This is a genomic window from Sporolactobacillus terrae (assembly GCF_019930545.1).
Taxonomy (GTDB): domain Bacteria; phylum Bacillota; class Bacilli; order Bacillales; family Sporolactobacillaceae; genus Sporolactobacillus; species Sporolactobacillus terrae.
Window position 1 is genome coordinate 1555175 of sequence record NZ_CP082837.1, and the last position, 461373, is coordinate 2016547.

410 protein-coding genes, 17 tRNA genes, 3 rRNA genes, 1 other RNA gene, 9 pseudogenes, 3 riboswitches and 5 other annotated features (2 of these 448 only partly in view) are annotated in these 461373 nt (G+C 45.3%); of the genes and pseudogenes, 120 read left to right on the forward strand and 320 right to left on the reverse strand.

Annotation, left to right across the window (positions count from 1 at the left end):
- The 5 genes from recD2 to cymR all read right to left on the reverse strand — a co-directional run.
- Positions 1-1421, reverse strand: partial view of an SF1B family DNA helicase RecD2 gene (recD2, locus tag K7399_RS07415; RefSeq protein ID WP_128166790.1) — the 5' portion only. 937 nt of this gene lie to the left of the window's left edge; the window shows 1421 of its 2358 coding nt (coding positions 1-1421); it begins with the start codon at positions 1419-1421; the stop codon falls past the left edge of the window.
- 19 nt (positions 1422-1440) lie between these two features.
- A complete protein-coding gene (locus K7399_RS07420; protein ID WP_028976727.1) occupies positions 1441-2109 on the reverse strand; it encodes a tetratricopeptide repeat protein in 669 nt (222 codons plus the stop codon).
- Positions 2110-2315: 206 nt separating this feature from the next.
- Positions 2316-3410 carry a tRNA 2-thiouridine(34) synthase MnmA gene (gene mnmA / locus K7399_RS07425; protein ID WP_051575070.1) on the reverse strand — a complete coding sequence of 365 codons (1095 nt, stop codon included), beginning with the start codon at positions 3408-3410 and terminating at the stop codon, positions 2316-2318.
- 38 nt (positions 3411-3448) lie between these two features.
- On the reverse strand, positions 3449-4615 hold the full coding sequence (locus K7399_RS07430) for a cysteine desulfurase family protein (RefSeq protein ID WP_028976725.1): 1167 nt from the start codon (positions 4613-4615) through the stop codon (positions 3449-3451).
- 52 nt (positions 4616-4667) lie between these two features.
- Positions 4668-5090 (reverse strand): cysteine metabolism transcriptional regulator CymR, encoded by a 423-nt coding sequence (gene cymR / locus K7399_RS07435; protein ID WP_010025435.1) that lies wholly within the window; start codon positions 5088-5090, stop codon positions 4668-4670.
- Between the two features lie 251 nt (positions 5091-5341).
- On the opposite strand from cymR, the gene K7399_RS07440 reads away from it, so the two are divergent.
- Together K7399_RS07440 and K7399_RS07445 are read left to right on the forward strand one after the other, a co-directional pair.
- A complete protein-coding gene (locus K7399_RS07440; protein WP_128166792.1) occupies positions 5342-6679 on the forward strand; it encodes an AAA family ATPase in 1338 nt (445 codons plus the stop codon).
- Between the two features lie 118 nt (positions 6680-6797).
- Positions 6798-7481, forward strand: a complete 684-nt coding sequence (locus K7399_RS07445) for an RsfA family transcriptional regulator (protein ID WP_028982562.1) — start codon at positions 6798-6800, stop codon at positions 7479-7481.
- Positions 7482-7557: 76 nt separating this feature from the next.
- On the opposite strand, the gene K7399_RS07450 is transcribed toward K7399_RS07445, so the two are convergent.
- From K7399_RS07450 to K7399_RS07460, 3 genes are read right to left on the reverse strand one after another with little or no spacing between them, the layout of a single operon-like run.
- A complete protein-coding gene (locus K7399_RS07450; RefSeq protein ID WP_223362569.1) occupies positions 7558-8625 on the reverse strand; it encodes a hypothetical protein in 1068 nt (355 codons plus the stop codon).
- On the reverse strand, positions 8603-9094 hold the full coding sequence (locus tag K7399_RS07455; protein ID WP_128166796.1) for a type II secretion system protein: 492 nt from the start codon (positions 9092-9094) through the stop codon (positions 8603-8605). The genes K7399_RS07450 and K7399_RS07455 overlap by 23 nt, the downstream gene beginning before the upstream one ends.
- 18 nt (positions 9095-9112) lie before the next feature.
- Positions 9113-9547, reverse strand: coding sequence for a type II secretion system protein (locus tag K7399_RS07460; protein ID WP_223362570.1), 435 nt, complete (start codon positions 9545-9547; stop codon positions 9113-9115).
- A 107-nt stretch (positions 9548-9654) separates the two neighbouring features.
- Between K7399_RS07460 and K7399_RS07465 the strand changes: the two genes are divergently transcribed.
- The 8 genes from K7399_RS07465 to pilO are packed head-to-tail and all read left to right on the forward strand — an operon-like array spanning position 9655 to position 16745.
- On the forward strand, positions 9655-11313 hold the full coding sequence (locus tag K7399_RS07465; protein ID WP_128166798.1) for a GspE/PulE family protein: 1659 nt from the start codon (positions 9655-9657) through the stop codon (positions 11311-11313).
- A 14-nt stretch (positions 11314-11327) separates the two neighbouring features.
- On the forward strand, positions 11328-12362 hold the full coding sequence (locus tag K7399_RS07470) for a type IV pilus twitching motility protein PilT (protein ID WP_128166800.1): 1035 nt from the start codon (positions 11328-11330) through the stop codon (positions 12360-12362).
- A gap of 4 nt (positions 12363-12366) precedes the next feature.
- Positions 12367-13575 carry a type II secretion system F family protein gene (locus tag K7399_RS07475; protein ID WP_128166802.1) on the forward strand — a complete coding sequence of 403 codons (1209 nt, stop codon included), beginning with the start codon at positions 12367-12369 and terminating at the stop codon, positions 13573-13575.
- A gap of 18 nt (positions 13576-13593) precedes the next feature.
- Positions 13594-14040 (forward strand): prepilin-type N-terminal cleavage/methylation domain-containing protein, encoded by a 447-nt coding sequence (locus tag K7399_RS16210; protein ID WP_128166804.1) that lies wholly within the window; start codon positions 13594-13596, stop codon positions 14038-14040.
- Positions 14041-14043: 3 nt separating this feature from the next.
- Positions 14044-14796 carry a prepilin peptidase gene (locus K7399_RS07485; RefSeq protein ID WP_128166807.1) on the forward strand — a complete coding sequence of 251 codons (753 nt, stop codon included), beginning with the start codon at positions 14044-14046 and terminating at the stop codon, positions 14794-14796.
- 11 nt (positions 14797-14807) lie between these two features.
- The gene (gene pilM, locus K7399_RS07490) at positions 14808-15740 is read left to right on the forward strand and encodes a type IV pilus biogenesis protein PilM (RefSeq protein ID WP_223362591.1); all 933 of its coding nucleotides are present in this window, start codon (positions 14808-14810) and stop codon (positions 15738-15740) included.
- Complete coding sequence (locus tag K7399_RS07495) at positions 15737-16258, forward strand: hypothetical protein (RefSeq protein ID WP_128166810.1); 522 nt, start codon at positions 15737-15739, stop codon at positions 16256-16258. Before pilM ends, K7399_RS07495 begins: the two co-directional genes overlap by 4 nt.
- Position 16259: 1 nt before the next feature.
- On the forward strand, positions 16260-16745 hold the full coding sequence (gene pilO, locus K7399_RS07500; protein ID WP_128166812.1) for a type 4a pilus biogenesis protein PilO: 486 nt from the start codon (positions 16260-16262) through the stop codon (positions 16743-16745).
- A gap of 71 nt (positions 16746-16816) precedes the next feature.
- Here pilO and ssrS read toward each other — a convergent pair.
- The 10 genes and pseudogenes from ssrS to K7399_RS07550 form a co-directional block, all read right to left on the reverse strand.
- A non-coding RNA gene (gene ssrS, locus K7399_RS07505) (6S RNA) lies at positions 16817-17003 on the reverse strand.
- Between the two features lie 56 nt (positions 17004-17059).
- Entirely contained in the window at positions 17060-18832 is a 1773-nt protein-coding gene (gene aspS / locus K7399_RS07510; RefSeq protein WP_128166814.1) for an aspartate--tRNA ligase, read from the reverse strand.
- Positions 18833-18856: 24 nt separating this feature from the next.
- The gene (gene hisS, locus K7399_RS07515; protein WP_028976711.1) at positions 18857-20116 is read right to left on the reverse strand and encodes a histidine--tRNA ligase; all 1260 of its coding nucleotides are present in this window, start codon (positions 20114-20116) and stop codon (positions 18857-18859) included.
- 607 nt (positions 20117-20723) lie between these two features.
- Positions 20724-21170: a D-aminoacyl-tRNA deacylase gene (gene dtd / locus K7399_RS07520; RefSeq protein ID WP_028976710.1), complete on the reverse strand. Its 447-nt coding sequence runs from the start codon at positions 21168-21170 to the stop codon at positions 20724-20726.
- A 16-nt stretch (positions 21171-21186) separates the two neighbouring features.
- Positions 21187-23361, reverse strand: a complete 2175-nt coding sequence (locus tag K7399_RS07525) for a RelA/SpoT family protein (RefSeq protein ID WP_128166816.1) — start codon at positions 23359-23361, stop codon at positions 21187-21189.
- Between the two features lie 331 nt (positions 23362-23692).
- Positions 23693-24205, reverse strand: coding sequence for an adenine phosphoribosyltransferase (locus tag K7399_RS07530; protein ID WP_028976708.1), 513 nt, complete (start codon positions 24203-24205; stop codon positions 23693-23695).
- Between the two features lie 71 nt (positions 24206-24276).
- Positions 24277-26607: a single-stranded-DNA-specific exonuclease RecJ gene (recJ, locus tag K7399_RS07535; RefSeq protein ID WP_128166818.1), complete on the reverse strand. Its 2331-nt coding sequence runs from the start codon at positions 26605-26607 to the stop codon at positions 24277-24279.
- A 59-nt stretch (positions 26608-26666) separates the two neighbouring features.
- Positions 26667-27011, reverse strand: coding sequence for a LapA family protein (locus K7399_RS07540; protein WP_028976706.1), 345 nt, complete (start codon positions 27009-27011; stop codon positions 26667-26669).
- Positions 27012-27034: 23 nt separating this feature from the next.
- Positions 27035-29282 (reverse strand): annotated as a pseudogene (gene secDF, locus K7399_RS07545) (protein translocase subunit SecDF).
- Positions 29283-29352: 70 nt separating this feature from the next.
- On the reverse strand, positions 29353-29640 hold the full coding sequence (locus K7399_RS07550; RefSeq protein ID WP_028976705.1) for a post-transcriptional regulator: 288 nt from the start codon (positions 29638-29640) through the stop codon (positions 29353-29355).
- A gap of 249 nt (positions 29641-29889) precedes the next feature.
- Here K7399_RS07550 and spoVB point away from each other — a divergent pair, with 249 nt between their 5' ends.
- Positions 29890-31443 carry a stage V sporulation protein B gene (gene spoVB, locus K7399_RS07555; protein ID WP_128166820.1) on the forward strand — a complete coding sequence of 518 codons (1554 nt, stop codon included), beginning with the start codon at positions 29890-29892 and terminating at the stop codon, positions 31441-31443.
- 7 nt (positions 31444-31450) lie between these two features.
- Here the strand turns inward: spoVB and K7399_RS07560 are convergent, their stop codons facing one another.
- The gene (locus K7399_RS07560; RefSeq protein ID WP_028976703.1) at positions 31451-31945 is read right to left on the reverse strand and encodes a YetF domain-containing protein; all 495 of its coding nucleotides are present in this window, start codon (positions 31943-31945) and stop codon (positions 31451-31453) included.
- 212 nt (positions 31946-32157) lie between these two features.
- On the opposite strand from K7399_RS07560, the gene K7399_RS07565 reads away from it, so the two are divergent.
- Positions 32158-32535 (forward strand): TIGR04086 family membrane protein, encoded by a 378-nt coding sequence (locus K7399_RS07565; RefSeq protein WP_028976702.1) that lies wholly within the window; start codon positions 32158-32160, stop codon positions 32533-32535.
- 53 nt (positions 32536-32588) lie between these two features.
- On the opposite strand, the gene yajC is transcribed toward K7399_RS07565, so the two are convergent.
- From yajC to K7399_RS07610, 9 genes are all read right to left on the reverse strand, one after another.
- The gene (gene yajC / locus K7399_RS07570; RefSeq protein ID WP_028976701.1) at positions 32589-32912 is read right to left on the reverse strand and encodes a preprotein translocase subunit YajC; all 324 of its coding nucleotides are present in this window, start codon (positions 32910-32912) and stop codon (positions 32589-32591) included.
- 25 nt (positions 32913-32937) lie between these two features.
- Positions 32938-34083, reverse strand: a complete 1146-nt coding sequence (gene tgt, locus K7399_RS07575; protein WP_128166822.1) for a tRNA guanosine(34) transglycosylase Tgt — start codon at positions 34081-34083, stop codon at positions 32938-32940.
- The gene (gene queA / locus K7399_RS07580; protein WP_028976699.1) at positions 34083-35129 is read right to left on the reverse strand and encodes a tRNA preQ1(34) S-adenosylmethionine ribosyltransferase-isomerase QueA; all 1047 of its coding nucleotides are present in this window, start codon (positions 35127-35129) and stop codon (positions 34083-34085) included. The genes tgt and queA overlap by 1 nt, the downstream gene beginning before the upstream one ends.
- A gap of 70 nt (positions 35130-35199) precedes the next feature.
- The gene (locus tag K7399_RS07585; protein WP_028976698.1) at positions 35200-35406 is read right to left on the reverse strand and encodes a DUF2905 domain-containing protein; all 207 of its coding nucleotides are present in this window, start codon (positions 35404-35406) and stop codon (positions 35200-35202) included.
- Between the two features lie 3 nt (positions 35407-35409).
- Positions 35410-36414: a Holliday junction branch migration DNA helicase RuvB gene (ruvB, locus tag K7399_RS07590; protein WP_028976697.1), complete on the reverse strand. Its 1005-nt coding sequence runs from the start codon at positions 36412-36414 to the stop codon at positions 35410-35412.
- 15 nt (positions 36415-36429) lie between these two features.
- A complete protein-coding gene (ruvA, locus tag K7399_RS07595; RefSeq protein WP_028976696.1) occupies positions 36430-37029 on the reverse strand; it encodes a Holliday junction branch migration protein RuvA in 600 nt (199 codons plus the stop codon).
- Positions 37030-37267: 238 nt separating this feature from the next.
- Positions 37268-37999, reverse strand: coding sequence for a YebC/PmpR family DNA-binding transcriptional regulator (locus K7399_RS07600; RefSeq protein ID WP_128166824.1), 732 nt, complete (start codon positions 37997-37999; stop codon positions 37268-37270).
- A gap of 247 nt (positions 38000-38246) precedes the next feature.
- The gene (locus tag K7399_RS07605) at positions 38247-38804 is read right to left on the reverse strand and encodes a YhcN/YlaJ family sporulation lipoprotein (protein ID WP_028976694.1); all 558 of its coding nucleotides are present in this window, start codon (positions 38802-38804) and stop codon (positions 38247-38249) included.
- A 145-nt stretch (positions 38805-38949) separates the two neighbouring features.
- On the reverse strand, positions 38950-40398 hold the full coding sequence (locus K7399_RS07610; protein WP_128166826.1) for a LysM peptidoglycan-binding domain-containing protein: 1449 nt from the start codon (positions 40396-40398) through the stop codon (positions 38950-38952).
- Between the two features lie 224 nt (positions 40399-40622).
- On the opposite strand from K7399_RS07610, the gene K7399_RS07615 reads away from it, so the two are divergent.
- A complete protein-coding gene (locus K7399_RS07615) occupies positions 40623-41159 on the forward strand; it encodes a transcription repressor NadR (protein ID WP_028976692.1) in 537 nt (178 codons plus the stop codon).
- 10 nt (positions 41160-41169) lie between these two features.
- Here K7399_RS07615 and obgE read toward each other — a convergent pair whose 3' ends face one another.
- From obgE to K7399_RS07705, 18 genes are all read right to left on the reverse strand, one after another.
- Positions 41170-42453 (reverse strand): GTPase ObgE, encoded by a 1284-nt coding sequence (obgE, locus tag K7399_RS07620; protein ID WP_128166828.1) that lies wholly within the window; start codon positions 42451-42453, stop codon positions 41170-41172.
- Entirely contained in the window at positions 42435-42992 is a 558-nt protein-coding gene (locus tag K7399_RS07625; RefSeq protein WP_037563244.1) for a Spo0B C-terminal domain-containing protein, read from the reverse strand. Before K7399_RS07625 ends, obgE begins: the two co-directional genes overlap by 19 nt.
- A 380-nt stretch (positions 42993-43372) precedes the next feature.
- Positions 43373-43669 (reverse strand): 50S ribosomal protein L27, encoded by a 297-nt coding sequence (gene rpmA / locus K7399_RS07630; protein WP_028976689.1) that lies wholly within the window; start codon positions 43667-43669, stop codon positions 43373-43375.
- A 16-nt stretch (positions 43670-43685) separates the two neighbouring features.
- Positions 43686-44012, reverse strand: a complete 327-nt coding sequence (locus K7399_RS07635; protein ID WP_128166830.1) for a ribosomal-processing cysteine protease Prp — start codon at positions 44010-44012, stop codon at positions 43686-43688.
- A gap of 12 nt (positions 44013-44024) precedes the next feature.
- Positions 44025-44333 carry a 50S ribosomal protein L21 gene (gene rplU / locus K7399_RS07640; RefSeq protein ID WP_028976687.1) on the reverse strand — a complete coding sequence of 103 codons (309 nt, stop codon included), beginning with the start codon at positions 44331-44333 and terminating at the stop codon, positions 44025-44027.
- A 56-nt stretch (positions 44334-44389) separates the two neighbouring features.
- Positions 44390-44468, reverse strand: a sequence feature (ribosomal protein L21 leader region).
- 62 nt (positions 44469-44530) lie between these two features.
- Positions 44531-45688, reverse strand: coding sequence for a ribonuclease E/G (locus K7399_RS07645; RefSeq protein ID WP_164875491.1), 1158 nt, complete (start codon positions 45686-45688; stop codon positions 44531-44533).
- A 68-nt stretch (positions 45689-45756) separates the two neighbouring features.
- Positions 45757-46596, reverse strand: coding sequence for a M50 family metallopeptidase (locus tag K7399_RS07650; RefSeq protein ID WP_128166834.1), 840 nt, complete (start codon positions 46594-46596; stop codon positions 45757-45759).
- Positions 46589-47380 (reverse strand): M23 family metallopeptidase, encoded by a 792-nt coding sequence (locus K7399_RS07655; protein ID WP_128166836.1) that lies wholly within the window; start codon positions 47378-47380, stop codon positions 46589-46591. The genes K7399_RS07650 and K7399_RS07655 overlap by 8 nt, the downstream gene beginning before the upstream one ends.
- 205 nt (positions 47381-47585) lie before the next feature.
- The gene (gene minD / locus K7399_RS07660) at positions 47586-48383 is read right to left on the reverse strand and encodes a septum site-determining protein MinD (protein ID WP_010026357.1); all 798 of its coding nucleotides are present in this window, start codon (positions 48381-48383) and stop codon (positions 47586-47588) included.
- Between the two features lie 26 nt (positions 48384-48409).
- Positions 48410-49102 (reverse strand): septum site-determining protein MinC, encoded by a 693-nt coding sequence (locus tag K7399_RS07665; protein WP_028976684.1) that lies wholly within the window; start codon positions 49100-49102, stop codon positions 48410-48412.
- 105 nt (positions 49103-49207) lie between these two features.
- Positions 49208-49723 (reverse strand): rod shape-determining protein MreD, encoded by a 516-nt coding sequence (gene mreD / locus K7399_RS07670; RefSeq protein ID WP_028976683.1) that lies wholly within the window; start codon positions 49721-49723, stop codon positions 49208-49210.
- Between the two features lie 2 nt (positions 49724-49725).
- Positions 49726-50598 carry a rod shape-determining protein MreC gene (gene mreC / locus K7399_RS07675; protein ID WP_128166838.1) on the reverse strand — a complete coding sequence of 291 codons (873 nt, stop codon included), beginning with the start codon at positions 50596-50598 and terminating at the stop codon, positions 49726-49728.
- A 43-nt stretch (positions 50599-50641) separates the two neighbouring features.
- Positions 50642-51682, reverse strand: a complete 1041-nt coding sequence (locus tag K7399_RS07680) for a rod shape-determining protein (RefSeq protein ID WP_128166840.1) — start codon at positions 51680-51682, stop codon at positions 50642-50644.
- 112 nt (positions 51683-51794) lie between these two features.
- The gene (gene radC / locus K7399_RS07685; RefSeq protein ID WP_037563241.1) at positions 51795-52481 is read right to left on the reverse strand and encodes a RadC family protein; all 687 of its coding nucleotides are present in this window, start codon (positions 52479-52481) and stop codon (positions 51795-51797) included.
- A 374-nt stretch (positions 52482-52855) separates the two neighbouring features.
- A complete protein-coding gene (locus K7399_RS07690; RefSeq protein ID WP_128166842.1) occupies positions 52856-53842 on the reverse strand; it encodes an SPOR domain-containing protein in 987 nt (328 codons plus the stop codon).
- A gap of 141 nt (positions 53843-53983) precedes the next feature.
- Positions 53984-55684, reverse strand: coding sequence for a sensor domain-containing diguanylate cyclase (locus K7399_RS07695; RefSeq protein WP_128166844.1), 1701 nt, complete (start codon positions 55682-55684; stop codon positions 53984-53986).
- A gap of 167 nt (positions 55685-55851) precedes the next feature.
- On the reverse strand, positions 55852-57174 hold the full coding sequence (locus K7399_RS07700; protein ID WP_028976677.1) for a bifunctional folylpolyglutamate synthase/dihydrofolate synthase: 1323 nt from the start codon (positions 57172-57174) through the stop codon (positions 55852-55854).
- 101 nt (positions 57175-57275) lie between these two features.
- Positions 57276-59909 (reverse strand): valine--tRNA ligase, encoded by a 2634-nt coding sequence (locus K7399_RS07705; protein WP_128166846.1) that lies wholly within the window; start codon positions 59907-59909, stop codon positions 57276-57278.
- Between the two features lie 465 nt (positions 59910-60374).
- On the opposite strand from K7399_RS07705, the gene K7399_RS07710 reads away from it, so the two are divergent.
- A complete protein-coding gene (locus K7399_RS07710; RefSeq protein WP_223362571.1) occupies positions 60375-60581 on the forward strand; it encodes a hypothetical protein in 207 nt (68 codons plus the stop codon).
- A 10-nt stretch (positions 60582-60591) separates the two neighbouring features.
- Here K7399_RS07710 and K7399_RS07715 read toward each other — a convergent pair whose 3' ends face one another.
- The 11 genes from K7399_RS07715 to K7399_RS07765 form a co-directional block, all read right to left on the reverse strand.
- A complete protein-coding gene (locus K7399_RS07715) occupies positions 60592-61638 on the reverse strand; it encodes a protein kinase family protein (protein WP_128166848.1) in 1047 nt (348 codons plus the stop codon).
- Positions 61589-62575 carry a hypothetical protein gene (locus tag K7399_RS07720; RefSeq protein ID WP_128166850.1) on the reverse strand — a complete coding sequence of 329 codons (987 nt, stop codon included), beginning with the start codon at positions 62573-62575 and terminating at the stop codon, positions 61589-61591. Before K7399_RS07720 ends, K7399_RS07715 begins: the two co-directional genes overlap by 50 nt.
- Positions 62565-63968, reverse strand: a complete 1404-nt coding sequence (locus tag K7399_RS07725) for a LysM peptidoglycan-binding domain-containing protein (RefSeq protein WP_128166852.1) — start codon at positions 63966-63968, stop codon at positions 62565-62567. Before K7399_RS07725 ends, K7399_RS07720 begins: the two co-directional genes overlap by 11 nt.
- Positions 63969-64186: 218 nt before the next feature.
- Positions 64187-64879 (reverse strand): DUF421 domain-containing protein, encoded by a 693-nt coding sequence (locus K7399_RS07730; protein ID WP_028976672.1) that lies wholly within the window; start codon positions 64877-64879, stop codon positions 64187-64189.
- Between the two features lie 147 nt (positions 64880-65026).
- Positions 65027-66319 (reverse strand): glutamate-1-semialdehyde 2,1-aminomutase, encoded by a 1293-nt coding sequence (hemL, locus tag K7399_RS07735; protein WP_028976671.1) that lies wholly within the window; start codon positions 66317-66319, stop codon positions 65027-65029.
- Between the two features lie 137 nt (positions 66320-66456).
- Entirely contained in the window at positions 66457-67041 is a 585-nt protein-coding gene (yihA, locus tag K7399_RS07740) for a ribosome biogenesis GTP-binding protein YihA/YsxC (RefSeq protein WP_028976670.1), read from the reverse strand.
- A gap of 283 nt (positions 67042-67324) precedes the next feature.
- Positions 67325-69043, reverse strand: a complete 1719-nt coding sequence (lonB, locus tag K7399_RS07745) for an ATP-dependent protease LonB (protein WP_028976669.1) — start codon at positions 69041-69043, stop codon at positions 67325-67327.
- A 402-nt stretch (positions 69044-69445) separates the two neighbouring features.
- A complete protein-coding gene (gene clpX, locus K7399_RS07750) occupies positions 69446-70714 on the reverse strand; it encodes an ATP-dependent protease ATP-binding subunit ClpX (RefSeq protein WP_028976668.1) in 1269 nt (422 codons plus the stop codon).
- A gap of 471 nt (positions 70715-71185) precedes the next feature.
- Positions 71186-72490, reverse strand: a complete 1305-nt coding sequence (tig, locus tag K7399_RS07755) for a trigger factor (protein ID WP_028976667.1) — start codon at positions 72488-72490, stop codon at positions 71186-71188.
- 211 nt (positions 72491-72701) lie between these two features.
- On the reverse strand, positions 72702-73766 hold the full coding sequence (locus K7399_RS07760; RefSeq protein WP_051577870.1) for a tetratricopeptide repeat protein: 1065 nt from the start codon (positions 73764-73766) through the stop codon (positions 72702-72704).
- Positions 73767-73855: 89 nt separating this feature from the next.
- A complete protein-coding gene (locus K7399_RS07765; RefSeq protein WP_028976666.1) occupies positions 73856-75100 on the reverse strand; it encodes an aminopeptidase in 1245 nt (414 codons plus the stop codon).
- A 144-nt stretch (positions 75101-75244) separates the two neighbouring features.
- On the opposite strand from K7399_RS07765, the gene K7399_RS07770 reads away from it, so the two are divergent.
- The 3 genes from K7399_RS07770 to K7399_RS07780 all read left to right on the forward strand — a co-directional run bounded on the left by K7399_RS07770 (position 75245) and on the right by K7399_RS07780 (position 76536).
- Positions 75245-75607 (forward strand): YolD-like family protein, encoded by a 363-nt coding sequence (locus K7399_RS07770; RefSeq protein ID WP_028976665.1) that lies wholly within the window; start codon positions 75245-75247, stop codon positions 75605-75607.
- Between the two features lie 69 nt (positions 75608-75676).
- On the forward strand, positions 75677-76363 hold the full coding sequence (locus tag K7399_RS07775; protein WP_028976664.1) for an SOS response-associated peptidase: 687 nt from the start codon (positions 75677-75679) through the stop codon (positions 76361-76363).
- A 77-nt stretch (positions 76364-76440) separates the two neighbouring features.
- Positions 76441-76536: a YjcZ family sporulation protein gene (locus K7399_RS07780; RefSeq protein ID WP_037563237.1), complete on the forward strand. Its 96-nt coding sequence runs from the start codon at positions 76441-76443 to the stop codon at positions 76534-76536.
- A 69-nt stretch (positions 76537-76605) separates the two neighbouring features.
- On the opposite strand, the gene K7399_RS07785 is transcribed toward K7399_RS07780, so the two are convergent.
- Entirely contained in the window at positions 76606-77769 is a 1164-nt protein-coding gene (locus K7399_RS07785) for an iron-containing alcohol dehydrogenase (protein ID WP_028976663.1), read from the reverse strand.
- Positions 77770-78004: 235 nt separating this feature from the next.
- On the opposite strand from K7399_RS07785, the gene K7399_RS07790 reads away from it, so the two are divergent.
- Both K7399_RS07790 and K7399_RS07795 read left to right on the forward strand, forming a co-directional pair.
- Positions 78005-78655 carry a TIGR01906 family membrane protein gene (locus K7399_RS07790; RefSeq protein ID WP_028976662.1) on the forward strand — a complete coding sequence of 217 codons (651 nt, stop codon included), beginning with the start codon at positions 78005-78007 and terminating at the stop codon, positions 78653-78655.
- 83 nt (positions 78656-78738) lie between these two features.
- Positions 78739-79530, forward strand: coding sequence for an SDR family NAD(P)-dependent oxidoreductase (locus K7399_RS07795; RefSeq protein WP_028976661.1), 792 nt, complete (start codon positions 78739-78741; stop codon positions 79528-79530).
- 67 nt (positions 79531-79597) lie between these two features.
- On the opposite strand, the gene K7399_RS07800 is transcribed toward K7399_RS07795, so the two are convergent.
- From K7399_RS07800 to K7399_RS07810, 3 genes are all read right to left on the reverse strand, one after another.
- Complete coding sequence (locus tag K7399_RS07800; RefSeq protein WP_223362572.1) at positions 79598-81568, reverse strand: fructose-1,6-bisphosphatase; 1971 nt, start codon at positions 81566-81568, stop codon at positions 79598-79600.
- Between the two features lie 431 nt (positions 81569-81999).
- On the reverse strand, positions 82000-83073 hold the full coding sequence (locus K7399_RS07805) for a PTS sugar transporter subunit IIC (RefSeq protein WP_368656035.1): 1074 nt from the start codon (positions 83071-83073) through the stop codon (positions 82000-82002).
- A gap of 31 nt (positions 83074-83104) precedes the next feature.
- The gene (locus K7399_RS07810; RefSeq protein WP_028976658.1) at positions 83105-84046 is read right to left on the reverse strand and encodes a 2-dehydropantoate 2-reductase; all 942 of its coding nucleotides are present in this window, start codon (positions 84044-84046) and stop codon (positions 83105-83107) included.
- Positions 84047-84421: 375 nt separating this feature from the next.
- On the opposite strand from K7399_RS07810, the gene K7399_RS07815 reads away from it, so the two are divergent.
- Together K7399_RS07815 and K7399_RS07820 are read left to right on the forward strand one after the other, a co-directional pair.
- Positions 84422-85339 carry a YczE/YyaS/YitT family protein gene (locus K7399_RS07815; protein WP_028976657.1) on the forward strand — a complete coding sequence of 306 codons (918 nt, stop codon included), beginning with the start codon at positions 84422-84424 and terminating at the stop codon, positions 85337-85339.
- An 86-nt stretch (positions 85340-85425) separates the two neighbouring features.
- Complete coding sequence (locus K7399_RS07820; RefSeq protein ID WP_028976656.1) at positions 85426-86427, forward strand: zinc-dependent alcohol dehydrogenase family protein; 1002 nt, start codon at positions 85426-85428, stop codon at positions 86425-86427.
- Between the two features lie 59 nt (positions 86428-86486).
- Here K7399_RS07820 and scfB read toward each other — a convergent pair whose 3' ends face one another.
- The 5 genes from scfB to K7399_RS07845 form a co-directional block, all read right to left on the reverse strand.
- Complete coding sequence (scfB, locus tag K7399_RS07825) at positions 86487-87893, reverse strand: thioether cross-link-forming SCIFF peptide maturase (RefSeq protein ID WP_028976655.1); 1407 nt, start codon at positions 87891-87893, stop codon at positions 86487-86489.
- Between the two features lie 190 nt (positions 87894-88083).
- Positions 88084-88233 carry a six-cysteine ranthipeptide SCIFF gene (gene scfA, locus K7399_RS07830; protein WP_037563235.1) on the reverse strand — a complete coding sequence of 50 codons (150 nt, stop codon included), beginning with the start codon at positions 88231-88233 and terminating at the stop codon, positions 88084-88086.
- Between the two features lie 119 nt (positions 88234-88352).
- Entirely contained in the window at positions 88353-88493 is a 141-nt protein-coding gene (locus K7399_RS07835; RefSeq protein ID WP_156031454.1) for a hypothetical protein, read from the reverse strand.
- Between the two features lie 372 nt (positions 88494-88865).
- Positions 88866-89006, reverse strand: coding sequence for a hypothetical protein (locus K7399_RS07840; RefSeq protein ID WP_156031452.1), 141 nt, complete (start codon positions 89004-89006; stop codon positions 88866-88868).
- A gap of 222 nt (positions 89007-89228) precedes the next feature.
- Positions 89229-89447 carry a hypothetical protein gene (locus tag K7399_RS07845; protein WP_028976653.1) on the reverse strand — a complete coding sequence of 73 codons (219 nt, stop codon included), beginning with the start codon at positions 89445-89447 and terminating at the stop codon, positions 89229-89231.
- Positions 89448-90062: 615 nt separating this feature from the next.
- On the opposite strand from K7399_RS07845, the gene K7399_RS07850 reads away from it, so the two are divergent.
- Positions 90063-90136: transfer RNA gene (locus K7399_RS07850), tRNA-Arg, on the forward strand.
- A 330-nt stretch (positions 90137-90466) separates the two neighbouring features.
- Here the strand turns inward: K7399_RS07850 and K7399_RS07855 are convergent.
- Positions 90467-90724 carry a holin gene (locus K7399_RS07855; protein ID WP_223362573.1) on the reverse strand — a complete coding sequence of 86 codons (258 nt, stop codon included), beginning with the start codon at positions 90722-90724 and terminating at the stop codon, positions 90467-90469.
- Positions 90725-90951: 227 nt separating this feature from the next.
- Between K7399_RS07855 and K7399_RS07860 the strand changes: the two genes are divergently transcribed.
- On the forward strand, positions 90952-91725 hold the full coding sequence (locus tag K7399_RS07860; protein ID WP_128166854.1) for a 2-keto-4-pentenoate hydratase: 774 nt from the start codon (positions 90952-90954) through the stop codon (positions 91723-91725).
- Positions 91726-91784: 59 nt separating this feature from the next.
- Here the strand turns inward: K7399_RS07860 and K7399_RS07865 are convergent, their stop codons facing one another.
- Positions 91785-93356 carry a DUF4153 domain-containing protein gene (locus K7399_RS07865; protein ID WP_223362574.1) on the reverse strand — a complete coding sequence of 524 codons (1572 nt, stop codon included), beginning with the start codon at positions 93354-93356 and terminating at the stop codon, positions 91785-91787.
- A gap of 486 nt (positions 93357-93842) precedes the next feature.
- Positions 93843-94205, reverse strand: a complete 363-nt coding sequence (locus tag K7399_RS07870; protein WP_028976649.1) for a 3D domain-containing protein — start codon at positions 94203-94205, stop codon at positions 93843-93845.
- Between the two features lie 943 nt (positions 94206-95148).
- Between K7399_RS07870 and K7399_RS07875 the strand changes: the two genes are divergently transcribed.
- Positions 95149-95496: a hypothetical protein gene (locus K7399_RS07875; protein ID WP_028976851.1), complete on the forward strand. Its 348-nt coding sequence runs from the start codon at positions 95149-95151 to the stop codon at positions 95494-95496.
- A 177-nt stretch (positions 95497-95673) separates the two neighbouring features.
- Positions 95674-96096 (forward strand): hypothetical protein, encoded by a 423-nt coding sequence (locus K7399_RS07880; protein WP_028976850.1) that lies wholly within the window; start codon positions 95674-95676, stop codon positions 96094-96096.
- Positions 96097-96130: 34 nt separating this feature from the next.
- Here the strand turns inward: K7399_RS07880 and ligD are convergent, their stop codons facing one another.
- The 10 genes from ligD to K7399_RS07930 all read right to left on the reverse strand — a co-directional run bounded on the left by ligD (position 96131) and on the right by K7399_RS07930 (position 108096).
- Positions 96131-97048 (reverse strand): non-homologous end-joining DNA ligase, encoded by a 918-nt coding sequence (ligD, locus tag K7399_RS07885; RefSeq protein ID WP_051577883.1) that lies wholly within the window; start codon positions 97046-97048, stop codon positions 96131-96133.
- Positions 97026-97997 (reverse strand): ATP-dependent DNA ligase, encoded by a 972-nt coding sequence (locus K7399_RS07890; protein WP_223362575.1) that lies wholly within the window; start codon positions 97995-97997, stop codon positions 97026-97028. The genes ligD and K7399_RS07890 overlap by 23 nt, the downstream gene beginning before the upstream one ends.
- The gene (gene ku / locus K7399_RS07895; RefSeq protein WP_028982792.1) at positions 97998-98819 is read right to left on the reverse strand and encodes a non-homologous end joining protein Ku; all 822 of its coding nucleotides are present in this window, start codon (positions 98817-98819) and stop codon (positions 97998-98000) included.
- Between the two features lie 994 nt (positions 98820-99813).
- Positions 99814-100338, reverse strand: a complete 525-nt coding sequence (locus K7399_RS07900; RefSeq protein WP_028976846.1) for a metallophosphoesterase family protein — start codon at positions 100336-100338, stop codon at positions 99814-99816.
- Entirely contained in the window at positions 100338-100940 is a 603-nt protein-coding gene (locus K7399_RS07905; protein ID WP_128166856.1) for an XTP/dITP diphosphatase, read from the reverse strand. Before K7399_RS07905 ends, K7399_RS07900 begins: the two co-directional genes overlap by 1 nt.
- Positions 100937-101689 carry a ribonuclease PH gene (rph, locus tag K7399_RS07910; protein WP_128166858.1) on the reverse strand — a complete coding sequence of 251 codons (753 nt, stop codon included), beginning with the start codon at positions 101687-101689 and terminating at the stop codon, positions 100937-100939. The genes K7399_RS07905 and rph overlap by 4 nt, the downstream gene beginning before the upstream one ends.
- A 102-nt stretch (positions 101690-101791) precedes the next feature.
- Positions 101792-102814 (reverse strand): GerMN domain-containing protein, encoded by a 1023-nt coding sequence (locus tag K7399_RS07915; protein WP_128166860.1) that lies wholly within the window; start codon positions 102812-102814, stop codon positions 101792-101794.
- A gap of 191 nt (positions 102815-103005) precedes the next feature.
- Positions 103006-103980 carry a glycosyltransferase family 2 protein gene (locus tag K7399_RS07920; protein WP_028976842.1) on the reverse strand — a complete coding sequence of 325 codons (975 nt, stop codon included), beginning with the start codon at positions 103978-103980 and terminating at the stop codon, positions 103006-103008.
- A 27-nt stretch (positions 103981-104007) separates the two neighbouring features.
- Complete coding sequence (locus K7399_RS07925; protein ID WP_139692851.1) at positions 104008-106248, reverse strand: ArnT family glycosyltransferase; 2241 nt, start codon at positions 106246-106248, stop codon at positions 104008-104010.
- Between the two features lie 207 nt (positions 106249-106455).
- Positions 106456-108096, reverse strand: coding sequence for an L-lactate permease (locus K7399_RS07930; RefSeq protein WP_128166864.1), 1641 nt, complete (start codon positions 108094-108096; stop codon positions 106456-106458).
- 214 nt (positions 108097-108310) lie between these two features.
- Here K7399_RS07930 and K7399_RS07935 point away from each other — a divergent pair, with 214 nt between their 5' ends.
- Entirely contained in the window at positions 108311-108625 is a 315-nt protein-coding gene (locus tag K7399_RS07935) for a hypothetical protein (protein ID WP_028976839.1), read from the forward strand.
- Between the two features lie 76 nt (positions 108626-108701).
- Here K7399_RS07935 and K7399_RS07940 read toward each other — a convergent pair whose 3' ends face one another.
- Genes K7399_RS07940 through K7399_RS07950 form a run of 4 tightly spaced genes read right to left on the reverse strand, consistent with a single transcriptional unit; the run spans position 108702 to position 110266 of the window.
- Positions 108702-109295, reverse strand: coding sequence for a DJ-1/PfpI family protein (locus K7399_RS07940; RefSeq protein ID WP_128166866.1), 594 nt, complete (start codon positions 109293-109295; stop codon positions 108702-108704).
- 45 nt (positions 109296-109340) lie between these two features.
- Entirely contained in the window at positions 109341-109523 is a 183-nt protein-coding gene (locus K7399_RS16150) for a ClbS/DfsB family four-helix bundle protein (RefSeq protein ID WP_164875492.1), read from the reverse strand.
- Positions 109516-109770: a ClbS/DfsB family four-helix bundle protein gene (locus K7399_RS16155; protein WP_164875493.1), complete on the reverse strand. Its 255-nt coding sequence runs from the start codon at positions 109768-109770 to the stop codon at positions 109516-109518. Before K7399_RS16155 ends, K7399_RS16150 begins: the two co-directional genes overlap by 8 nt.
- Positions 109751-110266: a GNAT family N-acetyltransferase gene (locus K7399_RS07950; RefSeq protein WP_028976836.1), complete on the reverse strand. Its 516-nt coding sequence runs from the start codon at positions 110264-110266 to the stop codon at positions 109751-109753. The genes K7399_RS16155 and K7399_RS07950 overlap by 20 nt, the downstream gene beginning before the upstream one ends.
- Before the next feature lie 224 nt (positions 110267-110490).
- Here K7399_RS07950 and K7399_RS07955 point away from each other — a divergent pair, with 224 nt between their 5' ends.
- Together K7399_RS07955 and K7399_RS07960 are read left to right on the forward strand one after the other, a co-directional pair.
- Entirely contained in the window at positions 110491-111129 is a 639-nt protein-coding gene (locus tag K7399_RS07955) for a restriction endonuclease (RefSeq protein ID WP_051575099.1), read from the forward strand.
- A 686-nt stretch (positions 111130-111815) separates the two neighbouring features.
- Complete coding sequence (locus K7399_RS07960; protein WP_051575107.1) at positions 111816-113417, forward strand: AMP-dependent synthetase/ligase; 1602 nt, start codon at positions 111816-111818, stop codon at positions 113415-113417.
- A 210-nt stretch (positions 113418-113627) separates the two neighbouring features.
- On the opposite strand, the gene K7399_RS07965 is transcribed toward K7399_RS07960, so the two are convergent.
- Both K7399_RS07965 and fumC read right to left on the reverse strand, forming a co-directional pair.
- On the reverse strand, positions 113628-113852 hold the full coding sequence (locus K7399_RS07965) for a helix-turn-helix domain-containing protein (protein ID WP_010026148.1): 225 nt from the start codon (positions 113850-113852) through the stop codon (positions 113628-113630).
- A gap of 132 nt (positions 113853-113984) precedes the next feature.
- Positions 113985-115373, reverse strand: a complete 1389-nt coding sequence (fumC, locus tag K7399_RS07970; RefSeq protein WP_028976834.1) for a class II fumarate hydratase — start codon at positions 115371-115373, stop codon at positions 113985-113987.
- Between the two features lie 220 nt (positions 115374-115593).
- Between fumC and K7399_RS07975 the strand changes: the two genes are divergently transcribed.
- The gene (locus tag K7399_RS07975; RefSeq protein WP_010026146.1) at positions 115594-116061 is read left to right on the forward strand and encodes a YslB family protein; all 468 of its coding nucleotides are present in this window, start codon (positions 115594-115596) and stop codon (positions 116059-116061) included.
- A 90-nt stretch (positions 116062-116151) separates the two neighbouring features.
- Here the strand turns inward: K7399_RS07975 and K7399_RS07980 are convergent, their stop codons facing one another.
- The 9 genes from K7399_RS07980 to K7399_RS08020 form a co-directional block, all read right to left on the reverse strand.
- Entirely contained in the window at positions 116152-117384 is a 1233-nt protein-coding gene (locus K7399_RS07980) for an aspartate kinase (RefSeq protein WP_028976833.1), read from the reverse strand.
- Between the two features lie 176 nt (positions 117385-117560).
- Positions 117561-117760: riboswitch (Lysine riboswitch) on the reverse strand.
- A 61-nt stretch (positions 117761-117821) separates the two neighbouring features.
- The gene (gene uvrC / locus K7399_RS07985; RefSeq protein ID WP_028976832.1) at positions 117822-119603 is read right to left on the reverse strand and encodes an excinuclease ABC subunit UvrC; all 1782 of its coding nucleotides are present in this window, start codon (positions 119601-119603) and stop codon (positions 117822-117824) included.
- A 362-nt stretch (positions 119604-119965) separates the two neighbouring features.
- The gene (gene trxA / locus K7399_RS07990; protein WP_028976831.1) at positions 119966-120283 is read right to left on the reverse strand and encodes a thioredoxin; all 318 of its coding nucleotides are present in this window, start codon (positions 120281-120283) and stop codon (positions 119966-119968) included.
- 95 nt (positions 120284-120378) lie between these two features.
- A complete protein-coding gene (locus K7399_RS07995; RefSeq protein ID WP_128166868.1) occupies positions 120379-122730 on the reverse strand; it encodes an endonuclease MutS2 in 2352 nt (783 codons plus the stop codon).
- 58 nt (positions 122731-122788) lie between these two features.
- Positions 122789-124558, reverse strand: coding sequence for a DNA polymerase/3'-5' exonuclease PolX (gene polX, locus K7399_RS08000; protein ID WP_206612206.1), 1770 nt, complete (start codon positions 124556-124558; stop codon positions 122789-122791).
- A gap of 52 nt (positions 124559-124610) precedes the next feature.
- Positions 124611-125162 (reverse strand): CvpA family protein, encoded by a 552-nt coding sequence (locus tag K7399_RS08005; RefSeq protein WP_037563299.1) that lies wholly within the window; start codon positions 125160-125162, stop codon positions 124611-124613.
- A gap of 594 nt (positions 125163-125756) precedes the next feature.
- Positions 125757-128174: a phenylalanine--tRNA ligase subunit beta gene (pheT, locus tag K7399_RS08010; protein ID WP_128166872.1), complete on the reverse strand. Its 2418-nt coding sequence runs from the start codon at positions 128172-128174 to the stop codon at positions 125757-125759.
- A gap of 16 nt (positions 128175-128190) precedes the next feature.
- Complete coding sequence (pheS, locus tag K7399_RS08015; protein ID WP_128166874.1) at positions 128191-129228, reverse strand: phenylalanine--tRNA ligase subunit alpha; 1038 nt, start codon at positions 129226-129228, stop codon at positions 128191-128193.
- A gap of 52 nt (positions 129229-129280) precedes the next feature.
- Positions 129281-129512, reverse strand: a binding site (T-box leader).
- A gap of 81 nt (positions 129513-129593) precedes the next feature.
- Entirely contained in the window at positions 129594-130352 is a 759-nt protein-coding gene (locus K7399_RS08020; RefSeq protein ID WP_037563298.1) for a TrmH family RNA methyltransferase, read from the reverse strand.
- Between the two features lie 166 nt (positions 130353-130518).
- On the opposite strand from K7399_RS08020, the gene sspI reads away from it, so the two are divergent.
- Positions 130519-130722 (forward strand): small acid-soluble spore protein SspI, encoded by a 204-nt coding sequence (gene sspI / locus K7399_RS08025; RefSeq protein ID WP_028976824.1) that lies wholly within the window; start codon positions 130519-130521, stop codon positions 130720-130722.
- Positions 130723-130787: 65 nt separating this feature from the next.
- On the opposite strand, the gene K7399_RS08030 is transcribed toward sspI, so the two are convergent.
- The 21 genes from K7399_RS08030 to citZ form a co-directional block, all read right to left on the reverse strand.
- Entirely contained in the window at positions 130788-131945 is a 1158-nt protein-coding gene (locus K7399_RS08030; RefSeq protein WP_028976823.1) for a GNAT family N-acetyltransferase, read from the reverse strand.
- A 290-nt stretch (positions 131946-132235) separates the two neighbouring features.
- Positions 132236-132592: a 50S ribosomal protein L20 gene (rplT, locus tag K7399_RS08035; protein ID WP_028976822.1), complete on the reverse strand. Its 357-nt coding sequence runs from the start codon at positions 132590-132592 to the stop codon at positions 132236-132238.
- 67 nt (positions 132593-132659) lie between these two features.
- On the reverse strand, positions 132660-132854 hold the full coding sequence (gene rpmI, locus K7399_RS08040; protein WP_010023946.1) for a 50S ribosomal protein L35: 195 nt from the start codon (positions 132852-132854) through the stop codon (positions 132660-132662).
- Positions 132855-132929: 75 nt separating this feature from the next.
- Positions 132930-133433, reverse strand: a complete 504-nt coding sequence (gene infC / locus K7399_RS08045) for a translation initiation factor IF-3 (RefSeq protein ID WP_028976821.1) — start codon at positions 133431-133433, stop codon at positions 132930-132932.
- Positions 133434-133777: 344 nt separating this feature from the next.
- On the reverse strand, positions 133778-134362 hold the full coding sequence (locus tag K7399_RS08050; RefSeq protein ID WP_223362276.1) for a DJ-1 family glyoxalase III: 585 nt from the start codon (positions 134360-134362) through the stop codon (positions 133778-133780).
- 170 nt (positions 134363-134532) lie between these two features.
- Positions 134533-134685 (reverse strand): YrzI family small protein, encoded by a 153-nt coding sequence (locus K7399_RS08055; protein ID WP_160168710.1) that lies wholly within the window; start codon positions 134683-134685, stop codon positions 134533-134535.
- A 536-nt stretch (positions 134686-135221) separates the two neighbouring features.
- A complete protein-coding gene (locus K7399_RS08060) occupies positions 135222-136049 on the reverse strand; it encodes a putative sporulation protein YtxC (protein ID WP_028976819.1) in 828 nt (275 codons plus the stop codon).
- A gap of 92 nt (positions 136050-136141) precedes the next feature.
- A complete protein-coding gene (gene dnaI / locus K7399_RS08065; protein ID WP_028976818.1) occupies positions 136142-137074 on the reverse strand; it encodes a primosomal protein DnaI in 933 nt (310 codons plus the stop codon).
- Positions 137075-137098: 24 nt separating this feature from the next.
- The gene (locus tag K7399_RS08070) at positions 137099-138472 is read right to left on the reverse strand and encodes a replication initiation and membrane attachment family protein (protein ID WP_028976817.1); all 1374 of its coding nucleotides are present in this window, start codon (positions 138470-138472) and stop codon (positions 137099-137101) included.
- A gap of 66 nt (positions 138473-138538) precedes the next feature.
- Positions 138539-139018 (reverse strand): transcriptional regulator NrdR, encoded by a 480-nt coding sequence (gene nrdR, locus K7399_RS08075; RefSeq protein ID WP_028976816.1) that lies wholly within the window; start codon positions 139016-139018, stop codon positions 138539-138541.
- An 85-nt stretch (positions 139019-139103) separates the two neighbouring features.
- Positions 139104-139703 (reverse strand): dephospho-CoA kinase, encoded by a 600-nt coding sequence (gene coaE / locus K7399_RS08080; RefSeq protein ID WP_028976815.1) that lies wholly within the window; start codon positions 139701-139703, stop codon positions 139104-139106.
- On the reverse strand, positions 139700-140539 hold the full coding sequence (gene mutM, locus K7399_RS08085) for a DNA-formamidopyrimidine glycosylase (protein WP_028982748.1): 840 nt from the start codon (positions 140537-140539) through the stop codon (positions 139700-139702). The genes coaE and mutM overlap by 4 nt, the downstream gene beginning before the upstream one ends.
- A 56-nt stretch (positions 140540-140595) precedes the next feature.
- Complete coding sequence (polA, locus tag K7399_RS08090) at positions 140596-143226, reverse strand: DNA polymerase I (RefSeq protein WP_037580972.1); 2631 nt, start codon at positions 143224-143226, stop codon at positions 140596-140598.
- Between the two features lie 290 nt (positions 143227-143516).
- The gene (gene pnpS, locus K7399_RS08095; RefSeq protein WP_223362277.1) at positions 143517-145238 is read right to left on the reverse strand and encodes a two-component system histidine kinase PnpS; all 1722 of its coding nucleotides are present in this window, start codon (positions 145236-145238) and stop codon (positions 143517-143519) included.
- Positions 145222-145917: a response regulator transcription factor gene (locus K7399_RS08100; RefSeq protein WP_028976811.1), complete on the reverse strand. Its 696-nt coding sequence runs from the start codon at positions 145915-145917 to the stop codon at positions 145222-145224. The genes pnpS and K7399_RS08100 overlap by 17 nt, the downstream gene beginning before the upstream one ends.
- 71 nt (positions 145918-145988) lie before the next feature.
- Complete coding sequence (pstB, locus tag K7399_RS08105) at positions 145989-146792, reverse strand: phosphate ABC transporter ATP-binding protein PstB (RefSeq protein WP_223362592.1); 804 nt, start codon at positions 146790-146792, stop codon at positions 145989-145991.
- A gap of 24 nt (positions 146793-146816) precedes the next feature.
- Positions 146817-147701, reverse strand: a complete 885-nt coding sequence (pstA, locus tag K7399_RS08110; protein WP_028976809.1) for a phosphate ABC transporter permease PstA — start codon at positions 147699-147701, stop codon at positions 146817-146819.
- Positions 147698-148666, reverse strand: coding sequence for a phosphate ABC transporter permease subunit PstC (pstC, locus tag K7399_RS08115; protein WP_028976808.1), 969 nt, complete (start codon positions 148664-148666; stop codon positions 147698-147700). Before pstC ends, pstA begins: the two co-directional genes overlap by 4 nt.
- 125 nt (positions 148667-148791) lie before the next feature.
- Positions 148792-149718 carry a phosphate ABC transporter substrate-binding protein gene (locus K7399_RS08120; RefSeq protein ID WP_028976807.1) on the reverse strand — a complete coding sequence of 309 codons (927 nt, stop codon included), beginning with the start codon at positions 149716-149718 and terminating at the stop codon, positions 148792-148794.
- Positions 149719-150360: 642 nt separating this feature from the next.
- Positions 150361-151629 (reverse strand): NADP-dependent isocitrate dehydrogenase, encoded by a 1269-nt coding sequence (icd, locus tag K7399_RS08125; protein WP_028982743.1) that lies wholly within the window; start codon positions 151627-151629, stop codon positions 150361-150363.
- 68 nt (positions 151630-151697) lie between these two features.
- Entirely contained in the window at positions 151698-152813 is a 1116-nt protein-coding gene (gene citZ / locus K7399_RS08130) for a citrate synthase (RefSeq protein ID WP_028982742.1), read from the reverse strand.
- 264 nt (positions 152814-153077) lie between these two features.
- On the opposite strand from citZ, the gene ytvI reads away from it, so the two are divergent.
- Positions 153078-154220 (forward strand): sporulation integral membrane protein YtvI, encoded by a 1143-nt coding sequence (ytvI, locus tag K7399_RS08135; protein ID WP_028976804.1) that lies wholly within the window; start codon positions 153078-153080, stop codon positions 154218-154220.
- On the opposite strand, the gene K7399_RS08140 is transcribed toward ytvI, so the two are convergent.
- From K7399_RS08140 to K7399_RS08185, 10 genes and pseudogenes are all read right to left on the reverse strand, one after another.
- Positions 154221-154619: an FxsA family protein gene (locus K7399_RS08140; protein ID WP_028976803.1), complete on the reverse strand. Its 399-nt coding sequence runs from the start codon at positions 154617-154619 to the stop codon at positions 154221-154223. It lies immediately after the preceding gene.
- 21 nt (positions 154620-154640) lie between these two features.
- A complete protein-coding gene (locus K7399_RS08145) occupies positions 154641-155072 on the reverse strand; it encodes an acyl-CoA thioesterase (protein WP_223362278.1) in 432 nt (143 codons plus the stop codon).
- 131 nt (positions 155073-155203) lie between these two features.
- Positions 155204-156640 (reverse strand): annotated as a pseudogene (pyk, locus tag K7399_RS08150) (pyruvate kinase); the annotation flags it as partial.
- 21 nt (positions 156641-156661) lie between these two features.
- A complete protein-coding gene (gene pfkA, locus K7399_RS08155) occupies positions 156662-157621 on the reverse strand; it encodes a 6-phosphofructokinase (protein ID WP_028976800.1) in 960 nt (319 codons plus the stop codon).
- A gap of 30 nt (positions 157622-157651) precedes the next feature.
- Positions 157652-158665, reverse strand: coding sequence for an acetyl-CoA carboxylase carboxyltransferase subunit alpha (locus K7399_RS08160; RefSeq protein WP_028976799.1), 1014 nt, complete (start codon positions 158663-158665; stop codon positions 157652-157654).
- Positions 158650-159522 carry an acetyl-CoA carboxylase, carboxyltransferase subunit beta gene (gene accD / locus K7399_RS08165; protein ID WP_028976798.1) on the reverse strand — a complete coding sequence of 291 codons (873 nt, stop codon included), beginning with the start codon at positions 159520-159522 and terminating at the stop codon, positions 158650-158652. Before accD ends, K7399_RS08160 begins: the two co-directional genes overlap by 16 nt.
- Before the next feature lie 232 nt (positions 159523-159754).
- Complete coding sequence (gene dnaE, locus K7399_RS08170) at positions 159755-163186, reverse strand: DNA polymerase III subunit alpha (protein WP_128166878.1); 3432 nt, start codon at positions 163184-163186, stop codon at positions 159755-159757.
- Positions 163187-163242: 56 nt separating this feature from the next.
- A complete protein-coding gene (locus K7399_RS08175) occupies positions 163243-164172 on the reverse strand; it encodes a DHH family phosphoesterase (protein ID WP_028976796.1) in 930 nt (309 codons plus the stop codon).
- Positions 164173-164218: 46 nt separating this feature from the next.
- Positions 164219-165532, reverse strand: a complete 1314-nt coding sequence (locus tag K7399_RS08180) for a DRTGG domain-containing protein (RefSeq protein ID WP_164875494.1) — start codon at positions 165530-165532, stop codon at positions 164219-164221.
- 21 nt (positions 165533-165553) lie between these two features.
- On the reverse strand, positions 165554-166237 hold the full coding sequence (locus tag K7399_RS08185) for a metal-dependent hydrolase (protein ID WP_028976794.1): 684 nt from the start codon (positions 166235-166237) through the stop codon (positions 165554-165556).
- Positions 166238-166486: 249 nt separating this feature from the next.
- Here K7399_RS08185 and K7399_RS08190 point away from each other — a divergent pair, with 249 nt between their 5' ends.
- Complete coding sequence (locus K7399_RS08190) at positions 166487-167584, forward strand: M24 family metallopeptidase (protein WP_028976793.1); 1098 nt, start codon at positions 166487-166489, stop codon at positions 167582-167584.
- A 108-nt stretch (positions 167585-167692) separates the two neighbouring features.
- On the opposite strand, the gene K7399_RS08195 is transcribed toward K7399_RS08190, so the two are convergent.
- The 18 genes from K7399_RS08195 to refZ all read right to left on the reverse strand — a co-directional run bounded on the left by K7399_RS08195 (position 167693) and on the right by refZ (position 186647).
- The gene (locus tag K7399_RS08195; RefSeq protein ID WP_028976792.1) at positions 167693-168904 is read right to left on the reverse strand and encodes an acetate/propionate family kinase; all 1212 of its coding nucleotides are present in this window, start codon (positions 168902-168904) and stop codon (positions 167693-167695) included.
- A 22-nt stretch (positions 168905-168926) separates the two neighbouring features.
- Entirely contained in the window at positions 168927-169904 is a 978-nt protein-coding gene (locus tag K7399_RS08200; protein ID WP_128166882.1) for a class I SAM-dependent methyltransferase, read from the reverse strand.
- A gap of 660 nt (positions 169905-170564) precedes the next feature.
- Positions 170565-172022 (reverse strand): IS1182 family transposase, encoded by a 1458-nt coding sequence (locus K7399_RS08205; RefSeq protein WP_223362279.1) that lies wholly within the window; start codon positions 172020-172022, stop codon positions 170565-170567.
- A gap of 943 nt (positions 172023-172965) precedes the next feature.
- Entirely contained in the window at positions 172966-173424 is a 459-nt protein-coding gene (ytfJ, locus tag K7399_RS08210; RefSeq protein WP_028976347.1) for a GerW family sporulation protein, read from the reverse strand.
- 2 nt (positions 173425-173426) lie between these two features.
- Positions 173427-174035 carry a DUF2953 domain-containing protein gene (locus tag K7399_RS08215; protein ID WP_028976348.1) on the reverse strand — a complete coding sequence of 203 codons (609 nt, stop codon included), beginning with the start codon at positions 174033-174035 and terminating at the stop codon, positions 173427-173429.
- Positions 174036-174144: 109 nt separating this feature from the next.
- A complete protein-coding gene (gene hisIE, locus K7399_RS08220; RefSeq protein ID WP_128166884.1) occupies positions 174145-174819 on the reverse strand; it encodes a bifunctional phosphoribosyl-AMP cyclohydrolase/phosphoribosyl-ATP diphosphatase HisIE in 675 nt (224 codons plus the stop codon).
- Positions 174816-175574: an imidazole glycerol phosphate synthase subunit HisF gene (gene hisF, locus K7399_RS08225; protein ID WP_028982735.1), complete on the reverse strand. Its 759-nt coding sequence runs from the start codon at positions 175572-175574 to the stop codon at positions 174816-174818. Before hisF ends, hisIE begins: the two co-directional genes overlap by 4 nt.
- On the reverse strand, positions 175574-176302 hold the full coding sequence (hisA, locus tag K7399_RS08230; RefSeq protein ID WP_028976351.1) for a 1-(5-phosphoribosyl)-5-[(5-phosphoribosylamino)methylideneamino]imidazole-4-carboxamide isomerase: 729 nt from the start codon (positions 176300-176302) through the stop codon (positions 175574-175576). The genes hisF and hisA overlap by 1 nt, the downstream gene beginning before the upstream one ends.
- The gene (gene hisH / locus K7399_RS08235; protein WP_128166886.1) at positions 176296-176961 is read right to left on the reverse strand and encodes an imidazole glycerol phosphate synthase subunit HisH; all 666 of its coding nucleotides are present in this window, start codon (positions 176959-176961) and stop codon (positions 176296-176298) included. Before hisH ends, hisA begins: the two co-directional genes overlap by 7 nt.
- Positions 176961-177551, reverse strand: coding sequence for an imidazoleglycerol-phosphate dehydratase HisB (hisB, locus tag K7399_RS08240; RefSeq protein WP_028976353.1), 591 nt, complete (start codon positions 177549-177551; stop codon positions 176961-176963). Before hisB ends, hisH begins: the two co-directional genes overlap by 1 nt.
- Complete coding sequence (gene hisD / locus K7399_RS08245; RefSeq protein WP_028976354.1) at positions 177544-178827, reverse strand: histidinol dehydrogenase; 1284 nt, start codon at positions 178825-178827, stop codon at positions 177544-177546. Before hisD ends, hisB begins: the two co-directional genes overlap by 8 nt.
- Positions 178814-179464 carry an ATP phosphoribosyltransferase gene (gene hisG, locus K7399_RS08250; protein ID WP_028976355.1) on the reverse strand — a complete coding sequence of 217 codons (651 nt, stop codon included), beginning with the start codon at positions 179462-179464 and terminating at the stop codon, positions 178814-178816. Before hisG ends, hisD begins: the two co-directional genes overlap by 14 nt.
- Positions 179461-180657: an ATP phosphoribosyltransferase regulatory subunit gene (locus K7399_RS08255; RefSeq protein ID WP_223362280.1), complete on the reverse strand. Its 1197-nt coding sequence runs from the start codon at positions 180655-180657 to the stop codon at positions 179461-179463. The genes hisG and K7399_RS08255 overlap by 4 nt, the downstream gene beginning before the upstream one ends.
- A gap of 555 nt (positions 180658-181212) precedes the next feature.
- The gene (locus tag K7399_RS08260; protein WP_028976358.1) at positions 181213-181410 is read right to left on the reverse strand and encodes an alpha/beta-type small acid-soluble spore protein; all 198 of its coding nucleotides are present in this window, start codon (positions 181408-181410) and stop codon (positions 181213-181215) included.
- A 119-nt stretch (positions 181411-181529) separates the two neighbouring features.
- Entirely contained in the window at positions 181530-182729 is a 1200-nt protein-coding gene (gene thiI, locus K7399_RS08265) for a tRNA uracil 4-sulfurtransferase ThiI (protein WP_028982732.1), read from the reverse strand.
- 5 nt (positions 182730-182734) lie between these two features.
- Positions 182735-183877, reverse strand: coding sequence for a cysteine desulfurase family protein (locus tag K7399_RS08270; RefSeq protein ID WP_028976360.1), 1143 nt, complete (start codon positions 183875-183877; stop codon positions 182735-182737).
- Positions 183878-184026: 149 nt separating this feature from the next.
- The gene (gene ezrA / locus K7399_RS08275; RefSeq protein WP_028976361.1) at positions 184027-185721 is read right to left on the reverse strand and encodes a septation ring formation regulator EzrA; all 1695 of its coding nucleotides are present in this window, start codon (positions 185719-185721) and stop codon (positions 184027-184029) included.
- Between the two features lie 281 nt (positions 185722-186002).
- Positions 186003-186647 (reverse strand): forespore capture DNA-binding protein RefZ, encoded by a 645-nt coding sequence (gene refZ / locus K7399_RS08280; protein ID WP_051575092.1) that lies wholly within the window; start codon positions 186645-186647, stop codon positions 186003-186005.
- Positions 186648-186814: 167 nt separating this feature from the next.
- Between refZ and K7399_RS08285 the strand changes: the two genes are divergently transcribed.
- From K7399_RS08285 to K7399_RS08295, 3 genes are all read left to right on the forward strand, one after another.
- The gene (locus K7399_RS08285) at positions 186815-187264 is read left to right on the forward strand and encodes a GAF domain-containing protein (protein WP_028982730.1); all 450 of its coding nucleotides are present in this window, start codon (positions 186815-186817) and stop codon (positions 187262-187264) included.
- Positions 187265-187519: 255 nt separating this feature from the next.
- Positions 187520-188122 (forward strand): 30S ribosomal protein S4, encoded by a 603-nt coding sequence (gene rpsD, locus K7399_RS08290; RefSeq protein ID WP_028976364.1) that lies wholly within the window; start codon positions 187520-187522, stop codon positions 188120-188122.
- Between the two features lie 196 nt (positions 188123-188318).
- A complete protein-coding gene (locus K7399_RS08295) occupies positions 188319-190976 on the forward strand; it encodes a transglycosylase domain-containing protein (protein ID WP_128191224.1) in 2658 nt (885 codons plus the stop codon).
- Between the two features lie 733 nt (positions 190977-191709).
- Here the strand turns inward: K7399_RS08295 and ccpA are convergent.
- The 8 genes from ccpA to K7399_RS08335 form a co-directional block, all read right to left on the reverse strand.
- Positions 191710-192708 carry a catabolite control protein A gene (gene ccpA, locus K7399_RS08300; protein ID WP_128166888.1) on the reverse strand — a complete coding sequence of 333 codons (999 nt, stop codon included), beginning with the start codon at positions 192706-192708 and terminating at the stop codon, positions 191710-191712.
- Positions 192709-193189: 481 nt separating this feature from the next.
- Positions 193190-193477, reverse strand: coding sequence for a YtxH domain-containing protein (locus K7399_RS08305; RefSeq protein WP_037563055.1), 288 nt, complete (start codon positions 193475-193477; stop codon positions 193190-193192).
- Positions 193478-193494: 17 nt separating this feature from the next.
- A complete protein-coding gene (locus K7399_RS08310) occupies positions 193495-193917 on the reverse strand; it encodes a DUF948 domain-containing protein (RefSeq protein WP_028976368.1) in 423 nt (140 codons plus the stop codon).
- Positions 193918-194121: 204 nt separating this feature from the next.
- A complete protein-coding gene (gene murC / locus K7399_RS08315; RefSeq protein ID WP_128166891.1) occupies positions 194122-195444 on the reverse strand; it encodes a UDP-N-acetylmuramate--L-alanine ligase in 1323 nt (440 codons plus the stop codon).
- 279 nt (positions 195445-195723) lie between these two features.
- Positions 195724-198009, reverse strand: coding sequence for a DNA translocase FtsK (locus tag K7399_RS08320; RefSeq protein WP_128166893.1), 2286 nt, complete (start codon positions 198007-198009; stop codon positions 195724-195726).
- A 35-nt stretch (positions 198010-198044) separates the two neighbouring features.
- Positions 198045-198668, reverse strand: a complete 624-nt coding sequence (gene ytpR, locus K7399_RS08325) for a YtpR family tRNA-binding protein (protein ID WP_128166895.1) — start codon at positions 198666-198668, stop codon at positions 198045-198047.
- 46 nt (positions 198669-198714) lie between these two features.
- Positions 198715-199533 (reverse strand): DUF1444 family protein, encoded by an 819-nt coding sequence (locus K7399_RS08330; protein WP_028976372.1) that lies wholly within the window; start codon positions 199531-199533, stop codon positions 198715-198717.
- Positions 199534-199656: 123 nt separating this feature from the next.
- Positions 199657-200178 carry a DUF84 family protein gene (locus K7399_RS08335; RefSeq protein ID WP_128166897.1) on the reverse strand — a complete coding sequence of 174 codons (522 nt, stop codon included), beginning with the start codon at positions 200176-200178 and terminating at the stop codon, positions 199657-199659.
- A 190-nt stretch (positions 200179-200368) separates the two neighbouring features.
- Here K7399_RS08335 and K7399_RS08340 point away from each other — a divergent pair, with 190 nt between their 5' ends.
- Positions 200369-200698, forward strand: a complete 330-nt coding sequence (locus K7399_RS08340; RefSeq protein WP_028976374.1) for a hypothetical protein — start codon at positions 200369-200371, stop codon at positions 200696-200698.
- Between the two features lie 39 nt (positions 200699-200737).
- On the opposite strand, the gene trmB is transcribed toward K7399_RS08340, so the two are convergent.
- Positions 200738-201379 (reverse strand): tRNA (guanosine(46)-N7)-methyltransferase TrmB, encoded by a 642-nt coding sequence (gene trmB, locus K7399_RS08345; protein ID WP_028976375.1) that lies wholly within the window; start codon positions 201377-201379, stop codon positions 200738-200740.
- 120 nt (positions 201380-201499) lie between these two features.
- On the opposite strand from trmB, the gene K7399_RS16160 reads away from it, so the two are divergent.
- Complete coding sequence (locus K7399_RS16160; RefSeq protein ID WP_255304667.1) at positions 201500-201625, forward strand: hypothetical protein; 126 nt, start codon at positions 201500-201502, stop codon at positions 201623-201625.
- Here the strand turns inward: K7399_RS16160 and K7399_RS08350 are convergent.
- The 3 genes from K7399_RS08350 to thpR form a co-directional block, all read right to left on the reverse strand.
- The gene (locus K7399_RS08350; protein WP_223362281.1) at positions 201622-202353 is read right to left on the reverse strand and encodes a phosphotransferase family protein; all 732 of its coding nucleotides are present in this window, start codon (positions 202351-202353) and stop codon (positions 201622-201624) included. The two genes, K7399_RS16160 and K7399_RS08350, sit on opposite strands and share 4 nt — an antisense overlap.
- 198 nt (positions 202354-202551) lie before the next feature.
- Positions 202552-203307 carry a hypothetical protein gene (locus K7399_RS08355; RefSeq protein ID WP_128166899.1) on the reverse strand — a complete coding sequence of 252 codons (756 nt, stop codon included), beginning with the start codon at positions 203305-203307 and terminating at the stop codon, positions 202552-202554.
- Positions 203308-203356: 49 nt separating this feature from the next.
- Positions 203357-203929, reverse strand: coding sequence for an RNA 2',3'-cyclic phosphodiesterase (gene thpR / locus K7399_RS08360; RefSeq protein ID WP_164875495.1), 573 nt, complete (start codon positions 203927-203929; stop codon positions 203357-203359).
- 192 nt (positions 203930-204121) lie between these two features.
- On the opposite strand from thpR, the gene cysK reads away from it, so the two are divergent.
- From cysK to K7399_RS08375, 3 genes are all read left to right on the forward strand, one after another.
- Positions 204122-205054 carry a cysteine synthase A gene (gene cysK, locus K7399_RS08365; RefSeq protein WP_128166903.1) on the forward strand — a complete coding sequence of 311 codons (933 nt, stop codon included), beginning with the start codon at positions 204122-204124 and terminating at the stop codon, positions 205052-205054.
- 633 nt (positions 205055-205687) lie between these two features.
- Positions 205688-205906, forward strand: a complete 219-nt coding sequence (locus K7399_RS08370) for a DeoR family transcriptional regulator (protein WP_028976379.1) — start codon at positions 205688-205690, stop codon at positions 205904-205906.
- Between the two features lie 108 nt (positions 205907-206014).
- On the forward strand, positions 206015-206449 hold the full coding sequence (locus K7399_RS08375; RefSeq protein ID WP_051575090.1) for a hypothetical protein: 435 nt from the start codon (positions 206015-206017) through the stop codon (positions 206447-206449).
- Between the two features lie 74 nt (positions 206450-206523).
- Here K7399_RS08375 and K7399_RS08380 read toward each other — a convergent pair whose 3' ends face one another.
- Positions 206524-208119 carry a putative polysaccharide biosynthesis protein gene (locus tag K7399_RS08380; RefSeq protein ID WP_028976380.1) on the reverse strand — a complete coding sequence of 532 codons (1596 nt, stop codon included), beginning with the start codon at positions 208117-208119 and terminating at the stop codon, positions 206524-206526.
- Positions 208120-208517: 398 nt separating this feature from the next.
- Complete coding sequence (gene leuS, locus K7399_RS08385; RefSeq protein WP_028982718.1) at positions 208518-210941, reverse strand: leucine--tRNA ligase; 2424 nt, start codon at positions 210939-210941, stop codon at positions 208518-208520.
- Between the two features lie 83 nt (positions 210942-211024).
- Positions 211025-211261, reverse strand: a binding site (T-box leader).
- 206 nt (positions 211262-211467) lie between these two features.
- Here leuS and mnmL point away from each other — a divergent pair.
- Complete coding sequence (mnmL, locus tag K7399_RS08390; RefSeq protein ID WP_028976382.1) at positions 211468-212436, forward strand: tRNA modification radical SAM protein MnmL/YtqA; 969 nt, start codon at positions 211468-211470, stop codon at positions 212434-212436.
- Here the strand turns inward: mnmL and K7399_RS08395 are convergent.
- Both K7399_RS08395 and metK read right to left on the reverse strand, forming a co-directional pair.
- A complete protein-coding gene (locus tag K7399_RS08395; RefSeq protein ID WP_028976383.1) occupies positions 212433-213500 on the reverse strand; it encodes a tetraprenyl-beta-curcumene synthase family protein in 1068 nt (355 codons plus the stop codon). The genes mnmL and K7399_RS08395 overlap by 4 nt on opposite strands.
- Positions 213501-213655: 155 nt before the next feature.
- Positions 213656-214876 carry a methionine adenosyltransferase gene (gene metK, locus K7399_RS08400; protein WP_028976384.1) on the reverse strand — a complete coding sequence of 407 codons (1221 nt, stop codon included), beginning with the start codon at positions 214874-214876 and terminating at the stop codon, positions 213656-213658.
- A 130-nt stretch (positions 214877-215006) separates the two neighbouring features.
- Positions 215007-215125, reverse strand: a riboswitch (SAM riboswitch).
- Positions 215126-215340: 215 nt separating this feature from the next.
- Between metK and pckA the strand changes: the two genes are divergently transcribed.
- Entirely contained in the window at positions 215341-216927 is a 1587-nt protein-coding gene (gene pckA, locus K7399_RS08405) for a phosphoenolpyruvate carboxykinase (ATP) (RefSeq protein WP_028976385.1), read from the forward strand.
- Positions 216928-217065: 138 nt separating this feature from the next.
- Here the strand turns inward: pckA and ytkD are convergent, their stop codons facing one another.
- The 4 genes from ytkD to K7399_RS08425 all read right to left on the reverse strand — a co-directional run bounded on the left by ytkD (position 217066) and on the right by K7399_RS08425 (position 219815).
- Complete coding sequence (gene ytkD, locus K7399_RS08410) at positions 217066-217560, reverse strand: RNA deprotection pyrophosphohydrolase (RefSeq protein ID WP_028976386.1); 495 nt, start codon at positions 217558-217560, stop codon at positions 217066-217068.
- A 93-nt stretch (positions 217561-217653) separates the two neighbouring features.
- Positions 217654-217917, reverse strand: a complete 264-nt coding sequence (fbpA, locus tag K7399_RS08415) for a Fur-regulated basic protein FbpA (RefSeq protein WP_028976387.1) — start codon at positions 217915-217917, stop codon at positions 217654-217656.
- A 261-nt stretch (positions 217918-218178) separates the two neighbouring features.
- The gene (gene tagH, locus K7399_RS08420; RefSeq protein WP_028976388.1) at positions 218179-218973 is read right to left on the reverse strand and encodes a teichoic acids export ABC transporter ATP-binding subunit TagH; all 795 of its coding nucleotides are present in this window, start codon (positions 218971-218973) and stop codon (positions 218179-218181) included.
- A gap of 14 nt (positions 218974-218987) precedes the next feature.
- Entirely contained in the window at positions 218988-219815 is an 828-nt protein-coding gene (locus tag K7399_RS08425; RefSeq protein ID WP_028976389.1) for an ABC transporter permease, read from the reverse strand.
- A gap of 412 nt (positions 219816-220227) precedes the next feature.
- Here K7399_RS08425 and K7399_RS08430 point away from each other — a divergent pair, with 412 nt between their 5' ends.
- From K7399_RS08430 to K7399_RS08465, 8 genes are all read left to right on the forward strand, one after another.
- On the forward strand, positions 220228-221745 hold the full coding sequence (locus tag K7399_RS08430) for a spore germination protein (RefSeq protein ID WP_028976391.1): 1518 nt from the start codon (positions 220228-220230) through the stop codon (positions 221743-221745).
- Positions 221746-221777: 32 nt separating this feature from the next.
- On the forward strand, positions 221778-222890 hold the full coding sequence (locus K7399_RS08435) for a GerAB/ArcD/ProY family transporter (RefSeq protein ID WP_028976392.1): 1113 nt from the start codon (positions 221778-221780) through the stop codon (positions 222888-222890).
- A complete protein-coding gene (locus K7399_RS08440; RefSeq protein ID WP_028976393.1) occupies positions 222887-224002 on the forward strand; it encodes a Ger(x)C family spore germination protein in 1116 nt (371 codons plus the stop codon). Before K7399_RS08435 ends, K7399_RS08440 begins: the two co-directional genes overlap by 4 nt.
- 217 nt (positions 224003-224219) lie before the next feature.
- Entirely contained in the window at positions 224220-225632 is a 1413-nt protein-coding gene (locus K7399_RS08445) for an ISLre2 family transposase (RefSeq protein WP_164875472.1), read from the forward strand.
- Positions 225633-225798: 166 nt separating this feature from the next.
- Positions 225799-225981, forward strand: coding sequence for a cold-shock protein (locus tag K7399_RS08450; RefSeq protein ID WP_028977630.1), 183 nt, complete (start codon positions 225799-225801; stop codon positions 225979-225981).
- Between the two features lie 322 nt (positions 225982-226303).
- Positions 226304-226855, forward strand: a complete 552-nt coding sequence (locus K7399_RS08455) for a ribonuclease FAU-1 family protein (RefSeq protein WP_051575089.1) — start codon at positions 226304-226306, stop codon at positions 226853-226855.
- An 18-nt stretch (positions 226856-226873) separates the two neighbouring features.
- On the forward strand, positions 226874-227341 hold the full coding sequence (locus K7399_RS08460; protein WP_028977628.1) for a GNAT family N-acetyltransferase: 468 nt from the start codon (positions 226874-226876) through the stop codon (positions 227339-227341).
- 394 nt (positions 227342-227735) lie between these two features.
- Positions 227736-227873, forward strand: coding sequence for a hypothetical protein (locus K7399_RS08465; protein WP_156031363.1), 138 nt, complete (start codon positions 227736-227738; stop codon positions 227871-227873).
- A gap of 323 nt (positions 227874-228196) precedes the next feature.
- Here the strand turns inward: K7399_RS08465 and K7399_RS08470 are convergent, their stop codons facing one another.
- The 9 genes from K7399_RS08470 to K7399_RS08510 all read right to left on the reverse strand — a co-directional run bounded on the left by K7399_RS08470 (position 228197) and on the right by K7399_RS08510 (position 239506).
- Positions 228197-229540, reverse strand: coding sequence for a (Fe-S)-binding protein (locus K7399_RS08470; protein WP_028977627.1), 1344 nt, complete (start codon positions 229538-229540; stop codon positions 228197-228199).
- A complete protein-coding gene (locus tag K7399_RS08475) occupies positions 229537-230967 on the reverse strand; it encodes an FAD-linked oxidase C-terminal domain-containing protein (protein ID WP_028977626.1) in 1431 nt (476 codons plus the stop codon). The genes K7399_RS08470 and K7399_RS08475 overlap by 4 nt, the downstream gene beginning before the upstream one ends.
- A gap of 338 nt (positions 230968-231305) precedes the next feature.
- Complete coding sequence (copZ, locus tag K7399_RS08480) at positions 231306-231515, reverse strand: copper chaperone CopZ (protein ID WP_028977625.1); 210 nt, start codon at positions 231513-231515, stop codon at positions 231306-231308.
- 32 nt (positions 231516-231547) lie between these two features.
- Positions 231548-233935, reverse strand: a complete 2388-nt coding sequence (locus K7399_RS08485) for a heavy metal translocating P-type ATPase (protein ID WP_028977624.1) — start codon at positions 233933-233935, stop codon at positions 231548-231550.
- A gap of 25 nt (positions 233936-233960) precedes the next feature.
- Complete coding sequence (locus K7399_RS08490; protein ID WP_028977623.1) at positions 233961-234308, reverse strand: metal-sensing transcriptional repressor; 348 nt, start codon at positions 234306-234308, stop codon at positions 233961-233963.
- 121 nt (positions 234309-234429) lie between these two features.
- A complete protein-coding gene (locus tag K7399_RS08495; RefSeq protein ID WP_037563719.1) occupies positions 234430-236124 on the reverse strand; it encodes a glycerol-3-phosphate dehydrogenase/oxidase in 1695 nt (564 codons plus the stop codon).
- Between the two features lie 188 nt (positions 236125-236312).
- Positions 236313-237803 carry a glycerol kinase GlpK gene (gene glpK / locus K7399_RS08500; RefSeq protein WP_028977622.1) on the reverse strand — a complete coding sequence of 497 codons (1491 nt, stop codon included), beginning with the start codon at positions 237801-237803 and terminating at the stop codon, positions 236313-236315.
- A 33-nt stretch (positions 237804-237836) separates the two neighbouring features.
- Positions 237837-238673, reverse strand: coding sequence for an MIP/aquaporin family protein (locus K7399_RS08505; protein WP_028977621.1), 837 nt, complete (start codon positions 238671-238673; stop codon positions 237837-237839).
- Between the two features lie 281 nt (positions 238674-238954).
- Positions 238955-239506, reverse strand: a complete 552-nt coding sequence (locus K7399_RS08510; RefSeq protein ID WP_028977620.1) for a glycerol-3-phosphate responsive antiterminator — start codon at positions 239504-239506, stop codon at positions 238955-238957.
- 658 nt (positions 239507-240164) lie between these two features.
- Here K7399_RS08510 and K7399_RS08515 point away from each other — a divergent pair.
- The 4 genes from K7399_RS08515 to K7399_RS08530 all read left to right on the forward strand — a co-directional run bounded on the left by K7399_RS08515 (position 240165) and on the right by K7399_RS08530 (position 244004).
- Positions 240165-240665 carry a cation:proton antiporter regulatory subunit gene (locus tag K7399_RS08515; RefSeq protein WP_028977619.1) on the forward strand — a complete coding sequence of 167 codons (501 nt, stop codon included), beginning with the start codon at positions 240165-240167 and terminating at the stop codon, positions 240663-240665.
- Entirely contained in the window at positions 240666-241883 is a 1218-nt protein-coding gene (locus tag K7399_RS08520; protein ID WP_028977618.1) for a cation:proton antiporter, read from the forward strand.
- A gap of 140 nt (positions 241884-242023) precedes the next feature.
- Positions 242024-243019, forward strand: a complete 996-nt coding sequence (locus K7399_RS08525) for an aldo/keto reductase (RefSeq protein WP_028977617.1) — start codon at positions 242024-242026, stop codon at positions 243017-243019.
- 91 nt (positions 243020-243110) lie between these two features.
- Positions 243111-244004, forward strand: a complete 894-nt coding sequence (locus tag K7399_RS08530; protein ID WP_028977616.1) for a YitT family protein — start codon at positions 243111-243113, stop codon at positions 244002-244004.
- 88 nt (positions 244005-244092) lie between these two features.
- On the opposite strand, the gene K7399_RS08535 is transcribed toward K7399_RS08530, so the two are convergent.
- The gene (locus K7399_RS08535) at positions 244093-245319 is read right to left on the reverse strand and encodes a multidrug efflux MFS transporter (RefSeq protein WP_172969000.1); all 1227 of its coding nucleotides are present in this window, start codon (positions 245317-245319) and stop codon (positions 244093-244095) included.
- 215 nt (positions 245320-245534) lie between these two features.
- Between K7399_RS08535 and K7399_RS08540 the strand changes: the two genes are divergently transcribed.
- Positions 245535-246437 carry a LysR family transcriptional regulator gene (locus K7399_RS08540; protein WP_028977614.1) on the forward strand — a complete coding sequence of 301 codons (903 nt, stop codon included), beginning with the start codon at positions 245535-245537 and terminating at the stop codon, positions 246435-246437.
- A 12-nt stretch (positions 246438-246449) separates the two neighbouring features.
- Here K7399_RS08540 and K7399_RS08545 read toward each other — a convergent pair whose 3' ends face one another.
- The 5 genes from K7399_RS08545 to liaF (K7399_RS08565) all read right to left on the reverse strand — a co-directional run bounded on the left by K7399_RS08545 (position 246450) and on the right by liaF (K7399_RS08565) (position 250718).
- Complete coding sequence (locus K7399_RS08545; RefSeq protein ID WP_028977613.1) at positions 246450-247148, reverse strand: TerC family protein; 699 nt, start codon at positions 247146-247148, stop codon at positions 246450-246452.
- A 124-nt stretch (positions 247149-247272) separates the two neighbouring features.
- A complete protein-coding gene (locus tag K7399_RS08550) occupies positions 247273-247971 on the reverse strand; it encodes a TerC family protein (RefSeq protein ID WP_028977612.1) in 699 nt (232 codons plus the stop codon).
- Between the two features lie 279 nt (positions 247972-248250).
- A complete protein-coding gene (locus K7399_RS08555; RefSeq protein ID WP_028977611.1) occupies positions 248251-248889 on the reverse strand; it encodes a response regulator in 639 nt (212 codons plus the stop codon).
- Positions 248879-249922 (reverse strand): sensor histidine kinase, encoded by a 1044-nt coding sequence (locus K7399_RS08560; RefSeq protein WP_028977610.1) that lies wholly within the window; start codon positions 249920-249922, stop codon positions 248879-248881. Before K7399_RS08560 ends, K7399_RS08555 begins: the two co-directional genes overlap by 11 nt.
- Before the next feature lie 4 nt (positions 249923-249926).
- On the reverse strand, positions 249927-250718 hold the full coding sequence (gene liaF / locus K7399_RS08565) for a cell wall-active antibiotics response protein LiaF (RefSeq protein ID WP_028977609.1): 792 nt from the start codon (positions 250716-250718) through the stop codon (positions 249927-249929).
- Between the two features lie 269 nt (positions 250719-250987).
- Here liaF (K7399_RS08565) and K7399_RS08570 point away from each other — a divergent pair, with 269 nt between their 5' ends.
- On the forward strand, positions 250988-251422 hold the full coding sequence (locus tag K7399_RS08570; RefSeq protein WP_028977608.1) for a ferritin-like domain-containing protein: 435 nt from the start codon (positions 250988-250990) through the stop codon (positions 251420-251422).
- 56 nt (positions 251423-251478) lie between these two features.
- Here K7399_RS08570 and K7399_RS08575 read toward each other — a convergent pair whose 3' ends face one another.
- The 3 genes from K7399_RS08575 to K7399_RS08585 are packed head-to-tail and all read right to left on the reverse strand — an operon-like array spanning position 251479 to position 255127.
- Complete coding sequence (locus K7399_RS08575) at positions 251479-252696, reverse strand: ABC transporter permease (protein ID WP_028977607.1); 1218 nt, start codon at positions 252694-252696, stop codon at positions 251479-251481.
- Positions 252684-253436: an ABC transporter ATP-binding protein gene (locus K7399_RS08580; protein WP_028977606.1), complete on the reverse strand. Its 753-nt coding sequence runs from the start codon at positions 253434-253436 to the stop codon at positions 252684-252686. Before K7399_RS08580 ends, K7399_RS08575 begins: the two co-directional genes overlap by 13 nt.
- Positions 253437-253450: 14 nt before the next feature.
- Positions 253451-255127 carry a hypothetical protein gene (locus K7399_RS08585; protein ID WP_051578037.1) on the reverse strand — a complete coding sequence of 559 codons (1677 nt, stop codon included), beginning with the start codon at positions 255125-255127 and terminating at the stop codon, positions 253451-253453.
- Positions 255128-255318: 191 nt separating this feature from the next.
- On the opposite strand from K7399_RS08585, the gene K7399_RS08590 reads away from it, so the two are divergent.
- From K7399_RS08590 to K7399_RS08600, 3 genes are all read left to right on the forward strand, one after another.
- Positions 255319-255750 carry an HIT family protein gene (locus K7399_RS08590; RefSeq protein ID WP_028977605.1) on the forward strand — a complete coding sequence of 144 codons (432 nt, stop codon included), beginning with the start codon at positions 255319-255321 and terminating at the stop codon, positions 255748-255750.
- Between the two features lie 137 nt (positions 255751-255887).
- On the forward strand, positions 255888-256433 hold the full coding sequence (locus tag K7399_RS08595) for a tryptophan transporter (protein ID WP_028977604.1): 546 nt from the start codon (positions 255888-255890) through the stop codon (positions 256431-256433).
- Between the two features lie 186 nt (positions 256434-256619).
- Positions 256620-257024 (forward strand): YtxH domain-containing protein, encoded by a 405-nt coding sequence (locus K7399_RS08600; RefSeq protein WP_028977603.1) that lies wholly within the window; start codon positions 256620-256622, stop codon positions 257022-257024.
- A gap of 56 nt (positions 257025-257080) precedes the next feature.
- Here K7399_RS08600 and K7399_RS08605 read toward each other — a convergent pair whose 3' ends face one another.
- Together K7399_RS08605 and K7399_RS08610 are read right to left on the reverse strand one after the other, a co-directional pair.
- A complete protein-coding gene (locus tag K7399_RS08605) occupies positions 257081-258313 on the reverse strand; it encodes an aminopeptidase (RefSeq protein WP_028977602.1) in 1233 nt (410 codons plus the stop codon).
- 98 nt (positions 258314-258411) lie between these two features.
- A complete protein-coding gene (locus K7399_RS08610; RefSeq protein WP_028977601.1) occupies positions 258412-259017 on the reverse strand; it encodes a YpmS family protein in 606 nt (201 codons plus the stop codon).
- A 337-nt stretch (positions 259018-259354) separates the two neighbouring features.
- On the opposite strand from K7399_RS08610, the gene K7399_RS08615 reads away from it, so the two are divergent.
- Complete coding sequence (locus K7399_RS08615) at positions 259355-260230, forward strand: peptidylprolyl isomerase (RefSeq protein ID WP_028977600.1); 876 nt, start codon at positions 259355-259357, stop codon at positions 260228-260230.
- 526 nt (positions 260231-260756) lie between these two features.
- Here K7399_RS08615 and K7399_RS08620 read toward each other — a convergent pair.
- The 16 genes from K7399_RS08620 to K7399_RS08695 all read right to left on the reverse strand — a co-directional run bounded on the left by K7399_RS08620 (position 260757) and on the right by K7399_RS08695 (position 279197).
- Positions 260757-261047, reverse strand: coding sequence for a sporulation YhaL family protein (locus K7399_RS08620; RefSeq protein ID WP_051575087.1), 291 nt, complete (start codon positions 261045-261047; stop codon positions 260757-260759).
- Between the two features lie 92 nt (positions 261048-261139).
- Positions 261140-262120 carry a 3'-5' exoribonuclease YhaM gene (gene yhaM, locus K7399_RS08625; RefSeq protein ID WP_028977598.1) on the reverse strand — a complete coding sequence of 327 codons (981 nt, stop codon included), beginning with the start codon at positions 262118-262120 and terminating at the stop codon, positions 261140-261142.
- Between the two features lie 93 nt (positions 262121-262213).
- Positions 262214-263584, reverse strand: coding sequence for a sensor histidine kinase (locus K7399_RS08630; RefSeq protein ID WP_028977597.1), 1371 nt, complete (start codon positions 263582-263584; stop codon positions 262214-262216).
- Positions 263581-264258 (reverse strand): response regulator transcription factor, encoded by a 678-nt coding sequence (locus K7399_RS08635; RefSeq protein WP_028977596.1) that lies wholly within the window; start codon positions 264256-264258, stop codon positions 263581-263583. Before K7399_RS08635 ends, K7399_RS08630 begins: the two co-directional genes overlap by 4 nt.
- A gap of 102 nt (positions 264259-264360) precedes the next feature.
- Positions 264361-267153: an ATP-binding protein gene (locus K7399_RS08640; RefSeq protein ID WP_028977595.1), complete on the reverse strand. Its 2793-nt coding sequence runs from the start codon at positions 267151-267153 to the stop codon at positions 264361-264363.
- A 39-nt stretch (positions 267154-267192) separates the two neighbouring features.
- Positions 267193-268446, reverse strand: a complete 1254-nt coding sequence (locus K7399_RS08645) for a metallophosphoesterase family protein (RefSeq protein WP_051578034.1) — start codon at positions 268444-268446, stop codon at positions 267193-267195.
- Positions 268447-268906: 460 nt separating this feature from the next.
- Entirely contained in the window at positions 268907-269743 is an 837-nt protein-coding gene (locus tag K7399_RS08650; RefSeq protein WP_028977593.1) for a Cof-type HAD-IIB family hydrolase, read from the reverse strand.
- A gap of 165 nt (positions 269744-269908) precedes the next feature.
- The gene (locus tag K7399_RS08655; RefSeq protein ID WP_028977592.1) at positions 269909-270103 is read right to left on the reverse strand and encodes an alpha/beta-type small acid-soluble spore protein; all 195 of its coding nucleotides are present in this window, start codon (positions 270101-270103) and stop codon (positions 269909-269911) included.
- 105 nt (positions 270104-270208) lie between these two features.
- Positions 270209-270745 (reverse strand): beta-class carbonic anhydrase, encoded by a 537-nt coding sequence (locus tag K7399_RS08660; protein ID WP_028977591.1) that lies wholly within the window; start codon positions 270743-270745, stop codon positions 270209-270211.
- 176 nt (positions 270746-270921) lie between these two features.
- Complete coding sequence (locus K7399_RS08665; RefSeq protein ID WP_028977590.1) at positions 270922-271122, reverse strand: cold-shock protein; 201 nt, start codon at positions 271120-271122, stop codon at positions 270922-270924.
- 1141 nt (positions 271123-272263) lie between these two features.
- Complete coding sequence (locus tag K7399_RS08670) at positions 272264-272647, reverse strand: DUF956 family protein (protein WP_028975930.1); 384 nt, start codon at positions 272645-272647, stop codon at positions 272264-272266.
- A gap of 55 nt (positions 272648-272702) precedes the next feature.
- Positions 272703-273614, reverse strand: coding sequence for a PTS system mannose/fructose/sorbose family transporter subunit IID (locus K7399_RS08675; protein ID WP_028975931.1), 912 nt, complete (start codon positions 273612-273614; stop codon positions 272703-272705).
- Positions 273615-273633: 19 nt separating this feature from the next.
- Positions 273634-274443 carry a PTS mannose/fructose/sorbose transporter subunit IIC gene (locus K7399_RS08680; RefSeq protein WP_028975932.1) on the reverse strand — a complete coding sequence of 270 codons (810 nt, stop codon included), beginning with the start codon at positions 274441-274443 and terminating at the stop codon, positions 273634-273636.
- Between the two features lie 29 nt (positions 274444-274472).
- Entirely contained in the window at positions 274473-275450 is a 978-nt protein-coding gene (locus K7399_RS08685; RefSeq protein ID WP_028975933.1) for a mannose/fructose/sorbose PTS transporter subunit IIA, read from the reverse strand.
- A 180-nt stretch (positions 275451-275630) separates the two neighbouring features.
- A complete protein-coding gene (locus K7399_RS08690; protein ID WP_081787934.1) occupies positions 275631-276128 on the reverse strand; it encodes a PTS sugar transporter subunit IIB in 498 nt (165 codons plus the stop codon).
- 216 nt (positions 276129-276344) lie between these two features.
- Positions 276345-279197: a sigma 54-interacting transcriptional regulator gene (locus K7399_RS08695; protein WP_028975935.1), complete on the reverse strand. Its 2853-nt coding sequence runs from the start codon at positions 279195-279197 to the stop codon at positions 276345-276347.
- 255 nt (positions 279198-279452) lie between these two features.
- Here K7399_RS08695 and K7399_RS08700 point away from each other — a divergent pair, with 255 nt between their 5' ends.
- Positions 279453-280223 (forward strand): DeoR/GlpR family DNA-binding transcription regulator, encoded by a 771-nt coding sequence (locus K7399_RS08700; RefSeq protein ID WP_028975936.1) that lies wholly within the window; start codon positions 279453-279455, stop codon positions 280221-280223.
- A 27-nt stretch (positions 280224-280250) separates the two neighbouring features.
- Positions 280251-281078: a Cof-type HAD-IIB family hydrolase gene (locus tag K7399_RS08705; protein WP_028975937.1), complete on the forward strand. Its 828-nt coding sequence runs from the start codon at positions 280251-280253 to the stop codon at positions 281076-281078.
- Positions 281079-281222: 144 nt separating this feature from the next.
- Here K7399_RS08705 and K7399_RS08710 read toward each other — a convergent pair whose 3' ends face one another.
- Complete coding sequence (locus tag K7399_RS08710; protein ID WP_028975938.1) at positions 281223-281543, reverse strand: TFIIB-type zinc ribbon-containing protein; 321 nt, start codon at positions 281541-281543, stop codon at positions 281223-281225.
- Between the two features lie 230 nt (positions 281544-281773).
- On the opposite strand from K7399_RS08710, the gene pflB reads away from it, so the two are divergent.
- Together pflB and pflA are read left to right on the forward strand one after the other, a co-directional pair.
- Complete coding sequence (gene pflB / locus K7399_RS08715) at positions 281774-284029, forward strand: formate C-acetyltransferase (RefSeq protein WP_028975939.1); 2256 nt, start codon at positions 281774-281776, stop codon at positions 284027-284029.
- Between the two features lie 44 nt (positions 284030-284073).
- Positions 284074-284835 (forward strand): pyruvate formate-lyase-activating protein, encoded by a 762-nt coding sequence (gene pflA, locus K7399_RS08720; RefSeq protein ID WP_028975940.1) that lies wholly within the window; start codon positions 284074-284076, stop codon positions 284833-284835.
- Between the two features lie 211 nt (positions 284836-285046).
- On the opposite strand, the gene K7399_RS08725 is transcribed toward pflA, so the two are convergent.
- Positions 285047-285616, reverse strand: coding sequence for an LOG family protein (locus K7399_RS08725; RefSeq protein ID WP_028975941.1), 570 nt, complete (start codon positions 285614-285616; stop codon positions 285047-285049).
- 185 nt (positions 285617-285801) lie between these two features.
- Between K7399_RS08725 and K7399_RS08730 the strand changes: the two genes are divergently transcribed.
- From K7399_RS08730 to K7399_RS08745, 4 genes are all read left to right on the forward strand, one after another.
- The gene (locus K7399_RS08730) at positions 285802-286650 is read left to right on the forward strand and encodes a MurR/RpiR family transcriptional regulator (protein ID WP_028975942.1); all 849 of its coding nucleotides are present in this window, start codon (positions 285802-285804) and stop codon (positions 286648-286650) included.
- A gap of 138 nt (positions 286651-286788) precedes the next feature.
- Positions 286789-287682 carry an N-acetylmuramic acid 6-phosphate etherase gene (gene murQ, locus K7399_RS08735; protein WP_028975943.1) on the forward strand — a complete coding sequence of 298 codons (894 nt, stop codon included), beginning with the start codon at positions 286789-286791 and terminating at the stop codon, positions 287680-287682.
- Between the two features lie 4 nt (positions 287683-287686).
- Entirely contained in the window at positions 287687-289066 is a 1380-nt protein-coding gene (locus tag K7399_RS08740; RefSeq protein WP_028975944.1) for a PTS transporter subunit EIIC, read from the forward strand.
- A 95-nt stretch (positions 289067-289161) separates the two neighbouring features.
- Complete coding sequence (locus K7399_RS08745; RefSeq protein ID WP_028982685.1) at positions 289162-290241, forward strand: DUF871 domain-containing protein; 1080 nt, start codon at positions 289162-289164, stop codon at positions 290239-290241.
- Positions 290242-290299: 58 nt separating this feature from the next.
- On the opposite strand, the gene K7399_RS08750 is transcribed toward K7399_RS08745, so the two are convergent.
- The 7 genes from K7399_RS08750 to K7399_RS08780 all read right to left on the reverse strand — a co-directional run bounded on the left by K7399_RS08750 (position 290300) and on the right by K7399_RS08780 (position 300366).
- On the reverse strand, positions 290300-290521 hold the full coding sequence (locus K7399_RS08750) for a hypothetical protein (protein ID WP_028975946.1): 222 nt from the start codon (positions 290519-290521) through the stop codon (positions 290300-290302).
- Positions 290522-290710: 189 nt separating this feature from the next.
- Positions 290711-292129, reverse strand: a complete 1419-nt coding sequence (locus K7399_RS08755) for a SpoVR family protein (RefSeq protein WP_028982684.1) — start codon at positions 292127-292129, stop codon at positions 290711-290713.
- Positions 292130-292482: 353 nt separating this feature from the next.
- Positions 292483-294798 (reverse strand): transglutaminase TgpA family protein, encoded by a 2316-nt coding sequence (locus K7399_RS08760; protein WP_028982683.1) that lies wholly within the window; start codon positions 294796-294798, stop codon positions 292483-292485.
- Entirely contained in the window at positions 294791-295981 is a 1191-nt protein-coding gene (locus K7399_RS08765; protein WP_128166905.1) for a DUF58 domain-containing protein, read from the reverse strand. Before K7399_RS08765 ends, K7399_RS08760 begins: the two co-directional genes overlap by 8 nt.
- A complete protein-coding gene (locus tag K7399_RS08770) occupies positions 295978-296943 on the reverse strand; it encodes an AAA family ATPase (protein WP_028982682.1) in 966 nt (321 codons plus the stop codon). Before K7399_RS08770 ends, K7399_RS08765 begins: the two co-directional genes overlap by 4 nt.
- Positions 296944-297088: 145 nt before the next feature.
- A complete protein-coding gene (locus tag K7399_RS08775) occupies positions 297089-298372 on the reverse strand; it encodes a globin-coupled sensor protein (RefSeq protein WP_164875497.1) in 1284 nt (427 codons plus the stop codon).
- Between the two features lie 143 nt (positions 298373-298515).
- Positions 298516-300366: a putative bifunctional diguanylate cyclase/phosphodiesterase gene (locus K7399_RS08780; protein ID WP_128166909.1), complete on the reverse strand. Its 1851-nt coding sequence runs from the start codon at positions 300364-300366 to the stop codon at positions 298516-298518.
- Between the two features lie 307 nt (positions 300367-300673).
- A riboswitch (SAM riboswitch) is annotated at positions 300674-300788 on the forward strand.
- Between the two features lie 89 nt (positions 300789-300877).
- On the opposite strand from K7399_RS08780, the gene metE reads away from it, so the two are divergent.
- Positions 300878-303184: a 5-methyltetrahydropteroyltriglutamate--homocysteine S-methyltransferase gene (metE, locus tag K7399_RS08785; protein WP_028975952.1), complete on the forward strand. Its 2307-nt coding sequence runs from the start codon at positions 300878-300880 to the stop codon at positions 303182-303184.
- A gap of 230 nt (positions 303185-303414) precedes the next feature.
- On the opposite strand, the gene K7399_RS08790 is transcribed toward metE, so the two are convergent.
- The 3 genes from K7399_RS08790 to K7399_RS08800 all read right to left on the reverse strand — a co-directional run bounded on the left by K7399_RS08790 (position 303415) and on the right by K7399_RS08800 (position 307956).
- Positions 303415-304992: a peptide chain release factor 3 gene (locus K7399_RS08790; RefSeq protein WP_028975953.1), complete on the reverse strand. Its 1578-nt coding sequence runs from the start codon at positions 304990-304992 to the stop codon at positions 303415-303417.
- Between the two features lie 166 nt (positions 304993-305158).
- Positions 305159-306901, reverse strand: a complete 1743-nt coding sequence (locus K7399_RS08795) for a phospho-sugar mutase (protein WP_028975954.1) — start codon at positions 306899-306901, stop codon at positions 305159-305161.
- Positions 306902-307281: 380 nt separating this feature from the next.
- Entirely contained in the window at positions 307282-307956 is a 675-nt protein-coding gene (locus tag K7399_RS08800) for an HAD family hydrolase (RefSeq protein WP_028975955.1), read from the reverse strand.
- Between the two features lie 275 nt (positions 307957-308231).
- On the opposite strand from K7399_RS08800, the gene yhbH reads away from it, so the two are divergent.
- Positions 308232-309392, forward strand: a complete 1161-nt coding sequence (yhbH, locus tag K7399_RS08805) for a sporulation protein YhbH (RefSeq protein ID WP_028975956.1) — start codon at positions 308232-308234, stop codon at positions 309390-309392.
- Between the two features lie 140 nt (positions 309393-309532).
- On the opposite strand, the gene lepB (K7399_RS08810) is transcribed toward yhbH, so the two are convergent.
- The 6 genes from lepB (K7399_RS08810) to K7399_RS16215 form a co-directional block, all read right to left on the reverse strand.
- Positions 309533-310102, reverse strand: coding sequence for a signal peptidase I (lepB, locus tag K7399_RS08810; protein WP_028975957.1), 570 nt, complete (start codon positions 310100-310102; stop codon positions 309533-309535).
- A 462-nt stretch (positions 310103-310564) separates the two neighbouring features.
- Positions 310565-311137 carry a signal peptidase I gene (gene lepB, locus K7399_RS08815; protein WP_028975958.1) on the reverse strand — a complete coding sequence of 191 codons (573 nt, stop codon included), beginning with the start codon at positions 311135-311137 and terminating at the stop codon, positions 310565-310567.
- 58 nt (positions 311138-311195) lie between these two features.
- On the reverse strand, positions 311196-313091 hold the full coding sequence (locus K7399_RS08820) for a PrkA family serine protein kinase (protein ID WP_028975959.1): 1896 nt from the start codon (positions 313089-313091) through the stop codon (positions 311196-311198).
- Positions 313092-313323: 232 nt separating this feature from the next.
- A complete protein-coding gene (trmL, locus tag K7399_RS08825) occupies positions 313324-313797 on the reverse strand; it encodes a tRNA (uridine(34)/cytosine(34)/5-carboxymethylaminomethyluridine(34)-2'-O)-methyltransferase TrmL (RefSeq protein WP_028975960.1) in 474 nt (157 codons plus the stop codon).
- A gap of 329 nt (positions 313798-314126) precedes the next feature.
- Entirely contained in the window at positions 314127-315044 is a 918-nt protein-coding gene (locus tag K7399_RS08830) for an amidase domain-containing protein (protein WP_028975961.1), read from the reverse strand.
- 61 nt (positions 315045-315105) lie between these two features.
- Positions 315106-315624 carry a methylated-DNA--[protein]-cysteine S-methyltransferase gene (locus K7399_RS16215; protein WP_010023680.1) on the reverse strand — a complete coding sequence of 173 codons (519 nt, stop codon included), beginning with the start codon at positions 315622-315624 and terminating at the stop codon, positions 315106-315108.
- 348 nt (positions 315625-315972) lie between these two features.
- Here K7399_RS16215 and K7399_RS08840 point away from each other — a divergent pair, with 348 nt between their 5' ends.
- Both K7399_RS08840 and yvfG read left to right on the forward strand, forming a co-directional pair.
- Positions 315973-316641: a B3/B4 domain-containing protein gene (locus K7399_RS08840; RefSeq protein ID WP_028975962.1), complete on the forward strand. Its 669-nt coding sequence runs from the start codon at positions 315973-315975 to the stop codon at positions 316639-316641.
- Between the two features lie 40 nt (positions 316642-316681).
- Entirely contained in the window at positions 316682-316921 is a 240-nt protein-coding gene (gene yvfG, locus K7399_RS08845) for a protein YvfG (protein ID WP_010023678.1), read from the forward strand.
- A 47-nt stretch (positions 316922-316968) separates the two neighbouring features.
- On the opposite strand, the gene K7399_RS08850 is transcribed toward yvfG, so the two are convergent.
- From K7399_RS08850 to K7399_RS08875, 6 genes are all read right to left on the reverse strand, one after another.
- Positions 316969-317862 (reverse strand): thermonuclease family protein, encoded by an 894-nt coding sequence (locus K7399_RS08850; protein ID WP_028975963.1) that lies wholly within the window; start codon positions 317860-317862, stop codon positions 316969-316971.
- A 76-nt stretch (positions 317863-317938) separates the two neighbouring features.
- Positions 317939-318670, reverse strand: coding sequence for a Crp/Fnr family transcriptional regulator (locus K7399_RS08855; RefSeq protein ID WP_223362282.1), 732 nt, complete (start codon positions 318668-318670; stop codon positions 317939-317941).
- A 383-nt stretch (positions 318671-319053) separates the two neighbouring features.
- Positions 319054-320364 carry an IS1380 family transposase gene (locus K7399_RS08860; protein ID WP_028977669.1) on the reverse strand — a complete coding sequence of 437 codons (1311 nt, stop codon included), beginning with the start codon at positions 320362-320364 and terminating at the stop codon, positions 319054-319056.
- Between the two features lie 153 nt (positions 320365-320517).
- A complete protein-coding gene (locus tag K7399_RS16220; RefSeq protein WP_028977407.1) occupies positions 320518-321339 on the reverse strand; it encodes a sigma 54-interacting transcriptional regulator in 822 nt (273 codons plus the stop codon).
- A 342-nt stretch (positions 321340-321681) separates the two neighbouring features.
- Positions 321682-321771, reverse strand: a complete 90-nt coding sequence (locus K7399_RS16295) for a zinc ribbon domain-containing protein (RefSeq protein WP_201770050.1) — start codon at positions 321769-321771, stop codon at positions 321682-321684.
- Positions 321772-322424: 653 nt separating this feature from the next.
- On the reverse strand, positions 322425-322565 hold the full coding sequence (locus K7399_RS08875; RefSeq protein ID WP_201770049.1) for a helix-turn-helix domain-containing protein: 141 nt from the start codon (positions 322563-322565) through the stop codon (positions 322425-322427).
- Between the two features lie 103 nt (positions 322566-322668).
- Between K7399_RS08875 and tnpA (K7399_RS08880) the strand changes: the two genes are divergently transcribed.
- Positions 322669-323106, forward strand: a complete 438-nt coding sequence (gene tnpA / locus K7399_RS08880) for an IS200/IS605 family transposase (RefSeq protein WP_028977405.1) — start codon at positions 322669-322671, stop codon at positions 323104-323106.
- Between the two features lie 195 nt (positions 323107-323301).
- Here tnpA (K7399_RS08880) and tnpA (K7399_RS08885) read toward each other — a convergent pair whose 3' ends face one another.
- Positions 323302-323601 (reverse strand): IS200/IS605 family transposase, encoded by a 300-nt coding sequence (gene tnpA / locus K7399_RS08885; protein ID WP_241557106.1) that lies wholly within the window; start codon positions 323599-323601, stop codon positions 323302-323304.
- Entirely contained in the window at positions 323507-323734 is a 228-nt protein-coding gene (locus K7399_RS16165) for a transposase (protein ID WP_241557107.1), read from the reverse strand. Before K7399_RS16165 ends, tnpA (K7399_RS08885) begins: the two co-directional genes overlap by 95 nt.
- Positions 323735-324126: 392 nt before the next feature.
- Here K7399_RS16165 and K7399_RS08890 point away from each other — a divergent pair, with 392 nt between their 5' ends.
- The gene (locus tag K7399_RS08890) at positions 324127-325230 is read left to right on the forward strand and encodes an ABC transporter ATP-binding protein (protein WP_028977404.1); all 1104 of its coding nucleotides are present in this window, start codon (positions 324127-324129) and stop codon (positions 325228-325230) included.
- Between the two features lie 82 nt (positions 325231-325312).
- On the opposite strand, the gene K7399_RS08895 is transcribed toward K7399_RS08890, so the two are convergent.
- From K7399_RS08895 to K7399_RS08940, 10 genes are all read right to left on the reverse strand, one after another.
- Positions 325313-326173, reverse strand: coding sequence for a helix-turn-helix domain-containing protein (locus K7399_RS08895; RefSeq protein WP_223362595.1), 861 nt, complete (start codon positions 326171-326173; stop codon positions 325313-325315).
- Positions 326174-326499: 326 nt separating this feature from the next.
- Entirely contained in the window at positions 326500-327159 is a 660-nt protein-coding gene (pgmB, locus tag K7399_RS08900) for a beta-phosphoglucomutase (protein WP_037563573.1), read from the reverse strand.
- The gene (locus K7399_RS08905; protein ID WP_051577972.1) at positions 327140-329458 is read right to left on the reverse strand and encodes a glycoside hydrolase family 65 protein; all 2319 of its coding nucleotides are present in this window, start codon (positions 329456-329458) and stop codon (positions 327140-327142) included. Before K7399_RS08905 ends, pgmB begins: the two co-directional genes overlap by 20 nt.
- Positions 329455-330336 carry a DUF1189 domain-containing protein gene (locus tag K7399_RS08910; RefSeq protein WP_128166911.1) on the reverse strand — a complete coding sequence of 294 codons (882 nt, stop codon included), beginning with the start codon at positions 330334-330336 and terminating at the stop codon, positions 329455-329457. Before K7399_RS08910 ends, K7399_RS08905 begins: the two co-directional genes overlap by 4 nt.
- 59 nt (positions 330337-330395) lie before the next feature.
- On the reverse strand, positions 330396-331247 hold the full coding sequence (locus K7399_RS08915) for a sugar ABC transporter permease (protein WP_028977400.1): 852 nt from the start codon (positions 331245-331247) through the stop codon (positions 330396-330398).
- A 1-nt stretch (position 331248) separates the two neighbouring features.
- Positions 331249-332556 carry a carbohydrate ABC transporter permease gene (locus tag K7399_RS08920; RefSeq protein WP_028977399.1) on the reverse strand — a complete coding sequence of 436 codons (1308 nt, stop codon included), beginning with the start codon at positions 332554-332556 and terminating at the stop codon, positions 331249-331251.
- Between the two features lie 29 nt (positions 332557-332585).
- Positions 332586-333848 carry an extracellular solute-binding protein gene (locus K7399_RS08925; protein ID WP_028977398.1) on the reverse strand — a complete coding sequence of 421 codons (1263 nt, stop codon included), beginning with the start codon at positions 333846-333848 and terminating at the stop codon, positions 332586-332588.
- A gap of 93 nt (positions 333849-333941) precedes the next feature.
- Positions 333942-335735 carry a glycoside hydrolase family 13 protein gene (locus tag K7399_RS08930; protein ID WP_028977397.1) on the reverse strand — a complete coding sequence of 598 codons (1794 nt, stop codon included), beginning with the start codon at positions 335733-335735 and terminating at the stop codon, positions 333942-333944.
- A gap of 12 nt (positions 335736-335747) precedes the next feature.
- Positions 335748-337433, reverse strand: coding sequence for a glycoside hydrolase family 13 protein (locus tag K7399_RS08935; protein ID WP_028977396.1), 1686 nt, complete (start codon positions 337431-337433; stop codon positions 335748-335750).
- A gap of 455 nt (positions 337434-337888) precedes the next feature.
- Positions 337889-338842, reverse strand: a complete 954-nt coding sequence (locus K7399_RS08940) for a LacI family DNA-binding transcriptional regulator (RefSeq protein ID WP_028977395.1) — start codon at positions 338840-338842, stop codon at positions 337889-337891.
- A gap of 219 nt (positions 338843-339061) precedes the next feature.
- On the opposite strand from K7399_RS08940, the gene K7399_RS08945 reads away from it, so the two are divergent.
- The 4 genes and pseudogenes from K7399_RS08945 to K7399_RS08960 all read left to right on the forward strand — a co-directional run.
- Complete coding sequence (locus tag K7399_RS08945; RefSeq protein ID WP_028977394.1) at positions 339062-340429, forward strand: MATE family efflux transporter; 1368 nt, start codon at positions 339062-339064, stop codon at positions 340427-340429.
- A complete protein-coding gene (locus K7399_RS08950; protein WP_051577967.1) occupies positions 340401-340787 on the forward strand; it encodes an ISAs1 family transposase in 387 nt (128 codons plus the stop codon). Before K7399_RS08945 ends, K7399_RS08950 begins: the two co-directional genes overlap by 29 nt.
- Positions 340742-341077, forward strand: a complete 336-nt coding sequence (locus tag K7399_RS08955; protein WP_236628087.1) for a hypothetical protein — start codon at positions 340742-340744, stop codon at positions 341075-341077. Before K7399_RS08950 ends, K7399_RS08955 begins: the two co-directional genes overlap by 46 nt.
- A gap of 48 nt (positions 341078-341125) precedes the next feature.
- A pseudogene (locus K7399_RS08960) lies at positions 341126-341605 on the forward strand (helix-turn-helix domain-containing protein); the annotation flags it as partial.
- On the opposite strand, the pseudogene K7399_RS08965 reads toward K7399_RS08960, so the two are convergent.
- Positions 341575-341792: pseudogene (locus K7399_RS08965) on the reverse strand (transposase); the annotation flags it as partial. The pseudogenes K7399_RS08960 and K7399_RS08965 sit on opposite strands and share 31 nt — an antisense overlap.
- An 88-nt stretch (positions 341793-341880) precedes the next feature.
- Positions 341881-342900: pseudogene (gene istA / locus K7399_RS08970) on the reverse strand (IS21 family transposase); the annotation flags it as partial.
- 293 nt (positions 342901-343193) lie between these two features.
- On the opposite strand from istA (K7399_RS08970), the pseudogene K7399_RS08975 reads away from it, so the two are divergent.
- Positions 343194-343483, forward strand: a pseudogene (locus tag K7399_RS08975) (IS5/IS1182 family transposase); the annotation flags it as partial.
- Positions 343484-343644: 161 nt separating this feature from the next.
- On the opposite strand, the gene K7399_RS08980 reads toward K7399_RS08975, so the two are convergent.
- Positions 343645-344736 (reverse strand): IS4 family transposase, encoded by a 1092-nt coding sequence (locus K7399_RS08980; RefSeq protein WP_028977391.1) that lies wholly within the window; start codon positions 344734-344736, stop codon positions 343645-343647.
- A 192-nt stretch (positions 344737-344928) separates the two neighbouring features.
- Entirely contained in the window at positions 344929-346239 is a 1311-nt protein-coding gene (locus K7399_RS08985; RefSeq protein ID WP_028977669.1) for an IS1380 family transposase, read from the reverse strand.
- Between the two features lie 229 nt (positions 346240-346468).
- Between K7399_RS08985 and K7399_RS08990 the strand changes: the two genes are divergently transcribed.
- Positions 346469-347356 (forward strand): CvfB family protein, encoded by an 888-nt coding sequence (locus tag K7399_RS08990; RefSeq protein WP_028975651.1) that lies wholly within the window; start codon positions 346469-346471, stop codon positions 347354-347356.
- Positions 347357-347368: 12 nt separating this feature from the next.
- Here K7399_RS08990 and K7399_RS08995 read toward each other — a convergent pair whose 3' ends face one another.
- From K7399_RS08995 to rpsN, 4 genes are all read right to left on the reverse strand, one after another.
- The gene (locus K7399_RS08995; RefSeq protein WP_028975652.1) at positions 347369-348181 is read right to left on the reverse strand and encodes a metal ABC transporter permease; all 813 of its coding nucleotides are present in this window, start codon (positions 348179-348181) and stop codon (positions 347369-347371) included.
- Between the two features lie 51 nt (positions 348182-348232).
- A complete protein-coding gene (locus K7399_RS09000) occupies positions 348233-349003 on the reverse strand; it encodes a metal ABC transporter ATP-binding protein (RefSeq protein WP_051577721.1) in 771 nt (256 codons plus the stop codon).
- A gap of 254 nt (positions 349004-349257) precedes the next feature.
- Positions 349258-350160, reverse strand: a complete 903-nt coding sequence (locus K7399_RS09005) for a metal ABC transporter solute-binding protein (protein WP_028975653.1) — start codon at positions 350158-350160, stop codon at positions 349258-349260.
- Positions 350161-350284: 124 nt separating this feature from the next.
- Complete coding sequence (gene rpsN / locus K7399_RS09010; protein ID WP_028975654.1) at positions 350285-350554, reverse strand: 30S ribosomal protein S14; 270 nt, start codon at positions 350552-350554, stop codon at positions 350285-350287.
- Between the two features lie 346 nt (positions 350555-350900).
- Here rpsN and K7399_RS09015 point away from each other — a divergent pair, with 346 nt between their 5' ends.
- On the forward strand, positions 350901-351371 hold the full coding sequence (locus K7399_RS09015; RefSeq protein WP_028975655.1) for an RpiB/LacA/LacB family sugar-phosphate isomerase: 471 nt from the start codon (positions 350901-350903) through the stop codon (positions 351369-351371).
- 43 nt (positions 351372-351414) lie between these two features.
- Here K7399_RS09015 and K7399_RS09020 read toward each other — a convergent pair whose 3' ends face one another.
- The gene (locus K7399_RS09020; RefSeq protein WP_028975656.1) at positions 351415-351597 is read right to left on the reverse strand and encodes a hypothetical protein; all 183 of its coding nucleotides are present in this window, start codon (positions 351595-351597) and stop codon (positions 351415-351417) included.
- A gap of 358 nt (positions 351598-351955) precedes the next feature.
- Here K7399_RS09020 and K7399_RS09025 point away from each other — a divergent pair, with 358 nt between their 5' ends.
- The gene (locus tag K7399_RS09025) at positions 351956-352951 is read left to right on the forward strand and encodes an acyltransferase family protein (RefSeq protein WP_028975657.1); all 996 of its coding nucleotides are present in this window, start codon (positions 351956-351958) and stop codon (positions 352949-352951) included.
- 223 nt (positions 352952-353174) lie between these two features.
- A complete protein-coding gene (locus K7399_RS09030) occupies positions 353175-353360 on the forward strand; it encodes a DUF4083 family protein (protein ID WP_010027353.1) in 186 nt (61 codons plus the stop codon).
- A 159-nt stretch (positions 353361-353519) separates the two neighbouring features.
- Here K7399_RS09030 and thrS read toward each other — a convergent pair whose 3' ends face one another.
- Positions 353520-355448, reverse strand: a complete 1929-nt coding sequence (thrS, locus tag K7399_RS09035; RefSeq protein ID WP_028975658.1) for a threonine--tRNA ligase — start codon at positions 355446-355448, stop codon at positions 353520-353522.
- A gap of 39 nt (positions 355449-355487) precedes the next feature.
- Positions 355488-355704, reverse strand: a binding site (T-box leader).
- 263 nt (positions 355705-355967) lie between these two features.
- Here thrS and K7399_RS09040 point away from each other — a divergent pair.
- The 7 genes from K7399_RS09040 (at position 355968) to K7399_RS09070 (ending at position 364120) form a co-directional block, all read left to right on the forward strand.
- Complete coding sequence (locus K7399_RS09040; protein WP_028975659.1) at positions 355968-357152, forward strand: hypothetical protein; 1185 nt, start codon at positions 355968-355970, stop codon at positions 357150-357152.
- A 22-nt stretch (positions 357153-357174) separates the two neighbouring features.
- Positions 357175-358362 carry a metal-dependent hydrolase family protein gene (locus K7399_RS09045; RefSeq protein ID WP_028975660.1) on the forward strand — a complete coding sequence of 396 codons (1188 nt, stop codon included), beginning with the start codon at positions 357175-357177 and terminating at the stop codon, positions 358360-358362.
- Between the two features lie 391 nt (positions 358363-358753).
- Positions 358754-359815 carry a histidinol-phosphate transaminase gene (hisC, locus tag K7399_RS09050; protein ID WP_028975661.1) on the forward strand — a complete coding sequence of 354 codons (1062 nt, stop codon included), beginning with the start codon at positions 358754-358756 and terminating at the stop codon, positions 359813-359815.
- Positions 359816-360248: 433 nt separating this feature from the next.
- On the forward strand, positions 360249-361241 hold the full coding sequence (locus K7399_RS09055; RefSeq protein WP_081791692.1) for a FecCD family ABC transporter permease: 993 nt from the start codon (positions 360249-360251) through the stop codon (positions 361239-361241).
- A gap of 3 nt (positions 361242-361244) precedes the next feature.
- Positions 361245-362006, forward strand: a complete 762-nt coding sequence (locus K7399_RS09060) for an ABC transporter ATP-binding protein (RefSeq protein ID WP_028975663.1) — start codon at positions 361245-361247, stop codon at positions 362004-362006.
- Between the two features lie 14 nt (positions 362007-362020).
- Positions 362021-363031 carry an ABC transporter substrate-binding protein gene (locus K7399_RS09065; RefSeq protein ID WP_028975664.1) on the forward strand — a complete coding sequence of 337 codons (1011 nt, stop codon included), beginning with the start codon at positions 362021-362023 and terminating at the stop codon, positions 363029-363031.
- A 174-nt stretch (positions 363032-363205) separates the two neighbouring features.
- Entirely contained in the window at positions 363206-364120 is a 915-nt protein-coding gene (locus K7399_RS09070; RefSeq protein ID WP_028975665.1) for a methyl-accepting chemotaxis protein, read from the forward strand.
- 153 nt (positions 364121-364273) lie between these two features.
- Here K7399_RS09070 and K7399_RS09075 read toward each other — a convergent pair whose 3' ends face one another.
- Complete coding sequence (locus tag K7399_RS09075; RefSeq protein WP_028975666.1) at positions 364274-364642, reverse strand: MerR family transcriptional regulator; 369 nt, start codon at positions 364640-364642, stop codon at positions 364274-364276.
- A 79-nt stretch (positions 364643-364721) separates the two neighbouring features.
- Here K7399_RS09075 and K7399_RS09080 point away from each other — a divergent pair, with 79 nt between their 5' ends.
- From K7399_RS09080 to K7399_RS09090, 3 genes are all read left to right on the forward strand, one after another.
- Positions 364722-365027: a hypothetical protein gene (locus tag K7399_RS09080; protein ID WP_028975667.1), complete on the forward strand. Its 306-nt coding sequence runs from the start codon at positions 364722-364724 to the stop codon at positions 365025-365027.
- A gap of 98 nt (positions 365028-365125) precedes the next feature.
- Positions 365126-365608, forward strand: a complete 483-nt coding sequence (locus tag K7399_RS09085) for a DUF2975 domain-containing protein (RefSeq protein ID WP_028975668.1) — start codon at positions 365126-365128, stop codon at positions 365606-365608.
- 10 nt (positions 365609-365618) lie between these two features.
- Positions 365619-365849, forward strand: a complete 231-nt coding sequence (locus K7399_RS09090; protein ID WP_028975669.1) for a helix-turn-helix domain-containing protein — start codon at positions 365619-365621, stop codon at positions 365847-365849.
- A 122-nt stretch (positions 365850-365971) separates the two neighbouring features.
- Here the strand turns inward: K7399_RS09090 and K7399_RS09095 are convergent, their stop codons facing one another.
- The 3 genes from K7399_RS09095 to K7399_RS09105 all read right to left on the reverse strand — a co-directional run bounded on the left by K7399_RS09095 (position 365972) and on the right by K7399_RS09105 (position 368266).
- Positions 365972-366298, reverse strand: coding sequence for a hypothetical protein (locus K7399_RS09095; protein ID WP_028975670.1), 327 nt, complete (start codon positions 366296-366298; stop codon positions 365972-365974).
- A 130-nt stretch (positions 366299-366428) separates the two neighbouring features.
- Complete coding sequence (locus K7399_RS09100; RefSeq protein WP_028975671.1) at positions 366429-367244, reverse strand: ABC transporter permease; 816 nt, start codon at positions 367242-367244, stop codon at positions 366429-366431.
- Positions 367241-368266 carry a daunorubicin resistance protein DrrA family ABC transporter ATP-binding protein gene (locus K7399_RS09105; protein WP_037562609.1) on the reverse strand — a complete coding sequence of 342 codons (1026 nt, stop codon included), beginning with the start codon at positions 368264-368266 and terminating at the stop codon, positions 367241-367243. Before K7399_RS09105 ends, K7399_RS09100 begins: the two co-directional genes overlap by 4 nt.
- Before the next feature lie 319 nt (positions 368267-368585).
- Here K7399_RS09105 and K7399_RS09110 point away from each other — a divergent pair, with 319 nt between their 5' ends.
- The 4 genes from K7399_RS09110 (at position 368586) to K7399_RS09125 (ending at position 373109) form a co-directional block, all read left to right on the forward strand.
- The gene (locus K7399_RS09110) at positions 368586-369344 is read left to right on the forward strand and encodes an ABC transporter ATP-binding protein (RefSeq protein WP_028975673.1); all 759 of its coding nucleotides are present in this window, start codon (positions 368586-368588) and stop codon (positions 369342-369344) included.
- Positions 369345-369354: 10 nt separating this feature from the next.
- A complete protein-coding gene (locus K7399_RS09115) occupies positions 369355-371370 on the forward strand; it encodes an FtsX-like permease family protein (protein WP_223362597.1) in 2016 nt (671 codons plus the stop codon).
- Between the two features lie 163 nt (positions 371371-371533).
- Positions 371534-372184, forward strand: coding sequence for a response regulator transcription factor (locus K7399_RS09120; protein ID WP_223362283.1), 651 nt, complete (start codon positions 371534-371536; stop codon positions 372182-372184).
- The gene (locus K7399_RS09125) at positions 372171-373109 is read left to right on the forward strand and encodes a sensor histidine kinase (protein WP_028975676.1); all 939 of its coding nucleotides are present in this window, start codon (positions 372171-372173) and stop codon (positions 373107-373109) included. The genes K7399_RS09120 and K7399_RS09125 overlap by 14 nt, the downstream gene beginning before the upstream one ends.
- 159 nt (positions 373110-373268) lie before the next feature.
- On the opposite strand, the gene K7399_RS09130 is transcribed toward K7399_RS09125, so the two are convergent.
- On the reverse strand, positions 373269-373577 hold the full coding sequence (locus K7399_RS09130) for a coiled-coil domain-containing protein (protein WP_037562612.1): 309 nt from the start codon (positions 373575-373577) through the stop codon (positions 373269-373271).
- A gap of 170 nt (positions 373578-373747) precedes the next feature.
- Positions 373748-374749 carry a dihydroxyacetone kinase subunit DhaK gene (locus K7399_RS09135; protein ID WP_028975677.1) on the reverse strand — a complete coding sequence of 334 codons (1002 nt, stop codon included), beginning with the start codon at positions 374747-374749 and terminating at the stop codon, positions 373748-373750.
- A 106-nt stretch (positions 374750-374855) separates the two neighbouring features.
- Between K7399_RS09135 and dhaS the strand changes: the two genes are divergently transcribed.
- Positions 374856-375434, forward strand: coding sequence for a dihydroxyacetone kinase transcriptional activator DhaS (dhaS, locus tag K7399_RS09140; protein WP_028975678.1), 579 nt, complete (start codon positions 374856-374858; stop codon positions 375432-375434).
- 101 nt (positions 375435-375535) lie between these two features.
- Here the strand turns inward: dhaS and K7399_RS09145 are convergent, their stop codons facing one another.
- The 6 genes from K7399_RS09145 to istA (K7399_RS09170) form a co-directional block, all read right to left on the reverse strand.
- On the reverse strand, positions 375536-376684 hold the full coding sequence (locus K7399_RS09145) for a glycerol dehydrogenase (RefSeq protein ID WP_304363905.1): 1149 nt from the start codon (positions 376682-376684) through the stop codon (positions 375536-375538).
- A 214-nt stretch (positions 376685-376898) separates the two neighbouring features.
- A complete protein-coding gene (gene dhaM / locus K7399_RS09150; RefSeq protein WP_128166921.1) occupies positions 376899-377270 on the reverse strand; it encodes a dihydroxyacetone kinase phosphoryl donor subunit DhaM in 372 nt (123 codons plus the stop codon).
- The gene (dhaL, locus tag K7399_RS09155) at positions 377263-377844 is read right to left on the reverse strand and encodes a dihydroxyacetone kinase subunit DhaL (protein ID WP_164875513.1); all 582 of its coding nucleotides are present in this window, start codon (positions 377842-377844) and stop codon (positions 377263-377265) included. The genes dhaM and dhaL overlap by 8 nt, the downstream gene beginning before the upstream one ends.
- A 9-nt stretch (positions 377845-377853) precedes the next feature.
- The gene (dhaK, locus tag K7399_RS09160) at positions 377854-378783 is read right to left on the reverse strand and encodes a dihydroxyacetone kinase subunit DhaK (RefSeq protein WP_206612208.1); all 930 of its coding nucleotides are present in this window, start codon (positions 378781-378783) and stop codon (positions 377854-377856) included.
- A gap of 135 nt (positions 378784-378918) precedes the next feature.
- Positions 378919-379662, reverse strand: coding sequence for an IS21-like element helper ATPase IstB (istB, locus tag K7399_RS09165; RefSeq protein ID WP_028977444.1), 744 nt, complete (start codon positions 379660-379662; stop codon positions 378919-378921).
- Positions 379659-381212: an IS21 family transposase gene (gene istA, locus K7399_RS09170; RefSeq protein ID WP_223362284.1), complete on the reverse strand. Its 1554-nt coding sequence runs from the start codon at positions 381210-381212 to the stop codon at positions 379659-379661. The genes istB and istA (K7399_RS09170) overlap by 4 nt, the downstream gene beginning before the upstream one ends.
- A gap of 440 nt (positions 381213-381652) precedes the next feature.
- Positions 381653-381907 (forward strand) — a binding site (T-box leader).
- Between the two features lie 213 nt (positions 381908-382120).
- Between istA (K7399_RS09170) and brnQ the strand changes: the two genes are divergently transcribed.
- Positions 382121-383521: a branched-chain amino acid transport system II carrier protein gene (gene brnQ, locus K7399_RS09175; RefSeq protein WP_128166925.1), complete on the forward strand. Its 1401-nt coding sequence runs from the start codon at positions 382121-382123 to the stop codon at positions 383519-383521.
- Between the two features lie 55 nt (positions 383522-383576).
- Here brnQ and K7399_RS09180 read toward each other — a convergent pair.
- Both K7399_RS09180 and K7399_RS09185 read right to left on the reverse strand, forming a co-directional pair.
- A pseudogene (locus K7399_RS09180) lies at positions 383577-383939 on the reverse strand (YdeI/OmpD-associated family protein); the annotation flags it as partial.
- A 194-nt stretch (positions 383940-384133) separates the two neighbouring features.
- Complete coding sequence (locus K7399_RS09185) at positions 384134-385378, reverse strand: RNA-guided endonuclease InsQ/TnpB family protein (RefSeq protein WP_128166927.1); 1245 nt, start codon at positions 385376-385378, stop codon at positions 384134-384136.
- 102 nt (positions 385379-385480) lie between these two features.
- Between K7399_RS09185 and tnpA (K7399_RS09190) the strand changes: the two genes are divergently transcribed.
- Positions 385481-385912: an IS200/IS605 family transposase gene (gene tnpA / locus K7399_RS09190; protein ID WP_010027511.1), complete on the forward strand. Its 432-nt coding sequence runs from the start codon at positions 385481-385483 to the stop codon at positions 385910-385912.
- A gap of 65 nt (positions 385913-385977) precedes the next feature.
- Here the strand turns inward: tnpA (K7399_RS09190) and K7399_RS09195 are convergent.
- From K7399_RS09195 to K7399_RS09205, 3 genes and pseudogenes are all read right to left on the reverse strand, one after another.
- Positions 385978-386268 (reverse strand): annotated as a pseudogene (locus K7399_RS09195) (DUF1801 domain-containing protein); the annotation flags it as partial.
- Positions 386269-386319: 51 nt separating this feature from the next.
- The gene (locus tag K7399_RS09200) at positions 386320-386751 is read right to left on the reverse strand and encodes a hypothetical protein (RefSeq protein WP_128167338.1); all 432 of its coding nucleotides are present in this window, start codon (positions 386749-386751) and stop codon (positions 386320-386322) included.
- 97 nt (positions 386752-386848) lie between these two features.
- Positions 386849-390109: a DEAD/DEAH box helicase gene (locus tag K7399_RS09205; RefSeq protein ID WP_128167340.1), complete on the reverse strand. Its 3261-nt coding sequence runs from the start codon at positions 390107-390109 to the stop codon at positions 386849-386851.
- A gap of 395 nt (positions 390110-390504) precedes the next feature.
- Here K7399_RS09205 and K7399_RS09210 point away from each other — a divergent pair, with 395 nt between their 5' ends.
- Entirely contained in the window at positions 390505-390870 is a 366-nt protein-coding gene (locus K7399_RS09210; RefSeq protein ID WP_223362598.1) for a transposase, read from the forward strand.
- Positions 390863-391759: a transposase gene (locus tag K7399_RS09215; protein WP_206612210.1), complete on the forward strand. Its 897-nt coding sequence runs from the start codon at positions 390863-390865 to the stop codon at positions 391757-391759. The genes K7399_RS09210 and K7399_RS09215 overlap by 8 nt, the downstream gene beginning before the upstream one ends.
- 157 nt (positions 391760-391916) lie before the next feature.
- Here the strand turns inward: K7399_RS09215 and K7399_RS09220 are convergent, their stop codons facing one another.
- The 12 genes and pseudogenes from K7399_RS09220 to K7399_RS09275 all read right to left on the reverse strand — a co-directional run bounded on the left by K7399_RS09220 (position 391917) and on the right by K7399_RS09275 (position 408591).
- Positions 391917-393023, reverse strand: a complete 1107-nt coding sequence (locus K7399_RS09220; RefSeq protein WP_128166931.1) for a BRCT domain-containing protein — start codon at positions 393021-393023, stop codon at positions 391917-391919.
- Between the two features lie 13 nt (positions 393024-393036).
- The gene (locus K7399_RS09225) at positions 393037-393498 is read right to left on the reverse strand and encodes a hypothetical protein (RefSeq protein ID WP_128166933.1); all 462 of its coding nucleotides are present in this window, start codon (positions 393496-393498) and stop codon (positions 393037-393039) included.
- Positions 393499-393747: 249 nt separating this feature from the next.
- Positions 393748-394862, reverse strand: a pseudogene (locus K7399_RS09230) (IS3 family transposase).
- A gap of 72 nt (positions 394863-394934) precedes the next feature.
- A complete protein-coding gene (locus K7399_RS09235) occupies positions 394935-395126 on the reverse strand; it encodes a hypothetical protein (protein WP_128166935.1) in 192 nt (63 codons plus the stop codon).
- Between the two features lie 588 nt (positions 395127-395714).
- On the reverse strand, positions 395715-398798 hold the full coding sequence (locus tag K7399_RS09240; RefSeq protein WP_128166937.1) for a type I restriction endonuclease subunit R: 3084 nt from the start codon (positions 398796-398798) through the stop codon (positions 395715-395717).
- 14 nt (positions 398799-398812) lie between these two features.
- The gene (locus tag K7399_RS09245; protein ID WP_128166939.1) at positions 398813-400030 is read right to left on the reverse strand and encodes a restriction endonuclease subunit S; all 1218 of its coding nucleotides are present in this window, start codon (positions 400028-400030) and stop codon (positions 398813-398815) included.
- The gene (locus K7399_RS09250) at positions 400027-402591 is read right to left on the reverse strand and encodes a type I restriction-modification system subunit M (protein ID WP_128166941.1); all 2565 of its coding nucleotides are present in this window, start codon (positions 402589-402591) and stop codon (positions 400027-400029) included. Before K7399_RS09250 ends, K7399_RS09245 begins: the two co-directional genes overlap by 4 nt.
- A gap of 314 nt (positions 402592-402905) precedes the next feature.
- Positions 402906-404816: an N-6 DNA methylase gene (locus K7399_RS09255; protein WP_128166943.1), complete on the reverse strand. Its 1911-nt coding sequence runs from the start codon at positions 404814-404816 to the stop codon at positions 402906-402908.
- A gap of 597 nt (positions 404817-405413) precedes the next feature.
- The gene (locus tag K7399_RS09260) at positions 405414-405896 is read right to left on the reverse strand and encodes a hypothetical protein (protein WP_128166945.1); all 483 of its coding nucleotides are present in this window, start codon (positions 405894-405896) and stop codon (positions 405414-405416) included.
- A gap of 98 nt (positions 405897-405994) precedes the next feature.
- Positions 405995-406927, reverse strand: a complete 933-nt coding sequence (locus tag K7399_RS09265; protein WP_223362285.1) for an HNH endonuclease — start codon at positions 406925-406927, stop codon at positions 405995-405997.
- A gap of 178 nt (positions 406928-407105) precedes the next feature.
- Positions 407106-407372, reverse strand: a complete 267-nt coding sequence (locus K7399_RS09270; RefSeq protein WP_128166947.1) for a hypothetical protein — start codon at positions 407370-407372, stop codon at positions 407106-407108.
- Positions 407373-408462: 1090 nt separating this feature from the next.
- Positions 408463-408591 carry a putative holin-like toxin gene (locus K7399_RS09275; protein ID WP_223362286.1) on the reverse strand — a complete coding sequence of 43 codons (129 nt, stop codon included), beginning with the start codon at positions 408589-408591 and terminating at the stop codon, positions 408463-408465.
- An 813-nt stretch (positions 408592-409404) separates the two neighbouring features.
- Between K7399_RS09275 and K7399_RS09280 the strand changes: the two genes are divergently transcribed.
- Positions 409405-410790: an Nramp family divalent metal transporter gene (locus K7399_RS09280; RefSeq protein WP_414625723.1), complete on the forward strand. Its 1386-nt coding sequence runs from the start codon at positions 409405-409407 to the stop codon at positions 410788-410790.
- A gap of 20 nt (positions 410791-410810) precedes the next feature.
- Positions 410811-411242, forward strand: coding sequence for a universal stress protein (locus tag K7399_RS09285; RefSeq protein ID WP_010027051.1), 432 nt, complete (start codon positions 410811-410813; stop codon positions 411240-411242).
- Positions 411243-411652: 410 nt separating this feature from the next.
- On the opposite strand, the gene K7399_RS09290 is transcribed toward K7399_RS09285, so the two are convergent.
- The 3 genes from K7399_RS09290 to K7399_RS09300 all read right to left on the reverse strand — a co-directional run bounded on the left by K7399_RS09290 (position 411653) and on the right by K7399_RS09300 (position 414278).
- Positions 411653-412639: a 3-oxoacyl-[acyl-carrier-protein] synthase III C-terminal domain-containing protein gene (locus K7399_RS09290; protein WP_028975693.1), complete on the reverse strand. Its 987-nt coding sequence runs from the start codon at positions 412637-412639 to the stop codon at positions 411653-411655.
- Between the two features lie 60 nt (positions 412640-412699).
- On the reverse strand, positions 412700-413050 hold the full coding sequence (locus tag K7399_RS09295; protein ID WP_051577725.1) for a hypothetical protein: 351 nt from the start codon (positions 413048-413050) through the stop codon (positions 412700-412702).
- 199 nt (positions 413051-413249) lie between these two features.
- Entirely contained in the window at positions 413250-414278 is a 1029-nt protein-coding gene (locus K7399_RS09300) for an acyltransferase family protein (protein WP_028975695.1), read from the reverse strand.
- Positions 414279-414624: 346 nt separating this feature from the next.
- Here K7399_RS09300 and K7399_RS09305 point away from each other — a divergent pair, with 346 nt between their 5' ends.
- Entirely contained in the window at positions 414625-414852 is a 228-nt protein-coding gene (locus tag K7399_RS09305; RefSeq protein ID WP_028975696.1) for a hypothetical protein, read from the forward strand.
- Positions 414853-414984: 132 nt separating this feature from the next.
- On the opposite strand, the gene K7399_RS09310 is transcribed toward K7399_RS09305, so the two are convergent.
- Together K7399_RS09310 and K7399_RS09315 are read right to left on the reverse strand one after the other, a co-directional pair.
- A complete protein-coding gene (locus K7399_RS09310; RefSeq protein ID WP_051577727.1) occupies positions 414985-415227 on the reverse strand; it encodes a YetF domain-containing protein in 243 nt (80 codons plus the stop codon).
- A 134-nt stretch (positions 415228-415361) separates the two neighbouring features.
- Complete coding sequence (locus K7399_RS09315; RefSeq protein ID WP_051575080.1) at positions 415362-415565, reverse strand: DUF421 domain-containing protein; 204 nt, start codon at positions 415563-415565, stop codon at positions 415362-415364.
- A gap of 187 nt (positions 415566-415752) precedes the next feature.
- Between K7399_RS09315 and K7399_RS09320 the strand changes: the two genes are divergently transcribed.
- Positions 415753-416157 (forward strand): DUF1259 domain-containing protein, encoded by a 405-nt coding sequence (locus tag K7399_RS09320; protein WP_028975697.1) that lies wholly within the window; start codon positions 415753-415755, stop codon positions 416155-416157.
- A 484-nt stretch (positions 416158-416641) separates the two neighbouring features.
- Here K7399_RS09320 and K7399_RS09325 read toward each other — a convergent pair.
- The 24 genes from K7399_RS09325 to K7399_RS09440 all read right to left on the reverse strand — a co-directional run bounded on the left by K7399_RS09325 (position 416642) and on the right by K7399_RS09440 (position 428896).
- A tRNA-Leu gene (locus tag K7399_RS09325) sits at positions 416642-416723 on the reverse strand.
- Between the two features lie 37 nt (positions 416724-416760).
- Positions 416761-416834, reverse strand: a tRNA-Cys gene (locus K7399_RS09330).
- Positions 416835-416851: 17 nt separating this feature from the next.
- Positions 416852-416926 (reverse strand) — tRNA-Gly (locus tag K7399_RS09335).
- A 10-nt stretch (positions 416927-416936) separates the two neighbouring features.
- Positions 416937-417008, reverse strand: a tRNA-Gln gene (locus K7399_RS09340).
- A 5-nt stretch (positions 417009-417013) separates the two neighbouring features.
- Positions 417014-417089, reverse strand: a tRNA-His gene (locus K7399_RS09345).
- A gap of 14 nt (positions 417090-417103) precedes the next feature.
- Positions 417104-417174 (reverse strand) — tRNA-Trp (locus K7399_RS09350).
- A gap of 12 nt (positions 417175-417186) precedes the next feature.
- Positions 417187-417268: transfer RNA gene (locus K7399_RS09355), tRNA-Tyr, on the reverse strand.
- Positions 417269-417322: 54 nt separating this feature from the next.
- Positions 417323-417398 (reverse strand) — tRNA-Thr (locus tag K7399_RS09360).
- Between the two features lie 9 nt (positions 417399-417407).
- Positions 417408-417483, reverse strand: a tRNA-Phe gene (locus tag K7399_RS09365).
- Positions 417484-417541: 58 nt separating this feature from the next.
- Positions 417542-417617 (reverse strand) — tRNA-Asp (locus tag K7399_RS09370).
- Between the two features lie 4 nt (positions 417618-417621).
- A tRNA-Met gene (locus tag K7399_RS09375) sits at positions 417622-417695 on the reverse strand.
- A 6-nt stretch (positions 417696-417701) separates the two neighbouring features.
- A tRNA-Val gene (locus K7399_RS09380) sits at positions 417702-417777 on the reverse strand.
- 73 nt (positions 417778-417850) lie between these two features.
- Positions 417851-417922: transfer RNA gene (locus K7399_RS09385), tRNA-Glu, on the reverse strand.
- A 676-nt stretch (positions 417923-418598) separates the two neighbouring features.
- Positions 418599-419225 (reverse strand): hypothetical protein, encoded by a 627-nt coding sequence (locus tag K7399_RS09390; protein ID WP_028975698.1) that lies wholly within the window; start codon positions 419223-419225, stop codon positions 418599-418601.
- A gap of 50 nt (positions 419226-419275) precedes the next feature.
- Positions 419276-420390, reverse strand: a protein-coding gene (locus K7399_RS09395; protein ID WP_128166093.1) for an IS3 family transposase whose coding sequence is annotated in 2 segments (ribosomal slippage) — positions 419276-420138 and positions 420138-420390 — 1116 coding nt in all. Because the reading frame shifts where the segments join, the coding sequence is not laid out codon by codon here.
- 329 nt (positions 420391-420719) lie between these two features.
- Positions 420720-420808: transfer RNA gene (locus K7399_RS09400), tRNA-Ser, on the reverse strand.
- 112 nt (positions 420809-420920) lie between these two features.
- Positions 420921-421037, reverse strand: a 5S ribosomal RNA gene (gene rrf, locus K7399_RS09405).
- Between the two features lie 68 nt (positions 421038-421105).
- Positions 421106-424033: ribosomal RNA gene (locus tag K7399_RS09410) — 23S ribosomal RNA — on the reverse strand.
- 97 nt (positions 424034-424130) lie between these two features.
- A tRNA-Ala gene (locus K7399_RS09415) sits at positions 424131-424206 on the reverse strand.
- Between the two features lie 9 nt (positions 424207-424215).
- A tRNA-Ile gene (locus K7399_RS09420) sits at positions 424216-424292 on the reverse strand.
- A gap of 78 nt (positions 424293-424370) precedes the next feature.
- Positions 424371-425921 (reverse strand): 16S ribosomal RNA (locus K7399_RS09425).
- The 16S, 23S and 5S rRNA genes sit together here with 3 tRNA genes alongside, the layout of an rRNA operon.
- A gap of 737 nt (positions 425922-426658) precedes the next feature.
- Positions 426659-427144, reverse strand: coding sequence for a peroxide-responsive transcriptional repressor PerR (perR, locus tag K7399_RS09430; protein ID WP_037563428.1), 486 nt, complete (start codon positions 427142-427144; stop codon positions 426659-426661).
- A gap of 261 nt (positions 427145-427405) precedes the next feature.
- The gene (bcp, locus tag K7399_RS09435; protein ID WP_028977115.1) at positions 427406-427873 is read right to left on the reverse strand and encodes a thioredoxin-dependent thiol peroxidase; all 468 of its coding nucleotides are present in this window, start codon (positions 427871-427873) and stop codon (positions 427406-427408) included.
- Between the two features lie 21 nt (positions 427874-427894).
- A complete protein-coding gene (locus K7399_RS09440) occupies positions 427895-428896 on the reverse strand; it encodes a zinc-binding dehydrogenase (protein WP_028977114.1) in 1002 nt (333 codons plus the stop codon).
- A 137-nt stretch (positions 428897-429033) separates the two neighbouring features.
- Here K7399_RS09440 and K7399_RS09445 point away from each other — a divergent pair, with 137 nt between their 5' ends.
- The 8 genes from K7399_RS09445 to K7399_RS09480 all read left to right on the forward strand — a co-directional run bounded on the left by K7399_RS09445 (position 429034) and on the right by K7399_RS09480 (position 435953).
- Entirely contained in the window at positions 429034-429678 is a 645-nt protein-coding gene (locus tag K7399_RS09445; protein ID WP_223362287.1) for an NUDIX hydrolase, read from the forward strand.
- Positions 429679-429774: 96 nt separating this feature from the next.
- The gene (locus tag K7399_RS09450) at positions 429775-431073 is read left to right on the forward strand and encodes a glutamate-1-semialdehyde 2,1-aminomutase (RefSeq protein ID WP_128166949.1); all 1299 of its coding nucleotides are present in this window, start codon (positions 429775-429777) and stop codon (positions 431071-431073) included.
- Between the two features lie 89 nt (positions 431074-431162).
- A complete protein-coding gene (locus K7399_RS09455) occupies positions 431163-432227 on the forward strand; it encodes an FUSC family protein (RefSeq protein ID WP_010026075.1) in 1065 nt (354 codons plus the stop codon).
- A gap of 216 nt (positions 432228-432443) precedes the next feature.
- On the forward strand, positions 432444-432797 hold the full coding sequence (locus K7399_RS09460) for a lmo0954 family membrane protein (protein ID WP_010026076.1): 354 nt from the start codon (positions 432444-432446) through the stop codon (positions 432795-432797).
- A 14-nt stretch (positions 432798-432811) separates the two neighbouring features.
- Positions 432812-433450, forward strand: a complete 639-nt coding sequence (locus tag K7399_RS09465; RefSeq protein WP_010026077.1) for a PspA/IM30 family protein — start codon at positions 432812-432814, stop codon at positions 433448-433450.
- Between the two features lie 109 nt (positions 433451-433559).
- Positions 433560-434288 (forward strand): cell wall-active antibiotics response protein LiaF, encoded by a 729-nt coding sequence (gene liaF / locus K7399_RS09470; protein WP_028977111.1) that lies wholly within the window; start codon positions 433560-433562, stop codon positions 434286-434288.
- Positions 434285-435328 carry a sensor histidine kinase gene (locus K7399_RS09475; protein WP_028977110.1) on the forward strand — a complete coding sequence of 348 codons (1044 nt, stop codon included), beginning with the start codon at positions 434285-434287 and terminating at the stop codon, positions 435326-435328. Before liaF (K7399_RS09470) ends, K7399_RS09475 begins: the two co-directional genes overlap by 4 nt.
- Positions 435321-435953 carry a response regulator transcription factor gene (locus tag K7399_RS09480; RefSeq protein ID WP_010026081.1) on the forward strand — a complete coding sequence of 211 codons (633 nt, stop codon included), beginning with the start codon at positions 435321-435323 and terminating at the stop codon, positions 435951-435953. Before K7399_RS09475 ends, K7399_RS09480 begins: the two co-directional genes overlap by 8 nt.
- Before the next feature lie 81 nt (positions 435954-436034).
- On the opposite strand, the gene K7399_RS09485 is transcribed toward K7399_RS09480, so the two are convergent.
- The 7 genes from K7399_RS09485 to mutY all read right to left on the reverse strand — a co-directional run bounded on the left by K7399_RS09485 (position 436035) and on the right by mutY (position 443186).
- Positions 436035-437636, reverse strand: a complete 1602-nt coding sequence (locus tag K7399_RS09485) for an ABC transporter substrate-binding protein (RefSeq protein WP_028977109.1) — start codon at positions 437634-437636, stop codon at positions 436035-436037.
- A gap of 102 nt (positions 437637-437738) precedes the next feature.
- Positions 437739-438638 (reverse strand): ABC transporter permease, encoded by a 900-nt coding sequence (locus tag K7399_RS09490; RefSeq protein WP_028977108.1) that lies wholly within the window; start codon positions 438636-438638, stop codon positions 437739-437741.
- Between the two features lie 56 nt (positions 438639-438694).
- A complete protein-coding gene (locus K7399_RS09495) occupies positions 438695-439699 on the reverse strand; it encodes an ABC transporter permease (protein ID WP_028977107.1) in 1005 nt (334 codons plus the stop codon).
- 63 nt (positions 439700-439762) lie between these two features.
- Positions 439763-440731 carry an ABC transporter ATP-binding protein gene (locus tag K7399_RS09500; RefSeq protein ID WP_028977106.1) on the reverse strand — a complete coding sequence of 323 codons (969 nt, stop codon included), beginning with the start codon at positions 440729-440731 and terminating at the stop codon, positions 439763-439765.
- The gene (locus K7399_RS09505; protein WP_028977105.1) at positions 440728-441720 is read right to left on the reverse strand and encodes an ABC transporter ATP-binding protein; all 993 of its coding nucleotides are present in this window, start codon (positions 441718-441720) and stop codon (positions 440728-440730) included. The genes K7399_RS09500 and K7399_RS09505 overlap by 4 nt, the downstream gene beginning before the upstream one ends.
- Positions 441721-441905: 185 nt before the next feature.
- Positions 441906-442061: a gamma-type small acid-soluble spore protein gene (locus K7399_RS09510; RefSeq protein WP_028977104.1), complete on the reverse strand. Its 156-nt coding sequence runs from the start codon at positions 442059-442061 to the stop codon at positions 441906-441908.
- 45 nt (positions 442062-442106) lie between these two features.
- Positions 442107-443186 carry an A/G-specific adenine glycosylase gene (gene mutY, locus K7399_RS09515; protein ID WP_051577934.1) on the reverse strand — a complete coding sequence of 360 codons (1080 nt, stop codon included), beginning with the start codon at positions 443184-443186 and terminating at the stop codon, positions 442107-442109.
- 154 nt (positions 443187-443340) lie between these two features.
- On the opposite strand from mutY, the gene K7399_RS09520 reads away from it, so the two are divergent.
- The gene (locus tag K7399_RS09520) at positions 443341-444330 is read left to right on the forward strand and encodes a metal-dependent hydrolase (RefSeq protein WP_028977102.1); all 990 of its coding nucleotides are present in this window, start codon (positions 443341-443343) and stop codon (positions 444328-444330) included.
- Between the two features lie 62 nt (positions 444331-444392).
- Here K7399_RS09520 and K7399_RS09525 read toward each other — a convergent pair whose 3' ends face one another.
- From K7399_RS09525 to K7399_RS09550, 6 genes are all read right to left on the reverse strand, one after another.
- The gene (locus K7399_RS09525; protein WP_028977101.1) at positions 444393-445205 is read right to left on the reverse strand and encodes a RecX family transcriptional regulator; all 813 of its coding nucleotides are present in this window, start codon (positions 445203-445205) and stop codon (positions 444393-444395) included.
- Between the two features lie 765 nt (positions 445206-445970).
- Positions 445971-446750 carry a delta-lactam-biosynthetic de-N-acetylase gene (pdaA, locus tag K7399_RS09530; protein ID WP_028977100.1) on the reverse strand — a complete coding sequence of 260 codons (780 nt, stop codon included), beginning with the start codon at positions 446748-446750 and terminating at the stop codon, positions 445971-445973.
- A 54-nt stretch (positions 446751-446804) separates the two neighbouring features.
- A complete protein-coding gene (locus K7399_RS09535) occupies positions 446805-447008 on the reverse strand; it encodes an SE1561 family protein (protein WP_028977099.1) in 204 nt (67 codons plus the stop codon).
- A gap of 79 nt (positions 447009-447087) precedes the next feature.
- Positions 447088-447867: a YfkD famly protein gene (locus K7399_RS09540; protein WP_028977098.1), complete on the reverse strand. Its 780-nt coding sequence runs from the start codon at positions 447865-447867 to the stop codon at positions 447088-447090.
- A gap of 316 nt (positions 447868-448183) precedes the next feature.
- Positions 448184-449473 carry an IS91 family transposase gene (locus K7399_RS09545; RefSeq protein ID WP_223362288.1) on the reverse strand — a complete coding sequence of 430 codons (1290 nt, stop codon included), beginning with the start codon at positions 449471-449473 and terminating at the stop codon, positions 448184-448186.
- Positions 449474-449845: 372 nt separating this feature from the next.
- A complete protein-coding gene (locus tag K7399_RS09550; RefSeq protein WP_028977015.1) occupies positions 449846-451021 on the reverse strand; it encodes a pyridoxal phosphate-dependent aminotransferase in 1176 nt (391 codons plus the stop codon).
- Between the two features lie 294 nt (positions 451022-451315).
- Here K7399_RS09550 and K7399_RS09555 point away from each other — a divergent pair, with 294 nt between their 5' ends.
- Entirely contained in the window at positions 451316-452524 is a 1209-nt protein-coding gene (locus K7399_RS09555) for an MFS transporter (RefSeq protein ID WP_028977014.1), read from the forward strand.
- A 235-nt stretch (positions 452525-452759) separates the two neighbouring features.
- Positions 452760-453197, forward strand: coding sequence for a TlpA family protein disulfide reductase (locus K7399_RS09560; protein ID WP_028977013.1), 438 nt, complete (start codon positions 452760-452762; stop codon positions 453195-453197).
- Here K7399_RS09560 and K7399_RS09565 read toward each other — a convergent pair.
- Positions 453188-453646: a VanZ family protein gene (locus K7399_RS09565; RefSeq protein ID WP_028977012.1), complete on the reverse strand. Its 459-nt coding sequence runs from the start codon at positions 453644-453646 to the stop codon at positions 453188-453190. The two genes, K7399_RS09560 and K7399_RS09565, sit on opposite strands and share 10 nt — an antisense overlap.
- A 327-nt stretch (positions 453647-453973) precedes the next feature.
- Here K7399_RS09565 and K7399_RS09570 point away from each other — a divergent pair, with 327 nt between their 5' ends.
- A complete protein-coding gene (locus K7399_RS09570; RefSeq protein ID WP_028977011.1) occupies positions 453974-455899 on the forward strand; it encodes a heavy metal translocating P-type ATPase in 1926 nt (641 codons plus the stop codon).
- A gap of 34 nt (positions 455900-455933) precedes the next feature.
- Here K7399_RS09570 and K7399_RS09575 read toward each other — a convergent pair whose 3' ends face one another.
- From K7399_RS09575 to K7399_RS09585, 3 genes are all read right to left on the reverse strand, one after another.
- Positions 455934-456785 (reverse strand): YihY/virulence factor BrkB family protein, encoded by an 852-nt coding sequence (locus K7399_RS09575; RefSeq protein WP_028977010.1) that lies wholly within the window; start codon positions 456783-456785, stop codon positions 455934-455936.
- Between the two features lie 39 nt (positions 456786-456824).
- Entirely contained in the window at positions 456825-457385 is a 561-nt protein-coding gene (locus K7399_RS09580) for a hypothetical protein (RefSeq protein ID WP_028977009.1), read from the reverse strand.
- Positions 457386-457505: 120 nt separating this feature from the next.
- Positions 457506-457964, reverse strand: coding sequence for a low molecular weight protein-tyrosine-phosphatase (locus K7399_RS09585; protein ID WP_028977008.1), 459 nt, complete (start codon positions 457962-457964; stop codon positions 457506-457508).
- Between the two features lie 118 nt (positions 457965-458082).
- Between K7399_RS09585 and K7399_RS09590 the strand changes: the two genes are divergently transcribed.
- Together K7399_RS09590 and ade are read left to right on the forward strand one after the other, a co-directional pair.
- Positions 458083-459879, forward strand: a complete 1797-nt coding sequence (locus tag K7399_RS09590; RefSeq protein ID WP_028977007.1) for a M3 family oligoendopeptidase — start codon at positions 458083-458085, stop codon at positions 459877-459879.
- A 367-nt stretch (positions 459880-460246) separates the two neighbouring features.
- A protein-coding gene (gene ade, locus K7399_RS09595; RefSeq protein WP_051577920.1) for an adenine deaminase crosses the window boundary here: on the forward strand, positions 460247-461373 show its 5' portion. The gene runs 631 nt beyond the window's last position; the window shows 1127 of its 1758 coding nt (coding positions 1-1127); the start codon lies at positions 460247-460249; the stop codon falls past the right edge of the window.

The following is a 461373-nucleotide window of genomic DNA, read 5'->3' on the forward strand; positions in this document are numbered from 1 at the left end:
TTCATCTCATCCGGCAACGACTTAAGCAGCTGATTGGCGAGCCATAAATCAACCATTGACATCTCATCGACGATCAGCAGCTTTCCTTCAATCGGATCGTTTTCATCATGCGCATAACCGGAACCGCCATTCCATCCGAGCAACCGATGGATCGTCACAGCCGGAAGTCCTGTCGATTCTTTCATCCGTTTTGCCGCACGTCCGGTTGGTGCAACAAGCAACACAGGATAAGGATGATCCTCATCATAATCTTTCGGATCGAGCGAACAACTGTTCAGCTCCGCATAGACTTCTACAATCCCTTGAATGACCGTCGTCTTTCCCGTTCCCGGCCCGCCGGTTAAGATCATGATCGGGGACTGGATCGCTTCACGGATGGCTTGCTGCTGACTCTCAGCATATTGCATCGACAGCTTATCCTCAACCTTGCCAAGCGCCTTGAGGAATTCGCTTTCCGAGTATTCATCCTCTGCATCTTGTTCAACCAGCTTCTGAATGCCGGTGACAATTCCTTTTTCCGCATAGTAAAGCTGCGGCAGATAAAGCTGATCGTCTTCCCGAATCAATTTTCCATCCTCTTCCAGAACATCAATCTCATGGATGAGATCCGCTTCATCGATGCTCTCTTTTGAGGATAATAGTTTTTGGACTTCTGAAATTGTCGCTTGTTCCGGCATGAAAACATGGCCATCATTCATCGCCCGTTCATTCAACCAATACAAATAGGCCGCTTGAATCCGCTCCGGATGGTTTCCGGAAATGCCAAGAGATGCGGCAAGTTCATCCGCACGTTGAAAACCAATACCCTCGATATCCTGAATCAGCTGGTATGGATTCTCCGCGATAACCTCGAGACTATCATTTCCGTATACTTGATAGATCTTCGTCGCCAGCTGTGAACCAAATCCGTAGTCCGAGAGCCCGATCAGAATTTTCTCCAATCCTTCATTTTTAAGCAACGTATCGGCAATCATCGAACGCTTGTCTTTATCGAGCTTCGGTACACGCTCCAAACATGAAGGATCATTTAAAATATCAGAAATCGCGTGTTCGCCAAGTTCGCCAACGATCATCTCCGCCGTTTTTTTCCCTATTCCGGGAAAAAGATCGCCGGAGAGGTAGCTGATTACCCCGGACTTCGATTTCGGCAGCATTTTTCGATAGGTCTCTACCTCATATTGCTGACCATATCTTGGATGCGTCTTCAACTTGCCGGCAAATTGATAGGTTTCGTACAAATGGATCGTTGGGAAAAAACCAACCATTGTGATCTCTTTTTCGTTGATGGGCTCCGTGGTTTCATTAATTCTCACAATCATCACGGTGTATCCGTTATCGCTGTTCTGGAATACGATTCGAATCGGCTCACCCTTTACTGAATTTGTCTGATCTGAAAAAAGATCCATGGTGGTCTGTTCCATTGTCCCGTCGTCCTTTCGCTTAGTTCTGCCGATCAGTTTGCTGCTTATCTAAGCTTTTCAATCCATTTGCAGCCAGTATATGGTTTGGGCTAAGTTCGAGCGCTTTATGAAGCAAGCGCCGTGCTTTCGTAATCTGATCTCGGAATGCAGCAATCACACCTAAATTATAGTACGCATCCGCATGCGCTGCGTCGGCTTCAATCACAGTTAAAAACTGTTTTTCTGCCGCATCCACGTCTCCAAGCCTCGCCAAGGAAAGTGCATATTGAAACCGAGCTTCTGTATCCGTTTCATTTAATTCCACCGAGCGCTGGAAGGCAGCGAGTGCCTGACCGGCATGGCCGAGTTCGCTTGCTGAGCGTCCGATCATGTAAAACAGGTCACCATCATTAATTCCCGCGCGCTGTGCATCGGCAAACTGAGTCAGCGCTTCTGCATATCGACCGCGTTCGAACTGTGCGTTACCATAACCAAAAGCGGCACTACCATAGCTTGGATCCAGTTCCAGAGCTTTTTTGAAAAAGTTGACCGCACGCGCATTTTCTCCCATCGCAATCAGCAGATTGCCGAAATTTGTGTAGCCGGCAGGGTCATTCGGATACTCGGAAATGGCACGGTCCAGCACTTTCGCAGCTTCTTCGAACTTTTTCTCAGTAATCAAGCGTTGCACCTGTTCCATCGTCTTCATGCCATCGCCTCCAAATAGTTCTGTTTTTCCGTTATGTATAAAAAAGGGCGAGAAAAGGCGCCCAATCTCCTTTAGAGTGCGGTGTACGCTCCATCTAGCTTGTATCCGCGGACGACCGAGCAGCTTGCTCGCTTCAAATCCACATGTCCGTTCGTTTTATAAAAAAAGTGTTGCGCTTTAAATGCCTGTGAAAAAGACTCAAGCTTTTAGCGCAAAGCCGAGTCTGTAAAGTCGAGTGTTTTATCTGTTCCCTGTCCTAAAATCGTTGCAATCGTTGCTCCGCCGAGGCACTCATCACCATCATACAGAACCACCGATTGACCCGGCGTAACCGCACGTTCCGGCTGATCAAACACGACCTTAAGCCGTTCGTCGTCGAGCACATGAACAGTCACTGGTTGATCTTTCTGGCGATATCTGAATTTTGCTGTGCAGTGGAACTCACTGCGCTTTGCGGTGCCGGAGATCCAATTGACTTTGTCAGCCAATAATCCTTTTGCTTGCAGCGCAGGGTGTTCGGATCCCTCCACCACATACAGAATATTACGCTTTAAGTCTTTGCCACAAACAAACCATGGGCCGCCCGGACCGCCAATACCAAGTCCTTGGCGCTGACCATTCGTATAGTACATGAGCCCGTCATGATACCCTTTGAGTTCACCATCAAGGGTGCGGATCTCACCGCGGTTTGCCGGCAGATAATGGCTCAGGAACTCCTTAAAATTCCGTTCACCGATAAAGCAGATACCGGTACTGTCCTTTTTCTCAGCCGTTGCCAAGTGATGTTCACGTGCAATTTCGCGTACCTCTGGCTTTTTCAGATCACCGAGCGGGAACATCACCTTGGCGATCTGTTCTTGCGAGAGCTGATTCAGGAAATAAGTTTGATCCTTATTCTGATCGACTGCACGAATCATCGCTGTTTTGCCATCGCGACGGTCAACGCGCGCGTAATGACCGGTTGCCACATAGTCCGCACCGAGCGCCATCGCGTGATCGAGAAACGCTTTGAATTTAATTTCCTTATTGCACATGACATCCGGATTCGGTGTCCGCCCTAATTTATACTCATCCAGGAAATACGAAAAAACACGATCCCAATACTGTTTCTCAAAATTGACTGCATAATAGGGTATCCCGATTTGATTGGAAACGCGGACCACATCTTCATAGTCTTCCGTTGCCGTACAAATCCCGTTCTCATCGGTATCGTCCCAATTTTTCATGAAAATACCAACGACATCATAGCCTTGCTGCTTCAGCAACAGCGCGGCAACGGTTGAATCCACTCCGCCCGACATGCCAACAACGACACGTGTCCGGCTTGGGGATTTTCCAGTCACGAAACTTCACCCACCTTTCTTAACGAAACGAGATCACGGACAGATGCGGCAATGATCCGCCCCGCCTCTCGTAATTGATCTTCATCTATATGATCTCCGAAACTAACACGAATTGAGCTGACCGTCTCCGGAGCTCGCTCGCCAAACATTGCCGTCAGCACATGTGACGGTTCCACCGATCCCGCCGTGCATGCAGAACCGCTGGAGACTGCTACTCCCGCTAAATCCAGTTTTGTGAGCAGCGTTTCAACATTGGTTCCCGGAAAATAAAGATTCAATACCTGAGGCAAAAAGTGATCCGGATTACCGTTGATTTTATAGGTCACTTTTTCCTCATCAAGTGTCTCAAGAATTATTTGACGTGCATGCAAGCAGTTGTCAATCCGCTCATGAAAATGTTCGCCGACTTTTTCGACTGCCCGTGCCAGACCGGCAATTGCCGGAACATTTTCCGTACCGGCGCGCCGTTTGCGCTCCTGATCACCGCCATGCGTATATGCCTGAAGCGACAAACCGTCCCTTACGAAAATAAAACCGATACCCTTTGGGCCGCCGATTTTGTGACCGGCCATCGACATCAAGTCGATGGGGGTATCCTTAACGTCCATGTCGGCCGTACCGAAGGCTTGCACAACATCCGTGTGGAAATAAGCCTGATGATCGGCGAGCAAGTGCGCGATTTCCCGAATCGGCTGAATCGTGCCAACCTCATTATTTCCAAACATTATCGAGACGAGAATGGTGTCCTCACGTAGTTTGCTTTTTAATTCATCAAGTGAAACGCGTCCTGTACGATCCACATCGAGGTAGTCAATCGTGAAGCCTTGCGTTTCTAAATATGCGCATGTTTTTAACACACCGTGATGCTCAATTTTTGTCGTAATGATATGCTTTCCCTTATCGCTGTTAGCGAAAGCCGTACCGAGAATGGCGATGTTATCGCCTTCCGTACCACCGCTGGTAAAGACGATCTCGCGGCTGCGTGCACCAATATATTTTGCAATTGTATGACGCGATTCATCAACGATCTTGCGCGCCTGTCGGCCGAACGAGTGAATACTCGACGGATTTCCTACCACCTGCTGATACGTTTCCACCATGACCTGAAGCACTTCCGGATCAATCGGTGTTGTTGCGGCATGATCAAGATAAATCGGATTCACGCCTTATCACTCCTTTAAATCAATCGAATCACGCGAGCTAACCCGCGTTCGCTTAAATATAAAACATATCCGGATCCTGTACTTGAGGATCGGAATCGTAATGAATCAAATCGTCGAGCGTCGTCCCTTGCAATACATCGCGTACCGCATCACGGATTTTCACCCACAGCTCACGTTTCGCCGGATCATCATCGTCCATCACTTCCACCGGTTGAATCGGCCCTTCCAGAACACGAATCACGTCGGCTGCCGTGATTTCGCTCGGCATTTTCGCCAAAACATAGCCGCCGTAGGCTCCACGAATGCTGCTGACCAGCCCCGCATTGCGCAAAGGAGCAATTAATTGTTCCAAATAGTGTTCGGAAAGATCATGTTCATTGGCAATCGCCTTCAGCGAAAGCGGTCCGCGACCTTTGTTTTTGGCAAGCGCCATCATAATCGTCAAGCCGTAACGGCCTTTCGTTGAAATTTTCATCTCGTTACACCCCATCTTAAATCAACATTTATCTTCTTTCATTCATACCCTGTCAAGTGAGACAAAGATGCACGTCTGCCCTGAAGCAGTACGCGGATCCACTCTGTTAAAACAAGCATTCCCTACGAACATAGCTTCTGATTTATGGTAAACTATGTTCAGACCTTAAATTATTATAGACGAAAATGCTTGGCGTTGCACGTCATCAAGAAGGATTCCCGCAAATACAGAAAAATGAGAGGATGATCGGGATGGATCTGTTTGACTTTCCAACCGATGACCAATCGAATTTAAACGGTCGGCCGCTCGCCGATCGGATGCGTCCGCAAACACTCGATGAATTTGTCGGTCAGGAGCAAATTGTCGGTCAGGGACGGCTGCTGCGCCGTGCCATTCAAGCAGACAAACTGACGCCGATGATTTTCTTTGGGCCACCGGGGACCGGCAAAACGACGCTTGCCCATATCATTGCTCAAACCACTTCTGCCTATTACGAACAGCTCAACGCCGTTACATCCGGCGTTGGCGATATTCGCAAGATTATTGCGGCTGCGGAAGAACGATTGAAATTCGATCAGCAGAAAACCATTTTATTTATTGATGAAATCCATCGCTTCAATAAGGGACAGCAGGATGCACTCCTGCCTTCCGTTGAAAAAGGTACAATTATTCTCATCGGTGCAACAACCGAAAGTCCGATGTTCGAGATCAATGCAGCACTTCTGTCTCGATCTCGATTATTTCGATTCGAGCCCTTGACGGATAAAGCAATTCGTACGATTCTTAGCCATGCATTGACCGATAAAAAAAGAGGTTACGGCGAATCGGCCATCGAAGTGGATGAGGATGCGTTGGATCATCTTGTTCGCGTTGCAAATGGTGATAGCCGCACGGCACTGCATGCCCTAGAGCTGGCCGTGCTGACCACAGACCCAAATGCCGACGGAGTCATCCATATTGATCGCAGCGTCGCCGAGGAATCGATTCAGGAAAAGGTCTTACAGTATGATAAAAACGGAGACAACCACTACGATACGGTATCTGCATTCATCAAAAGTATGCGCGGATCAGATCCAAATGCCACGCTTTACTGGCTCGCCAAGATGATCGCCGCTGGCGAAGATCCGAAATTTATCGCCCGCCGTATTTTCATCCATGCCGCTGAAGACGTTGGTCTTGCCGACCCCAATGCGATTCTGATTGCCAATACCGCGGTGACCGCAGTCACATTTATCGGGATGCCTGAAGCACGCATCCCGCTTGCCGAAGCAGCTCTCTATGTCGCAACAGCGCCAAAGAGCAATGCTGTGATCAGCGGTATTGATGAAGCACTCGCTGCCGTAAAAGATGAAAAAACGGGCGACGTTCCCATCCACCTGCGTGATGCTCACTATAAAGGTGCGGCCAAGCTTGGACATGGCAAAGGTTACCTCTATCCGCACGACTTCGAAGACGGATACGTACCGCAAGACTATCTTCCGGACAAGCTGCGCAGCAAGCACTTCTACCATCCTTCCCCACGCGGCTATGAACGAACCGTTCAAAAACGACTCGACTATTTTGTCGAGCGCGACAAAAAAAAGCGCTGATACAGCGCTTTTTTTATTTTAAAGCTTCAATCCTCTTGAAAATCGATCGTGTATAAAAGTCTTAAAAGTTGTCAATCCTTTTTACAAATCAACAAGAATGCAAGAAGGAGCATAGAACATGACAAAAGTGAGACAAGATGCATGGTCGCATGAAGATGATCTTCTGCTCGCAGAGACCGTCCTGCGCCATATCAGAGAAGGAAGTACCCAGCTCGACGCCTTTGAAGAAGTTGGCGATCGGCTGAATCGAACCGGGGCTGCATGCGGATTCCGCTGGAACGCCATTGTCCGCCAAAAATACGAACAAGCAATACAAATCGCAAAAAAACAGCGTAAACAAAAAAAACGTGCCGAACAGCAAAACAGAATATCCCGTCCAGTGACTCAATCATTTCCTGTTATGGAAACCGCGGACCTTACGGATCCTACATCGTTCACTGCTGAAACTCCGGCACAACAAACCGGAACACCAGCCGCTTCCTCAACAAGCAGCCTCACATTAACCGATGTTATCCACTTTCTGCAGCATCTGCAAAACGGGAGCTCAACAAGCAACCGACTGGATAAAGAAAACACGCATTTAAAACAAGAAAATGCACGTTTACAAAAACGTATCGGCGAACTCGACCAAGAGATCGAAGCCTTAAAATCACGCCAGAAAACCGTTGAAGAAGACTATCAAGCACTGGTCGGCATCATGGACCGCGCCCGTCGCATGGTCGCCTTTCAAGATCAAGACGCTGCATCAGCACCCGCCTTCAAAATGGACCAAAACGGCAACCTGGAAAAGATCGCGAAATAAACAACTTTCAAGATAATATTTAACCCCAGCCCTGAGGCTCCTCGCCTCAGGGTAATTTTTTTGTAATATATTTAAATTAAGGAATATACTTTGTATCACTGCTCACTATGGTTATTGGCGATTTAATGTCATCTTTTCCCCCTATTACGATTTTTCCAGTTCCAGACGCAACTAGTGAAGTGGAACCCCCTGTAACTAATCCGCCTTTAAACTCAATCAAACTGTTACTTGCAACAGCTGACATTGAACCATTTGAAAAAACAGTTCGATTAAAAATGACCTGATTGCCTGAAAAAGGGTTTAAACTATGCGATCCTTTGAAATAAACATAACCGTCAAAGTTGACATTTCCATTTATTACAGCAATTGAACCACTAACATAAACATTTCCGTGAAAACTTACATTTCCATTCAAAGTAGTAGAACCGCTGATAATAACATTTTTACTGTACTCCGTATTCGATATAATCTTTGATCCATTAAATGAAATCGAATTAGGAATATCATTTTTAGATAAATTAAAGTTTATGTTCTCATCTTTTTCTTTTCCATTAATTACGATGTTACCTACTTTAGAAGTAGCTCCATGATGGAAAAATATACCGTCTAAACATGGTACCTTAACTCCCATGAAACCATCAGGTTCGCAAATTTTACTTTGGTCATTTGAATCATTGTCATACTTTAACGTTTTGTTTTGGGTTATTGTAACCAATTCTTTATCACCCTGAACTGTGCCGACACTTTTTAATGTAAATCTAATTGCGTTACCGACAACAGTTTTGTTCAAGACTTGTACCTGATATCTGGGACTTCCTGAAAGTGAATTTACTTCAGGGTTAGAATCTAATGTATCCCGCATGTTTCTAAAAAAATCATTTTTAAATGTATCAAAGGAACTTATATCAGTTCTTTTAAGTATATTTTTTATTTCATAATCATACGCCTTCAGCCCCATCTCGGCAGCATTCAATGCTTGGGTTTGCGCCTTTTCCTTACTGAATTGTTTCGAATGGTTGAAGGATATGGACATTACAGTAAGTCCAAGTACAGAGAAAACTGTAATAACAAGGAGAACGATGACAAGTGCATAACCGGATTCTTTTTTTAGGACATGCTTATTATGGGGTGCCACTTGATTCACTCTCCTCATCAACATCATCTTTCCAAGGATAATTTAAGGTTGTTTTCAAATGAAAGCTTGGTAGATTGTTCAAACTGGAAGCTGTGCGTTCTGTAATGGTGTAGTCGAGAGTCAAGCGTGACCCATCTTTAACGTTCACTGTATTAGGTACTCCCTGCTCAGGTGTGTACACTAAATCTGGATTTGAGATCACTTCCGGCTGCTGGGAGGTGCCGCCTTCATAGCTAAGTGTAACTTTGCCACCATTCACTGTGAGCGTAAATGGTTTATCCACTTGATCATAAAACGCTCGCGTGATACGTACTTGGACAAGATGAGCGTCTGCTTGCAGATCGTTTTGAGTCATCGTACGTTGCACAGATTTCTCGCCGGACAGCCAGATACTGAAAATCAGGGTCAGGCAAATGGTTGCGACAACAATGACCGCCAGCATCTCGACTAGAGTGACACCCTTTGAATTTTGGATCATACCTTTACCTCTCGTATGCTAGTTTGACATATAATAGTTGTAAAGTTCTACATATTTAGAACTGTTATAATAGGTGCGCACAACGATCATCTGCTTCCCATCGCTGTCCTCATTAAACAGATATACATAGCTTTTATAGGTTTGATGATCAAGTGTATCGTTGTCGGAATCTGTATGAATAATTTTATCGCGCTGATCTTGATCACCCGGATTCGGACTCGGAGGTGCATCCGATGTATTGGATACATCCGGTTTACTAGGCAAACCCGGGTCATTGAGCGCATCCGATAATCTTTTTTGCGCTAGCTGTAACGCGGTCAAGCGATCGCCGTTGTCCGTTGTCACCTGCTGGCTTTGTATAAAGACGTAAGCGAAAGTTAAAATGACAATACTCAGTAAGGTAATGGCAGCAATGACTTCAATAAGCGTCATGCCCTTTTGATCTTGGTTCATAAGTCATGTCCTTTCACATGAGTCTCTTTTACTATTCTAATTACTTTTCTGATAGAATAAAAGAGTCGTTTTTTGGCGAAAAAAGAATTTAGGAGGAAGTCCTATTAATGCAGCGCACACATCGACGACTTGGCGACCTACTCGTTGATTCGGGAATCATTACGAATGAGCAGTTGGCATCAACACTTGAACAGAAGGACTCTAGTCAGAAACTTGGTCACGCATTGATTGAACGCGGTTATATTTCCGAGCAACAATTAATTGATGCGCTCTCGTTTCAGTTGAGCATTCCGCAAGTTCACCTTGCCAGCATTGTCATTGATCATCAAGTGGTGAACTTAATCGACCAATCCTTTTCAAGAGAAAATGAACTGATCTGTTATAAAAAGTCAGACAATATTCTTTATGTAGCAATGGCAAACCCACTCAACTTCTTTGCCATCGACGATCTGCAAATGATGACCGGGTTTCATGTTAAAGTTGCTTTGGCTCTGCCAAGTGAAATTACAAGTGCGATCAACCGCTTATATAATGAGGAGGATTCAGTCAGTGAAATTCTAACCACTATCAACAAGAATACGGTTGACGAAGATGAATTAGTAACGGTGAATGACACGCCAATACTGAAAATCATCAATAAATTGCTGCTGAGTGCTGTGGAAGAACGTGCTAGTGATATCCATATTGATCCGCACGAATTCAGTGTCGTGGTGCGCTTTCGGATTGATGGCGAACTGCATACGTACCGCACATTTCCAAAGGAACTGCTTAGCGTACTCGTGACACGCATTAAAGTAATGAGTCAACTGGACATAACGGAAAAACGACTTCCACAGGACGGTCGCGTCAAAGTTACGATTGGCAAAAGCAGAATTGATCTGCGTATCTCCGTTCTGCCAACCTTGTTCGGCGAACGCATCGTCCTGCGTTTGCTGAATACCAAAGATCTGTTGTTGAAAATTCCAAATGTCGGCTTTACAGACACTCAGCAGAAAACGTTTATGAAAATGGTCACCAAGCCGACTGGCCTTGTGCTCATTACAGGTCCAACCGGTTCTGGAAAGACATCAACGTTATATGCGGCATTGAACTATCTCAATAGCGAATCGCAAAACATCATTACGATTGAAGACCCAGTCGAATATCAGATTGACGGCATTAACCAAATTCAAACCAATGCGCCGATCGGTCTAACGTTTGCTGCGGGCCTTCGAGCGATCTTGCGTCAGGATCCGAACATTATTATGGTTGGGGAAATTCGCGATGGCGAAACAGCAGAAATTGCCATTCGTGCTTCGCTAACCGGACACCTCGTGCTCAGCACTTTGCATACTAATGACGTGCCGACAACCATCTACAGGCTAATTGATATGGGGGTTGACCCGTTTCTCGTCGCCGCATCGCTTACTGGTGTAGTTGCCCAGCGTTTGGTGCGACGCGTCTGCCGCGACTGTGCTCATCCTTTTGAACCATCTCCGATTGAACGCGGATTGTTTGCCAAAGCTGGTTTCGAATGTCCACCGAAACTGATGAAAGGCGTTGGCTGCAAATCGTGTCATCAAACTGGCTATCTCGGGCGAACCGCCGTTCATGAAATGCTCGAACTGTCCGAGGAAATTTCGGAATTGCTGATCATGCACCATTCCTTCAAAGATATTCAAAATTTGGTGAAAGACTCCGGTGGTGTTTCGATGCTGGAAAACGGGCTTTCCAAAGTTGCAGACGGCATCACGACAGTCGATGAATTACTTAAAATTATTAGTTAATCGAGGGAACAAACATGATCAATTTTCTGAAGGAATGCTTGACGATTGCCTGCACACGCAGCGCATCAGATCTTCATATTTCTGTGGGAATCCCGCCAACCATTCGCTTAAACGGCGAATTGATGGCGCTTGACAAGCCAATTGTCAAACCTGCAGATACAGAAGAAATGGTGCGGGCCATTTTAAGCGATTCGCAGTTTGCCAAGCTTAAGAACCATGGCGAACTGGATTTTTCATTTAGTATTGCAAAGTTATCACGTTTCCGGGTCAACGCTTTCAGACAGCGTTCTTGCTACAGTCTTGCCTTTCGTGTGATTCCGCAGCAAGTGCCCAACCTCGCTTCCTTGCAGCTCCCTGAAGTGCTGCGGACACTGGTTCAACGCCCACACGGTTTGTTTCTGGTCACCGGACCGACTGGAAGCGGCAAATCGACGACTCTGGCTGCGCTGGTTGATGATATGAACCGCTCGCTCCGCCGTCATATTATTACCTTAGAGGATCCGATTGAATATCTTCACAAGCATGACCGATGCATCATTCAACAGCGCGAAATAGGTAATGATACTGAATCTTTTGCGCTTGGATTGCGTTCGGCTCTCCGCGAAGACCCTGATGTTATTTTGGTAGGTGAAATGCGTGATCTGGAGACGATTCGTACTGCACTAACTGCGGCGGAAACCGGACATTTGGTTCTGGCAACCTTGCATACCAACGACGCCGTATCGACCATCGACCGCATCATTGATGTCTTCCCTGCCGAGCAGCAAGGACAGATCCGAATCCAACTGGCAGCTGAACTCGTTTCCGTTGTCTCACAGCGTCTCTTCCCTACTCCAGATCATTCCGGACGACGCGTGGCAACCGAACTGATGATTAATAACAAAGCGATCAGCCACTTGATCCGTGAGAAGAAGATCTATCAAATTCCAAGTGTCATCCAAGTTAACCGTGCGCAAGGCATGCAGACAATGGCTTCTTGCGTGCAGGACATGCTGACGCATCGTGAGATCGATTCTGAATCGGTTGAAACATTTTTATTGAGGGGATGAGGAGATGCCTTTATACGATTATATCGGCACAACTGCTCAAGGAAAGGTGAGAAAAGGCCGACTCAGCGCCGTCACACGCCAAGAAGCTTTGCTTGAAGTGGCAAAACAAGGGTTGACCATTCGCTCCGTCCACGAACACAAAGATTCAATCTGGTATAAAGAATTGTCTATTGGTCAGCGCGTCAAACTACAAGACAAAGTTGTTTTCTTGCGCCAGTTTGCAACGATCATCAAAGCTGGAGTTACCGTCGCCGATACCCTTGAGATTCTGACCGACCAAGAAGAAAAAAACAAGTATTTCAAGCAAGTGATTATGGATATGGCGATTGATCTCCGTGAAGGTCAGACGCTCTCCCAAGCGTTTGAAAACCAATCGAAAATTTTCAGTCCGATGATCATTCATATGATTCGTGCCGGCGAGGAAAGCGGACGCCTTGAGGAAAGTCTCGATCACCTCGCCACTTATTATGAACGTCTGCATAAATCACGGCAAAAGTTGACCACAGCAATGGTCTACCCTGCTTTTGTATTCATGATGTCGATTGGTGTCGTATTGTTTCTATTAACAACAATTATTCCTATGTTCCGCTCAATGTTTGCCAGTCTAAATACCCAACTGCCGATGATTACACGCGTGATTCTAGGTATAAGCGACTGGTTACGTTCTTTTTGGTATACCATTATCCTTTTAGGATTTGCCATAATTGTCGGCATTTTTATTCTTCTGCGAAATAAATCTAGTAAATTAAGACTAGATTATGCTATAATCAGATTGCCTTTAATAGGTCAAATAGTCTATAAGGGTGAACTTTCCCGATTGCTCTGGATGCTTGCGTTATTACTTTCAAGTTCTGTTCCAGTCATCGATGCATTACATTCAATTGAGAAAATCACATCGAATCTTGCAATCCGTCAGGCGATACATAAGGTCGCTGAAGCACTTGACTTCGGTCGGCCCCTCTCCGAAGCCTTTCAGGATCAAAAGATCTTTCCGGCGATGATTCATCATATGACCGCGATCGGTGAAAAAACCGGCATGCTCGATCAAATGTTGAACAGTGTCGCCAAGTATTATGAAGATGACGTCGAACAGATGACCGAACGCATGAAGGTCCTGATCGAACCCTTGGTCATCCTGTTCCTCGCCGTTGTTGTCGGTTTTATCGTCCTAGCCATTATTATCCCTATGTTCCAAATTTATCAAAATGTGTAAGAAACAGGAGGAAGAGTTATGCTCAAAAAGATTTTGCAAAAAGCAAACGAAAAGAAAAACCAGAAAGGCTTTACACTGATTGAACTCTTGGCGGTAATCGTTATCCTGGCAATCTTAGCTGCCATCGCAATTCCAAGTGTGATTTCAATTATTAATAAGCAGAATGATAAAGCTAAGGTACAGGATGCAATTACCGTAATTCATGCTGCAAAATTATATGTAGCAGATAATCGTACAACAGAGGACACCACCCTAGATCAAGATGACTTGGCTAAATACCTTGATGATCAGAATATTTCATTAAGCAGCTATTCTGTCAGTGTTGACGTTGGAGATGATCATAAAGCAACTTATTCAATTACCGCATCTGATTTACCGAACCAAACAGGTAATAGTGATGTTTCAGAATCTGCTCTTTTAAATTATAATCGTGGTGGAAGTTCAACCAACGAAAATAATGAATGATAAATGATATTTAATTATATATATATTCAATTCTTAGGTCTCATCCTAGGCTCTTTCTACAACGTCGTCGGTCTGCGGGTTCCCGCCGGCCAGTCAATCATTATGCCGCCTTCGCACTGTCCGTCGTGCGGGCGGCGTTTGACGATTCTGGATTTGGTGCCGGTCTTCTCCTATCTTTTTCTGGGAGGCAAATGCCGCACCTGTCATTCAAAGATTTCACCAATCTATCCAATCATCGAAGCAGCAACGGGACTTTTATTCTTGTTTAGTTTCCTGCGCGCAACATCAATTGAAGAGATGCTATGCGGCTGGCTTCTTGTTTCATTGTTGATGATCGTGCTCGTATCTGATCTTGAATATATGCTGATTCCGGATAAGATTTTGCTGTTCTTTTTCCCATTGTTCGTTGCCTTTCGGGTCATTTACCCTCCTCATCCGTGGTGGGACGCGCCGCTCGGCTTTGCAGCGGGGTTCGGACTGCTTGCCTTGATTGCCTTAATCAGTCGCGGCGGCATGGGTGGCGGCGATATCAAATTGTTTGCCATCCTAGGCCTGGTTTTAGGTTGGAAACTCGTCATTTTAGGGTTTTTTCTAGCCACATTCTTTGGTGCTGTCATTGGACTCGGCGGACAACTTCTGGGACTGATTAAACGCCGGCAGCCGGTACCCTTTGTTCCATTTATTGCTTTAGGGATACTGACCAGCTTCTTCTTCGGCGATCAGCTAATCACCTTATATTTTGATCTAATCTTTTAATAGTAGGAATGATGCTTGTGTTTCGACTCTTTCAAAATCATGCCAGCGTTGGATTAACTGTATCCGATTATGCGATTCGGATGGTACTTTCGCGCGGCAATGCCGACCTTCCTGCTGGTTTCACTTATCTTGAGAAGCCACTTGAGCGAGGTATTGTGGAAAACGGACGCGTTAAGGATGAACAAACCTTCACGGATTATTTAAAGGACATGGTTCGCGCGCTTAAAGCAAAGGGCAAGAAAACGTACTTTGCCATTCCGACATCCCAGCTTATCCTTCGCCAGTTTGATTTTCCCGGTGTCAAATCGGATTCAGAACTGCAAAACTACTTTTTCATCGAAATGGGAAATAAGATTCAACTTCCATTCGATAAACCGGTTTTCGATTTCCATGTGATTCAACGTGAAGCAACCGGAACCAATGTGTTGTTTATCGCGGCACCGGAACATGTCGTGCTGAAATACAGGAAACTGCAGTCCAATGCCGGTTTGAATCCGGTCAATGCCGAATTCAGCGCTTTAGGAATTGATCGCTGGGTGCAGCATTTTCACCCGGAAATTGCTGAGCAGCAGCGGATGTACGTGCACCTTGAAAACGAATCACTCTATGTGTCGATTTTTAGTGGCGACATTCCGATGTTTGTTCGCCAAGTCAATCTTGAAGCAGCGGAACCGGATACGTTCTACCTCAATGCGGCAACGGAAATTGAACGAATGCTGAACTTTTATCAGTACAGCGTGCGCAAAGGTGCTGACGAGGTTGCAATGATCTATTTATTTGGCGATCATGGGCATACCGCTCTGCTTCAGAATGCACTTCAAGCGCTTGTTCCGCAGGACGTGCAAAACCTTGCGATTGACCGCGAAAAGATCAACTATTCTGAAACAATCAATGAAACGAGCATTCCTGCCGTCGGTCTTGCGATGAAGGAGGGGCTGAAATGATTGATATCAATCTTCTCCCCTACGAACGGAAAACGCCGAAAGCATTGATTTGCTTTGCGATCGTCTTTGCAGGGGTTTGCGTACTCACACTTGCCTTCTTTACTTGGTACACGATGAATTTAAGTGGCCAACTTCAGGCTGCGCAGAATCAAGAGAGCTATTGGAAAGCACAATCGGAGAAAAAAATCGCGAATGGGCGTACAAAATCACTTTCCACGATCAACGCGGTAAATCAAATTAAGAAAAATAAGCTCTCGATCTATGACTCGTTAACCATAATTAATGAACAATTGCCTAAAGGGGCAAAGGTAATCCGTACGGACATTGATTCAACAGGAAATCTCACAGCAGAATATCAGATTACTTCATTTTCCGATGCCGATTTATTTACATCGCGATTAAGAAATCAAACCTTTTCAAATGTGATCGCAACGAAAATTGTTAATTCCAAAACGTTCAAAAAGGGACAGGTTCACTTGTTTCTAAGTATGACGATCTCTAAGAAGAAGGAGAATTGATATGAGACAGACCTATATCGTTATTGTTGCCGCTGTTCTCATTGTCTGCTCTGGATTTGGATTTTTCTACTTTATGAAAATTATCCCTTTGAAAGAAAATCTTACTCTCACGCAAAGCTCTGTTCAGAATTACAAAGAAATGGCCGCCTTAACAAAAAAAAGCAGCGCTGATGGAGAGGACAATGCAATAAACGAAGAAACCCTGCCAAAGCAGCCAGAAATTGAATCCTTCTTTGTGAAATTCCAAGCTCAGGCTATGGTTCGTCAAGTGTACGTTGATACGATTACTCGAGTAAATAGAAGCCAAAATTCTTCCTTGAACGCGAACAGCTATACCATACAATTATCCGCAAAATCAACACAGGAAATTATAGATTTCATTTGTGATCTCGAAAAGATGGAACGCATCTTAAACATCACCCAATTTTCAATGCAAACCGGATCACAAGCATCATTGAGCTTAACCCTCTATTCAGCGAAAAAATAAGCATCTATATAGTAAAAAAGCCGGAACACGGACCACATCTCCGTCATTCCGGCTTTATTTTTTCCAAAACAAAAAATCCCGAACGTGCCGTTGCAAAGCCGCAGATTTGATACCCGCAGTTATAAGCAGGTGGGTGTCCTGTCCCACAGTTCACGCGTCCCGAGCGCGGGCATGCGCTCCGAGTGAGAACAATCGAACTCCCTATCAAAATATGTTCGGTCAAAACATAACGACTTTAGACTAACACTTCAGGACTTTTTTCATTATCTTATGCATTCAGTTTAACATATCTTAACTTTTGCTTCAAGATTCCTTTATTTTAAGATGGTTGCCACGTCGAGATGCAGTTCGGCCAATTGATCCAGGCTGACCTCGCTTGGTGCCTTGGTCAGCAGGTCGGACGCGCTGGCTGTTTTCGGGAATGCGATCGTGTCGCGCAAACTTGAACGGCCGGCGAGCAGCATCACAATGCGGTCAATGCCAAGCGCCATGCCGCCATGCGGCGGAACGCCGTATTCAAATGCGCTCATTAGAAAGCCAAACTGTTTTTCAGCACGTTCTTTTGTGAAGCCAAGTACTTTGAACATTTGTTCTTGCAGGTCGTGGTCCGAGATACGCTGCGAACCGCTGCCAAGTTCATAGCCATTAAGTACCATATCAAAGGATTGTGCACGTACACTGCCCGGATCGCTCTCGATCTTATCGAGGTCTTCAAGCACCGGCATCGTAAATGGATGGTGCTCTGCAACGTATCGGTGTTCTTCCTCGCTGTAGGAAAGCAGTGGGAAGTGCGTAACCCATAAGAAGTTGTAGGCAGATTCGTCGATCAGACCCAGCAGTTTGCCAAGATGCAGGCGCAGGGCGCCAAGGCTGTCGGCAACAATCTTCTTCTTATCTGCGACAAACAGCAGTAAGTCGCCCGGTTCAGCGTTCGTTCGCTCAATAATCCGCGCCGTCAGTGCTTCATCAAAGAATTTGGCAATCGGTCCTTTCATGCCGCCTTCCTCAACCTTGAGCCAAGCCAGTCCCTTTGCGCCGTACGGGGAAACCACGGCGCGCAGGTCTTCGTCAACTTGTTTGCGCGAGAACTGTGCAGCAACGCCTTTCGCATTGATCGCTTTAACCAAGCCGCCTTTTTCCTGTACTTCCTTGAATACCTTCAGCGTGCTGTCCGCAGCGATGTCGGTGAGATCGATTAATGTCATACCGAATCGTGTATCCGGCTTGTCACTGCCGTACAGGTCGATGGCTTCGGCATAGGTCAAGCGTTTGAATGGACGCGGAATGTCAACGCCCTTGACTTCCTTCATGACACGCACGAGCATTTCTTCAATCATGTTTTGGAATTTGTCGATTTCAAAAAAGGACATTTCCATGTCGACCTGTGTAAATTCAGGTTGACGGTCAGCACGCAAATCCTCATCGCGGAAGCAACGTGCGATCTGATAGTACTTTTCAATTCCCGATGCCATCAGCAGCTGTTTGAATAGCTGCGGCGATTGCGGCAACGCATAAAATTCACCCGGGTGCACACGGCTCGGTACGAGGTAATCACGTGCGCCTTCCGGAGTGCTCTTGGTCAAAATCGGGGTTTCGACATCAAGAAAATCGTTTTCATCGAGAAAATCGCGCAATGTATGGGTAATCTTATTGCGAATTTTCAACGTTTCGAGCATTTCCGGACGACGCAGGTCCAGATAGCGATATTTCAAACGGATATCTTCAGAAGCTTCGATGTCGTCTTCAATTGGAAACGGCGGTGTTTTCGATTTATTCAGCAAGGTTATCTCGTTGATCATCACTTCAATCGTACCGGTTTTGATTTTCTCGTTCACGGCTTCTGGATCGCGTTTTACGACCTCACCGGTCACAGTGACACAATATTCGCTGCGCAGTTTATCTGCTTTGTTCCAAGCTTCTTGTGAGACTTGTGGGTTGAAGACAATCTGGACAACCCCTGACCTGTCGCGAAGATCGATAAAAATAACTCCGCCAAGATCTCTTCTTTTTTGCACCCAGCCGGCCAAGGTAACTTTCTTGCCGGCGAATGCCTCGGTTAATTCACCGCAATTTGCGTTGCGATACATGTCGTTCCCTCCATTTATATTGAATCAGATTTTTTCTTTAAGATAATCCGTTAAGTCCTTAAACGCGACCGCTTCTTGAGATCCATCAGCCATATTCTTAACTACTGCCTTTTCTTGTTCAAGCTCCTCATCGCCAACGACGACAACGAACTTCGCTTTATCGCGATCGGCTTGTTTGAATTGGCCTTTGACTTTACGCCCAATATAGTCTTTATCAGCGGTCAGCCCGGCCAAACGCAATCGGTTCAGCAGCACCGGTGTTTTTTGCTCGGCTGCTTCGCCGATCGCAACGACGAAGCAGTCAAGTGCCGGATCGGAATTCAAGGAGATGCCCTCAACGTCAAGGGCAAGCAGCAAGCGTTCAATGCTGAGCGCGAAGCCAATGCCCGGTGTTTCCGGCCCGCCAAGTTCGCTGACCAAACCATTGTATCTGCCGCCGCCCATCAAGGTCGTGATTGCGCCTTGACTAGCTCCCATAATTTCGAAGGTTGTATGGTTATAGTAATCCAATCCACGGACAAGCGTCGGATCGAGTTCATAGTCGATACCCATCTCGTCCAAGATGGCTTTCACCTTGTTGAAATAGTCACGCGATGCATCATTCAGATAATCAATGATTGACGGGGCAGTCGCCATCAGTGGGTGATGATGATCCGCCTTGCAGTCGAGAATGCGCAGCGGATTCTTCTCAAGACGCTGCTGGCAATCATCGCAAAATTCGCCAATGGACGGTTTAAAGTGGGCGATCAGTGCATCACGATGCGCTTTACGGCTTTCCGGATCGCCGAGACTGTTCAAAACAAGCTTCAATTTCTTCAAGCCAAGGGTTTGATAAAAGGTCATTGCGAGCGAAATAACTTCTGCATCAATGGACGGATCTGCAGAGCCAAGGGCTTCGCAGCCAAACTGAGTAAACTGGCGGTTACGACCGGCTTGTGGACGTTCATAGCGGAACATTGGTCCTATGTAATAAAGTTTCTGTGGCTGATTGGGATCGCCGTACAGCTTGTTCTCAACATAAGCCCTAACGATAGAAGCGGTGCCCTCAGGCCTCAGCGTCAGTTCACGCCCACCGCGATCTTTAAACGAATACATTTCTTTTTGGACGATATCGGTTGTGTCGCCGACACCACGCTGAAATAAAGCGGTCGACTCGAACAACGGCGTCCGTAATTCTTTGTAGTTAAAGCGCGCACAGATTTCGCGCGCTGCTGCTTCGATCTTCTGCCACTTGAATGCATCTTCAGGCAAAACATCATAGGTTCCGCGGGGAATTTGTATCATTGCAGAATGTTCCTCCTTTAACTGTTTTCGCATGCTTAATCCTTTATTTTTCTCTGCTTAAAAGTACGGATGCTGCATATGAATAAATAAAAAGTCCCTTGTCCATCGGTGAACCGACAGACAAGGGACGAATTAGCTTCGTGGTGCCACCCTCATTTAAAGCATTGAAATGCTTCCTCTCAAGAGCCGGTTAACGCCCGGAAACGGCTTTTCCTACTGTCCAATTAAAAAAAGTAAATCGGATGTTCAGTAAAGCACCTCTGAAGTGTCTATTTCCCGGGAACGATCGGCATACTTCCAGCCTCAGGCATGCCTTCTCTCTCGATCGATTGCTCCGAAAAACCTCTTCGTCACTGGTTTTGTTCGTCTTTTAATAGTACGTATCTTCCAATAAAATGTCAAGGTTTCGCGAATTTTTGTGCATCGAGCGGATTTCAAGTAAAACAGGGTTAGATCAATCCTTCTCAGTGCACGGTGCACATCACTCTGAGGTTGTAACCACGCATCGCAAAGTTATAACTCCCCCTGCAAAACGTGTAACTAATCGCGTCATCGATGTAACCAATTCCTCATAAATAGCAACAATTGGAACAATAAGTTACAGTAATTATTGATTTTTGCTCTCCACAATCAATGTGACCGGTCCGTCATTCACCAGAGATACTGCCATATCGGCACCGAAAACGCCGGTTTCGACATGAAGTCCATTCGCTCTGAGCCTTTCATTAAATGCGTGATAAAGCGGTTCGGCAATCTCGGGACGTGCTGCCTCGATAAAGCTCGGCCGTCTTCCTTTTGACGTATTGCCATAGAGAGTGAACTGCGATACTGACAGCACAGCACCACCCATTTCTTTAATTGAACCGTTCATTCTTCCACTCTCATCTTCAAAAATACGCAACCCGGTCAGTTTATCGGCAACATAACGAAGATCCTCTTCAGTGTCGCCGGTTTTAATTCCAACCAGAAGCAGCAGACCTTTTTCAATTTGACCGACCGTTTGGCCGTCGATGTCCACTTTTGCATGCTTTACCCGTTGTAACACAACTTTCATTGACACTTCATCCTTTTTATTGCATCACGCGCCGAACCGAATAAATATCGGGAATCCGTTTGATTTTCTCAACGACGCGATACAAATGATCGATATTGGTAATGGCAATGGTCATATGAATCGTTGCCACTTTATTTTTATCCGCGCGACCGGAGATTCCGTTAATGGCCGTATGTGAATCGGAGACACATTGCAACACCTCATTGAGCAGTCCATTGCGGTCATAGGCGGTGACTTCAATATCCACATTGTATTCTTTCGCCTTGGACTCGTTGTTTTCCCATTCAACATCCATAAGCCGATCATCTTCATGACTTATATTCGGACAATCCACTCGATGAACCGTGACTCCTCTCCCGCGGGTAATGTACCCGACAATCGCATCGCCAGGTACCGGATTGCAGCAGCGCGCCAAACGAACGAGCAGATTGTCGACCCCTTTGACACGCACGCCCAACGAGGTCTTGCGACGATTCTGCGTATTTGGTTTGGGTTCGGAGAGCTGTTTCATCTTCTCCTCGGCATCTTCAGCCTCCGTCGGTTTACGCGTATCTTCCGTAAAACGGGTAAGGACTTGTTTGGCGGTGATGCCATTGTAGCCGATCGCTGCGAAGAGCTCATTTTCATGGGAGAAGTTAAACTTTTTGGCAACATCCATGATCTTCTCTTCAGTCAAGTTTTCCTTAATGCTTATATTCTGACTGCGGCATTCTTTCTCCAAAAGTTCACGACCGTGTGCTACATTTTCCTGGCGCTGCTGCCGTTTAAACCATTGGCGGATCTTGTTCTTCACCGCCGAACTCTTTGCAATTTTCAGCCAGTCACGGCTTGGGCCGTACGAATGATTGGAGGTCATCACTTCAACAATATCGCCGGTTTTCAGCTTGTAGTCCAGTGGAACCATTTTGCCATTGACACGCGCCCCGACCGTTTTGTTGCCGATTTCAGTATGAATACGGTAAGCAAAATCAATCGGCACCGACCCAACCGGAAGTTCAATGACATCACCCTTCGGGGTAAAGACAAACACGGTGTCTGAGAATAAGTCCATTTTGAGCGTTTCCATGAACTCCTTGGCATCATCGGTTTCATTCTGATACTCCAGAATTTCACGGAACCAGGTGAGCCTGTCCTCAAATTTGTTATTAATGTTCTTAACTTTGCCTTCCTTGTAAGCCCAGTGTGCGGCGATTCCGTATTCCGCTACATCATGCATCTCTTCGGTACGAATCTGAACTTCCAGCGGATCACCTTTTGGACCGATGACCGTTGTATGCAACGACTGGTACATATTCGGCTTTGGCATTGCAATATAATCCTTAAAACGTCCAGGCATTGGCTTCCAATGCGTATGGATGATACCCAGAATCGCATAACAATCTTTGATCGTTTTGACAATAATACGTACCGCAAACAAATCATAGATTTCATTAAACTGCTTATGCTGGTTGACCATTTTGCGATAGATGCTGTAAATGTGTTTTGGCCGTCCGGACACTTCTGCAGGAATGTGCACGGATTTTACATAAGCCTTGAGATCCTCAACAACTTTGGCGATATACGCTTCACGTTCTTCGCGCTTTTGTTTCATCAAGTTGACGATCTTATAGTATTGCTGCGGCTTCAAGTAGCGGAGCGATATATCTTCCAGCTCCCATTTAATCGCTGAAATTCCCAGCCGGTTCGCGAGCGGTGCATAAATTTCAAGCGTCTCATTCGCTTTTTGAATTTGTTTTTCGTGCCGCATGTATTTCAGTGTGCGCATGTTATGCAAACGATCGGCAAGTTTTACAATGACGCAGCGCAGATCACGAGCCATTGCCACAAACATTTTCCGGTGATTTTCGGCCTGCTGATCTTCTTTCGAGGTATATTCGAAGTTTCTCAGCTTCGTCACACCATCGACAAGTTCTGCGACATTGTCTCCGAATTCCGCGCGTATATCATCAAGCGTAACCGGCGTGTCTTCAACGACATCATGCAGAAAACCGCTGACAATCGTAATGACATCCATGTTCAGTTGGACTAGAATACCGGCAACTTCGATTGGGTGAATGATATAGGGTTCGCCCGATTTGCGGACTTGTCCCTTATGCGCCTCATCCGCAAACCGGTAAGCTTCTTTGATTATTTCGATATCTTTTGCATCTAAGTAGGTCGATGCCTGCTGAATTAGTTCTTCCATCGTCATCGTATCATCACCTGTATGCCGATCCTCATTTCCCTTTTGAACCCAAATTGATGAGAGCCATTATTTTATAATTATAATTCAAACAAATCAGTTATCACGACCGATGATGGATGGCTTTTCTCCCAATCATCGAGACCTGTTAAACCTATTATCAAAGAATCAATAAAGATTGTAAAGTATTTGCTTATCTAGTGTTCCCTTTGAGAGAAATGAGAAACCCTATTTGTGCCTGTTTTCAGAGTAACCGAGCAGATCTTGCCCGCGCTTTACGCTCAGTTTTTCTCTTCTGCGAAAAAGAGAGTGCCTGAAGTCAGGCACTCCGATTGTACGTTTAGTAGTTGATTAAAGACAGAACATCATAATCTTTAAGAAGCTCACTGCCGCCAAGTCCGGTCAATTCAATCAAAAAGGCAACCCCGGCAACAACGCCGCCAAGCTGTTCCACCAACTTAATCGTTGCTTCAATTGTGCCGCCGGTCGCCAGCAAATCATCGGTCACTAAGACGCGTTGCCCTGGCTTGATCGAATCTTTGTGAATACACAGCGTATCAATCCCGTATTCTTTTTTATAGGAAACTGTAGCCACTTCACGCGGAAGTTTCCCCGGTTTACGAACCGGTACAAATCCGATTCCCAAAGAATACGCCACCGGTCCGCCAATGACAAAACCACGTGCTTCAGGACCGACTACAATTTCAGCATTCTTGCTTTCAGCGAAAGCAGCGAGATCATTAATGGCCGCCCGATATACCGGTCCTTCCTCAAGAAGCGAGGTAATATCTCTAAAATTAATTCCCTTCGTCGGAAAATCCATGACCGACTTAATATAGTTTGCATAATCCATCTGACATGCGCTCCATTTCCATAAATGATCAATTCGGTGTTATTTCTTAAAGACCGCATTGTTGTCATCTCTCATTTGATGCCTTGCTTTTCGCTCTGTCTCAATTGTACAATCAGCCACTGTTTCACTTCGCTGATCGGTGCATAACAAAACCGTGCTTCCAAATCGCGCTGCGCTTTTTCCTTTCGGTAGAGTTCCGAGGAAGTCAGCGGCGCTTTCGCAGGTGAAGGAATTTCTGATAAAATGCCTTTCTCTATTTTAACAAAACCAAGTTCAAAAAACACCTGTGTCATCAAAGAAATCGATTGTTCGCTCCATCCCTTGTAACCGGCAATTTGCCGCATCATGTTGCGCAGTTCGAAGCGATGACGCTGCCGGATTAGTGCGTAATACCAAACAAAGTGATCGCGTTCCGGGAATGCGGAGAAATAATGATCACGAGAGTGATAGAAAATGCAATAGAAGCGGTTGAGCTGCGGATGCGTACTAAGGAATGCAGACAACTGCTCTTCATCATCGGGAAGATCTAATAATGCAACGACATGCCCTGAGAGCGTCATGCCGGGTTCGTAGCGCATCACGTCGTCCAATTGGAAATGGGCGGCGGTGTCTTCTTGAAAAGTAAGCAGTGGGACGGATTCTGCGCGAAGCACCTGAAGTTTTTCCTGAAGATCGCGCAGAGCACGCCAATCATACACTTGCACGCCTTCCACACGCAAATCTCGGATCATGAGCTGCGCTTTGCGGAATCCATTCCACTCATTAATGCCCAGTTCGCCAACCGCAGCAAGTTCATCCGTAGGTGCGATTTTCTGTATCCATTTACCAAAGCCAAAACCGATGCCTTCGAGCTGCTTTTCGCTCCCCTTCAGCGTCAACTTAAGATGATCGTTATTCCGGCCAACTGTAGCAAGCTTCGCCAACGGCGCTTGTGGAATCAGGAATAGCGGTTTCGGATTGTCGGTTCCAAACGGAGCCAGCTTCGCTACTTCTTCGATCAGCTCGACAGAAAGATCATCTACTTTAGCGGTACCGTCAACCGTCAGTTGCGGAATGAGCTCTTGTGCATCCAGCATATGGTTCGCTTGCTCGTTAAATGCTGCACGAAAGTGATCAATCTCTGTTTGGGCAAGAGACAGTCCGGCCGCCATTTTGTGTCCGCCGAATTGAATCAAATGATTGCTGCACGCCTTCAGACCTTCATAAAGATTAAATCCTTCGATACTACGGCCGGATCCCTTCGCAATCTCTGTTTCTTTGTCAATGCTGAGAATGATCACCGGACGATAATACTTGCCGACAATTTTAGATGCTACAATGCCAATAACACCCTGATGCCAGGCTTCCCCCGAAAGAACAAGGGCTTTGCTGCCCTGATCCATATAAGCTGCTGCTTGTTGGTCTGCTTCCTTGGCAATCTGATCGACAATCGACCGGCGTTGCTGATTCAACGCATCAAGCCGCTCCGCCAGCATAACCGCTTCATCCATGTCCTCGCTCAGGAGCAAATCAAGTGCTTCTGCAGCATCCGTCATGCGGCCGGCTGCATTTAATCGCGGTCCCATTTGAAACCCGATCCCATCACTGTCAATAGGACCGGCACCCGACGCTTTTACCTTCAGCGCATCAATGCCGGGTAGCGATCCTTCGTTGATTTTTCTCAAGCCCTGAGCAGCAATCAGCCTGTTTTCATCGATAAGCGGAACAAGGTCGGCGATTGTACCGATCGCAGCCAGTGCGACCCACTGCTCATCAAAAACAGCTGTGTCACAAACCGCTTGTGCCAATTTAAGCGCGACGCCTGCTCCTGATAATCCCTTAAACGGGTAAGGACAATCCGTTTGTTTCGGATTCAGTATGGCGTACGCCTCGGGCAGCTGTTCCGGCGGCTCATGATGATCGGTGATGATGTAATCAATCCCCATCCGTCCGGCACATTCTGCAGGATCAAACGCAGCAATTCCCGAATCCACAGTGACGATCAGTGTGATGCCATCCTTCTTTGCCTGCCGGGCAGCGCCGATATTCGGCCCATAGCCGTCCTTAAAGCGATTCGGGATATAGGAAGTGACATCCGCTCCGCATGCGCGCAGCGCTCGTGTCAAAATCGCCGTTGACGTCACACCGTCCGCATCGTAATCGCCGAATATCCGTATCCGTTCCCCGGAAGCGATCGCTTGCTGTATACGCGATGAAGCCTCGCGCATTCCTTTCATGATCATAGGATCATAGAATTTCATCTCTTCTTCGTGCAAGAAAAGCTGGGCCTCTTTTGATGCTTCGATGCCGCGAGCAACAAGCAAACGTGCCGTCATCACAGAAATATGCAGCGACTCAGAGAGCCGCTGCACCTTTTCTTCATCTACTTCTCTTATCTTCCAACGATTGTTTGATTCAAGCACCCGCCTTAGCGCCTCCCTTATTCAAACCGGTTCCTCGCTTCAGCCGGATTTTTTTATCATCATTTTGACCGTCGATTTCCTGCGCGTGTCTCATTCGCTGCAGCTTCTTCGCCGCCCAGATCCACCTTCAAGCGTTCCGAATCCTCCGGATGCAGCTCAATCATCCGTCTTAGATCACGCTCAAGTTTGGTGATCCGGTGACGCTGTTTGTAGATTGGCGGATAAGTAAATAAACCGATCAGTACAGCACCAATCAGGACCGAACCGATAATGACAAGAATTAGCGGCAGATGTACATTGCCAAATAAAAAGCTGAACTTGACTGAATCCACATTAGCAATCGAAAACAGAACAATGATCAGGATAAAAATAAGGATCAGCAGAATCTTCCACTGTTTCTTCATTTGCCGCGCCCCCATTCCTTTCATTAATTTTGCGGTTGTGTTGAAACCGTTCTTCTTCTTTTGCGTCGCTTCAAATAGTTAACTTTCAACACGGCCCACAGTGGACAAGCAATACAGATGGACGAGTAGACACCACAAAGCAGTCCGACAAACAAGGCGATCGTAAACGTGCGAATCGATTCGCTGCCAAAGATCAAAAGAAGAACAACTGGAATTAGCACGGTAATCACGGTGTTCAGTGATCGAGTCAGTGTCTCACGAATACTCAGATTTACGATATCGCCGAATTCTTCGATTGTGGACAGCCGCTTTCTGCTCATTTTTATATTCTCGCGTACGCGGTCAAACGTAACAATCGTATCGTTAATCGAATAACCGATAATGGTCAAAATTGCTGAGATAAACAAAATATCTACTTCGATATGCAGCAGACTGAACACGGTCACAATGAAGAAGGCATCATGAATCAGCGCCAGCACTGCTGTTAGTCCTTGCAGAAATTCAAAGCGCACCCATACATAGATAATGATAAAAACAGAGGCAATGATCAAGGCATACAAACCATTCTTCGCCAAATCGCGCCCCACTTGAGGCGATACGGTGCTTACGTTCGGTTCAATACCAAACTGATCCTTCATTTTGCTCTTTAATTCCGCAATTTGATTATGATCCAATTCTTTGTTGATGCGCACCGTTGCGATGTTATTGTGCGTACCGGAAAGCACCGGTCGTTCCGGTTCATAGTTCATTGCGCGAAACGCCTTGTCCACTTTTTCTACTGAAATCGGCTGCGTGCTCTGCACGTCAACCCGTGTTCCGCTTGAAAAATCGATACCTAGGTTCAACTTAAAAATAAAGAGTGAAACAATCCCCAGAATGATCAATGCAACGGAAATCGTGAAAAAGAGATTTCGGTGCTTCATAAAGTCCAAACGGTCGTAAAATTTATTGTAATGTTTGTAGTTCATCTTATCATTTAGATCCACGGATATCACTCCTCTTCACACCGAACAGCCATGGGTGATTATCAAGTGCATGACTGTGAACCAGCAAGCCAAGCAAGATGCGCGCACCGTAAACAGACGTCACAAAAGTAACCACATTACTGATCAGCAGCATTACGGCGAAGCCCTTCACCGCGCTGACACCAAGTACGAACAGCACCGCTGCGGCGATAATCGTTGTCAGATTGGCATCAACAACAGTCGGCAGTGACCGCTTGTTCCCTGCTTTAAATGCAGAAAGCACGGTCTTCCCGCCCCGCAATTCATCCTTTATTCGCTCAAGTGTAATGATGTTGGCATCAACAGCCATGCCGATACCAAGGATCATCGCGGCAATTCCCGGCAAGGTCAGCACCGCCTGCATACCAACGAATACGCCCATAACGACAGCCATATAGATGACGAGCGTCAGGCTGGCAATCAGTCCGCCCAATCGATAGAACAACAGCATGAACAGCATGATTGCCGCAACAGCGATTGCACCGGCATAGATCGTTTCTTTCATGGAATCTTGTCCAAACTGTGCACCCACTGAAGTGGAATAGGTTTCGACAAGACGAACTGGCAATGACCCGGAATTAAGCAAGTCTTTCAGGTCGTTTGCTTCCTTTACCGTAAAACTACCGGAGATCTCTACATCCGATGTATTCAGCTCCTGACTTACAGAAGGCGCTGAAATAAACTTATGCTTGTTTTTGGCCGCTTCCTTTTCATAGGAATCACCCTTTTGGTAATCCATCCAAATGACAAGCACGTTATTTGGATAATAGCCGGTGATTTTCTTTGTGACACTGGCGAATTTAGACGGATCCTTTAATTGGAGGGTTACTTTCGGTTTGTTCATCTCGTCAAAAGCAACCTTCGCTTTGCCCGGAACCAAGTCGGAACCGTCCATCATCAGTCGGTCTTTGTAATCACGAAATTCCAGCTTTGCGGTTGTCGACAAGAGTTCCCGCGCACGCTGTTCATTTTTAACGCCGGGGAGCTGAACGCGAATTCGATTCCCATTTTCAATTGAAATATTCGGTTCGCTGACACCCAGTACGTTGATTCGTTTATTAATCGATGCGACCGCATTACTCATCGCTTCATTGTCAATTTTTTGACCTGATTTAAGCGGTTTGACCTGATACAGTACCTCGAATCCGCCTTTCAGATCAAGTCCTAAATTCACGTTATGTATGATGGGTTTTACTGAAAAAGCAATGATGATACCCAACACAATCAATAGCGCAAAAAAGGAAAAGATCGGTCCTTTTTTAACCATTGTTCAAGCCTGCTCCCTTCTCTTTATCCGAGCTCCGGTTCTTACGGAAAATACCTGTATACGCGGCTGCTTATTTAAACAGCGACTGGTCGATAGCTGTTGAACTGTTTTTAAACATATCGACGCGCAATTTGTTCATGTAGTCGTTCACGGTCAGTGCCATCACTGCGGCAACGACTTCATGAATCCGTTCAGGCTTGTCCGTTTTCTTTTTTTCCAGAGATTCTTTTACAAATTGCCAGAATTCATCCATTTTCAAATGATTCAGTCCGAGCAAATGAAATTCATTTAATTTGCTACGCAAAAACGGCTCAATGGTGATCCGCCATTTTTCCATATCGTTCCGTTCATCCGGCATGTCGATTCCTCCCATAATGCATATAATAGCATATTTAAGAAGCAATAAAAAACAGAATGTGTGAAGTCGCTGCTCTTTTCCTGATGTGTTTCACCCTTTCCTAGAAAAAAAGAAGACGGCTTGTCATGCTTGACCATCTCCTTCGCATATACTCCTCATAGACCGCGTGCAAATAAGAAGTTGCATGCACGTATCCTTTTTTCCCCACTACTGAGATTCATTAATTTGCACGTAAAGGCAGGTCCGATCATGACACGACAATCATTCTTAAAAGGATCCTTTATACTAATGACAGCTGGACTCGTCACCCGTATTCTCGGCATGATTAACGGGATGGTTCTAGCCCGTGTGATCGGCGATGAAGGCGTCGGACTCTTCATGATGGCATTTCCTGCCATGCTGCTTGTGGTGACGCTAACCGAATTGGGGCTCCCTGTTGCCATATCCAAATTAGTCGCTGAAGCACAAGCCTTCGGCAATTACCGAAAGATCAAACTGGTGCTTGGTTGGTCGCTTGCGATTGTCGGTGTCATCAGCGTCGTCCTCACAGCAATGATGCTGCTGTTGATCCCAATCACCGCCAAATTTCTGTTCGCCGATACGCGGGTTGTCTATCCGCTGCTCGCAATCACACCGGTCATTCCAATTGTCGCCGTCAGCTCAGTGCTGCGTGGTTATTTTCAAGGAATACGCAACATGAAACCCTATGCCTACTCAGGGATTGTGGAACAGGTGGTGCGGATCTCGCTTGTTGCCACTCTAGCCAACCTTTTGATGCCTTATGGCGTTGCTTACGCGGCAGGAGGCGCAATGGTCGCCGGCTCCGCGGGTGAGTGTGCTTCACTGATGTACATGCTCTATGTATTTAAACATGGCGAAGGAATCAAGTTAAAGCGGCCAAAACAGAAAGCGCTGAAGGGCACCCGTGAAGTACTGCGCGATCTGCTTCGGATTGGCCTGCCAACTATGGGCAGCCGCTTAATTTCTTCGCTTGGCAATTTCCTTGAACCGATGATTGTCTCTCATGCCTTAGTCATTGCCGGCTATTCAATTGCACAGTCAACGCAATTGTACGGGCAGTTAACCGGATATGCGATGACATTGCTTCTGCTGCCTAGCTTCATTACGCATGCACTGCACGTCTCGCTGGTCCCGGCGGTCAGTGAGGCCTATGCGCGCCAGTCTTTTCGTATGATCCATTATCGGCTGAATCAAGCGCTGCGCATCGCAATGGTCACCGGCGGTTTATCTGTTGTCGTGACGTATTGTTTTGCTGAACCACTCATGACGATTATCTACAGCTCGCCGGAATCCGCGCAATTTCTTTATCTAATGTCGCCGTTCTTCATGATTTTTTATTTTCAAGCACCGATGCATGCTGTCCTTCAAGCACTTGATCTAGCTAAAGCTGCAATGTACAACACATTGACCGGAGCGGTTGTCAAAACCATCATGCTGTTTCTCCTGACTTGCCGACCTGAGTTCGGCATAAAAGGAACAGCGCTTGCGATCTGCACCAACGTCGTTCTTGTGACGGTTTTGCATGCTGCCGTGATGTTTAAAAAAATCGGATTTTCATTGATTATTCGCGATTATATTCGGACGTTTCTGCTGATCGCTTGTACTGCTTATGCAGCAAATATATTGACACATCATGCCCTGCTTGGCTGGTCACTTCTTCCAAGAACGGTCGCATTACTGGCCTTGATCAGCATCTTGTACCTCGTACTCGCTTCTTTTCTCGGACTCGTGCAAAAGGAGCAAGTGAGCCAGCTCCCGCTGATTGGCAAATGGTTTAGTTAAATTAAATTTAATGCAAGTATTTCTTTAAATCCATGTAGAAATTGCCCAATGAGTCCATGGTCAAGTAATTGACTTGATGAATATTGCGGTAGCCAAATTTGCGCAGTTCTTGTCTGAGCCAAAACTGCGTCTTTCCAATCTCTGTTAAATGATCGTGCCGTATTTTACCATTTTCAATCAGCGAGAGTCCAATTCTCGGCGGCCCATAGGAGCGAGGCTGTGGTTCTGCTTTTTTGATCGGATCAGAACCCTTAATAAAATGGGCGAGGTATGCAGGCCAGAATCGCATGTGCTCAATGAGCAGAAGGATGATAAATGGAACAAGCATCGGCAGCAGCGGATGATCTGGAAAGGCAACGGCAACAACAATAAGATTAGCTGCTGCAAAAATCAAAAGTTGCTGCAATGCGCTGAGTTCCGATATTTTTTTGGATAAGATATTGTGAAACCCTATAGCAATCATTAAACTCAGACAGACCATACGAATGACCGATGTACCCATGCCCATCCCCCTCTCGAATAAATTCAATCGATATATTTATTATGAGCAAAGGAACTGATTTCATGAATTGGATCGGTCATGAAAGCGAACTTGTCCGAATAAGATTTATTATCAGGAATTCGGAGGCCGCACGCGACTTGTCGGCCGGTGTGCGGTCCATCGGCCGACAAGATCTGCTTTTCCTGTAATCCTTATATTCGGAGGTGATCACTATGTCCAGAAATTGGCTGAGCGCCGTTACGTACGGCATGATCGCAGCGATTGTGATTGTCCTTGCTTCAGCATTTCTGCTCGCATCGCTGCTTCGCTTTACATCATTTGCTGAATCAAACGGGTCCATTCTTCCGATTGTGATTTCACTCGTTGCTCTGTTTGTCGGCGGGGTCATTGCCGGGGCAAAATCAAAAGAAAAAGGACTTTTGATCGGCACCTTCACCGGTCTAGCGTATTGTCTGTTCAATCTTTTTTTTCAATATCTCGGGCTGGATCAGACGCCTGGAGTCAATCAGTACTTGTTTCTGATCGCCAACATCGCCGCCTCGGCACTTGGCGGTGCGATTGGTGTCAACTTGTTTGCGTCGAAACACTGAAATGGCATACGTATGAAAAAAGCGGCCGTAATCCGGCCGCCTTTTTCCGTTCATTATTTCTTTTCCGTTTCAGTATCGTTTTCAGTCTTTTTATCTTTGCCTTCTTCAATCTTTTCCGGTTCCGGAGCATTTGCTTTTTTCAGTACCGCACGAATCGCGTTACGTTCAAAAGTCAGCTTACCTGCTCCGCAACGCAATGTAGCTGTTTGATCATCGAGTGAATCGATCGTTCCTTGAAGCCCGCCAATGGTTACGATCTTGTCCCCTCTTGAAAGAGAAGACTGCATTTGTCTGGCTTCTTTCGTTCTTTTTTGCTGCGGGCGAATTAACAGAAAATAGAAAATCGCCACGAACAATAACAAGAAAATGATTTGCATTGATTCAAATCGTCCCTTCTACACCTCAAAAGTTTTTTGCACCCGGTTTATTAAACCCGTACGACTCAAAGAATGACGCTTTAAGTTCAAGCAGTCGATCTTCTCTGATCGCAGATCGGACACGCTTCATTAATTTTATCAGAAAATAAAGGTTATGGTAAGTGGTTAAGCGAAATCCAAAGGTTTCATTCGCTTTTACAAGATGCCGGATATAGGCACGTGAGTAATTCCGGCATACTTTGCAATCGCATGATTCATCGATCGGACGAAAATCGTGAGCGAATTTCGCATTACGGATCACGAGCCGGCCATGCTCAGTCATACATGTTCCATTACGGGCAATGCGTGTTGGAAGCACACAATCAAACATATCGATACCGCGAATCACGCCGTCAATCAGCGAATCCGGAGAGCCAACGCCCATCAAATAGCGTGGCTTATCCGCAGGAAGCAGCGGCGTTGTATAGGTCAGCATTTCGTTCATCTTTTCCTTGGGTTCACCAACCGATAGTCCGCCGATCGCATAGCCGGGAAAATCAAGCGACGTAAGATCACGCGCCGACTGCATGCGCAATGCTTTGAACCCGCCGCCCTGAACAATTCCGAAAAGCGACTGACGGTCCGGATTGACATTGGCTTCGAGACAGCGTGCGGCCCAACGGCTTGTCCGTTCTACAGATGCTTTCATATAGTCAAACGATGAATCAAACGGCGGACACTCGTCGAAAGCCATCATGATATCAGAACCGAGTGCATTTTGAATTGCAATCGACTTTTCAGGAGACAAGAACAGCTTTTCCCCATTCAAATGATTGCGGAAATGAACACCTTCCTCTGAGATATCGCGCAGCTTGCTGAGACTGAACACTTGAAAGCCGCCGGAATCGGTTAAAATACCTTGATCCCAATTCATGAACGGATGGAGACCGCCCGCTTCCTGAACAATGTCTTCACCTGGTCTCAGCCAAAGATGATAGGTATTGCTCAAGATGACCCCGGCACCCATTTCTTTTAATTCTTCCGGACTCATCGTTTTCACCGTCGCCTGCGTGCCTACGGGCATGAACATCGGTGTATCGAAGGTCCCGTGTGGTGTGTGCAGCTTGCCAAGCCGCGCGCCTGTCTTTTTATCTGTTTTAATTAATTCATAAGTAACTGCAGGTTGACTCATTAATGGTTAATTCCTTCCTCAATAAACATAGCGTCGCCAAAACTAAAGAAACGATACCGTTCTTTTACCGCCTCGCGGTACGCCTTCAGGGTAAAATCACGTCCGGCAAACGCACTGACCAGCATAATCAACGTCGATTTTGGTAAATGAAAATTGGTAATCATCCCGTCAATGGCGCGATAGCGAAAGCCCGGATAGATAAAAATATCGGTCCAACCCGAACTTTCTCTGAGCTGACCATCGTATTTAGCCGCGATCGTTTCCAGTGTGCGAATCACAGTCGTTCCGCAGGCAATGATTCGCTTGCCTTGCATGCGGGCTTGGGTCAGCGTATCAGCAGCCGCAGCGGTCATTTGGTAAAATTCAGCGTGCATCGTGTGTTCTTCAATCTTGTCCACTTTAACCGGACGGAACGTGCCCAGACCGACATGCAGCGTGATAAAGACAACATGTACACCTTTTTTTTCAATGTCGGCCAACAATTCTTTTGTGAAATGCAAGCCTGCTGTCGGAGCGGCAGCAGAACCGCGGTGCTTTGCGTAGACGGTTTGATACATATCCGGATCATCAAGCTGTTCTTTGATGTAAGGAGGCAACGGCATCTTGCCCAGCTCATCAAGAACCTCATAAAAAATGCCCTGATAGTGGAATGTGATCATGCGCCGTCCTTCATCCAGTTCCTCAACGCATTCGCCGATGAGTTTGCCATCGCCAAATGAAACGCGCGCTCCCTTATGAACACGTTTCGCTGGTTTGGCCAAGCATTCCCAGCAGTCGTCTTCCTTTTGTTTTAGCAGCAGCAATTCAATTTTTGCGCCGGTCTCTTCTTTATGACCGATCAACCGTGCCGGTAATACTTTCGTGTCATTAAGCACGAGGCAGTCACCGGGATTCAGGTAATCGATGATTTCGCTGAATGTATGATGATGGTTAATCATGTCTTTATTTGGATTAAGCACCATTAAACGTGATGCGGCGCGATCCTTCAGCGGGGTCTGCGCAATTAATTCTTCAGGTAAATCATAATCAAAATCAGATAAATCCATACCAGCACTCTCTTTCATTTCCAGAATGCCGCACACGCAGTGGATAAAGTGCGTTCTGCTGCCGGCATTCTTACATTCTGTGAAATAAATTAATGAAGTACATAATTAAGGATAAGAGCAAACTAACAAGAATACAGGTAACAATTGGAAAGACGAAGGTGACATTTCCCTTTTTAAAAATGAGGTCTCCAGGCAGCCGCCCAATAAGCGGCCAGCAAAGGCCGATTAGAAAGATAATGGCGCCAGCAATCATGAGCACTTTCCCGAAATCACCCATTTATCACTCGTCCTCTCGTTTACAATGAAAATGCCGGTACGCTTGGTCGGTCACAATCCGTCCGCGCGGTGTGCGCTGAATAAATCCAATCTGCAGCAAGTACGGCTCTTGAACGTCTTCGATCGTATGCCGATCCTCGCCAATTGATGCGGCAAGAGTATCTAAACCGACCGGTCCGCCATTAAATTGGTTGATTATCCCCAGAATCAGTTGACGATCAACACGATCGAGTCCTGCTTCATCAACATGCAGTCGCGTAAGCCCATCTCGCGCCGTCTGCTGATCAATCATGCCATTGTTTTCAACTTGTGCAAAGTCGCGAATCCGTTTCAACAGGCGATTAGCAATTCTCGGCGTACCGCGCGAACGTCTGGCAATTTCAATGCAGGCATTCTCGGCAATTTCTGTTTTCAATACACCTGCCGTTCTGTTAATAATCATAGACAATTCTTCCGGTGTATAAAACTGCAGGCGGTGAATCACGCCAAAACGATCGCGAAGCGGCGGAGACAGATACCCGGCACGTGTCGTAGCCCCAACTAAGGTAAACGGCGGCAAGTTCAGCCGAACCGAATGCGCGGTTTCATCTTTTCCAATCATGATATCCATGCAAAAGTCTTCCATCGCCGGATACAGAATTTCTTCAACATGGCGCGGCAGCCGGTGAATTTCGTCAATAAAAAGAACATCGCCCGGTTCCAAGGATGAGAGCACCGCAGCTAGGTCGCCAGGTCGTTCCAGTGCCGGGCCGGAAGTGGTGCGAATTCCTGCACCCATCTCCGTTGCGATAATCATTGAAAGCGTCGTTTTTCCTAGCCCCGGGGGTCCATAGAGAAGAACATGATCAAGCGGTTCCTGCCGCGCTTTTGCAGCACGTATAAAGATTTTAAGATTCCGCTTCAGTTCTTCCTGACCGATATAATGATCTAAGTCGGAAGGACGAATGGATTGGTCCAGCCCTTGATCTTCAAGCAACGCATCACGCGAAAGCAGATGATCCTCTTCCAATTAGACGCCCTCCTTTTATAGCTTTGATAATCGTTTCAACGCTTCCTTGACATAATTTTCAGCACTAAGATTCTGTTGTTCAAGTTTAGGCACGATTTTTCGAATTTCTCGTTCCGAGTATCCGAGCGAAGACAGAACGTCCATCGCTTCGGCAAGTGCATTGTTTAACCGCTTTTCGGGTTCATCCAACAGTTCTGCAGCAGGACTTATTGCGAATTCCTGCAGTTTGCCTTTTAGGTCGAGGATGATTTGCCCTGCGGTTTTGCGGCCAATGCCAGGAAAACGGGTCAAATATTTTTCATTTTCCGCTTCAATCGCTTGAATCACTTCATCCGGATCACCGGAGGCAAGAATCGCTAGTGCGTTTTTCGGTCCAATTCCGGAAACAGAGAGCAGTCGGACAAACAGTTCCCGTTCTTCCCTCGTCTGAAATCCGTATAAAATATTCGCGTCTTCGCGTACATATTGATACAGATAAACCTTCGCTTCCTTTTTCAGCAAAGGCTGATAGGTAAATGGATTAGGACAAATAATTCGATAGCCGAACCCGCCCTGTTCAATAACGATCCCGCCTCCGGAAAGATAGGTTAAAATTCCCCTTATGTAATCAAACACGTAAGTAACTCCTCATCCGTTCATTTCTGCTCTGAAGTCAGTTCACTCATTCTATCATAGCATATGACACATTTTTGTCCCAATAAAAACAATGCAAGGCGTCCGAGCGATTACATGTCTCGCAGCGATTGATATGCCGCTTATTTCAGGAGAAGCAAATTCAAAATCATGAACTTCCTTATCTCGCAAAAGAAAGGAGCATCCGCGACGAATGCCCCTTTTCTCCACTTCTGCTGAATCAATCGTTTTCTTCAAGATTGGTATAAATATCCTGAACATCATCATTGTCTTCCAGCACTTCAATCAATGTTTTCATCTTTTCAAGATCATTGCCGGTCAATGCTGTTTTTGTTGTCGGGATCATGGCAACTTCCGCGCGGTCAACTTCATATCCTTTATCTTCACTCAATGTTTTGCGAACATCTTCAAAGACGTCAGGTGTTGTAATAATGATGAACCGGTCATCCTGCGTTTTCATGTCCTCTGCACCCGCATCGATTGCATCCATCATCACTGTATCTTCATCCAGTTCATCATTCTTCTCAATTTCAATGATGCCTTGTTTGTCGAACAGAAATCCGACACTGCCGCTTTCGCCTAGATTTCCGCCACTTTTTGTAAAGGCATGGCGAATATCCGAGGCAGAGCGGTTACGATTATCCGTCAGGACGTCGACCATTACAGCTACACCGCCTGGTCCGTACCCCTCATAAGTGATTTCTTCATAAGTCACACCATCAAGATCGCCGGTTGCTTTCTTGATTGCCCGGGAAATATTGTCATTTGGCATATTTGCAGCTTTCGCCTTTTCAATCGCGTGGCGAAGCCCGGAATTCATTGACGGATCGCCGCCACCATGGCGCGCTTCCAAGAAGATATCTTTGGATAACCTCATAAAAATTTTTCCGCGTGCTGCATCAACAGCATTTTTCTTATGCTGAATGTTATTCCATTTTGAATGTCCAGACATAATGGTTCTCCTCCCAAAAATTACGGCTGAACGCATCTTAGTCGAAAAAACATAAATGTCAAAAAAAGAACCGGCAATTGCCGTCCTCTGTTCTTGTTCGTCGTCGTTTTTTACCATTTATGTTCTTTTATCCTATACTTTCGCGTACTCCGTAAAATTCACTCCGTTCCCATTATAACCATTTTTTATTCTAAAAAAAAGAGCAAAGGGCTCTGCCTTTGCTCTTTTGCTGCTTTAGAGGCATTGATCAGCGACTGTTGTTTTCAAAAGGACGTTTCACTGCATTGGTCAGATCGTCAATAATGCCAACGATATCAGAACGTACTTCACGTGTTGCTTTTCCCGCATTAAAATCTGTTTCAGTTGCGGTTATGCGCTTCACATAACGATTATCCGTTGAAACGAGCACTTCACGATCACCGGCTAGTGGCTGAACCTGAAGACGGATCTGCTTTCTCAAGTTTGCAACGTTCTCATTTTTTTCCGGTACGGCACCAATTGCAACCGTATTGCCTGTGACGAGCACATGCGCTTGATCCACCCCATCAACTGAAGCGGCCCGATCAGAGATACGTTTTGCTAAACGCCTCTGATCGCCATAGTTCATCTGATTTGCACGCGGACCATTCGGATTGTTGAAATTTGTGTAATCAGGCGCTGTATTCGGATTGTTGTACCCCGTACGATAATTGACGTCTCGCGGTGCAACATTTGGATTGTTGTTTGCCGCATTATCTGCTTGGCACCCTGCCAAGAAAGCCCCAAGTGAGAGTACAGTCCCCAATTTAAGTACTGCTTTTTTCAATTTAACTCCTCCTTTCGCACTTATGATGTGTGAAGGAGGCAATTTTTACGCTAAGAATTTTTACCGATAAACTGACAAAAAATAGAAAATGAATTGAGAAGCAGCGATTCGCGTCTAAAACCGTCTTCACTCATTGCACGCATCTTTATTTTTTTGACTTTCCTTCTTGTTTTAACGGTTGATAGGTAGGTGCCTTAGGATTTGACAGTGCACTATAAGGAATCGGTTTCTGATGTGGTGGCTGATTGCCTGCATAGTACCCTGCTACCGGAGCATTTCCATAGTTTGAAACCGGTCCGCCGCAGTTACATGGCTTTTTCGAATTAACCGGAGTATAAGGATATGGTGGCATCCCATAGGAGCCGGTACCAACCGGTGAAAGCTTTCCCGTATAAGCAGGCGCCGTTTGTGATCCTTGCGTTTTTCCATATGCACCACCCTTTTGCGGAGACACAATTGAAGGGTGCTTGCCACCTTTAGAAGCTCCTGTATACGGCTGATCCAAAGGTACTGATTTTGTTCCAATTGGGTATTGCGGTTGTTTCCCTTTCCAAGGCTGCAATTTCGGATATGAACCGCCTTTTTTCTGCGGATAATTCTGATTTGCTCCAGTTTGGGTAGGATAATATGGATTTATACTTTGTTGTGCAGGGCTCACGGGACCTCCCATATTTGGATACGTTGGCCCTTGCGTCGACGGGCTAACCACATTCCCCATATTCGGATACGCTGGGCTCTGCGTCGACGGACTGACCGCATTCCCCATATTCGGATACGTTGGCCCTTGCGTCGACGGACTTACCACATTCCCCATATTCGGATACGCTGGGCTTTGCGTCGACGGACTTACCACATTCCCCATATTCGGATACGTTGGCCCTTGCGTTGCCGGACTGCCCGCATTCCCCATATTCGGATACGTTGGCCCTTGCGTCGACGGACTGACCACATTCCCCATATTCGGATACGTTGGCCCTTGCGTTGCCGGACTTACCACATTCCCCATATTCGGATACGTTGGCCCTTGCGTCGACGGACTTACCACATTCCCTACATTCGGGTAGGTTGGATAGGTTGACCCTCCATAAGCAGGACTAACCGCGCTACCTGCGTTCGGATCAGAAGGCCCCTCATTTGTTGGACTGCCCGACGACGGTTGTGGGGCAGAATAATTGGGATACATCCCTGTGTCTGTCGGACTCCATTCGTTATCTTCCGGGCTTTTGGGGTAGAGAATTTGCGGATATTCTGTATCCTCTGTTCCGGAAACATGGGCATTAGGAACTGCATTCGGCTGTTCCTTGATCTCTTGCACAGCCTGCGGCTGGGAAGGCGCTGGTTCAGGTATTTGCGGTGGTTCCGGTTCAGGCGCCTGCGGCTGAGGTTGAGGAGCAGACGCGTGCGTCACCTCGGATCGAGCGGAAATCTTTCGCTTGATCGGCTGTTTTCCAATTGCCACCTTTACCTTCTCCCCTTGTTGCAAGGAACCTTCGCTTAAATCTGTATTCATTTTCCTGAATTCGTCAATTGTCATGCCATGTTTTCTTGCGATTTCTTCCATGGTATCGCCTTTTTGGACAACATATAATTTCACGGTTCTCCATCCCTCCTGTGAAAGTCATTTTATATATATGGTGTTTCTGGGCATTTTGCCACTCTTTCCAATCAAAAGTTATCGGCCGATCACTCAAATCAATAGGAGCCAAGCCGTCACCCATACACAGAAGCATTGATTTGTCTTATACTTAAAAGAGCAGTCACACACAATCATTCAAATCAAACGATTGAATGGGTAAAAAATTGATGGGGTGCAAAACCATGAAAACGACAAGAGGAAAAAGAATATCCGGGGATGAGCGCAGAAAGTCGATTCTGAGTCTTTTGGCGCAAACACCAGATCCGCTTAAAGGCAATGAACTCGCCGAAAAAATGAAGGTAAGCAGACAAGTCATTGTTCAAGATATCTCGCTTCTCAAGGCTGAAGGGCAGCCGATTATAGCCACTTCGCAAGGCTATCTGTTGCTCCAAAAAAGCAAACAGGAGCAAATCACAAAGATCGTTGCATGCAAACATTCAATCAGCGAGACCGAAGACGAATTGAATCGAATTGTTGACTGCGGTGTGACGGTTCTGAACGTAACTGTGGAGCATCCATTATATGGCGAAATCACTCGCTCATTGATGGTGCGCAATCGTTCCGATGTGCAACACTTTGTCGAAAACTTACAAAAAACCGGTGCATCACTGCTCTCTTCCCTCACCGACGGCGTGCACGTTCATGAACTTGAAGCAAGTGACCTAGAAAAGATCAATCATGCAATACATGCGTTAAAAAAGGCAGGTTACCTCTTGTAACCTGCCTTTTTTAATCAGAGTATTCAAATTCAAAATCCATAATCCGAACGGTATCTCCTTCAGAGACGCCTTTTTCACGCAACGCATCATCCACACCCATACCGCGCAGCTGACGCGCAAAACGCCGAATAGCTTCATCGTGATTGAAGTTCGTCATTTTAAACAACAGTTCGACCTTTGGACCAGAAACATTGAAAACACCATCCGAATCCCGTGTAATCACAAACGGTGCTTCTTCTTTTTTAAAAGTGTACAATCCCTTGCCATCCTCTTGCTCCGGTTTTTCCATTGGAAATTCCGGTGTGGTCAAGATCAATTGATACACGGCTTGTGTTAATTCTTTTAATCCTGCTTTCGTCAGAGAAGAAATAGCGAATATCGGAACATCAGGACCAACTTTTTCCTTGAATGTTTTCAAATTTTCCTCAGCTTCCGGCATATCCATTTTCGAAGCAGCGATAACCTGTGGACGTTCTAAGAGACGCAGCTGATAACTTTTCAGCTCTTCATTGATTTTCTGATAATCTTCATAAGGATCCCGGCCTTCGCTTCCCGACATGTCAACCACATGAATAATGACCCGTGTACGTTCGATATGGCGCAAGAATTGATACCCCAAACCCGCACCACTGCTTGCACCTTCAATCAGTCCCGGAAGATCGGCAAGTACAAAGCTTCGCCCTTCATCAACAGCTACAACACCAAGGTTCGGCGCAAGCGTCGTAAAATGATACTCAGCAATTTTTGGTTTTGCTGAAGTCACGACAGAAAGAAGCGTTGATTTGCCAACACTTGGGAAACCAACAAGCCCCGCATCTGCTAAGAGCTTTAACTCCAGCTGTACTTCGCGTTCTTCACCCGGCTCGCCATTTTCAGAAATATACGGGGCCGGGTTTGCCGGTGTCGAAAAACGGGTATTGCCACGTCCGCCGCGTCCGCCTGCTGCGATCACTTGACGCTGCCCGTTCTCAGTCAAGTCAGCAAGCACTTTCCCCGTTTCCTTATCCTTAACAACCGTTCCCGGTGGAATTTGGACAACGAGCGGAGCCGCACTTTTGCCATGTTGATTCTTCGTTCGGCCGTTTTCTCCCTTTTTTCCCTTAAAATGGCGTTTGTAACGAAAGTCCATCAAGGTGCGCAACCCTTCATTAACCTCAAAGATCACGTCGGCCCCTTTGCCGCCGTCGCCGCCCGCCGGACCACCGTCAGGCACATACTTTTCGCGCCGAAAGGCAACCATGCCGTTGCCGCCATCGCCGCCTTTCACAAACACGTTTACTTGATCGACAAACACATTGTCCACCTCACTTCATTTTCATTGCTTCCATCGTTTATTATGTAGTGTTCAACCCATTGAAACGATTGATACACAATCTGATTGTTTACCTGTTGTTCCGCAGCATGAGGATCCGTAAGTATCCCTATAAAATAGACCGATATGCGTGTTTCAGGTTCCGTTGTATCAAAAATAATCTCTACCTTATTTTCTGACAAAGGCGACGCATGTTGTTCGATGATCGAAAAAAGTTCCTTGAACAAGAGCGCCAGTGAATGATCATAGGCAGATAAGTTCTTCTGCTTACCGTCAATATGAAAAGTAACATGAAAGTCCTGAGCAGTCCAGCTGTAGTGCATTAGAAAAACCGCACATTGCGGGATCTGCAAACGAGTCAGTCCCGTTTGATTATGAAGTTTCTCTGTGACCCGTTCAACAATTTCTTCCGCTTTTTCCGGCTGCTTTAGAAAAAGATAACCCTTAATCAACTGCAAATCATTCAATAGGCCATGCCGCGCGAAACTCAACAATTCCATCGCTTTTTGTTCATTAAACATTGCCGCACCTCCAATCGCACAAGACCAGTATAACAGATCCCTGTCGGGGAACGACAAGCGAAAGCGTCACTCAAATCATGAAAAAAAAAACCTTGCATCCCCACTGGCGATTGCGGCGTTTTTCGACTTAAGCAGCCAGGCCTTCGATGCCCTGTAGAGGCACACTCTAATTGAGCAAAAGTCGCTGCATGAAAAAAACTGGATAGGCTTAAACGACACTTCATCTGCTCGCTGGCACGCATCAACAAAGCGCAATCCCGCTGGCGCCAGAGTACTTCCGCTTTGATTCTTAGCCAAGCCTGTAAAAAAGCGGCAGATAAACCTTTTGCTTGCGCAAAAAGTCATCTGCCGCCTCAATACTTATTCATGCACAAAAAGCATTAAGCTTCTTTAGCCACTTCTACCGGGTAGACACTGACTCTTTTCTTGTTCTTACCGAACTTTTCGAACTTAACGACACCATTTGCCGTTGCAAACAATGTGTCGTCGCCACCGCGTCCAACGTTCGTTCCCGGATAGATCTTAGTCCCGCGCTGACGATACAGAATTGAGCCGCTTGTCACCGTTTGACCGTCTGCACGTTTTGCGCCTAGACGCTTTGCGATGGAGTCACGACCGTTTTTTGTACTACCAACACCTTTTTTCGATGAGAAAAATTGAAGATCTAATTTCAACATCTTTAAGGCACCTCCTTTAATCACTAATACGAATATATTGACCATACGACTGTTCAATCGTACGCATTGAGATAAGCATTGCTTCCAAGATCAACTGGGCTTTCTCCAAATCACTGCCAGCAGCGTAATCCGGGATCGCACATTCAAGATAACCACTATCTTTCTGCCGCACGTCCAACTGCAGATTTGCCAGCGATTCAACGGCGTTAACCGATCCGAACGCAACAGCAGAAACCGCTGCACACACAAGATCACTTCCGTAGGGACCGCTATCGGCATGACCGGTTAAATTAAAGGCAACAATCTGCCCATGAGGATCACGATGAATGGTTAGATTAACCACCGCAAGCCACCGTCACGCATTGATTTTTTCAATGACAACTTTTGTGAATGGCTGTCTGTGACCTTGTTTGCGACGGTAGTTCTTTCTTCTTTTGAACTTGAACACAACAATTTTCTTGTCGCGGCCTTGTTCAACAACCTTACCCGTTACCGTTGCACCTTCAACAGTCGGTGCGCCGACCTTTACAGATTCTCCGCCAACAAAAAGCACCTTATCAAACGTAACGGCATCGCCTGCTTCACCGGCAAGCTTTTCAATAACAATCGTTTTTCCTTCTTCTACCTTCAGCTGCTTGCCTCCGGTTTCAATAATTGCGTACATTCCGATGCACCTCCTTTAAGATTATGTTTGTGACAAATCGGTTTGTCCAAACATATCTGTCATCTCAGACTCGCCAGAGAAAGGCTGCCCAAATTGGCGGACATTATAACCTATTCTGAGCGGTTGGAGCGAGATGCTCCTAAGTCCTTTAACAACATAATAACATGTTGAATCTTAACATAGTCCATTGCTGTCTGTCAACGATGAGCTGCATTTTTCATCATGCTCATGACCTGATTCTGAATTCCCCAGCTCTGACGTTTTCTTGTCACTTCCACTAAGCCAACTCGAGTAAATCCATAGACCTGAACATGGTTTGGATCCGGTTTGGTTTCATGGATCAGCTGCTGCAAAAGGGCTTGCCGATCCGACTCGTGGTTCATCCGTAAAAAATCAATGATTATGATTCCACCAATCTGACGCAATCTCAATTGCCTTGCAATCTCCCTAGCTGCATTGCGATTAATTCGCCGAATCGCTTCATCACGATTCTTCTGAATCTTCATTGAGCCTGAATTCACATCAATTGTCGTCAACGCTTCCGTATAGTCGATGACAAGGGACGCCCCCGACTCCAGTGCTACTTTAGATGCAAAGGCATGCGTATATATAGACTCAATATTTAGTGAACGAAAGAGATTTGTTTCCGCAAGATGCCGTACCGACGCTCCTTCCGGAATTTCATTCTGGGCAATCAAAAAATTAGTAAGCACCGTACAATGCTCTGGAAAATGATGCTCATTAAACAGTTCGCCAAGAAAAGATAATTGGCGGCAGATCCGTTTCGGCTGCGTTGCCGAGGAAGCCGCTTTCTCAACGTTACGCCACTGATCCTTCAAATTAAGAAACTCTTGCCGAAGTGTTTGCAGCTGCTGCTTGGCTGCTGCTGTTCGCACAATCACGCCCTCGTTATCAACGCACCAAGCGGCAGCCGCCCGCTTCAATGAATCGCGCACTTGTTCGGGAAGGCGCTGTGATCCGGCAACATAGCCACTGTAGGGCAAATAAATAATCGTTTTCCCCTTCATCTGCACATGTTCTGTAAGTTCGGCTTCCTTTTGATTCCATGGCTCTTTATCAACCTGAACGAGGATAAACGCGCCTTTATCCTCCGGGCGATGCTTGACGCAGCGGTTGTGGGGAAGAAAGCCGCTCCTTCCCTCTCCGAGATCAACAAACCAACCGACTTGACTGAGGCGATCTTCAGAAATACGGCCAAGAAAGATATCCCCAATTCGCAGATCCGCTGCATCGTTTTGAAGATAAAAGGACACCACCCGCCCATTTTCGAAAACTGCCGCTCGAACGCCTTCCGAATGCTTTTCAAGCGCAATGCTTAAATCGAGTTGGACCATCGCAACCCCCACCCATAATTCGCTTAGGCTCATTATCCCAAATTGAATCGGGCGGTGCAACTTCGCACTTATAGGCATTCACGAATCGTGGCTGCTTCACAATCACCTTTAAAATAATCACGAACCAGTCCGATACCATCAAGTTCAGACTTCGGTTCGCCAATAATTCGTAAACGATGATCGGCATTTTTATAGTACATTGCAAAAACTTCAGTAAGCAACATTTCACCTGGAACCGACAGCTTCTTTAACCGTACGAATCTCTGCTTGCCGCTTGATAACGCAAGCAGAAAACGAATAAAGCGTAACGGGATCACGCGCCACTCTTTATAGATCGCAACGAGAATAAATGAAAAAATGATCCAGCTGTTGATTGAAAAGGGATAGAGCAGCAAGCTGATTACACCGAACAATCCTAAAGCAATTGCGGAGAAACAAAGCGCGCGGCGATAAGCCAGTTTATAGGGATAAACCATCTCCATCAAGACATGAGTCAGACGTCCTCCATCAAGCGGCCAGATCGGTAGCAGATTGAAGAGCAGCAGCGCATTATTTTGCATGAGAAAGAGATTGTGTTCGTTCATTCCCCAAAACGGAAAATTCAGCAGCGCATAAGAAAGCAGTGGCAGCCAAACGTTTTGCAGTGGTCCGGCAATCAGCACCAAACATTCCTGATAAAAAGGATGCGTCTCGCGCTCATCTATTTTTGCGACGCCACCAAAGGGCAGTAATTCGATTTCGAGCACATTCCATCCGAACAATCGAGCAGTCAATGCATGACCGAGTTCGTGAATCAGTACAATGACAAAGGCCATTACCGTTCCCCAAAGATGCCCGGTCAATGTTCCGGCAGCAATGACCAGCCAGAAAACAGGGTGAATCTTAATCTTAGGAAGCAGCTTAGTCAAAGGACATCACCTGTATCGGATCAATAAACTTTTCCCCCTTTTTTAGGGCGAAATAAAAGCTTCCTTTTTTATTGTTCGTACCGGAAGTAACGCCGATATTTTGACCTTTTTTCACCTCCTGATATACTTTTACATCCGCCGCATCGAGTTTTCCGTACCATGACTCATCATTATCTTTATGTTGAATGACGACCGTTTCGCCAATTGTCTTTTTCTTTCCGACAAATACAACCAGACCATCTTTTACTGCTTTAACGGTTGTATGTGCATGGGTTTCAACGGTGACTCCCTTCGTTGCCGATTTATACGGTGTCTTCACCTCGCCGGTCACCGGGTTAGCAAAAGATGATTTATCCGTTTGCGTTTGATGCTCACTTGATCCTTCATCGGCGCTTTTAGTGTCCTTGGGGATATTAGGAAGGAAACTGATTGGATCGCCTAAATAGTTCTCATACCACTGCGATACGGCAGCAAACTGGAATTCCTGAGTCATCGCTGTCTTTATGGAATGTTTTACCGCCGGGAGTTGACTGTCGTTTGTATTTACCCAATAGACTGCCCCGACAAGCAAAGCTGAGACCACACATTGCAGCATGAAGCGGCGAGTATGATTAACCGGCGGTTTTTGGGGCTCTTCCAGATCTGCCCAATAAGGCGCATTCATCATGCTGCTCCCTGATTTTTTGGGATGAAGGCTGTAATCCTTTGGCGACTCTCGCAGCATCGTTAGTTTTCTTTGTTTGCGCAATTGATGTCTTCGCTTATAATCCATAAAATCGCTCATGGGTTTGCTTCCTTTCCGCATGGATCCGTTTTATTCGTTCATTCAATTTCTTTCAGCATTTTGCCTATCGCATGATCTTGTCCATTGTGAACAAGCCTCTACAAAGACTGTATGCCCGGTCTTTATTAAATATGAGCAAAGAAAAAAGCGTCCGTGCGCAAAGAATTTCTTTACGCACGGACGCTTTAAAAGCTAACTCTCTCGATTATCTCATTCCAAGCAAGGCTTTAACCCGATGGAAAAAGCCTTGCTTTTCATCAAGATCCATAAGCGGAACGGTTTCTCCCAGAATCCGTCTTCCAATATTCCGATAAGCCATTGCAGCCTTTGATGAAGGATTGAGCGCGATTGGTTCCCCCTTATTTGACGAAGAGATCACGCCATCATCATCGATGACAATACCAATCAAGTCAATCGCCAATATGTTCATGATTTCATCGATCTCAAGCATTTCACCGCTTTTAAGCAGATGCTGCCGTATGCGATTGATAATTAACCGCGGCGGTGAAACTTGTTTTTCTTGTTCCAGCAAACCGATAATTCGATCAGCATCGCGAACGGAAGAAATTTCAGGTGTCGTCACGACAATCGCATGATCCGCCCCTGCAACCGCATTCTTAAAGCCGCGTTCGATGCCAGCCGGACAATCAATAATAATGTAATCGAAATCGGCTTTTAACGTATCAATGATTTTCTTCATCTGATCGGGTTGGATCGAGTCCTTATCGGTTGTTTGGGCTGCCGGCAACAAGCTGAGGCACTCAAAACGCTTGTCCTTCACTAATGCCTGATTAAGCTTGCACCGGCCTTGTGCAACGTCAACCAAATCATAGATGATTCGGTTTTCAAGTCCCATAACAACATCCAGATTGCGCAGGCCGATGTCCGTATCCACAAGACAGACTTTTTTCCCTTGCAGGGCAAGAACAGTACCGACATTTGCGGAGGTTGTTGTTTTTCCAACCCCGCCTTTTCCAGATGTCACAACGATTGCTTCTCCCATCGCTACACACCCCTTTTCTATCAATCTTACATCTTATTAAACGTAAATGGTAGATTTCCTTTTTTTATTGTGGCTTGTATGTGGTCAATCACGATTTTTCCAATATGATCGTCCAAATACGCACATTCGAACCTATGTCGTTCTGTCAACACTTCGGCTGTGTTGCGCTCATTGCGGCTAATGGTTTCCCCAATTTTGAGCTGTGTCGGCGCCATAATCGATGCGACAATTACCGCGTTGTTTCCATCTTCGCCTTGCCCTGCTGAAGCGACTCCGCGCAGAGACCCAAGAACGTATATGTTTCCTGAGGCAGACACAACGCCTCCCGGATTGACATCTCCGATTAAGAGAAGATTTCCTTGAACAGAGAGCACTTGGCCTGAACGTACAATTCGAACCATCGTGACTATTTTCTCCTGCTCTTTGATCTGGTCCAGTTCTGCATAAGTCAGCACATTCGAATGAATGGCTTCCACTTTTAAATGATCATAAGAGTGGATGATCTGTTTAAGCTGATCCCGCTGATCTGTGCTGATATAACGATTACCCACTTCAATTTTCACAGAAATGACCGGACCGTTTTGATCTAGATTCGTACTCGCTGCCAATTTTTCCTTAAGTTCGATTAACAAATCGCGATAAGCGCAAGCTTCATTCATGACAAGAACAAGACCATCTTTGCGCCCTTTTATTGTCACAAGTGACTGAGTGGCTGGCATCGGGATTTTCACCTCGATATGTTGATATTCAATATTAATAGAATAAATTCCTTCTTAAAACATACAGTTCCCTACAAAAGTTTGGATAACGGCAACTGGACTAAATCATTTTTTAATCCAGTCAGACATTTTCACTAAATCTCGGCGAAATGGATAATAGATCAGCAGAGTAAAGAGTGCGTTGAGCGCAAGCGTTGCAGGCACACGTGCTTGAAAGAAAACGCTGAGATTCTGATCCGTTAAACCGATCATCAAGTAAATGACATACACCTGAAATTCCATAACGACAACGCCGACAGCAACAAGGAGAAGGGTCATCACTAGGTTTAAATTCACCCATCGGGAAATCATAGAAATCAAATAAACGGTGAGCGTTAAGCTGAACGCATAGACACCGAGCACCGATGAATAGACGATGTCGGTCATAAAACCAAAGACGAGGGCATACCTCATCCCCCAACTGAGCGATCCGAAAAACGCGATCATCAGGATGGCGACAAAAACAAACTCCGGAACCCATTGTACATTGTCCCATGCATGGAACAGAGAGATAAGCGGGATAACGGTCCCTTGAATGATGAATAGAAAGAAGAGAAGAAAAAAAATTTTACTTTGCTTCATTCTCATTCCCCCTCATCACTTGCAACCGATGCTTTGCGCTCCAGGACCAGAACATAGCTTAGATCGTTAAGATTTGCAGCCGGCTTCACTTGAGCGGCCTTCGTCAACCCATATTGATCGGTTGTTACTTTGATGACCGTACCAATGACGAGTCCTTCAGGGTATTTGCCGCTTAAGCCTGATGTTGTCACCACTTGGCCTTTTTGCACTTTAGCTTTGATCGGGATTTTGCGAAAATACAAAAGATCCTTGTTCTGATCATAGCCTTCAATCATGCCCGGAATCGGGTCGCCCTTTTTCGGTTGAATAACGGCTGAAATTTGATTTATGTTCTGATCGTCCGAGATCAGCGATACCTTGCTGGTGAAATTGCTCGCCTTCGTGATGCTGCCGATCAGCCGTTTTCCGGAAGTAATGACCGGCATTCCGTCCTTAATCCCGTTGACTCGACCTTTATCAATCGTCAACAGTTGATTAAATTGATCAACCGTTCTGCCGATCATCATTGCCGAATACTTTCGAAAATCAGATAGTTTCGGGTCATTTTTTAAACCAAGCTGCGCTCTTAATGTCTTGTTCTGCGCAGAGAGGGTTCGGTTTTCCTGTTCAACACTGGCATAGTTTTCCAGATTTTCTTTTAGCCGCTTATTTTCTTTATAAGCATTTTCAATATCGTTCACATTCTGAAAGAAACCCGCTGCATAGCGAGCGGGTACATTGATCACATATTGAAAACCGCCGACAACATCCTGAACAAATTGTTCCGCCCAATTCGCACGTGTCCCCTGCTTTAGGGAATAGCTGATCAGTGCGATCAAGACAATGAGGCTGGTCAATAAGATGATTAATTTTTTGTTTGAAAAAAATGAAGGCATACAGACACCTGCTTAGCTGTTCACACGTTTTAGCGCTGAATGATTATTTGTTTGCTAATGAGATTGAGTTCGCCTTGGAGCGAATTAACGGCAAGTTTTCAAGCGAACGTCCTGTACCGATTGCAACACAATCAAGCGGGTTTTCTGCAACAATTACCGGCATCTTTGTCTCATCACTCAGAACATGATCCAAGTTATTCAGCAATGCTCCGCCTCCGGTAAGAACAATTCCGCGATCCATAATATCGGCAGCAAGTTCAGGCGGGGTCTTCTCAAGTGTCACTTTGACCGCTTCGATAATTTGATTGACCGAATCGCGCAATGCTTCGGCGATCTCTCTTCCAGATACTTCAATGGTCTTCGGGAGACCGGTTAGCAAGTCGCGGCCGCGTACTTCCATTTTACTTTTTTCTATTTCTTCGGAATCGCCTGCAGATCCGATTTCAAGCTTCAAGGCTTCAGCGGAGCGTTCCCCGATCATGAGGTTATAGGTTTTCTTCACATACTGAATGATCGCTTCGTCCATATCATCACCGGCGATACGAATGGATTGGCTGGTCACGATCCCGCCAAGTGATATGATGGCAACTTCCGTTGTACCTCCGCCAATATCTACCACCATGCTTCCGGTTGGTTCCCAAACCGGCAAATCGGCACCAACTGCTGCTGCAAAGGGCTCTTCAATCGTATATGCTTCACGCGCACCCGCTTGTTTTGTCGCATCCTCTACGGCCCGTTTTTCAACGGCTGTAATTCCCGATGGGACACAAACCATCACATTTGGCTTGCGTGAAAAAACGGAGCGTTGTTTCTGTGCTTGATTAATAAAATATTTCATCATTGTCGCGGTTGTCTCGAAATCGGCAATCACACCATTTTTCATCGGACGAACTGCAACAATATTTCCCGGTGTGCGGCCGATCATGTTCTTTGCCGGCGTTCCGACTGCTTCAATCACACCATTGTCTGTGTGTAAGGCGACGACCGATGGTTCTCTGACGACAACACCTTTCCCCTTAACGTACACTAACGTGTTCGCCGTCCCAAGGTCAATACCCATATCTTTAGAAAATCCGCCAAACATCTATGTAATCTCCCTTCGATTGCAAAAACTCATGCATTTAATTATATCTTAATTGATCTTGAATTTATAGGGGGGCTAGAAATGAAATGTTTGGAATCATGCGCTTTTCATTTTACATTAGCCCCTTCTGTTTCAAACTAACAAATCGCCGGTCCCCAATGACGATATGATCCAGGACGTCCACACCAAGCATTTTTCCGCAAGAGGCTAAGCGTCTGGTTACATCAATGTCCTCCTTGCTGGGCGTTGGGTCGCCGCTTGGATGATTGTGAAAGCAGATGATCGAAGCAGCCGAGTGCCGTACTGCTTCTTTGAACACTTCACGTGGGTGAACGATAGAGGCGTTGAGACTACCAACAAAAATGGTGCACTTATGCAGCACTTGGTTCTTGGTATTCAAGAATAATGCCACAAAGTGCTCCTGTTTTAATGTGCGCATTTCCTCCATCACATAGTCGGCGCCATCTTCGGGAGAACGAATCGCGTACCTAGCATCGTGAGCCTTTCGACTCATACGCCGACCAATTTCAAAAACGGCTAATAAAAGAACCGCCTTTGCTGCGCCAATCCCTTTAACTTGCTTCAATTCTTCGATGCTCGCTTCCCGCAATTGTTCAAGATCGTTAAATTGACTGACCAATCGGCCGGCAAGCTGCATTACAGACTGATTTCTTGTCCCTGACTGCAGGAGGATGGCAAGCAGCTCTTGATTTGACAAAACAGGAGCGCCTTCGCGAATCAACCGTTCTCGAGGACGATCACCATTTGGTACATCTTTCATCATTATATTCTTCACCATAAACCATTCCCCCATTCTGCACGTTGAAGATCCCTTAAGCCAAGCATAGCGTGTTTCAGGATTTTCTGCAGAATGAAAAATGACAAAAATGGTCTATTTTCTAGGACAGTCGCCCATTATTTTCGACGCGAATCATCCGTTTATGTCACAAAAACGCAAAAATAAGCAATAATAATCTTTTTGTAATCGTTCTGTTACGCGCGCAACATCGATGCCTCGTAGAAGCCTTTGATTACGGGCCTAGAACGGCCTGATTAAAGCCATACCGCTCATCACAGTATCAGCAAAGCCGCCTCTTATCTGTTGTACTTCAATACGTTGTGCGCTTTGTTCTCTGCAGGCGCCACACATTCTTAATGAAACATCCGGTTTCTTTAAGAATGGATCAACGCGTTATAATGTGCGATCGACTCAAGCAGGCACTTGTGAAATGCAGCCGCCTGTTGTGTGGACGAATCTGTGGTCAATTGGGCTGCTGCTGCACGCGTTTGTTTAAGATCATCCATCACTTGTTTAGTAGCACGATCTGATTTTAAGCCTGATACGGATTTATAGAGCTTGTCCACGGTTTGCAGTACATTCTGGCCAGAAGCTGCGATTCGGTTAGGCTGCGCCGATAAGGCGAGATATTGCTGAATCATTTTCTTTACCGCATGTGCCGTCTTCGCTTTATTTTGATCTTTTGCTGCTGCAGCAGACGCTTGCAGCGTCATTTTCTTTTTAAACACATCCATGCCGTTCCCTTCAAACGCTTTAATCATTTGGTCCGCTTCTTTTTCGTTTTGTGCTGCGCCAACAAAAATGGCGTTGCCTCCCGTGACAGGCATCACAACTGCAGGTGCGTTCAGCTGAGATGCAATCTGCTTCGCCTTAGCCGGCGAGCCAAACAATCCCGCCTGAATGAGATAGAGTGATAAATTTAAATCGCTACTGGCAATCGTCGAGGTGCCGGTCTGCTGATTGGATTGCGCGCCGCTCGCCCATGTGTTCTTCTCTTTTGGCGCTTGTTCGTTTAGCACCATTAAAAGAGACATGCCAATCACCAATCCGACGACAAGCGCTGCCGCTGCCGGTAAGCCGATGAAACGGATCATACGCAGTTTCGTCATCGGTTTCTTGTGCGCCGATTGCCATTTGTTTTTTGCTGGTGGCTGCTTTTTTTCCGTAAAAGCATTTGAATCGGTACTTATTTTTTTGGGTTGCTGCTGAAGTTCATCGTTCTCATCGGAGAAAGCACCGATCCAGTCCAGCGACTTATCCTGATCTGCGGCTGTTTCTTTTCTTGTCCACTCTTCCAAGGCATGTTTTTCTCCATTAAACGATACCGTCACTTGGGGCGTTTTATTATTCCTAGCGGTCACAGGTATCCCCCTTTGTCCAAACAAAGCTCTGCTTCCGACTAGCTTAGCACAGCGGACATAAAAAAGAACGAGACATTTGTCGTCTCATCCGCAAAAAATTTCTCTCTTTTTCTCGACTATTTTCAGCACAGCATCGATTGGTCAAAAGTAGCGAGCGACTCGATTCTTTCCTTGCTGCTTTGCTCCTTTATACATTGCGTGATCCGCGTTATAGATCAATTCAGACGGATCCGTGCCGTCTACAGGCGCCGTTGCCGTGCCAAGGCTGATCGTCACATGAATTTTGTCGTAGCGGTTGTCTTCTTCATTGAAAATCATGAAGGGTTCCGTTGCAACCGCGCGGCGAATCAATTCAGCAATTGAAAAGCATTGGCCAGAATCGATTTCAGGAAGCAGTACGGTAAACTCTTCACCGCCGTACCGTACAGCAATTCCACGTTCTCCAATCGTTTTCCGCAATCGATTCGCAACACCAATTAAGATCGCATTGCCGTTTTGATGCCCGAACCGATCATTAATTCGTTTAAAGTTATCAATATCAATCATAACAATTGAAAAAACCTCTAGCGAAGGATCATGAACCATTTGATGGATCATTTTCATCATGTAGCGATAATTAAACAAATCAGTCAGCGGGCAATGCTCGCTTTCCTTTTTTCGAATTTCAAAATTCTTCGCATTCTCAAGCCCTATTGCAAGAAAATCGGCAACAATTTCAATTCCGATTTTATTTGCTTTTGTAAAGGCTCTGTTGATATGTGAAGCGATTGTCAAAACACCGATGACTTGTCCACGATGCATCATCGGCACCGACAAATAAGATCGCGCTTGTCCTTTTGACACCGCGTCGAGAAACGGATACTTTGCACACACCTCTCCACTTTCAGTGACCGTTTTCGCTTCTCGATATACATTCATACTGATATCGGCTTCTTGCTGAAAGGGCACAAAGTCACTTTCCTGATTTTTGCGATAGAGACGGACAAGCTTTGGGTGCTCCGGTTCCGTGTACAGGACAACATAAAGATAATCCGCTGTTGTCATCATCGCGGGCATTTGAGCAAACAAGTGGTCAAATACACGGTTCACGGACAATTCTTCCGTGAGCTGCTGACCAAGATGATTCACGTTTTGAAGAAAATGGACTAATTCCTGGCTGTTGTTGATTTGTCTCATAATAACTGACAACGTGACCATTGGAATCGCAATCATCATCATACCTTCCCATCCCCTGGTTGTATACATGAGATAGAAGGCTATACCAAGCGGCAACATTAAAGCCGTAATCACCAGTTCCCAAGCAGAATCACGGTCGAATAGTTTCAGAACAACTTGCTGATTGAGCAGCCCGCGTCGAATGACAAGTAAAAGAAGGCTGTTGGATAGATAGGCAGCAATATAGAAGGCTATAATCGGCCATAAATGCAACGCCAAAACATTGCGGGCTCCCGTCACTGCTTGGCCGCCTAGTGCGTAATAAGCACATCCGGAAGAAATGGAAACGAACAAAAACATGGTCAAGTTGACCGGTATCCGATAAAAATCCGACTTCCCGACCCGCTGAAAAAGCAAATAGGTGATAATGCACAGTTGCGTCAATAATGTTTCAATGAATAGTCCGAATATTAGAAAGGTAGCTAGTCCGATTCCCTGAAGGACAATAATATCGGTCCCTTTAACTTTAAAACTGAAAATTGCGGTGAGAATAAAGACAATGCTTATAGTGAATAAGGAAGAAAAAGTGATGTTTCTTGGTGGATCAAGGACGTAGATTAGCGGAAGAAGCCCTGCCATCGACATGAGCCAAAAAATGATCACTGCCCTTTGCTTCAGTAATGTCAATCGCACTTCCCCCTTTTTATCCTGTGCGATTACAATCCAATTTTTACAATTATCTATTTTCCTATTACAATTTGACTAATTGTAATTGTAGCAAAATAAAAAGAAGTTGAAAAGGCTTTTTTTTTGCCCCTTCAACTTCTTTTACCCTTCTGTTTTTGTAGTTAAAATTACGGTCGCATTTCATTTGACTTCCCATCACGCAGGGCATGGCGAACCGCAGAAATAAAGTAGAGCGACCCGCACACCAGCACCATTTCGCCGGCTTTCGTTTTAGCAATCATGTCATTCAGAGCATGCATCCAGTCCGGATCTTTTTTCTTGATTCGATGATGCCCCGCGGCATAGAGCAGATCACTGCTTGCTGCGCGCGGGTAATCGAAGGAGGTAAACGTCACATCATGCACCGCCGATTCAATTAAATGAATCATTTGTTCATATTGTTTATCTTTCAGTGCCGCATAAAGCAGATGAATCGTTCGCCCTTCATAATATCTGGTCAAGGTGCGGACAAGCGCTTCAGTTCCCTGAACATTATGTGCACCATCAATAATAACGAGTGGATCATGCTTCATCCGTTCAAAACGCCCCGGCCAAGCCGCCTTCAGAAGCCCCTCACGAATAGCCGCCTCGGTGATGGGAAGCCCGCAGCATTCCGCCAAATGTTGGACAGCCATCAGGGCAGCCGAGGCATTTTTCAGCTGATGTTCCCCTCGCATGTGGAGAACAAGATCATTTAGATGAAGCTTGTCGGCAGTAAAATTAAAATGCTCGCCGTCTTCATCATGTCCGAGCGAATCATAGGAAAACGCCGTATTGAGGAGATACAATTCAGCATTTTTTTCTCTAGCTTTATCACGAATTACAGCCTGGGCATCCGGATGTTCTGCAGTCGTAACAATAGCTGTAGCTTCCTTGATGATTCCGGCTTTTTCAAAAGCAATCTGTTTAATGGTATTGCCGAGCTGCTTCATATGATCCATTGCAACATTGGTAATCACGCTGACGAGCGGATGAATGACATTGGTTGAATCCAGCCGTCCACCAAGACCGACTTCATAGATCACCAGATCACAAGGATGAATCATGGCAAAATAAACAAAGCTAAGCATCGTCACAACTTCAAATTCAGTCGGAAGGCCGAGATCGGTCTCTCGATCTACAGCAAGCGTCAGCGGATAGACAAGATTCGCCGCCTTAATCAGATCTTGATCACGGATTGGTTTGCCATTCACCATGATCCGCTCATTAAAGGAAGTAATGTATGGTGAAATAAACGTGCCGACCGTCATGCCTGAAGCTTGGTAAATATGCCATAAATAGCATACCGTCGATCCTTTTCCATTCGTTCCGCCGACGTGAACCGCACGAATCTTTTGCTGCGGATTGCCTAATTCAGCCAGCATCCATTCCATTCGCTTCGTACCGGGTTTGATTCCATGCGGGATCAGCCCGTGAATCCAGTTCAGTGTTTCATCAATTGTTTCAAACATTGCCGCGTCCTCCGCATCACTTTTGTTCCCCATGTGAAAACGGTGGGGGATACATCCCGCCACCGTCATCAACCATGACTGTATCTTCTATTTTAGTCGAATCACGCTTGTAATTCAGCAATTCGTGCGTCTAATTTATCCCGTTTTTCGATATAATCCGCTTGTTTTTCACGTTCTTTGTTCACTACTTGCCCCGGCGCTTTGTCAACGAATCTTGGATTGCTTAATTTTTTCTTGGTCCGTTCGACCTCGGCATTCATTTTTTCAAGTTCCTTCTTCAATCGGCTGATTTCATCATCAACATTAATCAAACCGGACAACGGAAGATAAATGTCTGCGCCGGAAATGACTGCAGATACGGCTTTTTCCGGAGCCTGAATGTCCGCGCCAATCGCCAGCGTTTCCGGATTACAGAAACGTTCAATATAATCTTTATTTGCTTCAAAAATTGTTGTTTCTTGTTCTGATTTCGTTTTAATGAGCAGTTCAACCGGTTTTTTCGGTGCGACATTCATTTCCGAACGGATGTTGCGCACAGAACGAATCACATTTTGCAGTGCGGTCATCTCTTGTTCTGCCTCTGCATCATTCCATTGTGCGTTAACGGTCGGCCAGTCGCTGTGCATGATCGTTTCGCCTTCATGCGGAATGTGCTGCCAGATTTCTTCAGTGATGAACGGCATAATCGGGTGCAGCAATTTCAAAATTTTATCAAGCACATTAGTGAGTACCGATTTGGTTGTTGCTTTTGCCGCTTCATCTTCCCCGTATAGCGGCAGTTTCGCCATCTCGATGTACCAATCGCAGAAGTCATCCCAGATGAATTGATACAGGTAGTGGCCGGCTTCGCCAAAGTCATAGGTCTCATAAAGTGCCGTCACTTTTTCGATTGTCGCATTCAAGCGCTGCAGTATCCAACGATCGGCAACCGACTTCTTGCCGGACAAATCGATATCGCTGAACGTGAAGCCTTCGAGGTTCATGATCACAAACCGTGAGGCATTCCAGATCTTATTGGCAAAGTTCCAATTTGCTTCCACCTTTGACCATTGGAAGGTCAGATCCTGCCCCGGCGTTGTTCCGGTAGCAAGCGTATAGCGGAGCGCATCAGCACCATATTTAGCAATAACATCCATCGGATCGATTCCGTTTCCAAGCGATTTACTCATCTTCCGTCCTTGTTCATCTCGGACAAGACCGTGAATCAGTACGTCTTTGAATGGACTTTTTCCAGTAAATTCTGTAGATTGGAACATCATCCGTGCGACCCAGAAAAAGATAATGTCGTATCCGGTAACGAGCGCATTAGTCGGGAAGTAGCGTTTGAAATCTGAAGCATCTTCATCCGGCCAGCCCATCGTTGAGAATGGCCACAGTGCTGAACTGAACCAGGTGTCCAAAACATCTTCATCCTGTTTCCAGTTTTCACTGTCCTTCGGCGCTTCCATGCCAACATAAACTTCGCCGGTCTGTTTGTGATACCAAGCCGGGACGCGGTGACCCCACCAAAGCTGGCGAGAAATGCACCAGTCGCGGATATTTTCCATCCAGCGGCGATAGGTGCCTTCAAACCGTTCAGGGACGAAGTTCACGCGATCATCCGTTTTCTGCATGTTCAGCGATGCTTCCGCGAGCGGCTTCATTTTGACGAACCATTGGGTCGACAAAATTGGCTCAACAACAACACCGGTACGTTCCGAATGACCGACCGCATGCGCGTGTTCTTCGACGTAAGCAAGTTCGCCGGAGGTTTCCAGATCCTTAACGATCTGCTTGCGGCATTCTTCGCGATCCAATCCTTGATACTTGCCGGCATTTTCATTCATTTTCCCGGTCTCATCAATGACAAGGATACGCGGCAAATGGTGTCGGTTGCCGACTTCAAAGTCATTCGGGTCATGCGCCGGAGTAATTTTCACCGCTCCTGTTCCGAACGACTGATCAACATAGCTGTCGGCAACAATCGGAATTTCTCGTCCAATCAGCGGAACAACTGCCTTTTTGCCGACGATCGCTTTATAGCGTTCATCATCGGGATGAACAGCAATCGCCGTATCGCCGAGCATCGTTTCCGGACGCGTCGTCGCAATTTGGATGGATCCGGAACCGTCTGCAAGTGGATAATTGACATGCCACAGATGACCGGGAATTTCTTTATAAATAACTTCTATATCAGAAAGCGCGGTACGTGCAGCCGGATCCCAGTTGATAATGTAAGCGCCGCGGTAAATTAATCCTTTGTTATAGAGACTGACAAATACCTTGCGTACGGCTTTGGAAAGGCCTTCGTCAAGCGTAAACCGTTCTCTTGAATAATCCAGTGATAACCCTAGCTTCGCCCATTGTTTCCTGATGAAGGACGCATATTCTTTTTTCCAGTCCCAAGCAACTTCTAGAAATTTTTCACGCCCAAGATCATAACGGGACTTGCCTTCCGCACGCAGTTTCGCATCAACCTTAGCCTGCGTGGCAATGCCGGCATGATCCATGCCTGGCAAATAAAGGGCATCGTAGCCCTGCATCCGTTTGAAACGGATCAAAAGATCCTGCATCGTTGTATCCCAAGCATGCCCCAAGTGAAGTTTTCCGGTAACATTTGGAGGCGGAATAACGATCGAGTACGGTTTCTTTTCCGGATCGCCCTCCGCTTTAAAATAATCCTTCTCCAGCCAGGTTTTATACCACTTTTCTTCGGTCTGGCTCGGATCGTACTTTGTCGCCAATTCTTTTTCCATCTTGACCGCTCCTTTTTCTAACCTATAATCTGAACCGTTTTGGATGAGGTGTTGAAACGCAAAAAGAGCTCTCTCCGTCACAAGGACGAAGAAAGCTCCGTGGTACCACCTCTATTTACGCGTAAAAACGCGCCTCATTCATTCGATAACGGATTCCCGGAACCTTCCTAATAGGCCGATTCGACCGTTCAGAAAGACTGCTCAAGGGCTACTTCCATTTCCGCAGGCTAAAGAAGTCTCTCAGCGCACCGGCTTCTCTCTCTTACAGAGACTTGTTTCGTCTCTTCTAGCTTAAAGAAATGTACTTCTCCCTGTCTCAGCATTTTCACTTTAACACAGATCGTAGATGTGTTTTGTACTTATTATATATACATACGGTTTGCTTCGTCAATGTTTGCTTATAAAAAATTGCCGCACATGAAGCATACACCGCTCATAGACTATAGTATAGCCAAGAGAATGGTCATGGAAACAATGGGAGTGATTTGCGTGTTCAAGAAAAATCGTTTGCAACCTTTTTTTAAAAAATGCCGGGAAGGCTTAGGCGTGATCGTACTTCCGCTTGCATTATTTCAGCTTATCCGTACGATCTTTCTGCCGACCACTTTGGATGTCATGCTGACCGCCCTTCTCTTTTTTATTTATATCGGGTTTTTAAAACATTGGCTGTAACCGATTCGAATTAATCGTCAGCCTCTTGCTTTTCTTCCGCTTCTTTTTGTTTACGCAGCTCATCTTTCCTCTTTTGCTCTTCTTTCATCATTTTTGTGATTGCTGTATACATGAATTGATGCGTCTCACAAAGACGGGTCCATCGGCTTACAAACCATTGCTCATCGGCCGTCTCCGATTGACTGTAACGAATAAGCAAATCGGCGTGAGCACTGGGAAACAAAAGAAAGTGCTGCAAAAAACCCTGTTCTTCTTCATCTAACGGACAAGCCGATTGATACGATTGATAAAAAGCACGCCAATCCGATTGCTTGCGCTCAAGCATTACCGCTGCCTGCTCAAATAAAGCAGCCGTTTCCACAATGAAAAAGCCGTCTTCGCTGTTTTCAAAGTTGGTCAGACAGCTGCGTTCATTTTCAATCAATAGATGGAGTGGAGTAAGCCGTCCGTGACAGAGCGCACGACGCATTTTTTTACTTTTTCCTTCTTCATCTTTATCACGACTGAAAAAGTCACGTGCACGCTGCATGTTTTCAAGATAAATAAACGCACTTTGAAGGACAGTCTGCTCGAACGGCGACGGGTAAACATGATGCTCGGCAGTATAGAGAAAATGTTCCCAAATCATTTGCCGCTGACCGAGTACCCGTACCATCCCTTGGTAAAGCGTGGCGCACTCTTGCTTTTTTTCCATCGTCTGACGATGCAGTTGTGCCGCTTTATGAAAGAGATGGCGATAACGTTCCGGGAGGTTCGATGCATCAACGGTTTCCTGAAACCAAGGCATTAAATAATAGCTGGTCGCTTGGTCACGAATGATCAGATCGCCGTATTTCGTCGGAAGCGGACAAACCGCATCAATCACCAGTCGCCGTGCTAGCGCGTAAACCGTCTGAAGTGCACGAACTTGCCGGTCATTTAAAACTTTTCGTTTCAAAGCAAAGCGTCCAAAATACGTATCAACTCGGGTTAGGCCGCCCTCGGCGGCAAGGCTGATCGGAACAAGGTCATAGTAAAAGAGTATTCGATTGATCCAGCTGCTGTCCTTCTGATCCATTTGGTGCACCTCCGCCTGCCATCCCCGATTGTACGCCAATGTTCTTCAATAAACGGATCAACTCAATTTTCTGATCCCAGACGCACTTGAATACCTCTGACGATCGATCCGCCGGTACATCGCCCTGCAAACTCGCTTGCAAGAGACCGATCCACTCGTCTGGAGCAACCCATTCGGCAAGCATCAAATCCGCATTTTCCCGATCAAGGAAGCCCTTTAACGCCAATTCTTGAAGCAGCTTACCTATTGATTGCCCGCGCTGCGCCTGCAAAGCCTCGGTTAAGACAAAGCGCGCCAAAACGCCGCATCCATCCGATGGTTCGGATTGCCCAAGTTCAAAGAACAGTGTATCAAAGAGCGCCTTACACGACTCACGTGAAAAATCTGCAGGCAATAAAAAAGCGGACCGCCTGTATTGATGCAGCTCACGCAAACGGTCCGCCTCTGCAGCCCGCGTACATGCGGACGAGTAGCAAGCAGAAACAATAGCCCAAATCTCCGGATCCACACGCATCTGTTTTGCTTGTTCAAAAAGTGAATGAACTTGGATCTGCATTTCTGTCATCGATTCGTTGATGGGCGGGTTGCGGCTCGTTCGGCTAAGATCAGTTAAAAAGGCTGCCCATTGCTGTTCATTATTGTTCAGTGCAAGCAGCTCCCTTGGCGCGTCGTGACACGTCATTGAATAATTTCCGAGCCGTACTGATGGAAGCCCCGCCCGAGTCACATACATCCGATCAACAAAAAAACGTTCATTCTTTACGTGGTTCCGCCACTTTAAATGTAAGTGAAGCAAGGCTTCATCTGTCCATCGTCGAATTTTCTTAATCCCGCGTTCCGTATCAATAAGCAATGGCTGCTCACGCGCAACGTTCACCTGTCGAAATCCATAATTCGCCTGAAGCGCGGACAGAACAGCCGCTAGATCAGGATTCATCTTTTACAGCCTTTGAGCTCTTGGGAATATAAAGAAGTTCACCTGGTTCAATGTCTCCAGTTGTTCGCGCATTTTTGCGCAAAAGCGAGGTTACTGGTACGTGATAGCGCTCAGAAATCGTTTCAATTGAATCACCCGCTTGCACAATGCAAATTTTCATACGCGTCTTTTGTTCTTCCTCATCACCAGCAAGTACTTTCGTTAAATAAAGGCTCGTTGGATCTGGTGCTGCCTTCTCTTTACCTTCAGGCGCATCTTTTTGTTGGGCACCTTCTGTAACCGTCGGCTTTTCTTGCACGTCCTCCGGCGGTGTTGCCAGTTCCGATCCAAGCGGAGGTGCTGACGGCGCTGCTGGCGCTGATGATGCTGGAACTTCTGAACGCGCCGATTCCGGGGTTTCTTGAGCTTCTGGATCCATTCGATTGAAGGCAATTGCCGGCGTGCCGGTATCGCTCGGGTCATCCTCCGGTTTTCGAAATGCATCGTACTGAAAGGTTTCCGCCGCTTCATCGCTCAAACGATCGGTCGGCATTTCGTCAAAGTCCGCGCTCAAATCACCGCCACTTTGGAATACATCATCTGATCCACGTTTTGATTTTGAAGCCGAGGCTTCTGCTTTTTTTGCAGGCTTTTTCACTGCTTTTGCCGGCTGCGTATCCTTATTGGCAGCCGCTTTTTTTGCAGTCCCTTGATTGACGGTTTCTTTCTTGGCAGCTGCTTTTTTGGTCGGTTCCTTTTTGGACTCGGGTTTTTGATCCGCAGCTTTTTTCGTTGGCGTTTTTTTCGCTGCACTTTTTTCCAGTTTCGCCGGTTTTTCCACTTTTTTTTCAGGCTTCTGCGCCGGCTCTGCTTTTGCCGCCGGCTTTTGCACTGGCTCGGGCGCTTTAACGGGTTCTGCCGGCTTTGCTTTAGGCTTCTGGACAGGAGCTGCCGCTTTTGGCTTTTCCGTTCGATTCGTCACAGGCTGCTTGTTGGCTAGACCGGTGATTGAAATATCGGCCTGCAGCTGGATATGGCGATGCTCGGACAGTTCATAGTCGAACGAATCAATAACCACGAATAAATCTTCCAGATTTGGGACGCGATCCGAAGGAATGGTTATATCAATTGGAAAACGATGTTCTAACTTATCTGTTCCATTACCCGTATCCATGATTTCATCTATGGTGCGGAACGGTGCTGTATGTTGTTCTGAAACATTTTCCACATCTGCAGGCTTATATTCTCCGGTCAATCGAAGAAAACCTTTGATGGTCACGTCATTCCAGTTCTCTTCAACCGTAATATCCGGTTCCAGCGCCATTGATAGTATTTCTTCAGCTGGTGCATCTTCTCTGAGCCATACCGATTCATTTATTGAAAACTGTAATCGATCATTCGACGATTGAGACATTCCTTCCACCCTCTCATCCATTCTTAATACTGTTCTATGCATCAAAAAATGAATTATGCGAAATGGGCGGGATGTGTACGAATTTATACGCTGTTCTCGGCACCGGTCAACAAGCTATTCCGCACGATTCTCGCGCATGCATGTGCTAAAGCCGCTTCTCTCATTAACAGCAAAAGCCAAAAAAGAGGCTGCCCTCAGCCCTAGGCTTTTGGACAACCTCATCTTCTCTCATTGGCATTCATTTTCTCGATAAACACCCCTTCATCTTTTTTCCATTCGCAATAAAAGACATCTTTGTAGCTGCGAATATGATGCCTGCGAAGATTTTTTAGCAGCCACTCTTCGTTCAATCCGGCTTCTTTTAAATTGTCCCAATCCACTTCTCCGTCTTCAATGATTGTTATCGGCAAATACACCGGTTTTTGCTGCTTCTGAAGGTCCTCCATCGTCGGCGTCGCATATTGCGACTTTTGTTTTACACTGATGGACCCGTCCGTTTCCAATATTGCAAACGCAACTTCACGAATGGAAAAGACATTTTTATGCCGAAGCAGATTTTGCAACATATTGATGTCCAGCTTTTCCTTTTTCATCGCTTCTCGATCCATATGCCCATTGCGAATAACGATTGTTGGTTTCCCTTCAAAGAGTTGCCTCGTTCCACGGAACTTCTGGGTGGACCATTCAACGGCGTAGATCATCAACCCCCAAAGTGCAACTGCGAAAACAATCGATCCAATGCCAATCTCTTTATCGTAAAGCGCGTTTCCAACTAATTCACCAAGTACGATCGCTGAAATAAAATCGAAAGCAGTGACTTGTGCCAATGTTGCCTTTCCCAATATCTTCGTCATTAGGAACAAAGAGACAAACCCGACAATCAGTTCAACAGCTACTTGTACAAAATGCATCGTTTCCGACCACCTTCGGACCAATCTTAGTCTCAAAGTTAGTCTTTCACGAGATCGTGAAAATTATTTATGTGCGGGCGCCTCACTACACATGGCTTCATTCTTGGTTATGAAAAAAGATCGGAACCTGTCATTCCGATCTAGTCCTTATTCATGTTCTGCAATGAATTGAAACGCATGTTCTGCTGCTTGAATCGTTTTCTCTATATCCTCCATTGAATGTTTGGTTGATAAGAAAACCCCTTCAAACTGCGATGGCGGCAAGGACACACCTTGCTCGATCATCTGCGCAAAATAAGTCTTAAAATGATCCAGATTCGATGATTTCGATCTCAGATAATTAATAACCGGCTGATCTGTAAAAAAGATCCCCATCATGGCACCCGCCTGATTAACGGTAAGCGGAATGCCGTATTTTTCCGCTGCTTTCTTATACCCTTTGGTCAAGTGATCTGCTTTTTCACGGAATTGCGGATAGTCCTCAGGGGTCAGCTGACTCAGCGTCATATAACCGGCTGCCATCGCAAGCGGATTTCCAGATAGCGTCCCTGCCTGATACACAGGGCCTTCAGGGGCTACTTGGCTCATAATATCCAATCGTCCCCCATAGGCACCAACCGGCAGCCCGCCACCGATTACTTTGCCAAGCGTCGTCAAATCCGGAGTCACCCCGAAATAACCTTGGGCACAATCGTATGCAACACGGAATCCGGTCATGACTTCATCAAAGATCAACAACGCACCATATTCTTTTGTAATCTGCCGCAGAGACTGCAGAAATCCATCAATTGGTGGGACAACGCCCATGTTGCCGGCAACCGGTTCAACAATCACGCAAGCAATTTCATGGCCATATTGTTTGAAGATCTCAGCGACCCTTTCCGCATCATTATAAGGCACCGTTAGGGTATCCTCAGCAAGTTCTGCTGGAACACCAGGACTATCCGGAAGCCCAAGTGTCGCCACTCCTGAACCTGCTTTAATTAAGAGTGAATCCGCACTGCCATGATAGCTGCCTTCAAACTTCAAAATTTTATCCCGTCCGGTGTATCCACGTGCCAGTCGGATCGCACTCATGGTCGCTTCTGTTCCAGAATTGACAAACCGCACCTTCTCAATTGATGGAACACGCTCAATAACTAACTTTGCCAATTTGCTCTCAAGCACTGTTGGCGCCCCGAAGCTTGTCCCTTTTTCAGCCGTTTCTTTAATAAAAGCGACAACTTTTTCATCAGCGTGGCCAAGAATGAGCGGCCCCCAGCTTAACACATAGTCAATATATTCATTTCCATCAACATCATAGATCTTCGACCCTTTCCCATGATCCATAAAAATAGGACTGAGATCTACAGATGGAAAAGAGCGGACAGGGCTGCTGACACCGCCAGGCATTAACGGTTTTGCTTCTTCATAAGCCGCAATTGATTTACTGAAATTCATCTTATCTGACTCCCCCTCGCACATGTTCTTCACATGTGTATGTATCGCTTACCAAGCAAGCGGAACCGGTTTAATCGAATTGATCATTCAAATGGTTGTTCACTCGTTCGCACCGCTTGCCTTATTCCGTATCTATTTTAGTTCAAAAAGGATTCAATCGCACGCCATGCCTCTTCCTTCCCCATTCCATTAAATGATGAGAAAAGAATGAGAGGATCGTCTGGTTTAAGCCCTAAATCGCGACGAATGATTTGTTTGTGCTTCTGAAATTTGCTCTTTGGAATCTTGTCCGTTTTGGTCGCAATCGTTATGACCGGATGCCCGTAATAAGTAAGAAATTCGTGCATCTGAATATCTTGCTTGGACGGCGGATGGCGTAGGTCGACTAAGTGGACGACGGCACTGAGCTCCTGACGCTCGGCAAAGTATTTTTCGAGCATTCGTCCCCAGGCTTCTCTATCTTTTTTCGATACCTTTGCATACCCATATCCAGGTACATCCACAAAATAAAACGATCCATTAACAATAAAGTAGTTCAATTTCTGCGTTTTGCCTGGTTTCTCAGAGATACGCACAAGATTGCGACGATTGAGCATTGTATTGATAAAGGACGATTTTCCAACATTTGATCGGCCGGAAAGCGCAATCTCCGGAAAACCTTCCGTTGGGTATTGCGCCGGACCAACGGCACTGATCACATAGTCTGCTTGTTTTATTTTCATGTTCATCTCTCTCCTCAGATTGACTCGCTATGCGCAAGTACGGCATCTGCTCATGTATACACATTCTATCTTAACTGACGCGATACTGTCCAATCAGCGTCAGGCTTACGGCTTCTCTGATCTTTTTACAACGCTCCAAGCACGCACATCAACAGGGCATAACCATGCGAATCCGGGAAGCACGTCTCTGCGTGGTTTGTTACACCTTGAAGTATTTACTCGCTTTGTCGAAAAAAAAATTCCGGGTGCTGATTGATACAGCAGCCGGAATCCGATGAACCCTTTATCCTTGTTTTTCAATCGTTGCATTTGCTGGTCGGGCAGATAGAGAACGATTAAACGAGAGTTCGGAACCTGCTCTAAGCTGTCCGGTACCTTCATCCGCTTCTGCAGGGCACAGACACAGTTCCAGAACTTGATGCAACGCTTCAACCGGAATGATTTCTGCCTGATCAAAATGCTTAAGCGTCTCCTGCATATTCTCAGTAGGAATTATGATCCGTTTCGCGCCTGCTTCAACTGCTGCTTCTACCTTTGCCATCACACCGCCAATTGGTTTGACTTGACCGTGGAGCCCCAGTTCCCCAGTCATCGCAATGTCTGGATACACTTTTCGGCGCATAATTGCCGAGCTGATCGCTACAGCCATGGAAATTCCGGCTGACGGTCCGTCAACTAGTGCTCCTCCAGGGAAGTTCACATGTATATGGTAGCGGTATGCGGCCAGACCCATTCGGTTCAGTACAGTCAATACATTTTCCACGGATGCGCGTGCCATACTCTTTCGTGTGATCGTTCGCGATGAGTTGCCCATCGATTCTTCTTCAGCAATCCCCGTAATCATCAGGCTGCCTTCATGACGGCTCTTCACGGCAGACGCTTCCACTTCCATCAACGTGCCAAGCCCCGGTCCATAAACGGCAAGACCATTGACCAATCCAATTTCAGGAGCGGCCGGGACCTTACGATTTGGTTTCGGCACCAATCTGCTGGAACGTATGACCCACTCAATTTCATCCATATGAATCGCTGCATTTTTTTCCTTTTTCTCTGATGCAGCACCTGCGGCAATCTGCATGATGTTTACGGCTTCACGTCCACTTTTCGCATATTCAGCAATTTTTGTCAAACACTCATCGGAAATATTCAGGTTTAATTTGTGCGCGGCTCGTTTGGCAATTTTTTTAAGATCGCTGCGTGTCAATTCATTGAAGAAAATTTCCAGACAACGCGAACGAATCGCAGGCGGAATCTCTTCAGGGCGTCGTGTTGTCGCACCGATTAGGCGAAAATCAGCAGGTAGCCCATTTTTAAAGATGTCATGAATGTATGCAGGAATCTGATGATTCTCTTCGTTATAATAGGCACTTTCCAAAAACACTTTGCGGTCTTCCAACACTTTCAACAATTTATTCAATTGAATCGGATGCAGCTCGCCAATCTCATCAATAAACAATACGCCACCATGCGCTTTGGTGACCGCACCTTCCTTAGGTTGCGGAATTCCTGCCTGTCCCATGGCACCTGCGCCTTGATAAATCGGATCATGAACCGATCCAATCAGCGGGTCGGCAATGCCTCGCTCGTCAAAACGTGCGGTTGCTCCGTCCAGCTCAACGAATGGTGCAGAAGGCCTAAAAGGAGACTCCGAATTGCGTTTTGCCTCTTCAAGAATAAGCCGTGCTGCTGCTGTTTTTCCAACCCCTGGCGGTCCATAGATGAGCACATGTTGCGGGTTTTTTCCGCAAAGCGCTGCGCGAAGTGCGACGATCCCATCCTGCTGCCCCACCACATCGTCCAAGCCTCTTGGCCGAATTCGTTCGGAAAGCGGCTCGGACAACGCTCTGCTCCGCATTCGGTTTAATTCAGCCATTTCTTTCTTTGATTCCTTATCTATAGATATTTTCTGAACCCGCTGATTGCGCAGCAGACTGAAAAAATACAGACCAATGATCACACCGAAAAAAATCTGTGTGAAAATAAGCAAGATCATCCAACTCATTCGCTCTGCCTCCCATTGCGGCCACACATTCAGGCTCCTGTTTTCGTGGCTCTGCTTCTAAAGGCCATTATTTCCAATCAAAAAGTGAGTTAAACACCAAACCTGAAAAAGCTAGGCAAAAAACCGGGTTTTGCGTGATCTATCTGTAAGAAAAACCAGGCAAAAAGCACCCGGTCCTTACTTCCGCAGGATGCGGCGGCTTTCGCGTTGCATACAGGACGTACTTTCACAGGATGTGATGACTTTCGCGTTGCATACAGGACGTATGCGCACTTAGCGAAAGTTCCTTTAAATTAGCGAAAGTTCCACTTTGATTCTCGGTTAAGACACGGGTCTATTGGCTTGAAGACGGGATAAAAAAAACGTCCCCGGATGGAGACGTTTCTTCTAAAAAGCGAAAGCTTATGCACTTTCTTTTGGCTTTTCAACACTGACTTCGGTTCCGTCGTCGAGAATTAGGGTTGGACGTGCCTTGCCTTCAACCGTTTCCCTTGTAATGATACATTTATCAATATCTTCGCGGGACGGCAATTCATACATCACATCAAGCATCATGCCTTCAATAATCGAACGCAGCCCACGGGCGCCGGTTTTCCGTTCGATCGCAAGTTTCGCAATGGCTTCGAGCGCTTCTTCGTCGAATTCAAGATCAACGTCGTCAAGTTCAAGCAGTTTCTTGTATTGCTTAACGAGCGCGTTCTTCGGTTTTGTCAGAATTTCAACGAGTGCATGTTCATCCAATTGTTTCAGCGTGCTGATGACCGGAAGACGACCGATAAATTCCGGAATTAAACCAAATTTCAGCAAATCTTCGGGAAGGACATTTTTCAGTGCATCGTCACGATGCATGTCCTGTGTTTTGCTGCCAGCACCAAAGCCAATAACCTTTTTGCCCAATCGACGTTTAATGATTTGTTCAATCCCGTCGAAGGCACCGCCGCAGATGAACAGAATATTGGTCGTATCAATTTGAATAAATTCCTGATGTGGGTGCTTGCGTCCACCCTGTGGCGGCACGCTTGCTACCGTTCCTTCAAGGATTTTCAGCAATGCCTGCTGCACGCCTTCTCCAGATACATCACGTGTAATTGACGGATTTTCCGACTTGCGGGCAATCTTATCAATTTCATCAATATAGATAATCCCTTTTTCGGCCTTTTCAACATCATAATCAGCCGCCTGAATCAGCTTGAGCAAAATGTTCTCAACATCTTCGCCAACATAACCGGCTTCAGTAAGCGAGGTAGCGTCAGCAATAGCAAACGGAACATTCAAGATTCGTGCCAGCGTTTGAGCAAGCAGGGTTTTACCACTACCAGTCGGCCCAATCATCATAATGTTGCTCTTGGAAAGCTCAACATCATCCGGCTTTTGTTTGCTGTTAATCCGCTTATAGTGATTATATACAGCCACGGACAGGCTCTTTTTTGCATCCTTTTGCCCAATAACATAATCTTCCAGGATCGAGCAAATTTCCTGTGGCTTCGGGATATCTTTAAATTCGATTTCTTCATCGGTGCCTAATTCTTCTTCTACAATTTCCGTACATAACTCAATACACTCATCACAAATGTAAACGCCCGGTCCGGCTACAAGTTTACGCACCTGATCCTGGGTTTTACCGCAAAATGAGCATTTTAACTGTCCTTTTTCTTCATTGAATTTAAACATTTTTTCACCCCTGTTCTGCTTTCCTTATCAACGTTTCAGAAGAGCGAAATCTTGGTCAATTTTTGTATTGACTCTTGTTCATCCCATGCATTCGCTGCATTTTTTAGCCTTCCCCTTTTCTCGTAAATCGAACGAGGCTTGGAAAGCTTTGCATCTGGAAAACCATGCTGCATTTTATCACAAAATACCTGCATAAATGGAAATGATTTGCCGGCATTGTAACATCATAGACTGATCGTTATTGATGAAGCCAAGCATAAGAACGGATATTTCTGGATCAGCAGCGGATGTTCTACTCGGCAACTAACTATGTAGGCATTGTAACATAAATACATGCTCCCGATAAGCTATATGCCTTACTGAGTACACTATGTATTGCAAAGAAAAATTATTTATTTTTCTTCGCTTTCTTTAGATATAAATAATTGGCAGACGAGACCGTCCGCCAAAAAAGTTCATGTATGTCACACTTTATTTAGCTTCGGCAGCTTTTGGCTTGCTGTTTTCCACAAGAAAATCAACAGCTTTGCGCAGTTTCAAATCACCTTTAATGAAGTCAGTTCCGCCCATTGCAGCTTTGATTTGATCTGCACCGATCTTGTACTGATCCGCCATTTTTTTCAGTTCTTCTTCAACTTCTTCGTCAGAAGCTTCAATGGATTCAGCTTTAGCAATCGCTTCAAGTGTCAGATTTGCACGCACGCGTTTTTCAGCATCTTCCTTCATCTGATCGCGCAACGCTTTTTCGTCGGTACCTGTCAGTGAAGAATACATTTCCAGAGTCATGCCTTGTCCTTTAAGACGCTGTTCAAATTCTTTCACCATATTGTCCTGTTCATTCGTGATCATCACTTCAGGAACGTCAATGTCTGCATTTGCGGCTGCTTGCTGCACAACGCCGTCGCGCTTGCTGTTTTCAGCATCAGCTTCACGATGTTCTTTCTGATGATTCTTGATTTTTTCTTGTAATTCAGCGAACGTTTCAACATCGTCATCAACGTCCTTGGCGAATTCATCATCGAGTTCAGGAAGCTGTTTCTGTTTAATTTCATGAACCTTTACTTTAAACGTCGCTTCCTTGCCCTTTAATTCTTCAGCATGGTAGTCTTCCGGAAAGGTTACAACCACGTCTTTTTCAGCTCCGACTTTCGCGCCGATGAGCTGATCTTCAAATCCGGGAATAAAGGAGCCGGATCCAATTTCAAGTGAATAGTTTTCAGCTTTTCCGCCTTCAAACGGTTTGTCATCGACATAGCCGTCAAAATCGATAACCGCAGTATCGCCTTTTTCGATTTCTCCGTCTTCTTTAACAACCAGTTCCGCATAGCGTTCCTGAAGATGTTTGATTTCGTGAGCGACATCTTCATCGGTAACGTCCGTGCTCTTCTCTTCGACTTCAAGACCTTTATAGTCACCGAGTTTAACTTCCGGTTTAACCGTTACATCTGCTTTGAGTACCAGCTTTTTGCCTTTACCAATCTCTTCAATGTCTACTTGTGGCTTGTCCACAGGTTCGATACCGGTTTGATCGATTGCATCAGAATACGCACTCGGAAGAACAAAATCAATTGCATCTTCATACAGACTTTCTACCCCGAAACGCTGTTCAAAAAGAACGCGTGGCACACGGCCCTTACGGAAACCAGGTACGTTGACCTTTTTAACAACCTTTTTAAAAGCTTTATCAAGGGCTTGATTAAAACTTTCGGCATCAACTGAGAACGTCAGTGTGCCTACATTACCTTCTTTTTTTTCCCATTTTGCATCTACAGTCATTCGTTTTACCTCCAACATCTATCTTCATGCTATTCTGCATCTTGGTTTTCTGCCTGAATGGCGTACAAAGTCATCATTTGTCCGCCAGTTCGAGGCTAATGACTCGACTACTTTGGCAACGCAATTGCAAACCATGTTATTATAACATAACCGTTTCCTATGAAAAACACATTTGTTGCAAATTATCGACATAACCACATGTTTCAATACGCTAAGACCAAATGTCGTATGCCTCTACACCATGCAGCATGCTGCTCGCCGCGCAAAAATCATCCTCATTGACACCAAAATGCGCAAGAACGTCTTTTTTTTCCTGTTCCGATTCACCGCCCATCGCCCGTAAGCAGAAGAGCGCTGCCCAAACTTCTGGTTGACTCGGTACAATCGGTTTCGGATAAACATTCATGGTAAACATGCGCTCCATTTCAACTGCCGACGTGGTCAATGTCGGATTTTCCGATTCCATCGTCCGGCGAATTACAGCTTCAATTTGATCCGCAAACTCTTTATTCAAAAAATCCGCGTGATCCAGCTGTGCATCGTAAATTTCACCAAATTTGTGCACGGCCACTTTCTGAGCAAGATGTCCTTCCTTAACCGCACAAAGCAACATCGTCTTAAGCTCGGTAGGCTGCTGATCATCGAGTAGAAAACGCTGGATTTCCGGAAGATGGGTTGTTTTTAATTGATCAGCTAAGTTATTGAGGAGCAGCATTTGGCTAATGGTGTCCGCCTTCTCCAATGCCGGCCAGTCAATGGACGATTCCCGATGCTCCGTGTCCGCATCAGGTTTCGTCATTTGATCCGTTTCATCGGCTTCCTCCAAACCAACATCGCTCCACGAGGGTTCATGCAGACGAATCTGACAGAATTTCTGCATGTGAACCAAAAACTCTTTGAATTCGATGGGTAATCCTTTTTTCTTACGAATCGTCAGGATCTCACGGATCGCGCTTGTATAATCCTTGCGCTCAATAAGAATGGTAAGATAAAGTCGAAACACCTCGTAAAAATAGGGAGTATCTGCTTCAAGCAGCAGCACCACGGCTTTTTCCGCTTCCGAGTAATCCCCCAGTTCAATGGAGCAAACGGCCCACCCGTAAAGCGCACGAACATCCCGCACATTCAATTCCAAAAGCTTGCCAAACAACTGACAGGCTTCCTTGTGTCTATTCTCTTCAACCAGCAGCATGGCTTTGCTCAGTAAGCGTTCTTCCAAATGAGGAATCGGCACCACCTTGTCGCTGCCGCCAATCGATCCACCTTTTTTTTTCATCGTTCGTCCCGCTTCCAAAACTTTATTTTAAGAATATCAGTTTCTGGCAGGCTTCGCAATTTAGGTGCGAAAAGCTCCCTCAAATTTGCTCAATCAAATGAGAATGCCCAGGCACCGTTGCGGAATACGGGCACGCGCCTGCCGTCTTGAGTGATGCCATCAATATCCAGTTCTTCAGATCCAACCATAAAATCTTCATGAATTAAGCTATCGTTTACTCCCGCCTGATCTAGGCCGACTTCATCGAGATCGTTACCGCCTTTAATACATGTTGGATATGCTTTCCCCAATGCCAAATGGCACGATGCATTCTCATCAAAGAGCGTGTTATAGAAAACGAGTCCCGATTCAGACACCGGTGAATGATGCGGAACCAATGCCACTTCGCCGAGCCGGCGCGCATTCGGATCAGAGTCAAGCAGATGCCTCAACGCATCTGCGCCTTTTTCTGCTGTAAAATCAACGACTTCCCCATCCTTAAAAGTGAGCGAGAAACCGTCAATGATGCGGCCGTCGGCATTCAGCGGTTTGGTACTGGAAACGGTACCGTTGACACCGCGTTTATGCGGCATCGTAAATACCTCTTCTGTAGGAATATTTGCGTTGAACATAATCCCGCTTGTCGAAGGGCCTGAACCACCGCTCCAAATATGCCCTTGTGGCAAATCAATCGTCAGATCAGTGCCCGGACCAGAATAAATTAATTGTTTAAAGTTCATGCGGTTCATAAATTCACTGGCTTTGTGCATCGTTTCATTATGTTCGTTCCATGCTTCAATTGGATCCTCATTGCCGCTGACTCTGCTGATACGCAGAATTTCTTCCATGAGCAGCGTTTGCGCTTCGCCTGTATTTTTGTTCGGGAAGATTTTTTTCGCCCATGCCTTTGTCGGGTATGCGACAATCGACCATTGCGTTTCATCTTTCATAATGCATTCCATATACGGCTTCAACCCATTACTGGATGCCTTCATATAGGCACCGACACGCGCATCGTCGATCGTATCCAACAAATCCGGGTTGGGTCCGTAAATATGTAAAACTGCATAGTTATCTTTGACTGCTGCATTTTGCGCAGCAAATTTCCAATCTGGAATCTGCTTTAACGCTTCTTCAGGTGCCCGCTCCAGACGCAACCTTTCCGTTTCATCATCGCCCCATCGCATCGTGACGTCTTTTGCACCCGCTTGGTAGGCCTCCTCAGCAACAAGATTCGCAAAGTGTGCGGCTTCAATCGGCGACGTCAGGAACAAGCCTTGCCCGGGCTGCAGATTAACGCCAATTTTTATCGCCAGTTTGGCAAACTTTTTTAATGATGCTTCAAATGGTTCCATAATCTTGCCTCCATGTTTCTTTTTCTTAATTATAGCCCACTTTATACCTATGGAAAACTTTGGATCCGGTAAACCTTTTGATAGACTCCACCTGAGAACGTATATTCGTGTATACTATTCCTTAGAAAATAAGGAGGGGTTCGGGTGAAGCATAACAAATTGACAAAAGGATCAAATATGCGCTGGGAGTCAAGCCGAATGATGCTCCCTGAACATGTTGCCGTACTCAGAGAAATGGCACGCCACGCGGATAGAATCGCAAAACCGCAATTAGATGAGCAAAAGCTTGAGGAAATTGAACGTATGATTCATGATGCCTCAAGCAGAAAGCTGCCCATCGATCTTGACTATTATCATGATGGGAAAATCCATACATTGAAGAACTGTACCGTATCCATTGATTCGTATGTTCAGAAGGTACGCATTTCCAATTCATCAGGTATCTCTCAAAACCTCCCACCGCAAACTATTGTTGACGTTCGATTCAGCAGCCGGCAGGACGTTTGACTCCTTGCAGAATCTGCGTTCAGATCTGCTATACTTTATGTGGAACATCAAGACAGGAGGGATCATACGATGTGCGGACGATTTACGCTAATCGCTCCTTTTGAGTATTTGATTTATCGATTTCAGATTAAGCACGCATCGGGAGAAGCGCGCTATCAACCCAATTATAATGTCGCACCCGGTCAGAATATTGTCGCTGTCGTCAACAGTTCGGGTGGAAATCGAATGGGATTCCTCCGCTGGGGCTTAATTCCCTCTTGGGCCAAGGACGAGAAAATCGGCTGGAAATTGATCAACGCCCGGGCTGAAAGCATTGCGGAAAAACCAAGCTTCCGCCACGCGTTCCGCAGAAGACGCTGCCTTATTGTTGCTGATTCTTTTTATGAATGGACGCATCAGACGCCTAGGGAAAAGGTGCCCTTTCGATTTGTTATGAAATCCGGATCGCTTTTTGCAATGGCCGGGTTATGGGATTCCTGGCAGACCAAAGACCAGCAATTGATTCACAGCTGCACCATTATTACGACTGAGGCAAACTCAATCATGCGGCCGATTCATGACCGAATGCCGGTGATCTTGAATCATGAAGATGAAGCACGTTGGCTCAATGCTTCCAGCGATCCGAAAAAACTGCTTGATCTTCTTCGTCCGTATGATTCAGGGCAGATGGACTGCTACGAAGTATCACGCGATGTCAACTCACCGCGCAACAACGCCCCTTACCTGATCGAAAAGCAGCAAACCCATCACGAGTAAAATTGGGCAAAAACTCAAGCGCAGATACCGATCGTTTCATATAAATAAAGTATCTCGTGATGAGGAGGTGTCGACTCATGGGTGCTGTATATGGCGGATATGGCAGCGGCTTCGCATTGCTGATCGTTTTGTTCATTTTACTTATCATTATTGGTGCTGCTTATGTTTATTGATTTCTTCGTCCATCAAAGGACAAAAAAAATCCGCCGCTCCTTCAGAAGCTGGCGGATTTTTCTGTAGTCTCAAAGCGAAGCTTGATAAATGGCAAGTGCATCTTGCCTGCCGAGAACCTTAAATTGACCGAAAGCGCCTCGGGCCATCGCACGATCAGCGAGAAGATCAAGCTTGCTGTCGTCAATCGAATAGTCCGCCAGTCTACTTGGTGCCCCAATGCTTGTCCAGAATTCACGAAGCGCCCGGATTCCTTCAAGGGCAACCTCCCGATCCGATTTGCCCAGCGGATCGACATGGAAAACACGCTCGGCCAGTTGCTTAAATCGAGCGACATTAACGTCTAGATTATGCTTCATCCAATTTGGGAACAGAATCGCTAAGCCGCCGCCATGTGGAATATCATACACTGCGGATACTGCATGCTCTAGATTGTGACTTGCCCAATCACCCTCAAAGCCCATCGAAACCATCCCATTCAAAGCCATTGTGCCGCAATAGAGAATCGTTTCGCGGAGCTGATAATTTTCAAGATCATGAACAAGCTTCGGGGCAGCCTCAATGACCGTAAGCAAAATCGACTCACACAGGCGGTCTTGAAGGGGTGTATGTTTTGCCGGATGAAAATAATGTTCAAAGACATGAGCCATCATATCCACCATACCGTAGATGGTTTGATTTTTCGGTACAGAGAACGTGAAGCTGGGATCAAGGATAGAGAATGCAGGGTATGAAAATGGACAACTCCATCCGTATTTTTCATGCGTTTCCCAATTTGTGATTACAGAGTTTGGGTTCATCTCCGATCCGGTCGCGGCAAGCGTGAGCACCGTACCGAATGGAAGGGCATCCTCTGCCGTCTCTTGACGAGTAATAAACGCCCAAGGATCACCGTCAAACTTCGCGCCGACAGCAATCGCTTTGGTGCAGTCGATCACGCTTCCGCCTCCCACAGCGAGCAAAAAGTCAATCGCATGGTCGTTGCAAAGCGCAATGCCTTTTTTTACCGTTGTCAATCGTGGATTAGGTTCAACGCCTGCAAGTTCATAGACCTCGGCACTCATTGCCTTAAGCTGTTCGAGCACTTGATCATACAGCCCGGTGCGTTTAATACTCCCGCCCCCATAGACCAATAAAACACGTTTGCCGTATTTCGCGACCTCTGTTTTCAATTGATCAAGCTGCCCTTTGCCGAAGATGAGTTTAGTCGGGTTGTGATAAATAAAATTGTCCATAAAAGGATCACTCGCTTTCATAATAGATCTTCCGTCATTTCGTTCTCCTTCATTATAACCGCAGCACAGCTTTCTCGTTAAGAGAAAACCCCATTGTCAAAAACGATCATGCGTGTTGAATACGCTCAAGTCCGGTGTTTAGTCACATTTCTTTTTGAATTTTCTTGTCCGATAGGTGATAATGAGCGTATACGAAGTTAGCGGTTCAACCTTAAGCTTAAGGATGTGTCATGGATTGTTCTTTTCAACCTATCGCCTCGGCCAGCTTGGACTGGCTGTCAGTATTGCCATCTTTATCATCTGCTTTGCTGTACTTGTTACACTTGGTTTTACGCCGCTTTATTATTTTGATGTGCAGCATCTGGATCTCGTAGGTCAATCTGGCTTCAGCTATGATCAGATCGTGGAGAATTACAACTATACGATCCAGTACCTCATCAACCCGCTGCCGCAGACGTTTCACCTTCCTTCGTTCGATTATTCGCGTGCGGGTCGCATTCATTTTCAAGATGTGAAACGTATTTTTATGGCCATTGAACTGCTACTGGTTGTTTCAGCGATTATCAGTGTCATCGGAATTTTTCATAAGCGCAAGCAACGGGATTTCAGCTTTTTTAAACCGACAGCAATCATGCTTATTATGTTTACGCTCCTCCCGCTCATGATGTTTGCCATTGATTTTGACGGGACATTCATCCTGTTCCACAAACTATTCTTCAGAAATGATTATTGGGTATTTAATCCGCAGACCGATCCGATTATTACGATTCTCCCGGAAGCCTTCTTCCTTCACGCTGCGCTGCTGATTCTTTTCATGATTGTCGCTGCCGTATGCGCCATCGTGATCATCGCAAAACAATTAAAAAAGCGCAGCACTTCACTTTGAGCCTCACCCAATCCATGGACTCCGTCTCCGTTATGTTTGGCATCACCTCAACTGGGGAACAAAAGGAGTAAGGAGGGATTTTTTTGAATTTAGGCTTACAAAATAAGGTTGCCCTGATTACCGGCGCCGGCAATGGTATGGGGCTTGCAATCACCAAGTCTTTTTTAAAGGAAGGCGCAAAAGTAGCGGGTGGTGATTTGACTACTGATCATTTAAAAGATCTTGCACCCGCCGATACACTTCATCCCGTAACCGCCGATCTCAGTACAAAAGAGGGAGCAGAATCACTCGTCAAAGAAGCGGTCGATCATTTCGGACATATCGATATTTTAGTCAATAATGTCGGTATCGCTAACTATAAAGACAGTTTTCTAAAATTGACGGATGATGACTGGGATAAAACCTTGCAGACAAATTTGTATTCCATGATCCGGACCACACGTGCCGCGCTGCCCTATTTAAGAAATCAAGCGCATGCATCGATCATTTCAATCGCATCAGAAAGTGGTCATGTTCCTGATGAATTTGCGATTGACTACAGTGTCAGCAAAGCCGGCGTGATAAATTTGACCAGTGCGCTTGCCAATGAATTTGGCGGAGACGGTGTACGCGTTAATTGCGTTTCACCTGGACCAACGCGGACACATATGTGGGAACGGCCCGAAGGTATGATCGACATGCTGGCTGAGAAGTTCACTATGGACGGCGAAAAAGCGGTGCAGCATTTTGCCAAAAATGTCCGACAGATCCCCCGCGGCGAAATTGGCCGACCCGAAGAGATCGCGCACGCGGTTCTCTTTCTGGCGTCAGATCAAGCTTCTTATATCAACGGGGCTGAACTTCCAGTAAATGGCGGATCAATCAAATATCATTAATCCAGCAAAAAACTGCTGATTAAAAAGCGTCCAAACAAGACCATCGCGCCTTGTTTGGACGTTTCGTTTAAACCAAGAAATGTTCATTGGGACGATCCGTTTGAATGCATGCCTTTTTTTGATATTTATAAAAGAGCAATTGGTCCAGCACAGCAATTTGCTTCATCAGTTCACGACCAACATTGGTTTCTCGAACCTTTTTCCGTCGCAATCTTCGATCAACCAGCCGCCGTACCGAAAACACATCGGTTCCGTTCATCAGAACGTCTTCTTTTGAATGAAAATGTTGATGCGCGACGAGTTGCATCCCATAGGAATTGTAAAGCAGTGTGTACCCGGCTATCCCGGTTTTCGGCTGATATGCTTTAGAAAAGCCGCCATCAATGACAATCATTTTGCCGTTTGCTTTAATTGGATTCTCTCCGTTCCGTTCTTCAACCGGCGTATGCCCGTTAATGATGTGTCCCTCATCAGGATCAAGATCAAATTCACGCAAAATGTTTCGGCAAATCGATTCCTGTTCACGCAATGCATAGTAAGGATTTTTTTGTTCGACATGGGTTTCCTTATCTTCAATAAAGTAGCGTTCAAAAGTCGTCATTTCTTTCTTGCCAAACAACGAAGAGTTCTCTCCGGTCCAAAGATACCAAACCATATCCGTTGCAAAGTCATCCGTTTCCTCAGGATGGGCAAAACTGTCACGTACGAAACGTTCAAAGGCATCAAGCAGCTGTTTCCCAGACAAAGGCTTTCCCTGAACCGTCATTTGCTTCATGCTTCCGTCTTCATTAAGTGGAATGCAGCCGTGAATAAGCAGATTCCCGTTATAGTTGAGGTAGAGGCTCCCTTTATTGACTAAAAAGTTCATATGCCTAGCCAGCTTTTCAGAATGCTGCATCGAATAGAGCAGTTTATCGATCACCTGGGTCTCTTCGTCAAGCAGCCTGCCCGGATCATCGCGATCAATGGTCGCAAAGCACGTCTCTTTAAGCGGGTAGGTCTTCCCGTTTAGGTCAATGGTTTGCTTTTCAAAATTGACGCATTCGAGAAGCATTCGATGCTCCATATGAAACTCCGGACGCCGTTTCATAATTTGCATTTCTAATTTAAATTGAATGATTGCAATCGCTTGATGAATCTTCGTTATTTGCAGCCGTTCTTCTTCCGAGAGTCGGTCTTCACGCACGACTTTTGGCCGGAATGATTGTCGATCATGATAATACTTATCCGCAAGATTGAGCAAAGGGATCAGGTTGATTCCATAGACATCCTCGATAATATCAAGGTTATTATAACGAGCACAAATGCGAATCAAGTTGGCAAGACACACTTTTGAACCTGCATAAGCCCCCATCCAAAGCACGTCATGATTGCCCCACTGAATATCCGCAGAGTGGTAGCTCATCAGCGTATCCATAATTCGATCCGGGTATGGTCCGCGATCATAAATATCACCGACAACATGGAGATGATCGACAACCAATCGCTGGATGGTATACGCCAGTCCGATGATCAATTTATTTGCCTGACCTAATGAAATAATCCGATTAATAATTTTGGAGTAATACTCTTTTTTATTGGAGAATTCGTCCGTTTTGTAAAGGAGTTCCTCGATAATGTAGACAAAATACTCTGGCAGCGCTTTGCGCACCTTGGATCTTGTATATTTTGTGGACGCAAACGCGGTCAGTTTAATCATTCGTTCAATCGTTGTCTTCAGCCAGGTGTTAAAGGAATCTTGATGAAGCGTCTTTCGTACAAGTTGAAGTTTTTCCTCCGGGTAATAAACGAGGGTGGCAAAAGCATCCGTTTCTTCTTGTGTCCAATTTTTAAATAAATCGCTGATTTTCTGTTTCACATTGCCGGAACCGTTTCGAAGCACATGCTGAAATGCGTAATATTCTCCATGAAGATCACTGACAAAATGCTCGGTTCCCTTTGGCAGATTCAATATTGCCTCAAGGTTTATCAATTCGGTCACAACTTTTTCTTCACGATCATACCTTTCAGCGAGCAAATCCAAATAGTTTGTGTCCATTGGTTTCTCCTTCACCCCTAAAATAGTGCTGATTCGCGCCAATAAAGATAGCGTTTTCAACGGAACGTTTAAAGAAAAACATCTCCTGTTCCAATCGCTTCTATCATCGTTTAAGTATATCACATTAAACAATATGTGTCTCATATTTGTTTTTCATTCTGATTAAGAAACGAAATCACGTCGCATCACAGAATCATCATCAAACAGAGGCTGTCCCAAAAAGAGATTCACCTCCTGACGTGCCATGTCTGCCGCATCACAACGCTCGAATCCATGCGCATTACAATTAAACAAAGGGTGTCTCATCGTGATCGACCATTGAGACACCCTGCATATTCTATTTAAAAACAATCTATGCTTAGCTGTGGGCGATTCCGCATTGCCCCTTTTGCGGCATCTTAGGACGTCGCGCGCTGCACATTATCTCTCCATCATCCGAGATAATGGAATACTTTTCCTTTTTTATATAGGCGCAATAGTTTTTCGAGCACAAACTGCACGAGAAGGCCGGCAACGATCGGGATGATGAACCAAACGAGGACGGCAAGCCAGGGATTAAGGCCGGCGGTAATCGAGGCAAGGGGGCCTACCAAGCCGACGAGACCGAACCCGGCGGATGAAGGGACACCGGATACACCGAACACTGCAACCGGGACGGCGCTGACAACGGCAGTAGTTAGAATCGGAAGCAGGATAATCGGATGGCGGAACAAATTCGGCATCATCATCTTCATTGCCCCTAACGCAATGGCCAAGGTCACTCCGGATTTATTCACTCGCCACGAATGAATAACCAGAACGATCGTCGTTACAGCAACACCCATGGCTGCCGCACCCGCAGAGACACCATTCAGTTGAATTGCCATTCCAATTGCAACGGTCGATATTGGTGAGATAATGAGAATCGCAAATGAGCAGGCAATCAAGATACTCATCAAAATGGGTTGAAGTGTTGTAAAGGCATTAATGATTCTGCCCAATGATGTCGTAATGTAGGAAACGTACGGCAGCAGAATCAAGCCAATAATACCGGCACCTCCGCCAATAACAATCGGAGAAAGCACAATGCTCACCGACCCAAATTTCGCCCCGATCCAAAGCACCATAAGCACTGCGATCGATGCTGTAATCATTGTATTAATCAGATCTCCGGTCCCAGCGCTTAGATAGCCGCCCACTGCGTGGGTCACATTGTTTGTAATCGCCGGTGAAAACTGCGTGACACCTGAGCCCACATAAGCCGCCCCGGCAACCACCGCCATATTCATCGGACTAAATTTGAATTGCACAGCGATTAACGCACCAATAAGCAGTGGTGTTGCGACTTGAAAAACAACAACCGCATGGGAAATAAAAAGCGCGATGCTATTATCGCCAAACAAATTAAGAATCGCACACAGTACTGCGTTGGGAATCAGACCGACAATGATCCCTAACGCTGTTCCCGACAGTACTTTGTTTATAAAAACTTTCGTGGTGAGTCGTTCTTCATGTTCCGTCATCATCAATTCCCCCTTTATGAATCCTGGGCTTCAGCTACTTTGCTTTAAGGATTTGTTCCTTCGCATGAATCAATTCTGTCAATAAAGCACAATAAGGTGTCGGTACGCCATAAGCCGCTCCTTTTCTAGCAACAGCACCATTAATATAATCAATTTCTGTCAAACGATTATTTTTGATCAAATCCTGATGCATGGATGGATAGTGAAGACCAATCCCATTCGGATCAAAGGTCTCAACCACATGCTGCAAAATTTCCTTTTGATCGAGGATGACATGCTCTTTTGCCGCGACTGCAGCAAACTCACTGATAATGGCTTTAAGAATCGGAATGGCTTCGGTTGTCGCGCCAAGTTCGCTAATGTTTGCGTTCAAAATCGTGCACGTACTGTTCAACGTCCCGTTCACGCACGCTTTTCGCCAAACCGAATACTTCACATTGCTGCTGTAAACCCCGTTTAGACCGGCGTTTCTCAATTCGGCAACAATTTTTTTGGCATGCTTTTCACCCTCAGCATCAATATTTTGTAATTCTACTTCTCCGGTTCCAAATAGCTTTACTTTCCCCGGTCCTTCCAATCCCGCCGTCCACATCGTAATACCGAGCACGATGTTTTTTTTGGGTACATAACGCGCGAGCGTATCCTCATGCCCTAGGCCATTGAGCAAACAAAGGACCATCGTTTCCGATCCCAAAAGCGGTTTAATCGATTGAAGCATGTCTTCCAGCTGCATGGCCTTTGTAAACACGATGATTAGATCGGCCGGCGTACTGTTTGACGCTATTTCATCAGGATAGAAAATGGGCATTCGTGTTGTACTCCGTTGGCCATTAATGTTCGCGCTTAACCCGTTTTTTTTAATTGCTTCAACATGTTCACGCCATTTATCAATCAGAACGACATCGTTTCCTGCATGGTGCAGCATCACTCCAAAACGGCTCCCCATCGCGCCGGCCCCCGCAATCACTATTCTCATTTTTTATTCCTCCTGGCTGATCGTTTTGTATGCGATTACATAATATTCTCACCGTGACGTTTTTGTGAAATTTTTCCCATATTTTCATCTCGGATGAGGCGTAATCAAAAAGCGCATTCTATCAATTAGAAACGTGGCCTCAAGGCAACTGAAAAAACTTTTCACACGTGTTTTATCCGCCTTGAATCGCGCCGCTCGGCTAACGCTATCCTTGACAAAATAATGAGTTATTGAAAGAATTAATAGAGAACTACCGCCCGGAAATAAATTTCATAATTGTCGCTCATTGATACGGAGGAACTGCAGAATCAATGGGACATCAAATCATTTTAGCTTTTGACAACAGCATAGAGCAAAAAAATTGGAGGAAATTCTGTGATTGAAGAAGAAACGCATCCGCATAAGTTTTTTGAACGCGTCATTAGATCTTTAGTTTCCCTCGTCGGCGTAGCCATTCTCGCACTGGGTGCGACACTGTGCAAAGTCGGCAATGTCGGTCTTGATCCATTTACTGCAATTAATATCGGCATATCAGACAAGCTGCATTTAAGCTTGGGCGTTTATCAACTGCTGGCGAATATTGTGATCATCGTCCTTGTCCTTCTCCTTGATCGAAAAAAGATCGGAATCGGAACCGTTTTTAATATGGTACTTGCCGGTTTCCTGATCGATTGGTTCTCAACCCTATATTCGACCATATTCCACTATCAGCCAACCCTGCTGACATCAATCGTAAACGGTATTCTTGGTTTGCTGGTCTTTACACTCGGTACCTCACTCTACATGACCGCAGACCTCGGCGTCGCTCCCTACGATGCACTCGCCCCGATCGCATCAACGCGGCTGAAGATCCGTTATCTCTATTGCCGTATCGTACAGGATATCGCTTTTATGATCGGCGCATTGATCATGGGCGGACCAATTGGCCTCGCAACAATTATTATTTCGTTCTTTGCCGGACCGCTGATTACCTTTTGGGATCAGCATGTCAGTGAAAAAATGATAAACCAGCTCGTCGATTTCAGCAAAGAGCCATCCGGTAAAAAAATTGGACACGGCATCGATGTTGCAGGAAAATCAACTTACAATTTGGTGAAGGGAAGTTATATTCACACGGTTGAAATACAAAAAAAGCTCTCGCATTTTTCAGATCAAGAACTCGAACAGAAGACTCGACAGGTACGTCAAACCGCCACACAGGCACGCCGGGTGCTGAGAACTTCATTTGCCCAATTGCTTCTTCTGAAAAAAGAGCAGAACCGCAGAAAAAAATCGGAGGATAAACAGGATTAGTCCTGTTAAAAAGGGTAAATAATAGTGTATCTGTTTTACACCCAAATTCGCGTCGTACGTGCCTAATAGGAAAGGAGTTTTTTACTATGAAAGCACTTGTTTTAACGGAAAAAGAACATATGGAAATGCAGGATCGCCCTGCAGCTCCACTAAAAAATCACGAAATCAAAGTAAAAGTCAGCTATGTCGGTGTTTGCGGCACAGACAAACATTTGTACAAGGGGCTTCCCGGTTCAGGTGATGCCAACATGCCGGTTGTTCTCGGACATGAAGTTTCCGGAGTCATTGCTGAACTGGGATCAGAGGTTCACGGCGCTTTAAACGTCGGTGACCGGGTTGCGATCGACCCCAATATTCCATGTGGATTTTGCCATTTCTGCCACGAAGGCCGTCCTCAGCTTTGCGAAAACAATCAAGCAGTCGGTGTCACACGAGACGGCGGTATGGCCGAATTTGTGAACGTACCGGAAACAAACGTCTATCCGATTCCAGATAGCCTCTCGTTAAAAGCTGCTGCGATGGTGGAACCGGTCAGCTGTGCGGTTCACGGCATTCATGAATTAATGATCAAGCCCCATTATACCGCTTGTGTGGTTGGCGATGGCTTTATGGGACAGATCTTCACCGCTATCTTGGCAAGTATGGGCCTTAAGAAGGTTGCCGTCAGTGGCCGGAATCCAAAGAAGGTTGCGCTGCTCAAGCAAATTGGTGCCGATGACGTGTTCAATCCTGAGAAGGAAGAACATGGAGAAAGCTATGATCTTGTGATTGAATGTGTCGGCGTTACCGCAACTCAGGAACGCGCGATCGCCTTGGCACGCCGCGGCGGACAGGTACTGATGTTCGGCGTCGCTGATCCTGAAGCTTCGATTCGAATTAACGCTTATGATGTCTTTTTTAAGGAATTGACCATAAAAGGTGCATTTATTAATCCTCACGCCATGCAGGATGCGATACAGATGATGACAAATCGAATTGATGTCGAAACACTAATCACGCATGAGCTGCAGCTCGAGGATATTCCAAAAATGCTCGATGGAACAATTAAGGAAAAAATCACGAAGGCGGTTGCTCGCATCGCTCAGTGATCTGATCATAAAAAAGATCCCCTCTCAAAATGAGAAGGGATCTTTTTTATGACTTAAATTCACTGATTCGCTGCCTGTTTTTCCCGGTCCATCGCTTTCATCGATTGGGCGACCTTGATCATCATCGCACATTCAATCCGCTTGCGGAAGATGTCGCAGCTGAATTCAAAGTTGCCATTAAGCGAACCGGTTGCATGCAGCGAATTGGCCGGGCAGCCGCCGCTACAGTACAATTTTGCCCAGCAATCTTGGCATTCCGGTTTCGAATAGCAGTTGGTTTCTTTAAATGCTTCCTGAATTTCCGGTGTTTTAACTCCGTCCCAAATATTTCCCATGCTATAGGTTTCTTCGCCAACGAACTGATGACAAGGAAACAGCTCACCTGTCGGCGTCACGGCCAAATATTCGGTCCCTGACCCGCAACCTGAAATTCGTTTATGAATACAAGGGCCATCATTCAAATCCAGCATGTAATGATAGAAAATGAATCCTTTGCCCTCTTCTTCACGTTTCAGCATTTCTTTGGCAAGGATTTCATATTGCTCATAGATGACCGGAAGATCCTCTTCCTTAAGCGCATACGGTTCCTTAGGATCACAAATAACCGGTTCCATTGAAAGACGGTCAAAACCAAGATCGGCCATATGAAAAAGATCATTAGTAAAGTCAACATTATTATGTGTAAATGTGCCGCGAACATAGTATTCCTTCTCACCGCGCTTTTTCACGAAGTTTTGGAACTTAGGGACAATATAATCATAGCTTCCCTTTCCCGTGATCGTTTTGCGCAGACGATCATGTACTTCTTTACGCCCGTCAAGGCTCAGCACCACATTGTGCATTTCCTGATTGAGAAAATCAACAACCTCATCACGCAGCAGCAAACCGTTCGTTGTCAGTGTAAAACGGAACTGTTTGTTGTATTCCTTCTCCTTGCTGCGCGCGTAGGCAACGACGCTCTTGACGACCTTCCAGTTCATGAGCGGCTCGCCGCCAAAAAAGTCGACATCAAGGTTACGGTGGAACCCGCAGTTCTCAAGTAAGAAGTCGATCGCTCGTTTGCCGACTTCCTCACTCATGATCGCACGCGGACCATGGTATTTTCCCTGGCTGGCAAAACAATACTCACAAGTCAAGTTACATGTATGAGCAACATTCAGGCATAAAGCCTTCACATAGGTTTTTCGCTTTTTTAGATTAAACGACAGATCTTTAAACGCATCTTCAGAAAAGAGTTTGCCGGTTTTCTTGAGTTCTGCAACATCGTCAATCGTTTCGCGTATGCTTGTTTCTGAAACATCCGTATCCTTTCTATATTTAACTAACATTTGCCTCACAATAGCATCGGGTGCGTTCTTCTCATACATTTCAATCACATCATAAGCGAGATCATCCACAACATGAACCGAGCCGCTATACGTATCAAGCACAATATTGTATCCGTTTAATTTGTATTGATGAATCATCTGATCGATCCGGCTCCTTATTTAAAACAAAATGTTATTCATTACTTCTACGTCGGGCACAGGACGCACACGAAATTCATGTGCATGCTTCGGAGCTTCACTGTGCCAATCATGCTTAATAGAATCATAAATTAGAGCAAAGAAAATAGCCGCCCAGCTGAATGTTCAGTTGAGCGGTTGACTAACGGTCTTATCGATTTGCCGGTTCTGCGCACTGCTGATTGGCAACACCACAAGACGTTTTGCATGCAGACTGGCAGGATGTTTGGCATTCGCCATGTCCGCCATTTGTTGCAGACGCCTTTAAATTCATCGTGTTCAAGGTAACAATTCTTTTCATTTTTTCTAACCTCTTTTCGTTGTCTTCAGACCACTACTCAGATCAGTATACAAAAAGAATCGGCTGGTGACTGTGATGTTTGCCATTGAAAGACATAAAAGAATAAAACAAAGATCTATTTATTTGACATGCTTAACAAGCTGCTGATGCTCAATACGAGCACAGACTTCATTAATCATTAGGATATCTCGTTCTATTTGATCCAGTCGACGATGTGCATCCTTCAGCAATTCAACAAATGAATGGTATTCCTTACTCATTAGTAAACCGCTCCTCTGCGCATTGTTGATCATTCAGATCATCTTAGATCATGTCTGACCACACCTCGATCGTAGCATCCGTTACCGTTTACAACATAATATGTCACCTATATGCACCCTGCAAAATAATCGAAAACCAGCGACAACCAAATAGAAAATTCGCCCCCAATTTCCTCCCGATTTTATTCAAAGCGAACGCTTAAGAAGTTTACTTACAGAAAACAAAAAACGCATAAAGTTGGTTCATATCGATTAAACAAAATGGCTATTTTATACACATTCTATGATTCAACATCAGTATCAATAAAGCTATTCAAAATTCATTAATGCTTAAATTCTGCCCCATTCCTTGGGCGTTTCATTTAGCAGATGCTATTTACCAAAGAATAGTTTATAAACCGTAAAAATCGCTATTCCCCAACCAATAAACCATAAAATTTCCATAACTGCTTTTTTATATTTTTTTGGAACTTTTAACCATAATCGCAACAATCTTTCATCTTCATTTTTCATTAAAGTAGCGACCAACCTTTCTGAACTATCTATTATAATCATAAGGCAAATTTCAACCGTGTAACAACGCATTTTTCATGCGTGACCCCGTATCTTTTACGTCCTCCCACATGATTAACTACATTACGGAGAAGCAATGATAGTTTCTTAAATGTTGAATTTTTATCTTTTTTTAACGGTCACCAGTGCGGAATCAGCTCTTCAATGTCGCCAATCGCAGATTTACCGAGCGCAATCAGCTCTGGTGCCCTGTGCAATCACGGCTTTAACTGCATCCTCTTTAACACTTGCAGCAAATTCAGATGTGAAAACTCCTTTTGCCTTGGCGTCAGCTACAACGCGCTGATTAAAGCCAGCAACGACTGTTTGAGCAATAGAAGTCAATCCATCAATAACCTTCTTAGCAATATCTACTTGCGCTGTATCAAGGTGTTTGTCCACTGCTGCTTTGTCCTAACGGCATCTTTAACAGAGATTCGGCAGCTTTGGGGTATAGCTCTCCTTCTTAAAGAAGGAATGTCATTCCCGAGGACTGCACAATGTTGAGCCGTCATCTTTCTGCTCATTGCATTACATGTAAACGGGTATAATAAAGAAACAAGAAATGTAAAATAAAACCACCAGTGCGTGAACACTGACGGAATAGCAATATCCGCGATAAGAGCGGATGCAGCGCATCAATGAAAACTTACACTTTCGGAAAATGGTCTGCTTCAATCAAAGCCACTGCGCAATGGCATATGAAGCGGATCATTTCTTTTTATCTGACAGCATCAGTATTAGCATTGCAAAACTAGTCATCAATGTTAATGCTTGGATACTATCATCGGCTTTCCCCCCTTCAGAGGGCGTCACCCCGCTCATATGCTTCATTTATCGCCTGTGTGATTATAGCATGTCATACCTATGTTTGAGGAATGAATCAACGGGTATATTGCTTTTGGGATCTTCTGACCAAACAAAAGCACGGATGAAAAAGTTTTTGCAGCAACCATTGACAGATCCTGTCATATTCTCTAAAATAATATAGGTCGTCATGAAAAAGTGAATACATTTGTCCCAGTAGCTCAGCTGGATAGAGCAACGGCCTTCTAAGCCGTGGGTCATGGGTTCGAATCCCTTCTGGGACATAAACGCTGATATAATAAGATTTCTGAAGGAGCCATTTATTTATCAGCAAAATGTAATGAATAATCATATTTTCTTTTCAAAGTTTAGCCTTCTTTCTTGATTTAATGAATCAGAAAAGAAGGTTCTTTTCTATGCCAAGAAATCATGGCAATGGGGCTTTATCCCTGTCAAACTGTTTTTATCAAGCGCTGGTTTACCGATCCGTCATAAAAAAAACTCTGCATCTCAGCAGAGTAAAAAGGTGACTATCCATTTATATAACGGAAGGATTATTCATACTATACAACTATGTTTAGTTATATTTCAAGTGTTTTTTATCGGATCCCCTTTTACCTATGTTTAAAAGTCTCAAATAAACCCGTTGCGGCAAGGCCACTGATTCCACCTGCCCAAACAAGGTAAGCAATAGGGACATCCGTGAACAAGAACGAAGCACAGAATCCGAGAAAGATGCCAATACCAAGGGCGCTTAGCGGCAGATCGTTATCGCTAATTTTGCCGGTTTGCTTTACAGCCTGTACAAGTGCGGTCGTGATCGGCGCGATCAGTGTTGCAATCAACAAAATTTGGTTCATAATTTCCTTCATTCAACCACCTCTAAGCCCTGACATGTATGGAGCATGACGGGCAACATTGTGTTTTCACAAATAGTTTATTCATCGTTTCTTTAAATGAGTGAACCGTTTACCTTAAAAATAAACCCGTTTTTTCTGACTTTTTTGTGAATGAGGGTTGACGCACGATCTCTCAGTATTATAATTAGCACTACGAAAAAAGATAGATAAATAAAAAAACAGAAAAGAAGGCGCTTAGGATGTTGGTTACAAAGGATGATTTATCAGAACAATTGTATCAAGCATTGAGTAAAAATGAACCGCTTGATTTTAAAAATGCGGATACCTCGACATTGAGTTTGGAACATGCCTATGAGGTGCAGCACGCATTTAACGCAAAGAAAAAGGAAACCGTCAAGGGATATAAAATCAGTTTAACAAGCAAACAGACACAAGACATGTTCAGCTCTGATTCGCCGCTTTACGGACAAGTTGTTGCTTCAAGTGTCTTGCATGACGGGGCCGAGCTTGCGTTGGCAACACTCAACGAGCCACTCCTCGAACTCGAATTGGAATTCACCGCCTTGGAAGATTTGTCTCCTGAAGATAACGAAGAACAGCTGCTCGCAAAAACAGATGTTGCCCCCGGTATCGAAGTTCCCGACTCACGTTTCAAGGATTGGTTTCCAAACCTTCCACTTGAACTGGTTATCTCAGACAGTGCCGTGTGCGGTCGACTCGTTGTCGGCAAACCCGCAGCAAAAAAACCGACCGTTGACGAATTAGCCCATGTTCATGCTGATGTGCGCTTGAACGGCAAGCCGCTGACATCAGGAGAAGCATCCGAAGTACTCGGAAATCCACTGCATGCCTTGAAATGGCTTGTTGCACGACTCGCACAAGAAGGAAAAAAAGTCAGCAAAGGAACAACGGTTTCGACCGGTACCTTCTGCTTGCCGAAAAAATTGGAAAAAGGAACTTATGTTGCGACATTTACGCATCACTTGGGCGATGTCACCTTGCATGTGAATTGAATCGATCAATAAGCAAAACAACCGGATTCTCTGCGAATCCGGTTGTTTTGCTTTATTTTTTAATCATCATAGATTTCATGAGAAAGTGATGGATCGAGTTGATTTCGCTGCAAATGTTCTTGATTAAGCAGCTGTTTTGCACGCAGATTAGAGAGATTGAACGATTGCCATGCCTGTGGTTTATTAAGCATCTGTTTCTGTCCAAAGAGTTGGTTTTCCGCGACTTTCCGAACCGAGTCATCCTTGGTCTTGAGCAACTGAACCAAGTAAGGGGTTGCGTCATGCGACAGTGTTGCCAGGTACGCCACATCAATTTTCCCCGTCTGATTGTACCGATCAATGTTCCATCGGGCGATCAATACATCAATATTGGCATAGTTAATCACGACAAACGCGGTTATGCCTGCGAGCAAGTAGTATTTAAATAGCTTGATCCCTTTCTTCCAAATACGAAACAGCGTGACCAGAAATAATACAAAGAGCAGAATCATGAACGCATGGGTAAGCACACGTAAATAAGTAAATCCATACATTTGTTCATAAAGGTACATACGGATAAATGCAGAAACAAGCATGACCATCGTGCAGCAAACGAGCAATGACTCCAAGATTTGTATCGCACGGTTGACGCGCCCGCTACTCTGTTTTGTTAGATGCAGCAGTACCAGTAAAAGTGTAAAGTTGATCAAAGTGACCAGTACCAGTTCAAAAAAACCGCGTCGTGCGTATTCAGCATAGGTAAACTGCTGCGGAAGACCAAGCGAGAAGCTGCCAAACAAATAGGAAAACTGAATCAGTGTAAAGAATACGTAAATGACATTGATTATACTTAGGATGGTCGTTACCACCGTCGCATCCATACAGCCTGCAAACGTCGTCTGCTCCGTTGAATCCGTGTAACGTGCAGGCTGCTTTGGTTTCATCATCAGACTCCAAATATAACTGAACGAAAACAGAGCCACAGCGCTTATAAAAATCAAACGCGGCATTAATGTATCGAGATTGAAACCAGCCAGCCAATGGGGGAATGCCCCTAAATAGTAATTGAATCGCTCATCCGCCGAAGAAAGCAGCATAAGTATGATGACCACGAGCGGAAAGGTGAGTACAATTCCAATGAAGACATTCGTCAACGTTTTGTTTTTCCCACCCGCCGTCCGTCGCCCTATCTGCTCCGCTGCAATTTTAAAAGGAACTGCAAGAAAAGCGAACGGACGATAGATAAAGCCGATCAGTACATCAATCACAAATGAGGGCGCATACCAATCGGCTCTTGCTCGCTTCGCAGAAAGCGTCGTCTGCATCACGATCAGGGTTGAAATCGCGAGCACATTGAGCACCTGAAACACTTCATTTGAGAAAAGGACATAGGTTAACGTCAACAAGAGAATGGGAATCATCAATCCCCCGGCAAAATTTTTCTGTACACATGCTGTGCTGCCCAGGTTCCAGAAAAAAACACCATAAAATGCTAGTACAAATAACGGAACCGAAATACCGAAGGCCTGATCAACAAAGCACTCGTTTGCAAGCAGGCCAAGCAGGATCGTTCCGAGCAAAAGCTTGCTGCCCCTCTGATAGCCATGCGGCCGTTTCTCTTTCGCTCCGTTTTCTGCTAAATCATTGACCATCTGTCGTCACGACCTTTCTTTTTAACTAACTTAATAAAGGATAAGTAAAAACCAGTCATTGCAGGTTGTATCCTCTTCACCACTTCATTCACCTCGATTGGATTATAGCATAGATATTATTGAAAATCAGTATTATTTTATTGTTTTTCGATATGTTTTTACTGTTTTATAACAAACACGGCGAATCATCCACACAAAAGCGGTCACCAGCTGAATAGCATTGCTCTATACGTGCAAAAAAAAGGCATTTTCACTTGTATAAAACAAGCTGAGGCGGGTATACTAACTATGTAAGCGGTAACAAAAAATGAGGATGGTGGGTAAAATGACTGTACTTGGTGTGTTTGGCTCAATTTGTGTGATTATTCCAGTCGTTGCAGCCGTCGCATGGGATCGCTATCATTCGCGGGTGCAATAATAGAGAAAAAGACTTTAATAATGTAAAAGGCCCACGTCCTAAACTCGGGACATGAGCCTTTTTGTTATTTAGTGCCGATAGACACGAATCTTTAGTTTTTTTCTTCCCCACTTAATGGCTTGTTTCCTCGTTTTAAAATGTACATCAATGATTTTTCCTTTAATTCGTCCGCCGGTATCGCGCGCAATCGCATAGCCGTAACCAGGAATGTAAACTTTTGAGCCAAGCGGGATGACACGAGGATCCACCGCAATCGCTTTTGCTTTCGGATGTTTCTTATAATTGTAACCGGTTGCGGTACGGCCCATTTCGCAATAAGCCGTTGCACTGACGGTGATTTTCTTCGATTTACTTTTTGCTGCAGCAAAAGAACTCGGTAGTACGGAGATTAGAAGAACGATCACGGCGAGGATTAATGTTAGTTTTTTCATGACACAACCATCCTTTGTTTTCGTCTGAATACAATTTACCAATTCTATATAACAGCCGTGTATCATAACTGTTCTTGTTTTGTTACAGTTTAAATGCTTCGTGTAATAACCAGTAAGAAAAACCGGGCAAAATACGCCCGGTCCTTAATTTCCAACCATGTATGATGGTCTCCTGTCTTTTCGGTGCTGAATCGCCGCTTCGGTTACTCGCTTGCCGCGGGCGCACCGCGAGTCTGCGGGGTCTCGCTGGCACGCTGTTCCCGCTGGCGCCAGAGTACCTCCGCTTTGACTCTTGGCCAAGACACTGGTCTATTGGCTTGAAAACAGGGCAAAATCATGTACTTTCTTTACCTGTAAGAAAAACCGGGCAAAAAGCGCCCGGTCCTTACTTCCGCCTTCCATTCGGGCTTTGTTCATCACCTTGTGCACAAACGACACTCCAGCTGCTCGCTTGCCGCGGGCGATCCGGAAGCCTCCTCGGACACGCAATTGATCTGCGGGGTCTTCCTTGGCTCGCTGTTCCCGCAGGCGTCTCGCGCTTTCGTGTCTCGAGCTAACTCTTATTGATGAAATTGCCGCTTATCGTTCTACACCAAAGCAAAATCATAAACTTTCTTTACCTGTTAGAAAAGTTTCTTCATACATGTATGATGGTCTCCTGTCTTTTCGGTGCTGAATCACCGCTCCGATTGCTCGCTTGCCGCGGGCGCACTGCGAGCCTCCTCAAACAGACAGGAATCTGCGGGGTCTCGTTGGCACGCTGGTCCCGCAGGCGCCAGAGCCCCTCCGCTTTGATTCTTGGCCAAGACACTGGGCTATTGGTTTGAAGACAGGGCAAATTCTATACTTTCTTTCCCTGTAAAAAAAAGCAGGAATTCATGGCAGAATCAGCGATGTTCTTCCATATACATGAGATGAAGAGCATAGGTTGGAGGGGTCGAAAATGCTGGATGAACTGAATCAATTGGTTGGGAGAAGCTTCAAGCCGCACGAGTTGGATCATTTATGCGCAAAGATAACAGGAGGAAAACTGGAATTTAAGCGGATGTACTGGGAGGAAATCGCACTCTTGGAAACAATGTCCTATCGCGCGGATTCGGGAATTACGTATGTCATTGACTTCCATCTGGATCAGGATCGAGGCGAATATGACAGTATTTTGAAGGTGCATCATATTGACGTGCTAGGACGTTCCCGTCATGCTGCAAATCATGTGCAACTGTTTGTTTTGCTTCTTGTTGTATTGGTCTGCTCGATAACCATCTATGTCCTTTTTACGCTGTTCAAGTAGGGCAAAGAACTCGTTCATCGCTTAATACATAATCGAATTGGCACAATGAATAGAACATTCTTGCTCCAATCCCGCATTTGGTTCATAATAATGGCAGATATCATTCAAGCATGAGATAAAGGAACGGTTTTTGCATTATTTCGACGTTTCCTTTTTAGCTTTACCGGTTTGGAGGTTTTGAACATTTCAATTGAACCATCGCGTATTGTAAAACTCCCGTATATCAACAGTTTAAAGGAAGATCAACTGATCAAGTCTAAAGTGATCACTCAGAATCATTTTTATTCCTACACGATTAAAGCGAATGAAACCGTTTATCCGAAAACATTCGCACTCAGCAGCAATGTTCCGATTATCGACTACATAGGCATTCATTGTTTTTCAGTATGGATTATCGAACCGCGGCGAATGTTCCTTGAAGGCGACCATGTGATCGCGCAAACAAAGAATCGTCGCCTTTACGCAGGAAAGGGAAAATTATTGACAAGTCATTCGCTTATTCTCAGAAATAATGATGACGTAAACTGCGGCGTGCTCGATTTTGCGGATCTCCACTTTATCGGTCGTTTCGCGCGCGGCATCAGCATGAACCGGCAATAAAAAGATTAATGAACTTAGCGCTGATTCATCGTTTCTAGGAGTGATTGAATCCGTTTTTACGCAGTTTCTTAAGCTGTTCAATAATTGCTAGTAATGGATGATTTCGACACTCAAAATAGTGACGCATTGGATCTATTCCCTGATTAACCCGTTCTAAAACCTTGGCAACGGTGAATGCATTCATATTCAGCGCGGAATCAACCTCGTGCCAAAATAGTGGGACAGCCACCGTTGCCCCTTCTTTGCCACGCGGCGAATAGGGACATATGATGGTTTTGCCTTCAGCATGCTGCACGTAATCCAAATACAGCCGGTTTCGCCGATTTTTCTTTAAACGCTCAATGGTAAACAGCTCCGGAAATCGACCGACCAGAACTTCGGCAATAAATGCGGTAAAAAGGCGTGTTTCTTGATAGTTAAGGCTAAGCCCGATGATCGGCAGATGAATCTGTATGCCGCGACTGCCGGAAAGCTTTGGAAAGCTGACAAGCGACAGCCGCTCAAAAAGCTGCTTCATTTCAAGTGCCGCTCTGATGGCAAGAGGAAAGGCCGTGCGCTCCGGAGGATCAAGATCAAAAACAATTTCTTCAGGATGTGCGACAGCCGCTTTTTGATAGGGAATGTGGTACTCGATGGCCAATTGATTACCGAGCCATAGAAGTGTTTTCGCTGTGTTGCATAAAATGTAGCGGCTTCCCTCCGCTTCGTCCGTCTGAACAAAATCCGGCGCATATTCCGGACACTTTTTTTGAAAAAAAGATGGTCCGGGTACACCATGCGGAAAACGAATGACGGTCAATCGCCGCTTAGCAAGAAATGGCAGCATTAAAGGAGCAACCGTATTTAGATAACGAAGAAACTGCAGTTTATTTACTTGCGGATTTTGCCAAATCATTTTCTCCGGATGTGTGATTTGAAATGCACGTATGTCATTGGAAATTGTTGCCTTCATTACTACCCTCCTCTAGAATGCACCGATGCGGATTTTCATCAACAAATGCCAGAATTCTCGGCTGCCTAAGCGATCCATTCTCGGTCCATTCCTGAAATTCAACCTTCACGGTTAATTTTGGTATCAGCCATGATACTTTTTTTACGTTCTCTGGCTGACGCTCAAAGGGATTGGTCTGACTTTTTAGCAGTTCCGCAAGCCGTGTCACTGCTTGCCAATCTTGGCTCGTCAGCGTCCCGCTGCCCACACGCCCAATATAGATCAATCGATGCTCCAAGTCGTATTGGCCGATAAGTAAGGCGTTTACTCTCCCGTTGCGATAGGTAACCGCGCCGACCACAGCGATCAAATCTTCAGTAACTTTTATCTTTCGCCAATTTCCATTTTTTCCGCCAATGCCATAGCGGCTGTTTCTTTTTTTTGAAACAATCCCCTCCATGTGCTTTTCCTTAACACCGGCAAATAAAGCATCTCCGTTATCATAGACTGGGACGAAATGGATCGCGTCTGACAAGGGCAGCCACTGCTGCAGCCGTTCGATTCGATCACTTAACGGACAGGAGTTCAGCCAATCTCCATTAACGTACAGCAAATCAAAAACCATATAAAAAACGCGTATGCTGTCTGTTGCTTTTGCATGTCCGGTCGGGGTGGTACGGTCGCGTTTCATAATTTCATGAAAAGACGGTCGTCCATGGGGATCAAGCGCAATCACCTCGCCGTCAAGAATGAGCGAGGACGCCGGAGACGCGTGAATACTCGAAACCAGTTCCGGGTAATGAAGCGTCCGTTCATGTTGTCTCCGGTTAAAGAGACGCACTTTCTGCCCGTTGCAGTAGGCTAAAAGGCGCACTCCATCCCATTTCACTTGGTGTACCCAATCCGGACCGTTCGGAATCACATCTGCTCTGATCGGCTCAAACGGTTTAATGGGCTGAAATTCCATCATTTACACCGTTTTCTTGCGCCTTGTTGCCGTTTTTCGTCGCGGCTTCGGTTTTGTTTCTTTGACACTCGCTTCCAGAGCCGACAACAAGTCAACCACATTCGGCTGTGCGGTACGCCCCTTCTTTTTCTCCACCGGCATACCAGCGACCTTATCTTCAATCAGTTTTTCCATTTTCAAACGATAATCATCTTTATAGCGGTCCGGTTTAAACGCTGTTGTCAGCTGTTCAATGAGCTGATTTGCAATGGTCATTTCTTTCGGTTCGTTCTCCGTAGTCAGGTCACCGATACCCGGAACCTCTTTAATGCTGCGAACCTCGTCCGGATAATACAGCGTCTCCAAAAGCATACCCTTCTCGAAGCTACGTATCGCGGCGAGATGCTGCTTTGAACGGATAATGATGTTAGCAATCGCTATTTTATCGGAATCATTAATCGCCTGCCGAAGCAATGAAAACGCGTGCAAGCCATTGCCGCTGTCCGGTCCAATGAAATAGGATTTCTCATAATAAATAGGGTCAATCTCACTAAGTTTCACAAAATTAATGATCTCAACATGTTTGTCGGTTTCATCTTGAAGGCTGCTTAGTTCTTCCTCACTGATCGGTACAAACTGCCCCGGCGCGTACTCATAGCCTTTGACAATGGCATCATTTTCAATGGCCTGCCCACATTTCGAGCACGTGCGCGTATAATTGATGGGTGCCATGCAGTCTTTGTGCAGCATTCTCAATCGGATGTCTTTGTTTTCTGTTGCTGTATACAGTTTGATTGGGATATAAACCAGGCCGAATTGTATCGAGCCTTTCCACATTGTTCGCATCGTTCAATCACCTCGCTGCTAGTATGTGCGCGAATAGATATACTTAGTGATGCAGAATCAATTTTCCATCGTGAAAAAGAAAAAAAGCTTCTCAATTGTATTGAGAAGCGAAAAAGGATGTTACCTATCAGAAACAGAAGGCAATCATATTATATAATTTGGAATTCAAAGGACACAAGTCATTTGCATCAAAAACATAAAAAAATTTGATTCACCTTTAAGAAATATACGACACATGGCTGCGTCGTTGAAGAAAATTTGACGAACCAAGCCTCGGCGCCGGTTAAGTCTTAGTTGTTCTAACATTGCATGCATGGAATTTTTATCCTTTTACAGTGCAAAAAAAAGGATCCAATTAAGGATCCAGAAAAGGGGGTTTGCTTTCACGAGTTACATGTTTAGCTTACCAAAGTATTTTCACAAAAGCTACTATTTTATACAATTTTCTTATTATAATAATAATATTTTTTCGTGAACTTAATTTCTGATCGCATCAGTTGATACTGCTTTTTTCAGAACCACTTCACGCCCCGCCGCGCTTTTTAAAATCTGCGGCAAATAGGGAAATTTGATTGTAGCAAGGTTCCCCAGACGGATCAATGACGCTTTACCAAAGGTTCACCACAAGACAAATGAGTAAAATCCAAAAGGGGATACAAAACACCATTGCCCAAAGTACGCCTTTAAAGAAATGACCATCTTCCATGCAAACACCTCGTTTACTGCGCTTCTCGCAATGAAATCTAGTCGCAGTATAGACAAAACGGTGCCAACAGATACTGTTTAAAAGCCGCATGAAAGAAAAAAAGGCATTTTTGCTCGTTCATCTCCCCATTCAAAAAACGAGAGTCGACATAATATGTACTATCAGTTATCAGAGATGATGACTGATAAACGCCATATGAGTGCCCCTCCTCATCACTCCTATCGACGCGGATACAGCCGCAAAAAAGAGAACCGGATGCGTCAATCCGGCTCTCTTTTTGAATTCACTCTACTTTCTGTTAAGGGAAAACGTCTTTGTAAATGCATCGACCGGCGTTCCATCTAAAGTGAAGTAGGAAACCTGAACGTGATTCTCCCCGGGATCAAGATCAAGGAGTACATAAGTACCCTCCTGATAATTGCGCGGCAAACGCAAACTGCCCGGATTGATCACAACCATTCCCTGTTCTTGGAATGTACCGGCAAAATGGGTGTGACCGAAACAAACGATTTGTGCGCCTGCTTCTTGCGCGCGATAACACAAACGCGCCGGAGACTGACGTACACCAAGCAAGTGTCCATGCGCCACAAGGAAGGTCGTGCCGTCAATTACTTTGACTGCTTCGTTTGGGTAGGCACCCGGCAAGTCACAATTGCCTTCAACAGCAATAAATCCTTCCATTTCTTTCTGATCCGGGTTCAATTCAGAATCACCACAGTGAATCATGAAGTCCACTGTTCCTTTATATTGATCCTTTAACGCTTGAATCTCGCGTGTCCATCCATGCGTATCACTGACAATTAATCCCTTCATCACACCTCACCCGTCCAACTTGTCCAATTTTCCTTCAGAACCCGTAAGGCACGTGCCCGATGGCTGATTTGGTTCTTCTCCACTTCTCCCATTTCAGCAAAGGTCGCCTGCCGTTCGGGAATCAAAAACAATGGATCGTAGCCAAAGCCTCCCGCGCCGCGGCGTACTGTAGTGATGATCCCGTCACAACGCCCTTCGGCAAATCGTGTTTGATGCTTAGGCCGGCTGAGTGCTAGCACGCAGACAAAATGTGCGGTGCGTTTTTCTTCAGGCACACCCTTTAACTTGTGAAGCAGCCGATCAATATTACGTTCACTGTCTTTCTCCGGACCGGAATAACGCGCGGAGTAAATTCCCGGTTCACCGTTTAATGCATCGACACAGAGCCCTGAGTCATCGGCCAGCGTAATCAGCCCGGTTGCTTTTGCCAACGCCTCTGCCTTCAAAGCTGCATTTTCGTGAAAGGTATGGCCTGTTTCCGGAACATCCGTTGTTACGCCCAGGTCCTTCAAGGAAAGAACTTCTGCGCCAAACCCTTGCAACAAGACTTTGAATTCTTTTATTTTTCCTGGATTGTTTGATGCAATCAATACCTTAGTCATTTGCTCGTCTCCACCTTCGATTCAACGATCAGCTCACCAAGAACGGCTTTTTCCGTTTCAATGAGTTGATGAATCCCTTTTTTCGCAAGACTGAGCAGTGTCGCCAGCTCTTTTTCATTAAACGTCGCTTCTTCACCGGTTCCTTGGATCTCGATGTACTCATCGTGCCCATTCATCACAATATTCATATCAACGTCTGTGGTCGAGTCTTCTTGGTAGCACAGATCAAGAATTGGTCCATAGACAGGGTGAATCCCGACGGACGTTGCTGCCAAATAAGACTTGATTGGCAGTGCGGCGATCTGCTTACGTTCCTTCATTCGTTGAAAGGCAAGAACCATTGCAACAAATGCTCCGGTGATCGATGCCGTTCGCGTCCCCCCATCTGCTTGAATAACGTCGCAATCAATCCAAATGGTTCGTTCGCCTACGGCATCTAAATCAACCACAGAACGGAGTGAACGCCCAATCAGCCGCTGAATTTCCATTGTTCTCCCCGTTACCTTTCCCCGTGACGATTCACGAATGTTCCGCTCTGGTGTCGCCCGAGGAAGCATCGCATACTCTGCAGTAATCCATCCCTTTTTCTTGCCACGCAGGAAAGGCGGCACGCGATCTTCAATCGTTGCATTGCAAATAACCTTTGTGCTGCCTAGGGTAATCAGAACCGACCCTTCCGGATGAATAATAAAGTTAGGCTGAATCGCTACAGATCTCAATTCATCGCTTGCTCTGCTGTCTGGTCTCATAAATCCATTAGCCCCCGTGTCCTCTTTTACTGAGACTCGACTTTATGAAAAAAGAGGAGCCTCTTTTGCTCCTCTTACTATACCATATTTACTTGAATTAAATTACACGCCGGCAGCATCGACAAATTCTCGAGTGACCGGACCCGACAGTGTTTTTCCCGACTCCAGCATAACTTTAGAAGCCGATCCGATCTGAATTGAAACTTTTTGGATCGCCGGGTCGCCCGTTAAAGTCAGCACGAGGCTGCGAAGCACTTGATCGTTGACGGTTTTTGCTTTTTTATTATCATAAAGTGCATCGTTGAAATGAAGATAAACGGTTCCGTTTGTTAGCTTTGGTTTCTCTGTCAGACGGACATTCGGATCAAGCGGTGAGATGACTTCACTTGCTGAAGGTTCATTAACCAGTGCGTTCACCATACTTGTTACACGATCCTCAGTGACCGCCCTGCGCACCGTTACCGGTACATCATAGGTTTTGCCTTTATTATTGGCGGAAATATAGTAGACCGTCATCGGTTCGCTTCCGGCAATATCTGCAACGTCACCGTAAACTTGATTAATGCCGTTTGCTCGTGTCAGTCCGCTGCCCACCTCCTGTTTACTTGACGGCCATTCAGTAAATGCTTTTCCGTCTACAGTGATGGTTACGGTTTTCACGGCAGGGAACTGGGTTAGCGTCCAGACAATTGATTGAATGGCTTGCTGCTGCCCTCCTGCCGGTGTGTCCAGCAGCAGTTTGGTGAAGTCAGCTGTTGCATTGCCTCTTTGATCAACGGTTACATGATTCACTTCTGTATCAGCGGGCAATGTCGCTTGAAAACCATTTGGGAGCGCATTGGATACAGGGCCGTCACTTACCAAGTAGTTGAGAACCTGTTTTGTTGCCGTATTGCTTTTCGGCAATCCGACAAATTGCGGCGCAAGCAAACCGTTCGCATCCCTCAGATATAAAACACGCTGCGTATATTCTTGCTTTGCAGCAGACTCTGTGAGATCCCGCTTGCTGTTGACATATTTGACACTGCCTGGCTCTTTGTCCGCCACCCCGCCGCATCCGGCAAGTAATGCCATCGACAAAGCCAGTGCTGCGCCTACGCAAACGATCGATGTTCGACGATACATGTTGTACCCTCCTTAATCCCTATGGGTTGTACTAACATGTATACGAGCTATCGAGCCGAATAGACCTTTTGATTCAAAAAAGTTGGCAGTACATGCTTCACCGCGACGCCCAAATCGAAAGATAAATCAAGCAGAGCATAAAAACCCCAAGCGGACGTTTACATCTGCTTGAGGGTTTTCGTTCTTTTGAATCAGCCGTGTTTGACACTTGATAGAGCCCGAACGTGCTTTGCTGCTCCGAAACCTTTCGTCTCCCTGATGATATACAGTGGGCGATCTTTCGTTTCATCATAGATTCTGCCGATGTATTCACCAATCACCCCAAGGATAAAAAGTGTAAATCCGCTGAACAAGAGCTGAATGACAATGAGCGAGGTCCATCCAGGCACAGTGCTCGACGTAAACAATTTCATGCCCAGTGCGATGATCATATAAACGAAACCTGCAAAAGAGAGCAGTGCTCCACCATAAGTTGCGAGTTTCAGCGGTTTATATGAAAATGAGGTTAACCCATCGATCGACAGCTTCAGCATTTTCTTCAGCGGATATTTGGTTTCACCTGCCAGCCGTTCATCGCGAATATACTCAACCGCAGTCTGCTTGAATCCGACCCAGCTGACTAATCCGCGGATAAAGCGATTTTTCTCAGGAATACGTTTCATTTCATCACAAACACGACGATCAATTAAGCGAAAATCACCGGTATCGAGCGGAATATCAATATCCGTCGATACACGCAGGATCCGATAAAATAATGCCGCCGTTTTCTTTTTAAAGAAGCTTTCTCCTTTGCGCTCCATCCGTTTCCCGTAGACAACCTCGAAGCCTTCCTTCCATTTCCCAATCATTTGCAAAATCAATTCCGGAGGATCTTGAAGATCTGCATCAATCACCACAATGGCTTGACCCATCGCGTAATCCATGCCTGCCGTAATCGCAATCTGATGACCGAAGTTACGCGAGAATTCAATCACCTTCACATGGGTATCCCCTTCAGAGATATAATTCAGAATCTCCGAAGTTCGGTCACGGCTGCCGTCATTCACGAACAGCAGTTCATAGCTCTCATAAGTGCGGTCCATAACCGTTTTTAGACGCTTGTAAGAATCATAAATAACCTGTTCCTCATTAAATACAGGGACAACAATAGAATACTTTGTCGTCATCAATAGTCCTCCCTTTTGCAAAATAAATCATGATTTCTGATAAACATATAAGTTTGATTGACCTCCTTGACCGTTCTGGCTGCTGTTTGAATTAGTGTCTGACCAGTCGCTTGTCGGCACTTTCTTAAAGTGTTTCTGAATCCAATTGGTTACACTGGAGCTGCTTCCCATGGCTTGACTTTCTGACAAGAGAAAATACTTGATTTCGCCTGCCTTTACCATTTTTTCCAATTTACTTACCGTTAATGCAGGGTCATTTCCGCTAAATCCACCCATGGCCATCACCGCATCGTTCGTTTTCAGCATGATCGAATACGCTGACTGAGCCCGTTCCACGCCAAGAATGTATTTTTCACCGGTATAATGCTTCCGTAGATAGGTCAGCAGTTTTGTATTCACTTGATCACCCATACCACGACGAACGCTTCTCGTCCGAGTTGGCGCTGCTCCAGATTCGTTTGACGGCATCTCGAATCTTGAAGTGCCTGCCTCCTGATTCATTGATGGGGCGCCACCTTCCGCATTGCCGCTTTGAGCTCTGCCCCTTTGACCGCCTCCGTTCATCCCCATACCGCCCATGCCGGTTTGCGTTGACGTTGGGCCGGCAACAGGAATAGAACTGTTGGTCTGATTAAAGGTTGAGGGCAGTGTCCAATACAGTGGTGCAAGCAGCATCACGAAGATACTTGTTCCAACAATAGCAGCTTGAATTTTCCGATCAGCGCTGCGCCAAATCAAGCCGATTCCTGTTGTCAGCACGGCGGCAATGATCAGAAGAATGATCCAGAGGGTTGCGATACTGTTCTGATAGAAGATGGCCGCTTCAAACAGCAGGGTCCCGCCAAAGGCGATTGGCAGCAGAAAGCTGCGCCATGAACGGGTCGAGTCGCTAAAATCTCGCCACATATACGTGAAACCAAGTCCTGTTAATGCGGCAATTGGCGGTGCGAGCAAACTTAGATAATAGTGATGGAAGAACCCGGCAATGCTGAAAAAGGCCATCGCCGGTACCAACCAAGCCAACCAGAAAATTGCAAACGCATGCTTCTGATCTAATTTTCGGCGTCGGAGGAAATCGGCGACAACCGCAATCCCGCTGAAGAGTACAAATGGGAGCAGCCAGCTCGCTTGTCCGGATAATGCTTTTGAGAACAAGCGCAGTGGACCGGCATTCCCTGTACCAAACATCCCGCCTTGCCGACCTGCGCCGCGTCCATCGTTCATGCCGCTGGGCGGTGTTCCCCCCATTGTTTTTCCTGAGACACTCGGCCCATCGCTTTGTGCACCATTGGCAGGTGTTCCATTCCCTGCGTTGTTTGATCCTCCCGGGCCGCCGTTCAGCGTGCCGGTTGGAGCCGTTCCTCCTGGAGCATGGTTTGCGTTGCCGTTCTGCGTGTTCTTATCGCTAAAAGGCACTTGTTGGGCTTGGCTTGCAGACGATTTTTGTCTGGTCGGCATTTTTCCCGCTCCTGCTCCGCCTTGTTGGCCAGTTAGTCGGGACACGCCATTGTAGCCAAAGGCAAGTTCAAGTACCGAGTTGGTTTGACTGCTGCCAATATAAGGACGTTTGTCTGCCGGAATCGAATCGACAACGACGGCCCATGAGAGCGAAATTGCTGCCAGAACAACCGTTGCGGCAACAAGATGCATGATTTTTTTCTTCCAATTCACTTTTACCGCAATAAAATAGAATAGATAAATAGCCGGGAGAATCATAAATGCTTCAAGCATTTTCACATTGAAGCCAATGCCAATCATCACAGCACTGAGCAGCAGCCAGCGCAGCTTCGTTGTTGCTGCGGCTTTGAATACAGCCCAAGCTGCAATCACTAAAGTCAGAATCAAAATACTGTCGACATTGTTGGTTCGGGTAACAGCAATAAAAATCGGCGTTACCGACATTGTAATTCCAGAAATAAAAGCAGCAATTCTCCCAGCCTTTTGTTTGACCATCTGATAGACAATCACAGTTGCGCTCACAGCAGCCAAGGCTTCCGGAAGCAGCACGCTGAAATTGCTGAAGCCAAACACTTTTGCACTCAGCGTCTGCAGCCAAAGTGCTACCGGAGGTTTATCTACGGTAATAAACCCTGCTGGATCAAATGAAGCGTAAAAAAAGTTGTGAAAATTTTTCATCATGCTTTTTACCGCAACCGTATAATACGCATTCGTACTTGCCTGACTTAGTAAAAAGAAATTCATAAATAGGGATAGAAGAATGACGCCTAGTAGATAAAAATCGATGCGCTTGTTTTTTAATAAGTTCATGAAAAAATCCTCCTCTGCGTAACCAACATCTCTCGGCTTAGCACCGATCATGACAAATGCTTTGCTTAACGTCAGTATGGCAGTGCATCCTTAAAGAATCCTTAACTTTACAAAAAAACGAAAAAGTGATTTCAAAAAGGGAGTTGCGCAGTCAATGATTGACTTGCGCAACTCCCTTTTGTAGTGATGCATATCCTTAGTTTCAGGTTATGGAATCATCCACTGCAGTACATAGGCCTGCAGAAATGTTATAACTCCGGTAATCGCAACAAATAAAAGGCTGTGCAAAATCGTGAAACGGAACAGACTTCCTTCTTTGCCAACAAGTCCGGTCGCTGCCGTTGCAACAGCGATCGATTGCGGTGAAATCATTTTTGCAGCTACCCCGCCGGTTGAATTGGCGGCGACAAGCAAAGTCGGATCGACACCGATCTGATTCGCCGACACTTTCTGCAAATTAGAAAACAGTGCGTTCGACGAGGTATCCGAACCGGTAAGAAATACACCAATCCAGCCGATAAAAGGTGCGAGGAACGGAAACACCACTCCCGTCGACGCCAAACCGAGGCCAAGCGTCGCACTCATTCCAGAATAATTTTCAATATAAGCAAAACCAAGAACGGAAACAATCATCACCAGAGGGAGTGCGAGCTTTTTAATAGTCAGCCCAAACGTTGCTCCCCACTTTTTCCAGCTGATCCCAATCAAGAATTTACTTAAAATGCATGTAACTAAAATAGCCGTTCCCGTTGCGGCAAGTCCATCAAATTTATAAACCGCACCATAAGGGGTAGCCTGTGTTACAATCGGTTTGACTTGGGCGATCATTTGATCCAAGCCAGGGATCGGAAGAAGTAACGTTGCCTGATTCAGAAACGCTTTGATACGTTCTGAGCCGCCCCAAATGCAGATGACAAGTACGAGCAAAACGAATGGCGACCATGCTTGCACGATTTGCCCCAAACGCTGTTTCGGTTTCCGCTCATCACGATCCACCGACTCCTGCTTCTTTTCGCCTTTAAATCGAAAGATGGTTTTTGGCTGCCAGAATTTTAATAACAAAACAAGACTGACCATGCTCACAATCGCAGAAGTGACATCAGGAAGTTCCGGTCCTAAAAAGTTGGCGGTCAAATATTGGGTACCTGCGAACGAAAGCCCACTGACCAGAATGGCCGGAAACACTTCAAGTGTTCGTTTCCATCCCGACATAATGAAAACCAACCAGAATGGAACAAACAGCGAGAGAAAAGGCACCTGGCGGCCGACCATTTGACTTAGCGAAAGCGTATCAATTCCTGTGACCTGAGCAGAAGTGAGAATGGGAATGCCGACACCTCCGAACGCAACAGGTGCCGTATTAGCGATCAAACACAACCCAGCGGCATAAAAAGGATTAAACCCGAGACCAGCAAGCAATCCGCCGGCAATCGCGACCGGGGTGCCGTACCCTGCCGTTCCTTCCAAGAATGCACCAAAAGAGAAGGCGATCAGCAATGCCTGCAAGCGGCGATCCTCCGTGATTGATGCAATCGAATCGCTGATCACTTGAAATTTTCCTGAAGCGACCGTTAATTCATACAGAAACACGGCAGTAACCACAATCCAGCCAATTGGCCAAAGCCCTTGCAATCCGCCAAGAACCGTTGCTTCGAGTGCAAGGTGCACCGGCATGTGATAGACGACTATTGCTTCAAGAACGGCGACGGCAACCGTCAGAAGTCCAGCTAAATACCCCTTCATTTTCTTAATCGCCAAACACCAGAAAAAAAATAATAACGGAATACAGGCAACAGCAAACGATAAAGCCATGTTCCCCATCGGATTATAATTCTGTGCCCATTGCATCAATCACTTCCCCTTTCTAGAATCAAAATGCCGTTCTGATAAAAAATAAAGCGCTTACATTTGTTGATTTTACACGGAGCTGCGTGCGTTTGCAATATAAATGTGACGATTTTGTGAATTGTATCGCTCGTGTTTTTTTATTCGATTAATGTTTTTTTAAGAAAAGCAGTGTACGCTTATTTTTGAAAAATTGATTGACGAAGAAGGCGCTATTATGGGAATTTCAAGCATTGGAGCATCCGGAACAGCAAAGCAAGTTTCATCTGGACAAGACGTATTGCAAACGATTGAAACACTCAAAAAACAGGAAGAAACCTTGCAAAACGAATTTAAACAGCAAAAATCTGAGAAAGAAAAACAGACGATTGGGCTGCAAATCCAGCAAATCGAGCTGCAGATTCAACGCTTGAAGTCCCGTAATCAACAGACGAACAGTAGTAGCACTTCAAAACCGCTCACGCAAGCAGCATCCACGCAATCTGTTGACGGCGATTTACTGACCATCAGCCAACACAATAATAAGAGCTGAGCAGCGAAAATAAGCCCTAGGTTCCTTCATTCCCCTAGGACTCATTTTCGCTTTTTTTAATCCAGCATTGCACTGCTCATTGATTTGTATTGGAAAATGGATCATGATGTTGATCACTGTTCCAAATATATTCAACAGCGCTTGCTATTGCTTCTGCCCTTGCGATACCAAATTGATCCGCAACAAAACCCAGTGCCAGATCAATGCCGGCGGAAACACCGGATGAAGTATAAAATTTATCATCACTGACCCAGCGGGCGCGGGCTTCCCATTGTACATTTGGGTTAACTTCTCGAGCCCATTCAAATGCGCGTTTATTGGAGGTTGCTTTTCTGCTATCGAGCAGCGTTGTTTTCGCCAGCAGCGCTGAACCGGTACATACGGTCAAACAGTAGGACGATTGTTCTGCCAATCTTTTTAATCGGCTAATAAACAGCTCATCCTCCACCAAAGGTCGTGTCCCTTGACCGCCTGGAATGAGCAGAATCCCGGATTTATCTACGTTCTCAATCGATTCTGTGATGATGGTGCCACTCTGCCTGCTTTCCACCGGCCCACCATCCATCGAACAGTAATGCAGGGCATACTCAGGAATACGGCCCAGCACTTCAACCGGTCCGAAAGCATCTAACGTCTCAAAATCAGGAAATAAAAGAAGATTAATATCCATGAATGATTACTCCTTTATTTAACGCGTCTATTCTCATCTTATAGTCTAAACGTTTCTCTTCCACTTTCTGATTTTTGCTCTAAAGCTTTTGAACGGAGCAACTGAATTAATATGAATCCACTTCCACATCGGCCAATTGGCATTCGTTACCGTCCACATTCTCACACCTGGTTGGAACCGTTCTTTATCATTCAGACCCTGAACCCAGGAGCACCATGCGTCAACCATTCCTGCAAATTGTGCAGGCAATCATTTCTTGAGGCGTCCGGTCGACCGGATCAAGCCGTTTATCTTTCATCGCTTCAGCAACCTCATCAAACTCGCTGATAAACAGTTGCGCCGTTTTTTGAATTTCAGCAATCAGCGCTTCTTTGGTTTCATAGTTTTGCATGAGATCCCCCCAGATTCTTCCATCGAAAAGCGTTCGATCAGGAATAATTGCATCCGCTTCCATATCATGAATCACTTCGCTCATCTAGCCGTTTGCTTAAGAGAAACAGTTCACCGTATTTTCCCATCACCCTCGTTCCATAATCGATGTACCCTACTTTTTCATAAACATGTTGGGCAATCGTATTTTTATGATTTACCGCTAAAATAACCTCAGTTGTAGCTGGAAAATGGACATTGATGAATGCGTCCAGAACGCACAGCGCTTTTGATGCTATTCCCTTTCCTTGAAAATCAGCGTTCACAGAAAAAGCCCTTAAAAGCAACGCCCGTCGATTTTGACTATACGGTTTCACACCGTTCCAACCATGAAGCACGAAAAATCCGGCTGGTTTATGATGATACAAAATGACAATAGGATGCCTCTCTGAGTCATGTTCACATGCAATGATTGAATCCATAGGCATCCCGCTGTACATGACCTGTTCATCAGTCAGATGGTAATGCCTAAGTTCCTCTTTATATTGCTGATTATAAAATGCTAATGCAACTCTGCCCTCATTCTCTTTCAATTGATCCATAGTTTACCTTCCCGGTTTGTCATCAATCGTTTCTTCTACTACAATGAGTATTATATTTTTTAATACATTTATTAATTTTTATTTTAACAATAATTCCTGTTTTTGAGTTCATTATTTTCTTTCAAAGACAGCGTTTATGGATCTAGAAGATATTGTTTGTTCCTTCAGATATAAAGTGGATAGAGCCACTTTAATAAATAAAATCAATGAAGGGGAAGAAATAAGTGAACCAACGTCAGAGAAAAAATATTATTGAACTTGTACGAATCAGCTTGTTACTTTTTTGTGTTGGATACGTTTTATTAAACCGTTTAAGTATACCGTACTTAATTGCTAGTATTGTTATCCCGCAGGTCATTGCATGGTTATTAGGAACGATTCTACCAAAAGCAACGTCACCCACAGATAAGCGAAACAAGCAGTCCATCAAATCTAGCCGCCCCAAAAAAATATCTTCCAAAAAATTATCGTACACTGAATTAATGACTGAGAAGATTGATAACTTATCCGGTGAAGATTTTGAAAAGCTGGTCTACTACTATTTCAAAGATAAAAAATTCAAACCGCAGCTCACTGAAAAAAGTGGTGATCACGGGGTCGACTTAGTCATTGAAGATCCAAACGATGGATTGAAAATTGCGGTGCAATGTAAACGCTGGAAAAATAACGTTGGAAATGGCGATTTAATCAAGCTGCATGGTGGGAAAAGATTTTATAAATGTCAAAAGTCACTTTTTATAACAACAAGTTTTTACACGCCTAAAGCAAAGGAATTCGCTAGTGAATGCAACATTGATACTTGGAATGGGCTACAAGTACAATCCAAAATTGATGGCTGGCGGAAAAGAAAAAATAATATTTAGCGAAACAAGAGTGCGTCTATTAGTTCTGATGTGATTATTTTGAACGATCATTACCGCACTTGCGAGCAGTCTATGTCTAAGCTATTAAACGATAGGGTACTAATCGCGTGATGTTGATGAATTCTCGAACCAACTAAAAAGTGCTAGAAATAGTGACTAAAGAGAAAAGGATGGTTAGAAATCACCATCCTTTTTTGCTATCTTTATCGTTGATTTTCCACCGTTCAGCTTCGCTAAATCGCTTAACCATTCGATCGTCAATAATAGAGTCTCCCTTTTTGTACTCCTTACAAAAGATAGTGCATACAAATCCGTTCTATCGCCAAAGATCCATTCAAAAACTAATTGCTGGCTATTTTTAGGCGGCGATGCCCTCAACAACTAAATTCTGATTTCATTCAAATGCTCAACCGGAGTATCCGTAATAACAATTAAGCATCTCAATTGTTATTAATTGAAACTATCCATAAAAAATCAACGTATTTAGAGAGGAGATTAAAAATTCTCAATTTATGTGATCAATCCAATGTTTTCGATGTGCTTAAGAGCAAACCGACTTGCGCAGTTGGATGAACAATTGGCTGAGAAAAATTGCTGAAAGATCATAAATGACGAAAAGGTGAAGGGGCTCTCATTTGAAAACAAAACCGTTGAACAACGCCACACGGTATACTAATTTTCGAGAAATGATTTACGCAAGTGCAAAGAAATTCAGAAAAAAGACTGCCTTCCAAATAAAGATTAGAAGCGGGAGCTACCGATACGTGAGTTATGCTCAATTTAAACAGGGGTACAGGGCGGTAGGCACACATTTTCTAAATCTCGGCTTGCACGGTAAGCGAATCGCAGTCATCGGTAAAAACAGCTACGCATGGGTGCTGCACTATGCGTGTGCCGCTACGGTCGGTGTGGCGGTTCCAATCGATCGTGAACTGTCACCTGAAGATATGCATCAATTCATTGTCAGTGCCGACTGTGCCGCGATATGTGCGGACAAGGAGATCCTCGAACAATTAAGACCACTCATCAGCAGTCAACGATTACTTTTGCCTTTGCAGGATACCCTGCCAGCGATAGCTGCAGATGATACGCGCATTGACACAGTTCCGATTGCTGAAGATGAAATGAGTGTGCTTATTTTCACTTCAGGCACTTCAGGAAAGCCAAAAGGTGTGTGCCTTTCTCAAAGGAATATTTGCGCGAATATTTTTGCGACTTCACAAATCGTAAAAATCACGTCACGCGACAAAACACTTTCAATCCTGCCACTATGTCATACGTACGAATGCACATTGGATTGCTTGCTTATTCTTTCACGTGGTGCCTGCATTGCTTACGCCGACAGCCTGAATGCGATACGCCGCAATATTCTTGAATATCGGCCAACGCTTCTCGTCGTCGTTCCTGCGCTATTGCAACTTTTAGACAAGCGGATTCAAGCGGCTATCGCAAAAAATAGTCCGGCAAAGTATCAAGCAAAGCTCAAAACATCGTCACTCTCAATGGCGCTTCGAGACTTACCTGCGCTTGTAAGAATGGCAATTCGTCGAAAAGTGAAGAAATCGCTTGGGGGCAAAATTCATACATGCATTGTCGGCGGGGCAGATCTTCCCTCTGCTGTGGTCGAGGATTTTCTAGCACTTGGCATCAGAGCTTTACAGGGCTATGGGCTTACGGAAACAGCTCCTCTTTTGGCGGGTAACAATGATTTTTATTTCAATGCTAAATCAACTGGTGTTGCGGTCCCCGGCGTCGAATTGATGATCGACAGCCCCAATGAATCCGGTGTCGGCGAAATTCTTGCCAAAGGCGACAATATCATGCTCGGTTACTTTAACGATCCGGAGGCTACGGCCAACACATTCTGCAACGGTTATTTTCGGACAGGTGATTTAGGATTCATCGCTGAGGACGGCGCCCTGTATATCAAAGGGCGCATGAAGAATGTCATTGTCACAGCTAATGGCAAAAACATTTATCCGGAGGAATTAGAGGCACGCCTGTTAGAAAAAGAAACGATCAGTGAAGCACTTATTCTTACGGGGAACGATCGTAACGGAAGTATTTGCGTGAGGGCCAAAATATTCCCGAATTTAGATTGCGTCACCGAATTGGTCGGCCATCTGCCTGCCAAAGAAGAATTACAGGCGATGATAAAATCAATTATCGATGACGTGAACAACAAAATGCCAAATTATAAACACATCCGTATGTTTGAAATTCTGGAAAACGAGTTTGAGAAAACAACGACAAGAAAAATCAGACGATGCGGCATGAATCTCGTTTGATCGAATCCGGCAAACAAAGCGCATGCTATGAGGACAGCACGCCGCTTACAGAAAAGCAAGGCTAATGCCCGTATTTAAATAGATAAAGTTCATCGCACCATCATTTATCAGAGAGCTTTTTAGCGCTGTCCCCTATTATACGCTAAAAAGTTCTCTATTTATTTTTAAATAAAAAACAACAGCCGGCCCTTATTCAGGAACCGGCAGCTGCTATAATTTGAGTTCTCCGAGTCTCAAAAGTTCGACAACCGCTTGGGAGCGTCCCTTCACACCTAATTTCTGCATGGTGTTCGAGATATGGTTCCGAACTGTTTTTTCACTGATGAAGAGTTCTTTTGCTATGTCGCGTGTTGTCTTGTCTTGAACGAGAAGTTCGAAAACTTCTCGTTCTCTCTTCGTCAGCAATGGTTTTGGACGGTGGTATTCTTCTTTCAAATTTCCCCCTCCTTGCTCAGCAGAAGAGCGGGCGGGAAAGGCTTTTAGTCACTTACAGTTTATGACGTGAGGCACGATGCGTGCGCAGATTGATTATTTTACGCAAAGTTACATGAAACGTTCTTGGGACGATTATTGGTGCGGGTGAACCATCTGCTCCGGTTTAACCAGTGCATCAAAAGCTTCACCGCTTAAAATGCCCAGTTTAATTGCCGCATCGCGAAGGCTGATCCCCTCTCGATGGGCTAATTTAGAAATTTTCGCCGCTTTTTCATAGCCGATCTTCGGATTAAGCGCAGTGACCAGCATTAAAGAATGATGCAGAAAATAATCGATTTGTTCTTTGTTTACCTTGATTCCTGCAGCGCAATGAGCGGCAAAGGAATGCATCACATCACCAAGCAGTTTCGTGGATTGGAGAAAATTATAGCCAATCACCGGTTTAAATACATTGAGCTCAAAATTGCCTTGACTCGCTGCAAAACCGATTGCCGCATCGTTTCCCATGACTTGAACAGCAACCATCGTTACGGCTTCGGCTTGTGTCGGATTGACCTTTCCTGGCATAATCGAGCTGCCCGGTTCATTCGCTGGAATTTCCAATTCGCCAAGTCCGCAGCGCGGTCCGCTCGCCAGCCAGCGCACATCATTGGCGATCTTCATCAAATCAGCCGCAAGTGCCTTTAATGCGCCGTGAGCGGCAACGACGGCATCATGACTGGTCAAGGCGTGAAACTTGTTCGCAGAAGCGTGGAATTTCTTGCCTGTAATTGTACTGATTTCCTCAGCAGCCTGGTCGCCAAATGATGCCGGTGCGTTCAGTCCGGTGCCTACCGCTGTTCCGCCGATCGCCAAACTCTTCAAATGATCAAGCGTATTTTCGATCAGCACCTTTGACTCCTTCAGCATGTACGCCCATCCACTGATTTCCTGTCCTACGGTCAGAGGCACTGCATCTTGAAGATGGGTACGGCCAATTTTCACGATGTCGCTGAATTCTGCGGCTTTTTGATCCAGAATGGTTTGCAGTTCATCCAGTGCAGGAAGGACATGGTCTTCAACCGCTTGAACAGCAGCGATATGTAAAGCCGTAGGAAATGTATCATTGGAGCTTTGTGCTTTGTTTACATCATCATTGGGGTGTACGTGCTGATCAATCCCTTTTGCCTTAAGAAGCTGACTGGCACGATTGGCCAGCACTTCATTCATATTCATATTTGACTGGGTTCCGCTTCCGGTTTGCCACACAACAAGGGGAAACTCTTCATCCCACTTTCCGTCAATCACTTCATCTGCTGCTTCCGCAATGGCTTCGGCTTTATCCGAATCTAGAAGCGTAAGCTTTTGATTGGCAATCGCCGCTGCTTTTTTCAGGATTGCGAAGGCTCGGACGATTTCCAGCGGCATTTTTTCCCATCCGATCTTAAAATGATCCTTGCTTCTTTGCGTTTGTGCAGCCCACAGACGTTCTGCAGGGACGCTCACTTCACCCAAAGTATCATGCTCCACTCGATCGTTCATTCATCTCTCAATCCTTTCTTGTTACTGTCTTTAGTTTTGCACATTCGGCTGATTTTGTGAATCATTTCTTGACATGTGCTTGATTGTGAAACACAATTTAGAAGTTCTCCCCCTAAAAGAAAAAGACGAGAACATCATAAAAAATAAACTGTGCAGCGCATCATTCTTTCATAGTGAAACAGCGAAAAGACCGTTATAATAGTTTGTGGAGGGATAGAAGATGACGAGAAATGAAACCTGTCCACAGCCGGAGCACTACGGTGACGCGACCGTACCGGCTTTTGGTTATGAATTGATTCGAAATTTATTAATTCCAGAACTTCTGAACAAGGAAACTGCTCCAATCTTGTACTGGTCCGGTCGTAAGCTCGCCAGACGGTATCCACTCGAAAATGAGCAGCAAATCATCGACTTTTTTACTCGCGCCGGATGGGGGCATTTGCAGCAAGTCAGTCAATCAAAAAATAAAACGACGTTTGAATGCAGCTCCGCACTTGTTGAAGCGCGGATTAAGGATTTCCCAAACACAGACAGCTTTTCACTTGAATCCGGATTTATTGCTGAACAAATCCAGCATCAAACCGGCTGCGTCGCGGAAACCTATATGGAAGTGAAAAATGGTCGTCAAAAAAAGATTGTTTTTCAAGTGAAATGGGATGCAAAGGATCATGTACATAACAATGAATGATCTGTTGCTTCCAAAAACAATCAAAATCCCCCGAGAATGGGTCACATCCTCGGGGGATTATTTGCATCGAATCGTTTCATTGTATTCAGATCAAAGGCTGACCGACTCTTCCTCCGACAAGTGGAAGGTTTCATGAAGTGTGTCAAGCGCTTCAATCAACTTGGCCTCATCAATGATTGTTGAGACTTTGATCTCCGATGTGCTGATCATTTTAATCTTAATCTTTTGGCTGGCGAGCGCATGGAACATTTCTGCTGCAACCCCTGGGTTAGAGGCCATGCCTGAGCCGACGATCGACAACTTGGCCAATTCCGATTCATAGATCAGCTGCTGATAGCCCAGTTCTTTTTCGCTTCCACGGAGAACATCCAATGTCTCTTCCAGAAGTTCATGATCAACGGTAAAAGACAGGTTTGTTCGCGCTTCATCAAGCACATTCTGCACAATGACGTCGATATTGATCTTTTTATCTGCAATTGTATCAAAAACGCGCGAGACCGCCGACACATTATTCGGCAGTCCAAGCAATGTCACTTTGGTAACATTTTTTTCAAAAGCGAGTCCACGAACCGACTTACTCGTTTCCATTGATACTTCCTCCTTAATGACCGTGCCTTCCTCATCGGTAAATGAGGAGCACACGACGAGTTCAAGATGACTGTTTTTTGCGTACTCAACCGCCCGCGGATGAAGGACGCCCGCTCCAAGGTAAGCCATCTCGAGCATCTCATCGTAACTGATTTCCTTAAGTTTTCGCGCCTTTTTCACGAAGCGCGGATCGGTCGTGAAGACACCGGTCACATCTGTGTATATTTCACAGCGCTTCGCAGCGAATGCTTCGGCAATCGCTACTGCCGATGTGTCTGAACCGCCGCGGCCCAATGTTGTAATGTCGCCAGTTTCGGTGACGCCTTGAAAACCTGCGATGATGATGATTGAGCCTTCATTTAATTGTGGACGGATCAGGGAGGTGTCAATCGATGCAATCCGTGCATTTTCGTGAACCGCTTCCGTCTTGATTCCAGCCTGCCAACCCGTGTATGAGATCGCTTTATGGCCGCGTTCGTTCAGCACCATTGACAGTAAAGCAATGGTCACCTGTTCACCCGTTGACAAAAGCACATCCATTTCCCGTGTTGACGGCCGATCAGAAATCTCGCCGGCCATAGAGACCAACTGATCGGTTGTTTTCCCCATGGCAGAAACAACCACGATCACTTGATCGCCGGCTTCTTTTTTCTTAATGACTTTATCCGCTACCTTCTGCAGCCGTTCCACCGATGCGACGGAGGTTCCGCCAAATTTCATTACTGTTAAAGCCACCTAAACTCGCTCCTTTAAACGCTGACCGGCATTTTTCATTTCGCTTTTCCGGATCCTCTCTCAAGAAGCTTTGGGATCTCTCTGATAAGCGATGACTCCTTATTCATCAAGATCTGCAGTGACAAAAAGAACAGCGAGAAAATCCCCGCTGTTGAACAGTCAATCGTTTTTCAACATGCTGAGATAGTTCTCCACACTACTTCGTCAAGGCAATAGCCCCTTCAAGTGTGACAGCTCTGCATTTATTCAATGCAGGTCCAGCCCGGAACGGACATGAATCCGTTCCCGCTTCGGCAGACTTCCCTTCCGGACGCGTTCATAAAAGTTCATGCTTCTCGCGCGGCCTACTGATGAAGACTGCTCCTCTATCACTTCAGATATTTGAAAAATTAAGTTATGGAAATTATAACAAACCTCAACCGCCGAAACAATACCTTTTAATCGTTCTGATCCAAATAAGTACGCACCGATTCAGCAACTTTCTCCGGAAGCCCTGCCTCATGCAGTTCCTCTCTGCTCGCTTCTCGAATTTTTTTCATCGAACCAAATTTTCGCAGCAGCATCTGTTTTCGCTGATTTCCAATTCCCGGAATATCGTCAAGGAGCGAATGAATCATCGCTTTCGCCCGAAGCTGGCGGTGGAACGTAATCGCAAATCGGTGGACTTCATCTTGAATGCGCTGCAGCAGATAGAACGCCTGACTGTTACGGGGAAGCGGAACCGGCTGCGACGGTTCGCCGACCACCAGTTGCGCCGTGCGATGCTTTTCATCTTTTGCCAACCCGGCTACCGGAATATACAGACCAAATTCATTTTCCAGCACATCAATCGCTGCGGATAACTGGCCTTTGCCTCCATCAATTAAAATCAGATCCGGCAGCGGCCTATTTTCTTTTAGGAGGCGTCCGTAGCGGCGGCGCACAACCTCACGCATGGTCGCAAAGTCGTCCGGCCCATTCACCGTCTTGATCCGATACTTGCGATAGTCGCTTTTCTTTGGACGGCCATCTTCAAAAACAACCATCGCTGAAACCGGATCTGCCCCTTGAATGTTTGAATTGTCAAAGGTTTCAATGCGGCGCGGCGCCGGCATATCGAGCGCTTCGCCCAACTGTTCGACCGCGCCAATGGTCCGATTTTCATCACGTTCAATCAGTGCAAATTTTTCTTTCAACGCAATGCGTGCATTTTTTACGGCCATTTCAACCAAATCTTTTTTTCGTCCGCGCTGTGGTTGGATTACATCGGTTTCCAGCATTTGCGCGATTAACGCTCGGTCCACCGATTGCGGAATCAGCACTTCTTTCGGCTTCAAATGATTCTGATGGCTGTAAAATTGACCGATAAATGTTAGAAAATCTTCTTCCGGTTCCTGATAGAAAGGAAAAAGAGATACTTTTCGTTCAATCAGCTTGCCTTGGCGCATGAAAAAGACTTGGACACACATCCAGCCTTTGTCAAAGGAGTAACCGAAAACGTCACGATCATCCAGATCATTAAAAATAATTTTCTGTTTTTCCATGACCGTTTCAATATTATTGATCTGATCGCGCAGCTCTTTTGCCTTCTCGAAGTTGAGTTGATCGGAAGCTTCCAGCATTTCCTGCTTCAGTTTCCTCTTCACGTCCTTATAACCCCCGCCGTTAAGAAATCGGGTGATCTCCTCTGCCATCGTCCTGTAGGTTTCTGGAGGAATTTCGTTGACGCAAGGGGCTAGGCATTGGCCGATATGATAATAAAGACAGACGCGGTTCGGCAAGGTACGGCATTTTCGCAGCGGATAGAGATGATCCAGAAGCCGCTTCGTTTCATTCGCTGCGGTGACGTTCGGGTACGGGCCAAAATACTTGCCACTCTTGCGATTGACTTTACGTGTGATGATCAGCCGCGGATACTTTTCAGAAGTTAATTTAATATAGGGATAGCTTTTATCATCCTTGAGCATGATGTTGTAACGCGGCTCGTACTTTTTAATCAAATTAATCTCTAGAAGCAATGATTCAATTTCTGATGAGACCACGATATATTCAAAATCGGCAATATCAGCAACCAGACGCTGTGTTTTGGCATCGTGAGACCCGCTGAAATACGAATGTACGCGGTTAAATAAGTTTTTCGCTTTGCCGACATAGATAATTTCGCCTTGGCTATTCTTCATCTGATAACAGCCCGGCTGTTTGGGAAGAAGGCTCAATTTTTCTTTAATTTTTTCATTTATCATTGATGATCATCCTTTAACTGCAGTTAGAAAAACCAACAAGCTCGAGCTTACTTCCGCAGGATGCGCCGGTTTTTTAATTTTCAGGCTGACGTTGGTTTGTAGCTTTGCGGTTGTGCATCAACGCTTCGGTTGCTCGCTTGCCGCGGGCAGTCCGGAAACCTCCTCGGCTCTTGGCAAAATGCCTGCGGGTTCTCCACTTGGCTTGCATCAACAAGGTGCAATCTCGCGGGCGTGCCCGAGCATATGAGCATTTGCTTCACAGGCTTTCCTCGACCAAACGCATAGACCTTGCAAAGAAAAGCCGGGGCGGCTTTGCGTCTGCAAATCGTCCCGGCTTCTTTGGTTGCATTCAGTTCGAATCAGCCGATGTGCTGTTTAATCCGTTCTGCCAGTGCTTCTTTCGGCTGGAAGCCGACAACTTTGTCAACCACTTCGCCGTCTTTGAACAAGAACATCGTTGGGATACTCATAACCCCATATTTGCTTGCTGTTGCTTGATTTTCATCAACATCCAGCTTCACAATTTTTAGATTATCCGCTAATTCAGAATCGACTTCTTCAAGAACCGGGGCCATCATTTTGCATGGTCCGCACCAAGTTGCCCAAAAGTCGGCAAGGACAAGTCCCTTAGAAGTTTCATCCGCAAAATTTGCGTCGTTTACTTGACTAATCGCCATTTCAGAAAAACCTCCTTGATTAAATCAGAATGCCTTATGAAACAAAGTATAGCATGTGCAATGATTTGATGCCATTATTCAGCTTGAGCACTAAATCACTTAAATTCAACAACAGTGACACCGCTTCCGCCTTCACCTTGCGACCCTAGTCGCGCGTTTTTCACGCGTGGATGACGATCAATTAATTTGCTGACACCTTTTCGCAGCGCTCCGGTTCCCTTTCCGTGGATAATTGAGACGCGTGCATAACCGGCCAGCATTGCTTCATCAAGGTATTTTTCGACGCGGCGCATTGCATCTTCATAGCGCTCTCCGCGAAGGTCAAGTTCCGGTCGGACGGTTTGGGCAGCTGTTCGAACATTCACGACTGGTTTCGCTTGTTTCTTCTCCTTGATCCGTTTCAAATCATTTGCTTTCACATTCATTTTCAGAATCCCGGCCTGAACCAAATAGTCTTGATCGCTGATTTTGCTGACAATGTAGCCTTCCTGACCGAAGCTGATAATTTTCACCGTATCGCCAGGATGAAAACTACGATCCAACTTCTGTTCCGGTTTCTTGACTTGATCGGAATCCTTTGGCTGCAATGAATCCAGTGCGTGTGTCAGCTTGGTTTTGGCATCGATGAGCTGATGTTCCTTTACATTGCCGCTGTGCTGGTAGTTACGCAGTTCCTCAATAATTTCTTCTGCCTCACGCCGTGCACCGCTTAGTGCTCGTTCTGCCTTTTCACGCGCTTTGTTAAGAATTTCTTCCTTTGACCGCTCCAATTCATTGAGTTTTTTGGTCAGATCCGCTTCACGTGCCTCAACCTCGAGCTTCAGCTTGCGTGCTCGCTCTTCTTCGCGCTCTGCGGTTTTTCGATTTTGCTCGAGTGAGGCAATCATTTTATCGACCTGATTCGTTTCCGTGCTGATTTGAAGCTTAGCGCCAGCAATGATCTCTGCCGGCAGACCTAATTTTCGAGAGATTTCAAAAGCATTGCTTCGCCCCGGCACGCCAAGCAGCAATCGATAGGTTGGGCTCAACGTTTCGACATCGAATTCGACGCTGGCGTTCATCACGCCTTGCCGCTCGTAAGCATAGGCTTTCAACTCACTGTAGTGCGTCGTGCAGACAATCGTTGCCCCTTTACCATAAACCGCGTCTAAAATCGACATTGAGAGCGCTGCACCCTCCTGGGGATCGGTTCCCGCACCCAGTTCGTCAAAAAGAACAAGACTGTTGAAGTCTACCCGTTTTAAAATCGCAACAATATTGGTCATATGTGAAGAAAAAGTACTCAGGCTCTGCTCAATTGACTGCTCGTCGCCAATATCAGCAAATACTTCACGGAACACACTAGCTTCTGATCCTTCATCAACTGGAATTTGCAGCCCGGACTGGGCCATGAGCGTCAGCAGTCCTGTTGTTTTCAATGAAACGGTTTTCCCGCCAGTATTGGGGCCGGTAATGATCAGTGCGTGTGTGTGCTCATCAAATAGAACATCAATCGGAACGACACGTTGGCGATCAATGAGCGGATGACGCGCTTTTTTCAACCGAATAATCCCTTGATCGTTCAGTTTCGGGCGAGTTGCTTTGATTTCGTGCGCATAACCGGCTTTGGCAAAGATAAAATCCAATTGCGCCAGTACTTCTATGTTCTCAAGCATCACTTCCGCGTACTCGGAGGTTTCCTCAGAGAGGGCGCGTAAAATCCGTTCGATTTCATGGCGCTCCTTTGCTCGTGCTTCACTAAGTTGATTGTTCAAGTCAACAATTGCCTGAGGTTCAATAAATAAGGTGGCTCCGGAAGCAGACTGATCATGAACAATACCGCCAAACGAAGCACGGTACTGCTGTTTGACCGGGATGACCTGACGATCATTTCGAATGGTTATGATTGTTTCTGAAAGCATTTTTCCGCTCGAACGGACGATGTTTTCCAGCTTTTGTTTCACACGGCTGTCACATGTACGAATCTGTCCGCGAATATGCCGAAGCGCAGGACTTGCCGAATCCATGACGCCGCCTTGATCATCAATCGCACGACGAATCTTTCGTTCTAATTCGCCCGGAGGATCAATCGTTTCCGTGCACTCCTGTAAAATGGGAAGTTCGAGTTCTTGATCTTCAATTAAATTCAAAATAAACTTCTTCATCAGGCGAGCGCCGCGAATCGTGTCGGCAAGATCAATCAACTCTCTGGCTTGCAGTAACCCGCCGATTTTTGATCGTTTGAGTGCCGGACGAACATCGGTAATGCCGCCAAATGGCACGGAACCCTTGAGACGCAGTACGGTTGCTCCTTCATCGGTTGCTTCTTGCATTTCTATGACTTTATCTAGCTCTCCTGATGGTGTGAGCGCATGGATCAGCCCTTTTCCAAGTGATGAGGCCGTATGGCGCATTAACTGTTGTTTAATTTTTTTGTAGTCGAGAATGCTTAGTGCGTGTTCGTTCAATCATGACATCTCCCTCAACTTGAGGTTGTTTCTTTATCGATTCTCGTGCAAAATTCGTTTATTCCGTTGTGACCGTTATACCGGATTTTTGCTGATGTAAAAAGGTCTTTAACTGTGCTTCGCTCCAAGTGTTCAGCACCGTTTGCGGTCGAATTCCCGCTCGGATTGCTGTTTCAACGCCAAGCGCCATGTCATTCATCATTTCCATCGAATGACTGTCCGTATCAATGGCAATTTTTACACCTGCATCCTGAACCTTGCCCAGCCATTTTGCGGATAAGTCCAGCCGGAATCGGCTGGCATTTAATTCAAGCGCTGTTCCCGTCTCTTTTGCGCGTTCAATTAACCGCTCCACATCAACAGCATACCCGCGTCGTTTACCAAGTAATCGGCCGGTCGGGTGGGCAATCAGACGGACATAGGGGTTGCGGCAGGCGTTCTCCAGCCGTTTCATGATTTGGCTATGACTCTGTGAAAAGGAAGAATGAATCGAAGCAATAACGAAATCAAGCTGGGCCAGCACATCATCCGGATAATCCAAGGATCCGTCCGGCAAGATATCCATTTCAACACCCGCATAGAGTGTGAAATCATCAAAGCGCGCATTGATTTTCTCAATTTCTTCGCGCTGGCGCAACAACCGCTCACTGCTTAATCCATGAGCAACACGCAGGGAATGCGAATGATCGGTCAAGCAGGCATAAGTATACCCTTTCGCTCGCATCGCTTCAGCCATTTCAGCGATCGTATGTGCCCCATCACTCCAGGTCGAGTGCATATGCAGATCCCCTTTAATATCAGACAAGTGAATCAGAGGCAGCGGACCTTTCTTCGCCCACTCCAATTCATCTTTACCCTCGCGAGCTTGCGGCGGAATGAAGCTGCAGCCAAAGTCGCGATAAATCGCAGACTCCGTTGTGAATGTACGTACTGAACCGTCCTCACATTCAATCCCATATTCGCTGATTTTTTCATTGCGCTCCTTGGCGAGACGACGAAGCAGAACATTGTGTTCCTTTGACCCGGTAAAATGAAGCAGCATCGATGCATACGTTTGCTTCGTTGCATAGCGAAAATCGACCGATACATGATTCGGATCATCTAAAATGACGGTCATCTTCGCTTCGCCTTTGCCGACCACTTCGTGTATCGGCAATTCTTTTAACAATTGTTCTGAGACGAATTCAGGTTCATCGGTTTCAATGACGAAATCCAAATCCTTCATCTTCTCCTTCGTGCGTCTCAAGCTCCCTGCCTTTGAAAAGCGAGCGATAGCCTCGATGGATTGGAGAATCTGTGCCAATTGTTCCGACAAGTCAAGCATGTAAGGGAGCGCAAGCTGTGCCGGACGCTTTTGTTCATTTAAAGCTTGAAGGATGCGTTCCTCACTTTTCTCTCCGAAACCGGACAGTGCACGCACCTTCTCTTGTTCACAGGCGGCTCTCAAGGTGTTTTGATCGACTACACCCAGTTCTCGATACAATCTGCCGATCTTTTTCCCGCCAAGCCCGGGCAACCGCAGCAGATCAAGCAGCCCGCTCGGAATCTCTTTTTCGAATGCCTGCAACACTGATGATCTGCCGCTGCTCATCAGTTCATCAATGACCATTGCTGTTGATTTGCCGATACCCTTCAGCTTGCTGACGTCCTCAATTTGATCCATCGACCGTGGATCATTCTCAAGTGCAAGTCCGGCACGATGATAAGCGGCAACTTTGAACGTATTCTCGCCCTTAATTTCCAAATATAATGCAATCGTATCTAAGTGTTTGATGATTTGTTTTTTATCCACAATTGTCACCTTTGAGTGCTTATTATTCGCATGCATCTAGCTAGAAACACTGTCAGTTAGGTTAAAAACCGCATGTGCTCCATCATCGTCAGCCGATTAATCCGGCAAAAGCAACCCATATTTCTTTCAGCAGGTTGGAAAAGTACGGCGTGTGGGTGATCATCGACTGAGCGAGCGAGGATTTATCAATGGCTGATTGAATCTCGCTGACAGGCGTTAATGAGCCCGCGTAAAGTAAAAAGAATAAGATTAAATAAATCTCTGCGAAACCAAGAACCGCTCCGCCTAAGTGATTGACTGAGCGCAAGATTGGCAATTCAGCCAAAAAGTTAAGCGTCGAGCCGAGAATATTCAAGATTATTTTGGTTGCAATAAATAAGATCACAAATGCGATCGCGCGATAATAAGCGGTCTGCAGGTCCATCGTCCCGAGAAATTGAAACATTCCGCTTTCTGAAGCAGAGGTTGGAAATGGAATCCAAAATTTCAATGTGCCTGCCAATGGTTTAAAGTACATAAATGCGACAATATAGGCGATGATAAAACTCGCCAAATGCACGAGCTGCAAAATTAAACCGCGCCGAAAACCATTAAAAAGTCCTGAGGCGAGCAGAATAATTAAAATGAGCGTGAGAAGCATAAGATCTATCCCAACTTTCTTTTTTTGCATCATTTCGAGCTGTTCACAATCATTCTTAAAACTTTGCGATTAAAGCCGCTTTTTGTCTTTATCATATCAGAAACGCAAGCGATTGAAAAACAACTTCCATGTATGAACTCCTCTCACTTAGATAGAGAGACTGGAAATTAACAAGTTGTTTGAAAAACCAAGTTGTGCTTGGTCCTTACTTCCGCAGGATGCGGTGGCTTTCGCGTTGCATACAGGACGTACTTTCACAGGATGTGATGACTTTCGCGTTGCATACAGGACGTATGCGCACTTAGCGAAAGTTCCTTTAGGGAAGTTCCTTTAGGAAAGTTCCTTTAGGAAAGTTCCTTTAGGAAAGTTCCTTTAGAAAAGTTCCTTCATACATGTATGATGGTCTCCTGTCTTTTCGGTGCTGAATCGTCGCTCCGATTGCTCGCTTGCCGCGGGCGCCCGAGCTCCTCCGCTTTGATTCTTAACCAAGCCATGGGGCTATGGGTTTGTAGATGGGGCAATATCATAAGTTTTCTTTGCCTGCAAAAAAAGACCAATGCGATTCGCTCGCACTGATCTTTTCGTCATTCTGATTTATCCGCGCAGTTCTGCTCCAAATTCATCAGCGCAGGCTTTGATAATCTTTTCATGCACTGCGTTTACTTCATCATCGGTCAACGTGCGTTCCGGGTCTTGGTAGACAAGCGAGAATGCAAGTGATTTCTCGTCGTCTGCGACATGGGAACCTTCATAGACATCGAAGAGACGGAGCGAATGAAGCAGCGGCGCGCCATTTTTGCGAATGACACGGTCAAGATCGGACGCTGCTGTTGCCCGCTTCACAACGAGTGCAATATCGCGCGTTGTCGATGGAAAACGCGGCAGCCCCTGATAGGTGATGCCCAGTTCACCATGACGGATCAACGCGTCAAGGGCAACTTCAAAAACAAACGTTTTATTCAGATCGTTATCCTTCTCAACTTTTGGATGAAGGGCGCCGACATAACCGATAACCTCTCCATTTCTAAGAATATCAGCAGTTTGTCCAGGATGCATGCCCGAACGCTTCGCTGGTTGATAAGAAATCTGGCTGCTCACACCAAGTGCATCAAACAGTGTTTCAACAATTCCCTTTACCGAGAAGAAATCAACATCGTTTGCTTCGCCTTCCCAGGTCCGCTCACTGCGTTTGCCGGTAATTATTCCCGCCAGATGTTCTTCCTCCGCAGGTCGTGCTGCGCCGGCAACAGGCAAAAATACCTTTCCAATTTCATAAAACTTTACATTGGGCATTTGCCGATTGAGATGGTAGTGCACCACATTTATCAGTTGCGGGATCATGCTCTGACGCAAAGCCGCATGCTCTTCGCTCATCGGCCAAATGACTTGCGTTGGCGCTGCCTCTTGATTGCGAACTGCATAAGATGCTGCGCTTTCCTTTGTCGTTAACGAATAGGTGTATACCTGACTGAGCCCTGTTCCTTCCATCAGCGCCTCGACCCTGCGACGTGCCTTCTGATACGGAGTAAGGGCCGCATGTGCCGATGTGCCTTCAGGCAGTGTCGCCTTAATGTGGTTATAACCGAAAACACGGCCGACTTCTTCAACGAGATCTTCTGGAATGGTTACATCAAAACGTCGAGCCGGGACGGATACATGCATGGTATCGCCCTCGGTTTCAACAGAAAAATGCAACCGTTTCAGCGTACCGGTGATCTCTTCAAGCGTCAGTTGGGCACCAAGCACTTGATTAATCTTTTGCCACGGCATCGTAATCATGCAATCTGGAACCGTTCGTTCGCCGGCATCGACAATCCCGCGCAGAACGGTCGCATCAGCAAACTGAGTCAGCAATTCCGCTGCACGATCCGCTGCGGAAACAACGCGATTGCGATCAATTCCTTTTTCATAACGGCTGCTGGCATCGGAGCGCAGCTGCAGTCTGGCAGCCGTCCGGCGAATGGAAATCGAATCGAAAACGGCTGCCTCAAGCAAAACATTTTTCGTTGCTGCAGAAACTTCCGTATTTTCGCCGCCCATCACACCGGCGACTGCTACACCTTGCTTGCCGTTAGTGATCAGAAGATCCTCGTTTGTCAGCTTGCGTCGTTGTCCATCCAGGGTCGTGATTTCTTCATTCTCTCCCGCTGCACGAACCAGTACGCGTTCCGATCCGAATTGATCATAATCAAACGTGTGGAGCGGCTGCCCGTATTCCAGCATGACATAGTTTGAACTATCCACAACATTGTTAATTGGCCGAACGCCGGCCGCGATCAATCGAAGCTGCATCCAGCGCGGGGAAGGCTTCATATTAATTCCGGTCAGCAGACGTGCACCGTAATAAGGAACTTTTTTCGGGTCGGCAATCATGACCTGAATTTTCTCACTTGCCTCTTGATCCGACTCTTCAATATGCGGTTTGGCTAAGTGAAGTGGACGGTCAAGAATCGCGCTGACTTCATAGGCAACACCGATCATATTCATACAATGCGCACTGTTCACTAAAATATCCAATTCCAGAAGTGCATCATCCAAATTTAAGAAAGGAAGCGCATCCGCCCCGACTGGCACTTCGTCATCAAAGACGTAGATCCCGTCTGCGTATTCCTTTGGTACATAATTATGATCAAAGCCCAGTTCATCTAGCGAACAGATCATTCCGTTCGACACTTCACCGCGCAATTTAGCCCGTTTGATTTTAACATTGCCGGCGATTCTTGCACCGACCGTTGCAACCGGTACTTTTTGACCGGCAGCAACATTTGGCGCACCACACACAATTTGCACCGTCTCACTGCCAAGGTTCACTTGGCATAGATGCAGCTTTTCTGCTTCCGGATGCTGCGTGCATGACTCAACTTTGCCGACAACGATTCCTTTTAATCCTTCGCCGGGATAATTGAGATGTTCCACCTCAATTCCGGCGTTGGTAATTTTATTTGCTAAATCTTCCGGTGTAATACCGTCTAAGTCAACGTAGTCCTGAAGCCAATTATAAGAAACCAGCATGGTTTAATTTTCCTCCTTAAGCCCGATAAAATTGTTTTAAGAAACGAATATCGTCGGTGTAGAAATGGCGAATGTCTTCAATCCCGTACTTCAGCATCGCAATCCGTTCCGGTCCCATGCCAAATGCAAAACCGGTATACTCGCTCGGGTCAAACCCAGACATCCGAAGGACATTCGGGTGTACCATTCCGGCACCGAGAATTTCAATCCAGCCGGTTCCCTTGCAGACGTTGCAGCCATGACCGCCGCACTTGAAACAGGAGATATCCATTTCCACCGATGGTTCGGTGAATGGAAAGAAGCTTGGACGCAGACGGATTTCACGATCTGCCCCGAACATATGCTTGGCGAATACCGTCAGAATTCCTTTTAGATCGCTTAAGCGAACCTTGTGATCCACATAGAGTCCTTCGATTTGCATAAACTGATGGGAGTGCGTCGCATCGTCATTATCGCGGCGGTATACCTTGCCCGGACAAATAATTTTCACCGGGCCAACTCCTTTATGCTTCTCAAGCGTACGTGCCTGCACCGGTGACGTATGGGTACGCATCAGAATGTCATCCGTAATATAGAAGGAATCCTGCATATCGCGAGCCGGATGATCCTTCGGCAAATTCAGCGCTTCGAAATTGTAGTAGTCTTGCTCGACTTCAGGTCCTTCTTCAATCGAGAAGCCTAAACCGATAAACAAATCCTCCACTTCGCGAATGATTGATGCGAGCAAATGATGGCTCCCCGGTACGGTTTTTCTTCCCGGCAGCGTGACATCAAGTTTCTCCGATTCGAGTTTCAGGTCAAGCAGTCTGGCTTCTAAATCGGTCTTCTTTTCTTCAATTCTCGCAGCGATCAATTGACGAACCTCGTTGGCAAGCTTGCCGACATCCGGCCGTTCTTCCTTGGAAAGCTTACCCATGCCTTTCAAAATTTCCGTAATCGGTCCTTTTTTGCCGAGAAAACGGACATGCGCTTCTTGAAGTGCCTTCAACTCATCCGCTGAGTCAATGTTGCTCAGTGCCTGCTGACGCAGCTCAAGCAATTTCTCTTTTAACATCTGTCTTCATCCCTTTGCACTTTTTTCGGAAACCAAAAAAGCTCCGCCCCTGAAAAGGGACGAAGCGTCGCGGTACCACCCTCGTTGACAGTCTCTGATCGACTGTCCACTTAAAACGTTTAACGGCGCGTGCCGGCGCATTCTAGACCGGCATGTCTACCGGTGTTCAAACGGCAACTCAAGAGTGAATTCATTCGATCCGACCCATAAGCAGGCTTCCAGTCGACGGCCTGCTCTCCCTGAATGGTAAATATCGAAGTACTGCTCTCCATCATCGTTTTTCCATTCATATCGGTTCATCTCATGAAACATGAATCCGATCTTTCATTTATGCGTGTACTCCTAGTATAGGCAATTCAAGTCGCTTATGCAAGCCTTGCTGATTCAAGCCAATAAAGCAGAATACCGGATGCCACGGCGACATTCAGCGATTCAGCACGGCCAGCCATCGGGATCTTTACCTGCCGATTCATTTGTGCCAACAGTTCCGGTGACGCCCCGTTGCCCTCATTGCCGACAACGAGTCCATAATGAGGACTGGACACCTTAACCTGATGCAGCTCATCGCCTTGAAGGGAAGAACCATATAATGGAATGTTCAGCTGTTTCATTTCGTCAGCCAGCGTAAACAAGTTCTTATGGATCACCGGAAGATGGAAGTGCGACCCTTGCGCGGAACGCAGCGTCTTCGCATTGTAGCCGTCAACACACCCATCCCCGAGATAGATCGCGTCCAGTCCGAAAGCGTCCGCAGTTCGGATCAGCGTCCCTAGATTTCCTGGGTCTTGTACCCCGTCAACGAGTAAAAAACGTCCCGGTTTAAGAGCAAGCGATGAGCTTTTCATATCACAAACAGCAATAATGCCTTGTGGGGTTTCCGTTTGTGATAACTCGGTAAAAATTTTGTGGGTCACCTGAAAGACTTCAATAGAATCAAGCGGCCAATCAGCTGGAAGATGAAAAGCTTCATCAATCAGAATCGAGTGCACATGTTCCTTGGCAGAAAAAACCGCTTCCTGTGCAAGATGCGGTCCTTCAATCAAATACATTTGCTCCCGTTCGCGCCATTTTCGCGTTTTTAATTTTTTCCATAACTTAACTTTTTCGTTTTGCAAAGACACCATTCGACGCACAATGAGAACTCCTTCTAAGCAGTAAACACGCGGCATGCTCGCTGCTTTGTCTATTCAATCTGTACTTATACCCAATTTTTTCGCATAATTGCGCTTTCGCTACCCATACTATACCATAGTTCAACTCATTTCATTGCTAGAAAGGAGCATGTCATTCATGGATTTAGACATTCGCCGTGCTGTGCTGCATAATCTATCGGGCAATAATAAGCAGCAACTGCAAGATACCGTGGTTGATGCCATTCAAAACGGTCAAGAAAAGATGCTTCCCGGCCTCGGTGTTCTCTTTGAAGTCATTTGGAACAAGGCCGATTCTTCGTTTCGCGATCAAATGCTGGCGCGTCTAGAACAAGGTGTCTAGCAAGCCGCAAGGCAACAATCGGGAGCTTAGGCTTCCGATTGTTTTTGTTTCCGCGTAAAATGCATTTAAAAACGATCCGTTTTCCAGCAAACAAACGCATTCTTTTGAAAGAGAGAAGCATAAGGCTGCTTTTTCTCATCCATTCCAAGCAGAAGATCATGAATGAAATCCGTTTCATCGCGTTCAATGAACGTTTGAAAAGTGATCGAGTCGCTCGGCATTGCCGCAGTCACTTGCCCCTTTTCACGATAAAAAAGAATCGTTTCAGAACCGACGCTTAACAAAAGACGTTCCCCACCCGTCAGGTGCTTCGAAAAAATCGGCTCCAGTTTCCGGCAAAGCTTAGGAAGCCGTATGACTTTCCACATCGTCCTTGTATTGTCTTGGCGATGCGCGCCCCATCGTTCAAACCATTGCCGCAGCGCATGAGATTCCGGCATTTGTACACTCATCATTTTTCCTCGAGGCCAAGCTTCTATCACACGGTGCACTAATGCAGGTAGAGCTGCTTCATGTCCTGGCAGATAACAGCATTCCTGCAGACCGACGCTTTCGTGATCGAATGCTTCCCATCTGAGATAGGCAACCAATTGCTGATTACAAAAAGCAGCGAAACCGCCACCTGCTCGATTGTTCAGCCACTTGAACTGCCCGTTCCAGTAAGCCGCTGATCGAATCGTCGGACCGACTAAGGATTGATTAAACCTGTCATAAAGCATCGCGATGTCGTTGCGATCCTGTTCCTGCAATGCGCGAATAAGATAAAGCGCGTTTCCCTTAGACTCTTCCGGTATGTGCGTAACTTCAAGCACGTGTTCTTTCACACGCAGCACATGCCAATCTTCTTTTTCATAAAAAGCAGGAATTCCTGTATAGAGCATCGACAGATCGAAGTCATGTTCGATCATCCATTTCGATTGTTGATTCAACAAGTTTCGCACAAGATGTCTGCCGCGATATTCAGGCCGTGCAGCAACATTGCCAATCCCGCCGCATTTCAGTGCAACCCCATCATAGTTAAGAAAGAATTGGAAAAGATGAACAGCGGCAGCCAAATGCCCGTTCACTTTGGCAATCCATGTATGGCGCCAATTCGTGTTTGGATCCCATTCAATTCTGTCTTTAAAGAATGCGCAGTCCTTCTGAAAAACGTCGCTCCACAGGCTGAGCGCAGCATTCCATTCCTCACCGTTTTCTGCTTGCCTGATTTCAATTGTGTCCATTTCGACCCCCGTACTCCAGCACTATAAATTTCTAGATTCTTAATGCGGCGATCCCTTTTGAGTTAGAATTCATACAGCTTTCATTCATCAACGCTATGCTTTGAACAGCTGCTCGCTTGCCGCGGGCGATCCGGAAGTCTCCTCGGACACGGACTTTCCTGCGCTGATCTGTTCGAAGTTTTCATCACCATGCAAAGCGCTGCCAGAGGAACCCATAAGTTTCAAAGCAATAAAACAGCACCCCAGCCATACAAAAAATACGGCAGGAGTGCTTGTTTTAACGGGTAAAATTATTTAGCTGCTGTTTTTGCTTTTTCAGCGAGTGTTGCAAATGCTGCTGCATCGTTAACGGCGAGGTCAGCGAGCATCTTACGGTTTACTTCAACGCCTGCTTCTTTCAAGCCGTAGATCAGCTTGCTGTAAGACAGTCCGTTCAAGCGTGCTGCTGCATTGATTCGTGCAATCCACAGTCTGCGGAAGTTGCGCTTCGTTTGACGACGGTCACGATAAGCATAAGTCAGGGATTTGAAAACCTGCTGTTGTGCAACTTTAAACAGTTTGTGTTTTGCGCCGAAATAACCTTTTGCTAATTTTAATACTCTTTTGCGTCTGCGACGAGTCACATATCCGCCTTTAACTCTTGCCATTGAAAAAACCTCCTAGAATAAGCCGCCTGCTGCGACACTAAAAATGAATCGTTCTTTGACGTTAAAATCAGTTGTTGATCAGTTTCTTGAGCTTGTTAGCTAGAGTTGGAGTTGCAATTGCGCTCTTATCCAAGTTGCGCTTTTGCTTGTTCGACTTATGGCTGAACATGTGGCTCGTGTAGGCGTGTTCCCGTTTGAACTTGCCGGTACCGGTCTTCTTGAAACGTTTTGCGGCACCTTTGTGTGTTTTCATTTTTGGCATAACTAAATCCTCCTAGTAAAATCCGTTTTTCAGAACAGCACGTGCTGTCATTCAAAACGCAGTGTAATTGCTCGATTATTTATCGACTTTAGGTGCGAGCACAAGGAACATGCTGCGTCCTTCCATCTTCGGTCTCGCCTCAATAACGCTAACATCGGCACACTCTTCAGCGAGCTTCTCAAGCACTTGGCGTCCGAGATTTGAGTGCGTAATCGCGCGTCCTCTGAAGCGAACGGACGCCTTGACCTTGTCACCCTTTTGAAGAAATTTCTTGGCGTTGCGCATTTTTGTATTGAAGTCATGTTCTTCAATACTCGGGCTGAGCCTGATTTCTTTAAGATTGATGACCTTCTGGTTCTTTCGTGCTTCCCGTTCCTTCTTCTGCTGTTCAAAACGGTATTTCCCGTAATCCATGATTCGGCAAACCGGCGGCTTGGCACCTGGTGCAACCAGCACGAGATCGAGGTTCACATTCTGAGCCATCGCTAGTGCCTCTGCTTTCGACTTAATGCCGACCTGTTCTCCGTTCTGACCAATCAGACGAACCTGTTGTGCACGAATACCTTCGTTGACAATCATATCTTTGCTAATATTGAGCCACCTCCAAATAAAATTAAGCAAATCGCTGGCTATTTGAGCAAACAAAAATGCGGGCGCAAAAACGCCCGCATTGACCATACATTCGTTAATTCATACCTGGCAACAACATAAAATGCGTCGAACAGGTGAGAAGCCGGGCGCCTCTGCTTTACTCTTTAGTAAATTCATCTAATACTATATCATGCACTTGCTTTTCATGCAAGTTAAAATTGAAAAACTTGCCCGCTTACCGCAGGCAGTTCATCACGTCTTCGTACCCGCCGGTGCCTGTACGTATGGTTTACAGCGTTTCGTTGTACTAAGATTCTTATCTTTCCTATTCATTAATAAAAGATCTTTTCACGATTTTCAATGAGATAATCGAACATCATATCACGGCTGACTTGTTTCGCTTCGTCTTGCAAACCAAGCTGGCGCAAGATTTCCAATGCAAAAGGAAGCGTTGTACCCGCTGCGCGAGAGGTAAGAAGCTTCCCTGAAACCACAATCGGCTCCTCATGATAAGCCGCTTGTTTGATGTGATCCTTGAAATCCGGATTGCTCGTCGCCGTTTCGCCTTTAAGCACGCCGGCTTGCTCCAGTGCAATCGGTGCGGCACAGATTGCTGCAACCAGCTTCCCATTCTCTTTGTAGGCACGAATCAATTTCTGCGCGCGTGCATCGTCACGAAGCGTCTTGGCACCCTTTGCGCCTCCTGGAAGATAGATGCCGTCAAAATCAAGAAGTCCCTCACTGTCAATCGACACGTCGGCTTTCACAACAATCTTACGTGAGCCTTCAACAAGCGGCGTATCGGCAACTGAAGCAAGCACCACGTCAACGCCTCCGCGGCGCAAAACATCAATCGCTGTAACCGCCTCAGTCTCCTCAAAGCCTTTGGCAAGAAGGACTAGAAATCTTTTCATCATCGTTCACTCCCATTGTTGTTGCTCTGCTGTTATCGTATCATATCGACTGGGCCATTCACAGTGCAGCACAGTTAAAGAAATTGTGTCCCCTTTCCAAAACGTGCGCGAACCCCCACAATAATGCCGTTTAACATTAACAACGCCTCCCATCAAAATTTTTTTAGAAATCATTACCGAATATAGCGTTCGTATTCAAAACGTTTATCAAGCATTTTTTCATGAATTGCTTTAATTCTTTTACGATCTTCGTAGCGTTCATGTGCTGATTTCGTCTTTCTGATTGATACTGTAAAGGTTAGCGCAAACAGATTAAACTTAACCATTTTCTTACCTCCCCTCCTTAAAAGATGTGGGTCGTGAAAGAATTCTCGTTGTTCCATCGGTAATTGCAGCTCTGCAGATGCGTGCATCATTCATCATCCTTTCTTAGTCGTCGTGGACCGGCCGCTGATTGCGCGGCAGTCTGAAAAAATTTATATAAAAGCACAGCGTCCAGCGCAGGCTTTATATACCATATATTGGTAAATTGAGTATAAAAAAAACCGCAAAGGCATCGCCAATACGGTTTTAAGCGCACAAAAATACCGCAGGCACTATGACCTGCGGATTCGTTCAGTCATTAAGTTTAACCACTAACCACCATTTGAACAGATGATTAATGCATGAATGAATCCGTGGAGGTCATCCGAACTCTATATGCAATTGGATTTCTTTTAACGTTCATTCCAAGTGTCATCATGTTTTGATGACCTCCTTTCGTCAATTTACTTTTCTAGTATAGATGGAAATTATTACAATGTAAACCCGAATCCATACATTAGCTGTAATATTTTTCCTTATTTTTCGACTTGATTCGCCTTTATTGTGATACGCGATGTCCACTGGTCATATGCAGGGAGGACGGAACAAAGCAGACACGGTCTTCGAAAACCCGATGCAACGTTTTCATCACACCATAATCCGGGCGATCGGTATAGACAATGACTTGTTTCGGTGCCAGGGCAATCAAAGAAAGGACAATCGAGGGCTCTGCCTCAATCCCCCATTGTTTTAAGATCGGGTAAAAGGATCGAACCGATTGAATGTTACGAATAAGATGATGACGCTCGTCATAAAGTTTGAAAGGCTGTTCATCATAGACTTCAATCTTCTCGCAAAGCGGTTTATAGGCGCGAATGATGCGACGCAACTTGTCAATAAAAACTTGATACTCCTGCTCCAGCTTGTACTCATCGATCGCAATCTCGACATAGCGTCTTAGTGCTTTTCGATAAGCGGTTAAACGAAAGCGAACGATGGATGCGAACGAAACGCTATGATGCTCCTGCAAAATACCTTCAAGCGCATCCATGATAATCGTACGCCGATCCTCAAGCACTTCTGTCTGAGGCAGATCATTTTTTTCGCCGGCAAAGATTGCGAATACAATGTTTAAAATAGCAACCTGTTCCTCCGGGTCTGTAAAATAGTAATAGTTTTTAATAATGGTCATAATCCATTTTTTTTCATAACGTTCGCTAATATAACGGGCAATTAACTGCGCAAATTCTTTATAATCCGTCGTTTTTTCCGGAAAAACAGCCAGTCGACTGTTAATAAGCATCACACCAGTTACTTGTCTAAAAGAAGAAGGCAAATTCCGATAGAATTCTGCAGCCTCCTGCCGGGTATCAAAATCAATCTCCAATGGTTCATCCTCCCCGTCCCAACTTATATAAAGACTATATGGGAGGAAGTCCTTATTCATGCACTTTTGTTTTCATTTTTTTAGACTTTTAATCAACGCCGATTGACACCGGTCATTTCAACCAATTGGGTAAAATGGCGGATACGTTCCATTAAACGCTTTGCCTTTACATGTTCAATCCCGCTTTTTTGCGAATAGGAGAAATGATCTTCTAGTTCGTCATAGGTGAAGTTCGACGTGTAAAGGGTCGGTAAATGATCCATCATTCGGTATTGAAGAATACTACCGAGGACTTCGTCGCGTACCCACGGTGTAATGGTTTCCGCACCGATATCATCAAGGATCAGGACTGGTGTCTTTTTCAAGACTTCTAATTTCTCATCGACCGAATGGTTCTGAATCGCTCCTTTTATTTCTCTGAAAAAGTCGGGTACGTACACAATAAGCGAGGCAATATGGCGCCGTTCAGCGAGTCTCTTCATGATTGCACCCATCAAATAGGTCTTGCCGACACCAAACTCGCCGCAAAGATAAAGACCTTTAGTCTCCGAGGGATTATTTAGGTAACGCTTTACAAATTCTCCCGCCGCCAAAATCGCTTCCTGCCGGCCGCCTTCTTCCTTATCAATGGAGTCAAACGTTGCGTTCAATACGTCTTTCGGCACATAATAGCTGTGGATGAGATTACTTTGTCGCTGCTTTACTTCCTGTTCTTCAAGAAGCGGGCATCGAACAAAGGTCAAGGACGGTGTCCCTTTGTCATTCACTAATTGAGGGCGGTAACCCTTCATCATGTTCGGACAGTGGTCGAGTCCCGGACAATGCGCACAAGCCTTTCGTTCCGTGACGAACTGAAACAGCCGTGACGCGTTTCTTGACCAAGCCGCTTCATCAATATCCGGATTTTTTTCTGCAAATTCACGAACATCTGGGTGAGTACGCAGCTCGTTTTCTAGTTGACTCCACTGCTTCTGCACATTCCGGCCCGCTGACAACGTTTTAAATAATGAACCTAATGAATCCATGTAAGGCACCCCCTTTTGATGTTGTTAAATTTGATTCAAATAGTCTTCAAGCCACTTGGCTCTCTGTTTTACCGCTTCTTCATTCGCTTTGGTTTGTTTCTCTGGTTTCTTCGGCCGCTTCATCCATTCCGGAATGACCTCCTGATGCTCTTTTCGAACTGAGGTGCGGGCTGAAGCCGCCGTTCGGTTTGCAGGAGGCTTTTTCATCTGCTTCCGTTTCTTCTGTTCCTCACGTGCATAGTTCATCGCCTGACGTACGGTTGTCACATCCGCCCGTGCCCATTGTGCGGCGACTTTTTCGACGAATGCTTTGTTTAATTTATGATCATTGACTTGCGAAATATAGTCAATCAATACATTAATTACACCTGGGTTCATCTTCGTGTCGAACATTAAATTTTCAATGAGTCTCAAATCCGGTCCTGCCGGCTTACTGCCTTGTCCAAGCGCTTCAAGCAGTTGATACGGGGAATTGCGTTCATACCACGCAATCAACTGTTCTTCTTCGGTTTGTGGCTCTTTCTCTGTAAATTCCCGTTGCGACTCCGGCTGTATCCGTTCGTAAAGTGCCGGCATTTCATCTGCACCATGTTCAAGCAGATAGAAATCACGAACCTCTTTACGCAGTGCCTCGATATCGACCTCTCCGGTATGAAGCGCCGCTGCTTGCACCGCCTTGCTCATATCATACGGTTCAGTACGGTACACGAAAGCAAGTTTATCAATCGCCTGGCGCACGTCTTCGGTCAACGCATCCTCATCAACAATAGCATCAGACAAATACGTCATCATTTGCTTAAAGTCAAAGTGTGTCTTTAGCCCGACCTTCGGCGAAGTCGCGCGGTTCGCCCATGAACCGTCCGTCTTCACATGATTGCGCTCATCATTCGTCTCTGAAGCAGGGACCGATTTGAAGACTTCATCAAATGATGCAGATACATCTTCATAGTCGACGGTATTTACCCTGTGAACGGCGAATAATTCTGTAAGACGTTTGTATTCACGTGCACCGATCTGACGATATAAAAACAAATTTAAAAAACCGTCTTTGAAAAATCGATTCGGCGTGAGCGGCGGTTCTAGACGATAGACAAACTGACCGGGGGCTGCCTCCTTTTTTTTCAAAGTTTCCAGCAAGCCCACGGCCTCAAGTTTCTTTCTCGCTTTTAAAATACGATCCAAAGACAAGTTCATCGAACCCATTAAATGATGATGGGTTAAATGTTCTTCTGAAACATCAACTTCCTGCCAAAGCGTAAAATACAGACTTGCTGCTTCGATACCAATGAGCGGCTGATACAGCAGTGTTACGACTCTTTGGTCAAAAGAATGAAGCAGTCCGTTTGTCTCAACGCGATAATGATCGCCCGGCAGCACTTCCTTCCAAGACTGCAGCATGTCTTTATCCCCCTGCTCTGCATCAATTTTGCATCAATCCATACTTTTTCATTGTCCGGACAAAATTTATTTCTTGTTGTTTTTCTCTTTTTCCAGCTGATCTTTTAATTCTTGTATTTTTTTCGCAAAAACATTGATATCTGTAAACTGTCTATATACAGAAGCAAAGCGGACATACGCGACCTCGTCCACCTTCACCAATTCATTCATCACACGTTCGCCGATTTCATGGCTGTTCACTTCAGAACGCCCTTCATCGCGCAGCGCTTTTTCAACATCGTTGGCAAGCTGCTCGAGACGTTCGAGTGGAACCGGACGTTTTTCGCACGCTTTAATCAGCCCGCGCAGCATCTTCTCGTGGCTGAAAGCTTCGCGGTTATCCCCTTTTTTCACAACAACCAAAGGCGTTTCTTCTACCTTCTCAAACGTTGTAAAGCGATGATGGCACAATTCACATTCTCTACGTCTGCGGATGGCACGTCCATTATCGACCGGGCGTGAATCCAGCACTTTCGTTGCCATTTGTTTGCAATTCGGACAGCGCATTATTCTCACTCCATTCGCTGTTATCGATAAGCTTATTGTATCCTACTGGACAACGGATGAAAAGCCGCGTGAGATGTACCTAGACTTAACAATCAAACAGCCCATTGCAAAACAGTGCACGGATCTGTTCTTCGGTTTTCTTTACAGAGCCGTTGTTATCAATGATGGCATCTGCTCGCTTTGCTTTCGCTTCAAGAGACATCTGCGCATTAATCCGATCACGCGCTTGTTCCTCAGCAAGGCCGTTCCGCTTCATCAAACGTTTTAATTGCTCCTCCGGGGTTACATAAACAACCAACGTTTTATCCGTCCAGGTCTCAAGACCGCTCTCATAGAGCAATGGGATATCCAAAAAGACGATCGGCTCCCTGCGCTTCTCCAGTTCGTCTAACTGCTGAAGCATGCGTGTTCGAATCAAAGGATGCAAGAGTTCATTTAACAGCTTGCGTTTCTTGTCATCCTGAAAAATGAGCGCGCCCAGTCTCTTTCTGTCCAATGCACCACTGGGCAAAAGCATCCCTTTACCAAAATGGCGTACAATTAAGTCCAGCCCTTTTTCTCCAGGTGTAACAACTTCTCGAGAGACGCGATCAGCGTCGATCACCGGATAGCCATGCGCGATGAGCCAGCGTGAAACCATACTCTTCCCGCTGGCAATGCCTCCGGTTAAGCCTATTTTGATCATTGCTTTGAACGCCTAGGCTGGCATATCGGGCAATAGTGTGTGCCACGACCGCCGACCTTGATTTTTTCAATCGCAGTCCCGCAGCGTACGCACGGCTCCCCTTTCCGCCCATAGACCGCAAGCTCCTGTTGGAAGAACCCCATATGCCCTTGACTGTTTACAAACGTTCGAATCGTACTTCCACCAAGGGTGACCGCTTTTGTCAACGTGTCCACAACCGCATGATGCAGCTGCTCCAGCTGCTCCGTGCTCAGGCTTGATGCAGGGGTAAGCGGATGAATCCCGGCTTTAAACAGCGATTCATCGACATAGATATTGCCTAAGCCAACCACAACCGTCTGGTCAAGTAATACTTGTTTAGTTGAGCGGCCGGTTCGCGAAAATGCTGCGGTTAGGTAATCAACCGTTAAGTCCTTTGAGAGCGGCTCTGGCCCTAATTTTGCAAGCGGCGGATGCTGCCATTCCTCACCCTTATTAAAGAGATGCATGGTTCCGAACTTACGCACATCACGATAACGAAGCGCCGTATCATCGGTAAAATGAAAGATCACATGCGTATACTTATCAATCGGCGCGTACTCCGGATCCAAGCGATAGCGCCCCTCCATACGCAAATGCGAGACAAGCACTGACTCATCCAAACAGAAGAGCAGGAACTTCCCCCGCCGCTTTATATCGTGAATCGTCTGCCCGATAAGTGCGTGCTTAAACTGATTAAGATTATCCGGGCGCCGGATGATCTTCGGCCAGCGTACCTCAACTTCTTTCACCGTTTTCCCCAAGACAAGCTGTGATAATGTCCGTTTGACGGTTTCAACTTCTGGTAATTCCGGCAAATCTCTCACTCCCAACTAGCCAAGCAGCGCCGTTGAGTCGGCGCCAAACGCTTTCTTTATTTTGCATCGTACCACGTCGGTCCGTATGAGCACTCGACTTTCAGTGGCACGCGAAGTTCAATGGCATGCTCCATCACTTCAGGAACAATGCGATTCATGATACCGAGTTCGTGTTCCGGGACCTCGAAAATCAATTCATCGTGCACCTGTAGCAGCATCCGGGTTTGCAATTTTTCTTCTTGAATCCGATGATCCATATGAATCATCGCTTGCTTGATCACATCGGCGGCGCTGCCCTGAATCGGCGTATTCATCGCCGTTCGTTCGGCGAAACTGCGTCGATTGAAATTGCGACCGTTAATATCCGGCAAGTAGCGGCGACGGTTCAACAGGGTGGTCACATACCCATCTGTTTTCGCCTTTTGAACGATGGTTCTCATATAGTGATGAACCCCCGGATAGCTCTTTAAGTATTGCTCGATAAATTGTGCCGCTTCTTTACGCGTAATCCCAAGATTCTGCGATAGTCCATAGTCGCTGATCCCATAGATGATGCCGAAATTAACGGCTTTCGCATGGCGCCTCATCAACGGTGTCACTTCATTTTCGGTTACACCAAAAACATCCATTGCTGTTTTTGTGTGAATATCCATATTTTCAAGAAACGCCTGTTTCAGGTTTTCATCGTCGGCAATATGTGCGAGCACACGAAGTTCGATTTGCGAGTAATCGGCGGAAAAAATCTGCCAGCCTTCTTCACTTGGAAGAAACGCTTTGCGAATCTTGCGACCTTCTTCAAGTCGAATCGGGATATTCTGCAAGTTCGGATCTGTTGAACTCAGTCGGCCGGTTTGCGTCAATGCCTGATTGTAGACGGTATGCACGCGTCCGGTTTCCGGATGGATAACTTTAAGCAATCCCTCAACATAAGTGGATTTTAATTTGCCAAGTTGCCGGTAATCAAGAATCTTATCAATGATCTCATGGCGGCCACGCAGTTTCTCAAGAACATCGGCCGCAGTCGAGTAGCCTGTTTTCGTCTTTTTAATTGGTGGTAGCTGCAATTTTTCGAATAGAATTTCGCCAAGCTGCTTCGGTGAATTAATGTTAAACGTCACACCAGCCATTGAATAAATAGCATGTTCTATAATTTCAAGCGTACGATCAAGTTCTCCGCCCATTGCTTTCAATGTTTCACTGCTTGTTTTTATCCCCGTATATTCCATTTTAGCCAGCACATGAGCCAGCGGTAGTTCCAGTTCAAAAAGCAGCTCCCTCTGCTTGTTTTCAATAAGCTCCTGAATTAATTTCGGTTCAAGCTGCAGCAATGCGGCCGCTTTTTTGCCCAAATGCTGCGCCTGTCCGTTCCCTTCAGGAATTTTCTGTTTTGCACCCTTTCCATAGAAGGCTTCATCGGTTTCGACATTGCTGATGCCGCGTTTATTCGCCAAAAGAGCCAGATCCTGCCCCGCTTCTGATGGGTCGATCAGATAAGCAGCAAGCCGAACATCAAACGCTGCGCCGTGCAAGCTTAACCCGCGCCATTTTAAGGCAACTTCTGCTGATTTGCTATCAAGCAGCACCTTCTTCATTTTTGGATCTTCTAGCCATTCTCGAAACGCGTCATCCTTAAGGGCGTGTTGTGTTTCAATAAAATAGGTACCGGTTTTATTCGAAACAGCGATTCCGGTGATGTCTGCATAGTGATAGTTCTCATCAAGCATTTGGAGAATCAATGCACTCGGAGAGACAAACTGATTCGATTGAAAATGAGTAACCGTTTGGACAGCAATGTCTTTCTTTTCGGTCTGAGATTCATCCGAACCGGCAACATCAATTTTTTCAAGCAGTGATTGAAAGCCCAGTTCGTTAAATAGATCTCTCAACTTACTTGTAAATTCACGTGTATAGCTGCATGCATCGGGCGTAATCTCAAGCGGCGACTCTCTGTCAATGGTTGCGATTTTCTTACTCAACAGTGCTTGTTCTTTATTGGTTTCCAGCTTTTCCTTCAGTTTTTTACCGGATACCTGTTCAATGTGTTCGTAGACACCTTCGACGGTCTGAAATTGCTTCAACAGCTTGATTGCCGTCTTCTCGCCAACTCCGGGCACACCGGGAATATTATCCGAAGCATCGCCCATCAGCCCTTTAAGGTCGATGACTTCTTGAGGATTAATTCCATACCTTTCCTTGACCTTCTCAATATCATAATCAACCGTATCAGTGATTCCTTTACGGATCAGTGACACGCGTACGCCTTGATCGACCAGCTGCAAATAGTCCTTATCCCCAGTCACAATGCGCACATTAAACCCATTGCAGCTTGCCTCTCGAGCAAGCGTGCCAACAATATCGTCCGCTTCATAATTATCCAGCTCGTAGCGCCGAATACCCATAGCATCAAGCAATTCGTGAACGAGCGGAAATTGTTGAGACAGTTCCGGTGGTGTTTTCTGGCGGCCGCCTTTATATTCTTTGTACGTTGCATGGCGAAATGTTGTTTTTCCTGCATCGAAAGCGACAAGCAAATGCGTTGGCTTTTCCTCTTCAATGACGCGCATCAGCATCATCGTGAAGCCGTATACAGCATTTGTATACATTCCTTGATTATTACTTAACAGCGGCAGCGCAAAAAAAGCGCGATAAACAACATTATTGCCATCAATTAAGACTAATTTATTCATAACGTTCCTCCTGAAAAGCACCAAAAAGTTTTATGCATCACCCGTCAAACCGGGCAAACGTTCGTTTTTCTTATCTATCATTAAGCCTTCATCTATGTGACAAAATGACCACTGCCGTTAAAATCACGGCAGAGTCGATTCTGTACACTTGTATGTGGTCAATTCACTAATCTTGTGCTTGAGTGAAACTTGTCCGACTAAATAAAAAAACCTGCGCTGCTTATTCCTTTATTCTAAAGCATCACAGGTGATTTATCCAATTTAGCATTTTATTTAACAGAAGATCAAATTCAGCCGGCATTCGGTTGCGACTTAACTAAATTTTTCTTAAAGGTAATCGTAAAGGCAGAGCCCCGTCCAGGTTCACTTTCAACATGGATGCGCCCTTCATGCGCTTCAACTAAATGCTTGACAATCGCCAAGCCTAATCCAGTACCGCCTGAATCCCTGCTGCGCGCCTTGTCAATCCGGTAAAAGCGTTCAAAAACACGTGGAATTTTGTCTTTTTCGATGCCAATACCAGTATCGGTAATCACAACGTCTACCTCGTCTTTTCGTTCATGGATTGCAATCGAAACCTTGCCGCCCTCAGGCGTGTAGGCGATCGCATTCGTGACCAAATTAATCATGATTTGGCGAATCCGGAATGCATCTCCGTCAATGATCCCCTCATCCCCCGGTTCAAACCTTAGATCAATCGTTTTTTCTTTCGCTCTTTCCTTGAAAATAAGCAGTACACTTTCAATCAACTGCTTAAGCGACAGTTTGGCGAACTCAAGGTTAAAGTGCTCGCGTTCAATTTTGGACAGTTCAAGCAAATCCTTAATAAGGCTTTGCAAACGTTGCCCTTCATGAAGCATGATGTGCAGGAACTGATCCTCAAGTTCCTTGTCTTCACGAGCACCATCGAGAAGCGTCTCGGTAAAACCAATTAAAGAGGTTACCGGCGTTTTCAGCTCATGCGACACATTCGCGACAAAATCTTTACGCATTTTCTCCAATTTTTTGATTGTCGTTATATCGTGAAATACGACAACAATGCCTCTGACTTTGTTGTGTTTATTTAAAATGGGAGCGCAAGAAACATCATAATATTTGCGCTCAATTCCCACATTCAGCTGCAGTTGACGAGCAAGCGTCGCTTTTGTGGTGTAAACCTCGTCAATCATATGCTTCACGCTGTCATAAGTAATCACTTCATGATAGTCCGCGAGTTCCCAGTAACTGGCATTCGTTTGAAAGGAATCTTTAAACGTTTGGTTCACATAGTTGATTCTGCCGACTCCATCAATGAGGATCAAGCCATTTCCGATATTCTCAGTTAAAGTTGCCATGCTGGCCCGCTGACGATTGTACGAATGCTTGAGATCATGGATTGACTCTGAAATCCGGTTCATCGCGAGATTCAAATGCAGGATACTCTCTCGTTTCACTTGATCAGAAGCGATCATATTGTAAGAGCCTTCCAACACATTCTCCGCCATTCGGGTCGCAAAACGAATCGGTCTGGCATACGTACGTACGAGATAGTCACGATAAAGAAGCAAAGCAACTCCTGCAGCGATAAAGAAACAATAGAAAAGGTTAAGTCCAACAATCGACGACTTGTTCCCGATCAGCTTCAGATAGCCGGTCTGAGCGTCGGTGCTTGGCAACTGCTTTATGTACGCTAAAGAATGTCCTGATACGACCAACTGCTTTGTCCCCTCAAGCATTCTTTGTTCCTTATTTTTTGTAGAAAACACGAGCTGCCGTCTTTGATCATAGACTGAAATCTGCACCTTTTGTTCTTTAGCAAACTGAACAAGCATGCTTTTCGTCGCGCTGGTCTGGATTGATTCATCTTGGCTTACCAAAGTTGCAATCCACTGCGCACGTGATTCCATGGTCTGCCGATCATTATGCAGCATCGTCACGTCAACGACCTCATCTGTGACGAAAACGATAAAAAGCAAACTGGTGAGTGCGAACGCCCATCGCAGTACATTTCTTACTTCAAACCTTCGGCTCATCAAGTTTATACCCCAGACCACGCACCGTTTTGATATAGAGCGGCTTACGCGTGACGTCTTCAATCTTGTCTCGCAGATGGCTGACATGAACATCAACAATCCGTGTATCGCCGGCAAAATCGTAATTCCATACAGCATTTAGCAATTGTTCACGCGTTAGTACGCGTCCTTTATGCCTCATCATATAAACAAGCAGTTCAAATTCTTTCGGTGTTAAAACCATTTCCTCATCTTTAAAAAGCGCCTCAAAGTTATTCGGATAAACCTTCAAGTCGCCAATCACGAGCACATCGCTATGTTCCTGTTTGCCAATTTCGGTTCTTCTTAAGATCGCTTTAACTCGAGCAACAACTTCGCGGGGACTGAATGGCTTCGTCATATAATCATCGGCGCCCAGCTCTAGCCCGAGTATTTTATCAAATTCATCGTCCTTAGCCGTCAACATCAGAATCGGAACATAATTCTTCTCTTGCCGAAGCTGTTTGCATACATCCATGCCATCCATTTCAGGAAGCATGAGATCAAGAACAAGTAAATCCGGTTGCCCTTCTTGCGCAAGCTTCAACGCATCGGTACCGTTTGTTGCCGTCTGGACATCAAACCCTGCTTTTTTCAAGTTAAATGAGAGTAGAGTAACAATGGATACTTCATCATCAACCACTAGTATTTTCTTTGCCAAACCGATCACTCCTTGCATCTCTTCTTATCATATCAATTTTGAATCAAAGATACAGCAATGAGTTGGCGGAATTAACCAAATCGACCCGAAATATAGTCAGCTGTGCTCTTTTTCTCTGGAGTCGTAAACAAGGTTTTTGTTGTACCGAATTCGACCAGTTCGCCCTGATAGAAAAATGCTGTGTAATCAGCGATACGGGCTGCCTGCTGCATGTTGTGTGTCACAATAATGATCGTGTAACTGTTTTTCAATTCAAGCAAAAGTTCTTCAATCTTGGCACTTGACACCGGATCAAGCGCAGAGGTTGGTTCGTCAAGCAGAATCACATCCGGTTTAAGCGCTAACGCACGTGCAATACAGAGACGCTGCTGCTGACCACCGGATAAGCTTGTTGCCGAACGATCCAAACGGTCTTTAACCTCGTCCCACAGCCCAACCTGTTTTAAGCAATCTTCTGTGACTTGTTTCAATACTTTTTTACTGCGCACACCTGCAAAGCGGAGCGGCAGTTGAATATTTTCACTAATTGATTTTGGAAATGGGTTTGGCTGTTGGAAAACCATTCCAATTTCCTTGCGAAGTTGAACAACATCCACCTTAGGGTTAAGAATATTGACCTCTTTATAGTTGATCGTTCCTTCGCATCGTGCGCTTGGAATTAAGTCATTCATTCGATTAATGGTGCGCAAAAAAGTTGATTTTCCACATCCGGATGGTCCGATCAATGCGGTAATCGACTTCTCATGAATTGGAATCGTAACGTCTTTAACTGCATGGTTTTCGCCGTAAAAAATATTCACATGCTCAACACTTAGTTGAACGGGACGCTCTTGGGTCACTGTATTATTTGTAAATGAAACAATATTATTTTTCATTTCAATCATGATGATTCCTCCCACTTATTTCCCAGAAAATTTTTGATTAATGATTTTTCCAAGCATGCGTGCAAACAGATTGAAAATAAGCACGCAGATAACAAGTACTGCAGCAGAACCATTAGCAATCGTATCCACATCGGGCATAATTCCACCAGTATTTACGGACCAGATGTGTACCGAAAGCGTTTCGGCAGATCGAAAGAGGTTAAGCGGCGAATCCGGTGCAAGCGGATTCCAATTTTCAAAATTGAGATCTGGTGTTGATAATCCGGCCGTAAATAAAAGTGCCGCCGACTCGCCAAATACACGTCCTGCTGAAAGAATAATTCCTGTAAGAATGCTTGGAAACGCTGCAGGCAAGAGGATCGTTTTAATTGTATGCCAATGCGTCATTCCAAGAGCGAGTCCGCCTTCCTTCTGATGTCTCGGCAGTGCACGGAAACCATCTTCGGTCACGCGGACGATGACCGGCAAGTTAAAGACTGTAAGGGCAAGCGCTCCTGAAAGAACCGAATACTTAAAGCCAAAATAATTAACGAACAAAAGCATACCGAACATACCAACCACGATTGAAGGAAGCGAAGCGAGCACCTCAACACATGTGCGTATAAATGAGGTGATTTTTCCTGGTTTCGCATATTCAGCTAAATAAATACCGCCACAAACACCAATTGGAACCGTAAGCAGCATGGTAATGAACAAGACATAGAAAGAGTTCCAAAGCTGGTCCTTTATCCCTCCACCGGGCATAAAGGGACTGGCACTCGTTGTTAGAAAATGCCATGAAATGCTCGATAGACCTTTCACTAAGATGTAACCAAGCATTGAAATGAGTACCGCAGCCATAGCCGCGGCGCAGAGAACAATGACTGATAGGGCAATACGATTCGTGACTTTACTGTTCATCGTACTTCACCCCTTTTTGCTAAGTAACGTACAATAACGATAAACACATAGGAAATCAGTAACAAAATAAGTCCGAGAGACCAAAGCACATCGTTAAGCACACTGCCTGTTGTTGTGTGTCCCATGCTTAAAGTAATGATCGTTGTTAAGGTTGCTGCCGGATCAAGAATTGAGCCTGGAAGATTTCGCGCATTGCCAATCACCATCTGAACGGCCAGCGCTTCTCCAAATGCTCGCGACATCCCTAAGACAATCGCAGTAATCAAACTCGAACCCGAGGCTGGAATGACGACACGCCATATCGTCTGCCATTTCGTAGCGCCAATGGCATAGGAGGCCTGACGCAGCGAATCAGGAACGGCACGAATGCTGTCTGCAGCAATACTCGCGACTGTTGGCAAAATCATAACGCCGACAACAATAGCGCCGGTAATCAAGTTAAATCCCGATCCTCCAAAATGTTGCCGCATGAATGGAGCAACGATCGATAAACCGATCAAACCATAAACAACCGACGGAATACCTACCAAAATTTCAATCACCGGCTGCATAATTTTTGTGCCCCATTTTTGAGCAATTTCAGCCATGAAGATTGCGGTTCCAATTGCAATCGGTGTTGCAATCAGAGCAGCCAAAAAGGTTACTGCCAGCGAACCGAAAATGAATGGAAACGCACCGAATGAGGGGTTATTCGCGCGATCCGGATACCATTCCGTGCCGGTAATAAACGTCCAAAGGTTAAGGTGATCAACAACGAATGAGCGAAGTCCCTGCAGCGTTAAGAACAAAGTGATGGCCGTGACCGCAATAATCATTAATAACGCGCTGCAGTAGATCAGCGCCTTTCCTCGACTTTCGCTTCTGCGATCAGTCAGGCGGGCAAAAAAATTTTTCTCATTAATCAGCGGTGATCTTCCGCCCCCTAATGCAGATCCAGCATTCGAAGTTATTCTATTCTTAATCATTTTCACACCTCATTTGCATAGTGTCCGAACGCCCATATGACGGCAAGCGGGTACGTTAGACCGTTCCCGCTTAAGCCGCCATTGGACTAATCTTTATTCACTTAACCTGACATCAGGAAAAGTCATCATTTATCGGTTTGTTTTCCTGTCGCATCACGTTCAACTTTCATGTCTTTAACCGACAAGTAACCTTGTGCCGGTACATCTTTGGTTTGCACATCATCACTCATCATGAAATCCAGGAATGCTTTAGCAAGTTTTGAAGGTTCACCTTTCGTATACATGTGTTCATAAGCCCATACAGGGAATTCACCACTTGCAACGTTAGCGTCTGAAGCTTCCACACCGTCAATAGAGAGTTTAACAACAGAATCATCATTAGCGGTGAAGTAAGACAAAGCCATGTAACCCACTGCTCCAGGTGTTTCAGCAACAATTTTCTTTACCGTATTGGTTGAATCTTGAGTGATTCCTTCTGCCGGAGTTTTGTTATCAAGAGCAAACTGGTCAAACGTTGCGCGCGTGCCCGAACCATCCGGACGATTTACAAGCGTAATTTTTTGATTCTTGCCGCCAACATCTTTCCAGTTCTTCACTTTGCCTGTGAAAACGTCTTGAAGGTCTTTCTTAGAAAGGTTTTTAACGCCCACTTTAGGGTTAACCGCTGCCGTCATACCGACAACCGCAACTTTATAATCTTTAAGTGCTTTTGCGTCAACGTTTGACTTGCTTTCTGCGAAAACGTCGGACATGCCGATATCAAAGTTTCCAGCTTGTGTTTCGCTCAGCCCGGTACCGCTGCCGCCGCCCTGTACTTCGATCTGTACATCAGGATTCTTTTCCATGAATTCCTTTGCTGCCTGTGCCGCCAGCGGCTGGAGAGCGGTTGATCCGCCAATCGTCAGTTTTCCAGACAATGCAGCAGAGGAGCTGGATTCAGATTTTGAAGAGTCGCTGCTGCTACCTGACGAGCTGTTTCCGCAGCCGCTCAATACGAGCGTTAATGAAAGGATGAAAACCAATCCAATCGCAAGCAAGTTTTTCTTTTTCATTAGAATATTTCCCCCTCAGAATGTTGAGTCACCTTATTGCACTATCTATATTAAGGCTTGACTTTTAAACGGGTATAAACAAATTGTAAAGGTTTTGTAAAGACGAATTGTGTCGATCATTGTATATACCCATAGAATGGACACAACGGGCTCAATCATGCATTGATAAAAGAAAAAACAGAAAAGAATAAGCCATTTGCTTTTCGCAATTGTAGGTATGGAGCGGGTAGTCTGGAGATCTGTTGGACGATCAGAGCGAGCAAGCGGAGTTGATCAGTAAGCTTAAAAAGTAAAAGAGTCTTAAAGCGCTCGCTTTAAGACTCTTTTACTTTTTTTACAGGATAAGATAAGAAAATATAAGATTTGCCCCGTCTTCAAGCCAATAGACCTGTGTCTTGACCGAGAATCAAAGTGGAGGTACTCTGGCGCCCGCGGCAAGCGAGTAACCGAAGCGACGATTCAGACCGAAAAGACACAAGTTCATCACACATGGCTGAAGATTAGGGACCGGGCGCTTTTTGCCCGTTTTTCCTTATATGTGGATCTGCATTTTCATGCATGAATTTTTATACGAATAGGAAAGAGATTTCCTATGAACTGCGTCATTTATCCGGTATCCGGGCAATGATTAAGTGTATTCAATCAAAGATTTCGAATCAGTGCATCAGCAAATTCCGAGCATTTCACTTCAGTTGCATCGTCCATTAATTGGGCAAAATCAAAGGTCACGATCTTGCTGGCAATGGTTTTTTCAATCGCGTTCATAATTGCTTTTGCCGGTTCGTACCACTTCAGATGTTCAAGCATAAGCACTGCGGAAAGAAGAAGGGACGATGGATTGACCTTATCCAGCCCTGCAAAGGTTGGTGCGGTTCCATGCGTTGCTTCAAAAAGAGCGGTACCTGTCTCAAAATTGATGTTTGCTCCCGGAGCAATGCCGATCCCGCCAACCTGCGCTGCCAGTGCATCGGAGATATAGTCACCGTTTAGATTCAATGTTGCAACGACATCGAAATCTTCCGGACGAATCAGAATCTGCTGCAAGAAGTTATCGGCAATCGCGTCCTTGACGAGCACACGGCCATCTTGCAATGCCGCATGCAATTGCTGATCTGCAGCTGCTTTCCCCTGCTTTTTCGTCACGGACTCATAGTGACTCCACGTAAACGTTTGATCCGGAAATTCGCGCTCGGCCAATGCGTAGCCCCAGTTCTTAAAAGCTCCCTCGGTGAATTTCATAATGTTTCCTTTGTGCACAAGAGTCACACTTTTCCTATTTTCACGAATGGCGTAGCGGATGGCCGCGCGAACCAGCCGCTCCGTCCCTTCTTTTGAAACCGGCTTAATGCCGATCCCAGACGTTTCAGGAAAACGAATCTTTTGAACATTCATTTCTTCTTGCAGAAAACGGATCAGCCTTTCAGCATCAGATGATTCTGCCGGAAACTCAATGCCTGCATAAATGTCTTCCGTATTTTCGCGAAAAATAACCATGTCAACCTTTTCTGGATGCTTGAGCGGTGATGGAACGCCTTCAAAATAACGTACCGGTCTTAAACAGGTAAACAAATCGAGCTGCTGGCGAAGCGCGACATTAAGCGAACGAATGCCGCCGCCTACCGGGGTTGTGAGTGGTCCTTTAATGGCGACTACATAGGTTCGAATTGCATCGACCGTTTCTTTTGGCAGCCATTCTCCTGTCTGGTCAAACGCCTTCTGACCAGCATATACTTCTTTCCACACAATACTTTTCTTTCCTTGATATGCTTTTTGAACTGCTGCATTAAGAACACGTGAAGCTGCTTGCCACACTTCCGGTCCAATTCCGTCTCCTTCAATAAAGGGAATAATCGGATGATCGGGAACGACTAGGCTGCGTTGATCTACTTTAATTTGCTGTTTTTGTGTCATCAAATTCTGTCCTCCATACCTGTTTTTCTGATCCGATTTACAGTCCATTCACTTAGTCATCTTCTGTTTCAGCGCAAATCAATGGGGGTAACGCGCCGCAGATGTGGACCATTGTATTCAGCACGCGGGCGAATAAGACGGTTATCTTTATACTGTTCCATGATGTGTGCCGCCCACCCCGATGTTCTGCTCACTGCAAAGACAGGCGTAAATAAATCGTGGTCAATGCCTAGGAGATGGTACAGGGTTGCTGAATAGAAATCCGTATTCGGCAGCAGCCCTTTTTTCGCTTTCATGATTTGTTCAATTCTGAGCGACATCTCATAAAGACGTGTATCTTCGTGCAGTTCGCTGATTTGTCGTGCCATATCTTTAAGGATACGTGCCCGCGGGTCACCATTTTTATAGACTCTGTGACCAAAACCCATAATTTTCTTTTTTGCTGCAAGCGCTTCATAGATATAATCATCAACCCAATCGATCGATCCAATTTCTTCGAGCATGTGCATGACTTGCTCATTTGCGCCGCCATGGAGCGGGCCTTTCAATGCACCGATTGCTGCCGTTATTCCCGAATAGATGTCGGATAGTGTTGCAACACAAACACGTGCTGTAAATGTTGAGGCATTCAGTTCGTGATCTGCATGAAGAATCAATGCGTGATCCAACAATTTCGCCTCAAGGTCTGAAGGCGCTTTTCCGCGCAGCATATAGAGGAAATTTTCTGCAAAATGCTTCGATGGGTCAGGCGATACCGGGTCAAGACCCTGGCGAATTCTCGAAAACCCGGCAACGAGTGTGGCCATTTTAGCTTGCAGCCGAATCGCCTTAGTCTGATTTGCTTCAATACCTGCCCGTTCAGCGTCGGTATCATAGATACCAAGGTTTGAGACGGCCGAGCGTAATACGGCCATTGGGTGCACCTGATCGAGCGGGCACATCTTCATCATTGCGAACAGTTCATCAGGGACAGCAGCGTTAGCCGCAAGCGATTTTCGGAACACGGACAACTGTTCTGATGTTGGAAGATCTCCGTTCCACAACAGATAAATGACTTCTTCAAAAGTTGTTTGTTCGGCCAAGTCCTGTATCCTGTATCCACGATAGGTAAGTACATCATCTTTTATTGAACTGATGGCTGATGTTGTAGCAACAATGCCTTCAAGCCCTCTTGTCATGGTCACATTGGTCCCCTCCCTAATAACATCTCTTTTTCTGCGCAGAACTTTGCTCTGTCAAAGTGCCCATTCATTCGATTGGCATGAATAAAAACAGATCCACTTTATTCATGCATTTTAATTATCGTATCGATACCTAATTTAACATCATTATATTGATTATATATGCTTTCAACTAATTTGTGAATATATTTTATTTTTTTGCAGTTTGTTTTCTGTGTATATTCGCACCTTGTCCGCATACCTATAGACGTAAGGTGGGATGAGGACATGAACGCTCAAAATTCGCAACCGTTTCTTACGATTATCTTTATTGTTTTACGTGCCCTTGTTGTCATTGCGATTACAACATCGATCATTGTGATGTTAATGCTTGCCGTTCGTTATGCGCTGCCCTTCATCATTGCTTGCGCGCTTGCATTCTTAATCAATCCACTGGTCCTGTTTATTGAAAAAAAAACGGGGTTGCCCCGGGGAGCAGCCTCATTTGTTGTTCTTTTCTCTTTTTTTTCCATTTCCATCGGCAGTCTTTTATTTATCGCCTTTGCTCTGATTCGCGGCGTTGCTTCGCTCTCTCGGACAGTGCCGGATGAGTTGTCTGTCCTAATTGGTGACATGCAAACATTCTTTTTTTCACGCCTTGTGCCGTCATGGGAACAAGCCATACACATTTTTTCCGGGCTTCCGAACGGACAGCAGAAAGTGATCCAGTTGAATGTAGAAAGCATGGCAGGAACACTCGTCGACATGCTGAATGATTTAGCCGGTCGGTTGCTGACCAACTTAAGCCAATTTGTCGCTACAATTCCCAGCACTTTGGTTTCAGCACTTTTTATTTTCCTTGCTTCATTTTTCTTATCCAAAGATTCTGAACGGATCAAGACTCATGTTCATCGATTATCCATGCATTCTTCGATTGGGCGTCCGGTCTACAAAGTTCTCTCAGAATTAAAGAAAACATGCATCGGTTTTGTACGGGCCCAGTTTCTGCTCATTTTTATGACCATGGCTTTGGTTTTTGTCGGCATGCTGATCTTAAAAGTGCCGCATCCCATCACCATTACATTAATCACCGGAGTCGTTGATTTAATTCCTTATTTGGGTACCGGTGTTATTTTCATTCCATGGATTATCTATCAGTTTTTTACACACAACTATTCCTTCACCATATGCCTGACCGCTCTCTATATCGCTGCAATCATTCAACGGCAGCTGATGGAGCCAAAAATCATTTCCGTCAGTATTGGCATTGATCCGCTTGCTTCACTTGTTTCCATTTATTTCGGATTTCGTTGGTTCGGCCTTGCCGGTCTGATTATCGGACCATTAGTGCTTGTTGTCATTAAAACACTGTACTATTCCGGGACTTGGATGGACCTTTGGCAGTACATCTTAGGCAAAAAGAGCGCCTGATCATCTCCGAAAGAAGTGAAAGGTAAATTCGCCGCTGCGCATCCGTTCACGGATCCAACGTGACGTACGTCTGACTAATACGACGCGAACCGCAGGAATCAGCAAAATAATGCCTGCCAAGTCACTGATTAATCCAGGCAACATGAGCAGCAGACCACCAATCAGCAATCCGGCCCCGTCAATAAGCGGTTCACTGGGGACTCTTCGCTGCTCGAAATCCTGCCTGAACTTCTGTATGAGAAGAAGTCCTTGCTGCTTGATCATCCATGCTCCCAAAAGGGCGGATGCAAGCAAAATCAGCAGCAAATGAAAGCCACCGATCAGTCCACCGACATAAATAAGGGTACAGACTTCAACCAGGGCATAGAGAATCATCACCATTAACAGTTTGTTCAGCATCTTCTTATAATCTCCCTTATTTTAATCTTCCGCTTTGCCGGCAGCTTCTACGATCAGCTGATGCAATTCCGGATTCTTTCTTCTTATCGATACCGGACGCAAAGACAGGTCAGTCCAGCAATGCTCACTTGAACCATCCGCAAGCAGCTTCCGATCCGTTTTGCGATAAATCTTGTAATTAAATTTCATTCTGATACTGTCGTAGGCAGCAATCTTGGTTTTCACGATCAGTGTATCATCATAGAATGCCGGTGAATGGTAGTGAGCCTCGACGCCCAGCACCGGCATCATTAGCCCCTCTTCTTCAACTTTTCGATAAGAGATCCCAGATTCTCGGATAAAATGAGTGCGCGCCAACTCAAAATAGATGACATACTGACTGTGGTGCACAATGCCCATTTTATCCGTCTCATTGTAGCGGACAACGACTTCCGTTGTTGATTCTATCATCATTCATCACTCCGTTTAGCTACTCGCTTTTCTTGAATTAAAAGAGGAGGCACATTAGGATGTGCCTCCTCTTATCATAAACGATGAACTTACTGAATAGAAATAAGTTGAGAAATTCAACACATTTCTTAAGCTTGTGTCAGTGTTTCTCCGATTTGGTGAACACGCATGATGTTCGTTTTGCCTGACGCAGCAACCGGAAGACCTGCCGTAATGACGACAAGATCACCGTCTTTAACAAGTTCCGTTTTCTTTGCACTGTCAACAGCGATTTCGAACATTTCATCCGTTGACTTTGCTTGTTCGCTCAGTACCGGAGTCACGCCCCATGCCAAGCACATTTTGTTTGCCACACGTTGTGAGTTGGTAACCGCCACGATTGGTGCTTTCGGACGATAGTGAGAAACAACGCGAGCGGTGTAGCCGCTGACCGTCGACGTAACGATTGCGCCAACATCGAGGTTCAATGCCGTATGAGCGACGGCTTCGCCGATTGCAGCCGTTACAGTTGCTTCGCTGGAGTCGCTCAATTTCTTGAGTGTCGCTTTGTAGTCAAGCGCAGATTCTGCTTTCAGTGCAATGTTATTCATTGTCGTCACAGCTTCAACCGGCCATTTACCGGATGCAGATTCACCGGAAAGCATGATTGCGTCGGTACCATCGAAGATTGCGTTTGCAACGTCACTTGCTTCGGCACGTGTACAACGCGGGTTGCGAATCATCGAATCAAGCATCTGTGTTGCTGTAATAACCGTTTTGCCGGCTTTGTTACACATTTTGATGAGGCGCTTCTGAACGAGCGGTACATCTTCCGGCGGAATTTCAACACCAAGGTCACCACGGGCAATCATGATACCATCAGAAACTTCGAGAATTTCGTCGATGTTGTCAACCGCTTCTTGGCTTTCGATTTTAGGGAAGATGTGTACGTCTTCTGCACCATGTTCTTTGCACAGGTTGCGAATGTCGTTAACATCCGATGCATGACGTACGAACGAAGCGGCAATAAAGTCGATGCCTTCGCCGATACCAAAAACGATGTCATTCGCATCTTTTTCAGTCATTCCCGGCAGGTTGATGCTGACGTTAGGTACGATAATACCTTTTTTGCTCTTCAGAACACCCGTATTCAAGATTTTGTTATGGATAAGTCCGGCTTCTTTATCGATACCTGTCACTTCAAGTTCAACTAAGCCGTCATCGATCAGAATCTTTGAACCAACATGAATGTCGTCAATCAATTCTGCGTAAGTAATGGAGAATTCTTCTGCTGTTCCGGCAACTTCTTTCGTCGAAATATCAACCGATTTTCCTTCTTCAAGAAGAACTTCCGGCGTTGCCATATCATGTGTACGAATTTCCGGTCCCTTTGTATCGAGAAGAATACCAATCGTTTTGCCGGTAATCTTCATCGCTTCACGAAGGTTAAGTACTTTTTGATGGTGTTCTTCATGATCACCATGCGAGAAATTAAAACGCGCAACATTCATTCCTGCGTTAATCATTTTGACAAGCATTTCAACCGTATCACTTGATGGCCCCAGTGTACAAACAATCTTTGTTTTTTTCATTAAATAGTTCCCTCCAGCAATTTATATGGATAATACTTTTGCTAACTTATACAACTCATCGTTAAACTCGTGTTTCTTCGTGAGAAGATCGAGAATGTTATGAGTGACAATCTTGTTATTTTGAATGGCGATCATTTTGCCCTTTTCGCCGGTCAATAACAAGTCGACAGCCTTATTGCCCATCCGGGCTGCCAATACACGGTCAAATGCTGTTGGTGCACCGCCGCGCTGAACATGTCCGAGAACCGTTACGCGAGTATCCATGTTCGTTTTCGCTTTTATTGCTTTTGCGACTTCATCGGCACTGCCCACACCTTCAGCCACAACAATAATATTGTGCCGTTTCCCGCGTTCTATGCCTCGGTTCAAACGTTCAACAATCGTGTTCAAATCTTCTTTTGTTTCCGGAATCAGAATCGATTCGGCGCCATCAGCAAGTCCGGACCACATCGCCAAATCGCCGCAGCCCCGACCCATAACTTCAATAATGAATCGGCGTTCGTGCGAAGTTGCCGTATCACGGATTTTATCGATCGCATCAATGATGGTATTCAATGCTGTATCGAATCCAAGGGTGAAGTCGGTTCCCGGGATATCATTGTCGATTGTGCCGGGAATACCGATCGTAGGGAAACCGAGCTGAGTCAACTTGACACCGCCCATGAAGGATCCGTCGCCGCCGATCACAACAAGCCCTTCAATACCGAACTTCTTCAACTGTTCAATTGCGATCGCACGACCTTCTTCAGTCTTGAATTCTTCACAACGTGCGGTGTAAAGAATGGTACCGCCGCGCTGGACGATGTCGCCAACATCAGAAACCTCAAGCTTTTTGATGTTGCCGGTGATTAAGCCTTTGTACCCGTGGTAAATGCCGTAAACTTCCACACCGCGATAAATCGCTGAGCGGACGACCGAACGAATCGCTGCATTCATACCCGGAGCGTCTCCGCCACTAGTCAGAACTCCAATTTTTTTCATCATAATAATCACCTCATTTTAGTGTCCCTACTATTGCTTATCTGATGAAGATGAATAAGAAAAAACAGAAAGATCGGTTTGATTCGTCTGGGCAGTATCGTAATCACCGATCTCGCGATACTTGGCCAACCGCTGCTGGCGAACTTGATCGGGACTTAATTGACCCAATTGTTCCATCGAAGCCACGAGCGCCTGATCAATGCGTTCAGCTTGTTTCTTCGGGTCATTATGTGCACCGCCCAAAACCTCCGGAATCAGTTTATCAATAATGCCGAGTTTTTTCAAATCTGATCCGGTAATTTTCATCGTTTCTGCAGCTTTTTCTGCTTGACCGGCATCTTTCCACAGTAATGCTGCGGCTCCTTCGGGCGAAATAACCGAGTACCAGGAATTTTCCAGCATTAAAATCTGATTGCCGACACCGATGGCAAGTGCCCCGCCGCTTGCTCCCTCACCGATTACGACACAAATGACCGGTACGGACAGCCAAGACATTTCATAAAGATTGCGGGCAATCGCTTCGCTTTGGCCGCGTTCCTCAGCAGCTTGCCCTGGAAACGCTCCTTTTGTATCTATAAAGGTAATGATCGGCCGATGAAACTTATCTGCCTGTTTCATCAGACGCAACGCTTTGCGATAGCCTTCCGGATGTGGACTTCCAAAATTACGCATAATGTTTTCTTTTGTATCCCTGCCGCGTTGTTCGCCGATAACCGTGACCGGGCATCCATGAAATTTTGCGATTCCGCCTACAATTGCCGAATCATCGCCATAGAGTCGGTCACCGTGACATTCAAGAAAATCTGTAAAAAGAAGCGGAATATAATCCAATGTTGTCGGGCGGTTCAATTTTCTGGCGACACCGACACGTTCCCAAGGAGTCATGCTGCCGTAAGTTTCTTTTTCAAGGTTTGCCAGTCGTTCTTGCAGGTGATTCAATTCATCGGAGAGGTCAATGCCCTTCTCATCCATAAACTGTTTTAATTCAGCTATTTTCCCCTGAAGCTCATGAATCGGCTTTTCAAATTCTAGTTCCGGTCCCATGCTTCAGCACTCCCTTCCGTATGAATCGACAAGATCTGTCCCAAAACGGTTCTTAATTCAGCGCGTGGGATGACTTGATCGAGCTGTCCGTGCTTCAACAGAAATTCAGCCGTCTGAAAATCCGGAGGGAGCTCCGCACCGATCGTCTGTTCAATAATGCGCCGCCCGGCAAAGCCGATTAATGCCCCTGGTTCAGCAAGGTTATAGTCGCCCAAAGAAGCAAAGCTTGCCGAAACCCCACCAGTGGTCGGGTGGGTCATGATTGAAATATAGAGACCGCCGTTCTCGCTGAAGCCCTTTAGTGCAGCACTCGTTTTTGCCATTTGCATCAAGCTGAGGACACCTTCCTGCATACGTGCCCCGCCGGATGCTGAAAAGATAATGACCGGTATTCCCTGTTTCCCGGCATATTCAACCATTCGCGTAATCTTTTCACCGACAACCGAGCCCATGCTGCCCATCCGGAAGCCTTTATCCATAATAGCTACCGCACATTCACAGCCTTCAATCCGGCCTTTTCCTGTCCAAACCGCTTCGTTCAACTTGGTCTTTTTGCGATCCGATTCCAATTTATGCATATAATTGGGAAACTGAAGCGGATTTAATGAAACCATATTCTTGTCAAATTCGACATATGAATCTGCGTCAAAAAGCATTTCCGCACGTTCATACGCACCGATGGGATAATGGTAGCCGCAAGATTGACAAACAAACAGATGCTTCTTCAATTCTTTGACATACATTATCTTCTTGCATTTTGGGCATTTACGGACAATGCCCTCAGGAACATCCTGTCTCGCTTTTGCGGATGGGACGGTTGCGTACTTTTTTTTCTTGGTAAAAAAGTCCTTCATCAAGTATATCACCCTCTTACATAGTCAAAGCTCGTGATTTGCTTTGTCGGACAACATGTCACTATTTCTTCACGTATAATTCATGGAATCGTCGAATATTCATCCAGGTTGTCCTATAAAAATAGAGATAAAATAAATGCGTTCCGATTGCGATCCTGAATTGAAAAATGCACTAAACCACACCATTATAACAAACGTTCCATCAAAAAATAAGTGACATCCCTGATCGTTCCGCTCAAGAAAACCGCTGATCGTCTTTCCGAGGTTTGCGAGCAGCTCCGTTTCCCATCATTCGTTTCGCCATGACATTCTGCTCCCCGAGCAAGCTGCGCATCGACTTGACAAGCGATTCATTGATCTGAACCGCATGGTTTAATCCAAGTGCCACCGTACGTTTAGTCGCTTCGTAATAAAGAATCACGCGATGCAGTCCTGGGGCAGTTTCAATGGCCTGTTTCACTTTTTCAAGAAGCTGAGGCTGATGATGTGCCTGATCAATTCTCAAAAAAAGCGCAGTGTCCCATTCATCAAGATAATCCTTTAACGAAAGTGCCCGTTGAAGGATAAGCTGCGGATTGTTCTGTTTTCCTGACGACTTTTTCGCTTGAATGACGAGCATCTGACCATTATTCATCCATTGCTCAATCTTTTCATACGTATTTGGGAAACAAACGGTGTCAATTAATCCAGATTCATCACTTGCGGAAAAAAAGGCCATTGGCTGCCCTGATTTTGTACGAATCCGTTTGACTTGCTCCACCATAACTGCAAGTAAGGCATCGTTTCCTTCAGCCAGCTGCTCTGTTTCGCGAACAGTCAGGACCGATTGGGGCAGAGCATCCCGATAGTCTTCGATCGGATGTGCGGACAAAAACAAGCCAAGTGCTTCATGTTCGTAATGCATTTTTTCTGCCGGGGTAAGCGGCGGCACTTCAATGTAATTTTCTTCATCATGCTCCGGAATTAAAAAGGATGCTTGTCCTTCACTTTGTTTTTGCTGCTCCTCCCCAAATTGGAGGGCGCGGTCTAAGGTAGCAAGTAAACCCGCACGATCAACGCCAAATAAATCAAACGCGCCGGCAAAGATCATCGATTCAATCGCTTTTCTGTTCACTTTCCGAGCAGGCACACGCCGGCAGAAATCATAAAGATTTTTAAAAGATCCATGCTTAGTTCGTTCCTCAACGAGTGCTTCAATCGCACCAATGCCGACATTTTTGATTCCTGACAAACCAAAACGGATCGCCTGTTCCGATGGTTCGAAACTGCCGACACTCTCATTAATCGACGGTGGAAGTAGCCGAATGCCCTGATCACGCAGTTCACGAAGCGTTGCCTCCATTTTCTCTTGGTTTCCGATAATTCCCGTCAAGTGAGCGGCCATGAATGACTGCGGCTCATGTGCTTTGAGGTAGGCAAGCCTGTATGAAAGAAAGCTATACGCAACGGCATGAGAACGATTAAATCCATAATTAGCAAACCGTACAATCAGATCAAACAGCTGATGCGCGGTTTGCTCCGAGTAGTGGCAGGCAATACATCCAGAAATGAAGGTTTTTTTCTGCGCCTCAAGCAGTTCGCGCTTCTTCTTGCCGACGGCTCGACGCAGAATGTCGGCTTTTCCCAACGTATAGCCGGCCATCTGTACAGCGATTTGCATGATTTGCTCCTGATAGACCAAAACGCCGTAAGTCGGACGCAGTATCGGTGCCAAATCCGGATGTGGATAGACAACTTTTTCCAATCCATGCTTTCGTCGAATATACTGATCAATAAACTGCGAAGGTCCGGGACGGTACAGTGCGTTGACGGCAACAATATCTTCAAACTCAGTTGGTTTCAGCTTTCGAAGCACTTGCCTCATACCCTCGGATTCCAATTGAAAGATCCCCATTGTATTTCCGCTGCACAGCAGTTGAAAGGTCTCCGGATCGTCGAGCGGTATGGAATCGATGGTCATCCGCCCTTCGCGGAATGCCGGCGTACGTTTTAACACCTCACGCATGAATGTCAAATTACGCAAGCCTAGAAAATCAATTTTTAACAAGCCGAGTGATTCCAATACATCCATGGGATACTGCGTGACCGGTATGCCTTCATGGCCGCTTTGAATCGGCACCGAACGTTTCAGCGGCTGGTCGCTCAGGATTACTCCAGCTGCATGGATTGAGGTGTGTCTCGGCAGTCCTTCAACGCGACGTGCCAGTGTAAATAATGCCGCTGCCTCGGTTGACGCTTGCAGCAGTTTCTTTAGTTTGTCCGAATTCTTATAAGCTTTCTCGAGGCTCATCTTCGGAACACCGGGAATCAGTCGCGCCATGCGATCCACAAGTCGCGGGTCTGTACCCAGAGCACGGCCAACATCACGAATCGCCGCTTTTGCTGCCAAAGTTCCAAATGTAATGATTTGTGCAACATGATCATGGCCGTACTTTTCAAACGCGTAGGCGATCATTTGATCACGATTAACATCGGGAAAATCCAAATCAATATCCGGCATGGTCACACGCTCTGGATTCAAGAAACGTTCAAAAAGCAGATGATAGCGAATTGGATCAACTTCAGTTATTTTTAACACATAGGCAACAAGTGAACCAGCAGCTGAACCGCGCCCAGGACCTGGAAGATAACCTGAATGTCGCGCATGGGCAACAAGGTCGGCAACAATCAAAAAATAGTCGTTGAAACCCATTTGATCAATAATTGACAACTCATCATTCAATCGCGCTTCAATCGTTTCGTTCACATCCGAATAGCGTTCTTTTAACCCTTTCGCACACTGTTCACGCAGCTTCTGGCCAGCAGTCATCCCGTCAGGAATCGGAAAATGAGGCAGGCGCGCTCGTCCGAATGAAAAAGAAACCTGACATGCCGCAGCGATTTTCTCGGTCACCACTACGGTCTCCGGCAAATCGGCAAAGCGTTCCAGCATTGCCTCTGTCGTCTGGAAGGACAAATCGCGTGGATCTTGCGGCTGTTCTGCAAGTTTCGTTCCATCCTTGATGCATCGTAAACAGGCATGGGCCTTGGCATCATTTTTGCTCAAATAATGAATGGTTCCTGTTGCTGCGCAGCGGATCGATCGGCGCTTCGCGATTTCCAGCACTTGCTTCTCGATTTGCCGCTGGCTTCCATCGCCTTGCCGTTGGATCTCCAATAAAAACCGACCGGAAAACAACGTTTGCAGACCAACCGCCCATTGTTCTGCGCGTTTCGGTTCCCCGATCGCAAGTGCTTGGTCCACCGGTCCGTCGGTACCGCCGGACAGCGCAATAAGCCCGTCCGTATAGCGCTTCAACTGATCCAACGACACATAGTCACATGTATTCAGCTGTACAAGAGAAGAAAGCTGGACTAAGTTTTGATACCCTAAATCATTTTGAGCAAGAAGAACCAGTACAGGCATTGATGCAGCAGGCTTAGGACGTGCTGCACCGACCTCAGTGCTCATTGAACCATCAAGAGCTACCTCCATGCCGATCACGGGATGGAGACCAGCGTCTCGACACGCCTGATAAAAAGGAACCACGCCGTACATGACGTTTCGATCCGTAATCGCAATCGCTTTTTGTCCCGCTCGTTTCGCTTGAGCAACAAGATCGCTGATTCGGCAAGTGCTGTCTAGCAAATTGTATTCACTATGTACATGAAGATGAACAAACCCCATACGCCTGTACCTCCTTTAATCTGTGGTGTTTGAAAAAAGAAGCGGAATAGGGGGCATCAATCGGCACACAACGCGCGCAGATCATCAACCAGCTGATCCGCTTCTTCCCAATCAGCTACCGTCGCACCCGAGGCCATTGGGTGTCCGCCACCATGATATTTTGCTGCCAATTCATGAATTGAAGGCGCTTTGGAGCGGATACGTGCACGAATCTGATCCTCATCTTCTGAAAAGAGTACCCAGGCTTTTAAGTGTTCGACATTGGCAAAACAGTTCACGAGTGCCGACGCATCGGAAGGCTCAAGCCCAAAAGAGTGAACCAATTCTTTTGTAAGTCTGATATAACCGACGCCTTCCTCGGTTAAAGAAAAGTGCTGCAGTACATAACCATTAAGCCGGGCCTGCTTTAAACTGCGTGCATACAGCTGATCAAAAAAGGATTGACGGTCAAACGGCTGTTTTACCAGTTCCGAAGCAGCGAGAAACGTCTCTGAAGTTACGTTGCTGAACTGAAATCTTCCGGTATCACCAACAAGGCCTGCAAAAAGCAGTCGGGCCGCTTCCTTAGACAGTGTGAGTTCGGGATGTGCCCGATAGATTGAAGCAATCATTTCACTTGTTGAACTTGCTTGGGTATTCACCCATTCAGGTTCTCCATAAGAATCAACGAGCGGATGATGATCGATTTTGACAAGGTGTGTACCACGCATGTAGCGTTCGTCTGAGATACGTTCTTGTGTTGCAGCATCACAGACGATAACAAGAGCTTGATTATAAACGGAGTCTTCAATCGCATCCATATGAATGAGAAAGCGCAGCGACTCTGCTTCCTCGCCGACCACATAAACTTTCTTATCCGGATAATTGTCTTTGATGAGCGTCGCAAGGCCGCCCTGTGATCCTAATGCATCAGGGTCGGGCCGGACATGTCTGTGTATGATAATGGTTTCGTACTGTTGAATAAGCGTCAGAATCTCATCGATCATTGTGAACTTCCTCCTTATGCGTTCAATGCATTGTGCCGAACCGCCGTTAATAACGGTCAATAAACTGAGCATTCAATAATGCCTTGCCGCACAGCTGACCATCTACAAATAATTCAATATCCATCTTTCCATTTCGCCTTGTCATCTCAAGAACCTTCGGCTGAACGGTGACGGTTTGTTCCAACTGCACCGGTTTAAAAAAGTAAAAGGAAAGATTGTCAATGACCAAATCGCCACGTCTCATGTGATTAAGTACCCGGCGGCATACCATCGTAATCATGGACGTCATCACGCCATGGGATACCGATCCCAGATAATCACTCATTTGCGGTGTGACATTAAAGCGAAAAATATAATGGTCATTCTTCGAATAGTCCTTTAATTGCGAGGAGACAATGTCCTCAATCGTTTCGCCCATTTGCGGTTGCTGCTGAATCATTTGCAATGCTTTAAGTACATCACGCCGAGTAATCATCCCGAGCAGATGCTGCTGCTTGTCAACAACCGGCAGCCCGTCAAAGCCTTCCCAAATCATCTGATGAGCAGCGGCAGCAACGGATGTTGTCGGATTCACGACAACCGGAAGTGGCGTCATCAAGGTTTCGATGGTATCGGCCGTCTGCTGCTTCATGACGTCTTTCATCGCCACAATACCGACAACTTTCATCTGAGAATCAACGACCGGAAAACGGCTGTGCGACGTTTTATGATTTAATTCATACCAGCGTTTCGGCGCATCATAGGTAAAGACAAACTCCGTCTCAGCGAAAGGGATCATGATGTCGGAAACATGAACAATTTCTTTTTTAATTAATTGATCATAGATCGCACGATTGATTTTCGCGGCAACCGTAAACGTGTCGTATGAAGTGGAGATGACCGGAAGCCCTGTCTGATCCGCAAGTATTTTAATTCGCTCGCTCGTATTAAATCCACCTGTAATGAGCACAGCTGCACCTTCTTTAAGCGCATACTCTTGCACCGACTCGCGGTTGCCGACAATCATCAGATCGTTTGCGCCGATGTAGCGTTTCATTGCATCCATCTCCATGGCACCGATCACAAAATGATTCAGCGTGTGCGACAGACCGTCTTTTCCTCCAAGAACCTGACCGTCAACAATGTTTACCACAGAGTCGAAGGTCAGCTTCTCAATACTCTCCTGCACTTTCTGCTCAATCCGGATCGTTCCGACACGTTCAGCCGTACTGACTAATCCTTGGGTTTCTGCATCTTTAATTGCGCGATAGGCCGTTCCTTCGCTGACTTGAAGTGCTTTTGCAGTCTGGCGCACCGAAATTTTACTCCCGATTTCCAGATTTTCAATATATTTTATGATCTGCTCGTGCTTCGTCTCCATTTCAATCGCTCCAAACAGCCCCTACAGCTCTAGTGTTTGACCAGGTGACAATACATATCCATGTCCGCCAAGCTGATCTGTAAATTTATCGGCATCCTGAGTGATGACGGGGAACGTATTGTAGTGAATGGGGACAATACGTCTTGCCTTAAGCCACTTTGCAGCAATCAAAGCATCTTCAGGGCCCATCGTGAAGTTGTCGCCGATTGGCAAGAAGGCGAGATCTAAATCATTTTGTTCGCCAATAAGCTTCATATCAGAAAACAGTGCCGTATCTCCTGCGTGATAAATTGTTTTGCCGTCCAAACTTAACAACAGTCCTGCCGGCATCCCAGCATAGATGATCTGCTTACGCTCGGCGTTGGTGATGCTTGAACCATGGAACGCTTGCGTCATTTTCACCTTACCAAACGGAAACATATAAGAACCGCCGATGGACATTCCATGAACATGAAGCCCGCTCCAGCTAAAATAGGTAGCAAGCTCTGCGATTGCAATCACAAGTGATCCGTCCCGCTCAGCAATCGCTTGAGTATCCAAAATATGGTCGCCATGCCCGTGAGTGAGCAAAACAGCATCAATTTTCGGCAAGTCGTCAAGAGACAGCGGCGTATGCGAATTGCCGCTGATAAAAGGATCGATAATCAAATTTGCCTTTTTCGTTTGAATAAGAACTGTTGAATGACCAACATAAGTCACATGCATCCTCTTCACTCCTCATTATAGAATGTTTGTTCGTATTTAAGCAATCGTTTTTGTCTAATCGGATCGTTCTTGGACAAGTGTTTAATTTTTACCTTAATTATACACTACGCTGCACACCATCCGCATCGGTCGGTTGCTTGGCCTGAAGATTCGCCAACCTTTTTCCAATGAAATCGATTTAGATTTATCCGCAACGCTCGAGATTGTGATACATTAAAGGTATTATGAATGAAACTGGAGTGACCCTTATTGTCAGAGAAAATGAAACAGATTGAAGCATGGTTAAGAAAACAGGACGGTCGGTTCGCATACATTGCTGATCCGACGAATGTATTCTATCTGACACATTTTAAATGTGATCCGCATGAACGTTTTCTTGGTTTGTTTCTCTTTCCTGAAGATGAACCCTTCTTAATTTGCCCTGAGCTCGAAGTCGGTCAGGCACAAGCTTCTGATTTCGGTCATGAAGTGATCGGATATCGAGACGACCAGGACCCATGGACTTTTGTAAAAAAAGCCTTGGATAGACGCCATGCCGATTCGACTAAAGTTTTCATCGAACCAACAACACTGCCTTATCAAAAGGCTCTTGCATTGAAAAGCATTGACGAAAAAGTAACGTTTGGCTCGATCGAAGACTATCTTTCAGATATGCGCAATATTAAAGATGCGCATGAACTTGCAGCCATGAAGAAGGCGGGAGAGATTGCCGATTATGCCGTTAAATTGGGCATTGATGCAATCAAAAAAGGCAGAACAGAGGCTGCGATTGTTGCGGAAATTGAGCATGAACTTGCCAAACAGGGCTATTCGCAAATGGCCTTTGATACCATGGTACTGACCGGCGAAAACACTGCCAACCCGCACGGCTATCCGGGTACTCATCAGATTCACGAAGGCGATTTTGTTTTGTTTGATCTCGGCGTTGTCATTGACGGCTATTGTTCTGATATCACACGAACGGTTTGCTTCAAACACGCAACCGACGAACAACATAAAATCTACGAGACAACGCTGCAAGCCAATCTAGAAGCGATTAAGGCTGCGCGAAAAGGGCTGCGAATCGGCGATCTGGATGGTGTCGCTCGCAAAGTGATCGCAGATGCCGGTTACGGTCAATACTTTACGCACCGTCTTGGACACGGACTTGGGCTTGGCGAACATGAGCAGCCGTCAATGAGTGCTGCAAATGATAAAACGTTAACCACCGGGATGGTATTTACAATCGAACCGGGGATCTATGTTCCAGGCGTCGGTGGCGTTCGTATTGAAGACGATGTTTACCTCACTGAAAACGGCCCGGAAACATTAACCCATTTCCCAAAAGAGCTTCAAATTATTGACTAAATAAAAGCGAACGCTTCATAAAATAAGAAGGTGTCTCAAAAGCCATTTTTGCTAAAGAGACACCTTCTTATTATTTTTCAGGAAATTTACATACATTATTGCGTACACTTAGGATTCGTCAATTTTTTTCTGCGAGTTTGAGAGACGCACCGTATCGCGCGCAATCATCACTTCTTCGTTTGTCGGAACGACCAGAACTTTTATAGTCGATTGATCGGTGCTGATGAATGTCTCCTGACCATTAACCTGATTGCGCTTCCGATCCCAATCAACGCCCATAAAACTGAGCCCTTCAAGAACGCGGGCGCGAATCATAGAACTGTGTTCCCCAATGCCCGCAGTAAAAATAATTGCGTCAACACCATTCATCTTTGCTGCAAACGAACCAATGTACTTTTGAATCCGTTCGACAAACACGTTAATCGACAGAATCGCCCGTTTATTGCCTCTTTTCGCTTCTTTTTCAATATCTCTCAAATCACTGGAGAATCCGGAGATACCAAGCAAACCGCTTTTCTTGTTCAGCACGTTCACAACTTCGCTGGCATTCATTCCGGTCTTATCCATAATGTACGGAATCAGCGCGGGATCAATATCACCGGAGCGCGTCCCCATCGTCAATCCGGCCAGCGGAGTAAAGCCCATCGAGGTGTCAATTGATTTGCCGCCTTTGATCGCGGTGATACTTGCACCATTGCCCAGATGACAAGAAATCAAGCGCAACTCTTTAATTGGCTGCTTCAGAAGTTCAGCCGCGCGGTAGGCAACATATTTATGGCTGGTGCCGTGAAATCCGTACTTTCTCACCCCATAATCCGTGTAATATTTATAAGGCAGACTGTACAAAAAAGCAGCGCTGTCCATGGTCTGATGAAACGCAGTATCGAAGACGACAACTTCCGGCACCTTCGGGAGAACATCGCGAAAAGCGCGAATGCCCACCAGGTTGGCCGGGTTATGAAGCGGGGCCAGTTCGGAAAGGTCTTCAATCTTTTGAATCACTTCATCTGTGACCAGTGCCGAATCATCAAAGGTTTCGCCTCCGTGCACCACACGATGACCGATGCCTTCAATTTCATCTAATGATCCGACTATTTTCTGCTCCGTGAGCTTATCAAGTAAGATACGAACTGCTTCTTCATGATCTGAGATGGATGCGATTTCCTGCTGTTTTTCGCCATTTACTTGAATGGTAAAAATTGAATCCGACAAACCAATACGTTCTACCGAACCTTTAGTGACCAAATGCTCAGCAGGCATATCGAGAAGCTGAAACTTCAGCGATGAACTGCCGGCGTTGATCGCGAGTATTAAAGCCATTGTCGATCACCCTCTCGTCTTCTTAAACCGAACGATGTAGAAACCAATGATCCAGCTGCTGCATAAACTTGCGCATCTTGACTTCGTTGGAGAAGTCGGGCATTTCTGCAAGTAATGCTTGTTTTGCATGATCCTGGATATCGGTTTTCTTCTGCATCAACAAGATGCTCTTCGCTTGATCCGCTCGAAGAAAGAGTGACACCGGGAGCTGAATCAATGCGAGAATGGTCGCTTTCTTTTGAAGAAAATCGTGAAAAACATGCCCCTGATCATCTGAAAACAGATGGTTGGGAACAAGCGCAAGGAAGTATCCTTTGTCTTTAAGCATGCGCAATGCTTGTTCCACAAATAGAAAATGAATCAGCGGCTGCTTCGGATCAACAGCATTTAATGTATAATTTTTTGCTGTTTCTTGATCCGGATAGACTCCGGTCGGCAAATCACAAACAACATAGTCGACCGGGTCAGCCAAGATTGGCTTCAAGCCGTCTTGATGAAAAAGCTGCACCGCTTTCTGCTGCAAATTGGCATTCGCCGCAGCCAGACGAATAAGCAATGGATCTGCATCGACACCAAACGCTTTAATGTCATCGGTCGCCGACTGATTCATAATTCCTGTCAGCAAGTTTGCCGCACCAACAGCCGGATCAAGTATTGAAAACGGCTTTTTGCCAGCAAGCATGGCAACCATATGCCCCATCAGCAGCACCAAAGTATCTGGAGTCAATTCGTGATTTGGCTGAGGCGATGCTTTCATCCCCTTGAGCAACGCAAGTTGAAGCGAACGCCGTACATCTTCTGCCGTCATCTTCTGATTGTAGAAACGTTCATACAACGGTTTCAGTTTATCAGCAATTGTTTCAGCCTTAATTTCATCCTTAACCAACCCCTCAGCAGTTTCGCATAGAGCGGTTAAGTAATCTGATTTTCGTTCTTTTTTTGTATAAAGTGCTGCTTGATCAATCATTGTAAAAAGTTCACTGACTGTTGTTGTCTGCAAAACGATTTCCTCCATACCAATTAAAACGCTTACATTGTATATTATACAGCGAAGTTAAAAAGATTACTTGCTGTTTTTGGCGCCTATTTATGTATTTGTGACAAAATAGTGAAATTCTATAAAAAAATGGAATGACGTTGCGGCTCTGTGCTACGAACAGACGACACGTGTCAAATCTGGTTACATAGCCATTGCACAGTTGTCTCATTGTTGCTCACTCCTTCCATTTTGCTATTCTTTCACATGCCTATGTTCACTATAGACCAAATTTGCGAGCAGAGCAATTGATGCATAGATCTTGCTTCCTACATACGCACTTAGCGCCTGTTTTGTTTCACCAATCAACAAATTTCGATTTTGGTTCACCACATTTGTAAAAGCAATTAAGAAAAACCGGGCAAAATACGCCCGGTCCTTAATCTCCAACCATGTGTGATGGACTAGTGTCTTTTCGGTGCTGAATCGCCGCTTCGGTTACTCGCTTGCCGCGGGCGCACCGCGAGCCTCCTCAGACAGGTAGGTATCTGCGGGGTCTCGCTGGCACGCTGTTGAAGCCGCTGAAAAACTGTCGATTTTTTGATCTGAGAATTCTGGTTGGCGCAAAAAAGGACCACTTTTCGTCTGCGTTTTGACGAAAAGTGGTCCTTTTTCCCTTTTTTTTTATCTTTTTTCGTTGAGGATCTTCAGAATCCGCTTGAGATTGACTGCGAAGATCGTGGTCGCTCCTTGAATCTCCATTCCAAACAGACCCGCAGATGATGCTGTATCATACCCGTGTCTGTTTTTTAACTCACTGTTCTTCGCTTCTATTTTATAACGCGTTTTTGCCAGTGATTTAAATTGTTCCGTATTTTGAAATGCTTTCTGTTCTTTATGTTCTGTGGATTTAATCGTAACGTAATAAGACTTCGTTTTTGATCCTTCCTGATAACACCCCTCACGCATGGAACATACTTGGCATTTCGTTACATCGAACATATATCTTACACGCGGATTGACCTTTTTCGTTCCTTGTCTTCCATCGTATTTCTTTTTAAAAGCCATATGCCCTGCCGGGCAGACAAACATACCCGCATCTTTATTAAACTCAAATGCTTTTTTGCGCGTGCCTTGTGATACCACAGGGTGTAATTTTGAAACCAAAGCTATATGATTTGTTTTTGTATAGGTAATATTATCTTTTTCTGAGTAAGCCGTATCGCCAATGACCGTATCAATGGTCATCCCTGACTCCTTACTTTTTTCGATTAAAGGCTCCAGATAGTTTCCATCGCTCTTTTCGCCTGTCGTAATGACGGCCGCTGTAATAATACGTTCATCGCTCATCGCCAGATGTGTTTTATAACCAAAAAAAGAAGAATCTTTTGTTTTATGTCCGATCCGAGCATCGGGATCATTCGAAGGGTTCATATGTTCCTTAAAATCTTCGACACTCTCTTTGAGGACATTTAACTTTTCTTTAACCGCAGGCGGCGCGGTGATTTGCGGTTCGGTTTCAAGGGTGGAAATGAGTTGATGACAGTAATCTAATTCCTCGTTGATTTCATTAGATGTATTCTTTTCTGGAAATTTTGGTTTCATGGATGCATCCAATTGATAGACGGCTTTGCGAACATTTTTAGATTTCTCTCGTAGAAATTCGATCGGTGATTTTTGGTTATAACGCGCTTTTGTATGGGTGGCATCAACAATAAGCGTTTTACTTTTAATAATTCCTTTTTCAAGCGCAATCTCAACGGTTTTCCCAATAAGCAGATCTAACAATTTAACGTCCTGAAGACGTTGCCTACGAAAATGCGTTAACGAACTTGAATCAATGACGTCCTCCTCAGGGGCCATGTTGAGGAAATATTTAAACGACAGGTCATATTTAGAACGCTCGACTAAATCGTTATCTGATAAATCATGAATCGTCTTTAATAATAAATATTTGAACATTCGAATTGGAGAGATCGCTTTACGCCCATTATCAAGACAATATTTTGTTTTCAATTCATCATAAATGAATGAAAAGTCCACGAGTTCATTGATTTGACGAAGCATATTATCTTTTGGGACAACAAGATCGTAGAGTGCTGCATAAGGGCTAAGGTTGAGTGTTTCTTGATTTGAGAGCATTGAGTTACCACCTATATACGTTGATAGCTCCATTATAAAGGAAAAGGGCCGTTGAATGTTTGATGAATCAAACATTCAACGGCCCAATGAATAGGTTGGACTTTTTCAGTGGCCTCACGCTGTTCCCGCAGGCGTCTCGCACCTCCGCTTTGTTTCTCGGCCAAGACACTGGGCTATTGGTTTGAAGACAGGTCAAAATCATATACTTTCTTATCCTGTAAGAAAAACCGGGCAAAAAGCGCCCGATCCTTACTTCCGCAGGATGCGGTGGCTTTCGCGTTGCATACAGGACGTACTTTCACAGGATGTGATGACTTTCGCGTTGCATACAGGACGTACTTTCACAGGATGTGATGACTTTCGCGTTGCATACAGGACGTACTTTCACAGGATGTGATGACTTTCGCGTTGCATACAGGACGTATGCGCACTTAGCGAAAGTTCCTTTAGGAAAGTTCCTTCATACATGTGTGATGGATTCGTGTCTTTTCGGTGCTGAATCGTCGCTTCGGTTACTCGCTTGCCGCGGGCGCACCGCGAGCCTCCTCAGACAGGGCAAGAATCTGCGGGGTCGCGCCGGCACGCATCAACAAGGCGCGATCCCGCAGGCGCCCAAGTATCTAAATGAGGGGGGCTTGGACATTATTGAAATAATAAAAAAAATGATCCTCATCCCCCTCACTTCTGTTTCATTAAGCATTCTGATCCTTAATTAAGTAAAAATAAGCGGAGATTTTTCGGCTATATGCAGAGTAGCGCTCATTTCAGAGGTATATAAGGGGAATTTTTCCGTCTATTTAATTCCGCGTTGTGCACAGGATGTACTTCCGCAGGATACGGTGTCCGCGCCACTCAAGTGGGTTATAAATATAAAAGAAGAGGCATCCCAAAGTCAGCAGCAGACTTTTAAGATGCACTCTCATGTTTTGTTCAGTTAATCGCGTTATTCTTCGTCGTTCCATTCACTGCGGCGTTTTTTCCGCTTTGAACTGTTTCCTGAACCGCTTTTTTCAAGGATTTCTTTAATACGCTCAATCGTTTGCGGTGCCAAATCGATCAGTCGTTCATACAAATGCGTGTTATTGTCGAGATGAATCGTCTTTACACCTTCATCGCCAATGATCAAAAAAGCAATCGGTGTAATCGACACACCGCCGCCAGTACCGCCGCCGAATGGAAGATAGGCTTCGGTCTCTTCCGTTGGATCTTCATCCGGATTTTCATTCTTTGTATTGAACTCGCTGCCGCCAGCAACAAAACCGAAACCGACCTTTGACAAAGTGATGATGGTATGTCCGTCTTCTGTTTCAATCGGATCTCCGACAATCGTGCCTACGTCCACCATGGACTGCAGGCTTTCGAGTGCAGTCTTCATCAACCCTTGTATCGGATGATCTGCCATAGTTACCCCTCTTTCAATTGGCTCCTTAATTTCCTGATCATAGCTATAGCGTCTCCGAACCGCATCTGAAACATGCACGACAATGCTGAGTTCAAACATTTTCTTTGGTAAGCCGGAACAACATTGATCCGCGGATGATCAGCGCTCATTGCGTTCACCCAAGGCAATAGCGACGCTTTAACTGCCCAAATCAATCCGCAAAGCATAGCCGTTTCCGCGGCATCTCCGGTTCCGCATGTCGTCACCCACACAACATGAGTCATTTGAATAGATTGGCCTCGCTGTCCCGTACGAAGAAAATCAACGCCTTTTTCCAATTGTTGATAAAGGAACGCCGCACGGTCTGTCGTTTGTTTTTCGTCATTTTGGGAAATGGTCTTGTTTTCATTTTTTTTAGAGGAGGGATTCCCACGTGGTTTCTTTCTTGGCGTTTCGGAGTGAAATGTAAAAATTTTCTTCCGCCCAAGGTACAGATCAGCCTTCCACTCGAAATGGTGCACGCCGATCAGATACTTGACGCGCAGTGTCAGCGTACTTTTTAAAATAAATAGGACCAATAGAATCAAAAGTCCAACACTTAACCCTGACAAGACAATGAACAGGCGCACCATCAAACGCTCCTTTTTTGTACCCTTTATACTTTCTAGTATTCGAAAAATAGTTCAAAACATACAAAAACCCGAGAGACAGATTGCTCTCGGGCCGATATTTATAAATGCATTATAAGCCAAGATCTTTTGCTTTTTCCCGCTGAAATTCGCTCTTGTCACGGTGACGCTGTTCAAGCACACGAAGCACGCGGTCAAAGCCGACGCCTTGTTCACGCAGCATAACCAGTGTGTGATAGACCACATCAGATACTTCCCATTCCAGTTCTGCAATGGAATGATTCTTGGCAGCGATGATTACTTCGGAAGTTTCTTCACCGATTTTCTTCAAAATCTTGTCAATGCCTTCGTTAAACAGATACGTTGTATAGGTGCCTTCCGGACGTTCTGCCTCGCGCTTTGCAATCACGTGTTCCAGTTCAGCAAGGATTTCATAGCGAGCGGATCCTACCGTTTCAGCTTCCTTCTTGTCAGTTTTTTCCGGAACAAAACAACTGTACTTGCCTGTGTGGCAGGCAGGTCCAGCCGGTTTCACTTTAATCAGCAAAGTGTCTGAATCGCAGTCAACCGCCCAGTCAACGATCTTCTGAGTATTACCCGAGGTTGCGCCCTTGTGCCAGAGTTCCTGACGTGAACGGCTGTAGAACCATGTTTCGCCGCTCTCCAGCGATTTATTAATCGATTCCTTATTCATATAAGCCATCATTAGGATTTCCTTGCTCTGCACGTCTTGTACAATGGCTGGAATCAATCCTTGCTCGTTATACTTTAGTGTTTCTGCATTCATCGTATTGCCACTCCTTTTTGTTTTAAAAACGATTTCACCTTTGCAACGGATGTTTCTTTGTAATGGAAAATGGATGCGGCGAGTGCGGCATCTGCCTTGCCTGATTCAAATGCATCGAGAAAATCCTCGGCTTTGCCTGCTCCGCCGGAAGCAATGACTGGAACATCGACTGCTTCGCTAATCTTTCGCGTCAGCTTCAATTCAAATCCATTTTTCTCACCATCTTGATCCATACTGGTGAGCAGGATTTCTCCCGCACCTAGGGAAACCGCCTTTTTTGCCCATTCGACAGCATCAAGTTCGGTTTCCTTTTGTCCGCCATGTGTATAGACCTTGTATGTAGCTGATTGCGAATCCCACCTGGCATCAATCGCACAGACAATACACTGATTGCCGAAAAAATCGGCCCCTTCTTTAATTAGCTGAGGATTCGCTACTGCTGAGCTGTTCAGGGAGACCTTGTCTGCACCGGCGCGAAGCAGTGTTTTGATATTTTCCAATGTTCGAATCCCACCGCCAACCGTAAAAGGAATGTTGAGTTTGGCGGCAACTTGTTTGACGACTTCAACCATGGTGTTTCTGCCTTCATTCGAAGCAGATATGTCAAGAAAGACCAGTTCATCGGCACCTTCACGATTATAAAACATCGCCAGTTCCACAGGATCTCCTGCGTCGCGCAGTTGCACGAACTGTTTGCCTTTTACAACACGGCCGTCCTTGACGTCCAGACATGGAATAATTCGTTTGGCCAGCATCAGTCGTTCACCGCCTTCAACACATCGCTTAACGCGATCTGTTTCGTGTAAAGTGCTTTACCGATGATCGCTCCGCTCACTTTGTGATTGCCGATCATCTTTTTGATTTCATCCAGCGTCGTGACTCCGCCGGAAACTACCACCGGTTTTCCGATTTCTTCGGCAAGCTGTTCCGCCGCTGCAACATTTGCGCCTTTAAGAGCACCGTCGCGCGAAATATCGGTATAGATAAATTGCTCAGCGCCTTCTTGAATCAGCTGTTTAGCCAATTCAGCAGCACTTAAATCGGACACTTCGAGCCAGCCGCGTACAGCAACTTTGCCTTTTTTTACATCCAAACCTATAGCAACCGCATTTGGATAGCGTTGAAGCACTTTTTTACAAAAGTCCGGATCGCTGATTGCCGAACTCCCGAGAATCACACGCTTAATTCCTTTTTCCAAATACCATTCTACCGAATCCATGGAACGAATGCCCCCGCCAATTTCAATATTAATCGGCACTTCTTGAGCCATACGTGCGATCAGTTCTTGGTTCAGCGGATGCCCCGCTTTGGCACCGTCAAGATCGACGACATGCAGCCACTCCGCACCCTGATCAAAAAAGGAACGCGCGACTTGGATGGGATCCTCTCCATAGACCGTCGACTGGTCGTAATCGCCCTGAAACAGACGGACGCATTTGCCATCAATGAGATCAATTGCCGGAAATACGGTAAACATCAACATTTCCCCTTTTCTAAATCACAAGTGTCGCCTTTATTATCTTGGTGCACGAACTGCAGGTAATTTTTGAGAAGTGCCTGGCCGAATGCCCCGCTCTTTTCAGGATGAAACTGGGTACCAAAAACACGGCCCTTGCCAACAACGGCCGGAACTTCACCATCGTAATCGGCAACAGCAATCAGCGCCGAACGATCCGTAAGCTTGGCACGGTACGAGTGCACAAAATAGGCGTAATCCGGTTTCAACCCGTTCAGAAGCACTGAATCAGGAGTGACGAAGGTCAAGGTATTCCATCCCATATGGGGGACTTTGTAGCGTCCCCCTTTTTCAGAAATTCCGGAAAAACGAACCACACGACCAGCAATTAAGCCAAGTCCCTTAGTCGGGACGCCTTCCTCGCTTTCATCAAATAAAAGCTGCATACCAAGGCAGATTCCGAGCAGCGGCTTTTTCTCAGCATATGCGCTAAGGTAATCGCTCAATTTTTTCTGATTGAGCAGTCCCATCGCATCCTTAAAGGCACCGACACCGGGAAGAATTAAACCGTCGGACTTGTCCAACTCGCTCGGATCATCACTGATCACATAGGGTTGTTCCAATCTTTCCAATGCTTGGCTGAGGCTGTAAAGGTTGCCCATGCCATAATCTACGATTCCGATCATCACAGCGTTCCTTTCGTTGACAGAACCCCTTGAATTCTTGGATTTTGTACAGTCGCCGCGTCAAGGGCACGGCCAAGCGCTTTAAATACCGATTCGATCATGTGGTGCGTATTTTCTCCGTAGCGTACGGTCACATGAAGGTTCATCTGCGCTTCGATGCACAGTTTATCGAGAAATTCCTTTACAAGTTCCGTATCAAAGGTACCGACTTTTTCAGAAGGAAAGTTTCCGTTAAATACGAAATAAGGACGCCCACTTAAATCGATAGCAACTTCAGACAAGGCCTCATCCATCGGGACAACTGCATAACCGTACCGATTGATTCCCTTTTTATCTCCCACGGCCTGCCTGATTGCTTTGCCAAGACAAATACCGATATCTTCGGTCGTGTGGTGATCATCGACGTCGGTATCCCCATGGGCCTCAACGTCCAAAGAAAACAAGCCGTGTTTGCTAAACAGTGTCAGCATATGCGTTAAAAAAGGTACACCGGTTTCCAGATGCGATTCACCGCTGCCGTCGATCGCAAATTTTAATTTAATCTGTGTCTCAAATGTATTACGTTCCACAAATCCTGTTCGATTACTCATGAATGACAGCACCCTTCATCCGTTTTTCAACTGCTCGTGCATGGCCTTCCAATCCTTCAAATCGCGCGAATGCGGCAATAGCTTGTCCGTTTGCTTGCAGCGCCTCATCACTGTACTCGATAATGCTCGAGCGTTTGATGAAGCTCTCCACACCCAGCGGACTCGCATAGCGTGCCGAACCATTCGTCGGAATGATGTGGTTCGGACCGGCAAAATAGTCGCCTACCGGTTCAGAACTGTATTTTCCAAGGAAAATTGCACCGGCGTTCCGAACAAATTTCAATACTTCCTTAGGTTCCCGTGTCGCCAGTTCTAAATGTTCCGGAGCAATTTGATTAATGACGTCGGCAGCCTGCTGCAGATTGGCAGTCAAGATGATTTTCCCTTGTTTATTCGCTGACTCTGAAGCAATGGCTTCGCGCGGAAGTTCTTTTAACTGCTTTTCAACTTCCTGCTCCACTTGTCGGCCGAATGGCTCTGAATCGGTAACAAGTACCGGCATTGACAAACGATCATGTTCTGCTTGAGACAGCAAGTCGGCGGCCACCCATGACGGATTCGCAGAATCATCTGCAACAACGGCAATTTCACTTGGACCAGCAAGACTGTCAATCGCTACATCGCCGAATACATATTTCTTGGCGAGCATCACGTAAAGGTTCCCCGGTCCAACAATTTTATTTACCGAACGTATCGATTCGGTACCGTAGGCAAGTGCTGCGATTGCTTGGGCACCGCCGACTTGATAGATTTCATGAATACCGATCTCATGTGCAGCAGCCAGTACACCGTCAGCGATTAAGCCGTTTTTCTGTGGCGGGGATACCAGTACAACCCGTTTCACGCCGGCGACCAGTGCCGGAATTGCGCCCATCAGAACGGATGAGGGATAACAAGCCGTTCCGCCGGGTACATAAACACCAACCGAGTCCAGCGGTGTCACTTTTTGACCAAGAACGACACCTTGGTCCACGGTTTCCGTCCATGATTGAGGGATCTGTTTTTCGTGAAAAGCACGAATATTACGCGCAGCTTGCTTGATCGCTTGAAGAACCGGTTTCGGTACACGCGCAGCGGCGGCAGTCATCTGATCTTCCGTTACTTGTATCGCTTCCAGTGCAATGCCGTCAAATTGCTTCGTAAATGCCTTCAGCGCTTCATCGCCGCCGCTTTTCACACGATTCATAATTTCCGCAACCGATTTCTGCGCATCTTCTCTTGCTTCAACTTTTCTTTTTTTCAAAAAGTCCAAATTCCCGTCTTTAATCCATTCCAACCTTGGTCCCCTCCGTTGCTTTGATCATTTTTTCAACGATTTGATCAATCAGTCCTTTTTTTAATCGGTAGCTGACCGGATTCACAACAAGCCGTGAGCTGACGTCCAATAGCCGGTCATATTCGATCAGACCGTTTTCTTTCAGCGTCTGTCCGGTAGATACAATATCGACAATTGCATCGGCGAGACCGACAATGGGTGCCAGCTCAATCGAGCCGTTCAATGCAATAAGATCCACTTGTTCGCCGCGTTTGCGATAGAAGTCCGAAGCAATGTTCGGATATTTCGTGGCAATCTTTAAAAACGGCCGACGGCTTTGATGCTTTGGCAATCCGGCAACGGCCATATGACATTTACTGATCCCAAGATCTACCATTTCGTATACATCTCTTCCACTTTCAAGCAAAACGTCTTTCCCTGCAATGCCGATATCGGCCGCACCATACTCAACATAGGTTGGTACATCAACCGGTTTGGCAAGAATAAAACGGAACGGTTCGGATTCAAGATCAAAGATCAGCTTTCGCGTTGTTTCAAATGTTTCCGGAAGCCGAAAACCGGCATTTCTCAGCAGTCTGCAAGCATCGCCGAATATTCGTCCTTTAGGCATAGCAATCGTTATAAGTGAGTCATTCATTCTTCAGTCTCCGTTCTCTCAAGAAAATAAGTAACCGATTCAAATTGCTGTTCAAATGTTTCCAGTGTGTCGATACCTTCTGCATGCTGCAGAACGACCGATCGCCCCTTCTCACGTTCTTCTGCGGCGTAGCGCATGGCGTTGCCGGCATTCTCACGGTCGTAGATGACCGCACATTTCTTTTCATGTTCTGCCGCAGGCATGGTTATGGCACTCATCAGCCGGTCCAAACGAATGCCAAATCCGGTAGCCGGACATGGTCGATTAAATTTTGCCAGCAAGTCATCATACCGACCTCCGCTTGCTACCGGAAAGCCAAGCTTGCCACCGAAGCCTTGGAAAACAAAACCGGTGTAATAACTCAGATGAGGCACAAGCGTGATATCAAGATCAATCTGTGCGTCGAGATTATCTAACTTCAACAAATGAATGAGTTCCGTAATATTTTGATAATAGGAGTGAACCGGAGTCGAAGACGTATCCGCCAATCGTTCCAAAAATTGAAGCGTCTCCGCATTGTTCATTCGTCTTGAGTCAACGAAGCTATTCAATAGAGAAGCAACTTCGCGCGTGACGTGAAGCGTCGCTACATAGTCGTGAAAACCAACATCATTCTTGCTGTACAGCAGATTACGTAAATGATTCACAATCGCTTTGTCTTTAACCATATCATAGAAAAAAGCATTCACGAATCCGACATGACCAACCGCCAAGCGCACGGATGCCAATCCGCTTTTCTCAAGCAAGCTCATCATTAAGGAAATGACCTCTACATCTGCATAAGGGGTTGCATCGCCGATTAATTCGGCACCGGTCTGTTCGAATTCGCTCGGATGTCCGCCTTCTTTGCGCTGGCTCCGGTAAAGATCTGCTGTATACGCCAAACGAAGCGGCAGCGGTTCTTCCCGCAAACTGGATGCAGCAATCCGTGCAATGGGGGTTGTCATATCCGGACGTAAAACGACCGGATGTCCTTCCGCATCTAAAAATTTAAACAGACGGTTATCGGCAATCGCTGAAGCACGACCAATGGTTTCTGCATATTCCAAAGCCGGTGTTTTAATAAAATCGTAACCCCAACGCTGCAATTCACGTTGAAAAATCATTTCTAATCGGGAGATTTCTTTTTGAGCTTGTGGCAGTGTATCACGCAGCCCAAGCGGTTTTTCAAACATATAGGGTTGGGACATCATGTTTTTCTCCTTCTCGCAGTACCTTTTTATTATGTATTTTATCATAAAAGGAAAGTCGCTTTATCTCATTAGCATAGTAAAGTATGTAACGTGTATTTTAGCGGAATTTCTGCCATTAGTCAATAGAAAATCTCTCAAAATCCAGAACATAAGAAAAACCGGGCAAAAAACGCCCAGTCCTTACTTCCGCAGGATGTGATGACTTTCGCGTTGCATACAGGACGTACTTTCACAGGATGTGATGACTTTCGCGTTGCATACAGGACGTATGCGCACTTAGCGAAAGGTCCTTTAGAAAAGGTCCTTTAGAAAAGGTCCTTTAGGAAAGGTCCTTTAGGAAAGGTCCTTTAGGAAAGTTTCTTCATACATGTATGATGGTCTCCTGCCTTTTCGGTGCTGAATCGTCGCTTCGGTTGCTCGCTTGCCGCGAGCGCCAGAGCACCTACGCTTTGATTCTTGGTCAAGATCTATCGGCTTGAAGACGGGGTAAAATCTTACTCTCTTTTCCTGCAAAAAAGGACAGCCGAAGCTGTCCTTTTTCACGCGATATTCAAATTAGTATTTGCCGCCAAGCTGCTGTTGCGCCGTTGCAACGAGACGTTTCGTAATTTCACCACCAACGGAACCGTTAGCACGTGAGGTCGTGTCAGGACCAAGTTGTACACCAAATTCAGAAGCGATTTCGGTTTTCATTTGTTCAAGCGCTTTTTCTGCACCTGGAACAAGGATCTGGTTGCTATTATTTTCTGCCATGTCTCTCACCTCCTTGTGCCATTATATTGTGCAGACTCAGTGGTCTACATACACAAGGAGGGATGGTAATTTTTTCTAAAGCATTTTGTGTATTTGTACCGGCTTAAACCGGTACGGAATCACAGTAACTGACTGAGTACATCTTCCTGGGCATCCTCATCAATCACGATGGTTTCAATCCCGTCAACCGCTTCACGAACCAGCGCGTCAACATCCAGTTTCTGTTCAAAACGTGCCGCATGGTTACGATCCGGCCGTGTACGCGGGGCTTTTGGCAAAAAGATGGTACAGCAGTCTTCATAAGGGCGAATCGAAATCTCATACGTATCGATTTCCTTTGCAATTTTTGCAATATCAATCTTGTCCATCGTGATCAGTGGGCGAAGGATAGGAAGATTAGTTACCGCATTAATCGTATTCATACTCTCCAGCGTTTGACTGGCTACTTGCCCCAAGCTTTCACCGGTAGCAAGTGCCAATGCACCGCGCTGAGCTGCCTGCTTTTCCGCAATACGGAACATCAGACGGCGCATAATCGTGATTCGGTAATCTTCGGGAACTGCATCTCTTATCGCAACTTGCGCCTCTGTGAACGGAACAAGGTGCAGTACAAACTTGCCTCCGTATTCCCTTAACTTCTTCGCTAAATCAATAACCTTTTGTTTGGCACGATCGCTTGTATACGGCGGGCTTTGGAAGTGAACCGCTTCAACGATCGCACCACGTTTCGCAACGAGGTATGCTGCTACTGGGCTGTCGATTCCTCCGGACAAAAGCAGCATGACCTTTCCGCTTGCGCCAACCGGAAGACCGCCTGCGCCTTGGACTTCTTTCCCATAAATATGCGTCTCATGATACCCGACATCAACCCTGATGCGGAGATCGGGATCATGGACATCAACATGCAGCCAGTCGCAATGTTTCAGCACCGTGCCGCCGAGATCCTGATTGAGTTCGCTGCCATGAATCGGATAGCGCTTATCTTTTCGCCGGGCAGCGATTTTGAACGTTTCGGCACTTTTTTCCTGATTGGCAATGCGGAGTACACCTTCGCGAATGTCTTCGATGTCGGTTCCAACTTTAATCGCCGGCCAAATGTTTTGGATGCCAAAAACTTTCTTCAGAACAGCGAGCACATCGTCGGCTGTTTCATGATTTAGTTTTATTTCCAAGTCATCAAAATGACGTTTAATCTCAAGCGATGCAAATTTGCGTAATTTGTCGCGCACATCATTTTCCAATTTCACGACAAATTGTTTTTTATTCTTGCCTTTCAACGTGATTTCACCAAAGCGAACCACTAAATAATCATAAATCACCTGATTCACCTCATCACTATCTTTAGCTGACCGACTCTTTCAGCCAGTTTTTTTAAGAATACGGCAATGTCTTGTTCTGTTGTCTCATAGGCCAGACTGATCCGGATGGTTTGCTCTGCTTCTTCATCCGAGATACCCATCGCCGTTAACACCGCACTTGCCTTATTTTCTTTTGACGAACATGCCGACTTCGTTGAGACATAGATCTCGTCTTTTTCCAGTGCGTGAACGAGTACTTCTGATTTAACGCCGCGCAGCGCAACGTTGACAATACTTGGAGCGGAATGCTCGACCGGTGTATGAATAACGGCACCATCAATGTTCCGCAATCCCTCAAACAGCTGGTTTTGCAGTTTTTGTAAATGGCAGATGCCTTCGTTTTGATGTTCGCGCGTGATGCGCAGTGCCTTAACCATGCCGCAAATGCCCGGAAGATTCTCGGTTCCTGATCGGCGCTGCTGTTCCTGACCGCCGCCGGCAAAAAGCGGCGACAGCACAGTGCCTTGTCGAACATAAAGAAGTCCGGTTCCCTTTGGTCCATGGAACTTGTGACCGGAGATAGTGCACAGATCAATCCCGCTTTCCGCGAGTTGCAGAGGTACTTTAGAGAAACCCTGAACATGATCGACATGAAAGACCGTTTTCGGCTTATCACTTAAAAAAGCGGCAATTTCTTTAACCGGCTGTACCGTTCCGACCTCATTATTCACATGCATCAGCGAAACAAGAATCGTATCATCGCGATAGGCTTGTTTAAACTGCTCAAATGAAACACGCCCGTCACGGTCAACAGGCAAGTACGTCACGTCAAAGCCAAGCGACTCCAGCTGCGTGAACGCACCACCTGCTGAAGCATGTTCAATCGCCGTCGTAATCAAATGCTTGCCGCGTTTTCGATACGCAAAGGCCGCGCCTTTAATCGCCAAGTTATTACCTTCCGTGCCTCCGGAAGTAAACACAATCTCTCCCGGTTCAACCCCAAGCAGTGCAGCTGCTTGTTCACGAGACCGCGTAAGCAACTGCTCGCTTTTCCCACCAAGACTGTGAAGCGATGACGGATTAGCAAAAAATTGTTCAGAAACCGTACGGTAGGTGTCAAGCACCTCAGCATACGGCTTCGTTGTCGCACTATTATCTAAATAGATCATGAAAACAAGGGAACTCCTTTCAGAAAAGCTCAGTTCATTAATAAAATAGCTATTCTCTCCATTGCCCATTTTATTTGAATCTTAGCATGAGTATTTCCTTCTTGTACATTAAGATGCAATTTTTCTATAAAATCGTTCATGCATTTCCTTCAATTTGCTTCTTGGTTTTCATACAGCTCTGTGCGCTTCAGAATTTTCGGTTCTCTTTTTTCGATGGCATGAACAGCCGTTTCGACAGCCGACTGGTAGTCATAATTTCTGAAATGCTGCTCTGCTTTTTTTAACGCTTGGTCAATCTCAGCATCATCAGAACGATACCGGTTTCCGTATTGGATCATCTCTTCCGCAAATTTAGCCGTATCCACCAGTTTCTCGGTTTGCTGGCAAACATCATCGGCATCCTGACCGGCTTGCTCAAGCAGTTTCTGTACCATCACCATATTAAGCGGCTTTTCGTCAAGCTGGGCATTTACTGCGCTCAGCTGCTCTCCTGCTTTCTGCAATGCTGAAGCAAATGAACCCGGTACGCCGGGAAGATTACTTTTCAAAAGGATTTGTCTCGCTTCATAAAGCTGGTGCTTGAGGTCTTGGACCTGACCGCGCGCCTTCATTTCATCCTTGCGAAGTGCTTTTATTTTTTGATTGAATTCATCGGCCACCGTCTCCATTTCAGACAGATCCGATTTAATGGTCTCCAATTTTTCATAAATAGCGCTGAAGGCTTCCTGCTGCTTGTCGGTCTGCGTTTCAACATAGACCGTTTCAATCTTTTGAAAAGACCGGCTGAGATCATGATGCATCTTCAAATCCTCATCGGAAATATGATAACTGTCTTGAATCGCAGAGGTTTCCTCGCTCAGATTCTTGATTTTTGTACCGATACGTGTCACATTGGTTTCGATTGCAGGTGCAAGCTCCTGTAGTCTTTGGCGACTGACCGCTTCTTTTTCCAATTGTGCATACAGCCATTCCAGCTGGTCATGAATCCCCTTCAATCCATCCTCTGCTTCGTCAAGGTCCAGCTTGTTCACAGCCGTTTCCATAAGAAGACGGTGTTTCTCCATTTCTTCCAACTGCTCATCAATTTGCAGCTGATCTAAATAATAGCCGTCATCGATCATCTCTTGTTTGCCTTGGCGAAGTTCTTTCATTTGATCCGGAATTGTTTTTCGAAGATCCTTATAGAGATCAGGAATGCGATTGATTTGATCAGCCAGAACATCAGCAGCTTCACGAACATGTACGAGGATTTCACGTGCATTAAGATAATTGCCGTTTTCTGTTTCCGCCCCATAGTTCATCAATTGCGTTTCAACGGCTTTCATCGATTGTTCTAAAGCTGGAAGCGTTTTGTCAAAACGGCTTCTCTTTGTAATCATATCCTTTTTAATCTGATGAAAAGTTTCTTTGATCGGTGTGATATCCGTGCGGTTCTTCTCTTCACTTTCAACGATGAGATTCAAATCTTTTATCATCTCATCAATGCTTTTTTGAATCGCGTCGATCTTTTTATCGGTTTCTTTAACCTGCTGTTCCGCTTTATGAAAACGATATTTATCCGTCAATTCTTCTGCATTGAAGAGCATCTCCTCAAGGTTCGGCAGTGACTGGCCGACGATATTGTCCCAATCCTTGCGCCATTGATCAAACTTTTCCTCAGTATCTCCCGCCATGTTCAGCTGCTTAATTTTGGACAGTTCGGCAGCCACCGGCCGGTTCATTATTTCGACCCTTCGTTCCTCAACACGGTCAATTTCGCCGAACAGGCGCTTTCGCATCCAAGCGCCGTAACCAACGAGAAATACGATTACTAAAATCAAGCCTACCAGAACGTATAACAACATACGGAATTTCCCCCATTCTCGCATGGAACCTCACATTGCTTCTATATGATTACATTGTAACAAAATAATGCGGTTTAAGGTCAATAAATTAAGCAAACGGTCGTTTTTTATGTGACCAAAGCAATTCCCCGTTTTTTTATCAAGCCAACGCCACCCTTCACAGACAACGTTTCTAATGCTCCAGCTTAAAACCGTTCCAACGACAAACAAGCTCGCCAGTGTAGTGAAATCACTCTCTGACGAGCACGCTACATCTATTCATTTCGAGATAACGGACACCGTCAGACCTGCTGCAAGCGTCGATCCAGCCCGCATGCCCACTCATTAATAAAGCGTAAATATTGGATGCGAAAGGACGGCTCACTTGGCTGCATAAAAAAGACTTCCCTAAAATATTGGGGCTGAAGAAACGGTTGAATGATCAAATCACGATAGTGAATGATCGCAAATTCAAGTTGGATCGGACTCAATGATTCCTCGTGAAACAAATGCTGAAAGAAATTGATGAACAAAAATTTTTCCTTCATCAAATAACTCGACATCAATTCTCTAACCAGCTGATTGTCAAACGTCATTTCGCGATGGACGAAACGTGAAAGATAGAATGCGTGCTGCTGATAGCGAATCAATTGATCCGCAAGTTCAGTCAGACAGTCAGCTGCGGATTTGTTTTCCATTACGATTTGCTCCGTTTCTTCTAAAGTAGACAAATACCCTTCGAAGAAAGCGGCCATTAAATACTCCAGCAAACCTTGTTTCCCGCCAAAATAATAGGAAACAAGTGCTACGTTAACCCCGGCATCCGATGCAATCGCACGAACAGAAACTCCATCGTATCCACTCATATTGAACAGTTTCAGCGCTGAATGCACCACAGCATCCTTTGTTTTCTTTCCGCTTGCCTGATTCACCCGTTTCGTCTGCATCCCAATTCGCTCCTTTTCTTGAACAGATCCTGCTCGCCCTCTTACTATTATATATGTTCGACTCTAAATACCTCTCCCCCTCTCAGAACCTTTCGACATCATAGCTGAAAAATACGTGTTGTTCTGCTAAAATTAGAGTAATTTCTCTAATGATCGAGGTGGAAATAATGAATTCTGTCAATAAAACAAGAATTCAGGTTCTCGAATCCTTAATCAAGGATGAACCCAATCGAATAACAAATTTGGCAAATGCCTCTGCGTGGTTAAATGAATGCCTTGATAAAATAAATTGGGTAGGCTTTTATTTAGTGGAGGACAACGAGCTTGTCCTTGGCCCATTCCAGGGAAAAACCGCCTGTGTACGTCTTACAATCGGCAAGGGCGTTTGCGGGACAGCAGCAAAAGAACGCGAAATTCTCCGCGTTCCTGATGTTCATGAATTTCCGGGACATATTGCCTGTGACGCAGCGTCACGATCGGAAATCGTCGTTCCGCTGATTAAAGGCGGCACCTTGATCGGCGTGCTCGATATCGACAGCCCAATCTGCGACCGTTTCTCAGAAGACGATCAACAATTTCTGGAAGCGTTCGCTGAAACATTAGTTGCCTACCTCTAGGCTTGACATGTTCTCCTGAAAAAGGGTATAATCGCTTTCGTGTAAAAGACGGCAGCACTGCATGGTTTCAAAGCCCTTCTATTTTGTTCCTCTGAGTAAAGAGGTGTACTGTGTAACCTAGACTGCCTGGGCGAAGGTACAAGATAGCAAAATATCTTTGACGCGCGTGCAGAGGTGTCATTTTATACCGCTTGAGTTTGTTTGTGGCTTACACGCAAACACTCTCGAATAAAATGACGAAGGAGGAGTCATTCAATGGCTCGATATACTGGTCCAGTTTGGAAAAAGTCCCGTCGTCTGGGTATTTCACTCAGCGGCACGGGCAAAGAACTCGAAAGACGTCCCTATGTTCCAGGTCAGCATGGTCCGACCCAACGGATTAAGCTGTCTGAGTATGGTCGTCAGCAACAAGAAAAACAAAAACTGCGTTTCATGTACGGTTTAAATGAGCGCCAATTCCGCCGCACCTTTGACGATGCTGCGAAAATGAAAGGTGTTCATGGTGAAAACTTCATGATTCTGCTTGAATCCCGTCTCGATAACCTCGTTTATCGTCTCGGTCTTGCAAGAACACGCAGACAATCACGTCAGCTCGTAAATCACGGTCACATCACTGTTAACGGCAAACGCGTCGACATTCCGTCTTATCGTGTAAAAACTGGCGACACGATTGGTGTTCGTGAAAAATCACGCAACCTTGTGATTATTAAGGATGCTCTGGAAACAAATACATTTGTTCCGGAATACCTGACTTTTGATGAGAAGACTTTGGAAGGTACTTACAACCGTCTTCCTGAACGTTCGGAACTCCCTGCGGAGATTACCGAAGCAATGATCGTCGAATTCTACTCAAAATAATGGGTCCTGCATTGAACCTTTCCGGGTTTCTCGGAAAGGTTTTTTAATTACCAAGACGTATGGACATCACTGCAACACGCAACACGCATTAATTCTTTTCTTCCTTATCGATTTACGCTAATATATAAGAAGCTTTAATGAAATTTTTCAAATGTTGCATGATAATAATGACTAATGATTAAGAGGAGATTTGCGAATGCATGCCCCATTAAAAAGCTTTTCCGATTTTTTCGACCGGTTGGCGGAAAAATGGGCGACCAGCTCAGTCATCCAAAACGCGCAATCCATAACAAGAATGATATGGAATTCATTTTTATTCACACTGTCTTTGCTCCTGATCGGATCCTTTTTTGCAGCAGGAACCGTTAGCGGTTATTTCGCTGCTTTAGTACGCGATCAGCCTGTTCTAAGTTACGAAACACTCAAACAAGATATTGACAATTACTCAGAGAGCAGCATCACCTATTTTGCTGGAAAGATCCCGATCGGGAAAATGAACAGCGATCTCGTGCAGACTCGAACACGATTAAAAGAGACTTCCCCTGCCCTCATCAATGCAGTGATTGCGACCGAAGACGAACTCTTTTATCAACATAAAGGCGTTGTCCCGAAAGCGATCCTCAGAGCGAGTACGGAAGAAGTGTTACATAGGCCCCAAGCCACGGGCGGAAGTTCAATCACGCAGCAATTGGTTAAAAACCAAATCCTTACGAATGAAGTTTCCAATGAACGTAAATTCAAAGAAATTCTGCTCGCGCTGCGCGTAGAACGCTATTTCTCAAAGGATGAGATTCTTGAATCCTACTTAAACATGGCTTCGTTCGGACGAGACTCATCCGGAAAAAATATAAATGGTGCAGCAACTGCGGCTGAAGGAATCTTCGGCGTCAAGGCAAACAAGCTCTCAATCCCGCAGGCCGCATATATTGCCGGATTGCCGAAAAACCCGTTTTCATACTCACCGTTTCAAAACCATGGTGGGCTAAAGAAAGATGTCTCTGCCGGAATCAATCGTGCGCACTCCGTACTGAAGCGTATGTACGCTGCCGGTTACATCAGCAAAGATGAATTAAATCAGGCGCTCAAGTATGACTATAAAAAACACTTTGCGAAACCAAGCAAAAATATTAATGATGACTATCCTTATCTATCTAAAGAAATCGAAAATCGCTCCGCCATAATCCTTGCCAAAATGATGGCGCAAGACCAAGGATACAGCAGTGATAAGCTTTATAACGATTATCTCAATTACAAAAATATCGTATACGAGTACAACCACGAAATCTATAAAGGAAAAAGTTTGCAGGAAATCGCAAAAGTCCATGACTACAACGCGGCAACGCTGACGAATCATTATAATCTATTCAAAGAATTCATGAGCAATGCCGCAGGAAAATTGGAAAACGGCGGCTACCGGATTTATACAACAATCAATAAAGCGATTTATGATGATATGGAGTCGTTTGCCCAAAATTATTCCGGTTACAGTCCGGATCAATATGCGCGCGATGCAAAAGGAAAATTACTAGAAGTGACCGGTAGCGACGGAAAAAAAGTACCGGTAAAAGATCCAATGCAAGTTGGATCGATTCTGATTGAGAATAAAACAGGTAAAATTATCAGTTTCGTCGGCGGACGTGGATTTAACCATTCACAATTAAACTATGCGACCGAGGTTACGCGTCAGAACGGATCTACAATGAAGCCGTTGCTCGTCTACGCACCGGCCCTGGAACTTGGGCTTATTCAGCCAGGCTCGATCGTCGCCGATCTTCCCTACAAACGGATGATTAACGGCAAATTGTATGCACCGACAAACTATGGAACCACATCAACCAGTGGAGCATTCCACGGATTCGAAACGGCTCGTGCAGCTTTGGCCGCATCACATAACGTGCCCGCGATAAGTGTCTTTACCCGCCTGAGTGCAACAACAAATACGGCACCGGATTACTTGAAGAAGATGGGCATGACTTCCTTGGTCGGTTCGGACGGGTATAATGTTTCTGCTGCACTCGGGGGGATCAAGCGAGGCGTTACCATTGAAGAAAATACGGATGCCTATACGACCTTTGCAAATAACGGAAACTTCGTTGATGCCTATATGATCGATCAAATTACAGACAGCAATGGCAAAGTCATTTATAAACATAAGACGGAACCGGTAAACGTCTTTTCGCAACAAGCGAACTATGAAATGTTGGATATGATGCGTGATGTCTTTAAATACGGAACCGGCAGAGCATTGCCCGGTATGCTCAATTTTTCCGCTGACTGGGCTGGAAAAACCGGTACGTCACAGGATTGGCGCGACTCATGGCTGGTCGCCTCAAACCCGAATATTACGATGGGCGTTTGGAATGGATATGCACATAACCAACAGTTAAACCACAGCCGCTATTCGGAACAAACACGCACGCTGTTTGCTGGCTTTGCAAATCGCGCCTATAATGTCGATCCTGAACTGATGGCGCCAAAAGATCGATTCAAACAGCCTGAAGGTGTTTCAAAACAAATCTATGATGGACTGACCGATGGAAAACCAACGGGCTACTCCAAGGCGGCGGGCTTTGAGGTCAATGATTTAATGAATGCAAAATATGAACCGCGAGATGAAATAGAGGCCCTCGAGCCATTGACGACCGAACAACAGCAGCCGGACGTGGAAGATCCGTCACAAGATCCAAATCTGATTCCTGGCCAAAATGATGGACATGAAGCGGAACAGCCTCAAGAAAATGAGCAGTCTCAAAATGGATTGTTCCGAATAAAGCCCGACTTCCTTCAATCACATTTTCCATATACAGATCTGAAGGCTGCGAGGCCGGAACTTCTTGGCAAAGTTCGTCCTTAATCAACACTCGGATTAATGAAGATAAATAAGCTGTGCTGGTCTTTCCCGTTTGTCTTCAGCCGGCTTGGCTTTCATCGTTAATCTTGTGCTTGAACGAACTTTAGCTGCTTACTTGCCGTAAATTCCAAAATCATATCCTTTAAAGAACATTTGGCTCAGCTACGCCTTTTTAGGTGCCGGCTGAGCCTTTATACTATTTTCACTTATCTTTTTGCGCTTAAGCTTAACGTATATGAAAAACCGGGCAAAAAGCGCTCGGTCCTTACTTCCGCAGGATGCGGTGGCTTCCGCGTTGTGCACAAGATGTACTTTCACAGGATGTGATGACTTTCGCGTTGCATACAGGACGTACTTTCACAGGATGTGATGACTTTCGCGTTGCATACAGGACGTACTTTCACAGGATGTGATGACTTTCGCGTTGCATACAGGACGTATGCGCACTTAGCGAAAGTTCCTTTAGGAAAGTTCCTTTAGGAAAGTTCCCTTAGGAAAGTTCCTTCATGTGTGATGGGTTCGTGTCTTTTCGGTGCTGAATCACCGCTCCGATTGCTCGCTTGCCGCGGCGCACCGCAAACCTCCTCAGACAGGCATTTTTCCTGCGGGAATATCGCTGAGCGTCGTACCACAAAACAAAATCATATACTTCTTCTCGTGTAAAAAAGCCTCCATGCTACTGTGAATCACAGCAGCATGGAGGCTTTTAGGTAACTTTTTTACTCGTTTTACTGATTTATTTTGTTGAATTGCGCCAATCAATCCGATACGGAAGCTGAACCGTGATGGAGTCGACTTTTTCATTGTTCATCAGTTTTGTCAAGAGGCGCATTGCCACCGCGCCGATATCATACGTAGGTTCAGCGATACTTGAGAGCGTCGGACGAACCATTTGAACCAGTCGCGTATTTTCGCTGCTGACCACCGCAACATCCTCAGGAACTTTTAATCCTTCATCTTGCGCCTCATGAATGGCGCCGATCGCCATTTCATCGGAATCAACGAAAATGGCCGTTGGCTTTACGTCTTGATTCAGGAATTGTGCAGCTGCTTCTTTGCCGGACTCATAAGTGTAATCGCCCTCTGCGACCAGAGCCTCATTGAACGCCAGACCGTGGGCTTCAAGCGCGCGTTTGTATCCATTCAGTTTGTATTTGCCATTAAGCGGAATCTCGCTAGGCCCGTTGATAAAGCCAATCTGTTCATTTCCTGATTCAGCCAGCTTAGAAATAACTTCGAACACGGCTTGTTCATAATCGATATTCACTGAAGGAATCTCACGCTGCTCGTCCACTGTCGATGCAAGAACAATCGGTACATTGGCTTGTTTGAATTCTTCAATATGCTCCTGATCAATTTTACCGCCCATAAAGACAATTCCGTCAACCTGTTTACCAAGCAAGGTTTGGATCAAATGAATTTCTTTATCTTTGTTTTGATCCGAGTTGCAAAGAATGATATTGTACTTGTACATCGTTGCAATATCCTCAATACCGCGTGCAAGCTCCGAGAAATAAACGCTTGAAATGTCGGGAATGATGACCCCTACCGTTGTTGTTTTTTTGCTTGCAAGACCTCGAGCAACAGCATTTGGCCGATAGCCAAGCCTTTTTATTGCCTCGGATACCTTCTTCCGTGTTGTCGGTTTTACATTCGGATTGCCGTTTACCACTCGCGAAACCGTCGCCATCGAAACGCCAGCTTCTCTGGCTACATCATAAATCGTTGCGCTCAATGCTCATTCCTCCTCAAAATCCACCATTTTCTATAGTCAGCCTGAACTCCGTCCACGCTCTATAACGTTTTCATTTTTAAGTAAGCCAAATACGCATCAATGGTTCATTGATGCCTATTTTTAATAGTAACAAAATTCGACCTCATGTGCTATATTTTTTTGACAAGGCCGCATGAATTTGCTTGCGTTTTCCGCAGATACATTGAGCCGGACAGGCTGAACCGTTACTGTCACTATGTATGCGGCCGAATTATCGATCTTGAGCGGAGTGTCACTTCAGCCGCGCGCATCAACCGAGCACGACCGCGGACGAACCGAGAGATTTCTCGAACACGCAATTGCCTGCGAAGGCTCCCCTGGCTCCCAGTTTGTGTCTTGTATTGATTGATTGAAGTATGCTGCGCTGCTATCCCAGCATCAGCAAATCCAAAATCAAAGCTGGTCAGGCCTAGTTCTTACTTCCTCCGAATCGGTAAGCAGATCAGTAGTCCTTCGGGATTGGAATCATCTGTTCCTTTTCCTCTTGATCATTTCTCGCTGCAGCTGTCAATTGATGTGTCAGATCGATCGACTTACGCTTAGCGGTTTGAAAGAGGTCTTCGCTTTTTCCTTTAAGCGAAATACTTTCTTGCTGCATTTGCTGGACAATCTTTTTCCCGGAAGGAGCAGTTGTGAAAAAGACCGCTGCCGCGCCAAGCAGCCCGCCCCAAATCAGACCGGAAATGAAAGCCGCACGTTTGCCTGTTGGGCTTGTTTCATGCGTGCTCATGATTCAAACACTTCCTCTCACTGATTTGTTTTGCGAGCATTTTGCCAACGGTTAAACAAATCGATGGCGGCCCTGCCCCATTGAACCGTACGTGCCACTTTATCGGATTGCTCCATTCCCTTATTTTCAATGCTCGCTGAAACACGTTTAACTGAAGTGTTAATGGTTCCAAGTGATTGTCCAAAGCCTTCAACGGCATCGAAAACACTATTTAAGCTTTTCGACTTTTTCTGCAAGTCTACTGCAAGACCATTTGTCCGGTGCAGCAGCTCCGTCGTCTCTTCAGTCAAACCCTTCATTTGCTCCTGAACGTCTTCAAGCGTTGAGGCTACATCTTCCATCGTTTTTTGAGCAGCACTCAGTGTTTGTGACAAGAAATAAACCAGAACAGCAAATGCGATCGCAATAACAGCAACGGCTAGGTACAAAATAATGATCACCGTACATCCTCCCTTTCACTTGTTCCATATTAGTTTAATGAATCATCGCTTTTCTATACGTCCACGGGATTAAAATTCCACCACCCCGTCTGTCCTACTCTCCTATCTTAACATTTTAGACATATTAAAGAAAACTTGCCGGCCGGCAAGTTTCTCGCATGCAGACGGAAGCAAGGCTTCATCGTCCCCATTATTGAAAACACTTTAGAGCGCAGATGCTTCAAGTGCTTCTTTATATGCGGTTTGGTACTTCTGAATATCTCCGGCTCCCATAAACAACAGCACACTGTGCTGATACTGCTTCAGATCATCAATCATGCTGTTGTGCAGAATATGTGCGCCGTCAATGCGGTCTTGAAGATCATGAATGGACAGCTTGCCGCTTTTTTCTCGAGCAGAGCCGAAAATATCACAGAGATAAACATCATCTGCCGTAGCCAGTGCAGCAGCGAACTCATCCATAAACGTCATGGTCCGAGAATACGTATGCGGCTGAAAAATGGCAACCAGTTTACGATCCGGATATTTTTCACGCGCCGCATCAATCGTTGCTCGAATTTCGGTTGGATGATGTGCATAGTCATCGATCATAATCTGATCCCTGGGCTCCAGCTTCATCTCGGAGAAGCGGCGCTTCACACCATGAAACTTGGCAAGACGTTCCTGAACGAGTTCAAGCGGGACATTCATATAATTACAGAATGAGATCACCGCAAGTGCATTGAGCACATTATGCTTGCCGTATCCGGTAATTTTGAAATGTCCATAGAAATCATTGCGGATATAAACGTCAAATTCCGTTCCCGAATCATCAGAAAGAAAATGAACGTTTCTTGCTTGAAAATCATTCTCTTCATTAAATCCGTAATAGATCATCGGCACATTCGATTTGATCATTTGAAGCTGTTCATTATCGCCACAAGCAAATACTGCCTTTTTCACCTTAAGTGCAAGTTCTTGAAACGCACTGACAACGTCATCAAGGTCTTTGTAATAATCCGAGTGATCAAATTCAATATTGGTAATCAGGCAATAATCAGGATCAGCATGAAGGAAGTGCCGTTTGTATTCACAGGATTCCCAAATAAAGTACTTGCTCTTGTCATCGCCGTAACCGGTGCCGTCGCCGATCAAATAGGCGGTTGGGGCAAACGCCTTAAAAACAAATGAAAGCAGTCCGGTCGTTGACGTCTTTCCATGTGTACCGGTCACCGCGACACTTGTATAGTGCTTCGCCAGCATGCCCAAAAAATCGTAATAACGATAAACCGGAACACCCATCTCTCTGGCTTTGCTTATTTCCTCATGCTGATCCGGGAACGCGTTACCGGCGATCACTACCTCGTCCGAGGATATATTAGCTTCCGTGAAGGGAAGAAGCTTAATCTTCTTATCCTCAAGTGCCTTTTGGGTAAAAAAACGTTTGTCATAATCCGAGCCTTGGACCTCGTGGTGCAGCCCCTGAAGGATTTGAGCAAGTGCGCTCATTCCAGTGCCTTTTATGCCAACAAAATGGTACTTCGTCATACAAATGACCTCCATAAATTGCTTCGTGCATGACCAAATCGCTGCAATATGAATAGTATACTCATTTATTGGCTATTCTGTGTGCTGCAGATTCGTTTTTAGCAAAAAATATAAAAACCGATCAATGGAGCGAGCACTGCATAAAAACTCACAACGTTCATTGTATTGCGTGTTCCGCTCTGCATTGCCGTCATGCTCGACATTTATTTTAACCTTTATTAACACCATTGTAAAAGCATATTTTATCCATATAAAATGCTAAAAAAATTGTCCTCCATTTTAATCCGGTTCGCCAAGCCGCTCACTAAGTTTCTCCTTGGAAACCAATACTTGACGCGGCTTACTTCCATTACTTGCTGAGATAATATTGCGCATCTCCAGCTCATCGGCAAGTCTGGCGGCGCGATTATAGCCAATTCTGAAGTGACGCTGAATGGCGGAAACGGAAGCTTGACCCTGCGCAACGACAAACGCAGCTGCTTCGCCGAGCAATTCATCTTCCTGCTCCGAGCGTTCATAATCGGTACGCACTGCTTCAGGAGAAAAAAGATACTCCGGCTTTTGCCAATCATGAAATGCGTGAGTGACACGGCTGATTTCTTCATCAGATACATAGCAAGCTTGAAGCCGTCGCAGACTTCGCGATCCATTTTCCGCAAACAGCAAATCACCGCGTCCGAGCAAGCGCTCAGCACCGCTGCAATCCAAAATTGTTCGCGAGTCGGTTTGTGAGGAAACGCTAAACGCAATCCGCGTCGGTATATTCGACTTAATCAAACCGGTAATCACATCTACCGAGGGGCGCTGGGTAGCAACCAGCAGATGAATCCCCGCCGCCCGCGCCTTTTGCGCAATTCGGCAGATCGATTCCTCAACATCCTGCGGCGCTGCCATCATCAGATCGGCAAGTTCATCAATGACTATAACGATGTAAGGCATCTTGTCGCCGTGGATCTGACCGGAGCGTCGTTTGCGATTGTAGCCATCCATATCGCGAACGGCACATTCGGCAAACGTTCGGTAGCGTTGCTCCATCTCATCAACGGCCCATTTAAGTGCAGCCGCCGCTTCTTTCGGTTCGGTAATGACCGGAGCAGCCAGATGTGGTAATTCCTGATAAGGGGCAAGCTCAACGACCTTAGGATCAATTAACAGAAAACGCAGATCTTCCGGTGATGTACGGTAGATTAAACTGAGAATAAGCGAGTGGATGCAGACACTCTTGCCTGATCCGGTTGCCCCGGCAATAAGACCATGCGGCATCTTCGCCAGATCCGTGACCACTTGATTTCCGGAAACATCCTGACCGAGTGCAGCAATCAGCGGTGCCTTGCTTTCTCTAAAATTCTTTGATGTGACTAATTCTTTAAGCAGCACAGGACGTCGAACCTTATTTGGAATTTCGATGCCTACGCTGCTTGTCCCCAACACCGGCGCAATTCGAATTTGCCGTGCAGCAAGACTTAACTTAATGTCCTCTGTCAAACTGAGCACTTTATTTATTTTGACGCCGGGGTGCAGGTGAAGATCAAATCGTGTCACACTTGGCCCCTGAACATACCCGACGACATCGGCATCAACATGAAAATTTTCCAACGTTTCAACCAATATTGCTTTGTTTTCCTCAATCCAAGATGCACTGTCTTTTTCTGAAGTAGCAGCATCATGAAGCAGTTCAAGCGGCAGCAAAAAGTCGGAAGGAGCTGTCGCTTGTTGTGCAGGCTCCCGCTCTTTCACCGTTGTACTATTTCTTCGATCCGTGTGGAACATCAAAACATTAAAGGGGACTTTGGACTGGCGTTCCTGACGAAACGGTGAGCGCGGCAAGCGACTCGTCACGCGGATCGGCTCTTTTTTCTGTTGAATGGTCGACTCCTGCGAAGCCGGTGCCGTCTCTTGCCTAACCATTTCTGCAGGTGGCTCCGCTTCTTGGAATACCGAATCCGGCTGCTCATCCTGACGGTGAGTGGCTGCAGGTTCAGCTGCTGCCTCATTCAATGGCACCTGTCTCTGATCCGTTTCAGACAGCGGATCAGCAGGAACATCGGTTGCTTCACGGTCAGTTAATGGATCTTTCGTTCGATTAATCGCCGGCTGATCCGCTATTGTTCGGTCAATCGTCGGCTGATCCGCTATTGACGGATGCTTTTCATTTGATCGGTTCAATTCTTCTTGACGATAGGCTTCAATCTGCCGTTTTTCTTGATCCTCTTTCTTCACGTCCAAGTAGCCTTCAGCTTCTTTTGCCTGATTCGGCTTTCGAAAGCCGAAAACCGGAGATGGAACGCGGGTCGGATGAAAAGGCGGTTTCTTCTTTGGTTTCGGGGCCTCATCACGCTTATCCGCGCTGCGCTTGCTCTTGCTGCTGTTGTCTCGATCAAATGAGGTATCCGCGCGTACATGCTCCGGATAACGCGCGAGCATCTTTACTTCAACCTTCCGATTTGGATCCTTGAAACGGCCAACCGAGGCTGACGTTTGCTCGTTTTCTAGAGGTGTTTCACGGCGATCAGGCTCATCTTCGCTGTCCATACTGAAATATTTGCGCCACCATTTATCGGCCATTGCGATTCGCCTCACCTTCGCAAAAATTTTTCGATTTATACGTTCATTTTATGTGCTGCTCGTTCATAAAAATCTTGTCCAATTTTTGTCTCTGAGTGAAGAACTAAGATGCCGCGTTTCTGCGGTGCATTGGGGAGTGCAAGTTCGCGTGCGGAACAAATCATGCCATAGGAAGCAACTCCGCGAAGCACCGTTGGGCGAATCAATGTTCCGTTTGGCATCAAGGCACCGATTTTGGCGACAACAACTTTCTGCCCTTGATCGATATTCGGTGCGCCGCAGACAATGTCCAGTTCTTCGTCCCCTAAGTCAACTTTGCAGACATGCATATGATCGGAATCCGGATGTTTCTTCATTTCTTTTACATAACCGGTGACAATCATTGGTTTGCATGTTTCAGGAAGTGTCGCGTCAAATCCTGCACGCTCTATTTTTTGATTCAGCAGATGAATCAATGCGCCATCCGCTTTTAGTTGACCGCTTTCTTGCGTACCTAAGAATGCAGAGGCATTGGATAAATTAAAGCCCAGCGTTTCATTCGTCGCTGCATCGTAAATCCGTGTGACGGAGTCCGATGTTTGAACGGCCTGTTTTTCACCCTCTTTGAAATAAACAATTAAGGTATCGCCAATCCCTTTGCGGTTGTAATAAAGAATCATGCATTTAACCCCTTCCAGGCAGGATGCTTCCATCCATGCCGTTGCATTACTGTTTTTTTGTTTTTCCCGGTTTTGGCCGTTTATTTGCCATGATAAAGATTGGTTCCAGTTCGCCTTGCTCATTAAAAATAAACGGCATCATGGTGATTGGAATCGTTCCTGAAGTGTAAAATTTCATCGTCATTTGTGCCAGAATGTCATAACCTTCAGGATTGACAATATCGCCAAAAATCAATACATCTTGATGCGGCACAGCTACCGTCAGATCTCCGTGCGCCTTGCTGCGCATCTTTTCGATCAGCTTGCGGTTTAGAATTCTGCTGGCATCGTAGCCGTCCTTTGTGTTTATAAAATAAAACGCATTGTTTCGTACAACATCTTTTTTCATTTTTACAGGCAGCGCGTTTAAATTAAAGGCTGCAGACTCCATAAGCATCTGTTCTGCGATACCTTCTTGTTCAAGAAAACGCTCATCGATCAGTCTGCATGCCTTGCCAAGATCAAGTGCATAGAGAATTTTTGTTTCTGCTGTATGTGGCTTGGCAATCAGTCTCCGTCCGTCCTTTGTTTTTTCTGGAAAAGATGCCGAACGAATGACTGGAAAAATTCGCTTTTCTTTTCCTTTCAGATGGGGTGAAACCGACATGGCTTTCAATCCGCGCTCAATCGTAACAAGTGCTTGTTCGAGCGCCGGCTCGCCTTTCTCATGATAATGCTGCAGAAGTTCGGGTATGGAAAGCGTGACCCCTTTTCCACTTTTAATTAATTCAATGCGCAGCTGCTCGCTTTTATCATCAAAATGAATGGTTGTCTCATCAGACTGCAATCTTTGTTCAACTAATTTTCTTAAATCGGCACGATCCATTGAGCGATCAGCTCCTTTATTCTGCTTGTTCTCGCATGAGTCATGCTTGGCTGAAAACATACCTTACTTAGTTTAGCATAGATAAAAGCTGGAGTTACAGTGTGATCTTCAGACAATGTTCATTTAACGTTTCTGATAGGCGTAGATCCCTTCAATGAGTTTCAATATATGGTGAAACATCTCGGTACGCGACACACGTCCCTCAGTCAGTATGCCGATGGTTCCGCCATGCGTATGTACACTTTCCTGATGAAAATAAACATCGGCAACATCACCGAGTTCACGTCCGCTGCGCACGCCGTCCGCCAACGCTTGCGGAAGCAAGATGCGGGCACCTCCTGCACGGATAAGCCGGCCTTCGCGATCGGCACAGGCGCCCCAGTTGCACAGGAACATCTCGCCATCAAGTTCAGAAACGCCGCCTTCCATGCCGATCCCAAGCGTTGCCTCAGGATCCTGATTTAGCACCGCTCTCGCCCGGTTTACTGCACCTTGGCTTGTTTCATGATCGGACATCGGCATCGCGGACACACCTGAAGGCACATCATAACTTCGAATTTCAGCATCGATTGCCTGCTCCTCAATCGTCTGCTTCACCGCATTGAGTTTTGCAGGATTTTTCGTTCCAACACCTATAATAATCATACCGTTCGCCTCATTTCTTCATAAAGATCACGGACCCGTTTCATTAACGATCAAGCGTATCTTATTACTTCTTCCATGTTATAATACAAACTATGCATTCACATGCGTTCATCCCAATGAATAAACCAAAACACAGGATCATCTGCACACTGCGTGCCACGGTCCTGCGTTCGTAAAAAGGAGGACGATCATGAAAAAAGGATTCGGTTTCGGTACCGCCTTTTTGATCGGTTCACTAATCGGTTATCTTGCCGGAGCAGTCACTGCACGCAACGCAGCCGGTAAAAAATCGTTAAGTTCTGAACATGTATTGGAACAAGTCAAGCGTGAAGTCAAAGACCAAATGCCAATCGAGGGCGCATGGATCTTCCTTACCCCGCATAGTTGGTCCAAAGACAGTCTCACTCATCTGGTTTATAAAGGCGGTCTCATCTCGAGTCGGAAAAACGACACGCACCACTTTGACTTTATTGCTGACGCCAAGAGCGGAGCAGTCCTTGAATTAAAGGCGCAAGACTAGTCCGAATGATCTCCCGTTGCTGGCAGCGGGAGATTTTCTTTATTCGCTTGAAATGGCTTCACAGCGATAAATTTTTTGGCCCTTTTCAGCAAACTTTTCTTCATATTCGGTAACGACATTGTCCTTCATTTTTGCATGATGCAAGTCGAGACTGATATTTTGGAGAATAAATCCATATTTTGAAAAGCTTTCGAGCGAGTATTCAAATAAGCCTTGATTATCCGTTTTAAAATTCAATATGCCGCCCTTTTTAAGTACATATTCGTACTGTGCCAGAAAAGCAGAATAAGTCAGGCGCCGCTTCTCATGACGGTTTTTCGGCCACGGATCACAAAAGTTCAAATAGAGAGCATCCACCTCGTCTTCAGCAAAGAACTCAGTCAGACCGCGCGCGTCCTCATTAATCAGCCGCACATTATCTAAACCCTCATCCAAGCATCGCTGCAGTGCAGTTACAATCACACTCTCATGAAGCTCAATACCGACAAAATTAACATCCGGGTATTTTTTCGCCATTCCTGTAAGAAACCGGCCTTTACCGGTGCCGATTTCTACATGAAGCGGTGCCTCGCGGTGAAATACATCATGCCATTCACCATTGTGATCTTTTGGCGATTGAACCACAAGATTCGAATGCTGATTCAGTTTGCTTTTTGCCCAAGGTTTGTGTCGTACTCTCATGTGTAACTCTCCCTTTGTTCGCTCATACGGGACAATCATCCTAAACGTGCTGCATGCGCTCAGGCGGGTCCGTCATCTATTCTATTTCTTTTCTCTCCAGATTACCATGGAGAATGGTTAATGATCAGCGAAAAGCAGAAAAACCAGCGTTTGTCCGATCCGCAAAAAAGCGCACCTTCCCGTCACGGAAAGATGCCGATCCACGAATTGATAACGGTGACTGCTGTTGAACACTCGATCGATTAAGCAAGCAGTCCGGCAGCATAGTCATTCAGCCACAGCAGGTCCTTCTCAAAAAGGATGATTTTCTTCATTTCTGCATGCTCCTGATGCCAGAACATAAAACGTACGGTCATTGCAATCATATGCCATACGAGGCGCAACTGTAACGATTTTGTTCGTTTCAGGCCGTACAGATGCAGCCAATCTTCCCAATCTTCCTCTTCAACGTACCAATAAAGGAGCATCGCCAAATCCATGGCAGGATCAGCGATGACCGCTTGATCCCAGTCGACCAAGTATAAGTTCTTTTCATCTTCGCCAAGCAGCCAATTATTATGGTTGATGTCCGAATGGCAAACCATTTTCTTCGGATATTCCGCGCGCTCGGCAGTATCTTTTAAAAAGTTCAGCGATTGACGCAATGCACGTGTCTCCGTCCTGCCGCGCGCCTGACTCGATAATCGATTCAGCAACTGTGTAGTCGTCACGGGTTTCTTGCCCAAGCGTTTCATCATGGTCAAGAGCGGTTCGGAAGAATGAATTTTTTTAAGCATTTCGGCAACCTGCTCTGAAGCCATTTCATTCGGTGTCAAAACTCTCCCCTTTAACCACGTTTGGGCAGTGAGCACATCTCCATTATCCATGCGCCGAGTCCAAAGCAGCTTTGGAACAATTCCTTCCGCAGAAAGAACAGCAAGAAAAGGGGAAGAATTTCGCTTAATAAAAAGCTTACTTTCCCCGGAGCTTGCCATATATGCTTCTCCTGTCAATCCTCCTGCTGGAGAGATTTCCCAATTATCGCCATCGAAAAAATGAATCAAAGCATTCCACCATTGCCTTTCCATGTCCGTTTCGCATGTTATCGAAAAAAACAGACTATGCATAAAAATATACCACGTTCACGGATAATCAACAATCATAAAAACGCGAATTCTGTCATTTTTTCATGATCAGCTCGTCCTTGGTTCCGCAAATGTTTCGCTCGCATTGAGCAGCGCTTCGGCACATGCAACTTGTTCTCTCTTTAGAAGCAGAGAATGCTGATCGGCCCGCTGAAACCATTCACGCTCATTTCTTCGGTCAACAAATACGATTTCTGATTCGGCAGGCACCTTTTCAATATAAGCTTGCGGTGCATAAACCATTCCTTGCACATGCAGTTCAGCCATTCCTTGATTGCGTAAAAAGGCGGAAATGACCGCTTTGGTGCGCCGTAAAGCAATCAGCGGATTGACCAATGTCTGCCTTGCCCCGTTGGTGATCTGCTGCCATCGCCGCTGTTCCATTGGCTGGAACACATCGCCTGCTGCACCTAAGAGCGGATGAATACAGCAGATACGGTCGTTCATGAGCAGAATTGAGTCGAGTTGAACCGGCCCAGATTTTGTCAGCAAGACCGGCTGATACATAAGAAAAGATACATCATTAATTCCCTTTAACATACGCCGCAGCCAAACGGTTTGTAAAAGTTGATCCGGATAGGGCGAATACGCCTCTGCGGTACGGCTTGCCCACAATAATTGTTTTGCAAACAGCCAATCGTCAAATCCGTGCGACTCCTCAGCAATATCGGCCAATGCGCCCTGTTGACGCAGTTTCCACTCTGCCTGCCGCCGCTTCTTCAGCCACGGGTAGCGATTGGCATAGCCAAGAAAATTTAATTGATAACGCGAAATACATTGATTAATTTTGATCAATTGAGCCATGCTTTTTCCCCTTTAGTCTTCTAAACCTATTTTAATACAAAAACAGGGTTTAGGAATACTCTCTCTTTTCAGATTGAAAAGGAAATAAGCATATCTGTTGATAATTCGGCAAATTATCCGGACAAACTTGAAAAAGCGATACAGCGGATACGGTCCACTGTTTTCCAGCGAGCCCATGATGCACCGCAGGCAACTGCATCGGAAGGTCGCCGCTTACCCAGCGTTTCGCCAGTGTGATATGCGGATGGTACGGGCGATTCTCTAATCGCACGCCGAGCGGAGCCACGGCTTGCGCAATTGCAGCTTGAAGACCAGTGAGACCTCTTGTTTCCTTTAATGAAGCAAATAAAACGCGCGGGTGCCTGCGATCACCAAACCCATCGATTCCTGACAAAGCGAGCGTAAATGGCGTCCAGTTCGCCGAAGTTTGGTGTACGGCTTGTACAATTGCCGTACGCTGCTCGGAAGCCAGTGCGCCCAAAAAGAGGAGCGTAATATGGTAATCGCGGGCGTCGGTTTTACGCTTATAGTCTGCAGCTGTAAGATATGAGCGAGCAGCCTGATTTAACGTTTCCCGTAATGCATCCGCAACAGGAATGCCTAAAAAATAATGATTGGACATAAAACGCCTTCTTCCCATCCTTGTACTTGCTCGATATTAACGAGATTACCCACTATTTTTATAAGAGATGCTTATCAATGGTCGACCCAAGTTCACTTCATCCTGTATAATAGAACCATTACTATTGGAATACTTTATCCTCATGAACGAGAAGCTAATGAGAAGCATCCAACGAAGAAAAGGGAGAAAACAATGACGAAACCTGCTCAATCTATTGATGAACTGGTCGGTCAAACGCCGATGGTTCGTTTAAATCGACTGCCCGATCCAAACGGAGCAGCAATCTACGCAAAGTTAGAATACTTCAACCCAACCAAAAGTGTCAAAGATCGTGCAGCACTGAATATGATTATCGACGCTGAAAAACGGGGAATCATTCAGAAAGGGGCAACGATCATTGAGCCAACATCTGGAAATATGGGTATTGGCCTTGCGATGGCCGCAGCAGCACGCGGCTATAAAGCGATGATCGTTATGCCGGACACGATCACCCAAGAACGGATCAATTTATTAAAAGCCTTCGGCGCTGACGTGGTTTTGACCTCAGGAAGGAAAAAAATGCCCGGCGCAATAGAAAAAGCAAAAGAACTTGCTGCAGTGCTGCCGAACTGCTACATGCCGATGCAATTTGAAAACCAGGCAAACCCTGAGGCGCATCGCAAAACAACTGCCGCTGAAATCATCAGTGATATTCAAGAACTGAAACGCCCACTCTGCGCGTTCGTTGGCGCAGCAGGTACGGGCGGTACAGTATCCGGTACAGGGCGGGCTCTGAAAGAGGCTTTCCCCGAAATGACGGTACATATCTGCGAGCCAGCCGGATCACCGGTGTATTCCGGAGGAAAACCGGGACGTCATAAAATTGTTGGAACAAGCCCAGGCTTTATTCCAGATACCATGGACATGTCGCTCATCGATGAAATTATCGACGTCAGCGATGATGATGCTTACGAAATCACGCGCAGATTAGCCAGTGATGAAGGGATTCTCTGCGGACCTTCGTCAGGTGCATCGGTATATGTCGCACTGCAAGTCGCTCGCCGCTTCAAACCCGATCAAATCGTTGTCTGTATGATCAATGATAACGGTGAACGTTACTTGTCCGGAGATATTTTCCCACATTAATGGAACTGCACTCCCCGAAACTGATGGGAGTGCAGTTTTTTTTACAAAATAAGAAAGCCCATGATTTTGCCTCGTCTTCAAAGCAAAGTGTCTTGGCCGAGAAGCAAAGCAGAAGTACTCTGGCGCCTGCCGCGGCAAGCGAGCAGCTGGTGTGCCGTTCAAGCATATCATTGATGAATGAAAGCCGCATTTAGAGTAAAAGGAACTTTCGCTAAGTGCGCATACGTCCTGTATGCAACGCGAAAGCCACCGCATCCTGCGGAAGTAAGGACTAGGCGTCGCCCGGTTTTTCTTACACGATTCCTTGTATTCATAAGTATTCGGATCGCCATTGATTGAGAAGCAAAACGCACTTCTGCGGATAGATGCCTTTTTCCAGCAAAAAATATTTGACATTTCAAAATGTAGCGTTATATTTAAACTGTTGACAGAAAATTATGTGACCTCAGAGTGCAGCAAATCGGTATGTGCTCTTCGAATCAGACAATATGTCGATCCAGTCGGTGAAATCGCGTCGTTCAATACGTTTTGAATCCTATTGTACAACAAAATTCAATGTATTTACTCTTGCTTGAATATTTCGCTCAGTAAAAGACATATCTTTTATTGATAAATAATCTGGGGAGTGGTGACTTGGGTCCTTCAACTGATCGTATGCTAAATCGTGTTAAGTCCGTTTATTTGTTCATTCGAAAACAAGGTACGGTTACGACAAAGGAGTTAGTTGAAGAATTTGACATGACACAGAGAACAATGCAGAGAGATCTCAATATTCTCACCTATAATAATTTGGTAAAAAGTCCCCGCCGAGGACAATGGACGGTAACAGAAAAGAAGGTAAAGGTTTCTTGAGCTGCTTGTTCGCAGCTCTTTTTATTTTGCAAGAACACATGGGCAAAAATCATTTTGAAACATAGACTATGGATGAACAAACCGACATTTCAAGGAGGATCATCATCTATGTTTTCAAATGAACATGCTGCTTTTCCGCAAGACGTGAGTGCCTATCAGCCTGCATCGGCACCAAGAGGATGGATTGATCAAACCGCGCCTCATTTCAATCAGCAAGCCGCAACAATTCCGTCTGAACAATCAAATGCTGGATCTTCCCCGTTTCTTGATTCTAGGCATACAGCATCTCCTTATGCTGATCACGCTTTTGTCTGGAACGAAGATTCACAAGACGCTGAAAGCAGACAGATGCATCAACCCCCGCGCCCGCCTCAACCACCATTTAATCCACAACAATTCGAGCGCAGATTAAACCGGCTGGAACGTTCGCAAGCACAGACCGACCGCGAAATTCAGAACCTTGACCGCCGCGTGCGCGCCATTGAACGGAGACTCGGATTTCCAGTTCCTCCATTCGGCGGGCCTGGATTCCCGCAACGATAAACCGTTTTCCACACCTAACGCCCAAAAAAAGGTGCCTCACCGTCACTACTGACAAAGAGACACCTTTTTATGTTTTAATCGGTCCTGCGCTTTCTCATTCCGCCGACCACGCGGCGCAGCAAACCGGTCCATCGAGAAAGCAAAAGATATACGGCTACACCAACCGCAACACTAACCATCACGACAACAAACGCAATGCCTCTGCCACTTGGAATCGAACCACCGAATAGGAGAAAGATCAACTGGATTGAAAGAGCCATAATGGCCGTATAGCCAACGATATGTATCACTTGCTGACCAATCGCCGAGTATTTGTAACCGGTCGCTTGTTTAATCGCAATTAAATTGATAAGGATGCAGACCGCATAGCCAATATCGGTTGCAAGGATCGGACCAACCATGCCAAATACTTTCATAAATAATGGATTGAGCAAGATTTTAATCATGACTCCTGCGCAAAGGCTGATTAAAGTGACACGCTGCCGATTAATCCCTTGAAGTATGGACGCAGTCACCTGAAACAAAGCAAAGAAAATCGCGGTCAACGCATACCATTGCAGAATGCGCCCGCCAATCAGCAAGTCATGCAGGTTAATTTCAAAGAGCAAACCGTGAATCATATACCCCAAAGAAGAAAGACCCACCGCAGCCGGTATGGTTAAAAATAATACAAGTTCAAAAGCTTGTGTGATTTTATGATTGACTTCGTTAATATCTCGCTTTGCATAAGAATTAATGATCGCCGGAACAGCACTGACAGCAAGCGATGTTGCAAGCGTTACCGGTATCATCACCATCTTTTGATCATTAACCGTTAAATCGGTAATCACGAGCTCCTTGACTTGCGCGCTGTACGCTAAATAATGGTAGGCCATGAATTGATCAATCAATTGATACAGCTGCATCGAAATCCCAACCGCAACAAAAGGAATGGCGTAATTGACTAACTCGCGATACATCGATAAATAGGATATTTTCTTTCTTCTCTGTACCGTTTGCTTCATCTTGGACATACGCCCGCGCCGCGTCACCCAAAAGTGCAGCATAACATAAAGGCCGCCAACCGCTCCGACAAATGCTGCAAAAGTGGCAAGTGCAGCAGCGGTAACCGGCGAACCATGAAAGACTTTAATCACAAGAAACGCGCCGATTAAAATGAAGGCGATCCGGACAACCTGCTCAACAATCTGAGAAACCGCTGTCGGACCCATTGACTGATAGCCTTGAAAATACCCACGCATCAGGCTCATGACCGGGACAATCAGGATGGCAATACTGACCACACGAATAACCAATATCACATCATTCATTCTGTTTGCCGGCAAGCCATAAGCAGCAGCAATATGCGGTGCTCCGATAAAAAGAACCAGAAACCCAATAAGCCCGGTTACCGCCATTAAGACAAAGCCGGATTTAAGCAGTCGCCTTCCGGACTCATAGTCGCCAAGTGCATTATACTTTGAAACGAATTTCGACACAGCAAGCGGAAGACCCATCGTCGATACACTCAGCATAATACCATAAGGCGTATAGGCGATCCCATAGAGAAAAGTCCCTTCTGTGCCGGTTAACGCATTATATGGGATGATAAAGAAAATTCCAAGCAAACGTGAAACAATTGAGGCGACTGTTAAAATCATGGCACCTCGGATCATTTTCGATGCGGACATCTGTCAACGCTCCTAATCTTCAATTGGGCGCACGGCCCACAACTCTTTGTATTTTACCACAATATAACGATTGTACAGCATGGCTTCAACAGGGTCGTACGTTATTTGTAACATTTTGTCGAAAAAAAGGGACACCCTCCTTGCCATGACAAATCGTATTGGTCATGTGCGGTGTTCGCTCGTAACATTGTCTAAATCCTATTGCGGTTGTCTCATTGCCTATCCGGGCTAAGTCGATCCTTTATCAGCGGCTGATTTATCCACCTTGAGCTTGAGCAACACTTCAGCTGATCGCTGTCCCACTAGCATCTCACATATCCTTCTCTTTATCTGCAAAAAAAACCGCTCCTATGCGTTCGCACAGAAAGCGGTTTTTATGCAGGCCTTTCCCTTTTTGGTTATTTTGCAACGATATTGACCAATTTATCTGGTACAGCAATCACTTTTTTCACGGATTTGCCCTCGAGACGTTCTTTAATCCGTTCGTCATTCAATGCAATTTCTTGAAGACGTTCACGCGCAATCCCTTTATCAACTTGGAACCGTGTACGGATCTTTCCGTTCACCTGAACGATGATCTCAACTTTATCTTCGACCAATTTTTTCACATCGAACGACGGCCACGATGATGTTTCAATCGACTCTTCATGACCAAGCAGCGACCAAATCTCTTCACTGATGTGGGGTGCGATCGGTGAAAGCAGCTTGATAAATCCTTCTGCCATCGATGCAGGAATCGTCTCTTGTTTGTACGCTTCGTTAATGAAGGTCATCAATTGCGCAATGCCGGTATTGAAGTGCATGATTTCATAGTCTTCCGTTACCTTTTTCACGGTCTGATGGTACACTTTCTCAAAAGCCTCGTCGGTTGAACCATTTTGCGTGATCTGATCAGCCAAACCACCCTCTGGGCTCACAAACAGTCTCCAGATACGATCAAGAAAACGGCGCGCACCGTCAATCCCTTTTTCAGACCAAGCAACGGCAGCATCAATCGGTCCCATGAACATTTCATAAAGACGCAGCGTGTCTGCGCCATGCGAGCCTACAATTTCATCTGGATTTACAACATTCCCTTTGGATTTACTCATCTTTTCATGATTGCCGCCAAGAATCATTCCTTGGTTGACCAGCTTCTGGAACGGTTCTTTTGTCGGAACAACGCCAAGATCATAAAGTGCTTTATGCCAGAAGCGCGCATACAGCAAGTGCAGGACGGCATGTTCTGCACCGCCGACGTACAGATCAACCGACATCCACCGTTTCAACTTTTCTGGATCCGCAAGTTTCTCGGAATTATGCGGATCGATATAGCGAAGGAAGTACCAGCTGCTGCCTGCCCATTGAGGCATCGTATTGGTTTCACGGCGTCCTTTCATCCCGGTTTCCGGATCAACGACATTTATCCATTCTGTGTCATTTGCAAGCGGTGATTCACCCGTTCCGGATGGCTGGATGTTTTCAGTTTTCGGCAGACGAAGCGGCAGTTCTTCTTCCGGAACCGCTTTGAGCGATCCGTCCTCCATATGAATGATCGGGATGGGTTCGCCCCAATAACGCTGACGGCTGAACAGCCAGTCACGCAGACGATACGTAATTTTACGATTTCCGACTTTATGTGCTTCAAGCCAATCGATCATTTTCGTAATCGCTTCTTTTTTGCCTAATCCATTGAGAAATTCCGAATGAACATGCTTACCCTCACCGGTGTATGCTTCTTTCGACAGATCGCCGCCGGCAACCACTTCAATGATCGGCAGGTGGAATTTGGTTGCGAATTCATAGTCGCGGTCGTCATGACCAGGAACTGCCATAATTGCACCGGAGCCGTACGTGATCAGAACGTAATCGGCGATCCAGATCGGCACTTTTTTACCATTGACCGGGTTAATCGCATACGCACCGGTAAAAGCACCTGTTTTTGTTTTTGCAAGATCGGTACGTTCAAGATCGCTCTTAGCGGCCACTTCTGCGCGGTAGCGATCAATGCTTTCCTTTTGTTCCGGAGTGACAATTTTGTCAACGAGTTTGTGTTCGGGAGCAAGAACCATATAGGTCGCGCCAAACAGCGTATCCGGACGAGTGGTAAAGACGGTTACTTTTTCATCACCATGACCATCAATTTGGAATTGAACCTCTGCACCTTCAGAACGCCCGATCCAGTTGCGCTGCATTTCTTTAATGCTCTCCGGCCAATCCAAATCTTCAAGGTCACTAAGCAGACGATCCGCGTAAGCGGTGATCTTAAGCATCCACTGCTTCATCGGCTTGCGGACAACCGGAAAGCCGCCGCGTTCACTTTTTCCATCAATGACCTCTTCATTTGCAAGTACCGTTCCAAGTGCCGGACACCAATTTACCGGTACTTCGGCAATGTAGGCGAGTCCTTTTTTGTAAAGCTGCAGAAAGATCCATTGCGTCCATCGATAATACTGCGGATCTGTCGTATTGATTTCACGATTCCAGTCGTACGAGAACCCGAGTGATTTAATCTGCCTCTTGAATGTAGCAATATTTTTCTTGGTGAATTCGCCAGGATCGTTGCCCGTATCAAGCGCATATTGTTCGGCCGGAAGTCCGAAGGCATCCCAACCCATCGGATGCAGCACTTCAAAGCCTTGCATCCGTTTCATCCGTGCCATAATATCCGTTGCTGTATACCCTTCCGGATGACCGACATGCAGTCCCTTTCCTGATGGATAAGGAAACATATCCAAAACATAATATTTCGGTTTATCCGATGCATCATCTGTACGAAACGTTTGATGCTCATCCCAGAATTTTTGCCATTTTGCTTCAATTTTTCGGTGATCAAATGCCATTGCCATGGCGATTTCCTCCTTTTTAATCCTGCATCGTCAAAATAGATTGTGAAATACAGAAAAACCTCTCGCCCCAACAGTTTGTCAGGGACGAGAGGTTGATGACTTGTTTTATTCCCGCGGTACCACCCAGATTAGCATGAGACTTCAGCCGTCATCACGCTCGCTTAATCCCTGTAACGCGGGCTGCGTCGGGATACCCAATGATGGGCAGTCCCGCACCTCCGAAGCGAGTTCGTCTGCTTACCGTATCGGCTCACACCAAGCGCCGACTCTCTGAAAACCGCTCACAGGCTACTTTTCTTCATCATCAGTAGTCGTTCATTTTAGGTTGTGTATTTATTTTATTGATATTGCAATCAGATGTCAACTCAGGTCGGAAAAAAGTTGATCTTTGAAGTTGTTTTAATGGAATCACTGAGAAAAGTGATGGGATTCTGCAGACAGGCGCAGTCGGTGTAACGGCTTTATGTTTCAGCGAATGTTTGCTAGAATGTGCCATAGGTTAGTGAAGGGAGTACGTGAAATGGCGGAACAAAAATGGCCGGCTCATTATGGGCCGGATAAAAGGTACTATACATGGAATACCTATTTAAGGGACAAGTTCGGAAGCAAAGTATTTAAAGTGCCGCTTGACGGAGGATTCGACTGCCCGAATCGCGACGGAAAAGTTGCCTGGGGCGGCTGTACCTTTTGCAGTCAAAAAGGTTCGGGTGATTTTGCAGGGAACCGCAAGGACAGTCTCGCCACTCAGTTCAAAACCATTAAAGAACAAATGAAAACAAAATGGCCGCATGCCGACAAATACATCGGCTATTTTCAAGCCTTCACAAATACTTATGCACCGATTGACGTGCTTCGTGAAAGTTACGAAACGGTTTTGGAACAAGAAGGCGTTGTCGGCTTGTCGATCGCCACTCGCCCCGACTGTCTGCCTGACGATGTGGTCGCCTACCTTGCCGAATTAAACGCGCGCACATTCTTGTGGCTGGAACTGGGCCTGCAAACCGTTCACGACGAAACCGGACGTCTAATCAACCGTGCACATGATTATGACTGCTTTGTCGAAGGCGTTGCGAAACTGCGCAAACACAACATTCCCGTTTGTGTTCATATCATTGACGGATTGCCAAGGGAAACACCGGCGATGATGCTTGAGACCGCGAAAGCTGTGGCAAAGCTTGACGTTCAAGGCATCAAGATCCATCTGCTTCACCTTCTGAAAAAAACGGCAATGGTCAAGCAATACGAAAAAGGCATGCTCCAATTTCTCGATTTCAATACATATGTTCAGCTTGTTTGCGACCAGTTGGAAATCCTGCCCGCAAATATGATCATTCATCGTTTGACCGGAGATGGGCCGGCAGACTTAATGATCGGTCCGATGTGGAGTCTGAACAAATGGGAAGTTCTCGATGCCATCGACGACGAATTAAAACGACGCGACAGTTGGCAAGGTAAATTTGCCGAAATACCACTGCAAAATCAGGATTAAATACTTTGCCTGATTCTACGGTACAGCCATCCGTTAACAAAGAAAAACAAACCGCTGCCACCCGATTTGCGAATCAATTTGCGAGCTAGAACGCGTACATTGCGCTGTTTGGCAACCTTGCGATCGGCGAGGTAAATACCAAGCAGCCCGCGGTTGATCATCTTGTGGAAGTTCTTGTCCGGCATCGTGTCAATCGCTGCATCTGCTTCCTCGATAAAATGTTTTAAACGATCCATCATCGCTTGATCATTCGGATAATAGAAGCAAAAATTCAGATCGCCTTCGATCCGATCCTCTTCTTGATCGACAAAATAATCCATTAAAATATGAAGGCCTTGAACCCAAGGAAAATAGCTGTCCTTGATCTTTCCGACAAGCAGCCTCATTTCATCACCGCGTGCCGCTGCATAGGAAACAATGCAAAAAATCCCCAAAGTTGATCCGGAACACGCAGCAAATTCATACCAGCTCATCTCAGGCAGATGAGCTTTATTTTTTTGAAACCATTCCATCAGCCTAGGTACGCGCTGATCGCGAACGACATGCTTATGGACTTGCAGATCACAATAAAAACCAGCAAGTTCATGGAGTGCCGGTTGAATGATCTTCAGTGTGGTCAGTTCCGACAGTACCTTCTGACAGGTTTGAACTAACGCTTCCAAATAGCCTCCATCCTGCTGCTGGCTGCGGCAGCGATAATAATTTTCAGGCCTCGCGTCCGGCGTCAAGGCATGCAGCATCGACCGGTGTAAACAGCGAAAATCTTCAGGGTCAAGTGACGTGCTGCGATCGCATAGATTGTCCAAATAATCACTAATCGTTTGATAAGCGACGATAAATGCAATAACCTCTTTTCGCCTGTCTTCAGCAATTAAGCTATAGATTGCACCACCTTCACAATGGAAGGTCTTGGATTCAATACTGGACAGTGCCTGTTTGCGCAGTTCCGGGTCAGGAATTTTGGATGCCTTTTCCTTCCACCTTTTTAGTTCACGATGGACCTCAGGAAGCACTTTTGTGTAGATTTCTGCCATCAATTTCAATGGCCGTGATGGTACCGTCATCAACATCCCTCCAATAAATACATGCGGAGCATTGTTCGTGCTGCCGATCACATATCTATCAATTATTATAGCAAACGATAAATCAATCTATGCGGGTTCAAAAACAAAAAGCTTTTCACACCCAGAGGTATGAAAAGCAATAGAACAAAGATCAATTATTGGTTCTGTTCGCTCGCTTGGATTTGCTGTTTCAGAATTTCAGCCTTGTCCGTATTTTCCCAAGGAAGCTCGATATCGGTACGACCAAAATGCCCGTACGCCGCCGTTTGTCGATAAATTGGCCGACGCAAGTCAAGCATTTCAATAATGCCTGCTGGACGAAGATCAAAATTACGGCGAATTAATTGAACGAGCTGCTCTTCAGTTGCTTTTCCGGTGCCAAATGTGTCAACTGAGATGGACACCGGCTCTGCAACGCCAATCGCATAGGCAATTTGAATCTCGCATTTTTCAGCCAGGCCTGCTGCAACAATATTTTTTGCGACATACCTAGCGGCGTAAGAAGCCGAGCGATCTACTTTGGTTGCATCTTTTCCAGAGAATGCACCACCGCCGTGCCGTGCATAGCCGCCGTACGTATCGACAATGATTTTACGCCCGGTTAAACCGGCATCTCCCTGAGGTCCGCCAATGACAAAACGTCCCGTTGGGTTGATGAAAAATTTCGTTCGATCATCAATTAACCCGGTTGGGACGGTTGGGTCAATCACATGACGATGCAAATCGTTCTTTATTTGTTCTTCTGTCGCTTCCGGATCGTGCTGAGCAGAAATAACGATCGTATCGATGCGCTCCGGATGCCCCTCTTCATCATACTCAACGGTAACCTGTGTTTTGCCGTCCGGACGAAGATAGCCAATCGTGCCATCTTTGCGAACATCGGATAGACGTTTCGCCAGCTTGTGAGCGAGCGCAATCGGAAGCGGCATCAATTCAGGGGTTTCGTTAACCGCAAAGCCGAACATTAACCCTTGATCACCGGCACCAATTGCTTCGATCTGATCCTCAGTCATCGTTCCTTCTCGTGCTTCAAGCGCTTGATTCACGCCTTGAGCAATATCCGCGGACTGTTCCTCAATCGAGGTCAGAATCGCGCAGTTTGATGCGTCGAAACCATATTTCGCGTTTGTATAGCCAATTTCCTGGATAGTATGGCGGACCACTTTTGGAATATCAACATAAGTTGATGTAGATATTTCACCCGTTACAAGAACCAGCCCAGTATTGACAACGGTTTCGCAGGCAACCCGCGCATTTGGATCGCCTTTCAGCAATTCATCAAGAATTGCGTCGGATATTTGATCGCAGATTTTATCCGGATGACCTTCCGTTACCGATTCGGAAGTAAATAATCGTCTTGAATACTTTTTTGTCACAGTACTTCACCCTGCCTTTCAAACATTATATACAAAATGGTGTCAACGGTACCCGATCCCTCTGCTTTTGTTTTCAAGGCATGAAAAAAGCCTACTCCAATTAAAGGATAGGCCGATTCTTATCGCGCGCCTCTTATTATCAGAATAAAGAGAAGATCTTCCTCGTTATTCTGCAGGTTAGCACCGTGCCGTATTCGACCGGTTGCCGGGCTTCATCGGGCCTGTCCCTCTGCCTACTCGGAATAAGAGCAGCCGTATTTGATACCTATCATAACTTAGGGAATTAAAACTGTCAACGCATTTTGAAAAGCAAAAAAGTGAAATTAAACCTAAGAATCCGCTCGATTTATGTCCTTAGATTTGTCTTGCGGAATACGGAGGGAGTCGTTAGAATAAAAGTATAGCCTAATCACTATAATGTGTGATACAAAGACGACGATCTTGTCAAAGGAAGGAATGTTAAAATGAATGATGCGTCTTTAGAAAATCCTGTCGCTAAATTGCTCCATACTGGGCAGATGCATGTTAATTTGCCCGTTCCTGAATTGATTGAACATGCGCTTCGAAAAAATGAAGGGGTATTATTAACCAACGGTGCACTTGCCGTATCGACCGGAAAATACACGGGCAGATCACCAAAAGACCGCTTTATTGTCAGTGACGACCAAACACAGGAACGAGTCGATTGGCAACGTAATCAGCAGATAAATGAAACCGCTTTCACAAAACTGCGTCATAAGCTTGCCGATTATTTAAACACACGCGAAGAAAGCTATGTTTTTCGCGGTTTTATTGGCGCTGCGCACAAGCACCGTCTGGCAATCCAAGTTGTCAATGAGTATGCTTGGCAGAACCTGTTCAGCCGGCAATTGTTTATCGAGCCGTCTGAAGAAGAGTTGGAGAGCCATCATCCGGATTTCACCATCCTTTCAGCTCCGGGATTTAAAGCCGATCCTGCAGTTGACGGCACGCGCTCCGAAGCATTTATTATTCTCTCAATGAAGCACCGTACCATCCTCATCGGGGGCACCGAGTATGCCGGTGAGATCAAAAAATCACTCTTCACCGTCATGAACTTCCTGCTTCCGCAAAAAGGAATTCTGCCGATGCACTGTTCCGCCAATCAAGGACAAAACGGAAAATCGGCACTGTTCTTCGGCTTATCCGGTACCGGAAAAACGACCTTATCCAACGCATCAGGAAGACCATTAATCGGTGACGATGAGCACGGCTGGTCAAGTGAAGGAATCTTCAATTTTGAAGGCGGCTGTTATGCAAAAGCCATTCGTCTGTCGCCTAAAAAAGAACCGCAAATCTACAACAGTATCAAATTTGGTACCGTACTTGAAAATGTCGCCTTTTCCGATAAAAGTCGGCTGCCCGATTACGCTTCTGCGCAGCGGACCGAGAATACACGTGCCGCTTTTTCCTTGCAAAACGTTGCCGGTGCGAAACACCCCAGTGTCGGTGGACATCCGTCAGCGATCATTTTTCTGACCGCCGATGCATTCGGTGTGCTTCCGCCGGTCAGCATTCTTTCTCCCGAACAGGCCATGTATTATTTTCTATCCGGTTATACAAGCAAACTGGCAGGTACCGAACGGGGCGTAACCGCTCCAGAAAAAACATTTTCAACCTGTTTCGGTGCCCCTTTCATGCCGCTTCCAGCGCCTTGTTACGCGGATCTTCTGGGTCAGCTGATGCACAAGCATAATGTAAGCGCTTATCTAATCAATACCGGTTGGACCGGTGGACCGTACGGGATCGGCAAACGCATCCGCCTTTCCGATACACGAACAATCGTTCAGTCTGCTTTAGATGGGCAACTGAACAATGTCGCCTGTTTAACTGATCCGATCTTTCAACTGCGGATCCCAACAACTTGTCCCGGAATTTCCAATCCCATCCTGCTTCCTTGGAAAACATGGGCGAACCAAACCGATTATCGACAAGCCGCAAATCAGTTGGCACATGCTTTTCATGCGAACTTTAAACAATTTGCCGCACAAACGTCCGAACGGATTCGCTGCGCCGGTCCGGCATTGCGGTGATATTGCCTGCTTGACTGAAACGGAGCAGCAGTCTCATCCCCTTATATCGCTTCATCTTCTTACAGGAATCATTTAAAAAGCAGGCGTCTCACAGTCCAAGCGGACTTTGGGGCGCCTGCTTTATCCATTGAAACCGCTTCACACAGTCACTGGAAGCCATTCTTTTTGCCGTACGGCGTTTAACGCATCAATGAAAACCCGATCTTTCATGATGAAACTAAATTGTTTCTCGTCTTTGATCGAATTCGGAAATGAGCGGATCAATTTCGGCCCATCCGTTTCCAGATAGTCCTTTTTGAATTCCATCCGATCAATTTCAGCAAAATAGATATTTTTAATGATCCGTTCTGCTTGCTGTTCAACTTGATATTGACCGATAAAAAAGAGTTTCGCCACATGAGCGCCTGTCTCTTCAAAAACCTCCCGCCGCGCGGCTTCTTCCGGCCGCTCTCCAGGATCGACCTTTCCTCCTGGAAATTCCAACCCACGTTTTGAATGTCTTGTCAACAGCCACTGGTGATTAAAGCGGCAAACCACCCATACATGTCTGGGATCCTTTGAAAAGGGTTCTGCTAAAAATGCCAGTGTCACTTTATTTCCATAAAAATCAGGAAAGATACGTTGTTTGCCCACCTGGCAGTCACCTCCGTATCACCCTCTGTCCTTGCAGGTGATACCCCCTATTCTATCAAAAAAGTCACATGGCCTCTAAATGAAATTCCGAACTCAACCAATCTCTTTGTGCATGCTCCTCTGATAATTGCTCCATTCGCGCTCCAGTTCAGACAGTGTCCATGCGTTGAGACGCTCTGTATCCGGCACAGCTGAATGATCCCTTAAAGCTTGAATCAACTGTTTTTTTCGATTTTCGACGGCTCTTCTCAGTTGGTTAACATGCATCATCAACGGACTCGCTTTCGGAAAACGGTTACATTTGTTTGCTGAAAGCGATCCTTCCTCCTTCCTTTTCTTATCGATTTTTGTGGTCACTCTTCCCGATTCCAGTATGCACCGAAGGCGTATTTTTAATCGCTAGTATACAATAAAAGCGCTTACATTGATACTATTTAGCCTAGGCATCCGCTCATTTTTCCTACATTGTGCGGGTTTATTTATTTTTTTAACAGGAAATAGGTTTATTTACCAATGAAAGCGGCAATAATAAGAATAACCCTAACCCCAATTCACTTTTTGATTTGTCCGCATCGTCATTGCGGATATTTTTCTGCAAAAAAAAAGCGCTGCTCGCGCTCAAGCTTGTACCATTCTTTTTTCTTCAACTTCTTTTTTAAACTGCTGTTTCTCCGCTTTGCTCATTTTTTTGTACTTGTTAATAAATGCTTCATAGTTCGGCATGACCTCAGACATTAACCCATATTGCTCAACATGTCCATATTGAACCCAAAGTGCTTTCTCGCAAAACTTCTTCATTTGACCAATGGAGTGGCTAATAAAGAAAATGGTTTTTCCGCGTGACTTAAATTCATTCATCTTATCCAAGCATTTATCGGCGAAGGTGCGATCCCCAACCGACAGTGCTTCGTCGATGACCAGTATGTCGGGATCGATATGAATGGAGATCGCAAACCCGAGCCGCGAGCGCATCCCGCTGGAGTACGTTTTTACTGGCTGGTCAATAAAATCACCGATATCAGCAAAGTCAATAATTTGCGGCGTTAAGGCGATGATTTCTTTTTTATTAAACCCAAGCATTAAACACTTGAGTTCAATGTTCTCACGGCCGGTCAGCTCATTTTTCAATCCGGATTGAATGGCGATCAACGACGCCTCGCCATTTACCTGTACCGTGCCGCTCGTCGGTGGAATAATACCTGAAATAATATTAGATAAGGTCGATTTTCCCGACCCATTGACACCAATGATGCCGATAACATCGCCTTTTTCCGCTTCAAAACTAATATCATGCAGCGCATAGAAGGATTTTCCGTAACTTTTCGGCAAAATCAAATCCAATAGTTTTTCGGAGTTTTTTGTGTACATTTTATATTTTTTTGATACATTTTTTACAATCACTGATTTTTCCATGAGTTGAGATCTCCTTATAAATAATCAACAAAATGATCTCTAAATTTAAGATGAATAAATGAACCAAACATCAACACAATGAGAATGAAGCACCAGAAATATACAGTATAGGCACTATGATTAACGGCATACCAGGAGGTTCCCAAAATAGAGGCCCGATAACCTTGAATTAAATAGTACATGGGATTCAGAAGCAGAACCTGCCGTAAAATTGAGGGTACCTTCTCAAGATACGCTTGCTCCCAAAGAATCGGTGTCAAATAAAACATCATTCGCATCACTGAAATTAAAATTTGATGAACGTCGCGTACAATTGTTGATAGTGTCGATGTAATTAATGACACTGAGAACAAAAACATGATAGCGCCGAACATAAAATAGGGCAATTGGATCAGGTACAGACTGGCTTTGAATGCAGTAAACTGCATGATCACTAAAATAATTCCAGTTAAAAACAGGTGCTGATACAATTTTTCAAAAATGACATAGCTCGGAATTGCACTCATCGGAAAGTTCATTTTAGCAATAAAACGAATCCGCGTGTAAATGGATCTTGATCCTTGAATGATTGCCGGCTGCAGAAAAAACCAAAGAAAAATCCCTGAGATCAGCCATGTAATATAGTGTGCATGTTTTCCATTTTCAAGAAGCACATCGCCTCGTCCACTGATGTAGCCAAAAACAAGCCAGTATACAAAGATCTGAATCATTGGATTGATTATGATCCATGCCATCCCTAAATAATTGTTGCTATTTTCGCTTTTTAATTCGTACAGAGACAAACGCCTGATTAAGTACAGGTTTTTTATTTGTTCCTGAATAACTTTCCATGCTGATTTCATAACAAAATCCTTCCACTCGTCACCAATTTACATTTCTCCTTCCATACTTTAACACAGCTCTTTTAAAAAAGAAAACGACAGTTTTTTTAGAAAGGCACAGCCAATCGCCTTAAAAGATTGGAATAATACGATCGTTCTCGGGAAAACTAACCCCACATGTGAATGACGAACGACAAAGGAAGGTTCTTATGTATACGCTGCTCTATACATCCTATTTTGGTCTGCTGTTCATTTTCTTACTTTTCGTCGGTTTTCGTATTTCGATGGGTGCGACAGTCTTGCTTTATCTGTTGATCTGTTTTCCTTGCTTAATGCCTTTCATAATCCTGATTCTCGATCAACGGCATGATGAACACAAAAAAGCAAAGCAGATGGAACGGGATGCAAATTAACATGAAACGAGGGGTTATTCGTGTTTTGGAAAAACAGTAAAAAAAAGAATGACCAAGGTCCGGCACAGCCCTCAAAAAGCATGGCTGACTTACTGATTCAGCTTGAAACCAATCCTGATTTCAATCATTTCTGTCATAACAGCAAAACGCTTACCTGTTGGATTTCATTCATTAACACAGTGGTCGATTTAGAGTACATCCACAGAGACTTGCTGCCTGCGCTTTATTCTGAACGCGTGCAGCGCATGAAAGACATTGCTCAGGTCGTTCCCGTTGATAAATTAATCGAGACAAGGGATTTATCCGTCATTCAGACAAGTCTGCTTGACGGTTGTTTAATGATTCAGCCGTCGAAGCGTTCGCAACACGTCTATCTTATTCCCTGCCCAAAAAAACAGGCGCGACAAGTCGAGCAGACGGAAATCGAAACCAGCATTGTCGGTGCGCACGACGCTTTTGTTGAATCGCTGGAAACCAATATCAATTTGATTCGTTCGCGCATTCCGATTCCTCAATTTAAAGTCGAGGAACACCGCATTGGCAAACTGTCGCGAACGCGCATCTCCATTCTCTATATTGAAGGACTCGCGAATAAGGCTAATCTGAATACGACTAAGCAAAGAATCACCGATTTGGAAACCGTCAGCGTAATCAATGCCAACATGCTTGCTTTAATGATTGCCGACAATAGTTGGTCTTTTTTTCCTCAATTCATCGATACTGAGCGTCCCGATCGTGTCAGCGGCGCCCTTTACGAAGGAAAAATTGCCGTGCTCGTGGATGGTTCTCCGAGTGCACTGATTCTACCAAGTACAATTGTTGAGTTTTTTTCAACCATCGACGACTATTCATTGACCTGGCCGATCGCATCCTTATATCGGCTGCTGCGCTTGTTTGCCGTTGCCTTTTCCGTCATTTCTTCATCGCTGTACGTTGCTGTGCTGACCTACCACTATCAATTAGTACCCAAAGATTTACTGGCAACTTTAATCGTTTCGCGCAGTTCCGTTCCATATGATCCGATCATTGAAGTGCTGCTGCTTGAAGTCATGATTGAACTGCTTCGCGAAGCAGGCGCACGCCTGCCGACAAAGGTTGGCCAAACCATCGGTATCGTAGGCGGTATTGTCATCGGTACCGCTTCCGTTCAAGCCGGTGTAACAAGTAATATTCTGTTAATTATTATCGCGATGTCGGCACTGGCTGCCTTTATCACACCAAACTATCGGATGGCAACAACGATCCGGTTCATGCGCTTTCCATTTATTTTTGCTGCGCAAGTGTTCGGTCTGCTCGGTGTCGGTCTTTGTTTTATGTTTTTCGTCTGCCACCTGTTGAAACTGACCTCGCTTGGCCGACCGTTTATTGAACCCATCTACCCCATGCGCGTGACAGATTTGAAGGACAGCTTCATCCGTTTGCCAACCAGCGCGCAAGGACAACGTCCGATGTTTCTGCGCACCGCGGATAAAAATCGTGTGAATCTGCAGCGGACAACGCAGAAGAAGGGCAAACCAAAGCCGGATATTGATGAATAATTGCCTTTTCAAAATGGAGGATCTGACGCTCTATGAATGATAAGATAAAACCTGCACATCAAGTTGGTCCTGTTTCTGCCTTTTTTATTCCGCAGACCATGCAGATTGGAATCGGCTATCTCTCGTTCCAGCACGTCGTAACCAAGTACAGCCAGCAAGACGCATGGCTCGCAGCGCTTATCAGTGGTGCGATTATTCTTGGCATTCTTTGGGTTGTTCTGCGCCTTCTGGAGAATGAGCGTCAATTCGGTATGCCCGACCTTTTTTCGATCCATTCCCGTATTTTCGGAAGACGAATCGGAACCTTCCTTAATCTCTTCACCGTGACGCATATTCTTCTCTTCACTATCATGTTTTTACGTAGTTACGTCGAAATTGTACACGTGTGGGTTTTTCCGCAAATGTCAACGTTTCTATTTTCGCTTATCTTTTGTTCCATTGTCTGGTATATTGTCAGCGGAGGGATTCGAACGATCACCGGCGTTTGTCTGCTCAGTTTCATCTATTTGATGCCGTTGAGTATCCTGACCCTCTTTATTGTTCCCCATGCTCAGTTTGCAAATTTACAACCGTTTTTTGACCACTCACCGGTAACGCTGCTGAAATCCTGTTATAAACTCACGCATGAATATTTGGGATTTGAATTGCTGCTTTATATCTATCCGTTTATCAGCCATCCGCGTGAAGCACGTAAATGGGCGTTTCGCAGTGTACTGACAACCATTTATTTTTATACAACAGCGCTCATTCTTGCGATTGTTTATTTCAGTCAAGGCGAGATGCAGAACACGATTTGGCCGACGGTCACTTATTGGAAAGGTGTCCGCTTTCCTCTTGTTGAACACATCGATATCATTGCGATCGTCCTCTTACTATGGAGTCTTGTCCCTAATATCTGCTTATGCAGCTGGATTATCGCTCGCGCTGTAAAATTCACTGTACCGAAGATTAAAATGAAATATTCGCTGATCGTTATTCTCGCTTTAATTATTGCAGGGACAACGATGATCCATAGCGGACTCCAAGTGAAGAAGATAAACGATGTGTATGCAACGTACGGTGCGCTGATTATCTATATCTATCTTCCAATTCTCTTGTTTTGTCAGTGGATTAAGAAAAAATGTGGAAGGGGAGCTGCATCATGAAACAAAAGGCAGTCCTTATCGCGCCCTTGATCGCTTTACTCCTTCTGTCCGGATGTTTGCCAACGAGCATCCTCGACGATGTTCTGCTTGTTGAAGCAGAGGGGATTGACTATCTTGGGAATGAGAAAGTGATGGGAACCATTACCATGCCGAACTATGTTGAAAATCCAAACCCTGGAAGCGGCGGCGCCGGACTGCCGACGACCGCATCGATGCTGCGTCATCTTAGCGGAGTGACCTACGACGGCAAATCGCTTGTCGACCGTTTTCAACAATCCGGACAAATGCCCATTCGCGTTGGCAAAATACGGCTTATGCTGGTTAACACGGCCATGGCAAAAAAAGGTTTGTACAAACAAATTGATTTAAGAAATCGCGATCCTGACTCACCACGCGATATGAATTTTGCGGTTGTAGAAGGCAGCTGCCGGAAATTACTGACGTCTGCGGACTATCAAACACAAATTCCGGTTGCCCGTTATATTCAAGATATGATTGAGCAAAACACGGAGCAAAATTATCCGGAAAGTACAATGGAGTCCTTCATGTACGCCTATTATGGCGACTATATGGACCCGTTTCTTCCTATAATTCGTAAGCAAGGTGACCATATTGCCATGCACGGACTCGCTTTATTTAAGAATGACAAATATGTTATGCGCCTTAGCGAGAATAGAGTGTTCACGTTTAAAATGCTCTTTCAAAAATTTAACCAAGGCGTCTATGACTATGAATTTGCCCCGAACAAACACATTGCTTTTAAAAACGTTCATACTGATGTGAACTATAAAGTTAAAAACGGAAACAGCGCTGCGCCCGACATCTACGCATCGGTGAACGTCAGCGCGCAAGTGCGCCAGTCTTATCCGAAAACGCTTAGCAAAACAACCGGTCCGGGTATGGAAAAAAAGCTAAACAAACACATGGCTAAAGAGGCCGTTCAGCTCGTTCGCCGTTTTCAAAGGAAGCAAATCGATCCGCTTCAACTCGGGCAGCATGTGCGCAGCTACACACGCAACTTTGATGGAAAGTCATGGCCGGAACGCTACCCGAACGCTCGTTTCCACTGCAAAGTCGACGTAACCATTAGACAGACGGGAATTTCGGAGTAATTATCAGCCCTATTTAGAAATAAGCAGCAGCATCAAGCCTATGTGTAAAATGTTTCTCGGGGGATAAATTTGATGTGGGCGTAAGAGGATGCGATGGCATGCAGTTCTTTCTTTATTTCTTTTTAGTCCAATTTTGACTGGACGAAAAGGAGAAGGCTCCTTATTCTAAATGTATACCGACCAAGGTGAATACATCAGGAATAGAGGCCTTCTCTCAATGGATAGTATAAAAGATTTATTAGAAATTTGGAAGAAGCAAACGAGCCTTTTGGCGTTTGAGGAAGAGGCGACCGCCTATATGTACCAATTTATGAGGCGCAGTGTTGAACAAGTATTTTCTTTGCTTGATCAAGCAATCACTCGGGAGAAACAAGCTGAGGGATGGAAAGTAGACAGCCATAAAGATCAACGTATTCTCCAATTTTTATTTGGACCTGTGACGCTGTATCATACGCGTATGATTAACCCGGAGGGTCATGCCTGTTATCCGTTGGATAACCTTCTGAGGTTGAGAAAGCACATGCGGTATTCGCCAAATGTTGAGTATGAAACAGCAACTTTAGCCAGCCGTATGACTTGTCGGGAGGTCGTGAAGACTTTAGCAACGTGGACTCAGGTTCAAATGAGTCACACTACCGTCATGCGCTGTGTTCGAGCCGTCGGCGAAGCTCAAGAAAAGCAGGATCAGGAGCTTGTCATCCAAGCAGAGAATGGAGAATTAGATGGAAAAAGGCAGCCGAATTTTCTCTTTGCGGAGGCTGATGGAACCTTTGTCCGGGGATTGAAAAAGCGCCAACATATTGAAATCAAGCATTTCATTTTATATGAGGGTTGGGTGAAGAATGGAAAACGGCGGCTCCTGAAAGAGCCTTACGCGGTCATGACAAGCAAGGGACTGGATACTTTTTGGGAACAGGTTGGAGCCGCAGTCGAACAGCGCTATCGCTTATGGCAGACACAAGTTGTCGCTAATAGTGACGGAGGAGTAGGCTATGACGAAGCTCATTTTAAAGATGCTTTTTGTGGGTCACACAAACGTATTTGGGTTCAACTTGATGCGTTTCATGTTGCCCAATCCCTTATTCGTTCACTACACGGTGATAAGGCATGGATCACCCGTATACAACAGGCGATTCAGAGAAAAGACCGTACAGAGGTCATCCTGTTACTGGATACGTATGAAAGTAATTTAGACGAGGATGAGCGTATTAAGCAAGTCGAAAAGGTAAAGCAATATCTGATAGGACACTGGGATCGTCTGTTTGACTGGCGAGAAATTATGGCGAAAGAAACGCTTCCCGAAAATGCGGGGAGATTGGGTGCTATGGAATCCAATCAACGGCATTTGACGTTCCGCATGAAAAAGCGTGGCATGCACTGGGGTGAGTCGGAAGAAGGCATGGTTAAGGTTATTCAAGGTATACGTAACGGGACGTTAAAAGCGGCGTATCTTTCTTCGTTCATTCCGACCAAACGCGACGAACGAATCATAAAAAAAATGATACGAATTGCATCCTTGTTGAAGGAACCTACGGTTCCGTCTATTGGTGCCCATCGCGGTCGAATTGGAACCAACGCGTCCTCTTCGAGTGCAGTAGGCAAACTGAACAAAGTGCTTACGTTTGCCTAAAAAATATGGTTTTATACCTAAGGCGTACAAATTTAGAATTAAGAAGCTCTTTCCCAATAAAGAGTTCCGAGAAAAGCTTGACACATACGCATCAAGCATAAAATTTGATAAATTTCTGAAAAAGGACTATACTGAAGAATAGTAACAGGAAAGGGGATTTTTATCAATGGGATTTAATCGAGGCCCGCAAGAACCGGTTCCTGAAGCAGAAACAGCAATTTGGACATGTACCAATGATTCATGCTCCGGATGGATGAGAGATCAATTTTCATTCGAAACGCAACCAACATGTCCACTTTGCCACTCGGAAATGAAAAAAGAAACGAAGATGTTGCCGGTCATTGATTAAATTTCCGGCTACACAATTGAGCGAGATGAAGCATATAGAGCAGGACGATTTTTTCCGTTACTATTTGGGAAAAATCGTCCTGTGTTTCTTTGTTGCCCCATCGAAGGAACAACACGACCAAACAAGCTTAGGAACACTTCACCCTTCACGCAATGATCATTACAGCCTTTTTCTTAAAATTATTTGAAATGGTTTTCAATTGCTTTAAACCTTCATAGCCTGATAGAAGCGGGTTAAAGAAGAGGGAACAATTTTTGTACGCATCATCTCCATTTTCCGGTGTTTTACGGTACAATAGACAGGTAGGACAGAAGGTGATCTTGTGAAACTGACAAAAATGAAAAGGAAATACGCAGATCGACGCGGCTGGCGACGCATCATTTCGAGCCATACACAAAAGAAACAAGTGATGTGGCCGGCCTTTCACGGCGAAGCAGTTCTGATTCAATTTAACGAAATCAAAGCACCCTTGTCGGTTGTATACGGCGGCACGCGTACAAAAACCGTTGATAAAAATTATTCGTGGCTGCAGCTTTTCCCGGCGCATTCACCTCATTACGTACTCACGGCCATGTTTAATGCCAATCACAAGCTGGTTCAATGTTATTTTGATGTCGTGCATCAGGTCGGCAAAGATGATCAAGGGACCCCTTGGTTCGATGATCTGTACCTCGACTTGATCCTCTTTCCAAACCATCGGCTCTATTTAGTGGACGAAGATGAACTGAATGAAGCGCTGGAAAAAGGGATTATTAGTCAAGCAATGTATCGACGTGCTTGGCGGACTGCCCGCAGGCTCAAAGCATTGATCGGCGCGAATCCCGATTATTTTCTTGATTTGGTACGCAAGATACGCAACACGTTTCCAAACTAATTTAGTGGAGGCTCATCGATGAATCTCTTGATTGCCCAGATGCAGGAAGACGATTTCCCGTTATATTTGGCCCATACTTCTCAAGAATATGCCAAGGAAAAAATAAAAACCGGAACTTGGCCTGCTGATCAAGCGCTGATGCTGGCTCAGGCTGAAATAAGAAGCCTTCTGCCTCAAGGCATGCATACGCCGAATCACCACTTTTTGTCACTGATTGATGAAAGCGGAATCAAACTGGGCATCTTTTGGCTGCAGCTTGCGCCTATACAAAAAGAAGCATTTATCTATGACTTCGAGATCTATGAACCCTTTCGCGGACATAAATTAGGTCAATTAGCGATGCAAAGCTTATTCGATTATTGCCGGGCATTGGGCATCTGCAAAATCAGTTTGCACGTCTTTGCCCATAATCAACGTGCCTATCATGTTTATAAGAAACTTGGGTTTATTGAAACGGATATTAATATGAGCAGGTTGCTTCACTAAGTTAGATAAGAAAAACAGCATTCCAGTCCTTAATTGAGTAATAATAGGCGGAGGTTTTTCGGTTATATGCAGAACGGAGCGCTTTTCGGTGTAAATAAGAGGAGGTTTTCCGATTATGCAAAGCAAAATCCTCCATTTTCACGTTTTTAACGTTGATAAGCGGAAGCTCTCCGTCTAATTCAAGCGATTTTTTCGTTTATTTTCGAATTAAAGGGAATTTTTCCGCCTATTTACTTCCGCAGGATGCGATGGCTTTCGCGCTGTGCACAGGACGTACTTCCGCAGGATGCGGCTTTAAACCATCAATCTTGGCTTGAATAACGCTCCAGCTGCTCGCATCTGCGTGCATAAGCTTACCGCTGTGATCACATACTAAGGATTAGGGGGTGTGATCATGGCTGAAGCAAGGAAAAAAGAATACCGTTCCCATAAAGGTGCAGCAGCATCGAGCGTGACGCCTTCAGGGCATGCCAAGGATGACAAGCAAGCACCGGTTTCTGAACTTGAAGAACGTGCACGCAAAAATAAATAAATCAAAAAGCAGCCGGACCTCTTCTCCAGCTGCTGCCTTTTTATAGGATAAGAAAGTATAGGATTTTGCCCTGGCTTCAAACCATTAGACCAGTGTCTTGGCCAAGAATCAAAGCGGAGGGGCTCTGGCGCCTGCGGGATCGCGCTTAGTTGATGCGTGCCAGCGAGACCCCGCAGATACCTTACCTGTCTGAGGAGGCTCGCGGTGCGCCCGCGGCAAGCGAGTAACCGAAGCGGCGATTCAGCGCCGAAAAGACACGAGCCCATCAAACATGGTTGGAGATTAGGGACCGGGCGCTTTTTGCCCGGTTTTTCTAAGATTGCTTATGCGTGTTGTTTTTCATGGTCTGCTAATGCCTCAACCAGCACGTCGGCAATATGCATGGCGCGTACCTTACCGGTTTGCTGCGTTCGTTCTACCCCCAGTTTCATTTCCAAAAGACAACCCGGATTGGCCGTGACGATAATTTGTGCTTGCGTGGCGGCAACCTTCTCCATTTTATGATCGAGAATCTGCATCGCCATCCCCGGTTGTACAATATTATAATCACCAGCGGATCCGCAGCAAGTATCTGCCCCCTCCATTTCGACAAAGTGAGCGCCTTCAATCGCCTTCAAAAGAATGCGCGGTTCTTCAAACGTTTTCATGACATTGCGTAAATGACACGAATCCTGATAGGTGATGATTTGGTTTGGAAGACTTAAATGATGCGTTTTATGAAAGTTCAGTTCAATAAGCATGCGCGAAATATCCTTCAATTTTGAAACAAACGTCTCAGCACGTGCTGCCCACTCCGGTTCATCTTTTAGCAGATGTTTGTATTCAAGCAGAAAAGCGCTGCAGCCGCCGGCATTGGTAATCATATAATCTGCCTGAGCCGCTTCAAACGCTGCGATGTTTTTCTTTGCCATCTCTTTTGATTTCTCAAGCTCGCCATTATGTCCATGCAGTGCACCGCAGCAGAGTTGGTTTTCCGGGATAACCACATCGCATCCTGCTTTGCAAAGCAGCTTTATCGTTGCATGATTCGTCTCAAAAAACATGGTGTCCATCAAACAGCCCGCAAAGAGCGCGACGGTTGCCTTCTTCTCGCCTTCATGGGCAAAAATCCGCGGGCGTTTCTTCATTTCACTCCGCTTCAGAACCTCAGGAAGCACCTTTTCCATGGTTGCCATACTTTCTGGAAATAAGTTCATAAATCCCACTTTTCGTGCAACTTTTGATAAACCGCTTCTTTGGTAGAAGCCAAGCAATCCGGTTACTTTTTCCATGCGGTTTTGATGCGGAAACAGTTCGTCAAATATGCCCTTGCGCAGCATTTTGACGCCGACGCTCTGCTTTTTATGCCGTTGCAGGATAGCACGTGCGTCCTCAAGTAGATGACCGTATTGTACACCCGAAGGACAAACAGGCTCACAAGCGCGGCAGCCAAGACACAGATCAAGTGATTCAGACAATTCTTCGTTAGGTTCAATAACGCCATCGGTGACACCTTTCATGAGCGCAATGCGTCCGCGCGGCGAATACTTTTCTTGATGATCCGTTTCAATATAGGTGGGACAAGAAGGCAGGCAAAAACCGCAGCGCATACAATTCAGCAATTCGTCATAATCCATTTCTTGTTTAAATGCCTTCTGAATCTGTTTCTTTGTTGATGCATGCATCATTTTTCCGTCGCCATCCTTTCCTTCGTTTTCTCCGCAAATACCTTCCCCGGATTCATAATGCCTTGAGGATCAATCGACTGTTTGATGCCGCGCATCACCGCCATGCCATCCGCACCCAGTTTCCACTCCAAATACGGGGCTTTCGTAACGCCGACACCATGCTCACCGGTCAACGTTCCGCCTAATGCAATCGCCTTTTCGAAGATTTCAGCGAAAGCTGCTTCCACCCGTTTCATTTCTTCATGATCCCGTGCATCGGTGAGGCAGGTCGGATGCAGATTGCCATCGCCTGCATGGCCAAACGTTGATATTTGCACGCGATATTTTTTAGCAACTTCTGCAATCGCCCGCACCATCGCGGCAATCTCTGAGCGCGGCACGGTCGCGTCTTCCAAAATGGTCGTCGGCTTAAGTCGCGCGAGTGCGCTTAATGCGGAGCGACGCGCTGCAGCTAATTGCTGCGCTTCATCATCAGAGGCTGCCAATTGAACATCGATCGCTTGCTCTTTGCGGCAGAGCTCGGCGATCTTTTTAATGTCATGATCGACAATTTCCTTGGGGCCGTCTTGGACAATCAGCAAAATCGCTTTTACGTTCGTCGGCAACCCGATATGGGCGAAGTCCTCAACCGCGCGCAGGGTATCCTGATCCAAAAACTCCAGCGTCACCGGAATCATTTTATGAGCAATAATTGACGATACCGTTCTTCCTGCCGCTTCGATATCCTGGTAAAGGGCAAGAATCGTTTTTTGCGATTCCGGTTTGGGGATTAATTTCAATGTCGCTTCCGTGATGACGCCTAAAGTTCCTTCTGATCCGACAAAAAGACGTGTCAAATCGTAACCGGCAACATCTTTAGTCAGCTTGCCGCCTGTACGAATCAGCGCCCCATTCGGCAAAGCAACTTGAAGCGCCATGACATAATCTTTCGTGACGCCGTATTTCAGTCCGCGCAGTCCGCCGGAGTTTTCAGCAAGATTTCCACCGATTGTCGAAATTTTCATTGAACTTGGATCAGGGGGATAGAACAAATCTTCCTTTTCAACGCAATCCGTGATCGTTTTCGTGATCGTTCCCGGTTGAACCGTGATGGTGAGATTCTCTTTATCCAGCTCCAAAATCCGATTCATGTGTTTCATCAGCAAGACAACGCCCCCCTGAACGGGACAAGTGTCCGCACACAAATTTGTTCCCGACCCTCGTGTATAGACCGGGATCGTTTTTTCAGAACATAATTTTAGCAGTGCTGCCACTTCTTCAGCATTACGCGGGGCAGCGACAAAATCCGGCAACGCTTGAAAGTTTGGCGTTGCATCATACGAGTAGACTAATCTGCCGCTCGTCGAATCGTCTACATTTTCTTCCCCAACAATCTCCACGAGCTGAGCCTTTACGAATGAATGACTTTTTTCTTCTTTTAAATCCATTTGCGTCGCTCCGATCACCAATAAATTGTAAGCGTTTACTTACAATGATTATAGTCTACCTGTCGCAAATAATCTATCATTTGGCACTGAGCGACGAATACAGCTTTACTTCACTTTTTCATGCGGATTAGATCGATCCTTTGTACTTGACGGGCATGCCAGGCACGCCGCTTTTAATCTTGGCAAAGCCGCTGCATCTTGGGCGGGTGATAACTGCTGCTTCCCTTATAAAAAAACCGGGCACCTGGCTGAGAAAGGGCATCGGCAGACGTTTTCCGCCTGTTCGATGCCCTTTCCGTTCATGCCTGTGTCCGGCTCCAGCACTGATTCACTTGTTTTCATTTGACCACGTCGTAACCTTGATCTTCAATCGCGTCCTTCATTTGATCAAAGCCAACCTTTGCTTCATCATAAGCAACATCAACTTTTCCCGTTTCTAAATTGACGTCTACCGATGACACGCCGTCAAGCTCCTTTAAGGCACCGCTGACTGCCATTTTGCAGTGACCGCAGCTCATCCCTTCAACCGTTAATACGCGCTCTGCCATATTCTCACCTCCTTAATCAGTATTCATTTTCTTTACAAGTGCAGCTTTTTCAAACGGAGACTGTTTGCCACAACAGACACGGAACTAAACGCCATCGCTGCCCCAGCCACCCAAGGGGCGAGCAAACCAAGGGCGGCTACAGGAATGCCGATCGTATTGTAGAAGAGGGCCCAGAATAAATTCTGTCTAATATTGCGCATCGTTTTCTTACTCAAATCGATTGCTTTGACAACATGCGTGAGTTCACCGCCGACTAATGTGAGATCCGCTGCTTCAATCGCAACATCCGCGCCTGTTCCAATTGCAATGCCAACATCGGCTATGGCAAGGGCTGGCGCATCATTAACACCGTCACCAACCATGGCAACACGGAGTCCTTGTTTCTGCAAGTGGCGCACCTTGTCGGCTTTCCCCTCAGGAAGCACTTCCGCCAGTACATGATCAATACCCACTTTTCGTGCAATCGCTTCAGCCGTTCGTTGATTGTCGCCGGTAATCATGTAAACATCGATAAGTCGTGCTTTTAACGCTTGAATGGCTTCGGCAGAATCAGCTTTAATCGTGTCGGCGACAGCAATCAGTGCCTGCAGCTTCCCGTCGACAGCAGCGAACATTACCGTTTGTCCATCCGTCTCGAGCGCTAACGTTTTTTCTATGGCCTGTTTCATTTCAATTTTCTTTTGGTGCATGAGCCGTCGCGTACCCACAACGACCTGCTTCCCCGAAACTTCAGCAGAAATACCCGCCCCAGTCTGAGCAACAAAATGGTCCGCCTTCGGCAATTCGTCCACATCGCCATAGGCAGTGATTGCTTTGGCTAAAGGATGTTCACTTTGAAGTTCTGCTGCTTGGACCAGCCGTAGTAATTCTTGTTGATCCATGTCGCCAAGCAGAATCACTTGAGTGACTTCCGGCTTTCCATGAGTCACTGTTCCTGTTTTATCGAGAATAACCGTTTGTACGTTCTGCGTCGACTCCAAATACTCGCCGCCTTTAAATAAAATGCCATGTTCAGCCGCTTTTCCTGTGCCAACCATAATGGCGGTTGGTGTGGCAAGACCAAGCGCACATGGACACGCGATCACCAGCACGCTTATGGCAGCTGAAAGTGCCACATCCCATTGCCCCGGCTGAGCAAAAGTCATCCAAATGGCGAATACAAGCAGCGCAGCGGCAACGACTATCGGAACAAAGATGCCGGAAATCCGATCCGCCAGCCGCTGGATCGGCGCTTTCGATCCTTGGGCTTCCTCAACAATGCGAACAATACCGGCGAGTGCCGTATCTTTGCCGATTTTTTCTGTCTTCATCAGGAAAGACCCCGTCGTATTGAGCGTTGCACCAATCAGCGAATCGCCGACTTTTTTTGCCACAGGCATGGATTCGCCGGTGATCATCGATTCGTCAACGGCTGTTTCGCCGTCAATGACCGTGCCGTCAGCCGGAACTTTTTCACCGGGGCGGACATGAAGCACATCACCCACCTGAATTTGATCGATCGGTACACGCTCTTCTTTGCCGTTTACCATTCGCGCGGCGTCCTTTGCCTGCAAGCCAATCAACGCTTTAAGTGCTGTTGTGGTCTGCCTTTTGGCTAGGCTTTCCATATATTTTCCAAGCAGTACCAACGTAATCAGAACTGCACTCGTTTCAAAGTAAAGGTCAGGGTGGTGCAGACCAAAAAATTGAGTGCGGACGGTTTGAACGGTACTGTAAAAATAAGCGGCGCTCGTTCCAAGCGACACCAGGACATCCATATTGGCGCTTCGATTCACAAGCGCTCGAAAAGCGCTGACGTAGAACGGACCACCAATGTAAAACTGCACCACGGATGCCAGGACAAACTGAAACCACGGGTTCATGAGCAACCCGGGCATCGGGCCGTGATAAAAGGGAAAATGTGCTGCCATGGTGACAAAAAGCGGAAGCGATAGAAGGATCGAAACGAGCAGTGTGTTCCTCTTTTTTGCGAGCGCTCGTTCTTTCGCGTCTTCCTGAACCTCATTCTTCAGTGATGCGTTGTAGCCCAGTTTGCGGATCCTCTCAAATACAGCATCCGAATCAGTAAAACCCGGTTGATAGCGGACGGTGGCCGTTTCAGCAGCTAAATTGACGTTTGCCGAAAGAATACCGGGCAGACGCTTCAGCCCTTTTTCGATTCGCGCGGCACACGCAGCACAAGTCATGCCGGAAATAGCCAGCTCCAACCGTTCATCGGCCACACCATAACCAAGCTTTTCAATTTTTTCGGCAATATCTTTGGCTTCAACTTGCTGATTGTCGTAATCGATTTTCGCCTTTTCCAGCGCTAGGTTGACGTTTGCGGAGACACCGTCCATCCGATTCAGACCGCGTTCAATTCGCCGTGAACATGCGGCACAGGTCATCCCTGTAATTCCGATATAGGCTTCTTGTTTCATCGCATGATTCCCTTCCTTCTTAATCTCACTGAAAGTGCTTCAGTACATTTAAAAGTTCATTTATTTGTTCGTCTCCGTGTCCCTCTTCAATTGCTTTCGCGACACACGACTTTGTATGCCGCTCAAGTACGGAATAACCGATTTTCCGCAATGCGGCTTGGATCGCTGAGAGTTGAATTAATAGATCGACACAGTAACGGTCATCTTCGATCATCTTTTCAACACCGCGTACTTGTCCTTCAACACGTCTCAATCGATTGATTATTTTGTGTTTTTCATCAGAAGTTCTGGGAACGCGTGGTGCCCGCTCTGAATGCGCGGTGCATGCAGACTCATCCGAACCGCATGAATCGTGCTTTTTTTCAAGATCCATATCACCGCCTCCTCATCTTCATTATACCCCCATAGGGTATATAGTCAAACAAAAAGAAAGTGACTCAAAGTGATCGACTTTGAGTCACGCTCATGTTGCCCATTATCGCGTTGATCATGCATCAAACCGCTTTCGTTTCAGAATCCTTGTTAGTCGATCCATAATCTGAAGCGTCACGAAAAGAAGCAGCCAATTCATCCGCGTAATGCTCTTTTTGTTGATCCGTCCATTTAAGCTGGTCGGCCATGTAACGCATCACCGGTTTCGCCCATTTTTTTGCTTCATGAATTGAAAAAAGGGTCATGCCGGAACGCCGCGTAAAGTAATCGACGGGCGATACAACCATTTCTTCATTTAATCCATACTGCAAGGTAGCCAGCAGTTCCTGCGGCAATTGATAGCGGATTGCCTCTTCCTGATTCGTACGGAGATAGTGGAACAATGTGCTGCTGTTGGTCCCGTATTTTTTGACAAGCTGCGCGACCGTCTCTTTCTTTAGTCCCTGTTCAGCGCCGCCCTTTATTTGTTCTTGAACAAAAGGGATATAGTATTTCGAACCGCCGAAATGCCCTCCGGATAACTCGATAGCAATCGTCTGGCATTCAGGGTAAGTTTTGCCCGTTTCTTCACTTAATTGTCTAGTCACCGTATCGACGACACGTTCGGCCATCTTCCGATATCCGGTCAGCTTCCCGCCCGCGATGGAAATCAGGCCTGAGTTGGCGATAAAAATCTCATCTTTGCGCGAGATTTCCGACGGTGATTTTCCTTCCTCTTGGATCAGCGGCCGAACGCCCGCCCAGCTGGATTCCACATCGTCAGCCGTGAGATGAATCGAAGGAAACATGCCGTTTATTGCGGCGAGAATGTAGTCGCGATCTTCGGCGGTCGGTTTCGGGTCAATTGGCCATTGTGAATAGGTCGTATCGGTTGTACCGGCATAAACTTTGCCATCGCGCGGGATGACGAAGATCATTCGCTTGTCACCATTGGTTGTATCGAAATAGAGTGCTTGCTTCATTGGAAAACGTTTCCCGTCAATGACAATATGAACCCCTTTGGTCAGATGCAAGTGTTTCCCTTTTTTCGAATGATCCTTCTCGCGAATCGTGTCGACCCATGGCCCTGCCGCATTAACAATCTTTTTGGCGAAGATCCTATATTCTTGTTGATTTAATTGATCGACAACACGGACACCGGTCAGCTTTTGATTTGCATCGTAAATCAGCTCGTCGACCTTCGCGTAGTTCACCGCCAGCGCACCGCGATCCGAAGCCTCCTTCATCACTTCAATCGTCAGTCGTGCATCATCCGTACGGTATTCCACATAATAGCCGCTGCCTTTTAATCCTTCCTTTTTAAGCAAAGGCTCCTTTGCCAACGTCTGTTCACGGCTAAGCATCACGCGATGCTCCTCTTTTTTGACACCCGCGAGAAAATCGTAAACTTTTAAGCCCAACGCTGTGGAAAAACGTCCAAACGTTCCTTTTTTATAGATGGGCAGCATCATTTTTTCCGGTGACGTCACATGCGGCGCATTTTCATAGACAATCGCTCGTTCTTTTCCAACTTCAGCAACCACTTTAACCTCAAGCTGCTTCAGGTAGCGCAACCCGCCGTGCACCAGTTTCGTCGACCGGCTCGACGTCCCGCCGGCAAAGTCCTGCATGTCGACCAAACCCACACGCAGTCCGCGAACCGTTGCGTCAAGCGCAATCCCCGCACCGGTAATGCCGCCGCCGATGACCAGAAGATCGAGCGGTGCCCCTGCCATTTTTTCCAGTTTTGCCGTTCGTTCATACGTTGATAGAGTCATCATGAATTCCCCCAGTAATTTTTTTTTGCTCTTCCTGGTATTGCTTTTTTTTGTACCGTTATAGAAAAAACCGCAAATACACCGGCAGATATAGCGTATCTGCAGGAGGTATTTGCGGTCGTCTCAATCGCCCGTGACCGTGGATTAACTTGTAAGTGTATCAGGGTAATACGCAGGAATGACGCCCATTATTTGAATGCAATAGCCGCATTGACTGCTTTCTTCCACCCTAAATACAGCCTTTGACGTGTATCCTCATCCATCGCTACATCGAACTGTTTGCCGATTTTCCAAATCTCTGCGATCTCAGATTCATTTTTCCACATCCCTACGGCCAGCCCTGCAAGATAAGCGGCGCCAAGTGCCGTCGTTTCGCTGCTCGTTGGCCGTTCAACCGCAACGCCCAGAATGTCGCTCTGGAACTGCATCAAGAAATTGTTCATCGATGCGCCTCCATCGACGCGCAGTTTCTTCAACTTTATTTCGGAGTCCTCTTCCATTGCGTTTAAAACATCTTTAGTCGAATACGCAAGCGATTCTAATGTTGCACGGATAAAATGCTCTTTCGTCGTGCCGCGCGTGATCCCGAATGCCGCTCCGCGCACATCCGAATCCCAGTATGGGGTGCCCAGGCCAACAAAAGCCGGTACGAGATACATACCATCGGTTGACGCAACGCGCCGTGCATACTCTTCGCTCTCCTGAGAATAGCGGAACATGCGCAAGCCGTCACGCAGCCATTGAATCGCTGATCCGGCAACAAAAACACTTCCTTCCAATGCATAGGTGATTTTTCCGTTTATGCCCCAAGCAATGGTCGTCAAAAGACCGTTTTTTGAACGAACCGCTTGCTCGCCGGTATTCATCAGCATAAAACATCCGGTTCCATACGTATTTTTCACCATGCCTTTTTCATAACATGCCTGACCGAAAAGAGCCGACTGCTGGTCACCGGCGATTCCGGCAATCGGTACATTCTGACCGAAAAAATGATAATCAATGGTATTCGCATAGATTTCTGAGGATTCATGAACTTCGGGAAGCATCGCTTTTGGTATCTCTAAGATTTCCAGCAGCTCATCGTCCCATTTCAAATCATAAATGTTGTACATCAGCGTTCGTGATGCATTCGTATAATCCGTGATATGTGCTTCGCCGCCGGACAGCTTCCACACGAGCCAGGTATCAATCGTCCCGAAAAGCAAATCACCGTTTACAGCCTTTTCGCGTGCGCCGTCAACATGATCAAGAATCCATTTGACCTTTGTGCCGGCAAAATACGGATCGAGAACGAGTCCTGTTTTCGCATGGAAGAGGTCTTCATAGCCAGCTTCTTTCAATTCCCGGCAAAGATCAGCGGTTTGCCGGGATTGCCAGACAATCGCATGATAAATCGGATGCCCCGTATGGCGATCCCAGATTACGGTTGTTTCACGCTGGTTGGTAATCCCGATTCCGGCAATGTCTTTTGCATCAATTTCTCCAGTAAGCAATGCATCTGCGATGACCGATAAGATTGATCCCCAAATTTCATTGGCATCTTGTTCTACCCATCCCGGTTGTGGGAAAAACTGCGTAAATTCCTTTTGTGCCATTTGGACAACGTGGCCTTGTTCGTTAAAAATCATTGCGCGGACGCTCGTTGTCCCCTCATCAAGCGCTAAAATATAGTTTCCCATGTTCATGCCCCTCCCTAATAAATCCATAAACGCTTATTTTTCTAATGACTGCGCGATCGTTTGCTGCGTGCTGATCGATTTTAGATGCTCATCTGAAATGAACGCTGCAAGGATGACCGCAAGAAGCAGTGCGGAAAAGACCCAGAAATAAATGGTTGCGTGACCGAGAAAAAAGGTCTGATAGCTAAGTGCTCCGAACACGCCGCCAAGAATTGGTCCGAGGATAGGAATCCATGCGTAGCGCCAATTTGAGCCGCCTTTTCCAGCGATCGGCAGCAGTGCATGGGCAATCCGTGGCCCTAAGTCTCGCGCAGGATTGATGGCATAGCCGGTTGTCCCGCCCAGTGACATGCCAATCGCGATAATTAGAAAACCGACAATCAGTGGATTCAATCCTTTTGCCAGATCATTTGCACCAATTGCCAAAATGGCGATCACAAGGATAAAGGTTCCGATGATTTCGCTGAGCAGGTTTGCCCAGTTTTGTCTAATCGCAGGCCCGGTGCAAAAAATTCCTAATTTTACGGCGGGATCCTGAGTCGCCCGCCAATGCGGCAAGTAGTGAAGATACACAATGCAAGCGCCTAAGAACGCACCAATCATTTGTCCGGCTAAATACGGAAGAACCTGCTGCCATGGAAATTCACCGATTGCTGCCAGTGCCAGCGTCAATGCAGGATTCAGATGAGCACCGCTGAATTGGCCAACGGCATAGGCACCGATGGCGACCGCAAGCCCCCATCCAAATGTAATCACGATCCAACCGGATTGCTTGGCATAGGATTTGGTTAAATTTACGCCTGCACAAACACCATCGCCAAGTATGATTAAAATCATTGTACCAATGAGTTCACCAAGAAATCCCGACATTCTCTCGACCATCCTTTTACGATGAAGTTCAAGTCAATCGTTTCTGTTTTAACTACCGCCATCTTGACATCAAGATGCACCACAAGCAAAAAAATCCACACAAGTACAAGCAGGCGAACGATCACCTGTCTTCCTGCGTGGATGGTCCCATCTCATATCCATGGCAAAACATTAACTTGATGGATTTATCGTATATCATTTTGTAAGCGCTGTCAACGATTTGTCACAATTTCTATAAACTTTGTTCACATTTATCCATTTTGAGAATCGTTCATTTATCGCTACAAACGAACATCCCACAGTTCCTTTCTGGAAGTAGAAATTGCCGATGCCCCTGCACTTAGCGCAGCCTCTGCATCCTGACGTGTGCGGATCATTCCACCAGCAATAACCGGACTGCCCAGTCTGCCGATCACTTCTTGAATTAATTCCGGAACAACGCCAGGCAAGAGCTCGACCATATCCGGCTTTATCTGCTCATGCAAACGGCAACCGACTTCCAATGATCGTGAATCAAGCAAGAACAGGCGCTGGATGGTCACCAGTCCTCTTTTTTTGCCCATTTCAAGCGTGGTTCCTCGTGTTGAAATGAGCCCATACGGTCGAATTGTTTGACAAATAAATTCGGCTGCCGCTTGATCGTTTTTGAGCCCTTGAATTAAATCAGCGTGGATAAAAACTTTTTTCTTTGCTTGCTTTCCCATACGCACCATCGTGCCGATCAACGACAGATGACTGTCCAAAATGATCAAGTGAGTAAAAGGACTGCGAAGCAATGCTTCAAAATTTTTCATACTGTTTGCCGCCGGTACAACTTTTTGTCCGTCAAGCATAAGCAAAAACGACTCCTTTCCGATGAAGATGCATTCACGCAAAAAAGCAGCGAACGCTGCTCTTTCGCCAAAGCGGAGGGGGTATTGGGGAGAAGTGCCAACGATATGTCGGCGGATAAGTCCATGCAGAGAACTCCGGTTGTTAATGCCCGATCCCCTGATTTCAAGAAAAAGTCTGCCAGCCAACCGCAGCCATCAGTCGGATCACTTATGAACTAAGATTGATCCTCTTGTTCGCTTAACGGGTCGTTTGTTTTAAGAAACAAAGACAGTGTTAATTAATATTGGGCGCGCGACTGATGGTACACGCGGATCATTCGTGACAAATCTTCCTTCGCTAATCGAGCCTTAACGTCCATTTGCTCTCTGCACTATTATCTTACTTGGTTTTATCCAGTCGTGCAAAAGCAGCTTCCGCCAATAGTATCGCTTACATTCGGTTGATTCTGATAATTGTGAACTGTTTTTCCTTGCCGAACATTCATTTTCTGCTCTTTTTAAGATTTTGCCGGTTTATTTGACCGGTAATCTGAATTTCCGATACAATTAAAGGAGAGGGCATAGATCAAAGGACACAATTTGTGAAATGATCCGCTATTTGGCCATACTAAGGAAGGGCAACGGCTGAAAAAAAACCTGTCTTGAAAGGAGAGAATACATGAATATCAAAGAAACAGAACTTCCGGGCATTGGAAAGAAATTTGCATTAGTGACCGACCAAGGCGAACGCATTGTGGTGGTTATCCATGATGACGGACGCAGAGATATTTATCACTTTGCTGCTGATGATCCGGATGAATGTATTTCATCGGTCACGATGACCGATTCCGAAGCGCGTCAGTTTGCAGCCATTGTTGGCGGCATGGTTTATAAGCCAAAAGCGATGGAAAATGTTGAGATCGCTTTGAATGATCTGATTATCGAATGGCGCAAAGTTGCTGCCGATGCACCGATTATCGGCAAAACAATCGGTGAAGTCGGTTTGCGCCAAAATTATCACATCAACGTCATTGGAATCATTCGCAAAGACCAGTCGAAGCAGTTAAATCCAGGTGTTGATTCGAAATTTTCTGCGGGAGATACAGTCGTAGCGTCAGGTGAGCGTGCCGATTTAAGACGTGCGTTTAATGAACTGTTTACCAAAGGGAAGGGTGAATAAATGGATCATTTAGTTTTTGAAGTTGGTACAGCACTTGTTCTGGTCGCTATCGCCGCGCTGATTGCTTCTAAACTTAATTTTTCCATCATCCCCTTTCTCATCCTTGTCGGAATGATTGTCGGACCGCATGCACCGCAAATTGGGATCATTAATTTACGATTCATTCACAGTGCGGAACTTATTGAATTTCTGGGCAGGATCGGCATCCTGTTTCTGCTGTTCTATTTGGGACTGGAGTTTTCAACCAGCAAGCTGATTCGCTCCGGAAAATCAATTTTGATTGGCGGATCCGTCTATATCGGAATTAACCTGACACTTGGTTTGCTCTATCCATTGATCTTGGGCTTCCCATTAAAAGAAACCTTGATCATTGCCGGTATTATTACCGTCTCCTCCAGTGCAATTGTTGCTAAAGTACTTGTCGACTTGCGCCGCACCGGCAATTCGGAAACTGAGCTTATTTTAGGGATTATTATGTTTGAAGACATTTTTCTAGCCGTTTATCTTTCGACCATCTCTGGTCTTATCTTGGGGGAATCGAGTTCACTTGTCGGAACAATGATCTCTGTTCTCATCTCACTCGGCTATATGCTGCTGTTTTTCATCATAGCCAGAAAAGCGGCGCCCTTGTTAAATAAGTTACTGAAAATCTCGTCTGATGAGATCTTCATTATCGTTATTTTCGCAACGCTCTTCTTCATCGCAGGATTTTCCGAAACGATTCATGTGGCCGAAGCAATCGGCGCGTTGCTGCTCGGCCTCGTTTATTCGGAAACCGATCAAGCAGAACGCATGGAACACTTGGTCATTCCTTTCCGCGATTTCTTTGGTGCCATTTTCTTCTTCAGCTTTGGCCTCAGTATTGATCCAATGAAACTTGGCGGTGCAGTCTGGCTGACGCTCGGTGCCGTGCTCATTACGATTATTGGCAATTTTGTTGCCGGGCAAATTGCTGGGAAAATCGCTGGATTGTCCCATAAAGCATCAACCAATATTGGCCTGACCATCGTCTCCCGCGGTGAGTTCTCCATTATCATGGCGAATCTTGGCATTGCCGGCGGGCTTATGCCAATCCTGCAACCTTTTTCCGCACTTTACGTATTAATACTGGCCATTCTTGGACCGATTCTGACGAAAGAGTCTAAAGTCATTTTCTCCTTCTTAAATCGGATCTTTAAGTGGCAGAAGCCCAGCCTTTCAAAACAACAAAAATCTTAAAGACCAAGGGTAAAGGGGTACAATCCCTTGAAAACGACTTGGCGGCTAAAGCGACTTGAGTCTTATGTTTTTAATTCTCTGCTTTGGTTATCTATAATTAAATGGAAGCTCGAAAAAATAGTTGAAAATGAGGCGATACTTTGGAAGTAACACAAATTAAAGGGTTGACGATTAAACCGACGCGGATTGCGCTCGGTACATGGGCAATTGGCGGCTGGATGTGGGGCGGTTCCGACGATCGCGAATCGATCCATACCATTCATCAAGCATTCTCCAGCGGAATTAACACCATTGATACCGCTCCGGCATACGGTCAAGGCCACTCCGAACAAGTTGTCGGACAAGCGCTGAAGGAGCATGGTCATCGTGATCAAATTGTACTCGCCACAAAAGTCTGCCTCGACTGGGTCGGCAGCGATGTTTTCCGCAACGGATCACGCCAACGCATTATGAAAGAAATCGATGATTCGCTCAAACGTTTGCAAACCGATTACATTGATATTTACCAAGTACACTGGCCGGATCCGCTTGTTCCAATTGAAGAAACTGCTGAGGCGATCGGCGATCTGTATAAGCAAGGAAAAATCAGAGCGATCGGCGTCAGCAACTTTTCACGCGAACAGATGGAAGCATTCATGCGCGTGGCGCCGATCCATACGGTTCAACCTCCGTACAACTTATTCGAACGTGAATTTGAAAATACGCTGATGCCGCTTGCAAAAGACAATCAAATTGTTCCATTGTGCTACGGAAGCCTTTGCCGTGGCCTTCTCAGCGGAAAAATGACGGCTGATCGCAAGTTCAGCGGGGATGACTTGCGCTTGTCGGATCCGAAGTTCAAAGCTCCGCATTTCCAGCAATATTTAGCTGCTGTTCATGACTTGGAGAAACTCGCCAAAGAACGCTTCGGCAAATCGGTTCGTGCACTTGCTGTTCGCTGGATTTTAGAGAAAACGGGAAATGGCATTGCGCTCTGGGGCGCGCGGCACCCGGGACAGATTGCTGATGTTCGTGAAATTGATGGATTCCGCTTAGATGAACAAACCTTAAAGGACATTGATCGCATACTCAAGAAATATGTGCCGGAGCCGATTGGCCCTGAATTCATGGCTCCCCCGCTGCGCAATGAAAAATAATTGCATCGGTATCAGAACGATCGATTGAAGACCGGCATGTCTTCATTTCGGTCATACATAAATAAATCATTCATTAAAGAGGCGAGTTTCTTTGGAAGCAGCAGAAAACAATATACAACTGAAAAAACAGCATAACGGGTTGAAATTTTATCAATACGTCCTCCGTGCATTCCTAATTGCGGTCGGTGTCGTCTTTGAAGCGATTGCGCTGGAAGCATTTCTCGTTCCAAACAAAATTATTGACGGCGGCGTTGTCGGTATCTCAATCATGATGGGGCATATTTTCAGCCTGCCAATCGGTATCTTTCTTGTCATTATCAATCTTCCATTTTTTATTATCGGTTATAAACAAATGGGCAAAACTTTTACCATCACTTCCGCCTGCGCGGTTATCCTGCTTGCCTTTTTAACCACCGTATTTTCACCGATACATCGTTTTACCAATGATCTGTTGCTCGCTGCTGTGTTCGGCGGCATTATTATGGGCATCGGCGTTGGTCTTGTGATTCGGAACGGCGGCTCATCGGATGGTACAGAAATTCTTGCCGTCCTTTTTAATCAAAAGACACCTTTCTCAGTCGGCGAAGTCGTGCTCTTCTTAAACATATTCATTCTTGGATCGGCAGGTTTTGTTTTCGGATGGAACTATGCCATGTACTCGCTTATCGCCTATTTTGTCGCATTTAAGATGATTGATATTACGAGTGAAGGTTTGGAATCATCAAAAGCAGTATGGATCATTAGCGACCTTCATGAGGAAATCGGCGATGCATTGAATGACCGTCTCGGTCGCGGTGTCACTTATCTAAACGGAGAAGGCGCGTATACCGGAAACGATAAAAATGTGATCTTCACCGTCATCTCTCGTCTTGAGGAAGCAAAGGTCAAAAACATTGTCGACAGCATTGATAAACATGCCTTTCTTGCGATCAGCGATATTCACGATGTCAAAGGCGGCCGATTCAAAAAAAGAAGCATCCACTAAAAGCGATGCCGGTTGTCCTTCCAGATTTGTTTTCACTATAGGTCGGGGTCGTATCGACTCGCGCATTTCCAGATTAACTCATCAACATTTATCGAAGCCCGCCACGTGCTGCTGCTTCGATTTTTCTTTCCCTTTTTCTCACAAATGTCGTCGAAGCGACCACCCAAATGGCGTTGACCAGTAAGAGAAAGCTGGTAGAGAAGAAGACGTATTTAATCCCGAAAGCAGCCGCCATATGTCCGCCCAGAAGGGATCCGCCAAGCGTCCCCAGAAATTGTGCCGATTGGTTGTACCCGAACAACTGTCCGGTAATTGATGGCGGCGCCATTTTCTTCACCAGCGTATTAATCGATGGCAAGAGTCCTGCTGTCGTAAGCCCGAGCAAGAAGCGCAACACCGTCAGCTGCCAAGCATTGGTGACAAATGCCTGAGGAATAAAAATAATTCCGGTTAACACCAACGCATAAACCAGAATACGACGCGGCCCGATTCGGTCGGATAGTTTTCCGAGGAACGGTGCTGCAATGACACTTGCAAGTCCAGCAGCGGCAACAACGACCCCGGACATGAGTTCAAGATGCTCAATTCCAGGAGAGAGTATTTTGACGTACACCGTGATAATCGGCTGAATGGACATGTTTGCCAGTTGTACCATAAATGTGGTCAGGAACATGGCAAAAAAGAGCCCGACATGCGGGGTCATTTCCCAGACTTGTTTCATGGACGGCGTCTTTTTTTCTTTGACAACGACTTTTTCCTTAACAAAGAGCAGCGAGGCAAGGAAGGCGCAGAAAAGAAGTGCACTGGTATCAATAAACACCAGCCGCATGCCCATATATTCAGCAAGCAGACCGCCAATCAACGGTCCAATCAATGAACCGGCAATTCCGCCGGTGGACAGCATGCCGAGCGCCCACCCGGAATGCGTCTTCGGTGTCTGCGTGGCCACCAGAATAATTGATGCTGGAATAAACCCGGAAACAAAGCCCATGATCAATCGGAGTGCAAATAATTGATAAACATTTTGGGCAAAGGCCATACAAAACACGATCAGGCACATCCCTAGGCTCGCACGAAGCAGCATCGGTCTGCGGCCGTATTTATCGGCAAGTTTACCCCACAATGGCGAAACAATTGCAGAAACAAAGAATGTACCGCCGAAAATCAGCCCTGACCAGCTTTCAATCGCTGCTGTATCTGTAATGCCTAGTTTTTCAATATAGAGCGGCAAAAATGGAATAATTTGACTCATTCCGGCTGCAGTCGCAAACGAGCCGAACCAAACAACATACAAATTTTTTTTCCAGAGTGGCAAAGCCAAAGATGACACCTTACTTTTTCAGCAGTTTATCCGATAGAAAAAGCGCCGTATTTAGGGGCGCATTTTTTGAACAGTTCCTATGTTAGTCGGTCTTGCTGATTAATTCCAATATATATATTATTATAAATGAATAGCTTTGAAACTATAAAGGATTTGCTTCATTTTTTGTACAGTATTGATTTAAGCACCGGCATAAGGAGGCAAAAAAGATGGAACTGCTGCAATTAAAATATTTTCAGACCGTAGCCAGAACCGAACATATGACAAAAGCGGCACAAGAACTCTCTATCGCACAACCTTCACTCAGTCAAACCATTAAACGGCTTGAGGATGAAATTGGTGTGCCGCTTTTTGACCGAAAGGGACGCAGAATTAAGCTGAATCGTTACGGGCGCATCTTCTTAGAAAAAGCGGAGCTGGCTTTCTCGGTTCTGCAAGAAGGCCGTCAGGAAGTCGTCGACTTGGCAAAACTCAACGAAGGCAGCATTTCACTGGCCGTCATGCGGACACCGATTATTCCCGATCTGCTGGGCAGCTTTCGCCGCCAGCATCCCTTCGTCCGTTTTCGTGTCAAACAAATTTCGCGCTCCACAATTCAGCATCAATTGGAAAACGGCGATGTTGATCTATGCATTACACCGTATAATTGGGAACGCACCAAGCCGCTCCATTCTCAGCTTCTGATGACCGATGAAATTTATCTTGTGGTGCCGAAAACACACCCGCTTGCAGCAAAAAAAAGTGTCGATCTTCAAGAAATCGCTCAAGAGCCTTTCGTCCTGAAAGCGAACGGCGCTTTCCGTGAAACGACCGACACTTATTGCCGGATGGCCGGTTTTCAACCGGATATTGCCTTTGAAGTTGACGATTCCTTGTCCATCCGCGGACTCGTATCCGAAGGTCTTGGCGTTGCCTTCTTCTCCTCGCTGACCCTTCGAACCGTCAAAGACCATTCCATCGTACCGCTCAGAATCAGCCATCCCTATTGCAGACGGACAATTAGTCTCATTTGGAATGCTGAGCGTTATCATTCTTCAATCGTCACTGACTTTTATCAATTTATTCTTGACTATTTTAAGCAGTTTCACGAAAATTCGTCATCGATTGATTAAATCTTTGCTTGATTAAACCGCTTGATTTTGATCATGCTGACGGCTGATCCTTTTTTGACTCATCCAGCCAAGACCAAGAACGGCCGCAATAACGAAAGCGACAACCGGCCATTCAAGCCATACGCTCCAATTACCGAGCCAATCCTTGACCAATGGTTCAGCAAACAGCATGCGTGCCGCAGTCATTGCCAAAATACCTGCGCCCACATAAATGAGCCACGAGAAACGATCCATTAAATTTAGAATCACGGCACTGCCGCCCATTAAAAGTGGAATGCTGATCAGCAAGCCAACAATAACGAGGAGCGGATCATTTTGCGCGGCACCGGCAACCGCGAGCACATTATCCAAGCCCATGAGCGCATCAGCGATGACAATCGTACGCACTGCCCCCCAAAGGCTTGTTTGCGCTTTGACCTCTTTCGATGATTTTTCCTCCGGTACCAGCAGTCGGTAAGCAATCCAAACCAGCAGCAATCCGCCGATAAAATGAAGGCCCGGAATCATGAGCAGGTAAACCACTAAAATTGTTGCAATTGCGCGCAAAATAACGGCACCTGCAGCGCCTAAAACGATCGCCTTCCCGCGCTGATGGTTGGGGAGTTTTCTTGCAGCGAGCGCAATCACGACCGCATTATCTCCTGCTAGAAATAGATCGATACCAACGATAACAATAAGTGATGACCAAAAGGCCATGGTGAATAATTCCATCTTAACGTTTTCCTCCTATAAGCGAATCGAACATGTCACATTTTTTATTGAATTGAAAGAATGCCGACATCAATGCTGTCGGCATAAAATCTTGGCCTATAAAGGGTCAAGGTTAATGTCTCCCTCAAACAGATTCTCCGGTGCTAACCGCTTGATCTGACTTTTTGCCCTGCTGCGTTTTCCAGCCAAAGAAGAGCACCCCAGAAATAATCAAAGCCAGTACCGGCCACTTAATCCAAGAAAATCCTGCAATCGCATCAGAAATAATATGATCGGCAAAAATCATTTTTCCTGCTGTAAATGCCAAAACTGCCGATCCTGCATAGGTAATCCACGCAAAGCGGTCAACCAGCTTCAAGAACAAAGTACTGCCGCCCATGACAAGCGGAATGCTGATCAACAAGCCGAGAACAACGAGCAGGTAGTTTCCTGAAGCAGCTCCGCCGATCGCCAGCACATTATCGAGGCCCATCAGTGCGTCAGCCACAATAATTGTGCGAATAGCGGCGCCAAGGCTTTGCTTTGCTTCAATATGCTTTTCAGCCTTGTGGTCCTTAAGCAGGCTGTAAGCAATCCAAACCAGCAGCACGCCGCCAATAAGATGCAGTCCAGGGATTTTCAGCAGCCATACAACAATCAGTGTTGCGATTGCCCGGATGGCGACTGCACCGATCGTTCCGTAAAGAATTGCTCTTTTCCGCTGATGTTCCTGCAGCCGTGCAGCCGCCAGTGCGATGACAATGGCATTGTCACCGGCAAGAATTAAGTCGATACCTACAATAAGTAGCAGCCCTGTAAGGAACTCAAGAGAAAAGAAATCCATTCAATCATCCTCCTCAAATAAAAACCGACTCTAAAATAGCAAATTAAAAACAGCCCCTCTGACGATGGCAGAAAGGCTGCAAATACATAAAAAAACCTTTGCCTTTTTTCATCCGTCCGAGGCAAAGGTCTCGCCAACAGCAATACGCTGCCAGAGAAGCCGGGGATCATTCCCGTAATGACGACTTTACTCTGATGGCTACTCCCCTTTTAAGAGGCTATTCATTTGTTAAGATCATTGTAGTATGAATAACGTAAACTGTCAACGGATTGGCGCCTATTATTTTGAGAATAAATGATTTTGATAAGCATAGACCGCTGCTTGTGTTCGGTCGGCAACACCAAGCTTGCTAAGGATACTGCTGACATGTGTTTTCACCGTTTTAATTCCAATGAACAACAGCTTTGCAATTTCCGCGTTGCTTCTTCCCTCAGCAATCAGCTTGAGTACCTCTCGTTCTCTTGTGGTCAGCTGATCAACGGGCTGCGGCGTTTTGTGCAAGCCTGTAATCAGTTTCTGGGCAACCTTTCCATCAATTACTGGCTTACCTGCATGTGCCTTATAAATGGCTTGAATGATTTCTTCTGAAGAAGCCGTTTTTAGTAAATAGCTCATTGCGCCTGCCTCAATCGCAGGAAAGACTTGCTCATCATCATAGAAACTGGTCAAAATAATGATCTTCTTCGCAGGATCTTTGGCGAGAATCTGCTGGGTTGCTTCAATGCCATTGCCCTCCTCCATAATCAAGTCCATAAGGATCACGTCAGGATGAAGGTCCTCAAAACGGCGTACTGCTTGATGACCACTAGATGCTTCGCCCACCAGTTCAATCGTATCTTCTGTTGCAAGATAGGCCTTCAATCCTTTGCGAACCATGTCATGATCGTCAACAATCATGACTTTAATTTTATCTGCCATCTGTTTCTGCCCCCCTGTGAATCGGCACGCGAATATGAATCGATGTGCCCTGTCCTTCATGTGTCGTCAGCATGAAGTGGCCGCCAATTTCTTCTGCACGCTCCTTCATCGTCTTTAATCCATAAGACACAACGTTTTCATGGTTTGGATCAAATCCTCTTCCATTATCAAAAACGCTTAGAGCGACCAATTGATCTCTTTCATGCAAGGACAAGGTCACTTTCGTTGCCTCAGAATGTCTCAACGCATTCGAAAGCGCCTCCTGGCTGAGTCGGAACAAATGATTCTCAACGCCCTTCGATAAACCAGGTACGCAGTCAATCGATGCTTCAAATTGAATCGTTGTCTTTGCGTCAAGTTCATGAATCAGCCGTTCCAAACCACGATCAAGCGATTCGTTATTTAGGCGTACCGGGCGAAGATGCAGCAGCAGTGCCCGCATTTCACCTTGTGCTTTGCGCGCAATATCTGAAACATCGGCAATATTTTCCGCAGCCCGATTTGGATTGCTATGAATCGTTTTTTCTGCGGCTGATGCGAGCATGGATAATGCAAACAATTGCTGACTAACCGCATCATGCAAGTCACGTGCGAGTCTTTGACGTTCTGCAGTAACCGCTTCATTCTTTATTTTCACATTCATTTGCACATTCTCATCCACTAGCCGTTGCAGTGATTTCACCTGTGTATCAATTTTATCCGCCAATTCATTCAGTGATTGCTCGATTTGATTGATCGCTCCGCTCCCATCCATTTTAATACGTGCCGATAACTTTCCGGATGACAGCGTTTTGACGAATAGATCGATTGAATCAATTCGATCGACGAGGAGCCGGTAATCCTTTGTCAGCGCTACAGTCTCCAAAATAAATTGGACAATGAAGCTTGTGAAAAAGATCAAACTGCTCAGCACAAAGGAATGCTCATAAGGGAAGAACCAAAAGAACAGTTCGACTAGAGCAAAAAGCAAAAGCGAGGAAAAGAAGCTGACCGTTAACTGAAATCTGGCGGTACGAATCCGATAGTTATGCATGGGCTCACACCTGCGCTATACTTAGATCGATCACTTGAAAATCAAAATAAAAGTCAATTCTACGCGTTGCTTCATCATAACTCGGCGTCTGATAAGTAACATGACGCAGCAGTCCACTCTGTTTGTCGCCACCAATTTTCACATCGCCGACCTTAGCGTGCAAATGAACACGGTAGGCGAGATCATCGGGCAGCGTAATCCGAATATTGCCGACCCAGCCCGACAGTCTGATCGGAATGGTTTCATCCGGAATGAATGCCTTCGTAAAATCGAACATGTAGTCTCCGATCCGCACCCGTTCATTGATTGGCTTTGCCATCCAATTTTCCTGTTTATAGGAGGATTCGTTTACAAACGCTTCTCTTGTTCGACGATCTCTGTGATGCCAATGGCGATTGTCGTCATCAACAAACTCAATATGAGGGTTTTCATGTTTGTGTTTATGCTTCCCGGAATAAGAAACCGTAACTTTCTTCCCAAACAACATAATCAATCCTGCATAAATGATCAAATATGGCCACAGTTTCCAGAAATCGTTCCAGTGAAAGATCAGCATTCTAGCTTGGTCGGCGTACAACAGGCCGCCGTAGATTAGGAAGAACCCCCCCCAAAACCAATGCGGTTTCTTACGTTCAAAGAGTGGCGCAACGATAAGCAAGGCAGCGAATACAATCGACAGTAAAGGGAATAAAAGGTCGAAATTCGACATTATTCCCTGGGGAATACTATTTAAACTGGCAAAAAGCCAGTAAACACCGAGTAAAATCACTGCAAAAGCAGCAAGTATTTTCCCCATCTTAAACGGCACATCCTTTCTTGTATCAATGAAAGCCATCGTTCGGTATGTTCGATCAACTTATACATTAACTATACAGAGAGAACCGTGACAATGCCATAGACCAAGAACGGTTTTTTTCTCCGACTTGAGATGGAGCGCGATCAGCAAACATGTGAAGAATGCGTGACAATAAGTAAGACTGTCATCCTTTTTCTTCCTTTAGGTTTATTATAAGTGGTGGAAGGGTACTTTTAAGAATAGATTATTTAAGAAAGGATGACTGGAACATGGACAAGAAGGTTCAAGCTTTAATCGAGGGTTTAAACAAAGATCTTGCAGGTGAATATTCTGCAGTCATTCAGTACAACTACTATGCGACGACCGTTTCCGGTTTGAATTATCAAATTCTCAAACCATTCTTCGAGGAAGAAATTCCTGATGAACTCGGACATGCCGCATATCTGTCTGAAAAGATCGCCAATCTTGGCGGTGAACCAACGACGGTCCCAGCAACGGTTGCAAAGGTAACTGACGCGAAAGCCATGCTTGAAGGGGCACGCCAAGCAGAAGCCGATACTTTGGAAAACTATCGGGAACGGCGCAGCCAAGCTCAGGAACTCGGTATGATTGAGTTAGTCGTAAAACTCGAAGACATGATTGCCGATGAACAGAATCACCTAGAAAAACTGACGAAAACGCTCAACGATCCGGTCTTCGCTTAACTCGTTTCCTTTACAAAAAGTCAGGAGCAGCCCGCTGCTCCTGACTTTTTGTTTCTCTAATTTTCCAACTGAACCCGTTTTCCGAGATACACAAAAGAAAACAGCAGACTCACACCAACTCCCGCACCTAAGAAAACGAGAAAACCAGCAAAGGAGCGCGTGCCGAATCCGGTGGCTGCGCTAACAATCACACTTTGCCCGCTCAGTAAAAGTGCAGTCAACTGTACGAACGGCCGGCTTTTTTCTTGATGCGTGAGCGGATACAATCCGGCAAGCGCCTGCGGGAAGGGATGCTGCCACAGCGGCACAAGTTGCAGCCCGGTCAAATAGACGATCGAAAGCACAAGAAATACCGAAAAAAGACCAATGTTCAGGAAGAAACCAAGCAATATCCCAATCACCGTCAGACGCATATACATGCCTAGATACTCGTCTGATCGAAGAAATGTTTTGATGAAAATTTGTTCAAATACGGTTCTCCGTTCAAAACGACGCACCGGAAAAAATCGGCTGATCAGACGCCGTGCATGCATGCGCCGTCTCAATCGCGGCACATCGGTAAATAGATTGGCAAACCGTAGGAACTGCATGGCCTGTCTCTGATCACTTTCAAGCAATTTGCGCCAATTCAACAAACCGAAATCCGCTTGACGATGAAACAAGAGGTACGAAACGCATCCCATCACTGCAGCACAAACAACGGACACAAACCACGCTTGGTGACTGAGTACAAAATAGATCCAGAAGAATGTTAAACCTGTCCTCAGAAAGCGCAGCACCTGTGTATCCCTAATAAACAGCTCCTGCCAGCTGCAGTCAATGTTCCATCCCTTTACCAGAAGCAGAGCAGCAGCTCCCATAAGAAAGGATTGATTTCCGTACCCTGTCGTATGAAAGTACAGCGGTGCACAAAGGATCCAGAGTATGAGTAAAAAAGCGCTCTGCATCAAAAAGCTGTAGCGTCTGCTTTTCCGAAAATAGCGATCAAGTTCCGCTTCGGCAGGCAATAGAAACACGAGATCTGCACGTGCGGTAAACGTTCGCACCGGCGCATGCGCGCATGCCAGAGCCACCAGTACACTGATCAGAAGAACCCCGGGAAAATGGGATGGAAGCGTGTCCAGCCATTTCTTGTAATAGAATCCTCCGATTAAAATCATCGCGTAAAGAAAAAACATCAACCCGCTGTTTCGGCCAATTAAATTCCAATAGCGTAGCTGCATCTGAAAGGTCTCTCGCCGTCTCTTCTCCCACAGCATGCTCATTGCATCCATTGTGTTTCGCCCCTCGCTACGGCTAAATAAATTTCGTGCAGGTTGGCATTGACATCTCCAAACTGCCGGCGGATTTGATCAAGGGTCCCTTGTACGGCAATCCGTCCATCATGAAGAATAATAAAACGATCGCAATACTGCTCTGCTGTTGTCAAAATATGTGTCGACATCAGGATCGCTGCGCCTGATTTTTTCATATCGGTCATTAGATCGAGCAGCGATTGAATACCGAGCGGATCGAGACCGACAAAAGGCTCGTCGACAATATAGAGATCCGGTCGCACAAGAAAGGCACACATAATCATCACTTTTTGCCGCATCCCTTTAGAAAAATGGATCGGAAACCAGTGCTTTTTCTTTTCCATATGAAACAATTTAAGCAACGCACTGCTGCGCTGCGCATATTCATCTTGTTGCAGATGATAGGCCATTGCGGTCAGCTGCAAATGTTCCTCCAGAGTCATTTGTTCATACAGTTCGGGAAGCTCAGGCACGTATGCCATACTTTTTCGAAATGCCGTTTTGTCCTCGCGAAGGGTACGGCCGTTAATGCGAATCTCGCCTGAGAATGGATCCAATAACCCAAGAATATGTTTAATCGTTGTACTTTTACCGGCACCGTTCAGGCCAACAAGTCCAACAAGTTCGCCCGCTTTCATTTCGAAGGACACGTCATGGAGAATAGGCCGCTGGCGTGAATAACCGCCGCTGAGCTGCTTTACCGATAATACAGGATCCATGAATCTCGCCTCTTTCATTTTTTTCCTTCTATTTGTAATGTTTTCACCGCAGATACGCGTTCGTTCGTGTCGACATACTGGAAGGATACTTGACCCCCAGCTTTCAGAAAGACGCTGTACGGATTTTGTCCGGAAGTAACCGTGAAAATCTTTTCATTATTGTCGACCATAAATTGGCTCACCGTTTGATGCGCTTCTTCATCATAGTATCTGTATACATGCGTGATGCTGCCGGTCATTTTCTTGAGAAGTGCTGAATCCGTCGGTACTGCGTGATCATCGCCCAGCTTTGTGGCAAGTGCGTATTTATAACTGTCAAACAACGTGCGCTTATCCGTTTCTGCACTATAGACATTCTCATTTTTGCCATGAATCAGCATCAGCTCGCGCAACACATGATTGCTGTCCATCAAAGGGACGACCCAAGTTTCCTGACCATAAATCGTATACAGATTCGGTATTCCTGCTTCATACTTATTCTGTTTAAAGGTCTTTTCTGCAACATTCATTGCTGATTTCCCGTTAAGCAGACCATTGGCACTGGCGTAGTAGATCATTTTTCCGGTTCGCGTGTTCAGCATCGAGTAGCCCACCATCGCGCCGCTCCCTGATTTCGGCCGCGTAAAATCGGTGAACCAGTTTAGCTCAAGGTTGTGATCGAATACGCCGTTCACTTCATCGGATTGTGACCATTCCGTTGGTCTTTTCATGTCCTCTTGGGCAAAAAGTTTGTTCCAGAATCCGTGTATATTCTCGCCGTACCATGTATTCCACGCTTCAGCAACGGTTGATGGAATCGCCTGGTCAATAAAACCGGGCAGGTTCTTTAACGTGTAGTTGCGAATTTTGCCATTTTGTGGATCAACGACATAAACGCCCTGGATCTCAGGAATCTGGCGTAATTTCTGATAATAGCCATAGGCCACGACATAATAAGGTTTGCCGGATTCGTCCGGTTCGAAACTTGGATCGAAAAGGATTGGCGTTTGATGTTGCGCGCGCACAAGGCGCTTCAGATTTTCGGAGTAGTAAGCGGAAGGGACATATTTCATCTCTTTCTTTACCAAGACGGCATTCGCATTTTCGTTTTCTGCACTCATGCGGATATAGCCAGGAATCTTGTGGCTTTTCAACCACTTAAAAAAGCCGCTGTATTCAATTGGTGTGACCCAATAAAGATGTCCGTCAATTTTTTGGAGCGAGGTATGCCCAAGCTCATAATAGGAGACATGGGACAGTTCACCGAGTACCTTCTCACTTTTATAACGTGCGTATTTTTCCGGCACCACCGGGATATGTTGCTCATCCATTGACGCCTCGGGTTTAGCGACAATCGTTGTCTTTGCCGCGGCAAAATCATACTTAGCCTTGGTCACCGTCAACGGATATAGGAAGTGCAAATACGCAAAAAAGAGCAGAAGCAGCAGTCCGGCAGCCGCATTCACGGAAACCGTTTTTTCTTTCTTATACATCATATCAAGAAGCAGAAAGAATCCCCAGAACAAGGACCCATAGCTTAAAAAAGCCTGCCAAGTGTGGTCAATCAATCTAAAATAAGTCATGAGAAACACGAGCAGCAGTCCCAGCACAAATCGTCCGGTCTGCGCTGCAATGAATCGTTTGTTCCTAATCTTCTTTTTCCATACAAATGGATTCAGCGTTAATGCAAGCAAACTCAAAAAATAGATCATAAGTGCCTCCCTTTCTATCTCAGCGGTGAATCTAACCTGTGCAACGCTTTACTTATCTTTATTGTAACGTAACTGCACTGCCGTGCGCCATAACTATATTCACCGCAGCGCACCTGATTTCCTTTATAAAACCGTTACATAATGTGCTAAAATAAATAGAAAAAGGGACAAGCAAAGGAAGGATGATTTCGATGTGCGAAGCGTCAGATTGCATTTTCTGCAAAATTATTAATGGTGAAATTCCAAGTGCCAAAGTTTATGAGGATGAGAACGTTTACGCATTTCTTGATTTGGGTCAGGTAACGAAAGGACATACATTAATTATTCCCAAGCTTCATACAAAAGACATCTTTCATCTTGATCCGGTTGTAGCGGAAAAGCTGTTCCGTAAAGTGCCTATGATTGCCCGTGCGATTCAAAAAGCCTTCCACCCGGTCGGTATGAATTTGCTGAATAATAACAGCGAGCTTGCCGGACAGAGCGTTTTTCATTACCATCTTCATTTAATTCCGCGCTACGGCGCTGACGATACCTTCTCTTTCAGTTTTCAACCGCATACGGATGAGTACTCTAATGAAGCCCGTGCCGAGATCGCTCAGGCCATTGCAGACGAATTGAACTAAGGCATGATTTATCGTAATCAATTTCTGAACTTTGAATTGCATTTTCAGGTGAATACGTGTATATTATTGAATACACCTTGCAGCAGGCCACGGGGCACTGCTGAAGGAACCATCAGCTTAGTTGAGGAGAGATCAGAATGAAACTGAAGAATTTGATTGTTGTTGCTTTGCTTCTTGCCATAGGTACGATACTTCATGCGTTAGTCCCTGGATTCCCAATGAAATCCGATTTTGGATTAGTGATGCTTTTTATATCTCTATTCCTTTTCACTGATTTAAAGAGCTTTCTCATTATAGGACTCGTCGATGGAATCCTAGCAGGATTAACGACTACAATGCCGGGTGGATTTATTCCGAATGTTGTTGACAAGTTGATTACATCTACCGTTGTTTTCTTAGTCTTTTACCTGATTGCAAGGCATCTTCAGCCAAAAGCAACGTACATTTTCGGTGTTGTGCTCGCTGGTCTTGGTACCATGCTTAGCGGAACGATATTCTTGACCGTAGCGATACTTGTTGCCGGTTTGAATACAGCGGCTTTCGGCGGACTATTCGTCACGATGGTGCTGCCAACAGCGCTCGCCAACTTGCTCCTCTTTGCAGTGCTTTACCCGATCATTGTCAAGATCGGCGAACGCAGCGGTTTTCTTCATCATACAGCACCGCGACCGACTACCCGTTAATTTATGTATTCAAGCTCCGTTTCTTTTTTAAGAAACGGAGCTTTTTGTATGCTTCGAATCCACTTATTTTTCATCCGATTGTTCTTATTTTCCAATTTATTGGCCTTCTTAAGTGATATACAAATACCTCTGAGGTATAATAGAGGTAATAAGGTACGTATACTATTCGCGAAGAGGTGATTCTCAATGGGTAAATTTTTCTCCTACACAATTGGTGCAGTCGTTGGCGGAATTATCGGCGGCACAGTTGTGCTTCTCACAACTCCGAAAAAAGGCGAAGAAATCCGAAGCGATATTAAAGATCGCGCTGCTTCGATTCAACAGCCGCTTAAAGATGCAGCCAACAACTTGACTGCTGTCAAAGACCGCGTGATTGCCCTTAAGGATGACAGCGTGCCTGTGCTCAAATCGGCAGTCACCGATATCGGCAACCTGCTTCAGGAATGGAAAGAAGATGTGCAGCCATACCTGACAAAGATTAAGAACAATGTGGTTCAGTTGGAAGCGGCAAAGGACAAACTAAGCAATAAACTGACCGAACATTCGCCTGAGAAAAAAGAAGGCGAAGAACAAACACCGCCATCGTTGTAAGCCCAACAAAAAAGATTCCGCTCCTTTCCTTGGATGCGGAATCTTTTTCTTTTCTCTTAAAACGTCCATTCACCGTTACGAAAGACCGGTTCCCACTCGCCTTCTGAATTTTCACCGTCAATATCCAGTTGATCGGAGCCGATCATAAAATCAACATGGATCAGGCTTGTGTTTGCTCCGTGCGCCGCCAACTCCTCTGCGGACATTTTCGTACCTCCGTCCAGACAAGTTGGATATGCTTTGCCTATGGCTAAGTGGCAGGATGCATTCTCATCATACAAGGTCGTATAGAAAACCAGTCCGGACTGAGAGATCGGAGAATTATTGGGAACCAGTGCGACCTCGCCGAGATAGTGTGAACCTTCATCGGTGTCAATCAGATGGTTCAGCAATTCCTCGCCTTCTTTAGCGTTCACGCTTATGATCCGTCCTTCTTTAAACGTCAGTGACAGATTTTCAATCAGCTTGCCGCCGTATACAAGCGGACGTGTGGCCATCACCGTTCCGTTCACCCCATTTTTCAAAGGCAATGTATACACCTCTTCAGTTGGAATATTCGGAACAAACGTGGTGCCCACACTGTTTACAGCAGCCCCGCCGTCCCAATGGTAGTCCGGATCAAAGGCAATTTTCAGATCTGTTCCTGGCGCTTTATAGTGCAGCTGCTTATATTTCTTCTTATTGAGAAAAGCCACTTTATTCGCCAGTGTCTGCTTATGTTTTTCCCATGCATCAATTGGGTCCTCACGATCGACACGCGTCATCTCGAAAATGACTTCCCATAAATCGGCAACCGCCAATTCACGAATTTTGCCAGGAAAAAGCTTTTTCGCCCATTCAACGGTCGGGTAGATCAATAGGGTCCAGCTGACGCGATCGGACATGCGATAATCATAGTACGTATGAAGTGCGCGCCACATCACCTCTTGATCCAAAGCCGCTTTCTTTGGGTCAATTCCATCCATCATCCCTATTCCGGTTGTTCGAATATCGATGCATGCGGCACCGCGTTTGACGAGATCCTCAAGCTTTTTCGCCTTCCAAACCGGATAGTCGCCAATGACGTCTTCTGCTGCATACTTGAGCCGCAGATGGTCCAAACGATCATCGGTCCAGTTAAAATACACACGTTTTGCACCGGCTTGATAGGCTTTCTCGGCTACAATCCGCGCAAGTTCACCGGCATCAATCGGAGATTTCAGCAAAACCTCTTGTCCTGCCTGCACATTGGCCCCGACCGTCACCGCTAATTCTGCGTACTTTTCCAGTTTCTGTGCAAAGGTTCTCAAATGAAAAGCCCCCCATCTCTGATTCAATTTTTATAAGAAATTATTTCCTGCCACATCTATTCTAACACTTAATCGTTTTGAAAATGCAACCGTTATCATTAATTATTATTTAACTGATGAACACTAAAACTGACATCATTATGTGGCAAATCAATCGTTTTCGCACGCAAGTAAAGATCCTTTTGAACCTCAACTTGTGTCAAATTAATATAGATTTGCCGTTTGTTTGGCTGAATGACCACCCACTTGGGAAAGTTCGATCCGCTTTTGAAGAAACTCAAAACTTCTTGATCCGGCAATGGGATACTGCCGAGTTTCACCGCGGTTTCCTTTAAAATAATGTCGCCACTGGCCACCTTGGGCTGAAAAGACAGGGAAAACGGAATGGCCGTAAACAGCAATTTGTATTTTCCTTCTAAGACAATCTGTTCACCAATTGAAACATGATAAGACAACCGTTTGTTTGCTCCCGAATCGATCTGATCATTAATCATGTTTTCCAGCTGCTGCTTGTTTGCTTGAACAGTGAAAATGGCTTGTCCTTTTGTACGATCTGTTTGCGGCTCAGGCGTATCAGAGGAAGAAAAGCCATTGGTCAGCTTTCCCATAACGATAATCACAGCAGCCAGCTCAATCGCAAGCAATAAAATCAATGCGATCTTCCAGACATTAAATTTTCGTTTAGAACGTTCTTGTCGAAACACGCTTGGTCTCCTTTCGGCTGCTTCGATAATCATCATCGCGTACGATCATTCGAAAAGCATCTCTTTTCTTCATTTTTCTTCATTTATTATAGCGTATTTAATCGACTTTCCAAACGGCAAAGAAAATCAATTTCATGTAAAAGAGTGTCCCTGACCGGAATAAAAAAGCCATTAATTTGCAAAACTCGACAATGGGGGGCCGGATCAGTTAGAATGAACATTGTCAGTAAATTGAGAAACACAAAGCTTCAAAAAAGTTGATTCTTGCGACGGATCGGCACCTATTGTTGCGAACTACTGTGGTAATAGGGAATACTTTAAATTAGGAGTGGACATAGTGAAAAAACTGATCATGATAGCAGCCGCTGTGATTGTACTTGCAAGTCTCGCTGCTTGTGGGAACGGCGGAGATAATGCCGCAATCGTCAAAACGAAGAGTGGCAATATCACAAAAGAAGATTTCTATAACGAACTGAAAAAGACCAATGGTGAATCGGTTCTTCAAAATATGGTTTATGAAAACCTGCTTGAAAAAAAATATCCTGTTTCTAAGAAAGCTGTTGACGCCAAATACAACAGCGTACGGAAAAGCTTCTCAACTGAGGACCAGTTCAAACAGGCATTGCAGCAGAATAACCTCACCGACTCCCAGTTCCGACGTCAAATCAAAGATTCACTGATGATGACTAAGGCACAGCAGGCAGGCATTAAGGTTACGGACAAAGCGCTTAAAGATTATTACAATAAGAACAAAGAATCACTCACTGAACTGAAAGCTAGCCACATTTTAATTAAGGAAAAAGACCAGGCACAATCCGTTCTCAAACAATTAAAAGGCGGCGCTGATTTTGCTAAATTAGCAAAGAAATATTCGATTGATACAGGCTCAAAAGATAAGGGCGGCGAACTGGGTTGGTTCAAACAATCAACAATGGTTCCTGAATTCAGTGACGCTGCAGTGAAATTGAAAGTTGGCGAACTCAGCCCGCTCGTGAAGTCAACGACAGACGGCGGCTACCATATTATCAAGCTTGAAGGCAAGAAAGATTCTTATGCAGATCTGAAATCGTCTGTAAAAGAAGCATACCTTGCCAGCAAAGAAAAGTCTCAGGACGAAGTCATCAAGAAGCTGATTAAGGATGCAAATGTACAAGTCAAGGACAGCCAATTTAAAGATTTATTTAATTCAACTGCAACCACCACGCAGCAATAAGATAAAAAACAATTTCATCCAAAATAAAAAGAGCGATGCGTATGCATCGTTCTTTTCGTTTGTCTTACGCTGGCTGCGCGTCACTCATCACGCTGAACCGATGAGTTCCCGATTTAATGAGTGAGCATCGCATCCGGATCAGTTGCCTGTAGGCTACGCCTAGTCCTGTGCCATCGCTCTTGTGCCTGGACGCACTTCACGCCGCTCGCTTGCCGCAGGCACCCACCAGAGCGCTTACGGGACTTCCGCATCGTGCACAGGACGTACTTCCGCAGGATGCGGTGACTTTCGCGTTGCATACAGGAAGTACTTCCGCAGGATGCGGTGACTTTCGCGTTGCATACAGGAAGTATGCGTACTTAGCGAAAGTTCCTTTAGGAAAGTTCCTTTAAGAAAGTTCCTTTAAGAAAGTTCCTTTATAATCAAGCAGAAAGGTCCTTTACAATTAGCAGAAGTTCCTCTTTAATGTCGCTGATCGTTGTACCACAAAGTTTATCTGAAAACAAAAAAATCCGGAAACCATTGGTTACATGGCTTTCGGATCCTTCCGATTGCGGCGTCGATCTTTTTCAGCATTCATCCGCTTAATATAGACATTGCCTTGCTCCTGAACCCATTCTTCATCAACCTCTTTTTCCTGCCTTGACAAGCTGAACGCTTGATAGCCGCTGAAAATGATTCCGGCAAGCACTAAGTAAACCCACCAAGCAATATTTTCCAGCTTTTCAATCATCGGATCAATCAAGCCGAATTGCTGCAGCAAAAACAGGATAAAAAGACTGCCAACGACAATTAGTGAACGTTTGGCCTGTTTCAAATTACCGCCTCCCAATATGGAGCGTGTCCCATATTTTGTTTGCATTGTAATCTATGCAAGAAAGCGATGAAATAGACCTTCATTCCGAAACATTAAGTAAACGACTCGGGGCCTTCTTCCGATTGGTGTTCATCAAAGGACGGTCGGTACAAGGTACGGTTGTTCATCGCAAAGATTCGCTCGGAAAATTCTCCTGGACGCGTTTTGCGAATAGCCCGGGTCATCACATTAATTTTTGCATCCATGTCATCGAGAATATGCAGAATCTCTGCTTCTTTGAACATTGGCGGCTTCGGACTGCCCCATTCCGGATTTTCATGATGACTAAGTACCATGTGCTTAAGCAAGAGCACTTCTTCTTTATCACCTATTCCCAGTTCTTCAGCGATTTTACCAATGTTGGTCACCATGATCGAGATATGGCCGATCAAATTACCCGAAAGTGTGTAGCTGGTTGCTGTTACCCCGGACAATTCTTCAAGTTTCCCCATATCATGAATGATAATTCCCGCATAGAGCAGATCCTTGTCAATCTCGGGGTACAAATGAACCACGGACTTTGCCATGTCCAACATACAGCAGACGTGGTAAGCGAGTCCCGAGAGAAAATTGTGATGAATGCTCACTGCTGCAGGATACTCGAAGAACGCGCAATGATTTTTCTTTAATAATGCCCGCGTAATACGCTGAATGACTGGATTCTTGATTTCAAAAAGATAGCGTGTAATCTTCTCATTCAATTCATCAATGGACAGCGGCGCAGCCATGACCAAATCAGCTTTATTGACTGCATCACGTTCCGTTGCCGGGCGGATCGTGCGAATTTTAAATTGATTTCGCCCGCGGAACGTTGTAATATCTCCTTCTGCAAGGACTACCGCTCCGGGAACATAATTCGCTTCATCATCAGCTGTACATCCCCACAGTTTCGATTCAATATCACCCGTCTTATCCTGTAAATAAATGGTTAGAAAAGGTTTACCATTACTGGCTAGTCCTTTAGTCACACTCTTTATTAACAGGTATTCATGTACATGTTCGCCTTCTTTATAAAATGCGATTCCTTTCACCATGAATCCTTCCCTTCATTAAAAGTCCGGAAGACGGTCATGCCTCATTCCGTATCTGCTCGTTTTCCGTCTTGTTAAGCACTCATACTGCACCACTTATTTATCCTTGCCTTCCAAGGGTAAAACAGGCAGAGTCATCTCAAAAGCAACGCCATCTTTACGATTCGACGCATAAATCACTCCATGATGATTATGAACGATTCGCTTCACAATTGCCAGACCTAAGCCAAATTGGCCCTTTTCTCCCTTTTCAAACGGTTTGAACATTGCTTTAAGTTCATGGTCAGGAATTTGAGGACCATCGTTTCGTACCGTCACAACCGTCCGAACATTGCTTTTGCCAGCTGCTTCAAGCCAGATTCCGCTTTTGGCGTAGCGCAATCCATTTTCAACTAAATTCTCCAAGACAGTCAACATTTGTTCTTTATCAACATAAAGTTCCGTTTCCTCACCGGAAATATGAATGTCCAAATCCGTTCTCTGAGTCCTGAACCGCTCACGAATTGGCTCAGCAAGTTCGCCAAATTGCAGCTTCGAAAAACGCATTTGTTTGTCGCCAATCGAGTCAAACCGCGTAAAGTAAAGTAATTTACGCACCCGCTTTTCCATTTGCTGCGATTCCTCAATGATGATATCCATAGAATCATCGAGTCCGCCTTTGGGATAGATCCCGTCCTTTACCGACTGCGCATAGCTTTGTACGATCATAATCGGCGTTTTTAACTCATGAGAAGCTTGCTGGAGAAATACCTTCTGAGACTGATCGTAATTGATCAGGTTCAAACGCATCTCTTCAAACTGGGCAGAAAGCCGTTCATATTCCACATCGCCTTTCCATTCAAAAGGCTTCTCCCAATTCAAACGCGAAATTTCTTTAAAGCGCCGTCCCAGAATATCCAATGGCCGTTTCAAGTAGCGTGCCAACCAAAAAGCGAGAAATAAGCTGAGGATGCTTACCATCACAAAAATAAAAATCAACCGATTCCACAAATTGTTTTTTAATTCATTATCATAAGTATCCCACATATAGGAAATGAGGTAACCATCATCCACCATATTGATTTTTACGCGTCTGACTACAAAATAAAGCGTTGAACCGTTTTGTTTCAGCTCATAGCGAGCCAAATTCGTATACTGGTGTTTGATTTGATTTCGCATCTGGTTAAATACATCAGTCTCTAAATAGGTTTGGCTAGTTATGGGTTTGAGGTGCTTATCAACAATAATCGTTCTTGTCAAATCACCGCTTTTATTATCGGTTCCGGGATTATCGATTGCAAAACTCTCATCATGGCGCTGAAAACTGAGCAACTGCTGCGCTTCGATTGTTCGAAATGTATTTTCTTTCAGCGTGTTCTGAATGGAATAGGGGTAAACGATGATAATGATCAAACCAATAAAACATTCAAGGAGAACAAAACATAACCAAATCCGCTTTGTTAATGTCATTTGAAATGGCTTGTTCATGAGACAATCCTGTACCCGGATCCGTAGACGGTTTCCAATGAGAGACGCTCCATCTTTCTGCGTATCCGTCGAACAACATCGTCAACAGCACGATCAGAGCCGACATAATCTTCGCCCCAAACCTCATTCAGAATATCCTGACGTGATTTTGCTATATTTACATTTTCCACCAAATAGAGCAAGACATCAAATTCTTTTGTGGTCAGCTCAATCAGTTGATTCTCTTCATCAAATACCTTTCGGCGCACCACGTCAAGCTGGTATTTAGAGATCACTAATCGATTTTCATGAATTCCTGCACCATACACGCGATGCAGCAATTTCTTAACCCGAATCACAAGTTCCTTGGGTAAAAAAGGTTTCGCCAAGTAATCGTCACTGCCGAGTTCAAGACCAAGAATTTTATCCAAATCTTGATCGCGTGCTGAGATAAAAATAACCGGCTGCTCGGAGTGATTTTCTTTGATCTTCTTGATTAGGTCGTATCCGGACATGCCGGGGAGCATGATGTCCAAAATCCAGAGATGAACGCCGTTATGCAGATAGTTCATTGCCTCTTCCCCAGTATGAAAAACAGATACAGACCAGCCTTCCTTCTCCAAATATGCTTTAAGAATGGAAGCTAAACTTTCTTCATCTTCGACAAGATTAATTTTATAGCTTGTATTATTCATTTGAATTCATCCTTATTCGGTTCATAGTCATTGTTTATCTCTTAAATTATAGCATGCATGCTCGGCTATTTAGCGTTATGAAACAAATTTGACAAGTACACTTTATTGAGATACCGTTTCTTTCCCTTCCTTCGACAGATTCAGAATGGTTTCCGCATGTTCCTTGAGATATGCGGTCTTGTGGCAAGTAAAAATAATGACTTGGCGCTGCGCCGCAATTTTCTCAAGTAGCGCATAGACTTTTTTCGTTCGCAATGCATCAAAGTTGACAAAACTGTCATCAACGATCATCGGCATGGTTTCATAACCTTGAAAGGCGTCCATTAAAGCAAGGCGCAGACATAGATATAGCTGTTCGGCAGTTCCTCTGCTTAGGTTTGCCGCATGAACGTTCACCCCATCCGCCTGTTCGGCCATAAAACCGGAATCGTTCAACGTCAGTCGTACATAGCGATGATCGGTAACACAGCGAAAATATTCCGCCGCTTTCGTCAACACGTGAGGAAGCCGCTGTTCTCGATAGTTTTCCTTCGCCTTTCTAATCGCCCAGAGTGCTGTTTGCAAGACCGCCCAATCCTTTGCTTTGATCCCTGCATCAGTGACTAAGGTGTGATAGCGGTCCAGAGTCTTGCGATAGGAATTATTCGCTTCCATCGCCGCACTGCTCGCTCGATCTGCAGCAAGTTGATCGCGAACGGATTTCAGTTCCGACTCGCATGCAGACAACTGTGCTTGATAGGTCTGTTCCGACTCTGCTTCCCAGTTCCCACTTTTCAGGTAATCCTCATAAGCTCTGATCCGTTCCTCTGAGCCAGTCAGCTCAAGCAACTGAATTCTAGAGGTTTCGGACTTGCGCTCTAACTCGCAACGGCGCGCATCACGTTCGGCAAGCGCATAAAATTGCGCTTCACTGTCTGCATCGACGTCCTTCAGTAGTTGTGCCTGTTGCTGCTTTAAAGCGTGAATCGCATGAAGCTGACGTTCCTTATGGGTTTCATAATAGGTGCACTGTTTTTCGAGGTCCTCCAGATTTCGAAGATGCGCGAACTCCTTTTGACTGCGTTCCTTGAGATAATCTGCATCCCCGCCGGGAACACCCAGCTGCTCTGCCAACGTCTTTGTTTCGTCTAAAAATGCTTGATGCATTGCTGAAAGCTGCACACGCTGATTATTCAACTGATCCATCTTCCGGCATATTTCTTGACCGTTCTCGACCAACCGAACCTTTTCTTCAGCATCATGTAAATGTTCAATCGCGTAGCCATGGCTGCTGAGCCAAGATTTGATCTCTTGTTCAAGCGTTTGTATCTTCTGTCTGTTTGCCCCAACACGTTGATTCAGCCTAGCTAATTCGTCACGCGCCTCAACCAACTGCTGATGAATCATCATCCGTTGACTGTCCAGACGCTCTTCCTCACCGCCGGCAGCGTAAGTGCGGTTTCTGGGGAACGCGAAAAAATACAAACCGACTAGAATGCCGGCGCCTAAAAAAAGTACGGGTACGGCTGCCAGCGGGGTGATTAGAAGCGCAGAACTTAGCGCCAAAACCGCAGTCGCGCCAACAAGAACACTTATTGGTGCTTGATAATGGCCAGAGTGCGTCGTTTCAGAACGGCGGTGCACATTCTGCTCCTGTGCAACTTTTTTCGCCTCGGTGTTCTTCAGCTGAGCCTCCAATTTATCGACATGTTCGGATGCTGCCGACTGATCATGCATGAGATCGCGCTGTTCATTCTGTTTCTCGTTCCAATTGTCAATTTGAATCTTCAACTGTTTCGGAAAAGATAAATCTGAAGAAGCTTGGCGAATAGCGGTTTCCGACCACTGGCCGCCTAAATAATCGCAGATTCTTTGACAGGCGGTTTTTTGCTCGCGAAGCTCGGTTTCAACGCGACGCAGCTCATTTTCATTTTGTTCATCCTCAACTGCTGATTTGAACAGATGTTGGAGCGCTGCTTCATACCGCTGCCAACGAAGATCGACCTTAATCTTTTGTTGCGCGGCTTGCAGCTGACTGATTTGTTCATTAGTTTGCGCCAATTCCTCACGTTTTGTATTGGCCTGTTTCTTTAAATCATCGTACCGCTGCTTGCCTTGTTGAGGAAACGGAGGATCCGCCTGCAATTGTCGCAATTCCTGCTCGAGCAGCTGACGCGACTGAATCAGTGGCCGCGCGGCGGAGAATGCCGTCCACCATTGAAACGCTTGCTGAAGCTTTCGCTTCGTCGCTTCTAATGTCTCCAGTCGCTTACTGCCTTCTTGAATGCGCTGCTGCAGTTCTTGATAATCATCCATTTTCTTTTCCCATGCGTTCAATTCGGCAGAGCATGCGTTCAGCTGCGTAAATCGTTGATTAATGGCAGGTTTCTTTCCCTTTTTTTTAAAAAGTTCGGCACATTGTTTCTCTAAGGACTGTTCCAGCTTGCCCAGTGTTCCACTGCCGATCATTCCCGCGCCAAGCAAAAGATCGTTCAGATCGGATGGGCTTTTTTTATCGATATCTCTCAGTCCGTCCAAATCAAAACAAAAGACACTCTGAAAAAGCATTCGGTTCATCCCGTGCAAAAGCGAATCCAAATGCACCGGTGCCCCATCCCTTAAATGAAAATCAAGCTGTTCTTGTCCATTGAAGCACCGTTCCAAATGATAAACGTTCCCGTCGTCTCCTGTAAAAGTGATTGATCCGCCAATCGTTTGTGAATCACCATTCCCTTGCCATTGCTCAACGGTTTTTTTCCCAGAAAAACCGAACAACTGGTGCACGATAAACGCCATCATGGTCGATTTTCCGCTTTCATTTTCACCGTAGATCATGACAAGCGGCGTATTCGGTAAGGTGATCCGCTTCCGTTCAAAACGACCGAAGCGGCGTATCGTCAGCGCATTGAGTTTCATTGTTTCCGGCGCTCCCCGTAAGAAACGCGCCGCACCCCCTTATGATTCATTGTCAATTGATCCGCTTTGCGTGTCGTTCAACAAAACATCCGCAAGCAACTGCTCGCTCGCATGGCGGATTTGCTGCTGGTCCTCTGAAGACAAAGGAGGAAGAAAACGCCGGCCCAAGTGATGCGAATACAGCATTTCCGCCGCTTCTTCAACGCTTTTTGGCTGTTCGATTAAGCGGAACAGATCGCCGGCGAAATGTGGACTGTTCATGATCTCCTCTTTATTCCAACCCCCATGAACATCAAAGGTGCCGAGTTCCAGCCAGACGAAATCGCTGAGCGGTTCTTCATCTTCATTGAGCGTTTCAATGACTTCCCGAAACAATTTCTCAAGCGTTTGCTGCGGCAATCCGTGCTGTTCAATCGTGCTGTTCAATCGCACAAACACGCCCTGATGCTTCTCACGCTCGTCTTCCTTAAATGCACGCAACGCTTCCGCCAGCTGATCGGCCGTTTCGATCTGACCAAAGAATCGATCGGCATGGATCCACTCAATATCGGAAGTAGGCAGAAAACGGACTTCAGCATGATGCTGCGTCAACCGAACAACGGATGCGCCTTTTAATCCAAGCTCAGAATCCTTAAATGACAGCCCCTGAAGATCGCCCGGGTACCAGGCAGGTACTGAGGTCGGCAACTGCTGTCTTTTATGTATATGTCCCAGTGCCCAATAGTCAAATCCGGCCGTCTCCAAGTCGGACAGCGTAAACGGAGCGTAATGTCCGTCATCAATCCCACTTTTTTCTTCCCCATGCAGAAGGGCGATATGAAAATCCGCAGTTCCGCTTTTGCGATAATGTGCAGCCATATTTTCTTTTACCCATTTCTGGTGATAGCTGAATCCGTACAAATGCACAACCTGACCATTTGCGCAAGTCAAAGTAAAACATTCGGGTGTTTCCGGAAAAACGTGGACATTGTCGGGCAGTCGGAGCTGATTCCATGTTTCGTTGACAAAATCGTGGTTCCCGTATACAAGATAAACAGGAATCGATGCAGCGTACAAGCGCCGCATTTCTTTAACAAAGGCGTGCTGCGCCTTAATGCTTCGATGGCTGTTGTCGAAAAGATCTCCGGATATGATGAGAAAGTCGGCCTTCTCATGAAGTACCGCGTCAACAAGGCGCTGTAAAGCAATAAATGTGCTGCGTGCCGCGCGTTCGTGAAGCGACTCTGGCAGCCGTGTCAATCCTTCAAACGGTCGATCCAAGTGCAGATCGGCAGCATGCAAAAACCGAATCAAAGCGCGTTCCTCCTCGTCTTATCCATTTGTTTCATTTTATCACAGACGATCACATGTTCGCAATTCATTGTACAGCTTTCACGGAACCAGCACTTTGTATCGACTTCGTTTTCAGACCTTCCAATGGAGCGTTTTATCCTTCGAGAGCAGCTTAGAAGCTGCTCGTTTGCCGTAGGCGTACCGCGAGCCTCCTCCAACAGGTGAGACTCTGCGTGGTCTCGCTGACACGTATCAACTAAGCGCGATCCCGCAAGCGCCAGAGCACTTTCGTGACTTCCGCAGGATGCGATGACTTTCGCGTTGCATACAGGACGTATGCGCACTTAGCGAAAGTTCCTTTACAATTAACGGAAGTTCCTCTTCAATGACGCTAATCATCGTACCGGCAAGGGCAAATCGCATACTTTCTTTTACAGCAAAAAAACAGCCTGTGGCAGGCTGCAAGTTGTAGATCTTCCTATCAGTGCACTCGGATCTGTTTCCGGAACACTTCGCGTACCATATAAGCAACACCGTCCATATCGTTTGAACGCGTCACCCACTCTGCTTTTGCTTTGACTTCTTTCGGGGCATTGCGCATGGCCACACCAAGTCCGCACTTTTCAATCATCTCTAAGTCGTCGAACCCATCACCAACTGCAACAATCTCATGAAGCGGAATGCCAAGCTGTCCGGCAAAAAACAGCAAACCGTTAAACTTCGATGTTCCTTGACGAACAATCGTCATACGATCCGAACCGGCTCTCGATGTTTCCAGCGATGGAAAATAATCGCTGATCGCTTTTTCAAGATCATCCGTCGTCTTTTTATCATCCACTTTCACTTTAACATCAGTCGCTGCCTCATAATTTTCAAGCAGATATTGACTGAGCGAGTCAACATAGGTGACTGGGTAGAAGAGCGGCTCATTCATTCCGATTGTCATTTTTGCAATCAAGTTTTTCGAATGCGGCCGATTGCTGACAGACAGACGTTCATGGGACATTTGAATTTGACATGGATACGTTTCAAGAAATTCGGCTAATTGAATCAAGACACTATGATCAATTTTACTTGTGTAGACGGGATCATCCATCGACGATGAAACGAATGCTCCGTTATGAGTGATAATCGGCTGTGTCAAACGCAGCGCTCGCGCAACCTTTGCCGCAGAGTGAAAATGCCGTTCAGAGACTAGAGTGACAATAACGCCTTTTTTTTGAGCATACTGAATGGCATCCTTTGTCTGCCGATCAAGGCGATTGTTGCTGTTCAGCAGGGTTCCATCGATGTCCAATGCAAGTAAGCGATATACCAAGGTTCTCCCCCTCTTCGGAATCCATATCAGTATTTCATTCCTGTGTAGAGCCTATGAGCAAACCCGCAAAAATAGAACAAGGTATCCGTTCGTCCGAACTAAAAAGAAAAAGGAACAGCATCAGCCGTTCCTTTTATAAACGCTATTCCTTTTTCGTGCTTATACTTATTTTGTTGTTCCGCCGAATTGCGACTGGGCTTGTGCCACCAGGCGTTTGGTAATTTCCCCACCAACAGAACCGTTTGCTCTTGATGTTGAATCCGGTCCAAGATTAACACCGAATTCGCGAGCGATTTCTTCTTTCATCTGATTGACTGCTTGTTGTACACCTGGCACGACTAAATTATTTGAATTTGCCATGTGTTTCACCTCCCTTACAGCACATATTTTGCACCGTAAGAGAAATCTATATTCGGGAAGTTCATTGGCATATATAGGAAAAGGAGACTGAAAAGATGCAACTGCTCAGACCTGTTTCAATTCACCGGTTTTCGGATCAATCACCAAGCCAATGACCGGTGTATCTTCAGGAAGCAGTGGATGACTTTTTACAATCGATACGCTCTTTTGCACTTCGTTTTCAACCGTTTGAAAACCATTCAGCCACTCACGAACATCAATGCCTACCTCAGCAAACTGCTTATCCATAATACCGCGCGCTTTAATGTCTTGAATCATTTTATCTGACTTAAGTCCGTGCATGCCGCAATCGGTGTGACCAATAATATAAACGGCTTCAGATCCTAACTCGTAGAGCGAAACTAGAATACTTTTCATGGTATTGCTGTAAGGGGATTCAACCATGCCACCAGCCGTCTTCAGCATGATTGCGTCACCATTTTTCACATTTAATGCTTTGGGCAACAGTTCAATCAAACGGCAGTCCATGCAGGAGACAATCGTCATCTTTTTTGTTGGCCGACTCGGTGCTTCATAAGAACGATAAGCGTGTTCGGCAACGAATTTTTGATTAAATGAAAGCAGATCTTCCAACTGTGACATCGTTTACTTCCTCCAAGTAAGTGATAAACATCACCGTTATCATAAGATAATTTAATGACGGAGTCCACTCATACGACTTAACCGCAAACTTGCCCGAGTCGCTCGCTCGTTCGTTCTTAACGCGCAAAAAAAGCCACCTCCTGATTAGGAGACGACTTTTTTAATCCTTCAATCAATCACAGCTTAACAACGTTAGCTGCTTGCGGTCCACGGTTGCCTTCAACAACTTCGAATTCAACTTGTTGACCTTCGTCAAGCGTTTTGAAGCCGTCCGTTTGGATAGCGCTAAAGTGAACGAATACGTCGTTTTCACCTGGAACTTCGATGAAACCGAAGCCTTTTTCGCTGTTAAACCATTTAACTGTACCTGTTTTCAAAATGAAAACCTCCTAAAAATTGGATATCCAATTACTTGAACATCGAAAAAATTTGATATATGCGTATGTTTTATCCGGCGTACCTTAACCTTGATACTCAGATTCGCAAATCTTTTGCATCGAGGGTCTTCCCGCAAAAATAAAAAATTCACATATTATAAAAAGTATCAATAAAGTACACACACATTGATAATCCTTTTATAACACGTGAATTATAAATGTTGCCTTTTATCATACATACACAATCATAAAATTAGACCTAAATCAAACAAAACATTACATCATTAGATTTTCGGGCGCCAAAACAACGAAAGCCCTACCTCTCTTCCATCCTTACGGTTCCTCTGACCGCGCCAGTATGATCCAGCGCAAAAATAAATCAGCTTCTCATCCAACCTGCTGCCAGTATTGCCAAAAACATCATCAAATCTACATGAAAATCGTGATAAAAATGATATATCCCATTAGGTCTACTTTAGTATAAGTTGTATTGCCGATAAAGTCAAATCAAAAAAAATCTTTTCATTAGAAATGCCTACGCATAGCAAATCCCTTCGTACATAAATGTGACGAAAGTGACGGGCAAAATACGCCCGGTCCTTACTTCCGCCTTCCATTCGGGCTTTGTTCATCACCTTGTGCACAAACGACACTCCAGCTGCTCGCTTGCCGCGGGCGATCCGGAAGCCTCCTCGGACACGCAATTGATCTGCGGGGTCTTCCTTGGCTCGCTGTTCCCGCAGGCGTCTCGCGCTTTCGTGTCTCGAGCTAACTCTTATTGATGAAATTGCCGCTTATCGTTCTACACCAAAGCAAAATCATAAACTTTCTTTTCCTGTGAGAAAAACCAAGCTGTGCTTGGTCCTCTATCTCCAGCCATGTGTGATGGATTCGTGTCTTTTCGGTGCTGAATCGTCGCTTCGGTTACTCGCTGGCACGCAGCAACAACGCGCGATCCCGCAGGCGCCAGAGCACCTCCGCTTTGATTCATAGTCAAGACACGGGTCTATGGGTTTGAAGATGGGGCAAAATCTTATACTTTCTTTTCCTGAAAAAAAACAGCCGTTTACAAAACGACTGTTTGTTCAGATGAGGCGCAGCAAACGAAACATGTGCTTCTAATTCTTTAAAAGTGGCGAGACTATTGACTTCTTTTTCGGACAAACATCGCTTTTAGGCCGCGTTTGACAACTTGAAAGAACGTCAGCGACTTGACCATGCGTTCTGATTCCACGTAGTTGCGTATCGCACGCAAAACGTCTTTTGGATGCTTGGAAGAAAAAGTGTACGTTCCATTTTTCTTCGTCCGTAGTGCATAGCGGGGGATCCACTTTCCTTGGAACATCACTGAAGCAATGACATAATCGACTTCATTCCAAGGGATGCGAATGTATTTTTGGGCATTTCGGGCATTATAAAATTCAAACGCCTTGTCGCCGATCATGACTTTGCCGTAATCAGTCAGCCCCATATAAGACGTGGCATCCGCTACAAAATCGACTTTTGTATTCACTGATTGAACCATTTTTCTCCACTTCCTTTCGTTTCGCTTACCCATGCTTCACCAAAAAACTTCACGCTTACATTAAGTGAATGACATGAAAGACAATACCAATCACGAACAATCCGAGAATAATAACAATTGGAGAGACTTTCTTCTTAAGCAGCCACATGCAAAAAAGTGTTAGTACCAAGGCTGCTAAACCAGGGATTAAACTGTCCAAATTATTTTGTAATGTCGTGACTTTATGCGCTTCTAGTGAAAGACCAGCAGCTTGCTGTTCCAACGCCTCTTTAATCCCTTGCGCTCCGGAAGGTAATTTACTCCAATCAATATAGGCACCGTTGTCAAGTTTCACTGACGATACAATTGGCGTGAATTTCACCGATACCCAACGGTTCACTAATGCACCGAGGATGAACATACCAAGAATCGATGCACCTTTCGTAATATCTTGAAGTAATCCACCGGATAAATCGTCAGTAATTTTAGAACCCGCTTTGTAACCAAATTCTTGTGTATACCACATGAATGCCATACGAATAATATTCCAGCCAACGAAATAAAGAATAGGTCCGAGGATGTTGCCGCCCATCGCAAGAGAAGCTGCCAATGCGCCAAGGATTGGTTTGACTGTGAACCAGAAAACCGGATCACCGATACCTGCTAACGGCCCCATCATACCGACCTTAACCCCTTGAATGGCCACGTCATCAACCGGCGCACCATTCGCACGTTCTTCTTCAAGCGCTAAAGTGACACCAATAATGGGTGAAGCGACATACGGGTGCGTATTAAAGAACTCTAAGTGACGTTTTAGTGCGGCAGCACGATCTTCCTTAGACGTGTATAATTTTTTAATTGCGGGAATCATTGAGTAGGCCCAACCACCGTTTTGCATCCGTTCATAGTTCCAAGAACCTTGAAGGAACGTTGAGCGCCACCAAACCGAAATACGATCTTTTTTTGATAGTTTCAATTCTTGTGCCATTGCTATCTCCCCCTCCTTCTTAGTAATTATCAATAATATCGCCTAATGGATCACCGGTGTTTGCATTTCCGCCCTTACCTGAGCCGCCGCCTTGTTTCGAAAGCGCTAAATAGATCAGTGCAAGCGCCACACCAATCGCACCGAGACCGATCAATGTGATTTGTGTCACCGTCGCGAGTACAAAGCCAATCGCGAAGAATGGCCATACTTCTTTTGTCGCCATCATGTTAATCACCATTGCATAACCTACGGCGACGACCATGCCCCCGCCAATTGCTAAACCGTCTGTCAACCAAATCGGCATTGATGCAAGCAACCCTCGAACCGGACCGGCACCAATCGCCAAAATTAATGCGGCCGGGATTGCAATACGTACCCCTTGCATGCAGATCGCGATGATGTGCCAAAATTCAATTTTTCTAAAATTCCCTTCTCTAGCTGCAGCATCCATCAGGTGGACAAAGCCTGTTGCAATCGTACGGCAGATGATTGTTAATAATAAGCCTGCAACAGCGAGCGGAACGGCAATCGCGATTGCCGAAGATACGCCAGCGTTCCCTTGTCCGCCGAGAACCAAAATAATTGCAGATGCGACCGATGCGAGCGCAGCATCAGGTGCGACTGCAGCACCTATATTTGCCCAACCTAGAGCAATCATTTGCAGCGTACCACCGAGGATAAGACACGGGATCAAGTCTCCCGTAACTAAGCCGATTAACGTACAAGCAATGACCGGTTGGTGGAAGTGAAATTCATCCAAGATTCCTTCCATACCAGCCAGAAATGCGATGATAACGACTAATATCATTTGAATAATGTTCAAATCCATGATGATTAATCCCCCTTTTCACCTGATCATTAAGATTTTCTTAATCGATTTAACTCGTCTTGAGCTTTCTTGATAATTTCGTCCATGTTACCTTTTGAATCGTTTGGAACTTTACGTACATCGAAGTCCAAACCAGCTTTTTTCAGCTTAATGAACGTATCAATGTCCTCTTGGCCAAACGCCAACACCTTGTTCGGCTGAACTTTACCTGGCGAGTGTGCCAAAGAACCAACGTTGATCGTCTTCAATGGAACGCCGCCTTCAACCGCCCTAAGCGCGTCCTGTGGGTTTTCGAAAAGAAGTAATGCACGTTGGCCGCCGAAGTGTTGATCATCTTTTGCAAGTTTGATCATTTGATCGACAGGAACCACATGTGCTTTAACGCCTGGCGGAGCAGCTTGCTGGATCAATTTCTTACGCAGTTCATCCTTAGCTACCGCATCAGAGACAACGATGATCCGTGTCGGTCGTGTTGTCTTTGTCCAAGCCGTTGCGACTTGACCGTGAAGCAGGCGAGAATCAATACGTGCTAACACGTATTTAAATGTACCGGACGTCCCCGCATTGGATTGTTGCGCAGGAGCCGCTACCGTTGCTTTTACTGACTCTAATTCCTCGGGTCTTACTTTGACCCCTTCCTTTGCTGTGCGCAAAATATGCTTCGCAATTTCACGCGCGGTGTTCATTGATAAGCGTGAAGCATACGCTTCAATCAACATCGGCAAATTCATACCCGCAACGATTGCCCATTTGTCTTTGTGCGCTTCAAACAAGCTGTTGACTTGATTAAACGGTGTACCGCCCCAAAGATCGACTAAAAACAGCACTTCTTCTTGATCGTTTAAAGATGCAATGGCTTCTTTCATCTTTGCCTTTACATCATCGGGGCCTTCGCTTGGCATTAAAGTAACCGTTTTGACATTTTCCTGCTCGCCGAAAATCATTGAGCCGGACTGGAAAATGCCTTCAGCAAAATTGCCGTGGCTTGCCAGGATAATACCCACCATTGCTTCCTACCTCCTATTTATGAAATTTTCACTTTAGCAGATACCTAAAGCATCCCGTTCTGTTATCGCTTTCATAAAAGACTAAAACAGCATAGCCGATTGATTCGCCGTACGGAAACCTCACCCCCTTCATGTTTGCAAGCGTGCACTGTAAGGAAGGCGGGCTCGAAATCATTTACGCTAAACTAAACCCTTTTCGGAAAGCGACTTCCAAAGATTCTTTGAACTGTCATTTGAGACCTTTCGGACATCAAGCTTAATTCCCTGATCATGGAGCCACTTGAAAGCTGCCACATCGGCTGGATTTACAGCGATCGCATCGGTAACCATGACACGCGTCGTGTCAAAACTGATCGCACCAATATTAACCGAATCGATCGTTATGCCGCCTTCGACAATACGTCTTGCATCAACGGGATCTTCAACCAAAATCATCGGTTTTAAAAGGTCGAAACGCGGATCGTGATACATTCTGATCATTTTCTCAACCGTGATGACATTCGTTTTGATCCCAGGAGGGGCAGCTTGTATGATCAATGTCTTGCGTGTCCGATCACTCGCCACACGATCGGACACAATTAAGATCCGGTTAACCTTGATGACTTTTGCCCAATTCGTCGTCACTTGCCCATGCAACAAGCGGCTGTCAATACGTAAAAAACGCACATCCATTGTCATGACCATTCACCAACATTTCGCGTGCAACCAAAGCAACTCATCCTATCACGCGCCACCTTTTCCAAGTAAGTCGCGAAAAAGCCAAAAGATCTCAAAGAATACAGACATCACAACACAAGCAAATTGCATGCCACTTTTTGTGTATCGCATCGCGAAGCTGAGCTAATAGCCTTTCTCCACTAATAAAAAAAATAATTGACACATTTAAACTGTGTATCAATTATTTTGTGTATCACTTTTTTCTTTTTCTGTATTAAGTAATTCAACGATATAAAACACTTCTGCGTCTGAAAGATTGATATTAAGCGTTTCATGCAGAATTTCGTTTGCCTGTTTCACGATCGGATACAGTTTTTCCATTCTGATCCTCGACAGTCTTTGTTCGTCAACACGCATTTCTGAGCGTGTCAGATAACGCTCAAGTGACCCTGCCATATGCATGATCAAACTAATCTTGAAAGCATTTGACAGTTTAGACTGACTGCGCTGCTGAATAAAATCGCAATACCCCCATAATATGTTTACAATTTTCCCAGGATTAATGAAAGTAAAGTAGCGTCCCAGATAGTTCTGACTCATTTCTTTCGTTAAGAGCTCCGAATGTTCGAAAGTCTCAGCCTCATATACAGCATGATTGTCTATCTCTTCGATCAGACTGACAAAGCGCTCGCCTCCACCCTGCAATAAGTCTTCTAATGAAACAAACGGAACAGCAACTTGGGGTTTCACAACACCGGTTGCGGCGACGATTTGATAGTCTTGCTGAATCTTGACAATTTGTTCGTTCATCGTCACAAGCGAAACGGTAATCACGGTGATATCATCGATCAGATGATCAACTAAGATCTTATCTAACAGGTCTTTGATTCGCTTAGCCGTTCCTTCACCAGTCGAACAAATCGCAATAATCGCTTTCTCTCGTTGATCGGATCGTTTCTGGACATCTTTCTTCTTTTGCTGCACCTTTTCGATCGTTCGCGAGTAGCCATTAAATTCACGCAATTCCCGATAGACGGTTTCAAGATCACTATCGATCAGTGCTGTTTTACGCGCGGCTTCAAGCACCATCGCTGTCGTCACCATATCGATCGTTCGGACATGAATAGTCGTTTTCTCGATCAGTTTATTGCTAAATGTGCTCAGAGACCCCATATCCACCAAGAGTAGAACGCCGCTGCCTTGATCGATCCGCTTCACTTGCGCGGCAATCCCGGCCAATGCGACTTTGGGGCTCATTTCAAGCGGCATATCGTAGGCAGCAATGTTATCGACAGACAGCAGTTGCGAAACAACGCGCACCATTGAGGAGGCGGTACTGTCACCATGGGCTGCCACAACGATGCCGACTTTTCCGGTTTTAGGTTCTGATTTAAGCGACACTAAAAGAATCGCCATGTAATAAACTTCAGATTCTGGAATCGGAAAATGATAATGATCTCTGATCAAATCTTTCACGCGTTCGGCAATCTTGAGTTCGACCGGATAATCATGGACCATTGAAATCAAATCAGCTGAAATCGTACGCAGCGGTTTCCCTGACTGGATCCGTTTGATAAAAGAACTGATGTGCAGGCTCATCGCATAAATGAATTGATCCCTGACCGGATAATTTTCTCTTTCCTGAAGCAGTCGCTGTATCTGCTTTGTTAACTCAATAATTTCTTGATCAACGATCTCACCTAGACCGTCGATTGTTTTGTCCAACTTTCCCTGACGATAGAAAGATTTTAAATGCAAATTAATATCGGTCATCACGAAGTGATTAATCGCAGCTTGATCCAATCCATCTTCTTTCAGCAGTGCAGCTTTATCGCCAATGATTTCATACAAATTATACGGCAACTCATAACTGTCAATGTCGGGCGTTCCGCGCTGGGCATCAGGCTTAATTACCATCATCGGCTCAAGTAAGCGGCTCAAATTCCCCAGCTCCCGGCGATCGCTTGCCAAGTTGGAAAGTCCGTCTTTAATATTCGGCGGCAACTGGTTAAAAAGCAGCGTAATTTCATGTTTATGATGCATGCTGTTCAAGAACCCTTGAGCGCAAACTAATTGAATATTCGATTTCAATTGCCCAACATTACCGTAGGTGACACTTCCCAGCAAAGCCTGCACGACGTCTTCACTTAAGCGAATATTTTTATGAATCCGATTCGCTTCAAGCGTTAATAGTTGTTCTAATAATTGCAACTTTTCACGAGCACTTCTTTGGTTAAAATCCGGCAGCTGAATGATAATCGGAATACGACGGACAAAAGTCTGCAACAATGAACTTTTCGGGTCTTCAGTTGTTGCGTAAACAAGCCTGACGTCCGCATGATGCACTTTGGCAGTCTCGCCTAAACGACTGTAGGTTCCATGATCCATAAAATAAAAGATCATTTCTTGCCCCTCAGGCGGCAGACGATGAACTTCATCAAGAAAAAGCATTCCGCCGTCAGCTTCCTGAATCAGGCCAGCTTTATCCGCATTGGCACCAGTAAAAGCTCCCTTGACATAGCCAAACAGATGCGACATCAATAACTGTGGATTGTGTGCGTAATCCGCACAATTGAATGTGGTAAATCCCTTTTTGGAAATGATCTTTCGATCCAATGCAAAATGGTACATTTTATGAGCAAAATAGGTCTTCCCCGATCCTGTCGGCCCAATAATCAGTGTATTCAGTCCGTGCGGCGGATACAGCAGCGCTGCTTTGGCTTGTTCGACCTGATTCTTCAGGCTGTCACGGCTGCCAATCATGCTCTTAAAAACATCCACTTCGTGCTTCTTTGCTGCAACTTCCCCTTTCGTGCTTGGATCACGAATCCGTGCATATCCTGCAAATCCGATGTTCGGCTTCTGCTGCATCTTCATTTCATCTTTTCCGGCTGCATGATTCACGAAATAGTGAACGGGTCGGCCATTGGTTTTCTTCACCCTGCCCTCTCTGACAAGCTGATTGAGCACCTTGCTCACATTCGGGCGTAGTACACCGATCGCTTCGGATAGTTCGCTTGTTGTAACACCTTGATCCATACTGCGTGCGTACGTTTCCAAATAGGTTAAAACTTTTTCACGCCGTGTCACTCGATGCCCCCCTTTTTATATATTGTGTATCGCTAGTGTATCACAGTTTGGGAAAGTAAGCGAATTCATTATCTTTATCAAAGGGTTTATATTGCATCCGATCATCTGTACACCTGTTGAAACCAAAAATATAAGCGCCTTTTTACTTACAATTACTTGACTTTTAGCTGTCTTAACTTACAATTACTTAATAAAGGTCCGGTTTACTATAATCTTCAATGCCGTTAACACAACGAATCCCTTGAAAGGGGCTGAGTGATCATTTATCAAGAAGAACGTCTTGTCACCATTCTTGATGTGCTTCAAAAAAAACACAGCCTTTCCGTCGCGGATCTCTGTGCACTGCTGCATGTCTCACGCGACACAGCCCGGCGCGACATCGTTAAACTCACCGAGCAAGGAGCTGCCATCCGCACACACGGAGGAATCGCGCTTCCTGATTTGAAGAAACGCATTCTTGCCTATCGCGAACGGATGAAGGCTTATTCGCAAGAAAAGATGCTTATCGGAAAGAAAGCATTATCCTTTTTAGCGCCTAATGGTACTTACTTTCTGAACGCATCGACAACGATCTCATGCATGGCAAAACAAATGCATGATTCAGTAAGCATTTTCACCCATTCACTTGATGTTGCGGATTTATTATCCGAGGATGAGCAAAGCAGCGTCTATCTATTCGGAGGCAGCTTCCAACTGCGAAATCGATTTTTCTTTTCCGTGGACAGCATCAAACAGATCGAGCGTCTTCATTTTGATGCTGCCTTTCTCGGCGCCGCTGCACTAGGCACGGACGGTATTTATTATGAGGATGAGGAGGATGCATGGATTAGCCGAACCGTCTCCGAGCGATCCGATCGTACCTTGATTCTGGCTGACCATAAGAAATGCGAACAAATGAGCCGTTTTAAAGCGTTCGACTGGGATGCCGTCGATCAATTCATTACCGATTGCAAGCCGCCTGAGAAAATCGATGCCGCATGTAAAATGCAAGGCGCGGAGTTGATTCTTATTGACTCTGATTCATGACAAATGGTGTTAAAGGAGTGGGTTTTAGTGGCGATTCAAGTAATCTTCAGCGATATTGACGGTACTCTGATTACGACGCATCATCAACTGACTGAACGGACCATCCATGCGGTTCACGCCTGCGCGAAGCAAAACATCCCTTTTATCCTCGTTTCCGCCCGTATGCCAAGCGGTATTCTGCCGCTGCAGCAGCGACTCGGTTTAGCCGGTCCGATGATCTGTTACAGCGGTGCTTTAATCGTTGACTCGGTGCAGCTAGACGGGGAGCCTCTGCAAGCAACGACACTGGCGCCACAGGCAGCAAAGACTGTGTGGCAGCAAGTAGATGCCCATTTTCCCTCCGTGAGCTTCTCGGCATACAGTTTTGATCGCTGGCTTGTCCCGGAGCCCGCCAACCCTTGGGTCCTTCAGGAACAAGCAATCGCCGCAACACCGATGCATCGTTTCGACTTCTTGGAGAATCCCTTAAGAAAATGGCCGCCGCTGCATAAAATTCTTTGTATGGGAGCACCGGAAGAAATCGATGCACTGGAGCAGCGATTGACCGATGTGTCGCTTGATGCCATCTTCTATAAGTCCAAATCCACCTATTTGGAGATTACCTCGAAACAGGTCAGCAAAGCTTCAGCAATGCAGCACATTATTGATTTCTATCATGTTGCACGTGAACAGACGCTCGCCTTTGGAGATAATTATAACGATGTACCGATGCTGCGCTATGCTGGAGTCGGTGTGGCGATGGCCAATGCACCGATGCAAGTGAAAGGATCTGCCGACTACATCACGTTGTCCAATGATCAAGACGGCATCGCCGCCGCGCTTGAGCGTTTCAGCGTGCTTCCAGCAGCTTATTAAGCCCTTGAGGAAACGAAGGAAAAGGATATCCCTTAAAAAAATGCGTGTAGACCGATGCCGTTGTGCTTGAAAAAACAACACGGCACAGCCGTTTAAAACATCATCGATTAAAAAGTCCAGAGCATCGCCTCTGGACTTTTTCGATTAATCAAAAATATCGCCTAGCATATCCATCACCGATTTTTTCTTTTTTCGTCGCGGATATTTGCCTTTTACATAATCATCACGGTCATTTCTCTGATCGTGGTAGTGGCGATCACGCTCCTTATCGTGACGCGCATTATGCTCGTCATCATCGTCATACCAATCATTAAATGGACGGCGGACTTCCTGTACGCGGCGCGAAAGTTTGTCAAGTTCGCCGCGGTCCAGCCACATCCCCTTACAATTTGGACAAACATCAATCAAGACCCCGTCTTTTTCAACTTCTTTCATACGCACTTCATCACAAATTGGGCAATACATCCGAGCACTCCCTCTCTTTTCTAAAATCACTATGAATGCGCTTTATTTATTATATAGTCATACGCACCCAAATACACTTTTACGTCTGTATACGCGAACAAAATGTTAACAAAAAAGTCACAAACAACGTGTAAGCGTTTACATAAGTTATTATATACTAAGTGTGTACGATAACGCATCATGTGTTTCATCAAATGATGTAGAAATGAAGAAATGAGGAGATGAACGACATGGAAGCAGTTGTAAAAGAAAACAAGTATGATTCCTCTTGGGATGGTTTTGCTGACGGAATCTGGAAACATGAGATTGACGTTCGCGACTTTATCATAAGGAATATTCATACGTACACAGGCGACGAATCCTTTCTCTCCGGACCGACAAAGAATACGACACTTCTTTGGAAACAAGTTATGCAGCTGTCTGAACAAGAACGAAAAAACGGCGGTGTTCTGGATATGGACACCGAAATCGTCTCAACCATTACATCCCATAAACCTGGCTATTTAAATAAAACGATGGAAAAAGTTGTTGGTTTTCAAACCGATAAGCCGTTTAAGCGTGCCCTAATGCCGTTTGGCGGGATCCGCATGGCCGATCAGGCTGCAGCATCCTATGGCTTTAAAATCGACAAAGAGGTCGACCATATTTTCACTGAATACCGTAAAACGCATAACCAAGGCGTCTTTGACGCGTACACCGATGAAATGCGACTGGCACGCCACGTCGGAATTATTACCGGTCTTCCTGATGCGTACGGACGCGGACGTATTATCGGCGACTACCGGCGTGTCGCACTGTACGGCATCGATTTTCTCATTGAACAGAAACAAATCGATAAAAAGAATACAGGAAGCAAGATGAGTGAAGCGGTCATCCGCCTGCGTGAGGAACTTACCGAACAAATTCGCGCACTGCAGGACATTAAGAAAATGGCTGCAAGCTACGGATTTGATATTTCCAAACCGGCATCCAATGCGCAAGAAGCCTTCCAATGGCTCTATTTCGGCTATTTGGCTGCAGTTAAGGAACAGAACGGGGCGGCGATGAGTCTTGGCAGAACGTCAAGCTTCCTCGACATTTTCATTGAACGCGATTTGAAAAACCACGTACTGACTGAAGAAGAAGCCCAGGAACTGGTCGATCATTTCGTTATGAAACTGCGTCTTGTTAAGTTCGCACGTACACCGGAATATAACGAACTATTCAGCGGCGATCCGACTTGGGTTACCGAATCCATCGGCGGCATCTCCGTAGACGGTCAGCCGCTTGTGACAAAGAACTCATTCCGCTTTCTTCATACATTGGAGAATCTTGGACCGGCTCCGGAACCGAACCTGACTGTACTTTGGTCAAAGCAGTTGCCGAAAGCATTCAAGGAATACTGTGCTCAGATCTCCATCAAGACCAGCGCGATTCAATATGAAAACGATGACTTGATGCGCCTTCAATATGGCGACGATTATGGGATTGCCTGCTGCGTCTCCGCAATGCGGATTGGAAAGCAAATGCAGTTCTTCGGTGCACGCGCAAACTTAGCGAAAACACTGCTGTACGCAATTAACGGCGGCGTTGATGAAATTAAAAAGGTTCAAGTCGCTCCTCCGCTTTCGCCGATCACAAGTGATGTGCTGGACTATGATGAAGTCATGCAGAAATTCGACATTATGATGGATTGGCTGGCCGATCTCTATATCAACACTTTGAACGTGATCCACTATATGCACGACAAGTACTCCTATGAACGCAGTGAAATGGCACTTCACGATACGCATATTCTGCGCACGATGGCAACCGGGATTGCCGGACTCAGCGTCGCAGCAGACTCGCTAAGTGCGATCAAATATGCCAACGTTCACGTACAGCGTGACGAAGACGGGATTACAACCGGATTCACCATCGACGGTGATTTCCCGAAATACGGAAATAATGATGACCGTGTCGATGCCATTGCCGTTGATCTTGTGGAGCGCTTTATGAAAAAGCTGAAAAAGACAGAAACCTATCGTGAATCGGTTCATACCCTTTCGATTCTGACGATTACGTCGAACGTTGTCTACGGCAAGAAGACCGGCAGCACACCGGATGGCCGTCTGCGCGGCGAAGCATTCGCACCGGGCGCAAACCCAATGCACGGACGGGACAGCAAGGGCGCGCTCGCTTCACTATCGTCAGTAGCGAAATTACCATACCGCGATGCACTAGACGGCATCTCGAATACCTTCTCAATTGTGCCGCAAGCACTCGGCAAAGATGACGGCTCACGTACGTCCAATCTAGATGCGATGCTCGACGGCTATTCAGTTAAGGGAGGCCATCATATTAATATTAATGTGTTCAACCGCGAGACACTCATTGATGCCATGGACCATCCTGAAAAGTATCCTCAGTTGACCATCCGTGTCTCCGGATATGCCGTCAACTTCATTAAGCTGACCCGTGAACAGCAACTGGAAGTGCTGCACCGCACCTTCCACAAATCGATTTAACAGCTGTTACTGTGTCCTGTTTGGAAAAGAAAGGAGGAGCTTCAATGGTTCTCGGTAACATTCACTCCATTGAATCGTTCGGCACAGTTGATGGCCCCGGCATTCGCTTTGTCGTCTTTACCCAAGGCTGCCCACTCCGATGCAAGTATTGCCATAACGTCGATACACGACCAATCGGAACAGGCAAGCAAGTCAGCGTTGATGAAATCATTCGCGAGCTAAAGGACTATCTTCCGTTTATCCAGTCATCTGGAGGCGGAATTACGGTAAGCGGCGGCGAAGCACTGCTGCAAATCCCTTTTCTCATCGAATTGTTTCAAGCCTGCAAAGCGATCGGGGTCCATACCGCACTGGATACATCCGGATGCTGCTATGTCGATGCACCTTTCTTTCATAAGAAATTTGATCAACTGGCAGAAGTCACTGATCTAGTTTTGCTTGATATTAAAGAAATCAATTCAGAACGTCATAAGTGGCTGACCGGACAGCCCAATGAACGGATTCTCGCCTTTGCACGTCTTTTAGCAAAGAAACAGATTCCCGTCTGGATCCGCCATGTCCTGGTGCCGACGATTACCGATTCTGCAGATGATCTGACCGATCTTGGCGCATTCATCGACACGCTGGATAATGTCGAACGTGTGGAAATTCTGCCTTATCACAAGATGGGGGTTTTCAAATGGAAAGCAAACGGTCTCGATTATCCCCTCGAAGGCATCGAACCACCGACAAACGAGGAAGTCACACGTGCTGCTGAATTAATCCAGCAAAAGCTGCATCGACCGCTCGTCGCAGCGCCACAGTGATCGAAAAAGATTTATAGCATGAATGAACAGAGAGAAGCATGCTTCTCTCTGTTTTTTTGTCTTCGCCCCGGATGCCGTAACACGCCAATATTGGAATGATCGCCAGTCATCCTGCGCTCTAGCATCTGAATAATGCGTGCAGCAAAAAACGAGAGGGACAAGGGTGCCTCTCGTTTTTCCTCGTTACTAAATATTCTTTAGATTTCTACAGTTATTTCGCATACTTTCGCACAACGGGGGGTTGATAACTGCTTATCACTTTTTCAATCTCATCAAGGGCATCGATAAAAAATACTTTAGCACGATCTTCTTGTGTTAGAAAGCCTTCTGAAACCATTTGATCAAAAAACTGAGCCACCAAATCATAGTAGCCGTTCACATTATAAAAGATACACGGACTGTCATTCTCGCCAACACGAACCCAAGAGACAGCCTCAGAAATCTCTTCCAGTGTTCCTGGACCTCCAGGAAGCGCAATGCAACAATCAGACAGCTCCATCATTTTTTTCTTGCGAACATCCATATCCTCAGTCACTATTAATTGATCAAGCCTAGGATGAGCGATTTCGCGATCAACGAGGAATTGCGGGATAATCCCTGTAACGCTCCCACCGTTATTAAGTACCGTGTCAGCGACAATACCCATTAAACCAATCTTTCCGCCTCCGTAAACCAATCCATACCGATGAGAAGCAATCCATTTCGCCAGCATAATTGCATGCGTCTCGTAGATTGGATTCTTGCCCCTGCTCGCCCCACAGTAAACCGCAATACGTTTCAAACTGCTCCCTCATTTCTCTTTGATGATAGGTTTACTATAGCATATATGAAAAATTCGTACGCAACCCTCCATTTCGACCTAAATTAATCATGAATCGTACGCTCAATTAATTTAGTCATTTTCTTGCAAGCTTGACTGAACAATAATATTATAAAAGAACAAATTCAATGACGGAGGATAGCAGAGTGCCAACGTTAATCCAGCAAGTTAAAAACCGCCTCGATCAACTCTCAGAAGCCGAGAAAAGAGTTGGCCGCTATATTACACGATATCCAGAACTCGTTCCGAATATGACGTCAAAAGATTTATCAAATAAAACCGATGTCAGCGAAGCAACGGTTGTTCGTTTCTGCAAATCCGTTGGTGCAGCAAATTTCAAGACCTTTAAACTCACACTTGCCAAAGAACTTCCCCTATCCGAAGAAGATTTAACTGACTTTTCAAGTTTAAAGAAAAACGACGCACCTTACGATCTTTTTTGCAAGGTTACTCAATTAAACAAGCAAGCAATTGAATCAACCTCACTTTCACTGGAGCGCAAACAATTTGAAAAAGCAGTCCGCCAATTAAAAGACGCAGATAAGATTATTTTTTTTGGAGTTGGTGGTTCCGCTATTGCCGCAATAGATGGAAGCTACAAATTTTCACGTCTCGGCTATCATTCGATGATGATTCCCGATTTCCACCAAGCAGCAGCCACAACACCGTTCCTGTCCCCTGCTTCCATTTTTGTTGCCATCAGCATGTCGGGAAAAACAAAAGACGTGCTTCAGCTTGCCCAGCTCGTTAAAAATAAAGGCGCTCGTGTGATCGCGATCACCAATGCGACGCAGTCACCTCTGTTAAAAATGGCTGATATCCCATTGTGTACACCCGCCGTTGAACAGGATTTCCGTATCGGGAGTATCGCATCCACGATGACTCAGCTCAATATTGTCGATGCTTTGTATCTCAGCGTCTTCCATTTATCCAGCGACCTCCTCATTGAACAATATCGAGAAGCTCGTGAAGCAGTCATTAAATTTAGGAGATAGTCGAATGATTGCTTTTTATTTCCCCATATATGAAATATAATTTCTTTATTTTCGTTAATTATATTGACTTTTTGTTTCAATTTTATAGAATATTATTAATAAAATAAATAAAGAGAACAGAAAAGGTGTGTGTATGCAGTGAAAAAAAATCTCGCAACCGAACGCCGTAATCAGAAGACAATGAATCTGGACACCATGTCGCTTCATGAATTATTGACGATGATGAATCATGAAGACCAGACCGTTCCACATGCTATTGAGCAGGCTTTACCAGCCATTGAACAAGCGACCCAGCATGTAGTTTCTTCATTCAAAGCAGGCGGAAGATTAATCTATATGGGAGCCGGAACCAGTGGCAGGCTTGGTGTGCTCGATGCGTCGGAATGTCTTCCCACATTCAGTGTCTCTCCGGAAATGGTAAAAGGACTCATCGCCGGTGGTGAAAAAGCATTGACTATGGCTATTGAAGGTGCAGAGGACAGCAAAGAACTTGGAGGTGAGGATCTTAAACAACAGTTAATCAGTTCAAAGGACACTGTGATTGGTATTGCAGCGAGCGGATGTACCCCCTATGTTATTGGCGGATTAACCTATGCAAAAAGCCAAGGCGCCAAAACAGTTAGTCTTGCATGCAACACAGAGGCTGCAATCAGTCGTTATGCTGATACCGCAATAGAAATTGAAACAGGACCTGAAGTATTGACTGGTTCAACCCGGCTTAAAGCAGGAACAGCTCAGAAAATGGTTCTTAACATGATCTCAACTGCTTCAATGGTTCAGATTGGAAAAGTATATGGAAACTTGATGGTGGATGTTCAGCCTTCCAACAGCAAGCTGATCGACCGTGCGAAACGAATCATAGAGGAAGCTACGGGTACCGACAGAAATACAGCCGAAGAAAAATTTATTCAGGCAAATCACAATGTCAAAGCTGCAATTGTAATGACCTTGCTTCATTGCACATATGATGAAGCCATTGTACGACTGAATGCAGCTCACGGCTTTGTTCGCAAAACACTTAAGGAGGAATGATCAAATGACTAAGGAACAACAAATGGCAGCATCTATCTTAAAAAATATCGGTGGACAAGAGAATTTGTATAAGATTATGCACTGTCAAACACGTCTGCGACTTACGGTTAACACGAAAGAGAAAGTCGATATGGAAGGCTTAAGATCAATTAACGGAGTCTTAGGTGTCGTTGACGATGACACGTTGCAAATTGTTGTCGGACCAGGAACGGTAAACCGAGTTGCAGCGTCTCTGAGTTCGTTGACTGGTTTGAATATCGGGGAAGAAAATAACCCTGATGACCTAAGTCTAGAAGAACGCGCAGCAATAAATAAACAAGAAATTAAGAATAGGTCAAAGAAAACACCGATCAAACAATTATTAAAAAAGATCGGCAATATTTTTATTCCTCTGATTCCTGGATTGGTCGCTTCAGGGCTGATCAACGGAATTGCTAATTTTTCGATCAATGCCGGTGCCGATCCTAAGTCGACACTGCTTTCAATTATGGTCGTTATCGGCAGCAGTCTATTTACCTTCTTAGCGATTTTAGTTGGGTGGAATACAGCCAAAGAGTTTAATGGAACACCGGTTCTTGGAGCAATCATGGGCATGATTCTATTTAATCCGGCACTTGCCAACCTGACTATTTACGGTGAAGCATTGACGCCCGGACGCGGTGGTTTATTTGGTGTCATTTTCGCTGCTTGGCTAATTACACTCATTGAGAAACAAGTTCGTAAAGGCGTACCAAACAGTCTAGACATTATTATTACTCCACTAATATCTCTTTTGACCGTCGGACTTCTTTCACTTTACGCCATTCAGCCATTATTCGGTGTTTTCACAGATGCAATCACAAACGGTATTCAATCCATTTTAAATATTGGCGGTATCGTTGCCGGTGCACTCCTTTCAGGTTTCTTCCTCCCACTCGTGATGGTTGGATTGCATCAAGGGCTAACTCCGATTCATCTCGACTTGATTCACCAATTTGGTTATACGAGCTTGCTTCCCGTTCTTGCTATGGCCGGTGCGGGTCAGGTCGGTGCAGCCATTGCCGTCTACGTTAAAACTAAGAATAAGAAATTGCGTAATAACATCAAGGGGGGATTGCCTGTTGGATTTCTAGGCATTGGCGAACCTTTACTTTATGGCGTGACGCTCCCGCTTGGTCGGCCATTTATTACCGCTTGTATCGGCGCAGCATTTGGCGGTGCTTTTCAAGCGGTCATGCATACTGGAGCGCTCGGTATCGGTGTCTCTGGTTTGTCTTTAATTCCCCTAATTGCCCAAAATAAATACGTGTATTATTTTATTGGGCTCATTATTGCATACGCAGCAGGATTTATTCTCACCTATCTTTTCGGCTATAATGAGAAAATGGCAGAGAATATTAAATGAGCGGATCGCTATAAATAAACGCTAAAGAAATGGAGCGGTGATTCTCCGCTTCATTTCTTTTTTCAGCAAAGAACAGATGAAAAGGAGTGTTTCTATTGCTTGGCTACTCCGTCTATTTAAATCAACCGATTAATGAGCAGTTGGAACGAATGAAGCGTTACCGGGATCATGGATTCAGAAGAATCTTCACTTCTTTACATATCCCAGAAGAAAATTCAGCCACCTATCGGGAACGATTGAGCGAATTGGGATTATGGGCAAAGAAAAATAAGATGCATGTTACTGCGGATATCGCTGCGGATTCCTTAGGCGCACTGCGCTTAAGCTTAAATAAAGCAAGCCAATTAAAGGACATAGGGATTCGTGCACTTCGGCTCGATGACGGATTTGATGAAAAATCTGCCGTTGCACTTTCAAACCAAATGGCTATTGTTCTTAATGCAAGCACGCTCACCCCTCAATCATTAGCGGCCATGCTGCGTGAAGGGATGATTGCAAGCCAGGTGACTGCGTGCCATAACTTCTATCCAAGACCAGAAACCGGACTATCGCGGCAAGCCTTTCGTCGATCTAATGCGTGGTTTAAGGAAGCCGGATTATCGGTTGCAGCTTTTTTCCCTGGAGATCAAAATTGTCGCGGACCGTTATTTAAAGGGTTACCTACTCTTGAAGACCATCGTCATTATTCACCATTTGCTGCTTTCGTCGATCTGCTCCATGAATCTGTCGATGATTTAATCCTTGGTGACCCAGACATGTCGAGTCAGGTACTTGAACAGTTTATTGCATGGGACAAAGGCATCATACTACTCCATGCCCACCCTGAAATTCAAGATAAAAAGCTACTTAAAACACTCAGTACGGTACAAACGAATCGACCAGACGAAGCTAGGGATTGCGTACGATCCTATGAATCACGTATGCTGCATCTGGTGGATACGCCCATTTTGCCAAACCATCATCATCGACCACGTCCCACGGGTTCGATTACGATCGACAATCAATGCTATGGTCGATATCAAGGAGAGATCCAAATCAGTAAACATGATCTTGTTGCAGATGAAAAAGTGAATCGAGTAGGGAGGATCATCTCCAAGGATTTGCCACTTCTTCAGTATATTAGCGGCGGTACCAAATTCCAAATTGTCTGGGAAAGCAAGTGCACAAATAAATGAACCTATTTCCCTAAAAAATCAGCAAACCGACATGCTCCGATTTGCTGATTTTGTTTCTCTATTTAATTAACGGTACTTCAACAAGCAGTTTCCGATTGACTTTTTCTTCTGTTTTAGGTTTGAGTGTTTTGGAATCGCTTGTATTTACTTCCGTGAAATGCGTTTGGCCATCTTTATTCTGCGGCACAATAGGCGGATTAACGATCATCTTAAAATAGAACAAGCTTAAGACTAACAACAAGCAGATCAGAGTCAGTAACTCTTTCTGTTTGGCGCGCATCTGCTCAGCTCCTTTATGCACTTGTCTGTCCCTAGTTCCGGTGTAACGTGGAACTGTAAAGTAGCTTTTAAGCCCAATTAAAGATTTCGACAGTCAGCGATGCTTGGCACATCTTGTCTCAATCTGAGATGCAAAAAAACAACCCCTCCCAATATTAGGAAGGGGCTGTTTGACTTGCTCTTAATTCCATTAACTGTCCAATCGCTTTCGTTTCATTTCTTTGCCTTCACTGCTGAACAAGGTTGGATGATCTTCGATGACGGTTTCCAAGTGTACCGGTCTTCCCCACAATTGAAACAAGTAGTTCAGGACACCTTCAAGATCGCGGAGATCCAGTTCGGTGCCTTCGTATCGATGCTTCAGAAGCAATTCACCGCTATGATGGTAATCGCCGTTTTCAACAACAATGTACGGAAATCCGCCATTGATGCGCATCGAAACGAGTTGATCGCGAACGTTCTTCCAATCCTTATCGGTAATCGTGTATTGATCGCCTTTCTTTTCGAACATGAATAGATCCTCACGCTGAACAAGTTGCTTGGTTAAGTAATTTCGAATAAAGGATTGATCCGATTCCAGCTCACGGACTTCAAAGATTTTCTCACGGCCGGTGCCTTCCTTGACGCCGAAGCTGAGCATTTCTTGACTGGGGTGATTGTAGCGTTCTTCGATATCCTCGAAAATCTTTAACCCAAGGTAGTACGGATTCAGACTTTGCTGTGATGGCTGAACAACCTGGGCATTCAACTTGGCAAATTCAACCGCTTCATCTGAAGTCAGATCCAGTTCACGCAGGATTCGCTGATGCCAGTAGGAGGCCCAGCCTTCATTCATGATCTTTGTTTCTAGTTGCGGCCAAAAATAAAGCATTTCCTCACGCAGCATTGTGAGAATGTCGCGCTGCCAATCTTCAAGTACCCTGCTGTACTCTTCAATAAAGAACAATAAATCTTTCTCAGGGCGATTTGGAAATTTGGTTTCTTCTTCATTTTGCCCATCGCCTTCATCCGTTTTATCCATGTCAATGAGGTCTTGATATTGCGAAATTGGCTTCCTTTTCTTTTTTACTGGTTTGCCCGGCTTACTATCCAGCCAATCACCTTTGCGAATGATACGCGGATCGACATGTTCTTGTATGGCAAGCACCGCATCCAAAAATTTTTCGACTTTCTTGCTCCCGTACTGTTCCTCATAATTATGAATCCGCTCAGCGGTTGCACTCATACTTTCAACCATGTCGCGGCGTGTGTTGGAAAAGCGGACATTATTTTTGAAAAAATCGCAATGGGCGAGCACATGGGCAGCGATCATTTTATTTTGGATAAGACTATTCGTATTTAATAAGAAGGCATAGCACGGATCGGAGTTAATGACCAATTCATAGATTTTACTAAGACCGAGATCATACTGAAGCTTCATTTTGTAAAACTGCTTTCCAAAACTCCAATGGGAAAAGCGCGTCGGCATTCCGTAAGCACCGAATGTATAAATGATTTCTGCAGGACAGATTTCGTAACGCATCGGGTAAAAGTCAAGGCCAAATCCTTCTGCAACCTCTGTTATTTCCTCAATTGATCGTTCGAGCTCTTTATGGTCCGTATCATTCATCGATCGCAGCACCCTTTCCGATTCATGATCAGCAATCACTTTGACTTATTCTTCATCTTATGAGTCGAACCGGACAAAATATACCGGGCAACTCCCCAGAATGCTAAGTCTTTTATCTTTCATCCGATCTTTTGATACGATCAGCCTATTGCGCTGTGAAGATGGATTCCGTCCTGCTTTAATCATGAGTCGTTGATCGATGCCTTTTTATTGCATCATCGCTGCGGATGCTCGACTCAACAGGGGCTCGCGGTACCCAAGACCTCACCGTTTCACTTTAACTTTTCTGGTGTGCCGTTGGTTTGTGTCTTCATGGTTTTGCATCGTCGCTGCGGCTGCTCGCATCAACAGGCTTATTCTGCTTTTTGGTTGAGATCCTTTTCCGCTGGCGTCGCTTTGGAGCGGTGGTCGATCGTCCGATTCAGCAAAATACGGATCTGCTCCGCATCCAGCTGATAACCACGACTACCATTCCGGTAAATCATTTGTTCATACTGTTCGATTAACGGATAAAGTGCGCAACCGTCGTTTTGTTCATCAAAGCGTTGTGCAAACTCGCGCAACGTTTCTGAATCCGAACGTTCCCATCCATCAAGCGCAAGCACACGAAGCAACCGCTGGAATAAGTACACAAAGTCTTGATCATGCTCAATTGATTTTTTATGCAGCTGATAAACATAGACTGCCCGAAGCCATTTTTTACGGGTCAGAAACGCAGCAATCGCAGCAGCGAGAAGGATACCTGCGGCTGTCCAAGCAATCGCTTTCCAATGAACAGCTGGCGTTTCTGCACCAGCGTTGTTCGTTTGAGCTTTCGTCTGAGATTCCGTATTGTTTTGCTTTGCCGTTTTCTGCTGCGGATCCTTTTGCTGCTGTTGCTCCTTTTGGTTCGTACTCTGTTGATTTTGATCAGATTCAGCGCTGCTGCCGGATTGCTGCTGTGTATCTGAACGTTCAGAAGCATTCGTCGAATTCTCAGATGCAAACTCGCTCGGGTTGCTGAACGAAGGCGTTGCTTCAAAGCTGACCCAGCCGCTGCCCTGAAAATAAACTTCTCCCCAGGAATGTGCGTCTGCATTGGTAATCCGATATTCGTTTAAGTCGATTGTTTTTCCCTTGACTTTTTCCTGAACGTTGCGAACATATTCGCCGGACGTAAACCCTTTAACCCAGCGTGCCGGAATCCCCGCTGAACGCAAAAGTACCACCAGCGATGTTGAGAAATTGTCGCAATAGCCGACTTTTGACGCAAACAGAAATTGATCAACATAGTCCTGATCGTTTGACGGAACCGGAACGCGATCGGTCGAATAGGTAAATCGTGATGATCGCAGATAGTTTACAACTGCATTCACTTGATCATAGCGGTTCGCCTTTCCGTCGGTCAGCCGTTTTGCGAGCGTTTGTACACGCTTGGGCAATTTCTGAGGCAATTGCAAATAAGTGTCACGTATGATTTGCGGATCATTTGCTGAAGCAGGTGCGCGCAGTGCCGATGTGTGATAACTTGGAGCCTCGTAGCGAATGGTCGCCTGATCCGCCTTCCGTTCATCAACAGTCAGTAATTGTCCATTGAGCTGATCGAGCTTCACTTGTTTTCCTGGAACCGTAATCTGCTGCGGCTCGCCCGCATAAGGCAAAATCGCCGGACTGCTGCTGGAAAAGCGCAGTACAGCCGTCTGCTCATTTTTCTTGGTCTTCGCTCCGTAGAGCGTGAGCATTTCGGACAATGAGCGCGAACCGGATATAGGCATGAAATAACGGTTGCCGTTACTCCAGCCATGCCCGGTGTAATGATCCTTGTACGCGACGCGCCAATATTGCGGTGATCCGCTGATTGCAGCGGTAAACAGTGGGGTTTGATCCATCGCAATTGAGCCGCCTAAACGCGAATCATCATCATCGTAACCAATCCTTTGGTTTCCTGAGAAAAACGAATCATTATTAAAGAAACTCAGCCCGAGTCCGCTTACATAGTTTGACGGACCTTTCCACAAACTGTCCGGCTTTGGCAGCATCAGTGCAAACAAAAGGAAGGCAGCAATGACCATCCCTGTTACAGCAAACCAGCTCCTAGTCATTCTCAGCGAATGGGTCTTGTCACCTTTTTGAACAAAATTTTGCCATTGATGAAAACTCAACAGAGCAAGTGCAACCGCTGCCTGAACAACGATGGTTTGCCGCCCATCGAAATACGTCAGCGTGTCGATCGCCAGACTGCTCAACATGGCAAGCGCAACAAAGAGTATAATCCGTCCCTTCTCCAGCCAATGATTCACCGTGAATAGAACGAATCCAAAGACAAGGTAAAACATGAACGCACTAAATACGTCCGGGATCTCGGCAGCATCGCCTTGCCAAAGCGAATGGAAACTGTCGCGTGTTTGTCCTAAAAATAGCAAAAACCACTCGGGTTGTAAGAACGGGTAGGCTTTGAAGAAATAAAAATGTACGGCATGCAGAATTAAACCCGCACAAACCGTCACGCAAAGCCATTTCGGCAGCTTAAAATAAAACATCACCAGCATACTCCCGATAAACAGGAGCAGCAGCAGCTTGGCATTTAAGATTGTTAGAACAAGAAGCGGTTGAAAGCAGAACCATAAGAGCAGCCCGGACAGGCCGTAGATGATGGTTCTTGCGACCAATGAGTTACGGCCTTCACGCATAATCGTCACCTGTCTTTCCCTTTGATATTGCCTGCTTTTTCGTGACATAGAGAATTGAAAACCACGAAGACGGTTGCTGCGGATGTACCTGGGGCGTTTGCTTCCCAACGATGTAGAACAATTTTTGCGGACGTCTGTAGGTGTCTGCAAAACGGCTCATCACGGCAGCCAGCCCTTCATCGGTACTTACGGCATAACCGATATTTTTTGCACGTGTCGTCATCTGAACCTCGTCTAATTCAAGCACCTGTTCTTTAGTCAATTCAGCTAATGCTTGATAAGCAGTCACAAGCGTACGCTCTGAATGATCATGAAGAAGAAGCGGTTGAGTCCCGGAACGATAGCTCAGGGACACGGTAAATCCGCAGTTTAGCAACGTTTTGAGCAGAGAAGCGGTATAGGAAACGGCAAGCTCGAATCGTTCATTCTCTTCTGTTTTTGTTGCAACAAGAGTCACTGAGGCTAGGCGCTCATGGTCCGGCTCGAAAAGCTTGGTAACTAATGTGTTGGTTCGCGCGGCAGATTTCCAGTCCAGCCATGAAGGCCGGTCACTTGGACGATAGTCCCGAACACCGGCAAAATCAGCCCTATCCGCTTCTTCAGAAGACGCATAGGCACCACTATGACGGATCAGATTTAAATCGTCGACCGGGAGCTGAACGGGCTTTGGATAAACAAAAACAGTAGTCGCATCGGATAGAAAAACCGTTCGTTTAAAAAATCCAAACGGATCGCCAACTGTAAGTTCCAGTTGATTCAAGGAAAACGTTCCTCTCGGTATATTGGGTAAGCGGATCGTGGTCGTTAGTTCTGAAGTAAGCCAGATGAGAATTTGCGTTTTCGTCGTCGCATGCGCAAGCCTCTGGTCATCGGGACGCTCAATCAAAGTCAGAAGAAAGAAAGGGACTGCCCATCGCCGCTTTAAACGTACCGTCAGGTGGAGCGCATCGCCAGCAAAGATTCTTTGATTCACATTTGTACGTTCAACAGTCATTGAGCGAAATGGATACACGAAAAGGAGCAGCAGATACAGATCTACAGGAATCAAGACATAAAAGAGGAACCAAGTCAGAAAACCGCCTTGAGCAAGTGCAAACAGAAACAAAACAACGGTAAGCGTAAGCGCAGGAAGTATGCGCATAAAACTGCGTAATAAACGCCTCAGCCAACGTTTCCGTGTCATTGCAGCGGTTCCTTTAGCGATACAGGAATTTTAATGCTCGCGAGGATCTCCTGAATGAGCATGTGCGCATCCTTTTGCTCATAAGCCGCCTCCGCCTTAAGCAAAAGGCGATGGGCAAGGACATAAGGAGCAACCGCCTTCACATCATCTGGGATTGCATAGTCCCGCTGTGCCACGAATGCGTAAGCCTGAACCGCGCGAAGCAAGCTAATCGTGCCGCGCGGACTGATCCCCAAGGCAATCGATGGATGGGTACGCGTTGCTTCCACTAGATCCATTAAATAATTTTTGATCGCATCAGAAACGAAAACCGCTGCGGTTAAATGACGGAGATAGAGCAGATGATCGATGGAAAGAACCGGCTTCAATCTGCTAAGCGGGTCACGATCCGAATCCCGATCAAGCAACGACAGCTCATGTTTTCGATCTGGATAGCCAATTGACAATTTCATCAGAAAACGGTCAAGCTGCGCTTCAGGAAGCGCATAGGTTCCTTCGTACTCAATCGGATTCTGCGTGGCCATGACAAAGAACAATTCAGGCAGCGCCCGAGTGACCCCGTCAACGGTCACATGCCCTTCAGCCATTCCTTCAAGCAATGCAGACTGTGTCTTCGGTGAGGTACGATTGATTTCATCGGCAAGAATAATATTGCCCATAATTGGGCCCGGTCTAAATTCAAATCGGGATTCCTTTTGATTATAGATGGACAGTCCGGTGATATCGGAAGGCAGAAGATCCGGCGTAAACTGAATGCGTTTGAAATCAGCGCCGATTAATTTGGCGATCGTTTGCACCATGAGCGTTTTGCCCACACCGGGAATATCTTCAATGAGTACATGCCCGCCGGCAAGTAGGGCTACTATAATGAGTTTCACAGCTTTTCGTTTGCCAACAACAACACGTTCAACATGATCTAATAATTCAGAAATTGTCTGATGCGCCTCAATGCTTGGATTCATAAGTGACCTCACTTCTCACAGATTTCATTTTTCGATTATTATTTAGTCGTTCTTTTTTATTGTACAAAAAAAGAGCCGTTCTTTCCAAGGATCGGCTTAAAGGCTTCTTTTTCCGCCGGGTTCGCCGGCTTTTGCTAAAAAATAATCAAAGTTGACATTTGAGCTGTTCGGCCGAGGCGACCAATGTTTCGACACCGCCGCTCAGCTGGTCGATGATCGCCGCAAGTTCCCGAATGGTTTGATCGGTTTGCTGCGACAAACGGCTGTTTTGATCGGCGGTTTTAATGATTCCTTCGAATTTCTCTCCGGTATGTGCCGACTCTTGCATCCCCTTCTGAATAATTGCCGTGGTCTGATCCAGCGAAACGGCAACTTCATGAGAGACGGTCGTTGAATTTCCGATCAGTTCAGCGATTTGAGTCATGGCATTACTGGTCTGATCGGCAAGCTTCTGAATCTCCTTGGCAACAACCGCAAACCCTTTGCCGAATTCACCGGCACGCGCGGCTTCAATTGCCGAATTAATCGCTAAGATATGGGTTTGCTCTGAAATTTCTTTAACTAATTGAATGACACGGCCAATTTTATTTGATGATTGCTCAAGCTGACTGACCATACCTGCCATCTCATGTACTGAATGAAAAGCTGCCTCGACCTGTACAAGCAGTCGATCCAACTGGCCTTGGCCTGCAGCAGCATGCGCTTTTGCATGCTGCGACAGTTCGTTTCGCTTCACTGCAGTCTCTCGGACACGTTCAAACTGGTGCATTTGACTGCTCATTAATCGCTTGTTCTCTTCCGACAAATGGACCAGTTGATGACTGACGTTTCGAATTGCTGCGCGCAAATCTTCGCGTCCGACTGCATACTCTTTTTTTAAAGCTTTTTCGTATTCTGCATCGTACGCTTCCAGGACCACTTGCTGCTCAAAACTGATCATTTTATTGATTGCCTGAATCATGCGCTCAGCATCCGCTCTGTCTGCCATCCGAGTCAATACAAGGGTCACTAAGCTCGAGGTTAAGTTCTGGAATGCCCCCATATAAACCGGCGGCTTCAGCCCAATCCTGTAATGGATCATTCCCACTCGATTTCTACGCGCAAGAAATGCTTCATCCAGTACGCCTGAAAAAAGCTCAAGAACATGACTTGCAAGGGTCTGGCTCAACTTTTCAACCGTACTGTTCTGTTCAATGATCTTCTTCAGTGAATCAATTTTATTAAATCCAGCATAAAATTCATGCGCGATCCGTGCCATTTCTTTCTCAACGAATGGACGCATCATTTTTAAGATTTGCAGGTCTTCCTCATTTAAGCCCAGCATCTCTATTTTTTCCAATACATCCGGGTTTTGAATGTTCAGATTGACCTTTTCCGATTTTGCGCGAACCAGCAATGAATGCTGCTTTTTCCTTCTCAACACGTGCATCGTCCAACCCCTTCTGCAGCCCTTTGTCATCGGGTGACGGCGAGCGTCTTATCAAAAACAAATGCTCAAATAAGACGGTCGTCTGCTCGATCTCCTAAGTTTATCCGTTCTCTGTTCCGATTTGCAACCGTTCACCATTTTGTTTATGCCAGATACTTTTCGGTAAAATCACTTTCCGCGAGTGGCTGACTGTAATAATAACCTTGAATCGCGCGACAACGGCATGCCTCAATAGCCCTTAGCTGCTCTTCCGTTTCGATTCCTTCAACGATCACATCCACCCAAAGCTGCTTCGCCAACGTTACAATGGCCGCGACAATTGCTTGATCTCGGTGATTTCGAACAATATCGATCACAAAGGAACGATCGATTTTCAACTGATTAATCGGCAAATTTTTTAAATAGCTGAGCGAACTGTACCCGGTTCCAAAATCATCGAGGCTGACACCGACGCCAAGTGCTCGAATCTCATTCAAAATACGCACGGAGCGCTCAAGATCCTCGGCCATCATCGATTCAGTGATTTCCAAGTTAAGTCTGTTCGGAGCAAGCCCGCTCATTTTCAGTGCATGTGCGACTTGTTTGACAACCGTCTCATCACGAAACTGATTAAACGACAGATTAACCGAGATGGGGACATTCAACGCACCTGTCTCCTGCCATTTTTTCATTTGTCTGCATGCCTCATTCAGCACCCACCAGCCGATTTCCCGAATGATGCCCGTTTCCTCGGCCACCGCAATAAAGCCGCTTGGCGGCAATATGCCGTGACTCGGGTGCTCCCATCGTAGCAGCGCCTCTACACCGACGAGTGCACCGCTGCCGGCATCGACTTGCGGCTGATAATACAACACAAATTGTTGCTTGTACAATGCCTTTTGCAGCTCATCCTCAATACATATCTTTTTCATCAACTGCTGATGAAGCATCGTGTTATAGAAAAAATAGCTTTCTTTTGTGTCCTTCTTTGCTTCGCGCAATGCAGCATCGGCACAGCCAAAGAGCTGCACACTGTTGGCGCCATCTTGAGGAAAGCGTGAGATACCGATACTGTATGTCGCATAGATCTCTTTGCCATCAACGATGAACGGCAGCTCAGAAGTATGTGTCAACAGTTCGGCGGCATCAATGAGTTCGCTCCTACTCAAACGATTCTTGAACAAAATCATGAATTCATCACTGCTGATACGGTAGAGTTCTGCCGCAAGCGGTTCAAGTGCTGCATTGATACGCCCGGAGAGCATGATCAGCAATTTATTTCCAATCGTCCGCCCATACATTTCATTAATCATCTTCAGCCGATCGATATTGATCTTAAACACGGAAAAGGAATGGTCTTTGCGCTGATCGATCATCGCTTCAATGACTTCCTCAGCAACCAGTTGATTCGGCAATCCGGTAAGCGGATCATGATAAGCCTTAAATCGAATCGCCTCTTCCTTTTTTTGATCATTGTTATCTTTTAATTGCTGATAATTTTCCATAATCAGCTGCAAGTTCAAGTTAACGATTTTTTCCAACGCTTTAGAAATGATTAGCGCCTGTTCGCGACAATTCACTTGTCGATTGATCGCCTCAATGATGCAATTAATGAAACCATGTGACAAAGCAATCTGGTTGGACAAATCCAGCTGATAGCGGAAGCACAAAAGCGCCTGTTCACGACTGGAACGTATAAAGCGTTGGTCAAGAACGCCGCTTAAAAACATTTGCGTAATTTCAACGTTTTTATCGCGAATCGTTGTGCTTAATGATCTTGGTAAAAGCGTGCTCTGAAACTTAAAAAGATCAAACACAAATTCGGTTGTTGCATCAGCAATCTCATCACTTAAGCGGAGCAGAAATGGCCGAACCCAGCGCAGTAGTTGCAGATCAAACAAATGAAGATTGAGCAGTTGAATCCGTCGGCGTATCCGATGATCGCTGATTGACAACTCTGCAGGCTGTTCTTTTACTTTTTTTAACCAGTTTGCTTTGTTCCATTGGTCACTCATCGTTTGGCGTGCTCCCTCGTCAGTTCTTAATCTAGCGTTGAATGTTCATTATTTATATCGTCAGATACGAATGAAACATGAACACATTGGTTTTCAAGACTAATTTTGTGTCATTCGTTGTTCCGAATAGCCGACTGATGTCGCTTTTCATACACGTATTAATCGCTTTTATGTAGCATTGTAAGCTTTTCTCCCTAAATGTGCATGATGCTACAAGACTATTTATTGTGAAAAACGAATAATTTTGTGAAATTTATGCATTGACGGTCCATGTAATCCATGATAGTATTCAAGTTAACTTAATAAACTCTTATTAAGAGCGGCGGAGGGACTGGCCCTATGAAGCCCGGCAACCTTTCAGATTTATGAAAAGGTGCTAATTCCAGCAAGATTTTCCAATGCGAAGTCTTGAAAAATAAGAGGGTGCGGATTGTCACAGAAGCCTCTCTAACTAGAGAGGCTTTTTATTTGCCCCACTTAACCAAGCGGATTGAAACAGGAGGATGAAAGAATGGGTAAAGTATTGAGCGCGAATCTCGGCTATCCAAGAATTGGGGAAAAAAGAGAATGGAAGCGAGCTCTCGAAGCTTTTTGGGCAGGCAAATCATCAAAAGAAACTTTTTTAGAAACCATTAAAACGTTACGACTCAGCTACTTAAAAAAACAAAAGGATCTCGGCGTTGATCTGATTCCGATTGGCGATTTCAGTCTCTATGACCATGTTCTCGACACCGCGGTTCTCTTCGGCTTGATTCCTGATCGTTTTCAAACGGATGAAAAAGAGATAGCTTTAGAGACCTATTTCTCCATCGCACGAGGAAATCAGGATGCCGAAGCATCGGAAATGACCAAATGGTTTGACACAAACTATCACTATATCGTTCCGGAAATCAGCAATGACACGAAACCGCATCTGACGAAAAACCGTCTTCTTGATCTCTTCAATGAAGCCAAAAACGAACTTGGCATTGTTGGAAAACCGGTGATTGTCGGACCGATCACTTTATTAAAATTGGCAAAAGGCTATGATTCCGATCACTTCGACACATTGCTTGACGCGCTGCTTCCTCTCTATGTTCAAGTACTTGCTGAACTGCAGGAAGCCGGAGCAGAGTGGGTACAAATTGATGAACCGATTCTGGTCAAAGCACAAAGTGAGGAAGATCTTGCCGCATTCAGCAAGGCTTACGCCTACATCAAGAAAAATGTTCCTGAATTGAAGTTGCTGCTGCAAACGTATTTCGAGGCGCTGGATCACTATCAAGAAGTGACTGCTCTTCCGGTTGACGGATTCGGATTTGATTTTGTTGCCGGTAAAGCGGGAAATCTTGCAGCCATCAAGACCTACGGGTTTCCAAAAGATAAAGTACTTGCAGCAGGAGTCGTCGACGGCCGTAACATTTGGAAAACCGATCTTTCCGCAACTTTTACGGAATTACAAACCTTGCTCTCTGCAGTAAAAGATCATAAGAATCTTTGGGTAACGCCATCGTCAAGCCTTCTTCATGTTCCGGTAACGGTTTCCAATGAAACGGAGCTTGATCCTGTTTTAAAGCATGCCCTTGCATTTGCTGATGAAAAACTAGGCGAAATTGTGGTTCTTGCCAAGGGACTGAATGAAAGCGAGGCAGCAATCTACGGTGCTGTTGAGCAAAATCGTGCTGATCTGAACGCCCTGCAGCAGTCGGTTCACCGCAATAATGCAGCGGTTCAAGCAGAGCTGGATCAATTGAGCAAAGAACTTCCAACGCGACCTGCTTCCTTCGATTTGCGTCAACAGGTGCAAGCGGATGCGTTCCAACTGCCACCGCTTCCGACCACAACAATCGGCAGCTTCCCGCAAACAAAAGAAGTTCGCCAAGCACGCCGCAATTGGCGCAAGGGCGAATGGTCGGACAGCCAATATGATCAATTTATTAAAGAAGAAACGAAAAAATGGATTGACATTCAAGAGGAAATCGGTCTGGATGTACTGGTACACGGCGAATTCGAACGCAACGATATGGTTGAGTATTTCGGTGAAAAACTGGACGGCTTTGCATTCACGCGCTTCGGATGGGTCCAATCGTACGGCTCCCGCTGCGTGAAGCCGCCACTGATCTTTGGTGATGTTTCCTGGAAAGAACCGATGACCGTAAAGGAAAGTGCCTATGCACAATCCTTAACCAATAAACCGGTTAAAGGGATGCTCACCGGCCCGGTCACCATTTATAACTGGTCTTTCGTTCGAAACGACATTAGTCAAGCCAGCGTCTTTAACCAGATTGCGCTTGCACTTAAAAAAGAAGTCCATGCACTTGAAGAAGCCAATATCCGTATGATTCAGGTTGACGAACCCGCGCTTCGCGAAGGGCTTCCGCTTAAGGAAGAGAAGAAAGCAGGCTACCTGCACGATGCTGTTTATTCGTTCAGGCTTGCGACAACCTTTGTTAAAAACGACACACAGATTCATACGCATATGTGTTATTCCGAATTCGATGAAATCATCGACACCATCGATGCTTTGGATACGGATGTGATCTCGATTGAAGCGGCACGCAGCCACGGCGAAATCATTGCAACCTTCGAGGACTTCCATTACAAGAAGGGGATTGGCCTCGGTGTCTATGATATTCACAGCCCACGCATTCCAAGTGTAGCGGAAATGAAATCCTACGCCGAACGCGCATTGAACGTTCTTGATCCAAAAGTTGTTTGGATCAACCCGGATTGCGGCTTAAAAACACGCCGCACGGAAGAAACCGTCCCTGCACTTAAAAATATGGTTGAAGCAGCGCAGCAAGTGCGCGCCGAACTCAGCCATACCGTTTCTCGATAAATCAAAGCGTACAAACAAGCCGCGACACGAAGTCGCGGCTTGTTCGGTTTCATCACACGTTTATCCCCTTATGGCGCCTAAAATCAACGCTTCGATTGTCTTCGCCGCGGGCGTCTTGTTTCGTTGACGGAGACTGCTGCTTATCTTAGTAGGATGAGTAGCAGCAAATTCATATCGATTCTTTACTTACAAAAAAAGAGCCTGCACAAGGCTCTTTTTTTCTGTACCACTCACATATTATGGGACGAATCGCGCAGTACAACATCGGGATGCTTTTGCTGAAACCAGCGCAGTGAGAAATCATTTTCAAAAATGATCACCGGGCGGTCTTTATAATCGGTAACCACCAGATTGTTGGCGTTGCGGCGAAGTGCTTCTGCATCCTCGCGACTTGCAATCCATTTTGCTACCTGATGCGGCATCCGTTCAATGTCCAGAGCAACACCGTACTCAGCCTGCATGCGGTAGACAAAGACATCGAACTGCAGCGTTCCGACAACGCCGAGAATGGTCTCTTCATAAGGCGTTTTATAGACCTGAATCGCACCTTCCTGTGCCAGCTGACTGACCCCTTTGAGAAAGTGCTTTTGCTTCATTGCGTTTTTGGCTCGCACTTTAGCAAAATGCTCCGGAGCAAACTGCGGCAATGCACCAAAATTAAACGTATCTTTCGCTTGGCATACCGTGTCGCCAATCTGATAGAAGCCTGTATCGTAGAGCCCAACAATATCCCCTGGAAATGCATCATCAATCATTTCACGGCTGTCGGCAAAGAATTGCTGTGGCTGTGCGAGTTTCAACGGCTTGCCCGTTCGATCGAGATAGACGCTCATGCCTTTCTCAAATTTACCGGAACAGATCCGCAGAAAGGCAATTCGATCGCGATGCGCCGGGTTCATGTTTGCTTGAATCTTGAAAATAAACCCTGAAAAATTCGGGTCATTCGGTTGAACGATGCCTTCACTCGAGTGCCGCGGCTGCGGCTGCGGGGCAAGTTTCAAATAGTGTTCCAAAAATGTCGGAACACCGAAACTTGAGATCGCGCTCCCGAAAAAGACCGGTGTCTGCTTGCCGGCTTTCACCGCCTCAAGATCAAAACGGCTTCCTGCTTCATCCAGAAGCATCAGGTTTTCTTCCAGCTGACTCAAGGTATAATCGTCAACCTGATCCTTTAAGATATCCGTCAGTTCCTCAACCTCGCCTAAATTCTGAACCTGGCGCTCTCTTTTTTCGTTATACCATTCGATTTTATGATCCTGCCGGTCGTAAACCCCGCGAAAGGACTGCCCCATCCCGATTGGATAGTTGATCGGATAGGATTCGATACCGAGCACATTTTCAATTTCCTCAAAAAGTTCCAATGGATCCTTGCCTTGACGATCCAGTTTATTGATAAATGTAAAAATCGGAATCCCGCGGTCACGGCATACCTTAAATAGTTTTATCGTCTGCGGTTCAACGCCTTTAGCGGCATCGATAATCATGACAACGCTGTCGACTGCCATTAACGTTCGATACGTATCTTCACTGAAGTCCTGGTGCCCCGGGGTATCCAAAATATTAATCTTATACCCATCATACTCAAACTGCATCACACTGGAGGTTACGGAGATCCCTCTCTTTTTCTCCAACTCCATCCAGTCTGAAGTCGCAAATTTTTCAGCCTTTCGTGATTTGACCGCGCCAGCCGTTCGAATAGCGCCGCCAAGCACCAGCAGCTTTTCAGTCAGCGTCGTTTTACCGGCATCCGGGTGAGAGATGATGGCGAATGTACGGCGCCTGTTTAATTCCTGCTGTAACCGATTCATGGTTTCCTCCTACTAAGATCAGATCCGACGCAGTCTGTCTCAAGACCGCAGTCAAGAAAAAGGCACTCGCTCTGCCGAATTAAGTCGGCAATTCAATGCGAATGCTTTTTCAATCATTCTTCCTTAATTATATACCTAATTTATGTGAATCATAAATGCTTGTGACTTATTTGCTGACTAATCCGTGAACACGATCCATAACCGCTTTTTTCAAAGCGTTGAATTTCTTATCGCGATCTGCTGCATCGGCGCCTTTAACACCAAAGTAGAACTTAATTTTCGGTTCCGTACCGGATGGGCGCAGGCAGAACCATGACCCGTCTTTCAGTTTATATTTCAGTACATTCGACTTCGGAAGCTTAATCGCCGACGTGCTGCCTGAATCCGTTTCGACTGCCTCAGACGTTTGGTAGTCTTCGATGACAGCAACCATAACACCAGCGACCTCATGCGGCGGCTGCGTGCGGAAGTTATTCATAATCGCAGCAATTTCTTCTTTACCGGTGATCCCTTTCAAGGTCAGCGATTCCAGACCTTCTTCAAAGTAACCATACGTCTTGAATACATCCTGAAGCGCATCATAGAAAGACTTGCCTTGTGATTTAAAGTAAGCAGCCGCTTCGCAAGCAAATAGCGCAGCTTGAACTGCATCTTTGTCTCGGACAAAGGAGCCGATCAAATAGCCGTAACTCTCTTCGTAACCGAATAGGAAGCTGTATTTGCCGCTTAATTCATAGTCATGAATCTTCTCACCAATGAACTTAAATCCGGTCAAGGTGTCGACGGTAGGAATACCGAAAGCCGCTGCAATCGTTCGACCAATTTCAGAGGTGACAATTGTTTTCACAACGACGCCGTTATCGGGCAACAATCCTTTTTCTTTCTTTTGCGTGAGCAAGTAATCGAGCAGCACGGCGCCCGTTTGATTTCCCGTCAGAACGACATAGTCGCCTTGATCGTTTTTTACGGCAACACCGAGACGGTCAGAATCGGGATCCGTTCCAATCAAGAGATCCGCATCCAGCTTTCTGCCATATTCCATCGCAATCTTAAACGCTGCATGTTCTTCCGGATTTGGTGATTTTACCGTTGAAAATTCCGGATCCGGTTCTTCCTGTTCTTTGACAACCGTCACATTTGTGAAACCCCATCTTTTCAAACCATTAATAATCGGGTAGCGGCTCGTTCCATGAAGTGGTGTATAGACGATTTTCAAATCAGAACCAACACGTCTAATCCGTTCAGGATTCAACGAAAGCGTCTGTACCTTTTCTTGATAAGCTTCATCCACTTGATCGCCAACAACTTCCAAGTAGCCGCTTGCCTTCAACTGATCCACATCGCCGACTTGTACGGCAAGTTCATCCTCAACCGATGCCACGAAGCGGATCACTTCATCTGCTTCTTTTGGCGGAAGCTGGCCGCCGAATTCATTGTAGACCTTATACCCGTTATATTGCGGCGGATTGTGGCTCGCCGTGATAACAATCCCGGAAAAAGCATGTAAATCGCGCACGGCAAAAGAAAGAACCGGTGTCGGCCGCAGTGAATCAAAAATATAGGTCTTAATCCCGTGAGCGCCTAAGGTCTTCGCTGCTTCTAAAGTGAATTCAGCAGAGAAATGCCGCGGGTCATGCGCAATGACGACGCCTCGTTTCTTCGCCTCTTCACCGGCATTTTCAATATATCTTGCTAAGCCTTCTGAAGCTTTGCGAATCGTGTACAGATTCAGGCGGTTGGTGCCAGGGCCAATTTCACCGCGCATCCCGCCGGTACCGAATTCCAAATTGGTATAAAAGCAGTCTTCAAGTTTTTCAGGATCATCAGCCATTGCATCCAGCTGCTTTTTCAGCGCAGGATCCAGCTGCGGGTCTGCAATCCATTTTTTATATACGGTCTCCCAACTCATGTGCTCACCCCATCAGATAGTTAAAAGCCTTGATTCCACTACATTTTAAATGTCTTTTTCTATTATATACCAAGTGAACGCTGCCAGCACTAAGGCAGCGGACCTTTGTCATTTTAATTTGCAGTTAGATTTTTCACTGCCTCTTATCGCAGAACATACGATCTTTTCATCCTGTTGTTTGAGGCGTTGATGCATCACCTTGTTGCACAAACGACACTTCAGTTGCTCGCTTGCCGCGAGCCGTCCAGAAGCCTTCTCAGACTATCTGCGGAGTCTCCTTGGGCCACACTCCCGCAGGGTCCCCTCACGCGGTCATGAATATTTCTTTAGAAAGCTTGTCCCCATACGATTCATCCAGAAGCAGTATTTCTTCGAGCTTTTTATCGCTTGCTTCTCAGCTCAGGGGAAAAATACTTCACAAGCTTTTCCAACGAAATACCTTTAAGCGAATTAAAACAGCCGTCCACATGACCGAACGGCATCTGGTTGGTGACGGCATTCGGCACAACAATACAGTACATCCCCGCTTTTTTTGCAGCCAGCGAGCCGTTGAACGAATCCTCAATCGCAATCGCTTCTTTCGGACTGACCCCAAGCGCATCCAGTGATTTCGTGTACAAGGCAGGATCCGGCTTTACCTTGAGCACATCGTCCCATGATTTAATGCTTTCGAAATAATCAATTAATCCAAAGCGTTTCAAGTGTTTACGCGGCCATTCCCCCTTGGAACTGGTCGCAAGCCCGATTTTCAAACCGAGTTCTTGTGCCTGAACTAAGATCGACTTCACACCAGGCAGTACTTCTTCTTCATCAACAAGTTTATTAAAAAGTGCATCACGTTCACTCTTGAACGCTGCCCTGTCTATTTTCACCTGGGCGTGTTCCTCAAGATAATCAAGGGAATTGAAGCCGTTTTGTGTTCCAATGGCCTGACTCCAAATACTGAGCGGCAAATCGACATGATAGCGGTGGAACATCTTCTGCATGACCAGGTACATAATTCGTTCGCTATCCAAAATAACACCATCAAAATCAAAGACAATTGCTTTAATCATCAAATACAACCCTTCTCAGTGGTCTCAGTCTACATTTTACCATGTGTCGCATTTATTTCTAGCCTTGCTTCCTGAAAACTTTGTGTAAAATCGCCAGCCAGGCGCTGGATCCTTGGAGAAGATCCGTCCATTCCCCTCCCCTCAAGTCACCCAAAATTCACTCTTTTCGTAAAATCAGTCAAGGTTCATCATCGAAAGCATACATTAAATTAATCAACCATCGCTGCAGTCCCGATTGTCCGATTTTATCGTACACATTAAAGGAGGGATTTTACATGAGCAATTTCTTAATATCAGAAGAGGATTGGGATCTTCATCACAAAGGTGAAGAAGATCAGCGCCGCCATAAAGAAAAAGTCAAGGATGCGATCAAAAACAACCTCCCTGATCTGATCAGCAGCGAAAATATCATCCTTTCCGATGGTAAAAAAATGACACGGATTCCAATCCGATCTTTGGATGAATACAAATTGCGGTATAACTTTGATAAAACAAAACATGTCGGTCAAGGTAACGGCAAAAGCAAGGTAGGCGATGTCATTGCAAAAGCGCCTGGAAAACAGCAGGCTCAAGGCGGCGGCAAAGGAAAAGGGGCAGGCGACCGCCCAGGCATCGATTACTACGAAGCCAACATTTCAATTATGGAAATTGAAAAGCTCTTTTTCAAGGAACTAGAACTCCCTCATCTTAAAAGAAAACAGGAGCCGGATATCACCGTCCAGAGCATTGATTACCGAGACATTCGCCGCAAAGGACTTATGGGAAATATTGATAAACGGCGAACGATTCTGTCGGCAATCAAACGAAATGCACGTTCCGGAAAAACCTCCATTCATCCGATTATTGAGGATGATTTACGTTTTAAAACTTGGGAAACAATCGTAAAACCAGAAAGCCGCGCGGTCGTCCTCGCACTCATGGATACAAGCGGTTCCATGGGCATTTGGGAAAAATATATTGCCCGCAGTTTCTTCTTTTGGATGACCCGTTTCCTGCGCACCAAGTATGAAAAAGTATCGATTCAGTTTATTGCCCACCATACTGAAGCCAGTGTCGTCACCCAGGAAGACTTCTTCACAAAAGGCGAAAGCGGCGGGACGATTTGCTCGTCGGCATATCTCAAAGCTCTGGAACTGATTAACGCTTCCTATCCACCGGCCAAATACAATATTTATCCGTTCCACTTCTCCGACGGTGATAATTTGTCATCGGATAATCCAAAATGTGTTCGTCTTGTCAAAGAAATTATGGACATTACTGATTTCTTCGGTTATGGCGAAATCAATCCCTACCACCGATCAAGTACATTGATGAGTGCCTATCGAAGTATCAAGAATGATGCCTTTCATTCGTTTATCTTAAAACAAAAGAGCGATGTCTATCATGCTATGAAGTATTTCTTTCAAAAGGAACAGGAAGATACGGTCGCGCGATAAAGAACACTTGGTACAATCAGTTTATTCAAGAGATACTTGGCGCCCGTAAACAAAGCATGAATGTTTCCTACAAGATAAAAAAACAACCGGTAGTAGGAGAGCTACACGACGCACCGGTTGTTTTTTTATTTTTCCCTTATTTAATCACGATGGATGATCCCGAATCGGTTAAGCGGCCAATAGCGCAGATCAACTTTTCCAACGACCTTTTTTTCACTGATAAAACCGATCTCAGGGACGCGGCTGTCGGTACTGTTCTGACGGTTGTCGCCCATCACCCAGAGCATGCCTTCAGGGACACGTGTTTTGCCGGTCAGCTCTTTCAGTGAGAAGTCCCACGTCAACTGACCAACCAGCATGCTGCGTTTCTCTTTATCGAGGAAGGGTTCTGCAACTGCTTTTCCATTCACATATAACTGATCATTCTTATACTGAATGGTATCTCCCGGAAGACCAATGACACGCTTGACATAGTCGTCCGTTTTCGTTGCATGGAAAATCACCACATCAAATCGTTGCGGTTGCGCGAATTCGTAGTTAAGTTTATTGACAATGAGGCGATCTCCGTTATACAAAGTCGGTTTCATTGACGGACCGTCAACAATATAATTGCCCAAGATAAACGTCCGAACTAAAATCACAATGAGCACAGACAATGTGAGTGCCCGTATCCAGGCAAAGGCTTCACTTCTCTTTTTTTTCTGACTCATGAAACACCGACTCCCAAAAAACATCATTCGCTCGTAAAAATGAATGGTAACATCCAAATTAAGGAAGCTCTAAATATAATACACGATTCGTATACGGATCACAAGAGATGGTGGTGCCGTCCGTTATTTAAGCAAAATCGGTTTTCTGGCTGCATGAACATCAGAAAACCGGGCTGCGCTTAGTCATTAATTTCGCAGGATTCGGCTTTGATTCATCCCCTTGTGTTACAAAACGACACTCCATCTACTCGCTTGCCGCGGTCATCCCAGGAGCCTCCTTAGTAGACATGCTGAAATCTGCGGAGTCTCCTTTGGCCTGCTCTCCCGCAGGCGTCTCGCGCTTTCGTATCTTCTTCCACAGAAGGTGATGACTTTCGCGTTGCATACAGGACGCGGATGCCATCGTTCCTCTTTATGTAAAAAAGCGCCGAGCGAATCGGCACTTTCAAAATTCGATGCACATTATGGTAACACAATGGACTGCATGATTTCCCATTCATTAAGCGGCCAATAACGAATAGATACCTTTCCAATGACCGATTTCTGATCAACAAAGCCAAAGTAGCGGCTGTCTTCACTATTCTGGCGATTGTCGCCCATTACCCATAACTTACCCTCGGGAACGCGCAGCTTACCGGTTTTTGCCTTCAAATTGAAATTTTCCGTGAGCTGCTGGCCTGGGGGCAGCGCATCCTTATAATGCTGTAAATAAGGTTCCGCGACCCTTTTCCCATTGACGTACAGCTGATCGTTCTTATACGTAATCGAATCCCCAGGCAATCCAATGATCCGTTTCACATAATCTTCTGTTTCGGTTGCGTGAAAAACGATCACGTCAAAACGATGCGGTGTACCGACCGTGTAACCGATTTTATTCACGATCAAACGATTTCCATCCTGAAGTGTCGGCATCATCGACTCGCCGCGGACAATATAATTACTGAAAATAAATTGGCGGACAAGAAAAGCAATTAGAATGGCGATGGCGCCCGCACGGATCCAGCTCCATACTTCTCTCTTTGTTGATTGGCTCATTGACTTGCGCGTGTCCCTTCTTGATTTACCGCTCAGCCGTTCCTTTTGGCGATCCGATTCAACGGTTGAGCAAGCTTCCTACATATCTTAATAATTCGTTAGCAGAAGTCGTATTATAACCGTATTCATCAACAAGTCTTGCAATAACTTCATTGACACGTTTCAGCTGCGCCTCATCCGGCGTTTTGCTTGACGTTGTAATTTTCACTACATCCTTGAGATCGGCGAATAATTTTTTCTGAATCGCTTCTTTCAGCCGCTCATGCGACTTATAGTTAAAGCGTTTGCCTTTACGTGCATAGGCAGAAATGCGGATCAAGATCTCTTCTCGGAACGATTTCTTCGCATTTTCGGAAATGCCGATTTGTTCTTCAATGGAACGCATCAGCTTCTCATCCGGATCAACTTCATCACCGGTAATCGGATCGAAAATTTTATTGCTGTTGCAATACGCTTCAACATTATCCAGATAGTTATCCATTAATGTTTTTGCCGATTCTTCAAAAGAATAAACAAATGCCTTTTGTACTTCACTTTTTGCTAATTCATCATATTCGCGGCGGGCAAGTGCAATATATTCAGTGTAACGCGAACGATCCTCGTCACTGATGGACGGATGCTGCGCCAGCCCTTCTTTAATGGAGCGCAAAATATCCAGTGCATTGATCGACGGTACACCTTTCTTAATGATTGCAGAAGAAATCCGGTTGATGACGTAGCGCGGATCAATGCCGCCCATCCCTTCATCAGGAAATTCATTCTGCAGTTCCTTAATATCGGCTTCATTATAGCCCTCAACGATTTCGCCATCGTAGAGTCGCATCTTTTTAATGAGATCAATACCACGACTCTTGGATTCCTTCAAACGGGTCAAGATCGAAAATACAGCTGCCGTACGTAGCGCATGCGGCGCGATATGCACGTTTGCCACATCACTTTCCGAGATCAGCTTCTCATAGATCTTCTCTTCTTCACTAACTTTCAGATTGTACGGAACCGGCATCACAATCATTCGTGAATGAAGTGCCTCATTCTTTTTATTGCTGATAAAGGCCCGATATTCGGTTTCGTTCGTATGCGCGACAATCAATTCATCCGCCGAGATTAAGGCAAAGCGTCCGGCCTTGAAATTACCCTCTTGAGTCAGAGACAGCAAATGCCACAGAAATTTCTCGTCACACTTCAGCATTTCCTGAAATTCCATCAGGCCTCGATTCGCCTTGTTCAGCTCACCGTCAAATCGATAGGCTCTCGGATCGGATTCTGATCCATATTCGGCAATCGTTGAGAAGTCAATGCTGCCGGTCAGATCAGCAATATCCTGCGACTTCGGATCCGATGGACTGAACGTACCGATCCCCACGCGCTTGTCTTCTGAAAGAAAAATACGCTCCACTGGAACGTCCTCAATCTGTCCGCCGTACTCTTTCTCAAGCCGCATCACATTTAACGGTGACAAATTTCCTTCAATGCGGATGCCCGTCTCTTGAAAGAAGTCTTCGCGCAGGTGCGGCGGAATTAAGTGAAGCGGGTCTTCATGCATCGGGCAATCCTTAATGGCATAAATCGCCCCTTCATCGGTCCATGAATACTTTTCCAAGCCGCGCTTCAGCATCGTCACAATCGTTGATTTACCGCCGCTCACCGGACCCATCAGCAGCAAGATACGCTTCTTTACGTCCAAGCGTCGCGCTGCAGGGTGAAAATACTCCTCTATGAGCCGTTCGATCGCTTCGTCAAGTCCGAAGATCTTGTCATCAAAGAAATGATAATGTTTATGTCCGTTCTGCTCCGAAACACCAGCGGAAATAATCATCTGATAGACACGGGAATGTGCGGACTGTGCGATCATCGGATTCTTCTTCACTAGTTCAAGATAGTCTGCAAATGTGCCTTCCCATTTCAGCTGCTCTTCATAGTCGCGGAACTGTTTCAGTTTATCAAGAAAGTTCATTGTATCCCCCCTAGAAAAGATTCACCAATGCTTCTGACCATGTACTTAAGTGTATGCGTTCATTCGCTAATCTTTCATGAAACTATGTACAGATTGAGAAGGAATCGTTAATGAATCCAGCGGGAAAAGCCCAGCAATAGGAAAAATCAGATTTCATAAAATTTTTATTACACTTTTTGAAATCCTGAGGGGGGATCATACAATCAGTAAAAAACAAGGATGATACGGATAGTCAGGATAATCCCGGAAAACGCTGCTGGCGCAGTGCTTCGTAGAGCATGATTGCAGCTGAATTCGATAAATTAAGTGAGCGGATTGCGCCCGTCATCGGCAATCGAATGCAGCGATTCTGATACTTGGCAACAAATTCTTTCGGTAATCCGGTTGTTTCTCGTCCGAAAATAAAATAGTAGTCTTTACTTGTATCGCTATAGTCAAAGGCATCATAAGGCCTGCTGCCGTCGGTTTCAACAAGGTAGTATTCGCTTTGCGGATGCCGCTCAAAGAATTCGTCAAGTGAGTCATAGTAATGAAGATCTACTGAGTCCCAATAGTCCAAACCGGCACGCTTCAGATGCTTATCATCAGTAGAAAAGCCGAGCGGTCGAATGAGATGAAGTCCGGTGTTTGTTCCGGCACAAGTTCTGGCGATATTTCCTGTATTCGGTGGAATAAGCGGCTGATAAAGCACAATATGGTTACTCATTTCTGGTGCACACTCCTCATTATGAAAACAACAATACGTTACTCGTTAGAAAAACCAAGCTGTGCTTGGCCTTAAACCATTCTGATTTTTGTGTACGCTCCGATTGCTCGCTTGCCGCGGGCGCACCGCGTGCCTCCTCAGACAGGCTAGAATCTGCGGGGTCTCGCCTGGCACGCATCAACAAGGCGCGATCCCGCAGGCGTCAGAGCGCTTTTGTGTCGCGAACGGACTTATTGATGAAATGCCGCTCGTTACTCGTGAAAAAAGGCCGGATCAACCGACCTTTTCTTTGAAAACGCATCTATTATAGCACAACTTAAGCAGCGCACTTAGGTTTGATCGCGAATATGAAAGAATTTATACTGAATTTTACTGGTCCATGCCGGGGAATCGCGATAAGCCCAAGAACGGTGCCGTGCATCGTAAGTATGCGCATTTACCAGCGGTTCGCCGTTGGCATCGAGCGCGGTCACCATTGTATTATGGTTCCAGTGCCCGTCCCCTTCAAAGTCATAACAGATGACATCACCTGGGACAAGTTCACGCGCACTGCTTTTCTCCACAGCACCAATCACACCTTCCGACTTGGACAAGTACCAGCGCAGCGCATTGGCAACCGTCCAGCTGAAACTCCAATTCGTCCGCTGCTGCCACCAGCCCCTACTGCGAATCGGATTGCCCCACATGCGAATGCCCCCGGCATGAAGGCATTGAGAAATATAGTTGGTGCAATCATCGGCGACAACCGGATACTGCGGATTTCGGCGGTTCCACCACAAATCGGCATAGCGTACGGCAGCCAGCCGATCATAGGTGCGCGAACGTAGCTCGAGCGGTGCTAGTTCACCGGACTCCCGCTCAAACTCCTGCTCTTCCTTTGCAACGATCGGCACCAGAGCATCCGAAACCAAACGTTGATTTCGCAGCACAGACTGGCGATTTTCCAAACGTTCTTCAAGAATAAATGTACTTTGATGTTTGATCAGCCATTGCATGACCAAGCAATAATCAACGACGAGGTCCTCACGCTTACTGGTTGCACGCACATGATTTGCCCGAACGAGCGTACGTTCAATTTCAGCCTCTTGATCCTTCAGCGCTTTGCTTCTCGCCGTGAATCGGCGCTTTTCTTCCGGGTCAAGCGGCATCTTATGAAGATCGGCATTGCCGACCCAATAGTCCCCCAACATGGTTAGATGATTCTGAAATGCAGTTTTCCAGTCCACACGCATTCCCCGCTTCGACATGATCTCGTTACACCTTATGCCTTAATGCGAGCAATCATACCGAATCATTGGCGGATTCCATTCAGCACTTCGTTTCCAAACCCAATAAGTATTCTTTCACTTTGAGACCGCCGGCGTACCCGGTCAATGCTCCGTTTGTCCCGATGACGCGGTGGCAAGGAACAACAATGGGCAGCGGATTTCGGTTGTTGGCCATACCGACAGCCCGTACTGCCTTCGGACGATTCACGATACCCGCAATATCCTTATAGGAACGCGTTGTCCCGTATGGAACGTCGATCAGTGCCTGCCACACCTCACGCTGAAATTCAGTGCCCTTCATGAGCAGCTTCAAAGAAAATGTCTTTCTTTTACCGCTTAAGAATTCCGTCAGTTGATCAGCCGCATCTATGCAAGCTGCAGCATCGTCCTGCAAAACAGTTGGCAGGCCGTGTTTTGCTGCCCAGCGCACGATTTCCGCTCGCTTGGCAGCAAGCGGGCCAAAGTCAATCCGACACAGCCGATCTTGGTAAACGGTGAGCGTCAGCATGCCAATCGCGGTATCTTGCTCACTCACCGCTAGATAATCTTTTTGTTCCATCGTTTTAGGGCCCCTTTCTAATCGATTGAACGCACGATTTCAACTCAATCACTGCATGATCCTGCTGAAAAATCATGAGTCGGTCAGCATTACGCCAAGAAGTCCAATCCTTTAGCTCCGATGTGATTCACGACCATTATCTAAGAAATTAGTTGATTTCGCAATGATAGAAAACGCTTGATCGGTTTTAAGATCATGTTCGTTCGCCTTGAGCCTGCACCGATCCGGCTGCTTCATTGGCGCGATTCAATTGGCTTTAAAAAAGCGCTTCTCTTTGAAACATTGCCTGAAGAATCACGCATCATTTATGGTACACTTACAGTAGATCGGTCGAACAGGAGGCATGTCATGTTTGATGTTTCGATTTCTTCTCAATTGAAGGATTTAGTGCCTGATTTTAAAATCGGTATCATTTATTACCCGTCAATTGCGGTTGGCGAGCTCCCGTCCTTAATTGGTGAGCGCCTGCCCCTCTACTATGAGAACATTCACTTATCATTGACCGAGCATCACGTCAATGAAATTCCCGGCGTTCGGGAATGGCGTCAGGTGTTTAAAAAAATCGGCTGTGATCCATCCCGTTACCGCCCTTCTCAGGAAGCATTGCTGCGCAAAATTAAGAAGGATGGTCACCCGCATTTCATCCATTCAGCAGTGGATCTGCTGAACTTCTTCAGCGTCCAGCACGGCATTCCGATGGGCTTGTATGACGCCGCACATCTTGAAAATCCAATTCAGATTAAAATTGGCACCGATGCCGATCAGTATAACGGTTTGAATGGCCGCATCATGCATATGAAGGACAAGCTGGTATCCATTGATGGATGCGGTGCATTCGGCAGTCCGATCGTCGATTCGCGACGAACCTGTGTCACCGAGAAGACAACCGAAGCACTGCAGATTATTTACCTGCGCCCATCGATGGCGGCCAATGAAGCACAACAATTAATCGAGAAAATGGCGGAAATGTTTACCCAAGTCCATGGCGGCAGTCATGAATGGACATTGATTCGCTAGAATATAATGTTTTGAGCGTTTTCGCAAGGAGGGAAACGATTTGAATTCCAATTTATTTAGTGTCGACTATTTTAAAGAAGCGCTCCATTTGCAAATTAAGAAGAATGGAGACGTGCATACGCCGATTCAAACGATGAACAGCTACTATCACACGGTCATTTCGGCAATCATCCAGGACCGGATCAATAAGAACTTCGAACTGATCCGCCGCATCCGTAATTTAGACACCGCATATAACGAAGTCAAGGCAGAAATTGAGCAACAACAGCACGTGCAGTAGTAACGAACCGAGGCCGTTCCGATGATTGGAACAGCCTCGGTTTCTATTTATTTTGCTGCACGAAAGCCAGCATTTTCCGCTTCGCTACGGTTTTTAAAGCATCGTTCGGCTTTAGTCATCTTATAATACGGATCAGACGGCATGTGATAAATTTTTCCTCGTGAGGAAATGTTGCCCTTGATTTTCCCCTGACACGCTCCATCTGGACTCGAGTTACTTTCAGAGGAGGCACTTGCGGGTTGGTTCGCTGGTTTGCTGTGCCCCTGAATTTCCCGGTACGCGTCTGTCCCTTTCATGAGATCAGGATGAAAGCCGTCGGCTGCGGCATAGCCATTTACAGACCAGACGCCGAGCCGCTTCGTCTTGGCCTGCTGCTCAACGGCTCGTAACTGATCGATGTATTTCGTATTCGGTGGATACACATACGCGACGCGGGCAAGACCGGCCGCTAACTGAAGGGCTTCAAAGGATCGGCCATCGACAAAAACATACGCCAGCAGTCGTCCATACTTATCCCGCCCACCGTTTTTTGCAAGCTCAAGCGTTACCGTTTTTCCATCCAGCAGCTTATGCGCATTGCTGCTCGCTTCCGGTCCATAAGGTTGCACACCTAAGGAAGGATGATGCGTCTCCGGTGTATCAATCAAAAGCACACGCACCGTCACAATTTTTTTCTGATAAAGCACTTGAAAGGTGTCGCCGTCAACCACTTCAATGACCTTGGTATGTACTCCGCCGGCAGGTTCTTCGATAGCGGAGTCGTCCGTTTGCACGGGCGCATCGGCTGTCGACCCGGCAGAATGCTCGGCACTGCTCGATAGCTGCGCCGAGCTTGAAGACGTTGAAGCATCTGTGTTCAGTTCGCCGCCTGCTGCACATCCGCTTAAGAAGAGAGCGGCAACGACCCAATAAAACGCTTTAATCCAATTCGTTTTTTTCATCCGATTCACCTAATTATCTTTCCTTGTCCATCGCAATCCTTGCACTCAATCGCCCACGTCACTTCTTATCGCCGCTTTACAGACGGCAGATTGGCAGCGGACACTTATCCTCACAATGACAAATCGCTTTAATATAATCGAGATCCTTAATCACGATCGCTCCATGATAATAGTCGATCGCCCCATCTTTTTTCCATGCTTGCAGCATCCGGTTGACCGTTTCGCGTGTTGAACCGATCAATTGCGCGAGGTCGGTATTCGTCAGACTGATCGTGAAATGAATCCCGTCCGGCTCTGTGCGACTAAACCCATGAATCATGCGCAGCAAAGTCGAGGCCAGTGCACCGGTTTTCCCGTAAAAAATGAGATCGCGCAGCTTAATCTGAGTAAACTGCCCCATCATCCCGTTCCATTTCATAAATTCGAAGGATAAGCTCGAATTCGAGATGAGCAACGGTTCGAGGTCCTTTTCCGCAATCACACCGATTGAGCAGTCCGAAACAGCCGTTGCGGTAAACGAATGCTCTGTACTTCCAAGACTGCTGATTGAACCGAACAGATCACCATCCATAAAGTAGTGAAGCACCAGATCTCTTCCATCATATGCCGATTTAAACAGCTTCACATGTCCTTGAACAATGAAAAAAAGTTTATCGGCGCTGTCCCCTTCCCAGAAGATATTCGCGCCTTTTTTATATGAAGTCACTGACATCACGGAATCGAGTATTTTCAGACTTTGTTCCGAGAACACATGCGTGTTATTCATCTCATGTGATGGGAAACAAATTGCTTTTTCCAAAAAAATCACGCCCTTATCGTTCGTTAGCTTCCTACTTTCATTATAAAAGATATTTTCATGATTTCGCGGTAAAACTGTGACGGAAATCATACAACTTCACGAAAATACCTCTCTTTTCTTGTCGTGAAGACGTTCTAAACCGTGAGAGGCGCAAAGTATCGTTGATTTTCATGAATAGAAACGATAAGACCCTGAATTATTCACCGCTTGCCGTTTTTTCGGGATTTTGCTCACCAGGATGCAGCCAACCTGATTTCACTTGATTTTTTGAATGGAAAAATGACCTTGAAGATCAATTTCTGAACATTCACGTAAAAGAAGGCCATTTTGAGACAGACTTCCCCCGTTGATCTGATGAACCCGTTTTGAATTTTGAGCTGAGTGTTTTTTTGTTACTCGATGTGAAGTTGTTGAATCCGGTTGAGCACGTTCCAGAAGAATGCCTGATAGACAAAACTGGAAGACAGCTTGAAATAAAGGGATCGTCCTGACCGGACGAGCTTACTGGCCACTTTGACGATCCGCGTTCGGATGGTTTCGATTCGCATGGCCTTCTGTCTTTTTGGGAATGCCATCGTCCGCATCCAGTTCGTTAAATTGTAGGCGAGCAGACTGAGCATCAATCGGACTTCGTTAATTTCGAATTTGTGACTAGACAGTTGATCCAGACTGAATCCGGATTTGGCTTCCTTGATGTAGTTTTCCATCGTCCCTCGTTTCTGATAAGTCTGAAAGACCTGTTTCGGGGAGAAGCATTCAACCAGATTGGTCACGATAAAGGTATGCGTAAAGAAAAGTTCATTGGCCGGGCGAATGGATTGAACGGCAACCCGTCTTGGCTTACCCCAGGACTTCGCCTGATAATCAAATTCTTCATAGTAACACTGAGTTTTACCGGTTGGTGAATCATTCGGGTGAAGTTCTTCGGCCATCCGTTGAAGCACGGCGTTGGTCTTCAGCCGAATCACGTAGTAGACGGATTCTGTTTCGCACGCCTCGTAGAGGTCCGGTGTGGCAAAACCGCTGTCAGCGCGAACGAGCGGCGTGGTTTCTGGAAAGTGCTCGTTGTAGTGTTCGAGAATCGGCCGGACAAAGTCCACAACGCCATGCGATGTATAGCGATTTCCAGGACGCAGTTTCGCTTTCAAAAAATCACCCGTTGCCCCATCAAACGCCACCAAGGGATGGAAGCCGATCGTACCGTAATGCGCGTTATAGTCCGAGGATTCTTGCTTTCCATACGTATCAACATGGGTGGAATCCAAGTCAAGGATCAGTGCTGGATTCTTGCGATAGCGGTGAACTTTGTCGAGTAATTTTTGGTTGGCCATGCCAAGCTGATCCAGAGCATTAGGATCAAAGCGATCATAAAAACGGGAGAGTGTCGGCTGTGACGCAAGTGTTGGTGATTCAACAACCTGAGTGAACACGGGATCGTGAATCAATGAATCCGCTGCATCATCTTCAGAATAACCAGCCAGCAGCTGATAGATCTTCTGGCGCAAAAGTTGCTCATTGGAATAATCCGGACTTTTGCGCGAATCGTTCAGCACCAGATGGTGAGTCAGCGTTTTTGAGAAACCGAGTTTTTCATCAAATTCTTTAAAAATCAGATGACCGCTGTCGGAAGAAAGTTCGCCACCGGTAAAATTGATTTTGATCTTCCTGTTGAATTGACACGACTTTTCCTCTACACTGAGCATATGAGGAACCTCCTTGTATGTTTTTGGTTTAGTCACCTATTATCATACAAAGGAATGGTTCCTTTTTCATTAACTTTTTTCACCTAATCGGTGAAAAAACGAAAAGGGTTATCTCCTTGTGGGGAAAGCGTTTTGGCCAGTTAGCAAATTAGGCTATGAATAATTCAGGAATAATGAGCTTTTCGGGTCTTCAGTCGTTGCATAGACAAGTCTAACGTCCGCATGGTGAACCTTGGCAGTTTCGCCTAAACGGCTGTATGTTCCATGATCCATAAAATAAAAAATCATTTCTTGCCCCTCAGGCGGCAGACGATGCACTTCATCAAGAAAAAGCATTCCGCCGTCTGCTTCCTGAATCAGGCCGTCTTTATCCACGTTGGCACCGGTAAAAGCTCCCTTGACGTAGCCAAACAGATGCGACATCAATAACTGCGGATTGTGTGCGTAATCCGCACAATTAAATGTGGTAAATCCCTTTTGGGAGATGATCTCTTTATCCAAAGCAAAACGGTACATTTTATGAGCAAAATAAGTCTTACCGGATCCTGTCGGTCCAATGATCAGTGTATTCAGTCCGTGTGGTGGATAAAGTAATGCCGCTTTGGCCTGCTCAACTTGATTTTTTAGGCTGTCACGACTGCCAATCATGTTCTCAAAGACATCCGCTTCGCTCTTGTTTGCAGTCTCTTTCTTTTTAATGCTTTGATGACTTATGCGTGCATCTCCTGCAAACCCGATATTGGGCTTCTGCTGCCTCTTTATTTTATGCTTACCGACCTCATGGTCCACGAAATAGTGAACAGGTCGACCATTTGTCTTCTTTATCCGTCCCTCTCTGACAAGCAGATTTAACTCCTTGCTGACATTCGGGCGAAGTACACCGATAGCTTCGGATATTTCGTTGGTTGTAACACCATCAGCCATACTAAGTGCGCACTTTTCCAAATAGGTTAAGACTTTTTCACGCCGTGTCATGACATCCCCTCCCTTTTTCAATTATATTGTGTATCGCTAATGTAGCATAACATAGGTCAACTACGCCCGAATAAATTCAGGCACTTGTGAACGCGCACCAAACGGTGCACCAGCCAAAATTTATGTAGATACATCATTGCATCGCTGTCACAAGGACAATTATGTCTTACACGATAATGACTAACGTCTTTAGTGTCCGCAAGTTGCCGAACGGACGAGCACTATTAGAGACTTGTCAATCCTTTATGCAGGATGTTAATGGTCGCGACTATGAAAAGCATCGCATTGCGGGCACGTCCGTTCACGGTCAACCAACGTCAGCTTTTTATCACCACGCATCAGCTAACCACAATCAAAACAGATTTGAGTGGTATGATGTGGGCTTACAGCGAGAAATTGATGACCATACAGATCTGCTTTATATGTGAGCATTTGTAAAAACGACCACTACCCAACGCCACTAATCGACATCGCTAAGGCATGGTTTTGCAGCATATTCTTACTCCGTAATTCCTCTGCCACTACCAAATCGTGGCTCTTAATCAGTGCAGTGGAGAGTTGGTGCAGGAAGTTTTGCCGTTGACGGCCTACCTCTGTCGTACATGTGAGCGACCGTCAAACATTGCTTCTGATAATTCTTGACTTGACGCAGCGGACGGCGTTTTTTCTTGGCGCGCGTAACAACGCACGCCGCGTAAGCTTACGCTGGAGTTTGGCAAGCCTGCCTAATTATCCGATAATATCGTGGATTAGCGACAATGTGACCATTGCTATCCGTTAAGAAGTTGTCAGTATTCAGATCAATACCTATTTGGCTATTCGTTTGCTTGATGGGTTGCACGACTGGTGCATCAGATTCCAGCTGCATGGACAAGAAGTGGTGATCACGAGCATCTTTGTTGATCATCACCGTGCCAATACGGGTATCAGCGGTACGGTCAAGCATCCGCTTTTGCCAGGCTGTTGATACGTGGATTAAACAGCCACTGGTGCACGTTGGCTAGTTCGCGGACAGACTTAGCCCGCTTTTCTAATTGCTGAATACGGTCGGCAACAGCCTTTATGTAAAGCTTGACCTTTCGCGGTTAATATAACTCACAATTGATGCCGTTTAGTTCGTTGTAGATAAACCGGCTGGTATCAGAGTTGACCTTGATGATCTGTTTTTGCTGGTCATTGGGGTAAATACGCATCTTCAAACCATAGTGATAGAACAGTTCACTCATGTTTTCAGTTGTCTCACCTCTTCTCCATATCTTAATTATACTGCCTATAAGTATTAAAAAATAGTATCATTGGGTTATAAAATAAGAATAGAGGAAACTACATATGAGACGAAAAATAGACAAAATTGAAGGTTTCAACTATGAACGCAACTACGTTTACAACTTTCACTATCACCTGATCTGGTCAACCAAGCATCGCCATCAAGTCTTTACAACGTCGGCACGGGTAGCAGATATGAAGTTCATTCTGACTCGAATTGCCCGGCTTAACGATGTTGAAATCGAGAAGATGGAAATCATGCCTGACCATATTCATATGCTCATCAGCTTCAAGCCAAAGTATACGCCAACAAACATTGTTAAGGCATTCAAAGGCGGATCAGCACGGTTATTTTTTGAACGGTATCCGGAAATCAAGCATCAGAAATTCTGGGATGGGCATCTGTGGTCGCACAGCTATTTCATGAGTACTCTTGGCAACATGAGTAAAGATGTCGTCGAACGCTACATTGAAAATCAGTTCACAGGCAAAGATAAATAGAGATGTCTCGCTGCATCTAATCATGGCATTCATCTTCTTATTGAAATCAGGAGGTTTCTGCCTAACTTTTAACTAAACGCCCACCTGCTAAAGCATGTGGGTTCAGACATAAATGTCTGCGACTTAAAGTCGCCATTCAAGACTGAAGTCTTCTGAAAGGCCTTGTGCTCCAAGCACACTGAATTCCGACTGAACTCAGTCATCAATCTTGAACATGTCGTCCTTGACTTTATTTGATTGGTTGGCAATATAAGTACAGATGATTTCGTCTGTCACGGTGCCAACCGTTGCACAAAGATAGTCTCTGGACCATAAATGCTGGCCCAAGTATCGCTTTTTCAGTTCTGGGAATTCATCCTGTAATAACCTGGATGAAACTCCTTTCAGATACTGCATGACTTTACTCGGAACCAAACTGGGCGGACAGGAGATCAGCAAGTGAATGTGCTCTTTGCCTACGCTCCCCCTGCATAATGGTGATTTTTCTGGCGTCACAGCCTTGCCGGATCAGTTCCCGTAACCGGACAGCCACCTGGCCTCGCAACACTTTATAGCGATATTTTGTCATCCAGATCACATGATACTTGATATCAAAGATCGCGTGACCGCTTTTTTGATAACCGTCCATACTTTTCACCTCTGTAAAAGGTATGGACACGAAAAGATAAGGCTAAAAGCGGATACCGCCTAAAGGCGGTGGGTTAAGACCCTGCTTTTGGAAACTAAAATGGTTTTAGTGTCATTAGCATGTAAAACTTGAGTAGTCTTGCTACTGAGGTAGCTAAGTAGAAGACTACCGGTTAAAGATCTCAAAACGAAATGAAAATATCTATTAATTGTCAGTCTGGTACTATCGCTATCAATCCATTCGACTTGGTGATCGTTGAATCCCATCGCTAATGTCATTGAACAATGTATACAAATTGCCCAATAATCACCTTAAGAGTTCATGCAAATTGACATTTGTTTATGCAAACGTTTTCACTATAATGAAATTATCCAATAAAGGGAAGTGATAATTTGGCTGAACTATCCTTACGACATATTTATAAAATTTATGACAATAATGTTACCGCTGTCACTGATTTCAATCTTGAGATTGCTGACAAAGAATTCATTGTTTTTGTCGGTCCCTCAGGTTGTGGCAAATCAACGACACTTCGCATGGTAGCCGGACTTGAGGACATATCGAAGGGAGACCTCTTCATTGATGGCAAAAAAATGAATGACGTCACACCTAAAGATCGAGATATTGCGATGGTTTTCCAGAATTATGCACTTTATCCGCATATGACTGTGTTCGACAACATGGCATTTGGACTCAAATTACGCAAAGTACCAAAGGCAGAGATTAAGAAAAGTGTTGAGCATGCTGCAGAAATTTTGGGAATCAAAGATTATCTCGAACGAAAGCCAAAAGCTTTATCCGGAGGTCAAAGACAACGTGTTGCTTTAGGTCGTGCCTATGTCCGCAATGCAAAAGTCTTTCTAATGGATGAACCTCTTTCAAATCTAGATGCGAAATTACGTGTACAGATGCGTGCAGAAATTGGTAAACTGCATGAAGAACTCCAAGCAACCATGATTTACGTCACACATGACCAGACCGAGGCAATGACCATGGCCTCTCGCATTGTTGTCATGCGAGATGGAGTCATTCAACAAGTAGGTACACCGAAAGAAGTCTATGATAATCCTGAAAATCTGTTTGTCGGTGGTTTCATCGGTTCACCGCCGATGAACTTCTTCCATGGTCGGATTCAGGGAGATCATTTTGTAGGAGATGATGTTGACATTCTCATTCCTAAGGGAAAATTAAAAGTTCTTCATAATCATGGCGTACAGAATCAGCCCATCATTATGGGTATTCGTCCTGAGGATATTCATGACGAACCGGTATTTCTCGAATCTAATCCAGATTGTGTCATCCATGCAAACGTTGTAATTGCAGAATTAACCGGTGCTGAATTTATGCTTCATTCCAAGGTTGGCAGCCATCAATTCGTAGCTCGCGTCAACGCTCGAACACAATATCAGCCAAAAGAACAAGTTAATTTAGCCATTGATGCAAATAAAACGCATTTCTTCGATCCAGGAACAGAAAAGTCGCTTACTAAAATTTAATTTCAACAACCATAAACAATCAGATGACAAATTCAAGAGCAGTCTCATTATTGACTGCTCTTGAATTTTTTATTGCTAATAATTACAGAGAAGAGATATAGGCGATCGCTAAGCCATCCATCTTTCTCAAAGAAATACCGGTAGTCTCATCAAACTTGTCAATACGGTATTGAAGGGTATTCCGATGCATATATAAGTGTTTTGCAGCAAGGCTGATATTCCCTTGATATACCCAAATCGCATGAATGATTGCCACCCAACACTCATCCTCCTTAATAATCCGGCGAACATCATCAAGCACCAAACATTGATTGAGACTGGGTTTAAGTCGAGTGACAAGCTCCGTATCCACACTCGTCACATTTTCCCCATAATCATTAGCGATCATCTGATCAAACAAATGAAGTTCTTCATGAAAAATTTGTCTCATTTGGGGTAAAACCTGATGATGCAGTCCAATAAGGAATTTGCATTTTACAGAGAAATCGTTCTCAAGCGTATTGGCAATTGCATCTAGTTCTTCAACAGAGATTCGTTTCCCATCTTCTACAATGAATCCTTGCTGCATAGAGAGAAAAACAAAGGCCGTTTCGGCACGAAAGAAACTTTTCAGTGCCTCATACCAGGCTATATATTCTGTTCGCTCCAGAGGTGTCCTTAAATGAAAATAAATGATTCTGATCTCTCTTGAATCCTCAGAAAACGTTAATTGTCCTTCCCCTTTCACAAAGAGATCATACCAATACTGAGCATTTTGGGAAAAATGGGGAGGTATTTCTTCCATAAATAAAGTTTCAATTAATGCCCGTTCTCGATCTGTTAATTTATCTACCGGAATCGCTACGTAATAAGGTTTTTGATAAAAATAAAAGGAATCTCTATGCGGAAAAAATGGCATTCTTTGATAAACCGTTCCCGGATAATCTGCAAGTAACTGCTGCATATTCACACCTATCACTCCTCTCGCCGCTCATTTACTCAATTTAATATGACTGTAAATTAATCATAATCTCAAGAAGATAAAAGTGCGACCAAGAAAAATTGATCTACGTTTCAAGTATGCTCACCAAGATGAGTTCGCCTTTACAATGCCTATCGATCATTTCATGTAAGATCGAAAGCATAGAAAACTCATGATAAACAATTTTCCTTCACGCAAATCAATGAACATAGTTATTTAATTTTCAGTCCACCCAACCGCTGTTCATTTAGGGGCTGGTCTCTATCTCATCGTAAATCGGCCTTCGTAATGCGTAGTGAATGACATCCTTATTTCGCATTAAAGTGAGTACGAATTGCCTCAACTGTCAATTCAGTAGTCGATGCCACACGGAAATTAGCACCAACTTGCTCAGGCACACCCACACCAACAGCAAACATTCCTGCAGCACAAATCGACTCAATACCTGCTACCGAATCCTCAATACCCACACATGCTTTGGGATCTGCTCCAAGCTGAGCTGCGGCTGTTAGGAAAATTTCTGGATCAGGCTTTCCCTTTTTCAGTTTGCTTGGATCCACAACAGTATCAAAGAAAGCATCAATTTTAAGCCGTTTTAGAATAAACGGCCCATTTTTGCTGGCGGATGCCAAGGCAATTTTAATTCCTTTTACCTGTAAATCCATCAATAATTCATGAATACCCGGTAACAGTTCCTCTGGAGTAATCTTCTGGATCAACTGTCGATAATCATTATTCTTTTTTTCCGCTAACGCGTCAAGTTGATCTTGAGTCCATTGATCGATTGATTGTCCCCCATACTCGAGTATCCTTATAAGCGAATCCATTCGCGAAATTCCTTTGAGCTGTTCATTAAATTGCTCATCAATGGTAATGCCAAGAGTTTCCCCCAGATTTTTCCATGCCTGATAATGATATTTAGCCGTATCGGTGATGACTCCATCTAAATCAAAAAGTACTGCTTGCATCATCCAAAGGCTCCTTTCGATCTGGAATATGACCGACAAACTGATCATCCAGCTGAACGGGTTTCCCATAGAGCATGAGCTTCAAAGGATCTCCCGACAATAGTTCTAAGGTGACGTGTTGACTTGTGACATTCACCTTAATCAGTCGACTCCGGTAATTAATTTTGAAGGAATATGAGGTCCAACCCTTAGGAAGAAAAGGCGCAAATGTTATTTTTTCTCCAAAGGTTCGCATCCCGGCAAACCCTTGCACAATCGCAAGCCAGCTCCCGGTCATCGAGGTGATGTGCAACCCATCCCCCGTATCATTATTATAATTATCCAGATCTAATCTGGCTGTTCGCTGGTACAAGTCAAGCGCCTTTTTCTGTTTACCCAGCTCAGCAGCTAAGACTGCATGAACACATGCCGACAGGCTGGATTCATGAACGGTCAGCGGTTCATAGAAATCAAAATTCTTCTCTTTCTGCGTTCTAGTAAAACGATCATTCAAGAAATAGATTCCCTGAAGTACATCTGCTTGTTTAATGTAACATGATCTAAGAATGTGATCCCAAGACCAATGCTGATTAATCGGCCGTTGACCTTCAGGAATTGCTGAAATGGGTTTAATTTCTTTGTCAAGGAAAGTATCATGCTGGACAAAAATCCCCAAAGAATCATCTTTTGGATAATACATCCGATCGATAATATCTTTCCAATGTGCCACCTCTTCTTCTGATAAACCAAGCGTATGATATTTATCCTGGCTAATCAGTGCCAGCGATTCTATCGTATACTCAAGAGTCCAAGCAGCCATAGTATTGGTATACCAGTTGTTATTGACATTATTTTCATATTCATTAGGACCTGTGACCCCATGAATCATATATTTTTGTGTATGTTCTGAAAAATGAACCCGATCTGCCCAGAAACGGCTAATCCCTACAAGCACATCAATACCCGCTTCTTCAATATAATTCTTATCGCCCGTGTAATTCACAAAATTATAAATGGCATAGGCAATCGCACCATTTCGATGAATTTCCTCAAAAGTGATTTCCCACTCGTTATGACACTCAACACCTGTAAAGGTCACCATTGGATAGAGAGCACCCTTTAATCCTTGCTGTTGTGCGTTATGGTATGCCCCATCAAGTTGCTTGTATCGATAGAGAAGCAGTTGCTTGGTCACACTTGGATCTGCCAATGAGAGGTATATGGGGACTGCATACGCTTCTGTATCCCAATACGTAGCACCCCCATACTTCTCACCCGTAAACCCTTTAGGACCAATATTTAGGCGATCATCATCGCCATAGTAGGTCGAAAAGAGTTGGAATAGATTAAAACGAATCCCCTGTTGTGCTGCGTCATTTCCCTCAATAGAAACATCTGCGATTCTCCAACGTTCCGCCCAAGCCAGATTATGTGCTTCTTTTATTGCATCGTAACCTTGAGCGCGTGTTTCATTAAGCAGTTCTTCTGCACGATGCATCAGCAATGTCTGTTCAAAATCTCTGCTAGTCGTTACCGCTACAAACTTATCTAGGGTCGCCCGTTCTCCGGCTTTTAGATGATAGGTGTATTCATGGGCAACATACAAATTCTTTTGAAAAATAGTTTTTTCTGCCTGCTGTCCAGTTTGTACGCCCATTAATGCGCACACTGAAAATGTAGGAACGTCAAATGGATTATCAATAGTTCGAACAATCAAGCCTGAATGATCTTCATCTGATTTTCGATCTGTCTCAAGCCAAAACATTTCATCATAATTAGAATCTTCATTGCGGACATGTCCATCAAGATAAGGAACCAGTTTAACTGTTACCTGATTGGTCAGCGCCGTGACGCTGAAACGAATGGCACAAATTTCTTTTGAGACAATGCTTAGAAAACGTTCGGTCTCAATCTTTACACGTTTATTATTTTTTGAGAGGGTATAGGAACGATACAAAACCCCTTCATGCATATTCAGTTCAAGTGTAAAATCTTCAACAGAATCTTTATAAAGATCAACTTCTTCACCATCGATAAACACTTTAACGCCGATCAGATTAACGGTGTTAATCACCTTGCCAAAGTACTCTGGATAACCATTCTTCCACCAACCGACCCGTGTTTTATCTGGATACCAAACACCTGCCAGATACGTTCCTTTATGATGATCTCCTGAATAGGTTTCTTCGAAATTACCTCGCATACCCATATACCCATTGCCAATTGACGTAATACTTTCCTGCAGCCGAATATGATCTTTATTTAACTTATGGGTTGTGAGTGTCCATCCATTTATATCAAATAATCTTAAGTTGCTCATTTACTCTCATCTCCTAGTACTGTCAAATGCCGTCTGGTCACACGTCGATAATTTTGAAAATGCGTTCTCCAAAAGACAAGGGAAAGAACCAATACAAGCCCGACCGTCTGAACCATCATCAATAGTCCATAATCAAATGAAAACAAAGAAAGAAAGAGCGCTGCAAGAGAAGGCCATCCCGCAGCCGTCATAACAATGGTGCAAGATTCGCGTAATGATTGAATATCCGATATTTTTGTATATTTAGTGATCCATAGAATGACTGCGATAACACTCATCAAAATAAGATTTGAGATTAACAAAGCGGCAAAACTGATAAGGGATACAACCGCTACATAGATGGGTTTGAACTGATCCATCCACAACTCTGCAGCCAATCCCTTTACATTGTCACGATCATCTGCTAATGAGAAAGTCTTATGTTTCGGATAGCTAATCACAAATCCATACCCATTTTGATCCGTGAGAATTAATCGGTTTTTTTGAAAAATTAACGCATTCTTATAACCATTGATCGTTTGATGGTATGGATTTCCAGAAACCTTAAACATATTTTCCGGATCTGTAGCCACGATCGTTTGACGATCGAAGTTCCGTTTTGTTTCTGTCGCATGGATCAGTGTGCCCGCTTTAATCGTTCCATCCAGATCAACTGCCCGTTTAATCGATTGATCTATTCTCGGCGCGATTAATGATAAGGGCGCCTGTGTTGCTGATGAGAGATGCACAGATATTGGCATCATTAAGCATCCATTGATAAATAGGAATAAAAAGATCAATTGCCACCAGCGAAAACGTTTTCGATCATCAAAAATTCGCCTAAGACTACTCATCGACACAATATAATTAATCGGAAATCCTTTTGCTTTTGTCATCATACTCACACCTTGCACCTGTTTTATTTCAAGTTTTCCTAATTAAATCCATCAATACAACCTTAGCCTTTAGTTCCCCCAGCTGTTAACCCACTTTGGAAATTACGTTGCAGCAGGAAGAAAAGGATAACGATTGGAATTGAGATTAAGAACGACCCCGCTGCAAACATGGCAACGCGCTGATTGGTTGGATCTGCAATGAATTGTTGTAGTCCTACAGCAACGGTCATATGTTCCGGCGAGCGAAGTAAGAAGGCCGATAACAGATAATCACCAAACGGACCCATAAATGCCCACAGTGCCTGAACCGCGATCATTGGCATAGCTAAGGGCAAGTTAATTTGTAGCAGAATGCGTAAGTGACCGGCTCCATCGATACGCGCAGATTCATCTAGGTCTCGCGGAATCGTATCAAAGTATCCTTTCATCAACCACGTATTCATTGGAATGCCACCTCCAACATAGACCATGGTTAGGAACCAGTATTGGTCGAGACCATTGATTATCAGTCCCAAAACAAAATATGCCGTTAATGCAGCCATCGTTGGCACCATTTGAATCACAAGAAAAAAGATCAGCCCGTTTTTTCTTCCCTTAAAACGATAACGACTATAAGTGTAACCGGCCAGCGTGACAATGATGACTTGAATGATCATGGTTGAAATTGCAATGACCATCGTATTCTTAAACCACGTCAGATATAGGGTCTGACTAAAGAGTTGCTTGAAATTCGCCAGTGTCCAATGCATATGCGGATCCAGAGTAAATGCTGTTAGGTCACTGGAATTGAATGCTGATTGCACAGTAATCAACAACGGATAAATGATAATGATACTGAGCACGATCAGAAACAGGTAGGTACAGAATCGACTAAAAAAACGATTAATCTTGGTACTGCTAAAAAGTGCCTTCATGTCACATCATCTCCTCGTTGCTGAATGCATGCGTTTTCTTGAAGGTGAGCAGCGACACTCCAATAACAATGATCGAGATAACGATCGTCACCGCTGAAGCCAATGCATATTGAGGAGACGTCCCTGTTGTCAGCTTGTAAATCCAAGAGATCAGAATGTCGGTAGATCCTGCACCACCACCAACATCACCCGGGCCCCCTGAGTTAAACAGATAGATAATTGAAAAGTTATTAAAATTGAACGTATATTGCGTAATAAAAACAGGTGCAGTTGCAAATAGAATCATCGGTAACGTGATTTTCGTGAATTTTTGAATGACATTAGCACCATCGATATTTGCCGCTTCATAAAGATCATCTGGAATGGACTGTAAAACTCCTGTTACCATGACAAAAATGTACGGGAATCCCAGCCATGTCTGAATCATAATCAAAGCCGTCTTCGTCCAGAATGGATCCGTTTTCCAAGGAATGTCCGACACATGAACATATGGAATATAGTTAAGCAGGCTAATTACTTGTTGATTAATAGCACCAATACTATCATTGAACATATTCGAGAAACTCATAATTGTCACAAAGGCTGGAATCGCCCACGGAAGCAGGAAGATGATTCGAAAAAATTTCTTACCCACTATAAATTTCTGATTACTGATCACGGCGGTCAGTACACCCAGCGCAATCTGCCCTGTCGTAGCCAACAATGTCCAAATAATGGTCCATCCAAGTACACTTACAAATGTCGATCGATAGGCACTCAGGAAAAACATATTAACGAAATTTTGCAGGCCAACCCAGTCGATCAGTTTTGCTGGAGGAATATGATAAAAGTCATAATTGGTAAAGGCCATGAGTAAAGTTACGAGAACCGGAAAAACAATGACAAACAACATGACAAAGTAAGCAGGAATGGTGAGTAAATAGGGAAATCCATTCTCCCACATATTTTTTAGTATGGATCGAGCTGAACGATTCACATTACCAAGTGTGTTATATTGTTTTGCCACTTTTTTTGCATCATTCACATTTAGAATAAGCATCATCACAAAAATGAATGTGATAATGATTTGTAAAGTCCCTTTTACAAGTAAGAAAAGAGAATGATCCCGAATTGGAACCGTTCCCAGTGTGATAAATCCTTGAAAAGCAGGTATCCCAATAGTGACAAGTTCAATGAGAAAAATTGCTGTGGCGACGAGAAAAGCAATCCCCTTAAGCAACTGACCATTATAAATCTGTCCTATTCCAGGAATGAGGGACAACAAACCTGCCTTCCGAACACTTTTCTTTTTCATTTTTTGCACTTCCATGTTGTTCCCCTCACTTCGATCGAGCTGAATTATTTATCTTTATATTTTTGCTTAATGGTTTTGTGCAATGAAGATACTGCATCATCAAGCGTTTGCTTTGGTGTTTTTTTGCCAGAAGCAGCATTGAACATTGCTGGTTCCATTGTCGTCCATACTTCAGCAACTTCAGGAATGTTTGGCATTGGTACTGAAGAATCATACTGCTTAATGACCGCTTTAGCCAATTCATCCTTGCTACTGTTCACTTTGGCTTGTGCATCTAGATTAATCGGAATTTCATTTGCATCTGTATAGAACTTATACGCATTCGTTGCATTTGTTGCATAAGCGAGCCATTTCTTTGCAAGACTCGGATTCTTTGTGTAGGAAGAAGCAACCCAAGCCTTACCACCTGCAAATGGTTTGTATTCCTGACCATTTGGTAGTGTCGGGATTTTGGCAACGCCATAGTTAATTTTGGATTTCTTATACACAGCAGCTTGCCATGGTCCATCAATAACTGCGCCTGCTTTGCCTTTAACAAATTGGTTGGTGACAAAATTTCCTGCCGCTTTTACATCTTGCATCCCTTTTGGCCAAACTTTTTGGAACCAATGGGTTGCATAAGTCACTGCTTCGACAGAGCCTTCGTTATTCAAACCGATGTCCTTTGGATTTGTGTCATTGTTACCAAAGACATAGCCGCCATAACCCGCATAAAGTCCATATGCAAAGTAGAAATCTGTCCATTTAGCCAAGAATCCGGTATTCTTACCTGCTTCCGATTTAAAGGCAAATCGTTTGTCTTTTGCTAGCGCTTCCAAATCTTTGAAGGTTTTTGGTGCCGTTTTAACCAAATCTTTATTGTAATAAAGAACGAGTGCTTCAATGGTCAATGGCACACCATAGTATTTCTTGTCAAATTCTACTTGACGCTGTCCTTTATCACTTAGGAAGCTAAGCATGCCTTTATCGACTTCGAGCAATTGTCCTTGCTGTCCCAATCCGCCGACGCGATCATAAGGCGCTAGCATAACATCTGGAGCTTTTCCTGCAGGCCCGTCTAGGGTCAACGCGGTTAATTGATCAAGCATAGGTTTCTTAACAATTTTCACTTTGACATTATTCTCTTTTTCAAACTTTCCTTTGATACTATTCACAAATTCAGCATAGGCTGAGTTTGCCGAGTCAACTGAAACGGTCAATGTTTTTTTTGTACCATTTCCGCCACTTGATCCTGAGCTACATGCCGCCAAGCTGAACACGAGCCCCAAAACAAGAATTGCAGATACTATTTTTTTGATATGCTTCATCTTGTCTAACCTCCCTATTAATCTTACAAGATAATTATAAGTCTCAATTGAAATCGTTTTCAATAACTGATTTCGTGTTACCGATAACAGGATTTATTTTGGGTTTTCTTGGAGGAGAACAGAGAATGCTTGTGCAGGAACAGTCACAGTACGAGCTTCATAGATCTCATCTCTCCATATATCTGTACAGCTCCCCACTTCGCCCAGTTGAACCACTGCTTCATGATCTCCGTGGTTAAAAACAAAAGTCAGCGTTTGCTGTTTCAACTCTCGACGAAAGGCAACAAGCGATGGACGATCTAGATCTATCCAATGCATTTCACCTTTCGAGAGGATTTCTTGATAGTCTTTTCTTAGCCGAATCAAGTGCTTTGTGAACAGAAGCATATCACGATCCTGCTTGCCCTCATCCCAGATCATACATTTTCGGCACAACGGATCGTTAGCCCCATCCAGTCCAACCTCTGTACCATAATAGATACACGGCGACCCAGATTGTGAAAACAAGAAAGCCAGTGCTTGCTTAACTTTTTGTTTATCTCCATCAGCCAGTGTGAGGATACGTGCAGTGTCATGGCTGTCTAACAGATTGAATGCTGCTTCGTTCACATTCTGACTGTATTTCATGAAGTGTTCGTTCAGATTGCCGATCAGCTGTTTACCATCGATCTTATCCTCGAGAAAGAAATTAATAATGGATTTGGTCAAAGGATAGTTCATCACACTGTGAAATTCGTCTCCTTGTAGCCAATTCCAAGCGTTATGCCAAATTTCCCCGACAATATAAAGATCTGCTTTTTCTTTCAAGACAGCATGATGGAATTTCTTCCAAAACGCATGATCAACCTCATTGGCGACATCAAGGCGCCAGCCATCTATATCAAATTCTCGAATCCAATACGTTGCGATGTCCAGTAAATACTTTTGCACTTCTGGGTTTGCTGTATTGAGCTTCGGCATCGTCGTGGTGAAGCCAAATGCATCATATGAAAGAGTGGATAGACCATCTATGTTCCCATTTTCACCATCGCGCACCGGAAATGAATGGATATGAAACCAATCTTTATAAATCGATTGATCTTCGTTGTCGATGACGTCCTGCCACTGCTTGGACTTACTGCCAATATGATTAAACACCGCATCAAGCATAATGCGGATGCCACGTTTATGAGCCTCTTGAACAAGAGTACGGAAGAGTTCCTTATCACCAAAATGCGGATCAATTGTATAATAATCCAGAGTATCGTATTTATGATTTGTCGGCGACTTAAAGATTGGATTGAGATATATACCGCTGATTCCCAGATCCTCTAGGTAATCCAGTCGATTGATGATTCCTTGAAGATCGCCGCCAAAGAAATCATCACGATCAGGATCTTTGGATCCCCATGGTAAGACATGACTTGGCGAACGTTCTGGGTCCCCATTATCGAAACGTTCCGGGAAGATCTGATACCACACGGTTGATTTTACCCATTCAGGCGTTTGGAAAAGATCAACTTCGTGAATATAAGGGAATTTAAAGAAATTATCAGGTACTGAGTATGTGTCTTGATTATTTGCTAATAAACCACGATCACCATAGAAAATGGATGTGCCACTCGAGTCAATGAGAACAAAGGCATATTGCAATCGACGATACGGTGGTTTTACCGAAATAAACCAATAATCATGAAGATCGGTCTGTGCGACCTTTTTCATGTTCACTTGTTTGTTTATCCATTGATAGCGCTCCTCAATCTTAACATTTTCATAAGGATCACCATAGATAAGCGTGACGGACTGCACATCATCTTTCTTTGTTCGTACTTTGAGATGCATCGTCTCCCTGTCGTACGGATAAGCATAGGAACTACATGGTTGATGATAGATTGCTGATTTTTCCATCGAAACTCCTCCTCATTCCTTAAACAATACATAACATTCGTAAGGTGCCATCTGATTTGCTTGATCGCATGTTGATTTTCCATAATTATTGAGCAAGCAAGTGTATGAAGAAAGATCCGATTGATCAACTATCTGCTCCTGACTGGAAAGATTGCAGATTATCAATGCAACCGTTTTCTCCAACTGGCGTTTATAGGCATAAATATGCGGATTTTTCTCCTCTAGAATATGGCAGATTCCTTCAGCAAAGACTTGATGAGTCGCTCTCAATTTCAATAGGCGACGATAATAGTTAAGAATCGAGTGTGGATCATTTTCCTGCTCTTGAACCGTGATCTTAGGATCATCTTGATTCACCCCCATCCATGGACGTGCCACTGAGAATCCGGCAAACAGCTGCGCATTCCATTGCATTGCACCGCGTGAGGTATGCTTGGATCGTGCATGCACGCGTTGCAAGACTTCATCGTTGCTATAACCCAAATGGTGAAGAACTTCTGCCGAAGCGGTCAGCTGCGAATCATGATAATCGTCAACTGAATCTAACATTAAATTCGTCATCCCAATTTCCTCACCCTGAAAGATAAAGGGCATCCCCCAATGCAGATAGATCAGTGTTGCTAGCAACTTGGCACTTTCAAAATGATAATGAACCGGATCACCAAATCTTGAGAGCATGCGCGGCATATCATGGTTATTTAGAAATAGGGCCGGCCATCCTTCATTATAAAGATCTTCCTGCCAACGACGCATGATCTTTCGAAAAGCAGATAAATCAAAACATTCTTTCTGCCATTCTTTAGGTATTTGTGGTTCGTCGCTTAATGTAACCGTGTCCAAATGTTTGAATGAAATAACACAGTCGCATTCAAAACGATCTTGACGCGAATATTTTTTGGCAAGTGCCACATCCGCTGACGCGGCTTCGCCAACCAATAAACAATCGGGTTTTATTCGCTTCATTTCTTTGCTAAATTCGCGAATAAAATCATGAACCCTGGGTAAATTCGCATAACAGGATTCAGCAATCACCACTTTTCCCTTAGGGTCAGGATTAGGAAAATCGCGGAAGCGCCGATCTTTAGCGAGATGAATAATGGCATCGAGTCGAAAACCATCGATTCCTTTCATCAGCCAATATTTCGCCATCTTATAAAGTTCAGCCCTCACGCGAGGGTTTTCCCAATTAAGATCGGGCATCTTCTGATCAAATAAGTGAAAATAATACTGCTTTGTCAACGGTTCATATGTCCAGACACTTCCACCGAAAAAGGAAGCCCAGTTCGTCGGTGCCCTACCACCTTTTCCATCTCGCCAAATATAGAAATCTCGGTAAGGATTATCAAGACTTTTTCTTGCTTCCTGAAACCAAGGGTGCTGATCAGAGGTGTGATTCAAAACTAAGTCGAAAATCACCCTCAGCCCTCTTTTCTTTGCTTCAGCAATGAATTGTTCCATATCGACATCCGTGCCAAACTTTGGATCAATTGCAAAGTAATCGCTTACATCATAGCCGTTATCAACTTGAGGCGATTTAAAAATTGGGTTGACCCAAATAACATTAACCCCTAAAGACTGAATGTAACCCAGCTTTTCAATAATCCCTTGAAGATCACCAATACCGTCTCCATTGCTATCCTTAAAGCTTTTCGGATAGATTTGATAGACAATTGCCTGGTGCCACCATGGCTTATCCATCTTGTATCACCTCCCCCTTTTTAAAATTAGCATGTGCATTAATAGATAACAATCATCAATCACTTTGTTACCGTTAACAAAAAATACATGCCAACCTCCCTCTAACCTGCATTGTTTCACATCGTTCTGTCTGCTCGTGAAGCATAGTCACAAACAGGTGATAAAAAAGGACGATGCATCTGTCCCTTTCCGAAGCTCTTATGCTACTGAATAAAGCTCCATCGGATTAGGTCAGGCTCATCGTCACAATGATTCCTAACTGACTCGCGTTCATTATTATTGGATATTTAACAGAGAATGCTGTTCAAATCATTTTGAAGAGCATTCGTTAGGCAGATCACTTAAGGTCATCTCAGCAATTCATCATCTAAACCATTCCTCATCCCGTGCCCATGACCAAAATAAGTTTAAATTCTGATCTTTTGTATGTCCTTCACATGTGCCTCTAACGTCTCTTAATGAACCGTAGTGTTTCGAATGACCAGTTCAGGTTTATACACACAAATTCCTTGGCTTCTGCCGTCTTGATCAATTTTATCAAGTAATAACTTGGCACATGTTTTCCCCATCTCCACAATAGGCTGACGAACGGTAGTCAATTTAGGTTGCGCAATTCGATCAAGAAATACTCCATCAAAACCCGTAATCATCACCTGATCAGGAATCGCCATACCCAGCCGTTGGGCTGCATGAACGACACCAATGCCTAATCGATCAGAGGCACAAACAAAAGCAACGCGTTCAGATATTTTTTTCAACACTTTTTCTGCCTCAAATTGGGCAATATGTGAACTGTTCTTCATTAAGTTGATCTGCGGCAACAGTTTCTTCCCCTTCATGGTCTCTTCATAACCTGCAATTCGAGACAGCATAAAGGGTTCTTCAATATCAATCCCATAAAATAAAATATTCGAGCATCCTTGCGCCATGACGTGCTCCGTTGTTATTTTCATGCCTTTTTTATTGTCAACATCAACATAGTCATAGCCCTTCATGTTTTCTCCAAATAAGATGACGGGTTGCTCCAATCGTGAAATAATCGATTCGTAATCATCTTCTCGCATTCCGGTCACAATCAAGCCATCGCATCTGCATATGGTATGCGAACTACGCGTGACAAGTTGCAGAGAATAGTGACGTTGATCAAGTTCAACAGCAATTCCAGCGAGTAAATTCATATAGTAAGGTTCAGTGGTATCCATTTCTTCCAAAATCAATAATTTGATGACCTGGGTACGGTGATGAACCAGTGCTTGGGCCACATAATTAGGTACATAGTTTAGGGCTTTCATCGAGTTATAGACAAGCTGACGTAATTCAGGTGACACCTGCTCTGGATGATTGATTACTCGTGACACAGTCATCTTTGAAACCATTGCACGGCGTGCCACATCTGACAATGTTGCCATTTTTTCCCCTTCTTCCACACGTATCCTCACAAAGATTATACCATTATCAGTAAAAAATCGTTTACATTTGCTGAGATATGATTTATGATACCTTGATGAACCGTGAAACAACTGAGTGTTCCCACTAAAGAGAGTGAGGTGACTACCTGTGCTGAATAGATCGAAATGGATCGGGACTTCTTGCCGCATGCATTTTTCATTTCAGTATTGGTTTGATACGTGAATAGCAGACCCGTTAATTATCAAAAACAAACCCTGTTCAAAATTACCTGGCCCATTTTTATTGAAATCGCGCTTCGCATGGCCATGGGGATCATTGCAACGCTCATGCTTGGACGATTTTCTGATGCCGCTGCTGCTGGTGTTGGGGTTGGCAATCAGCTGCTCAGCTTCTTTATTCTTGTTTTTAATGTGACCTCAATTGGTGCCACCATTCTCATTGGGCAAAATCTTGGTGCGAAACAGTTTCACCACGCAGATCAAATTGCACATTCAGTCTTTTTTATGAATTTCTGGTTTGGCATCATGATCTCAATAATTGTCGTCTTATTCGGAGAACATTTTCTTGGACTGTTTCAATTAAAGGGGACGATTTTTCAAGATGGACGCTTATTCATTCACATTTGTGGTGCTTCCCTTTTTTTGGAATCGCTTTCTCTGGCAATGAGTGCGATTTTGCGTAGCCATGGGTTTACAAAAGAAGTCATGATCATCACCGTCCTTATGGATCTGATCAGTGTCCTTGGGAATATTGTGGCAACCAACGGGCCTTTGGGGCTTCCCGTTACCGGGGTCAGCGGAGTCGCGTGGGCCATGGTCGTAGCTCGTCTCTTTGCTGTAACTATTCTTTTTCTAGTCATCTGGCGAAAACTAAACATCCGTTTCTCATATAAAGATTGCTATCATGCTCGCCGCAAAGATATTCGTGACTTGCTCTCAATAGGTATTCCTTCAGCAGGAGAAATGCTTTCGTACCAACTGTCACAATTAATTATTACAGCATTGGTGGTCAGGATTGGCTCAGATACTCTTGCCGCGCGCGTTTATATCATGAATATCACCATGATTTGCTATCTATTCTCTGTTTCCGTCGCACAAGGAACCGAACTCATGATTGCGCGCTATATAGGTGGTCGCCAATCCCAACAAGCCTACAAGAGAGGCATTAAAACCGTTCTCATTGCAGTGAGTTCATCGATTCTCGTTTCATTGATCGTTGCATGTTCTGGGACTTTTATATTAGGCTTATTTACCACAACATCTGCCATTATTTCAATAGGTATCCCTATACTTTGGATCAATCTTGTCACTGAACCTGGCAGAGCTATCAATATCGTGCTCATGGGCGCGCTAAAATCTGCCGGAGATGTCCGATTTCCCGTTGTCATTGGTGTCATTTCCATGTGGAGTATTGCTGTGGGACTGAGCTATTTATTGGGCATTCATTTTGGACTCGGTTTAATTGGGATATGGCTTGCTCAAGGTGCTGATGAATGGTTTAGAGGCCTTTTTGCCCTAAAACGCTGGCAATCCCAGCCATGGAAACATCTTCAATCATTTGTTTTGTGCAAAACAATTTCAAAATGATCACACTCGTTCCTCTAAACAGGTCGAAAAGAGTCATGGTCGTATCGATATCCGTCGTTACCGGACGACCGATGCCATTGATTTTTTGGATCAAAAAGAAGAATGGAACGATTTCAAAAGTATCGGTATGATTGAGTCTGAACGGCAGATTGGTGATCAGGTCAGCATGGAACACCAGTTTTATCTGTCTTCACTTCCCAGTGATGCCAAAACACTCGCCAAAGCCGTTCGCCAGCATTGGGGAAATGAAAACGGACTTCACCATGTGCTTGATGTGACTGCTGCACGATTCATCATGAACTCCCTGATTTACTGCTTCCTTATAAGCGTTATGAAGTCAGTTGTTTTGAACGGGTAGTTTCACAATCTGATCAAGTAGATGTTGCTGTGGATAATTCGACTCTGTTTCGTTGGAACCGTTGGTTCCTTGATTTTATTGAGTATTGGTTGGCTTGTCTTCGTTCCATTGACCTTCGCTTTCAATTGGATATAGACCCAGAGAATTCGCCGTCCAAGGATTCTCTGACCGTACTCGAACGTGTTGGACGGATCTTTGGCGATGGACCAGGTTGGCTGTCGCAAATGACCAAACCGATTGTCAATGTGAATTTGTGGCTACAGACCCGTTCCGCATTTTTGTCCGACTGACCCGTGATTAAACTTCATGATGAAGGCCTAAAAAGGAGAGGAAAAATCATGAAGAAATCTGGGAAATGGGATGAAGTCGCCGCGAATCGCTTTCAATTGATTGCACCCCTGCTGTCGGAGGACTTAGACGCAGCTAAAGTAGCGGAAATGAAGAAACAAATTTGTGAAAAAAGTGGATTGTCCGATCGAACGATCCGGCGTTATTTAGCCAGTTATCGATCCAACGGGTTTGAAGGATTGAAGCCTAATAAAAAGGCTGTAAATCAGGAAAAGAACCTAAACGGAGATCTATTGGAACAGGCTATTCTTTTAAGAAGAGAAGCGCCTCATCGCAGTGTCCGTCAAATCATTCAAATTCTCGAATGGGAAGGAAAAGCGAAACCGGGTGAGATCAAGCGTTCCACGCTTCAGGAAAGGTTAACCGCTCGAGGCTATAGTTCAAGGCAAATGCGTCTCTATCAGTCAACGGCCGGCGCTGTCAGACGTTTTCAAAAAAGTCATCGAAATAAATTATGGCAGTCGGATATTTCACTGTTTTTAGCTTCTATTTTATAACGTTCTTTTGCTTTTTCTTTAAAGTAGTCGGTTTTCTGAAATTCTATTTGTTTCGAATGTCATCAGATTTAATACTGATCGAATAGGTCTTGCTCTTTGATCCTTTTTTATAGCACCCCTCTCGAAAAGGGCAATGGTGACATTTATTGATGTCAAAATGCTAGCGTTGCAGGAATTAAATGTGATGATTCATAATACTAGGAATGTTCGAAATTAAGAAGGTCAGCGCATAAAAAAATCCTTTATTATGGCACGGAATAACGATTGGATTTATATTTGATGACATTGTCTGGACAGACAGTTCTTGTTATACTGGAACTATAGTCGCTCTCAATGGAGAGCAGCGGAGAGACTGGTTTCAAGTGTTGCTTTTCGAGGGCGTGCACTTCAGCCGGTCTCTTTTTTGTTGTATTGTGTACATTATAATTCCCTGTCCGTTCTAACCAAGCGATGCCTTTTTCATTCCATGTATCGATGTTCGTAAAGACCCTGTTCTTGGCAAAATTATACTTAACATACTTGACAACATTTTCTATTTTCCCTTTACTTTGGGGGTCTGCTTTTCGACATAGATGTAAACGAAATTTACGTTGTTCTTTATAAGCCTGAAATTCACCGGTCAGAATAACGTCACCCGCATTTTCACTGACCGTGATTAAGTGATCTTGGTCATAAACCAATTCCTCCGGCATGCCCCCGAAATAAGCAAAGGCATTTTCATGGCATCGAATCGTATCTTTTGTGGTGAAAGGTCTTCCCAGCCATTCCACATATTTATATCGAGAATGAGACAGAACGAATGTGATAAAGTAGAGCTTCACCTCCTTGTTCAGTACGTTTTTAAGCGTTATTTCTCCCCAGTCCACCTGAACCTGATATCCCATTGGAAGTTCATCAACCGCTTCATGACTACGAGCATGTATCTCTTTTGAGATATGGTAGATTTCCCTCAGATCTTTGACGAATAATCGAATGGTGCTCCCTCCAATGGTTAGGCCCGGATGTTTTTCCTTCAACCAATCCTCAATTTGGGCGGAAGAAAGGTCGGGATGTTCTTTTAACCAACTTATCATTTGATCCCGATAGGGATCGAGCTTCTTCCTCCTTTGACTAAGAGAATTCGCCCAATCACTGGCTTCCTCAAAAGACATTTTCAAAAACTTATAAACAGTATTTCTTGAAATACCCAGTTTTTTGGCGATTTTCGCCACTTTGAATCCTTGTTCACTCAATTGATGAACCTGTACATACAAGAGTAATTTTTCCACCTTTCGAATCCTCCAGACAAATCATGTTGAAAAACGATTATAACTTATCTGGATTACTATTTAGCGAAAAGTGTTCATTTCTATTTAGCAGAATCTGTTGATTTTAGTTTAGCAGTTACACCATTTTTGTCAGCATTAACTACCTACCGTAGAAAAACGTAAGTTTTTCAGTGGCCTCGGGCTTCTCTGCGCTTTTTTTGCTTTTTCAAGAACAAAAGTTCCCGTTCACTCGAAATTTCCATTATTATGAAGCGAATTTACCAGAAAATCCAAAAAATCTATTGGTTCAGTAAATGTTAATTAACAAAAGTGTTCAAGCAGGAATTGATGTCAAAACAATCATAGGTGATGCCGCCTACTCCGAAAAAAGCAATATTAGCTATACTCAAGCAAACGAGATGGAATTGGTCTCAAAATTGAACCCCATGGTGACCCAAGGAAACCGAAAAAAAGAAGATGAATTTCAATTTAATAAAGATGCCGGTATGTACGTGTGCAAGGCTGGATATATGGCCATTCGGAAAGCGAGACAAGGGAAAAAAGTGTGGGAAATAATCAAGTAGACACTTATTATTTTGACATTACTAGCGTTGCATAAACATATTGATTTCCTTTTACCAAAATATTCAGATGATTGATTTCTCTAGTGTGATTAAAAAAGCCAGTGAGTCCCTAAAAGGTGCTCCATTCCATTTTTACAATATTATCCATTTAATCCGGAGTGACAGGTTTTTGTGGTCTCTTTTAAGTCTTCACGTTCTCTTTCCTTGTCCGGAACTGAAGACGATGGAGCCATTTTTTCGCAGGGTACCAAAGCATCCCTTTGAGCCACCGACTGATCTGCAGCAGGGAAGCACTCGTCTCGAGTTCCTGATGGACCAGAAGAAATAAGCAGTAGTGAATCAGTGACAAAATGATTTGATTGTGAACGGCGGTTTCACTCTGACCATAGAAGGTTTTCAGACGGACATGTTGCTTGAGCCATTTGAAAAAGAGTTCAATCGCCCAACGTTCCCGGTAGATCGTCCCGAGTTCCTCTGCTGGAAGATCAAAACGATTGGTGATGATCCGGATGGTTCGTCCCTGATCATCCTGAGACACGATCAGACGAAAGAAGTTTTCCGCCTGATGAAGCGCATCACCCAGCAGAATCATCTGGTCTGACTGAATCGCCCCACCTTCTGGAACCGCGTAGCTGCGAATGGTCTGCGTGACCGCGTTCTTCTTCAGACGAGAGGTAAAGAACATGCCATTGTCCGAAAAACGGTCGAAAGCCTTATAGTCGATGTAGCCGCGATCAAAGACATACATGGCCTCCTCATCGACCAAGGCATCCAGTTCCTCACGATCATGAATCTGGGCTGACGTAAGGATCGCTTTTTCCGGAAAGACCTGTCCCTTGCCCAGGAACACGAGGCGAAGGTGCAGCTTAACTCCTGCCTTTGTTTTGCGGAAATGTGCCCATGGGAATTGGTTCGGGTTCATGGTGATCGTCGTGGAATCAACGATTTTCAGCAACCTTTTCGAATCCGGCACAGGTTTTCCTTTCATCTTGGCAACGAGTTCTAAGAAGAGCATCATCAAGAGTTGGGGATCCACCGTGTTATTTTTTCTTGAGAGCTGAGCGGCGCTGATTGAAGAAAGCCCTGTGGCCCGTTGAAGATGTTGATTCAGGACACAGTCCGACAAAGCGCGCAGGCAGTCTTCTTTATGAAGCTGAGCATAGAGAAAGAGCAGGATATAAGCCTTGGTGGTCAGCTTTTTCACGTATTTATCTGCCTGAGTCTGATTCAGTTTCTGTTCTAGGTGTCTAAAATTAATTGGATCCTGAATTATTCACCGCTTGCCGTTTTTTCGGGATTTTGCTCACCAGGATGCAGCCAACCTGATTTCACTTGATTTTTTGAATGGAAAAATGACCTTGAAGATCAATTTCTGAACATTCACGTAAAAGAAGGCCATTTTGAGACAGACTTCCCCCGTTGATCTGATGAACCCGTTTTGAATTTTGAGCTGAGTGTTTTTTTGTTACTCGATGTGAAGTTGTTGAATCCGGTTGAGCACGTTCCAGAAGAATGCCTGATAGACAAAACTGGAAGACAGCTTGAAATAAAGGGATCGTCCTGACCGGACGAGCTTACTGGCCACTTTGACGATCCGCGTTCGGATGGTTTCGATTCGCATGGCCTTCTGTCTTTTTGGGAATGCCATCGTCCGCATCCAGTTCGTTAAATTGTAGGCGAGCAGACTGAGCATCAATCGGACTTCGTTAATTTCGAATTTGTGACTAGACAGTTGATCCAGACTGAATCCGGATTTGGCTTCCTTGATGTAGTTTTCCATCGTCCCTCGTTTCTGATAAGTCTGAAAGACCTGTTTCGGGGAGAAGCATTCAACCAGATTGGTCACGATAAAGGTATGCGTAAAGAAAAGTTCATTGGCCGGGCGAATGGATTGAACGGCAACCCGTCTTGGCTTACCCCAGGACTTCGCCTGATAATCAAATTCTTCATAGTAACACTGAGTTTTACCGGTTGGTGAATCATTCGGGTGAAGTTCTTCGGCCATCCGTTGAAGCACGGCGTTGGTCTTCAGCCGAATCACGTAGTAGACGGATTCTGTTTCGCACGCCTCGTAGAGGTCCGGTGTGGCAAAACCGCTGTCAGCGCGAACGAGCGGCGTGGTTTCTGGAAAGTGCTCGTTGTAGTGTTCGAGAATCGGCCGGACAAAGTCCACAACGCCATGCGATGTATAGCGATTTCCAGGACGCAGTTTCGCTTTCAAAAAATCACCCGTTGCCCCATCAAACGCCACCAAGGGATGGAAGCCGATCGTACCGTAATGCGCGTTATAGTCCGAGGATTCTTGCTTTCCATACGTATCAACATGGGTGGAATCCAAGTCAAGGATCAGTGCTGGATTCTTGCGATAGCGGTGAACTTTGTCGAGTAATTTTTGGTTGGCCATGCCAAGCTGATCCAGAGCATTAGGATCAAAGCGATCATAAAAACGGGAGAGTGTCGGCTGTGACGCAAGTGTTGGTGATTCAACAACCTGAGTGAACACGGGATCGTGAATCAATGAATCCGCTGCATCATCTTCAGAATAACCAGCCAGCAGCTGATAGATCTTCTGGCGCAAAAGTTGCTCATTGGAATAATCCGGACTTTTGCGCGAATCGTTCAGCACCAGATGGTGAGTCAGCGTTTTTGAGAAACCGAGTTTTTCATCAAATTCTTTAAAAATCAGATGACCGCTGTCGGAAGAAAGTTCGCCACCGGTAAAATTGATTTTGATCTTCCTGTTGAATTGACACGACTTTTCCTCTACACTGAGCATATGAGGAACCTCCTTGTATGTTTTTGGTTTAGTCACCTATTATCATACAAAGGAATGGTTCCTTTTTCATTAACTTTTTTCACCTAATCGGTGAAAAAACGAAAAGGGTTATCTCCTTGTGGGGAAAGCGTTTTGGCCAGTTAGCAAATTAGGCTATGAATAATTCAGGAAGACACATGCTATAATGGAACTAATCGTAATCAGGAAATGCAAGAAAGAAGGAAACAATGTGTCTGAACTAACCGCCGGAACAATTACAACGCTCGAGGTTTCACATAAAGCACCGTTCGGCTATTTTCTAACCGACGGCAACCAGGAAGTGCTGCTTCACGAACATGATGTAACCGAACCATTGAACGAAAAAGATAAGCTGACCGTATTTCTCTATCATGATCACCAGCAGCGGATTGCCGCTACGATGACCATCCCAACGGTTCGATTTGATGCCTTCGACTGGGCAACTGCCGTCTCCCAGCATAAGAAATACGGGGTGTTCCTCGACATTGGAACGAGCAAGGATCTCCTGCTCTCAAAAGATGACCTTCCTTATGAATCCATCTACTGGCCGCAGCCCGGCGAACGCGTCTTCTGCAGCCTGAAACTGGACAAAAAGAAGCGCCTGTTCGCTCGTCTGGCCGATGAACAGATCATGCAAACGCAATCGGTTCCTGCTCCCGAAACAATGCAGAACAAAACGATCCAAGCGACGGTCTACCGGCAGCTTGAGGATGGAATCCATGTCATCAGCGAAGAGGGCTATCTCGGCTTCGTTCATAACAACGAACAGAGCGGCACACTGCGAATCGGCCAAGTCATTACCTGCCGCGTCATTGCCGTCAAAGAAAACGGCAGCTTAAATTTATCGATGAAGCCGCGCACTTACGAGCGAATCGACGACAATGCGGCAAAGATCATTGCCTATATGAACAGCCGTGATGGAGCCATGCCTTATTGGGATAAAAGTCTGCCTGAAGACATCAAAAAGCGATTCGGCATCAGCAAAGGCGACTTCAAAAAAGCGCTCGGCCAATTGATGAAAGAAAATCTCCTGTATCAAAAAGAAGGCTGGAGCTATCTGACGAAAGATCAAAAAGCGGATCAAGAGCACCACTCTTGACCCGCTTTTCATTTATGGTGCGAGCACGCGGCGCCGCTCCCTGACTCGATGAAAGAACATGCCGAAAAAGTAACTGATCGCATTGAAGAAAACAATGAAAAAACTGATTGGTGCATTTGTATAATAGCCGGCAATAAGTCCGAACCAAACACTGAGTACCGCAATGAGCGTTGAAATCAGAATCATGCCGAAAATAGATTGCGTATAGAAGCGTGCGGCGGCGGCAGGGACCGTCATTAACGCAAAGACGAGCAAAGCGCCGACAATCTGAACGGTCACACTTGTCGCCGCTGCCATCAGCAGGAGAAAACCGATCGAGATGAGCCGGATTGGTAATCCCGCAGATTGTGCGCCGACCTGATCAAACGAGTCAAACTTAAGCCAGCGGTAGCCAACTGCAAGTACAACAAGGACAAGAACAGTAATTAAAACAATCTGCCAGATATCCTGCATATCGATGCCGACAACACTGCCAAACAAAAGTGTGCGCGAGTAATTGCCTTGTATATTCCCGAGCGACAGGAATAAAATGCCCAGTCCAAGTGCCAGACTTAGGATAACACTGATCGATGCGTCACGCCGATACATGCGAACGCCGAGCTGACCGACACCAACTGCCCCCGCAATCGTAAACAGGAGCAAGCCAAGCAGCGGATCGATCCCTGCATAAGCGGAGAAAGCGGCACCGGCAAAGCCAATGTGCGACAGGGTATGCGCAATAAAAGAAAGCGACCGCGCAATGATAAACACACCAATCACACCACACATCATCGCTATCAGCGTGCCGGCGATAAACGCGTGCTGCATAAAATCATACTGAAACATTCAATTTCCCCCATTTTTCCAGTGCATTAAGGCAGCTCGCAGATGTTTGACTCACTGCGGAAAACCGGCGAGCGGCAGCTCGGACTCCGTCGGCACATGATGCATGGTGCCGTTCTCCGAAGATGATCCATGAAAAACCGTTGTCATCAATTTTCGGTCATGCAGAATATCTTCCGGATGACCCGTTTTGTACCCTTGCCGTGACAGAAGCAGAACATGATCTGCATAAGTGCCGACCATTTGCAGATCATGACAGATAAAGAGGGCGGTGACACCCCATTCTTTAGCCGCGTTTTTGACCAGTTCCATCATTTGAATTTGCGCCTCAGGATCGAGATTTGCTGTTGATTCATCAAGCAGCAGCAAATCCGGTTTCCGAACAAGTGCCTGAGCCAGAAAAACACGTTGCCGCTCTCCGCCGGACAAGGTTCCAATCGGCTTATTTGCCAATCGCTTCGTATCGGTAAACTGCATGATTTCATTCAGCGCTTTTTTTTCTTTCCGCGAGAGCCAAGGCAAGAAGCCGCTGATTTGACCTAATGAAACAAAATCGCTTGCACTGATCGGTGTTTCATCGTCAATCACCCGCGACTGCGGCACATAACCGACAATGACTTTTCTATGATCACCAAGAATTGAGACATCACCCTGTTGTGGATGAATCAATCCCAGTATTGATTTTAACAACGTTGACTTTCCTGCTCCATTCGGACCGATTATGGCAAATAACTCTCCTGGTGCTACCTTAAACGAAAGATCATTCAAGATTTGTTCCCCATTAAAACGGACTTGGAGTTGATGAATTTGAAGCTGGCGCAGCATAAGAAGCCCTCCGATCAACACCATTCGTGCTGCTGATTCATGGTTATTCAATAAGTTTATCAATAAATAGAGCAGTCCTACCCAGTATGCTTTCGACCTATAGATACTGGATAAATAGTAATGATTTCGATTTACTTTGTCAAGTGATCTTAAGCGCTGAAGGCAGAGACCTCTCTATCAATGATAGAAAAAGAGAATCAGAGAAGAACCATGTGCTACTTTTGCTCCGATTCAAACGGCCACTGTGGTTAGTGTCAGTTTTGCGCCGCTTCAATTTGGCTAAGTTGATCCAGCATCCATGTTTTATAGTTCTTTCCTTTCGGAAGTGTTTCGGTCACCTTAACCACCGGCACATGATGCTGATCAGCGAGTATCATCATTTTGCTCACTGTTGGACTGATTTCTTGGATGTTGCTGACAAAGAATGCAATCCGTTGCTCTTTGATATCCTGTTGCATTGCGGCGATATCTTTCGGTGAAGGATCGCTTTCTTGCTCCACCGCCGTTTCGAAATGATTGTTGGCGATCGTATAACCGAGTGCCTGCACCATGTAATCGAAAACCGGTTCGGATACATCAACCTTCTTATGATCGGCATGTTTGCTCAATGCGGCAACTTTCTCTTGAATTGGCCTTAATTCTTCAATGTACTTTTTCGCATTATTCTTGTACTCCACTGCATGCTTCTCATCAATTTTAGAAAGCTGCTCTGCAATAGCGTTGGTCAGTTTCGGCATTGTCTCGGGATTGTACCAAAGGTGCTCATTGTCGCCGTCTTTCTTACCCATCACGTCTTCAGCAACACGAATCGTCGTCTGCGCTTTAGATTGCTTCACGAGATTGTTCATCCAGCCGTCATAACCAATGCCGTTGAAAACGACTAGTTTTGCATCACTAACCGCCCTTGCCGTAGCGGCTGTCGGTTCAAAGTCATGCGGATCCATACTTGGTTTGTTAATGACCGACGTTACCGATACGCGCTTTCCGCCAACTGCTTGAACCGCTTCCCCATAGAAATCTTCAGCAGCAACGACCATAATTTTATTTGAAGCCCCTTCTTGTGAGGAGGGACCTCCGCACCCGGCAAGAAGGCCGAGGAGCAAACTAAAAATACTTATAAGCAAAAAAATAGGCCGTCTTTTGTATTGTCTCATCATCTATCGCTTCTCCTAATGAATCCTATGTATAACAAAACGTAATTATTACGATTTAAATGCACTATTAAATTTATCAAATTCTCTTTCTCATTGTCAAGTACTTCTGACCCATCATCCGAAGAAGTTACCAGCTAGCTTTTTTCACGCCGGGAATTTGGCCTTTATGGGCGTAATCACGAAAGGCAATCCGCGACATATTGAACTTGCGCATATAACCATGCGGTCGTCCCGTAAGCGGACAGCGATGATGCAAACGCGTCGGTGATGCATCACGCGGCAATTGGGAAAGGGCCGCATAATCTTTCTTCTCTTTTAATTCACGTCTGAGTTCTGCATACGCTGCGACCATTGCTTCACGTTTATGTTCTTTAACGACTTTTGATTTCTTTGCCATACAAAACTCCTTTCTTAATTTATAAATCGTAACAATTACGTTTTGCATATTTATTAAACCACCATTTCTTATCTTTTGCAAGGATGAACAAAGAAGTTCTCGCCTATCCATCCGCTGGATCCGCGTCTTTGGGACGCTTGACGTGCCAAAACATTCCGGTGCGCCGGTGTCGGTGATGACGCACGCCAAATAAGTCTACGATAGCGGCATTCTTTTAGATTAATGAATGAACGGTGAAGCAGCGCAAGCATCGTTTTTTTTAAGTCGATGCGTTTTCTTCGTCGATCCTATATTATAATAAACAAGGACGAACCTTGAGAATCTGTATCTTGTGGAGGTATTCATCGTGAAAATTGCAATGGCAAGCGACCATGCCGGTTACGCATTAAAAGGCGAAATCAAAGCATGGCTTGAAAATGAAGGACATGAAGTGATCGATTTCGGAACAGACAGCAGCGAATCCTGCGACTTGTCCGACTATGTCTATCCCGCCTCACTCGCAGTCGCAAAGGGTGAAGCAGAACGCGGCATTTTTGTCGATGGGGTTGGCTACGGCAGCGCGCTGATCGCCAACCGAATCTATGGTCTGAACGCAGCAGTGTGCCAAGACCCTTTTTGTGCCAAGCTGGCTCGCCAGCACACTGACAGCAACGTTCTGTGCATTGGCGGTAAGATTATCGGATCTGGAATCGCCTTGGAAATCGTCAATGTCTGGATGCATACCGATGTACTCAACGGTATCGACAAGTACACCAATCGCATAAAAAAAGTACAAGCCATCTCGGAAAAACATCTGAAAAAACTTTCCGAAATCTAAAAAGTCTTCTCAAAAAGCAGCCCCGACAAATGGGGCTGCTTTTTCACACTGGTAAGAAAGTATAGAAAATAAAAGATTTAAGGAAACGAGTGTAAGTGGTTCGGTAGAACGCCGCGGCCTGCGGCTCACCGAACACTAGGCCGTCCATGGCCGTCGCGGGCGGCGACTTTGCCTTCGCCAGAGGCTTGGCAAAGCCAAGTTTTCTAATTTGACCGATGCCAGCCATCCACCATTTTCTCCGCCAAAAAAGTAATATTCTTGTAAAAAAATACGTATTGAAACCGTTTTTCAAATGTGCTATAACATATCTTGCTTCTCGATTCTCTTCGATCCGGTGACGACTGGAGCAAAGGCAAGCGAATCGGGATGTCTTTTTTGTGCGCAAAATTTTTGTGCGCATTTTTTTAAGTCAAAATTAATCTGATTTTGCAAAAATAAACGGATCAACGTCGATTCGATTGGCATTCCCATTACAGTATTACATGCTTTTTTCAATCGGATCATCAATCGATGACAACACTGAATTTACTGCGAGAGGAAACGAAACAGATAGGATAACCACTGGAAAGGGAGAGAAGAAAAAGATGACGAAAGTCAGAGACAGTTATTTTGATAACGCCAAGTTCTTCTTAATCTTGCTTGTTGTATTTGGTCACAGTCTCACCAACCTGAAAAGTGACATTCCTGTGATTAACTCATTGTACACATTCATTTTTATTTTCCATATGCCTGCGTTTATTCTTATATCCGGTTATTTTTCGAAGCATTTTCGTAAACCCGGTTATGTGAAAAATGTTGTGAAGAAAACATTAATTCCCTATTTTATTTTTCAAGTTGCTTACTCGTATTTTTACTATATGACCGGTTATGAAAAAGTCTTTAAAATTGATTTAGTATCCCCGCATTGGACGCTTTGGTTCCTTGTCAGCATCCTGTTCTGGAAATTAATGATTATTCCTTTTTCTAGATTGGGAAAACTGGGGTTGCCTATCGCGATCATGCTCGGTATTGCCGCGGGATTCTTTGATACGTTTGAAACGGATTTCAGCGCATCGCGGACGCTCGCGTTTTTCCCGTTTTTCTATCTCGGTTACCTCGTAAAGAAAGAGCAGTTTATGCAGCTGCTGACACGAACTTCGGCGCGCGTCGCCAGCATTTTCGTATTCATCGGTGTCTTCCTGGCCTGCCACTATGTGTTCCCGGATGATCTGCAGGATTGGGTGCTTCATGATTCGTCCTACCATACCTTTGGGCTTTCAAATCTGGAAGGCGGGATCACACGTCTCTTTGTTTACGGCATCAGCTTCTTAACCATCTTCGCCTTCATGGCGCTGATCCCAAAGAAACGGTTTTCGTTCACAGCCCTTGGCAAAAACACTCTGTATGTCTACCTGCTGCACGGCTTTTTCATTAAAACAATGGTGCTGTTTCCACTCTACAAGAATATTGAGCATTTGTATCAATATTCGTTCTTGTTTACCGCGTCCTTGGCGCTCTGCTATCTGCTCGCCAGCCGCCCTGTACGCCTTTTCACAGAGCCGTTCATTGAAATTAGAATGCCGCGTCTGCAGCAGCGTTAGCATCTGGATCTGTAAGAAATGCTCCGGTACACGAGAAAAGCGGATAGTTCATGACGTTGTGCCGCATTGCATGCTACCGGTGCATGCAGCAACACGAGATGTACGCGCAATTCGGACGACTTCTTACTGAGACAAAAGCCTTCACATGGAGGCTTTTTTGTTTTGCTTCAAATCGCGCAATGCTATACTAGGCTATTAGAATACCACACACGGAGGGATGAATATGCTCTCATTTAGTTTGGGTACGGTTATTTTTCAACTGATTATCACACTTATCCTCGTTGCACTGTCCATCTTCATTGTTGCCTTTCTGGTTAAATATTTGGTCATCAGCCTGCCAAAACGCAGGAACAAAGAAATTCTCGACAAACTTGATGAGATCAGTAAAAAGTTAGACCAACGCAAATAACAGCTAAACCCCTAATGGAATCAGGCAATGCGTATGCTGCGTTTTAAAAGGTTAATGAACGCCCTTATACTATAATCCGTGGAATTTTTATACTTTCTATAGTGCAAAAAAGAAGCAGATGGGTTTATCCCCGTCTGCTTCTTTGGTTCTTATAACGGTTTATGCTTGCGGTACTTTTGTGACTCTGTTCTTAATTTCTGCAAGAATGTTTGCCTTAAATTCATCATAGGCAACGGTATTGGTTTCCTGTTGTCCATATTTGCGGACGTTGACGGCATTCTGTGCAATTTCTTGATCACCAATAACCAGTGCATAAGGAATCTTGTGCGTTTGAACATCGCGAATCTTATAACCCAGCTTCTCGCCGCGCAGATCAGCATGAGCTCGGATACCGACCTTTTTCAGATCCGTAACAAGTTTCTTCACGTGATCGATGTGCACATCGGCAACCGGGATCACTTCAACCTGTGTCGGTGCCAACCAAGTTGGGAAAGCGCCGGCAAAGTGTTCGATCAGAATCGCAAAGAAGCGATCAAGCGACCCATAAACGGCGCGATGAATCACGACCGGGCGTACCTTTTCATTGTTTTCGTCAACGTACGTAAGGTCGAATTTTTCCGGCATTTGATAGTCAAGCTGAATCGTCGCACATTGATGTTCACGTCCGATGGCATCCTTAATATGGAAGTCGATTTTCGGGCCGTAGAATGCGCCGTCGCCTGCATTAATCATATACGGCTGATTGATTGCTTCAAGCACACGCTTCAACCCTGCTTCTGCCTGTTGCCACATTTCCAAGCTGCCCATGTGGTCTTCCGGCATGGTTGACAGTTCAACCGTGTATTCAAAGCCAAAGGTTTGATAGATCTTGCTGATCAATTGGAAGATGTTTTTAATTTCGCTTTCAATTTGATCCGGACGAACAAAGATATGCGCGTCATCTTGGCAGAACGTGCGCACGCGAAGCATTCCGTTCAGTGCCCCGCTTAATTCATGACGATGAACTTGCCCGAATTCGGCAATCCGAATCGGCAGGTCGCGGTACGAATGCAGATCATCCTTGTAAATCAGCATATGTCCCGGGCAGTTCATCGGTTTCAGCGCATAATTGACATCATCGACTTTGGTGAAGTACATGTTTTCATGGTAGTGATCCCAGTGCCCTGAGTTTTCCCAGAGGCGCTGATTCATCATTAACGGCGTGCGGACTTCATCATAGTCCACTTGACGCTGCAGTTCACGTGAGAAGTTTTCCAGTTCCGTGCGGATAATCTGACCATTCGGCAGATAGAACGGCATGCCTGGCGCTTCTTCAGAGAACATGAACAGTTCAAGTTGTTTGCCGAGTTTGCGGTGATCTCGTTTTGCCGCTTCTTCAAGAAAATGCAAGTGCGCGTCGAGATCCTTCTGTTTCAGGAAAGCAACTCCGTAAATCCGCTGCAGCATTTCATTATCGCTGTCACCGCGCCAGTAAGCACCGGAAACGTTCATCAATTTGAATGCTTTAATCTTACCGGTTGACGGAAGATGTGGTCCGCGGCACAGGTCGACATAGTCGCCTTGCGAATAGATCGTAATCGTGGCGTCTTCCGGCAGATCACGGATCAATTCAAGTTTCAGATGATCATCAAGCTTTTTGAAAAGATCAATCGCTTCGGAGCGGCTGACTTCCTTGCGAACGATCGGCAAATTTTCGCTAACGATCTTCTTCATTTCCTTTTCAATCTTCGGGAAGTCCTCTTTGGAGAGCGAGTGCTCCATTTCAACATCGTAATAGAAGCCATTCTTAATTACCGGACCAATGCCCAATTTAACATCCGGATAAATCCGCCTTAAGGCTTGAGCAAGAAGGTGTGCGCAGCTGTGGCGCATGATTTCCAGACCGTCTTCGGAATCCTGTACAACAATTTCAATTGAAGCATCTGCGTCAATCGGCCGCGTTAAATCGTAGAGCGCTCCGTTGACTTTACCGGCAACCGCCTTTTTTTTCAAGCTGTTACTGATTGATTCTGCAACTTGTTCTGCAGTGACGCCCTTTGGAAATTCCCGTACATTGCCGTCCGGGAACGTTAATGATACAGATGACATGACTTTCACTCCTTTGAAAAATAAAAAACACCCGCCTCAATAAGAGACGAGTGTTTCTGCTCGTGGTTCCACCCTTGCTTCCGCAATCAAAAAGACTGCGGCACTTAATCCAATAACGGCGCTGCCGTCAGCGGCTACTCGCATTCACCGCTGAAACTCCGAGGTGGTGGGCGATGGCTCGCGGTCAGGAAGTTCGCAGCATCCTTCCCTCTCTGTGCACCGAAACAATCACTCGTGTCCTCTTCATTGCTTTTTTCTTTTATTTCGTGTTGCCCTTATTGTATGCGTTTCGTTTGCAAAGTGCAAGTCCACCTTTGTTTGCCTCAGGATGTGAAGCCTGAAGGCTAGGTTCAATGCGTTGCGCGCGTTCATCACAACATTTATGATTTTGCGAACAAAAAAAATACAATAAAAAATTATTATTTTACGAATCTTTTATTGATTTTATTGGTAGCTGGTGATAGTATTTACTCACACTTCACCACATTAAGTTATTAAATGTCATTGGGAGGCGCCATCATGTCTTTTCTGCTCTGTTTTTTGGCAGTCATGGTTTTTATGCTGATTGGTGAATGGGTGTCCACCGCATCAAAAGCCTATATTCCATCTGTTTTTGTGTCTGCCGTATTATTCATTATCGGGTTCTGGACGTTCATTCCAAAGGATGTTGTTGTTCAGGCTTCCTATAGTTCGCAATTCGTTCAAATCTGTATCGCCCTTTTGCTGGTTCACTTGGGCACGCTGATGAATCTGAAACAGCTGATTGCCCAATGGAAAGCGGTCGCCATCGCGCTGCTCGGTGTTTGCGGTACCATTCTGATCACACTGACGGTCGGTTCAATGATCTTTGACTGGCATACCGTTATCGCTGCGGTTCCGCCGCTGACGGGCGGACTCGTCGCCGCTCTATTGATGACGGACGGGCTTAAAGCTGCCGGGATTACGGCCTTAGTTGCACTGCCGGTATCCATGTTCATTACACACAGCCTGATCGGTTATCCGGTTACTTCGGCAATGCTGAAAAAGGAAAGTCAGCGTTTGCTGAAAAAATTCCGGGGTGGCAGCGTGAAACTGGATCCGAATCGGCAACGGATGATGCAGGGAGCAAGCGATGCCCCGGCAAAACGCATTTTCGGACTGCCGGATGACTATCAAACCTCTGCATTTATTTTGGTTCGTGTGGCAGTTGTTGCGGTTATCAGCCTTTACGTTGCCCAACTGATGCACGGCGTCATCAATTCCTTTGTTATCTGTCTGATTTTCGGCGTCATCGCACATCAATTCGGTTTTCTTGAAGACAATGCACTAAACCGTGCCGGTGTCTTCAGCTGGTTGATTTATGGTTTGCTTGCCTATGTGTTCTCGCAGCTGAATCTAACAACGCCGGCGATGCTCGGTCAGATTATTATTCAGATTGTGGTATTAATTCTCCTTGGTATACTAGGAATGTATCTTGCATCTCTAATTCTTGCAAAACCATTTGGGATGAGCCGGCCAATGGCGTTTGCCTGCTCGCTGACTGCGCTGTTCGGATTTCCTGCCGACTACATATTGACCACAGAAGTGTGCAAGAACAACGCCAAGACGGCTGATGAAGAAGAATACCTGCTTGAAAATATCCTTCCGAAAATGCTCGTTGGCGGTTTCGCAACAGTCTCAATCGCTTCAGTCATTATTGCTTCAATCTTCCTTAAACTCATCTAATCGCTAAAGGAGAGAATCATTTATGACAAAAACATTGTACCAGAACTTTTCACTATTTGACGGAACAACCGATCATTTCGAGACCGACGCGTACTTTGTTGTTGACGACGAAAGCGGAAAGATTATCGAAACAGGGACCGGTTCGCCTGCCTCTGCCGATCAAACCGTTGATCTGCAAAACAAATTCGTCATGCCGGGATTGATCAATGCACATACACATATCACTTCTGATGTCTCGGGCAAGCTTGACGCGCTCGGCTCACCGAATCTGAACCCGATTGTAGCAACCAAAATTGCACTTGATAACTTAAACCGTTTATTGAAACACGGCGTTACCTATATTCGTGATGTCGGTGCCGACTTCGATGTCGATATTCAACTATCCAAACTGGAAAAGGGCGGACACATTGTTTCGCCAGGCATTTGTGCTTCAGGACGGCCGCTCGCAATGACTGGCGGACACTTCTGCACGATTAGCTACGAAGTTGACAGCCCGGATGAAGCACGCAAGGCCGCTCGCAAAGCACTGAAAAACGGGGCCGACAACATTAAGCTGATGGCTACCGGTGGTGTTTCTTTCGGCGGTGAATCACCGAATGACGTGCAACTGACCGAGGAAGAACTGCGTGCCGCAGTTACCGAAGCTCATCATAAAGGCAGAACGGCAAATGCCCATGCTCAAGGTACCGAGGGCATTAAGAATGCGCTCCGTGCCGGCGTTGATTCGGTTGAACACGCGTTTTATCTCGATGATGAAGCCATTCAAATGTTCCTTGACCAAGGTACATTCATTGTTCCAACGCTCATCGCGGTTTACGGCATTTCCGACCGCGGCGAAGGACAAGTTCCGGACTTCATGCTTGATGTTGCCCGCGAAGTGAAAAGGGCACATATGGAAAGCATCAGCAAAGCGGCACATGCTGGCGTTAAACTAGCAATGGGCACCGATGCCGGAACACCGAACAACGATTTTAAAAATGATTCGGCGTTCGAGCTGGAACTCATGGTCGAAGCAGGGTGCACGCCGCTGCAGGCGCTGCAGGCAGCAACCATTAATGGTGCTCAGCTGCTCAAGATCGATGAAGAATACGGCACACTTGAAAGCGGAAAATTTGCCGATTTCATCGTCCTTGAGAACAATCCGCTCGAAAGCATCAAAACCGTTCAAGGCAAGAAACAGGTCTTCAAAAAAGGGCATGAAGTCCTCTGATTAAGACTAAATCCAATGAAGCGAGCCGGAGTCATTCAGACGCATGAAGTGCCTGAAGCTCCGGCTTTTTTTGTACCTAAGCGCTCTGGTGCCAGCAAGCACCGCAGATTCTTGCCTGTCTGAGGAGGCTCGCGGTGCGCCCGCGGCAAGCGAGTAACCGAAGCGACGATTCAACCTTTGAATTTTGTTTCTACTTTCGCGCAATTTCATTTATGGAGTGAAACCATTCGTCGCCAATTCAACCGAATCCTATACTCATATGAAATTATTTCTTTTTGCTTTTATTCAATAATACTGCATAATAGTAAAGAGAACGGTCGTCCGCAGAAAACTGCTCCGTTTGAATGCTTAATAGACGTGGACGAAATTGTTGATTACTGTGAGGTGCGCCATGAGTAGCTATTGGAACCAATTTGCTCAGAAACTCGATCCTTATGTGCCGGGTGAGCAGCCTAAGGATAAAAAGTATGTCAAACTGAACACAAATGAAAATCCGTATCCGCCTTCGCCAAAGGTTCTGACTGCGATCAAGGAGGCGGTGAATGATCAGCTTCGCCTCTACCCGGATCCAAACTGTGATCTGCTGCGCCAAAAAATTGCGGATCATTTTGAACTCGATGCAGATCAGGTCTTTGTCGGCAACGGTTCTGATGAAGTCCTTGCCTTCAGCTTCATGACCTTTTTTGAAGCAGAAAAGCCGGTTGCCTTCGCTGATATTACATACAGCTTTTACAAAGTGTACGCCAATCTGTGTTCACTGAACCCGAAAATCATCCCGCTGAACGCAGACTTCACGGTACCGACGGATGCGTTCTGCACCGCGAACGGCGGTGTGGTCCTCCCAAATCCAAACGCGCCAACCGGACGTGGTCTCTCGATCGAAGCTGTAAAACAAATCCTGGATGCAAATCAGGAACAGGTGGTCATCATCGATGAAGCGTACATCGATTTCGGCGGGACTTCGGTTGTTCCACTCATTAACGACTACCCAAACCTGCTCGTCGTTCGAACCCTGTCCAAATATTCATCGCTGGCCGGTATTCGCGTCGGATTCGCATTAGGGCAAAGCGATTTAATGAATGGACTCAATACAGTCAAAAACTCATTTAATTCCTATACGATCGATCGTCTTGCGCTCGCCGCTGCTTGTGCCGCGATCGAAGACGATGCCTATTACCGTGATCAGGCACAAAAAATCATCGCAACCCGTGAAAAAACGGCCAAACGTTTGGAAGCTCTCGGTTTCTCTGTTATACCTTCTCAGTCCAACTTTATCTTTGCCAGTCATTCTGAGGTGAATGCAGACATCATTTTCCACGCATTACGCGATAAAGGTGTACTGGTTCGCTATTTCAATCAACCACGCATTGACAACTTCATGCGTATCACAATGGGTACCGATGAAGAAATGGACAAACTGGTTAAAGCACTAAACGAGATTCTGGACAAATAACTGCTGAACGAATCGATCAGGCGAACAAAGCGCCTGCGCGTTTAAGCTATGGTCTCATTGATCGAACAACTTTTCGGGGCATTTCATAGTCAAAAGTAAGTTTTGGCTGTGAGATGCCCTTTTTTAGCATCCCTCCACGTGATCCTAAACTTCCTCAGAATCCCCATCCGTCTTCCCTTCTACCTATTCGAGCCGGTCAATCATTGCTGCCGTTACGCTTCATAAAAATTCGGATTACTTTGTATTTAATATTGTCTCATGATCGATCTTCGCTTATACTAATAGTCGATGACAATGATAATCATTTTCATTTAAAACGGTAACAATTCTTATTGGAGGTGTTTTTTTGGTTACACGCGCGGCTCATCGAAGCGGGAGCGCTTATCTCTATTATCCACTGATTCTCCTTCTTCTTTTCCTGATAGCGGCATCAATGGTCTTCTCCGTTTCAATTGGCCAAGTACATATCCCGCTCAGGCAATCGATGAACATCATGCTTCATATTTTGTCCGCTGACCATATCGGTTCTCTGGACAGCGTAACAAACGATTCGTATTTCAACATCATCTATCAAATCAGAATGCCGCGTGTGCTTTTCGCCCTGCTGATCGGCATGGGTCTGTCCCTTTGCGGTGCCGTGATGCAAGCGATTGTACAGAATCCGCTTGCGGATCCCTATATTATCGGCATCTCTTCAGGAGCTTCGCTTGGCGCAACCGTTGCTATTTTAATCGGCTTTGGAGCAGCCGCGTTTCTTTCTAATTTTGGTATTGCCTTCGGAGCATTTATCGGCGCAGTTTTAACTTCTGCTGCCGTACTCTTGCTCTCAAGCATCGGCGGCAGGGCTACATCGGTGAAGCTTATCCTCTCTGGCGTCGTGGTCGGCGCGTTTTACAGCTCGATGTCCAATCTCGTTATTTATTTTGCCAACAATGCCGAGGGTGTTCAAAAAGTCGCCTTCTGGTCAATGGGAAGCCTTGCTCCGTCAAGCTGGGACAAAGTCCCCATTCTCGCCAGCGTTGTCCTTGCCGGATGCGCTCTGTTTCTCTTTCAGCACCGCATTCTCAATACAATGCTGCTTGGCGACGAATCAGCGGTTACATTGGGCATTAATTTAAGCCTCTATCGCAAAATTTATATGGTTCTCGCTGCATTGATCACTGGAACCATGGTCGCTTATTCCGGCACAATCGGCTTTGTCGGCTTGATTGTACCGCATATCTGCCGCGGACTTTTCGGTGCAGACCATAAACGGTTGCTGCCGGCGACACTGCTCTTAGGCGGTCTTTTTCTCATCTGGGCAGATATTTTATCGCGCATTCTGATACCAAATGTTGATCTACCGATCGGCATCATTACCTCTGTGATCGGCTCACCGCTCTTTATCTATATGATTGTGAAAAAAGGCTACAATTTTGGAGGCTGAGCAATGGAACTCGCAGCAAAAGAATTGACAGTACGACGAGGGAAAAAAGAAATCATCAAACATGCATCGGTATTTGTCAAAAACAAACAATTTGTTGGTCTCATCGGCCCCAACGGCTGCGGCAAATCAACGCTGCTAAAAAGCATTTACAAAAGTCTCACCCCCGAGAGCGGCACCGTCTATTTGGACAACCTCGACGTTCTGAAAAGCTCGGAGAAACAGGTGTCACAGAAACTCGGTGTTGTTGGACAGTTTAATGAAATGAGCTTTGATTTGACCGTTGAACAAATGGTCCTGCTTGGCCGTACCCCGCATAAAAAGCTGCTGGAGCCGGATCAGCCAAATGATTTTCATCGTGTTGACGAAGCGCTGCGGCGCACGCGATTAACGGATTACCGGAAACGCAGCTATCTGTCGCTTTCCGGCGGCGAGAAACAACGGGTCATTCTTGCGCGTACAATTGCACAACAGCCGCAATTAATGATTCTCGACGAACCGACCAATCATTTGGATATTCGTTATCAGTTTGAGATTCTCTCCTGTGTCAAGCAGCTGGGCATCAGCGTCCTCGCCGCGCTCCACGATCTAGAACTGGCAGTTATGTATTGCGACTATGTCTATGCCGTTAAAGATGGCGACGTCTATGCCCATGGAAAGCCTGAAGAAGTGCTTACTCCCAAAATCATTGAAGCGCTTTATCAAATAAAATGTCAGACCTTTATAAACCCGGTCACTCATCGACTGGGATTTGCTTACGGACTATAAGGAGGATCATCATCATGAAAAAGAAGTCATTCATCGCCTGCGGTTTGGCAGCGCTCTTGCTGCTGGCCGGCTGCAGCAGCGCAACCAGTACATCGGACAAAAACAGCAAGAGCAGTAAATCCAACTACCCGCTGACTATCCATAATTATACGAAAGCTGAAGGCGGAAGCGAGTGGAAGAAAAAAGATCAGGTCATTAAAAAACAACCGAAACGCGTTATGGCAACAACCCGAACCGTTGCCGAGCTGCTGCTGCATCTTGGGCTAAAAGAGCAAATCGTCGGCGTTGGCGGCAACTTCGGGGCTCCGGATCAAACGGTTGCCAAAGACTATGACGCATTAAAGAAATTAAGCAGCTCCTATGTGGGCAAAGAAGCGGCAATCGGAACCAACCCGGACATCATTGTCAGTCGCGGCGGTTTGTTTGACAATGCCGACTGGGGTGTTGGAACCGTTGATTCACTGAATAATATGGGTATCAACACCTATGTCCTCAAGTCATCGATCAAAGGCGGTACTTATGATTCAATCTACGAAGATATCGACAATCTTGGAAAGCTCTTTAATGTACAGGATCGAGCAAAAGCATTTTCCGACCAATTGAAAGCGAAACAGAAAAAAATCACATCAGACTTAACAAAAATAAAAAAACCGCAAACCTTTGCCTATTTGCATATGTCGGATCCAAAAGAAGTTTACGTCTATTCTGCCTATGGTGAGACGTTCTTCAACAATGCATTCAAGATGGTCAAACTCGATAACGTCTTCCAAAATCAAAACGGCAACGTCAGTGTTGAAACCCTAGTAAAAACCAATCCCGATGTGCTGATCGTTCTCGATTGGGAAGGCGACGGCAAGACGATGAAAAAAGCCCTCTATTCTAATCCGAAACTATCAAGTATGAAAGCGATCAAGAACAAAAAGATCTACACCATGGACTATAACTACATGTTCAGTTACAGCTATAACACCCTTGACGGTCTCGAAAATTTGACCAAAGAAATGTACCCGGACCTGTATAAATAAAAAAGTTCACCTATAATAGTCATGAAAATTTGCAAAAAAATATACATGAATCTCTTTTTAGCTTTTCGCTCACTCAATCGAATTTAGAAAAATATTGATGGGTATGATCTCTCATCTATCTTTAAACGCAAATAAAGTGTAGAATGTACTCGCCTAAATAGAAGGAGGAGGAACATGATACAAGAAAAACAAAAATTTGATCTTCAGCTTCTGAGCAGGGCTTTTGAAGAAAATCTATCACTCATTAGTTTTAACACGAATCATAAAGTCATTTTTGTTAATGATAATTTTTCGAAAGCACTGGGCTACACTAAAGAAGAAATGATCGGTATGGATCACGCAATGCTCTGTTTTCCTGATTTTGCAAGCAGCGCAGATTATCAAGACTTTTGGAATAAGCTGCTTGGCGGCAACCGCTTTCAAGATAAGGTTAAACGTAAAGACAAACTCGGCCATGCCGTGTGGCTGGAAGCAACCTACATGCCGATTTTCGATGAAACGCATAGCCATGTGATTGGCGTGCTGAAGGTTGCAACCAATATTAGCCAGCGTGAACAGCGCATCAAACAATTCACGGACAGCTTAAAAGACACGGCTGCGGATCTCCATGAACAGGCGCAAGCAGGGAATCATCAGACCAAGGCACTTAATAAGGAAATCACGAATGTTGAACGCTTTTCTAATGAAAATGCGGAAACACTCGCGACCCTTCAGCAAGAGATCAAACAGATCAACGGCGTCGTTGAAATCATCCGCGATATCTCCGAACAGACGCATATTCTTGCCATTAATGCAGGAATTGAAGGCGCCCGTTCCGGAGAAAGCGGCCGCAGCTTTATCGTGATTGCTAAAGAAATGCAAAAACTATCCGATCAAGTTCATCAGTCCATTAAAAAGGTGGAGGAACAGACAAGACTGATAATCGCCAATGTCAATCAAATTGCCGATCGATCAGGCAATCTTCAACATAATGCCAAGGTGAGCCACGAGACAATGGAAGTAGCCACACAAGTATTCGATAAAATTGGACAAGCCGCCGAGTTGCTTAACGATCAAGCAAAAGCATTAAACAAATTGCTCAATCCATAATAGCCAGCAGCAAAAATTCTCTGACTCTCTCAGGGGATTTTTTGCTTTATCTGTGCCTCCACATCGTTTCGGATCAGGGTTTAGATCATTGATCCACTGGGTGTGTTCGTTTTCTGATCACAGACCAATATTCGTTTTTGTTCACAAATGGAGTCACTGCATTGAGCTTTCGATTCTCTTTAGTTTTGCAATCAGATGTTCAGTTCTCACACGCTTCTGTTTGATTCGTTGTTCTTCGGCAGCTAAGGCAAAACTCTGTTTTTTAAGCGCTTCAAGCACTGACTGAATGAGTGTCGCAGTCCCACAACCGGATTTTTCCTTCATGCAAAAAATTTGCTGTATCTGCGCTAAAGATAAATCCATTTTTTGCATTTCCTTCACTACTTGAAAATCGACAAATTCTTTTTCACCATAGTCTTTGTAGGTACCAATTTTCTTCGGCTGTATCAGATGCAGCTGTTCATAATGGCGAATGGTATCCTTAGTTGTTTCACAGCGCGCAACAAATGCACCGATTTTCATCGTTACATCTTCCCTCTTGACGTGGGGTCGACCCCATCGTTTTTACTAAGTATAATCTCATGTTATAGGAGGAACTTCAATGATCATCAGTGCAATCGGATTGATTGTTTACGCCCTATTTTGTCTTATTTCCGGAATCGTCATATGGTCAAAAACAGATCAAAAAGTCGTTGTCGTCTATTTTCTATGCATGCATCTGGTATGTCTGATTATGGGCATGCTCATGATCAGCACCCACTTGCCTTTACTGCTTGTTCTGATCATCCTTAGCGCTACTTTAGTAAGTAGAATAGCAAATGGCTGTTTTATTTTTCATCGCATTAACCTCCTCCATCATGTTTTTACGGGAGCTTATTTTATCGCACTGCTTCTTCTCAATGTATAAAGGGGACATGAAGACTTTATTGACTTTGAATAAACATTTATTGATAAGCAATAACAAATAGAGTAAAATCAATGTGCAAACAACTGAGTGAGGTGCTTTTGATGAAACGAGAAACACTTTTCTTAAAGCTCGCTGTTTTTCTAATAGGGCTGCCGATCCTGGCTGCATGTATCTTTGTTCTGCCTAGGCTCACTGCCTTTTTTGCAGCATTATATCCAAAGTTCGCCTATTTGCAGTATCCTTTTTTAGCCGGACTATATATTACAGCACTCGTCTTTTTCGCTGCATTGTATCAGACATTCAAACTCCTCACGTATATCGATAAGAACGAGGCTTTCTCGGAGCTATCGGTCACTTCACTGAAGAACATCAAATATTGTGCCGTGATCATCGGTGTCTTCTATGTTGCGTTTATGCCGGTCATCTATCTTATGGCGGAAGCAGATGACACTCCTGGCATGGTTATCATTGGGATGACGATCATTTTCGGCTGTATGGTGATTGCCGTTTTTGCCGCGGTGCTGCAAAAGCTGTTACAAAACGCCATTGCAATAAAATCAGAAAATGATCTAACAATCTGAGGTGAACCCTATGGCGATTATTATTCATCTTGATGTGATGCTGGCAAAGCGGAAAATGAGTGTTACCGCGCTCTCTGAAAAAGTGGGACTGACGATGGCAAACCTGTCAATATTGAAGAACGGAAAGGCTAAAGCCATTCGCTTTTCAACGCTGGAAGGAATCTGTAAGGCTTTAAACTGTCAGCCTGGAGATCTTTTGGAATATCAAAGTGAGGAAGATAAAGCCGACCAATTCGATTAAAAAGAAAAGAGTCTTAAAGCTGGCGCTCTAAGACTCTTTTTTCGTGCCTTACGTCTCGTGTTTCGTGCATGAATCTTGTTAACTAAAAAAGTCAGACTCTATTTGGCCGCCACAGAAACAATTCAACTTAATTTTCTCTCGATCGTTTTCATAAATTGGTGTGTAAACCATGTATCGTTGTTTATTTTTTGGTTTAAATCTGGATTCATATTGATAATCCTCGGCTTGGTCTTATCGCTGCTGAGCCCATTGGCTCTCGCAAAACAGATGCGGCCGTCAACCGAACTAATCGTCATATAAAACGGATGGTGTTCACGAAGCCTACGGAGGTAATGATCAACCGCCTCATTCACATCCGTTGTCGCGAAATAAAAATGCTCTTTGGGGCCGGCGTTTTGATCCTTTTGCCATTCAATAAAGTTAAATCGTGGAATTTCAGTCGCTTGCAAGTCGCAACACCTCTCCCTTACTCTATTCTTCAGAAGGAGAAATGATTCCTGCATTAGACCGATGGAATCAAAAGCCTAAGTTGATAAATGATTCAAGATCCACGCCCTAGGCGGTCGGTGTACACCACAATTAGGTCCGATGCATATACGCGCGAACGGTAAGCGGAGCAAAGACGACAACGATAACAGCTGCACCAATCAACGTCACTGTGAAATCCCAGCCAAAAGCTCCGGAATTGGTCAGATGCCTTACAGCTGTAATTAAATGAGACACCGGATTTATTTTTGCGAACCACTGCAGCCAGTCCGGCAGCGTATTGACCGGTACAAAAGCATTTGACAGAAACGTGAGCGGAAACAAAACGAGCATCGAAATGCCTTGAACGCTTGACGCGGTTCGCGCGATCACGCCGAAGAAAGCGAAGATCCAGCTGATTGACCAAGAGCAAACAATCACAAGCAAACCAGCAAGGACAACATCAGTAAGCCCTCCGTCGGGTCGATACCCCATAAGGTAGCCCATTGAAAATGTAAGTATTGTCGCAATCGTGTAACGAACCGTGTCGGCCAGAAGTGCACCGGCAAGTGGGGCGATCCGTGCAATCGGCAGCGACTTAAAGCGATCAAATACTCCTTTGTCCATATCTTCGCGCAGCTGCACGCCGGTCACAATCGAGGTCGTAATGACCGTTTGCACCAAGATACCGGGGATAATGACTGGCAAATAACGGGTTACATTTCCTGAAATGGCGCCACCAAAAATATAAGTGAACATCAGCGTAAAGATAATTGGCTGGAGTGTCACGTCAAATAATTGTTCCGGTGTGCGCTTAATTTTCAGCAACCCCCTATAGGCCATCGTAACGGAGTTGGCTAAACTCTGCGTAAAGCTTGTATTTCTTCTCAAGTGGCGATCGGCAACGGGCTGAATGGTGGTTGTTTTCATCGATTAGCTGCCCCCAATTTTTGTTTATTTTTGGCCTTATTTTCATTTACGCCATGCCCCGTAATGGTGAGGAAGACTTCGTCAAGTGTTGGCTTCTGCACACTGAGTTCTGCTAAATGAACATCCGCTGCACGCAGAGCAATCAGCAAATCCGTCACTCTATCGGCATCTGCTAAAGGAGCGGTAATCTTGCCGCCTTCTGGAGAAACAGCCGAGGCAACCGTAAGTGCTTGTTCGATGATACCGCGCGCCTGTTCTGTTTTAGTTGGGTCCTGAATACGAATCTGCAATGAGGAACGGCCAATGGAGGCCTTCAGCTCATTCGCCGTCCCTTCGGCAACCACCCTTCCTTGATCAATGACCGCAATGCGATCCGCCAGTTCATCCGCTTCCTGCAAATATTGTGTGGTCAGCAGCACGGTTGATCCACTATCCACCAAATTACGGATTGTTGCCCACATTTGATTTCGCGTGCGCGGATCAAGCCCCGTGGTCGGTTCATCCAAAAAGATCAGCGGCGGTTGTGCAATCAAGCTTGCCGCCAAATCCAAACGGCGGCGCATTCCGCCCGAGAAATGTTTCAATGGACGTTTGGCTGCTTCCGTCAGACCAAATGCCTGCAAAAGCTCTGCCGACTTGCGCCGTGCGTCAGCGCGGCTCAGCCCAAGCAACCTTGAAAAAATCATTAAATTTTCCGTTGCACTGAGCGTTTCATCCACCGATGCATACTGACCGGTCACGCCAATTAATTGGCGGACGCGATGCGACTCATTGCTCACATCATGCCCGAAAATTCGCGCGGTTCCTGCATCCGGTCTTAATAATGTCGAAAGCATTCGGATCGTTGTTGTTTTACCCGCTCCATTCGGCCCCAGCACACCATAAATAGATCCTGCCGGCACGTTTAAATCCACCCCATCGACCGCGCGGTGTTTGCCGAATTGTTTCATCAGCCCATGTGCTTCAATCGCCCAATCGTTTGAGGGTTTGTTCTTTTTCTTTCGATGATCATCTATTTTCATCTGCATGCCTCCTCGTCTAATACGTTTTGAAGTGCATCGTCATCCCTGTTCAACCCGGGAACTGCGTTCATTAGAATGCGATCCAACTGGCTTTTCCTCCTTTTCTACTAACTATAAAGGAACGTTGGTCTGCCCATAATGCACGGGAGACGGAAAGACAGCTCCTTCTACAGACCGATTTTTTATCCATCGGCTGGGGCATGAGTCGATAAGCAACCTTACAGATCTGTAAGCCGCGGCCTTGGAACTGTAAGCAAGCGCCGCACAAACCCTTGTATACTAGACACATCAGATAAATTAAAGTCAAGGAGCGATCACGATGTTGTTACAAGTCAATCATTTGCAGAAAATTTTTCAGACACGCTTCAGTAAAGAAAAAACCGTTGCCTTGCACGATGTAACCTTTAGTGTTGAGGACGGCGAATACATCGCCATTATGGGGGAAAGCGGCTCGGGGAAAACAACCTTGCTGAATACATTGGCCACACTTGAAAAACCGACGTCTGGGTCTGTGCTCCTGAGCGGTCAGGACGTCACAAAAATTAAGGAAAACAAACTGGCGGAGTTTCGCCGTACCCATTTGGGGTTCATTTTTCAGGACTTCAATCTGCTCGATACCCTGTCGGTTCGCGACAATATTTTCTTGCCGCTCGTCCTTGGTCGCCAAAAAGTACGCGTGATGGAACAGCGCCTAGAAAAACTCGCACCGAGATTAAATATCAGCGATCTGCTGAACAAACAGCCCTTCGAGTTATCCGGCGGTCAGAAACAGCGTGTGGCAATCGCACGCGCACTGATCACCGAACCGGAACTTGTTCTCGCCGATGAACCGACTGCAGCGCTCGACTTCAAGAACAGCGAGGGACTGCTCACCCTTCTTGAAGATATCAATGAAACGGGGCAAACCATTCTGATGGTGACGCACTCGGCGATCGCCGCAAGTCACGCCAAACGCGTGTTGTTTATTAAAGACGGTCGCATCTTTCATCAGCTTTACCGCGCAAATCGAGAAGCCGCCGATTTCATGCAAGAGATCAGCATGACAATGACGAACCTGCTGGGCACGGAGGTGAGATAATTTGTTTTACGTGAAATTAGCCGGTCGCAACATACATCAATCCATGAGCAATTTTCTTCCCTTTGCACTTTCAAGTGTTGTGATGTTTCTCATGAATCTTATGATCGCAACGATTTTGCTGAGTCCAAGCTTGAAAAAGCTGCAGCGTTGGGAAAACTTCGCGATGCTGCTGAGCTTAGGATTGATCGTTTTGACCATCTTTGCGACCATCTTTATGATTTATAGTTATCGTTTTTTACTTAAAAGACGGACAAAAGAATTTGGACTCTATAATATTCTCGGTCTGAAAAAACGGCAGATTGTCCGCATTTCTATACTGGAGCTGCTGATGATGTTTCTTGTGACTGTGGTTGCTGGAACCATTCTTGGCATTGTATTGGCCAAATTTTTATACCTCATCTTAATTAACCTAGTAGGTGAAAATTATTTCGACTTGCAGTGGAGTCCGCTTGCAGTTGGGATTGTGACGGTTCTATTTGCGTGTATCTATCTACTCTTGATGATCATCAGCAGCTTCTCGATCCGTCGTCAGTCCAGTCTGGAATTGCTCAAAAATGCGAACAAAGGTGAAAAAGAGCCCAAGTCACGCGGCATTCTCGCCCTGCTTGGCCTTGTCTCATTGGGCATCGGTTATTACCTTGCCGTAACGGTTGCCTCGCCGCTCGACGCCCTAACGAAATTCTTTATCGCCGTACTGTTTGTCATCTTCGGTACGCTGCTGTTCTACATGAGCTTTACAATTTGGCTGCTCAAACGTCAGAAGAAAAATAAAGGCTATTACTATCAACCAAAACACTTCATTACCGTTTCAAGCATGCTGTATCGCATGAAACAAAATGCGGTGGGATTGGCAAATATAACGATTTTGGTGACGATGACGTTCGTCACCTTAGCCACAACGGTTGGCCTCTTTTCCAGTATCAATGGATTTCTGAACGACTACTTCGTGCGCAACACGATCATCAACATCAATACAACGCAGCAGCAAAGCATTGAACTCGTTGATCAAGTGGCTGAGAAAAACGGAATAAAGTTGAGCAATCCGGTCGTTTACGAACGGTCAAACAGCATCGTCGGAGCATTGAACAATGGCAAATTCGAGAACAAACAAAACCTTGCCAATCTGACGGCTGTGAACTTTATGACTGCAGAAACCTATACCACATTGACTGGAAACCCTGTTCATCTGCGCGGAAATGAAGCGATTGCCTTCCCGGCAGTTGGCAGCTTAAACGAGAATCAAGTAAAATTTGGGAACCGCACGTTTAAAATCAAACAAAAAATTAACGGCATCCGCAATTTTCCATCAACCAGTAGGATGGCATCAAACTGGTTGATCCTGATTGTCAACTCAAAATCACAAATTCAACCCGTACTCGACGATGCAACCAAAGCGGCAGGCAATCATTACCTGCTTGGTTTTGATACGACCATCAGCGCCGATTTAACGGGCAAAGATGCCAAGAAGCTTCAAACTACTTTATCCAATTATCGTGTAAATGGAGACGCTCCGATTCAGCGCAGGGATGACTCAAAAACGAAAATCGAGCAGGATGACCGCGGCGAAGAAAAAACGCTTGCCGGTATGCCTCCGACCTTTGAACGTTATGATGACATGCACCAGCAACTTATATCTTTTGCAGGCGGCTTCCTGTTCATTGGCCTGGTCTTAGGGTTCACCTTTTTTCTCGGTACCGCATTAATCATTTACTACAAACAAATTTCTGAAGGAGAACAAGATAAACGCAGCTTCGAAATCCTGCAAGAAGTCGGTTTAAGCAGCGATGAAGTGCGGCAAACGATTCGCTCACAAGTGCTGCTCGTCTTTTTCATGCCGATCGGCGTCGCAATTGTCCATTTCGGCTTTGCCTTCATCATGATTCAAAAATTGATCAGCTTATTTGGCACAACACGCTTTGGCCTACTGTTGCTGACAAGCATCGGTACAATCGCCGTCGTTGCTGCAATTTACTACATCATTTATAAACAAACGAGCCACGCCTATTACCGAATTGTGGAACGCTAATCGCCCGAAAACGGTGCCCATGCTGCGTTACGGCTGACGGCGTTGGTGCTCGAAACCGAGAAGGAGTCTCATCATTGATTGTTTGAGCTCCTTCTTTTCGCATTTGTCCCTTTTCAAAAAAATCGGTAGAATGAGTATAACAATCACTAGGGGAGAATTTCTGATGACTAAAGTCTTTATTGTGGAAGACGACGCAGCGATTGTGAAACAGCTCGCTTATGCGCTGAATGACTATACCGTTGTTTCCGTACAGAATTTTCGCAGCGTCTGCCAAGAAATTGAAGCCGAGACTCCGGATTTGATTCTGATGGACATTACCCTACCCTATTTTAACGGGTTTTACTGGACAACTGAGATTCGCAAACATGCAACAACCCCAATCCTTTTTCTCAGTTCGGCAGATGACGAAATGAACCAGGTGATGGCAATGAACATGGGGGCCGACGATTACGTCACCAAACCGTTTTCAGTCGACGTGTTGAAGGCGAAAATCAATGCCTTGCTGCGCCGAACCTACAGCTTTTCTCAAGCACAATTGACGTTCAACGGCTTCGTCTTGGAAGGTACCGAAGTGAAAAAGGGGACGAACAAAGCGGTTTTGACGCCAACCGAAGCTAAACTACTGCGCACCTTCTTCGAACAGCCCAACCAAACGGTGACCAAAGACCTACTGCTTGCAAAGCTCTGGGAATCGGATGAATACATTGATGCTAATGCTCTGCACGTCAACATTGCTCGAATGCGCAAGAAACTGCACGCGATTGGCTTTGATTACATCGGAACGGTGCGAGGTGTCGGCTATGTACTGGCGTGAACGAAAGTATTTTATTTATGCCGTCCTCGTGATCGTCGTGGTCATCAGTCTGACCTTTTCTCTGCGTGGTCTGCCCATGCGCACGTTCTGGTCGAGTTTGCTGTTTAGCATGACCGTTCTGATCATTTTTAGCGGCTATGACTATTACCAATTTCAACGCCGCCACCACCAACGGCTCCAGCAAATCGTTCCTCAGGTTGACTTAAGCCCGCAGTCGCAAGCAGAAAAAGATATGCAGAAGTTGCTCGAGGAACAAAAAGAGTACTACGAAACGAAAATTGCCGCGATCAAACACTTTGATGACGACTTAACCGATGTGGTGCGTATATGGAGCCATCAGATGAAGGTGCCGCTCTCTGTCCTCAATTTGATGGGACAAACCGGTGATTTTACCCGAGACGAATTGAAAGAGCAAACGTTTCAATTGGAAAACTATTTGGAGATGCTGCTGCATTACCTGCGCTTGAACCACGAGCAAACCGATTATCGCTTTACCAAAGTGCCCATGAAGCCGCTCGTTCAGTCAATCGTGCGCAAGTTCGCCCCACTGTTCATTCGAAAAGGACTGAGCGTCACCGTTGATGGCGATACGACCTGGACGACAGACGAAAAGTGGCTCGGCTTCGCCCTTGAGCAAATCATCAGTAATAGCGTCAAATACACGAAACAAGGCAACGTCAGCATCCAAATCAAAGCAAAATCGATTCAAATCAGCGACACCGGCATCGGCATCTTAAAAGAAGATCTGCCGCGCCTATTCGAACACGGCTTCACCGGTTACAACGGGCGCCGCGACAAAAAAGCAACCGGCCTCGGTTTCTTCCTTGCAAAAGAAGTCGCCAATCGGCTCTCATTAAGCATCCATGTTGACTCCGAAATTGACAAAGGAACGACGGTGACACTAAAAAGGAATGATGGAGCGTGAAAGGGCTACAGCCATATTTTAATTTAAAAGGTGAACCTATTCATATTGAAGTATTGTGGATTAAATCCTTGCAGAAAAGAGATTAAACATATAATAACGTGGATGAAGGTGTGTTCATAAGTTAGAAAGGATTCATTCACAGAAGAAGAAAGGCTGAAATTACATACCGATTTTCTTTTTGATCTTCTGAACCTCTTTACGGGTTTCCCAATGTTCATCATGTACCATTTTAATTTGATCGGACAGATCCTCATACATGTCATCCATTCGCCGATTCGTTTTTTTCAGATCACGTTTAATCTCTGAGATGTCTTGTTTCATCTCAATGATGTCTTCTTTCATCACAACTATATCTTGCTTCATCTCTGTGATATCTTGTTTCATCTCGTCCATTTCAACGCGCATGCCTTTAACGTTCGCGTCAACTTCTCTAATCGCCTGCATGATCATGCTCAATTCCCCAGCCATAATCGCCCACCTCCTTTTGTTCTATCATAACAGCTGCCAAATGAATGCTGCAAGGACAGAGTCAGGCCTTCTTACAATCATTTTAAAAGAAGGACTGCCCCACCTGTTTGCTGTTTAAGCATGACTTTTCCGGCTAAGTGGAAGCAAAGCAACGATCTGTTGCATCGGTTTTATTTCCATGCATAAGCATCCGTTGGCATTTGCAGGTAACGCAACCATTGCGGATCAGCGAGACGAAGGAACGTTAGCGAAATGCCGTACATATCATTTGAGGTCATATAGTTGCCTGTTTTTCTGATCGGGGTTTTTAGTCCGTACAACTCGATCAGCCGACCCACGTCATTAACAAAAATAAACTGATCCATAAGCGGCGTCGAGCCAAGGCCATTGACCATGATTGCAAATGTTTCCCCTTTTTTCCATGCAAACGCATTTTTCAGCTTATTCATCAGTTCAATCGCCAGTCGTTCTGAGGAATGCATCTTCTCAATCCGGTAACCCGGCTCTCCGTGAATCCCGATGCCAAAATAAATTTCGTCTTCGTTTAATGAAAACAGAACTTTATCTTGATTGGTTATGGTGGAAGGCGACAGAGCAACCCCCAGCGTTTTTGTCGCTTCAACCACTTGGTCGCCTAAATTCTTCAATTCAGGCAAACGCAATCCGGATGCAGCGGCTGCGCCAATTATTTTCTGAACGAAGACCGTACCGGCAACGCCTCTTCGCGTCAACGCGTAGGTTTTGCGATCCAGACGCTCTGTTGAAATATCATCTGCAACAATAACCATTTCAACAGGAATGCCTTCTTGCTTTGCCCACTGTGCGGCTTGATTAAATGCTTCAATGTCCGCTTTGAAATTTTTCACAACGAGAAGAACGCCTTCAGGTCCAGCGACCTCTTTAATGGCCCTAGTTATTAATTCTGCTTTTGGCGGGGTAAACAGCTCCCCGCACACCGCTGCTGTCAGCATCCCATCCCCGACATATCCGGTATCGGTCGGTTCATGCCCACTTCCGCCCCCACCAATCACCGCAATCCGATCACGTGCCCACTTTTTTGAATAGAAGATGCCCGTCCGCCCAATACGTGTTAACAAATCCTGATAATTAAAGGCAATGCCTTGAAACATATCTTCAATGATGTCTGCTTTATGATTAATAATCTTTTTCACCGTAGCGATCCCTCTCTTTTACCTGTATTGTTACGCTTTTACTAGTCCGCGTCAATTCCCCAATGGTATAATTTAAATAGGGGTGTTCGGAGGCGAAGCTGAACCGATGACAGGATCACTAATCACCAAAAAAACGATTGCCACTGCATTAAGAGAACTTTTGAAAAAGGAATCGTTTGAAAAAGTAACGGTTCGAGACATCATGCGTCATTGCCACATGCGCAGACAAACCTTCTACAATTATTTTAAGGATAAATATGAATTGGTTTCCTGGATCTATTATGAAGAAGCAATCGAGAATATCCAGGATTATATGAACTATGAAAATACAGCAATGATCATTGAACGCATCTTCACCTACCTCTATGAGAATCAGAATTTCTATATAAAAGTCCTTGAATTTACCAGCCAGAATTCACTCAGCGACTATTTACTTGAGCAGACGAAACTTTTGATTCGCCATTGGATTGACGAATTGGACGATAACGGCGATTTATCCCTAACAAACGATTTCGCCGATTTTTTGAGCGACTTTTACAGTTATGCCATTGTTGGCGTAGCCATTAAGTGGCTGAATGACTCTTGTCCGGAAAAACCGAAGATCATCGCCAAGCGTATTGTACGGCTCTTGGATCAGGCGTTTCAATCCGCGCAAGATCGGTCGAAGCATCAAAGACGCGACTAACAATTGGTCAGTCAGTTATGAAAACCCCGGCATTTGGCCGAGGTTCTTTTGTTGATCATTCTAAATTAGCAGATAAAGAGCATGGCTTCGAAGAAACTCGGTTAGTCCACTGCTAGTAATTTCTTCTCGCTTTCGACAGACCAGCCATGGCGAGATTTATAGTCTTTGACATACGCATCGACACCTTTGATTGCTTGGACCACATCATCTGCCGTAATCGCAAACGGCATTTGATGGATCGTCTCTCCAGGAGCCGTCGCCTTTTCACCGACCTTGTAAAGTTCTTCATCCGTCGCTTTTTCAAGATGAATTTCTTTAAGTGAGGTTGGCAAACCAAGTTTCAGATAAAAGCCAATGTAGCGTTCCAGCTCATCAAACGGCTTATTCTCAAGAACAAGCTGAGTCAGCGCACCATACGCTACCTTTTCTCCGTGCGTCAGGTGGTGAATATCACCGGTCAAAGCGGTAAATCCGTTATGAATCGCATGGGCTGCGCCAAGTCCGCCATCTTCGAAACCTAGACCGCTGAGCAGCGTGTTCGCTTCGACAATCGCTTCAAGTGCCGGTGTAACAATTTTCTGTTGGTTCGCTTCAATCGCAGGAAGCGCATAATCGAAGAGCACTTTTTCGCAGGTTTCCGCAATTGCCTTACCTGCCAACGTCGGTTGTTTGCCGGACATGGTATTATTATGTCCTTCAGCAACCGCACGCGCTTCAATCCAGGTGGCCAGTGCATCGGAAATACCCGAAACAAGCATCCGATGCGGCGATTCAGCAATAATCCGCGTATCAACAATAACGAGTTCCGGATTCTTATCATAGAACAAATAGCTTTCAAAAGCACCGTCATCAGTATAGATTACGGACAGGCCTGCCGTTGGTGCATCGGCGGAGGCTACGGTCGGTGCGCAAACAACCGGAGTATCCAGATGATCCGCGACTGCCTTCACCGTATCTAGCGTTTTCCCGCCGCCAAGTCCGATCACCACATTCACTTTTTTCGTCTTTCCGGACTCTGTCAGTCGATTGATTTCATTAATGCTGCATTCGCCTTGAAAGACTTCTTTGACAACTTCGATTCCGCCTTTTTTAAGCTGAGCGGAGAAGGCTTCAGCAGCAGCCTTCCACACGGTTTCATCGGCAACGACAAGCGCTAAATCGCCTAACTTTTTCACATACTGATCCGCTTTCTTGAATACATCTTTCCCCTGTACATAACGGCTTGGGCTGACAAAAACTTTTTCCATGATAACTTCCTCCTCTTTCACCAGTTATTAGATGGTATGAGTCGGCATCCAGCGACTTTTTTGCGGGTGACACGAATCATCCCGACCGGTCTCCCGACTGCAAGGTTTGCAGTGCTCCCATTGTTCGCTTCTCCCGCAGAGAGGGTACATAAACTTCCACTTGTTTTGCTATGCTCACGCGTACTCGTATTTCAAACAGCGTTTGCGACGCGATCATTCATTTTATTTTAAGCGGTTTCAATTCTGAGTGTATCGAAGCTTCCGAAGCATTCGCCTGAAGCATCGCCGCTGCAACATAAGCGCCTTCGACAAAAGAAACATTCTGAATCTCCAGGTTTTTATCTGTTGTCTCGCTAACGAGATCTAGATTCATCTTTGCGCTCCCCAGGTCATAAAATGCCCAAATGCGCGGCTCTTCAAACGACGTAACGGCTTCATTGATCCGATCAAAACTTGTCCCTACACCATTGTCTTCTGTGCCTGCTGCAGCTTTAATCGTCACATCCCCGGCGACTTCCTTAAGCAGCCGCAACACCCCATCACCGATTTCACGAACATGAGAGACTAAGAGGATACCAATCTCAGGCATGATCAGCACCAGCTTCCAAGAAGGCATGGAACAGATAACCACTTGATTGGGCACCTGGGTCAATATGGCCAACCGAACGATCGCCCAGATACGAAGCTCTACCTTTTTTTGCTTTCAAACTTTTGGTTTCGGCTACAAAGGCATCAATTTTCTCATGCGTTAATGAACCGTCTGCCAGTGCTTTCTGAACCGGCAGCCAAACATCCAGCATCGTCTTATCACCGGCTTCGGATTTTCCGCGATGAGCAATGGCTTCCGCTCCCGCCGCAATCCATTCACTGCGGTCATCGGTTTCACCCGCTTTTTTCGAGAGGGCGAGCAAAGCCGAACCGTACAGCGGTCCTGAAGCCCCTCCGACTTTGGAGAGGAGAGCCATCGCCGCGTTTTTAAATACAGCCGACGTGTCACCCGGCTGATCCAAACTTTTTAATAAAAAGTCCGCGCCGCGTGCCATGTTATTCCCGTGATCCCCATCGCCAATCGCGCTATCTAACTCACTCAGATACGTTTTCTTTTCATGCAACTGCGCTGCAAATAGCTCCAACCATTTTTTTATTTTATCTACCATTAACATCATCTCCCTTTACCATGCGAGTGTGTGCGTTTCCCATTTCAAGTTCTCCAGCCAGCGCGCATCTTCCAATTTACAGAGCGTCAGCGAAAGTCCTTCCATATCTAGCGAGGTCGTCAAACTGCCTACTTTGATAAAATCAATCAAGAGGCCGTCTTTCTTCAGTAATTTCTCCGCATCCTGCCAGAAAATGTATTGTTCCATCAACGGTGTGGCACCCAGTCCATTAACGAGTACCGCATAATGTTCGCCTTCAGACCATTGAAAAGCGTTCTTCAATTTAGAGACAATTTCTTCAGCTAATTCACGCGAGGTTTTCAGTGATTCACGTCTGTAGCCGGGCTCGCCGTGTATGCCGACGCCAAATTCAATGTCGGTGTCCCCTAATTCGAAGCCTGGTTTGCCGACTTCAGGAACCGTCGCCGCTTTAAGCGCGACGCCCAGTGTCTTGATATTGGGGACGATCCGGTTGGCAACCGCTTTCATTTCATCTATAGTCGTCCCTCTTGCTGCTTCGGCACCAAGGATTTTATGAACGAACACCGTTCCGGCAACTCCGCGTTTCCCTTCGGTATAGGTACTGTCCTCGACCGCAATATCATCATCAACGACAACGGATTCAACACGGATACCATCGGCTTCGGCCAAATCTTTGGCCATTTCGAAATTCATCACATCGCCTGAGTAATTTTTAATAACGAGAAAAACACCTTTACCCTGATCCACCTGTTTAATCGCTTCATAAATCTGATCCGGAGTCGGTGACGTAAATACCGATCCGCAAACCGCCGCCGCAAGGATTCCGTCCCCGACAAATCCGGCGTGTGTCGGCTCATGACCGCTACCGCCGCCACTGACTAAAGCGACTTTGTCTTTGGGCAGTTCCGAACGATAGATCACACCTGTTTCAGGGATATTTTTCAATTGACTGTATATTGCCATCGCAAAAGCCCAGTTATGCCATGTTTTTGGGACACTTAGGACATAAACGAGGGACATGTGTGCCATGCGAGGGACAGGCAGAGCTAAAAATGCAGAGGGATCATCCGTAGATGATGCCTCTGCGACCCATTTTTCTTATTCTTTTAATCCGTGTCTTTCTCTCATGGACACTTCTCCATCAATTAAGATGGTGTATGAATCGTGAATGATACGATCGAGAATGGCATCGGCGAGGGTTGCCTGGCCAATATTTTCATACCATCCTTGTGCATCAAATTGAGAACAGAAAATCGTTGAGGACACTTGATGTCGAGTCTCGATAATTTCCAGTAAATCACGTGCTTCGTTTTCTCTCAATGGGGTGAGTAGCCATTCATCCAGGATAAGAAGATCGACTTTGCGATATAACTTCATGACTTTTTGGAAAATCCCTTCTCCTCTGGCAACGGCTAGCTCATCGAGTAAATCAGGCAGACGAGTATATTTCACTGTATAAAACTGTCGACAGGCCGCCATGCCAAAAGCACAAGAGAGATAGGATTTTCCGTTCCCAGAAGCCCCTTGAATGATCAAGTTATGCTTGTCCTGAATGTATTGTCCGGAGGCTAATCGTAGAATCTGAGTTTTGTCCAGTTTGCGATCAGGATGATATTCAATGTCTTCAATACAGGCTTGATTATATCGAAATCCTGCCTTCTTAATCAGGCGATCCAGTTTGTTGTTCTTTCTTCGATCCCACTCACGATCCACTAAGAGACTGAATCGATCTTCGAATGATAAATCATTGTATTGGCTATCGCGTAATTGCTCGCTATATTGTTCAGCCATAGCGGTCAATCTCATATCATATAATTTTGATAAGGTATTTTCGCTCGTCATTTTTCTTTCCTCCCATAGTAGGCTGCACCTCTAACGAAACCGTGAGTATCGCTTTGATTTGTATTTGATTTTGGTGGATTGATAGAGTCTAGTTGTTGTTTATCCTGACCTGTTTTTAAAATGGTCTTAATACTGTTCAGATTGGGTCTTGGCGAATAGTCTAAGGCACGTCCACATGCCCGTTCGAGGCGTTCTACAGAGTATTTATCTGCTAGTTTTGTGAGTGATGAACATGATTTAAGTGCCTGTTTTTCTACTTTGTATGAAGCGAGAATCGCTTTTACAGTAATGAGTGTATGAACCCCGACTTCCTTAGCCCAGGACATAAAATAATCTCGGTTCATCGATAAATAATCCTTATGTTTATCGGGCATATGCTCGGGATTGGTAGATAGCTGACCTTTCTTCCCATAAAGTCTGATATGCGAAGCAACGCGGAAGTGATTAAAATAGATTTCGATCATGTTTCGGGTCACTCGAACATCCACCTGGTGTTTCATGTATTCATAGGGAACGGAATAGTACATTTTTTCTACAGATATGTGATAATCAAAGGGTACGGTAGCTTTTTTCCATGTCGCTAATTCGTATGAGGAAGCAGGTAAAGGGAGAAGGGCAAACTTCTCCTCCTCCGCAAAAGCGGATTGCCTGCTTCCATCTTTTTTCTGAAAGGGCTTCTCATTATATTCCGTTAATTTCTCTCTTATCGCTTGATTCAGCTCGGAAATCGAAAAGTATTGACCGTTTCTCAGGGAGGCAATAATCCAAGTTGATATGATTCGAACACCCCCTTCTACATTGGGTTTGTCCTTCGGGTGGCGAACCCTGGCAGGAACAATCGCTGTTTGATAATGCTCAGCCATTTCCTGATACGAGCGATTGATCACCGGGTCTGTTGAGGATGATCGTTCAACACCAGTCTTTAAATTGTCAGGAATAATCATTCGGGGAACCCCACCGAAAAACTGCAGGGCATGGATATGAGCGGTTATCCAGCTTGGTGTATCCATGGATAGAAACGCCTCGGCGTAAGCATATTGACTACAAGGTAACACAGATATGAAGACGTAAGCAGGAATGGTCTGTCCGGTGATAGAATCCTGAATTGAAGCAGTTTGACCTGCCCAATCCACTTCCATTGCTTCACCAGGCTTTCTTTTAATTCTCATGGTTGCTTTGGTCTTTATCACATAGCTGTTGTAAAAACGACAGAATTGCCGATAACTGTAAGGGATCTCCTTGTTTTGTCTACACGTTTCTACATATTCATGCCAAAGCAATGACAGGGTCACTCCGCTTCGAGCCATTTCCTGGTGGAGATAGCTACAATCCGGTGGACGTCTCATCTCAGATCGATGCTTTTCAGGAAAAAGAATATTCTGGAGTTCAGGATTATCCATGTCCTTATCCAGTGGCCATGAGACTCCTTTCTCTCCAGCCCGCCTCAGGACATTGCCAATGGTATTCTTCGAACATCCGCAGCTCGAAGCAATATGCCGATGGCTAAATCCCTGAGCATGAAGCCGCAAAATTTCACGGTATTTGATCATTAAAAAAACCTCCTGTAATGGATTTACACCACTAGGTGCAAGCTCATTATACAGGAGGTGTCCCTCACATGTCCTAACTGTCCCAATTTGATGTCTTTACTGTCCCAAAAACTTGGCACAGCTGTCCCTATTCAATGGCAATATACAATTGACCACATCCCGCAGACACAATCCCCTGAACCATTTCATCAACAGCCTGCTCCGGTTTATTCATGATTTTTTTCACTTTGTCTGCCCCCTTTCATTTTCCACATGTTTATCTTAACTTGTATACGGTTACATTGTAATGGACAGATTCCCAAATGTGTCCGCTTTCATTTATGAATAGCTGTCCACAGCAGCTCATCCATTAAACACAAACCGCTAAATTTTCAATCGTAAGCTATTGACAGTTTTGAAAAAAGAGTATAAGTAAAAAAACTCTCAAAATTCGTGAATAAATCAATGCAATGATAGGGAGAGTAGCTTTTATCTAGCCTTTTAGCGAGCTTCTACCGGTGAAAAGAGAGCAGGTGTCGATAAAAAGTGAAGGTAGCCCTTGAGCGGTGAATGCGACATTCGATGAATGAAGTGTTCAACGGCAGCACCCGTTAACATGCCAGCGTCTTGCCGAATAGCGGCAGTACGTGGTGAGGCGGCAAGCCAGTGATGGCGGCCGCAAATAAAGGTGGTAACGCGTAACCAACGTCCTTTAAAAGCATGATAATGCTTTTAGAGGACGTTTTTATTTTTATAGAGGTGTTCAAAAAGTCCGGGAAAAATTGCTGTCGAATCTCTGCGTCAGCTTGTTTCTCCGCTCCTCACGTATTATTTGCATACGCTCTGGTGCTCGAAACTGCGCTTCCTTGATCTTCTCGGCTCTTTTTGTCCTCCTTTTTGAACAGACTCTAATAAGGAGGAGTTTACACATGAACACAGAGAATCAGCAACCTAAGCTGACATTCATTCATTATCTAACGATCGGATCACTGCTTTTCGGCATGTTTTTCGGTGCCGGCAATTTAATTTTCCCGCTGCATCTTGGCCAACTGGCGGGCAGCAATTGGTTTCCCGCCGCGATCGGTTTCCTACTTTCCGGCACACTGCTGCCGCTGCTTTCGATCATTGCCATCAGCATCACCAAAAGTGAAGGCATTTACGATGTTGCGCGACCAATCGGCCATCATTACGCCCTGATCTTTTTGATTTTGGTTCACGCCACACTGGGACCCATGTTCGCCACGCCGCGTACAGCCACGGTACCGTTTGAACTTGGTTTTGCTCCTTATGTTTCAGCAGACCACAAATGGATCTGGCTGCTCATCTACTCGGCCATCTTTTTCACACTGACCTATTTCTTGTCACGCAGCGAGTCGCATATTCTAGATGTCATCGGCAAACTGCTGAATCCGCTGTTCTTAATCTTGTTATTTATTATCTTCTTATTCGCTTTTCTCAGACCGATGGGGGATGCCGGACAAGCGGCAATCAACACCGACTACGTTCACGCCGCGCTGACGAACGGTTTTCTTGAAGGGTATAACACAATGGATGCTCTGGCCGGCCTCGCTTTCGGCGTCACGATCGTCACTTCCATTAAGCTGATGGGCGTCCGCAATCCCAAATCCATCGCTGCGGCAACGACCAAAGCCGGAATGATTTGCATCAGTTTTGAAGCACTCATATACCTTGGCCTTATTGTGATCGGTGCAATGAGTCTGGCAAACTTCAAGCTTTCGGAAAATGGCGGGATCGCTTTCGGTCAAATTGCCAATCATTACATGGGCGCAGTGGGCAGCGCCATCTTAGCCACGTTAGCGACCGTCACTTGTCTCACTACGGCGATGGGGCTGGTCACCGCCTTTGCCCAGGATTTCCATAAGCAGTTCCCGCGGATCAGTTATTTAGCGTTCCTGCGATTGACCTGTTTGATTTCATTCATCATTGCCAATGTCGGATTAACGCAGATTATCAACTGGTCACTGCCGATCTTAATGCTTTTGTACCCGCTCGCAATCACGGTAATTTTCTTATCAATCCTGTCACCATTGTTCAAAAAGTCGCCAATCGTTTACCGATTCACAACGCTCTTTACCGTTATTCCCGCTTTATTTGACGCCACGAACGCGCTGCCGCCAATCTCGAATCAGGCGGCGCCGATTCAAGCGCTGATCCACTTTGCAAGCAGCTATCTGCCACTGTTTAACCTTGGCTTTGCTTGGATTCCTTTTGCCCTGATCGGCTTCACCCTTGGCATCGCTGCGTATCTACTGTACAGCCGTGTGCCCTCACTATCGCTGAACGCAGAACTAAAAGCAAAACAAAAATAATTCAATGGAATGAAGGACAGCCATGCTGCATGGGCAGCGGCTGTCCTTTTTGTGTTTATTGGAACTGCTTATGCGAGCCATCACAGTTAGGCATTTTTTTCGAGTGCCCGCACACGCAATCGTTTAATCCTTTTCCTTTGAGGATTCTCGGCACACTTTTTTCAATTCTGGACGCCCGCGTTTCCGATCGTTTCGCTTGCGAAAAATAATAAATGTAAGCATTTTGCCTTCCCGGCGTCAGCGCCTCAAAAGCAGGTTTCAACTCAGGCAGTTCCTCGAACTTACTTTTCAACTCTTCGGGAACGCCGACTTCCGCACGCTTCTTCATCGGTACTTTTTGTCCCGCTTTTTCAACAGCAATGGCTTCAAGAATGTACGCCTTGATCACATCTTCCAGATCAGCAATTTCTTGCACCGTGTTCAACTACCACCGACTAAAGTCGGATGGATTGATAGCGGTAGTACCAGATTAACAATTCTCAGATTTTTCCATGTCATTTTGACATTCTTAATCGGTAGTGCTCTACTTAACTATCTCAGTTTGCTTAGATACGGCACTGCCTCAGTAGCAAGGCCACTCAGGTCTTACACGCTAATGAACCTTAGCCATTTTTAGGAATCCGAAGTTGCCACGGCACCTGATCTTAATAGGGTTAACCCTTTTTGCTCAATGTTAATCGCAGCGTTGTGGTCTCTAATCTGAAAAGTTCCACATGTAGGACAGATCCATTGTTCCATACCAAGCTTGACCTCATGATTAATCGAACTACAGACATGACATGTTTTGGTCGTATATGCTGGATCAACTTTGATGTACGTGCGTCCATACAGGATAGCTTTGTACTCTAATTGATTGATCAACGTTCTCCATCCAACATCGCTGATCGACAGAGCTAGCGCATGATTTTTCAACATGTTTTTTCCACGCAATTCTTCCGAAACAACCACATCGTGGTTCTTGATGAGTGTTGTTGAAACATTGTGTAGAAAATCAAGACGCTGACGCGCAATTTTATTTTGTAGTTCAGATAAACGCAGACGAATTTTTTGATAGTTTTTACTAATACGCAAAGCACGTTTTTCTTTTTTGGCACGAGTTGCTCGTCTGGACACCACTCGTTGCACTTTAGCTAGTTGTCCTTTAATCCGTTTATAAAAATGCGGATTTTCAACAACTTTCCCATCACTTTGTGTTAAAAAATTGGATAAGTTTAGATCGATGCCAACAGTCTTGTCCATTTTAACTAACTTTTCTTTAAATGGATGATCCGATTTCACTTGAAACGACACAAACCAATTTCCATTCGGTTCTTGTTTTATTGTTGTGATACCAATACGGATTCCTTTTTCGTGTGGCAAATGCTTAATGTTATTAGCAGACGCTTTTAAAATGCCAACTTTAGGAATCTGAATATGACGTTCATCAACAACGCGAACTTTCGCTCCGTTGAAAATGTCATATCCTGCTTTACGTGCTTTCGCAACATAACTGTTTTTTGTTTGATAGGTCAAACGATAATCGCTTTTGCGTTTAGGTTTCGGCGTACCGGCATGATTGACTTTTCGCCATAGGCTCCACGCAGATTGATAAGCTGCAACGGCACGGCTTGGCATGTTGGTATCTAATCGTTTATCATTGTTAAACCATTTAGCATGTTTCTTCGTACTCCATTCACGAAATACAAGGGCATTATAAATATATCGGGAAGTATTTGCGTTAAAACGCATAATGTCCGCTTGTTGCATAGTAGGATACACACGTATTTTAAATCCTGATTTATACTTAAATTGCTCTTTAACGGCTTTCATGCGTTGTTTAATGGCTTGTTTTTGATTGTCTGACATTTTCCCCTTCATTACGTTTTCCTCCCTTCCTATTTGTTACTTACATAATATCACTACATGAGTGTATAATGAAGCTTATAAATTCATCTATAGCAATCAGTTAGGGGTACATGCATGAGTAATAAAAAAGAAAAAATCGTTGGAGCAATTTACACACAAACTTATGTTTATAATTTTCACTTTCATTTGATTTGGACAACAAAATATCGTCACAAGTTATTTACAACAGGTACATTAGTTCAAGAGATGAAAGAAATATTGATTCGAATCGCAAAGTTAAACGAAATAACGATTGAAAAAATGGAAGTCATGCCCGATCATGTGCATCTTTTAATTAGTTTCAAACCGAAGTTATCAGCTACGGGTGCTGTCAAAGCAATTAAAGGAGCTTCGGCACGAATGTTTTTTGAAAAGCACCCAGAAATCAAGGCACAAAAATTTTGGAGTGGACATTTATGGACGAGAAGCTATTATATGTCTACGTTAGGAACTATGTCTAAAGAGGTAGTAGAGCAATATATAGACGATCAATATAAGAAAAAATAAATATTAATAAAAACATTATGGCTTACATCCACGGATTGAAATCAGTGGCATTACGCCATTTTTTCAGTAAAGCGAATCTGCCGCGCCGCCTGAACGTTTTCGGTTTGCTGAATCAGAATGCCATGCGCATCTTTCAGCAAGGCCCCCTTGTGAAACAGCAGCGCGCAATAGTCTTTAAAGCCATGAATCAGTACAACGTTTTTTCCTTCAAACGTGTAGCACGGATGCTTCCACTTAAACGCCTCCGTCAGCCCGCAGTCCAGAACAATCGCCCGGAGCCGCGCGTAGCATTCCGCCCACTTGCTCGGCTTACTTAAGAATTCATCAACTTTAGGGTTCAATCTGCTCTCTGTCATTGGGCAACACCTTTCTCTCGGTTTCTTCGAACACAACGTTTTGTGCCCGTTTCATCGATACTGCCTTTTCTGCGCGGCGGTCAAGAGCATCCGCTGCGCTTCCCCTATAGCAACGTTTCGAATCTCAACTTCAAAGGCCTTAAAACAAGCTGAAGCCCACGACTTTCCCGTGATCGCTTTAAATACTTCATCATCACAAATCGCAATGATTTTTCGATACGTGCGGCCCATCATCTTTTCTAATAGAAGCATTTTCAGGATATCCGCCAACATCTTTTTCTGTTGCGGCGGCTTCAGTGAACCGATATGTGCATAGATTTCACCAATAATACCGTGCCCATCAGAATAAAAATCCGGCTGAATCGTCACATCCCCACATGGAACAACCGGATTGGCTATTAGATCCGTCCCAAGCTCATCGCTTATAATCTGAAAAATATGCTTTTCAATCTGCTGTTGTTCCAGTGATGAAGATGCATGCATCCGATTTCGTTTCCCCTTCAACTTTTCTTTGCACCGGTCAATCACGATCTGGCATTCTTCATCAGCGAGCCTTTTCCGCACACTGCTGAGCAATTACTCAGATATTTAAAATCTCCTTGATATCCTTCTCAGTTAACCGAGACAGCGACTGATCGCCGGATTGAACGACGGATTCAATTAAATCGCGTTTATTTTGTTGCAGATCGTGAATTTTTTCCTCAATCGTGCCTTGGGTGATCAGCCGCACGACCTGCACAACGTTTCGTTGGCCGATTCGATGTGCTCTGCCAACCGCCTGATCCTCGACCGCGGGATTCCACCACAGATCATACAAGATCACCGTATCGGCACCCGTGAGATTAAGTCCGGTATTTCCAGCCTTTAGCGAAATCAGAAAAACATTCTTCTCTCCTTGGTTGAACTGATCGACCATCTCGACCCGATCTTTCGCCCGAGTTTGTCCGTCAAGGTAAAAGAAGCGCACGCCCTGCTCGGTAAACGCCTGGCGGATGATCGCCAGCATACTGGTAAATTGAGAAAAAATAAGTAGCCTCCGGCCGCTTTCAAGTGCATCAGAAATCAGTTCCAAGAGCTGCTGCAGCTTCCCGGACGCGCCTTGATAGTCATCGACAAAAAGGGCGGGATGACAACAAATTTGCCGCAGACGGGTGAGGCCGGCAAGAATCTTCATCCGGCTCTTTTGAAAGCCTTCGTTTTCAAGGGAATCCTTCGTTTCCTTCTGGATTTTCTGAAGATAGGCCAGATAGAGTTCCTTCTGCTCTTTCGTCAGCTCAGAGGTATGCACCGTCTCGATCTTGTCCGGAAGTTCCGACAAAACATCCTTTTTGATGCGACGGAGTAGGAACGGACGAATCATTCTCACAATTTTTTCTTGATCCATTTTTTTGAAATCGGAAAGCTTGGGAAAAAATCCGGGCAGGATGGTCTGGAAGATCGACCAGAGTTCATCAATTGAATTTTCGATCGGCGTACCGCTCAGCGCAAAGCGATTCCGGGCCTTGACGACACGGACGGATTTCGCCGTCTTTGTGTTAAAATTCTTGATCGTCTGCGCCTCATCAAGGATCAGCGTGCTGAATTCCTGATTCTCATAGGTACCGATATCCTGTCTTAGCGTTTGGTAGGACATGATCCAAAGATCCGGTTTCGCCTCTTGCTGGTACAGGTCCTCTCGTTCCTGCACGGTACCGGAGGCGACCACTGCATGCAAGTCCGGGGCAAATTTTGCCAGCTCATTTTTCCAGTTGTAGATTAGAGAAGCCGGGGACACAATGAGCGCCGGCTGAGTTGTCGAATCCTTCTCTTTTTCCGATAAAAGAAAAGCGATCGTTTGTATGGTCTTACCCAAACCCATCTCATCCGCAAGAATACCACCAAGGCCATAGTGACCGAGCGTTTTCATCCATTGATAGCCATAAAACTGATAATCTCTGAGCTGTGCGTGCAGCGATTCCGGCACATCAAAGTCAATCAAGTCAGGATTCTTCAAGCGATTGAGGAAGCGTCGGAACACCTTGCTGATTCCGATCCCTGCATGCTGTTCCCCGAGTATGGATTCAAGCTGTCCACCCCGATACATCGGCAGTTTCACTTGATGATTCTGCAACTCATGCTTCGAAATGTTCAGCTCGTCCAGCATCTGTCCGACAGACGCAAACGCCTCATCCTCTAATGGGATAAATGCGCCGCTTGGCAGGCGATAATACCTTTTCTTTTCCACAAGCGACTGAAGAATCCTCTCGATATGATCCTCCGCGATGCCCTCGATCTGGAAGTTCACCTCCAGCCAGTTGCCACCAGAGTCCACATCAATGGATGCAAACGGCGTGTTCTGCGCCGGCAGCACAAACGCCTTGACCGCATTGGTCATCAAAATTTCCGCCAGATCTTCCAGTTTCGGAAGCGTTTCAAACAAAAAGGTACAAATAGCCTCCTCCCCGTCGGCGCAGACCTTTCTATTGTTCATGGTTAACGGAGCCGACTCGAGCAGATCCATAATCCTCTGCTCTTTATCCACATCACGAATAAAGATCTGCTTGTCCGAATTGATGCTGCGATCGTTCTCAAAGGGCTTCACCATAGCATCGCCGTAATGGTATTCGAGCTGAACCGTCAGTTGTTCCCCTGCACGGTCGAGCAACACTTTCGCATGTAACGGGTACGAAGCAATCCGATCCGACACTTGATCGGAAATACTGAGTTGACTGATTTTCTTTAGACCCGGTGCAACTTGAGACAGGAATGGCTCGATCTGATCTTTTCCAATCGGCAGCACGCTCAGTCCGTCATAGCGGACAATCGAAACCAGATGGCTCGCAAACGCGCTCTGCGCATCAGAAAGCAGATATAATTCGCCATCCTTGATCAGACACCCATATTCATCTAAGTACTGACAGCCCTCCAAATCGGAAAGATCAACCTCATAATGACCATCGGAACGTTCATCAAGCCGAAGTGCAAAGGGCAGTTCATGCTCATGAACGACGGCCTGCTTGCGCCCCCAATATCGATCGTCAAGAAAAACAGAACAGGATTGCAGTTTCGTCAAGAGTTCAGGAAATAGAGCCGGGGGAATCGTGAATTGGCGGTCGTCATTGACTGTGCGTCTGCCGGTATAGGCATACTGCAGATTCCGGTAATTTCTATAGTTCATCTGCTTGCCAAGCAAATCGATCACGGCCTGATCTTCCGGTAAAAAGCCATGTTCCAATGGATCGAAGGAAAACTTTTTTGTAAATGTAAACGAGGTCTGATCGATCACGGAAAGGATAAAGTCACGGATGTCCTTGACCACATACAACCGGTCAACACCGCTTTTCATCTCCAGAACAAACCATGAACCGTCGTTCTTAAGCGTCCATTCCGTCTGCATCATCCGTTTATGCCCGCTTCGCTCCCGATCACTTTCCTTCTTCTGAAGCCAAGAGAAGCGATCAATCAGCCGATTGGTGAGCACTTCTTCCCGGTGCAAGCGCCCACGCTCAGCAGTGCGCGCGGCCGTCGATGCCACCTTGCGCCCTGATGATTGATGTCCCGCTTGCTTCCGCAGATTTTGCTGATCCTCCATAAGTTTAAGAAGAACAGCGGCCACATGCTTGCAAGGAGTTGGAAAACTTCGAGCCGCCGGACAATCACAGTGACTATACAACGATTGATCGTCAATACGGATACTGACACGGTATGGTTCCGTCCCGTCAACCGATGCCTGCCAGTCCCCGCCTTCCGGATCAAAATGAAAATCCCGGACACGCCCGTTTGCATAGTACCTGTGTCCACGCTGATAAATCGTCGACGAAAATAAGCCCTTAATCATTTCCTCTGTGAGTTGAATTCCCATTAAATAACACACCTGTTCAATCAATTTATTGGACACGTTCATGCCCATGACCTGCGAATCACAAGACATGAACACTTTTGTCAACATAACCCTGTAACGATCGCCGTATCAGTACTTGCGAAAAGACTAGCAACTAATCTCTCTGAATCTTTCTGATTTCACTATACCATAAGATCGATTGAAGGTTGACGACCGTAATTGATTTTCCAAACGGTGTGAGCTTGTGCTGAAAAATTACTTACTGGAGAGTGAAAAGTTCTGTGTAAATAATACAAAAGGATAACCCTTAAATGGGATTTTATGGTATCCTCTTATCTGCTAAGAAAGAGAGGAAAAATCGCCAAGGGTTATCGTGCTTCTTATTCTATCTTGTTCCTTCGCGATTGACTAGTGCCATGTTGAAATTTATTGATTCTTTACTTCTACTGTTCCGTTCTTGTTTCCATAGATTCGCTGCATTCAAATGGTTTGTTGTTCTTATCATCGGTCTGATGATACGTTCAGACTGTCTCGGAATCACTTCGGTGATTCGTGACTTGTCCCTAAACCCGAAGGGTTATGAGTCCATGATTCATTTCTTTCGTTCTTCCGCATGGTCTTTGGGCGAACTGCGGCAACAGTGGTTGCGCGTCGTGCTCAAATTTGCGCCGCTCAAGCGTGAAGCGGGCGCCGTGATTCTCATCGGCGACGGCGTCAAACAGGCGAAAGAAGCCCGCTACATGCCCGGTGTAAAAAAGCTGTTTCAGGAATCTGATGATTGATCAAGGGTTTTCAGCCACTCGGGTGCTGGGGCGCGCGTTGTTTCTGCTTGATCGCTATTTCTTGTCCGTTCCGGCCCTCCGTCGCTTGAATCAGCGGAATCAGGAAGGGGCCACTCGATTAGAACTGGTCACGAAAGCCAAAACCTCCTGCGTGGCTTATGAACATCCCATTCAAACTGGCGGGCGAGGACGCCCGCGAAAGAAAGGAACCAAAGTGAAGGTAAACGCGCTGTTTGACGCACAGAACAAGTTGTTCCAAACCACCCGTCTGTCGCTTTACGGTAAGGAAGAAAACGTCGCCTATCTGTGCCGCGATCTCCTTTGGGGGCAGGGACTCTATCAGGAATTGCGCTTTGTTCTTGTGGTGATGGGCGGACGACGATCCATTCTGGTCAGTACGGATCGATCGCTGGAACCAGAAGCTATCATTCGACTTTATGCGCGGCGTTTCACAACGGAAACCACTTTTCGCGCGCTGAAACAGTCACTCGGTGCCTTTGCCTATCATTTTTGGAGCCGGTCGATGCCCAAACTGAACCGTTACCGCAAATCGGAAGAACCCGATCCGCTGGATCACGTAACCGAAGGATACGCGCAAAAACGGATTCTTCAAACGGTCAAAGCGATCGAAGGATCCATGATGTGCCACTGCATCGCGATGGGCCTGCTTCAAATGATTGCGTTGCGCAATGAAAACAGGCAATCGCATAATCCCTTTCGCTTTTTGCGTACACCCTCTAAGGGAGCAGCTTCAGAAGCGACCATCATGGCTCATTTACGTCAGACGATTTTTCAACTGTTTGCCCGAAATCGTCATTTAACCATAACGCAAATAATTCAAGAAAAGCAGGAAACACCCGAAGTACAGGATGAATTACTAATTTCTTAAAAACCTAAAACTTTTGACTGTCCAGTTACTTAGGAAAACTTATTAAATTTCCGTTTCAACCGATTTCAACGTCTGTCCCTCTTGAGTTTTCCACTCAGTTCTGCCATTTGCACTTCGGCCCATGACAAATGACAACTGCCGCTGCCAACTATTTCACTTAAGTTAATATCAATTGATTGAATTTAGAAAGAGGAATCGTTTTAATTTGTAATTCCTTAGCTTTTTTCAACAGGACATAATTCCGGCCATCATCGTCATAGATAATTGCATCTACCCTGTATCCATTTGAACCCTTGTTAATTCCTGCCACTTTCATATGACTAATCAAAATTTCTTCCACTTTTGCTTGAATTCTGTTTGGAAGAAGAGCAATATTAACAATTTTGTCTTCCAATTCGGAAATTTTTTTAAATTTTTTCATCATTGCCGTATCTATTGTAGCAGTCGTGGTTTGACGTGTCACAACAGCTGTTTCTAATTGTAAATCCTTTGATACAGCATCAATAAACCATTCATCTGTCTCAATTTCTGTTCCTAATTCCCTTGCTTTACTTAATTTGCTTCCCGGTTTGTCTCCACAAATCAAAAGGTCTGTTTTTGATGAAACGGATCCCGTCACCGTGGCACCGCATTTTTTAGCGATCTCTTGCATCAAGACTCTCGGATAAGGACTAGCTCCCGTAAAAACAATCCGTTTTCTTTGAAAAACAGTGCTTTGCCCTTCTACATGTGCGGTCGCCTCCGCAAAATGTTTGAATCTTCTAGGAGCCACTTTATATAATGGTATCCATACGGTCGGATTAGCTTTTTGAATCACTTTATAAAGCGCTTTAACATCATCCAAAGCGATATGAGTCAATGGATGCTTAATTTCATAAAAGCGTAATAAATACCCCAACGAATAGGAAAATAAATCAGGATTAGCATATTTAATTGCCCGAACTGAATCATAGCATTTGTAGTCTTCGTCTAACCAACCAAAATGAACTAAAAACTTTCGGTCGAAAGTAACATTGTGCGCAACGATGGGATACTTATATTTATTAATAATGGCGCGGAATCGTTTTTTCTTGGTTTCATCGTGAGCAATTTGAGCATAGCCCGCCCCCATACCTTGATGGATGGAATTTTCATCTTCTACCTCTGCAATATGCTCACTTTCAATGACTTTCCCATTCTCTACCACTTGTAGTGCAACTTCATATATGCCTGAATCTACATCAAAATCACCTGTCTCGATATCTAACAGTATCATATTTAGCATCCTATCCCGCCTCCTAAAATTCAATGCTAAATTTTTTAAATAAAAAGTTATTCAGCTCTTCTTTATTATCAAAGAGTCTTGATTGTTTTACCTCAGATTTCAAAGATTCCTTCTTTTTATCAACAACGAAATAGAATTGATAATGGTCACTGTAGGCGCTTTTTCTAATGATAAAAGTCCGAGAAACATTCTTACCTTCTTCGTTTTTAAACTTAATTGTTTTTTTTATAATTTCTTTGTATTGATAGCGATTCAGTTCTTTACCGTCTTTTTTAACGATAATCAAAGCATTTGATTTGATATTATGAAACTCTAAATCTTGAAGATTATACAAACCCTTGGAACTCCAAGCTTCAATGCCTGTGTCTAAAAATAATTGCAGCATTTCTTCACGTGTAAACCCTGTTACATGAACCTTATTTCCCACGATATTTAGAATGCCGCTTTCTAATTCATTCACCATATTTTGTAACATACAACCACGCCCTCTTATTCTGTTATTAAATCTCACATTTTGAGACATAGTTTTGGAACTAACTAAATCTATTTTAAGCCTGTTATTCAATTTAATGTATTGATGCTTATCCTCATTAATAATTCTGTCTGATAGTGTGTATATTGTCATCGTATAATGATTGCTGTCTCATAAATTAGTAAAAAATTGAGAGTCACTTACCACACCAAAGAACCACCCTGGTACGTCAACACTAAATCAAACAAATTTTTAAAGGTGCTGTAACTTGTATTCAATCGGTGTTAGATAGTCTAGTGAGCCATGGATACGTAGATTATTGAACCAATGGACATAATCAAACAATTCAAGATCAAGTACGTGTTGGTTAGGGAAAACACGCCCGCTAACAAACTCTGTTTTGATCGTTTTAAATGTCGCTTCCGCAACGGCATTATCATAAGGCGTGCCTTTGTGACTTAAGGATCGATTAATTTGAAACGTTTCCAATGCATCATCAATGAGCTTATTTTTAAACTCATTCCCTCGATCCGTATGGAATAATTCGAGGCGATTTAAGTCGCTTTTGACGGTGGAGAAGGCACGATAGACGAGCTGAGCATCTTTATTGGGTCCTGAGCTGTAGCCGATAATTTCGCGATTATACAAATCAACGAGTACGCAGATATAATGCCACTTTTGCTGCACCCGAACATAGGTCAAGTCACTGACGACCACTTTCATTTCTTCCTCCTGGCGGAATTGACGATTCAACGTATTTCCAACTGGAGATTCGTTACAGCTCGCTTTATGTGGCTTAAACTGAGCAATGGTATATTTTGAAATCAGGCCTTGTTGGCGCATGATTCGTCCGATTCGTCGTCTTGAGACCTGTTTTCCTTGCTTCTCCAGTTCTTTTTTGATCTTTCGCTGTCCATAGATCGATCGGCCCGCTTTAAAAATTTGAACTACTTAGCGTGTCAATTCCTGCTCAGCCTGTTGGCTCTCACGAACTTTAGCTTCGTAATAGTAGGTACTGCGAGAAAGTTGTAGGACGTCGCACATTGCTGATACCGAGTATTTGTGACGGTTCTGACGAATCACATCTACTTTCGTCCCGAGAACCGTGCGGCTTGTTTTAAAATATCATTCTCCATTCTTAGTTGTTGATTTTCTTTTCTTAGTTGAATGAGTTCTTCCTGTTCAGGCGTTCGGTTGTCTTTCTCCTTGAACGAACCGCTCGTCTCTTGTTGACGAATCCATTTATCGAAGGCCGAAGGCGTGAGATCGTATTCTTTGATGATTTCATGTCTCGGTTTTCCTGAAGCATGTAAACTGACAATCTGTTCCTTAAACTCTTTTGAGAAGCTTCTCCGTTCCCGTTTCATTTTTCCGGTCTCCCTTGGTAGCGTTGAACCAAGTGTACATGACCTTAACTCATCCGTCCAATTAAGTGTAACCTATCCAACACGCTTGTAGGCTTGATTAAGATTGGAACGGCTCGTTATTTTCACGATGAGTTTTTGATCTTTCACACCATCTCTTCGTTCAGGTTCGCCGTGAGTCGTGCTACACACTTCTGTCGTACCTTCGGATTCCATCCTATTCTTCGATAGATAGCCATCATTTGATGTTTTCCGTGATTGTCGCATCGCTCACACCTCCTCTGTTTCCGAGATTACTATTGTTCAGCCCTTCGTCCTGGTGGACTACTATGGCTTCTGCTGACTTCTTACAATTCATCTCACCATCGCTGGCATGATTGTTCCTGTGGGAAATGCCTTCCCTCTTGTCGGGAGCCCTTGTAAGACCTCCCCGGGTAAGGACGACTGCTTTCCTTCCATGTGGCTGCTGCATATACTGTTTGAGATTCGGGCAGTATTGGACTTCACCTTGTTACGCAGGCTTATCCGTCTCTATTCAGCCTTAGTATGCAGTTCTTGTTCATCAGCCCAGAAGTTTGCCTCCGGCTTCCTTCAGATTCCACCTCACGGTGGACACCCTTGCCTTTGGCTAACAGTTCCTACTGCCAAGCCTGTAGCGGACTTTTACCGCCTAGCTGTCGTCCATGCCGGGCGCACATAAAAAGATGACACCTATTCAAGATAGGAATCATCTTCTAGCCGCTTAATCATTATTATTTAGTCCGTGACATGGGTGTCAGTTTAGAACTCATATAACCAAGCAGAATCATTGTTTTAGTACTACCTTTTATTAGTAACCATGAAGATAATATCAAATCAGCAATATTTTTGCTTCATTTCAGCAATCCGTTCTGGAAGTTTGTTGGTTAGCTTCATATTATGCCTTAACAAATTACCAGCCGATTGATCGGTTGCCTTATTAAAATCAACACGACTAATGAGTTCATCGATGTAAGGAACAACATCAGGCTGCGAAGTAGAATATGAACGAACAGATTTCCCGAGTAAGTCACTGTCCAATCCCCACTCCTTCGAAAAATCAGTAACAGCACGATTTAGTTTGCTTACTTTCCAAGCTTCAAATGCCTCGTCAAAATTTAAATCGCTCGATAATTTTCCAGGCACTAGTTCAGTATCCACAAATTCTTTCAATAGCTGTGCATGCTCATATTCACCCATATTACTTAATTCCTGAATTTGCTCATAAATAATACGGAGTGTCTCACTATCTACAGTTTGCACACCATTCGTTGAGGTAACCTTAGAACCGATCAAACGAAGAATATGATTTGCATCGATGACCTGAGTTCCTGCTAACTTCGTTTTTCCGACAAGCTGATTACCAGGTGTTGGCGGAGGTGGAGTGCCTGGCTTCCGAGTTATGTTTCTATAGGCACCGACATACTGCAACCAAGTATGCTCATCAATACCAAAAGTTACATCATCCCACTTGAATTCATAGTATTGTTCTACCAAATTCAACTGCTCAGAAGCATCCTTAAAAGCGAGTATAAATGCTTCTTTTTTCTTCTCATCATGTTCAATTGTTTGCCATTCGGTTGGGTCAGGTAAAGTTGGAATCATGTCAGTCACTTTTATCGCAAATTTCTTTACAGCTGTTTCATAGGTATCAACAATTACCTTACTGCTCTTACCTCCACTTCCGTACAGCTTCAACGCTTGATCGACTATTTCTTCAGTCATTCGAGGGTATTGGAAGTTAATAATCGTACCAAACTCTTTATTTGAGCCAAACACACGATTTGTTCGTGAATAGGCTTGAATTAAACCTTGAAGTTCAAGTGAACGGTCAACATAAAGCGTATTCAGACGTTTAGAATCGTAACCAGTCAGCAGTTGGTCTGCCACAATCACGAGGTCTATATTCTTTGGATTTCGTCCACTACCGCCTCGAGTGGCGCGTTCCACGACATCTTCAAAGTAAGCGTCCTCGCCGCGTGTTTTATCACCACTAGCAAACTCAATGCCGGTAAATGCAGCGTAATCTTTAAACATGCCTTCGATAATTTTAGGATTTAGTGGCTTAGGATCATTTTCGTTACCAAAACTAAACGTCATCGCCACATTCAACTTTTGTCCACGGTCTGTCAATTGTTTCTTAAATTCATCATAATAAGCAATCACACGATTTTTATAGGCCACTGTCAAAATAGCATTAAATGCTCTACCTTGTGATTGCGCGTCCCAGTTATTCAGAATTTCTTCAACGACACGGGGGATATGTGTTTCATCTTGGTATACAAGCAATTCTCGTTTTTTTGCCTGTTTTTCAACGTCAGCTTCTGACAGCTTTTGAATTTGTCGTTCAATTTCTCTGTCTGTTAATTCAGGGCGCGCTTCCTTCATTTTTTCAGCTAGTTGCTCTCTTAAATCATCATAATTCTTGAATTCTCCAGTGTTAATATAATCGATGTGAAAGCCCAATACGTTCTTATCCGCAATTGCCTCATCAATCGTATATTGATGTAACTTAGGACCAAATAACTTTTCAGTCGTATTGATGACTTCACTTTTTTCATTGATCTTGCCTTTGATCTTATTTTCATCAAATAAAGGCGTGCCAGTAAAGCCGAAGAAGAGTCCATTTTTCTTGAAATAACGCTTAATGGTTCCCATCATCTGCCCCATTGTCGTACGATGGGCTTCATCGATGATAAATACAATTCTCTTAGCTGCTAAACGATTATCGCGTGCTTCTTCTAGTTCCTTAACTAAAGCATTCAGTTTGAATGTGGTCGTGACCACAATGCCGTTTTTCGCTGACTTAAGTATCTTTTTTAACTGGTAGGTGTGTGATGTATCATCAACGGACACGGGCTCGTAAGCAGCGTAGGCTTTGAAGTTTTCACTGGTACGATTGTCTAGCTCACGTCTATCAACGAGAAAAACAACTTTATCAAATCCTGCTCGAGTCGACAAAAACAAAGCTGTCTTGAAACTCGTAATCGTTTTGCCCGAACCGGTCGTGTGCCAAACAAAACCGCCATGAGGCAATTTTCCCTCATTGTCCCAGCCAAATGCCGCCCCTTCAACCGCTTGCAGGGCGTGGACTTGATACGGACGCATGAGCATATGTCGTCTGTTTTCCTCATCGCGAGCTTCATCAATGACCAGATAATCTCCAACCATCTGATGCGCCATTGGAATCATCAAGAATTGCTTAATCACGTCTTTCCAGTCATTTACAACCTTGTTATCTTTATCTGACCAATGAAAGACAAAGCTAGGGTTAAAATCCCCTATTGTTTTTGGCGTAGCGAAATAGCGAGTAGCAATTTCCGAAGTGATGACCATCATCTGCGAAAAAGCCATAAAGTTATTGCTGTATTCGCCGTCACGATAGTAGCGGATAAACTGTCCAAATGCCTCGTCGAGCGTTTTGTCCGTGCGTTTTTGCTCGATATTGATTAAAGGCAGGCCGTTGATCAGTAAGACAATGTCAAAGCGGTTGTCATTGGGAGTCTGTACTTCTCTAGCAATCCGATAGCTTGAGTCCCCGCCACGCACTTCCGCTTTTTTAAAAATCGTCAACGTGATCTGTTTTCTCGTGATATTTGGATTGTCATCACGGTAAATGCCATCAATCTTGCCTTTTGATTCTTCAATAGCTAAAATCTTCGCTGCCTCGTAGCTATTGTTGATTTGATTGACCTTTGCCATCACTTGTTTGAACTCGTTATCCGTCAGTGCCACACCTTCCAGCTGGTCAGCGTTCATACGGTTGAGTTCACTACGCCAGTGGGTAACCAAATCAGCAACCGTTACTTTTTGCTTATTGCCGTCGAGATAATCTGATGCTTCCCATTTATATTTTTGTAGTTCCTTGACAAAATTCTCTTGAAAAGTTCTCTCTGCCGCACTTTTTGGTGCATGACTCATAACTTACCCTCCCCCTAAACAAACATCTCATTTAGATATGCTTTTTTTAGATTTTGTAGTTTTTCTAACTTACGCTGATGAAGGGCGATAGTATTATCGAGTTCTTTGAAAAAAATACCAATTTTTTTCTGTTCATCCAATGTCGGAACAAAAATTTTGATACCTTCAACATCTGAACCATTGTATGATGGTAACGCACCAACCTGCGCAAATCTAGGCAAGTAAATTGTTTCAAATAAGATTCTACCAAAATCAACATCCCATGATTCATCAAAAATATAAGCCATTGTATTATTATCAATTAGGAATGGATTGCGTACCAAGCGTTTTCTATTAAGCATTATCGCAGCCCCTACTTTTGCAAATATTGCGGCAGGTACTGTTTCAATAGGCTTCCAACTTTTTCGTCTTATTTGTTCAACACTAACATAGTTATTTGCATTTAACATTTCATATTCGTTCCCGTTGTTATTCATATCAGAGACCTTGAAAAATGGAACGCCATCTTTTCCACCTTGCTCAATATCTGGAAAACCAATTCCTGACTGTGTTTTACCTATTTCCCCCAACTTCCGCTGTTCCCAAGCGCCAGTAAATCCTGCAAATCTGCGTTTTGGTTCACGCTCACCTTCAACGGGAAACATTTCAGAAAGGTATGCAGATTTTAGTGCTTTCATCTTTTCTAACTTACGCTGATGAAGGGTGATGAGATGATCTAAGGTACTGAAAAGTTCTCCGATTTTAGCTTGTTCTGCTTTATCGGTAGGTACTGCAAACTCTGTTGTAGACACAATTTTCCAATCTGAACGTGGCATTTTTGTACCAGTTGATAGATTAGCAACTGTTTGATATTTGCTGCATTGAATTAGATTGTAAATGAATTTACTGTCCATCCCATTTGGACGTAAAACCCACCAATCACCTACTGCAATCCCCTTAAAGTCGGGCAACAACCAGTTTTGAAGATACGGACGCAACTTTCCAAACAAAGTATCACCAGCTACAAATTCGATACCTTTTTTTTCGCTTTCCTTTGCGATGATGTCTTTGTTCAATACACCTTGACCAGAAACAACATCCTCGTATTCAATACGTGGCAACTCATCTTCTTCGCTGGATATAGACACTCTTGTGACTAGCTCAGAGAACTCTCGCTGTTCCCAAGCACTAGTGTTAGTGTTTTGAAATTCCTTAAATCGTCTTTTTGGCACTAAGTTTGTTTGTTCTGTCATGATCTCACCACCAGGTCACGCATCAATGCTTCAAGCGATGATTCCGAGTCTTGAATCTCTTCATCAATTGCTGATAAGGTATCGGCATAACGATTGTGCAATAGTTGCAGCGTGTTCAACTCTGCTTTCAGCGGTTTCCATACCAAATCAAACATAGCGTCCAACATGCTACCGAACCATTTTTCGTGCATCAAACGGTCGATTTCTTCGTTTGTCAAAGTTAAGATACGTTCTTGCACGGATTCATTGAGCGCTTTTTCATCCGCTCTCACGGCTCTGCTAAGCGCAGATTTATCCGCTAATAATTTTTCAACTTTTTTCAGTAGGTTATGTTCAACCGTTCCCTTACCCGGTTTCTTCAACTCAGCTTTGACTTTTTTGCTTTCAAAAGCCTCACCAGACTTATTCAAGGTTTCGCCTAAAGCATTTTCTTCATCACTGTCTTCAACATTCGCAGCGCTGACCAAGTCTGACAGCTCATTTTCAATCTCTTGAATGCGAGTTTTCTTTGATTCAATTTCTTCTATGTCATGACTGTATAAACGTTTCGCAATCAACTCATTCGGCACGATCCTGCCAACCCAACCGTCTTGCTCTTCACGTTTTTTATTACCTGATCCTTTCGTGACCATATTGGGCTCACGCGTGCGTCCTGCGGTATAGAAATCACTTAACGCAATGATCTCCGTATCATGGGTCAGCGCATTTTTCCAAATCTCAGCCACAACCTGATAGCCGTCATAAACATCAATATATTTGAACGCTGAAAGAATCTCCTTGATTTCAACAAGCATGTCATTCATCAACTGAGTCAAACTACTGCTGTTGTCTGCATTTCGTAAAATGTCCCAGTATTTATCCATATAGGCTTTTGTATTGCTTTCGATTTCTTTTGTTTTTTGGGCAATGCGCGCGTCACTCAATATATCATCAGATATTTCCTCAACGGGTTTCACAAGTTCAACATAACCGTCACGGATTTTTTTCAAGGATTGTTTCAAAACATCTGGTGCTGTAGACTGCAAAACCTTCAAGTCGTCAATGTTCTTTTGCGGAATTCCACCGAGCAGGTGAGCATCTACATCCTGAGGAATCTCTTCGCTAAGTGCCTCAATATAGCGAGGAATGTTCATGTTGTATTGATTTTCGATAATCTCTTCACGTGTCGCTAAGTGGCTATAGCCTTCTTCTTCCCTACGTTCAACGTGCGTATCGACAATTTTAGCGATGTCTTTTTCTTGCAAGACGTTTTGTTTTCCAATTTTAATAAAGCCGCGCGACGCGTCAATGATTAAGACAGGTTCATCGATTTTTCGGTTCTTCTTCAAAATCATCACAACAACTGGAATACCCGTATTGGTAAACAAGTGATCCGGTAAGCCAATAATCGTATCTATGTAATTTTTCTTAAGCAATCGTTCACGAATGGCGCCTTCAGCTGAGCCACGGAATAGCACACCGTGAGGCAAGACAATCGCCATCGTACCGTTTTGACCTAAGTGGAATAATCCATGTAAAAGGAAAGCGAAATCTCCTTTAGAGTCAGGTGGCAACACCCCAGCAACTTCAAAACGAGGGTCGCTGACTTTTAACCCTGATTTATTCCAATTTTTTACAGAGTATGGTGGGTTCATCACCACTGCATCAAATTGTACGCCTTCATTTGGACGTTCTGGATCTTCTGGCCAGTCTTGAGAAAGTGAATCGCCGTTTCTAATAGTCATCTTCTCAGGACGAACATCATGAAGGAGCAAATTCATACGCGTTAAATTATAGGTTGCTGTATTCTTTTCTTGCCCGTAATAGCTCAAATTCTTTTGTGCATCTTCATCTAAATGCTTTCCAACCGTTAAAAGTAGCGAACCAGAACCAACAGTCGGGTCATAGATTGACTTGACCTCTGACGTTCTCGCTACAATTTGTGCCATGACTTCACTGACTTGTCGTGGTGTATAGAATTCTCCTGCTTTTTTTCCTGATTCCATCGCAAACTGACCGATGAGGTACTCATACGCATCACCCAATACGTCACCTTTTTGCAGTGCCACCATGTTCAAGTCAGCAAACAGCAAAATCAGTGCCTTAACATTTTTGCTCCGTTCGTTTAAGTTGCTTCCTAAAGCAGTATCCGTTAAATCAAGAGTTGAACTTGAGAACAATCCTTTGAAGTCATCCGAATCACCAGAAACGGCAATCGTACGCTCGAAGTTATTCAAGCTATCCGTTATCTTTTGAACTTCAAAATCTCCTGAATTGATATCTTTTAACCAAGTCTGATAGAGATACTCCGGCAAAACATAATAACCAAGTACATTTTTAATCATCTTCTCTAGTTGTTCGCCGTATTCTGCTTTTGCCTTTGTGTATTCCTCAACCAATCCGGAGTCATTAATTTCGCCTAACCCGCTGGTCAATTTAAATGTTTCTAAAGTCTTATCACTCAAAAACTTGTAGAACATTAACCCAAGCATATAATCTTTATAGCGGCTGGCATCCATTGAACCACGTAGTTCATTTGCCCCATCCCATAATCTACGTTTCATTTCTTCTGATGTAATCATTTCATATCACCCATTAATTTTCTATTTTTTCAGTTCAAGCACACAAACATCTATCCTGTGTATAATTCAGATATAATCTAGCACACGTATTGATTCATAACCTATTCACAAAGTTTCTTTTAGCCGAGTAATTCTTCAAAACTGCTATATTTCACGGTCAAATCTGATGAATTCTTACCTATCCTTGAACAGTTGAATGTCAATTCTTTAAAACCTATGATTTACTACCAAAGTCACGTTAGCATATCTTTATTTTAGCAGATTTTGGAGTATATTTTTCTTTTAATATGGAAGAAACAAATCCACTTTCTTCATTAACTTTCAGATACAGCTGCACTGATTCCCATTTTTTTATAGCATTCCTCATACTCCTTCTTTTGCTTTTCAGTTGCTTTATTTATTGCTTCTCTGTATTCTTTCTCAGCTTTATCTGCTTTTTCACCAATTACTTCCTGTTGCTCAGCGGATAGCACTGGTAACTTCAAATAATTGAATTCTTTTAATCCAAGTACCTTAATTGCTGTTCCCTTCTGCATGGATTCAAGATATGACTGGCCAACGGGGCTCTCTAAATAGGCTTTAATGAACAAAGAATTCATTCCTTTTTTTGGGCGGATCGCGTGAAAGTTATGACTGAGAATAATTTTTTTGTTAATCTTCGGTACTACAGCAATCTTAATGACACTCCCGCGATTCGAGACAATGACATCGCCCTCTTGAACCAAATAGTTTTGAATTTTGGATGGGTCCTCAATCGGCATTAGATTTAATTGATCCAGCTTTATTTCTCCAGCTTGCACATCGACAAGTTGGATGACTGAATATCCACCTTTTGTACTTGTCACCTTTGAAAGAGAAGGTGTATTCATTCCTCTGAATGTTTCTGCGACTTCATAAAGATCTTTTTTCGGTATAGATGATTCTTCAAATTTCTCAAGATCTACTTTTACCTGACCGAATTTTCCTTGTACCTCATTAACAGTAAAATATCTAGATATCGATAGATCTGCATCATTACCTAGAACTTCTTTTATCGAAACAAAACGGCAGTTCTCTTCGTTTTCTTCACCAGATCGGAACATCTTCACGATTTTATCAATATGTTTTTCCTCTAGAATGTTTTGTCCTTTGCCTGGCGTATATTCCTTGCTTGCATCAATCAACAGGATTTTATCTTTTCTTTCTTTTGGTTTGTTTTTATTAAAAATCAGGATGACCACAGGTATCGAGGTAGCATATAACAAATTCGCAGGTAACCCGATAACACCCTCAATTATATCATCGCGGATTATCCCTTCTCGAATTTTTCTATCCGCTCCACCTCTGAAAAGTACACCAAGTGGCAAAATTACAGCAGTCTTTCCTTTTTCCTTAAGGGAGGCTACAACATGAGAAATAAAAGCCATATCAGATTTTGATTTACTTGGCAAACCATAATTAAATCGTCCCAAATTCTCATCTGTAAGTTGTTCAGGGTTCCAGCGCATTGAATATGGCGGATCCATTAGCACATAATCAAATTTTTGAATAACGCCGTCTTTGATCAAAGGTGGATTCAATAAAGTATCGCCGAGCGTTACAGTAGCATTCGTCAATCCACTCATGAATAAATAGATTTTTCCAAGCGCCCATGTTCTTGCATTGATTTCCTGCCCATAGAGATTTACATGTCCACCATTCTCTTCAGCATAGCGATTTGCTTCGATCAAAAATTGATTAATTCCTGCTGCCCCATCGTTGACATCGCCGCTTCTAATATCCAATAACTGTGGTAGTAGTTTCGCGATGGACAACGGTGTGAGATTCTCACCTCCACGCCTTCCTTCAGCTTCTCCAAACTTATACAGCAGTGTCTCAAATAGTTCAGCAAATTCATTTACGTTTAATGTGTTTAATGGTTGAAAAGTATTGATTAATTGGTAAAGGCTATTATCATCAACCTGGTCGGGTACTTTGATGTTTTTAAATACATCCTTTAAGAAGGAAAATGTTTTTTCCACAGTAACTGATGCATTATTAATTTTATCTTTGAAACTTCCACCTCCACGTGTGATGTTTGACCACAATAATTCCTTTGGCATTTGATCAGCTAATTCACCATTTGCTTCAATGTACATATGTGTCAGAATAATTGATTCAGTCTCTACGATTTGTGATATTTCCATTGACCCTCTCACAACATTTGCACCCTGCCATAGTAAGTTCAGCTTTTCTTCAGTTTCCACTGTTAATTCCTCCAGTACTTTTTAAAGTATTCTAATTACTTTTATACAACGATTTTAAAAAATTGCCCAACTCACAGATGTTGGGGTTGCTTATTGTAAAAAAATTTATTCACTTAAATCATTTTTTTCTTTTCCTCCTTTCCTCGATGTATTTATTATACGCCTTACAAAAGAGTAATTACAATACTTTATTTGTGTTTTTTCATACTTTTTTATAATCCTGATTAATTGCTCCTTTCTTATTCAATTCTGTTTCCAAATCACTGGCGAACAAATCGGGATAACACACACTGACACTCAGAGATGGTTACAAACTTAGGTGTTGTCCTGTTTTAAACATTATATTTGCAGCGATCCATCGAAATAACAGCAATTGCAGATAATCAATAGGTACGTGTTTAAACAATTGGATCTCCGTTAAATGTTCCCACCGATTGATTGAAGCGTTCGGTCAATCCATTCTTTTTTACTGTCGAAAATTTTCGGATTGGGATGATAGAAAAATGGATGCGTTTTGTGTTTCCAACCTTTGATGTTGTTAATTAACTTGTGCTGAAATACTTCATTAGCCATATTTTTTATAGAAGGATCAGTGCCCTACCCGGCAATGACTTCGACATTCGAGTTGTATTGTAACAATTTTTTCAATTCATTCTCTCGTTCTTTAGAAAAAATAGAATGATAGGTAAATGTATTACTGAGTGCATCCCGTAACTTGTTTTTGAAATCTTTTAAATTACCCGAACACAAGTCAGAAAGGTTAATGATCGATATTAAATTCCATTGCTCTATTTTCATTAATCTCATAATTTGTTCCTGAGTCGGATCTGAATTAGCCTTAATAAATGGGACTACTTCTCTTCTCGGATCTAATACAGGAACCATTTCTTTCATTAAAGGATCACATGAACCTGGGTTGCAAAGAATAAAAATGGCATCAAGCTTGTTACTTGAGAAACTAATTCGTTTTATTCTAGCTTGATTTCTACACGCAAATACCCTGTCACCAACTCTCATATTATAAAAACTGGCTTCCACTTCAAATTCCTTTAATAACTCCTTTTTACTAATGAGATCCACACTCAGCCCCCCTAAATCAATTCGTTTTATATTTTTATTGAGCGAGACGAAATAATATGAATTCCTTCATAACGAATTGACATGATTTGAGCCTCTTGCTACCCCAAATACACATTCTCATTATGCCATTCTAAATAATGCCGCTCCGGAAATTGATCGCCACGTTCGGGTAATACTGTCAATTTACTGCCGTGAAAAGCATAATACTCTTTGCCATTGCCAAAGTCTTCTTTAATATGATGACTGACTTCTAAGTTCAGTGTGTTATCAATGGTGATATAGCCTCGATCAAATAAGGTATGGAAATCACTTCTCAGCAGCAAACCATTCTTGATCTCATGAGGCCCGTTCATGCTGTATGGTTTGATATGAGCAGCCTCGAGTACCGGCAGCGTTTTTTCACCGGTTATGGCACACCTTCTATGATCGGCATCAGCAATCAAGACTTTAAATGCTCCTTGACCAATTCGTGGTTTCATTAATCGCTCCTTGCCATAACGGTTAGCCAATGGATCTTCGTTAACTTGACCGGACCGCATGGCTTCGCTGTTTCTCAATCGATCCTGAAAGTGCTCGTATAAGGATAAGCCAGCCGGTTCAGAAGTTTTATAGGTTTTACCTTGTACGATATTACTGTTCCAATCGTTTGGTTGAGGAATCCAATCCTTTTCATCAAAATAAAAAGGCATGGACAAAATGATGCAGCCAATCTGAGGATCGGGATCAGAAAAGCGATCTGTCTTTTTGTATTTATAAACGCGATCATTAAGCTCCATCAAACTGCTTGCACCATTTGCGATGTCAAATGCATCCCACGCGAGTGACGATGGGAGGATCGAAAATTTCAAAAAAAAGCCGCCGCCAACGATATAATTTCTCGGGCTGTGCGTCTTGAATAAAAACAAATCGCCTTCATTTAAAGCTTTAAAATTTGTACGGCCGCCAGGTTTCCAAAAGTTTACCTCATCACAGTTTGCCTGTTTCAATGTCTTATACCAATCATAGTCCGTAATCCCAACGTACATTTTCATTGGAAACATCATCGCCTCAATAAATGATCGGAAATAAACTGCATTGTTATGTATCTTAAGAACTATATTTCGACAATAAATGGTAAAATCCCTTCAATAAATTGAATGATTTGCAAAAATGCCGATAGAATAAGGAAAAACTGTTGATCAAATGCCGATCACATGGGAATTCTAAAAATCAAGGTAAAACTGAATGGTTTTTAAGATTTCTGTTACTTTCTGCAGCCTTGTGATGAATTTCTGCAAGCATAGCCAAATCCCCTTCCATGGCGCGCGGCTTGATTTTTGCATAGCCAATTAGCTTACCTTCAAGTGATTTTGCAACACTATTCAGAACAACTAGGTATGCATTCTCTAATTCGTCTGGAGCCGACAGCAAGAAAACTGTTCCGTTCCTTTTATTGATTGTTTTTAGATCAGCAACAACTTTCTCATGAAGGATCATTTCAACATTAAATTCACCTTTCGAATGATTGCATTAAATCGCACAAACTGTGTATAATAATGTTAAATCAAGGCAAAATAAATCCGCCAGTGCTTCGAACACTGACGGCATGGCAATATCCGCGTAGAGCGGAGCGATGCAATTAATTAACTTCACATTTTAACAAATGATCCGTCTATCAAGCTATCGTGAGTAGCATATGAGGCGGACTATTTTTTTCTGTCTGACAGCATCAAGATAAGCACGCCAAAACGAATCATAAGTGTCGCTTGAAATACTGTCATTGGTCGCACCCCCTTTCACAAGGGTGTCACCTCATCCGCTCATATGCATCATCTATTGCCTGTCCGTAAGTATATCATGGAATGTACGTTCGATTATTCACGTGGGCAATTATTATGTCATTCTTTTTTTAGGACGATAACCGTTTGTTCTGTTTGCTGCCGCTTCAACTGGAATTTCCGATTGAACACTGTCCTGGATTAATGGTGTTAATGCATTGCATTAAATCGCGCGCACTGTGTATAATAATATTAGATCAAGGCAAAATAAATCGCCAGTGCTGTGAACACTGACAGGATGACAATATCCGCGTAGAGCGGATGCAGTGCTTCATCAACATTGCGTATTTTACTACGATCCGTCTCAGCTCCTGCAGAAGCATATGAGGTGGATCATTTCTTTCTGTCTGACAGCATCAAGATAAGCACTCCAAAGCTAATCATAAGTGTCATCGCTTCAATACTGTCATTGGCCACGCCCCCTTTCACAAGGGTGTCACCACATCCGCTCATATGCATCATCTATTGCCTGTCTGTAATTATAGCGTAGGATCTATGCTCGGTTCTTCAAGTGGTCAGTTATTTTGTCAATCTTTTTTTAGGACTATAACCGTTTGTTTCTGTTCGCTGCCGCTTCAACCGGAATTTCTGATTGAATCTGTCCTGGATTAATGGTGTTAATGCATTGCATTAAATCGCGCGAACTGTGTATAATAATATTAGATCAAGGCAAAATAAATCCGCCAGTGCTATGAACACTGACGGCATGGCAATATCCGCGTAGAGCGGATGCAGTGCCTATAACTGAATTACTTATTTACGGTAATCCGTCTCAGCTCCTGCAGAAGCATATGAGGCGGATTATTTTTTCTGTCTGACAGCATCAAGATAAGCACTCCAAAGCTAATCATAAGTGTCATCGCTTCAAATACTGTCATTGGCCGCACCCCCTTTCACAAGGGTGTCACCGCATCCGCTCATATGCATCATCTATTGCCTGTCCGTAATGATATCATGGAATGTATGTTCGTTTCTTTGAAATACTGCTCGATAGGATTATTTTTGCCCACTGCTGCTTCAATCGGAAAATTCTATAGAACACAGACCGGAATTAACTGACTGACATGCTTAAAATTGCATGACGCCAACGCTGTCAAGCTGCCATGAACAAGTCACAAGTCCATAATTGAGTCGCTAAACAGCAGCTTTTTGATCTGTAATTTTCACCCTCGCCTCACCGTTCGCACCATTAGGTATGATAACTTCAGGTTGATAACAATTTTGCATGCCGCCCAATAAAGATCTCTGCTCCCATCATTTCAACAAAAAAAATCGTCGCTGCTGTCAAAGTGTTCCCCCCTTGCCTTAAGCCCTCCCTCCCCCATCCGAAAATATTTTCACCCTAGTCTCGCAAGGCATAAAATAATGATAAATCAGGGTTGCGTATTAAAGAAAACGGATGTATATTGTATGGGTGAATTAAAGTTTCCCTATGTAAACTTTAATTCTTAACAGAAACACAGGTTCATCTACGCAAGAGAGGAGCTGATCGATTGATCACTTAAACCGTTCATGTTTTCTGGTGCGAAAGAGCTTATGTTCATGATAAGAATCACGCGCGTTGTATTGAATTTTTACCGTGACCATAATTTCTTTTGACAGAAGTTGCAGGAAAAATAATCGGGGTCTCGCCACGCGCAGCCGAATGGCTGATGGGCAGATTTCAAAAAATTTATGAGGGGTGTGAACGAATGACTGAACTGGAACATGCGATGAAAAAAACAAAGCAGCATAAGCCGCATAAATTGATTAAGTATGCAAATGGACCAAGCCTTGAGGAAATTAACAGTACGGTAGCCGTTCCGAAAAACGGCAGTTTCTGGCGGACACTGGCAGCATTCTCCGGTCCCGGTGCCCTGGTAGCTGTCGGCTACATGGATCCTGGAAACTGGGTGACATCGATTGGCGGCGGTGCACAATATGGTTACCTGCTTATTTCCGTTATCCTGATTTCGAGTTTGATTGCGATGCTGCTGCAGTACATGGCTGCTAAACTGGGTATTGTCACGCGAATGGATTTGGCTCAAGCCACCCGTGCCCATACAGGGAAGGCACTTGGCGTGATTCTATGGATTACCACCGAGGCGGCTATCTGTGCCACCGATATTGCTGAAGTCATTGGTGGTGCGATTGCCCTTCAGTTGTTGTTTCACATCCCGCTTGTCGTCGGTGTTTCACTGACCATACTCGACGTACTTCTCCTGCTTTTGCTAACGAAACTCGGCTTCAGAAAAATTGAAGCGATTGTCATTACTTTAATTTCCGTTATCTTACTTGTCTTCCTCTATGAAGTGATCATTTCTAATCCTAACATTGCGGCAATGTTTGCCGGGTTTGTACCGAAACCCGAAATTCTGCATACCGGTCAATTAACCATGGCACTCGGTATTGTCGGCGCGACGGTCATGCCGCATAACCTTTACCTGCACTCCTCGATCGCACAGTCACGTAACATTAATCATGACAATGAAAATGAGGTTGCAAGAGCCGTTAAGTTTGCAACATGGGACTCAAATATTCAATTATCCGGTGCATTCATTATTAATTGCCTGCTGCTCGTTCTTGGTGCGGCACTCTTCTTCGGACATGGAGAAGGTCTTGGCACGTTTACTTCTCTTTTCAATGCTTTGCAGAACAATCAATTGGCCGGCGCTGTCGCGAGCCCGGTCTTAAGTATCTTGTTTGCCGTTGCACTGCTTGCCTCCGGTCAAAACTCAACCATTACCGGTACACTGACCGGACAGATCGTCATGGAAGGCTACATCCACATGAAAATGCCGTTGTGGGCGCGCCGTCTGATTACACGTCTGATCTCCGTCATCCCGGTTCTGGCCTGCACAATTATTTACCATGGCGAAGAGAGCGCGATGGATCGCTTACTTGTCAACTCACAAGTTTTTCTGTCCGTCGCGTTGCCGATCTCAATGATTCCATTGACCCTATTTACCAGTTCGAAAAAGATTATGGGCGAACGATTCGTGAATAAACGGTGGGTAACGCTGGTTGCCTGGCTATGTACCATTGTCCTGACCTATCTGAATCTGCGGATTGTCTGGCAGTTTATCACATCGTTATGATCATCATGGAGGCGTAATTAATGAAAGAAGACTTCTCACATCTATTAGTTGGTGTCGATGATTCCGCCGATGCACAATTAGCGTTTCGCTATGCGATGTATCGAGCGAAAAAAGATAAGTTAAAAATGACGATTGTATCCATCTTGGAAAAAGACGAGATGAACGTGTACCAAGCGCTGAATAAAGACTTCATCCATGGCAAACGTGAAGACCTTGAAAAACATGTTCAGCTTTACAAAAAGACCGCGTTGGATTACGGTGTTGAGAAGGTTGAGGCAATCGTTGCAGAAGGCGAACCGGGTGAAACGATTGTCAAAGACATTATCCCGCATACAGACGCTGATCTATTGATTGTCGGTTCTGAAGATAAGAAAGGCATTGCCAAGCATTTCGGCAGTCAAGCCGCATATATGTCAAAATACGCGACCATCTCTGTTCTTGTCGTCCGTTAAATGTTTTGATCAATCGAATAACTTTCGAAACCCCCTTTGCAGGATTAACTCGTCTGCAAAGGGGGTTTGGGGTTGGACATTGCATTTTCTAAGTGATCCATGAGCCTCCACAAAACGACAGCCATTCCATTTTTGAAACTAAAAAAGGCAGAAATCACAGCGCATTGCGCGCGGATTTCTGTCTTTTTCTATCACTTAGTTTTTAGTGGATCACGCGTTTGCTGTGACTTTTAGCCAGCGTTTTCACATAAAGCGTCTTTGTTTCCGAGTCAAAGAAATAGCCTTGGGCCTTGCTTTCGAGTTCAGCTAGGATCGTTCGCATCATGAAGCTTCAGTGTATCGCTCTGAAGATCCATTTTATCCAAAATAGTAGCCAAAGCCGTAAGACACTACTCGGCTGCTCATTTCGTTTAATAGTTGAAGAGGACGCCAATGGTTTGAAACCCTGCGCCAACCGTCCAAAAGATTACATAATCGCCCCGGTTAATGCGCTTCTCTTTAATGCCTTCATAAAGCGCGAGGAACGGGCTGCTTGTCCCTGTATAACCATATTGATCGCCTATGTAAATGATTTGTTCATCATCGAGGTGGAAATGGTTTTGAATTTCAAGTATGTTGGCAAGTGAAAATTGGGACAAGCAATAGGCCTTTACATCTGTTGGCTGCAGGTGCTCTACATCCAAAAGTTCTTGAATGTTCTGGTAAGCAGGCGGAAGCGCGCAGCCGCCATCAAAAGGAATCCATTTCAGATAACGGTTATTTTCTCCTTTTCGTAAGGCTTGCGACAATCCAACGGATGGAAAAATGATCTTGTCTTTATTTTCTAATGTTTCCGAGTAATAGCTGGACCCCAGAAACCCGGATTCGCCTTCTGTTTTTTCTAAAATAACCGCGCAAGCTGCATCACCATAATTCGCATAGGTGACTTCGTCGTTTGGGTCACAAACCAACGTGTTGTAGTCGGATCCAACAACCAACGTTTGATTCACACTAGGATTGGCCAGCATATACCGACATGCATGATCGACCGCTACCGTCATTCCCCCACAATTCGCATTTGAATCCATAATGATTGTTCGTGAAGAAGCATGAATGGCATGATGAACAAAAGTGGCATTGGTTGGGAACGTGTATTCCGGCACCTGCGTTGAAAACACGATCATATCCATCGCTTCACCACTGAGCTTCGCGCGTTTTAAAGCATCCTTAGCTGCTTCAATTCCCATCGTCAAACCGTTCTCTGTCTCATTCTGAATCATATAGCGGCTTTTCCGGCCCATATGTTTCAAAAAATGGTCAATGTCCTTGCCCTGATCTTGGAAGTGCTTGAGAAAAAATGCATTGGTTACGCTTGTTTTCGGGTGATAGGCACCAACCGAACGAATCGTTATTTTCAAATAACATTCCCCCAAAGAAAAAACGCTATGGTCATAAGAATAAACAAGTGTCTCGTGATCTTATTGAGAAATCACTTCTACTTCTGCGTTATCCAGTTCAGTCTTCTTGGCAATGCGCTTCAGCTGCATACCGACGGTCACACTGCTCGCAATAAATTTGACACGTTTAAATCCGCTAGCCTTATACATTTTGTAGCATTCCTCAAGCAATGGCAGAATCTTTTGTGAAACAACGACTAGAGACTTGCTGTCAACGACGAGATCGAAGTCTTTAGCAGGAATTGAGCCGATTTTTTCCTGATAGTCATTGACAAAATACTCCGCATCTTTCTCTTGAAAACTTCCACGAACAACAATCGTGACTTCTTTTGTTTGATGTTGCACATCAATTGAATACTCTGCATCTAACACAGCAATTCCTCCCTATATTTCCCATCACCTTCACTATCGGTATAATTTTCCAATTATGAATAGGTCTTTCTTCATAGATTTGAAGTGTTTAAGAACGAAAGCAAAAAAATCCGCCAGTGCATGAACACTGACGGCATCACAATAATCACGTAACGCGGATGCATGTTGAACCTTCATCTATCAGAGTGGACCCTCCGTCTCAGCTGCTTGCAAACTGTTTTGGACTATGATGAATCAGAAAATGTCTGAATTGTTTCCATACCATCATGACTAAAATAGGGATGAATAAGCCCATGAGGCATTTTAATAACCAATGATCAGGGAGCCCCAATAGCTCCGGCAAGTCAAAAAGTGCGCGATGCCAGAACATAATCAGCACCGTATGCTGCCCCCAAAGCACAAGCCAATGAAACCATTTAAGTTCACTCATGATTTGTGAAATTAAGATAACCCCCAAGCATAAAATGAGCGGAGCAATTAAAGCCAGTCCGGTATGATTTAAGCTGTCCGATTTCAAGTATAAAGTGAAATTGATTTTCTGAGTCAATTGATCGTGAATGAGAAACATAGAAAAGACGCCGATGGCTAGTAACAACAGATATTTATGCGATAGGGAATGAAGCAATCTAAATCCGTAGTATCCGGCCAGCATATAAGTCGTGGTCAGCAATACATCCTGTGCATCCCACGGAAAATAGGGATGCCCTAGGAACGCTGGTTGCTGATGAATTGTACCCATGGCGAACATCATCAAGCTGATCACCCATTGCAAGACAACCGAACGTACATAAGAAATTAAAAGAACCACAACAATCAGCGTGAGAATATAAACATTAATGAACCAAAAAATACTTAAATAATGGTTAAGGGTTCGTCCACCATAAAGCAGGCGAACAAAATAGAAAGCAGTGTACGACCAGTCCTGATTACGGACGAAATGGCTGAGCACGATTAATAGACTTCCCATTAGAAAATAGGACACCACTAATGGCTTACAGCGACGCGCCCAGAATTGACGCACCGCTTCCCAACTATGAGAAATCGGTTTCAAAAAGAAACCTCCGATAATGAAAAATAGCGGCATATGCCACCAATAAATGGCATCATAGACGAGATCAAACGAACGTATGTCGCGCTCAGAATCAATGGCATGCCCGAACACGACCGCAATGATTCCCAGCGCCTTTGCTATATCCACCCATGTGATCCGCCGCTTGGTCGTTGCCATGAAAAATCACCTTTCATCCCTTAAGCAATTTTATACATAGTAAAGAAACTATAATGGAATTTTCACTTTATCATTGCCTCACAATTGCTTAGTTTAGCACGATTCATATCTTTCGAAACAGCTATTCATTAAGTTTAATCTAAATGTAAAAATAACGTTCAGCTCTTCTTTTTAGCGTTATGATTTATGATACGGCGTGGACCGCTTATCTTATATCACGGCGTTTGGCTCAGTCTTCAATTGACGCTCTGTATCATCTTCTATACTGTAAATCACAACTTACTGGTAAAATAATCCTCCGAGTTGAGATTTATCGCAATTCATATCTTATTAGGAGGTTTTATGGATGATTCGTAACATGTACGTCGTTCAGTTTCTCAATCAATCAGCATGGTATCTCAATGCTACCCTGCAAATCCAAACGGAGCGTCAGAACCATCAGAAAGGAGACATCATTGAGTTTAAGAATAAGAAATACATTGTCATTGAAGATTATTGGTGCTTAAGAGTTAGGCACTTCAATCGTGAACTAAATCCTTACAAACCTTTAATCACTCAGATTCAAGACAAATAAAAGAGGCCCGACCCAAAAGGGTGTTGGATTTATACTGCACTCCGCAGGAGTCTCACATCGTTATGCTTAATCCAAAATAGACGTTTTTTAAGGGTGTCTCAAAAGTCAATTGACTTTTGAGACACCCCTCGTTTACATTTTTTCAATAAATAATCCTTCATTCTTATTCCATTCACAGAAAAAAACATTTTTAATCTTTGGTACATGTCGCTTTCGCAGCTCGCAGCGCAGCCATTCTTCGCTCAATCCTGCACGTTTCAGATTCGCTTTATCCAATGTTCCATCTATAATTATCAATTGATTAAAGTCACGATTGGTTAATTTACTGTAGCGATATTTTTTTAAAACACTGATCGATCCATCGGTTTCAAGCATTGCATAGGCAACCTCTTGGATTGAAAAAGATATTCTTTTGTCTATATGGCCATTTCGGATAACTAACGACGACTTTCCCTCGAGAAAATTCCTTTTCTTTCGAAACCTCAACGTGCACCATTCCATTATATAGATCATGAGCCCCACAGCATGACAGCAAACAATATGGAGCCGATACCAATAGCCGGTTCATAAAGCGCATTTCCTATAAACTCACCAAGAACGATAATTGAAATAAATTCAAAAGTGCTGATTTTTCGCAATGATACTTTTCCCAGAACTTTTGTAATGGCTAATAGCGCTGTAAAACCAAGCATCAATTCCACAGCAATTTTCAAGTAATTTATGGAGCCTCACCCTTTACTAAACGCTATTCCTTTCACTTAGTATTCTCACCGCCCAACCATAAAAACGGATTTTTATAAAGTGGCTGGCATAAAGTGAGTTCGGAAGTTAGCCATCCCGTTTCTTTGTTCTATTTCTCTCTACCCCTCGCATATCTTTAGGCATGGCGAGGTGACCCATATGGCCGATGCAGAAATGATTTGCAAACAATTTGCAGCCGTATTTAACGCGCAATCTAGGTATGAAAATGGGGTTTGTTCCGTTTCGCTCCACCGTTCATTCAATGTAACGATTCAAGGTAAAAAAAGTTCAAGCATTGTTCCCGCTGGTATAACCTTTGAATCGCTTGATGCTTCCGGCAATGCAATTAATCTAGCTGAAATCACCCTTCTTGAAGAAGAAGTACCAAATTTCACCTGGGCACTGACCCAGAACGGACTGATCCTAAGCGCACTGCATAATCACTGGATCTTCACACAACCGAATCTCCTGTATGTGCACGCTCAATCAATTGAACCACCCTTGAATTTTGCAAAGAAGCTCCGAAATTGTTTTAGCTATTTAAGCAGTGCCCCAGTCTCATAATTAAGTCAAGCAGCGGATCATGTAATGATTCTTTATGAGGCTAAACTTGCGTTAGGCACGTACCATTGAAAAATGGATTCGCCGCTCTTGTCGAATAACGGCTACTTTGAATTCCTTTCGCGTCAGCGCAGATTCTAAAAATAAACATTCATTTGATCGACCGCCCCGTTGAGTACCAGCAGAACGGCAGGCTCCAAAACATTTCCGTCTGTACTCCGAACTGCGACTGCTCCGGTCATGAATCAATTCATGGCATCCAGTCTGTGCGTCAAACGTTTTCTCTCATGACATTTAGGGAAACAAACAACATGAACAAGGGTTCCCAGATCAACATGAATCCCGTCCCCATTCCATTGACCTTCCAATGAGTTGAAGAAAGCGTCCCTTGTCCTATTCACCCCACCGCCAATAAAATACCCCCTATGTAAAACAAAAAGACTTCCTAGGATAACCTAGAAAGCCCTTTGCAATGAGAGTTAAGTAATACCGGTGGTCGGGGTCGAACCGACACTCCCGAAGGAACACGATTTTGAGTCGTGCGCGTCTGCCAATTCCGCCACACCGGCACAATACAATAATAATGGCAGAAAAATTAAGTAATTATGGAGGCGACACCCGGAATCGAACCGGGGATAAGGGTTTTGCAGACCCGTGCCTTACCGCTTGGCTATGCCGCCATACTATAAAATTATATTGGAGCGGAAGACGGGATTCAAACCCGCGACCCCCACCATGGCAAGGTGATGTTCTATCACTGAACTACTTCCGCATATATAAAACTGGCCCAGCTGGATTCGAACCAGCGCATGACGGCACCAAAAACCGTTGCCTTACCGCTTGGCTATGGGCCAATAAATGGGGCGGTTAGTGGGGATCGAACCCACGCATGCCGGAACCACAATCCGGTGTGTTAACCACTTCACCATAACCGCCATAATAATTAAAGCAGGGGTAGTAGGAATTGAACCCACACTGGAGGTTTTGGAGACCTCTGTTCTACCTTTAAACTATACCCCTATACTATGTAAATGGAGGGAGAAGGATTCGAACCTTCGAACCCGTAGGGAACGGATTTACAGTCCGTCGCGTTTAGCCTCTTCGCTATCCCTCCATAATAATAAAAGATTAAGGAATAGATTTTGGCATCTATTGATTAAAATATAAATGGTGCCGATCAGAGGACTTGAACCCCCAACCTACTGATTACAAGTCAGTTGCTCTACCAATTGAGCTAGATCGGCACGAACAAATGGTGGCTCGAGGCGGAATCGAACCACCGACACGAGGATTTTCAGTCCTCTGCTCTACCGACTGAGCTATCGAGCCATTATGTAAAAACAAGAGTTCATGCATTACAGATCTTATATAAGTAAAATAAAAATAATGGCGGATCCGATCGGATTTGAACCGACGATCTCCTGCGTGACAGGCAGGCATGTTAACCCCTACACCACGGATCCACAATTGCGGGGGCAGGATTTGAACCTACGACCTTCGGGTTATGAGCCCGACGAGCTACCAGACTGCTCCACCCCGCGATGATATGGTGGAGGATATAGGGATCGAACCTATGACCCTCTGCTTGTAAGGCAGATGCTCTCCCAGCTGAGCTAATCCTCCATATTGATTTGTACAAGCCATCAAAAACACCAATTTATTTTATCACATAGCTCATATAAAATCAAGTAAATAATGACCCGTACGGGATTCGAACCCATGAACCCACCGTGAAAGGGTGGTGTCTTAACCACTTGACGAACGGGCCAAAATAACAAGTGTCGGAATATCTCGCCGCCGACTTTTAAAATATTATCACCAATCGAATCAAAAAGCAAGTGTTTTTTATAATTTATTTTATAAAAAAACACAACCCTTACAGTATACCCGACTTCAATAAATAAATAAACCAGTCCGCTCTCGTTACATGGGCCAGACTGCTTCAGAATTAAGATTTCTCTTTACCCTATTCCCTTGGATTCAGTCCAACTTCTATTAGCTCCTCAGAGGGTTTCTGGTAGCTTCTGCAGGGATTTTGAGGCCGTGATGATTTCTGCCCTTACAGGACCGAAATAACACACCTCTAAGAAGCCAAGCAGCTGCAATAAGTACCGATTCGTTTACCCGATCATAGATGACGCATTAACCATTCGTGCATAAGCTGAAGGGATGGGACAGAACAGGTTGATACAATAAAATGCACGCCGTGACCGCTTAGAAAGATTAACAAGTCATACACGCCATCATCAGCTGAAAATATCCGCTGTAACAAATCAATGTGGCGGTTACGTATGATGAGATAAGAAAGAGATTGAGCGGACACTTCCGTTTTTAGTACGTATAACCACTGAAAATCAGGCACGCTATAAACCATGCCCTATTAAAAAGACATGGCTTTTTTGGCGTCTGCCATTAATTTCCATGTTAAACATTTGGAAATCACTTTAGAATAAATCCTCAATATGCACCTGTTTCTTTTCCCCAAAGGGCATCGATAAATCAATAAGATGCGTGATCAATCCATCTGGATGATGGTCTTCATCAACTTGCACCTTTGCAAAATACGGATCAAAAATAAAATGAATAAAGTCATCCCATTCTTTTGTCATGGGGAATGATATAGGGATGCTCGTACAAATCTCATTTTTATCTAAGTTTTGAAATTCCTTTTCGATGATCCAATAAGCGTTTTTCACTTGATTCATGAATAAATCCAACGAGGGTACATCGCGCTTTAGTTCATTAATTGTTTTTTTCACAAAAAACCATTCATAGAAAAAATGAAAAGCTTTAGGCAAGCGCTTTGTTGTATATAACGATTTTAAGCTTTTAACAACACTGCTCTTCAAATTTTCTAAAGTCAACAGCCCCATTTTATAATCTAATTCTACTCTTTCAAAAAATTGCTCTAAAAATAATTTTCTTTCTTGCGGAAAGTCAGAAGATATGGGGAATAAGATTGCATGCGTGAAATTATCTTCCTTGCTTTCCTCCAAACCTTCTAGCATTATAAAGATCTGATAGACCACAAAGGGCTTATCGCGTAATAGCATTATGATTTTATTGTCCATTAATCTCATGGAATCCAAATTGGTATGTCAACACTAAATCAAACAAATTTTTAAAGGTGTCGCAGCTTGTATTCAGTTGGTGTTAGGTAGTCTAGTGATCCATGGATGCGAACATTATTGAACCAATTGACGTAATCAAATAATTCAAGGTCAAGAACGTGTTGGTTAGGAAAATCACGTCCGCTAATAAACTCAGTTTTAATCGTTTTGAAGGTCGCTTCCGCCACAGCATTATCATAGGGTGTCCCTTTGTGACTCAGTGATCGGTTGATTTGAAACGCTTCCAGAGTCTCATCAATAAGCCTATTTTTAAACTCGTTTCCCCGATCTGTATGGAATAGTTCGAGTTGACTTAGGTCACCTTTTACCGTGGCGAAGGCACGGTGGACTAACTGAGCGTCCTTATTTGGACCAGAGCTGTAACCAATAATCTCGCGATTATATAAATCAATAAAGATACAAATATAATGCCATTTCTGCTGCACACGGACATACGTCAGATCACTGACTACCACTTTTAATTCCTTTTCCTGCTGGAATTGACGATTCAACGTGTTTCCAGTGGGAGATTCGTTGCAGCCTATTTTATGCGGCTTAAACTGTGCAATCGTATACTTTGAAACGAGGCCCTGTTCTTTCATCATTCGCCCGATTCTTCTTCGCGAGACTTGTTTTCCCTGCTTCTCCAGTTCTTTTTTGATCTTTCGCTGTCCATAGATCGATCGGCTTGCTTTAAATATTTGAACCACTTGGCGTGTCAATTCCTGTTCAGCCTGTTGATTCTCACGAACTTTAGCTTCGTAATAGTAGGTACTGCGAGAAAGTTGTAGGACGTCGCACATTGCTGATACCGAGTATTTGTGACGGTTCTGTCGAATCACATCTACTTTCGTCCCATGATCAGCGCGGCTTGTTTTAAAATATCATTCTCCATTCTCAGCTGTTGATTTTCTTTCCTTAAATGAATCAGTTCTTCCTGCTCAGGCGTTCGGTTATCCTTCTCCTTGAAAGAACCGCTTGTCTTGTGTTGACGAACCCATTTATCAAAGGCCGAAGGCGTGAGATCATACTCTTTAATGATTTCATGTCTGGGCTTACCTGAAGCGTGTAGACTGACGATTTGTTCCTTGAACTCTTTTGAAAAAGTTCTCCGTTCCTTTTTCATGTTTCCGGTCTCCCTTGGAATAGTTGAACCAAGTGTACATGACCTTAAATTATTTGTCCAATTAATTGTAACCTATCCAAATTGTCTTTTCTCCTGAATTTATAGCTTCTTGGTCCTTTTATTGTCGTTTTTCCTGTAGCAACCAACTTAGCAGTTCTTCCATTATAGGATACCTGATATAGGTCAGGTCAATCCGCTACAATAGCTTGCCCTTATTTGCCCTCAAAGTATGCTTTTGTAACGGAAATGCGAGTACTAAAAAATCCCGTAAGAACGGGATTTTTGGGACATTCATAAAACATTCATCCGATTGTATCGGATAGCGGTAACGGAGAGCGAGGGATTCGAACCCTCGAGACGGCCTTAACCGTCTACACGATTTCCAATCGTGCTCCTTCGGCCACTCGGACAGCTCTCCATAAAAATACTTCACGACAGATGATCCTTCGATCCTTTGCTCCACCACGATATAAACACTATGGAGTGATCTACCGACGATTGTCGTGAAGCACAATCACTATTTATCTTTTGCCTGGCAGTGACCTACTCTCACAGGGGGACAGCCCCCAATTACCATCGGCACAGAAGAGCTTAACGACCGTGTTCGGGATGGGAACGGGTGTGACCTCTTCGCTATAACCGCCAGACTTAAACCGGCTCTCACGAGCCTTCAAAACCGGTAACGAAAACTTCAAAGTCATTCATCCAATTGTTTTGGGTTAAGTCCTCGACCGATTAGTATCTGTCCGCTTCACACGTCACCGTGCTTCCACTCCAGACCTATCAACCTCATCATCTCTAAGGGGTCTTACTGATTAAAATCATGGGAAATCTCATCTTGAAGGGGGCTTCATGCTTAGATGCTTTCAGCACTTATCCCGTCCACACATAGCTACCCAGCGTATGCTCCTGGCGGAACAACTGGTACACCAGCGGTGTGTCCATCCCGGTCCTCTCGTACTAAGGACAGCTCTTCTCAAATTTCCTACGCCCGCGACGGATAGGGACCGAACTGTCTCACGACGTTCTGAACCCAGCTCGCGTACCGCTTTAATGGGCGAACAGCCCAACCCTTGGGACCTACTTCAGCCCCAGGATGCGATGAGCCGACATCGAGGTGCCAAACCTCCCCGTCGATGTGAACTCTTGGGGGAGATAAGCCTGTTATCCCCAGGGTAGCTTTTATCCGTTGAGCGATGGCCCTTCCATGCGGTGCCACCGGATCACTAAGCCCGACTTTCGTCCCTGCTCGACTTGTAGGTCTCGCAGTCAAGCTCCCTTGTGCCTTTACACTCTGCGAATGATTTCCAACCATTCTGAGGGAACCTTTGGGCGCCTCCGTTACCTTTTAGGAGGCGACCGCCCCAGTCAAACTGCCCGCCTGACACTGTCTCCGAACCGGATCACGGTTCAGGGTTAGAATGTCGATATCGTCAGGGCAGTATCCCACCGATGCCTCCACCGAACCTAGCGGTCCGGCTTCCAAGGCTCCTGCCTATCCTGTACAAACGATACCCACATCCAATATCAAGCTGCAGTAAAGCTCCATGGGGTCTTTCCGTCCTGTCGCGGGTAACCTGCATCTTCACAGGTACTATAATTTCACCGGGTCTCTCGTTGAGACAGTATCCAAATCGTTACACCTTTCGTGCGGGTCGGAACTTACCCGACAAGGAATTTCGCTACCTTAGGACCGTTATAGTTACGGCCGCCGTTTACTGGGGCTTCAATTCAAAGCTTCTCCCCGAAGGGATAACCTCTCCTTTTAACCTTCCAGCACCGGGCAGGTGTCAGCCCCTATACATCACCTTACGGTTTAGCAGAAACCTGTGTTTTTGGTAAACAGTCGCTTGGATCTTTTCACTGCGGCTCTCCGGACCCGAAGGTCCTTCGAGCACCCCTTCTCCCTAAGTTACGGGGTGATTTTGCCGAGTTCCTTAACGAGAGTTCTCCCGAGCGTCTTAGAATTCTCTTCTTGCCCACCTGTGTCGGTTTGGGTACGGGCACCGTTTCACTCGCTAGAGGCTTTTCTTGGCAGTGTAGGATCAGGCGCTTCGGTACTTAAGTTCCCTCCTCATCACCGCTTGGCCACAAGCAGCGGGATTTGCCTCGCTGCAAGCCTCACGGCTTGAACGCACGCTTCCATCCGTGCGCTCGCCTTACCTTCCTGCGTCCCCCCATCACTCAAACGTGAAACGCTGGTACAGGAATATCAACCTGTTGTCCATCGCCTACGCCTTTCGGCCTCGGCTTAGGCCCCGACTAACCCTGAGCGGACGAACCTTCCTCAGGAACCCTTAGGCTTTCGACGGAGAAGATTCTCACTTCTCTTTTCGTTACTCATACCGGCATTCTCACTTCCAAACGCTCCAACATGCCTCACGGCACATCTTCAATGCCCTTGGAACGCTCCCCTACCATGACCTGACGGTCATCCGCGACTTCGGTGCTGTGCTTAGCCCCGTTACATTTTCGGCGCGACGCCACTCGACCAGTGAGCTATTACGCACTCTTTAAATGGTGGCTGCTTCTGAGCCAACATCCTGGTTGTCTGGGCAACGTCACATCCTTTCCCACTTAGCACAAACTTAGGGACCTTAGTCGGCGGTCTGGGCTGTTTCCCTTTCGACGACGGATCTTATCACTCGCCGTCTGACTCCCGGACGTAAGGGCTTGGCATTCGGAGTTTGACTGAACTCGGTAATCCTGTGGGGACCCCTTATTCAATCAGTGCTCTACCTCCAAGTCTCACTCATCCGAGGCTAGCCCTAAAGCTATTTCGGGGAGAACCAGCTATCTCCGTGTTCGATTGGCATTTCACCCCTACCCACACCTCATCCCCGCATTTTTCAACATGCGTGGGTTCGGGCCTCCATTCAGTGTTACCTGAACTTCACCCTGGACATGGGTAGATCACACGGTTTCGGGTCGACAACCCTAAACTCATTCGCCCTATTCAGACTCGCTTTCGCTGCGGCTCCGCCTCTTCAGCTTAACCTTGCTTAGAATCGTCACTCGCCGGTCCATTCTACAAAAGGTACGCTGTCACCCCCGAAGGGGGCTCCAACTACTTGTAAGCACACGGTTTCAGGATCTCTTTCACTCCCCTTCCGGGGTGCTTTTCACCTTTCCCTCACGGTACTGGTTCACTATCGGTCACTGGGGAGTATTTAGCCTTGGGAGACGGTCCTCCCGGATTCCGACGGGGTTTCTCGTGTCCCGCCGTACTCAGGATCCACTCCGGAGTGTACGTTCCGTCGGCTACAGGGCGTTTGCCTTCTCTGGCCGACCCTTCCAGGTCGTTCGCCTGAAACGTACTTTTGTAACTCCATGCGGAGTGTCCTACAACCCCAAAGGGCAAGCCCTTTGGTTTGGGCTGTTTCCCTTTCGCTCGCCACTACTCAGGAAATCGCATTTGCTTTCTCTTCCTCCGGGTACTGAGATGTTTCAGTTCCCCGGGTCTGCCTTACTCTACCTATGGATTCAGCAGAGCATGCCATCCGTTCAGGATGGCGGGTTCCCCCATTCGGAAATCTCCGGATCAAAGCTTACTTACAGCTCCCCGAAGCGTATCGGCGTTCGTTCCGTCCTTCATCGGCTCCCAGTGCCAAGGCATCCACCGTGCGCTCTTTATAACTTAACCACTAGATCAATTGAATGATCATTTTGGATGTTTCTTGACTTTGCTTGTTTTCGTTATCCAGTTTTCAAGGTTCATAATGCCGTAATTGACATAATAATGGTGGAGCCTAGCGGGATCGAACCGCTGACCTCCTGCGTGCAAAGCAGGCGCTCTCCCAGCTGAGCTAAGGCCCCATAAAGTAATGGTGGGCCTAAGTGGACTCGAACCACCGACCTCACGCTTATCAGGCGTGCGCTCTAACCAGCTGAGCTATAGGCCCCCACCAAAAATACTGAAAGAATGTATCCTTCAAAACCAAACAAAAGCTCAAGCGTTTCGCTATTGATCGTTTCCTTAGAAAGGAGGTGATCCAGCCGCACCTTCCGATACGGCTACCTTGTTACGACTTCACCCCAATCATTTGTCCCACCTTCGGCGGCTGGGTCCATAAAGGTTCCCACACCGACTTCGGGTGTTACAAACTCTCGTGGTGTGACGGGCGGTGTGTACAAGGCCCGGGAACGGATTCACCGCGGCATGCTGATCCGCGATTACTAGCAATTCCGGCTTCATGCAGGCGAGTTGCAGCCTGCAATCCGAACTGGGGGCGGCTTTATGGGATTGGCTTGACCTTGCGGTTTCGCTGCCCTTTGTACCGCCCATTGTAGCACGTGTGTAGCCCAGATCATAAGGGGCATGATGATTTGACGTCATCCCCACCTTCCTCCGGTTTGTCACCGGCAGTCACCTTAGAGTGCCCAACTTAATGCTGGCAACTAAGATCAAGGGTTGCGCTCGTTGCGGGACTTAACCCAACATCTCACGACACGAGCTGACGACAACCATGCACCACCTGTCACTCTGTCCCCCGAAGGGGAACGGCCTATCTCTAGACTTGTCAGAGGATGTCAAGACCTGGTAAGGTTCTTCGCGTTGCTTCGAATTAAACCACATGCTCCACTGCTTGTGCGGGCCCCCGTCAATTCCTTTGAGTTTCAACCTTGCGGTCGTACTCCCCAGGCGGAATGCTTAATGTGTTAACTTCAGCACTAAGGGGTTGGACCCCCCTAACACCTAGCATTCATCGTTTACGGCATGGACTACCAGGGTATCTAATCCTGTTTGCTCCCCATGCTTTCGCACCTCAGCGTCAGTAACAGACCAGAGAGCCGCCTTCGCCACTGGTATTCCTCCACATCTCTACGCATTTCACCGCTACACGTGGAATTCTACTCTCCTCTTCTGCACTCAAGCTCCCCAGTTTCCAATGACCTTTTGCGGTTGAGCCGCAAGATTTCACATCAGACTTAAGAAGCCGCCTGCGCGCGCTTTACGCCCAATAATTCCGGACAACGCTTGCCACCTACGTATTACCGCGGCTGCTGGCACGTAGTTAGCCGTGGCTTTCTGGCCGGATACCGTCACAGCACCAGCATTTCCTCTAGCACTCGTTCTTCTCCGGCAACAGAGCTTTACGATCCGAAAACCTTCTTCGCTCACGCGGCGTTGCTCCATCAGACTTTCGTCCATTGTGGAAGATTCCCTACTGCTGCCTCCCGTAGGAGTTTGGGCCGTGTCTCAGTCCCAATGTGGCCGATCACCCTCTCAGGTCGGCTATGCATCGCGGTCTTGGTGGGCCGTTACCCCGCCAACTAACTAATGCACCGCGGGCCCATCTGTAAGTGATGGCCGAAACCATCTTTCAACCTCGCACCATGCGGTGCGAGGGATTATCCGGTATTAGCTCCGGTTTCCCGAAGTTATCCCCGTCTTACAGGCAGGTTGCCCACGTGTTACTCACCCATCCGCCGCTCACGTCCAGGAGCAAGCCCCCTTCTGTGCGCTCGACTTGCATGTATTAGGCACGCCGCCAGCGTTCGTCCTGAGCCAGGATCAAACTCTCCAAAAAGTTTATACATTCAATGCCAGATAAAATATCTGGGCTTTACTTTAAAGTTCATTATGATCCATAGCAAATTGAATTGATTATGGGGTTTAAAAACCCTTTATTCACGCTTGGCTTTTGTTTAGTTTTCAAGGAACATTCCAAACAGCAACTCAATTATCATACCATCTTCCAAAGTTCTTTGTCAAGAACTTCTTTTCGATGAATCAGCATTTTTGTTGCCGACTTTACAATTGAGATTATCAAAACGACAAGAAATATGTTACCATATCGGATGATAGTGTGTCAACTTTTTTTATTCTCAATTGAAACACATGTACAAGATCCGACATGTTCAGACAAGATGTTGTAAAAGACAACGTCAATAAATTTAGCACGGATTATGAAAACCGTCAAGAGCAAATTTGTGAACAGTCAAAAAAAGCCAATGCCAAGGAAGCGGAGCGACTGAGATAGGATTGCCGATCCCCTTATCCCCTCGCCTGATTCTCCGCAATGCAAAGCATAAGTCCTCTTGCACTATCCCTCTCGTATAAGCGCCACAGCAGTCTTTCTTGATACAAGACAAAGAAGCAAATACAAGAAAAACTCACCCGTTCTATAATGAACAATCAGTAGAGCATACCTTCTCATATGCGCTGCAAATAAACAAACCCATTGTAGAGGGAGGGTTTGGACATATAAAAATGCCGCGCTCAAGACGCGGCATGACTTCATAGACGAGTTATCGCTTTTCCAGTTCAGGTTGCAGCTTCGTGCTCTGGCGATGAAAGATCGCTTGCCTTTTGCTTGGCTTGGCATTCCGGACAGACCCCGTAAATTTCCAATCGATGATGATCGACTTTAAAGCCGGTCACTTGCGCCGCTAAAGATTCAACTTCGTCTAATGCGGGATAGAAGAAATCAACAATTTTGCCGCATTCGCTGCAAATGACATGATAATGGCGATGGGTCGAAAAATCAAAACGGCTCGATGCATCACCAAAGGTCAATTCTTTTACTAATCCGGTTTTTTTAAATACACGCAGGTTGTTATAGACGGTCGCAACACTCATATTTGGGAATTTATGTTCAAGCGCTTTATAAATTTCATCCGCAGTCGGGTGTGTATCGGAAATAACGAGATACTCCAGAATCGCATGACGCTGCGGAGTAATCCGAACTCCGGAGCTTTTCAATAACTCAATTGCGTGTTCAACAGTTACTTGTTTATCGCTCACCGTCATGCACCTCACTTTCAAAGATGTGATTATCAAAACCAATTCTCAAATTACAATCGTTATAATTATATCTTCAGTGTACATGGTTGATGCTCGTCCTGTCAACGTTAAGCGCTTTTTCCTAATTTTTTCATATAACCTGTACGTTTAGTTTGCCTTGGTTGAAAGAAAACATACTGGGGCACACCATAATGAAAAGATCAGAACGACACATGCGTTCTGATCTTTTGTCATTTATTAGCGTTTTTTGAGAATCAGCTATCTCATTTACACGAGATTCTGTTTGACGAACTGAAATACATCGTCAACATGTCCGGCAACTTTTACTTTCGGCCATACTTTGCGAATCGTTCCTTCCCGATCCATAACAAACGTTGAACGCACGATCCCCATCGACTTCTTTCCAAACATGTTCTTTAACTGCCAGCTGCCGTAGGTTTCAGCAACTTCATGATTCGGATCGGACAAAAGCGTAAACGGAAGCTCATGCTTGACGGCAAACTTCTGGTGCCGTTCTATCGGATCCGTGCTGATGCCCAACACGACCGTGTTCACCTCTTCAAAACGGCTGTTCTGATCACGGAAGTCGCAAGCTTCTGTCGTACATCCCGGAGTCATGTCTTTCGGATAAAAGTACAGAACAACATTTTTTCCTCTATAGTCTGACAGCGTGATTGGTTTACCGTTAGTTTCTTGCAGTGTAAAATCCGGTGCTTTCGTACCCGTCTCCAGCATATCGCTTATTCTCCTTTGTCATCATGAATTGATTTTAATTGCAACTTTGCCAAATTGCGCCGATTGTTTCAGATAACTCAGCGCTTCGCCGGTCTGTTCCAGATCATAGGATCGATCGACAATTGGTTTGATCTTATGCTCGCAGAACAAATCAAGCATTTCATGAAATTCTTCAATACTCCCCATTGTCGAGCCATGCAGATTCCATTGATTATAGAAAAAGCTGCGCAGATCAAGCACAATCTCATCACCTGCCGATGCGCCAAATGAAACCACCGTACCGCCTTTTTTAAGCATGCCAAGCGAACGGTTAAAGGTTGCCGCACCGATGCTTTCAATCACGAGATCCACCTTTTCTCCATTCAATGCTGCCGCCCAATCTTGGTCATTATCCAGCAACAGATCTGCACCCATTTTCCCTGCTTTCTTCAATTTCTCAGTACTACGTGAGGAGACGACTGCCGTTGCGCCTACCGCCTTTGCCATTTGCAGCATATACGTCGCAACCCCACTCCCGATCCCCGGAATGAAGACGGTTTGTCCACCTTTTAATCCGCCTCGAGTAAACAACGCCCGATAGCCGGTCAGCGCGGAAAGCGGGAGCACACCGGCCTGTTCCCAAGACAAATAGTCCGGTTTGGCAGCGACCTGAACCTCTGGAAGGACGATTTCTTCAGCAAACGTGCCATGGTCCGGCAATCCGAGAATTTCAAAGTCTTTCGGCGGTGCAGGCGTGTTCTTCAGCCAACCCAAGCTTGGGATAATCAGCACCTCATCGCCGACGCGCACATTCTGAACATCGGCGCCAACCTCTGAGACAACCCCCGCTCCGTCCGAACCAATGACCAGTGCCGGATCGTTTGACTGATGCCGCGTTAACACGAACAGGTCGCGATGATTCAGTCCGACAGCCTTCAATTTCACCTTTACTTCACCGGATTTAGGCGCCGGCGGATTGGAAAAGCTCGGCGCGAAGCATGCGCCATCCATCCCCGCAGTACCTTCATGAATAAATGCCCTCACTTCATCACCCGTTCCTATTATTCATTCTACTCATCATAATAACCCGTGCGGCTGCACTTGTGAACTAAAGCGGCTTCCGCTCGGCAGCAATCAGGCAGCAGGCGACGAAAAATGATAAACTAGAGAGGTAAAAACGATTGATCACGGGTGATCTTATGGATATAAAAAGTATTACACGACGAATTGAAAATGATGGCAGTATCATTGGCGAGGATACGGCAAAAAAATCTGCGCTGTTCCTTCCGCTTATTTATAAAAACAACACATGGTCGCTTTTGCTTGAAATTAGGGCAGCCGAATTGAAGCGCCAGCCGGGTGATATCTGTTTTCCCGGCGGACGAAGCGAAAAAATCGATGGATCGATGCGGGAAACTGCGGTGCGAGAAACCATCGAAGAACTGGGCATTCGCAAGGAGGCGATCCAGGTCATTGGCCAGATGGGCACATGCATCGCAACCTCCGAGTTGTTCCTCTATCCCTTTGTCGGCGTCATCGAGTCGGATGAACCGCTTAAACCAAATCCTGATGAGGTACAGGAAGTCTTTACGATCCCGCTCCCTTGGCTGATGAAGCAGATTCCTGAAAAGCATTCGCTCAACTTTACGGTTGATAAACATTCCGAATTTCCCTTCGAACGGATTGTAGCGGGTAAGCGCTATCCGTTTCGCAACCTTCAGATCAGCGAACCTTTTTATGAATATAAAGGGAAAACAATATGGGGACTGACCGCCCGTATTCTTGAACATTTTGTGTTTTTGATGAACCACCGCATGTTTGACTAGCTTTCGACGCGCTTTGCTTGTCATTTTCTGCCTGTTATTGGATACTTATGGGGAGCAAAAAAGAACCTAGAACAGGTTAAGGAGAGATTAATCGCAATGAATACGCAAACTTCTGAAAAACTCTATGCAGAAGCTCTCGAAAATATTGTCGGAGGCGTCAACAGCCCTTCCCGTGCCTACGCTGCAGTCGGCGGCGGCGCTCCAGTTTTCATGAAAAAAGGCAAAGGCGCCTACTTCTGGGATGAAGACGGCAACCGTTACATAGATTATCTGGCGGCGTATGGACCGATTATTACCGGATTCGCGCATCCGCATATTACAGAAGCGATCAAGAAGCAGGCCGAACGCGGTGTACTCTACGGAACGCCGACACGACTGGAAACCGAACTGGCCGTAATGTTGAAGAAAGGAATTCCTTCCCTCGATGAAGTGCGTTTTACCAACTCCGGTACAGAGGCCGTTATGTCGACCGTACGGGTTGCTCGAGCCTTTACCGGCAGAAAAATCATCTTGAAATTTGCCGGTAGCTACCATGGCCACTTTGACCTCGTACTCGTCGCCGCAGGTTCCGGTCCGTCAACGCTTGGCTCTCCGGATTCAGCCGGCGTCACCGAAAGCACCGCGCAAGAAGTGCTCACGGTACCGTTCAATAATGTGGACACACTACAGCATGCGTTTGAAAAATGGGGATCACAAATTGCAGCCGTACTCGTTGAACCGATCGTCGGAAACTTCGGTATGGTACGTCCGCAACCCGGATTCCTTGAAGCGGTGAATGAGATTGCCCACCAAGCAGGCGCACTCGTCATTTATGATGAGGTGATTACCAACTTCCGTTTCATGTACGGCGGTGCCCAGAACTATTTGGGCGTCACTCCGGATCTCACAGCAATGGGCAAGATCATCGGTGGCGGACTTCCGATCGGCGCTTACGGCGGCAAACGTGATATCATGGATCAAGTTGCCCCGAACGGACCGGCCTATCAGGCTGGGACAATGGCCGGCAACCCGCTGTCGATGGCTAGCGGAATTGCTTGTCTTGAAGTATTGCAAACACCGGGTATTTACGAAGAAATGGATCGCCTTGGCAAAAAGCTTGAAGAAGGTATGCTGGCAGTTAATGAAGAAAAATACCATCTTCCTGTTGTGATCAACCGGATCGGCGGAGCGATGACCTTGTATTTTTCAAACCATCCGATCACAAACTATGAGGAAGCGAAAGATACCGACAGCGAACTGTTCGGGCGTTTCTTCAAATTAATGCTCGAAAGAGGCGTCAATCTTGCCCCTTCAAAATATGAGGCATGGTTCCTGACAACCGAGCATACGGAAAAAGACATTGACGACACTTTGGCAGCTGCAGACGATGCGTTTGCGAAGCTTGCAAAAGGGTAATGTCTTCCTTCGAACGAAGAGCGGTCGATCCGCTCTTTTTTTTATCGCTCTTTTTTTGGTAAAATCAAATGAAAAGGAGGCCGACCGTTATGCACTTAGGCGCACGCAGCTTGAAAACCGGTGTTGCCGTGACGCTTGCCTTGATGACTGCAATGGCATTAGGCATGACGTCGCCAATCATGGCCGGCGTTGCTGCGGCAATGACCACGCGGCCTTCGGTTCAGCGTTCCATCCACGCGATGATCCAAAACATCTATGGGAATCTGATTGGTGCACTGATTGCCGTTGCCGCCGTCATTTTCTTCGGTGATACACCGATCGTCGTTGGTCTGAGCGTTGTGTTTGTGATCGCGCTGCATCTTAAATTTAATTTGCATCACACACTGACTCTGACCATGGTCACCGTGATCTTCATTATGTCGAGCGGTATGAGCGACAATGTTGCCTTCCTTTATGAAGGGATCCGCCGTTTTTCCATGATCTGTATTGGCGTCATCTCAGCAACTTTAGTCAATTTGCTGATTTTCCCGCCTCATTATGAAAATACGCTCTACACTCAGATTCTAACGCAAACGACGCAGCTGATTAAATGGACACGTCTGCTGAGCGGCGGAACTTCGGATAATCGAAAAATCAAACAGGAAATGGCTGAGCTCGACAGCAGGAAGCTCAAAATCGAAAACTATTACCATTGGTATAAAGAAGAGCGTGCCTTTCGCAAGCGGATCAAATCGGTTAAATTGCGGCGAACGGTCATTTTCCGTGAAATGATTCATGTGACGCAGTTGCTGCACCATCTATTGAACGAATTGGATCGCAATGAGAATGCCTTCCGCCTGCTTCCAGATGGTTTCCGTGAATCGCTCCGCATCCAGCTCAGCGGCTTAATGACCTACCACGAGCGCGTGCTGCTGAAATTTGATGGAAAAATTCGTCGCAAGCGTCATGAAGAGCAAGCGCGGAAAGACTATAAGCAAAGCGCAACGCTTGCCCGTTTGTTCTTCTCTCATCTTTCTACCGAAAAAACGGATGAATGGCTGGATCTGCTTCCGCTCATTTCAACCATCATTGATTACAATCAGCATATCGAACATCTTGATCGCTTAGTTACCAGCTACCAAGCGTTCCACCAAAAAGCAAATCAAATGAACTAATCAGGCAATCAGAAGGCTGGCTCGTGGTCCTACATCAATCCCATACCCTGAAAGGGCGTCTCAAAAGTCGATCGCTGACTTTTGAGACGCCCTCTTTATTTGATCCGATGCTTGCTGCCGCTAAGTCCAAAGACTTATCATAAGATACTGCTACGGCTCATTATCCTCGCCGCATCTTTTTTCTATGATTAAGTCATGGAAAGGAGGATCACATACATGAAAAAAATTGCCTTGTACTTGCTCGGAGCGGTCAGCCTGATCATCCTGCTTACACAAGTGGGACCGCTGATCGGATTAATCATCAGCTTGGCGGTGCTCTACTTCGCCTTCAAGAAGTTTACCCGAACAGATTCAACCGGAGTGAAGCTCTTTTGGGGCATCATCGGCATCATCGCCCTTTGTTTCTCACTCGGCAATGTTCCGGCACTAATCGGTGTGGCTGCGCTTGCCGGAATTTACGTCGCTTATAAAGCACTAAAGAACGATAAAACAGCCGATCCACAACCTAAAGATCCCTTTGACAACTTTGAAAAAGAATGGAAAGAATTTGCAAACAAATCATCCATATAAAGGAGCAACTGACAATGAGTAATCTCTTTACCCGATTAAAGGACTCAATTTCTGCAGATCTTAATGATATGCTCGATCAAAAAGAACAAAAAAACCCGATTGCGATGCTCAATCAACATTTGCGCAGCTGTGAAAAAGAAGTTAAACGCGTGCGTGAATTAATTGATCGCCAATATCTGCTCAAAGATCAGTTCATCAAAGCGTACCATGAAGCTTCAGAAATGGCAGCGAGACGTCAGCACCAGGCGGAAATCGCCGCGCGCGCATCGGAGAACGAGCTGCAGGAATTCGCTGAGAAAGAACATGACGATTACAGGCAGAAGGCCGAACGTCTTAAGAATGCCTATGATACAACAGTGAAGCAATTAGATCAGCTCGAGCAAAAGTATGCGACCATGAAACGTAAATTGAAGGACATGCATTTAAAACGGATGGAACTGATGAGTCGCGAAAACATTGCAAACATCAACAATCGGATGAATACGGTCGTCCATCCAGAGCGTGCATTCGGGCAATCCTTTTCTAAATTCGAGGAAAGCGAACTGTATCTGGAGCGGCTGGAACAGAGAGTCACGAGCAACTACCACCATAATACAATCGATGCGCGTATCCGAGAAATCGAACGCGAACTTGAGCAAAATAAAGCAAATTAATCCGTCTTAACGCGCTCGCTTGACCCACATAAGGATGTTAAAATGAAAAAAGGCGGAGAACGCCTTTTTTCACACTACATATACAGAGCAGAAAGGCAGATGATGCACCATGTTCGAGCAACTGAAAAAAGATCGATACAGCTGGTTCATGATGATCTGCCTGCTTCTCATAATCGTTCAAACACTCTTTGAAGGCTGGGAATTTCTTTTCCCTACCCTTTTATTCGGGGCCATAATCTACTATGGGCGCAACCATCGCCGAACCCAAAAGGGAAAAATCCTCTTCTGGGTCGGCTTGATTGGGCTTGGGTTTACACTCTTGAACCTGCTCGTCTTTAAGCTCTTCATCATTGCGCTTTTCATTTGCTATCTGATCGATTTCATCCAAAAAAAGAAGCATCCGACACGGATCATACCGGACATGGAACATCCTGGAAACGGCTCGGAGCACGTTTCCGTTCGCATGCCGCTGCTGCGCAATAAATGGTTCGGCAGTCAAGAAACACCGGATCATGATTTCGAATGGCAGGACATCAATATTCAGACCGGTGCCGGGGATACGATCATTGATCTTAGCCGCACCATTCTGCCGAAGAAGGAATCGGTGATCTTTATCCGCCATCTTGCCGGTAGAGTGCGCATTCTCGTGCCCTATGGCGTTGAAACTGCACTTCACTATTCCGTGGTGCTTGGCAAGGTCGATTTCTTCGATCATCACGAAGTTCAGCTGATTCATGATACACGGATTCTTCAGACTGAGGGTTATGAGCAAGCAGAGCAAAAGGTAAAAATTATGATTTCTGCATTTGCCGGCAGTCTGGAGGTGCAGCGCGTATGAACGTGGTTCAACGCCAGATCGTCACCGGAACCTGCTTCGCATTTGTCTGCCTGATCTTGTTTGGCGCTTTGTTCCTGTTTGCTTTTCCGCTTCCGAACTGGTCGCTGTTATGGAGCCGGCAAATCTGGCATCTTCCGTTTCTCTTTATCGTACCGATCCTTTCATTATTTGTCGGCGGAATTGCCGGGCTGCTTTCAGGGATGTATTGGCGCCGCCAGCTGGCGATGATCCGTGACGCGATGGATCAGCTAAGTCAAGGAAGCCATGCGGCTGCGTCCTTTTCTGCGCGTTCAGCCGAGATCGAGCCGGTCATGAACCGCGTGAAGCAGCTAAGCACGAAAATGAGCGCGCTCACAAAAGCAGCGCAACAAACCGTAAGCGACAAGGCAGAGATTGAAGAAAAAGCAATCCAAAAGATTGTTTCAGAGGAACGTAATCGGCTTGCCCGCGAGCTTCACGATTCAGTCAGCCAGCAACTGTTCGCTGCCTCAATGCTCATGTCAACCATTAATGAACTGCGCCCCAACACCGATGATCCGGAAGGAAAACAATTAAAACTTGTGGAGCAGACCATACACCAATCACAGCTGGAAATGCGGGCGCTCTTCCTTCATTTACGGCCGGTACAGCTGCACGGCAAAGCGCTCAAGCAAGGGATGGAAGAACTGCTGCTTGAATTGAAACAAAAGGTACCGATGACCATTAACGCCAGTATCGAACCGGTCTCGCTAAAGCGCGGGATTGAAGATCAGCTCTTCCGCATTCTCCAGGAAACGGTGTCCAACACGCTTCGCCATGCCAAAGCGCACAGCCTCGATGTTCTGCTGATTAAGCGTGAAGGGTTTGTCATCCTCCGCGTGACCGATGACGGCATCGGATTCGATGCAAAGAAAACAAAACCAGGCTCCTATGGGCTGCAGAACATAAACGAACGTTCCGCACAGATCGGGGCGCAAATTAAACTCGTGAGCGTTCCGGATAAAGGCACTAGTCTGGAAATTAAAGTGCCGCTCCTTGAAAGGGATGAAAACAATGATTAATGTTGTCTTTGTTGATGATCACGAAATGGTACGTATCGGTGTCTCCGCATACCTGAGCGCGCAAGCGGATATTAATGTCGTCGGCGAGGCGGACAACGGCCGCGACGCAATTGATCTGGTCCTGAAACTGAGACCGGATATCGTCTTGATGGATCTGGTCATGGAAGAGGTCGATGGAATTGAAGCAACGAAACGAATTATCGACCAATGGCCGCAAGCCAAAATCATCATTGTCACTAGTTTTCTTGATGATGACAAAGTATATCCGGCTATTGAAGCCGGTGCAACCAGCTATTTGCTGAAAACCTCAAAAGCAAGCGACATTGCAAAAGCAATTCGTTCGACTTACAACGGTCAATCCGTCCTCGAGCCGGAAGTCACAGAAAAAGTTATGGCGCGCATGAAGCACAGATCGGATAAAGCGCTGCATGACGATCTGACCAATCGAGAAATGGAAGTGCTGCTGCTGATGGCACGCGGCAAAAGCAATCAAGAAATTGCTGATGAGCTGTTCATTGCTTTAAAAACGGTAAAAGTTCACGTCAGCAATATTCTGAGCAAACTTGAGGTCCAAGACCGCACGCAAGCGGTCATCTATGCATTTCAGCATAAACTGACGCAATAACCGGCGATGTTTCCCGGTGATGACCAAAACAAAACCCGCAGCCGTGTTTAACGACTGCGGGTTTTGTTTCGTTATCGAAAATTATTTTACGGTTACATCACTTAGTGGTTCTGTCCCTGTTGGGCTTGGAGCGAATCCGGAGATCGTGCTCTTACCAACTAGTGCTGCTTTTGCATATTCAAGAGGTACCCAAGGGGCATCTTCATGAATAATCTCTTGTGCTTTGACATACAGCGCCGCACGTTTTGCATTATCCGTTTCAGATTGTGCTTGAGTAAAAATCTTGTGCAATTCATCATTCTTGTAGAACGATAAGTTGTTCGTACCAACGCTGTCTTTATCAAGCAGCGTATAGAGGAAGTTGTCCGGGTCACCATTGTCGCCGATCCAGCCCATCAAGTACATTGGCGCGCCGCCTTTTTGCAGCTTTTCAATGTAAGAAGACCACTCAACGTTTTCGATTTTGACTTTCACGCCGATTTTACCAAAAGTTGCTTGAATGGCTTCAGCTGTTTTCGCAGGCTGCGGCATGTAGTCACGCGGGTTGGACATCGTATACAACGTTGTCGTGAACCCATTTGGATAACCAGCTTCAGCCAGCAATTTCTTCGCTGCCTTCAGGTCATATGGATAATCCTTAAGATCCTTAGCAAATCCAAGAAGTACTGGAGGCATTGGGTTCTTTGCCGGTTCAGCTTGTCCATTGTAGAACGCTTTGTTCAGCGCTTCCTTGTCAACCGCCATGTTCAGTGCCTGACGAACCTTCTTGTTGTCAAATGGCTTCTTCGTTACGTTAAAGCCGAGATAAGCAACGTTCATCGGCGGACGATAGTAAACATGGAAATCCTTGTTGCCTTTAATGCCATCGATATCACTTGGGTTCAAGCCGTCCATAAGATCAATTTCGCCATTCTTCAATGCGTTCAAACGCGCGCTGTTATCCGGAATGACTTTGAAAATAATTGAATCAAGTTTTGGAAGACCTTTTTGCCAGTAGTTTTTGTTCTTTGTCAACGTAATTGTGTTGTTTTTCTTCCAGCTCTTAAATACATAAGGACCGGTACCTACGCCGGCAGATTGACCATATTTGTCACCATATTTTTTAATGGCTTTCGGACTTGAAATGGCGAATGGAGACATTGCCAAGTTTTGCAGGAATGGTGCAGAAGGTCTCTTCAAAGTAAAGACAACCGTCGTGGCATTCTGTGCCTTAACACGATCAATAATCAGGCTATTGTCGCCCTTATAGCCGCCGAACATGGACGGGAAATAAGCGAATTTTCCAGATGCCTTGCCGTTCATCCAACGATCGAAGTTGTAAACAACTGCGTCGGCGTTGAATGCACTGCCGTCGGAGAATTTAACGCCCTTGCGGAGCGTGAACGTATACGTTTTGCCGTCATCACTAATCTTCCAGCTTTCAGCAAGACCTGGCTTGATCTTTGTCGACTGATTCTTATAATCATAAGAAACGAGCGTTTCAAAGATATTCTGCGAGATACGGAATGATTCGCCGTCTGTAACCACAGCCGGGTCAAGCGATGTTGTGTCTGCACCGCGGCCAAAGACAAGCGTCTTGTTTGCGTCTGAATTGCTTGAAGAGCCGCTGCTGCCGCAACCGGTCAGCACAAGCGCAAGTGATAGAATGAGTGCAAACGCTGCGCTGTAATACTTCTTTTTCATGTGAATCCCCCTAATCTATATTTCTAAAACAAATCTTAAATATTGTATAGCTAATCTGATAATTTCACAAGAAAACAATAGAAATACTCAGAATTTGTTCACTTAGTTTTTCATCCGCGGATCGAGTGCATCGCGCAGCCCATCGCCAATCAGGTTGAACCCGACGACGACAAGGACAATGGCAAGTCCCGGAAACAGTACGGTCCATGGCGCGTTCTGAATATACTCCCTTGAATCGGACAGCATCTTGCCCCATTCCGGAAGCGGCGCCTCAGCGCCCATTCCCAGAAAACCTAAACCAGCGGCATCGAGAATGGCAGTCGCAATGTTCAATGTTCCTTGTACAATAATCGGTGCAATACTGTTCGGAAGAATATGATGGAAAATGATGCGCATGTCGCCCATACCGATCGAGCGCGCAGCAACAACATATTCTTCCTCTTTTACCGTCAGCACGCGCGAACGAACAAGACGGCCAAACACCGGTACGTTGACAATTGCAATCGCAACCAATGCATTATTAAGCGACGGCCCGAGAATGGCAACAATCGCAATCGAAAGCAGGATACTTGGGAAAGCAAGCAAAATATCAAACAGACGCGAAATGACAACGTCCAGTACTTTTCCAAAATAGCCGGCCAGAATACCAAGCAAGGTTCCGACAACAATCGATCCGATCACCGCGAGAAAGCCAACACGCAGCGAAAGCCGAGCACCAAATAAGATACGACTGAAAATATCGCGGCCGAAATCATCCGTGCCAAACCAATGTGCTGCTGATGGCGCCTGCAGTTTATTGGTTATATTTTGATCATTGATCCCTTGAGGCGCAATAAAGTTGGCAAAAATGGCGAGAAGGATAAAGACAAGGATAATGCCTGTCCCAAACAAAGCCGGTTTGTTCTTGCGATAGGATTTCCAAAATTCACTGATTGCGTTCACAAATGGGCTTCTTTCTTTCGCGGCACGCGTTTCAGCATGTACTTGAGCAGTTTGCGGCATTCTTGACACCTCCTTTTCTCAATTAGTGTTAGAAGATTTGTTTCGATCAATTTGGCTTATTTGTACTTGATACGCGGATCAATGAGTCCATAAAGCAAATCGACAATGAAATTGACCATGACAAAAATGAAGGCAATAATCAAAATTCCGGATTGGATCACCGGATAATCGCGGTACTGGATGGCGTTGTAGATGTACAAACCGACACCCGGCCAGCCAAAGATCGTTTCCGTCAAAATAGCACCGCCGAGCAGCAGTCCAGTCTGAAGTCCGATAACCGTTAAAATCGGGATAAACGCATTTTTCAACGCGTATTTGTACACGATCCAAACCATCCGCTGTCCTTTTGCCTTGGCGGTACGAATATAGTCGGATTTCAGTACTTCAAGCATACTGGAGCGTGTCATTCGCGCGATGATTGCCGTTGGAATGGTTGCCAAGGCAATGGAGGGCAAAATCATATGACGAATGACCATCCAGAACTGGTCCAGACGTCCTTGCAAAAGTGTATCAATCAAATAAAGATTCGTAATAGGATCGACACCGTTACGGATATCATCGCGGCCGATTGACGGCAGCCATCCCAATTTGATTGAGAATCCCCATTGTTCAAGCAGCCCGAGCCAGAACACCGGCATCGACACACCGATAAGCGCAAGGATCATCGCCGTATAGTCGAACACCGAGTTTTGTTTCCATGCACTGATAATACCAGCATTGATCCCAACAACAATCGCAATGATCATTGCGACAAACGACAGCTCAATCGTTGCAGCCAAATGCGGCCAAATCTCGCTTGCAATCGGCGCATGAGTCTGAATCGACGTTCCCAAATCTCCAGTCAATATATCTTTCAAATAGGAAAAATATTGAACATACCAAGGATTATCCAGTCCCAATGACTGATTCAACTGTCGAACAGCTTCCGGTGATGCTTTTGTGCCGAGAATGGTCAGTGCCGGATTTCCCGGAATCGCATGAATGATTGCAAAGACAATCAGCGTCATGCCAAGCAGAACCGGAATCAGCATCAGTATGCGTTTCACGGAATAATAGAACATATGTATTCACCTCTCTTTGAGCACCGGCAGCTGGTGCTGCTTGCGAAATTGCTGCTGCCTGGCTTAATCGTATAAGTGGCAGGAAACCAGCCTGCCGTCTTCAAGCTTTTTCAAATGCGGCCGTTCTTTAGAACAGATATCCATTGCAAACGGGCAGCGGTCATGAAAACTGCAGCCTGCCGGTGGATGTGCAGGACTTGGGACATCGCCTTGCAGTATCATTCGCTCCGTTTGTACATTCGGATTCGGCACGGGAACAGAAGAGAGCAGCGCTTTTGTATACGGATGTTTCGGATCATCGTACAGCCGCTCACTCTCTGAGAGTTCAACCAGTTTGCCGAGATACATCACACCAACCCGGTCGCTGATATGACGGACAACACTTAAATCATGGGCAATAAAAATATAAGTGAGGTTGAATTTTTCCTGCAGATCTTTAAGCAGGTTCAACACTTGAGACTGTACCGAAACATCGAGCGCAGAAACCGGTTCATCGGCAATGATCACCTTAGGACGCACGGCGAGGGCGCGCGCAATGCCTATCCGCTGGCGCTGTCCGCCACTGAACTGATGCGGATAGCGTTTTGCATGGTAACTGCTCAGTCCGACAAGTTCCAGCAATTCTTCAACACGCGCTTTACGTTCCTTTCGATCGCCGATGTTATGCACAATCATTGGTTCTTCAATGATATGTTCAACCGTATGCCGGGGATTTAGAGAAGCAAACGGATCCTGAAAAATCATCTGAATGTCTTTGCGCGCTTTTCGCATCTCTTTTTTTGAGAGATTCATAAGGTTTCGGTTTTGAAACACGATTTTTCCCTCTGTTGGCTCAATCAAGCGCATGATCATCCGACCGGTCGTCGACTTCCCGCATCCTGATTCGCCGACAATCCCTAGCGTTTCGCCTTCGCGAACCGAAAAACTCACGCCGTCGACAGCACGAACGGTTTCGGATACTCGTCCAAATTTCCCGCCTTTAATTGGATAATATTTTTTGAGATTCTCAACGTGTAACAGCGATTCAATCATGTGCGGACTTCCTTTCTGCCTTGCTCCTGATGAAGAAAGCAACGCGATTTATGCTCGCCTCCGGATAATTCCGGGGTGTTCACCCGACATTTATCCATGACAAATTCACAGCGCGGCGCAAACAGACAGCCTTTCGTAATCGATCCGGGCTTTGGCACACTGCCTTTTATTGTGTAGAGACGTTCTTTTTTTCCGTGCAAATCCGGAATTGATTGAATCAATCCCTCCGTGTACGGATGCTTTGGATGGTTGAATATATCCTTAACCGGTCCTTCTTCAACAATTTTGCCCGCATACATCACGACGACTCGCTGACACATTTGCGCAACAACGCCTAAATCATGGGTGATCATAATAATCGCCGTGTTGGTTTCCTTATTCAGCTTGATCATCAAGTCAAGAATTTGCGCCTGAATCGTCACATCCAACGCCGTTGTCGGTTCATCGGCGATCAGAACCTTTGGATTACAGGACATGGCGATCGCGATCATCACACGCTGACGCATCCCGCCGGAAAGTTCATGAGGATATTCTTTAAGCAATTCCTTTGCTCTAGGCAGACCGACACGCTTTAACAGTTCTACCGAACGATTCTCAATCTCTTTTTTTGGTAAACGCTGATTGTGTAGTTTTATGGCTTCCTCGAGTTGTTCGCCAATTGTAAAAACAGGATTAAGCGAGGTCATCGGTTCTTGAAAGATCATCGCAATCTCGTTTCCACGCAGTTTTCTCATTTTCGATTCTTTCGCATGACTGATGTCTTCACCTTGATAATAGATATGTCCTCCGACAATCTTTCCCGGAGGTGAGGGCAGCAGTCCCATGATAGAAAGCGAGGTCACACTTTTTCCGCAGCCGGACTCGCCGACGATGCCAAGAATTTCTCCTTCTTTTACTTCGAAGTCAATTCCACCGACCGCGGGAACCTCGCCATCATCAGTAAAAAAAGACGTCTTCAATCCTTCAACCTTCAATACTGGGTCACTCATTTTTAACAATTCACCTCCTCGTACTTGGCTATTATATCATCTTGTTCCATTCATGTAATATTTTTTAACAAGAAAGCTCACAAGAATAACGGAGAACACTAAAATTATTTTCTTTAAAAAAAGCCTTGTTCCATTTTTTGGAACAAGGCTTTTTTTGTCCTTATACGCATACGCACGTTTGGTGATTACTGCTTTTTTTGCTGTGACTTTTGATTTTGCTGACGAACTTGCTGAGCATCCGTTTCGCTCGCAAATTCACTGCTTGATTTGCCGTTCTTAGCCTGAGCATTTTGCTTTTTTACTTGTGCTACGTCAGTGTTTGCGTTTGTATTCTTAGCCATCGCGTATCACCTCCACCACAATACCATTGCCAATAATGGCAAAAGTTATGTATGAAGCGGTCGATTTTTTTCAATCCATCGAATAACCTTTTGATGCGATACCGGAAAAGGAAAACGCTTCAACTCATTCATTGTCGCCCAGCACTGCCTCTTCCGCAGCTTCATTTGCGACGGTGTCCGTCCGATCCGCAGCGTCAGCTTCCAAATTAAATGTGAAAAATGATGCGTATAGGAAAAAGCGGCTTCCGGCGGTTCGACGCTGCATTGAAAGCGTTCCCGACTATATGCCTGCTGCTGCTGTTCATCTTCGTATTCGTCAAGCGAAAGCATTGGAAATTGCCACATTCCGGCAAGAAGTCCACTGTCGGGCCGTTGTTCCACTAAGAAACGTCCCTGTTCATCGAGAAGAAGCAGCACCGCATAGTGAAGCATTCTTGGTTTCGCTTTGCCGCTCTTGACCGGATATTCCAGCTGCACCCCTTCTTCATAAGCGCGGCAATGGCTGCTGATTGGGCACTGCGAGCAATCGGCAATCTTCGGTCTGCAGACCATTGCACCAAGGTCCATCAAGGCTTGGTTAAAAGACGCAGGTTCTGTTTGGACAATTAAATCGCTTGCTAGCTTTTCAAATTTCTTACGTGTTTTTTGCTTCGCAATATCATCATCAATTAAAAAGATGCGCGAGAGGACGCGCATTAAATTACCATCAATCGCCGGCTCAGGTTCATGATAGGCCATGCTCATTAATGCGGATGCTGTATAAGGTCCAATCCCCGTTAAAGACAAAAGGTCCGACTTATTTTTCGGAAGTTCACTGTTGTAGGTGGCAACCATCTCACGTACACCTTTCTGAAGATTGCGGGCGCGCGAGTAATAACCAAGTCCCTCCCATGATTTGAGCACCTCTTGTTCCGGTGCATCTGCTAATGCTTCTGGTGTAGGAAATTTTTTGATGAATTGGTTATAATAAGGAATTACCGTATTCACTTGAGTTTGTTGAAGCATCACTTCGGATATCCAGATATAATAAGGATTATCTGTCTTACGCCAAGGGAGCCTACGCCCTTTACGGTGAAACCAATCCAGCAAATCGTGATTAAATTGCTGTATTTGCTGTTCCTTCATTCTTTTCAACCCTTCTCGTTCCATTTTCCCTCTGAATTGGCACAAATATCCCTTTCATTATCCTTGATTTTGTGTGACAATAAAAGTATTAACACAACTTCGTGTCATTGAAAAAAGGGATTTCTTCATTTAAGAGGGAGGACATAATTTTTTCATGGATACAGCGACTCATATTGTTATGGGGTTTGGCTTAGCGGGACTCGCAACCATGGATCCCGCCGTCGCGCAGAGTCCGCTGACTTACCAAGCGGTCATGGTCGGCGTTGTCGCAGGTTCAGTGATTCCCGACATTGACACGGCTCTGAAATTAAAAAACAATGCGGCTTACATCCGCAATCATCGCGGGATGACCCACTCGATTCCGGCAACACTGCTTTGGCCGTTGCTTCTTACGGCGATCCTCTTAGCAATGTTTCCAAGTGCAAACCCTAGCGGATTGTTGATCTGGACGTTGACGGCCGTCGCCACTCATGTCTTTGTCGATATCTTCAATGCGTATGGAACGCAAGCGGTTCGCCCGTTTACGGGAAAATGGGTTGCACTGGGGACCATCAATATCTTTGATCCGTTTATTTTTAGTATGCATCTTCTCGGATTTGCCATCTGGCAATCGCTTGGTCACGCGGGCGTCACCTTTATCGTCATCGATGCAATGCTTGTTGTGTACTATGTGCTCCGCGGCTTTTATCATCACCAAGTCATAAATGATGTGAAGCAGCAGCTGCCCGGACTAACCAAGGTTTATTTGTCCCCGACCATGCGCTGGTCTCATTATCATGTGGCAGCGGAAAGCGAAAAATACTACTATGTCGGAAAAATCAGCGGTAAACGCTTAGAGCTGATCGACCGATTTGATCGGATGCCGATTGATTTAAACAACGAAATGATTCAGGCAGCTGCACATGATAAAAATGTGCGTGCCTTCCTGTCCTTTTCGCCCATCTATCATTGGTCCATTGAGCAGCGCAACAACCACTGGGTCATTCAGTTTACGGATCTAAGGTACTATTCAAAGGGAACCTATCCGTTCACCGCGACGGTCTGGCTGGATCATCATCTAAAGGTGCAAAGTTCCTATACAGGCTGGGTATTCAGTGAACGCAAACTACGTAAGAAATTAGTGTTAGCTCAGGTCAATTCCTGATCAATTTGGAATGAAAAGGGCTTCTGAATGAATGTCAGAAGCCCTTTTTCATGTTGTTTTATTCATATATCGTTGATGCGCTCGCTTAAAAAAGCATTAATTGAATCAAGTGGAAATCCTTTTTGATACAAATAGTTTTTCACTTTTAATGTAAAATCGCGACCGGAAAACTTCTTGTACTTTTTCATCGCCTTTTCTGCTTGAGCGGTCAGCGCATTTCGTTCGTTTTCCTCTAGAAAGTCTGTGATCTCTTCAAGAACCTGATCACTGATCTCACGTGAATACCCATGCTGCATCAGCCGTCTGGCAAGAACAAGCCGTCCTTCCATCATTGATTTTTTATTTTTAACCGATGACGTTTGCTTTGCTAAATACCTGCGTGCATGTTCAAGTTGTTCCTCAACAGGAAACAGTCGATCCGCGCGCGAAGCGATCAATTGTGAAACGCCCGATTGCAGCAATTCGCGATAGATCAGCTGCGGTCCCTTGGTCGAAGTACGAATCCGCGTTCGGATAAAGGAATCCGCAAAGACTTCGTCATCCAGCAAATTCTCATGTTTCAAACGGTCGATAGCATAAGTCACTTGCTGCGTGCCAAACTCCTTTTTTTGTAAATAGCGCTTCATTTCAGACACACTGTGCATCCGATAGGAGAGATAGCGCACCCCCGCATTATAAGCCAAGATTCCCGACGCCTCATGAAGTAGTCGCTTAAGTTTTTGCGGCGACAACTCAAGTCCCTTGCGCAGTTCCTCCCGGACAAGGACGTCCTCATGAACATCCAAACTTTGCTTCTGACCGTCATCGCTTGCCAAATCCACGACAAAAAAGCCGCGTTCTTTTTCATTCGTACGTATCCTGGTGATCACCGTCATCGATCAATCCTCCAGCACTTTTATCAATATCATAGCACAAACCCATGCATGCATTGAACGCAAAGAACAGCAAGAGCAAAAAAAGCCGTTTTTTCATAAAAATTTAATGCACCAGCCTATTTTTCACCGATTCATTAAATTTATATTTCAGAATTTGCGAGATCATACGTTGTGCAAATGTCAATAACTCTGTGGATAAGTGGATAACCTCCAAAAATCCTTTATTAACGGGATGTAAAAATGTGTATTTTTTTGTTAATTAATCACGAAATCATTGTGGATTATGTGGATTAATGACGTAAATCGTCTATTTATCCCACCTTTCTATTTGTCAAATCTGTGGATAACGTTGTGGATACTGTTCTTAACTTTTTTTACAACTTTTTTTTACAAATCGACAGAAAAACCGAGCAAAAAGCGCCCGGTCCTTACCTCCGCAGGATGCGGTGGCTTTCGCATTGCATACAGGACGTACTTTCACAGGATGTGATGGCTTTCGTGTTGCATACAGGACGTATGCGCACTTAGCGAAAGTTCCTTAAAGTTCCTTAAAGTTCCTTAAAGTTCCTTTAGGAAAGTTCCTTTACAATCAGAAAGGTTCCTTTTGCTGCGGCTTTGATTCATCACTTGTGCACGGGTACGCTTTGGTTTCTCGCTTGCCGCGGACGCGCCACGAGCCTCCTCAGACAGGCAGAATCTTATACTTTTTTTGGCCTGTAAAAAAATACCTCAAATCCTTATTCGGATCGAGGTATCTAAGCAGATTCACCAAAATTTTGAGGGAAGGGCGCGTTCTGCCATCAAGTCATCCAAACTACGGAAACGGTACCCCTGCTTTTTCAAGTCATGAATAACTTTAGGAAGGGCTTCAGCATTGTCTTTGGAAACCGTATGAAGCAGAATAACGGCGCCTGGGTGCATGCGTTTCATAATGTGGTCATAGGCGTAATCAGCGCCATGTTGCTGATCACGCAGCCAGTCGCGATAGGCTGCAGACCAAAATACATTAATATACCCTTCATCATGACCAAGCTTGAGCGACCGCTCGCTGAAAGTGCCTCTTGGCGGACGCAAATAGTTCATCTCGGTTTTCCCGGTTAACTTCGTGTAGCGCGCCTTCAACTTAGCTAATTCTTTTTTGTATTTTGTATCGCTGATTTTCGCCAAATCCGGATGACTCCACGAATGGTTGCCGATGATATGTCCTTCGTTTACCATCCGTTTCACGAGCTCAGGCTGGTCGGAAATATAATGACCGGTGATAAAGAACGTTGCCGGGACATGTTCTTTTTTCAGTGTATCGAGTATGTGTGCCGTATAGCCGGCCTCATACCCATTGTCAAACGTCAAAAACAATTCCTTTTTCGATGGATCGCCTATATAGATCCCATCATATTTCTTTAATAAAGCTTCATATTCTGGTTCTGTCGTCGCTGGTTGATGATTTTTCGCAGGCTTGAAATACCAGTCCTTTGCAAACGCGCCAAATGGATCGATAACAAGCCCAAACAGAGCGACGAAGAGTACCAACGCGATTTTTTTCACACGATCACCCTCCATATCCTTAGCGTGACCGTTTTCGCGTCTTTTATGTTTTCCTTATTTTTCTGTTCGATTCTCGATCCAATCTTCACGAAAGCGGCGGATCTTCACTTCGAGATTATCCATCATCTGAAGTACACTGGCTAAGTCGCTCTCGTTGACGTTCTCCGCGTCGAACGCCTCGAAAACCTGGGTCAACAGTTTGAATCGTTTTTTTAAATAGATCACTTGATCTGCTTTCGAATGCGTCGCTCGTCCCATAGTGAGCACCTCCGTCTCCCATTCTCTTTTCACTTTAGCATAGTTTAAGAAAAAGGTTCAGACAAAGGCTTGTATCGGTTTATTGTGCGACGTAGCGCAGTGACAGATGATCGGTAATCGGCATCCAGGCTCCGATTCCTTGCTGCATGATGTTTTTAACCTCAATGTGTGCCCTGCCGCCTTTTAAAACGAGGAAAACTTCTCCATACGTAATTTTTCCGCGTTCATTAACTGCCGGCACGTAACCATAGAGGTGGCCAATTCGTTTTGACGGCACTTGATACGGACGATCAATTTTCGTTCCGGCACCGATGATCGTCGAAAAGGAAATCGGAAGATGCGTTTTTTTCATTGTTTTTGCTAAGATTAGCTGGCTGGCTTCTTCTTTCTTTGGAATATCAGAGGTCAAACCGCCATTCACCTTTGCTTGTACTTCTTGCAGATAGCCGATTTGCTGGCTGCTTTTGCTGCCGCGGGCGTCTGCCGCATTATCATTAATCTTCTTGTATTCCCAATTCACTGAGGTTTCCTTCGATGTATAGTTAAGCGGCCATTCACCAAGATAGATTCGCGCAGAATAACCAATCGACCATTTCGATGGATGAAGCGCCGATTCGTTTAGCAGTTTGATCAGAATTGGATTCTCGATCGTTTCATTTGCGGATTTGAGCAATGCCTTGGTATGGGCGCTCGGCACGAGCTCAGAAGTATCGTGAGCTGGATTCGGGTAGGTATTCTCCTTTGAAATATCGATCACCGATTCAGGCAACTTGGCAGGCAGCGTACTTTTTGCTTCAGCAGTACCCGAAAAACATAAGAGGACGGAGCAACTAAGGATTAAGGTCATGAATTTCTTCAAGGCAGAAGACTCCTTTTTTGCTTATTTTCTGCCGCGCTCCTAAAAAATATCCGCAAAATGCCTCGTCAGTTCTGATCCTGTTCCTTCATCACTTACACGCTTCTTTTTATATAAGAAAAACCGGGCAAAATACGCCCGGTCCTTTTTTGTTTAGAGATAATCTTTAATTCTGTATTCCTGGCCGTGAACCCCTTTGTAGTATTCAGGATACATTTCTCCTCCACATTGTTCACATGAAAACCGAGGGGGAATGATCGAATCTCCACCATCCATAAGATCCATTTCTCGTACAATTTGTGTAGGGATTTCTTCTTTCTCATGACACGATAGGCAAAAAAACCGTACGGTTTTTTTGTTTGTTTTTTGCACGATTTTCTTTTTGACCGATTTGCGTCGTTTTTTGGTTGAGATAACGAATCTCCTCCTCTAGATACTCTCTTGCCGTTCTTCCTAGGGCTACTTTGATGACTAACCTGCCTTCTTCAAGGCAGACTTCTCCCTTGTATTCATAATAGTTACCGCATTTAGGACAAATATGAGGATCTTTATTGCCAGTTGCGATCGTCCGTTCTCTCCATGTACGTCTGCGCAGAACTTTATTTACCTTGATGACCCAGCGCTTTGTTACTTTTTGCCATGCCATTAATAACTTTTTGCTTAATTTTTTATTTTTTCTAGAATACATGCCATAATGCCGGATCGTTTTAAACTGCTCGTCAGGGATATGACGGATCAAACGTGCAATAAAGGCTTCAACTGAAAGCGTCAAACGCTTTTCCTGATTGTCTCTTTTGTCCTTGTACGTAAAGGGCACGTTGTGACCATCGTAGTCTTCGATGCGATTCAGTCCAATTGCTGGACGGCGGATATAGCGACCAATATAACGGAGTTGTTCTTTCACATGGCCTCGTTGTCTTGGGGCATGAACATAGAAACCTTCTCCATTTTGTAAATAAGCTTTCTGTAATAGAGGCTGAACGTTCTCCTTCTCTTTCGCAGTCAAATGTTTACGAATAAGTTTTAGCACCACCGTCTGCCACTGTTTCCGAAGCATCTTAAACGGAATGAAGTCATAGGACTTCCATTCTCCTTTGCGAGTGATTCCACCCATACTCACAAGCATGTGAACATGCGGATTAAAATTGAGCTGAGATCCAAATGTATGGAGACCAGCAATAATGCCGGGAGTCACTTTCGCTTTCTTCTGAAAAAAGTTTTTGATAAGCCTTGCGGCCTCGTCCATTAAAGGCTTTAGTAAGTGCCGGTGTAAAAGGAAAACATCACGTAAACCTTCATCAATTGTGAAAATGACATGTCTATGATTGACTTGTAGCACATCTTCCGCAAGCAGTCTGCTCCATTCTTCGCTCTCTCCAATAGAACACGTGGTACAAAAACGTCCTTTGCATCGAAAAGGTACTTTTCGAACATCATGACAACCTTCGCAAACCAGCAATTTAAATCCCTTTTTAAGGTTTCCACAATCCTTAAATTTCTCCACTTCTTTGATGACAATTGGGCGTATCTGTCCCTGATACTTTTTCCTAAAAGCTTCCCAATGTCTATGATGATCGAAGAAGATACGTTTAAGAATATTAGGTTTCATAAATAAAAGGTATCACAGTCATATTCACTGCGATACCCCCAAAATCATATACTTTCTTTACCTGTAAGAAAAACCGGGCAAAAAGCGCCCGGTCCCTAATCTCCAACCATGTTTGATGGGCTCGTGTCTTTTCAGCGCTGAATCGCCGCTTCGGTTACTCGCTTGCCGCGGGCGCACCGCGAGCCTCCTCAGACAAACAGAAATCTGCGGGGTCTCGCTGGCACGCATCAACAACGCGCGATCCCGCAGGCGCCAGAGTACCTCCGCTTTCGGTCAAGACACTGTGTTATCAGTTTGACTACATAACTTTCTTCCCTTACAAAAAAGATACCGCTTGTTATGCGGTATCTCCCGATCGTATGTGAAAGTTAATTAATCAAATAAATGCAGCTTACCGATTCGTTCAACGGCTTCGGTCAAGCGTTCCGGTTCGCTGAGCAGACCAATGCGCACGTAGTTTTCGCCGCCTTTTCCAAATCCGACTCCCGGTGCAAGCACGACATGGGCTTTGTCCAGCACATACTCGAAAAACGATTCGGAGGTGAAGCCTTTTGCAACCGGAAGCCAGCCAAAGAACGAGCCTTGGGACGGTACCGCATCCCAACCGATTTTCTTTGCCGCATCAAAAAAAGCATTGCGGCGCGTTTCGTAACGTTGAACCAGTTCACGCACGCAGTCTTGAGGCCCAAGCAGCGCTTTGGCACTGGCTTCCTGAATCGCGCCGAACAGACTTACAAAATAATGGTCCTGAAAAAGTTCGATCGCTTCAATAATGCTCTTGTTTCCAAGCGCAAAACCAACACGCCATCCGGCCATATTATAGGTTTTCGACAATGTGTAGGTTTCGATGCCGACTTCTTTTGCTCCCGGTGTTTGCAAGAAGCTGCGCGGCTTTTTGCCGTCAAACCCGAGCGCACCGTAAGCAAAGTCGTGCAGCACGCAGATGTTGTACTTTTCAGCAACCTTGACCGTCTCTTCAAAAAAGTCGGCCGGTGCGGTCGCACTGGTTGGATTGTTCGGATAATTCAAGAACATCAGCTTCGCTTTATCGAGAAGCGGGTCAGGCATTGAGGCATAATCCGGCAGGAAGGCATTTTCCGCGCGCAACGGCATGGTTTCCATATTTAGATTAGCCAGCGCAAAACCGGACAGATAATCCGGATAACCCGGATCCGGCATCAGAACCGTGTCGCCACTGTTCAGCATACATTCGCCGATTTCAACCAGCCCCGTTTTCGATCCGAACAAGATCGCAACCTCTGTCTTCGGGTCAATGGAAACGTCATACTCGCGCTTGTAAAAAGTCGCAATCGCTTCCTTTAAAAAGTCGTAGCCGCGAAACGGCGAGTATTTATGATAAAGCGGATTGGCTGCCGCTTCCTGCAGCGACTTTACAATATGCGGCGGGGTCGGCTGATCCGGATTGCCCTGTCCTAAATTAATCACATCGTAGCCCTTGGCAATTGCCGCATTAGTTTTTACAACCAGATCAGCAAAAAACTGTTTCGGCAAACGTTTCAATGCATCGGATTTTTCAAAGTAAACCATCTATTGTCACTTCCAAATCTTAATAATAAATTTTTTGTATGTAGTGAAAAACCTGACTATTGCAGTATCTCTATTTTCATCGATATTGCTGCATTTGTAAAGGCTTCTCATTGCATCCTCGCGTCGAAAAACGTACGTCGCAAACCGCAGCGCTTCTTAAATTATGACAAAGTCGTGGCCGATTGCAATAAAACAGATTTTTTTCATGAACAAAAACGATTTGGAAACAGGTATACTTGTGTTTGGCGGAAATGTGTATGCCGCGGTCACTAAAAAAAAGAAGGACATCAGAGAATGAACACAACCTATCAGCGATTTCAATTTTCTTTGCTCATTATTTCAGTTTTTATTACGGGAGCGGCCGAAGGTATGCTGCTCCCGCTCGTTTCATCGCTATTAGAACGAAGCGGGGTTTCATCAATTTGGAACGGTTTGGGCTCAACATCGCTTTACATCGGCATGCTGATCGCCATTCCGCTTATGGAAAAACCGATGCGTAAAGTCGGATACAAAATTTTTCTGATCGGCGGGCTTGCACTGATCACCTTGCCGCTCTTCCTTTTTCCAATTTGGATGAATCTCTGGTTCTGGTTCATGCTTCGCCTGTGTGTCGGCTTGGGAGACAGTATGCTCCATTTTGCCGCGCAGACTTGGATTACGATTGACAGCCCACTCAACCACCGCGGTCGCAATATCTCTTTTTACGGACTTGCGTTTGGCATTGGGGTTGCCGTCGGCCCGATGCTCGTCCGCCTCGTGGATTATGGAACCGCCGTCCCCTTTCTGACGAGCGGCATCTTTTGCACACTGGTCCTTTTTCTGCTTTTTCTGCTGAAAAATGAGTATCCTGAATGCATGGAGGACAAGTCTACGTCAAACAGCACGCTGTTCTCGCGTTATAAACGTGTACTTACGGCCGCCTGGTCCGGATTCATGGTTACGTTCGCATTCGGATTTCTGGAGACTTCTTTGAACAACAGTTTTCCAATCTTCGCGCTCCGGCACGGCTACGATTTAAATGCATTGTCTGTGCTGCTCCCGGCATTCGTCACCGGCGGTTTGATTACGCAGCTTCCGCTCGGCATGCTTGGCGATCGGTTGGGACGCAATCGCTTGTTGCCGGTCATCACATGCGTTGGAACGCTTGCCCTTTTTCTCACCGGCGTCCTCTGCGACTATTTTTACGGAATCTACTTCACCTTGCTGGCAGCAGGGTTGATGGTCGGCTCGCTTTATTCGATGAGCATGGGCTTTGTCAGCGATCTGCTCGATAAAACACAAATTCCGCTTGGCAACATCATTATGACAATCTGTTACAGCATCGGATCAATGATCGGACCGATCAGCGGAAACCTGATGATTAATATCATGCCAAACGGCGGCCTCTTTTACGGTGTCTCTTTCCTCTTGTTCCTCACTTCGATCAGCTGCACCGTACAAGCGATTCAACTTCATAGAAAAGGTTCAAGCTTCCAAAAAACAGCCGGAGTCTCAAACAAATGAGACTCTTTTTTTAATAAAAAAATGTAGGATTTGGGGAGTACTAATCTGTGATAGTCGCCATTTCTTCAATCCGTCCGTTCGAGACACGGCGCGCGTGAATCGCTCGGAGCGTCTCGGTTGATCGCAAACAGACGATAGCCCTACGCGCTTGCATGAACCTCTCTCCTTGCTGTTGCATAATCTATCAGAGCAGCAAAACCATTTGACGAAATGGTTCTTTTAGGGGGAATCGCTTGTGAAAAAGCACTTTATTATGCCTAACCTCTCAGCGGCAACCCACTGGATGAATCAAAAAACAAGCCGCGAGCAGCTTCTCGGTGCCCCGACACTCATCCACTTCTGGTCAATTCGTTGCGCCAAGTGTAAAAAGTCGTTCCCGGTTGTCACATCCATTCGTGAAAAATACAAAGGAAGGCTAAACGTTGTCGCTGTCCATATGCCGCTTTCGCCTGCTGATCTAGATGTCCGTGACGTGGCGCAAACAGCGGCGCAATACGCGCTGACCGAACCGATGCTCATCGATAACACTCGTCAGATTGCCGATCAGTTCGCCAATCGTTTCGTACCCGCCTACTACTTGTTTGCTCCTGATGGTCATCTGATTGAATACCACATGGGGGAACGCGGCGTCTACCGTATTGCAAGAACGATTGATGACTTGTTTCATCTGTGACCATTAAAATACAAAACAACGCATTTGCGCTTTATAAACCGGAGAAGCAAAAAGATCACAAAGCCAAGCACACTGCCGCCCGTATTCAATAAAATATCATCGATGTCAAAAATGCGTGCCGCGAAAAAGTACTGGCATGCTTCAATGAGCGCACTAATACTGAAAGCAAACAGTATCTGCCAGCCGAAGCGTCTTTTTGATGGAATAATGATCGACATCAGAAAACCAAGGGGAAGAAAAAGCAAGACATTGCCGAAGATATTTTTAACAATTAAAACGCTGCTACCGCTCCGCAGCATCAAACGAATACTGCTAAAAATCAGCAAATTACGTGAACGTCCGTATGTATAGTAATTGTGTGTGAACAACGTCACAAAAATTAGAAAGGTCAAATAGGCAATAAAAAGCATCCAAATCAACTTTTGTTTGTGTGTTTGCGCACCTTGCATGGCTTTTCCTCCTCTACTCATCATTATGTCTATTGAAAATGATCTATGTCTAAAATCCATCTATAAAAAATACTAGACAAAGCAGATGATCATGGCTACAATTTAAGTGAGTTAAATTAAAATGATTATAAACACATCAAACAATGCTGTCGCCTGAATTGGCGGCAGCATTGCGTGCTATTAGGGTAATTAACGATGATTCTTATTCTCATTTAAAAATTTAACACCTGCAAACCTTCACCAAATGGTTGCATCTTAAATAATTAATATTATTTAGTATTTATTTTATTTAAAAATAAAAGTAGTTTTTAAAGGGGCTGTTTTTTTATGATGCAAGAGGCAAAGCTCACAACTGCGCCAAACGGGCCGACTTACTTTGAGCGTGTACAAAACATTTACAGAAAGCACGGGGAACTGATCGCAGCACTTGCCGGTGGCCTTTTGACACTGAGCGCCTATCTGCTGGGCCTGTTGCAGGTGCCGCTTAGCTGGCTGCTCTATCCGGCAGCTTATGTCATCGGCGGCTTTTACAAATCGAAAGAAGGGATCATCGCCACCATTCGCACACGTCAATTAAACGTCGAGTTGTTGATGGTTACCGCTGCCATCGGTGCCGCCTGCATCAATCACTGGCTTGAGGGTGCGATCCTGATCTTCATCTTCGCATTGAGCGGCGCACTTGAGACCTATTCCACAGCCAAAAGCACGAACGCTCTGGCTGCTCTGATGAAACTGCAGCCTGAAGTCGCCCGTCTCATTGCGAACGGTCAGGAATCCATCTTGCCTGTCACGAAGATTTGTCCTGGAGATCAAATTCTGATTAAACCCGGGGAACGGATTCCATGCGATGCAGTAATTGTTACCGGGGAAACAACCGCTGATGAAGCAACCATGACCGGTGAATCAGTACCGGTATATAAGCAGGCTGGTGCTACGCTCATGGCCGGAACCATGAATCTAGACGGCAGTGTGATTGCCCGCGTCACAAAACGGAGCGAGGACGCTTTGTTCAGCAAGATTCTCGACCTTGTTCAATCGGCGCAAACGACAAAAGCACCGACTCAGTTATTTATTGAACGATTCGAACGCAGCTATGTCAAAGCTGTCTTGATTGCTGCTGCATTAATGCTTTTCGCGCCGCACTTCCTATTTGGATGGTCATGGGGCGAGACCGTCTACCGTGCCATGGTTCTGCTCGTTGTGGCTTCACCATGTGCACTCGTCGCCTCCACAACACCGGCAATTCTTTCCTCTATCGCTTACGGCGCACGCCGCGGCATCTTAATCAAGGGCGGTGTTCATCTGGAGCAGTTGGCCTCTGTTAAAGCAATTGCCTTTGATAAAACCGGAACATTGACAAAGGGGAGGCCGGAGGTTGCACGCTTCATAAACACGAGTACTTTGGACGACGTCGCGCTGATCAAACGGATTGCAGCAATTGAGAATCATTCGTCGCATCCGCTTGGTAAAGCAATCGTTTCTTATTCTGCAAGACTTTCGGGTCAATCCATGCTTCCTGAGGCAGAACGCGTCAAGGTGAAGCCTGGCTTCGGTGTTGTTGGCTGGGTTCACGGCACTGAATACCTGATCGGGAAAAAAGAAATGATGGACACAGACGCTTTAAAAGCATTTCATCAACTCGAGCAGCCTGCCATTATGCCCGATGACGAAACCGTCGTTTATATCGCTTCTGAAGGAAGAGTGATCGGCTGCCTCTCCTTAGTCGACCAAATCCGTGATTCGGCAAAAGAAGCGATCCGTACGCTGAAAAAATACGGCATCAAAACAGTTATGATCACCGGTGACAATGAAAAAACAGCTGCAGCCGTGCAGAAGGCATCCGGCGTCAGCAGCTATATTGCCAACTGTCTTCCTGAAAACAAAGCGATGGAAATTCAGAAGATGAATCAGGCTTACGGTCACGTCGCAATGTGCGGCGACGGCATTAACGATACTCCTGCTCTAGCTCAAGCATCGGTCGGCATCGCTATGGGCGCGGGAAATGATGCTGCACTGGAGACCGCTGACATCGTTTTGATGAAAAATGATTTAACCCGAATCGCAGATAGCGTTCGGCTGTCGCGGAAGATGAGCCGGATTGTCAAGATGAATATTGCTTTTGCCTTGACGATAATCGTTTTTCTTCTGGCAACCAATTTCCTTCAGTTCCTGACCATGCCGTTCGGTGTTGTCGGCCATGAAGGCAGCACCATCTTGGTCATCCTAAACGGTTTGCGTCTGTTGCGCGGATAACCGGAAAGCCCAAATAACAAGCGGGTCCAACTTATTATCGGTTGGGTCCGTTTTTCGCTTGCTTTTTTAATTGATAAAGGATTGCGTTAATCTGTCCGCCAAGGATGATCGTAATCGCCGTCAGATAAAACCATAGCATCAAAATAATAATTCCGCCCAGTGTCCCGTAGGTTGACGAATAGTTGCCAAAAGAGCGGACATAAAATGAAAAAAAGTAGGAAACAACCTGCCAACTGACGCCGGCAATCACAGAGCCAACCATCGCTTCCCGCATTTCCAGCTTCATATTTGGGCCAAGCCGGTAAAGAAAAGCAAAAATAACAATGATAACGCAAAAGGTGATGAGTGTGCTCAGCACCGACCACATTTCCGCAAAGGTATGCGAAATCCCCAGATAACTAAATAAACTGCGTGCCACTCCTGCAGAAACAACGTTAACCGCAAGGGTCATCGCAATGGCGAAAAGCATGGAGACCGTAAACCCCATGGCCAGCAGCCGTGTCAGAAAGAAGGGCCGTGTTTCTTCAACCTGGTAAGCACGATTCAAGATCCGCATTAACGCATTTACCGCACTTGACGCCGGCCAAAGCGTTGCAATCACGCCAATGGACAGCAGGCCGCCGCTCTTGGTAAAGACTGTATCTAGATTTTGGTCGATTAAACTGACGACTTCCTGCGGCAGATACATGCCCGCCAGCTCGATCAGATGCTCCTGGCTGACCCCTAGGTACGGGATCAAAGCGAACAGAAAAATAAACAGCGGAAAAAGCGACAACAAAAAGTAGTACGCCAATGTTGCCGCTAAATCCACTGTATGGTCTTCAATAAACCGTCTGCCCAATAACCGTGCAAAAAGAAATAGATCTCTGAACTTTAGTTTCCCCACCGTTCTCCATCTCCGGTCTCGTTTCCTCAAGGAATGGTGTTATGCGCGATGATCCGGCTTTTTACTTGTTCCGTTCGGGGCTGCTGAGTGCTTGTACTCCGCAGCGGAAACGGATGACGTGCGTTTGGACACATGAGGTATCGTTCCCGGATTCGGTACGGATGTCTCATTTTCCAGTCTCTGAATGGCCTCTGTTTCAGCACTGATCAGTTCAGGTTCCTGGTAATTAACCATATTTCTCCCTGATTGTCTAATCTTGCCTGCCATCTCAGCCAGCTCGCCGCCGACCTCCATCACATATTGATACGTATCGCCTGTACTCGTTCTCGCTTTTTCCACTTGATCGATCATATGTTGAAAATCATCAGAGACTTCCCGAACCATGCCCTTAAGCCGTGTGCCGGTTACTTGCATGTACTTGCCGACTTGATCGGGATGCTGATACATCGCACGAATCAAATTTCCGCAGTTGCTCGCGCTTGTCGCTAAACGCTGGCCCCAGACCGATCGTGTCTCGCGGCCGATCAGCGACAAACCACAGCCAACCATACCACCGATCAGCATGAATTTGCCCATGTGGCTTTTGCCATAAACACTCATCAGATTCTGCCTCCTCGCAGTGCTGTAATCCTTATTGGGATCACAACTTTAGTCTGCACACACGCGGGCATTAATATGAGGCACTTTGGCAAATGCTAAATAGTGGTGAAGGGATGCCGCTTATTTAATCAGCGTCTCAAGAATCCGGTCTGTTCCTCGATTAATCCGGTCAAAGACTTCGTCAAAACAGCCGGTATAGTACGGATCAGGAACATCCGGCTCTGGCTGATCATTTAGATAGGTCATAAAGCGGCGAATCTTCGCTTTATGATTAGTATTAGCCGCCAAACGGTGCAAATCCTGCTCATTTTGACGATCCATTGCAATGATCAAGTCAAAGGTTTGAAAATCGTCTGTCGAGATCTGTCGCGCGCGAATCTGATGATAGGGGATTGCCGCTTTTTTCAGCTCGCGCTGCGTCCCCTGATGCGGCGGCTCGCCGACATGCCAGTTCCCGGTCCCTGCTGAATCCACCGTGACTTTTTGAGCAAGATCTGTTGCTGCAATCTTAGCGCGCATCACGGCCTCAGCCATTGGTGATCGGCAAATATTGCCCAAACATACAAAAAGCAGACGCATTCGTTTTCGCTCCTTATTGTGTCTCCTTATATCATATCAGTTAAGCCAAGAAACGCCAAAGATTAAACCGCTGTCACTTATGCTACAATGAGAAAGGATCTAGAAAGAGGGTAAAAGAATGAACACGCTCAGTCAACAATGGGAACTCGACTCAATTTTTGCAGGCGGATCCGGATCAAAGCGTTTTCAGATATTTTTGAATGAACTGGAACAAGCGATCCAAGCCGTACGGAAACAATTAGAAGCGCAAAAAACGCCGTTTACACGTCAGGATGTCCAACCCTTTACCACACTGGTTGAACGCTATGAATCGTTATGCAAACATTTTAACGAAGCGGCGGCGTTCATTGAATGTTTGACCGCGCAAAACATTAAAGACCAAGCGGCAGCACAAGCAAACAATCGCATGCACAGCCTTGGCGCAGAACTCGATGCAGTGAACAGCTTATTTGAAACGGTATTAAGGCAAATTGCCGATGATGAGTTTCAGACCCTTATAAACGCACCTCAGCTTCGCGCCATTTCCTTTTCACTGAACGAAAAGCGGACGTTGTCCCATAAGAAACTCGAAGCGAATCAAGAACAACTGATCAGCGCATTGGCTGTTGACGGCTACCACGCTTGGGAAGATCTGTACTACCAGTTAATCGGTAAAATGGAGATCACCGTTGTGCATCATGGTAAAAAGGAACCAATGTCGGTCAGCCAAGCAAACAATCTGCTCAATGATGCTGATCGCAGTGTACGTCAGGCCGCCTTTCAGGCGCTGGAGTCCGCATGGTCGGATAGCGCCGACCTGTTTGCCGCCGCATTGAACCACATCGCTGGATTTCGAATCGCTGAATACCAAGCGCGCGGCTGGGATGATGTCCTTGATGAACCCTTGGACTATAATCGCATATCGAAGCAAACCCTGAACACGATGTGGGAAACGGTTACAGCCTATAAGCCAAAGCTCAGCGCATTTTTGAAACGGAAAGCGGCATTGCTGCATTTAAACAAGCTTAGTTGGTATGATATTGATGCGCCGCTTCAAACAAGCAGCGAGAAAATCAGCTATGAAGAAGCGGCATCCTTTATCGTGAAGCATTTCGCTTCATTTAATCCCAACATGGCGTCCTTTGCGAGAAACGCATTGGAAAACCGTTGGATTGAAGCGGAGAACCGGCCGAACAAACGTCCCGGCGGATTCTGTACCAGTTTTCCACTCTCCGGACAGTCCCGTATTTTCATGACATTCAACGGCAGCACATCCAACCGGTCAACGCTTGCCCACGAGCTGGGCCATGCCTACCATCAATCGCTGATGAATGATCTGCCTTACCTATCTCAAGACTATGCGATGAATGTTGCCGAAACAGCCTCAACATTTTCCGAGATGATTGTCAGCGACGCAGGTCAAGCCGCGGCCAAGACCAAGCAAGAACGGATCGCCTTTCTGTCCGATAAACTTGGGCGTAGCATCGCCTTGCTGATGAACATTCATGCACGCCTTTTGTTTGAAACACGTTTTTATGAAGCACGCAAAGCCGGTTCCGTCAGCGTTGATCGCTTGAATCAACTGATGACTGAAGCGCAGCGCGAAGCCTTTTGCAACCAGCTGGACACATACCATCCGACATTTTGGGCGTCTAAGCTGCACTTCTACATCACAAACTGGCCATTTTACAATTTTCCATATACGTTCGGCTATTTATTCAGCACAGGCATCTACGTCCAGGCACTTCAGGAAGGACCGGCATTTGCCAAAAAATACGATGCCCTGCTGCGCGATACCGGCCGTATGACGACCGAAACCCTTGCCAAACGTCATCTTGGCGCCGACCTAACAAAGCCAAAATTCTGGAGTACAGCCCTTGACTACATCATACGTGATGTCGATGAATTTTTGGCGCTGACCTCCAGTAACAATTGAGGGTTTCGCTTTAACTTTTACGGGTTTCGTTGATCCGTGTCTTCATGGTTTTGCATCAACGCTTTTGATGCTCAGCCAAGGCACCATTTTATGTCGAATGTGTAAAATCATGGTTTCGCTTTAAATTCGGGTTTTCGCTTAACTTTTGCGTTTTGTGATGATCGTTTTCATGCTGTCACCCTCGCTGGCTGGCAGCATGTATTATTTTGCAGCTTTTTCAGTGTTAGCCATGTCTCAAAATGGATCGTTGGATGGACCAATGCTCGGGTAGCGGTTTGCTGTTTCTTCGCCGGTAAATTTACATTAATCATGTCCATTTCCCCATCCGCTTTCAATTCAGTTATAATGGTCTATATATTTGGACGTAATGAGAGAGGAGCTGGAACTTTTGACAGTTAATAAAGAAAATCTCGTTCGGCGGATCAAGGTCGCCGCGCATAACGAACCGGCGGATCTCGTCATTAAAAATGGAAAAGTGATCGATGTGTTCAGCGGTCAATTGTTGGAAACGGACGTGGCGATTGCAGACGGCATGATCGTCGGACTCGGCGATTACGCGGCAAATGAAATCCTTGACGCGCAAGGCTGTTACATCTGCCCGGCATTGATTGACGCGCATGTCCATATTGAATCATCACTGCTGACGCCAGGCGCTTTCTCCGATGTTCTAGCGGCACGCGGCGTGACGGCAGCAATTACCGATCCTCATGAAATCGCAAACGTTCTCGGTGCGGACGGGATTCGCTTTATGCTCGAGCGCGCGAAAGAAAGCAGCATTGATCTATATGTCATGCTGCCTTCGTCAGTACCGGCAACTGCATTTGAACATAACGGTGCGACGCTTGAAGCGAACGATTTGGAGCCCTTATTTAACCATACACAGGTCCTTGGTCTTGCAGAAGTCATGGATTTTCCAGCTGTGTTAAATGCTGAACCGGAAATGGTGGATAAACTGGCCATGACCTTAAAACACAGCTGGCGCATCGATGGTCATGCTGCCGGACTGGATGCACAAGGAGTGAATATATACAAGGCTGCCGGCATTCGTACCGATCACGAATGTGTCTCAATCGATGAAGCAAAAGATCGGCTCGCACGCGGCATGTATGTGATGATCCGCCAAGGCACAGTCGCCAAAGATCTGCCGCAGCTCATTTCTCTAGTGAATGAAACCAATAGTCGCCGATTCCTGTTCTGTACTGATGACAAGTATCCGGACGACCTCATCTCTGAAGGCAGTGTCGATCATAATGTACGCATGGCGATCAAAAGCGGCTTGGATCCGATTACCTGCATCAAAATGGCATCGCTCAATCCAGCCGAGTGCTACGGATTTAGGGAAAAAGGTGCAGTTGCGCCCGGTTATGAAGCCAATTTTCTATTGCTTGATGATTTGGAACAATTTTCCATATCAAAGGTCTATGCGCATGGCAAGCGGATTGCTGAAAACGGTCAATCGGTTCACCATCATACCCATTCAGCAATAAAACCGCA

Bases quoted from the DNA above. Each gene is read 5' to 3' on its own strand.
- queA (WP_028976699.1), bottom strand. From the start codon at position 35,129: ATGGATTTATCTGATTTTGATTATGATTTACCTGAAGAATTAATTGCG.
- K7399_RS07710 (WP_223362571.1), top strand. From the start codon at position 60,375: ATGGAAACAATGGGAGTGATTTGCGTGTTCAAGAAAAATCGTTTGCAA.
- spoVB (WP_128166820.1), top strand. From the start codon at position 29,890: ATGACACGACAATCATTCTTAAAAGGATCCTTTATACTAATGACAGCT.
- K7399_RS09110 (WP_028975673.1), top strand. From the start codon at position 368,586: ATGTTGTTACAAGTCAATCATTTGCAGAAAATTTTTCAGACACGCTTC.
- scfA (WP_037563235.1), bottom strand. From the start codon at position 88,233: ATGAAAAGAATTGTTACCTTGAACACGATGAATTTAAAGGCGTCTGCA.
- K7399_RS09495 (WP_028977107.1), bottom strand. From the start codon at position 439,699: ATGTTCTATTATTCCGTGAAACGCATACTGATGCTGATTCCGGTTCTG.
- K7399_RS08910 (WP_128166911.1), bottom strand. From the start codon at position 330,336: ATGATGACAAAAGCAAAAGGATTTCCGATTAATTATATTGTGTCGATG.
- trmL (WP_028975960.1), bottom strand. From the start codon at position 313,797: ATGAGTAACCATATTGTGCTTTATCAGCCGCTTATTCCACCGAATACA.
- K7399_RS08175 (WP_028976796.1), bottom strand. From the start codon at position 164,172: ATGATCGATGAGATTCTGACGCTTATTCAACAGTACGAAACCATTATC.
- K7399_RS07530 (WP_028976708.1), bottom strand. From the start codon at position 24,205: ATGGATTATGCAAACTATATTAAGTCGGTCATGGATTTTCCGACGAAG.
- K7399_RS09485 (WP_028977109.1), bottom strand. From the start codon at position 437,636: ATGAAAAAGAAGTATTACAGCGCAGCGTTTGCACTCATTCTATCACTT.
- hisG (WP_028976355.1), bottom strand. From the start codon at position 179,464: ATGAATGACTCACTTATAACGATTGCTATGCCTAAAGGACGAATATTC.
- K7399_RS09020 (WP_028975656.1), bottom strand. From the start codon at position 351,597: ATGGCTGGCATCGGTCAAATTAGAAAACTTGGCTTTGCCAAGCCTCTG.
- K7399_RS16210 (WP_128166804.1), top strand. From the start codon at position 13,594: ATGCTCAAAAAGATTTTGCAAAAAGCAAACGAAAAGAAAAACCAGAAA.
- K7399_RS08795 (WP_028975954.1), bottom strand. From the start codon at position 306,901: ATGAGTTGGGAGACCGTATATAAAAAATGGATTGCAGACCCGCAGCTG.
- K7399_RS08305 (WP_037563055.1), bottom strand. From the start codon at position 193,477: ATGAGCACGCATGAAACAAGCCCAACAGGCAAACGTGCGGCTTTCATT.
- K7399_RS07890 (WP_223362575.1), bottom strand. From the start codon at position 97,997: ATGATGGAATTTCAGCCCATTAAACCGTTTGAGCCGATCAGAGCAGAT.
- K7399_RS07940 (WP_128166866.1), bottom strand. From the start codon at position 109,295: ATGGATATTAATCTTCTTTTATTTCCTGATTTTGAGACGTTAGATGCT.
- K7399_RS09545 (WP_223362288.1), bottom strand. From the start codon at position 449,473: ATGAAACCTAATATTCTTAAACGTATCTTCTTCGATCATCATAGACAT.
- K7399_RS07800 (WP_223362572.1), bottom strand. From the start codon at position 81,568: ATGGACACAAACTATTTGGATTTGCTCGCTGAAAGGTATGATCGTGAA.
- ytfJ (WP_028976347.1), bottom strand. From the start codon at position 173,424: ATGGCAGATCATCCGATACAAGGGTTGATGAAGACTGCACTCGAAAGC.
- K7399_RS09585 (WP_028977008.1), bottom strand. From the start codon at position 457,964: ATGCGTCTGCTTTTTGTATGTTTGGGCAATATTTGCCGATCACCAATG.
- K7399_RS07900 (WP_028976846.1), bottom strand. From the start codon at position 100,338: ATGAAGGGATTAATTGTCAGTGATACGCATGGATGGACACGCGAGATT.
- polA (WP_037580972.1), bottom strand. From the start codon at position 143,226: ATGAATAAATTAGTCTTAATTGATGGCAATAATGTTGTTTATCGCGCT.
- pstB (WP_223362592.1), bottom strand. From the start codon at position 146,792: ATGAAAAATAATATTGTTTCATTTACAAATAATACAGTGACCCAAGAG.
- K7399_RS09305 (WP_028975696.1), top strand. From the start codon at position 414,625: ATGATTCGTAACATGTACGTCGTTCAGTTTCTCAATCAATCAGCATGG.
- fumC (WP_028976834.1), bottom strand. From the start codon at position 115,373: ATGAACGATCGAGTGGAGCATGATACTTTGGGTGAAGTGAGCGTCCCT.
- K7399_RS07615 (WP_028976692.1), top strand. From the start codon at position 40,623: ATGAAAACGACAAGAGGAAAAAGAATATCCGGGGATGAGCGCAGAAAG.
- K7399_RS08475 (WP_028977626.1), bottom strand. From the start codon at position 230,967: ATGGATTTAAAAGAAGAAAAAAGTCATTCATTCGTAAAGGCTCAGCTC.
- K7399_RS07525 (WP_128166816.1), bottom strand. From the start codon at position 23,361: ATGACGATGGAAGAACTAATTCAGCAGGCATCGACCTACTTAGATGCA.
- K7399_RS08770 (WP_028982682.1), bottom strand. From the start codon at position 296,943: ATGAATCCAAGCATTGAGGCGCATCAGACAATTTCTGAATTATTAGAT.
- K7399_RS07730 (WP_028976672.1), bottom strand. From the start codon at position 64,879: ATGCATTTTGTACAAGTAGCTGTTGAACTGATTGTCGGGTTTGTCTCT.
- K7399_RS07760 (WP_051577870.1), bottom strand. From the start codon at position 73,766: ATGAAAAAAAAAGGTGGATCGATTGGCGGCAGCGACAAGGTGGTGCCG.
- K7399_RS09535 (WP_028977099.1), bottom strand. From the start codon at position 447,008: ATGGGACGAGCGACGCATTCGAAAGCAGATCAAGTGATCTATTTAAAA.
- K7399_RS08655 (WP_028977592.1), bottom strand. From the start codon at position 270,103: ATGGCAAATTCAAATAATTTAGTCGTGCCAGGTGTACAACAAGCAGTC.
- K7399_RS09465 (WP_010026077.1), top strand. From the start codon at position 432,812: ATGAGTAATCTCTTTACCCGATTAAAGGACTCAATTTCTGCAGATCTT.
- K7399_RS08375 (WP_051575090.1), top strand. From the start codon at position 206,015: ATGTTTTCAAATGAACATGCTGCTTTTCCGCAAGACGTGAGTGCCTAT.
- K7399_RS07865 (WP_223362574.1), bottom strand. From the start codon at position 93,356: ATGGTCAATGATTTAGCAGAAAACGGAGCGAAAGAGAAACGGCCGCAT.
- hisA (WP_028976351.1), bottom strand. From the start codon at position 176,302: ATGTTGATGTTTACCGTATTTCCGGCAATTGATCTCATTGATGGCAAA.
- pstC (WP_028976808.1), bottom strand. From the start codon at position 148,666: ATGATTAAGAATAGAATAACTTCGAATGCTGGATCTGCATTAGGGGGC.
- K7399_RS09215 (WP_206612210.1), top strand. From the start codon at position 390,863: ATGATTGATCAAGGGTTTTCAGCCACTCGGGTGCTGGGGCGCGCGTTG.
- K7399_RS09080 (WP_028975667.1), top strand. From the start codon at position 364,722: ATGATCATCAGTGCAATCGGATTGATTGTTTACGCCCTATTTTGTCTT.
- K7399_RS07975 (WP_010026146.1), top strand. From the start codon at position 115,594: ATGACGAGAAATGAAACCTGTCCACAGCCGGAGCACTACGGTGACGCG.
- mutY (WP_051577934.1), bottom strand. From the start codon at position 443,186: ATGAAGGAACAGCAAATACAGCAATTTAATCACGATTTGCTGGATTGG.
- K7399_RS08905 (WP_051577972.1), bottom strand. From the start codon at position 329,458: ATGAGCAACTTAAGATTATTTGATATAAATGGATGGACACTCACAACC.
- K7399_RS07820 (WP_028976656.1), top strand. From the start codon at position 85,426: ATGAAAGCACTTGTTTTAACGGAAAAAGAACATATGGAAATGCAGGAT.
- trmB (WP_028976375.1), bottom strand. From the start codon at position 201,379: ATGAGAGTACGACACAAACCTTGGGCAAAAAGCAAACTGAATCAGCAT.
- K7399_RS09025 (WP_028975657.1), top strand. From the start codon at position 351,956: ATGACGAAAGTCAGAGACAGTTATTTTGATAACGCCAAGTTCTTCTTA.
- ytvI (WP_028976804.1), top strand. From the start codon at position 153,078: ATGAACGCTCAAAATTCGCAACCGTTTCTTACGATTATCTTTATTGTT.
- K7399_RS09590 (WP_028977007.1), top strand. From the start codon at position 458,083: ATGAACACGCTCAGTCAACAATGGGAACTCGACTCAATTTTTGCAGGC.
- K7399_RS08690 (WP_081787934.1), bottom strand. From the start codon at position 276,128: ATGACAATGGATGTGCGTTTTTTACGTATTGACAGCCGCTTGTTGCAT.
- K7399_RS09000 (WP_051577721.1), bottom strand. From the start codon at position 349,003: ATGCTGCGCCAGCTTCAAATTCATCAACTCCAAGTCCGTTTTAATGGG.
- K7399_RS09070 (WP_028975665.1), top strand. From the start codon at position 363,206: ATGATACAAGAAAAACAAAAATTTGATCTTCAGCTTCTGAGCAGGGCT.
- dhaS (WP_028975678.1), top strand. From the start codon at position 374,856: ATGACAGGATCACTAATCACCAAAAAAACGATTGCCACTGCATTAAGA.
- sspI (WP_028976824.1), top strand. From the start codon at position 130,519: ATGGATTTAGACATTCGCCGTGCTGTGCTGCATAATCTATCGGGCAAT.
- metE (WP_028975952.1), top strand. From the start codon at position 300,878: ATGGGTAAAGTATTGAGCGCGAATCTCGGCTATCCAAGAATTGGGGAA.
- tagH (WP_028976388.1), bottom strand. From the start codon at position 218,973: ATGGAAAAATCAGTGATTGTAAAAAATGTATCAAAAAAATATAAAATG.
- glpK (WP_028977622.1), bottom strand. From the start codon at position 237,803: ATGGGAAACTATATTTTAGCGCTTGATGAGGGGACAACGAGCGTCCGC.
- K7399_RS09235 (WP_128166935.1), bottom strand. From the start codon at position 395,126: ATGCGACAATCACGGAAAACATCAAATGATGGCTATCTATCGAAGAAT.
- ytpR (WP_128166895.1), bottom strand. From the start codon at position 198,668: ATGATTCTTTATTACAACCGCAAAGGGATTGGCGATACCTTAATTGTT.
- pfkA (WP_028976800.1), bottom strand. From the start codon at position 157,621: ATGAAAAAAATTGGAGTTCTGACTAGTGGCGGAGACGCTCCGGGTATG.
- K7399_RS08580 (WP_028977606.1), bottom strand. From the start codon at position 253,436: ATGGATCCTGTATTATCGGTAAAGCAGCTCAGCGGCGGTTATTCACGC.
- K7399_RS08555 (WP_028977611.1), bottom strand. From the start codon at position 248,889: ATGGCAGATAAAATTAAAGTCATGATTGTTGACGATCATGACATGGTT.
- K7399_RS08675 (WP_028975931.1), bottom strand. From the start codon at position 273,614: ATGGCACAAGAATTGAAACTATCAAAAAAAGATCGTATTTCGGTTTGG.
- clpX (WP_028976668.1), bottom strand. From the start codon at position 70,714: ATGTTTAAATTCAATGAAGAAAAAGGACAGTTAAAATGCTCATTTTGC.
- K7399_RS07915 (WP_128166860.1), bottom strand. From the start codon at position 102,814: ATGTATCGTCGAACATCGATCGTTTGCGTAGGCGCAGCACTGGCTTTG.
- K7399_RS08995 (WP_028975652.1), bottom strand. From the start codon at position 348,181: ATGTTTCAGTATGATTTTATGCAGCACGCGTTTATCGCCGGCACGCTG.
- dhaK (WP_206612208.1), bottom strand. From the start codon at position 378,783: ATGGCAATATACAGTCAATTGAAAAATATCCCTGAAACAGGTGTGATC.
- K7399_RS08875 (WP_201770049.1), bottom strand. From the start codon at position 322,565: ATGAGTGAACTGTTCTATCACTATGGTTTGAAGATGCGTATTTACCCC.
- K7399_RS09225 (WP_128166933.1), bottom strand. From the start codon at position 393,498: ATGTTACAAAATATGGTGAATGAATTAGAAAGCGGCATTCTAAATATC.
- coaE (WP_028976815.1), bottom strand. From the start codon at position 139,703: ATGATCAAAATAGGCTTAACCGGAGGCATTGCCAGCGGGAAGAGTATG.
- radC (WP_037563241.1), bottom strand. From the start codon at position 52,481: ATGGTGAAGAATATAATGATGAAAGATGTACCAAATGGTGATCGTCCT.
- K7399_RS08145 (WP_223362278.1), bottom strand. From the start codon at position 155,072: ATGATGATAGAATCAACAACGGAAGTCGTTGTCCGCTACAATGAGACG.
- K7399_RS08180 (WP_164875494.1), bottom strand. From the start codon at position 165,532: ATGGAGACGAAGCACGAGCAGATCATAAAATATATTGAAAATCTGGAA.
- K7399_RS09125 (WP_028975676.1), top strand. From the start codon at position 372,171: ATGTACTGGCGTGAACGAAAGTATTTTATTTATGCCGTCCTCGTGATC.
- K7399_RS09505 (WP_028977105.1), bottom strand. From the start codon at position 441,720: ATGAGTGACCCAGTATTGAAGGTTGAAGGATTGAAGACGTCTTTTTTT.
- lepB (WP_028975957.1), bottom strand. From the start codon at position 310,102: ATGAGTCAGAAAAAAAAGAGAAGTGAAGCCTTTGCCTGGATACGGGCA.
- liaF (WP_028977609.1), bottom strand. From the start codon at position 250,718: ATGGGGAAAATACTTGCTGCTTTTGCAGTGATTTTACTCGGTGTTTAC.
- K7399_RS08510 (WP_028977620.1), bottom strand. From the start codon at position 239,506: ATGCTTGACGGACAAAAAGTTGTACCGGCGGCAAACAGTATGAAAAAT.
- hisF (WP_028982735.1), bottom strand. From the start codon at position 175,574: ATGCTGGCCAAACGAATTATTCCATGTCTGGACGTCAAGGACGGCCGT.
- K7399_RS16295 (WP_201770050.1), bottom strand. From the start codon at position 321,771: ATGCTCACATATAAAGCAGATCTGTATGGTCATCAATTTCTCGCTGTA.
- K7399_RS08050 (WP_223362276.1), bottom strand. From the start codon at position 134,362: ATGATGAAAAGATTTCTAGTCCTTCTTGCCAAAGGCTTTGAGGAGACT.
- K7399_RS07840 (WP_156031452.1), bottom strand. From the start codon at position 89,006: ATGAAAAATGAAGATGAAAGATTGTTGCGATTATGGTTAAAAGTTCCA.
- K7399_RS07705 (WP_128166846.1), bottom strand. From the start codon at position 59,909: ATGGAAAAAGAATTGGCGACAAAGTACGATCCGAGCCAGACCGAAGAA.
- K7399_RS09300 (WP_028975695.1), bottom strand. From the start codon at position 414,278: ATGGCAACGACCAAGCGGCGGATCACATGGGTGGATATAGCAAAGGCG.
- K7399_RS09555 (WP_028977014.1), top strand. From the start codon at position 451,316: ATGAACACAACCTATCAGCGATTTCAATTTTCTTTGCTCATTATTTCA.
- K7399_RS08755 (WP_028982684.1), bottom strand. From the start codon at position 292,129: ATGAATGATACGGACCATAAAGAGCTCGAACGATCAATTGAGGAAATA.
- copZ (WP_028977625.1), bottom strand. From the start codon at position 231,515: ATGGCAGAGCGCGTATTAACGGTTGAAGGGATGAGCTGCGGTCACTGC.
- pstA (WP_028976809.1), bottom strand. From the start codon at position 147,701: ATGAACAGTAAAGTCACGAATCGTATTGCCCTATCAGTCATTGTTCTC.
- pilO (WP_128166812.1), top strand. From the start codon at position 16,260: ATGAGACAGACCTATATCGTTATTGTTGCCGCTGTTCTCATTGTCTGC.
- K7399_RS09280 (WP_414625723.1), top strand. From the start codon at position 409,405: ATGACTGAACTGGAACATGCGATGAAAAAAACAAAGCAGCATAAGCCG.
- rph (WP_128166858.1), bottom strand. From the start codon at position 101,689: ATGAGACCAGACAGCAGAGCAAGCGATGAATTGAGATCTGTAGCGATT.
- nrdR (WP_028976816.1), bottom strand. From the start codon at position 139,018: ATGCGCTGTCCGAATTGCAAACAAATGGCAACGAAAGTGCTGGATTCA.
- K7399_RS08790 (WP_028975953.1), bottom strand. From the start codon at position 304,992: ATGAATCGGTTACAGCAGGAATTAAACAGGCGCCGTACATTCGCCATC.
- K7399_RS08780 (WP_128166909.1), bottom strand. From the start codon at position 300,366: ATGAGTGACCAATGGAACAAAGCAAACTGGTTAAAAAAAGTAAAAGAA.
- K7399_RS16215 (WP_010023680.1), bottom strand. From the start codon at position 315,624: ATGGAACAAAAAGATTATCTAGCGGTGAGTGAGCAAGATACCGCGATT.
- K7399_RS07655 (WP_128166836.1), bottom strand. From the start codon at position 47,380: ATGAGCGATTTTATGGATTATAAGCGAAGACATCAATTGCGCAAACAA.
- K7399_RS09455 (WP_010026075.1), top strand. From the start codon at position 431,163: ATGCACTTAGGCGCACGCAGCTTGAAAACCGGTGTTGCCGTGACGCTT.
- K7399_RS08930 (WP_028977397.1), bottom strand. From the start codon at position 335,735: ATGGAAAAATCAGCAATCTATCATCAACCATGTAGTTCCTATGCTTAT.
- K7399_RS09120 (WP_223362283.1), top strand. From the start codon at position 371,534: ATGACTAAAGTCTTTATTGTGGAAGACGACGCAGCGATTGTGAAACAG.
- K7399_RS08380 (WP_028976380.1), bottom strand. From the start codon at position 208,119: ATGTCCGCATCGAAAATGATCCGAGGTGCCATGATTTTAACAGTCGCC.
- K7399_RS08635 (WP_028977596.1), bottom strand. From the start codon at position 264,258: ATGAATAATACAAGCTATAAAATTAATCTTGTCGAAGATGAAGAAAGT.
- icd (WP_028982743.1), bottom strand. From the start codon at position 151,629: ATGACACAAAAACAGCAAATTAAAGTAGATCAACGCAGCCTAGTCGTT.
- K7399_RS08940 (WP_028977395.1), bottom strand. From the start codon at position 338,842: ATGGCAACATTGTCAGATGTGGCACGCCGTGCAATGGTTTCAAAGATG.
- K7399_RS08630 (WP_028977597.1), bottom strand. From the start codon at position 263,584: ATGAACAAGCCATTTCAAATGACATTAACAAAGCGGATTTGGTTATGT.
- K7399_RS09005 (WP_028975653.1), bottom strand. From the start codon at position 350,160: ATGATGAGACAATACAAAAGACGGCCTATTTTTTTGCTTATAAGTATT.
- rplU (WP_028976687.1), bottom strand. From the start codon at position 44,333: ATGTACGCAATTATTGAAACCGGAGGCAAGCAGCTGAAGGTAGAAGAA.
- K7399_RS08765 (WP_128166905.1), bottom strand. From the start codon at position 295,981: ATGACACGGAAACGTTGGCTGAGGCGTTTATTACGCAGTTTTATGCGC.
- K7399_RS16155 (WP_164875493.1), bottom strand. From the start codon at position 109,770: ATGAGCGAAGTGATTCATGATATGGAAGCGGATGCAATTATTCCTGAT.
- K7399_RS07625 (WP_037563244.1), bottom strand. From the start codon at position 42,992: ATGTTTAATGAACAAAAAGCGATGGAATTGTTGAGTTTCGCGCGGCAT.
- infC (WP_028976821.1), bottom strand. From the start codon at position 133,433: ATGATTGTCAACGAAGGTATTCGTGCACAACAGGTTCGTCTGATTGGT.
- K7399_RS07905 (WP_128166856.1), bottom strand. From the start codon at position 100,940: ATGACTAAGGTATTGATTGCATCAAACAATCCAGGAAAAATAAAAGAA.
- lepB (WP_028975958.1), bottom strand. From the start codon at position 311,137: ATGAGCCAATCAACAAAGAGAGAAGTATGGAGCTGGATCCGTGCGGGC.
- dnaI (WP_028976818.1), bottom strand. From the start codon at position 137,074: ATGGATTCATTAGGTTCATTATTTAAAACGTTGTCAGCGGGCCGGAAT.
- K7399_RS08320 (WP_128166893.1), bottom strand. From the start codon at position 198,009: ATGGCCGATAAATGGTGGCGCAAATATTTCAGTATGGACAGCGAAGAT.
- K7399_RS09060 (WP_028975663.1), top strand. From the start codon at position 361,245: ATGGAACTCGCAGCAAAAGAATTGACAGTACGACGAGGGAAAAAAGAA.
- K7399_RS09510 (WP_028977104.1), bottom strand. From the start codon at position 442,061: ATGGCTAAGAATACAAACGCAAACACTGACGTAGCACAAGTAAAAAAG.
- K7399_RS07870 (WP_028976649.1), bottom strand. From the start codon at position 94,205: ATGAAAAAACTAACATTAATCCTCGCCGTGATCGTTCTTCTAATCTCC.
- polX (WP_206612206.1), bottom strand. From the start codon at position 124,558: ATGCATGCGAATAATAAGCACTCAAAGGTGACAATTGTGGATAAAAAA.
- K7399_RS09460 (WP_010026076.1), top strand. From the start codon at position 432,444: ATGAAAAAAATTGCCTTGTACTTGCTCGGAGCGGTCAGCCTGATCATC.
- hisIE (WP_128166884.1), bottom strand. From the start codon at position 174,819: ATGAATGCAGAAACACTAAAGTATAACGAGCAAGGATTGATTCCAGCC.
- K7399_RS08505 (WP_028977621.1), bottom strand. From the start codon at position 238,673: ATGTCGGGATTTCTTGGTGAACTCATTGGTACAATGATTTTAATCATA.
- K7399_RS08680 (WP_028975932.1), bottom strand. From the start codon at position 274,443: ATGGATTTGAACATTATTCAAATGATATTAGTCGTTATCATCGCATTT.
- K7399_RS07445 (WP_028982562.1), top strand. From the start codon at position 6,798: ATGACAAAAGTGAGACAAGATGCATGGTCGCATGAAGATGATCTTCTG.
- K7399_RS09480 (WP_010026081.1), top strand. From the start codon at position 435,321: ATGATTAATGTTGTCTTTGTTGATGATCACGAAATGGTACGTATCGGT.
- K7399_RS08800 (WP_028975955.1), bottom strand. From the start codon at position 307,956: ATGATTAAAGCAATTGTCTTTGATTTTGATGGTGTTATTTTGGATAGC.
- K7399_RS08670 (WP_028975930.1), bottom strand. From the start codon at position 272,647: ATGGTTCAATCAGTGAATACAAAAGTCGATTTTGTAGCGGATGCCACG.
- K7399_RS09285 (WP_010027051.1), top strand. From the start codon at position 410,811: ATGAAAGAAGACTTCTCACATCTATTAGTTGGTGTCGATGATTCCGCC.
- hemL (WP_028976671.1), bottom strand. From the start codon at position 66,319: ATGAATTTCAGTAAATCAATTGCGGCTTATGAAGAAGCAAAACCGTTA.
- K7399_RS09055 (WP_081791692.1), top strand. From the start codon at position 360,249: ATGGTCTTCTCCGTTTCAATTGGCCAAGTACATATCCCGCTCAGGCAA.
- K7399_RS07875 (WP_028976851.1), top strand. From the start codon at position 95,149: ATGCTGGATGAACTGAATCAATTGGTTGGGAGAAGCTTCAAGCCGCAC.
- K7399_RS09130 (WP_037562612.1), bottom strand. From the start codon at position 373,577: ATGGCTGGGGAATTGAGCATGATCATGCAGGCGATTAGAGAAGTTGAC.
- K7399_RS07645 (WP_164875491.1), bottom strand. From the start codon at position 45,688: ATGGTCCAACTCGATTTAAGCATTGCGCTTGAAAAGCATTCGGAAGGC.
- K7399_RS08470 (WP_028977627.1), bottom strand. From the start codon at position 229,540: ATGATGCATGCATCAACAAAGAAACAGATTCAGAAGGCATTTAAACAA.
- trxA (WP_028976831.1), bottom strand. From the start codon at position 120,283: ATGGCGATTAGTCAAGTAAACGACGCAAATTTTGCGGATGAAACTTCT.
- K7399_RS08515 (WP_028977619.1), top strand. From the start codon at position 240,165: ATGAATATCAAAGAAACAGAACTTCCGGGCATTGGAAAGAAATTTGCA.
- K7399_RS08545 (WP_028977613.1), bottom strand. From the start codon at position 247,148: ATGGAATTATTCACCATGGCCTTTTGGTCATCACTTATTGTTATCGTT.
- K7399_RS08295 (WP_128191224.1), top strand. From the start codon at position 188,319: ATGCATGCCCCATTAAAAAGCTTTTCCGATTTTTTCGACCGGTTGGCG.
- K7399_RS08140 (WP_028976803.1), bottom strand. From the start codon at position 154,619: ATGCTGAACAAACTGTTAATGGTGATGATTCTCTATGCCCTGGTTGAA.
- rpsN (WP_028975654.1), bottom strand. From the start codon at position 350,554: ATGGCAAAGAAATCAAAAGTCGTTAAAGAACATAAACGTGAAGCAATG.
- K7399_RS08640 (WP_028977595.1), bottom strand. From the start codon at position 267,153: ATGAAACTCAATGCGCTGACGATACGCCGCTTCGGTCGTTTTGAACGG.
- rpmA (WP_028976689.1), bottom strand. From the start codon at position 43,669: ATGTTGAAATTAGATCTTCAATTTTTCTCATCGAAAAAAGGTGTTGGT.
- K7399_RS07550 (WP_028976705.1), bottom strand. From the start codon at position 29,640: ATGCCGGATGAACGGAACGATATGGAAAAATGGCGGATCACCATTGAG.
- K7399_RS07805 (WP_368656035.1), bottom strand. From the start codon at position 83,073: ATGATGACGGAACATGAAGAACGACTCACCACGAAAGTTTTTATAAAC.
- K7399_RS09100 (WP_028975671.1), bottom strand. From the start codon at position 367,244: ATGAAAACAACCACCATTCAGCCCGTTGCCGATCGCCACTTGAGAAGA.
- K7399_RS09185 (WP_128166927.1), bottom strand. From the start codon at position 385,378: ATGAAGGGGAAAATGTCAGACAATCAAAAACAAGCCATTAAACAACGC.
- K7399_RS09075 (WP_028975666.1), bottom strand. From the start codon at position 364,642: ATGAAAATCGGTGCATTTGTTGCGCGCTGTGAAACAACTAAGGATACC.
- K7399_RS07680 (WP_128166840.1), bottom strand. From the start codon at position 51,682: ATGTTTGGCGGATTTTCTAAAGATATGGGTATTGACCTTGGGACGGCG.
- K7399_RS07780 (WP_037563237.1), top strand. From the start codon at position 76,441: ATGGGTGCTGTATATGGCGGATATGGCAGCGGCTTCGCATTGCTGATC.
- K7399_RS08445 (WP_164875472.1), top strand. From the start codon at position 224,220: ATGGATAGTATAAAAGATTTATTAGAAATTTGGAAGAAGCAAACGAGC.
- rpsD (WP_028976364.1), top strand. From the start codon at position 187,520: ATGGCTCGATATACTGGTCCAGTTTGGAAAAAGTCCCGTCGTCTGGGT.
- cysK (WP_128166903.1), top strand. From the start codon at position 204,122: ATGACGAAACCTGCTCAATCTATTGATGAACTGGTCGGTCAAACGCCG.
- K7399_RS08005 (WP_037563299.1), bottom strand. From the start codon at position 125,162: ATGCTTCTCACGCTCATTTTAATTATTCTGCTCGCCTCAGGACTTTTT.
- K7399_RS08160 (WP_028976799.1), bottom strand. From the start codon at position 158,665: ATGGGACCGGAACTAGAATTTGAAAAGCCGATTCATGAGCTTCAGGGG.
- K7399_RS07860 (WP_128166854.1), top strand. From the start codon at position 90,952: ATGTTGGTTACAAAGGATGATTTATCAGAACAATTGTATCAAGCATTG.
- minD (WP_010026357.1), bottom strand. From the start codon at position 48,383: ATGGGAGAAGCAATCGTTGTGACATCTGGAAAAGGCGGGGTTGGAAAA.
- bcp (WP_028977115.1), bottom strand. From the start codon at position 427,873: ATGCTGGAGACGGGTACGAAAGCACCGGATTTTACACTGCAAGAAACT.
- K7399_RS08350 (WP_223362281.1), bottom strand. From the start codon at position 202,353: ATGGCAAGCTCCGGGGAAAGTAAGCTTTTTATTAAGCGAAATTCTTCC.
- pflB (WP_028975939.1), top strand. From the start codon at position 281,774: ATGGAAGCAGTTGTAAAAGAAAACAAGTATGATTCCTCTTGGGATGGT.
- murC (WP_128166891.1), bottom strand. From the start codon at position 195,444: ATGACGAAGTACCATTTTGTTGGCATAAAAGGCACTGGAATGAGCGCA.
- K7399_RS08270 (WP_028976360.1), bottom strand. From the start codon at position 183,877: ATGATCTATTTAGATAATAGTGCGACAACGAAGCCGTATGCTGAGGTG.
- K7399_RS08820 (WP_028975959.1), bottom strand. From the start codon at position 313,091: ATGAACTTTCTTGATAAACTGAAACAGTTCCGCGACTATGAAGAGCAG.
- K7399_RS09250 (WP_128166941.1), bottom strand. From the start codon at position 402,591: ATGATTACATCAGAAGAAATGAAACGTAGATTATGGGATGGGGCAAAT.
- K7399_RS16220 (WP_028977407.1), bottom strand. From the start codon at position 321,339: ATGACACGGCGTGAAAAAGTCTTAACCTATTTGGAAAAGTGCGCACTT.
- K7399_RS09240 (WP_128166937.1), bottom strand. From the start codon at position 398,798: ATGAGTCATGCACCAAAAAGTGCGGCAGAGAGAACTTTTCAAGAGAAT.
- K7399_RS08495 (WP_037563719.1), bottom strand. From the start codon at position 236,124: ATGACTCTATCAACGTATGAACGAACGGCAAAACTGGAAAAAATGGCA.
- K7399_RS16165 (WP_241557107.1), bottom strand. From the start codon at position 323,734: ATGGACGGTTATCAAAAAAGCGGTCACGCGATCTTTGATATCAAGTAT.
- K7399_RS09045 (WP_028975660.1), top strand. From the start codon at position 357,175: ATGACAAAAACATTGTACCAGAACTTTTCACTATTTGACGGAACAACC.
- K7399_RS09320 (WP_028975697.1), top strand. From the start codon at position 415,753: ATGGCCGATGCAGAAATGATTTGCAAACAATTTGCAGCCGTATTTAAC.
- tnpA (WP_028977405.1), top strand. From the start codon at position 322,669: ATGAGACGAAAAATAGACAAAATTGAAGGTTTCAACTATGAACGCAAC.
- K7399_RS09520 (WP_028977102.1), top strand. From the start codon at position 443,341: ATGGATACAGCGACTCATATTGTTATGGGGTTTGGCTTAGCGGGACTC.
- K7399_RS08185 (WP_028976794.1), bottom strand. From the start codon at position 166,237: ATGCATGTGACTTATGTTGGTCATTCAACAGTTCTTATTCAAACGAAA.
- K7399_RS08600 (WP_028977603.1), top strand. From the start codon at position 256,620: ATGGGTAAATTTTTCTCCTACACAATTGGTGCAGTCGTTGGCGGAATT.
- K7399_RS07440 (WP_128166792.1), top strand. From the start codon at position 5,342: ATGGATCTGTTTGACTTTCCAACCGATGACCAATCGAATTTAAACGGT.
- K7399_RS08340 (WP_028976374.1), top strand. From the start codon at position 200,369: ATGAAAAAAGGATTCGGTTTCGGTACCGCCTTTTTGATCGGTTCACTA.
- K7399_RS08925 (WP_028977398.1), bottom strand. From the start codon at position 333,848: ATGAAGCATATCAAAAAAATAGTATCTGCAATTCTTGTTTTGGGGCTC.
- yhbH (WP_028975956.1), top strand. From the start codon at position 308,232: ATGAGCAATTTCTTAATATCAGAAGAGGATTGGGATCTTCATCACAAA.
- K7399_RS09210 (WP_223362598.1), top strand. From the start codon at position 390,505: ATGTTGAAATTTATTGATTCTTTACTTCTACTGTTCCGTTCTTGTTTC.
- K7399_RS07930 (WP_128166864.1), bottom strand. From the start codon at position 108,096: ATGCAATGGGCACAGAATTATAATCCGATGGGGAACATGGCTTTATCG.
- yhaM (WP_028977598.1), bottom strand. From the start codon at position 262,120: ATGGTGAAAGGAATCGCATTTTATAAAGAAGGCGAACATGTACATGAA.
- thpR (WP_164875495.1), bottom strand. From the start codon at position 203,929: ATGTCCAATCATTATTTTTTAGGCATTCCTGTTGCGGATGCATTACGG.
- K7399_RS08355 (WP_128166899.1), bottom strand. From the start codon at position 203,307: ATGGCTCAATTGATCAAAATTAATCAATGTATTTCGCGTTATCAATTA.
- pflA (WP_028975940.1), top strand. From the start codon at position 284,074: ATGGTTCTCGGTAACATTCACTCCATTGAATCGTTCGGCACAGTTGAT.
- K7399_RS07925 (WP_139692851.1), bottom strand. From the start codon at position 106,248: ATGAACTTATTAAAAAACAAGCGCATCGATTTTTATCTACTAGGCGTC.
- K7399_RS07725 (WP_128166852.1), bottom strand. From the start codon at position 63,968: ATGTCTCAATCGTCGAATGATCGATTACAGTTTTCAATAAATGAATCG.
- K7399_RS08030 (WP_028976823.1), bottom strand. From the start codon at position 131,945: ATGGACACAATTGAAATCAGGCAAGCAGAAAACGGTGAGGAATGGAAT.
- K7399_RS08590 (WP_028977605.1), top strand. From the start codon at position 255,319: ATGTGCGAAGCGTCAGATTGCATTTTCTGCAAAATTATTAATGGTGAA.
- K7399_RS08460 (WP_028977628.1), top strand. From the start codon at position 226,874: ATGAATCTCTTGATTGCCCAGATGCAGGAAGACGATTTCCCGTTATAT.
- pheT (WP_128166872.1), bottom strand. From the start codon at position 128,174: ATGCTGGTTTCTTATAATTGGCTTCAGGACTACGTTGACTTAGACGGT.
- K7399_RS08395 (WP_028976383.1), bottom strand. From the start codon at position 213,500: ATGACGGTACCATCACGGCCATTGAAATTGATGGCAGAAATCTACACA.
- K7399_RS07835 (WP_156031454.1), bottom strand. From the start codon at position 88,493: ATGAGTAAGGAATACCATTCATTTGTTGAATTGCTGAAGGATGCACAT.
- K7399_RS07935 (WP_028976839.1), top strand. From the start codon at position 108,311: ATGGGAATTTCAAGCATTGGAGCATCCGGAACAGCAAAGCAAGTTTCA.
- K7399_RS08195 (WP_028976792.1), bottom strand. From the start codon at position 168,904: ATGGCTTTAATACTCGCGATCAACGCCGGCAGTTCATCGCTGAAGTTT.
- ku (WP_028982792.1), bottom strand. From the start codon at position 98,819: ATGCGAACAATGTGGAAAGGCTCGATACAATTCGGCCTGGTTTATATC.
- K7399_RS09310 (WP_051577727.1), bottom strand. From the start codon at position 415,227: ATGCTTGAAACCGATGGATCGATCAGTGTTTTAAAAAAATATCGCTAC.
- K7399_RS09090 (WP_028975669.1), top strand. From the start codon at position 365,619: ATGGCGATTATTATTCATCTTGATGTGATGCTGGCAAAGCGGAAAATG.
- pheS (WP_128166874.1), bottom strand. From the start codon at position 129,228: ATGTTAAAAGAGAAATTGCTTGAGCTGCGTCAGCAGGCACTGAGCAAC.
- K7399_RS08550 (WP_028977612.1), bottom strand. From the start codon at position 247,971: ATGGATTTCTTTTCTCTTGAGTTCCTTACAGGGCTGCTACTTATTGTA.
- K7399_RS08450 (WP_028977630.1), top strand. From the start codon at position 225,799: ATGGGATTTAATCGAGGCCCGCAAGAACCGGTTCCTGAAGCAGAAACA.
- ezrA (WP_028976361.1), bottom strand. From the start codon at position 185,721: ATGTTGTTATACGTTCTGGTAGGCTTGATTTTAGTAATCGTATTTCTC.
- K7399_RS09205 (WP_128167340.1), bottom strand. From the start codon at position 390,109: ATGGGAATTCAACTCACAGAGGAAATGATTAAGGGCTTATTTTCGTCG.
- K7399_RS07665 (WP_028976684.1), bottom strand. From the start codon at position 49,102: ATGCCAGCCACTCAGTCACTTGTGACAATAAAAGGGCGCAAAGATGGT.
- yihA (WP_028976670.1), bottom strand. From the start codon at position 67,041: ATGAAAATAAAACAAGCAGACTATGTGATCAGTGCCGTTGGTCCGGCG.
- K7399_RS09270 (WP_128166947.1), bottom strand. From the start codon at position 407,372: ATGATCCTTCATGAGAAAGTTGTTGCTGATCTAAAAACAATCAATAAA.
- K7399_RS07960 (WP_051575107.1), top strand. From the start codon at position 111,816: ATGATTTACGCAAGTGCAAAGAAATTCAGAAAAAAGACTGCCTTCCAA.
- K7399_RS08570 (WP_028977608.1), top strand. From the start codon at position 250,988: ATGGACAAGAAGGTTCAAGCTTTAATCGAGGGTTTAAACAAAGATCTT.
- K7399_RS08740 (WP_028975944.1), top strand. From the start codon at position 287,687: ATGACTAAGGAACAACAAATGGCAGCATCTATCTTAAAAAATATCGGT.
- K7399_RS09390 (WP_028975698.1), bottom strand. From the start codon at position 419,225: ATGGACAATAAAATCATAATGCTATTACGCGATAAGCCCTTTGTGGTC.
- K7399_RS07700 (WP_028976677.1), bottom strand. From the start codon at position 57,174: ATGTTTGAAACAATTGATGAAACACTGAACTGGATTCACGGGCTGATC.
- K7399_RS08750 (WP_028975946.1), bottom strand. From the start codon at position 290,521: ATGCGCGCCAAACAGAAAGAGTTACTGACTCTGATCTGCTTGTTGTTA.
- K7399_RS08660 (WP_028977591.1), bottom strand. From the start codon at position 270,745: ATGTCACAGTTGGAAGATCTGCTTTCATTTAATCAAAAATTCGTTGCC.
- K7399_RS07775 (WP_028976664.1), top strand. From the start codon at position 75,677: ATGTGCGGACGATTTACGCTAATCGCTCCTTTTGAGTATTTGATTTAT.
- dhaL (WP_164875513.1), bottom strand. From the start codon at position 377,844: ATGTTAATGGTAGATAAAATAAAAAAATGGTTGGAGCTATTTGCAGCG.
- K7399_RS07540 (WP_028976706.1), bottom strand. From the start codon at position 27,011: ATGAAGAAACAGTGGAAGATTCTGCTGATCCTTATTTTTATCCTGATC.
- K7399_RS08595 (WP_028977604.1), top strand. From the start codon at position 255,888: ATGAAACTGAAGAATTTGATTGTTGTTGCTTTGCTTCTTGCCATAGGT.
- pnpS (WP_223362277.1), bottom strand. From the start codon at position 145,238: ATGAGCCGAAGGTTTGAAGTAAGAAATGTACTGCGATGGGCGTTCGCA.
- tgt (WP_128166822.1), bottom strand. From the start codon at position 34,083: ATGAGTCAACCTGCAGTTACTTATGAATTAATTAAAACAGATAAAAAG.
- K7399_RS08935 (WP_028977396.1), bottom strand. From the start codon at position 337,433: ATGGATAAGCCATGGTGGCACCAGGCAATTGTCTATCAAATCTATCCG.
- K7399_RS08560 (WP_028977610.1), bottom strand. From the start codon at position 249,922: ATGCATAACTATCGGATTCGTACCGCCAGATTTCAGTTAACGGTCAGC.
- K7399_RS09450 (WP_128166949.1), top strand. From the start codon at position 429,775: ATGAATACGCAAACTTCTGAAAAACTCTATGCAGAAGCTCTCGAAAAT.
- K7399_RS09490 (WP_028977108.1), bottom strand. From the start codon at position 438,638: ATGCCGCAAACTGCTCAAGTACATGCTGAAACGCGTGCCGCGAAAGAA.
- rplT (WP_028976822.1), bottom strand. From the start codon at position 132,592: ATGGCAAGAGTTAAAGGCGGATATGTGACTCGTCGCAGACGCAAAAGA.
- K7399_RS08775 (WP_164875497.1), bottom strand. From the start codon at position 298,372: ATGCACGTGTTGAGAAGGAAAAAGCAGCATTCATTGCTGGTTCGCGCA.
- K7399_RS08520 (WP_028977618.1), top strand. From the start codon at position 240,666: ATGGATCATTTAGTTTTTGAAGTTGGTACAGCACTTGTTCTGGTCGCT.
- K7399_RS09030 (WP_010027353.1), top strand. From the start codon at position 353,175: ATGCTCTCATTTAGTTTGGGTACGGTTATTTTTCAACTGATTATCACA.
- refZ (WP_051575092.1), bottom strand. From the start codon at position 186,647: ATGCAGACGAAACGGGTGAATCAGGCAAGCGGAAAGAAAACAAAGGAT.
- K7399_RS08255 (WP_223362280.1), bottom strand. From the start codon at position 180,657: ATGATGTCCCAACCCTATATGTTTGAAAAACCGCTTGGGCTGCGTGAT.
- hisS (WP_028976711.1), bottom strand. From the start codon at position 20,116: ATGATACAAATTCCCCGCGGAACCTATGATGTTTTGCCTGAAGATGCA.
- K7399_RS08540 (WP_028977614.1), top strand. From the start codon at position 245,535: ATGGAACTGCTGCAATTAAAATATTTTCAGACCGTAGCCAGAACCGAA.
- K7399_RS16150 (WP_164875492.1), bottom strand. From the start codon at position 109,523: ATGGTTGACGCATGGTGCTCCTGGGTTCAGGGTCTGAATGATAAAGAA.
- K7399_RS08895 (WP_223362595.1), bottom strand. From the start codon at position 326,173: ATGCAGCAGTTACTTGCAGATTATCCGGGAACGGTTTATCAAAGAATG.
- leuS (WP_028982718.1), bottom strand. From the start codon at position 210,941: ATGGCATTTGATCACCGAAAAATTGAAGCAAAATGGCAAAAATTCTGG.
- K7399_RS08710 (WP_028975938.1), bottom strand. From the start codon at position 281,543: ATGTATTGCCCAATTTGTGATGAAGTGCGTATGAAAGAAGTTGAAAAA.
- K7399_RS08020 (WP_037563298.1), bottom strand. From the start codon at position 130,352: ATGGTGTCTTTGCAAAACGAAAAAGTTAAGTTATGGAAAAAATTAAAA.
- K7399_RS08285 (WP_028982730.1), top strand. From the start codon at position 186,815: ATGAATTCTGTCAATAAAACAAGAATTCAGGTTCTCGAATCCTTAATC.
- K7399_RS08260 (WP_028976358.1), bottom strand. From the start codon at position 181,410: ATGGCAGAAAATAATAGCAACCAGATCCTTGTTCCAGGTGCAGAAAAA.
- mreD (WP_028976683.1), bottom strand. From the start codon at position 49,723: ATGAAGCAAAGTAAAATTTTTTTTCTTCTCTTCTTTCTATTCATCATT.
- K7399_RS08585 (WP_051578037.1), bottom strand. From the start codon at position 255,127: ATGATCTATTTTTTGAGTTTGCTTGCATTAACGCTGAATCCATTTGTA.
- K7399_RS09040 (WP_028975659.1), top strand. From the start codon at position 355,968: ATGTCTTTTCTGCTCTGTTTTTTGGCAGTCATGGTTTTTATGCTGATT.
- K7399_RS09275 (WP_223362286.1), bottom strand. From the start codon at position 408,591: ATGACAGTATTTGAAGCGATGACACTTATGATTAGCTTTGGAGTGCTT.
- K7399_RS08435 (WP_028976392.1), top strand. From the start codon at position 221,778: ATGAATGATAAGATAAAACCTGCACATCAAGTTGGTCCTGTTTCTGCC.
- K7399_RS08485 (WP_028977624.1), bottom strand. From the start codon at position 233,935: ATGAAACAAGAAGCCTATATCGGAATTACAGGGATGACCTGTGCCGCA.
- K7399_RS08685 (WP_028975933.1), bottom strand. From the start codon at position 275,450: ATGGTGGGTATTATCCTGGCAAGCCACGGCAATTTTGCTGAAGGCATT.
- ligD (WP_051577883.1), bottom strand. From the start codon at position 97,048: ATGAAGGCAACAATTTCCAATGACATACGTGCATTTCAAATCACACAT.
- K7399_RS08860 (WP_028977669.1), bottom strand. From the start codon at position 320,364: ATGCTCAGTGTAGAGGAAAAGTCGTGTCAATTCAACAGGAAGATCAAA.
- hisC (WP_028975661.1), top strand. From the start codon at position 358,754: ATGAGTAGCTATTGGAACCAATTTGCTCAGAAACTCGATCCTTATGTG.
- K7399_RS08425 (WP_028976389.1), bottom strand. From the start codon at position 219,815: ATGAAATCAGCATGGAAAGTTATTCAGGAACAAATAAAAAACCTGTAC.
- K7399_RS09105 (WP_037562609.1), bottom strand. From the start codon at position 368,266: ATGAAAATAGATGATCATCGAAAGAAAAAGAACAAACCCTCAAACGAT.
- K7399_RS08055 (WP_160168710.1), bottom strand. From the start codon at position 134,685: ATGGTTAAGTTTAATCTGTTTGCGCTAACCTTTACAGTATCAATCAGA.
- K7399_RS08850 (WP_028975963.1), bottom strand. From the start codon at position 317,862: ATGAAAAAAACGAATTGGATTAAAGCGTTTTATTGGGTCGTTGCCGCT.
- brnQ (WP_128166925.1), top strand. From the start codon at position 382,121: ATGAACACAGAGAATCAGCAACCTAAGCTGACATTCATTCATTATCTA.
- K7399_RS07460 (WP_223362570.1), bottom strand. From the start codon at position 9,547: ATGAACCAAGATCAAAAGGGCATGACGCTTATTGAAGTCATTGCTGCC.
- K7399_RS08830 (WP_028975961.1), bottom strand. From the start codon at position 315,044: ATGTCGAAGCGGGGAATGCGTGTGGACTGGAAAACTGCATTTCAGAAT.
- K7399_RS08840 (WP_028975962.1), top strand. From the start codon at position 315,973: ATGTTTGATGTTTCGATTTCTTCTCAATTGAAGGATTTAGTGCCTGAT.
- K7399_RS09525 (WP_028977101.1), bottom strand. From the start codon at position 445,205: ATGACGGTGATCACCAGGATACGTACGAATGAAAAAGAACGCGGCTTT.
- tig (WP_028976667.1), bottom strand. From the start codon at position 72,490: ATGACTGTAGATGCAAAATGGGAAAAAAAAGAAGGTAATGTAGGCACA.
- aspS (WP_128166814.1), bottom strand. From the start codon at position 18,832: ATGTATCGCAACGCAAATTGCGGTGAATTAACCGAGGCATTCGCCGGC.
- mnmL (WP_028976382.1), top strand. From the start codon at position 211,468: ATGGCGGAACAAAAATGGCCGGCTCATTATGGGCCGGATAAAAGGTAC.
- K7399_RS07565 (WP_028976702.1), top strand. From the start codon at position 32,158: ATGTCCAGAAATTGGCTGAGCGCCGTTACGTACGGCATGATCGCAGCG.
- K7399_RS08205 (WP_223362279.1), bottom strand. From the start codon at position 172,022: ATGCTCTCAAATCAAGAAACACTCAACCTTAGCCCTTATGCAGCACTC.
- hisB (WP_028976353.1), bottom strand. From the start codon at position 177,551: ATGAGTAATCGAACAGGATTTGTGGAACGTAATACATTTGAGACACAG.
- K7399_RS08490 (WP_028977623.1), bottom strand. From the start codon at position 234,308: ATGGATCTTGAAAAAAAGCACGATTCATGCGGTTCGGATGAGTCTGCA.
- pilM (WP_223362591.1), top strand. From the start codon at position 14,808: ATGCTTGTGTTTCGACTCTTTCAAAATCATGCCAGCGTTGGATTAACT.
- pgmB (WP_037563573.1), bottom strand. From the start codon at position 327,159: ATGCAAGCAGTACTTTTTGATTTAGATGGAGTCATCACCGATACGGCT.
- K7399_RS08120 (WP_028976807.1), bottom strand. From the start codon at position 149,718: ATGAAAAAGAAAAACTTGCTTGCGATTGGATTGGTTTTCATCCTTTCA.
- K7399_RS07560 (WP_028976703.1), bottom strand. From the start codon at position 31,945: ATGGGTACATCGGTCATTCGTATGGTCTGTCTGAGTTTAATGATTGCT.
- K7399_RS16160 (WP_255304667.1), top strand. From the start codon at position 201,500: ATGATCAGCGAAAAGCAGAAAAACCAGCGTTTGTCCGATCCGCAAAAA.
- K7399_RS07810 (WP_028976658.1), bottom strand. From the start codon at position 84,046: ATGAGAATAGTGATTGCGGGGGCCGGCGCGATGGGGAGCCGTTTTGGA.
- K7399_RS09550 (WP_028977015.1), bottom strand. From the start codon at position 451,021: ATGGTTTACTTTGAAAAATCCGATGCATTGAAACGTTTGCCGAAACAG.
- K7399_RS09475 (WP_028977110.1), top strand. From the start codon at position 434,285: ATGAACGTGGTTCAACGCCAGATCGTCACCGGAACCTGCTTCGCATTT.
- mnmA (WP_051575070.1), bottom strand. From the start codon at position 3,410: ATGTCGGGCGGAGTGGATTCAACCGTTGCCGCGCTGTTGCTGAAGCAG.
- K7399_RS07495 (WP_128166810.1), top strand. From the start codon at position 15,737: ATGATTGATATCAATCTTCTCCCCTACGAACGGAAAACGCCGAAAGCA.
- K7399_RS07785 (WP_028976663.1), bottom strand. From the start codon at position 77,769: ATGGACAATTTTATTTATCACAACCCGACTAAACTCATCTTCGGCAAA.
- K7399_RS09245 (WP_128166939.1), bottom strand. From the start codon at position 400,030: ATGACAGAACAAACAAACTTAGTGCCAAAAAGACGATTTAAGGAATTT.
- thrS (WP_028975658.1), bottom strand. From the start codon at position 355,448: ATGTCATCTGTATCATTAACGTTCCCGGACGGCAATGTACGGGAATTT.
- K7399_RS08915 (WP_028977400.1), bottom strand. From the start codon at position 331,247: ATGAAGGCACTTTTTAGCAGTACCAAGATTAATCGTTTTTTTAGTCGA.
- K7399_RS07475 (WP_128166802.1), top strand. From the start codon at position 12,367: ATGCCTTTATACGATTATATCGGCACAACTGCTCAAGGAAAGGTGAGA.
- K7399_RS07920 (WP_028976842.1), bottom strand. From the start codon at position 103,980: ATGACGACAAAGTATTCTATTGTTGTCCCTGTATTTAATGAGGAACAG.
- K7399_RS08760 (WP_028982683.1), bottom strand. From the start codon at position 294,798: ATGCGTGAAGGCCGTAACTCATTGGTCGCAAGAACCATCATCTACGGC.
- dhaM (WP_128166921.1), bottom strand. From the start codon at position 377,270: ATGCCTGAGATTGGTATCCTCTTAGTCTCTCATGTTCGTGAAATCGGT.
- K7399_RS07470 (WP_128166800.1), top strand. From the start codon at position 11,328: ATGATCAATTTTCTGAAGGAATGCTTGACGATTGCCTGCACACGCAGC.
- K7399_RS09565 (WP_028977012.1), bottom strand. From the start codon at position 453,646: ATGCAAGGTGCGCAAACACACAAACAAAAGTTGATTTGGATGCTTTTT.
- K7399_RS07765 (WP_028976666.1), bottom strand. From the start codon at position 75,100: ATGGAACCATTTGAAGCATCATTAAAAAAGTTTGCCAAACTGGCGATA.
- K7399_RS08215 (WP_028976348.1), bottom strand. From the start codon at position 174,035: ATGGTGCGCCTGTTCATTGTCTTGTCAGGGTTAAGTGTTGGACTTTTG.
- K7399_RS08465 (WP_156031363.1), top strand. From the start codon at position 227,736: ATGGCTGAAGCAAGGAAAAAAGAATACCGTTCCCATAAAGGTGCAGCA.
- liaF (WP_028977111.1), top strand. From the start codon at position 433,560: ATGTTCGAGCAACTGAAAAAAGATCGATACAGCTGGTTCATGATGATC.
- K7399_RS09580 (WP_028977009.1), bottom strand. From the start codon at position 457,385: ATGAGTGTTTATGGCAAAAGCCACATGGGCAAATTCATGCTGATCGGT.
- pckA (WP_028976385.1), top strand. From the start codon at position 215,341: ATGAATGATGCGTCTTTAGAAAATCCTGTCGCTAAATTGCTCCATACT.
- K7399_RS09570 (WP_028977011.1), top strand. From the start codon at position 453,974: ATGATGCAAGAGGCAAAGCTCACAACTGCGCCAAACGGGCCGACTTAC.
- lonB (WP_028976669.1), bottom strand. From the start codon at position 69,043: ATGAGTTGGATGATCTTGCTTATTTTCACACAGATTTTTTTCGGTGTG.
- K7399_RS07720 (WP_128166850.1), bottom strand. From the start codon at position 62,575: ATGAATCCTGATCTAGCGGCTGTTCTGTCCGCGCTTCAGGCGAATTAT.
- K7399_RS07950 (WP_028976836.1), bottom strand. From the start codon at position 110,266: ATGGATCAATTGAAAGAGAATGAGGGCAGAGTTGCATTAGCATTTTAT.
- K7399_RS07585 (WP_028976698.1), bottom strand. From the start codon at position 35,406: ATGGGTGATTTCGGGAAAGTGCTCATGATTGCTGGCGCCATTATCTTT.
- K7399_RS07485 (WP_128166807.1), top strand. From the start codon at position 14,044: ATGATATTTAATTATATATATATTCAATTCTTAGGTCTCATCCTAGGC.
- K7399_RS07600 (WP_128166824.1), bottom strand. From the start codon at position 37,999: ATGTCTGGACATTCAAAATGGAATAACATTCAGCATAAGAAAAATGCT.
- K7399_RS09200 (WP_128167338.1), bottom strand. From the start codon at position 386,751: ATGCATGCATCTTCATCACTGGAACAACAGCAGATTGAAAAGCATATT.
- K7399_RS09265 (WP_223362285.1), bottom strand. From the start codon at position 406,927: ATGAAAATGTACGTTGGGATTACGGACTATGATTGGTATAAGACATTG.
- K7399_RS08070 (WP_028976817.1), bottom strand. From the start codon at position 138,472: ATGCTGCAGTCTTGGAAGGAAGTGCTGCCGGGCGATCATTATCGCGTT.
- istB (WP_028977444.1), bottom strand. From the start codon at position 379,662: ATGACGAGCGAAAATACCTTATCAAAATTATATGATATGAGATTGACC.
- tnpA (WP_010027511.1), top strand. From the start codon at position 385,481: ATGAGTAATAAAAAAGAAAAAATCGTTGGAGCAATTTACACACAAACT.
- K7399_RS07855 (WP_223362573.1), bottom strand. From the start codon at position 90,724: ATGAAGGAAATTATGAACCAAATTTTGTTGATTGCAACACTGATCGCG.
- K7399_RS07420 (WP_028976727.1), bottom strand. From the start codon at position 2,109: ATGAAGACGATGGAACAGGTGCAACGCTTGATTACTGAGAAAAAGTTC.
- K7399_RS08985 (WP_028977669.1), bottom strand. From the start codon at position 346,239: ATGCTCAGTGTAGAGGAAAAGTCGTGTCAATTCAACAGGAAGATCAAA.
- K7399_RS08440 (WP_028976393.1), top strand. From the start codon at position 222,887: ATGAAACAAAAGGCAGTCCTTATCGCGCCCTTGATCGCTTTACTCCTT.
- K7399_RS07715 (WP_128166848.1), bottom strand. From the start codon at position 61,638: ATGGATCAGAAGGACAGCAGCTGGATCAATCGAATACTCTTTTACTAT.
- istA (WP_223362284.1), bottom strand. From the start codon at position 381,212: ATGATCAAATACCGTGAAATTTTGCGGCTTCATGCTCAGGGATTTAGC.
- K7399_RS07465 (WP_128166798.1), top strand. From the start codon at position 9,655: ATGCAGCGCACACATCGACGACTTGGCGACCTACTCGTTGATTCGGGA.
- K7399_RS07455 (WP_128166796.1), bottom strand. From the start codon at position 9,094: ATGATCCAAAATTCAAAGGGTGTCACTCTAGTCGAGATGCTGGCGGTC.
- K7399_RS09220 (WP_128166931.1), bottom strand. From the start codon at position 393,023: ATGCTAAATATGATACTGTTAGATATCGAGACAGGTGATTTTGATGTA.
- mreC (WP_128166838.1), bottom strand. From the start codon at position 50,598: ATGCCTTCATTTTTTTCAAACAAAAAATTAATCATCTTATTGACCAGC.
- K7399_RS09065 (WP_028975664.1), top strand. From the start codon at position 362,021: ATGAAAAAGAAGTCATTCATCGCCTGCGGTTTGGCAGCGCTCTTGCTG.
- K7399_RS09500 (WP_028977106.1), bottom strand. From the start codon at position 440,731: ATGATTGAATCGCTGTTACACGTTGAGAATCTCAAAAAATATTATCCA.
- hisH (WP_128166886.1), bottom strand. From the start codon at position 176,961: ATGATCGGAATCGTAGATTATGGCATGGGCAACCTTTACAGCCTCAGC.
- perR (WP_037563428.1), bottom strand. From the start codon at position 427,144: ATGACGGTGAGCGATAAACAAGTAACTGTTGAACACGCAATTGAGTTA.
- cymR (WP_010025435.1), bottom strand. From the start codon at position 5,090: ATGAAAATTTCAACGAAAGGCCGTTACGGCTTGACGATTATGATGGCG.
- K7399_RS08335 (WP_128166897.1), bottom strand. From the start codon at position 200,178: ATGATTATTATAGGTGTTGGAACGAAAAATCCTGCAAAACTCAATGCG.
- K7399_RS08920 (WP_028977399.1), bottom strand. From the start codon at position 332,556: ATGGAAGTGCAAAAAATGAAAAAGAAAAGTGTTCGGAAGGCAGGTTTG.
- rpmI (WP_010023946.1), bottom strand. From the start codon at position 132,854: ATGCCAAAAATGAAAACACACAAAGGTGCCGCAAAACGTTTCAAGAAG.
- K7399_RS08330 (WP_028976372.1), bottom strand. From the start codon at position 199,533: ATGGATCGTGCCGATTTAAGAAAATTAGTTGAACAAAGATTGCAGTCT.
- dnaE (WP_128166878.1), bottom strand. From the start codon at position 163,186: ATGGGGTTTGTTCATCTTCATGTACATAGTGAATACAATTTGCTAGAC.
- dtd (WP_028976710.1), bottom strand. From the start codon at position 21,170: ATGAAAGTTGTGTTACAACGGGTAAAGCATGCAAAAGTGGACATCGAC.
- K7399_RS08575 (WP_028977607.1), bottom strand. From the start codon at position 252,696: ATGGATGCAATGAGCATGCTGTGGGAGAAGAGACGGCGAGAGACCTTT.
- scfB (WP_028976655.1), bottom strand. From the start codon at position 87,893: ATGATTCATCAATACAAATTAAACGGATACAATATTGTGCTTGATACG.
- yajC (WP_028976701.1), bottom strand. From the start codon at position 32,912: ATGCAAATCATTTTCTTGTTATTGTTCGTGGCGATTTTCTATTTTCTG.